The organism is Curtobacterium sp. NPDC090223 (assembly GCF_044746585.1).
In the GTDB taxonomy this organism is placed as follows: Bacteria; Actinomycetota; Actinomycetes; order Actinomycetales; family Microbacteriaceae; genus Curtobacterium.
Window position 1 is genome coordinate 453,603 of record NZ_JBIVCN010000001.1, and the last position, 461,373, is coordinate 914,975.

General features: G+C 71.5%; 416 protein-coding genes, 8 tRNA genes and 1 other RNA gene (2 of these 425 running past the window's edge). 166 read left to right on the forward strand and 259 right to left on the reverse strand.

Annotation, left to right across the window (positions count from 1 at the left end; translation table 11 throughout):
* A protein-coding gene (locus tag ACIPJY_RS02125; protein WP_400460070.1) for an MFS transporter crosses the window boundary here: on the reverse strand, nt 1–574 show its beginning. Its footprint begins 629 nt before the window's first position; 574 of the gene's 1,203 nt are visible here — the first part of the coding sequence; its start codon is at nt 572–574; its stop codon lies beyond the left edge, outside the window.
* A gap of 226 nt (nt 575–800) precedes the next feature.
* Between ACIPJY_RS02125 and ACIPJY_RS02130 the strand changes: the two genes are divergently transcribed.
* Nucleotides 801–2,390, forward strand: coding sequence for a Na+/H+ antiporter (locus tag ACIPJY_RS02130; protein ID WP_400460067.1), 1,590 nt, complete (start codon nt 801–803; stop codon nt 2,388–2,390).
* 25 nt (nt 2,391–2,415) lie between these two features.
* Here ACIPJY_RS02130 and ACIPJY_RS02135 read toward each other — a convergent pair whose 3' ends face one another.
* The gene (locus tag ACIPJY_RS02135) at nt 2,416–3,501 is read right to left on the reverse strand and encodes a DUF475 domain-containing protein (protein WP_400460064.1); all 1,086 of its coding nucleotides are present in this window, start codon (nt 3,499–3,501) and stop codon (nt 2,416–2,418) included.
* A 229-nt stretch (nt 3,502–3,730) separates the two neighbouring features.
* On the opposite strand from ACIPJY_RS02135, the gene ACIPJY_RS02140 reads away from it, so the two are divergent.
* From ACIPJY_RS02140 to csrA, 13 genes are all read left to right on the forward strand, one after another.
* Complete coding sequence (locus tag ACIPJY_RS02140) at nt 3,731–4,036, forward strand: flagellar FlbD family protein (protein ID WP_400460061.1); 306 nt, start codon at nt 3,731–3,733, stop codon at nt 4,034–4,036.
* A 1-nt stretch (nt 4,037) separates the two neighbouring features.
* Entirely contained in the window at nt 4,038–4,868 is an 831-nt protein-coding gene (locus ACIPJY_RS02145) for a motility protein A (RefSeq protein ID WP_400460059.1), read from the forward strand.
* 2 nt (nt 4,869–4,870) lie between these two features.
* Nucleotides 4,871–5,809: a flagellar motor protein MotB gene (locus ACIPJY_RS02150; RefSeq protein ID WP_400460056.1), complete on the forward strand. Its 939-nt coding sequence runs from the start codon at nt 4,871–4,873 to the stop codon at nt 5,807–5,809.
* 67 nt (nt 5,810–5,876) lie between these two features.
* Nucleotides 5,877–6,755 carry a flagellar motor switch protein FliM gene (locus ACIPJY_RS02155; protein WP_400460053.1) on the forward strand — a complete coding sequence of 293 codons (879 nt, stop codon included), beginning with the start codon at nt 5,877–5,879 and terminating at the stop codon, nt 6,753–6,755.
* Entirely contained in the window at nt 6,752–7,462 is a 711-nt protein-coding gene (gene fliN / locus ACIPJY_RS02160; protein ID WP_400460050.1) for a flagellar motor switch protein FliN, read from the forward strand. The genes ACIPJY_RS02155 and fliN overlap by 4 nt, the downstream gene beginning before the upstream one ends.
* A 6-nt stretch (nt 7,463–7,468) precedes the next feature.
* Nucleotides 7,469–8,023: a FliO/MopB family protein gene (locus ACIPJY_RS02165; protein WP_400460047.1), complete on the forward strand. Its 555-nt coding sequence runs from the start codon at nt 7,469–7,471 to the stop codon at nt 8,021–8,023.
* Between the two features lie 50 nt (nt 8,024–8,073).
* On the forward strand, nt 8,074–8,841 hold the full coding sequence (fliP, locus tag ACIPJY_RS02170) for a flagellar type III secretion system pore protein FliP (protein WP_400460889.1): 768 nt from the start codon (nt 8,074–8,076) through the stop codon (nt 8,839–8,841).
* 1 nt (nt 8,842) lies between these two features.
* Nucleotides 8,843–9,118: a flagellar biosynthesis protein FliQ gene (gene fliQ / locus ACIPJY_RS02175; protein WP_400460045.1), complete on the forward strand. Its 276-nt coding sequence runs from the start codon at nt 8,843–8,845 to the stop codon at nt 9,116–9,118.
* Nucleotides 9,118–9,879, forward strand: coding sequence for a flagellar biosynthetic protein FliR (locus ACIPJY_RS02180; protein WP_400460042.1), 762 nt, complete (start codon nt 9,118–9,120; stop codon nt 9,877–9,879). Before fliQ ends, ACIPJY_RS02180 begins: the two co-directional genes overlap by 1 nt.
* Nucleotides 9,880–9,881: 2 nt before the next feature.
* Nucleotides 9,882–11,072 carry a flagellar biosynthesis protein FlhB gene (locus ACIPJY_RS02185; protein WP_400460040.1) on the forward strand — a complete coding sequence of 397 codons (1,191 nt, stop codon included), beginning with the start codon at nt 9,882–9,884 and terminating at the stop codon, nt 11,070–11,072.
* A complete protein-coding gene (locus ACIPJY_RS02190; protein WP_400460037.1) occupies nt 11,069–13,123 on the forward strand; it encodes a flagellar biosynthesis protein FlhA in 2,055 nt (684 codons plus the stop codon). The genes ACIPJY_RS02185 and ACIPJY_RS02190 overlap by 4 nt, the downstream gene beginning before the upstream one ends.
* On the forward strand, nt 13,098–14,018 hold the full coding sequence (locus ACIPJY_RS02195) for a hypothetical protein (protein ID WP_400460034.1): 921 nt from the start codon (nt 13,098–13,100) through the stop codon (nt 14,016–14,018). Before ACIPJY_RS02190 ends, ACIPJY_RS02195 begins: the two co-directional genes overlap by 26 nt.
* A gap of 33 nt (nt 14,019–14,051) precedes the next feature.
* A complete protein-coding gene (gene csrA / locus ACIPJY_RS02200; RefSeq protein ID WP_400460031.1) occupies nt 14,052–14,315 on the forward strand; it encodes a carbon storage regulator CsrA in 264 nt (87 codons plus the stop codon).
* Between the two features lie 9 nt (nt 14,316–14,324).
* On the opposite strand, the gene ACIPJY_RS02205 is transcribed toward csrA, so the two are convergent.
* A complete protein-coding gene (locus tag ACIPJY_RS02205; RefSeq protein WP_400460028.1) occupies nt 14,325–16,427 on the reverse strand; it encodes an acyl-CoA dehydrogenase in 2,103 nt (700 codons plus the stop codon).
* 254 nt (nt 16,428–16,681) lie between these two features.
* Between ACIPJY_RS02205 and ACIPJY_RS02210 the strand changes: the two genes are divergently transcribed.
* Nucleotides 16,682–18,148 (forward strand): peptide MFS transporter, encoded by a 1,467-nt coding sequence (locus tag ACIPJY_RS02210; RefSeq protein WP_400460025.1) that lies wholly within the window; start codon nt 16,682–16,684, stop codon nt 18,146–18,148.
* Nucleotides 18,149–18,331: 183 nt separating this feature from the next.
* Here ACIPJY_RS02210 and ACIPJY_RS02215 read toward each other — a convergent pair whose 3' ends face one another.
* From ACIPJY_RS02215 to ACIPJY_RS02235, 5 genes are all read right to left on the reverse strand, one after another.
* Nucleotides 18,332–18,649 carry a hypothetical protein gene (locus tag ACIPJY_RS02215; protein ID WP_400460022.1) on the reverse strand — a complete coding sequence of 106 codons (318 nt, stop codon included), beginning with the start codon at nt 18,647–18,649 and terminating at the stop codon, nt 18,332–18,334.
* A gap of 166 nt (nt 18,650–18,815) precedes the next feature.
* Entirely contained in the window at nt 18,816–22,196 is a 3,381-nt protein-coding gene (locus tag ACIPJY_RS02220; RefSeq protein ID WP_400460019.1) for an ATP-binding protein, read from the reverse strand.
* Nucleotides 22,193–22,975, reverse strand: coding sequence for a DUF4194 domain-containing protein (locus tag ACIPJY_RS02225; RefSeq protein WP_400460016.1), 783 nt, complete (start codon nt 22,973–22,975; stop codon nt 22,193–22,195). The genes ACIPJY_RS02220 and ACIPJY_RS02225 overlap by 4 nt, the downstream gene beginning before the upstream one ends.
* The gene (locus ACIPJY_RS02230; protein ID WP_400460013.1) at nt 22,972–24,483 is read right to left on the reverse strand and encodes a DUF3375 family protein; all 1,512 of its coding nucleotides are present in this window, start codon (nt 24,481–24,483) and stop codon (nt 22,972–22,974) included. The genes ACIPJY_RS02225 and ACIPJY_RS02230 overlap by 4 nt, the downstream gene beginning before the upstream one ends.
* Before the next feature lie 71 nt (nt 24,484–24,554).
* Nucleotides 24,555–24,627 (reverse strand) — tRNA-Val (locus tag ACIPJY_RS02235).
* A gap of 303 nt (nt 24,628–24,930) precedes the next feature.
* On the opposite strand from ACIPJY_RS02235, the gene ACIPJY_RS02240 reads away from it, so the two are divergent.
* The 3 genes from ACIPJY_RS02240 to ACIPJY_RS02250 all read left to right on the forward strand — a co-directional run bounded on the left by ACIPJY_RS02240 (nt 24,931) and on the right by ACIPJY_RS02250 (nt 25,271).
* Nucleotides 24,931–25,002: transfer RNA gene (locus ACIPJY_RS02240), tRNA-Gly, on the forward strand.
* Nucleotides 25,003–25,084: 82 nt separating this feature from the next.
* Nucleotides 25,085–25,158: transfer RNA gene (locus ACIPJY_RS02245), tRNA-Cys, on the forward strand.
* Between the two features lie 38 nt (nt 25,159–25,196).
* Nucleotides 25,197–25,271: transfer RNA gene (locus ACIPJY_RS02250), tRNA-Val, on the forward strand.
* Between the two features lie 60 nt (nt 25,272–25,331).
* Here ACIPJY_RS02250 and ACIPJY_RS02255 read toward each other — a convergent pair.
* Together ACIPJY_RS02255 and ACIPJY_RS02260 are read right to left on the reverse strand one after the other, a co-directional pair.
* On the reverse strand, nt 25,332–25,787 hold the full coding sequence (locus tag ACIPJY_RS02255) for a hypothetical protein (RefSeq protein WP_400460010.1): 456 nt from the start codon (nt 25,785–25,787) through the stop codon (nt 25,332–25,334).
* A gap of 102 nt (nt 25,788–25,889) precedes the next feature.
* Nucleotides 25,890–26,039 (reverse strand): hypothetical protein, encoded by a 150-nt coding sequence (locus ACIPJY_RS02260; RefSeq protein ID WP_400460007.1) that lies wholly within the window; start codon nt 26,037–26,039, stop codon nt 25,890–25,892.
* Between the two features lie 113 nt (nt 26,040–26,152).
* Between ACIPJY_RS02260 and ACIPJY_RS02265 the strand changes: the two genes are divergently transcribed.
* From ACIPJY_RS02265 to ACIPJY_RS02275, 3 genes are all read left to right on the forward strand, one after another.
* On the forward strand, nt 26,153–28,063 hold the full coding sequence (locus ACIPJY_RS02265; protein ID WP_400460004.1) for a family 43 glycosylhydrolase: 1,911 nt from the start codon (nt 26,153–26,155) through the stop codon (nt 28,061–28,063).
* 107 nt (nt 28,064–28,170) lie between these two features.
* Nucleotides 28,171–28,854, forward strand: coding sequence for a hypothetical protein (locus ACIPJY_RS02270; protein WP_400460001.1), 684 nt, complete (start codon nt 28,171–28,173; stop codon nt 28,852–28,854).
* A 247-nt stretch (nt 28,855–29,101) separates the two neighbouring features.
* Nucleotides 29,102–29,941: a hypothetical protein gene (locus ACIPJY_RS02275; protein ID WP_400459998.1), complete on the forward strand. Its 840-nt coding sequence runs from the start codon at nt 29,102–29,104 to the stop codon at nt 29,939–29,941.
* 8 nt (nt 29,942–29,949) lie between these two features.
* On the opposite strand, the gene ACIPJY_RS02280 is transcribed toward ACIPJY_RS02275, so the two are convergent.
* Nucleotides 29,950–30,165, reverse strand: coding sequence for a hypothetical protein (locus ACIPJY_RS02280; protein WP_400459995.1), 216 nt, complete (start codon nt 30,163–30,165; stop codon nt 29,950–29,952).
* Nucleotides 30,166–30,264: 99 nt separating this feature from the next.
* Between ACIPJY_RS02280 and ACIPJY_RS02285 the strand changes: the two genes are divergently transcribed.
* A tRNA-Gly gene (locus tag ACIPJY_RS02285) sits at nt 30,265–30,336 on the forward strand.
* 106 nt (nt 30,337–30,442) lie between these two features.
* Here ACIPJY_RS02285 and ACIPJY_RS02290 read toward each other — a convergent pair.
* The 3 genes from ACIPJY_RS02290 to ACIPJY_RS02300 are packed head-to-tail and all read right to left on the reverse strand — an operon-like array spanning nt 30,443 to nt 32,099.
* The gene (locus tag ACIPJY_RS02290) at nt 30,443–30,691 is read right to left on the reverse strand and encodes a DUF6510 family protein (protein ID WP_400459992.1); all 249 of its coding nucleotides are present in this window, start codon (nt 30,689–30,691) and stop codon (nt 30,443–30,445) included.
* Nucleotides 30,691–31,488 (reverse strand): FAD-binding oxidoreductase, encoded by a 798-nt coding sequence (locus ACIPJY_RS02295; protein ID WP_400459989.1) that lies wholly within the window; start codon nt 31,486–31,488, stop codon nt 30,691–30,693. Before ACIPJY_RS02295 ends, ACIPJY_RS02290 begins: the two co-directional genes overlap by 1 nt.
* Nucleotides 31,485–32,099 carry a molybdopterin-dependent oxidoreductase gene (locus ACIPJY_RS02300; RefSeq protein ID WP_400459986.1) on the reverse strand — a complete coding sequence of 205 codons (615 nt, stop codon included), beginning with the start codon at nt 32,097–32,099 and terminating at the stop codon, nt 31,485–31,487. Before ACIPJY_RS02300 ends, ACIPJY_RS02295 begins: the two co-directional genes overlap by 4 nt.
* A 176-nt stretch (nt 32,100–32,275) precedes the next feature.
* On the opposite strand from ACIPJY_RS02300, the gene ACIPJY_RS02305 reads away from it, so the two are divergent.
* The 9 genes from ACIPJY_RS02305 to phoA all read left to right on the forward strand — a co-directional run bounded on the left by ACIPJY_RS02305 (nt 32,276) and on the right by phoA (nt 43,198).
* A complete protein-coding gene (locus ACIPJY_RS02305) occupies nt 32,276–33,895 on the forward strand; it encodes an ABC transporter substrate-binding protein (RefSeq protein ID WP_400459983.1) in 1,620 nt (539 codons plus the stop codon).
* On the forward strand, nt 33,892–34,914 hold the full coding sequence (locus ACIPJY_RS02310; protein WP_400459981.1) for an ABC transporter permease: 1,023 nt from the start codon (nt 33,892–33,894) through the stop codon (nt 34,912–34,914). Before ACIPJY_RS02305 ends, ACIPJY_RS02310 begins: the two co-directional genes overlap by 4 nt.
* Nucleotides 34,911–35,780, forward strand: a complete 870-nt coding sequence (locus ACIPJY_RS02315) for an ABC transporter permease (protein WP_400459978.1) — start codon at nt 34,911–34,913, stop codon at nt 35,778–35,780. The genes ACIPJY_RS02310 and ACIPJY_RS02315 overlap by 4 nt, the downstream gene beginning before the upstream one ends.
* Complete coding sequence (locus ACIPJY_RS02320) at nt 35,777–37,531, forward strand: dipeptide ABC transporter ATP-binding protein (RefSeq protein ID WP_400459975.1); 1,755 nt, start codon at nt 35,777–35,779, stop codon at nt 37,529–37,531. Before ACIPJY_RS02315 ends, ACIPJY_RS02320 begins: the two co-directional genes overlap by 4 nt.
* Nucleotides 37,528–39,570, forward strand: a complete 2,043-nt coding sequence (locus tag ACIPJY_RS02325) for a CocE/NonD family hydrolase (protein ID WP_400459972.1) — start codon at nt 37,528–37,530, stop codon at nt 39,568–39,570. Before ACIPJY_RS02320 ends, ACIPJY_RS02325 begins: the two co-directional genes overlap by 4 nt.
* Entirely contained in the window at nt 39,567–40,256 is a 690-nt protein-coding gene (locus tag ACIPJY_RS02330; protein WP_400459969.1) for a TetR/AcrR family transcriptional regulator, read from the forward strand. The genes ACIPJY_RS02325 and ACIPJY_RS02330 overlap by 4 nt, the downstream gene beginning before the upstream one ends.
* A 21-nt stretch (nt 40,257–40,277) precedes the next feature.
* Complete coding sequence (locus ACIPJY_RS02335; RefSeq protein WP_400459966.1) at nt 40,278–40,700, forward strand: SIP domain-containing protein; 423 nt, start codon at nt 40,278–40,280, stop codon at nt 40,698–40,700.
* A gap of 108 nt (nt 40,701–40,808) precedes the next feature.
* Nucleotides 40,809–41,309, forward strand: coding sequence for a Dps family protein (locus tag ACIPJY_RS02340; protein ID WP_400459963.1), 501 nt, complete (start codon nt 40,809–40,811; stop codon nt 41,307–41,309).
* 200 nt (nt 41,310–41,509) lie between these two features.
* Nucleotides 41,510–43,198, forward strand: a complete 1,689-nt coding sequence (gene phoA / locus ACIPJY_RS02345; protein WP_400459960.1) for an alkaline phosphatase — start codon at nt 41,510–41,512, stop codon at nt 43,196–43,198.
* Between the two features lie 142 nt (nt 43,199–43,340).
* Here phoA and rfaE2 read toward each other — a convergent pair whose 3' ends face one another.
* Nucleotides 43,341–44,834, reverse strand: a complete 1,494-nt coding sequence (gene rfaE2 / locus ACIPJY_RS02350) for a D-glycero-beta-D-manno-heptose 1-phosphate adenylyltransferase (protein WP_400459957.1) — start codon at nt 44,832–44,834, stop codon at nt 43,341–43,343.
* The gene (locus ACIPJY_RS02355) at nt 44,831–46,282 is read right to left on the reverse strand and encodes an aldehyde dehydrogenase family protein (protein WP_400459954.1); all 1,452 of its coding nucleotides are present in this window, start codon (nt 46,280–46,282) and stop codon (nt 44,831–44,833) included. Before ACIPJY_RS02355 ends, rfaE2 begins: the two co-directional genes overlap by 4 nt.
* 189 nt (nt 46,283–46,471) lie before the next feature.
* Between ACIPJY_RS02355 and ACIPJY_RS02360 the strand changes: the two genes are divergently transcribed.
* Nucleotides 46,472–47,560, forward strand: coding sequence for a glycosyltransferase family 9 protein (locus ACIPJY_RS02360; protein WP_400459951.1), 1,089 nt, complete (start codon nt 46,472–46,474; stop codon nt 47,558–47,560).
* A 94-nt stretch (nt 47,561–47,654) separates the two neighbouring features.
* Here the strand turns inward: ACIPJY_RS02360 and ACIPJY_RS02365 are convergent, their stop codons facing one another.
* The 7 genes from ACIPJY_RS02365 to ACIPJY_RS02395 form a co-directional block, all read right to left on the reverse strand.
* Entirely contained in the window at nt 47,655–48,359 is a 705-nt protein-coding gene (locus ACIPJY_RS02365; RefSeq protein WP_400459948.1) for an SDR family oxidoreductase, read from the reverse strand.
* Between the two features lie 64 nt (nt 48,360–48,423).
* Nucleotides 48,424–49,821 (reverse strand): PfkB family carbohydrate kinase, encoded by a 1,398-nt coding sequence (locus ACIPJY_RS02370; RefSeq protein WP_400459945.1) that lies wholly within the window; start codon nt 49,819–49,821, stop codon nt 48,424–48,426.
* Nucleotides 49,818–50,456 (reverse strand): SIS domain-containing protein, encoded by a 639-nt coding sequence (locus tag ACIPJY_RS02375; RefSeq protein ID WP_400459942.1) that lies wholly within the window; start codon nt 50,454–50,456, stop codon nt 49,818–49,820. The genes ACIPJY_RS02370 and ACIPJY_RS02375 overlap by 4 nt, the downstream gene beginning before the upstream one ends.
* Nucleotides 50,453–51,751 (reverse strand): glycosyltransferase, encoded by a 1,299-nt coding sequence (locus tag ACIPJY_RS02380; RefSeq protein WP_400459939.1) that lies wholly within the window; start codon nt 51,749–51,751, stop codon nt 50,453–50,455. The genes ACIPJY_RS02375 and ACIPJY_RS02380 overlap by 4 nt, the downstream gene beginning before the upstream one ends.
* A complete protein-coding gene (locus tag ACIPJY_RS02385; RefSeq protein ID WP_400459936.1) occupies nt 51,748–52,746 on the reverse strand; it encodes a glycosyltransferase in 999 nt (332 codons plus the stop codon). The genes ACIPJY_RS02380 and ACIPJY_RS02385 overlap by 4 nt, the downstream gene beginning before the upstream one ends.
* 38 nt (nt 52,747–52,784) lie before the next feature.
* Complete coding sequence (locus ACIPJY_RS02390; RefSeq protein WP_400459933.1) at nt 52,785–53,888, reverse strand: glycosyltransferase family 9 protein; 1,104 nt, start codon at nt 53,886–53,888, stop codon at nt 52,785–52,787.
* Nucleotides 53,885–54,436, reverse strand: coding sequence for an HAD-IIIA family hydrolase (locus ACIPJY_RS02395; protein WP_400459930.1), 552 nt, complete (start codon nt 54,434–54,436; stop codon nt 53,885–53,887). Before ACIPJY_RS02395 ends, ACIPJY_RS02390 begins: the two co-directional genes overlap by 4 nt.
* 100 nt (nt 54,437–54,536) lie before the next feature.
* Between ACIPJY_RS02395 and ACIPJY_RS02400 the strand changes: the two genes are divergently transcribed.
* The 3 genes from ACIPJY_RS02400 to ACIPJY_RS02410 all read left to right on the forward strand — a co-directional run bounded on the left by ACIPJY_RS02400 (nt 54,537) and on the right by ACIPJY_RS02410 (nt 57,064).
* Nucleotides 54,537–55,547, forward strand: coding sequence for a glycosyltransferase family 9 protein (locus ACIPJY_RS02400; RefSeq protein ID WP_400459927.1), 1,011 nt, complete (start codon nt 54,537–54,539; stop codon nt 55,545–55,547).
* A gap of 47 nt (nt 55,548–55,594) precedes the next feature.
* Nucleotides 55,595–55,951 (forward strand): PRC-barrel domain-containing protein, encoded by a 357-nt coding sequence (locus ACIPJY_RS02405; protein ID WP_400459924.1) that lies wholly within the window; start codon nt 55,595–55,597, stop codon nt 55,949–55,951.
* Nucleotides 55,952–56,062: 111 nt separating this feature from the next.
* Nucleotides 56,063–57,064, forward strand: coding sequence for an SGNH/GDSL hydrolase family protein (locus ACIPJY_RS02410; RefSeq protein WP_400459921.1), 1,002 nt, complete (start codon nt 56,063–56,065; stop codon nt 57,062–57,064).
* A gap of 7 nt (nt 57,065–57,071) precedes the next feature.
* Here the strand turns inward: ACIPJY_RS02410 and ACIPJY_RS02415 are convergent, their stop codons facing one another.
* On the reverse strand, nt 57,072–57,956 hold the full coding sequence (locus tag ACIPJY_RS02415; protein ID WP_400459918.1) for a universal stress protein: 885 nt from the start codon (nt 57,954–57,956) through the stop codon (nt 57,072–57,074).
* Nucleotides 57,957–58,015: 59 nt separating this feature from the next.
* Entirely contained in the window at nt 58,016–58,858 is an 843-nt protein-coding gene (locus ACIPJY_RS02420; RefSeq protein WP_400459915.1) for an alpha/beta fold hydrolase, read from the reverse strand.
* Nucleotides 58,859–58,881: 23 nt separating this feature from the next.
* On the opposite strand from ACIPJY_RS02420, the gene ACIPJY_RS02425 reads away from it, so the two are divergent.
* Both ACIPJY_RS02425 and ACIPJY_RS02430 read left to right on the forward strand, forming a co-directional pair.
* Entirely contained in the window at nt 58,882–59,439 is a 558-nt protein-coding gene (locus ACIPJY_RS02425) for an NUDIX domain-containing protein (RefSeq protein WP_400459912.1), read from the forward strand.
* 47 nt (nt 59,440–59,486) lie between these two features.
* The gene (locus ACIPJY_RS02430) at nt 59,487–61,535 is read left to right on the forward strand and encodes a carboxypeptidase regulatory-like domain-containing protein (RefSeq protein ID WP_400459909.1); all 2,049 of its coding nucleotides are present in this window, start codon (nt 59,487–59,489) and stop codon (nt 61,533–61,535) included.
* A gap of 189 nt (nt 61,536–61,724) precedes the next feature.
* Here the strand turns inward: ACIPJY_RS02430 and ACIPJY_RS02435 are convergent, their stop codons facing one another.
* Complete coding sequence (locus ACIPJY_RS02435; protein ID WP_400459907.1) at nt 61,725–63,089, reverse strand: MFS transporter; 1,365 nt, start codon at nt 63,087–63,089, stop codon at nt 61,725–61,727.
* Between the two features lie 227 nt (nt 63,090–63,316).
* On the reverse strand, nt 63,317–64,234 hold the full coding sequence (locus tag ACIPJY_RS02440; RefSeq protein WP_400459906.1) for a hypothetical protein: 918 nt from the start codon (nt 64,232–64,234) through the stop codon (nt 63,317–63,319).
* A gap of 119 nt (nt 64,235–64,353) precedes the next feature.
* On the opposite strand from ACIPJY_RS02440, the gene ACIPJY_RS02445 reads away from it, so the two are divergent.
* The gene (locus tag ACIPJY_RS02445; protein ID WP_400459903.1) at nt 64,354–64,548 is read left to right on the forward strand and encodes a hypothetical protein; all 195 of its coding nucleotides are present in this window, start codon (nt 64,354–64,356) and stop codon (nt 64,546–64,548) included.
* Between the two features lie 2 nt (nt 64,549–64,550).
* Here the strand turns inward: ACIPJY_RS02445 and ACIPJY_RS02450 are convergent, their stop codons facing one another.
* On the reverse strand, nt 64,551–65,288 hold the full coding sequence (locus ACIPJY_RS02450) for a YidC/Oxa1 family membrane protein insertase (RefSeq protein WP_400459902.1): 738 nt from the start codon (nt 65,286–65,288) through the stop codon (nt 64,551–64,553).
* A gap of 57 nt (nt 65,289–65,345) precedes the next feature.
* Nucleotides 65,346–65,630, reverse strand: a complete 285-nt coding sequence (locus tag ACIPJY_RS02455) for a DUF6412 domain-containing protein (RefSeq protein WP_400459899.1) — start codon at nt 65,628–65,630, stop codon at nt 65,346–65,348.
* A 65-nt stretch (nt 65,631–65,695) separates the two neighbouring features.
* On the opposite strand from ACIPJY_RS02455, the gene ybaK reads away from it, so the two are divergent.
* The 17 genes from ybaK (at nt 65,696) to ACIPJY_RS02540 (ending at nt 83,907) form a co-directional block, all read left to right on the forward strand.
* Nucleotides 65,696–66,181 (forward strand): Cys-tRNA(Pro) deacylase, encoded by a 486-nt coding sequence (ybaK, locus tag ACIPJY_RS02460; RefSeq protein WP_400459896.1) that lies wholly within the window; start codon nt 65,696–65,698, stop codon nt 66,179–66,181.
* Nucleotides 66,182–66,276: 95 nt separating this feature from the next.
* Entirely contained in the window at nt 66,277–68,859 is a 2,583-nt protein-coding gene (locus ACIPJY_RS02465) for an ATP-dependent Clp protease ATP-binding subunit (protein WP_400459893.1), read from the forward strand.
* A 528-nt stretch (nt 68,860–69,387) separates the two neighbouring features.
* The gene (locus ACIPJY_RS02470) at nt 69,388–69,621 is read left to right on the forward strand and encodes a hypothetical protein (protein ID WP_400459890.1); all 234 of its coding nucleotides are present in this window, start codon (nt 69,388–69,390) and stop codon (nt 69,619–69,621) included.
* A gap of 199 nt (nt 69,622–69,820) precedes the next feature.
* Nucleotides 69,821–70,363, forward strand: coding sequence for an adenine phosphoribosyltransferase (locus tag ACIPJY_RS02475; protein WP_400459888.1), 543 nt, complete (start codon nt 69,821–69,823; stop codon nt 70,361–70,363).
* 112 nt (nt 70,364–70,475) lie between these two features.
* The gene (thrS, locus tag ACIPJY_RS02480) at nt 70,476–72,443 is read left to right on the forward strand and encodes a threonine--tRNA ligase (protein ID WP_400460887.1); all 1,968 of its coding nucleotides are present in this window, start codon (nt 70,476–70,478) and stop codon (nt 72,441–72,443) included.
* Complete coding sequence (locus ACIPJY_RS02485; protein ID WP_400459885.1) at nt 72,443–73,015, forward strand: HIT family protein; 573 nt, start codon at nt 72,443–72,445, stop codon at nt 73,013–73,015. The genes thrS and ACIPJY_RS02485 overlap by 1 nt, the downstream gene beginning before the upstream one ends.
* Nucleotides 73,016–73,028: 13 nt before the next feature.
* A complete protein-coding gene (pdxS, locus tag ACIPJY_RS02490; RefSeq protein ID WP_400459883.1) occupies nt 73,029–73,955 on the forward strand; it encodes a pyridoxal 5'-phosphate synthase lyase subunit PdxS in 927 nt (308 codons plus the stop codon).
* On the forward strand, nt 73,945–74,556 hold the full coding sequence (gene pdxT, locus ACIPJY_RS02495; RefSeq protein ID WP_400459880.1) for a pyridoxal 5'-phosphate synthase glutaminase subunit PdxT: 612 nt from the start codon (nt 73,945–73,947) through the stop codon (nt 74,554–74,556). The genes pdxS and pdxT overlap by 11 nt, the downstream gene beginning before the upstream one ends.
* 150 nt (nt 74,557–74,706) lie before the next feature.
* The gene (locus ACIPJY_RS02500) at nt 74,707–75,471 is read left to right on the forward strand and encodes a YebC/PmpR family DNA-binding transcriptional regulator (RefSeq protein ID WP_400459877.1); all 765 of its coding nucleotides are present in this window, start codon (nt 74,707–74,709) and stop codon (nt 75,469–75,471) included.
* Nucleotides 75,472–75,494: 23 nt separating this feature from the next.
* The gene (gene ruvC / locus ACIPJY_RS02505; RefSeq protein ID WP_400460885.1) at nt 75,495–76,196 is read left to right on the forward strand and encodes a crossover junction endodeoxyribonuclease RuvC; all 702 of its coding nucleotides are present in this window, start codon (nt 75,495–75,497) and stop codon (nt 76,194–76,196) included.
* The gene (ruvA, locus tag ACIPJY_RS02510) at nt 76,193–76,816 is read left to right on the forward strand and encodes a Holliday junction branch migration protein RuvA (protein ID WP_400459874.1); all 624 of its coding nucleotides are present in this window, start codon (nt 76,193–76,195) and stop codon (nt 76,814–76,816) included. Before ruvC ends, ruvA begins: the two co-directional genes overlap by 4 nt.
* Nucleotides 76,813–77,859 (forward strand): Holliday junction branch migration DNA helicase RuvB, encoded by a 1,047-nt coding sequence (ruvB, locus tag ACIPJY_RS02515; RefSeq protein WP_400459871.1) that lies wholly within the window; start codon nt 76,813–76,815, stop codon nt 77,857–77,859. Before ruvA ends, ruvB begins: the two co-directional genes overlap by 4 nt.
* Nucleotides 77,860–77,931: 72 nt before the next feature.
* Nucleotides 77,932–78,318 carry a preprotein translocase subunit YajC gene (gene yajC, locus ACIPJY_RS02520; protein ID WP_400459868.1) on the forward strand — a complete coding sequence of 129 codons (387 nt, stop codon included), beginning with the start codon at nt 77,932–77,934 and terminating at the stop codon, nt 78,316–78,318.
* Nucleotides 78,319–78,413: 95 nt separating this feature from the next.
* On the forward strand, nt 78,414–80,168 hold the full coding sequence (secD, locus tag ACIPJY_RS02525; protein WP_400459865.1) for a protein translocase subunit SecD: 1,755 nt from the start codon (nt 78,414–78,416) through the stop codon (nt 80,166–80,168).
* On the forward strand, nt 80,168–81,166 hold the full coding sequence (secF, locus tag ACIPJY_RS02530; RefSeq protein WP_400459862.1) for a protein translocase subunit SecF: 999 nt from the start codon (nt 80,168–80,170) through the stop codon (nt 81,164–81,166). Before secD ends, secF begins: the two co-directional genes overlap by 1 nt.
* A 6-nt stretch (nt 81,167–81,172) precedes the next feature.
* Nucleotides 81,173–81,511 (forward strand): rhodanese-like domain-containing protein, encoded by a 339-nt coding sequence (locus tag ACIPJY_RS02535; protein ID WP_400459859.1) that lies wholly within the window; start codon nt 81,173–81,175, stop codon nt 81,509–81,511.
* 44 nt (nt 81,512–81,555) lie between these two features.
* Nucleotides 81,556–83,907 carry a RelA/SpoT family protein gene (locus ACIPJY_RS02540; RefSeq protein WP_400459856.1) on the forward strand — a complete coding sequence of 784 codons (2,352 nt, stop codon included), beginning with the start codon at nt 81,556–81,558 and terminating at the stop codon, nt 83,905–83,907.
* On the opposite strand, the gene ACIPJY_RS02545 is transcribed toward ACIPJY_RS02540, so the two are convergent.
* The 3 genes from ACIPJY_RS02545 to deoC all read right to left on the reverse strand — a co-directional run bounded on the left by ACIPJY_RS02545 (nt 83,894) and on the right by deoC (nt 86,529).
* The gene (locus ACIPJY_RS02545; RefSeq protein WP_400459853.1) at nt 83,894–84,520 is read right to left on the reverse strand and encodes a hypothetical protein; all 627 of its coding nucleotides are present in this window, start codon (nt 84,518–84,520) and stop codon (nt 83,894–83,896) included. The two genes, ACIPJY_RS02540 and ACIPJY_RS02545, sit on opposite strands and share 14 nt — an antisense overlap.
* Before the next feature lie 160 nt (nt 84,521–84,680).
* On the reverse strand, nt 84,681–85,643 hold the full coding sequence (locus ACIPJY_RS02550) for an ROK family protein (protein ID WP_400459850.1): 963 nt from the start codon (nt 85,641–85,643) through the stop codon (nt 84,681–84,683).
* Between the two features lie 154 nt (nt 85,644–85,797).
* On the reverse strand, nt 85,798–86,529 hold the full coding sequence (gene deoC / locus ACIPJY_RS02555) for a deoxyribose-phosphate aldolase (RefSeq protein WP_400459847.1): 732 nt from the start codon (nt 86,527–86,529) through the stop codon (nt 85,798–85,800).
* Between the two features lie 43 nt (nt 86,530–86,572).
* Here deoC and ACIPJY_RS02560 point away from each other — a divergent pair, with 43 nt between their 5' ends.
* Genes ACIPJY_RS02560 through ACIPJY_RS02575 form a run of 4 tightly spaced genes read left to right on the forward strand, consistent with a single transcriptional unit; the run spans nt 86,573 to nt 90,715 of the window.
* Nucleotides 86,573–88,105 carry an SDR family oxidoreductase gene (locus tag ACIPJY_RS02560; protein WP_400459844.1) on the forward strand — a complete coding sequence of 511 codons (1,533 nt, stop codon included), beginning with the start codon at nt 86,573–86,575 and terminating at the stop codon, nt 88,103–88,105.
* The gene (locus ACIPJY_RS02565; protein WP_400459841.1) at nt 88,102–88,689 is read left to right on the forward strand and encodes a GDSL-type esterase/lipase family protein; all 588 of its coding nucleotides are present in this window, start codon (nt 88,102–88,104) and stop codon (nt 88,687–88,689) included. The genes ACIPJY_RS02560 and ACIPJY_RS02565 overlap by 4 nt, the downstream gene beginning before the upstream one ends.
* The gene (locus tag ACIPJY_RS02570) at nt 88,689–89,111 is read left to right on the forward strand and encodes a DUF6804 family protein (RefSeq protein ID WP_400459838.1); all 423 of its coding nucleotides are present in this window, start codon (nt 88,689–88,691) and stop codon (nt 89,109–89,111) included. Before ACIPJY_RS02565 ends, ACIPJY_RS02570 begins: the two co-directional genes overlap by 1 nt.
* 50 nt (nt 89,112–89,161) lie before the next feature.
* Nucleotides 89,162–90,715, forward strand: a complete 1,554-nt coding sequence (locus ACIPJY_RS02575) for a stealth conserved region 3 domain-containing protein (protein ID WP_400459835.1) — start codon at nt 89,162–89,164, stop codon at nt 90,713–90,715.
* 99 nt (nt 90,716–90,814) lie between these two features.
* On the opposite strand, the gene ACIPJY_RS02580 is transcribed toward ACIPJY_RS02575, so the two are convergent.
* From ACIPJY_RS02580 to ACIPJY_RS02600, 5 genes are all read right to left on the reverse strand, one after another.
* Nucleotides 90,815–91,774: a phosphodiesterase gene (locus ACIPJY_RS02580; RefSeq protein ID WP_400459832.1), complete on the reverse strand. Its 960-nt coding sequence runs from the start codon at nt 91,772–91,774 to the stop codon at nt 90,815–90,817.
* Between the two features lie 186 nt (nt 91,775–91,960).
* On the reverse strand, nt 91,961–93,649 hold the full coding sequence (locus ACIPJY_RS02585; RefSeq protein ID WP_400459829.1) for a cytochrome bc complex cytochrome b subunit: 1,689 nt from the start codon (nt 93,647–93,649) through the stop codon (nt 91,961–91,963).
* Entirely contained in the window at nt 93,649–94,713 is a 1,065-nt protein-coding gene (locus tag ACIPJY_RS02590) for a Rieske 2Fe-2S domain-containing protein (protein WP_400459826.1), read from the reverse strand. Before ACIPJY_RS02590 ends, ACIPJY_RS02585 begins: the two co-directional genes overlap by 1 nt.
* A gap of 33 nt (nt 94,714–94,746) precedes the next feature.
* A complete protein-coding gene (locus ACIPJY_RS02595; RefSeq protein ID WP_400459823.1) occupies nt 94,747–95,559 on the reverse strand; it encodes a c-type cytochrome in 813 nt (270 codons plus the stop codon).
* Nucleotides 95,560–95,580: 21 nt separating this feature from the next.
* Nucleotides 95,581–96,219, reverse strand: a complete 639-nt coding sequence (locus ACIPJY_RS02600; RefSeq protein ID WP_400459820.1) for a heme-copper oxidase subunit III — start codon at nt 96,217–96,219, stop codon at nt 95,581–95,583.
* Between the two features lie 71 nt (nt 96,220–96,290).
* Between ACIPJY_RS02600 and trpD the strand changes: the two genes are divergently transcribed.
* Complete coding sequence (trpD, locus tag ACIPJY_RS02605; RefSeq protein WP_400459817.1) at nt 96,291–97,367, forward strand: anthranilate phosphoribosyltransferase; 1,077 nt, start codon at nt 96,291–96,293, stop codon at nt 97,365–97,367.
* A gap of 70 nt (nt 97,368–97,437) precedes the next feature.
* Here the strand turns inward: trpD and glpK are convergent, their stop codons facing one another.
* Together glpK and ACIPJY_RS02615 are read right to left on the reverse strand one after the other, a co-directional pair.
* A complete protein-coding gene (gene glpK / locus ACIPJY_RS02610; RefSeq protein WP_400459814.1) occupies nt 97,438–98,949 on the reverse strand; it encodes a glycerol kinase GlpK in 1,512 nt (503 codons plus the stop codon).
* Nucleotides 98,950–99,023: 74 nt separating this feature from the next.
* Complete coding sequence (locus ACIPJY_RS02615) at nt 99,024–99,746, reverse strand: MIP/aquaporin family protein (RefSeq protein WP_400459811.1); 723 nt, start codon at nt 99,744–99,746, stop codon at nt 99,024–99,026.
* 304 nt (nt 99,747–100,050) lie between these two features.
* On the opposite strand from ACIPJY_RS02615, the gene dhaK reads away from it, so the two are divergent.
* The 3 genes from dhaK to dhaM all read left to right on the forward strand — a co-directional run bounded on the left by dhaK (nt 100,051) and on the right by dhaM (nt 102,477).
* Nucleotides 100,051–101,052, forward strand: coding sequence for a dihydroxyacetone kinase subunit DhaK (gene dhaK, locus ACIPJY_RS02620; protein ID WP_400459808.1), 1,002 nt, complete (start codon nt 100,051–100,053; stop codon nt 101,050–101,052).
* Between the two features lie 67 nt (nt 101,053–101,119).
* Nucleotides 101,120–101,746, forward strand: a complete 627-nt coding sequence (dhaL, locus tag ACIPJY_RS02625; RefSeq protein ID WP_400459806.1) for a dihydroxyacetone kinase subunit DhaL — start codon at nt 101,120–101,122, stop codon at nt 101,744–101,746.
* Complete coding sequence (gene dhaM, locus ACIPJY_RS02630) at nt 101,743–102,477, forward strand: dihydroxyacetone kinase phosphoryl donor subunit DhaM (RefSeq protein ID WP_400459803.1); 735 nt, start codon at nt 101,743–101,745, stop codon at nt 102,475–102,477. The genes dhaL and dhaM overlap by 4 nt, the downstream gene beginning before the upstream one ends.
* 6 nt (nt 102,478–102,483) lie before the next feature.
* Here dhaM and ACIPJY_RS02635 read toward each other — a convergent pair whose 3' ends face one another.
* Complete coding sequence (locus tag ACIPJY_RS02635; protein WP_400459800.1) at nt 102,484–103,047, reverse strand: TetR/AcrR family transcriptional regulator C-terminal domain-containing protein; 564 nt, start codon at nt 103,045–103,047, stop codon at nt 102,484–102,486.
* Between the two features lie 30 nt (nt 103,048–103,077).
* On the opposite strand from ACIPJY_RS02635, the gene ACIPJY_RS02640 reads away from it, so the two are divergent.
* Nucleotides 103,078–104,322, forward strand: a complete 1,245-nt coding sequence (locus ACIPJY_RS02640) for a beta-ketoacyl-[acyl-carrier-protein] synthase family protein (protein ID WP_400459797.1) — start codon at nt 103,078–103,080, stop codon at nt 104,320–104,322.
* Here ACIPJY_RS02640 and ACIPJY_RS02645 read toward each other — a convergent pair.
* The gene (locus tag ACIPJY_RS02645; RefSeq protein WP_400459794.1) at nt 104,309–105,172 is read right to left on the reverse strand and encodes a helix-turn-helix domain-containing protein; all 864 of its coding nucleotides are present in this window, start codon (nt 105,170–105,172) and stop codon (nt 104,309–104,311) included. The two genes, ACIPJY_RS02640 and ACIPJY_RS02645, sit on opposite strands and share 14 nt — an antisense overlap.
* A 101-nt stretch (nt 105,173–105,273) precedes the next feature.
* Between ACIPJY_RS02645 and ACIPJY_RS02650 the strand changes: the two genes are divergently transcribed.
* Nucleotides 105,274–105,954: an SDR family NAD(P)-dependent oxidoreductase gene (locus ACIPJY_RS02650; RefSeq protein ID WP_400459792.1), complete on the forward strand. Its 681-nt coding sequence runs from the start codon at nt 105,274–105,276 to the stop codon at nt 105,952–105,954.
* A 59-nt stretch (nt 105,955–106,013) separates the two neighbouring features.
* On the opposite strand, the gene ACIPJY_RS02655 is transcribed toward ACIPJY_RS02650, so the two are convergent.
* Entirely contained in the window at nt 106,014–106,454 is a 441-nt protein-coding gene (locus tag ACIPJY_RS02655; protein WP_400459789.1) for a GNAT family N-acetyltransferase, read from the reverse strand.
* Between the two features lie 92 nt (nt 106,455–106,546).
* Nucleotides 106,547–107,179, reverse strand: a complete 633-nt coding sequence (locus ACIPJY_RS02660) for a copper resistance protein CopC (RefSeq protein ID WP_400459786.1) — start codon at nt 107,177–107,179, stop codon at nt 106,547–106,549.
* A gap of 59 nt (nt 107,180–107,238) precedes the next feature.
* On the opposite strand from ACIPJY_RS02660, the gene ACIPJY_RS02665 reads away from it, so the two are divergent.
* Nucleotides 107,239–108,270 (forward strand): alcohol dehydrogenase catalytic domain-containing protein, encoded by a 1,032-nt coding sequence (locus ACIPJY_RS02665; protein ID WP_400459784.1) that lies wholly within the window; start codon nt 107,239–107,241, stop codon nt 108,268–108,270.
* 36 nt (nt 108,271–108,306) lie between these two features.
* A complete protein-coding gene (locus ACIPJY_RS02670; RefSeq protein WP_400459781.1) occupies nt 108,307–108,792 on the forward strand; it encodes a hypothetical protein in 486 nt (161 codons plus the stop codon).
* A gap of 84 nt (nt 108,793–108,876) precedes the next feature.
* Here the strand turns inward: ACIPJY_RS02670 and ACIPJY_RS02675 are convergent, their stop codons facing one another.
* Both ACIPJY_RS02675 and ACIPJY_RS02680 read right to left on the reverse strand, forming a co-directional pair.
* Nucleotides 108,877–109,257, reverse strand: coding sequence for a VOC family protein (locus ACIPJY_RS02675; RefSeq protein ID WP_400459779.1), 381 nt, complete (start codon nt 109,255–109,257; stop codon nt 108,877–108,879).
* 143 nt (nt 109,258–109,400) lie between these two features.
* A complete protein-coding gene (locus ACIPJY_RS02680) occupies nt 109,401–109,553 on the reverse strand; it encodes a hypothetical protein (RefSeq protein WP_400459776.1) in 153 nt (50 codons plus the stop codon).
* Nucleotides 109,554–109,642: 89 nt separating this feature from the next.
* On the opposite strand from ACIPJY_RS02680, the gene ACIPJY_RS02685 reads away from it, so the two are divergent.
* Complete coding sequence (locus ACIPJY_RS02685; RefSeq protein WP_400459773.1) at nt 109,643–110,551, forward strand: shikimate dehydrogenase; 909 nt, start codon at nt 109,643–109,645, stop codon at nt 110,549–110,551.
* Here ACIPJY_RS02685 and ACIPJY_RS02690 read toward each other — a convergent pair.
* On the reverse strand, nt 110,536–112,902 hold the full coding sequence (locus ACIPJY_RS02690; protein WP_400459770.1) for an ATP-binding cassette domain-containing protein: 2,367 nt from the start codon (nt 112,900–112,902) through the stop codon (nt 110,536–110,538). The two genes, ACIPJY_RS02685 and ACIPJY_RS02690, sit on opposite strands and share 16 nt — an antisense overlap.
* A 74-nt stretch (nt 112,903–112,976) precedes the next feature.
* On the opposite strand from ACIPJY_RS02690, the gene ACIPJY_RS02695 reads away from it, so the two are divergent.
* Nucleotides 112,977–113,369 carry a VOC family protein gene (locus ACIPJY_RS02695; protein ID WP_400459767.1) on the forward strand — a complete coding sequence of 131 codons (393 nt, stop codon included), beginning with the start codon at nt 112,977–112,979 and terminating at the stop codon, nt 113,367–113,369.
* Nucleotides 113,370–113,409: 40 nt separating this feature from the next.
* Here ACIPJY_RS02695 and ACIPJY_RS02700 read toward each other — a convergent pair whose 3' ends face one another.
* Entirely contained in the window at nt 113,410–113,859 is a 450-nt protein-coding gene (locus ACIPJY_RS02700; RefSeq protein ID WP_400459764.1) for an NUDIX hydrolase, read from the reverse strand.
* Entirely contained in the window at nt 113,856–114,617 is a 762-nt protein-coding gene (locus ACIPJY_RS02705) for an SDR family oxidoreductase (RefSeq protein WP_400459761.1), read from the reverse strand. Before ACIPJY_RS02705 ends, ACIPJY_RS02700 begins: the two co-directional genes overlap by 4 nt.
* Nucleotides 114,618–114,792: 175 nt before the next feature.
* On the opposite strand from ACIPJY_RS02705, the gene ACIPJY_RS02710 reads away from it, so the two are divergent.
* Both ACIPJY_RS02710 and ACIPJY_RS02715 read left to right on the forward strand, forming a co-directional pair.
* A complete protein-coding gene (locus ACIPJY_RS02710; RefSeq protein ID WP_400459758.1) occupies nt 114,793–115,266 on the forward strand; it encodes an NfeD family protein in 474 nt (157 codons plus the stop codon).
* Nucleotides 115,263–116,414 (forward strand): SPFH domain-containing protein, encoded by a 1,152-nt coding sequence (locus tag ACIPJY_RS02715; RefSeq protein ID WP_400459756.1) that lies wholly within the window; start codon nt 115,263–115,265, stop codon nt 116,412–116,414. The genes ACIPJY_RS02710 and ACIPJY_RS02715 overlap by 4 nt, the downstream gene beginning before the upstream one ends.
* A 67-nt stretch (nt 116,415–116,481) precedes the next feature.
* Here ACIPJY_RS02715 and ACIPJY_RS02720 read toward each other — a convergent pair whose 3' ends face one another.
* The 9 genes from ACIPJY_RS02720 to ACIPJY_RS02760 all read right to left on the reverse strand — a co-directional run bounded on the left by ACIPJY_RS02720 (nt 116,482) and on the right by ACIPJY_RS02760 (nt 126,976).
* Nucleotides 116,482–116,832 carry an RNA polymerase-binding protein RbpA gene (locus ACIPJY_RS02720; RefSeq protein ID WP_123653466.1) on the reverse strand — a complete coding sequence of 117 codons (351 nt, stop codon included), beginning with the start codon at nt 116,830–116,832 and terminating at the stop codon, nt 116,482–116,484.
* 190 nt (nt 116,833–117,022) lie between these two features.
* A complete protein-coding gene (gene lnt / locus ACIPJY_RS02725; protein WP_400459753.1) occupies nt 117,023–118,579 on the reverse strand; it encodes an apolipoprotein N-acyltransferase in 1,557 nt (518 codons plus the stop codon).
* Between the two features lie 11 nt (nt 118,580–118,590).
* Complete coding sequence (locus tag ACIPJY_RS02730; protein ID WP_400459750.1) at nt 118,591–121,035, reverse strand: DEAD/DEAH box helicase; 2,445 nt, start codon at nt 121,033–121,035, stop codon at nt 118,591–118,593.
* Complete coding sequence (gene tatC / locus ACIPJY_RS02735) at nt 121,032–121,853, reverse strand: twin-arginine translocase subunit TatC (RefSeq protein WP_400459747.1); 822 nt, start codon at nt 121,851–121,853, stop codon at nt 121,032–121,034. Before tatC ends, ACIPJY_RS02730 begins: the two co-directional genes overlap by 4 nt.
* A gap of 376 nt (nt 121,854–122,229) precedes the next feature.
* Complete coding sequence (locus ACIPJY_RS02740) at nt 122,230–123,198, reverse strand: helix-turn-helix transcriptional regulator (RefSeq protein ID WP_400459744.1); 969 nt, start codon at nt 123,196–123,198, stop codon at nt 122,230–122,232.
* Nucleotides 123,191–124,210 (reverse strand): helix-turn-helix transcriptional regulator, encoded by a 1,020-nt coding sequence (locus ACIPJY_RS02745; protein ID WP_400459741.1) that lies wholly within the window; start codon nt 124,208–124,210, stop codon nt 123,191–123,193. The genes ACIPJY_RS02740 and ACIPJY_RS02745 overlap by 8 nt, the downstream gene beginning before the upstream one ends.
* Before the next feature lie 9 nt (nt 124,211–124,219).
* The gene (locus ACIPJY_RS02750) at nt 124,220–125,125 is read right to left on the reverse strand and encodes an FKBP-type peptidyl-prolyl cis-trans isomerase (protein ID WP_400459738.1); all 906 of its coding nucleotides are present in this window, start codon (nt 125,123–125,125) and stop codon (nt 124,220–124,222) included.
* A 43-nt stretch (nt 125,126–125,168) separates the two neighbouring features.
* On the reverse strand, nt 125,169–126,266 hold the full coding sequence (locus ACIPJY_RS02755; protein ID WP_400459735.1) for a tRNA (adenine-N1)-methyltransferase: 1,098 nt from the start codon (nt 126,264–126,266) through the stop codon (nt 125,169–125,171).
* Entirely contained in the window at nt 126,263–126,976 is a 714-nt protein-coding gene (locus ACIPJY_RS02760) for an HAD family hydrolase (RefSeq protein ID WP_400459732.1), read from the reverse strand. The genes ACIPJY_RS02755 and ACIPJY_RS02760 overlap by 4 nt, the downstream gene beginning before the upstream one ends.
* 138 nt (nt 126,977–127,114) lie before the next feature.
* Between ACIPJY_RS02760 and ACIPJY_RS02765 the strand changes: the two genes are divergently transcribed.
* Complete coding sequence (locus ACIPJY_RS02765) at nt 127,115–128,047, forward strand: PAC2 family protein (protein ID WP_400459730.1); 933 nt, start codon at nt 127,115–127,117, stop codon at nt 128,045–128,047.
* 265 nt (nt 128,048–128,312) lie between these two features.
* Here the strand turns inward: ACIPJY_RS02765 and mshC are convergent, their stop codons facing one another.
* The 3 genes from mshC to ACIPJY_RS02780 all read right to left on the reverse strand — a co-directional run bounded on the left by mshC (nt 128,313) and on the right by ACIPJY_RS02780 (nt 131,791).
* Nucleotides 128,313–129,554, reverse strand: coding sequence for a cysteine--1-D-myo-inosityl 2-amino-2-deoxy-alpha-D-glucopyranoside ligase (gene mshC, locus ACIPJY_RS02770; protein ID WP_400459727.1), 1,242 nt, complete (start codon nt 129,552–129,554; stop codon nt 128,313–128,315).
* A complete protein-coding gene (locus ACIPJY_RS02775) occupies nt 129,551–130,378 on the reverse strand; it encodes an undecaprenyl-diphosphate phosphatase (protein WP_400459725.1) in 828 nt (275 codons plus the stop codon). The genes mshC and ACIPJY_RS02775 overlap by 4 nt, the downstream gene beginning before the upstream one ends.
* 84 nt (nt 130,379–130,462) lie before the next feature.
* On the reverse strand, nt 130,463–131,791 hold the full coding sequence (locus ACIPJY_RS02780; RefSeq protein ID WP_400459722.1) for a M20/M25/M40 family metallo-hydrolase: 1,329 nt from the start codon (nt 131,789–131,791) through the stop codon (nt 130,463–130,465).
* A gap of 168 nt (nt 131,792–131,959) precedes the next feature.
* Between ACIPJY_RS02780 and ACIPJY_RS02785 the strand changes: the two genes are divergently transcribed.
* A tRNA-Leu gene (locus ACIPJY_RS02785) sits at nt 131,960–132,045 on the forward strand.
* A 209-nt stretch (nt 132,046–132,254) separates the two neighbouring features.
* On the opposite strand, the gene ACIPJY_RS02790 is transcribed toward ACIPJY_RS02785, so the two are convergent.
* The 6 genes from ACIPJY_RS02790 to ACIPJY_RS02815 form a co-directional block, all read right to left on the reverse strand.
* Nucleotides 132,255–133,580 carry an NAD(P)/FAD-dependent oxidoreductase gene (locus ACIPJY_RS02790; RefSeq protein ID WP_400459719.1) on the reverse strand — a complete coding sequence of 442 codons (1,326 nt, stop codon included), beginning with the start codon at nt 133,578–133,580 and terminating at the stop codon, nt 132,255–132,257.
* Between the two features lie 70 nt (nt 133,581–133,650).
* Entirely contained in the window at nt 133,651–133,854 is a 204-nt protein-coding gene (locus ACIPJY_RS02795; protein ID WP_400459717.1) for a hypothetical protein, read from the reverse strand.
* Nucleotides 133,855–133,876: 22 nt separating this feature from the next.
* Nucleotides 133,877–135,667 carry a DEAD/DEAH box helicase gene (locus ACIPJY_RS02800; RefSeq protein WP_400460883.1) on the reverse strand — a complete coding sequence of 597 codons (1,791 nt, stop codon included), beginning with the start codon at nt 135,665–135,667 and terminating at the stop codon, nt 133,877–133,879.
* 158 nt (nt 135,668–135,825) lie between these two features.
* Nucleotides 135,826–137,076, reverse strand: a complete 1,251-nt coding sequence (gene dinB / locus ACIPJY_RS02805; RefSeq protein ID WP_400459714.1) for a DNA polymerase IV — start codon at nt 137,074–137,076, stop codon at nt 135,826–135,828.
* Nucleotides 137,073–139,481 carry an FUSC family protein gene (locus ACIPJY_RS02810; protein ID WP_400459711.1) on the reverse strand — a complete coding sequence of 803 codons (2,409 nt, stop codon included), beginning with the start codon at nt 139,479–139,481 and terminating at the stop codon, nt 137,073–137,075. The genes dinB and ACIPJY_RS02810 overlap by 4 nt, the downstream gene beginning before the upstream one ends.
* Nucleotides 139,482–139,540: 59 nt before the next feature.
* A complete protein-coding gene (locus tag ACIPJY_RS02815) occupies nt 139,541–140,707 on the reverse strand; it encodes an acyl-CoA dehydrogenase family protein (RefSeq protein ID WP_400459708.1) in 1,167 nt (388 codons plus the stop codon).
* 11 nt (nt 140,708–140,718) lie between these two features.
* Between ACIPJY_RS02815 and ACIPJY_RS02820 the strand changes: the two genes are divergently transcribed.
* A complete protein-coding gene (locus ACIPJY_RS02820; protein ID WP_400459705.1) occupies nt 140,719–141,525 on the forward strand; it encodes an SGNH/GDSL hydrolase family protein in 807 nt (268 codons plus the stop codon).
* 21 nt (nt 141,526–141,546) lie between these two features.
* On the opposite strand, the gene ACIPJY_RS02825 is transcribed toward ACIPJY_RS02820, so the two are convergent.
* Both ACIPJY_RS02825 and ACIPJY_RS02830 read right to left on the reverse strand, forming a co-directional pair.
* Nucleotides 141,547–142,779, reverse strand: coding sequence for a D-alanyl-D-alanine carboxypeptidase family protein (locus tag ACIPJY_RS02825; protein ID WP_400459702.1), 1,233 nt, complete (start codon nt 142,777–142,779; stop codon nt 141,547–141,549).
* A gap of 164 nt (nt 142,780–142,943) precedes the next feature.
* On the reverse strand, nt 142,944–143,768 hold the full coding sequence (locus tag ACIPJY_RS02830; protein ID WP_400459699.1) for a TrmH family RNA methyltransferase: 825 nt from the start codon (nt 143,766–143,768) through the stop codon (nt 142,944–142,946).
* A gap of 72 nt (nt 143,769–143,840) precedes the next feature.
* Between ACIPJY_RS02830 and ACIPJY_RS02835 the strand changes: the two genes are divergently transcribed.
* Together ACIPJY_RS02835 and ACIPJY_RS02840 are read left to right on the forward strand one after the other, a co-directional pair.
* The gene (locus ACIPJY_RS02835) at nt 143,841–144,707 is read left to right on the forward strand and encodes a Sir2 family NAD-dependent protein deacetylase (protein WP_400459696.1); all 867 of its coding nucleotides are present in this window, start codon (nt 143,841–143,843) and stop codon (nt 144,705–144,707) included.
* Between the two features lie 7 nt (nt 144,708–144,714).
* Nucleotides 144,715–145,353 carry a histidine phosphatase family protein gene (locus tag ACIPJY_RS02840; protein ID WP_400459694.1) on the forward strand — a complete coding sequence of 213 codons (639 nt, stop codon included), beginning with the start codon at nt 144,715–144,717 and terminating at the stop codon, nt 145,351–145,353.
* 39 nt (nt 145,354–145,392) lie between these two features.
* Here the strand turns inward: ACIPJY_RS02840 and ACIPJY_RS02845 are convergent, their stop codons facing one another.
* A complete protein-coding gene (locus ACIPJY_RS02845; protein WP_400459691.1) occupies nt 145,393–145,611 on the reverse strand; it encodes a hypothetical protein in 219 nt (72 codons plus the stop codon).
* Between the two features lie 174 nt (nt 145,612–145,785).
* Between ACIPJY_RS02845 and ACIPJY_RS02850 the strand changes: the two genes are divergently transcribed.
* Nucleotides 145,786–146,538, forward strand: a complete 753-nt coding sequence (locus ACIPJY_RS02850; RefSeq protein WP_400459688.1) for a hypothetical protein — start codon at nt 145,786–145,788, stop codon at nt 146,536–146,538.
* Nucleotides 146,539–146,551: 13 nt separating this feature from the next.
* Here ACIPJY_RS02850 and ACIPJY_RS02855 read toward each other — a convergent pair whose 3' ends face one another.
* Nucleotides 146,552–147,619, reverse strand: coding sequence for a glycosyltransferase family 4 protein (locus ACIPJY_RS02855; protein ID WP_400460881.1), 1,068 nt, complete (start codon nt 147,617–147,619; stop codon nt 146,552–146,554).
* A gap of 5 nt (nt 147,620–147,624) precedes the next feature.
* Nucleotides 147,625–148,587 carry an alpha/beta fold hydrolase gene (locus tag ACIPJY_RS02860; protein WP_400459685.1) on the reverse strand — a complete coding sequence of 321 codons (963 nt, stop codon included), beginning with the start codon at nt 148,585–148,587 and terminating at the stop codon, nt 147,625–147,627.
* Nucleotides 148,588–148,682: 95 nt separating this feature from the next.
* On the opposite strand from ACIPJY_RS02860, the gene treS reads away from it, so the two are divergent.
* Nucleotides 148,683–150,395, forward strand: a complete 1,713-nt coding sequence (gene treS / locus ACIPJY_RS02865; RefSeq protein WP_400459683.1) for a maltose alpha-D-glucosyltransferase — start codon at nt 148,683–148,685, stop codon at nt 150,393–150,395.
* Between the two features lie 35 nt (nt 150,396–150,430).
* Nucleotides 150,431–151,177: a 3'-5' exonuclease gene (locus ACIPJY_RS02870; protein WP_400459681.1), complete on the forward strand. Its 747-nt coding sequence runs from the start codon at nt 150,431–150,433 to the stop codon at nt 151,175–151,177.
* A gap of 217 nt (nt 151,178–151,394) precedes the next feature.
* Here the strand turns inward: ACIPJY_RS02870 and ACIPJY_RS02875 are convergent, their stop codons facing one another.
* From ACIPJY_RS02875 to glgA, 5 genes are all read right to left on the reverse strand, one after another.
* Entirely contained in the window at nt 151,395–151,643 is a 249-nt protein-coding gene (locus ACIPJY_RS02875) for a type B 50S ribosomal protein L31 (protein ID WP_071300737.1), read from the reverse strand.
* A 109-nt stretch (nt 151,644–151,752) separates the two neighbouring features.
* Nucleotides 151,753–152,535 carry an ABC transporter ATP-binding protein gene (locus ACIPJY_RS02880; protein WP_400459677.1) on the reverse strand — a complete coding sequence of 261 codons (783 nt, stop codon included), beginning with the start codon at nt 152,533–152,535 and terminating at the stop codon, nt 151,753–151,755.
* 50 nt (nt 152,536–152,585) lie between these two features.
* Nucleotides 152,586–153,074: an SRPBCC domain-containing protein gene (locus ACIPJY_RS02885; protein WP_400459675.1), complete on the reverse strand. Its 489-nt coding sequence runs from the start codon at nt 153,072–153,074 to the stop codon at nt 152,586–152,588.
* On the reverse strand, nt 153,071–153,472 hold the full coding sequence (locus ACIPJY_RS02890; protein ID WP_400459672.1) for an ArsR/SmtB family transcription factor: 402 nt from the start codon (nt 153,470–153,472) through the stop codon (nt 153,071–153,073). Before ACIPJY_RS02890 ends, ACIPJY_RS02885 begins: the two co-directional genes overlap by 4 nt.
* Nucleotides 153,473–153,584: 112 nt before the next feature.
* Nucleotides 153,585–154,781, reverse strand: a complete 1,197-nt coding sequence (gene glgA / locus ACIPJY_RS02895; RefSeq protein ID WP_400459669.1) for a glycogen synthase — start codon at nt 154,779–154,781, stop codon at nt 153,585–153,587.
* Nucleotides 154,782–154,828: 47 nt separating this feature from the next.
* Between glgA and glgC the strand changes: the two genes are divergently transcribed.
* Both glgC and serB read left to right on the forward strand, forming a co-directional pair.
* Nucleotides 154,829–156,070 carry a glucose-1-phosphate adenylyltransferase gene (gene glgC, locus ACIPJY_RS02900; RefSeq protein WP_400459666.1) on the forward strand — a complete coding sequence of 414 codons (1,242 nt, stop codon included), beginning with the start codon at nt 154,829–154,831 and terminating at the stop codon, nt 156,068–156,070.
* 80 nt (nt 156,071–156,150) lie between these two features.
* A complete protein-coding gene (serB, locus tag ACIPJY_RS02905) occupies nt 156,151–156,789 on the forward strand; it encodes a phosphoserine phosphatase SerB (RefSeq protein WP_400459663.1) in 639 nt (212 codons plus the stop codon).
* 43 nt (nt 156,790–156,832) lie between these two features.
* On the opposite strand, the gene fabG is transcribed toward serB, so the two are convergent.
* The gene (fabG, locus tag ACIPJY_RS02910; RefSeq protein WP_123703540.1) at nt 156,833–157,546 is read right to left on the reverse strand and encodes a 3-oxoacyl-ACP reductase FabG; all 714 of its coding nucleotides are present in this window, start codon (nt 157,544–157,546) and stop codon (nt 156,833–156,835) included.
* 174 nt (nt 157,547–157,720) lie between these two features.
* Here fabG and ACIPJY_RS02915 point away from each other — a divergent pair, with 174 nt between their 5' ends.
* Genes ACIPJY_RS02915 through ACIPJY_RS02925 form a run of 3 tightly spaced genes read left to right on the forward strand, consistent with a single transcriptional unit; the run spans nt 157,721 to nt 159,434 of the window.
* Nucleotides 157,721–158,149 carry a DUF3099 domain-containing protein gene (locus ACIPJY_RS02915; RefSeq protein WP_400459660.1) on the forward strand — a complete coding sequence of 143 codons (429 nt, stop codon included), beginning with the start codon at nt 157,721–157,723 and terminating at the stop codon, nt 158,147–158,149.
* The gene (locus ACIPJY_RS02920; RefSeq protein WP_400459657.1) at nt 158,149–158,457 is read left to right on the forward strand and encodes a hypothetical protein; all 309 of its coding nucleotides are present in this window, start codon (nt 158,149–158,151) and stop codon (nt 158,455–158,457) included. The genes ACIPJY_RS02915 and ACIPJY_RS02920 overlap by 1 nt, the downstream gene beginning before the upstream one ends.
* Nucleotides 158,454–159,434: an SURF1 family protein gene (locus ACIPJY_RS02925; protein ID WP_400459654.1), complete on the forward strand. Its 981-nt coding sequence runs from the start codon at nt 158,454–158,456 to the stop codon at nt 159,432–159,434. Before ACIPJY_RS02920 ends, ACIPJY_RS02925 begins: the two co-directional genes overlap by 4 nt.
* Nucleotides 159,435–159,643: 209 nt before the next feature.
* On the opposite strand, the gene ACIPJY_RS02930 is transcribed toward ACIPJY_RS02925, so the two are convergent.
* Nucleotides 159,644–161,242 carry an ABC-F family ATP-binding cassette domain-containing protein gene (locus ACIPJY_RS02930; RefSeq protein ID WP_400459651.1) on the reverse strand — a complete coding sequence of 533 codons (1,599 nt, stop codon included), beginning with the start codon at nt 161,240–161,242 and terminating at the stop codon, nt 159,644–159,646.
* A gap of 115 nt (nt 161,243–161,357) precedes the next feature.
* On the opposite strand from ACIPJY_RS02930, the gene ACIPJY_RS02935 reads away from it, so the two are divergent.
* Complete coding sequence (locus ACIPJY_RS02935) at nt 161,358–161,957, forward strand: biotin transporter BioY (RefSeq protein WP_400459648.1); 600 nt, start codon at nt 161,358–161,360, stop codon at nt 161,955–161,957.
* 200 nt (nt 161,958–162,157) lie between these two features.
* Here ACIPJY_RS02935 and ACIPJY_RS02940 read toward each other — a convergent pair whose 3' ends face one another.
* From ACIPJY_RS02940 to sufB, 5 genes are all read right to left on the reverse strand, one after another.
* Nucleotides 162,158–162,487, reverse strand: coding sequence for a metal-sulfur cluster assembly factor (locus tag ACIPJY_RS02940; RefSeq protein WP_400459645.1), 330 nt, complete (start codon nt 162,485–162,487; stop codon nt 162,158–162,160).
* Nucleotides 162,487–163,260, reverse strand: a complete 774-nt coding sequence (sufC, locus tag ACIPJY_RS02945) for a Fe-S cluster assembly ATPase SufC (protein WP_123653504.1) — start codon at nt 163,258–163,260, stop codon at nt 162,487–162,489. Before sufC ends, ACIPJY_RS02940 begins: the two co-directional genes overlap by 1 nt.
* 61 nt (nt 163,261–163,321) lie before the next feature.
* On the reverse strand, nt 163,322–163,648 hold the full coding sequence (locus ACIPJY_RS02950; protein WP_400459642.1) for a non-heme iron oxygenase ferredoxin subunit: 327 nt from the start codon (nt 163,646–163,648) through the stop codon (nt 163,322–163,324).
* The gene (gene sufD, locus ACIPJY_RS02955; RefSeq protein ID WP_400460879.1) at nt 163,648–164,907 is read right to left on the reverse strand and encodes a Fe-S cluster assembly protein SufD; all 1,260 of its coding nucleotides are present in this window, start codon (nt 164,905–164,907) and stop codon (nt 163,648–163,650) included. The genes ACIPJY_RS02950 and sufD overlap by 1 nt, the downstream gene beginning before the upstream one ends.
* A gap of 38 nt (nt 164,908–164,945) precedes the next feature.
* Nucleotides 164,946–166,364, reverse strand: coding sequence for a Fe-S cluster assembly protein SufB (gene sufB / locus ACIPJY_RS02960; RefSeq protein WP_400459640.1), 1,419 nt, complete (start codon nt 166,362–166,364; stop codon nt 164,946–164,948).
* Between the two features lie 279 nt (nt 166,365–166,643).
* Between sufB and ACIPJY_RS02965 the strand changes: the two genes are divergently transcribed.
* Nucleotides 166,644–167,615: a heme A synthase gene (locus ACIPJY_RS02965; RefSeq protein ID WP_400459637.1), complete on the forward strand. Its 972-nt coding sequence runs from the start codon at nt 166,644–166,646 to the stop codon at nt 167,613–167,615.
* Nucleotides 167,616–168,192: 577 nt separating this feature from the next.
* Here ACIPJY_RS02965 and ACIPJY_RS02970 read toward each other — a convergent pair.
* Nucleotides 168,193–169,116 carry a heme o synthase gene (locus tag ACIPJY_RS02970; protein WP_123653509.1) on the reverse strand — a complete coding sequence of 308 codons (924 nt, stop codon included), beginning with the start codon at nt 169,114–169,116 and terminating at the stop codon, nt 168,193–168,195.
* 401 nt (nt 169,117–169,517) lie between these two features.
* Here ACIPJY_RS02970 and tkt point away from each other — a divergent pair, with 401 nt between their 5' ends.
* The 6 genes from tkt (at nt 169,518) to pgl (ending at nt 177,904) form a co-directional block, all read left to right on the forward strand.
* Nucleotides 169,518–171,614, forward strand: a complete 2,097-nt coding sequence (gene tkt / locus ACIPJY_RS02975) for a transketolase (RefSeq protein WP_400459634.1) — start codon at nt 169,518–169,520, stop codon at nt 171,612–171,614.
* A 138-nt stretch (nt 171,615–171,752) separates the two neighbouring features.
* Nucleotides 171,753–172,868, forward strand: a complete 1,116-nt coding sequence (gene tal / locus ACIPJY_RS02980; protein WP_400459631.1) for a transaldolase — start codon at nt 171,753–171,755, stop codon at nt 172,866–172,868.
* Nucleotides 172,868–174,487 (forward strand): glucose-6-phosphate isomerase, encoded by a 1,620-nt coding sequence (locus tag ACIPJY_RS02985; RefSeq protein ID WP_400459628.1) that lies wholly within the window; start codon nt 172,868–172,870, stop codon nt 174,485–174,487. Before tal ends, ACIPJY_RS02985 begins: the two co-directional genes overlap by 1 nt.
* Nucleotides 174,488–174,510: 23 nt before the next feature.
* A complete protein-coding gene (gene zwf, locus ACIPJY_RS02990) occupies nt 174,511–176,049 on the forward strand; it encodes a glucose-6-phosphate dehydrogenase (protein ID WP_400459626.1) in 1,539 nt (512 codons plus the stop codon).
* On the forward strand, nt 176,046–176,990 hold the full coding sequence (locus ACIPJY_RS02995) for a glucose-6-phosphate dehydrogenase assembly protein OpcA (RefSeq protein ID WP_400459623.1): 945 nt from the start codon (nt 176,046–176,048) through the stop codon (nt 176,988–176,990). Before zwf ends, ACIPJY_RS02995 begins: the two co-directional genes overlap by 4 nt.
* A 143-nt stretch (nt 176,991–177,133) precedes the next feature.
* Complete coding sequence (gene pgl, locus ACIPJY_RS03000) at nt 177,134–177,904, forward strand: 6-phosphogluconolactonase (protein ID WP_400459620.1); 771 nt, start codon at nt 177,134–177,136, stop codon at nt 177,902–177,904.
* Nucleotides 177,905–178,173: 269 nt separating this feature from the next.
* Here the strand turns inward: pgl and ACIPJY_RS03005 are convergent, their stop codons facing one another.
* From ACIPJY_RS03005 to uvrB, 11 genes are all read right to left on the reverse strand, one after another.
* Complete coding sequence (locus ACIPJY_RS03005) at nt 178,174–178,533, reverse strand: RNA polymerase-binding protein RbpA (protein ID WP_123653516.1); 360 nt, start codon at nt 178,531–178,533, stop codon at nt 178,174–178,176.
* A gap of 3 nt (nt 178,534–178,536) precedes the next feature.
* Nucleotides 178,537–178,788, reverse strand: a complete 252-nt coding sequence (gene secG, locus ACIPJY_RS03010; protein ID WP_056124375.1) for a preprotein translocase subunit SecG — start codon at nt 178,786–178,788, stop codon at nt 178,537–178,539.
* A gap of 108 nt (nt 178,789–178,896) precedes the next feature.
* Nucleotides 178,897–179,676: a triose-phosphate isomerase gene (gene tpiA / locus ACIPJY_RS03015; protein WP_400459616.1), complete on the reverse strand. Its 780-nt coding sequence runs from the start codon at nt 179,674–179,676 to the stop codon at nt 178,897–178,899.
* Entirely contained in the window at nt 179,673–180,890 is a 1,218-nt protein-coding gene (locus tag ACIPJY_RS03020; protein ID WP_400459613.1) for a phosphoglycerate kinase, read from the reverse strand. Before ACIPJY_RS03020 ends, tpiA begins: the two co-directional genes overlap by 4 nt.
* A gap of 2 nt (nt 180,891–180,892) precedes the next feature.
* The gene (gene gap, locus ACIPJY_RS03025; RefSeq protein WP_400459610.1) at nt 180,893–181,897 is read right to left on the reverse strand and encodes a type I glyceraldehyde-3-phosphate dehydrogenase; all 1,005 of its coding nucleotides are present in this window, start codon (nt 181,895–181,897) and stop codon (nt 180,893–180,895) included.
* Nucleotides 181,898–182,085: 188 nt separating this feature from the next.
* Nucleotides 182,086–183,066, reverse strand: a complete 981-nt coding sequence (whiA, locus tag ACIPJY_RS03030; RefSeq protein ID WP_123653520.1) for a DNA-binding protein WhiA — start codon at nt 183,064–183,066, stop codon at nt 182,086–182,088.
* A 79-nt stretch (nt 183,067–183,145) separates the two neighbouring features.
* Nucleotides 183,146–184,033: an RNase adapter RapZ gene (rapZ, locus tag ACIPJY_RS03035; RefSeq protein WP_400459606.1), complete on the reverse strand. Its 888-nt coding sequence runs from the start codon at nt 184,031–184,033 to the stop codon at nt 183,146–183,148.
* A gap of 150 nt (nt 184,034–184,183) precedes the next feature.
* Entirely contained in the window at nt 184,184–186,247 is a 2,064-nt protein-coding gene (uvrC, locus tag ACIPJY_RS03040) for an excinuclease ABC subunit UvrC (RefSeq protein ID WP_400459603.1), read from the reverse strand.
* On the reverse strand, nt 186,248–189,334 hold the full coding sequence (gene uvrA / locus ACIPJY_RS03045) for an excinuclease ABC subunit UvrA (protein WP_400459601.1): 3,087 nt from the start codon (nt 189,332–189,334) through the stop codon (nt 186,248–186,250).
* A 48-nt stretch (nt 189,335–189,382) separates the two neighbouring features.
* Nucleotides 189,383–190,303 carry an SDR family NAD(P)-dependent oxidoreductase gene (locus ACIPJY_RS03050; protein WP_400459598.1) on the reverse strand — a complete coding sequence of 307 codons (921 nt, stop codon included), beginning with the start codon at nt 190,301–190,303 and terminating at the stop codon, nt 189,383–189,385.
* A complete protein-coding gene (gene uvrB, locus ACIPJY_RS03055) occupies nt 190,293–192,371 on the reverse strand; it encodes an excinuclease ABC subunit UvrB (RefSeq protein ID WP_400460877.1) in 2,079 nt (692 codons plus the stop codon). The genes ACIPJY_RS03050 and uvrB overlap by 11 nt, the downstream gene beginning before the upstream one ends.
* A gap of 223 nt (nt 192,372–192,594) precedes the next feature.
* On the opposite strand from uvrB, the gene ACIPJY_RS03060 reads away from it, so the two are divergent.
* Nucleotides 192,595–193,923, forward strand: a complete 1,329-nt coding sequence (locus ACIPJY_RS03060) for an MFS transporter (protein WP_400459595.1) — start codon at nt 192,595–192,597, stop codon at nt 193,921–193,923.
* A gap of 307 nt (nt 193,924–194,230) precedes the next feature.
* Here ACIPJY_RS03060 and ACIPJY_RS03065 read toward each other — a convergent pair whose 3' ends face one another.
* The 7 genes from ACIPJY_RS03065 to polA form a co-directional block, all read right to left on the reverse strand.
* Nucleotides 194,231–195,484, reverse strand: coding sequence for an acyltransferase (locus ACIPJY_RS03065; RefSeq protein WP_400459593.1), 1,254 nt, complete (start codon nt 195,482–195,484; stop codon nt 194,231–194,233).
* Nucleotides 195,481–196,980: a class I adenylate-forming enzyme family protein gene (locus ACIPJY_RS03070; RefSeq protein ID WP_400459590.1), complete on the reverse strand. Its 1,500-nt coding sequence runs from the start codon at nt 196,978–196,980 to the stop codon at nt 195,481–195,483. The genes ACIPJY_RS03065 and ACIPJY_RS03070 overlap by 4 nt, the downstream gene beginning before the upstream one ends.
* Before the next feature lie 22 nt (nt 196,981–197,002).
* Nucleotides 197,003–198,130 (reverse strand): BPSS1187 family protein, encoded by a 1,128-nt coding sequence (locus ACIPJY_RS03075; RefSeq protein WP_400459587.1) that lies wholly within the window; start codon nt 198,128–198,130, stop codon nt 197,003–197,005.
* Complete coding sequence (coaE, locus tag ACIPJY_RS03080) at nt 198,123–198,725, reverse strand: dephospho-CoA kinase (RefSeq protein WP_400459585.1); 603 nt, start codon at nt 198,723–198,725, stop codon at nt 198,123–198,125. Before coaE ends, ACIPJY_RS03075 begins: the two co-directional genes overlap by 8 nt.
* Nucleotides 198,726–198,829: 104 nt before the next feature.
* A complete protein-coding gene (gene rpsA, locus ACIPJY_RS03085) occupies nt 198,830–200,287 on the reverse strand; it encodes a 30S ribosomal protein S1 (RefSeq protein WP_123653529.1) in 1,458 nt (485 codons plus the stop codon).
* Between the two features lie 169 nt (nt 200,288–200,456).
* A complete protein-coding gene (locus ACIPJY_RS03090) occupies nt 200,457–202,136 on the reverse strand; it encodes a DUF885 domain-containing protein (RefSeq protein WP_400459582.1) in 1,680 nt (559 codons plus the stop codon).
* Between the two features lie 123 nt (nt 202,137–202,259).
* Nucleotides 202,260–204,905, reverse strand: coding sequence for a DNA polymerase I (gene polA / locus ACIPJY_RS03095; RefSeq protein ID WP_400459580.1), 2,646 nt, complete (start codon nt 204,903–204,905; stop codon nt 202,260–202,262).
* Between the two features lie 127 nt (nt 204,906–205,032).
* On the opposite strand from polA, the gene ACIPJY_RS03100 reads away from it, so the two are divergent.
* Entirely contained in the window at nt 205,033–205,401 is a 369-nt protein-coding gene (locus ACIPJY_RS03100; RefSeq protein ID WP_400460875.1) for a PaaI family thioesterase, read from the forward strand.
* A 28-nt stretch (nt 205,402–205,429) separates the two neighbouring features.
* Nucleotides 205,430–205,804 carry a VOC family protein gene (locus tag ACIPJY_RS03105; protein WP_400459577.1) on the forward strand — a complete coding sequence of 125 codons (375 nt, stop codon included), beginning with the start codon at nt 205,430–205,432 and terminating at the stop codon, nt 205,802–205,804.
* A gap of 10 nt (nt 205,805–205,814) precedes the next feature.
* Here ACIPJY_RS03105 and ACIPJY_RS03110 read toward each other — a convergent pair whose 3' ends face one another.
* The 6 genes from ACIPJY_RS03110 to ACIPJY_RS03135 all read right to left on the reverse strand — a co-directional run bounded on the left by ACIPJY_RS03110 (nt 205,815) and on the right by ACIPJY_RS03135 (nt 210,356).
* Entirely contained in the window at nt 205,815–206,285 is a 471-nt protein-coding gene (locus ACIPJY_RS03110) for a GNAT family N-acetyltransferase (protein ID WP_400459574.1), read from the reverse strand.
* A 124-nt stretch (nt 206,286–206,409) separates the two neighbouring features.
* On the reverse strand, nt 206,410–207,015 hold the full coding sequence (locus tag ACIPJY_RS03115; protein WP_144758275.1) for an ANTAR domain-containing response regulator: 606 nt from the start codon (nt 207,013–207,015) through the stop codon (nt 206,410–206,412).
* A 51-nt stretch (nt 207,016–207,066) separates the two neighbouring features.
* Nucleotides 207,067–207,148, reverse strand: a tRNA-Leu gene (locus ACIPJY_RS03120).
* 23 nt (nt 207,149–207,171) lie between these two features.
* On the reverse strand, nt 207,172–208,362 hold the full coding sequence (locus ACIPJY_RS03125; RefSeq protein WP_400459571.1) for a GAF domain-containing protein: 1,191 nt from the start codon (nt 208,360–208,362) through the stop codon (nt 207,172–207,174).
* Nucleotides 208,363–208,416: 54 nt separating this feature from the next.
* Nucleotides 208,417–208,815, reverse strand: a complete 399-nt coding sequence (locus ACIPJY_RS03130; protein ID WP_400459569.1) for a DUF779 domain-containing protein — start codon at nt 208,813–208,815, stop codon at nt 208,417–208,419.
* Nucleotides 208,815–210,356 (reverse strand): aldehyde dehydrogenase family protein, encoded by a 1,542-nt coding sequence (locus ACIPJY_RS03135; protein WP_400459566.1) that lies wholly within the window; start codon nt 210,354–210,356, stop codon nt 208,815–208,817. The genes ACIPJY_RS03130 and ACIPJY_RS03135 overlap by 1 nt, the downstream gene beginning before the upstream one ends.
* Nucleotides 210,357–210,511: 155 nt before the next feature.
* On the opposite strand from ACIPJY_RS03135, the gene ACIPJY_RS03140 reads away from it, so the two are divergent.
* The gene (locus tag ACIPJY_RS03140; RefSeq protein ID WP_400459563.1) at nt 210,512–211,051 is read left to right on the forward strand and encodes an HdeD family acid-resistance protein; all 540 of its coding nucleotides are present in this window, start codon (nt 210,512–210,514) and stop codon (nt 211,049–211,051) included.
* Between the two features lie 13 nt (nt 211,052–211,064).
* Here ACIPJY_RS03140 and ACIPJY_RS03145 read toward each other — a convergent pair whose 3' ends face one another.
* The 16 genes from ACIPJY_RS03145 to rpe all read right to left on the reverse strand — a co-directional run bounded on the left by ACIPJY_RS03145 (nt 211,065) and on the right by rpe (nt 229,710).
* The gene (locus ACIPJY_RS03145) at nt 211,065–212,156 is read right to left on the reverse strand and encodes a VIT1/CCC1 transporter family protein (protein WP_400460873.1); all 1,092 of its coding nucleotides are present in this window, start codon (nt 212,154–212,156) and stop codon (nt 211,065–211,067) included.
* Between the two features lie 125 nt (nt 212,157–212,281).
* Nucleotides 212,282–213,727, reverse strand: a complete 1,446-nt coding sequence (gene pyk, locus ACIPJY_RS03150; RefSeq protein ID WP_123653542.1) for a pyruvate kinase — start codon at nt 213,725–213,727, stop codon at nt 212,282–212,284.
* A 132-nt stretch (nt 213,728–213,859) separates the two neighbouring features.
* Nucleotides 213,860–215,317 carry a glutamate synthase subunit beta gene (locus ACIPJY_RS03155; protein WP_400459560.1) on the reverse strand — a complete coding sequence of 486 codons (1,458 nt, stop codon included), beginning with the start codon at nt 215,315–215,317 and terminating at the stop codon, nt 213,860–213,862.
* Nucleotides 215,318–215,370: 53 nt separating this feature from the next.
* On the reverse strand, nt 215,371–219,978 hold the full coding sequence (gltB, locus tag ACIPJY_RS03160) for a glutamate synthase large subunit (protein WP_400459557.1): 4,608 nt from the start codon (nt 219,976–219,978) through the stop codon (nt 215,371–215,373).
* A 124-nt stretch (nt 219,979–220,102) separates the two neighbouring features.
* The gene (lgt, locus tag ACIPJY_RS03165; protein WP_400459554.1) at nt 220,103–221,095 is read right to left on the reverse strand and encodes a prolipoprotein diacylglyceryl transferase; all 993 of its coding nucleotides are present in this window, start codon (nt 221,093–221,095) and stop codon (nt 220,103–220,105) included.
* 171 nt (nt 221,096–221,266) lie between these two features.
* A complete protein-coding gene (trpA, locus tag ACIPJY_RS03170; RefSeq protein ID WP_400459551.1) occupies nt 221,267–222,076 on the reverse strand; it encodes a tryptophan synthase subunit alpha in 810 nt (269 codons plus the stop codon).
* On the reverse strand, nt 222,073–223,287 hold the full coding sequence (trpB, locus tag ACIPJY_RS03175; RefSeq protein WP_400459548.1) for a tryptophan synthase subunit beta: 1,215 nt from the start codon (nt 223,285–223,287) through the stop codon (nt 222,073–222,075). Before trpB ends, trpA begins: the two co-directional genes overlap by 4 nt.
* A 66-nt stretch (nt 223,288–223,353) precedes the next feature.
* Nucleotides 223,354–224,127 carry an indole-3-glycerol phosphate synthase TrpC gene (trpC, locus tag ACIPJY_RS03180; protein ID WP_400460871.1) on the reverse strand — a complete coding sequence of 258 codons (774 nt, stop codon included), beginning with the start codon at nt 224,125–224,127 and terminating at the stop codon, nt 223,354–223,356.
* A 16-nt stretch (nt 224,128–224,143) separates the two neighbouring features.
* Entirely contained in the window at nt 224,144–224,383 is a 240-nt protein-coding gene (locus ACIPJY_RS03185) for a DUF6704 family protein (RefSeq protein WP_400459545.1), read from the reverse strand.
* A complete protein-coding gene (locus ACIPJY_RS03190; protein WP_400459542.1) occupies nt 224,370–225,128 on the reverse strand; it encodes a Trp biosynthesis-associated membrane protein in 759 nt (252 codons plus the stop codon). The genes ACIPJY_RS03185 and ACIPJY_RS03190 overlap by 14 nt, the downstream gene beginning before the upstream one ends.
* Nucleotides 225,125–226,690 (reverse strand): anthranilate synthase component I, encoded by a 1,566-nt coding sequence (locus ACIPJY_RS03195; RefSeq protein ID WP_400459540.1) that lies wholly within the window; start codon nt 226,688–226,690, stop codon nt 225,125–225,127. Before ACIPJY_RS03195 ends, ACIPJY_RS03190 begins: the two co-directional genes overlap by 4 nt.
* On the reverse strand, nt 226,687–227,085 hold the full coding sequence (gene hisI / locus ACIPJY_RS03200) for a phosphoribosyl-AMP cyclohydrolase (protein WP_400459537.1): 399 nt from the start codon (nt 227,083–227,085) through the stop codon (nt 226,687–226,689). Before hisI ends, ACIPJY_RS03195 begins: the two co-directional genes overlap by 4 nt.
* A 7-nt stretch (nt 227,086–227,092) precedes the next feature.
* Nucleotides 227,093–227,842, reverse strand: a complete 750-nt coding sequence (gene hisF / locus ACIPJY_RS03205) for an imidazole glycerol phosphate synthase subunit HisF (protein WP_400468131.1) — start codon at nt 227,840–227,842, stop codon at nt 227,093–227,095.
* Nucleotides 227,843–227,877: 35 nt separating this feature from the next.
* Entirely contained in the window at nt 227,878–228,717 is an 840-nt protein-coding gene (hisG, locus tag ACIPJY_RS03210) for an ATP phosphoribosyltransferase (RefSeq protein ID WP_400459532.1), read from the reverse strand.
* Between the two features lie 54 nt (nt 228,718–228,771).
* Nucleotides 228,772–229,035 carry a phosphoribosyl-ATP diphosphatase gene (locus tag ACIPJY_RS03215; protein ID WP_071275117.1) on the reverse strand — a complete coding sequence of 88 codons (264 nt, stop codon included), beginning with the start codon at nt 229,033–229,035 and terminating at the stop codon, nt 228,772–228,774.
* A 9-nt stretch (nt 229,036–229,044) separates the two neighbouring features.
* Nucleotides 229,045–229,710, reverse strand: a complete 666-nt coding sequence (rpe, locus tag ACIPJY_RS03220; RefSeq protein WP_400459530.1) for a ribulose-phosphate 3-epimerase — start codon at nt 229,708–229,710, stop codon at nt 229,045–229,047.
* 35 nt (nt 229,711–229,745) lie between these two features.
* On the opposite strand from rpe, the gene ACIPJY_RS03225 reads away from it, so the two are divergent.
* A complete protein-coding gene (locus ACIPJY_RS03225; RefSeq protein ID WP_400459528.1) occupies nt 229,746–230,309 on the forward strand; it encodes a hypothetical protein in 564 nt (187 codons plus the stop codon).
* Between the two features lie 44 nt (nt 230,310–230,353).
* Here the strand turns inward: ACIPJY_RS03225 and ACIPJY_RS03230 are convergent, their stop codons facing one another.
* The 16 genes from ACIPJY_RS03230 to ACIPJY_RS03305 all read right to left on the reverse strand — a co-directional run bounded on the left by ACIPJY_RS03230 (nt 230,354) and on the right by ACIPJY_RS03305 (nt 248,908).
* A complete protein-coding gene (locus tag ACIPJY_RS03230; protein ID WP_400459525.1) occupies nt 230,354–231,844 on the reverse strand; it encodes an RsmB/NOP family class I SAM-dependent RNA methyltransferase in 1,491 nt (496 codons plus the stop codon).
* Nucleotides 231,841–232,773, reverse strand: a complete 933-nt coding sequence (gene fmt, locus ACIPJY_RS03235; RefSeq protein ID WP_400459523.1) for a methionyl-tRNA formyltransferase — start codon at nt 232,771–232,773, stop codon at nt 231,841–231,843. The genes ACIPJY_RS03230 and fmt overlap by 4 nt, the downstream gene beginning before the upstream one ends.
* A gap of 13 nt (nt 232,774–232,786) precedes the next feature.
* Nucleotides 232,787–234,781: a primosomal protein N' gene (locus ACIPJY_RS03240; RefSeq protein WP_400459520.1), complete on the reverse strand. Its 1,995-nt coding sequence runs from the start codon at nt 234,779–234,781 to the stop codon at nt 232,787–232,789.
* 7 nt (nt 234,782–234,788) lie between these two features.
* Nucleotides 234,789–236,000: a methionine adenosyltransferase gene (gene metK, locus ACIPJY_RS03245; protein WP_400459518.1), complete on the reverse strand. Its 1,212-nt coding sequence runs from the start codon at nt 235,998–236,000 to the stop codon at nt 234,789–234,791.
* 5 nt (nt 236,001–236,005) lie between these two features.
* Nucleotides 236,006–236,272: a DNA-directed RNA polymerase subunit omega gene (gene rpoZ / locus ACIPJY_RS03250; protein ID WP_056124209.1), complete on the reverse strand. Its 267-nt coding sequence runs from the start codon at nt 236,270–236,272 to the stop codon at nt 236,006–236,008.
* Nucleotides 236,273–236,328: 56 nt separating this feature from the next.
* A complete protein-coding gene (gmk, locus tag ACIPJY_RS03255; protein ID WP_400459515.1) occupies nt 236,329–237,252 on the reverse strand; it encodes a guanylate kinase in 924 nt (307 codons plus the stop codon).
* Nucleotides 237,249–238,139 carry an orotidine-5'-phosphate decarboxylase gene (gene pyrF / locus ACIPJY_RS03260; RefSeq protein WP_400459513.1) on the reverse strand — a complete coding sequence of 297 codons (891 nt, stop codon included), beginning with the start codon at nt 238,137–238,139 and terminating at the stop codon, nt 237,249–237,251. Before pyrF ends, gmk begins: the two co-directional genes overlap by 4 nt.
* A complete protein-coding gene (gene carB, locus ACIPJY_RS03265; protein WP_400459510.1) occupies nt 238,136–241,414 on the reverse strand; it encodes a carbamoyl-phosphate synthase large subunit in 3,279 nt (1,092 codons plus the stop codon). Before carB ends, pyrF begins: the two co-directional genes overlap by 4 nt.
* The gene (gene carA, locus ACIPJY_RS03270) at nt 241,414–242,613 is read right to left on the reverse strand and encodes a glutamine-hydrolyzing carbamoyl-phosphate synthase small subunit (protein ID WP_400459508.1); all 1,200 of its coding nucleotides are present in this window, start codon (nt 242,611–242,613) and stop codon (nt 241,414–241,416) included. Before carA ends, carB begins: the two co-directional genes overlap by 1 nt.
* Complete coding sequence (locus ACIPJY_RS03275) at nt 242,613–243,155, reverse strand: hypothetical protein (protein WP_400459505.1); 543 nt, start codon at nt 243,153–243,155, stop codon at nt 242,613–242,615. Before ACIPJY_RS03275 ends, carA begins: the two co-directional genes overlap by 1 nt.
* The gene (locus ACIPJY_RS03280; RefSeq protein WP_400459502.1) at nt 243,152–244,510 is read right to left on the reverse strand and encodes a dihydroorotase; all 1,359 of its coding nucleotides are present in this window, start codon (nt 244,508–244,510) and stop codon (nt 243,152–243,154) included. The genes ACIPJY_RS03275 and ACIPJY_RS03280 overlap by 4 nt, the downstream gene beginning before the upstream one ends.
* Complete coding sequence (locus ACIPJY_RS03285; RefSeq protein WP_400459500.1) at nt 244,507–245,484, reverse strand: aspartate carbamoyltransferase catalytic subunit; 978 nt, start codon at nt 245,482–245,484, stop codon at nt 244,507–244,509. The genes ACIPJY_RS03280 and ACIPJY_RS03285 overlap by 4 nt, the downstream gene beginning before the upstream one ends.
* A complete protein-coding gene (gene pyrR, locus ACIPJY_RS03290; RefSeq protein WP_400459497.1) occupies nt 245,481–246,053 on the reverse strand; it encodes a bifunctional pyr operon transcriptional regulator/uracil phosphoribosyltransferase PyrR in 573 nt (190 codons plus the stop codon). The genes ACIPJY_RS03285 and pyrR overlap by 4 nt, the downstream gene beginning before the upstream one ends.
* A gap of 58 nt (nt 246,054–246,111) precedes the next feature.
* Nucleotides 246,112–246,564 (reverse strand): transcription antitermination factor NusB, encoded by a 453-nt coding sequence (gene nusB / locus ACIPJY_RS03295; RefSeq protein WP_400459494.1) that lies wholly within the window; start codon nt 246,562–246,564, stop codon nt 246,112–246,114.
* A 10-nt stretch (nt 246,565–246,574) separates the two neighbouring features.
* On the reverse strand, nt 246,575–247,138 hold the full coding sequence (gene efp, locus ACIPJY_RS03300; protein WP_400459492.1) for an elongation factor P: 564 nt from the start codon (nt 247,136–247,138) through the stop codon (nt 246,575–246,577).
* Between the two features lie 78 nt (nt 247,139–247,216).
* Nucleotides 247,217–248,908 carry an ABC1 kinase family protein gene (locus ACIPJY_RS03305; protein ID WP_400459489.1) on the reverse strand — a complete coding sequence of 564 codons (1,692 nt, stop codon included), beginning with the start codon at nt 248,906–248,908 and terminating at the stop codon, nt 247,217–247,219.
* A gap of 427 nt (nt 248,909–249,335) precedes the next feature.
* Here ACIPJY_RS03305 and ACIPJY_RS03310 point away from each other — a divergent pair, with 427 nt between their 5' ends.
* Nucleotides 249,336–249,503: a hypothetical protein gene (locus ACIPJY_RS03310; RefSeq protein ID WP_400459486.1), complete on the forward strand. Its 168-nt coding sequence runs from the start codon at nt 249,336–249,338 to the stop codon at nt 249,501–249,503.
* A gap of 9 nt (nt 249,504–249,512) precedes the next feature.
* On the opposite strand, the gene aroB is transcribed toward ACIPJY_RS03310, so the two are convergent.
* From aroB to ACIPJY_RS03355, 9 genes are all read right to left on the reverse strand, one after another.
* Nucleotides 249,513–250,610 carry a 3-dehydroquinate synthase gene (gene aroB, locus ACIPJY_RS03315; RefSeq protein WP_400459484.1) on the reverse strand — a complete coding sequence of 366 codons (1,098 nt, stop codon included), beginning with the start codon at nt 250,608–250,610 and terminating at the stop codon, nt 249,513–249,515.
* Nucleotides 250,607–251,149, reverse strand: coding sequence for a shikimate kinase (locus tag ACIPJY_RS03320; protein ID WP_400459481.1), 543 nt, complete (start codon nt 251,147–251,149; stop codon nt 250,607–250,609). Before ACIPJY_RS03320 ends, aroB begins: the two co-directional genes overlap by 4 nt.
* On the reverse strand, nt 251,146–252,366 hold the full coding sequence (aroC, locus tag ACIPJY_RS03325; RefSeq protein WP_400459478.1) for a chorismate synthase: 1,221 nt from the start codon (nt 252,364–252,366) through the stop codon (nt 251,146–251,148). Before aroC ends, ACIPJY_RS03320 begins: the two co-directional genes overlap by 4 nt.
* A 57-nt stretch (nt 252,367–252,423) precedes the next feature.
* The gene (gene mltG / locus ACIPJY_RS03330) at nt 252,424–253,929 is read right to left on the reverse strand and encodes an endolytic transglycosylase MltG (protein ID WP_400459475.1); all 1,506 of its coding nucleotides are present in this window, start codon (nt 253,927–253,929) and stop codon (nt 252,424–252,426) included.
* 72 nt (nt 253,930–254,001) lie between these two features.
* Nucleotides 254,002–254,457, reverse strand: a complete 456-nt coding sequence (gene ruvX, locus ACIPJY_RS03335) for a Holliday junction resolvase RuvX (protein WP_400460869.1) — start codon at nt 254,455–254,457, stop codon at nt 254,002–254,004.
* Complete coding sequence (alaS, locus tag ACIPJY_RS03340; protein ID WP_400459472.1) at nt 254,457–257,114, reverse strand: alanine--tRNA ligase; 2,658 nt, start codon at nt 257,112–257,114, stop codon at nt 254,457–254,459. Before alaS ends, ruvX begins: the two co-directional genes overlap by 1 nt.
* Before the next feature lie 47 nt (nt 257,115–257,161).
* On the reverse strand, nt 257,162–257,344 hold the full coding sequence (locus ACIPJY_RS03345; protein ID WP_400459470.1) for a hypothetical protein: 183 nt from the start codon (nt 257,342–257,344) through the stop codon (nt 257,162–257,164).
* Nucleotides 257,345–257,477: 133 nt separating this feature from the next.
* Nucleotides 257,478–258,107: a 30S ribosomal protein S4 gene (rpsD, locus tag ACIPJY_RS03350; RefSeq protein WP_071300659.1), complete on the reverse strand. Its 630-nt coding sequence runs from the start codon at nt 258,105–258,107 to the stop codon at nt 257,478–257,480.
* A gap of 226 nt (nt 258,108–258,333) precedes the next feature.
* Nucleotides 258,334–259,719: a replication-associated recombination protein A gene (locus ACIPJY_RS03355; protein ID WP_400459466.1), complete on the reverse strand. Its 1,386-nt coding sequence runs from the start codon at nt 259,717–259,719 to the stop codon at nt 258,334–258,336.
* A 140-nt stretch (nt 259,720–259,859) separates the two neighbouring features.
* Between ACIPJY_RS03355 and ACIPJY_RS03360 the strand changes: the two genes are divergently transcribed.
* Together ACIPJY_RS03360 and ACIPJY_RS03365 are read left to right on the forward strand one after the other, a co-directional pair.
* The gene (locus tag ACIPJY_RS03360; RefSeq protein ID WP_400459463.1) at nt 259,860–260,684 is read left to right on the forward strand and encodes a peptidylprolyl isomerase; all 825 of its coding nucleotides are present in this window, start codon (nt 259,860–259,862) and stop codon (nt 260,682–260,684) included.
* A 112-nt stretch (nt 260,685–260,796) separates the two neighbouring features.
* The gene (locus ACIPJY_RS03365) at nt 260,797–262,029 is read left to right on the forward strand and encodes a DUF349 domain-containing protein (protein WP_400459460.1); all 1,233 of its coding nucleotides are present in this window, start codon (nt 260,797–260,799) and stop codon (nt 262,027–262,029) included.
* A gap of 824 nt (nt 262,030–262,853) precedes the next feature.
* Here ACIPJY_RS03365 and ACIPJY_RS03370 read toward each other — a convergent pair.
* The 5 genes from ACIPJY_RS03370 to ACIPJY_RS03390 form a co-directional block, all read right to left on the reverse strand.
* Nucleotides 262,854–263,816, reverse strand: coding sequence for a bifunctional riboflavin kinase/FAD synthetase (locus tag ACIPJY_RS03370; protein WP_400459457.1), 963 nt, complete (start codon nt 263,814–263,816; stop codon nt 262,854–262,856).
* Nucleotides 263,817–263,829: 13 nt separating this feature from the next.
* Nucleotides 263,830–264,276: a hypothetical protein gene (locus ACIPJY_RS03375; protein WP_400459454.1), complete on the reverse strand. Its 447-nt coding sequence runs from the start codon at nt 264,274–264,276 to the stop codon at nt 263,830–263,832.
* Between the two features lie 104 nt (nt 264,277–264,380).
* Nucleotides 264,381–264,746, reverse strand: a complete 366-nt coding sequence (locus tag ACIPJY_RS03380; RefSeq protein ID WP_400459451.1) for a hypothetical protein — start codon at nt 264,744–264,746, stop codon at nt 264,381–264,383.
* The gene (gene truB, locus ACIPJY_RS03385) at nt 264,743–265,684 is read right to left on the reverse strand and encodes a tRNA pseudouridine(55) synthase TruB (protein WP_400459448.1); all 942 of its coding nucleotides are present in this window, start codon (nt 265,682–265,684) and stop codon (nt 264,743–264,745) included. Before truB ends, ACIPJY_RS03380 begins: the two co-directional genes overlap by 4 nt.
* A gap of 22 nt (nt 265,685–265,706) precedes the next feature.
* Nucleotides 265,707–266,153 carry a hypothetical protein gene (locus ACIPJY_RS03390; RefSeq protein WP_400459446.1) on the reverse strand — a complete coding sequence of 149 codons (447 nt, stop codon included), beginning with the start codon at nt 266,151–266,153 and terminating at the stop codon, nt 265,707–265,709.
* A gap of 52 nt (nt 266,154–266,205) precedes the next feature.
* On the opposite strand from ACIPJY_RS03390, the gene ACIPJY_RS03395 reads away from it, so the two are divergent.
* Nucleotides 266,206–267,093, forward strand: a complete 888-nt coding sequence (locus ACIPJY_RS03395; RefSeq protein WP_400459443.1) for an A/G-specific adenine glycosylase — start codon at nt 266,206–266,208, stop codon at nt 267,091–267,093.
* Here the strand turns inward: ACIPJY_RS03395 and rbfA are convergent.
* The 12 genes from rbfA to ACIPJY_RS03455 all read right to left on the reverse strand — a co-directional run bounded on the left by rbfA (nt 267,090) and on the right by ACIPJY_RS03455 (nt 281,262).
* Nucleotides 267,090–267,536 carry a 30S ribosome-binding factor RbfA gene (gene rbfA, locus ACIPJY_RS03400; protein WP_400459440.1) on the reverse strand — a complete coding sequence of 149 codons (447 nt, stop codon included), beginning with the start codon at nt 267,534–267,536 and terminating at the stop codon, nt 267,090–267,092. The two genes, ACIPJY_RS03395 and rbfA, sit on opposite strands and share 4 nt — an antisense overlap.
* A gap of 71 nt (nt 267,537–267,607) precedes the next feature.
* Nucleotides 267,608–270,436: a translation initiation factor IF-2 gene (infB, locus tag ACIPJY_RS03405; protein WP_400459437.1), complete on the reverse strand. Its 2,829-nt coding sequence runs from the start codon at nt 270,434–270,436 to the stop codon at nt 267,608–267,610.
* Nucleotides 270,437–270,510: 74 nt separating this feature from the next.
* Complete coding sequence (locus ACIPJY_RS03410; protein WP_400459434.1) at nt 270,511–270,849, reverse strand: YlxR family protein; 339 nt, start codon at nt 270,847–270,849, stop codon at nt 270,511–270,513.
* 149 nt (nt 270,850–270,998) lie between these two features.
* Nucleotides 270,999–271,997 carry a transcription termination factor NusA gene (gene nusA / locus ACIPJY_RS03415; protein WP_123653584.1) on the reverse strand — a complete coding sequence of 333 codons (999 nt, stop codon included), beginning with the start codon at nt 271,995–271,997 and terminating at the stop codon, nt 270,999–271,001.
* A gap of 180 nt (nt 271,998–272,177) precedes the next feature.
* Complete coding sequence (locus ACIPJY_RS03420) at nt 272,178–273,929, reverse strand: proline--tRNA ligase (RefSeq protein ID WP_400459431.1); 1,752 nt, start codon at nt 273,927–273,929, stop codon at nt 272,178–272,180.
* A 42-nt stretch (nt 273,930–273,971) separates the two neighbouring features.
* On the reverse strand, nt 273,972–275,102 hold the full coding sequence (gene ispG / locus ACIPJY_RS03425) for a flavodoxin-dependent (E)-4-hydroxy-3-methylbut-2-enyl-diphosphate synthase (protein WP_132049832.1): 1,131 nt from the start codon (nt 275,100–275,102) through the stop codon (nt 273,972–273,974).
* A gap of 65 nt (nt 275,103–275,167) precedes the next feature.
* Nucleotides 275,168–275,707 carry a cysteine hydrolase family protein gene (locus ACIPJY_RS03430; RefSeq protein WP_400459428.1) on the reverse strand — a complete coding sequence of 180 codons (540 nt, stop codon included), beginning with the start codon at nt 275,705–275,707 and terminating at the stop codon, nt 275,168–275,170.
* A complete protein-coding gene (locus ACIPJY_RS03435) occupies nt 275,704–277,191 on the reverse strand; it encodes a purine-cytosine permease family protein (protein ID WP_400459425.1) in 1,488 nt (495 codons plus the stop codon). Before ACIPJY_RS03435 ends, ACIPJY_RS03430 begins: the two co-directional genes overlap by 4 nt.
* Before the next feature lie 43 nt (nt 277,192–277,234).
* Nucleotides 277,235–278,563 carry a M50 family metallopeptidase gene (locus ACIPJY_RS03440; RefSeq protein ID WP_400459422.1) on the reverse strand — a complete coding sequence of 443 codons (1,329 nt, stop codon included), beginning with the start codon at nt 278,561–278,563 and terminating at the stop codon, nt 277,235–277,237.
* A 94-nt stretch (nt 278,564–278,657) separates the two neighbouring features.
* Nucleotides 278,658–279,761: a 1-deoxy-D-xylulose-5-phosphate reductoisomerase gene (dxr, locus tag ACIPJY_RS03445; RefSeq protein WP_400459419.1), complete on the reverse strand. Its 1,104-nt coding sequence runs from the start codon at nt 279,759–279,761 to the stop codon at nt 278,658–278,660.
* Nucleotides 279,762–279,765: 4 nt separating this feature from the next.
* Entirely contained in the window at nt 279,766–280,734 is a 969-nt protein-coding gene (locus ACIPJY_RS03450; protein ID WP_400459416.1) for an FKBP-type peptidyl-prolyl cis-trans isomerase, read from the reverse strand.
* Nucleotides 280,735–280,740: 6 nt separating this feature from the next.
* Nucleotides 280,741–281,262 (reverse strand): OsmC family protein, encoded by a 522-nt coding sequence (locus tag ACIPJY_RS03455; RefSeq protein ID WP_400459413.1) that lies wholly within the window; start codon nt 281,260–281,262, stop codon nt 280,741–280,743.
* 106 nt (nt 281,263–281,368) lie between these two features.
* Here ACIPJY_RS03455 and ACIPJY_RS03460 point away from each other — a divergent pair, with 106 nt between their 5' ends.
* Entirely contained in the window at nt 281,369–282,361 is a 993-nt protein-coding gene (locus ACIPJY_RS03460) for an asparaginase (protein WP_400459410.1), read from the forward strand.
* A 4-nt stretch (nt 282,362–282,365) separates the two neighbouring features.
* Here the strand turns inward: ACIPJY_RS03460 and ACIPJY_RS03465 are convergent, their stop codons facing one another.
* The 22 genes from ACIPJY_RS03465 to ACIPJY_RS03570 all read right to left on the reverse strand — a co-directional run bounded on the left by ACIPJY_RS03465 (nt 282,366) and on the right by ACIPJY_RS03570 (nt 309,977).
* A complete protein-coding gene (locus ACIPJY_RS03465) occupies nt 282,366–283,037 on the reverse strand; it encodes a hypothetical protein (RefSeq protein WP_400459407.1) in 672 nt (223 codons plus the stop codon).
* Between the two features lie 99 nt (nt 283,038–283,136).
* Entirely contained in the window at nt 283,137–285,014 is a 1,878-nt protein-coding gene (locus ACIPJY_RS03470; RefSeq protein WP_400459404.1) for a hypothetical protein, read from the reverse strand.
* Between the two features lie 23 nt (nt 285,015–285,037).
* The gene (locus ACIPJY_RS03475) at nt 285,038–287,467 is read right to left on the reverse strand and encodes a transglutaminaseTgpA domain-containing protein (protein WP_400459402.1); all 2,430 of its coding nucleotides are present in this window, start codon (nt 287,465–287,467) and stop codon (nt 285,038–285,040) included.
* Nucleotides 287,468–287,532: 65 nt separating this feature from the next.
* Nucleotides 287,533–288,945, reverse strand: a complete 1,413-nt coding sequence (locus ACIPJY_RS03480) for a DUF58 domain-containing protein (protein WP_400459399.1) — start codon at nt 288,943–288,945, stop codon at nt 287,533–287,535.
* On the reverse strand, nt 288,942–289,913 hold the full coding sequence (locus ACIPJY_RS03485) for an AAA family ATPase (RefSeq protein WP_400459396.1): 972 nt from the start codon (nt 289,911–289,913) through the stop codon (nt 288,942–288,944). The genes ACIPJY_RS03480 and ACIPJY_RS03485 overlap by 4 nt, the downstream gene beginning before the upstream one ends.
* A 62-nt stretch (nt 289,914–289,975) precedes the next feature.
* Complete coding sequence (locus tag ACIPJY_RS03490; protein WP_400459393.1) at nt 289,976–295,807, reverse strand: Ig-like domain-containing protein; 5,832 nt, start codon at nt 295,805–295,807, stop codon at nt 289,976–289,978.
* Nucleotides 295,804–297,216, reverse strand: coding sequence for a serine/threonine-protein kinase (locus ACIPJY_RS03495; protein WP_400459390.1), 1,413 nt, complete (start codon nt 297,214–297,216; stop codon nt 295,804–295,806). Before ACIPJY_RS03495 ends, ACIPJY_RS03490 begins: the two co-directional genes overlap by 4 nt.
* A gap of 127 nt (nt 297,217–297,343) precedes the next feature.
* Nucleotides 297,344–298,165, reverse strand: a complete 822-nt coding sequence (locus ACIPJY_RS03500) for a PP2C family protein-serine/threonine phosphatase (RefSeq protein WP_400459387.1) — start codon at nt 298,163–298,165, stop codon at nt 297,344–297,346.
* A 37-nt stretch (nt 298,166–298,202) separates the two neighbouring features.
* Nucleotides 298,203–298,955: a hypothetical protein gene (locus ACIPJY_RS03505; RefSeq protein ID WP_400459384.1), complete on the reverse strand. Its 753-nt coding sequence runs from the start codon at nt 298,953–298,955 to the stop codon at nt 298,203–298,205.
* 31 nt (nt 298,956–298,986) lie between these two features.
* Nucleotides 298,987–299,544 carry a hypothetical protein gene (locus ACIPJY_RS03510; RefSeq protein WP_400459381.1) on the reverse strand — a complete coding sequence of 186 codons (558 nt, stop codon included), beginning with the start codon at nt 299,542–299,544 and terminating at the stop codon, nt 298,987–298,989.
* A gap of 101 nt (nt 299,545–299,645) precedes the next feature.
* Nucleotides 299,646–300,416 (reverse strand): YaaA family protein, encoded by a 771-nt coding sequence (locus tag ACIPJY_RS03515; protein WP_400468136.1) that lies wholly within the window; start codon nt 300,414–300,416, stop codon nt 299,646–299,648.
* On the reverse strand, nt 300,413–300,676 hold the full coding sequence (locus tag ACIPJY_RS03520) for a F0F1 ATP synthase subunit epsilon (RefSeq protein ID WP_056124084.1): 264 nt from the start codon (nt 300,674–300,676) through the stop codon (nt 300,413–300,415). Before ACIPJY_RS03520 ends, ACIPJY_RS03515 begins: the two co-directional genes overlap by 4 nt.
* A gap of 1 nt (nt 300,677) precedes the next feature.
* Nucleotides 300,678–302,132, reverse strand: a complete 1,455-nt coding sequence (gene atpD, locus ACIPJY_RS03525) for a F0F1 ATP synthase subunit beta (RefSeq protein WP_065959250.1) — start codon at nt 302,130–302,132, stop codon at nt 300,678–300,680.
* Nucleotides 302,133–302,179: 47 nt separating this feature from the next.
* Nucleotides 302,180–303,082: a F0F1 ATP synthase subunit gamma gene (locus tag ACIPJY_RS03530; protein ID WP_400459377.1), complete on the reverse strand. Its 903-nt coding sequence runs from the start codon at nt 303,080–303,082 to the stop codon at nt 302,180–302,182.
* Nucleotides 303,083–304,711: a F0F1 ATP synthase subunit alpha gene (gene atpA / locus ACIPJY_RS03535; protein ID WP_400459374.1), complete on the reverse strand. Its 1,629-nt coding sequence runs from the start codon at nt 304,709–304,711 to the stop codon at nt 303,083–303,085.
* A 106-nt stretch (nt 304,712–304,817) separates the two neighbouring features.
* Nucleotides 304,818–305,612: a F0F1 ATP synthase subunit delta gene (locus ACIPJY_RS03540; protein WP_400459371.1), complete on the reverse strand. Its 795-nt coding sequence runs from the start codon at nt 305,610–305,612 to the stop codon at nt 304,818–304,820.
* 2 nt (nt 305,613–305,614) lie between these two features.
* Nucleotides 305,615–306,181, reverse strand: a complete 567-nt coding sequence (locus ACIPJY_RS03545; RefSeq protein WP_400459369.1) for a F0F1 ATP synthase subunit B — start codon at nt 306,179–306,181, stop codon at nt 305,615–305,617.
* A 9-nt stretch (nt 306,182–306,190) separates the two neighbouring features.
* Nucleotides 306,191–306,427, reverse strand: coding sequence for an ATP synthase F0 subunit C (gene atpE / locus ACIPJY_RS03550; RefSeq protein ID WP_027465781.1), 237 nt, complete (start codon nt 306,425–306,427; stop codon nt 306,191–306,193).
* Between the two features lie 61 nt (nt 306,428–306,488).
* The gene (gene atpB / locus ACIPJY_RS03555; protein WP_400460865.1) at nt 306,489–307,301 is read right to left on the reverse strand and encodes a F0F1 ATP synthase subunit A; all 813 of its coding nucleotides are present in this window, start codon (nt 307,299–307,301) and stop codon (nt 306,489–306,491) included.
* Between the two features lie 152 nt (nt 307,302–307,453).
* On the reverse strand, nt 307,454–307,951 hold the full coding sequence (locus tag ACIPJY_RS03560; RefSeq protein WP_400459366.1) for a hypothetical protein: 498 nt from the start codon (nt 307,949–307,951) through the stop codon (nt 307,454–307,456).
* Nucleotides 307,948–309,306, reverse strand: coding sequence for an MraY family glycosyltransferase (locus tag ACIPJY_RS03565; RefSeq protein ID WP_400459363.1), 1,359 nt, complete (start codon nt 309,304–309,306; stop codon nt 307,948–307,950). Before ACIPJY_RS03565 ends, ACIPJY_RS03560 begins: the two co-directional genes overlap by 4 nt.
* The gene (locus ACIPJY_RS03570) at nt 309,303–309,977 is read right to left on the reverse strand and encodes an L-threonylcarbamoyladenylate synthase (protein WP_400459360.1); all 675 of its coding nucleotides are present in this window, start codon (nt 309,975–309,977) and stop codon (nt 309,303–309,305) included. The genes ACIPJY_RS03565 and ACIPJY_RS03570 overlap by 4 nt, the downstream gene beginning before the upstream one ends.
* Nucleotides 309,978–310,014: 37 nt before the next feature.
* On the opposite strand from ACIPJY_RS03570, the gene ACIPJY_RS03575 reads away from it, so the two are divergent.
* Entirely contained in the window at nt 310,015–310,662 is a 648-nt protein-coding gene (locus ACIPJY_RS03575) for an HAD family hydrolase (protein WP_400459357.1), read from the forward strand.
* Nucleotides 310,663–310,844: 182 nt separating this feature from the next.
* Here the strand turns inward: ACIPJY_RS03575 and prmC are convergent, their stop codons facing one another.
* From prmC to argS, 9 genes are all read right to left on the reverse strand, one after another.
* On the reverse strand, nt 310,845–311,720 hold the full coding sequence (gene prmC, locus ACIPJY_RS03580) for a peptide chain release factor N(5)-glutamine methyltransferase (RefSeq protein ID WP_400460863.1): 876 nt from the start codon (nt 311,718–311,720) through the stop codon (nt 310,845–310,847).
* A 12-nt stretch (nt 311,721–311,732) separates the two neighbouring features.
* On the reverse strand, nt 311,733–312,815 hold the full coding sequence (gene prfA, locus ACIPJY_RS03585) for a peptide chain release factor 1 (protein WP_400459354.1): 1,083 nt from the start codon (nt 312,813–312,815) through the stop codon (nt 311,733–311,735).
* A gap of 3 nt (nt 312,816–312,818) precedes the next feature.
* On the reverse strand, nt 312,819–315,095 hold the full coding sequence (gene rho, locus ACIPJY_RS03590) for a transcription termination factor Rho (RefSeq protein ID WP_400459352.1): 2,277 nt from the start codon (nt 315,093–315,095) through the stop codon (nt 312,819–312,821).
* Nucleotides 315,096–315,298: 203 nt separating this feature from the next.
* Nucleotides 315,299–316,252 (reverse strand): homoserine kinase, encoded by a 954-nt coding sequence (gene thrB, locus ACIPJY_RS03595; protein WP_400460861.1) that lies wholly within the window; start codon nt 316,250–316,252, stop codon nt 315,299–315,301.
* Nucleotides 316,253–316,287: 35 nt separating this feature from the next.
* A complete protein-coding gene (gene thrC, locus ACIPJY_RS03600; protein ID WP_400459349.1) occupies nt 316,288–317,367 on the reverse strand; it encodes a threonine synthase in 1,080 nt (359 codons plus the stop codon).
* A 54-nt stretch (nt 317,368–317,421) separates the two neighbouring features.
* Complete coding sequence (locus ACIPJY_RS03605; protein WP_400459347.1) at nt 317,422–318,729, reverse strand: homoserine dehydrogenase; 1,308 nt, start codon at nt 318,727–318,729, stop codon at nt 317,422–317,424.
* A 29-nt stretch (nt 318,730–318,758) separates the two neighbouring features.
* The gene (lysA, locus tag ACIPJY_RS03610; RefSeq protein WP_400459345.1) at nt 318,759–320,186 is read right to left on the reverse strand and encodes a diaminopimelate decarboxylase; all 1,428 of its coding nucleotides are present in this window, start codon (nt 320,184–320,186) and stop codon (nt 318,759–318,761) included.
* 62 nt (nt 320,187–320,248) lie between these two features.
* Entirely contained in the window at nt 320,249–321,010 is a 762-nt protein-coding gene (locus ACIPJY_RS03615) for a hypothetical protein (RefSeq protein WP_400459343.1), read from the reverse strand.
* A gap of 264 nt (nt 321,011–321,274) precedes the next feature.
* The gene (gene argS, locus ACIPJY_RS03620; protein WP_400459341.1) at nt 321,275–322,939 is read right to left on the reverse strand and encodes an arginine--tRNA ligase; all 1,665 of its coding nucleotides are present in this window, start codon (nt 322,937–322,939) and stop codon (nt 321,275–321,277) included.
* 70 nt (nt 322,940–323,009) lie between these two features.
* Here argS and ACIPJY_RS03625 point away from each other — a divergent pair, with 70 nt between their 5' ends.
* Nucleotides 323,010–323,666: a hypothetical protein gene (locus ACIPJY_RS03625; protein ID WP_400459340.1), complete on the forward strand. Its 657-nt coding sequence runs from the start codon at nt 323,010–323,012 to the stop codon at nt 323,664–323,666.
* Nucleotides 323,667–323,683: 17 nt separating this feature from the next.
* On the opposite strand, the gene ACIPJY_RS03630 is transcribed toward ACIPJY_RS03625, so the two are convergent.
* Complete coding sequence (locus ACIPJY_RS03630) at nt 323,684–324,406, reverse strand: gamma-glutamyl-gamma-aminobutyrate hydrolase family protein (RefSeq protein WP_400459337.1); 723 nt, start codon at nt 324,404–324,406, stop codon at nt 323,684–323,686.
* 87 nt (nt 324,407–324,493) lie between these two features.
* Between ACIPJY_RS03630 and ACIPJY_RS03635 the strand changes: the two genes are divergently transcribed.
* From ACIPJY_RS03635 to ACIPJY_RS03650, 4 genes are all read left to right on the forward strand, one after another.
* Nucleotides 324,494–324,565 (forward strand) — tRNA-Arg (locus ACIPJY_RS03635).
* Between the two features lie 27 nt (nt 324,566–324,592).
* On the forward strand, nt 324,593–325,627 hold the full coding sequence (locus tag ACIPJY_RS03640) for a Gfo/Idh/MocA family protein (protein ID WP_400459336.1): 1,035 nt from the start codon (nt 324,593–324,595) through the stop codon (nt 325,625–325,627).
* A 43-nt stretch (nt 325,628–325,670) separates the two neighbouring features.
* Entirely contained in the window at nt 325,671–329,711 is a 4,041-nt protein-coding gene (locus ACIPJY_RS03645; RefSeq protein ID WP_400459335.1) for a Pls/PosA family non-ribosomal peptide synthetase, read from the forward strand.
* Between the two features lie 8 nt (nt 329,712–329,719).
* Nucleotides 329,720–331,036 (forward strand): M1 family metallopeptidase, encoded by a 1,317-nt coding sequence (locus ACIPJY_RS03650; RefSeq protein ID WP_400459333.1) that lies wholly within the window; start codon nt 329,720–329,722, stop codon nt 331,034–331,036.
* Here ACIPJY_RS03650 and ACIPJY_RS03655 read toward each other — a convergent pair.
* Nucleotides 331,033–331,605 (reverse strand): 4'-phosphopantetheinyl transferase family protein, encoded by a 573-nt coding sequence (locus ACIPJY_RS03655; RefSeq protein WP_400459331.1) that lies wholly within the window; start codon nt 331,603–331,605, stop codon nt 331,033–331,035. The two genes, ACIPJY_RS03650 and ACIPJY_RS03655, sit on opposite strands and share 4 nt — an antisense overlap.
* Nucleotides 331,606–331,715: 110 nt before the next feature.
* Entirely contained in the window at nt 331,716–331,907 is a 192-nt protein-coding gene (locus ACIPJY_RS03660) for a hypothetical protein (RefSeq protein WP_123653622.1), read from the reverse strand.
* Nucleotides 331,908–332,133: 226 nt separating this feature from the next.
* Between ACIPJY_RS03660 and ACIPJY_RS03665 the strand changes: the two genes are divergently transcribed.
* The 5 genes from ACIPJY_RS03665 (at nt 332,134) to ACIPJY_RS03685 (ending at nt 337,596) form a co-directional block, all read left to right on the forward strand.
* Nucleotides 332,134–334,113, forward strand: coding sequence for a TPM domain-containing protein (locus ACIPJY_RS03665; protein ID WP_400459329.1), 1,980 nt, complete (start codon nt 332,134–332,136; stop codon nt 334,111–334,113).
* An 83-nt stretch (nt 334,114–334,196) separates the two neighbouring features.
* Nucleotides 334,197–334,922: a PspA/IM30 family protein gene (locus tag ACIPJY_RS03670; protein WP_400459326.1), complete on the forward strand. Its 726-nt coding sequence runs from the start codon at nt 334,197–334,199 to the stop codon at nt 334,920–334,922.
* Nucleotides 334,923–334,976: 54 nt separating this feature from the next.
* Nucleotides 334,977–335,798 (forward strand): arginase family protein, encoded by an 822-nt coding sequence (locus tag ACIPJY_RS03675; protein WP_400459323.1) that lies wholly within the window; start codon nt 334,977–334,979, stop codon nt 335,796–335,798.
* Between the two features lie 34 nt (nt 335,799–335,832).
* Entirely contained in the window at nt 335,833–337,236 is a 1,404-nt protein-coding gene (locus ACIPJY_RS03680) for a dihydrolipoyl dehydrogenase family protein (RefSeq protein ID WP_400459320.1), read from the forward strand.
* Between the two features lie 3 nt (nt 337,237–337,239).
* Entirely contained in the window at nt 337,240–337,596 is a 357-nt protein-coding gene (locus ACIPJY_RS03685) for a Fe-S oxidoreductase (protein ID WP_400459318.1), read from the forward strand.
* 117 nt (nt 337,597–337,713) lie between these two features.
* On the opposite strand, the gene ACIPJY_RS03690 is transcribed toward ACIPJY_RS03685, so the two are convergent.
* Nucleotides 337,714–338,517, reverse strand: coding sequence for an ABC transporter ATP-binding protein (locus tag ACIPJY_RS03690; RefSeq protein WP_400459315.1), 804 nt, complete (start codon nt 338,515–338,517; stop codon nt 337,714–337,716).
* 5 nt (nt 338,518–338,522) lie between these two features.
* Nucleotides 338,523–339,437, reverse strand: a complete 915-nt coding sequence (locus tag ACIPJY_RS03695; protein WP_400459312.1) for a siderophore-interacting protein — start codon at nt 339,435–339,437, stop codon at nt 338,523–338,525.
* A 47-nt stretch (nt 339,438–339,484) separates the two neighbouring features.
* Here ACIPJY_RS03695 and ACIPJY_RS03700 point away from each other — a divergent pair, with 47 nt between their 5' ends.
* The 6 genes from ACIPJY_RS03700 to ACIPJY_RS03725 all read left to right on the forward strand — a co-directional run bounded on the left by ACIPJY_RS03700 (nt 339,485) and on the right by ACIPJY_RS03725 (nt 345,533).
* Entirely contained in the window at nt 339,485–340,426 is a 942-nt protein-coding gene (locus ACIPJY_RS03700; RefSeq protein WP_400459309.1) for an alpha/beta fold hydrolase, read from the forward strand.
* A gap of 60 nt (nt 340,427–340,486) precedes the next feature.
* Nucleotides 340,487–341,998 carry an ABC transporter substrate-binding protein gene (locus ACIPJY_RS03705; protein WP_400459306.1) on the forward strand — a complete coding sequence of 504 codons (1,512 nt, stop codon included), beginning with the start codon at nt 340,487–340,489 and terminating at the stop codon, nt 341,996–341,998.
* A gap of 88 nt (nt 341,999–342,086) precedes the next feature.
* On the forward strand, nt 342,087–343,037 hold the full coding sequence (locus ACIPJY_RS03710) for an ABC transporter permease (protein WP_400459303.1): 951 nt from the start codon (nt 342,087–342,089) through the stop codon (nt 343,035–343,037).
* Complete coding sequence (locus ACIPJY_RS03715) at nt 343,034–343,933, forward strand: ABC transporter permease (protein ID WP_400459300.1); 900 nt, start codon at nt 343,034–343,036, stop codon at nt 343,931–343,933. The genes ACIPJY_RS03710 and ACIPJY_RS03715 overlap by 4 nt, the downstream gene beginning before the upstream one ends.
* Nucleotides 343,930–344,715, forward strand: coding sequence for an ABC transporter ATP-binding protein (locus tag ACIPJY_RS03720; protein WP_400459297.1), 786 nt, complete (start codon nt 343,930–343,932; stop codon nt 344,713–344,715). Before ACIPJY_RS03715 ends, ACIPJY_RS03720 begins: the two co-directional genes overlap by 4 nt.
* Nucleotides 344,716–344,720: 5 nt before the next feature.
* Complete coding sequence (locus ACIPJY_RS03725; RefSeq protein WP_400460859.1) at nt 344,721–345,533, forward strand: ABC transporter ATP-binding protein; 813 nt, start codon at nt 344,721–344,723, stop codon at nt 345,531–345,533.
* A 292-nt stretch (nt 345,534–345,825) separates the two neighbouring features.
* Here the strand turns inward: ACIPJY_RS03725 and ACIPJY_RS03730 are convergent, their stop codons facing one another.
* Together ACIPJY_RS03730 and ACIPJY_RS03735 are read right to left on the reverse strand one after the other, a co-directional pair.
* Nucleotides 345,826–347,265 (reverse strand): amidase, encoded by a 1,440-nt coding sequence (locus ACIPJY_RS03730; RefSeq protein WP_400459294.1) that lies wholly within the window; start codon nt 347,263–347,265, stop codon nt 345,826–345,828.
* A 53-nt stretch (nt 347,266–347,318) separates the two neighbouring features.
* Nucleotides 347,319–348,482, reverse strand: a complete 1,164-nt coding sequence (locus ACIPJY_RS03735) for a N(5)-(carboxyethyl)ornithine synthase (protein WP_400459291.1) — start codon at nt 348,480–348,482, stop codon at nt 347,319–347,321.
* Between the two features lie 77 nt (nt 348,483–348,559).
* Between ACIPJY_RS03735 and ACIPJY_RS03740 the strand changes: the two genes are divergently transcribed.
* The 3 genes from ACIPJY_RS03740 to ACIPJY_RS03750 are packed head-to-tail and all read left to right on the forward strand — an operon-like array spanning nt 348,560 to nt 350,950.
* Nucleotides 348,560–349,207 carry an IMPACT family protein gene (locus ACIPJY_RS03740; protein ID WP_400459288.1) on the forward strand — a complete coding sequence of 216 codons (648 nt, stop codon included), beginning with the start codon at nt 348,560–348,562 and terminating at the stop codon, nt 349,205–349,207.
* Nucleotides 349,204–350,061, forward strand: a complete 858-nt coding sequence (locus tag ACIPJY_RS03745; protein WP_400459285.1) for an alpha/beta hydrolase — start codon at nt 349,204–349,206, stop codon at nt 350,059–350,061. The genes ACIPJY_RS03740 and ACIPJY_RS03745 overlap by 4 nt, the downstream gene beginning before the upstream one ends.
* 10 nt (nt 350,062–350,071) lie before the next feature.
* The gene (locus ACIPJY_RS03750) at nt 350,072–350,950 is read left to right on the forward strand and encodes a phosphotransferase (protein WP_400459282.1); all 879 of its coding nucleotides are present in this window, start codon (nt 350,072–350,074) and stop codon (nt 350,948–350,950) included.
* A gap of 17 nt (nt 350,951–350,967) precedes the next feature.
* On the opposite strand, the gene ACIPJY_RS03755 is transcribed toward ACIPJY_RS03750, so the two are convergent.
* The 5 genes from ACIPJY_RS03755 to ACIPJY_RS03775 all read right to left on the reverse strand — a co-directional run bounded on the left by ACIPJY_RS03755 (nt 350,968) and on the right by ACIPJY_RS03775 (nt 356,601).
* A complete protein-coding gene (locus ACIPJY_RS03755; protein ID WP_400459279.1) occupies nt 350,968–351,537 on the reverse strand; it encodes a GrpB family protein in 570 nt (189 codons plus the stop codon).
* 31 nt (nt 351,538–351,568) lie between these two features.
* The gene (locus tag ACIPJY_RS03760; protein ID WP_400459276.1) at nt 351,569–354,409 is read right to left on the reverse strand and encodes an FtsX-like permease family protein; all 2,841 of its coding nucleotides are present in this window, start codon (nt 354,407–354,409) and stop codon (nt 351,569–351,571) included.
* Nucleotides 354,406–355,152 (reverse strand): ABC transporter ATP-binding protein, encoded by a 747-nt coding sequence (locus ACIPJY_RS03765; RefSeq protein ID WP_400459274.1) that lies wholly within the window; start codon nt 355,150–355,152, stop codon nt 354,406–354,408. Before ACIPJY_RS03765 ends, ACIPJY_RS03760 begins: the two co-directional genes overlap by 4 nt.
* Nucleotides 355,149–355,745, reverse strand: a complete 597-nt coding sequence (locus ACIPJY_RS03770; protein ID WP_400459271.1) for a PadR family transcriptional regulator — start codon at nt 355,743–355,745, stop codon at nt 355,149–355,151. Before ACIPJY_RS03770 ends, ACIPJY_RS03765 begins: the two co-directional genes overlap by 4 nt.
* A 118-nt stretch (nt 355,746–355,863) precedes the next feature.
* On the reverse strand, nt 355,864–356,601 hold the full coding sequence (locus ACIPJY_RS03775) for a sulfite exporter TauE/SafE family protein (RefSeq protein WP_400459268.1): 738 nt from the start codon (nt 356,599–356,601) through the stop codon (nt 355,864–355,866).
* Between the two features lie 42 nt (nt 356,602–356,643).
* Here ACIPJY_RS03775 and ACIPJY_RS03780 point away from each other — a divergent pair, with 42 nt between their 5' ends.
* Nucleotides 356,644–358,287 (forward strand): ABC-F family ATP-binding cassette domain-containing protein, encoded by a 1,644-nt coding sequence (locus tag ACIPJY_RS03780; protein WP_400459265.1) that lies wholly within the window; start codon nt 356,644–356,646, stop codon nt 358,285–358,287.
* 90 nt (nt 358,288–358,377) lie between these two features.
* On the opposite strand, the gene ACIPJY_RS03785 is transcribed toward ACIPJY_RS03780, so the two are convergent.
* Nucleotides 358,378–359,109: a FadR/GntR family transcriptional regulator gene (locus ACIPJY_RS03785; protein WP_400459262.1), complete on the reverse strand. Its 732-nt coding sequence runs from the start codon at nt 359,107–359,109 to the stop codon at nt 358,378–358,380.
* Between the two features lie 203 nt (nt 359,110–359,312).
* On the opposite strand from ACIPJY_RS03785, the gene ACIPJY_RS03790 reads away from it, so the two are divergent.
* The gene (locus ACIPJY_RS03790; protein WP_400459260.1) at nt 359,313–360,857 is read left to right on the forward strand and encodes a GntP family permease; all 1,545 of its coding nucleotides are present in this window, start codon (nt 359,313–359,315) and stop codon (nt 360,855–360,857) included.
* Nucleotides 360,854–361,387, forward strand: coding sequence for a gluconokinase (locus tag ACIPJY_RS03795; protein WP_400459258.1), 534 nt, complete (start codon nt 360,854–360,856; stop codon nt 361,385–361,387). Before ACIPJY_RS03790 ends, ACIPJY_RS03795 begins: the two co-directional genes overlap by 4 nt.
* A 336-nt stretch (nt 361,388–361,723) precedes the next feature.
* Here the strand turns inward: ACIPJY_RS03795 and ACIPJY_RS03800 are convergent, their stop codons facing one another.
* The 5 genes from ACIPJY_RS03800 to ACIPJY_RS03820 form a co-directional block, all read right to left on the reverse strand.
* Nucleotides 361,724–362,347, reverse strand: coding sequence for a GNAT family N-acetyltransferase (locus tag ACIPJY_RS03800; RefSeq protein WP_400459255.1), 624 nt, complete (start codon nt 362,345–362,347; stop codon nt 361,724–361,726).
* Nucleotides 362,348–362,404: 57 nt separating this feature from the next.
* Nucleotides 362,405–363,091 carry a uracil-DNA glycosylase gene (locus ACIPJY_RS03805; RefSeq protein ID WP_400459252.1) on the reverse strand — a complete coding sequence of 229 codons (687 nt, stop codon included), beginning with the start codon at nt 363,089–363,091 and terminating at the stop codon, nt 362,405–362,407.
* A gap of 17 nt (nt 363,092–363,108) precedes the next feature.
* Nucleotides 363,109–363,828, reverse strand: a complete 720-nt coding sequence (locus ACIPJY_RS03810) for a Type 1 glutamine amidotransferase-like domain-containing protein (RefSeq protein WP_400459250.1) — start codon at nt 363,826–363,828, stop codon at nt 363,109–363,111.
* Nucleotides 363,825–364,355, reverse strand: a complete 531-nt coding sequence (locus ACIPJY_RS03815) for a phosphoribosyltransferase (RefSeq protein ID WP_400459247.1) — start codon at nt 364,353–364,355, stop codon at nt 363,825–363,827. The genes ACIPJY_RS03810 and ACIPJY_RS03815 overlap by 4 nt, the downstream gene beginning before the upstream one ends.
* 114 nt (nt 364,356–364,469) lie before the next feature.
* Entirely contained in the window at nt 364,470–365,243 is a 774-nt protein-coding gene (locus tag ACIPJY_RS03820) for an SDR family oxidoreductase (RefSeq protein ID WP_400459245.1), read from the reverse strand.
* Nucleotides 365,244–365,339: 96 nt separating this feature from the next.
* On the opposite strand from ACIPJY_RS03820, the gene ACIPJY_RS03825 reads away from it, so the two are divergent.
* From ACIPJY_RS03825 to ACIPJY_RS03850, 6 genes are all read left to right on the forward strand, one after another.
* Nucleotides 365,340–366,431, forward strand: a complete 1,092-nt coding sequence (locus ACIPJY_RS03825) for an acyltransferase family protein (RefSeq protein ID WP_400459243.1) — start codon at nt 365,340–365,342, stop codon at nt 366,429–366,431.
* 298 nt (nt 366,432–366,729) lie between these two features.
* Nucleotides 366,730–368,061 (forward strand): bifunctional o-acetylhomoserine/o-acetylserine sulfhydrylase, encoded by a 1,332-nt coding sequence (locus ACIPJY_RS03830; protein ID WP_400459242.1) that lies wholly within the window; start codon nt 366,730–366,732, stop codon nt 368,059–368,061.
* Nucleotides 368,062–368,242: 181 nt separating this feature from the next.
* On the forward strand, nt 368,243–369,442 hold the full coding sequence (locus tag ACIPJY_RS03835; protein ID WP_400459240.1) for a homoserine O-acetyltransferase: 1,200 nt from the start codon (nt 368,243–368,245) through the stop codon (nt 369,440–369,442).
* Between the two features lie 179 nt (nt 369,443–369,621).
* A complete protein-coding gene (locus tag ACIPJY_RS03840) occupies nt 369,622–370,779 on the forward strand; it encodes a sensor histidine kinase (RefSeq protein ID WP_400459238.1) in 1,158 nt (385 codons plus the stop codon).
* Nucleotides 370,776–372,098 (forward strand): hypothetical protein, encoded by a 1,323-nt coding sequence (locus ACIPJY_RS03845; protein WP_400459236.1) that lies wholly within the window; start codon nt 370,776–370,778, stop codon nt 372,096–372,098. Before ACIPJY_RS03840 ends, ACIPJY_RS03845 begins: the two co-directional genes overlap by 4 nt.
* 90 nt (nt 372,099–372,188) lie before the next feature.
* Nucleotides 372,189–372,860, forward strand: coding sequence for a response regulator transcription factor (locus tag ACIPJY_RS03850; RefSeq protein ID WP_123653658.1), 672 nt, complete (start codon nt 372,189–372,191; stop codon nt 372,858–372,860).
* A gap of 150 nt (nt 372,861–373,010) precedes the next feature.
* On the opposite strand, the gene ACIPJY_RS03855 is transcribed toward ACIPJY_RS03850, so the two are convergent.
* From ACIPJY_RS03855 to ACIPJY_RS03870, 4 genes are all read right to left on the reverse strand, one after another.
* Nucleotides 373,011–374,276: an MFS transporter gene (locus ACIPJY_RS03855; protein ID WP_400459234.1), complete on the reverse strand. Its 1,266-nt coding sequence runs from the start codon at nt 374,274–374,276 to the stop codon at nt 373,011–373,013.
* A 245-nt stretch (nt 374,277–374,521) separates the two neighbouring features.
* Complete coding sequence (locus ACIPJY_RS03860) at nt 374,522–374,710, reverse strand: hypothetical protein (protein WP_400459232.1); 189 nt, start codon at nt 374,708–374,710, stop codon at nt 374,522–374,524.
* A 125-nt stretch (nt 374,711–374,835) separates the two neighbouring features.
* Nucleotides 374,836–375,144, reverse strand: a complete 309-nt coding sequence (locus tag ACIPJY_RS03865; protein WP_400459230.1) for an MTH1187 family thiamine-binding protein — start codon at nt 375,142–375,144, stop codon at nt 374,836–374,838.
* Nucleotides 375,141–376,403, reverse strand: a complete 1,263-nt coding sequence (locus ACIPJY_RS03870) for a glycosyltransferase family 87 protein (protein ID WP_400459228.1) — start codon at nt 376,401–376,403, stop codon at nt 375,141–375,143. Before ACIPJY_RS03870 ends, ACIPJY_RS03865 begins: the two co-directional genes overlap by 4 nt.
* Before the next feature lie 138 nt (nt 376,404–376,541).
* Between ACIPJY_RS03870 and ACIPJY_RS03875 the strand changes: the two genes are divergently transcribed.
* A complete protein-coding gene (locus ACIPJY_RS03875; RefSeq protein WP_400459226.1) occupies nt 376,542–377,294 on the forward strand; it encodes a YceI family protein in 753 nt (250 codons plus the stop codon).
* Nucleotides 377,295–377,339: 45 nt separating this feature from the next.
* Here the strand turns inward: ACIPJY_RS03875 and ACIPJY_RS03880 are convergent, their stop codons facing one another.
* Entirely contained in the window at nt 377,340–378,125 is a 786-nt protein-coding gene (locus ACIPJY_RS03880; RefSeq protein WP_400459225.1) for a glycoside hydrolase family 16 protein, read from the reverse strand.
* Between the two features lie 794 nt (nt 378,126–378,919).
* A complete protein-coding gene (locus ACIPJY_RS03885) occupies nt 378,920–379,765 on the reverse strand; it encodes an NAD(P)H-hydrate dehydratase (protein WP_400459222.1) in 846 nt (281 codons plus the stop codon).
* A 24-nt stretch (nt 379,766–379,789) separates the two neighbouring features.
* Here ACIPJY_RS03885 and ACIPJY_RS03890 point away from each other — a divergent pair, with 24 nt between their 5' ends.
* From ACIPJY_RS03890 to ACIPJY_RS03905, 4 genes are all read left to right on the forward strand, one after another.
* Nucleotides 379,790–380,431, forward strand: coding sequence for an HAD family hydrolase (locus ACIPJY_RS03890; RefSeq protein WP_400459220.1), 642 nt, complete (start codon nt 379,790–379,792; stop codon nt 380,429–380,431).
* Nucleotides 380,428–381,510 (forward strand): NADH:flavin oxidoreductase/NADH oxidase, encoded by a 1,083-nt coding sequence (locus ACIPJY_RS03895; RefSeq protein ID WP_400459217.1) that lies wholly within the window; start codon nt 380,428–380,430, stop codon nt 381,508–381,510. Before ACIPJY_RS03890 ends, ACIPJY_RS03895 begins: the two co-directional genes overlap by 4 nt.
* Before the next feature lie 181 nt (nt 381,511–381,691).
* Nucleotides 381,692–383,065 (forward strand): hemolysin family protein, encoded by a 1,374-nt coding sequence (locus ACIPJY_RS03900; protein ID WP_400459215.1) that lies wholly within the window; start codon nt 381,692–381,694, stop codon nt 383,063–383,065.
* Nucleotides 383,062–384,102 (forward strand): hemolysin family protein, encoded by a 1,041-nt coding sequence (locus ACIPJY_RS03905; RefSeq protein ID WP_400459212.1) that lies wholly within the window; start codon nt 383,062–383,064, stop codon nt 384,100–384,102. The genes ACIPJY_RS03900 and ACIPJY_RS03905 overlap by 4 nt, the downstream gene beginning before the upstream one ends.
* A gap of 113 nt (nt 384,103–384,215) precedes the next feature.
* Here ACIPJY_RS03905 and ACIPJY_RS03910 read toward each other — a convergent pair whose 3' ends face one another.
* Nucleotides 384,216–385,655 (reverse strand): GuaB1 family IMP dehydrogenase-related protein, encoded by a 1,440-nt coding sequence (locus ACIPJY_RS03910; protein ID WP_400459209.1) that lies wholly within the window; start codon nt 385,653–385,655, stop codon nt 384,216–384,218.
* A 143-nt stretch (nt 385,656–385,798) separates the two neighbouring features.
* Between ACIPJY_RS03910 and ACIPJY_RS03915 the strand changes: the two genes are divergently transcribed.
* A complete protein-coding gene (locus tag ACIPJY_RS03915) occupies nt 385,799–389,536 on the forward strand; it encodes a multifunctional oxoglutarate decarboxylase/oxoglutarate dehydrogenase thiamine pyrophosphate-binding subunit/dihydrolipoyllysine-residue succinyltransferase subunit (RefSeq protein ID WP_400459207.1) in 3,738 nt (1,245 codons plus the stop codon).
* A gap of 91 nt (nt 389,537–389,627) precedes the next feature.
* On the opposite strand, the gene ACIPJY_RS03920 is transcribed toward ACIPJY_RS03915, so the two are convergent.
* Nucleotides 389,628–390,068 carry a GNAT family N-acetyltransferase gene (locus ACIPJY_RS03920; RefSeq protein WP_400459204.1) on the reverse strand — a complete coding sequence of 147 codons (441 nt, stop codon included), beginning with the start codon at nt 390,066–390,068 and terminating at the stop codon, nt 389,628–389,630.
* A gap of 115 nt (nt 390,069–390,183) precedes the next feature.
* Here ACIPJY_RS03920 and ACIPJY_RS03925 point away from each other — a divergent pair, with 115 nt between their 5' ends.
* Nucleotides 390,184–390,765, forward strand: coding sequence for a hypothetical protein (locus ACIPJY_RS03925; protein WP_400459202.1), 582 nt, complete (start codon nt 390,184–390,186; stop codon nt 390,763–390,765).
* A gap of 118 nt (nt 390,766–390,883) precedes the next feature.
* A complete protein-coding gene (locus tag ACIPJY_RS03930; RefSeq protein WP_400459199.1) occupies nt 390,884–392,299 on the forward strand; it encodes a LamG-like jellyroll fold domain-containing protein in 1,416 nt (471 codons plus the stop codon).
* Between the two features lie 45 nt (nt 392,300–392,344).
* Here the strand turns inward: ACIPJY_RS03930 and ACIPJY_RS03935 are convergent, their stop codons facing one another.
* Both ACIPJY_RS03935 and ACIPJY_RS03940 read right to left on the reverse strand, forming a co-directional pair.
* Nucleotides 392,345–392,587, reverse strand: coding sequence for a zf-HC2 domain-containing protein (locus tag ACIPJY_RS03935; RefSeq protein WP_400459197.1), 243 nt, complete (start codon nt 392,585–392,587; stop codon nt 392,345–392,347).
* A complete protein-coding gene (locus tag ACIPJY_RS03940) occupies nt 392,584–393,420 on the reverse strand; it encodes a sigma-70 family RNA polymerase sigma factor (protein WP_400459194.1) in 837 nt (278 codons plus the stop codon). The genes ACIPJY_RS03935 and ACIPJY_RS03940 overlap by 4 nt, the downstream gene beginning before the upstream one ends.
* 129 nt (nt 393,421–393,549) lie before the next feature.
* Here ACIPJY_RS03940 and aroA point away from each other — a divergent pair, with 129 nt between their 5' ends.
* The 4 genes from aroA (at nt 393,550) to ACIPJY_RS03960 (ending at nt 398,185) form a co-directional block, all read left to right on the forward strand.
* On the forward strand, nt 393,550–394,920 hold the full coding sequence (gene aroA, locus ACIPJY_RS03945) for a 3-phosphoshikimate 1-carboxyvinyltransferase (RefSeq protein WP_400459191.1): 1,371 nt from the start codon (nt 393,550–393,552) through the stop codon (nt 394,918–394,920).
* Between the two features lies 1 nt (nt 394,921).
* Nucleotides 394,922–396,025 (forward strand): ribosome small subunit-dependent GTPase A, encoded by a 1,104-nt coding sequence (gene rsgA / locus ACIPJY_RS03950; protein ID WP_400459188.1) that lies wholly within the window; start codon nt 394,922–394,924, stop codon nt 396,023–396,025.
* Nucleotides 396,026–396,219: 194 nt separating this feature from the next.
* Nucleotides 396,220–397,383 (forward strand): hypothetical protein, encoded by a 1,164-nt coding sequence (locus tag ACIPJY_RS03955; protein ID WP_400459185.1) that lies wholly within the window; start codon nt 396,220–396,222, stop codon nt 397,381–397,383.
* A 19-nt stretch (nt 397,384–397,402) separates the two neighbouring features.
* Entirely contained in the window at nt 397,403–398,185 is a 783-nt protein-coding gene (locus tag ACIPJY_RS03960; RefSeq protein WP_400459183.1) for an inositol monophosphatase family protein, read from the forward strand.
* 24 nt (nt 398,186–398,209) lie between these two features.
* Here the strand turns inward: ACIPJY_RS03960 and ACIPJY_RS03965 are convergent, their stop codons facing one another.
* Nucleotides 398,210–399,715 (reverse strand): MFS transporter, encoded by a 1,506-nt coding sequence (locus tag ACIPJY_RS03965; RefSeq protein ID WP_400459181.1) that lies wholly within the window; start codon nt 399,713–399,715, stop codon nt 398,210–398,212.
* Between the two features lie 498 nt (nt 399,716–400,213).
* Between ACIPJY_RS03965 and ACIPJY_RS03970 the strand changes: the two genes are divergently transcribed.
* The 9 genes from ACIPJY_RS03970 (at nt 400,214) to ACIPJY_RS04010 (ending at nt 409,143) form a co-directional block, all read left to right on the forward strand.
* Entirely contained in the window at nt 400,214–402,925 is a 2,712-nt protein-coding gene (locus ACIPJY_RS03970) for an AAA family ATPase (RefSeq protein WP_400459179.1), read from the forward strand.
* 412 nt (nt 402,926–403,337) lie between these two features.
* Entirely contained in the window at nt 403,338–405,119 is a 1,782-nt protein-coding gene (gene glmS / locus ACIPJY_RS03975; protein ID WP_400459176.1) for a glutamine--fructose-6-phosphate transaminase (isomerizing), read from the forward strand.
* 134 nt (nt 405,120–405,253) lie between these two features.
* Complete coding sequence (locus ACIPJY_RS03980) at nt 405,254–405,979, forward strand: M50 family metallopeptidase (RefSeq protein ID WP_400459173.1); 726 nt, start codon at nt 405,254–405,256, stop codon at nt 405,977–405,979.
* A 96-nt stretch (nt 405,980–406,075) separates the two neighbouring features.
* Nucleotides 406,076–406,561 (forward strand): GNAT family N-acetyltransferase, encoded by a 486-nt coding sequence (locus ACIPJY_RS03985; protein ID WP_400459170.1) that lies wholly within the window; start codon nt 406,076–406,078, stop codon nt 406,559–406,561.
* Nucleotides 406,562–406,615: 54 nt separating this feature from the next.
* A complete protein-coding gene (locus ACIPJY_RS03990) occupies nt 406,616–407,191 on the forward strand; it encodes a uridine kinase (RefSeq protein ID WP_400459167.1) in 576 nt (191 codons plus the stop codon).
* Nucleotides 407,192–407,392: 201 nt separating this feature from the next.
* Complete coding sequence (locus ACIPJY_RS03995) at nt 407,393–407,761, forward strand: hypothetical protein (protein ID WP_400459164.1); 369 nt, start codon at nt 407,393–407,395, stop codon at nt 407,759–407,761.
* A gap of 111 nt (nt 407,762–407,872) precedes the next feature.
* Nucleotides 407,873–408,226, forward strand: coding sequence for an ArsR/SmtB family transcription factor (locus tag ACIPJY_RS04000; RefSeq protein ID WP_400460857.1), 354 nt, complete (start codon nt 407,873–407,875; stop codon nt 408,224–408,226).
* Nucleotides 408,223–408,906, forward strand: a complete 684-nt coding sequence (locus ACIPJY_RS04005) for a cation diffusion facilitator family transporter (RefSeq protein WP_400459161.1) — start codon at nt 408,223–408,225, stop codon at nt 408,904–408,906. The genes ACIPJY_RS04000 and ACIPJY_RS04005 overlap by 4 nt, the downstream gene beginning before the upstream one ends.
* Before the next feature lie 15 nt (nt 408,907–408,921).
* Complete coding sequence (locus ACIPJY_RS04010; RefSeq protein ID WP_400459158.1) at nt 408,922–409,143, forward strand: hypothetical protein; 222 nt, start codon at nt 408,922–408,924, stop codon at nt 409,141–409,143.
* A 14-nt stretch (nt 409,144–409,157) separates the two neighbouring features.
* Here the strand turns inward: ACIPJY_RS04010 and ACIPJY_RS04015 are convergent, their stop codons facing one another.
* From ACIPJY_RS04015 to ACIPJY_RS04035, 5 genes are all read right to left on the reverse strand, one after another.
* On the reverse strand, nt 409,158–409,766 hold the full coding sequence (locus tag ACIPJY_RS04015; RefSeq protein WP_400459155.1) for a cation transporter: 609 nt from the start codon (nt 409,764–409,766) through the stop codon (nt 409,158–409,160).
* Complete coding sequence (locus ACIPJY_RS04020) at nt 409,763–410,626, reverse strand: cation diffusion facilitator family transporter (RefSeq protein ID WP_400459152.1); 864 nt, start codon at nt 410,624–410,626, stop codon at nt 409,763–409,765. Before ACIPJY_RS04020 ends, ACIPJY_RS04015 begins: the two co-directional genes overlap by 4 nt.
* Nucleotides 410,627–410,805: 179 nt before the next feature.
* Entirely contained in the window at nt 410,806–411,168 is a 363-nt protein-coding gene (locus ACIPJY_RS04025; RefSeq protein WP_400459149.1) for an ArsR/SmtB family transcription factor, read from the reverse strand.
* A 172-nt stretch (nt 411,169–411,340) separates the two neighbouring features.
* The gene (locus ACIPJY_RS04030) at nt 411,341–412,000 is read right to left on the reverse strand and encodes a hypothetical protein (RefSeq protein WP_400459146.1); all 660 of its coding nucleotides are present in this window, start codon (nt 411,998–412,000) and stop codon (nt 411,341–411,343) included.
* A complete protein-coding gene (locus tag ACIPJY_RS04035) occupies nt 411,997–413,736 on the reverse strand; it encodes a CocE/NonD family hydrolase (RefSeq protein ID WP_400459143.1) in 1,740 nt (579 codons plus the stop codon). Before ACIPJY_RS04035 ends, ACIPJY_RS04030 begins: the two co-directional genes overlap by 4 nt.
* Nucleotides 413,737–413,854: 118 nt before the next feature.
* Here ACIPJY_RS04035 and ACIPJY_RS04040 point away from each other — a divergent pair, with 118 nt between their 5' ends.
* From ACIPJY_RS04040 to ACIPJY_RS04055, 4 genes are all read left to right on the forward strand, one after another.
* Nucleotides 413,855–414,475, forward strand: coding sequence for a TetR family transcriptional regulator (locus ACIPJY_RS04040; protein WP_400459140.1), 621 nt, complete (start codon nt 413,855–413,857; stop codon nt 414,473–414,475).
* 143 nt (nt 414,476–414,618) lie between these two features.
* Nucleotides 414,619–414,942, forward strand: coding sequence for a barstar family protein (locus ACIPJY_RS04045; RefSeq protein ID WP_400459137.1), 324 nt, complete (start codon nt 414,619–414,621; stop codon nt 414,940–414,942).
* 77 nt (nt 414,943–415,019) lie between these two features.
* Complete coding sequence (locus tag ACIPJY_RS04050) at nt 415,020–415,721, forward strand: MFS transporter (RefSeq protein ID WP_400459134.1); 702 nt, start codon at nt 415,020–415,022, stop codon at nt 415,719–415,721.
* Nucleotides 415,722–415,748: 27 nt separating this feature from the next.
* A complete protein-coding gene (locus tag ACIPJY_RS04055) occupies nt 415,749–416,267 on the forward strand; it encodes a hypothetical protein (RefSeq protein WP_400459131.1) in 519 nt (172 codons plus the stop codon).
* A 468-nt stretch (nt 416,268–416,735) separates the two neighbouring features.
* On the opposite strand, the gene ACIPJY_RS04060 is transcribed toward ACIPJY_RS04055, so the two are convergent.
* Nucleotides 416,736–417,950, reverse strand: coding sequence for an amidohydrolase family protein (locus ACIPJY_RS04060; protein WP_400459129.1), 1,215 nt, complete (start codon nt 417,948–417,950; stop codon nt 416,736–416,738).
* A gap of 92 nt (nt 417,951–418,042) precedes the next feature.
* Here ACIPJY_RS04060 and ACIPJY_RS04065 point away from each other — a divergent pair, with 92 nt between their 5' ends.
* The gene (locus ACIPJY_RS04065; protein WP_400459126.1) at nt 418,043–419,431 is read left to right on the forward strand and encodes an O-acetylhomoserine aminocarboxypropyltransferase/cysteine synthase family protein; all 1,389 of its coding nucleotides are present in this window, start codon (nt 418,043–418,045) and stop codon (nt 419,429–419,431) included.
* A gap of 2 nt (nt 419,432–419,433) precedes the next feature.
* On the forward strand, nt 419,434–420,741 hold the full coding sequence (locus ACIPJY_RS04070; RefSeq protein ID WP_400459124.1) for an LLM class flavin-dependent oxidoreductase: 1,308 nt from the start codon (nt 419,434–419,436) through the stop codon (nt 420,739–420,741).
* Between the two features lie 5 nt (nt 420,742–420,746).
* Here the strand turns inward: ACIPJY_RS04070 and ACIPJY_RS04075 are convergent, their stop codons facing one another.
* The 7 genes from ACIPJY_RS04075 to prfB form a co-directional block, all read right to left on the reverse strand.
* Nucleotides 420,747–422,414 carry an APC family permease gene (locus tag ACIPJY_RS04075; RefSeq protein WP_400459121.1) on the reverse strand — a complete coding sequence of 556 codons (1,668 nt, stop codon included), beginning with the start codon at nt 422,412–422,414 and terminating at the stop codon, nt 420,747–420,749.
* A 126-nt stretch (nt 422,415–422,540) separates the two neighbouring features.
* Nucleotides 422,541–423,347 (reverse strand): hypothetical protein, encoded by an 807-nt coding sequence (locus tag ACIPJY_RS04080; protein WP_400459118.1) that lies wholly within the window; start codon nt 423,345–423,347, stop codon nt 422,541–422,543.
* Between the two features lie 117 nt (nt 423,348–423,464).
* Nucleotides 423,465–423,842: a transfer-messenger RNA gene (ssrA, locus tag ACIPJY_RS04085) on the reverse strand.
* A gap of 96 nt (nt 423,843–423,938) precedes the next feature.
* Nucleotides 423,939–424,415: an SsrA-binding protein SmpB gene (gene smpB / locus ACIPJY_RS04090; protein ID WP_400459116.1), complete on the reverse strand. Its 477-nt coding sequence runs from the start codon at nt 424,413–424,415 to the stop codon at nt 423,939–423,941.
* Between the two features lie 46 nt (nt 424,416–424,461).
* Nucleotides 424,462–425,376, reverse strand: coding sequence for a permease-like cell division protein FtsX (gene ftsX / locus ACIPJY_RS04095; RefSeq protein ID WP_400459113.1), 915 nt, complete (start codon nt 425,374–425,376; stop codon nt 424,462–424,464).
* On the reverse strand, nt 425,373–426,131 hold the full coding sequence (gene ftsE / locus ACIPJY_RS04100; RefSeq protein WP_123653686.1) for a cell division ATP-binding protein FtsE: 759 nt from the start codon (nt 426,129–426,131) through the stop codon (nt 425,373–425,375). Before ftsE ends, ftsX begins: the two co-directional genes overlap by 4 nt.
* Nucleotides 426,132–426,192: 61 nt before the next feature.
* A complete protein-coding gene (gene prfB, locus ACIPJY_RS04105) occupies nt 426,193–427,302 on the reverse strand; it encodes a peptide chain release factor 2 (RefSeq protein WP_400459108.1) in 1,110 nt (369 codons plus the stop codon).
* Between the two features lie 145 nt (nt 427,303–427,447).
* On the opposite strand from prfB, the gene ACIPJY_RS04110 reads away from it, so the two are divergent.
* Entirely contained in the window at nt 427,448–428,407 is a 960-nt protein-coding gene (locus ACIPJY_RS04110; protein ID WP_400459105.1) for an NAD-dependent epimerase/dehydratase family protein, read from the forward strand.
* An 89-nt stretch (nt 428,408–428,496) separates the two neighbouring features.
* Nucleotides 428,497–429,129, forward strand: coding sequence for a response regulator transcription factor (locus ACIPJY_RS04115; RefSeq protein WP_400459102.1), 633 nt, complete (start codon nt 428,497–428,499; stop codon nt 429,127–429,129).
* On the opposite strand, the gene ACIPJY_RS04120 is transcribed toward ACIPJY_RS04115, so the two are convergent.
* Both ACIPJY_RS04120 and ACIPJY_RS04125 read right to left on the reverse strand, forming a co-directional pair.
* Nucleotides 429,087–430,382 carry a DUF2254 family protein gene (locus tag ACIPJY_RS04120; protein ID WP_400459099.1) on the reverse strand — a complete coding sequence of 432 codons (1,296 nt, stop codon included), beginning with the start codon at nt 430,380–430,382 and terminating at the stop codon, nt 429,087–429,089. The genes ACIPJY_RS04115 and ACIPJY_RS04120 overlap by 43 nt on opposite strands.
* Nucleotides 430,382–431,533: a glutathione-independent formaldehyde dehydrogenase gene (locus tag ACIPJY_RS04125; RefSeq protein ID WP_400459096.1), complete on the reverse strand. Its 1,152-nt coding sequence runs from the start codon at nt 431,531–431,533 to the stop codon at nt 430,382–430,384. Before ACIPJY_RS04125 ends, ACIPJY_RS04120 begins: the two co-directional genes overlap by 1 nt.
* A 163-nt stretch (nt 431,534–431,696) precedes the next feature.
* Here ACIPJY_RS04125 and ACIPJY_RS04130 point away from each other — a divergent pair, with 163 nt between their 5' ends.
* Nucleotides 431,697–432,059 carry a hypothetical protein gene (locus tag ACIPJY_RS04130; protein WP_400459093.1) on the forward strand — a complete coding sequence of 121 codons (363 nt, stop codon included), beginning with the start codon at nt 431,697–431,699 and terminating at the stop codon, nt 432,057–432,059.
* A 33-nt stretch (nt 432,060–432,092) separates the two neighbouring features.
* Here ACIPJY_RS04130 and ACIPJY_RS04135 read toward each other — a convergent pair whose 3' ends face one another.
* From ACIPJY_RS04135 to ACIPJY_RS04145, 3 genes are all read right to left on the reverse strand, one after another.
* Entirely contained in the window at nt 432,093–433,862 is a 1,770-nt protein-coding gene (locus ACIPJY_RS04135) for a choice-of-anchor D domain-containing protein (protein WP_400459090.1), read from the reverse strand.
* Between the two features lie 81 nt (nt 433,863–433,943).
* Complete coding sequence (locus tag ACIPJY_RS04140) at nt 433,944–434,435, reverse strand: GNAT family N-acetyltransferase (RefSeq protein ID WP_400459087.1); 492 nt, start codon at nt 434,433–434,435, stop codon at nt 433,944–433,946.
* A gap of 51 nt (nt 434,436–434,486) precedes the next feature.
* Nucleotides 434,487–435,650 (reverse strand): cysteine desulfurase family protein, encoded by a 1,164-nt coding sequence (locus ACIPJY_RS04145; RefSeq protein WP_400459084.1) that lies wholly within the window; start codon nt 435,648–435,650, stop codon nt 434,487–434,489.
* A gap of 57 nt (nt 435,651–435,707) precedes the next feature.
* Here ACIPJY_RS04145 and ACIPJY_RS04150 point away from each other — a divergent pair, with 57 nt between their 5' ends.
* The 3 genes from ACIPJY_RS04150 to glgB all read left to right on the forward strand — a co-directional run bounded on the left by ACIPJY_RS04150 (nt 435,708) and on the right by glgB (nt 442,764).
* The gene (locus ACIPJY_RS04150) at nt 435,708–437,765 is read left to right on the forward strand and encodes a glycogen debranching protein (RefSeq protein ID WP_400459081.1); all 2,058 of its coding nucleotides are present in this window, start codon (nt 435,708–435,710) and stop codon (nt 437,763–437,765) included.
* A gap of 290 nt (nt 437,766–438,055) precedes the next feature.
* Complete coding sequence (locus ACIPJY_RS04155; protein WP_400459078.1) at nt 438,056–440,056, forward strand: maltotransferase domain-containing protein; 2,001 nt, start codon at nt 438,056–438,058, stop codon at nt 440,054–440,056.
* A 521-nt stretch (nt 440,057–440,577) separates the two neighbouring features.
* Complete coding sequence (glgB, locus tag ACIPJY_RS04160; protein ID WP_400460856.1) at nt 440,578–442,764, forward strand: 1,4-alpha-glucan branching protein GlgB; 2,187 nt, start codon at nt 440,578–440,580, stop codon at nt 442,762–442,764.
* Nucleotides 442,765–442,967: 203 nt separating this feature from the next.
* Here the strand turns inward: glgB and ACIPJY_RS04165 are convergent, their stop codons facing one another.
* Entirely contained in the window at nt 442,968–443,975 is a 1,008-nt protein-coding gene (locus ACIPJY_RS04165) for a tetratricopeptide repeat protein (RefSeq protein ID WP_400459075.1), read from the reverse strand.
* Entirely contained in the window at nt 443,972–445,711 is a 1,740-nt protein-coding gene (locus tag ACIPJY_RS04170) for a hypothetical protein (protein WP_400459072.1), read from the reverse strand. The genes ACIPJY_RS04165 and ACIPJY_RS04170 overlap by 4 nt, the downstream gene beginning before the upstream one ends.
* Before the next feature lie 186 nt (nt 445,712–445,897).
* Here ACIPJY_RS04170 and ACIPJY_RS04175 point away from each other — a divergent pair, with 186 nt between their 5' ends.
* On the forward strand, nt 445,898–447,712 hold the full coding sequence (locus tag ACIPJY_RS04175; protein WP_400459070.1) for a hypothetical protein: 1,815 nt from the start codon (nt 445,898–445,900) through the stop codon (nt 447,710–447,712).
* A gap of 79 nt (nt 447,713–447,791) precedes the next feature.
* On the opposite strand, the gene ACIPJY_RS04180 is transcribed toward ACIPJY_RS04175, so the two are convergent.
* The 10 genes from ACIPJY_RS04180 to ACIPJY_RS04225 all read right to left on the reverse strand — a co-directional run bounded on the left by ACIPJY_RS04180 (nt 447,792) and on the right by ACIPJY_RS04225 (nt 456,785).
* Nucleotides 447,792–448,532, reverse strand: coding sequence for an alpha/beta hydrolase (locus ACIPJY_RS04180; protein ID WP_400459067.1), 741 nt, complete (start codon nt 448,530–448,532; stop codon nt 447,792–447,794).
* On the reverse strand, nt 448,529–448,849 hold the full coding sequence (locus tag ACIPJY_RS04185; protein ID WP_400459064.1) for a hypothetical protein: 321 nt from the start codon (nt 448,847–448,849) through the stop codon (nt 448,529–448,531). Before ACIPJY_RS04185 ends, ACIPJY_RS04180 begins: the two co-directional genes overlap by 4 nt.
* Before the next feature lie 13 nt (nt 448,850–448,862).
* A complete protein-coding gene (locus ACIPJY_RS04190) occupies nt 448,863–449,834 on the reverse strand; it encodes a hypothetical protein (RefSeq protein WP_400459061.1) in 972 nt (323 codons plus the stop codon).
* Between the two features lie 90 nt (nt 449,835–449,924).
* Nucleotides 449,925–450,473 (reverse strand): DivIVA domain-containing protein, encoded by a 549-nt coding sequence (locus tag ACIPJY_RS04195; RefSeq protein ID WP_400459058.1) that lies wholly within the window; start codon nt 450,471–450,473, stop codon nt 449,925–449,927.
* A 48-nt stretch (nt 450,474–450,521) separates the two neighbouring features.
* Nucleotides 450,522–451,520, reverse strand: a complete 999-nt coding sequence (locus ACIPJY_RS04200) for a phosphatidate cytidylyltransferase (RefSeq protein ID WP_400459055.1) — start codon at nt 451,518–451,520, stop codon at nt 450,522–450,524.
* Nucleotides 451,520–452,074: a ribosome recycling factor gene (frr, locus tag ACIPJY_RS04205; protein ID WP_400459053.1), complete on the reverse strand. Its 555-nt coding sequence runs from the start codon at nt 452,072–452,074 to the stop codon at nt 451,520–451,522. The genes ACIPJY_RS04200 and frr overlap by 1 nt, the downstream gene beginning before the upstream one ends.
* 46 nt (nt 452,075–452,120) lie before the next feature.
* Nucleotides 452,121–452,840: a UMP kinase gene (pyrH, locus tag ACIPJY_RS04210; RefSeq protein ID WP_123653732.1), complete on the reverse strand. Its 720-nt coding sequence runs from the start codon at nt 452,838–452,840 to the stop codon at nt 452,121–452,123.
* A 134-nt stretch (nt 452,841–452,974) separates the two neighbouring features.
* Nucleotides 452,975–453,802 (reverse strand): translation elongation factor Ts, encoded by an 828-nt coding sequence (tsf, locus tag ACIPJY_RS04215; RefSeq protein ID WP_400459052.1) that lies wholly within the window; start codon nt 453,800–453,802, stop codon nt 452,975–452,977.
* An 85-nt stretch (nt 453,803–453,887) separates the two neighbouring features.
* The gene (gene rpsB, locus ACIPJY_RS04220) at nt 453,888–454,817 is read right to left on the reverse strand and encodes a 30S ribosomal protein S2 (RefSeq protein ID WP_123653734.1); all 930 of its coding nucleotides are present in this window, start codon (nt 454,815–454,817) and stop codon (nt 453,888–453,890) included.
* Nucleotides 454,818–455,072: 255 nt separating this feature from the next.
* On the reverse strand, nt 455,073–456,785 hold the full coding sequence (locus tag ACIPJY_RS04225) for a sugar porter family MFS transporter (RefSeq protein WP_400459049.1): 1,713 nt from the start codon (nt 456,783–456,785) through the stop codon (nt 455,073–455,075).
* Nucleotides 456,786–456,965: 180 nt separating this feature from the next.
* Here ACIPJY_RS04225 and ACIPJY_RS04230 point away from each other — a divergent pair, with 180 nt between their 5' ends.
* The gene (locus ACIPJY_RS04230) at nt 456,966–457,538 is read left to right on the forward strand and encodes a murein hydrolase activator EnvC family protein (protein WP_400459047.1); all 573 of its coding nucleotides are present in this window, start codon (nt 456,966–456,968) and stop codon (nt 457,536–457,538) included.
* Between the two features lie 237 nt (nt 457,539–457,775).
* On the opposite strand, the gene ACIPJY_RS04235 is transcribed toward ACIPJY_RS04230, so the two are convergent.
* The 3 genes in view from ACIPJY_RS04235 to ACIPJY_RS04245 are tightly spaced (at most 33 nt apart) and all read right to left on the reverse strand, a layout consistent with a single transcriptional unit that may run on beyond the window.
* On the reverse strand, nt 457,776–458,732 hold the full coding sequence (locus tag ACIPJY_RS04235; protein ID WP_400459045.1) for a tyrosine recombinase XerC: 957 nt from the start codon (nt 458,730–458,732) through the stop codon (nt 457,776–457,778).
* 33 nt (nt 458,733–458,765) lie between these two features.
* Nucleotides 458,766–460,046 carry a DNA-processing protein DprA gene (dprA, locus tag ACIPJY_RS04240; RefSeq protein WP_400459042.1) on the reverse strand — a complete coding sequence of 427 codons (1,281 nt, stop codon included), beginning with the start codon at nt 460,044–460,046 and terminating at the stop codon, nt 458,766–458,768.
* A protein-coding gene (locus tag ACIPJY_RS04245; RefSeq protein WP_400459040.1) for a YifB family Mg chelatase-like AAA ATPase crosses the window boundary here: on the reverse strand, nt 460,043–461,373 show its 3' portion. It continues 202 nt past the right edge of the window; the window shows 1,331 of its 1,533 coding nt (coding positions 203–1,533); the start codon falls outside the window, past its right edge; its stop codon occupies nt 460,043–460,045. Before ACIPJY_RS04245 ends, dprA begins: the two co-directional genes overlap by 4 nt.

Here is a 461,373-nt window from a genome sequence, read left to right on the forward strand (position 1 = left end):
GCCGGAGGTTCGTCGCCGCGAACACGGCCAGTGCCGCCATCACCACGGCGGCGAGCGGCAGGTGCACGACCACCGGGGTGTGCGCGGCCGTCATCGCGATGCCGACGATCCCGCCGGCGACGGTACCCAGGCTGAAGCAGGCGTGCAGGACCGGGACGACCGGGCGATCGGTCAGGCGCTCGACCGCCGCGGCCTCGACGTTGAGACCGATCTCCGCGACGCCGGCGCCGAACCCGACCAGGAACAGACCGGCCCAGACGCCGGCCGCGAGCTGCGCGGGCGCGCACAGCCCGACCAGCAGGATCCCGAGGACCGGCAGGGCAGCGCCGACCAGGACGAGCGGACGGGTGCCGAGTCGGCGGATGAGTGCGCCCGCGCCGAGGATGCCGGTCATCGACCCGATCGACAGGCCGAAGAGCACGAACCCCATCGCCTCGATCGACGCGCCGAGATCCTGGCGCACGGCCGGTGTGCGGGTCACCCAGGACGCGATGCCGAACCCGGTCATGGTCGACGTCGCGAAGAGCGCCAGACGGTGTCGTCGGGTCGAGGGCGGCGCCGCCGTGGAGTGCACGGCTCCACTCTCCCACGACCGGGCACGGCCACGGCGGGTCGCGCCGACGGGGGAACAGGGTGTCGTGCTCGCGTCGTGCGGCGTCGTTCGCTGGCATGTCCGCCACGCTAGGAGCCCTCGTGTGGTGCAGGGATGCCCTGCTGGTACACGGAACGACCGGGTGGACGACGTCCGGGAGCCTTGCTGCGAGTCGCGCACAGGCACCGCCTGCCAGGCTCTGAGGTCCATGGAACTCATCGCACCCGAACTCGTCGTCGTGCTCGCCACGGCGATCGCGGTCGCCACGGCCGTCTCCGGGCGCCTGCGGATCGCGCCGCCGGTCCTGCTCCTGGCGTTCGGCGCCGGCATCGCCTTCATCCCGGTCTTCACCGAGGTGGAACTGCCGGCCGACGCGGTCCTGCTGCTGTTCCTGCCGGCGCTGCTCTACTGGGAGAGCCTGACCATCTCGCTCCGGGAGATCCGCGCGAACTTCCGCGGCATCCTGCTGATGGGCACGCTGCTCGTCGTGCTGACGGCCGGCGGGGTCGCCACGCTCCTGCACCTGCTCGGGATGCCGTGGGGTCCGGCCTGGGTGCTCGGTGCCGCCGTCGCACCGACCGACGCCACGGCGGTCGGCGCGCTGACCCGGTCGCTTCCCCGACGGAACACCACGGTGCTCCGTGCCGAGAGCCTCGTCAACGACGGCACCACCCTGGTCATCTACGGCATCGCCGTCGCGGTGACGGCGGGCGAGCAGACCCTCACGGTGTGGAACGTGTCGGGCATGCTGCTGCTGTCCTACGTCGGTGGCATCGCCGCAGGACTGCTCGTGTCGTGGCTCGGGATGCTCGTGCTGCGCCGGGTGCACGCCGTGCTGCTGGAGAACCTGCTGACGCTCCTGGTGCCGTTCGTGGCGTTCCTGGCGGCGGAGGCGATCGGGGCGTCCGGTGTGCTCGCCGTGGTCGTCGCCGGGTTGGTGGTCAGCCAGGTCGCCCCGAAGCTCGACCGCGCGGAGACCCGGCAGCAGACCCGCTCCTTCTGGTCGTTCGCGACGTTCCTGCTCAACGGCGCGCTGTTCGTCCTGGTCGGCATCGAGGCGACGATCTCGGTCCGCGCCCTCGAGGGGCGGGAGCTGCTCGTCGGCCTCGGCATGATCGGGCTCGTGTCGCTGGCCGTCGTGGTCTTCCGGTTCGCCTTCCTCAACCTGTCGTGGGGCGCCGTCCGACTCGTCACGCTGCGCACCGGCGGCTCACCGCGCGAGGGCCACCGCGACCGGGTGGTGAGCGGCTTCACCGGGTTCCGCGGCGCGGTGTCGCTCGCGGCGGCGGTCGCGGTGCCCCGGATGGTCGAGAGCGGCGGCGCGTTCCCGGACCGGGACCTCATCGTGTTCGTCGTCGCCGGGGTGGTCGTCGTGACGATCGTGGGGCAGTCGCTCGTGCTCCCCGCGGTGGTGCGGTGGGCGGACTTCGGCGGCAGCCACGAGGTCGTCGAAGAGCGCCGGGCAGCCGAGCGCCGGGCGATCGAGGAGGCGCTCGAGGCGCTCCCGAAGCTCGCGAAGCGCTCGGGGGTGGACGACGAGGTCGTGCAGCGCATCCGGGACGACTACGAGGGTCACCTGGCACTCGTGCGGGCCGAGCAGAGCGACGACGACGAGCACCCGCTGCTGCAGCAGCGCGGCGCCGCGGTCGAGCTGGAGCTCGCACTCGTGCGGCTCAAGGCGTCGACGGTGCTGCGGATGCGCGACGACGGCGACATCGACGACCTGGTGCTCCGGCAGGTCCGGGCGGAGTACGACGCCGAGGAGACCCGGCTGCTCCGCCAGGGCGAGCGCGACTGACCGGGCACGCCCGTCGCGGCGTCGCTCACGCCACCCGCGCCCGCCGCACCCACGCGCGCCAGGGCAGCGACGACGCCAGCGCCAGGCCGATCACGACCGTGCCGAACCACCCGACGAGCACGCCGGGGATCGGCACGAGCAGACTCGTCCAGAGCAGCACCGCGAGCACCCCGAGCACGTACGCGGCGCCGGCCTTGAGGTACCGCAACCGCTTCAGCCCGGCCGCCTGGTCCAACCGGGAGGTCAGCCGGGCCAGGAACAGCGCCCCCACGCCGATCGCCGCCGCGCCGACCCCCGCCTGCTCGAGCGCGCCGAGCCCGTCCGCACCGAGGACGCCCGACCCGGACAACGAGTAGACGCCGTCGAGGATCTCGAACAGCATGAACACGACGAGCCCGCGCTCGAACACGACCGTCGACGCGTAGAGGTGGATCCGCCACGCACCCCGCCCGGTGACGTCCGGAGCCCCCGACGAGCCGAGCGCCCACCGGGCCACCCGCTTCGATCCGAGGTACGCGCCGATGCCGAGCACGCCGCCCGTCAGCACCGGCAGGACGGCGCCACCGGCGTCGGCGACCAACGCGGTCGTCAGCGCGACCCCCGCCGTGGCGGTGACCAGTGACCAGACGTGCGGCCGGGCGACGGTGGCGAGCCGGGCCTCCAGGCGGCCCAGCCAGGACCTGCGGGACGCGCGGTCCGTGTTGAACAGGTACTCCGCGAAGACCAGCCAGATGAACGCGGCGCCGAAGGCGGCGAGGGCGGGCCGGACCTCCTGCAGGTGCGCGCTGAACGCGCCGGGCGCGAAGACGGCCTCGGAGACGGCGCTGGCCGGGTCGGCGGCGTCACCGACGGCGACGGCGGCCGGCGGCAGCAGCAGCCGCATCGCGAGCACGCCCGCGACGATCCCGAGCGACAGGAACAGCCGTCTGGCGGGGGAGTGCAGACGGCCGGCGATGCCGGCCATCGGCACGGAGGAGTCGGCCGCCATCGCGATCTCCAGGAGCGCGAGCGCCACGAACGCGAGCCCGGCTGCGGGGCCGAGGACGAACCACGCGAGCGCGGCGGCGGCGACGGTGATGAGCAGGGGGACGGTCAGCAGGGATCTGGCCATCACCCAATGGAGCGCTCCCGACCTGCGGTGGCGGTGTGGCGGGCCTGGGCATCGGCCGGGAGGCCGTGGTCGACTTCCCGAGTGCGGGTGACGGCCGGTCCTCCCTTGCGCGGACCCGCTTACGGTCAACGCGGCCCGGCCGATAGAGCGCACTGACCACCCACGGACGGATGGTCGGACACCTGCCCCACGGACGGCGGCGGGGACGGAAGAACACCAAGGACGGGCCATGATCGTCGTCACACGACTCAACGGCAGCGGATTCGCTGTCAACCCCGATCTCGTGGAGCGCATCCAGGAGACGCCGGACACGACGCTCATCATGGTCGACGGCGCGAAGTACATCGTCCGCGAGTCCATGGCCGAGGTCATCGACCGGATCGCCGCGTACCGCGCCCGCATCGTCACGATGGCCTACGGCGCCGAGCCCCGCACGGTGACCGGCGCGACAGGCCCGCAGCCGACGCTCGCCCCGGTCGCACCGATCCACGCCGCGACCGCCGACCGCCCCCGCACGCAGGACGGGGGTCGCTGAGATGGACATCGCGACGATCGTCGGCATCCTCCTCGCCTTCGGCGCGCTCTTCGGCATGGTCGAGATGGAGCACGTGGAGATCTCCGGGCTGTTCCTACCCGCGCCGATGCTGCTCGTGTTCGGCGCCACCATCGGGTGCGGCATCGCGAGCACCACGCTGAAGGACGCGATCGCGAGCTTCAAGGCCGTGCCGAAGGCGTTCACCGGCAAGGTGACCCCGCCGGCGTCGGTCATCGACGACGTCGTCGGGCTCGCCGAGACCGCCCGTGCGAACGGCCTCCTCGCGCTCGAGCAGGAGGCCGACAAGCACGACGACCCCTTCATGAAGAAGGCGCTGCAGAACATCGCGGACGGCACCGACGGCGACGAGCTCCGGATCCTGCTCGAGGACGAGATCGAGTCCAACGCCGCACCGGTCCGGAGTGCGAGCTCGTTCTTCATGGGCCTCGGCGGGTTCGCGCCGACGGTGGGCATCATCGGCACCGTCGTGTCGCTGACCCACGTGCTCGCGAACCTCGGCAAGCCGGACGAGCTCGGCCCCCTGATCGCGAGCGCCTTCGTCGCGACGCTCTGGGGCCTCCTCACCGCCAACTTCCTCTGGCTGCCGATCGGCGGCAAGCTCCGCAAGCTCGCGCAGCTCGAGTCCGACCGCCAGACGCTCCTGATGGAGGGGCTCCTCGCGGTGCAGGCCGGCAGTCAGCCCCGACTGCTCGGTGAGCGCCTCAAGGCGATGGTCCCGCCGGCGGCGCGCAACGACGCCGCGGCGGCCAAGGGCAAGGGCAAGGGCGGCAAGAACGCCGACGACGTCGACGACCAGCAGCTGGCGGCCTGAGCATGAGCGCGAACCCCCGCGGGCACGGGCGCGGTCGTGGCGGCCGGAAGAAGGGCGGCCACGACGAGGCCGAGCACCCCGACGAGCGCTGGATGGCCTCGTACATGGACATGATCACGGTGCTGATGTGCATGTTCCTGGTGCTCTTCGCGATGTCCACCGTCGACCAGCAGAAGTACATCGCGCTGAAGACGTCGCTCGCGACCGGGTTCGGTGAGGTCGAGACGAAGAAGATCGACACGGCGAGCGGCACCGTCGTGAAGAAGAACGAGGTCACCGACGGCAAGGGCTACTCCGTCGACGACGCGAAGGCGGACCACTCCACCGCCGCGTCCGGAGCGGAGGACACCAACGCCGACCCGGCATCGACCGTGGTGCCGGCGACCGCCACGAAGCAGGACGTGGCCGCCGCGAGGCAGGAGCTCGACGACCTGACGGCGATCCAGAAGGCGATCACCGGGAACCTGGAGGAGATCGGCCAGACCTCGAACGTGCAGTTCACGGTCGACGCACGCGGGCTCATCGTCCGGCTCGTCGGCAGCGAGACGTACTTCGGCACGAACAGCGCGGACCTCTCCGACCAGGCCAAGCGGATCATGGACGCGATCGCCCCGGTGCTGAAGACCGCGCACCACGACGTCAGCGTCGAGGGACACGCCGACCAGCGGAACTCGACGGCGCCGTACGCGACGAACTGGGAACTCAGTGCCGCCCGCGCGACCGGGGTGCTCCGCGACCTCGTCGAGCGGGGCGGCATGCCGGGGGAGCACATCCAGAGCGTCGGCTTCGGGTCGAGCCGGCCGCTCGCGAAGGGCGGGACCGACGCGGACCTCGCGCTGAACCGCCGGGTCGACATCGTGGTGCTCTCGAACCAGGACCAGGACGTCAGCGCGCTGATGCCGGCACTGGCGGCGGCGCAGGACGGAGCGGCGAGCGGATGACGGGCCGATGCCCCAGTACGGGGTACAGCGCTGACGGGAGGCACTCAGCGAACCGATAGACCCACCCGTGACCGAGACCCTGCCAGCGCCCGAGGTGTACGACTTCGCGCGCCCGTCGACGCTCGCCCGCGAGCACGCCCGGGTCCTCGAGCTCGCCTTCGAGACGTTCGCCCGGCAGTGGGGCACGCAGCTGACCGCGAAGGTCCGCGTCGTCAGTCAGGTGACCTGCGAGCAGGTCCAGATGATGACGTACGACGAGTACGCCGCGTCGCTGCCCGCACTCACCGGCATGTCGCTGCTGCCGATCGCCGACACCACCCCGAAGGGCGTGCTGCAGGTCCCGCTCGACGCCGCCCTGACCTGGGTGTCGCACGCGCTCGGCGCCTCGAAGCCGCTGCCGACCCCGGAACGCACGTTCACGCCCATCGAGCAGGCGCTCGTCCGGAAGATCGTCGAGGACGCCCTCGACGACCTCCGCTACTCGTTCGGCGGGCTGCTCGCCCACGACGTCACGGTCGGCGGGTTCCAGTACAACAGCCAGTTCGCCCAGGCGGCCCAGAAGGGCGACCTGATGATCGTCGCCTCCTTCAGCATCCGCGTGGGGGAGCGCATCGCGCCGGGGACGCTCGCGCTGCCCGCCGAGGCCGTCCTGCCGCAGCTCGGCGAGACCGCCGCCTCGGTGTCCGCCGCCGACGCCCGCGCACTCCTCGACGCACAGCTCGCCGGCGTCCCGGTCGGTGTGTCGCTCCGGCTCGCGCCCGCCGCGGTGCTGCCGTCGCAGGTCCTGCGCCTCGCCGTCGGCGACGTGCTGCCGCTGCCGCACCCGCAGCACCGCCCCCTCACCATCACGGTCGACGGCGAGCCCGTCGGCACCGCCGCCGTCGGCGCGAACGGGTCGCGCCTCGCCGGCATCGTCGTCACCACCACATCGGAGCAGCCCGCATGACCGCCACCACCACCCTCCACACCGGTGCCGCCGAGGCACTCGTCGCGCAGCTCCCGACGGCGGCTCCCCTCCGCGCACTGACCATGCCGGGAGGCTCGACCCCCCAGGTCCTGGAAGCTGCGGTCGACGGCGTGGTCGCGTCCTTCGTCGGCGGCCTCTCCGCGGACGTCGCGGTGGTCCTGACGGACCTCCAGGCGATCGCCGCAGCCGGCGGCACCGACCACGGCCTGGTCGCCGTCACCGACGTGCTCCGCCCGTCGCTCGAGGCCGCCGCGTCGGTGCTCGGCGTCGGCGTCCTCGGCGAGGCCCGGCGCGAGTCCGCCGCGTCGCTCTTCGCGGACCCGGAGACGGTCGTCTTCGAGCTCACCGCCGGTGGTCTGCCCGGCGGGTGGTTCGGCATCCGGATCCGGGAGAACGGCACCGTGGGCGCGCCGACCGTGCACGCCCCGTCGATCCCGACCGGGAACCTCGGGCGGATCAACAACGTCGAGATGACCCTGACGGTCGAGATCGGTCGCACCCGGATGTCCGTCCGCGACGTCCTCGGCATGGAGCCGGGCGCCGTCGTCGAGCTGGACCGCTCGGCCGGTGCGCCGGCGGACGTGCTGCTGAACGGCCGGCTCATCGCGCACGGCGAGGTCGTCGTCGTCGACCAGGACTACGCCGTGCGCATCACCAAGATCCTCGACGTCGCCGAGACGGTCTGATCCGTCGTGGACACGCTCGTCATCACCCTCCGCGTCGCGCTCTCGCTCGGCGTCGTGCTCGCCCTGATGTGGGTGCTGCACCGTCGCGTGTCGAAGGGGCAGCTCGGCCGCACCACGGCGAAGGGCCGTCGGTCCGCCGCCGTGGAGGTCGTCGCCCGGCAGGGGATCGGCGGCAAGGCGAGCGTCGTCGTGGTGGACGTCGAGGGCGAGCGGCTGGTGCTCGGCGTGACCGAGCACGGCGTGAACCTGCTCAGGAGCGGTCAGGCGCCGGCACCGGAGCTGACCATCGTCACCGGCCCGGTGGCGCTGCCGAGCGTGCCGCGGCCCGTCGTGCCGGAGCCCACCGTCGCGGCCCCGTCCGCCGACGCGTTCCGTGCCGAGCTGGACCGGCAGGACCAGGCCGCGACCAGCACCTCCCCGTCCGATCTGCCGCTGCGGCCCCGCAACCGCAGCCGCCGCACGGTCGCCGTGCGGACCTCCGCGCAGCTGCAGGGCTCGATCCTGTCCGCGGACACCTGGCGCCAGGCCGCTGCCGCGGTGCGCAACCGGCGGGCCGGGTGACCGCCGCGCGGACCGGGCGTCTGCTGCTGCTCGCCGTGCTCGGGGTGGCGATGGTCGCCGGGTTCCTGATGCTCACGGCGACCGGCGCGCACGCGGCGGGCGTCGTCGAACCGACCGCTCCGGCCACCCCGACCGCCCCGGCCACCGGCGGGTTCTCGGTGAGCGTGAACGGCCCCGACGGCGCGCCCTCCTCGGCGGTCGTGACGCTCATCGGCATCACGCTGCTCAGCGTCGCACCGGCGCTGATGCTCATGATGACGTCGTTCACGAAGATCTTCGTCGTCCTCGCGATGACCAGGAACGCGCTCGGCCTGCAGTCGATCCCGCCGAACCAGGTGATCGCCGGGCTCGCGCTCTTCCTGTCGCTGTTCGTGATGGCGCCCGTGATCGGGCACATCAACGACGACGCACTGCAGCCCTACCTCGCCGGGCACCTCAACTTCCAGCAGGCGGTCGACATCGGCACGAAGCCGCTGCGGACGTTCATGCTGCACCAGACGCGGGACGAGGACGTCGCCCTGATCACCCGGGCCGCGGGACTGCCGAACCCGAAGGACCTCGACGCCGTCCCGATGACCACGGTGATCCCGGCGTTCATCATCTCCGAGCTGCGCAGCGCGTTCATCATCGGCTTCGTCATCTTCATCCCGTTCCTGGTGATCGACCTCGTGGTCTCCGCGGCGCTGATGTCGATGGGCATGATGATGCTCCCGCCGGTGATGATCTCGCTGCCCTTCAAGATCCTGCTGTTCGTGCTCGTCGACGGCTGGGGGCTCATCATCAAGAGCCTGATCGAGTCGTACCAGGTGGTGCACTGACATGGACCAGCAAGCCGTCATCGACCTGGTCCTGCAGGCGCTCCTGGTCGCGGGGAAGCTCGCCGCCCCCGTCCTCGTGACGTCCCTGGTGGTGGGCTTCGCGATCTCGCTCTTCCAGTCCGTGACCCAGATCCAGGAGGTCACGCTCTCGTTCGTGCCGAAGGCCCTGGCGGTCGCCGTCGCGCTCGTCGTCTGCGGCAACTGGATGATCTCCGAGATGATCGGGTTCACGCACTTCGCGTTCGACCAGATCCCGAAGCTCCTCGGGGTGGGCTGATGGAGCTCGCCATCGACTTCGACTCCCTCGAGGGCACGATGCTCGCCGGCGTCCGGATGATCGCCTTCTTCCTGATCGCGCCGCCGTTCTCGTACAAGGCGTTCCCGAACACCGTGAAGCTCATCCTGGCGCTCGGGCTCGCCGTCGGCGTCGCGCCGCGGGTCACCGTCGGGTACGTCTCGCTCGAGACGGGGCCGTTCCTCGTCGCGCTCGTCACGCAGCTCGTCGTCGGCCTGGTGCTCGGCTTCCTGGTGTACCTGGTGTTCGCGGCGGTGCAGTCCGCGGGGGCGCTCATCGACCTGTTCGGCGGGTTCACGCTCGCGCAGGCGTACGACCCGCAGTCCCAGGTGAACGGGGCACAGTTCACCCGGCTGTTCCAGATGGCGGCCCTCGCGCTGCTGTTCGCCTCCGGCGGGTACCAGCTCATCGTCGCCGGACTCGTCCGGTCGTTCGACGCGGTGCCGCTCGTCGGCGGGTCCTTCGCCCTCGGCGGGGTCGCGTCCCTGCTGGTCTCCGCGCTGTCCCAGATGTTCCTCGCCACGCTGCAGATCGCCGGACCGCTCGTCGTCGTGCTCTTCCTGGCGGACGTCGGCCTCGGACTCCTCACCCGTGTCGCACCCGCGCTGAACGCCTTCCAGATGGGCTTCCCGATCAAGATCGGTCTGACCGTCGTCTTCGCCGGGGCGCTCTTCATGGCGCTGCCGTCCGTCGTGTCGAGCCTGACCGGTGACGCCGTGCAGGCGATCACGGGGAGGGGGTGAGCATGTCCGACAGCGGCGAGAAGTCCGAGAAGGCCACCGCCAAGCGGATGAAGGACGTCCACCGGAAGGGCCAGCTCGGCCGTTCCCAGGACCTCGGCGCGTGGATCGGCATCGCCCTCGCCGCGCTCATGGTGCCGGCGACGATCGGCCGGGCGGCCGCGGCGGGGCAGTCCCAGCTCGACGGCGTGCGCCTGGTCATCGCCGACCCGACGATCGGCACGATGCGCGGGGTGTTCGACGACGCGATGGGCTCCATCGGCGCCACGATCGGCCCGATGCTCCTCGTGGTGCTCGTCGGCGTCACGGCGGCCGCGGTCGCGCAGGGCGGGGTACACTTCCGCTCGCTCGCCCCGACGCCGGAGCACTTCGACCCGGTCCAGGGCATCAAGCGGGTGTTCGGCACCCAGGCGCTCTGGAACGGCGTGAAGGCGCTCGTGAAGACCGCGGTCGTCGGCCTCGTGCTCTGGTTCGCCGTGCAGGGGCTCGTCCCGGTCCTGATGACCAGCGGGTCGCTGCCGCTCTCCGCCGTCCTCTCCGCGGCGGGCGACGGCGCCGGTACCCTGCTCCGCGCGGCGATCGCCGCCGGCCTGGTGCTCGCCGCGCTCGACGTGTTCGTCGTGATCCGCCGGAACCGCAAGCGCACGATGATGACCAAGCGCGAGGTCAAGGACGAGAACAAGTCCGCCGAGGGGGACCCGCTCGTCAAGGGGCAGCGCCGGTCCCGCCAGCTCGCGATGAGCCGGAACCGGATGATCCAGGCCGTCGGCACCGCCGACGTCGTGATGACGAACCCGACGCACTACGCGGTCGCGCTCCGGTACGAGCCGGGCAAGTCCGCGCCGCGGGTCGTCGCGAAGGGCGCGGGGCCCGTCGCCGACGTGATCCGGGCACGCGCCCTCGAGGAGCGGGTCCCGATCGTCCGTGACGTCCCGCTCACCCGGGCCCTGCACGCCGCGTGCGAGCTCGGGCAGGAGGTCCCCGTCGACCTCTACACGCCCGTCGCCCGGGTGCTGTCCTTCGTGATGGCGCTCAAGGCGAAGGGCGCCGCCGCCGGGACGCACGCACCGCCGCGGCCGACCACCCCGGACGAGGTCGCCACCGTCATCGACCCGGCCACCCTGACCGGGGACCTCCGGCCCCGCAAGCTCCGCACACCCCGCACGACCCCGTCTCCCGAAGAGGTGCCAGCATGAACCGCAAGGACCTGCCGAAGCTCGCCGTCCCGGTCTTCATCGTCGGCATCATCCTGCTGCTGATCCTGCCGGTGCCGTCGTTCCTGCTCGACTTCCTGATCATCTGCAACATCCTGCTGGCGCTGGTGATCCTGCTCACGACGCTGTTCGTGAAGAAGCCGCTCGACTTCTCGGTGTTCCCGTCGCTGCTCCTCGTCGCGACCCTGTTCCGCCTCGGCCTCAACGTCGCCTCGACCCGGCTGGTCCTCGGTGAGGGCTTCGCCGGCGACGTGATCCAGGCGTTCGGGCACGTCGCGGTCTCCGGCTCGATCATCATCGGCGCGGTGATCTTCCTCATCCTGATCGTCATCCAGTTCGTCGTCGTGACGAAGGGCGCCGAGCGCGTCGCCGAGGTCGGGGCGCGCTTCACCCTGGACGCGATGCCGGGCAAGCAGATGGCGATCGACGCGGACCTCAACGCCGGCCTCATCACCGACGCCCAGGCGAAGGAGCGCCGCGCGGCCGTCTCCGCCGAGGCCGACTTCTACGGCGCGATGGACGGCGCGTCGAAGTTCGTCAAGGGCGATGCGATCGCCGGCATCCTGATCATCGTCATCAACCTGGTCGGCGGCATCGCGATCGGCATGCTGCAGAACGGCCTCTCGGTCACGGACGCGCTGTCGAAGTACGGCATCCTGACCATCGGCGACGGGCTCGTCACGCAGATCCCGGCGCTCCTGATGGCGGTCTCCACCGGCATGATCGTGACCCGCTCCGGCGCCGAGTCCGAGATGGGCTCGTCCGCGGCGACGCAGCTCGGGCAGTCCCGGAACGCGCTCGTGATCGCCGGGGTCGCCGCGATCGCGATGGGATTCATCCCCGGCATGCCGATCCTGCCGTTCCTGCTCGTCGGCGCGACCCTGCTCTTCACCGGCTGGCGCATCGGCCAGAACGCCGCGAAGGCCGAGCGCGATGCGTCGGCGCAGGAAGCGCTGGCGGCGGCCGCACCGTCGGGCGACACCCCCGAGGACCTCATCGAGCAGATGCGCGTGCACGCCCTCGAGATCCTGCTCGCCCCCGACCTGGTCGACATGGTGTCCGGCGCCTCCGACGACCTGCTCGGCCGGGTCCGGGCGCTGCGCCGCAAGATCGCGATGGACATGGGCATCGTCGTGCCGCCGGTCCGCACCCGGGACAGCATCGACCTGCCGCCGTCGACGTACGCGATCCGGATCGCGGGCGTCGAGGCCGGCCGCGGCACCGCCCCCGCGCGGAGCGTCCTGGCGCTCGGCGACCAGCTCGACGGGCTCCCGGGGGACGCGACCGTCGAGCCGGTGTTCGGGCTCGCGGGCAAGTGGGTCCCCGCCGAGCTCCGGCACGCCGCGGAGATGACCGGCGCGACCGTGATCGACCGGGTGTCCGTGCTCGTCACGCACCTGCAGGCCGTCATCGGCGACAACGCCGCGCGACTGCTCACGCGCGAGGACGTCAAGGTGCTCGCCGAGGGCGTCAAGCAGGTCAACCCCGCCGCGGTCGAGGAGCTCGTGCCGGGCATGCTCTCGATGGCGGAGCTCCAGCGTGTGCTGCAGGGACTCCTGGTCGAGCGGGTCCCGATCAACGACCTCGGCCGGATCTGCGAGGCCCTGACGCTCCGCGCGAAGGTCTCCACCGACCCCGAGGGACTCGTCGAGGCAGCCCGCGCCGCACTCGGTCCCGCGCTGCCCGCGCGACACCTCGACAACGGTGTGCTCCGCGTGATCATGATCGACCCGCTGCTCGAGCAGTCCATGCTCGAAGGGCTCCGGCCGTCCGAGCAGGGCACTCAGATCGTGCTCGACGCGCACCGCATCGAGCAGGTCCTCGGGTCCGTGCGGGACGCCGTCCGCAGCGTCGAGGAACAGGGGCTCTCCGCCGTGCTCGTGTGCGCACCGCAGCTCCGTCCGGCCGTGCACCGCATGGTGTCGGCCCAGTCGAACGGCCTGCCCGTGCTCTCCTACCAGGAGGCCACGGCCGCGGGGTCCACCATCGAGACCGTGGGAGTGGTCCGTGCCGCCGACCCGATTGCAGCGTAGCGCCGCGACGCTCGAGGCCGTCCGCGAGGCGGTCCGCGCCGAGTTCGGTCCCGGTGCCCGCATCGTCGCCGCCGAGCGCGTCACGAGTGCCGGTCTCGGCGGGCTCTTCCGGAAGGCCCACGTCGAGGCGACCGTCGAGGTCCACGACCAGGGCGACGTCCCCACCGCCCGGGTGGCGATCGCGGACGGCCCCGCGAAGCGGGCCGGGATCGCGGCGCTCCTCGCCGACGCGGAGGAGGCCGAGGCACGCATCGCGGCGTCCTCAGGGACGTCGGCCACGCGTGCCGACGCGTTCGCGTCGGTGCTCGACGGCTTCGTCGCGGACGGCATCGCGCCCGCTGTCCCCAGCCGTACCGAGGCCGACCCCGTCCCGGAGCCGGGCGGACCCGCCGGTGGCGGCCACGGCCTCCAGACCGGTGGCCCTGGAGGCCCGGCTCCCGTCGCCGACGTCGTGTCGCCTCGTGCGCTCGGTGCGCCGGCCGCGGTGCGGGCGCCGGTGCCGGCGGTCCTGTCGGCCGACGGCGACCTCGTCGTGCTCGTCGGCCGTGCCGGGGACGTCGACGCGGCCGCCGGGGTGTTCGCCGCGCGGCACGGGCTGCGCGAGACCGACGCCGCGGACCGCCGCGGCGGGATCCTGGCGCGGGCGGACGGGGTCCGGCTCGGCCACGCGCTCCTCGGGGTCGCGACGTGGGACGACCGGGCCACGCTCGACGGGCTCGCGCCGGACCAGGTGTGGGTCGTCGTCGACGCCGGGCGGAAGCACGACGACAGCCTGGCGATGGTGCATGCCGTCGCTGGTGTGGTCGCGGTCGCCGGCGTGCTGTCGATCGGCGGGTCGGAGACGGCGACGCCCGAGTCCGTCCACGAACTCGGGCTGCCCGTCCGCGCGCTCTGACGGTTCGCGCCGCACTGTGGCTAGGCTGAGCGGGTGCTGGTACTCACGCGGAAGGTCGGCGAGCGGATCCTCATCGGTGACGACATCGTCATCACGGTCCTGGACTCCCGAGGCGACGGCGTGCGCATCGGCATCGACGCACCCCGCGGCGTGAAGATCCAGCGCGAAGAGGTCGTCCGTGCCGTCGCTGAGGCCAACGTCGAGGCAGCGCAGGCGAGCGACGACGACGCCGAGGCCCGGCTGCGTGCCGCGCTCGGCGGTACCGCGGGGTCCTCGTCGCCGTCGTCCGACGCCTGACACCCAGCCCTAGGGGCGGGGCTTCTTCTCCTGCTCGGGCAGCCGTCCCGCGGCGCGCTCGGCCGCGAACCAGGCGTGCGCCTCGTCCTGACGGGCCTGCTCCTCGCCCAGGGCGATCGGAGCGCGGACGTGTCCGGGCTCGTAGCCGAACGTGTCGAGGAGCTGCGGGACGAGCGGGCGGATGCGCGCGATGAGCCGGTCGATGGAGGCCGACACCGCGCGCGCACGCTGCGCCGACAGCCGCCCGTGCAGCAGGTACCACTCGAGGTGCTGCTCGAGCAGCCCGAGCGCGAACAGGTCACGGAGCCAGACGAGGACGCGGCGGGTGTCGCCGACGGGGACCTCGTCGATCGCGGCGGTGAAGGCCTCCCACTGCATGAGCTCGGCGTGCGCCTTCGACGCCTCGATCAGCTCGTGCTGCGATCGGTTCAGCAGCAGCGCCTGCCGTGCACGGTCCTTGCCGGCGGTGTTCAGGCGCATGCCGATCTCGGCGACCATGGTCTCGACACGACCCGCGAGCAGGTCCCGCTGGGTCGCCGGGTCCCGCAGGTCGGCGACGCTCGCCGCGAGTGACCCGCGGTCCTTCGCGGCCTGGCCGAGCCGGCGGATGCCACTCGCGTCGGCGAGCTTCGTGCCGACCTGGGCGGCGACGAACTTCGCGGTGGACGCGGCGTCGCGCGGCGCCTGCTTCCGGAACTCCGTGAGCAGGCGCTTGCCGACGAGCTGGAGCAGGACCGTGTTGTCGCCCTCGAACGTCACGTAGACGTCGAGGTCGGCGCGCAGGCTCGTCAGCCGGTTCTCGGCGAGGAAGCCGGCGCCGCCGCACGCTTCGCGGCACTCCTGCAGCGTGTCGAGCGCGTACCAGGTCGACATCGACTTGAACGCCGCGGCCTGGGTCTCGAGGTCCTCGCGGCGCTCCGGGGTGTCGAGGCGGCCGCTGAAGACGTCGTCGAACGTGCGGAGCAGCTGCTCGTGGGCGAACGACTGCGCGAAGACGCTCGCCAGGCGGGGGATGAGCCGACGCTGGTGCCGGCCGTAGTCGAGCAGGACGCCCTCGCTGCCGCCGCCGGTGGGGAACTGGCGGCGCTGCATCGCGTAGGTGAGCGCGATCTGCAGCCCGATCTTCTGCGCGACGACCGCGGCGCCGTCGAGCGACACGCGACCCTGCACGAGCGTGCCGAGCATGGTGAAGAAGCGGCGTCCGGGGGAGTCGATGGGCGACGAGTAGGTGCCGTCCTCGGCGACGTCGCCGTACCGGTTCAGCAGGTTGGTGCGCGGGACCCGGACGTGGTCGAAGTGCAGCCGGCCGTTGTCGATGCCGTTCAGCCCGCCCTTGACGCCGTCGTCCTCGCCGCCGATGCCGGGCAGGAACGCCCCGTCGTCGTCCCGGAGCGGGACGTAGAACGCGTGCACGCCGTGGTCGACGCCCCGGGTGACGAGTTTCGCGAACACGACGGCGGCCTTGCCGTGCAGTGCGGCGTTGCCGATGTAGTCCTTCCACCCACCCCGGAAGGGCGTGTGCACGACGAACTCCTGCGTCTCCGGGTCGTACGTGGCGCTCGTGGCGATGCTCTGCACGTCCGAGCCGTGTCCGGTCTCGGTCATCGCGAAGCAGCCGGGCACGTCGAAGTCGATGATGCCCGGCAGGAACTCGCGGTGGTTGCGCTCGGTGCCGAGGTGGTGGACCGCGGAGCCGAACAGGCCCCACTGCACGCCGGCCTTGATCTGCAGCGACGGGTCGGCGGTGGTGAACTCCTCGAACGCGGCGATGTTGCCGCCGTGGTTGGACTCGCCGCCGAACTCCTCCGGGTACGGGCGCTGGATCGCGCCGGCCTGCTGCAGGATGCGGAGCTGGTCGAAGGCGCGGGCGCGGTGCTCGGCGATGGTGAGGCCCTCGACCTTGTGCAGGGCGGGGTCGAGCACGAGCCGACGCGATGCGCGGCGGTCCTCGGCCCACCGGCCCAGCAGGTGCTCGGCGAGCAGCTCGACGTCGATGCGCACGTCCGTGTCGGTGCCGGCCGTCGGGGTCCCCGCTGCCGGGTCGCCCGTGGCGTCGGCCTTCGGGGCGCCGGTGCGGGTGGCGGCGGTGGTCTCGGGTGCGGTGTCGACCATGTGTTCGGTCCCTCCTGAACGGCTCTGTTGCTCCGTCCACGCTATGCACCGCGCCCGAGAGGCGCACGAGAGGGGTGTGCGGGCGACAACCGCGGACCGTTCCGCGGCGGAACGGATCGTGGGAACCCTCCAAACACCGGGTCGTTGTCGGGCGGCGACGATGCCCGGGCGGTGTCGGTTCCCGGGCGGTGTCGGTTCCCGAGCGGTCCTCGACGATTGGGCGTGCCCCTCGGATGCGGGGCAGACTGGCCGCCATGTCAGGTACCACCGCCCCCGAGCACGATGTGCAACCACGTCGGACCTTCTTCGGGCAGCCGTTCGAGCTGTCCACGCCGTTCGCCGTCGAGCTCTGGGAGCGCTTCTCGTTCTACGGGATGCAGGGCATCGTCCTCATCTACATGTACTACTCGGTCGCCCGCGGCGGCCTCGGCGTCGACGAGCACGTCGCCACCGGGATCATGGGCGCCTACGGCGGCGCCGTGTACCTGTTCACGATCATCGGCGCGTGGGTCGCCGACCGGCTGATCGGGGCGGACCGGACGCTGTTCGCCAGCGCCATCGTCGTGATGTGCGGACACATCGCCCTCGCGGTGCTGCCCGGGGTCACCGGTGTCGGCGTCGGCCTCGTGCTCATCGCTCTCGGATCCGGCGGGCTGAAGGCCACCGCGACGACGATCGTCGGCGGCCTGTACTCCAAGGAGGACCCCCGCCGCGACGCCGGGTTCTCGCTGTACTACCTCGGCGTCAACATCGGCGCGTTCTTCGGCCCGATCCTCACCGGCCTCCTGCAGTCGTCGCTCGGGTTCCACTTCGGCTTCGGCCTCGCCGCGGTCGGCATGGCGGCCGGGCTGATCCAGTACGGCATCCGCCGACGCAAGCTCCCGGAGGTCGTGCGCCACGTCACGAACCCGCTGCCGAAGCGCCGCTACCCGATGGTCGGCGTGCTCGTCGTCGTCGGCCTCGCGATCGTCGTGGCCGCCGTGCTGACCGGCCTGCTCAACGTCGACAACCTGCCGACGGTCGTCGTCGCGATCGTCGTCGTCGCCACGATCGCGTACTTCGTCGTGATCCTGACGAGCGGGATCACCAGGGACGAACGGTCCCGGGTGCTCGCCTTCATCCCGTTGTTCATCGGCAGCGCGGTGTTCTGGTCGCTGTACCAGCAGCAGTTCACCGTCGTGACGATCTACTCGGACCAGCGGCTGGACCGGTCGATCGGCGGGTGGGAGATGCCGGTCTCGTGGGTGCAGTCGATCAACCCGATCATGATCATCGTGCTGTCCGGGGTCTTCGCCGCGATGTGGACCCGGCTCGGGGCGCGCCAGCCGTCCACCCCGACGAAGTTCGCGCTCGGCACCGGGATCATGGGCATCGCGTTCCTGCTGTTCCTGCCCTTTGTCGGCACCGGTCGGAACGGCACGCCCGTGCTCGTGCTCGTCGGGATCCTGCTCGTCTTCACGATCGCCGAACTGCTCCTCTCGCCCATCGGGCAGTCCGTCGCGACGAAGCTGGCGCCACCGAAGTTCCAGACGCAGATGGTCGCGCTGTTCTTCCTGTCCGTGTCGCTCGGCACGGCGGTGACCGGTGTGCTCTCGAAGTACTACGACCCGCAGAACGAGGCGCCGTACTTCTCCGTCCTCGGACTCGTCGCGGTCGTCGTGGGCGTGCTGCTGCTCATCGGCGCGCGGCCGGTGCTCCGCCTGATGCGCGGTATCCGATAGCCTGAGGGTGGCCACATTGGCCCGGCCACACCGGCCTCGGCCTGATCGGCCCCGGACCTAGGAGACACAACATGCTGGAGCTCGTCGGAGCAGTCGTGATCGGCATCGGCGTCGTCGGTGGCGTGTTCACCTGCATGGCCATCGCCGCCATGATGAAGAGCGGGTCCGAGGAGTACTAGGCCCCTACTGCTCGTCCGGTTCGACCGGCACGAGCTGACGACTCAGGACGGTCGCGCGCTCGAAGGGGCCGCGGCCGTCCTTCGTGTACACGGGCTCGTCGAACGCGACGGTCCAGGACAGCGGTTCGCCCACGCCGGGGTACCCGACGATCTGGTTCCCGCCGGGGCCCACCACGACACCGACCAGGTCGCCCGAGCCGTCGCCGTCCACCCACTGCTCCCCGCCGGACGGGGTGTCGACCACGCGCACGAGTGCTCCGATCCCGAGCGCGCCGGGGGACTCGTCGCCAGCGGGGGTTCGGCGCTTCCGGTTCCACATCACGCCTCGACCGTAGCGTGGCTTCCTCCACCGGCGCTCCCGGGGTTCCACAACGCGCCGCTCACGTCCGTCCAGGTGCCGTGATCACGGCACCCGGACGCGCGAGATGCCGTAATTACGGCACCTCGACGCCCGCGCCCGCCGGCCCGCGCCCGCCGGCCCGCGCGCGTCACGCGCCCGCGCGGACGATCTCCGTGACGGACGAGTGGCCCGTGTCGGGGTGCTTGCGCATCGAGAGCAGGCGCTCCATGGACGGCTCGAGCGCGGTGACCTTGTCGAGCGGCGCACTCACCACGAGCTGGAACCCGAGCCGGAGCCAGGCCGTCACGGCACGCCCGGCGAACTCCGAGTCGGCCTTGATGAACGCCTCGTCGAGGAACACCGGCGCGAACCGGGGCCGCGGCCGGGTCTCGTCACCGAGCTGGTAGCGCAGCGCCGCCCCCACGATGAACGCGACGAGCTCCTGCGTCTCGCCGCCGGACTTGTCGCCCAGGGACGAGTACACGCCGAGGTCGTTGCCCGCCGTGTCGTAGCGGACGGCCGTGATCTCCATGTGCCGCCGGACGTCGAGCACGGCGTCGCGCTGCGAGGCCCGTGCGCCACGGGGTGCGGACGGGTCCTGCCGGATCACCGCCATGAAGCGCCGGAGCCGACGGAACCGGGTCTCCAGCACGTCGTCGGTCAGCTCGGTGTCGACCGAGGCGGACAGCGCACGGAGCTCGCGGCGGAACTGGGTGACGTCCTCGCGGGTGACCCGGCGGATCACGATCTTCAGTCGGTCCCGGTTCGCGCCGAACGGCAGGTCGCGGAGGATCTCGTTGACCGGCTCCAGGCGCTCCTCGATGTCGACGACGGCGCGGTCGAAGGCGCCGGCGAGCGGCACGAGGTCCTCACCGCTCCACTGCGACAGTCGGCGACGCCACTCGCTGCGACGCGCGTGCAGCCCGGTCGCGACGATCTGGTCGAGGATGGCGCGGTAGTCCGGGTAGGACGCGACACCCGTGCCGAGGTTCGGGTCGGCCCAGGCGTCCTGGTACCGCTGGAACGTCATCGTGAGCGCGTTCGACGCCGAGGCGGCACCGTCGAGCGCCTGTGACAGGCGCTCCTCGAGCCGACGCCGGAGCCGCCGTGTGGCGTCGTCGAACCCATCGACGCCCTCGGGTGCGCCGACCTCGTCGAAGGTCTCGGCGAGCAGCTGCGCCTGCTGTTCGTCCGGCAGCAGCGCGGGGGAGTCGTCGAAGCGCGACAGGATCTCGGCGGCGGCGTCCTGCCCGTCGACGAGCACGGCGTGCCGCTCCTCGAGTCGTTGCACGCTGAGTCGTGCGGCCGAACGGCGGTCGGCGGCCTCGTCGAGCGACGCCCGCAGCCGCGCCACCGAGGCCCGGAGCGTCCGGAGTCCGTCGTCGGCGGCGAGCAGGGCGTCCCGCTCGGTCGCGAGCCGGTCGAGCGACGCGTCGACCCCGGCGACGTCGATGCCCTCCCACGTGGCGTCGACCAGGTGCTGGTGCGCGGCGCGGAGCTCGTCGAGTGCGGCGATGTCCTGTGCCACGTCGGTGCGGCGGGCCTCGAGCGTGGCGAGGTCCTGCGCGATCGCGGCGAGCTCGGTCTCGACGGCGACGACCCGGGCCTCGTTCGTGAAGCCGATGACGTTCGCCTGCCGACGGTCGCCGTGCGCACCGCGTCGACCGTCGCGGAGCTGTCCGGACTCGGTGACCCGCCGTCCGCCGCCACCGAGGTCGGCCGCCGACGACACGCACCGGGCGTCGATCCGGTCGGACTCGATCCGCGCGCGCACCCAGGTGCTGAACGGGGAGTCCTTGATCGCGAGCTTCCCGGACACCATCGCCCGGTCGCCGTCGACCTCGAGGTGCGGCCCGGACGGCACGCCCTCGAACTGCACCCGGACCGGGATGCGCAGGGCGTCGATCGCCGCGCTGAAGGAGTCGAGCTGGTCCTGGTCGACCAGCAGGGTGCGGGCGACGGGCGCCAGGACGGACTCGATCGCCGTGCGCCAGCGCTCCTCGCCGGGAAGGACGTCGAGGAGCTCCGCGACGAAGGGCAGGTCGGCGGGGTCGAGGCCGGCCGCCTGGGCCATCGCGACCCGGGCCTCGTGCATCGGCAGCGGCATCGCGCCCTGTCGGTGCTCGAGGGACTGGCGCTCCTGCCGCAGGGAGCGCTCGCGGTCGAGCAGCGGGTACTCCTCGCGGGTCAGTGCGTCCCGCCGGGCGTCCAGCGCGGACCGCTCGGTGTCGAACGTGCCGAGGAACTCGTGCGACGCCCGCTGCGCCGCGACGAACGCCGCTTCGGACGAGACGCCGGCAGCAGCCCCGATGGGCGCCGTCCGCGCATCGAACGTGGCGCGCGCCCGGGCGACCACGTCGCGCTCCCGTGTCCGGCGGTCGATCCGGTCCTCGAGCTGCGCCAGCGCGTTGCCGCCCGAGTCGCGGAGCCGGGCCTCGGCTTCGCGCAGCTCGATCTCGACGGCGGCGTGCCGTGCGGAAGCGGCTTCGACCTCGGCGCGCCCGGCGGTCCGGGACCGGCTGTTCCGCGCGACCTCGGCGTCGAGCAGCTCGCGCTTCCGGGTCGCGGTCCAGTGCGCGAAGGGCGAGACCTCGGACCCGGTGGCGATGCCGTCGAGCGCCGCGGCGGCCGAGCGGGACCGCTCGATCTCCAGGTGCAGCTCGGTGATGGGGGAGAGGATCCGGACCTTGCGCTCCTCGGTGTCCATCGCCTCGTACGCCTCGTCGAGGGCCGAGAAGTGCGCGAGCGCGCGGTCGGCGGCCTCGTAGGTGCCGGGGGTCTCGAGCACGAGGGACTTGTACAGCGAGTCGACCGTCGGCATGTGCTGCCCGGCCTGGATGCGGGCGAGCAGGCGCATCGCCCGGTTGCCGCCGCCGGAGTCGCCGATCCCGAGCCGGGTCTGCAGCGTGTACGCCAGCTCCTGGTAGGTGTCGCGGATCACGAGCCCCGGCACGCGTCCGGTCAGCTCGAGGTGGCTGAACCGGGACGGCACGAAGTCCTCGAGCCGGCGCAGGTCGAAGTCGTCGTCGACCGTCGCCATCGTCATCTGGATGTCGCCGACGCCGCGCGCCCGCTTCGGCACGATGTACGCCCGCAGCACCGTGAAGCGCCGCTCGTCGTCGTTGAGGAACGTCACCGCGACGGCACCCCAGGTCGCGGTGTCGTCGCCGCGCAGGTTCACGTCGCGCAGGGCGCCGGACTCCGGGTCGCGCCGGGTGTCGACCTTCCCCCGCAGGTACGTCAGCAGGTTGCGCTGGTCGGCGCTGCGCGCTCGCCCGGTGGTCGCGTCGTTGGAGGCGCCGTTGAACGGCACGTCGGACGGCATCATCACCGCGAGGTACGCGTCCATCAGCGTCGACTTCCCGGTGCCGGAAGCGCCGGAGATGAGCGTCGCTGCGCCGGACAGCTCGATCTGGCGGTGGCCGTGGAAGCCGCCCCAGTTCACGACCTGCATGGACTGCGCGCGCCACTGCGCGACGGTGTCGAAGAGCGCCGGCATGCCGGCGGTGTCGATCCGGAAGTCGGTCACGCGGACTCCTCCTCGTCGTCGTCATCGGTCTGGAGGCCGGGCTCGCCGCCGCCATGCGCGTCCACCGGTCCGGTGGTCGCCTGGGACAGCGCGCTGCTCGCCAACCACGTGTCCAGTTCCAGGAGCCGCTCCAGCGGGAGCAGGACCTCGACGACGCTCGCCACCCGGAACCGGTCGGGGTCGCTCGTCTTCAGCAGCACCCGCGCCGTGATCAGCCGCTCGATCGCCTTCGCGACCCGGCCCTCGTCGCGGGTTCGGTCAGTCGCGGTGGCCGGACGGAAGCCAGCAACGTGCCCGAGGATCTCCGACCGGTCGACGACGACCTGGTCGGGGCCGGGCCGGGTGTCCGCACGGAGCCGCATGCGGAGGTAGACCAGGACGATCGTCTCCTCGCGCGTGTACGGCACGTCGCGGAGCAGCGTCGGGAACCCGCGGCGCTGGCTCTCGGACCGGGCCTGGCGCTTCCACGCCACCTCGCGGTCCCGGTCGACGTGCAGCTCCAGGAACAGGTCGTTCAGCCGGGAGCGCAGCTGCCCCTCGGCGCCACGGACCGCACGCCACTCGTCCGCGTGTGTCCGCGCGCTGATGTACGAGTGCCGGAGCAGCGCGACGAGCGCGCGGCGCTGCGGCTCGTCGAGGCGGCCCTCGTCGCCCTCGAAGAGGGCGAAGCTCGACTCGTCGCGCTCGTCCTCCTGTGGGACGGAGGCGGACTCGTCGAAGGGATCGATGCCGTCGAACGCGTCCGTGTCGTCGACGTGGGATGCCGTCGTGTCGGTCACCGGGCCTCCAGGGTGGTGCTGTCGTCGTCTGCCGGACGGTCCTCGGTGAGGTCCGCCGTCGGCATGGTGAAGGTGACCGTCGTGCCGTCCGGTCGCACCGTGTGGTGCGGGACGGACGTGGCGGCGGTCTCGAAGTCGGTGCGACCGGTGAGCAGGTGCGCGAGGCCGAAGAGCTCGACCGGGCGACGCTGCTCGGGCGGGAGCGCGTGGAACGCGCCGACGCTCGTGCCGGTGCCCGTCGACCGCAGGGCCTCGCGCAGCTCGACGAGCAGGGGACCGCCGTGGCGTCGGAGGGACTCGACGTCGATCTCGTCGAAGACGTCGTCGTCGGGTTCCTCGATGGGCGGCGGGACGGCCTCGGTGTCCGGGTCGTAGAAGCGTTCACGGAGCGTGCCGACCTCGGCGACCGGCGGCAGGAGCTCGAGCGGGATGCGCTCCCGCGCACCGCCGGACGCCATCACGGCGGCCATCCGACGGTTCACGCTCCGGAGGACCGCGTCCAGCTCGCGGTCCCGGACGACGTCGTGCGCGACGATCTGGTCGCGCAGCGTCCCGGTGAGCAGTCGGCGCTGCGCGAGGACGTCCTCGATGCCTTGCCGCAGGATGACGACGGTGTTGCGGAAGGTCCGGCGTTCGGCGGCGCTCAACGACTCCGCGAACGGGTGGTCGAGGATCGTCGCGATGTCGTCCCGGAGGCGCAGCAGCAGGGCGTCGTCGCGGAGCAGTTCGAACGCACCCTCGAACGCGCGGCCCTCGGGGGTGGCCTCCATCAGGGTGTCCGTGCGGGCGAGGTAGTCGTCGAGGATCTCGCCGATCGGGCGGACCTCGCTCCGGAAGTCCTCCACGATCTCGCGGTGCATCGTCGCGACCGCTTCCTCGACGCGCTTGAAGTCGCTCGGGAGCTGACGGATCAGGTCCGTGATGTTCGTGTAGCCGTCACGCATCCGGTCGTCGTCGACGGCGGCCGGCCCGTCGCCGTTCGCCAGACGGTCCCGCTCGGCCTGGAGCTCCGCGATCTGTGCGTCGAGCCGGCGGATCTGCACGTCGGGGTCGGGCTCGGCACGGGCGGCCCAGCGGTGCACGGCGTCGACGATCATCGCCAGACGGCTCTCGCTGATGAGCGCGCGGTCCGAGGAGAGCGCGTCCACCAGGCTCAGTGCCTCGAGGGCGTGGCTCGTCAGGGAGTACTGCTCGTCGCCGTCGGGGGAGTTCGACCGGACGAGCCACTGTGCCGCGACCCATTCCCGGCAGAGCGCGCGACCGGTCGGCCTGGTGTCCCGCTGGTCGGGCTCGTCGGTCGTCGTCGGCTGCGTGTGCGCCTGCAGCCGGGCGACGTGCTCCTCGACCTGCAGGTGCATGCGATCAGCGGGGACGTACTGCACGTCGCGGTCGAACACCGTGCGGAACACGGCGAGCACCACCGCGCTCGTGGGGCGGGACATGAGGCGGAGCGTCGGGCGGTCGAGCACCGCGCGGACGCGGGAGTACTCGAGGTCGACGTCGGTCATGCTGCCTTCGCTCCGGGAGTCGTGGACGAACAAGAGCCCGACGCTTCCGCGCCGGGCTCTTGGGGTGTACGTGGGCGATACCAGACTCGAACTGATGACCTCTTCGGTGTGAACGAAGCGCGCTACCAACTGCGCCAATCGCCCCCTGCACTTGCGTGCGGATCGATAGTAGCGGATGTCGGCGGCACTGCCGAACCGCGTGTCGCTCCCGCGCGCGTCGGCGCCGCGCTGCCCGCGGTTCCGCAGTGTGCGAGGTCCCGTACTCCGTGCGACCCCGCGCGCCTCGCACGCTGTACGGAACGCCGCACACTGCGTGCCGATCCGCATGAACTCGGGGGACACGCCCGGTGAACGGGGAGGATTTTGGAGAATCGCCTCGGAGTCGGATACAGTTTACGAGTCGCCGCGAGAGCGGGTCGGACACGGTGTCGGTCACACGACACCAATGCGGATGTGGCGCAGTGGTAGCGCATCACCTTGCCAAGGTGAGGGTCGCGAGTTCGAATCTCGTCATCCGCTCGAGTGCTGGTTCCCTCGGGAGCCGGCTTCTCACCAGAGGGTATCCCACCGTTCGGGTACTCACGGAGACGTGAACCTCGATGGTGGGGTGGCCGAGAGGCTAGGCAGCGGCCTGCAAAGCCGTCCACGCGGGTTCGAATCCCGTCCCCACCTCCAAGTTTCTGCAGCGACCTCGGTCACGGCAGACACTCTCTGGGCGATTGGCGCAGCGGTAGCGCGCTTCCCTGACACGGAAGAGGTCACTGGTTCGATCCCAGTATCGCCCACCACCACAGAAGGCCCCCGGGAAACCGGGGGCCTTCGTCGTCGTGCGGAACGCTCGTCGCCGCTCAGCCCTGGCCCTGGTCCCAGAGCCGCCAGCCGCCGGACGTGCGCACCCAGCACCAGTTCCACGGCAGCTCGCCCGGTTCGGCCCCGTTCATCCAGCGCTGGTCGATCGTCGACGGGACACACTCCTGGCTGCGACCGCCCTCCGCCGCCGACAGGTGTTCCACCGTGCCGAGGTCACGGAAGGACCGGAGCTCGGGCTCGCCGTCCGACAGGCCGAACGGCGCCGCACCGCACCAGGAGAACGTGTTCGACGTCGTGAGCAGGCTGGTCAGCGCGCAGTCGTGCCGCTTCGCCGCCCGCAGGTACGCCCGTGTCACCGTCTCGACCGAGGCGTCCGCGGCGGGGGCTTCGCGCTGCGCGAGGACGTGGTCGTGGACGCCCCGCACCGCGAGGACGCCGCCACCGAGGACGCAGGCACCCACGATCGCGAGCGCGACGACGGTCCGGAGGCGCATCCCGTCATCGTGGCCGGAGGGCGGCACCGCGCACAAGGGCCCTGACCGGGGGCCAGCGCGGTCGTGGTGACCGCCCGCGCCGACCAGGGGAGGGTCAGGTCGTCAGGGCCGGTACTCCTGGCGCGGCGGACGCTGCTGCGCCGGCCCCGGACCGTTGCTCGTCGTGCCGTTCGCGCCGAGTGCCCCCAGCACGCCCGCGAGCACCTGGATGCACAGCAGTGCGGTTCGTCCGGCCCACCTCAGGATCCCCATGTCTCGACGATAGCCGCCGATGCGGAACGTGCACCAGGAGGCGTACGCTCCGGGACCAGCGGTACCAGCAAGACCACCAGTACCTCCTCGACGACGAGCGAGAGCGAGCCACCGTGCGACGAGCACTCTCCGTACTGATCGCGGTCGCGACGCTGCTCGGGGTCGCGACCCCGAGCCTCCCGTCCGCCGTCGGCCGAGCGACGACCATGGTCACCGCGACGACCGCCCTGCCACGTGGCAGGGCCGCCGCCCCCGACGAACAGAACCCGATCCACCAGAACCCGATGGCGCTGGCGCTGCCGGACGGGCAGACCGCCGCGAGCTGCGCCGACCCGAGTGCCGTCCACGGAGTCGGACGCGACCGGAACTGGTACCTGTACTGCACGTCGGACGCGCTGACCGCGACCGAGCAGAACCCGGACGGCTCCCTCGTGCAGCACGCCGTGCCGACGTACCGTTCGACGGACCTGACGCACTGGACGTACGTCGGCGACGCGTTCGGCACGAAGCCGGCGTGGGTGGGCGCGGCGAACGGCATCTGGGCTCCGGACGTCGTGTACCGCGCCGGCACGCACGGCCGGGCGGGCACGTGGTTCCTGTACTACGCGGCCTCGGACACGCCGAGCGGGACCGCTCCGACGGGTGGTGGATCCGCCGTGGGCGTCGCGACGAGCACGAGCCCGACGGGTCCGTGGACCGATTCCGGCGGCCCGGTCGTCGCGCCGCAGGCCGCGCCGAACGGGGCCGGGCAGCGGTGGGAGTTCGACCCCGAGGTGATCACCGACCGGGGCCGCACCTACGTGTACTTCGGCAGCTACTTCGGCGGGGTGAACGTGCGGACGCTCAGCGCCGACGGGCTGCGGTCCGACCCGGCGAGCGAGCGCGTCATCGCGATCGACAACCGCTACGAGGGCGCGTACCTGATGCGGCACGGCGGCTGGTGGTACTTCACGGGCTCCGCCACGAACTGCTGCAACGGCGCCCTGACGGGCTACGGGGTGTTCGTCGCCCGGTCCCGCAGCCCGCTCGGTCCGTTCACCGACCGCGACGGGGTCGCGATCACGAGCACACGGGTCGGAGGCTCGCCCCTGCTCGCGCAGAACGGCAACCGTTGGGTGGGCACGGGCCACGAGACGGTGGTCACCGACTTCGCGGGACAAGACTGGATCGTCTACCACGCGGTCGACCGGGACGACCCGTACTACGCGGGGCAGCCGACGTACACGAAGCGGCCGGTGCTCATCGACCCGCTCGACTGGCAGGGCGGCTGGCCGGTGGTGCGCGGCGGAGCCGGGCCGTCGGACACCGTGCAGCCAGGACCGGTCGCTCAGCCCGGTCAGCGGGCGGGCTACCGGTCGACGGTGGCGCGCATCGACGTGCCGGGACGGCTGATCCGCTCGGCGTCCACCTCGTTCGACGGCACGGCCCTGCCGCCGACGCTGACGTGGACGCGCGAGCCCGACGCGTCGACCTGGTCGGTGGGCGGTGGTGCGTTCCGGTGGCAGACCCAGGCGGCGGACCTGCACCCGCCGCAGACCCCGCTCGCCTCCGTGCTCAGCGAGGCCGCGCCGCGGGGGGACTACGTGCTGGAGACCTCGGTGTCGGTGGACACGCCCGCTTCCGGGGACAGCGTGCAGAACTACGTGCAGGGCGGTCTGATCGTGTACGGCTCGGACGGCGACTCCGTCCGGCTCGTGTCGAACTCGATCTACGACACGCGGCAGACCGAGTTCGGCAGACAGGCCTCCGGACAGCCGGCGGGAGCCCCGACCTACGGCAACTCGGTCGTCGGCCCGGTCGGCGACACCACGACGCTCCGGATCGTGCACCGCGTCGTCGGTGGCGAGGACCGCTACACCGCGTCGACGAGCGTCGACGGGCGGCACTTCGTCCAGGGCGGGACGTGGACCGCCGACCTCGGCGACGCGCCGCGGATCGGGTTGATCTCGCTCGGCGGGTCCGGGTTCACGAGCACCTTCGACGACCTGCGGGTGAGCACGGTCGCGCGGACGGTCCTGCACTGAGGCAGGGGACGCGGGAGCGCTGGTCGTTGGGCGTCGGTGCGCTGAGGGGACGTGCAGGTCCGGGCGTCGGACTCCCGCATCGTGTGCCGCGGGCCTAGGGTCACGGTGTGGGGAACAACAACGCACCTGGTCGGCGACGCGGCGGACTCATCGGCATCCTCGTGGTCGGGGGCTACCTCGTGCTGCGGTTCGGCTTCCTGGCGTGGCGCGAGCACGAGGACGGCATGTCCACCGGCGCCGTCATCGGCACGCTCGCGCTCTACGCGGTCGGCATCTTCGTCCTGCTCGAGGTCGTCCTGGCGTTCCAGAACGCCACGGTGCGCCGACGCGAAGCCGCCCTGGCGCAGCTGCACCCCGGCGCCCACCTGGTGCCCGTGCTGCTGAAGAAGGACCTGGCCACCGACATCCGCCGGACGGCGGCGATGCTGAACGCCGACACGGGGGACGTGCCGCGGCGCGGCTCGGCCACGCTCGTCGCGGACCACAACGGCATCGGGCTGTACGTCGGGGGGACCTCGCCGCGCCTGCTGCTCGGCATCCCGCGGGCCGTGGTCCGCTCGGTCGGGACCGGCGAGACCACGGCCGCCGGGCGGTACGCCTTCGGCAAGGTCGACGCGCTCCGGGTGGTCGTCGACAACGGGCAGTGGACGGCGATCGACCTGCCGCTGTACCGGACGGTGATCGGGTTCCCGAAGCACCTGCACGGCGAGGAGCTGACCGAGCGGGTGCGTTCGGTGGCGGTCTCGGCCGGGGTCCGCGAGGACTCGGCGCAACAGGACTGGACGCGCTGAACGAGCGCCCGAAACGAGTGCGGCGGGGAGCCCGCTCGCAGCCCTCGGATCCCCGCGTGGGGACCGATCCGGTATGTCGATCGGTGCCCCGCCAGGAACGCGACGACGGCGGCGACGACGATCATGGCGAGCACCGGTCACGGCGGTGCGCCGAGCACGGGCGCGACGGCTGGCGCGACCGCTGGCGCCGACCGCCGCCGTCGGGCAGGATGTGGAGCAGTACCGGGTGGGCGGAAGTGGGGAACAGATGCGTGTCGAGTCGACGACGTCACCAGGACCAACGGGCTCGCGGCGACGGATCGTCGGCGCAGCCGCACTGACGATCGTGGCGCTCGCCCTCGGCGGTTGCGCGTCGACCGGGACGGCGATGCCGGCGGTGTCGACGGCGACGCGCACCGCGGCACCGGACGTGACCGGCACGCCGTCGCCGACGGCCGCCGCGACGTCGTCGGACTCCGCACCGGCCGCCGGCACGGTCGTCCTCGACACCGACCTGGCGTCCGCCGACGGGCGCGCCTCGCTCCACCTGCGGGTCGTGGCCACCGGTGCGGACGACTACGTCGTGCAGACCTCCGCGTACCGATCGACGCTCGGACAGCCGCTCGCGGTGTTCTTCCGCCAGTTCGACGAGCAGGTCGGCGACACCATCAGCGAGGGCGTGAGCTTCGGCTACGACGCATGGGGCGCACCGGGGGAGACCGCGCAGGTGCCGGACACGCAGTTCCGCCTGCAAGAGGCCGGGGACGACCCGAGCTTCCTGAAGACGGCGGTGCTGGTGGACCGACCCGCGACGTCGCCGTGGCGCGTGCTCGGGGTGAGCGACCTGCACTGGTCCACACCGGACCGCCACCCGGACCTGCGCGTGGTCGACTCCGGTGCTCGCAGCGGGGCCACCGGCACGGTCGAGTCCGCGGGTGCGACGCCGCGCTGGTACCACGTCGCCGCAGGCGACCGGCTCGACGACGTCGCGGAGCGGTTCGGCGTGACGGTCGGTGACCTCCGGTACCTCAGCGCCCGTCAGGCCCTCGGGTCGGCCTACGGGCTGCAGGCCGGCGAGACGCTCAACCTGGACCGCACGCAGCGCTGAGCCCGCGGTCAGGCGGGGTGGTACACCGCGATCGCGGGGCCGCCGCCCGCGTCGTGCGTCTCGCGGGTCGCCGCCCAGGTCCGGCCGTCGTGCTCGATCGTCGGCGGCAGGTCGCCCCGGACCAGGATGCGCACGGCCGGTCCGTCGCCGTCGACGAGGTCCACACCGTGCGAGTCCGGCTCGTCCGGGTTGCCGCCGCCGGTGTCCTTCACGAAGTCGCTCATGCCGTCGAGTCAACACGGACACGCCCGGTGCCGGCTCGGAGTCGGCCCGCGGCGTGAACACGGGTATAGTCATCCGAGCGCGACCGACAGGTCACGCATGCGGATGTGGCGCAGTGGTAGCGCATCACCTTGCCAAGGTGAGGGTCGCGAGTTCGAATCTCGTCATCCGCTCGGGAACCGCCGGCTCCACCCGGCCCCCCAGGAACCCCGGTCGAGCTGGCAACAGCGAGGTCGGGGTTTCGTGGTCCCGGGGGCGCCGTCAGACCCGGGGGCTCCGTCAGACCAGCGCCGCCCGCACACCCGGCATCGCGACCCACCGCCGCGCGCCGTCGGTGACCACCGTCACGAGCACGCTGTCGCAGTCCGCGCACCGGGCCACCGCCCCCATCGCCGACCGGTACGTCCGCGCCGCCGCGAGCACGCCGAGCGAACCGCACCCGGCGCACCGCAGCCGCGCCGAGGTGGCATCCGGGCCGAGGACGTCGACGAGGTCCCCGGCCAGGGCGTTGCCGTCGAACACGCTCATCAGCTGCCTCCGAACCGTTCCGCGCGGACGTCCGAGGTGTCGTGCCCGAGCTCGCCGAGCCAGCGCAGGACCTGCTCGACGAACGGGGTCGAGCCGCAGACGTAGACGAGCGCGCCGTCCTCCGGTGGGAAGACCGCCGCGGCGAGGTCCCGCCGGGTGAGCCGTCCGACCGGCGCGGACGGGTCCGGAGCGCGGCGGCTGTAGACGATCGATTCCGCGAAGGGCGCGCTGCCCACCCGCGCGGCCTCGAGCGTGGACCGGAAGAAGACGTCGTCCGGGGTGCGCACGGCGTAGAGCAGCCGGAACGGTGTCGGGTCCTCGGCGTCCGTGTGCGCCGCGATCATCGCGGCGAGCGGCACGAAGCCCGATCCGCCGGCGATCAGCTGCACGGGGCGACTCGCGGTCGACGGGTCCGGGCGCCAGACGAACCAGCCGCCGAGCGGACCGTGCACGTCGAGGGCGTCCCCGACCTGCACCGCGTCGACCAGGAACGGCGACACCTCACCGTCGTCGACGCGGTCGACGGCCAGGGTCACCCGGGTGTCGTCGCCGGCGGACGCGATCGAGTAGGAGCGCGTGGCCTGGTAGCCGTCCTCGGCGGTGAGCCGCAGGTCGAGGTGCTGACCGGGGTCGTTGCCGGGCCACGTCGGCACGTCCAGGACGATCCGGCGCGCGGTCGGGGTCTCGGGGGAGACGGCGGCGACCGTCGCGGGGTGCCAGGTCGGCCGTCTGCGGACCCGCGCCGACGGGGCGGAGCCGACCCGGGCCTCCAGGCCGGACGGGGGGAGCGCGGTCACCAGTACCGCTCCTCCTTCCACGGGTCACCGTGGAGGTTGTAGCCCGCGTTCTCCCAGAACCCGGGCTCGTCCGAGGACTGCATCACGATCCCGCGCACCCACTTCGCGCTCTTCCAGAAGTACAGGTGCGGGACGAGGAGCCGAGCGGGACCACCGTGCTCGGGCTCGAGCGGTCCGCCGTCCGCCTCGAACGCGATCCACGCCTGCCCGTCGAGCAGCTCGTCGAGCGGGACGTTGGTGGTGTAGCCGCCGAAGCTGTGCACCATGCAGTAGTCCAGCGACGTCTCCACCTCGGCGAACAGCTTGTCGAGCGGGACCCCGCGCCACGGCATGTCCAGCTTGGTCCAGTGCGTCACGCAGTGGATGTCGACGGTGACGTCCTCGACCCCGAGCGCCCTGACCTCGTCCCAGGTCCACTCGTGCAGACCCGACTCGGTGCGGATCGAGAAGCTCCAGTCGGTGGGCTCGATCTCCGGGGTGGCCCCGGCGGAGAGCACGGGCCAGTCGCGGACCAGGGTCTGGCCGGGTGGGATCCGCGACGCGTCGACCGCCTCGGCGCCGTCGGAGCCGCCTCGACGTCGTCCGCCGAACCCGCGTGTGAAGCTCGCCATCGCAGCTCGTCCTCCCTCGGTGCACCGCCGCACCCGTCGGTCCGATCATGGCCCGCGCGTCGATCCGCCGTGTAACGGCTTCGTAAACGTTCCGCGGATGCGCGTCACAGGATTCGCCACCAGCGTCACCGCGCTCTATCGTTCACCGGAACGATTACCAGGAGGGGTCACCCCGAATGCAGCCCATCGTCCAGCCACCCGAACCCGACCGCACGGCGCGCGCCGAGCGCCGGCCCAGCCGCCGCACGCTCCTGACGGGTGCGGCGGGTCTCGCCGGCCTCGGCCTGCTCACCCTCACCGGGTGCAGCTCCGGTGCGAGCGCGGGGACCGTCAGCATCCCCGAGCAGGCCGCGACCGGCACCGCCCGACGCGGGGGCCGGCTCCGCATCGCCCGGCCGGCCGCATCGGCGGCGGAGACGCTCGACTCCGCCAGCTCGCTCTCCGCGTACGAGTACCTCGGCGCGCTCTACAACCGGCTCGTGAAGCTCGACGAGTCCGGGGAGACCGTCCCCGACCTCGCGCGGGAGTGGTCCGCGAACGCCGACGGCACCGTGTGGACGTTCCACCTGCGCCGCGGCGTCCGGTTCCACGACGGCTCCCGCTTCGACGCGGACGACGCCGTCGCCAGCATCCGGCACATCCTCGACGAGAAGACCGGGTCGCCGCAGGCCGGGGTGCTCGGCGAGGTGATGGACGCGAACTCGATGCGCGCCGTGGACCCGTACACGCTCCGCTTCGACCTGACGAAGCCGAACGCCGAGTTCCCCTCGCTCCTCACCGCGTACCAGTGCTACATCGTCCCGGCCGACGCGATCGCCACGATCGGCCGGACCGGGATCGGCACCGGGCCCTTCCGGCTCTCCGCCTTCACGCCCGCCGGCGCCGGCAGCGTCGAGGCCTTCGACGACCACTTCGCCGGGCGACCGGCACTCGACGGCATCGACTTCTACTCGATCCAGGACACCACCGCCCGCGTGAACGCGCTGTTGGCCGGACAGATCGACCTGATCTCGCAGACGAACCTGGACTTCGCGACGGCGCGGGTGGTGGCCGCGTCCGACCGTGCCACGGTCGCCCGTTCGGTGAACGCGCAGTGGTACACGATCCCGATGCTCGCCACGAGCGACGAGTTCCGTGACCCGATGGTGCGGCAGGCGATGAAGCTCGCCTACGACCCGAAGCGCATCGTGGAGACGGCCCTGCAGGGGACCGGATCGCCGGGGTGGGACAACCCGGTACCGCCGCAGCTCGCCGCGTTCCTCGACGAACCGCGCGAGTACGACCCGGACAAGGCGAAGCGCCTGCTGCAGCAGGCCGGACGGGAGGGCCTCCGCACCTCGATCTACACGTCCAGCTACGAGTCGGTCTTCACCCCGCTCGCGGTCGCGTACCGCGACCAGGTCGCGGACGCCGGCATCGACCTGACGGTCCGCAACGCGTCCTCGGACTCCTACTACACGCAGATCTGGATGCAGAAGCCGCTGATGGTGAGCTACTGGTTCACCGGGCGCCCGATCGACCAGCTGCTCAACCAGATCTTCCGGTCGGGGTCGTCGTACAACGAGAGCGCGTGGTCGAACAGCGCGTTCGACACGCTGCTCGACGAGGCCCGCGCCCAGATGGACGACGCCAAGCGCAAGACGCTGTACCAGGACGCCCAGCGACTCGTCGTCGCGGACGGCGCCGACATGACCCCGATGTTCGGCGACCGCCTGGTGGGGCTCTCCCGTGACGTCGTCAACTACGCCGAGTTCGGTTTCGAGTTCGACTACCTCCGGATCGGACTGCGCCGATGACCGTCCTGCTCCCCGTCCTCCGCCGCGTCGGCATCGCCGTGCTGACCGTGGTGCTCGCCTCGCTCTTCGTGTTCCTGGCCGTGCAGGCGCTGCCCGGCGACGTCGCGCAGCAGCTGCTCGGACAGAACGCCACCCCGGCCGCCGTCAAGCAGCTCCGCGAGACGCTCGGTCTCGACCAGAACGTGTGGCTCCGGTACGGGCAGTGGCTCGTCGGGGCGGCGCACGGCGACTTCGGCATCTCGCTCGTCAGCGGGGAGCCGGTCGCGCCGACGCTGTTCACCGCGTTCCGGAACAGCATGCTCATCGCCGTGCCCGCGATGCTCGTCGGTGTCACGCTCTCGTTGACGCTCGGCGTCGTGGCCGGTGTGCGTCGTGGCCGTCCGAGCGACCGGGTGATCTCGATCGTCAGCCTGGTCGTGATGAGCGTGCCGGAGTTCATGGTCGCCACCGTGCTCGTGCTGCTCTTCGCGATCGGCATCCCGCTGTTCCCGGCCGTGGTGCTCCGCGGCAGCGACGCCACGGTCGGCGAACTCCTGCCGACGATCTGGTTGCCGATCATCGTGCTGACCCTGGCGATGGCCGCCTACATCGTGCGGACCGCCCGGTCGTCGACGATCGACGTGATGGCGTCCGAGTTCGTCACGACCGCCGAGCTCAAGGGCCTGACGATGCGCCGGGTGGTGTGGAAGCACGCGGTGCCGAGCGCGCTGCTGCCGACGCTCAACGTCGTCGCGCTCAACGTCGCGTGGCTCCTCGGCGGGGTGGTGGTCGTGGAGAACGTCTTCAACTACCCGGGCATGGGCAAGCTCATGCTCGAGTCCGTCTTCAACCGGGACCTGCCGACGATCGAGGCGATCGCGCTCCTCAGCGCCGTCGTCTACGTGATCTGCAACCTCGCGGCCGACCTCGTCGCCCTGGCGCTCGACCCGCGACTCCGCACCCGCCAGCGTCGCACCCGAGTCCGCCCGCCGGCACGACGGGTCACCCGCACCCGGTCGAACGAAGGGACCGCAGCATGACCGCCATCGCGACCGGACTGCGGAGCGTCACGACGCCCCTCCGCTCCTCCACGGCCCTGAGCATCGGCCTCGGACTCATCGCCCTGCACCTGGTGCTCGCGGTGCTGGCGCCCCTGATCGCCGTGCACGACCCCGTCGCGACGGACTCGACGAACGTCCTCGCCGGCCCGGAGTGGACGCACTGGCTCGGCACCGACCAGTACGGCCGCGACATCCTGTCCCGCACGCTGAACGGCGGCCGGTACGCCCTGCTGGTGACCTTCCTGGCGACGACCATCGCGGTCGCCGTCGGCACGGTCCTCGGTGCGGTCACCGCGTACGCCGACAACTGGTTCGACGAGGTCGTCATGCGGATCGTCGACGCCCTGCTGAGCGTGCCGTCGATCCTCGCGCTGCTGGTCGTCGTGACCGTCTTCGACGCGGGACTCTGGGTGATCGTGCTCGCCGTCACGATCGTCTACGCCCCGGCCGTGACCCGCGTGGTGCGGGGCGCCGCCCGGACCGTGATCACGCAGGACTACGTCACCGCGGCGCGTGCCCGCGGGGAGAAGCCGCTGTCGATCGTGTTCCGCGAGATCCTGCCGAACGTGCTCGACGTGGTCCTCGTGGAGTACGCGATGCGGGCGTCCTGGATCGTGCTCCTGGTCGCGTCGCTGTCCTTCCTCGGCTTCGGGGCGAACCCGCCGACCCCGGACTGGGGCCTCATGGTGCAGGAGAACCGCACCGCCCTCACCGTCGTGCCCCTGGGCACGCTGGCACCGATCGTGGCGCTGGCGACGCTCGTGGTCGGCCTCAACCTCGCCGCGGACGGGCTGAGCAAGTCGCTCGGCGTCGATCGCGCCACGCAGGGAGCAACGAGCGCATGACCGACACGACCACCCGGACGACCGCCGAGCCCGTGCGCGTCGACGACCTCGCGATCTCCTACGCCGCCGGTCGGACCGAGGTCCCCGTCGTGCGCGGCGTCTCGTTCACGATCGCCGCCGGGCGCACGCTGGGTCTCGTCGGGGAGTCCGGCAGCGGCAAGTCCACCGTCGCCCGGACGCTCCTCGCGCACCTCCGCACCGGGTCCCGGATCGTCGGCGGCACCGTCACGGTCGCCGACCAGGACGTCTTCGCCCTGACGCCGTCCGCGACCCGGGCGCTCCGCGGCGGCACCGCGTCCGTCGTCGCCCAGAACGCCGGGCAGGCCCTGACGCCGTCGATGCGCGTCGGCGAGCAGATCCGCGAGGCCCTCCGCGCCCACGGCGAACCCGACGGCCCGGAGCGGGTCGCGGAACTCGTCCGGCTCGTGCGCCTGCCGTCCCCGGAGACGATCGTCCGCCGGTACCCGCACCAGCTCTCCGGCGGCCAGCAGCAGCGCGTCGCGATCGCGATGGCCGTCGCGGCCCGGCCCCGGGTGCTCGTCCTCGACGAGCCGACCACGGCGCTCGACGTCGTCACCCAGGCGGCGGTCCTCGACCTGGTCGCCGACCTCGGCCGCGAGCTGGGCATGGCCGTCCTGCTCGTCAGCCACGACCTCGGCGTGGTGTCGGCGATGGCCGACGAGATCGCCGTCATGCGACAGGGCGAGATCGTCGAGCACCGCCCGACGGCGGCGCTCTTCGCCGATCCGCAGCACGAGTACACGCGCGCTCTGTTGGCCGCGGTGCCGGACGGGAGTCGGACGGGAGGCCCGGATCGCCTGCCGTCGAACGCGACCGTCTCCGGGACGCTCCCCTCCGGCACCACCGGCACCGAGCCTCCCGTCCGCGCCGTGGTGACCGCCCGGGACCTGGTGGTGCGCTACGGACGCGGCCTGCCGGCCGCCGTCGACGGCGTCTCCTTCGACGTCGCCGAGCGCGAGACGCTCGCCGTCGTCGGCGAGTCCGGCAGCGGCAAGTCGACGCTCGCCACCGCGCTCGCGGGGCTGGTGCCCGCCGAGTCCGGGACGTTCGCCTACGACGACGGCACGACCTCGGGGGACCTCCGCGACCCCGTCGCCGGTCGGACGCCGGACCTCCGGCGGGCGGTCCAGCTGGTGTTCCAGAACGCCGACACCTCGCTCAACCCCCGTCGGACGGTCGGCGCCGCCGTGGCGCGACCGCTCAAGCTGTTCACGGGGTCGTCGTCCCGGGCACGGGTCGACGAGCTGCTGACGCAGGTGGGGCTCGGTCCGGAGTTCGCGAGCCGACTGCCCTCGCAGCTCTCCGGCGGCCAGCGGCAGCGCGTGGGGATCGCCCGCGCGCTGGCTGCCGGGCCGAAGCTGGTGATCGCCGACGAGATCACGACCGCGCTCGACGTGCAGGTGCAGGCCGGGATCCTGTCGCTGCTGGCGGATCTGCAGCGCGAGCAGGGCCTGAGCTGCCTGTTCATCAGCCACGACCTCGCCGTCGTGCGGGGCGTGGCCGACCGCGTCGCCGTGATGACCGGCGGACGGATCGTCGAGATCGGCCCGACCGAGCGGGTCTTCGGCGGCCCGAACCACCCGTACACGCGGACGCTCCTGGCGGCGACGCTCGAGCCCGGTGTCACCGAGCTGCCGGACGTCGACGACGGGGTGCAGCACTGGCGTGACGCCGACGGCTGGACCGACCACGGCGACGGGCACCGGATCAGGAACTGGGAGGACGCATGACGGAGACGCTGACCGCCATCGGGGTGCCGGACGGCCTGCCGCCGGGCGTGACCGTGCGGGACACGTGGATCCCCATGCCGGACGGCGTGCGGCTGCACACCCGCATCTGGGCACCGGCGACCGGCGGTCCTGTCCCGGTGCTGCTGGAGTACCTGCCCTACCGGCTCGACGACTGGACGGCCCCGCGCGACTCCGAGCGGCACCCCTGGTACGCCGCGCACGGGTACGCCTCGGTGCGGGTGGACATCCGCGGCACCGGGTCGTCGGACGGGTTCTTCGACGACGAGTACAGCGAGCAGGAGCTCCGGGACGGCGAGGCCGTGATCGCCTGGCTCGCCGAGCAGCCCTGGTCGACCGGCGCCGTCGGGATGTTCGGCATCTCGTGGGGCGGGTTCAACGCGCTGCAGCTCGCCGCACGGGCCCCCGCGGCCCTCAAGGCCATCGTCACGGTGTGCTCCACCGACGACCGCTACGACAACGACGTGCACTACGTCGGCGGCGCGGTGCTCGGGATCGACATGGCGGCGTGGGGCGCGACGATGTTCGCGTTCAACTCCCGGCCGCCCAGGCCCGAGGTCGTCGGGCCGTCGTGGGTGTCCCGGTGGCGCGACCGTCTGGCGGCGAACCGGCCGATGACGCCCGTGTGGCTGGCGCACCAGACGCGGGACGACTACTGGCGCCACGGCAGTGCGTCCGAGGACTACGCGGACATCAGCGCCGCGGTCCTCGCGGTGGGCGGCTGGGCGGACCCGTACCGGGACGCCGTGCTCCGGCTCGTGGAGCACGTCGACGCCCCGGTCAAGGGCATCGTCGGGCCGTGGTCGCACCAGTACCCGGACCGGGGGCTCGCCCCGGGGCCGTCGATCGGCTTCCTGCAGGAGTCGCTGCGCTGGTGGGACCGGTGGCTTCGCGACATCGACACCGGCGTCGAGCAGGAACCGGCACTGCGGGCCTGGATCAACGACCCCGAACCGCCCGCGCCCTACTACGCCGAACGCACCGGACGCTGGGTCGGAGCGGCCTCGTGGCCGTCGACGTCCACCGCTCCCCGCGTGCTCCCGCTCGAGGCGCTGCGCGGCGGACGGGACGGCAGGGTCGTCGTCGACTCGCCGCAGGAGACCGGCGCGGACGCGGGACGGTTCTTCCCGTTCGGCAACGCGACCGACCTGCCGCCCGACCAGCGCGCCGAGGACGGCCGGTCGGTGTGCTTCGACCTGCCCGTGGACGACTCCTTCGACCTGCTCGGGAACGTGCTGGTGGACCTGTCCGTCACGAGCGACACCGCGCGGGCGAACGTGACGGTCCGGCTCTGCGACGTCGCGCCGGACGGCAGCTCCACGCTCGTCACCCGGGGTGTGCTGAACGCCGCGCGGCGGAACGGGATGGACCGCGACGACCCGCTCGAGCCGGGCACGCCGACCGTGCTGCCCGTGCGTCTCGTGTCCACCGGGCACCGGTTCGTCGCCGGTCACCGCCTGCGCGTCGCGGTGTCGACGTCGTACTGGCCGTGGGTGTGGCCGCACGGCACGGCGGCGTCGCTCGTGCTCGACCCGGCGGCGAGCACCGTGACGCTGCCGGTGTGGCACTCGGACGACGAAGTGGACGCGGCGATCCGCTTCGAGGACCCCGAGCGGTCGACACCGCTGGCGATCACCCGGGTCGAGCCGACGGACCCGCTCCCGCAGCGCACCGTCATGCACGACGTCGAGACGGGGGAGTGGACGCTCGACGTCGACCCCGGGTACGGCGGAGGCCGCGTGTACCCGGACGGCCTGGTGTTCCGCGAGGACGCCCGCGAGACCTACCGCATCCGGTCCGGCGACCCGACGTCCGCCAGCACCGTCTCGCGGTGGGCGATCGGGCTGTCGCAGGACACCTGGGCCGCGCGGGTCGAGACCTCGTCGTCGGTCACCGCGTCCGCCGAGGCGTTCCACGTCGTGAACACCGTCCGGGCATGGGCGCGGGACGGCGCCGACGCCACGGAGGAGCTCGTCGCCGAACACACGTTCCACGACGAGGTGCCGAGGACGTCGGCGTGAGCGCGACGGTACCGTCCGGCGGGTCCGCGTCCGGTGGGTCCGCCGCCGGTGGGGCCGGCGCTCCGTCCGCCGGTCGCGTCCGGCAGCGGCCGGAGGTCCGCCGCGCGATGATCGTCCGCGCCGCCCGCTCCGTGATCGTGCGGAACGGCCTCGGCGCCACGGGGCTCCGGGACATCGCGGCCGAGGCGGGCGTGTCCGTGGGGACCGTGACCTACCACTTCGCGAGCGTCGCGGAGATCCTCAACGAGGTCGTCGTCCTCGAGACCGAGCGGTTCTACGGCGCGATCGTCATCGCCGTCGACGCCGAGCCCGACCCGGTCCTGGCCCTCCGGATGCTCGTCGAGCCATTGTTCGACGACAGCGACGAGGTCCGGCAGCACTGGCGGATCTGGTCGGACTACTGGACGGCGGTCGCGCGCCGTCCGGAAGTCGCCGACGAGTACGCCGAGCGGATCCGCGTGTGGGAGGCCTGCCTGGTCCGGGTGATCCGGCGCGGTGTCGACGACGGGGTGTTCGACGCCGCCTCGAACGGCATCGACGCCTCGGTCGTGGCGCTCAAGCTCGCCGCGTACAGCGACGGTGTGGCGACCCAGCTCGCGCAGAACGCCCCGGGCCTGACGAACGCCGTCGCCCTCACCTGGATGTGGGAGTTCCTTTCACAGCAACTCGGGGTTGTTCTGAGGTAAGGCTTCCCTTACCGTTGAGTCATGGCCCGGACCCGACGACAGCCCAGCGAGCGCATCCTCATCGCAGGAGCCGTCGAGGACCTCCCGGAGATCCACCGGATGCTCGCGGAACTGCCGGAGAACGCCTACGGGCAGGTCTTCGTCGAGGTCGCCCTCGACGAGCAGGTCCGCATCCTGCCGGCACCGCCGCGCATCACCGTGACGTGGCTCGTCCGCACCGCGCGTCCCTCGGTCGTCCCGTCCCTCTGCTTCGCGGACCACGGCGAGGCCCTCGCGGCCGCCGTCATCTCGTGGGCGTCGGAGTGGTGCGTGCGCGACTGCGACCCCCGCACCTCGGTGTGGATCGGGTGCTCGGACAGCCCATGGGCCGAGCAGGCACGTGCCGCCGTCCAGGTCGAGCTCACCGACGCCGGCCAGCAGGTCGTGGTCGAGTACGGCGGGTAAGGTCAGCCTGGGCTTCCTTGCGCCGTTCAAGAAAACGGAGCATGGTGGGTCCATCGGCCAGACCGGGCGCAGGAACCCGGTGCAGCCACGAGGTAGCAGGAGGCAACCATGAGCACGAGCACCACCACGACCACGAACACCACGTCCCCGTTCTCGACGACGCCGGAGCTCGCTGCCGGGGTCGCCCAGTTCCTCGCGCCCGTCGTGATCGACCTCGAGGCGCTGGTCGTCAACGGCAAGCAGGCGCACTGGCACGTCCGTGGCCGCAACTTCATCGGCGTGCACGAGCTCCTCGACCAGATCGTCGAGCACGCGCAGGACTACGCCGACCTCGCCGCGGAGCGCATCGTCGCCCTCGGCCTGCCGGTCGACTCGCGCATCGCGACCGTCGCCGCGAACACGACGATCCCGGCCCTGTCCGAGGGCTTCCAGAACTCCGACGTCACCATCACCGAGGTCATCGCCGACATCGACGCCGCGCTCGCGCAGGTCCGTCGTGCGGTCGAGGGCCTCGACGAGGTCGACCTGAACAGCCAGGACGTCGTCATCGAGATCGAGCGCGGCCTCACCAAGGACCGCTGGTTCCTGCAGGCGCACCTCGCCGCCTGAGTCGCGACCACACCCCTGACCGGAGGCCCGGTGCCAGCTGGCACTGGGCCTCCGGTCCGTCGACGGCACCGCCCGGTCCGCGGTCGCGTCGTTCCGCCCCGTCCGTTCACCGGACCGACCGGCTCGGTTCACCTGCCTGTATCCCCGCACAGCCATCCTCGGATGGCACCCGAACGGGGGCACATGACGAGGGAACCGACATGGAACGACCGACTCCGAAGCGGCGCCGCGCGGCGCTCGCGCTCGGCGCAGCACTCATCGCGGGCGCGATCGCCCTGCCCGGTACCGCCGAGGCGGTGAGCCAGCTCGCGCTGAACCAGCCCGGCGGCGCCCAGCGCGCGGTCGGTGACCAGACGCAGGCCGTGCGCCAGGCGATCAAGAACGCGAACGCGAAGAACGTCATCCTGCTCATCGGCGACGGGATGGGCGACTCCGAGATCACGGTCGCGCGGAACTACCAGTACGGTGCGGCCGGCCGGCTGCCCGGACTCGACGCACTCCCGCTCACCGGGTCCTACACGACGTACTCGCTCGTGAAGGACGGCGCGGACAAGGGCAAGCCCGACTACGTCACCGACTCGGCGGCCTCGGGCAGCGCCTGGGCGACCGGCACGAAGACCTACGACGGGGCGATCTCGGTCGACATCGACGGCGCCCCGCAGAAGACGCTGCTCGAGCTGGCGAAGGCGAACGGCCTCCGGACCGGCAACGTCTCGACCGCCGAGATCCAGGACGCCACGCCCGCCGTGCAGGTCGCCCACGTCGGCGCCCGGAGCTGCTACGGCCCGGACACCGCGTCGTGCGGTACCGACGCCCTGCAGAACGGTGGCCTCGGGTCGATCAGCGAGCAGCTCCTGAACGCCCGTCCCGACCTGACGCTGGGCGGTGGCTCGACCAGCTTCACGCAGACGGCGAAGGCCGGGCAGTACGCGGGCGAGACGCTCTTCGACCAGGCCGCCGACCGCGGCTACCAGGTCGTCGGCGACGCCTCGGAGCTGGCCGCCGTCCGCCGCGCCGACCAGAAGCGACCGCTGCTCGGCCTGTTCACGCCGGGCAACTTCCCGACCCGCTACGCGCCGGCCACGGCGACGGTCGGCGGCGCGGACCAGGCTCCTGTGCGCTGCACGCCGAACCCCGCACGGCTGGACACCGGCCTGTCGCTGGCGTCACTCACGGACAAGTCGATCGGCCTGCTGAACCGCGGCACGTCGGGCGGCAAGGGCTTCTTCCTGCAGGTCGAGGGCGCCAGCATCGACAAGCAGGACCACGCTGCCGACGCCTGCGGCCAGATCGGCGAGACGATCGACTTCGACGAGGCCGTGCAGTCCGCGCTGGCCTTCGCGAAGAAGGACGGCAACACGCTCGTGATCGCGACGGCGGACCACGCGCACTCGAGCCAGATCGTCGACAACACCCCGCCGGCCTCGTTGTCGACCGCGCTCGTCACGGCCGACGGCACCACGATGAAGGTCTCGTACGGCACGGCCGGTGCCGGTGCGTCGCAGCAGCACACCGGCACCCAGGTGCGGATCGCCGCGTTCGGACCCGGCGCCGCGAACGTCGTGGGACTGACCGACCAGACGGACACGTTCTTCACGGTGTCGGACGCGCTCCGGCTGGACAGCGACCTCGCCGCACTGAGCCGGGGAGCCCGTGTCGAGCTCTCCGTCGGAGCCCCGCGTCCCGGGCAGCGCGTCACCCTGACCGGCAGCCGGTTCGCCGGTGACCGCCAGGTCCGGGTCGCGGTCGGCGGCACCGACCTCGGCACGGTGGACGTCATCGACGGCACGGCATCGGTGTCGTGGAACGCCGTCGCGGGCAAGGCGACCGTGACCTTCACGGGCGTGCAGTCCGGCAAGCAGGCCGCGAAGCAGGTCCGCGTGCGCTGAGCGCCGCGCCGCGCGCGGCGCGCGCCGCGCCGCGCGCGGCTAGGAAGTCGAATCGCGCGTAGGAGGTCGGAACTTTCGACCCCCTACGCGCGATTCCACTTTCCAGCGCGCAGGGGATGGGAAGGAAGAGCCACCCGTGGGATCAGGCTGGCTCCCCGTCGGGTGTGCCCGCCGAGGTCTCCCGGATGCGCCGCACGACCGCGCTCGTGGAGTGTTCCGGCACGTAGTCGACCATGACCACCTCGCCGCCGTAGCCGCGGACCACCTCGGTCTCGCGGAGCATCTCGGGGGAGTAGTCCCCGCCCTTGACGTACACGTCGGGGCGGACCCGTTCGATCAGGGGGATCGGGGTGTCCGTGGCGAAGACGGTGACCAGGTCGACGCAGGCGAGCGCCGCCAGCACCCCGGCGCGGTCCTCGGCCGTGTTGATCGGCCGCTCCGGGCCCTTCAGGCGGCGGACCGAGTCGTCGTCGTTCAGCGCGACGACGAGCAGGTCGCCCAGTTCCTTCGCCTGGCGCAGGTACGAGGTGTGACCGCGGTGCACGACGTCGAAACAGCCGTTCGTGAAGACCACGCGGCGGCCGTCGCGGTGGGCCTGCTCGACCGCTGCGGCCAGGTCGTCGTGGTCGACGACGGTCTCTGCCGGCGCCTCGACCGAACGGAGCAGGGCGACCGCGTCGCACGTGGACGTCCCGGCCTCGAGGACGACGACGTCGGCCGCCGCCTGGGCGAAGGTCACTGCCTCGCGCGCCCGAGCGCCGACGGCGAGCGCGACCGACGCGGCGGCGCAGAACGTGTCGCCGGCACCGGACGCCTGCTGCTCGGACGCCGGTGTCGCCCGGGTGCGGAAGCCCTGGTCCGCACCGTGTTCGAGCAGCACGGTGCCGTCGCGGTCGAGCGTGACGACGACGGCGGCCGCGCCGGTGACCTCGAGGAGACGGTCACGGGCCCCGACGACGGTGGCGGCTCGATCCGTGCCCTGGTCGAGCGCGAGGTCGGCGAGCCCGGCGGCCTCGGCGGCGTTCGGCGTGACGAGGTCCGGGCGCAGGTCGTGCCAGCCCCGGAGGTCGTGGGCGTCGACCACGACGACGTCCGGGCGGTGCGCCTCGAGCACCGGCAGGATCGACTCCGGCGTGACCCCGAGCCCGTAGTCGCACACGACGGCGGCGTCGGCCCCGTGCACCGCGCGGGCGACCGCGTCGGCGAGCTGGTCGGTGTGGTCGTCGGTCGGTGTGCTCGCGAGGTCGTCGACGCGGACCACCACGCGGTCGCCGCCGACGATCCGGGACTTCGAGGTCGTCGTGGCACCGGTGATCCGGACCATGAACGCGGTGTCCACGCCGGACGCCGCGAGCCGGTCGAGCAGGACCGTGCCCGCCTCGTCGTCACCGACGATGCCGACCATCCGGACGCGGGCACCGAGCGTGCGGGCGTTCACCGCCGTGTTCGCCGCGCCCCCGGGGACCGCGACGGTCTCGGTGACGCGGACCACCGGCGCGGGTGCCTCGCGGGAGACGCGTTCGGCCTCGCCGATGGTCCAGCGGTCGAGGATGCAGTCGCCGATGACGACGACCAGCGGTTCCCGGTCGTCGATGCGTCCGATGAGGTCGCGGACCAGGCGGACGTCGGCGGTCACCGGTCGAACCCCTCGGCGCCGGCGGTCGTGTCGGTGGACGTCGGCGTGGGCGCTGCCGACGCCGCGGCTAGGGCCGGCTCGAGGTGCACGACCGTGGTCGTCGTCATTTCGTCGAGCAGGTGCGGCCCGTAACCGAAGCCCGCGCCGGACGCGCCCCGGGGCTCCGCGCTCCCGCCCGGCGCGCCGCCGAACACGGCGTTCACCTTGACCGTGCCGACGGGCAGCGTGGCCGCGGCGCGCAGTGCGTTCGCGGTGTCGTTCGTCAGGACGGTCGCGGCGAGCCCGTAGCGGTCGGCGGCGGCCAGGCGGATCCCCTCGTCGAACGAGTCGACGATCCGCACGGGGGCGATCGGTCCGAAGGTTTCCTCGGTGAGCGCGAGCGCGTCGTCCGGGACACCGGTGAGGACGGTCGCCGGGTAGAACGTGCCGTCGCCCTCGGGCACGACGCCACCGGCCAGCACGGTCGCACCACGGGACACCGCGTCGTCGACGTGCTGCTGGACGACGTTCCGGAGCCGTTCGTCGACGAGCGGCCCGTACTCGGCGGCGGGCAGCGCGGTACGACGTCCGGCCTCGGCGACGAGCGCGTGGACGAAGGCCTCGGCCACGTCCCGGTGGACGTACACGCGCTCGACGCTCGTGCAGATCTGGCCGGTGTTCGCGAAGGCGCCGAGCGCGGTCTGCGCCGCCGCCCACACCGGGTCGACGTCGGCGTCCACGACGACGGCGTCGTTGCCGCCGTTCTCGCGGATCACGTGGGCGCGGGTCCTGGTGGCCGCCTCGGCGAGCCGGTCCCCGGTCGCGGTCGAACCGACGTGCGCGTACACCGCGATGCCGTCCTCGGTGAGGAGCGCTGCGCCGGTGCTCCCGTCGCCGTCGACCCCCACCAGGACGCCGTCGGGCAGCGCCTCGGCGAGCAGTTCGTTGAGCCGCGCGATGGTCGCCGGGCAGCGCTCGCTGCCCTTGTGCACGACGGTGTTGCCGGTGACGACGGCCGCGCCGATGATCCCGAGGGCGACGGCCACGGCGTCGTTCCACGGGGTCAGGGCGAGCACGACACCGCGCGGGTGCGGGATGGTCCAGTCTGCGGCACCGTGCTGGCCGCGGAGGGACTCGCCGCGGTGCAGCGGCCCGAGCTCGGCGTACTGCAGGAGCGTGCCGATGCCGGCCTCGACCCCGCCGAGGGCGTCACCGGGGACCTTCCCGGTCTCGCGGGTGTTCAGCTCGGCCAGCTCCTCGGCGTGCTCGCGGACGAGTTCGGCGGCGGTCCGGAGCAGTGCGCCGCGATCAGCGGGAGCGGTGCGCGACCAGGTCGGGAACGCGGCACGGGCGCGGGCCACGGCGTCGTGGAGCTGATCGGGCGTCGCCACGGGCGTGGTCGACGCCACCGAGCCGGTCACCGGGTCGAGGACGACCATCTGGGTCGTTGCGGGGGCTTCGAGCGTCATGCGCGTCCTTCTCGGATCGGGGACTGGACGGGGCTTCCGACGGTGCGCGGACGTCCCTGGGCACGGTCACGGGCACTGCGTTCCGCGGACGAGCCCGGCAGCGCTCCCGGTGACGCCTCGGTAGACAGGGCCGATCGACGGAGCCGGACCCGGGTCCGATCGACGGGCGAGACGAAGGAGAGCGCGGACGTGGTGCGGATCGGCAACGGCGGCGAACGGTTCGAGGGGGTCCGCGAGATCGCGGTGCTCCGCGGCGGCGGTCTCGGTGACCTGATGTTCGCGGTGCCGGCGATCGAGGCACTCGCCGCCGCGTACCCCGAGGCCCGCCTGACCCTGCTCGGCACCCCGGCCGCCGCGGCACTGCTCGACGGACGCACCGACGCGGTGCACGCCTTCGAGGAGCTCCCGGTCTCCCCGGGCGTCCGCGACTCCGGCGACGGGGCTCCGAGCCTGGCGGACTTCACGACGCGCCTGCACGGACGGTTCGACCTCGCCGTCCAGCTGCACGGCGGCGGACGCAACTCGAACCCGTTCCTGCTCCGGCTCGGCGCCCGGCACACGGTGGGCACCGCGACCGAGGACGCCGAGGTCCTGGAACGCTGGGTCCGCTACGTGTACTACCAGCACGAGGTGCTCCGGGGGCTCGAGGTCGCGGGACTCGCCGGAGCCGACCCGGTCACGCTCGACCCACGCATCCGGGTCACCGATGCCGAGCGCGCGGCCGTCCGGGACCGGTTCGGCGTCACGCGGAACCTGGTCGCGATGCACCCCGGCGCCACGGACCCCCGCCGGCGCTGGAGCCCCGACCACTTCGCCGCCGTGGCCCGCGCCCGCCTCGAGGCGGGGGACGACGTGGTCCTGGTCGGCGACGACTCCGACCGCCCCGCGGCGACCGCCATCGTCGACGCGGTCGGCCCGACGGGTGCCGCACGCCTGCACGACCTGGTCGGGACGCTGCCCCTCGCGGAACTCCCCGCGGTGCTCGGCGCCGCCGACGTGATGGTCGGGGACGACTCCGGCCCGCGGCACATCGCCCTGGCCACGGGTGCCAGGACGGTCGGCGTGTTCTGGTTCGGCAACGTGATCAACGCCGGCCCGCTCGACCGCGGTCGGCACCGGGTGCTCATGAGCTTCGTCACGCGCTGCCCGGTCTGCGGGATCGACGTCACCCAGGTCGGGTGGACCGCCGAGCGCTGCGAGCACGACCCGTCCTACGTCGACGAGGTGACACCGGACCGCGTGCTCGCCGAGGTCGAGGACCTCCTCGGCACCCGCTGACGGCCGCCGCCCGAGACGGGGCAGGAGACGGACGGGAGGCCCGGTGCCAGCTGGCACCGGGCCTCCCGTCCGTCGTCTGGTGGCGACCACCGCGTCACGGCCAGCTGGGCTCCGTGGCCGGCATGATCGAGAGCTCGCGGATCTCGCAGCCCGCGGGCTGCGACAGCGCGAACAGGATCGCGTTCGCGACGTACGACGGCTCGATGAGCTGCGCGTCCGGCCCCGGCTTGTACTGCTCGGTGCGGTCGGCGAAGAAGTTCGTGCGCATGCCGGCCGGGATCACGTTGGTGACGCCGACCGTGTCGGCGGTCTCGGCCGCGAGGGCCTGGGAGAACCCGCGGACGCCGAACTTCGACGCCGAGTAGGCGGTGCCGTCGCCGACACCGCGCAGCGCCAGCGAGGACGAGATCGTCACGACGCGGCCGTGGGTGGCCTCGAGCGTCGGGAGGGCCGCTCGGACGACCGCGGCGGTGCCGAGCAGGTTCACCCCGACGATGCGCTCCCAGTCGGTGGCGGAGAGCCCGCCGATCGGGGCGGGCTTGTCGATCCCGGCGGCGGTGACGACGGCGTCGAGACCGCCGTGGCGCTCGGCAGCGTCGCGGACCGCCTGCTCGGTGGCGGCGGTGTCCGTCACGTCGACCGCGACCGCGTCGATGCCGTCGGCGACGCCGTCCACCCGGAGGTCGAGGACGATCGGGGTGCCGCCGGCCTCGGCGACGGCGTCGACGACGGCCGCTCCGAGTCCGGAAGCGCCGCCGGTGACGAGGACGCGGCCGATGGGCGTGGTGGGGACGGGCATGTGGTTCCTCTCGTGGGGTGGAGCCGTCGACGGGCGTCGACGGCTCGGGACGGTCGGCGCAGCGTCAGCCGACCGCGGCGAGCGCCGAGGCGAGTCGTGTGGTGGAGCGGCCGGGGTGGAACGGGACGGTGACGACCCGACCGCCCCACTCGGCGAGCGTGACGGCCTCGGGGAGTTCGTCCGCGCTGTAGTCGCCGCCCTTCGCCCAGACGTCCGGGCGGAAGCGGCGCAGGGCCTCGTCCGGCGTGGTCTCGTCGAAGACCACGACGGCGTCGACGCAGTCCAGCGCGAGGAGCAGTTCGACGCGGTCGTCCTGCGTCATGATCGGCCGGTCCGGTCCCTTGAGCTCCCGGACGGAGTCGTCCGAGTTGAGGCACACGACCAGGCAGTCGCCGAGCGCCCGCGCCGCCGACAGCGTCCTGGCGTGGCCGGCGTGCAGCAGGTCGAAGCACCCGCCGGTGGCGACGACGGTCCCGCCGCCGCTCCGGACCTCGTGCACGACCCGCAGGGCGTCGCGGTCGGCGCCGGGGACGACGACGGGGGTCGGCGCGGCGTCGGCGAGCAGCGATGTCACACCGCCGGCGGCGAGGTAGGCGGACGCGTCGGCGACCCCGGCGGCGACGGCGTCGGGGACGTCGGCGCCGCGGGCCAGGGCGACGGCGACCCCGGCGGCGAGCCGGTCACCGGCGCCGCAGGGGTCACCGGCGGACACGGTCGGTGCCGGCACGAACCGGCTGTCCGTGCCGCGCGCGGTCCGGCGTCCGACCAGGGCGCCGCGGTCCCCGAGCGTGACGGCGACCGCGCCGACGTCCCAGGTGTCGACGAGCGCCGCGGCGGCGTCGGTGGCGAAGGGCACGCCCACGCCGTCCAGTGCGGTGGAGCGACGGGCCTCGGCGGCGTTCGGGGTGGCGACGGCGATCCCGGGGACGGGGTCGGCGCCCTTCGGGTGCGGGTCCCAGACGACGGGCGTGTGTGCGGCGACGCGGGCGATGGCGTCGCGGAGCACCGGTGCCGCGGCGACGCCTCGTCCGTAGTCGGCGACGACGACGGCGTCGACCTCGTCGAGGGCTCCGGCCATGGCGTCGGTCACGGCCGGGACGGGCGGGGTGTCGCAGCCCTCGTCGATCCGGACCAGGGCGTGGTCGCCGACGCGGACGCGGGTCTTCACGGGGGTGGCGACGCCGGAGGGTCCGGCGACGATGCGGACGTCGGGCAGGAGCGCACGGAGGGCCGTCGCGTGGTCGTCGTCACCGAGCACGGTGACGAGGGTCACGTCGTGCCCGTCCTTCGCGAGCATCGTGGCGACGAGTCCGGCACCGCCGGCGCGGCGGTCGTCGGTGCGCACGTCGACCACGGGGACCGGGGCGTCCGGGCTGAGGCGTTCGCTGGTACCGCTGACGTCCACGTCGAGGAGGGTGTCCCCGACCACCGCGATGCGGAGCCGGACCGCACCCGGGGTCACCGTCGGCCCCCGCGTCGGAGCGCCGGTTCCATGGCGGTGCAGAGCGCGTGCACGAGCACGAGCTGTGCCTCCTGGACGTTCGCGGATGGACCGTCGATGCAGATCGCGTCGTCGACCGCGTCGGCGAGCGGGTTCGCCCGCGGCCCGGTCATCGCGAGCGAACGTGCACCGACGGCCCGCGCCGCTGCCGCAGCGGTCAGCAGGTTCGGGCTCCTGCCGCTGGTGCTGAGCAGCACGACCACGTCCCCGGCCCTGGCGTGCGCCCGGACCTGCCGCGCGAACACCTCGTCGAAGCCGTAGTCGTTCCCGATCGCCGTGACCGCGGAGGTCTCGGCGTGCAGGGAGATCGCCGAGTACGCGGGGCGGTCCCCGTCGAACCGGCCGGTGAGCTCGGACGTCAGGTGCTGCGCCTCCGCGGCGGACCCGCCGTTGCCCGCGGCGAGCAGGCGCCGCCCGGCGACGAGCCGCGACGCGATGTCGTCGGCCCACGCGGCGATGTGGTCGCCGTGCTCGACGAGCGACGCGATGACGGGCACCGACGCCGCGATGTGGTCGAGCACCGCCCGTGCGCTGTCGCTCATCCGCTCGGTGGTGTCGAGGGCGCCGGCCCCGGCCCCGTGCTGATCGATCGTCATCGTGCTGTCCTCTCCGTCGCACGGACGGTCCGGGCGCGCGTGGCCCGGGCCGACGTCCGGGGCGCGAGGGCCGCGCCGCCGATCAGTCGCTCGTACACCCGCTCGGTGTCCGTCGCGACCCTGGTCCACGCGTAGCGGGACTCGACCCGCTCGCGTCCTGCTGCGCCGTACGCCGCCGCCCGCGCGGGGTCGTCCAGGAGCGCCGCGACGGCAGCCGCCACCGCGCTCTCCTCCCGCGGCGGTACGTGCAGCCCGGTCGCGTCCTCCACGACGGTGTCGATGAGGCCGCCGACCTGCGACGCCACGACCGGTCGGCCGCACGCCATCGCCTCGAGCGGCACGATGCCGAACGGCTCGTACCAGGGCGCGCAGACGACGACGTCGGCGCTCCGGTACACCGCGGGCATCTCGTCCTGGCCGAGCTGGCCGCGGAAGGAGACGTGGTCGCGGACGCCGAGCGAGCGGGCGAGGGCGTCGAGTCGCTGGTACTCCGGGTCGTCCGCCAGGTCGGCGCCCGCGGTGCCGGCACCGCCGACGACGACCAGTTCGACGTCCCGCCCCTCGGCCACCAGCGCGGCGAGTGCGGCGATCGTGGTGCCGACGCCCTTCCGACGGACCAGCCGCGAGGCGGTCAGGATCCGCGCGGATCGGCCGCGCTCCTCGACGGGCCCGGTCGGCCGGAACCGGTCGACGTCGACCCCGCAGGGCACGACGGAGATCGCGTGCAGCGGGACGCCGAGCGCCTTCAGCTCGAAGGCCTCGTCGGAGCACGTCGCGACGACCTGGTCCACGCCACGCCCCACCGCGGGCTCGGCCCACTCGCGTTCGGCCGGACTGGTGTCCGCGGAGCCCTGGTGCCGACGTTTGACCACCCCGAGCGCGTGGAACGTCTGCACGATCGGGATCCGGGTGCCGCCGGTCCTGGCCTGCACCTGGGTGACGGCGTCGAGCGCCGCGTGGCCGGACATCCAGAAGTGGCCGTGCACCACGTCGGGGCGGTCGACGAACCACGCTGCGGCGAGCGCCTGGGCGAAGGTCGCCATGAACGGGAAGAGCTCGTCCTTCGGCACGCTCCTGGCGGGCCCGGCATCGACGTGCACGACCTCCACACCGGGGCGGAGCGCCACGCGCGCGGGCAGGCCGGCGTCGTCGCGGCGCGTGTAGACGGTGACCTGGTGGCCCAGGTCGGCGAGCGCGCCGGACAGTGCGGCGACGTGCACGTTCTGCCCGCCGGCGTCGACCCCGCCGAGCACGGCGAGCGGGCTGGCGTGCTCGGAGACCATCGCGATCCTCATCGGGTGCTCCCTTCCAGAGCGGGACTCGTGGTGCGTCGTGCGCGCCGGTGGCGGGACACGACGTCGTCGAGGAGTTGGTCCCAGTCCGCGCTGAACCGGGCGAGCGAGTGCCGTGCGAGCGCAGCTTCCCGGGCGACGGCTCCCCGACGGCGCGCCTCGTCCGGGTCGTCGACGAGCAGCCGGGAGGCCCGGGTCAGCTCCGCCACGTCGGTCGCGATCGCGCCGGCGTCGGCGGGCACGGTGCGCACCGCGTCGGTCGTCGCGAGGACCAGGACGGGCATCGCCAGGTGCATGGCCTCGATGAGGGAGAGCCCGAGCGACGTCCAGCGGTGCGGGTGCAGGTACGCCCGGCGTTCGGCGAGTGCCGCGTGCATGGGATCGGGCGCGACGTCGCCGAGTCCGACGAGCCGGTCGCCGTGGCCGAGGTCCGCGAGGTGCTCGGTGCCCATGCCGAACACGTCGACCGGGGCGACGTCGGCGAACCGGGGGAGCAGGTCCGTCCCGACGACGCGGTTGCGGCGGACGGGCTCGTTGATCACCGCGCCGAACCGCTCGAGCCGGCCGCTGTAGAGCGGGCCGGGGTCGACGACGCCGTGCTCGACGACGGTGGTCCTGGTGGAGCCGCAGTCCCACATCAGGGCGTTCCAGTGCGTCACGTGCGCGATGGTCACGTCGTCGTGGTCGCGGAACGGGTGCAGGCTGTCCGGGACGTCGAGCCTCGGGGCGTTGTGCTCCACGAACACCATCGGCACGTCACGGCCGCCGAGGAGCGTCCTGGCGACCTCGGCCTCCTCGGTGCGCTGCAGCACGACGACGTCCACGTCGGCGTCGGCGACGTCCTCCGGGGCGATCTCGACGACGTTCGGCCAGTCGCGCCCACCGGTCCCGAGGCCCCACGCGTCGCGTGCGGGCGTGGTCGGCACGAGGTAGACGTGCGGGCCGCGGACGAAGGCGTCCGTCCAGCCGCCGTGCACGTGCCAGAGGAGGATGCGCATGCCGGCCCTTCCGGTCGAGGTGTGGGAGGTGCCGGACGCTACGCAGCACCTTCTGGGCTGCCACGCAGACTGCTCCGCTTCATCCGCAGAGCGCGTCCGAGCAGCCGTTCGTGGGCCGCGATGACGTCCGACGGGGTCACCGACGACAGGCACGGGTGCCCGGGCACGGGGCAGTCCCGGGCGCGGCTGAGCCGGCACGCGGCGCCCTGGTCCCCGAGGAGTTCGACGTGCTCGGCGGCCGGCGCCCACTTCGCCGCGGGCACCACAGGGGAGAACAGGCTGACGATCCTCGCCCCGACGGCCGCGGCGAGGTGCGCGGGACCGGTGTTGCCCACGACGACGACCTCGGCACCGGCCAGCACGGCCGCGAGCTCGGCGGGGGAGGTCCGTCCGCCGAGGTCGAGCACCGGCGTCGCGGAGCCGTCGCCGCCTGCCGCGACCTCGGCGGTCAGCGTGCGCTCGCCCGGCGACCCGGTGACGACCACCGGGACGCCGAGGTCGGCGTACGCGGCGACGAGCGCGCGGTGGTGACCCGGCGGCCAGGAGCGGGCCGGGACGCTCGCGCCGGGGTGCACGACCACGTAGCGGCCCAGCGCGACCACGTCGTCCGGTGCGACGGCGTCGTGGCGCACCGACAGCCTCCCGTCGTCGCCCGGCGGCAGCCGGAACCCGGCGGCCTCCGCGATCCGCAGCGCGCGCTCGGACTCGGGGATCTCCTCGGGCAGGTCCTCGCCGGGTCGGAGCCGGACGTCGAGGAGCGACCCCGGGTGGTCGACGGACGCGCCGGACACCCGGGCGACGCCGGCGAGCCGGAGCAGCATCGCCAGCGGCAGCGGCGACTGGTGGAAGGAGGTGAGGACGACGGCCTCGTCGATCCGTTCCTCGGCGACGATCGCGCGGCACTCGGCCAGGACGGCGTCGTCGAGCGGGCGGGCCGTCTCGGTCACCCACGGCGCGGCCCAGACCCGGACCCGGTCGACGCCGGGCAGCAGCGCCGCCGCCGGCGCGCCCTGCGGGCCGCACAGCATGGTCACGTGCGACGCCCCAGCCGCGACCGCGCGGACGGCGGGTCCGGCGACCAGGACGTCGCCGAACGAGTCCAGCCGGGCGACGAGCACGCGGGGACGCCGGGTGTCGCTCATGCCCGGGCCGTCACGGCCCGCGCCAGTGCCAGCGCGACGGCGTCCTCGATCGTCGCGGCCACGGTCTCCGCCGCCGCGACCTCGTCCTGCCGGGTGCGCGGGGTCGGCACCAGGATCGCCTGGGCGCCGGCGGCGGTCGCGGCGCCGACGTCCGCGCCGATGTCGCCGATCACGACGAGCTCCGCCACCGGGAGACCGAGCCGCGCGGACGCCTGCAGCACGAGTCCCGGCCGGGGCTTCCGGCAGGGGCAGTCGTCCTCGGGGCCGTGCGGGCAGACGCACCAGACGTCGAACGGTCCGACGAGTTCGTCGACGCGGGCGTTCGTCGCGTCCACCTCGGCGCGGGTGGCTCTGCCGCGCGCGATCACGGACTGGTTCGTCACGACGCCGACCGGCAGTCCGGCCGCCCGGGCGCGTTCGACGGCGCGACGAGCACCCGGGACGGGCACCACCTTGTGGGGGTCGGCGTTGTACGGCACGTCGATGACGAGCGTGTCGTCACGGTCGAAGAGGAGACCGCCGACGACGCGGTCCACGGAGAGAGCCATGCACCCGGTCCTACCCGAACCCGGCCGGGCGACGGAGCAGGAAGGACTCGGAGCGCGACCAGCCGGGCGCGTCCGGGCGGCGGCGGCTAGCGTCGGCCGGGTGACCGCCCTCGACTCCCTCCCTCCCTCCGACGGCCGCCCCGAGCTCGTGGTGCTCCGTGCGATCAAGCTCGGCGACCTGCTCGTCGCCGTCCCCGCGCTCCGCGCGCTCCGCCGCGCGTTCCCGGAGCACCGGATCAGCCTCGCCACGACGGCGTGGTTGGCACCGGTGGTCGAGCTCGTCCCGGTGGTCGACGTGCACCTCGCGCAGCAGGGCTTCGACCACCCGATCGGCGTCCCGGCGGGTGCCACCGACGTCGCGGTCAACCTGCACGGCGCCGGCCCGGAGTCCGAGGACCTGGTCGCGGCACTCTGCGCACGTCGGACGATCCACCACGGACCCGGCGGGCCCGCGTGGCAGGACGGCCCGGTGAACGAACGTGAACGCTGGACCCGGCTGCTCCGCGCGTACGACGTCCCGGCCGACCCGGACGACGTCGCGATCGACCGCCCGGCGGAGCCGCCGGTGGTCGACGGTGCCGCCGTCGTGCACGTCGGCGCGTTCCACGGCGCACGGCACTGGCCGGTGGACCGCTTCGCGGAGGTGGTGCGCGGACTCCGCGCGCGCGGACACGACGTGGTCCTGACGGGAGGCTCCGCGGACGTCGCGCGCGCCACCGCGGTCGCCGACGCGGCCGGTCTGGCGCCGTCGGCGGTCCTCGCGGGCGTCCTGGAGCTGCGGGCGTTCGCCGCGGTCGTCGCCGCCGCCCGCGTCGTCGTGACGGTCGACACGGGTGCGGCGCACCTCGCATCCGCCTACGGGATCCCGTCCGTCGTGCTGTTCGGCCCGGCGCCGCCCGAGGCGTGGGGACCGCCCGCGTCCGGCCCGCACGTGGTGCTCACCGACGCGTCCGTCCGGCGTGGCGACGTGTTCTCCGAGGAACCGGACCCGGCGATCCTCGCCGTGCACCCGGCGGACGTCCTCGCCGCCGTCGACGGGCTCGGCGTCCGGCCTGCCGGTGCGACGGCGGACACCAGCGACGCACGGGCAGCGGCGAGCGTCGACCAGTAGCGTCGTGAGGACGGGCCGGACCGACCGGCGCCGTGGAGGGAGCACCCGTGTTCGAAGCGGCCAACATCCGGGACTGGATCGGCCTGCCGGTCGTCGACGAGAGCGACGACAAGGTCGGGAACCTCGAGAGCATCTACTACGACACCGCGACCTCGGAACCCGCGTTCGGCGCGCTGACCACCGGTCTCGTCGGGTTCCAGAAGCTCGTGTTCGTCCCGCTCGTCGGCGCGACCGTCGCCCCGAAGCACCTGCGCGTGCCGTTCGGCAAGAAGGTCATCAAGGACGCGCCGTCGATCCCGACGGACGGCGAGCTCGACGCCGCCACCGAACCGGACCTGTACGCCCACTACGGCCTGGAGTACCGCACCGGCAGCGGGGGAGAGCGTCGACTCGGCCGACGTTGAGGCGGACGGCACTAGCCTGATCCCTCCCCGTCCGACCACCCGCACTCCCGAGGAACCGCCCTGCTCCGCTCCGTCCGTTCGACGCTGCTCGCCGCACTGGCGGTCCTCGGTGTGCTCGCAGCCGGGTCCCTGCAGCCGACCGCGGCGGACGCGGCACCGCTCTGGCCGGTGCCGCAGCCGTACCGGGCGACGAGCGAGCCGGTCGAGGAACTCGCCGGGCTCCCCGCCGGCAGCGAGTACGTCGCGCTCGGCGACTCGTACTCGGCGGGCTACGGACTCGACGACCCGACCGGGCTGCCGGTCGCCGCGTGCGGGCAGTCCGCCCAGGACTACCCGCACCGGATCGCGGCCCGGTTCGGGCTCGCCCTGCACGACGTCACGTGCGGTGGTGCGACGAGCGCGGACATCACCTCCGGGCACCAGTTCAAGGGCGTCCCGCCACAGATCGAGGCGCTCTCCGACACCACCAGACTCGTCACGCTGACCATCGGCGGGAACGACGCCGACCTGTTCGGCACCGCGGCGTCCTGCCTCGCACTGTCCGCGAAGGGCCCGGTGTTCTCCGGGCGCGACGCCCCGTCCTGCCGCAGCACGCTCGTGCAGGACGGCGTGGACCAGCTCGGCGCGAAGATCCAGTCCCGCGTCGCGCTCGGCATCGCCGGCACCCTCGCCGCGATCCGGCAGGCCGCACCGAACGCCGTCATCGTGTTCCTCGGGTACCCGGCGATCTTCCCGGACGCCGACCACACCCCGTCGGGGGGCTGTTTCCGGTCGGCCCTCGACATCGGCACGCTCACCGGCGCGTTCCCCGCGAACTCGTACCCGTTCACGAACACCGACGTGCGGTACCTGCACGGCGTGCAGGAACAGCTGAACGACGTCGCCGAGTCGGCAGCCGCAGCCGCCGGTGTCCGCTACGTCGACGTCTTCGCCTCGACCCAGGCGCGGTCGGCGTGCGCGACCGGGCGTCCGTACGTCTCCGGCGTGACCCTCGACTCCACGAACGGGCTCCGCCGCATCGACCTCGAGCCGGGAGCCCTGCACCCGAACACCCGCGGCGTCGCCTACCTGACCCGCCGCGTCGAGTCCGCGGTGCGGAGCCTGGCGGGCTGAGGCCGGGTCAGGCGGGGACGTCCTCGTCGTCCGCCGGGCCGTCCTCCACGGCGACGCTGTCGCTCGCCGCTGCCCGGTGTGCGCTGGGCGGGACGACGCAGACCGGGGACACCGTCGCGCGGAGCACGTCGTGCAGCACGGACCCCGAGAGCACGTGCACGTGTCCCTGGCCGAGCACCACGAGGGACGCCTGTCGGGTGTGTGCGGCGATCGCCCGGCCCGGGTGCCCCTCGACCAGGAGTGGACGGACGCGGACGTCGGGGTATCGGGCGGTGAGCACGGCGGTGGCGCGCTGCAGGAGTGCCTCGTTCTGCCGGCGCCAGCGGAGCGGGTCCTCGGCGAAGTCGGTCAGCCCGGTGCGGGTGAGCACCGGCATCTCCCACGCCCGCAGCACCGTCAGTCGTCGGTGCCGCCGCCTGGCTTCGTCGACGGCGATCGCCACGGCCCGCTCGTCGAGCGGTTCCTCCACCGCGAGCACCACGTCCCCGTCGATCGGGTGCGGCCCGTCCGGCACGACCACCGTCGGCACCGCGGAGCGCTCGGCGACCCGGGCCGGTCCGTTGCCCGCGGTCGATCCACGGCGGCTCCGGAACGTCCCGACGACCAGCAGGTCGCCGGCGTCCGACTCCTGCACGAGTGCGGCGTCGAGGGGACCGGCGTGCCGGACGATCGCGACGTCGACTCCGGGCAGGGCGTCCCGGGTCTCGTCGGCGACGTGCTCCGCCACGCGCTTGCCGTCCGCACCGACCCGTCCCTCGAGCGCGGGATCGACCCCGACGACCCGGACGTGCTCGATCCCGGTGCCCGCGCGCGCGGCGACCCAGGCGATCGCCTCCTCGTGGGGACGCGCTGCGTCCGCTGCCAACGTGATCGTCGTCCAGTGCTCGTCCATCCCGATCGACCTCCTCGTCGAGATCCGCCGGGGCGTCAGGTGGCGCTCCTGGCGCGAAGCTACTCCCGCAGGATCCCGAGCAACCAGTCCAACGCCTGCGGAACACCTGCGAGGACGGCGATGTGCCCGGCGTCCGGACGCTCGTGCAGCGTCACGTCCGGCAGTCCGGCCGCGAGCATCCGGGCGTGCTCGACGGGGATGACGCGGTCCGCGACGCCCTGTTCCACGAGCACCGGGACGCGCACGTCGGCCAGCGCGAAGCCCCAGTCGGCCACGAACGCCAGGTCGTCGTCCGCAGCACCCTCGGCACCGGTCGGCCCCGCGGCCTGCGCGTCCTGACCAAGCGCCGCCCACGCGCCGTCGAGGGCGGCCCAGTCCACGTCCGTGAACTGCGCCGGGTCGAAACCGGCCGTCTCCGCCCAGGTGAGTCGGGCCTCCCGTCCGGACCGTGCCGAACGGAGGCCGCCGTCGTCGGCCATGCCCGCCCACCAGGCCGGCGTGTCGACGAACGGGGCGGGGGAGGCGAAGGTCGCGACGGCGCGCACCCGGTCCGGCAGCAGTGCGGCCGCGGCGAGGGCGTGCGGGCCGCCGCCGGAGCCGCCGATGGTCGCGACGCGACCGATGCCGAGGGTGTCGAGCACCTGCTCGAGGTCGCGGGCGCCGTCGGCGACCGTGCGCCCGGGCAGGGGGTCGGCACCGCCGAACCCGGGACGGGTCAGCGCGACGAGGCGGATGCCCCTGGCGGCCGCGGCGTCCAGCACCGGGGCGAGGTGCACGCCGGTGTGCGGGGTCTCGTGGTGCCACACGACGACCGGGGCATCGGGGTCGTCGGGTCCGCTGCCGGTCGGGCCGCTGTCGTCGACGTGGACCGTTCGCTCGTCCCTGAGGCGGATCGCTCGCATGGCGGCGAGCGTAGCCTTCCGGCGTGGTGCGGAGTGCGGGACTGCTGCTGTACCGGACCGGTGCGTCCGGGCTCGAGGTGTTCGTCGCGCACATGGGTGGGCCGTTCTGGCGTCGGCGTCCGCGGGCGTGGTCGATCCCGAAGGGCGAGTTCGCGGCCGACGAGGCACCGTTCGACGCCGCCGTGCGCGAGTTCGCGGAGGAGATCGGCGTGCCGGCACCCGACGTCCCGTACGCGCTGCTCGGGGAGTTCCGGCAGGCGTCCGGCAAGCGGGTCACGGTCTTCGCGGGCGGTGCGCCGGGGTTCTCGGTGACCGAGGTGCGCTCGAACACGGTGCGGCTCGAGCTCCCGCGCGGCTCCGGGCGGTTCGTCGAGGTGCCCGAGGTCGACGATGCCCGGTGGGTCCCGATCGACGACGCGCGCACGATGCTCGTGGCGGGGCAGGTGCCGGCGCTCGACGCCCTGACCGCGCTGGCCCCGGCTGCGTCGGGCGCGCCACGGCCTTCGGCCGGGTTGCCGGACTCGGCCGGGTTGCGTCACGAGGACGTCTCGATCCGGCCCGATCCCGCGGATGCTGGATAGCCTGAGCGAGCGCCGGGGCACGCCGACGCGCGAGCAGGGGAGTGCACATGCGTCGGTGGAGCCGCCGTCGATCGGTCGTCGCCGGGGTGACCGGGATCGTCCTCGGAGCCGGGCTCGCGCTCGGCGGAGCGACCAGCGCGTCCGCCGCACCGGTCGGACACTGGGGTGACTTCACGGTCAGCGGGACGAGCAAGGCCTACACCGGCACGATGACGATGCCCGGGTTCCCGGCCACCACGTTCACGTCGAACTCGCGGCAGACGACCGTGATCAGCGGCGCGTCGACGTGGCAGGGGCCGTCGACCGGGCCCGGAACGGTCTACGGGTCGAGCCGCGGCAACACGTACATCAACCAGCGGCCGAACGCCGACTCACCGACCGCGGCCGCGGCGTCCACGACCCGCTACGCGTTCGCGACGCCGACGCCGGCGGGCAGCTGGTCCTTCGTCCTCGGCGACATCGACGCCGACCAGGCCACGATCACCGCGACGGTGCAGGGCGGCGGGGCGGCGACGCCGGCGCAACTCGGCTACCAGAGCTCCTACAACTCGTGCTCCCAGGCACCGTCGCCCGGCGGGTGGTCCTGCGCGGCCGACCCCGACGGCACGACCGGGCAGGACGTCCCCGGCTGGAACGCGACCACGGGCGTGCTGACGGGCAACACCGCCGCCAACGACACCGCCGGCGCGACCGCCTGGTTCACCCCGACGGTGCCGCTCGACTCGCTGACCATCACGTACCAGCAGCGCAGCGGGTTCCCCGTCTACCAGACCTGGTTCGCCTCCCGCACGGCAGCGCTCACGGGCACCGCGACGCTCGACGGTACGCCGATCCCCGGCGCCACCGTCACGGTCACCGCGCCACGCGGCACCGTCTACACGACCACCACGGCGGCCGACGGCACGTACTCGTTCCCGTCGCTGCCGCAGATCGGCGGGTACACCGTCGTGGTCACGCCGCCGGACGGGGCGGACCCCCTCGACCAGACCGGCACGGTGTCCCTCCTCGGCGCCGACGGCACCGCGGACCGGGCCTTCACCGCGCCGACGGGCACGACCTCGATCATCGGCACCGTCGTCGACGACGCGGGCAACCCGGTCGCCGACGTCCCCGTCGTGATCACCGACCCGGACGACCCCGGCACCCCGCTGGTCGAGACCACCACGAACAGCGAGGGCGTCTACACCGGCTCGAACCTGCCGCCGTCGACCCCGGTCGACGTCTCGGTGGCTGGTGGCGACCCCGTCTCGGTGACCACCGGCGAAGCGGGTGCCGCCCCGGTCGAGCCCGACCCCATCGTGGCTCCGGCAGCCGCGATCGCGACGATCTCCGGCAGGATCACCCTCGACACCGCCCCGGTCGCAGCCGGCACCGTCGTGGAGCTCCTCGACGGCACCACCCTCGTGGGCAGCACGACCACGGCGGCCGACGGCTCGTACACGTTCACGACCGTCCCCGGGACGTACACGGTCCGGACCGTCACCCCCGCTGACGGCGCGACGGGCGCGGTCTCCCGGCCCGCCGACGCCACCTCGGGCTCGGCGACCGTGGACTTCCCGTTCGTCTCACCCGTGGCGCCGGTCCCCGTGACGGTCTCCCAGCCGGGCACCGTGACCGACTCGAACGGCGACCCGGCAGCGGGGGTCGACGTCGTCGCGACGCCGACCGATCCCGAGGCCGGCGCTCCCGTCACCACGACGACGGACGCCGACGGCGCCTTCACCCTCACCGGGCTGGCCGCGGAGACCGAGTACACGATCGTCGCGGGCACCGGCACGAGCGCCGGCGATCCCCGGACGGTCACGACCCCGGCGACGGGTGCGGCGGCTCCGATCGCCCTCGTGGTCCCGGCGGCCGCGGTGACCCCGCCGCCGACCTCGACGCCCACGCCGACGCCCGCACCGACGCAGACGCCTGGGCCGGTCCCGGTGTCCTCGGGCGGCGGCACGTCGGGCTCCACCGGAGCGCTGGCGTACACGGGAGCCGACATCGGCCCCGCGGCGATCGCGGCGGGGGTGCTCGTGCTCCTCGGGGCCGGGCTGCTCACCTTCCGGGCCGCCCGGAACCGCCGCCGCACGACGCACTTGCAGGACTGACGCGCGGCGCCGCACTGCCCGCGGCCCGCGCCCCGCGGCCCGCGGCGCTCGGCAGCGCACCACATGACGAGATCGACACCGCACCACGGGATCCCCTGGTGCGGAGTCGATCTCGTGGCGCCGACCGCGCCAGCGCGCGCCGGCGCCCGCGCCCGCGCGCGCCCGCCGCGGCAGCGCCCGCCCGCCGGGCTAGCGCGCCCGGTGCGTCCGCTGCGTGCCGGTCACCGTGGCGACCGACCCGGTCATCGTCTGGATCGCCCGGGTGATCACCGGCATCGACGTGGTGACGACCGCGAGCGAGGACGTGATCGCCTCGATCGACGACGTCGACAGGTGCGCCTGGTGCGCCGAGTGCACCGGGAAGCCCCGACGCGCCGCGACGACCACGCCGAGCGACCCGAGCAGCACCAGGGCCCCGGCGATCGGGAGCGTCTGCATCCCGGTCAGCCCGAGCACCTGCCCGCCGATCGCCGCACCGCCCGCGATGCCGATGTTCGACGCGCCGTTGACCAGGGCGCCCGCGATGTCGGGGGAGACGCCGCCGGTGCGGATCGCCGCCGCCATGAAGAGCGTGCCGGTGGTGCCGTTCGCGGCCATCCAGACGCCGGCGACGACCATCGTGCCGATCAGGGAGCCGTGCACGAACGGCAGCGCGGCGAACGCTGCGGCCATCGTGGCGACGGCGGCGATGAGCGTCTGGCGCGGGGCCTTGTCGACGAACATCCCGGCGAGCCAGAGGCCGATCACGCCGGTGCCGCCGAGGACCAGCAGCGCGCCGCTGACCAGGCCGGACGCGAGGCCCGCGTCGACGACGTACGGCCCGATGTACGTGTACACGATGTAGTGCCCGGCGAAGAGCAGCAGGTCCGCCACGACCACGGCCAGCAGTCCGGTGCGCGCCCAGGCCTTCGGCGAACCGATGTGCGGCGAGGACGTGCCACGCACCGACGGCAGGAACGCGAACGCGACGACGGCGAGCACGGCGGCGCAGAGTGCGACGGCGCCGACGGCGGGACGCCACCCGATGGACTGCCCCACGCCGGTGGCCAGCGGCACACCGACGACGAACCCGAGCGAGCTGCCCGAGTACACGAACGCGATCGCGCGACCCGCCAGCCGCGGCGGCACGATCCGGGTGGCGTAGGCGGACGCGACCGAGAAGAAGAGCGCGTGCGCGACGCCGCCGACGATCCGGCCGGCGCACACCACCGCGAACGAGGGTGCGAGCGCCACCATGAGGTTCGACACCGCGTACCCGACCAGGGTCGCGACGAGCACCGCCTTCCGCGGCAGCCGCGCGGTGAGCGAGGTCAGGGGCAGCGCGAGCAGTGCGACCGCGGCGGCGTACACGGTGATGACGATGCCCATCGTCGACTCGCTGACGCCGAGGTCGGTGCTCATCGTGCCGAGCAGGCCGACGGGCATCAGCTCGGTGGTGATCGCGAAGAACGTCGCCAGGCCGAGGACGGCGATGCCGACGATCGACTTCGAGGTCAGGACGGTGGTCGAGACGGACGACGTGGTCGTGGTGATGGACGCGGTGTTCGTTGACACGGGGCTGACCTCCTCAGGACGTGGTGGAGCGCGCGACGGGGTCGTCACGTCGGCGACACCACGACCGGGACGGTCGGGCTGTGCGCGCTCGCTGTGGGTGTGCGGGTGGGTGGTGCGTGGTCACTCCACGGCGAGTGCGATCCATCCAGTGTTGCACGGGACCCCGCGATTGTCACAGGAGCGCTCCAACGAATTCGCTGAACGCGATCGCCGCTCCGCCGGTGCGCTCAGAACGCGTTCGTCACCGACCCGCGCACCCCGCCGCCGGAGAGGTCCACCGTCAGCGTCCCGCTGAGCGACGACGCGGAGAGCGACACGGACCCGTGCAGTGCGTCCTCCCGCGGGTAGCACGCCGTCGTGGCCTGCAGCCGGTCCGCCGTCGCGACGAGGCAGATCGTCGACCGGTCGGTCCCGACGCCCGCCCACACGTTCCACGGGGTCGCGGCGTCGTCCCCGCTCAGCGACCGGTTCGTGAACACGAGCCGCGTGGTGTGCAGGCTCACCGGCGCCTCGAGCGACCCCGGCAGCTGGTCCGCGTAGGTCTGCGGCGCGTCCAGCAGCTGCTGCAGCGTGATGGCCCCGGCCGTCGGGGTCACCGTGGGCGACGACGGCGTCACCGGGTGCACCGTCCCGATCGCCAGACCGGTCCCGAACGCGACGACGACCGCTGCCGCGAGGCCGCCGGCGAGCCACGGGCGGGCTCGGGCGCTCCGGACGACACGGAGCACCCGCGACCAGGCACGGGACCGCGCACCGGGCGTCGGCTCGTCGACGTGGTCGCGTCCCACGTCGTCGGCCTGGAGGCCCGGCTCGTCTCCGCGCACCGGCTGCGGCTCAGCGGCACGGCCGGGACCCACCGCCGCGGTCGCCGCCGGTGCGCTGCCCGCGTCGACCGCCCGCTCCACCGGCACGCCGCCCTCGGCGGCCGTCCGACCCGGGCTGCTGTCCCGTCCCGGGACGCCGGTGACGAACGGCACCGCCGGCACGACCGCGCTCGGAGATCCGCCGCGACGACGGCGCCCGGCATCCAGGTCGGCGAGGGCGATCCGGGCGCGTGCGGCCTCGGCCTCGGTCGAACCGGACCCCCACGCCACCCGTTCCAGGCGCGCTCGTTCGAGCTCGGTGTCGCGGTCGTCGTCGGCCATGCGCACTCCCGGTTCCCGGTCGCTGCTCTCTCTCGGTCTCATCGTGGCACTCGGAGCCCCGTGGCGCGCACCGGATCGTGCCGTGCCACGCACCCAGATCGGGGGAGTACGACGGCTGCATGAGTGACACACGCGAACCCGATCCCGAGGTCGTCGAACCGGTCAGCCACGACGCGACCTCCGGTGAGGCCGACTACGTCGCGACGAACGCCGGCGGCAGCGGCGTCGAGCGGCGCAACCCGCTCCCCGAGGAAGAGCAGGGCCGGGGCACGGAGTACGACCCCGTCGACCAGGGCCCTGAGCACGAGGGCTGACCTCAGGCCAGGGTCCGGCGGAGCACGGCGCGCTCCGCGAGGGTCCACGCCGCACTCGTCACGACGTAGAGCGCGGCCGCGAGCGGGGCGATCGCGGCGAACACGACCGTGATGAACGGCGCGAACCGGCTGATGGCCGCCGTGGCCGCCGCACCGGGGACGTCCGGCGCCGACGTCACCGCCGGGTTCCACCGCAGGTTCGCCCGGCGGGTCAGTTCCACGAGCACGACCAGCACGGCCAGGAGCAGCAGCACGACCCACGCGTGCACCCACAGCGGCGAGGTCACGACGGCGACGAACGAGTGCCCCAGCGGGATGCCGGCGAGCGTCGCCTGGAGCAGCGTGTTCGTCGACCCGGCGATGCTCGCGTGCGTGAACAGGGCGTACAGCAGCGACACCACCGGGGCCTGCGCGAGGACGGGCAGGCACCCGGCGAGCGGTGACACCCGTTCGGACGTGTAGAGCTCCTGCATCGCGCGCTGCAGGCGTTCGGCGTCCCCGCCGTGGCGCTTCCGCAGTGCGGCGACCTGGGGCGCGAGCCGACGGCGGTCCCGCTCCGCGCGCACCTGGAGGACGGACAGCGGCACGAGCAGCGCCCGCACGGCGAGGGTGACCAGCACGACGGCGAGGGCGGCGCCGAGTGGTCCGGCGACAGGGGAGAGTGCCTGGGTGAGCGTGGCGAGCAGGTCGGCCCCGAGGTGCAGCAGGGGTCCGACGACGGGCAGTGTGGAGAGGTCCATGACGATCCGATCGATGAGGGTGACGAGGGTCGGCGAGCGACCCGGCACCGATCGGTGTCAGGTCGCGGGGACGACCCCCGGTGCCCGCGGACGGGCGTGCCCCTCGGCGTCGGGGTGGCTCCACGCGATGCGGGCGACCAGGTCGAGCAGTCCGCGCCCGACCACGGGCACGCCACCGGGGACGACGCCGAGCACGAGTGCGAGCACCTGCGCGACCAGCACGGCGGCGGCGACCGCGGCCACCCCGAGGCCAGCCAGTGCGAGCGTCGGCAGCGCCCCGGATGCGGGATCGACGAGGAGCAGCGCGGCGACGGCGCGCAGGAACACCTCGATGACGGCCATGGTCCGTTCAGCGTAGCCCCGCGTGCCGCCCGGGGGGAACGCCCGGCGCAGGGGATGATCACGACATGACCGCTGGTTCCCCGAGCACCCCCGCGACGCTCGCGTTGGAGCGCGCAGGGGTCCCGTTCACCCCGCACGTCTACGAGCACCACGAGACGGCGACGAACTTCGGCGAAGAGGCAGCAGCCGCGCTCGGACTGCGCGAGGAGCAGGTCTTCAAGACCCTCGTGGTGTCGGTGGACGGCACCCTGGCGGTCGCGATCGTCCCGGTGGCGAACCGGCTCGACCTCAAGGCGATCGCCGCTGCCGTCGGCGGGAAGAAGGCCACGCTGGCCGATCCCGCCCTGGCGGAGAAGCGCACCGGGTACGTCGTCGGCGGGATCAGCCCGGTCGGGCAGCGCTCCCGGATCCGGACGGTGCTCGACGTCTCGGCGCAGACCTACCCGACGATCTTCGTCTCGGGCGGCCGGCGCGGGTTCGACATCGAGATCGCCCCGAGCGACCTGCAGGCCGTCACCGAGGCGACCACCGCGGCGATCGCGCGGACCTGAGTCGAGTGACCGCAAGTTCTCGACGCGACCGGGAATGACCTGGCGCCTCCTGCGTTGCATCGAGTCGAAGGCACTCAAGTTCCCAGGAGGTCCCGTTGCCAGAGACGTTCGGCCCGACCGGCGGCAGTGACTCGTTCGACGAGTTCCTCGCCCGCCTCCTCGCAGCCCAGAACACCGGTGCCCAGCGATCCGTACCGCTGGGACGCCCGGTCGACATCACCCGGCTCCTCAGCCGGCGCACCCACGAGATGCTCCAGCACACCGCCGAGTACGCGGTGGAGCAGGGGCAGCGCGAGATCGACGCCCTGCACATCCTGCACGTGCTGATCCGCACCCAGCCCTTCGACGCCGTGATCCGCTCCGGTGGCGTCGACCCCGAGCGCCTCGCCGACGAGGTCGAGCAGCGACTGCCCGCCCCGTCCGCCGAGCCGATCGAGGGCCGTCCGGCGCTGACCCCGTCCGCGCAGCGCATCCTCGTCGAGGCCACCCAGGCCGCGCGCGGCTTCGGCAGCACCTACACCGACCCCGAGCACGTCTTCTTCGCGCTCGTCATGGACCAGGAGACGGTCACCGGGCAGCTCCTCGCGGGCGCCGGTGTGACCCCGGCGGTCATGCAGTCCTACGCACAGCAGGCCGCCGACGCGGCACGAGAGGGGCGACCCATGCCCGGCACGACCGACACGGACGAGCAGTCCAGCGACACCCCGACGCTCGACCAGTTCGGCACCGACCTCACCCAGCGCGCCCGCGACGGGCACGTCGACCCGGTGATCGGACGCGCCGACGAGATCGAGCAGACCGTCGAGATCCTGCTCCGCCGTACCAAGAACAACCCGGTGCTGATCGGTGAGCCCGGCGTCGGCAAGACCGCGATCGTCGAGGGCCTCGCGCAGCGCATCGCGGACGGCGACGTCCCGAGCCTGCTGCAGGGCAAGCGCGTCGTCGCACTCGACCTCGCCGGCATGCTCTCCGGCACCCGCTACCGCGGCGACTTCGAGGAGCGCCTGACGAAGGCCATGGACGAGATCGCCGCGCACGCGGACGAGCTCATCGTCTTCGTCGACGAGCTCCACACCGTCGTCGGCGCCGGTGGTGGCGGCGAGGGCGGCTCGATGGACGCCGGCAACATCCTCAAGCCGCGCCTGGCCAGGGGCGACCTGCACATGGTCGGTGCGACCACGCTCAAGGAGTACCGCCGCATCGAGAAGGACGCCGCACTCGAGCGCCGCTTCCAGCCCGTGACGGTGGGGGAGCCGAGCGTCGACGACGCCGTCGCGATCCTCACCGGACTCGCCCCGCGCTACGCGGAGCACCACGGTGTGACCTACACCGACGACGCCCTGCGCGCCGCCGTGGAGCTCTCGCACCGCTACGTCACCGACCGGCACCTGCCGGACAAGGCGATCGACCTCGTCGACCAGGCCGGCGCACGCCGCCGACTCGCCCGTTCGGGCGAGGTCGACGTCGACGCCCTCCGTGCCGAGGTCGCCGACCTGACCGTCCAGAAGGACCGCGCGGTGGCCGAGGAGCTCTACGAGGACGCGTCGCGTCTCCGCGACCAGATGGCCGAACTGGAGGCCCGCATCACCGCCGCCTCGACGGCGGACGCGAGCACGGCCTCCCGTCCGGAGCGCCCCGGCACCGAGATCACGGAGGCCGACATCGCAGCTGTGGTGTCCCGGGCCACCGGGATCCCCGCGACCCGGCTCACGCAGGGCGACCGGACGCGGCTCGCCGCGCTCGAGGACGAACTGCACGAGCGCGTGGTCGGACAGGACGACGCGGTGCGCGCCATCGCGACCGCCGTCCGGCGCAGCCGGACCGGCATGGGCGACCCGGACCGACCGGTGGGGAGCTTCCTGTTCCTCGGACCGACCGGTGTCGGCAAGACCGAGCTCGCGAAGGCACTCGCGTCCTCGCTCTTCGGTGACGAGACCGCGATGCTCCGCTTCGACATGAGCGAGTTCGGCGAGCGGCACACGGTGTCGCGTCTGGTCGGTGCCCCTCCCGGGTACGTCGGCTACGACGAGGCCGGTCAGCTCACCGAGCGCGTCCGTCGGAACCCGTACTCGGTCGTCCTGCTCGACGAGGTCGAGAAGGCGCACCCGGACGTGTTCAACCTGCTGCTGCAGGTGCTCGACGACGGGCGGCTCACGGACGGCCAGGGCCGGACGGTCGACTTCCGGAACACGGTCGTGATCATGACGTCGAACATCGGCTCCGAGTTCCTCGCGTCGCGCTCCGGTGCGCTCGGGTTCTCGGCGTCCGCCGACGGCGGGTACTCCGACGAGGACCTGCGCCAGCGGGTGATGGGCAAGCTCCGCGAGTCGATGCGGCCGGAGTTCATCAACCGGATCGACGACATCGTGCTGTTCCGCAAGCTCGAGCCGTCGCAGCTGCACGCCATCGTGTCGATGCTGCTGGCCGAGACCTCGCTCCGGCTGATCGCGCAGGACATGGTCCTGTCGGTGTCCGACGAGGCGGTCGACTGGCTCGCCGAGCACGGGTACGAGCCGGAGTACGGCGCACGCCCGCTCCGGCGCCTGATCCAGCGCGAGGTCGACGACCGCATCGCGACGCTGGTCGTGGACGAGGCCGCGCAGGCCGGTGACACGGTGCAGATCACCGTGGACGGGGACGCACTCGTCGCCCGCGCCACCGCACCGGTCGTCGCGTAGCGCGTCGTCCACATCACGAGAACGCCCCGGGACCAGCACGGTCCCGGGGCGTTCTCGTGTGTTCGGGACTGCAATTTCCCGGAATCGTCGAGAAAGAGGTTGCGCGGGCTCGCAGAATGCCGCTACTGTGCAAGCACCACTTCACCGATCCGCTCCGAAAGGGGGCCAACAATGTTCACCATGCAGACGCCGTTCCGTGCAGTCCGTGGGATCACCGGTGCCCCGTTCGCCGGGTCCCGCTGACGCGGAACGTCCCGCTCCACGCATGACGTGTGACCGCTGAGCACTGCTCGCGGTCGTCACTCCGGAGGCTGACCAACGTGCCTCGACGTCGCTGATCGCGACGCCGTCGATGGCCCGTCGGAATGCGTCCGGAAATGTCGGTGGCGCCTGGGACGATTCCCCTGTCACAAATCCCGGCCCGCATGACCGACGGGCCCGTTCTCCATTCGCGAATCCATTCGCGTGCATGGGTTTTTTCGCCATGCCTTCCTTTGTTCAACAGCTCTTCATCGAACGGTGACCACGATGTCAACGAAATCCGTCCTCCGCCCTGCCGGTGCGACGCTCGAACCCCGGACGGTCTCCCTGACCGACCGGATCGCGCTCCGCGTCGGCATGGCACTCATCATCTGGAGCCGTCGCACCCGTCGCGTGCGGCCTCCGGTCGACCCGGCGCTCGTCGCCGAACTCGATCGCGAGCGCATCGCCCGCGAGACCGAGTGGGCCATGCTCGGCATCGGCCTGCGCACCTGGCGCTGACGCGCGCTGCGCTGCGCCGCGCTGCGCTGCGCGCTGCGCCGCGCTGCGCGCGCTTCCGCAGTGTGCGAGGTTCCGTACTCGGTGCGAGCGTCCGCTCGTCCCACGGTGTCCGGAACCTCGCACACTGCGACCGCCCTCGGCGCTTCCGGCCTCGCACGGTGCGTCCGTCCGGGCCCGGCGCGGCCCGTACGGTTGTTCCATGACCGAAACCGCGTCCGACCTCGTCCAGCGCCTCACCGCGATCGTCCCCGACTTCCCGAAGCCCGGGATCCTGTTCCGGGACGTCACGCCGGTGTTCGCGGACCCGGTGGCGTTCGGTCGTGCGTGCGAGGCCATGGCAGCGCCGTTCGCCGTCGGCGCGGGCTTCGCGGCCGTCGCCGGCATCGAGGCGCGTGGCTTCGCGCTGGCCGGCGGCATCGCGGCGCAGCACCAGGTCGGCGTGCTGACCGTGCGGAAGGCCGGGAAGCTCCCCGGCGAGGTCCTCAGCGAGCAGTACGCGCTCGAGTACGGCGAGGCCGAGCTCGAGCTTCGCCCGGCCCAGCTCCCCGCCGGCACCCGGGTGCTCGTCGTCGACGACGTCCTGGCGACGGGCGGCACCGGGGCGGCCACGATCACACTGCTCGAACGCGCCGGCTACGAGGCGATCGGGTTCGCCGCGCTGCTCGAACTCGACGGCCTCGCCGGGCGCGAACGCCTCGAGCCGCGCCTGCCCGTCACCACGCTCGGCGTCGTCCCGGCCTGAACGACGCCGGTCGCCGACTAGCATTGCTCCACCACCAGATCGAGGGAGTCCCACCATCGTGACCGAGTCAGTCGCACCCGCACCCGACGCCGCGCCCCAGGCGCCCGAGCCCGTGACCGCGACGACCACGACGACGGGCACCGAGCTCTTCGACGGTGTCCGTGGCGTCGCCGCGATCCGTGTCGCCGGGATCCTCAGGGACCTCGCCGCCGAGGTCCAGGCGGGCGAGACCGCCGAGCCGGTCACCCTCGACGAGCAGGACGGCCTCGACATCCTGCGCCACTCCGCCGCGCATGTCCTCGCGCAGGCGGTCCAGCAGATCAACCCGGACGCCAAGCTCGGGATCGGCCCGCCCGTCACCGACGGCTTCTACTACGACTTCGACGTCGCCGAGCCCTTCACCCCGGAGGACCTCAAGGCGATCGAGAAGGGCATGGACCGCATCATCAAGCAGGCCCAGCGCTTCCGCCGCGTCGTCGTCACCGACGAGCAGGCCCGCGAGCTGATGGCGGGGGAGCCCTACAAGCAGGAGCTCATCGGCCTGAAGGGCGCCGCGTCCGACGGCGACTCGGGCGAGAGCGTCGAGGTCGGTGCCGGCGAGCTCACCGTGTACGAGAACGTCGACCCGAAGTCGGGGGAGGTCGTGTGGCAGGACCTCTGCCGTGGCCCGCACGTCCCGCACACCCGGTGGATCGGCAACGCCGCCAAGCTGATGCGCGTCGCCGCCGCCTACTGGCGCGGCTCGGAGAAGAACCCGCAGCTGCAGCGCATCTACGGCACCGCCTGGCCCGACAAGGACCAGCTCAAGGCGTACCTGGTCCGGCTCGAGGAAGCCGCCAAGCGCGACCACCGCAAGCTCGGCGCCGAGCTCGACCTGTTCTCGTTCCCGGACGAGATCGGTTCCGGACTCGCGATCTTCCACCCGAAGGGCGGCATCATCCGCCGCGAGATGGAGGACTACTCGCGCCGCCGGCACGAGCAGAACGGCTACTCGTTCGTCTACACGCCGCACATCACCAAGGGCGACCTCTTCGAGACGTCCGGGCACCTCGGCTGGTACAAGGACGGCATGTTCCCGGCCATGCACATGGACGAGGCACACGACGAGGACGGCAACGTCACCCGCCAGGGCGCCGACTACTACCTCAAGCCGATGAACTGCCCGATGCACATCCTGGCGTACCGGTCGCAGCCGCGCTCCTACCGCGACCTGCCGCTCCGGATGTTCGAGTTCGGCACCGTCTACCGCAACGAGAAGTCCGGCGTGATCCACGGCCTCACCCGGGTCCGCGGCATGACCCAGGACGACGCGCACATCTTCACCACGAAGGAGCGCATGAAGGAAGAGCTCACCACGACGCTCGAGTTCGTGCTCTCGCTGCTGCGCGACTACGGCCTCGACGACTTCTACCTCGAGCTCTCCACCAAGGACCCGGAGAAGTACGTCGGCGACGACGACGTCTGGGAAGAAGCGACGAACACCCTGCGTGAGGTCGCGGAGGAGTCCGGGCTCGAGCTCGTGCCGGACCCCGCCGGCGCCGCGTTCTACGGCCCGAAGATCTCGGTGCAGGCACGCGACGCCATCGGCCGCACGTGGCAGATGTCGACCGTGCAGCTCGACTTCAACCTGCCGGAACGCTTCGGCATCGAGTACGCCGCGGCGGACGGCACCCGGCAGCGCCCGGTGATGATCCACCGCGCCCTGTTCGGCTCGATCGAGCGCTTCTTCGGCGTCCTCACCGAGCACTACGCCGGCGCGTTCCCTGCGTGGCTCGCCCCGGTCCAGGTCGTCGGGATCCCCGTCGCCGAGGAGTACGGCGACTACCTCGACGAGGTCATCGCGAAGCTCCGCGCCCACGGTGTCCGCGCCGAGGTCGACCACTCCGACGACCGCATGCAGAAGAAGATCCGCACGCACACCAAGCAGAAGGTGCCGTTCCAGCTCATCGCGGGCGGCGACGACCGCGATGCCGGTGCCGTGAGCTTCCGCTTCCGCGACGGCCGCCAGGACAACGGCGTGCCCGTGGACGAGGCGGTCGAGCGCATCCTCACCGCGATCCGCGAGCGCGCGCAGGTCTGATGACGGATCAGCACGACGATCCGCTGGTCATCCGGGACGCGGCCACCGAGGCCGCCGTCCCGGATGCCTTCCAGCGTCTCTGGAACCCGCACCGGATGGCGTACATCGACTCCGGCCGGGCCGGGGAGGGCCGTGGTCACCGCGACGACTGCCCGTTCTGCGAGGCGCCGGCCAAGTCCGACGAGGACGCCCTCATCGTCGCCAGGGGGGAGCACGCGTACGTGCTGCTCAACCTGTACCCGTACAACAACGGCCACCTGCTCGTCTGCCCGTACCGGCACACGCCGCTCTACGACGAAGCAACGCCCGACGAGACCCGGGAGATCGGCGAACTGACCCAGACGGCGATGCGCGTCCTGCGGCAGGTCTCGCACTGCGACGGCTTCAACATCGGCATGAACCAGGGCGAGGTCGCGGGTGCCGGGGTCGCCGGACACCTGCACCAGCACATCGTGCCGCGGTGGCAGTCCGACTCGAACTTCTTCCCGATCATCGCGCGGACCAAGTCGATGTCGCAGCTGCTCGGGGACACCCGCCGCCTCGTCGCGGAAGCCTGGCCCGCCGCGCACTAGACTGGTCGCCATCATGAGCGACAGCACCAGCACCCCCGGCCAGAACGTCAACGGCACGTCGATCACCGGCTCCTCCCGTGTCAAGCGCGGTCTCGCCGAGATGCTCAAGGGCGGCGTCATCATGGACGTCGTCGACGCCGAGCAGGCCCGCATCGCGGAAGAAGCCGGCGCGACCGCGGTCATGGCCCTCGAGCGCGTCCCCGCCGACATCCGCGCGCAGGGCGGCGTCGCCCGCATGTCCGACCCCTCGATGATCGAGGAGATCATCGCGGCGGTGTCGATCCCCGTCATGGCGAAGGCCCGCATCGGCCACTTCGTCGAGGCCCAGGTCCTGCAGGAGCTCGGCGTCGACTACATCGACGAGTCCGAGGTCCTGTCGCCGGCCGACTACGTCAACCACATCGACAAGTGGAAGTTCACCACCCCCTTCGTCTGCGGTGCGACGAACCTCGGCGAGGCACTCCGCCGCATCACCGAGGGTGCGGCGATGATCCGCTCCAAGGGCGAAGCCGGCACCGGTGACGTCTCCGAGGCGACGAAGCACATCCGCACCATCTCGAAGGAGATCGCGGCGCTTCGCAACCTCCGCCCCGACGAGCTCTACGTCGCGGCGAAGGAACTGCAGGCCCCGATCGACGTCGTGCAGGAAGTCGCCGAGACCGGCAAGCTCCCCGTCGTGCTCTTCACCGCCGGTGGCGTCGCCACCCCGGCCGACGCCGCGATGATGATGCAGCTCGGCGCGGACGGCGTGTTCGTCGGCTCCGGCATCTTCAAGTCCGGCGACCCGGCGGCCCGCGCGGCCGCGATCGTCAAGGCCACCACCTTCCACGACGACCCCAAGGTCATCGCCGAGGTGTCCCGCGGCCTGGGTGAGGCGATGGTCGGCATCAACGTCGCCGACGTCCCCGCACCGCACCGCCTCGCCGAGCGTGGCTGGTAGCCCCATCGGTGGCGCAGTACCCCGCATCGGGGTGCTCGCGCTGCAGGGTGACTTCCGCGAGCACATCGCGTCGCTGGCCGCGCTCGGAGCCGATGTCGTGCCGCTCCGCCGCCCCGAGGAGATCGCGTCGCTGCACGGCGTCGTGATCCCCGGCGGCGAGTCGAGCGTGATGGACAAGCTCTCGCGCGCGTTCGGCGTCGCCGGGCCCCTGTCCGACGCCATCCGTGCCGGCCTGCCGACGTACGGCACGTGTGCGGGGATGATCATGCTGAGCGACCGCATCACCAACGCGATCGGCGGTCAGCAGACCCTCGGGATCCTCGACACGACGGTGCGCCGGAACGCCTTCGGCAGCCAGAACGACTCGTTCGAGACCGACATCCCGATGCCGGACCTCGGCGAGGCCCTGGTGCACGCGGTGTTCATCCGGGCCCCCGTGGTCGAGCAGCACGGCGACGGCGTGCACGTGCTCGGCGCCCTGTCGGACGGGCAGGTCGTCGCCGTCCAGCAGGACAACGTCATCGCGAGTGCGTTCCACCCGGAGGTCGCGGGGGAGGACCGCTTCCACCGCCGCTTCCTGGACCTGGTCCGCGGCGCCTGACGCCACCGGGACCTGATCCTGCGGGCGTCGCCCGACGCCACCGGGACCTGGTCCCGCGCCATCTCGACACCGCGGCCTGCGCGCCGGGGCCGCACCGAGCCTCCAGATCGCTACACTGATCTGGACTTTCCGCAAGACGCAAGGAGAACCGTGTCCGGGCATTCCAAGTGGGCAACGACGAAGCACAAGAAGGCCGTCATCGACCAGCGACGTGCCAAGTCGTTCGCGAAGCTCATCAAGAACATCGAGGTCGCCGCGAAGATGGGCGGTGCCGACATGTCGGGCAACCCGACCCTCGTCGACGCCGTGCAGAAGGCCAAGAAGACCTCGGTCCCCAACGACAACATCGACCGCGCCATCAAGCGTGGCGCCGGCCTGACCGGTGAGTCGATCGAGTACACGACGATCATGTACGAGGGCTACGCCCCGAACGGCGTCGCGATGCTCATCGAGTGCCTCACGGACAACAAGAACCGTGCGGCAGCAGAGGTCCGGACCGCGATGTCGCGGAACGGCGGCACCATGGCCGACCCGGGCAGCGTCGCCTACAACTTCTCCCGCAAGGGCGTCATCTCGGTGACGAAGGTCGACGGCCTGTCCGAGGACGACGTCATGACGGCAGTGCTCGACGCCGGCGTCGAGGACGTCATCGACCAGGGCGGCGGCTTCGAGGTCATCACCGAGGCATCCGACCTGGTGACGGCCCGTACCGCGCTGCAGGACGCCGGCATCGACTACGACTCGGCCGATGCCGAGTTCGTCCCCGGCCTCAAGGTCCCGGTCGACGCCGAGACGGCGCGCAAGGTGTTCCGCCTCATCGACGCGCTCGAGGACAGCGACGACGTCCAGAACGTCTACGCCAACTTCGACATCCCCGCCGAGGTCCAGGCCGAGCTCGACGAGGACGAGGACTGAACTCGATGCGCCCCGGGCCCGTCCTGCGTGTGCTCGGGGTGGACCCCGGGCTCACCCGGTGCGGGGTCGGGGTGGTCGAGGTCACCCCGGACCGACGGGCACGGCTCGTGCACGTCACCGTCGTGCGCACCCCGGCCGACATGGCGCTCGAGCAGCGCCTGGTCCGCATCGCCTCCGGCATCGCGGAGCAGATCGAGGCGCACCACCCGGACGCCGTCGCGGTCGAGCGGGTGTTCGCCCAGGCGAACGTCCGCACCGTGATGGGCACCGCCCAGGCGTCCGGTCTGGCGCTGCACGCCGCCGCCTCCCGCGGGATCCCGGTCGGGCTGCACACGCCGTCCGAGGTCAAGGCGGCGGTGACCGGGTACGGCAACGCCGACAAGAAGCAGGTCCAGGCGATGATCGCACGGATCCTCGGCCTGGCCGAGGCACCGAGACCAGCCGACGCCGCGGACGCGCTCGCGTTGGCCGTGTGTCATGCCTGGAGGCTCGGCGCACCCGACCAGGTCGGCGTCCGGTCCGGCACGCTGACGCCGGCCCAACGCGCGTGGCGGGACGCGCAGGCCGGCTCCGGTGGGCGGTCCACGTCGTCGCCGTTGGCACAGGCCGCAGCCGCTGCTGCCGCCGGGAGCCGCTCCGCGGCCGCTGCCGCCGAGAGCCGCTCCGCGGCCGGGCAGCGCGCCGCGTCGGGGACGTCGGCTGCTGCCCGTAGGCTCGGGGCATGATCGCGAGTCTCCGGGGCACCTGCATCGACGTCGCCGGATCCGCCGTCGTGATCGAGGTCGGTGGGGTCGGCTACGCCGTGACCGTCACCCCGGCGCACGCCCTCACGATGCGCCACGGTGCCGAGGTGTTCGTCCGCACGGCGATGATCGTCCGGGAAGACGAGCACCTGCTGTTCGGCTTCGAGTCGACCGATGCCCTGCGCGTGTTCGACCTGCTCCGGAGCGTCTCGGGCGTCGGTCCGAAGTCGGCGCTCGGCGTCCTCGGGGCGATGGACCCGGCGCAGATCGCGAACGCCGTCGCGAACGACGACGACGGCGCCTTCCGCAAGGTCTCCGGCATCGGCCCGAAGACCGCGAAGCTCATCATCGTCGCACTGTCCGGCAAGCTCGCCGCCTTCGAGACCTCGGCTGCCGCGGTCGCCGCGGGTCGGGGCACGGCCGCGCACCCCGCGTCGGAGGACGTCGTCATCGCCCTCGTCGGGCTCGGCTGGCGTGAGGACGCGGCACGGAGCGCCGTCGACGACACGATCGCGAACGAGCCCGGTGTGGCGGCGATGGGCACGCAGGCGCTGCTCCGCGCGGCGCTCGGCGCGCTCCGTCCGACCGGGGCCGGCCGATGAGCGGCGGGATCACCGCCGCCGACGCCCAGTCACCGGAGGAACTCGCCTTCGAGGGCGCACTCCGGCCGAAGTCGCTCGCCGAGTTCGTCGGACAGCGGAAGGTCCGCGGGCAGCTCGACCTGCTGCTCAAGGCCGCCGCGATGCAGGACCGCACGCCGGACCACATCCTGATGGCCGGCCCGCCCGGGCTCGGCAAGACCACGCTCGCGATGATCGTCGCGCACGAGTCCGGCCGGCCGCTGCGGATGTCGAGCGGCCCGGCGATCCAGCACGCGGGCGACCTCGCCGCCGTGCTCTCGTCGCTGATGCCGGGCGAGGTCCTCTTCATCGACGAGATCCACCGGATGGCCCGCTCGGCCGAGGAGATGCTCTACCTCGCGATGGAGGACTTCCGGATCGACGTCATGGTCGGCAAGGGTGCCGGTGCCACGAGCATCCCCCTCGACCTCGCGCCGTTCACGCTCGTCGGGGCGACCACCCGCGCCGGTCTCCTGCCGAACCCGCTGCGCGACCGCTTCGGGTTCACCGCGCACCTCGAGTTCTACGAGCGCGACGAACTGGAGCAGGTCCTCATCCGTGCGGCGCACCTGCTCGAACTCGACTTCGATCGCTTCGCCCTGCGCGAGATCGCCGGTCGGTCGCGGGGGACACCCCGCATCGCGAACCGTCTGCTCCGCCGCGTCCGGGACTACGCCCTGGTGCACGGCACCCGCGACGGCATGGCGGCGGTCCAGGGCGCGCTCGAGCTCTACGACGTCGACGAGTACGGCCTCGACCGCCTCGACCGCGCCGTGCTCGAGACGATGCTCACCCGCTTCGACGGCGGGCCGGTCGGGCTGAACACCCTCGCGGTCTCCGTGGGCGAGGAATCCGAGACCATCGAGTCCGTCGTCGAGCCGTTCCTGGTCCGGATCGGCCTGGTCACGCGGACGCCGCGCGGCCGGATCGCCACCCCGTCGGCGTGGCGTCACTTCGGCCTCACCCCCGGAGCCGCCGGTGTCGGCCCCCAACCGGGACTCTTCGACGACGACCAGCCCGACTGAGCCGTCAGCCACAGCCACGTGCCCTAGACTGCTACGGCCCGAAACCGAAATACCAGAGAAGGCATCGCAATCATGGGTCAAGAAGTCATCCTCATCGTCATCGTCGTGGCGTTCGCGGCCTTCATGTTCTACAACAGCCGCAAGCGCAAGAAGCAGCAGTCCGAGCTCGCGACCAAGATGGTCCCCGGCGCGCGCGTCATGCTCTCGTTCGGCCTCTACGGCACGCTCCTCTCCGTCGACGACGAGAAGGTCACCGCCGACGTCGAGATCGCTCCTGGCACCATCGTGACCGTGCACCGTCAGACGCTCTCGCGCGTCGTCGACGACAGCGCGTCGGACATCGAGACCACCGCGACCCCGGAAGACGAGGCCAAGCCCGTCGCCGAGCTGAACGGTGAGCCCGTCTACGGCGAGCGTGCGGACGACGCCGAGCAGGCGAAGCGCAAGTCCGAGGACTGATCCGCTCACCCGCCCGGACACAACCGTGACCGGGCGGTGACACCCCTGCCGTCGGCGTGCGCGCCGTCGGTCCTGACAGAAAGACGAGACGACCGGTGGCACGATCGACACCCGTCAAGAAGGCGTTGCGCTCGCTCACCTGGTTGGTGATCATCATGGCGATCCTCGCTGGCCTGAACACGGCCGCGTCGATCCTGGCCAGCACCAGCAAGGACGACACGGGCAAGTGGTTCGAGGGAGCGAGCTGGGTCCCCGAGCTCGCCCTCGACCTGCAGGGCGGCACGCAGCTGACCCTGGCGGCGCAGAGCACCGACGGCTCGGCGGCCACGGCCGACCAGCTCAAGCAGGCGGTGGACATCATCCGCCAGCGTGTGAACGCCACCGGCGTCTCGGAGACCGAGATCAACCGCCAGGGTGCGAACAACATCGTGGTGTCGATCCCGGGCAAGCCGGACCAGCAGACCATCAACCGCATCGAGGCGGCGGCGAAGCTGACGTTCCGTCCGGTGCTCTACACCGAGGCGGCGACGGACACCGCGGTCGGTGACGGGTCGTCCTCGAGCGCATCGCCGACGCCGTACTCGCCGCCGGCGTCCCTCCAGGCAACGCCGAGCGCGAAGCCGACCAACGCGAGCGACCTGAACTGGGTCACGCCGAAGCTGCAGGACCTCTACACCAACTACAAGTGCACGGCCCCGGACGACGTCTCCTCGGCGCCCGACGACGAGCCGCTCGTCACCTGCGACCAGGACGGCGCGGCGAAGTACATCCTCGGGCCCGTCGAGGTCTCCGGCGCGAACATCAGCAACGCCACCTCGGGGCTCGCGACGTCCTCCCAGGGCACCACGACCGGCGAGTGGGCGGTCAACCTGACGTTCGACGGCACGGGCACCAAGGACTTCCGCACCGTCACGAACCGGCTCGTGTCGCTGACCGCGCCGCAGAACCAGTTCGCGATCGTCCTCGACGGCAACGTGATCACCGCGCCGTCGACGAACAGCGCGATCACGAACGGCAAGGCACAGATCAGCGGTTCGTTCACCGCGGAGTCGGCGAAGACCCTTGCGGACCAGCTGAAGTACGGCGCCCTGCCGATCAACTTCAAGGTGCAGTCGAACGAGAACATCTCGGCCACGCTCGGCAGCGCGCAGCTCATCGGCGGCCTCGTCGCCGGCCTGATCGGTCTGATCCTGGTCATCATCTACTCGGTGATCCAGTACCGGGCCCTCGCGTTCGTCACCGTGCTCTCGCTCGGTGTCGCCGCGACCCTGACGTACCTGGTGATCGCGATCATGTCGTGGCGCGTCGACTACCGACTGTCGTTAGCCGGCGTCGCGGGGTTGATCGTGGCGATCGGCATCACGGCGGACTCGTTCATCGTCTACTTCGAGCGCATCCGTGACGAACTCCGTGACGGCCGCGCGCTCGAGGGCGCCGTCGAGTCCGGCTGGAAGCGTGCGCTCCGCACGATCCTGGCGTCCGACTCGATCAACTTCCTCGCCGCCATCGTGCTGTACATCCTCGCGGTGAGCGACGTGAAGGGCTTCGCGTTCACGTTGCTGCTCACGACCCTGATCGACGTCGTGGTCGTGATCCTCTTCACGCACCCGATGCTCCAGCTCATCTCGCGCCGCCGCTTCTTCAACGAGGGACACCGGTTCTCCGGACTCGATCCATCGGCCCTCGGGGCGGTGTACCGCGGACGTGCCCAGTTCCGCGCACCCGTCGTGGACGGCAAGCGCCAGCGCAGCGCCGGTGAGGCGCAGCGACGACAGACCATCGCGGAGCGCAAGGCCGGCAACGGCGGCAGCGTGGACAACGGCGGCAAGCCGAACGGGAAGGACAGCTGATGGCGAGCTTCAGCCAGTTCGGGAACGACCTCTACACCGGCAAGCGGTCGTACGACATCGTCGGACGTCGCCGCCTGTGGTACCTCATCGCGATCGCCGCGATCGTCATCTCCCTCGCGGTGCCGTGGCTCCGCGGCGGCTACCAGCTCGGCATCGAGTTCACCGGCGGTTCAGAGTTCACGATCTCGGACGCCAAGAGCGTCGACCAGAACCTGGCGACGGACACGGTCGAGCGGATCGTCCCCGACGAGATCCCGCGCGTCTCGCAGCTCGGCACGCACGGCATCCGCGTGCAGACCGGGCAGCTCACGGACGCCCAGACCACCGAGGTCCAGCGTGCCCTCGCCGACGCCTACAAGGTGGACGACGGCCAGGTCGCCTCGACCTTCATCGGTGCGACCTGGGGTGCGGACGTCCTCGCGCAGGCCATCCGTGGCCTGGTGATCTTCCTCGCCCTGGCCGCCGTGTTCATGGCGCTGTACTTCCGCACCTGGAAGATGTCGCTGTCCGCCATGGTCGCGCTGCTCCACGACCTGCTGATCACCGCCGGCGTCTACGGCATCGTCGGGCTCGAGGTCACCCCGGCGGCGGTCATCGGCTTCCTGACGATCCTCGGGTACTCGCTGTACGACACCGTCGTGGTCTTCGACAAGGTGCGTGAGAACACCGCGATGGAGACCCACCGCACCTTCGTGCAGTCGGTCAACCTCGCCGTGAACCAGACGCTCGTGCGCTCGATCAACACCTCGGTCGTGGCGCTCCTGCCGGTCGGCGCGATCCTCTTCATCGGGTCGTACGTCCTCGGCGCCGGCACGCTCCGCGACATCTCGCTCGCGCTGTTCATCGGCATCATCGTCGGCACCTACTCGACGATCTTCATCGCGTCGCCGATGTACGCGCACCTGCGTGAGGGCGAGCCGAAGATCAAGGCGGCCGACGCCAAGAAGCAGGCGGCGGCGAAGAAGCGCGCCGAGGTCAAGGAAACGGCAGAGGCCTGATCGGCGATGGAGGAGATCAGCACCGAGGAAGCCCTGCGCCGCATCGCGGCCGGTTCGCGCCTGTACGACGTCCGCGAGCAGGGGGAGTGGGACGAGGTCCACGCTCCGCAGGCCACCCTCGTGCCGATGTCCGAGCTGACGGAGCGGTGGACCGAGATCGAGCCGACGGACGAACCGGCGATCATCGTCTGCCACTCCGGCATGCGGTCCGCCCGGGTCGTCGCGGCACTGACGCAGTCCGGCGTCCCCGCGGTGAACCTCGCCGGCGGCATGGTCGCGTGGGAAGCCGCGGGTGCGCCGGTGGAGCGCGCCGACGCCCAGCGCGAACGTGGTCACGAGCACTGACCGCACGCGCGTAGTCTGGTCCGATCAGTCCTGGGAGGCGCAGCATGACGGACATCCGTGAGTCCTCGAAACAGGACGACTCCGCGCCCAGCCGTCCGGGTGCCTCGGTCCCCGGGGCCAGCCCGCTGCCGTCGAGCCCGCCGCTCGGTCCGAACACCACGGGCAACCTCGGGTCGCTCCGGTCGCTGCTGCCGCGGCTGTTCTCCCGCGCACAGCCCGCCGGCGCCGTCGACACCCTCATCCGCACGGTCCGCTCGCACCACCCCAAGGCCGACGTCACGCTCATCGAGCGCGCGTACTCCGTCGCGGAGCGCGCCCACGACGGGCAGCAGCGGAAGTCCGGCGAGCCGTACATCACGCACCCGGTCGCGGTCGCGCAGATCCTGGCGGACCTGGGCATCGGGCCGATCACCATCGCTGCGGCGCTCCTGCACGACACCGTCGAGGACACCGACTACCAGCTCGACCAGCTGCGTCAGGACTTCGGCGACGAGATCGCGATGCTCGTCGACGGCGTCACGAAGCTCGACAAGGTCAAGTACGGCGACAGCGCGCAGGCCGAGACCGTCCGGAAGATGGTCATCGCGATGTCGAAGGACATCCGCGTGCTCGTCATCAAGCTCGCCGACCGCCTGCACAACGCGCGGACCTGGGGCTTCGTCGAGTCGGCCTCGGCCACACGAAAGGCCAAGGAGACGCTCGAGATCTACGCGCCCCTGGCGCACCGGCTCGGCATACAGATGATCAAGCTGGAGCTCGAGGACCTCTCGTTCGCGGTGCTGCACCCGAAGCTCTACGTCGAGATCGACAGCCTGGTGAAGGAACGGCAGCCGAAGCGCGAGCAGTTCGTGCAGAACGTCATCGGCACGCTCAAGAAGGACCTCAAGGCCGCGAAGGTCCGCGGCGAGGTCATGGGGCGGCCGAAGCAGTACTACTCGATCTACCAGAAGATGATCGTGCGCGGGCGCGAGTTCGACGAGATCTACGACCTGGTCGGCATCCGGGTGCTGGTGCCGACCGTCCGCGACTGCTACGCCATGCTCGGCTCGGTGCACGCGCGGTGGACGCCGCTGCCCGGCCGCTTCAAGGACTACATCGCGACACCGAAGTTCAACCTCTACCAGTCGCTGCACACCTCGGTCCTCGGACCCCAGGGGCGCCCGGTCGAGATCCAGATCCGCACCCACGAGATGCACCAGCGTGCCGAGTTCGGTGTCGCCGCGCACTGGAAGTACAAGCAGCGTGCCGCCGGCCGTGACGTCGACACGTCGAGCGCCACCGACCAGGACATGGCGTGGCTCGCCCACATCACCGACTGGCAGGCGGAGACCAGCGACCCCGGAGAGTTCCTCGACTCGCTGCGCTACGAGATCGGCGCGAAGGAGACCTACGTCTTCACCCCGCAGGGCAAGGTCATCGGCCTGCCCGCCGGCGCCACCCCGGTGGACTTCGCCTACGCCGTGCACACCGAGATCGGCCACCGCACCATGGGTGCGAAGGTCAACGGCCGGCTCGTGCCGCTCGAGAGCGCACTGTCGAGCGGTGACGTCGTCGAGATCTTCACGTCGAAGAACCCCGACTCCGGCCCCTCGCAGGACTGGCTGACCTTCGTCCGGAGCCCGCGCGCCCGGAACAAGATCAAGCAGTGGTTCACGAAGGAGCGCCGCGAAGAGGCGATCGAACAGGGCCGGGACGCCATCGCCCGTGCGATGCGCAAGCAGAACCTGCCGCTCCAGCGCATCATGAGCCAGGACTCCATCTCCGAGGTCGCCTCGGCGATGCGGTACGACGACGTCGCGGCGCTCTACGCCGCCATCGGTGAGGGGCACGTCTCCACCCAGTCCGTGATCGAGAAGGTCCTGGCCGGCGTCCAGACCGAGACCGAGACGGACGAGCCCGAGCTCGCGTTCCCGCGCCAGGTCACCAGCCGACAGCTGCGCAACAGCGACAGCGGCGTCCTGGTCCGCGGCGCGCCCGACATCCTGGTCAAGCTCGCCAAGTGCTGCACCCCGGTGCCGGGCGACCAGATCGTCGGGTTCATCACCCGCGGTCAGGGTGTCTCGGTGCACCAGGCGTCCTGCACCAACGTGAAGTCGCTGATGAACGAACCCGACCGCATGATCGAGGTCGAGTGGGCCCCGTCGTCGAAGTCGGTGTTCCTCGTCCAGATCCAGATCGAGGCACTCGATCGGTCGGGGCTGCTCAGTGACGTGACGCGCGTCCTGACGGACCATCACGTGAACATCCTGTCGGCGACCGTCTCGACCTCGTCCGACCGGCTGGCGCTGTCCCGGTTCGTGTTCGAGATGGGCGACACCACCCACCTCGACCGCGTGCTGAACGCGGTGCGACGCATCGACGCGGTGTACGACGTGTACCGCGTCAGCGCCGGCTGAGCGGAACGGGACCGGTTCCGCGCGACGCCGCTGTCGCTGTCGGCGACGCCGACACAGCTGTCGTCGTCGCCGCGGCATCGAGCTCCGCGAGCCGGCGCTCGGCCTGCCGCACCATCGGCACGGTCCCGAGCCGATCGAGCCGTTCACGGACCTGGTCGACGGTGACACCGCACACGGCGAGGAGCCCCGACACCGCTTCCGTCCGGTCGGCCCAGTCGCGAGGGCCGGCGGCACGGAGCAGGTCGAGCGCCGCGCGCAGGGGAGTGGTCACGGTCGTGCCCGCGACCAGGACGAGGTCCTCGTCCTCGATCGCGATCTCCCGGATCCGCTCGCCGCCCCCCTGACGGACCCGCTCCCCGGCGCGGACGCAGGCGTCGTGGGGGAGTGGCGGCCGGGAGCGGGCGCCCCAGATCCACGCGGCGCTCCGCCCCGAGGCGATGACCCGGCCGTCACCCACGCTCCAGGCGAACGACCCCGCACGGAGCGCCGGGTCGTGCGGTTCGGCGACGGACGCCCAGCACGCGCCGACGGGCATCAGGTCGCCCGCGAGCACGGCGGCGCGCAGTTCGGCTTCCGGCCAGTCGTCGACGGTGACGAGGCGGGAGGCAGGCACCCGCACATCTTGCCGCACCCACCCGTGCCCCACCCAACCCTGTGGAGAGCGCCGCGCCGACCCCCGGTGAGATCGCGCTCCGTGTCGGTTGCGGGAGCGCGAGGCGACACGAAGTGCGATCTCACCGAACGACGGGCCCGGGCGCCGGGCGCCGGGCGCCTCAGCGCAGGACGTGCGCGCGGTGCACCAGGGCGGCCGCGCCGATGAGCGGGCCGTCCTGCGACAGGCCGGTCGGGACGATCCGCACCTTGGTGACGAAGCCGAACTCGACGCGCTCCGCGACTGCCTGCCGGGCGTACTCGAACAGGTCGGGCGTGACGTGCGAGAACCCGCCGCCGATCGCGACCACCTCGAGGTCGACCAGCGACGTCGCCGAGGCGATCGCCTGCCCCAGCGCCCGCCCACTGCGCTTGACCGCGGCGACCGCGATCTCGTCCCCTGCGGCGTACGCGGCCGACAGCTCCTCGCCGGTCGTCCCGGCGAACCCCTGTCGCTGCGCCCAGGCGACGGTCTTCGGACCGCTGGCCACGGCCTCCAGGCAGCCGGTGCCGCCGCAGGCGCACGGGTCGTCGTACCCACCGCACTCGACGTGACCGATGTGCCCGGCGTTCCCGGTCGGACCGCTGACGGTCCGGCCGTGCAGGATCAGCCCGCCACCCACGCCGGTGGACACGATCATGCCCATCACGTGGTCCGAGCCCTGCGCCGCACCGAGCCAGTGCTCGGCGAGCGTGATCGCCAGGCCGTCCATGCGCAGCGTGACCGGCGTGCCGTCCGGTACGTGCGCCGCGACGCGGTCGCGGAGCGGGTACCCGCGCCAGACCGGCATGTTGAGCGGAGAGACGAGTCCGTGCTCCTCGTCGACCGGACCGGCCGACCCGATCCCGACCCCGGCGAGGGTCGCGCCGGCCGGCAGCGCACCGAGCGCGCTGGTCACGGCCTCGTCGACCGCGGCCTGCAGTTCCTCCGAGGACCGCTGCGGCCCGGTGGGGCTGCGGAACCGGCTGCCGGGCAGGACGACGCCCTGGTCGCTGACCAGGGCGGCTTCCACCTTGGTGCCGCCGAGGTCGACGGCGAGGGCGAGTGCCCCGGCCTGGTCGGCGATGGGTTCCGTGTTCGACATGCGCGCTCCGATGCGACGGTCTGGAGGCCCGGTGCGGCCCCGTCACGCGGCGTCGCGCCCGGGACGCACTCCGGATCAGTGCGGGTGGTGGGTTGGCAGGAGGGTGCGGCTCAGTGGCCCGCCGGCGGCGCGCCGTGGCACGCCGGCCGATCGCTCAGTACGAGCTGGTGTCGTCGCCGGCACCGGAGGCGGTGCCGGTCTCGACGCGGTGGGCGACCTCGTCGAGGATGCGTGCCGAGGCGCTCGTGCCGATGCGGTCTGCACCGGCCTGGACCATCTCGACGAGGGTGTCGAGCCCGCGGACGCCGCCGGAGGCCTTCACGCCGGTGTCCGCACCGACGGTCTCGCGCATCAGGGCGATGTGCTCGGCGGTGGCGCCTCCGCCGGCGAACCCGGTCGAGGTCTTCACGAACGCCGCACCACCCGCGACGGCAGCGCGGCTGGCGGCGACGATCTCGTCGTCGGTGAGGAACGCGGTCTCGAGGATGACCTTCACCACGGTGTCACCGGCGGCGTCGACGACCGCGCGGACGTCCTGCTGGACCCGGTCCCAGTCGCCGGACTTCGCGGCGCCGATGTTCTGGACCATGTCGAGCTCGAACGCACCGTCGGCCAGGGCCTGCAGCGACTCGGCGACCTTGGCCTCGGTCGAGGTGGTGCCGTGCGGGAAGCCGATGACCGTCCCGACGCCCACGCCCGTGCCCTTGAGACGCTCGACGGCGTGACGGACGTCGCTCGGCCGCACGCAGACGCTGAACACCCGGTAGGTGGCGGCTTCGTCGAGCTGCGCGTCGACGGCGGAGCGGGTGAGTTCCGGCTTCAGGATCGCGTGGTCGATGAGTCGACGGACTGCGTCGGCGGTGACGGGGAAGGCTGCGTTGTCCACCCGACGAGCCTACCCTCAAGGGGCACGGCGTACCGTGCCCCGCATGCGCGTCCTCGTCACCGGGGCCACCGGCTACATCGGCGGTCGTCTCGTTCCCCGTCTCCTCGAAGCAGGACACTCCGTCCGGGTGCTCGTCCGCACCCCCCAGAAGCTCGACGACGTGCCCTGGCACGACGACGTCGACATCGTGCAGGGCGACCTGCAGGACGCCGACGCCGTGGCCACCGCGGTCGACGGCATCGAGGCGGTCTACTACCTCGCGCACGCGATGGGCGCCGACGGCGACTTCGAGTCCGCCGAGCGGAAGGCCGTCGAGACCATGGCGTCCGCAGCGCGGGCCGCGGGCGTGCGCCGCTTCGTCTACCTCGGCGGGCTGCACCCGGACGGTGAGCTCTCGAAGCACCTGCGGAGCCGGAAGGAGGTCGGCGACGTCCTGCTCGGCTCGGGTGTCTCGACGATCGCGTACCAGGCCGGCGTCGTGATCGGTTCCGGCAGCACCTCGTTCGAGATGATCCGCCACGTGACCGACGTCCTGCCCTGGATGCCCGCGCCGAAGTGGGTCCGCAACCGGATCCAGCCGATCGCCGTCCGGGACGTCCTCTACTACCTGGTCGCGGCGCTCGACATCCCGGACGACGTCAACCGCACGTTCGACATCGGCGGCCCGGACGTGCTCCGGTACGGCCAGATGCTGAACGGCTACGCGGTCGAGGCGAAGCTGCCGCAGCGCCCGATCTCCTCGTTGCCGGTCATGACGCCGGGGCTCGCCGCGCACTGGTTCAACGCCGTCACCCCGATCCCGCGCAAGCTCGCGACGCCGATCATCGAGTCGCTGCAGTTCGAGTGCGTGCAGCGCGAGCACGACATCGACGACGTCGTGCCGCGGCCGGAGGGTGGCCTGACGTCGTACCGCCGGGCGGTCCGCCTGGCCCTGACCAAGATGCGGTCGGGGGAGGTGCAGACGAGTTGGCGCAGTGCCACGCTCTCCAGCACGCCGGCTGATCCGCTGCCGAGCGACCCGGACTGGGCCGGCCACACCGTCTACGTGGACGACCGGCACCGTCACAGTGCCGCACCGCCGGAGGCCGTCTGGAGCGTCGTCGAGTCCATCGGCGGCGAGAACGGGTGGTACTCGTTCCCCCTGGCCTGGGTCGCACGCGGGTGGATGGACAAGATCGCCGGTGGTGTCGGACTGAACCGTGGTCGCCGCGACCCGAAGCGCCTCGAGCAGGGCGACGCACTCGACTGGTGGCGTGTCGAACGGCTCGAGCGTGGCCACTACCTCCGCCTCCGCGCCGAGTTCAAGTCACCGGGCCGTGCGTGGCTCGAGATGACCGTGACCCCGACGGACGACGGCGGCTGCGACTACCACCAGCGGGCGCTCTACTTCCCGCAGGGGCTCGCCGGACGCCTGTACTGGTACTCGATCCTGCCGTTCCACGGGGTCATCTTCCCGGGCATGGTGGAGCGCATCACGGCCCGCGCCGAGCGCGAGGCGCACCGCACCGACTCGACGCAGGCCAACAGCACGCACCAGAATGGGTCCCGCACGCCGGAGCACGAGGAGGCAGCATGAGCGACGACGAACGCGGCACGATCCTGTTCCTGGGGGACAGCATCACCGCCGGCGGGTCCTGGGACGAGCGGCTGCCGGGCGAACAGACCCTGAACCACGGCATCAGCGGCGACACGACCGACGGCGTCCTCGAGCGCCTCGACGCCGTCGTCGCGGCGGCGCCGGACGAGATCGTGCTGCTCATCGGCACGAACGACTTCGGCAACCACCGCAAGAGCGCCGAGCACGTGGTGCGGAACGTGGAGACGATCCTCGTGACGCTCCGCCGCGAGCTCCCCGGCGTCCGGCTGCTCCTGGTCTCGATCCTGCCGCGCCAGGCCGAGTTCACGCCCCGCATCGAAGAGGCCAACCGTCACCTCCGCCAGTTCGTCGCCACCTGCCACGCGCAGTACCTCGACGTGTGGCCGGCCCTCGCCGACGGCGACCACCTCGCGGACCGGTTCACCGAGGACGGACTGCACCTCACCGACGAGGGCTACCAGGCGTACGTCGCCGAACTGGTGCCCGCGCTCGAACGGCTGCGCGGACTGCCGCCGATGTCCCGCCCGATCACCGCGATCGAACTGGACGAGGCCTCCGCCTGATGGCGGCTCGGAAGGGGCGGCCCCCGGTCGGGTCGTCGTTCGGAGCGGCCGCGTCCTCGGCGCGTCCCGCCCCGGCGGCGACGACGGCTCCCGCGTTCACCCGCCCGGCGCTGGCACCATCGCTGCTCGCGGCCATCGTGCTGCTGGCCTGCATCGCGTTCCTGGACGCCTCGGCGTTCGTCTTCGTGCGCTGGGGGATCACCGTCCTGGCGCTGATCGTGCTGGTGTTCTGCATCCGTGGCCGCTCCTGGTGGACCGCCGTGCTGATGGCCGCCGTCGCGGTCTGCTGGAACCCGCTCGTCACCGTGCCGATCCCCGGGCAGGTCTGGGCGGCGCTGCAGGTCGTCGCCGCCGCGCTGTTCATCGTGGTCGGCATCGTCGTCAAGGTGCCCCGGACGGCGGAAGCACCGCCCGCCCGGTAGGATCGGCAGCGTCGGGCACGCTGCCCGACCACACGAGACGAAGGGCATGGATGAGCAACGAGACCGAGCCGGTGACCGAGAGTCCTCTGCTGAACCCTCGACCGTCCTCCGGCGGTCTCGATCGATCCGACGTCGTGCTCCGCAAGGGGCGCTTCACCCTGCTGAACGGCCATCTGACGCCGCAGCAGTCCATGATCGAGGACCTGCTCTTCCTCGACGACGCGCTCACCGCCGCGGACGTCGACCACCTGCTCATCCGCGGGAACGACCAGCGCCCCGTCATCGCCCTCGACGAGCGGGACCGGCAGCGCGCCGAGTCCGCCGTGATGGACGCCGCCGTCGGTGAGCCGTTCTACGCGAAGCCGCCGGGGAAGCCCGCGGTGCTCGTCGTCGACGACGGCTTCGGCTCCCCGGACGACCTGGTCCTGCGCGTGTTCCGTCCGCGCCTCGAGCCCCTCGGCCGCCTGCGCTACGGCGCCGAGACGAGCGTCCAGATGGAGTTCTGGCGGGTGACGGACACCGAGGTCCTCGCGCCCGTCGAGAACGCCCTGATGCGCCGCAGCCTGCCGATCGACGAGTTCGTCCTGGTGGACATCGAGCGCTACGGCCGCACCTGGCGCACCGTCGAGCACATGTTCGACGACCACGTCTCGGACATCCGCTTCCCGATCGACATCGTCTTCTCGTGGGTGGACGGCAACGCGATCGAGTACCAGCGCGCCCGCCAGGCAGCGCAGTCGTCCGCCGTCCTGGGGGAGGGCGACGACGCCCCAGCCCGGTTCCGGCAGATCAACGAGCTCAAGTACGCGCTGCGCTCGGTGTACATGTACGCGCCGTGGGTCCGCACGATCTACATCGCGACCGACTCGCCCGCACCGTCCTGGCTCGCGGACCACCCGCGCGTCCGGATCGTCCGCAGCGAGGAGTTCTTCGCCGACCCGTCCGTCCTGCCGACGCACAACTCGCAGGCCGTCGAGTCGCAGCTGCACCACATCCCGGGCATCAGCGAGCACTTCATCTACTCGAACGACGACATGTTCTTCGGCCGGCAGGTCGACCCGTCGGTGTTCTTCAGCCCCGGCTCCGTGACGAAGTTCATCCTCGCCACGACCCGGATCGGCCTCGGCTCGAACAACCCGGCTCGCAGCGGCTTCGAGAACTCCGCGCGGGTGAACCGCCGGCTCCTCGCGCAGCGGTTCGGCGCGGTCACGACGCGGCACCTCGAGCACGCGCCCACCCCGCTCCGCGCGAGCATCATGACCGAGATGGAGCACGAGTTCGCGGACGAGTTCGCGGCGACCGCCGGTTCCCGGTTCCGTGCGGCCGAGAACATCTCCGTGACGAACTCGCTGTACCACTACTACGCGTTGCTCACCGGTCGCGCGATCGTGCAGGAGAACGCGCCCGTCCGCTACATCGACACCACGATGCTGTCCGGGCTCCGCGCACTCGAGGACCTGCTGAAGAAGCGCAACGTCGACTTCTTCTGCCTGAACGACGGCAGCTTCCCCGAGGTCAGTGACGACGAGCGCACCTCGCGCGTCACCGACTTCCTGGAGCGCTACTTCCCGTTCCCGGCCCCGTGGGAGCACCCGGACGCGTAGCGCGCTGGCGCTGAGATCGCACTTCGTGTCGGGTCCGTCTCGGACGACCCGACACGATGTGCGATCTCAGCGGGATGGGGCACCGTGCGTACGCCTGCGTCAGCGGTGGACGGGGGAGACCGGGACGGAGTCGAGCGTGAAGACCGGGATGCTCGAGGTCACCGGTGCCGGCTCGACCGCGGCGGGGATGACGACCCCGGCGGCAGCGAGTCGGGCGTCCGTCTGCTCGGAGGACACCGGCTCGCCGACCGTGGCGTACTGCCCGATCGGCACGACGGAGTGCACGACGTTGTGGCCGTACACGTGCACGAGGTTGAACGACTGCGCTCCGTCGCGGCCACGTGTCCCGCCCTGGAACTCGTTGAGGTCCTGCGTGTAGCACGTGGCACTCGCCACGGAGACGGGGATGCCCGCGAACACCGCACTCGTCGAGTAGTGCAGGTGCCCCGCGATGATCGCCAGGATGTCCGATCCCTCGACGACCTCGGCAAGGGCCTGCTGCTCCCGGAGCTCCACCAGGACGGTCAGGTCTTGCACGCTCGGCACCGGCGGGTGGTGCATGGCGAGGATCGTGCCGTGCGGAGCGGCCTCGGAGAGCACCTCTGCGAGCCAGTCCAGCTGTTCCGGGGTCACGATGCCGTAGTGCTCGCCCGGGACGCTGGTGTCGAGCGTGACGACGCGCAGGCCGTTCACCTCGTACACGAAGTCCACCGGGCGGTCGGTGGGGTGCAGCCCGAACAGCTCCTGACGGAACGCACCGCGCTCGTCGTGGTTGCCCATCGCCCAGATGACTTGTGCGCCGATGCGCTCGGCGGCCGGTTCGATGATCCGACGGACACGGGCGTACGCACCCGGTTCGCCCTTGTCGGCGACGTCCCCGGTGATGATGATCGCCTCCGGTCGGGCACCGGATGCCTCGATCTCGTCGACGATCTGCGACAACCGTGCGGCCGAGTCGACGTCCCCGTAGAGGTCGCCGTCACCCGCGATGAGGTGGGTGTCGCTGAGGTGGAGCAGGAAGTGGTTCGGCCTGGGGTGCTCGGCCGTCCGGGATTCCATCGGGTTCTCATTCCGTTGGTGGGTCCCTCGGGGGAGGAGCCCGTTCCAGATGCGTGGTGCAACACGATGCCACACCGTCCTGGACGAGTCCAGCACGCCCCCGTGAATCACGGGTGAACCGAAGACGGCGTGGCACGAAACAACCCCCACCACATCGTGGCGGGGGTTGTTTCGTCGTACTGGTTCCTAGTGGCCGGCGCCGACCTGCGGGGCCTGGTGCGTGCCCTCGAGGTCCGGGCCGTGGTGCGCGGCGTGCGCAGCCTCGAGCTCGGCCTTCGAGACCGGGGCGATGCGGTCCTCGAAGAAGAAGCGCGACATGCCTGCGCGGATCTTCTGCACCGAGGTGATCTGCCCCTTGGCGTTCGGGCGGATCATGAGCGGCTTGTACTCGTTGAACTGCAGGAGCTTCCAGCGCTCGTACTCGTCGAGCTGCTCGTGGACCTCGATGTACTCACCGTGCGGGAGACGGACGATGCGGCCCGACTCGTACCCGTGGAGGACGATCTCGCGGTCCTTCTTCTGCAGCGCGAGGCACACGCGCTTGGTGATCCAGAAGGCGACGAACGGGCCGAGGACGGTCGTGGCCTGGATCACGTGGATCACGTGGTCGATCGACACCAGGAAGTGCGTCGCGATGATGTCCGAGCTCGCCGCTGCCCAGAGGCTGGCGTAGAGCGTGACACCGGCAGCGCCGAACGCGGTGCGGGTCGGGGCGTTGCGGGGACGGTCCGCGATGTGGTGCTCACGCTTGTCGCCGGTGACCCACGCCTCGATGAAGGGGTAGATGAAGATCGCCAGGATGAGCCCGACGAGCACCGCGATCGGCACGAGGATGTTGAACGACACCGTGTAGCCGAACCACACGACCTCCCAGTGCGGGGGCACCAGTCGGAGCGCGCCGTCCGCGAAGCCGATGTACCAGTCGGGCTGGGTACCGGCGGACACGGGGGACGGGTCGTACGGGCCGTAGTTCCAGATCGGGTTGATCGTGAACAGCGACGCGATGAGGGCGAGGATGCCCGCGACGATGAAGAAGAAGCCGCCGGCCTTCGCGGCGAACGCCGGGAGGATCGGGACGCCCACGACGTTGTCGTTGGTCTTGCCGGGGCCCGCGTACTGCGTGTGCTTGTTGACCACGACGAGCACGAGGTGGACACCGAGCACCGCGACCAGGATCGCGGGGAGCAGCAGGATGTGCAGCGTGTACAGACGCCCGACGATCGCGGTTCCGGGGAACTCACCGCCGAACAGGATGTACCCGATCCAGACGCCGATCACCGGGACGCCCTCGATCATGCCGACGATGATGCGGAGACCGTTGCCGGAGAGCAGGTCGTCGGGGAGCGAGTAGCCGGTGAAGCCCTCGGCCATGGCCAGGACCCACAGCACGAAGCCGAAGACCCAGTTGAGCTCGCGGGGCTTGCGGAAGGCGCCGGTGAAGAACACGCGGGCCATGTGCAGCATCACCGAGGCGACGAACAGCAGGGCCGCCCAGTGGTGGATCTGCCGGACGAAGAGACCGCCGCGGATGTCGAACGAGATGTTCAGCGTCGACTGGAGTGCCGTCGACATCTCCACGCCCTTGAGCGGGACGTAGGAGCCGTTGTAGACGACCTCGGTCATGGAGGCACCGAAGAAGAACGTCAGGAACGTGCCCGAGAGCAGGATCACGACGAAGCTGTACAGCGCGACCTCACCGAGCATGAAGCTCCAGTGGTCGGGGAAGATCTTGCGACCGACCTCTTTCACCAGGCCGGAGATGCTGGTGCGCTCGTCGATGTAGTTGGCGACCCCGCCGATGATGCGGGACCCACGCTCCGGGGCGGGCTTGGTGCTCGCCGTGTTCGGTGCGTTCGTGGTGGTGGTGCTGGTCATCAGCGTTCACGCTCCCAGAAGGACGGTCCGACCGGCTCGTGGAAGTCGCTCTGCGCAACCAGGTAGCCGTCGTCGTCGATCGCGATCGGAAGTTGGGGGAGGGGGCGAGCCGCCGGGCCGAAGGTGACCTCGCAGTTGTTCGAGACATCGAACGTCGACTGGTGGCAGGGGCACAGCAGGTGGTGCGTCTGCTGCTCGTAGAGCGCGACCGGGCATCCGACGTGGGTGCAGATCTTGGAGTAGGCAACGATACCGTCGTAACCCCAGTTCTCGTGGCCCTTCGACGGGTTGAGGTCCTTCGGGTCGAGGCGCATGAGCAGCACGGCTGCCTTCGCCTTCTCCTCGAGCATGTCCTCCTTGTCGAGGAGGCCGTCCGGGATCACGTGGAAGACCGAGCCGATGGTGACGTCCGAGGCCTTGATCGGCAGACCCGTCGGGTCCTTCGTCAGGCGCGTGCCCTTCGCCCACATGGTGTGGCGGAGGAGCTCGTTCGGGTCGGCAGCCGGGGCGAGGTCGCGGACCAGCACGATGCCGGGCAGCGGGAACGCCGCGAGTGCACCGATCATCGAGTTGCGGATCAGCTTGCGACGGCTGAAGCCGGACTCCTTGTCGGCGAGCTGGAAGGCCTCGACGGCCTTCGCGCGGGTCGCGTCGGTGCCACGCGTGGGGTGGCGCTGCTCGCTGATCTCGCGGTCGGAGACCAGGGACTTCGACCAGTAGACCGCGCCGATGCCGAGGGCGAGCAGCGCGAGCGAGATGGCCAGCCCGAGGAACAGGTTGGCGGTGCGGACCGTGCCGAAGTCGTCGGACTTGATCGGGAACGCCACGTACGCGGCGATCGACAGGACGCTGCCGACGATCGAGAGGTAGAAGAACGTCGCGACCTGGCGCTCGGCCAGCCGCTGCTTCTTCGGGTCGACGTCGGTGCGGCGCGCGCGGTGCGGCGGCTCACCCGGGTTCTCGAACGGTTCCGCGGGCAGGACCGCGGTGCCGGCCGGCACCGTGGTGCCGTGCTTCTCGACAGCCGAGGACGAGTTCAGCGCCTCGTCGTCGTGCTCTGCCATGGTGTTCCCTTCAGTGTCGTGCGACACGGACGATCAGTTGGACTTCGCGGTCAGCCAGACGGTCATCGCGACCACTGCGCCGAGTCCGAAGATCCAGATGAACAGACCCTCTGCCACCGGGCCGAGGGCGCCGAGGCCGAAGCCACCGGGCGAAGCGTTGTCCTGCACGTACTTGAGGTACGTGATGATGTCGGCCTTCTGCTGCGGCGTGATGTTCAGGTCGTTGAACACCGGCATGTTCTGCGGGCCCGTGACCATGGCCTCGTAGATGTGCTTGCCCGTGACGTTCGTCAGGTTCGGCGCGTACTTGCCCTCGGTCAGTGCACCACCGGCACCGGCGACGTTGTGGCACATCGCGCAGTTGATGCGGAAGAGCTCCGCACCCGCGGCGGCGTCACCGTCGGAGCCGTCGGTGAGCGACGTGGAGGGGATCGACGGGCCGGGGCCGAGCGAGGCGACGTACGCCGCGAGGGCGTCGACCTGCGCATCGGTGAACTGCGACGGCTTCTCCTCGGCCTGGGGGCCCTGGGCCGCCATCGGCATGCGGCCGGTCCCGACCTGGAAGTCGACCGACGCGGCGCCGACACCGATGAGGGACGGGCCCTCGCTGGTGCCCTGCGCGGACAGACCGTGGCACGTGGCGCAGTTGGACGCGAAGAGCTTCTGCCCCTCGTTCACCTGCGACTGGCTCGCGGCAGCGACGGTGGTGGTGCTGCTGTCGTCGGCGGAGGCCGTGGAGCTGAACAGCGCGTACGCACCGCCGGTGGTCATCAGACCGACGACGATGAGCGAGACGGTCGCCAGCGGGGAGCGGCGGCCCTTCTTGGACTTGGTTCTGTTGAACATGCGGTGGGTGCTGTCCGATTCCTACTTGAGAAGGTAAATGACGGCGAAGAGGCCGATCCAGACCACGTCGACGAAGTGCCAGTAGTACGACACGACGATGGCCGTGGTGGCCTCCTTGTGGCCGAAGTTCTTCGCGGCGAAGCCACGGCCGAGCGTCAGGAGGAAGGCGATCAGACCACCGGTCACGTGCAGGCCGTGGAAGCCGGTGGTGAAGTAGAACGCCGAGCCGTAGGCGCTGGAGGAGAGCGTGATGCCCTCGTGCCAGAGGTTGGCGTACTCGAAGATCTGGCCGCAGACGAAGATCGCGCCCATGCAGTACGTGACGAAGAACCACTCCGTCATGCCCCAGTCGCGCGGGTTCCAGCTCGTGCGGTGCACCTGGAAGCGCTCGGCGGCGAACACCGCGAACTGGCAGGCGAAGCTGGAGAGGACCAGCACGATCGTGTTCACCGAAGCGAACGGCACCTCGAGGTGGGCGGTCTCGGTCGCCCAGAGCTGGGGTGAGGTGCTGCGCAGCGTGAAGTAGATCGCGAACAGGCCGGCGAAGAACATGACCTCGCTGCCCAGCCACACGATCGTCCCCACGGCAACGGGGTTCGGCCTGTTGAGGACCGTACCGCTGGCTGGTCTGGAGAGAGGGGTGCTTGTCACAGGGTCCATTATGGCCGAAACCACCGACAGTGTTTTGCCAGGCAACTGGCGGGTCGTTCGAAAACAGTACGATCGCGGGTATGTCTGACGTTCTCTCCTGGCCAGCCGTCATCAGTGCGCTCATGGCGCGCGAGGACCTGACGATCAGGCAGTCCACATGGGCCATGGAGGAGATCGTGCACGGGCGCGCCACCGACGCCCAGATCGCCGCCTTCGCCGTGGCCCTCCGCGCGAAGGGCGAGACCGTCGACGAGGTCGTCGGGTTCCGCGACGCCATCCTCGAGGCCGCGGTCCCGCTGGACGTCGACCCGATGGCGCTCGACATCGTCGGCACGGGCGGCGACGTCGTCGGCACGGTGAACGTCTCGACGATGGCGGCCGTCGTGATCGCCGCGGCGGGTGTGCCGGTCGTCAAGCACGGCAACCGGGCCAGCTCGTCGAAGTCGGGCTCCAGCGACGTCCTCGCCGCACTCGGCCTCGACCTGACGATGGACGCCGAGCGTGTCGCGGACACGTTCCGGCGTGTCGGTCTGACGTTCGCGTTCGCGAGCGCGTTCCACCCCGGCTTCGCGCACGCCGCGCCGGTCCGCCGTGAGATCGGCGTGCCGACCGTGTTCAACTTCCTCGGCCCGCTCGTGAACCCCGCACGGTGCGAGGCGAACGCCGTCGGTGTGGCCCAGCTCGAACTCGTGCCCATCATCACCGGCGTGTTCCAGACGCGTGGCGCGACGGCGTTGGTGTTCCGCGGCGACGACGGCCTCGACGAACTCACGACGACCGGGCACAGCCACATCTGGGAGGTCACCGGCGGCCGCGTGACCGAGCACGACCTGGACCCCCGCGACCTCGGCATCGCCCGTGCCCGGATGGAGGACCTGCTCGGTGGCGAACCCGCGGAGAACGCCGCGATCGTCCGGCGTGTCCTGGCGGGGGAGACCGGTCCGGTCCGCGACATCGTGCTCCTCAACGCGGCAGCTGGTCTGGTCTCGTTCCGCCTCGCCGAGGACCCGGAGCAGTGGGACCGACCGATCCTGCAGCGCTTCCGCGAGCAGCTCGTCGTCGCGGCCGAGGCGATCGACTCCGGCGCCGCCGAGCGCAAGCTCGCCGACTGGGTCGACGCGACTCCCGTCGCGGAGACCGGCGCCCTGGACCACTGACAGGAGGCCCGGTGCCGGTCCCGGGGACCGGCACCGGGCCTCCCGGCTGGTGCCTTGCGTCAGATGACGACTACTGGACGTCCTCGTCGACCCAGTCGAAGGTCTTCGTGACGGCCTTCTTCCAGAGGCGCAGCGTGCGGTCGCGCTCCGCGGCGTCGAGCTGCGGCTCCCAGCGCTGGTCCTCCTGCCAGTTGGCACGGAGCTCGTCGAGGTTCGCCCAGAAGCCGACCGCCAGGCCGGCCGCGTAGGCGGCGCCGAGCGCGGTGGTCTCCGCGACGACCGGCCGGACGACCGGCACGTCGAGGATGTCCGCCTGGAACTGCATGAGCTCGTTGTTGGCGGTCATGCCGCCGTCGACCTTGAGCTCCGTCAGGTCCACACCGGAGTCCGCGTTCACGGCGTCGAGGACCTCGCGGGTCTGCAGCGCCGTCGCCTCCAGGGCCGCACGCGCGATGTGGCCCTTGTTGACGTACCGCGTCAGGCCGACGATGGCGCCGCGGGCGTCCGGACGCCAGTACGGCGCGAACAGGCCGGAGAACGCCGGCACGAAGTAGACGCCGCCGTTGTCGTCGACGGTCTTGGCGAGCGCCTCGACCTCCGGGGCGCTCTGGATGAGGCCGAGGTTGTCGCGGAGCCACTGGATGAGCGATCCCGTGACGGCGATCGACCCCTCGAGTGCGTAGTGGGTCTCCTGGTCGCCGAGCTTGTAGCCGACGGTCGTCAGCAGCCCGTTCTCGGAGCGGACGATGTCCGTGCCGGTGTTGAAGATCAGGAAGTTGCCGGTGCCGTAGGTGTTCTTCGACTCGCCCTTGTCGAACGCGGCCTGGCCGAACGTGGCGGCCTGCTGGTCACCGAGGATGCCGGCGATCGGGACCTCGCGCAGCAGGTTCGACGACTCGACGTGCCCGTATACCTCGGAGGAGCTGACGATCTCCGGGAGCATCGACTTCGGGACACCGAAGTCGGCGAGGATGTCGTCGCGCCACTGCAGCGTCTCGAGGTCCATGAACAGCGTGCGGGACGCGTTCGTGACGTCGGTCTTGTGCACGCCGCCGTCGACGCCACCGGTCAGGTTCCAGAGGACCCAGGTGTCGGTGGTGCCGAAGAGCAGGTCCCCGGCCTCGGCCTTCTCACGCGCGCCCTCGACGTTCTCGAGGATCCACATGATCTTGGTGCCGGCGAAGTAGGTCGCGAGGGGCAGACCGACGACCGACTTGTAGCGGTCGGTGTCACCGTCGGCGAGCTTGTCGACGATCGACTGCGTGCGGGTGTCCTGCCAGACGATCGCGTTGTAGACGGCCTTGCCGGTCGTCTTGTCCCACACGACCGCGGTCTCGCGCTGGTTCGTGATGCCGACGGCGGCGACGTCGTGCCGGGTGATGTCGGCACGGGACAGGGCCTGGCCGATCACCTCACGGACGTTGTCCCAGATCTCGGCGGGGTCGTGCTCGACCCATCCCGCACGCGGGAAGATCTGCTCGTGCTCCTTCTGTCCGACGGAGATGATCGAACCGGAGTGGTCGAAGACGATTGCACGGGTGCTGGTCGTGCCCTGGTCGATGGCGACGATGTAGTCGGCCATTGGTGCTCCTTACGGGTGTTCGGTGCTGCGGCCGGCCCCGGCGTTGGGGCCTGCCGACGTGGACGGGTGTGGGATCAGGCGAGGGGGAGCAGTGCGTACGACAGACCTGCCGCGATCGCACCACCGACGAGCGGGCCGACGACCGGCACCCAGGCGTAGGCCCAGTCGCTCGAGCCCTTGCCCTTGATCGGCAGGAAGGCGTGCGCGATGCGGGGGCCGAGGTCACGGGCAGGGTTGATCGCGTACCCGGTCGGGCCACCGAGGGAGACACCGATCGCGATCACGAGGAAGGCCACCGGGATGGCGCCGAGCTCGGACGGGGTCTTGCCGTTCGTGAACGCGATGACCACGAACACCAGGACGAAGGTGCCGATGATCTCGGTGACGAGGTTCCAGCCGTAGGAGCGGATCGCCGGGCCGGTGGAGAAGACGCCGAGCTTGGCGGCCGGGTCGGGCTCCTCGTCGAAGTGCTGCTTGTAGGCGAGCCAGACGATGACGGCACCGATGACCGCACCGATCAGCTGTGCGAGCCAGAAGAGGAGCATCGCGCCGACGGTGATGTTGCCGAGGATGGCCTGGGCGAGGCTCACGGCCGGGTTCAGCTGGCCGCCGGACTTGTACGAAACGGTGACGCCGGCGAAGACCGCGAAGCCCCAACCGATCGTGACCATGAGGAAGCCTGCGCCGAAGCCCTTGGACTTCTTGAGCGACACGGCGGCGACGACACCGCCACCCAGGATGATGAGCATCGCGGTGCCGACGAGCTCGGAAAGGAACTTGACGCCGATGTCGTCCATCGGTGACCTCCATTGCGCTGGTTGGGGGTTCCGATGCTGCTCGGCACTCCCCATCGAGTGATTGTGGCGAGCATACTGCCGGGAATTTGCGGCGGGCGATGGACACGGAACTGTTCTGCACGAATCTGCACGAACGTGCATGGGGAGTGTGCGTTCGGGCATCCGGTGCCCGGTTCGTGACGGTTGCTCGGTGCACGAACGTGCAGGTCCGGGGAACGCACGCCCGATGTAGCCTGGCCCCACTCCGGACGGCGTCGGCGGTGTGCAGGCCTCGTCCGGGCGTCGAACCCGTGGAGGCCCCGTCATGAAGAAGCTCATCAACGACCCGCAGAACGTCGTCATCGAGACCGTGCGCGGGTTCGCCCAGGCGCACGCGGGAGACGTCGTCCTGGTCGAGGACCCGATCCACCTGCACCGCGCGGATGCCCCGGTCGCCGGCAAGGTCGGGATCGTCAGCGGAGGCGGCAGCGGGCACGAACCGCTGCACGCGGGCTTCGTCGGCCACGGCATGCTCGACGCCGCGGTCCCGGGGCCGGTGTTCACCAGCCCGACACCGGACCCGATCGTCGCCGCGACCAAGGCCGTCGACGGCGGGGCCGGCGTGCTGCACATCGTGAAGAACTACACCGGCGACGTCCTCAACTTCGAGACCGCGGCCGAGCTCGCCGGGATGGACGACATCCGCGTCGAGTCCGTCGTGGTCGACGACGACGTGGCCGTGCAGGACTCGCTCTACACGGCCGGCCGTCGCGGCGTGGCCGGCACCGTCGTCGTGGAGAAGTGCGCCGGGGCGGCCGCCGAGCGCGGTGACGACCTGGACGCGGTCGCGGCCGTCGCCCGCCACGTCAACGACGTCACGCGCTCGATGGGCCTGGCGATCGCGCCGGGCACCGTGCCGCACGCGGGTGAACCGTCCTTCACGCTGGGGGACGACGAGGCCGAACTCGGCATCGGCATCCACGGCGAACCCGGCCGCGAGCGCATCGCGATGGCGCCGGTGGACGCCCTGGTCGACCGCGTGCTCGAACCGGTCCTCACCGACCTCGACGCGCCCGCCGGCTCGCGCCTGCTGCTCCTGGTCAACGGAATGGGCGGCACACCGCTCTCCGAGCTCTACATCGCCTACCGACGCGCCGCCGAGGTCCTGGCGGACCGTGGGTACGAGGTCGCGCGTAGTTTGGTGGGCGACTACGTCACGTCCCTCGAGATGCAGGGGTTCTCGATCACCGTCACGGTGCTCGACGACGACCTCATCACCCTCTGGGACGCACCGGTCGAGACCCCGGCACTGCGCTGGGGCCGCTGACACCGACCGGCCGGCACCGTCCGGCCGCCGATCCGGGCCGTGCTCGGCCCGCAGGAAGGAACACCAATTGGCGCTCGACACCGCATGGGCCATCGACTGGGTCCGACGCACCGCCGCGACGATCGACGAGCACCGGGCGGAGCTCGTGACGCTCGACCGCGAGATCGGTGACGGCGACCACGGCGAGAACCTCGACCGCGGCTTCCGCGCCGTGCTCGAGGCCGTCGACGGCGGGTCGTTCGACACGCCGGGTGCGGTCTTCAAGACGGTCGCCACGAAGCTCATCTCCACGGTCGGCGGCGCTGCCGGCCCGCTGTTCGGCACCGCGTACCTCAAGGCCGCGCAGGCCGCCGGCGACGCCGCGGAGCTCGACGCGGACACCCTCGTCGCGGTCCTCACGGCCGCCAGGGACGGCGTCGTCTCGCGCGGCAAGGCCACCGTCGGCGACAAGACGATGATCGACGCGTGGACCCCGGCGGTCGACGCGGCCGCCACCGCGGCACAGGCCGGGGAGTCCCCGGAGCGCGTGCTCGCCGCCGCTGCGGACGCCGCCGTCACCGGTGCCGAGTCGACCGAGCCGCTCGTGGCGCACAAGGGCCGTGCGAGCTACCTCGGCGAACGCGCCGTCGGGCACCGTGACCCCGGCGCGCAGTCCACGGCCTATATCCTCCGCGCCGCGGTGGACGCGGCGTGACCGTCGGGATCCTGGTCGTCTCGCACAGCGCGGCGATCGCGTCCGGCACCGTGGAACTCGCCCGGCAGATGGCCGCCGACGTGCAGCTCGTCGCGGCCGGCGGGACGGACGACGGCGGGATCGGGACCTCGTTCGAAGCGATCACCGCGGGCATCGAGGAGCTCTCGGGAGCCGACGCGGTCGTCGTCCTGTGCGACCTCGGCTCGGCCTACCTGACCACGGACACGGCGCTGGACTTCCTCGACGACGAGCTCCGGTCGCGGGTCCACGTCTCGGACGCCCCGATCGTCGAGGGAGCGGTCGCGGCCGCGGTCGCGGCCCAGACCGGCGGTGACGTCGATGCGGTGCTGGCAGCCGCGGCGTCCGCCGCGGCCTCCGAGACGTCCGAGGCGGACGCGGGTGCGGCCTCCAGTCCGGTTGCGTCGCACCCGACGGGAGGCCCGGTGCCGGTCGACGGCGCCGGCCCCGCTGACGACGTGGCCGCGTCCGTGACGGTGGAACTCGTCAACGAGACCGGTCTGCACGCCCGACCCGCCGCCGACTTCGTGAAGACCGCCGCGAGGTACGACGCGGCGGTGCGCGTCAACGGCGTCGACGCGAAGAGCCTGCTCGGGATCATGGCGCTCGCGCTGCCCAAGGGCGCGACCGTGACGATCGAGGCCAGTGGCGACGACGCGCAGGACGCGGTCGACGCGCTCGAGGAACTCGTGCGCTCCGGCTTCGGGGAGTGACCCGGGTCAGTCGGTGATGCTGATCGTCGCGGCGACGTCGACGTCCGACGGGCCACCGATGGCTCCTGCCGTGGCGAACAGCGTCGCGCCGAAGACCGCGCTCCAGAAGGTCCGGGCGTCGCGGGGGATCCCGTGCGCGCTCGTCCACCCTTGGTCGCCGACGATGCGCTCGAGGTAGCGCTCGGACTGCCGGAACAGCACGGCGAGCAGCGTGCCGGTGCGCTCGCGCAGGGCGTCGTCGTCCTGCGCGAGCCCGAGCGCGGTCACGAGGAGCCCGGTGGACGGCATCGCCAGGGCCGTCCGCGCCAGGACGTCGCGGAACGCCGGTGCCGCCGTCGCCCGTCGACCGGCGGCCTGCAGCCGTGTCGTGTCGCGGAGGAACCGGACGAACGCGGCGTCGATCACCAGACGGTCCTTCGAGCCGAAGTGGTGCGTGATCTGGTTCGGGTAGACGCCGGCAGCTCGCGCGACGTCGCTGACGGTGAGCGTGCGCGGACTCCGGTCGCCGAGGAGGTCGGCCGCCGTCGCGAGGATCCGTGCCCGCGTCGCCGTGCCCCGAGTGGTTGCCATCACTGAATTGTACGTGGTACAACTCAACTTGTGCAGCATACAAATCAGGACTCCGACGACCTCGTCATCACCGGCTACGGAGCCGTCTCACCGTTCGGCCACGGCGTCGACCCGCTCTGGGACGCCCTCGTCGCCGGCCGGTCCGGCGTGCACGAGCTGCAGCGGGACGGCGACCTCTGGGTGCAGGTCCCGATCCGGATCGGCGCGGACGCCGACCTCGACGCCGACGCCGCGCTCGGACGGGTGCGCGCGAAGCGCCTCGACCGCAGCCAGCAGCTCGCGCTCGTCGCCTCGGAGGAGGCCTGGGCCGACGCCGGTGCCCCCGAGGTCGACCCGGAGCGGCTCGCCGTCGTGCTCGGGACCGGCATCGGCGGGATCGAGACGCTCCTCGACGCCCACGACGAACTCGGCCGGAACGGTGCCAGGCGGGTGTCGCCGCGAACCGTCCCGATGCTCATGGCGAACGGCGCCGCCGCGCAGATCAGCATCGACATCGACGCCAGGGCCGGCGCCTACACGACGGTGTCGGCGTGCGCGTCCGGGGCCGAGGCGATCGCGATGGCGGCGCGCCTGATCCGCAGCGGCGAGGCCGACGTCGTCGTGACCGGGGGAGCGGAGGCCGCGGTCACCCCGGTGACGATGGCCTCGTTCGCACAGTCGCAGGCGCTCGCCAAGCCGAACGGCGAGGACCCGGTCACGCTGTCGAGGCCGTTCGACGCCGGCCGGCGCGGGTTCGTGCTCGGCGAGGGAGCCGGCATCGTCGTGCTCGAACGGGCCTCGCACGCCGCTGCGCGCGGGGCGCGGGTGCACGCGGTGCTCGCGGGGTGGGGGATCACCTCCGACGCGTTCCACATCACGGCACCGCGGCCCGACGGGTCCGGTCAGGAGCGAGCCATGACATCGGCGCTCCGGATGGCCGGGCTCTCCGGTGCCGACGTGGACCACGTGAACGCGCACGCGACGTCTACACCGGTGGGTGACGCCAGCGAGGCGGAAGCGATCGCGCGGGTCGTCGGTCGGGACGCCGTCGTCACCGCGCCGAAGAGCGCGATCGGGCACATGTTCGGCGCGGCGGGGGCGGTCGAGACCATCCTGACCGTGCGTGCCCTGGAGACCGGCCTGGTGCCGCCGACCCTCAACCTCGAGCACCTCGACCCCGCCATCGACCTCGACGTGGTGTCGGGTGCGGCTCGCTCGACCCGGATGCGCGTCGCGCTCAACAACTCGTTCGGGTTCGGCGGACAGAACGCGTCGCTGGTGCTCAGCGCGGCGTGACGACCGGGGGAGCGGCCGCCTGCAGATCCGGCGTCTGCAGCCCCGTGACGCGGAGCAGGTCGAGCTTCGCGTCGTCCTCGGATCCGGGCACCGCGGTGTAGACGACGATCCGCAGGTCGCCGCCGGGGACACTGAGCACGTCGCAGTCCACCGTGATCGGACCGACCTGCGTGCGGAGGGTCTTCCGCGAAGCCCGGTGCTCGGCCACCCGCGCGGTCGCCCAGCGGCGCTCGAACTCCGGGGACTCCCGACGCAGCCGTGCGACGAGGTCCCGCAGCTGCCGGTCGCCCGGGTACCGGCCGAGCGCGGAGCGCAGGTCGGCCACCAGGTCGCTGGTGAACTCCTCCTGGTGGTCGTCGTCGTACTCGACACCGTCGTGGCCGACCATGAAGTGCCGCCACACCAGGTTCCGCTCCATGGCGGTCAGGCGTGCCGGGTCACCGGTCAGCGCCGCCCAGAGGCCGTTCCACAGCAGGATGTCGTGGGTCGCGGTGAACACGGCGAGCGGCACGTCCCCGAGGCGGTCGACGACCCGCTGCACCCCTGGCGTGATGTGCCGGGGGACGACGCCGCGCGACGGCGGAGCCGCGTCCGCGACCCGGAACAGGTGGTCGCGCTCCTCCGTGGTCAGCCGGAGCGCGGTGGCGAGCGACCCGAGGAGCTGCGGGGAGGGGTTCGACGAGCGGCCCTGTTCCAGACGGACGACGTAGTCGACGCTCACCCCGGCGAGTGCGGCGAGCTCCTCGCGACGGAGACCCGGGGTCCGGCGGCCGGGCGCCGCGGGCAGGCCGACCTCTTCCGGGGTGACCCGGTCGCGCCAGGACCGCAGCACGTTCGCGAACTCGCTCATGCGCCCATCCTCCCTCGGACACCCCGCCCCGAGGTGGTACTCCCGGTCCCACCGTCGAGGGGCACCTGGGTGGACCCGGGCGCCGGGACGATCCTGGGTGCATGACCACCACACTCATCACCGGAGCCAACCGCAGCCTGGGGCTCGAGACCGCCCGCCGCCTCCTCGAGGCCGGCCACACCGTGTACGCCGGGATGCGCGACCCGGCCGCCGGCGACGAGGCCCGGGCGCTCGGCGCGCACGTGGTCGCGATCGACGTCACCGACCAGGCGAGCGTCGACGCGGCGATCACGTCGCTGCCGGAGCTCGACGTCCTCGTGAACAACGCCGGGATCCTCGGGACGTCGTTCGGCGTGGACGACCTCGACGCCGCCGCGATCGGCCACGTCCTCGACACCAACGTCACCGGCATCGTCCGGGTCACCCAGGCCGCGCTGCCCCTGCTCCGCGCGTCGTCGAACCCCGTCGTGGTGAACGTCGCGTCGGGTGTCGGCTTCCCGCGGTGGCTCTCCACGCCGGGCCGCGACGAGTACCCGGTGCCGGCGGTCCCGTACGCGGCGTCGAAGGCAGCGGTGATCGCCCTCACCGTGCAGTACGCGAAGAACCTGCCGACCTTCCGGGTGAACGCGAGCGACCCCGGGTACACGGCGACGGAGTTCAACGGGTTCGGTGGACACCAGACGGTCACCGAGGGCACCGACGCGACCGTGGCGCTCGCGACGCTCGGCGCGGACGGGCCGACGGGCGAGTTCCACGACCGGACGGGGCGCATCGAGTACTGACGCGGCGGCGTGCGCCGGGCGTCTCGTCTGGGGCCGGTGCGCTGTGCGGCTCGCGTCGTTCAGTCGTGCACGTCGGAGCCGAAGCCCGGCCCGGGGAGCACCATCCAGTTCTCCGGGTCCGGGAGCCCGCGGAAGCCGGACTTCTCGTACAGCCCCTGCGCGTCCGCGGTGTACAGCACCAGACGCTTCAGCCCCAGTGGTTCCAGCGCCCGTGTGATCCCATCGACCAGGGCGACCCCGACGCCGCGCCCGCGGGCATCCGGGTCGACGAACACGTCGGCGAGCCACCCGAAGGTCACGCCGTCCGTGATCACCCGGGCGTACCCGAGCTGGAGCCCGGAGGACTCGTCGAACACCCCGAACACCCGGGACCCGGCCATCGCGGCCCGGTCGGTCTCGGCGCTCCGCCCGCGGGCCCAGTACGAGTGCTCGCTCAGCCAGGCGTGGACGCGGTCGAAGTCGGTGTCGGCGGGGTCCTCGGAGAACCGGAGCGTCGTCATCACCCCAGGGAACCGGCCTGACCCGCGCCGCACAAGGGCCGATCCGGAGTCCGTGGACGGACCGCCGGCTCGGCGATCGTCGCCGGCCGCCGTCAGTCGCTGACGCCTTCTCCGCCCTCGGGCGGCGCACGGCGACGGAGCGTCGCGACCACGACGAGCGCTGCGGCCAGGACGATCGCCCCGCCACCGACCCACACCGCGCCCCACGGCGTGGGGCCGTCGTCGGGTGCCGCGGCCGGCGCGGAGGCCTCGAGGGTCACCTCGACCTCCGTCGGTCCCGGGCTCGGGTCCGGGGTGCTCGGGTCCGGTGTGGACACGGCCGTCGACGTCGGCGCGGGGAGCATGGCCGTGAACCCGAGCTCGCCGGTGATCGGGTGGCCGTCGGGGGAGACGTACCGCCAGAGCACCGTGTACGCGCCGTCACGCAACGCGACGGCCTTCGACATCGTCGTGCCGTCGACCAGGACGTCGCCGGTCGACACGTCCGTGCCGGCCTCGTCACGGACCTCGATGCGCAGGCCGGCGTCCAGACCGGTCAGTGGCGCCTCGGAGAACGTGAGGTCGACCCGCTCGATCGGCGTGCGGACGGTGCTGCCGTCGGCCGGGTCGCTCGACACGAGCGCGGAGTGGGCGTCGGCGGGGTCGGCGAGCACCAGGCTCGCCAGCCCGACGGCGATCGCGAGCAGGGACATCCGGGCGCTGCGGCGGACCGCGGTGGGGGACATGTGGCGATTCTACGAGATGTCGAACGCTCCGCGTCCCCGCGGGCTGGCAGGCTTGCTCCATGCGCGCAGTCCGGTACCAGCAGTTCGGGACACTCCCCGAGATCGTCGACGTCGACCGCCCGACCTGTCCGCCCGACGGTGTCGTGGTCCAGGTCGCGGCGACCGGGGTGTGCCGGAGCGACTGGCACGCCTGGCGCGGACACGACGACTCCGTCCACCTGCCGCACGTCCCGGGCCACGAGTTCGCCGGGGTCGTCGTGGAGGTCGGCGCCGAAGTCCGGCACCACCGGGTCGGCGCTCGTGTCACCGCGCCGTTCGTCTTCGCGTGCGGCAGGTGCCGGGAGTGCCTCGCCGGCCAGACCCAGGTCTGCACCGAGCAGGAACAACCGGGCTTCACACTGCCGGGTTCGTTCGCCGAGCAGCTCGCCGTCCCGCACGCCGACGTCAACCTCGTCGCGCTGCCCGACGCGGTCGCGTTCGTGGACGCCGCCGGGCTCGGATGCCGCTTCGGGACCGCGTACCACGCACTCCACGCACGCGGCCGGGTGGCCGCCGGCGAACACGTCGTCGTCATGGGCTGCGGGGGCGTCGGCCTGTCCGCGATCGTGGTCGCCGTCGCCGCCGGCGCGCACGTCGTCGCGGTCGACGTCTCACCCGCGGCACTCGCCCGTGCGGCGGCACTCGGTGCCGACACGGTGACGTCCGGACCCGCCGCCGTCGACGAGGTCCGCTCCCGCACCGACGGGGGAGCACACCTGTCGATCGACGCGTTCGGCAGCCGGGCCACCTCGGTCGCCGCGGTCGCCTCGCTCCGGCCGCGGGGCCGGCACGTGCAGGTCGGACTCCTGCTCGACGACGAAGCGGCACCGGCGATCCCGATGGGACGGGTCATCGGCGACGAACTCGAGCTCCTCGGCAGCCACGGCATCTCCGTGGGGGAGTACGCCGCGATGCTCGACGACATCGTCGCGGGCCGACTGGACCCGGGCGTCACGCTCGGCCGCACCATCGCCTTCGACGACCTCCCGCAGGCACTCGCCGCGATGGACGGTCCGGCCGCGCAGGCGGGGATGACGGTCGCCGTCGTCTGAACCCGTGCCCATGGCGGTTCGCCTACGGTCCCGCTCATGACGACGAACAGGAAGACCGTCTCGGCGGTGATCGGCGCCGCCGGCCTCGCGCTCGTGCTCAGCGGCTGCGTCGGCAACGCGCAGCAACTCGATCCCGCCGCGACCGGCCCGCTCGCCGAGAACACCACGCCGGCCGCCGGGTGCGCCTCGGCGTCGGGTGCCGCACTCGTGGCGCTCACGCAGGTCGCCGACGGCCTCGACGACTCCGTGCTGGCCAAGGTCCAGCGAGGGGACGGCGGCTGGTACCTGGGTGCGGCGACGACCCCGACGTCGGGCAGCGCCCTGACGGACGACGACGTCGCGGTCTGGGGGAGCACCGACGACCCGAGCAGCGCGGACTTCGACGGGCAGCTCGTCCCGGTGAACGACCGCGCGCAGGACGCGAGCGCGTCAGCGGCTCCGACGGCGTCGGGGTCCTTCAGCGCGACGTCGAACGCGGCCGAGCTCGTCCAGGACTGCGTCGTCTACGGCGCCGAGCACTGATCAACGGCACGCCGGGCATCGTGATGCCGCTCGCGGCTCCGAGTTGACATAATATGCATTATCGGCGCATGGCCGTCATGACAATCAGAGCGGCCCAGCAACACCGACGAGGTTGCCCGCCGGATCCCGGAAGTGTCCCACTACGACACCACCGGCCTCGTTGCGCTGCAGGTCGAGCACGACGACGCCACCAAGGTCCACGACCTGACGGAGCGTCGCACCGACGTCGTCGACGCCGACGTAGAACACCGCGTGCGCGTCGAACCCCGTACCACCGCCGATGCCACCGGCCGCTGGTCCGGCGTCGGCCGCCGGCGGGACGAACGAGTACGACGACGACTCCGAGATCGCCGGCGCGACGGGCGCTCCGGGTGGCGCGTCCCATCCGAACAGCGTCCCGTAGAACGCCCGGAGCCGCTCGGGCTCCGGGCCGATGACCTCGACGTGCACGATCGGTCGTCCCATGCGCCCACCATGCCCCACCCGGCCGGCTCGTGCCCACCCCTTCCCGACCTGACATAACGGCGTTCTCCTTCGCACAACGGAGAACACCCGACACCACGGGATCCCATGGTGTCGGGTGTTCTCGGTCGTGCGGAGCGAACTGCTCAGGCGTCAGAGGTCGGCACGTCGTCCGCGTCGATCTCCAGCGCTGCTTCCTCGCGCCCGGACTCCTCCACCACGTCGGTGTCGGTGTCCGGCTGCTCGGGAGCCTCGCTCTGCGTGGTTTCCTCGGCTGGGTCTGGCTGGCTGTAGCTCATGCGCGGGACGCTACGCGCGCCTCTCTGGGCACACGACAAGCCGTCGCGCGGATGGCCGGGCCGCCGAGATCGGCGCTAGGGTCTCGCTCGTGGAACGCGTGCTCGTCGGGTTGATCGGTTCTGGCCTCGGCAGGTCGCTCACGCCGCTCATGCACGAGGCGGAAGGTGCGCGCCTCGGCTTCGACTACGAGTACCGGCTGCTCGACCTCGACGCGCTCGGTCGGCCCGCGACCGACCTGCCGGCGGTCCTCGACGAGGTACAGGCCGCGGGCTTCGCGGCCGTCAACGTCACCCACCCGTGCAAGCAGGCCGTGATCCCCCTGCTCGACGAACTCGACCCGGACGCCGAGCAGATCGGCGCGGTGAACCTCGTCCTGTTCCGCGACGGGCGCCGGATCGGGTACAACACGGACTGGACCGGGTTCCGGATCGCGATCGCGCACGGTCCGGGCAGCATCGCCGGCGCCTCGGTCGTCCAGTTCGGTGCCGGCGGAGCCGGGTCGGCCATCGCGTACGCGCTGGTGTCGCTCGGCGTCGCGCGGTTGACGATCGTCGACGCCGATGCGGACCGGGCCGAGGCACTCCGGTCGACGCTGGGATCACCGGTCGTCGATGCCGTCGCCCTCGCCGACGCGGCGCAGGCGCTGGCGCGCGCGGACGGCGCTGTCAACGCCACTCCCCTGGGCATGAACGACGATGCACGGTCCGCGTTCGACCCCGCTGTGTTGCCCCCGGGGTCCTGGGTCGCGGACGCCGTCTACTTCCCGATCGACACGCCACTGTTGCGTTCCGCCCGGGCCGCCGGCCGGATGGTCGTCGACGGTGGCTGGATGGCCGTCGGCCAGGCGGTGGCGAGCATCCGGGAGATCACCGGTCACTCCCCCGATCTCGACCGGGTGCGCGCCGACTTCCTCGGGTACCTGCGCGATGGCCGCACAGCGGGATCTCGGACCGGGGTCAGTGACACCGCGACGAATCGGTCTCAGCGCGTGACGTAGTCGGCCAGGTGCTGCCCGGTCACCGTCGACCGTGCAGCCACGAGCTCCGCCGGTGTGCCCTCGAAGACGACCCGCCCGCCGTCGTGTCCGGCCCCGGGTCCGAGGTCGATGATGCGGTCCGCACGGGCCATCACGGCCTGGTGGTGCTCGATCACGACGACGCTCTTGCCGGAGTCCACGAGCCGGTCGAGCAAGCCGAGCAGCTGCGCGACGTCGGCGAGGTGCAGCCCCGTCGTCGGTTCGTCGAGCACGATGATGCCGCCCGGTTCGCCGAGGTGCGTCGCGAGCTTCAACCGCTGCCGCTCACCACCCGACAGCGTCGTCAGGGGCTGCCCGATCGTCAGGTACCCCAGGCCGACGTCGACGAGCCGCTGCAGGACGGCGTGTGCGGCGGGGATCCGGGCGTCGCCGCTCGCGAAGAACTGTTCGGCCTCGGCCACGGGCATCGCGAGCACCTCGCTGATGTCCTTGCCACCGAGCTCGTACTCGAGCACGAACTGGTCGAAGCGCTTGCCATCGCACTCCGCGCAGGTGGTGGAGACGCCCGCCATCATGCCGAGGTCGGTGTAGACCACGCCGGCCCCGTTGCACGCCGGGCAGGCGCCCTCGGAGTTGGCGCTGAAGAGCGCCGGCTTCACCCCGTTCACCTTCGCGAAGGCCTTGCGGATCGGCTCGAGCAGTCCGGTGTAGGTCGCCGGGTTGCTCCGGCGCGACCCCTTGATCGCGCTCTGGTCGATCGCGACGACGTCGTCCCGCGGCGAGAGCGAACCGTGGATCAGCGTGCTCTTGCCCGAACCGGCGACCCCGGTGACGACGGTGAGCACCCCGAGCGGCACGTCGACGTCGACGTGCTGCAGGTTGTGCCGGTCCGCGTCGCGGATCGCGATCGATCCGGTGGGCTCGCGGAACGACGCCTTCACCGCGACCCGGTCCTCGAGGTGCTCGCCGGTGACGGTGCCGCTCCCCCGCAGTCCGTCGACGGGGCCCTGGTAGCAGAGCGTCCCACCGTCGGTCCCGGCGCCCGGCCCGAGGTCGACGACGTGGTCCGCGATCCGGATCACCTCGGGCTTGTGCTCGACCACGAGCACGGTGTTGCCCTTGTCGCGGAGGCGGAGCAGCAGCCCGTTCATCCGTTCGATGTCGTGCGGGTGCAGCCCGGTGCTCGGTTCGTCGAAGACGTACGTGACGTCGCTCAACGACGAGCCGAGGTGCTTCACCATCTTCACGCGCTGCCCCTCGCCGCCGGAGAGCGTCCCGGTGGGCCGGTCGAGCGAGAGGTAGCCCAGGCCGATCTCCACGAAGGAGTCGACTGCGTCCCGGAGGCCGTCGAGCAGCGGACCCACCGAGGGCTCGTCGAGGGCGTGCAACCACGCGGCGAGGTCCGTGATCTGCATCGCGCAGACCTCGGCGATGTCCCGCCCCGCCACCTTCGACGACCGAGCGGTGTCGTTGAGGCGCGTGCCGTCGCAGTCGGGACACGTGGTGAACGCGACGGCGCGGTCGACGAAGGCACGGATGTGCGGCTGCATGGCTTCGCGGTCCTTCTGCAGGAACGACCGGCGGACCCGGTGCACGAGCCCCTCGTACGTCATGTTGATGCCGGCGATCTTCTGCTTCGTCGGCTCGCGGTAGAGGAAGTCCTGCCGTTCCTGCGCCGTGAACTCGCGGATCGGCTTGTCGCCGTCGAAGTACCCGGACTCGGCGTACATCCGCACGTTCCAGCCCTCTGTTCCGTAGCCGGGGATCGTCAGCGCACCGTCCGACAGTGCCCGGGAGTCGTCGAAGAGCTGGGTGAGGTCGATGTCGGTGACGCTCCCCCGTCCTTCGCACCGGGCGCACATGCCGCCGAGCCGGTTGAAGGACACCTTCTGGGCCTTGGCGTCGGTGCCCTTCTGCACGGTGATGGCCCCGCCCGCCGACACCGTCGCCAGGTTGAACGAGAACGCGTTCGGCCCGCCGACGTGCGGCTGACCGAGGCGGCTGAACAGGATCCGGAGCATCGCGTTGGCGTCCGTCATCGTGCCGACGGTCGACCGGGGGTCGGCGCCGATGCGCTCCTGGTCGACCACGATCGCCGTGGTGAGTCCGTCCAGCAGGTCGACGTCCGGGCGCCCGAGCGACGGCATGAAGCCCTGCACGAACGCGCTGTACGTCTCGTTGATCATGCGCTGCGACTCGGCCGCGACCGTGCCGAACACGAGCGAGCTCTTGCCGGACCCGGACACGCCGGTGAACACCGTGAGCCGCCGCTTGGGCAGGTCGACGTCGATGCCCCGCAGGTTGTTCTCGCGCGCGCCACGGACGCGGATGCGGTCGTGGCTGTCGGCCACCGGCGACGAACTGGCATGCATGTCGATCAGGGTACCGGCGCACACCGGCACCGACCAGGCCGGACGGGGTCGATCACCGCGGCCATACTGGCGCCATGGCACTCCGCTGGTACTCCGTCGTCGTCGACAGCTCCGACCCGCACGCCCTGGCGCGGTGGTGGGGCGAGACTCTGTCGTGGCCCGTCGTGTACGAGTCCGACGACGAGGCGGTGATCGCGCCGGCCTTCGCCGAGGGTCTGGAGGGCACGATCCCCCGTGAGCAGCTGCCGCAGGGTCTGGTGTTCGTCCCGGTGCCGGAGGAGAAGGCGGGCAAGAACCGCTTGCACATCGACCTGGTCCCCGCGCCGGACGACTCGCACCAGGACGCCGTGGACGGCCTCGTCGCGCGGGGGGCGAGCCTCGCCGACGTCGGTCAGGGCGACGTGCCGTGGGTGGTGCTGGCGGACCCCGAGGGGAACGAGTTCTGCGTGCTCACCCCGCGGGAGTGAGCACGCAGGCACGCGGCGCACGCACCGCGGGCGTGCACCCTCAGCCGAACCGCCGGACCAGGTCGGGCAGTTCCGCCGGCTCGAACGGCTCGTCCGTCGCGTCGAGCTCGTCCGCGGTCCACCAGCGGGAGTCGAGGATGTCGACGCGCTCGTCGTCCGTCCACTCGTCGGCGGACAGCACGAACCCCGTCGTCCGGACGACGTAGAACTCGGAGTGCCCGCGATCGTGGTCGGCCTGGTCCCAGACCACGTCGAAGTCCCACGACCAGACCGGCGCACCCGGGTCGTCGATGACGATGCCCGTTTCCTCACGGAGTTCGCGGATCGCGGCGTCCCGGTGCGACTCCCCCGGGTCGACCCCGCCGCCCGGCGTGATCCACCGGTGGAAGCCGTCGCTCGACGGGGCGTTCGTGTCCATCAGGAACACCCGCCCCTCGGCGTCGAGCAGCAGGATCCGCGAGGTGCGGCGGAGCCCGGCGGCGGCTGTCACGCGGTGAACCCGCTGACGTCGCCGACCAGCCGGGTGTGGTCGGCCGGGATCGGCTCCACCGCGGCGAGGGCGATCTCGGCGGCGAACTCGGACACGCTGTAGAGCTTGCCGACGGCGCCGCGGCGCTCCTCGATGGCACCGGGGTTGATGCGGTTGAGCAGCGTCGCGGTGATGGTGCCCTCGATCATGTCGCCGGAGACGACGACGAACTCGATGCCGGCCGCCTCGAGCTGCGGGACGAGCTCGCGCAGCGCGACCTCACCGGCGTGCTTGCTCTTCGCGACGGGCAGGTACTCGGGCAGCGTCTCGGCGGTCTCGACGAAGTGCGCCTGGTGGCTCGTGACGAACACGACCCGGGAGCCGGCGGCCATGTGCGGCACGGCGGTCTGGAGCATGTCGACCTGGGCGTCGCGGTTCAGGCGGAGTGCGTAGTCGTCGCCCATGCCGGACTCCATGCCGCCGGACGCGTTGAGCACCAGGAGGTCGATGCCGCCCCAGGCCTCGACGACGGTGTCGACCATGGCCTGCACGGAGTCGTGGTCGGTGAGGTCAGCGCCCACGGCGAGGGCGTCCCCGCCGGCGGCCACGATGCCCTCGGCGATCTGCTCGGCGCGGCGGGCCTTGTTGCGGTAGTTCACGACGACCTTGGCGCCGGCCTCGGCGAGGTACCCGACCGTGTCCGCGCCGATGCCGCGGGACGATCCGGTGACGAGGGCGCGCTTGCCGGCGAGTGCAGCGGGGGCGAGGGGGTTGCTCACGTGGTTCTCTCCTGTTCGGGGGCAGGCCCGACGACGGTTCGAGCGACGGGCCTGGCGACCTGGACGAGCCTACCAATCACCTGCGAGTCACCCGATCTCGTTTGATATGTTGAACGGACTTGAACCGGCCGTCGCGACGCTGCGCTGCCGCGCGCGACCGAGGGAGGGAGATCGCGTGAACATCGATGACTGGATCCAGACCATCGTCTGGATCGCTTTGGTGCTGGTCCTGGGGGTGGTCGAGATCTTCACGCTCGACTTCATCTTCATCATGCTGGCCGCCGGAGCCGCGGGTGGGTTGATAGCCGCACTCATCGGGGCGCCCTGGTGGCTCTCCGCCATCATCGCCGCGGCGCTCGCCCTGGTGCTCCTCTCCCTGGTCCGCCCGCGTCTGCTCCTCGCACTGGGCCGGAACGCCGACCCGCACCGCACCGGCGTGCAGGGCCTGATCGGCATGCCCGGCACGGTCGCCGTGGCCTTCACGTCCTCCGCTCCCGGCCAGGTCCGCCTGGCGAACGGCGAGACCTGGAGCGCCCGCATCGACGCCGCCGCTCCCGACCGCACCCCGCCGCTCGGCACCCATGTCGTCGTCGAGTCCATCGAGGGCTCGACCGCCGTCGTCCGAACACAACAGAAGGCTGCTTCATGACCCTCGCACCCGGGACGATCGTGCTCTTCGTACTGATCGTCGTCATCGTCATCTTCGTGATCGTCGTCCTCGCCAAGGCGATCCGGATCGTCCCGCAGGCGACCGCAGGAGTAGTCGAACGACTCGGGAAGTACCACAAGACCCTCACCCCGGGGTTGAACCTCCTGGTGCCGTTCATCGACCGGCTCCGGCCGCTGCTCGACATGCGCGAGCAGGTCGTGTCCTTCCCGCCGCAGCCCGTCATCACCGAGGACAACCTGGTCGTCTCGATCGACACCGTCGTCTACTTCCAGGTGACCGACGCCCGCGCCGCGACCTACGAGATCGCGAACTACCTCGGTGCCGTCGAGCAGCTCACGACCACCACGCTCCGCAACGTGGTCGGTGGCCTCAACCTCGAAGAGGCGCTGACCAGCCGCGACAACATCAACGGCCAGCTCCGCGTGGTCCTCGACGAGGCGACCGGCAAGTGGGGCATCCGCGTCGGTCGGGTGGAGCTCAAGGCCATCGAGCCGCCCGTGTCCATCGTCGACGCGATGGAGCAGCAGCTGCGTGCCGAGCGGAACCGGCGTGCCGCCATCCTGCAGGCCGAGGGCACCAAGCAGTCCCAGATCCTCGAGGCCGAGGGTGCACGCCAGGCGGCCATCCTGCAGGCCGAGGGTGCCGCCAAGGCACAGGTCCTCCGCGCCGAGGGTGAAGCCCAGGCCATCGCGACGGTGTTCGACGCCATCCACGTGGGCGACCCGGACGAGAAGCTCCTGTCCTACCAGTACCTGCAGATGCTCCCGAAGATCGCCGAGGGCACCGCGAACAAGCTCTGGATGATCCCGAGCGAGTTCACCGAGGCGCTCTCCGGCATCGCGAAGGGCTTCTCGACCCAGCGGACCGGTGGTGCTCCTGCCGCCGGCGGCAGCGGCGGCTCGGACTTCCTCGAGAAGATCTCGAAGCTCGCCAACGAGAGCCTGGCAAACACGTCCGCCACCGCTGGTGCGAGTGCGAACGCCACCGCCGCCGACATCGTCCCGGACTCGGTCCTCGACGAGCGGCTCGCGGAGTCGAACCGCAGCGTCGATGAGAAGCTCGCCGCGGCCGCCGAGGCGACCCGCAAGCAACTGGACGACGACCAGCAGCAGCGCGGCCAGCAGTAGTCGCGGACCGCACGCGACGCACGAAGGCCCGCTCCCTGATCAGGGAGCGGGCCTTCGGTGTCTGCGACTACGCGCCGCGTCGTGCACGCAGGAACGCCAGGCGCTCCTGCAGCAGTTCCTCGAGCTCTTCGCGTGAGCGACGCTCGAGCAGCATGTCCCAGTGGGTACGGGGTGCCTTGACGTCCTCTGCGGCGACCTCGACGGGGACGCCGTCGTCGCCGAGCAGGCGTCCTTCTCGACCACTGCGGGGGTCGTTCCAGCTCTGCGGGACCTCGGCGTCGGCCGAGAAGACCACGTCGAAGGTCTCGCCCGAGTCGGCCTGGTAGACCGCGCGCTTGCGATCCGAGAGCTCGACGCCCTCTTCGCTCTGGAGGCTCTGACTCCCGAGCCGCATGCCGCGGAGACTCCGATCAGCCATGGTGGACTCCTCTCGCTCGTTCCCCCCTTGCAACACTGTCCCACGGGCATCCGTTCCGGAACGCCCGCATTCACAGTGGGTTCCCAGTGCCACAGCGGGGCACGGTCAGGACCAGCGACCGCACCGCGACACCGCGGGCAGACCCGTCGAAGGACCGGCGACCGCACCGCGACACCGCGGCAGACCCGCATCAGGACCGGCGACGGCTCCACGGGGCGCAGGCGAGCAGCACGAGGAGCCCGCCGAGCGCGAGCACGAGGGCCACGAGCCCGGACGCGACGGTCGCGGGCGTGGTCGACGTCCCGAGCGGCACGTCGGTGACCATCGACGTCGCGGTGTACTCCGGCACCCGGTCGATCGTGCGACCGGTCGGGTCGATGACCTGCGACGCCCCGACGGTCGAGATGTTCACGAGCGAGCGCCCGGTCTCGATGGCCCGCATCCGGGCGATCTCGAGCTGCTGGAGGTTCTCGTCGGTGCCCGAGAAGTCGGCGTTGTTCGTCTGCGCCAGGATCACCTGGGCTCCCCCGCGCGCCATGTCCCGCGTGAGCCCGTCGTCGACGATGTCGAAGCAGATCGCGATGCCCGCCCTGACCCCGGCGACGGAGAGCACGTTCGGCTTCGTGCCGGGGGTGTAGTCGCGCTGCAGCAGCCCGATGAGCGACGGCGCGAGCTTGGAGAAGAACCACCGGTCGGGCACGTACTCGCCGAAGGGCACCGGCCGCTTCTTGTCGTAGGAGGACTGCCACCCGTCCGCGGTCCACACGAACGAGGTGTTGTGCAGCACCCCGGACGGCGTCTGGGTGATGGCGCCGGCGACGATCGGCGCCCCGACCGACTGCACGACCGAGTCGAGCGCGCTCGCGATCACCGGCTGGGTCCGTGGGTCGAACTCCGCGGACCCCTCCGGCCAGACCACCAGGTCGACGCCCTTCGCGGTGACGTCGGTCGCAGCGACCTGCGACTCGAGGACCGCTCCCGGGGCCGCGTTGTCGAAGTACCCGGCCGGGCCGTTGCCCTGCACCGACTCGACGCGGATCGACCCGTCCGTCGCGGTCGGCCACGCGGGCACGGCGAGCACCGCCGCGACGAGCAGGCCCGCCATCGCGACGCGCGTGCGCAGCAGGAGCGTCCCACCGGGGACGGTGGGCGACACCAGTCCGAGCGACACCACGACCGCGACGCAGTACACGACGACGAAGGAGACCCCGAGCACGCCGACGTACGCGGCGAGGTGCGCGAAGGGGCTCTCGGACTGCGAGAGTCCGACGCGGCCCCAGGCGAACCCGCCGTACGGCCAGCTCCCGGAGAACCACTCGCGCCCGGTCCACAGTGCGGCGATCACGGCCGGGAGGCCCCACACCCGTCCGGCGGTCGAGGTCACGACCCGCGCGACCCAGCGGTACGCGAGGGCGATGGCGACGCTGCCGAGTGCGAACATCGCCGCTTCGAACAGCGCCAGGGCCAGCCACGGGACCGGCCCCAGGTAGCGGCCCGCCCACGAGATGGCGGGCACCCAGAACGCGACGCCGCCGACGTAGCCGATCCAGGCGGCACGCCGCCAGCCCTGCCCCATCGCGGCGAGCAGCAGACACGCGACCGCCGGGTAGGCCAGGAACCACCACCCCGGCGACGGGAACGACAGTGCGAACAGCAGCCCGCCGATGACGGCCAACGGCAGGGCGACCCGCACCGGGAACTGGTCGAACGGCGCGCGCGGACGCACGGCGGTCTCGGGAACCTGCACCGGGCCTCCCGTCAGACCGTCGCGTACGCGACGATGCCGCGGCGGACCGCGTCCGTCGCACGTCGGGCGGTCTCGGCGAGCTCGGGGTCGCCGGCGTTCTTGATCTGGTCGAGGAGGTCGATGACCTGCTTCGACCAGCGGACGAAGTCGCCGGCCGCCAGGTCGAGCGCGCGCAGCACGTCGTCCAGCGCGGAGCCGGATGCCCAGCGGAACATCCCGAGCGCGATCGCGGGGGTCGGCGGCTGTGAGCCGGCGAGCCGGGCGTCCCGCTCGACGTCGTCCAGGCGTGACCAGATCGTCAGGGTCTCGTCGAGGGCCGGTCGGAACGCGCCGCGCGGCAGGGCGTGCTCGGTGCCGGGTGCGTCCTCGCGGCGGGGCTGGTAGACGATCGTCGCTGCCATCGCGGCGAGCTGCCCCGGGGTGAGGTCCTTCCAGACGCCGGCCTCGAGGCACTCCGCCACCAGCAGGTCCCGCTCGCCGTAGATCCGCTGCAGGCGACGACCGCCCGCGGCGACCGTGAGCTCGCCTTCCTGCTCGGACGGGACGAGGTAGCCGAGCTGCACGAGCACGTCGGTGACCCGGTCGAAGGTCGTCGCGACGGCGCCCGTCCTGGAGCGGATCTGCTGGACGAGCTTGTCGTTGACGCGCTTGAGCTTGTACCAGCGCTCGGCCCAGCGGGCGTGGGCCTCGCGGTCCGGGCACGCGTGGCAGGGGTGCCGCTGCAGGGCGCGGCGGACCTCGGTGATGGAGGCCTGGCGTTCAGCGCGGGCACCGTGCGAGGCCTCGCGGCCGCCGGGGACGTTCGTGCGCTCCAGGTCGGACAAGCGCCGACGGAGGGCCGCGTACTCGGTGAAGTCACCGAGGTGGCACTGCATCGACTGCTGGTAGCCGTCGAGGGACTCCTGCTGCGACCGGACCTTGCGCGCCAGGTCGACGACCGAGCGGTCCGCCTGGAACTGCGCGAACGAGGTCTCCAGGACCTCGCGGGTGCGCTGTCGCCCGAACTGCTCGATGAGGTTCACGGCCATGTTGTACGTCGGCTTGAACGAGGAGTTCAGCGGGTACGTCCGACGGCTCGCCAGCGATGCGACGGCCTGCGGCTCGAGGCCGTCCGACCACTGGATCACCGAGTGGCCCTCGACGTCGATCCCACGGCGCCCGGCACGACCCGTCAGCTGGGTGTACTCCCCCGGCGTGATCGGCACGCGGGCCTCGCCGTTGAACTTCTCGAGCTTCTCGAGCACCACCGTGCGGGCCGGCATGTTCACCCCGAGCGCCAGGGTCTCCGTCGCGAACACGACCTTGAGGAGCTTGCGCTGGAAGAGGTCCTCGACGACCTCCTTGAAGGCGGGCAGGAGCCCGGCGTGGTGCGCCGCGACCCCGCGCTCGAGACCCTCGAGCCACTCCCAGTAGCCCAGGACGGCGAGGTCCTCGTCGAGCAGGGTGCGGCAGTGGTACTCCGCGGTCTCGCGGATCTCGTTGCGTTCCTCGCGCGTGGTGAGGGAGACGCCGGAGCGGAGGACCTGCCGGACGCCCTGGTCACAGCCGTTGCGGCTGAACACGAAGAAGATCGCGGGGAGGAGCATCCGCTCGTCGAGCATCCGTGCGATGTGCTCGCGGTGCAGCTTCTCGGTGCGCGGACCACGACGGTCGACGTACCCGCCCCGGCCGCGACGCCCGCGGTGTCCGCCGCGGCTGTCGTTCCGCGCGCCGCCGCCGACCAGGCGGAGGAGTTCGGGGTTCACCCGGTTCGTCGCGGCGGCACCGGACGAGTCGAACAGGTCGACCATCTTGTTGCCGACCAGGACGTGCTGCTCGAGCGGGACCGGGCGGTCCTCTGACACGATGACGTCGGTCTCGCCGCGGACGGTCTGCAACCAGTCGCCGAACTCCTCGGCGTTGGAGACGGTGGCGGAGAGCGAGACCAGGCGGACCTCGGTCGGCAGGTGCAGGATCACCTCTTCCCACACGGCGCCGCGGAAGCGGTCCGCCAGGTAGTGCACCTCGTCGAGGACGACCCACGCCAGGTCGTCCAGCAGGTCCGAGTCCGCGTAGATCATGTTGCGGAGCACCTCGGTCGTCATCACGACGACGCGGGCACGGGGGTTCACGTTGGTGTCGCCGGTGAGCAGCCCGACCTCGGACTCACCGTAGGCCTCGACCAGTTCGGCGTACTTCTGGTTGCTCAACGCCTTCATCGGCGTCGTGTAGAACACCTTCGCGGTCGGCTGGCGCATCGCGAGCCAGATCGCGAACTCGGCGATGATCGTCTTGCCGGCGCCGGTCGGCGCCGCGACGAGGACGCTCCGGCCCTGGTCGAGGGCGTCGCACGCCGCGAACTGGAACGGGTCCAGGTCGAACCGGAGGTCGGCGCGGAACAGCTCGAGGTTGCGCGAGCGGTTGCGCACGCGGGCCGCCTGGAACCGTTCCGCAGCGCTCAGCCCCGTGTCCGTCACAGCCCGTACTCGGCGTCGAGCCTGGCCTGGCGCTTCGCGAGCCGGCGGTCGTGGAACCACGTCACGACGCATGCAGCCACGTACAGGACCGTCATCGGGACGGCGAGGAGGAACATCGAGATGACGTCGGCGCTCGGCGTGACGATCGCGCAGAAGACCAGGATGCAGAGGATCGCGACGCGCCACGACTTGATGATCGCCTTGGCCGTCAGCACCCCGACGAAGTTGAGCAGCACCAGGAACACCGGGAGCACGAACGCGATGCCGACCGCCACGATGAGCTTGATCGTGAAGTCGTAGTAGGCCTTCGCGTCGACGATCGACGTGTCCTGGCTCGACACGAAGCTGCCGAGGATCCCGACGATGTGCGGCAGGACGTACCAGCCGAAGTAGCACCCGGCGAAGAACAGCGGGATCGCGGTGCCGAGGAAGCCCCAGACGTACTGCTTCTCGCGCCGCACGAGCGCCGGGACGATGAACGCCCAGATCTGGTAGAGCCACACCGGGCTCGCGATGACGATGCCGATCGTGATCGCGATCTGCAGCCGGAGGTCGAACGCCCCCGTGATCATCGGGAAGTTCAGCTCGGCGGTGTGCCCGCCGACCTTCGCGAGTTCGGACACCGGGGCGCGCAGCGAGTCGAGGACGAACGGCGTCAGGAACCAGCCACCGACCGCACCGAGGAGCACCGCGAGGACTGCCTTGAACAGGCGGTTGCGCAGTTCGATCAGGTGTTGCCCGAGGGACATGCGGCCTTCGGGTTCGTTGGGACGGCGACCCTGCCGCTTCTCTCGCCCGCGCGCGGTCGTCGAAGCCATGCGTCGATCTTACGGTGTCGGGACCGACAGACGGTGGCGGTGCATGCGAACGCACAGCGGACGCGCCGCCGAGGGTGAGTGGCGGGTGAACGTGACGCCGGACCACGGCCCGTCACGTGCGCGCCGCGGTCCGGACCACGGCCGGACGGGAGGCCCGGTGCCAGCCCGACCCCGGCCTCCCGTCCGGTGGGTGCGCACGCTGGTACCGCACCTGCCGAGGCGCCGCTCGCCTGCCGAGGCGCCGCTCCCCCGCCGAGGCGCCGCTCGCCTGCCGAGGCGCCGCCGGATTCGGCGGTGTCTCGGGCGCAGAGCGGCGTCTCACGCACAGGGCGGCGCCGCTCGCCGGGGTCCGGACCTGCCGCGCGCCCGCCGGGCGTCAGCGCGCGAGCGCCGCCGCCGCGAAGGCGCGGACCGCGTCGCGCGCGGCCGGCGGGTCGAGCACGACGGCGCGACCGGGCAGGCCCGCCACGAGCCGCACCACGCCGTCGAAGCCCGCGGACGCCGCGAGCCGGATGCGCACGCGACCGTCGGCGTCCGGCGCGTCGGCGGTGTCCGCCAGGAAGTCCGCGACCAGGGGCAGCGACGACGCGTCGAGCTCCAGGGTCACGATGACGTCCTCCGGGGTCTGCTGGAAGAGCGTGTCCGGGATGTCGACGTCGTCGGTGGAGTGCGTCGCCACGCGGTCGTCCACCTGGACGCCGGACATCCGGTCGAGTCGGAAGGTCCGCAGTGCCGAGCGGTCCAGGTCCCACGCGCGGAGGTACCAGTCGGTGTCGATCGACTCGACGCGGAGCGGGTCGACGCGACGCGTGCTGCCCTGGGTCCGCGGTCCGGCGTAGCCGAACACGAGCCCGCGCCCCTCGGACATCGCCCGTCGGATGGTCGTCAGCGCGGCGTCGTGGAGCTCCTGCCCGACGGCGACGTTCGCCGCGGCGCCACCGGCACCGCGGGACAGTTTCGCCATCAGCGCCCGGATCGCGTCGCGGTCGGCGGCCTCCGGCAGCGCGGAGAGGTACTGCAGGCCGGCGATGAGCGCCGAGGCCTCGCGCGCGGAGAGCCGCGGTGAGTCGTCGATCGCGACGAGGTTCGTCAGCACGATCATGTCGTTCTGCTCGAAGTCGTCCCAGGCGATGTCGAACAGGTCGCCGTGCTGGTACTGCATCGTCTCGCCGGGGATGCCGGACACCGCGATGAGCTCGACCGCACGGCGGATCCGGGTCTCCGGCACGCTGAAGTGGCGCGCCGCCTCGGCCACGGAGACGCGCTCCCGGTCGATCAGGTACGGCACCAGTGCCAGCAGGAACGCGAGCTTGTCCTGTGCCTGCAGCGGTTGCGCGTCAGCCACGGAGCACCCCTTCGCTGTGGTCGGCCACGAGGCCCTCGAGCCGGGCGACCACGCGGTCGCGGACCTCGGTGGGTTCGAGGACGCGGACCTCCGGCCCGAAGGCCGCGAGTTCCTCGGCGAGGATCTGCGGGTCGACGTAGTGCAGGACGAGCACGCCGTCGTCACCCACGGTGGTGTCCCGCCGACGACCGAGGCGCCGTTCGGCGTCCGACCCCGGCTCGACGGCGATCGTGGCGGTGCGCGACGACCAGATCCGGTCGAGCTCCGCGAGGGCACGCTCCCCCGCGCCCGCCGGAGCCGGGTGCTGCCCGGACTCGAACTGCGACACCGGTCCGACGATCCGGGACAGCAGGTAGTTCTTCTCGCCGCCGGTCGACGGCTCGTGGGCGGCGAGCATCCAGCGGCCGCCGTGCTGCACGAGCGCCAGCGGTTCGAGCGTGCGGCGACGGGGCTCGTGCTCCCCCGGCGTGATGTAGTCGAAGCGCACGGCTGCGGCGCGGTCGAGGGCCGCACGGAGCGGTTCGAAGGCGGCGTCCCGGGCGCGGAGGCGCGGCGCGTACGCCGTCATCCCGGCCACCCCGGCGGCGTCGTCGTCTCCCGCGGAACGCACCTTGAGCAGCGCGCGTCGGGAGTCCGAGGAGAGCGCGCCCTCGCGCCACGCCATCGCGGCGAGGGACAGGAGCGCGGACTCGTCCGGCGTGAACCGGACGTCGAGGGGCAGGTCGTACTCGCCCTTCGGGATCCGGTAGCGGAGCGTCTGGTTGTTGCCGGCCGCCCCAGGGGTCTCGATCGTCTCGAGCGGGATCCCGAGCTCGCGGACGTCGTCCTTGTCCCGCTCGAACTGGCGCTCGAGCGAGGCGTTGTCACCGCCGGTCGTGAACCGCTGGCGGTAGCCCTGGACGTTGGCGAGGATCTCGGACTTGGTCAGTCCCGACTCGGTCGACAGCAGCGCGAGCACGAGGCTGAACAGGCGTTCTTCCGCCGGTACGCGGGGCACACGGGTCGTCGGCACGAGGCGATTCTAGGACGTGACCGAGCCGAGCACGTCGATGACGTACGCGTAGGCGGCACCCTGCTGGTGGACGATCGCGAGCACCTGGTCGCCGACCTTCCGGCCGAGCAGCGCGGTGCGGATGCCGTCGTCGACCTGGCCCTTGGCGAGCGGCACGGTCTGCGCACCGGTGCCGTCGGTCCAGCTGGACCCCGCCACGGTGGAGTCGGTGCCCCACGTCACGGCGGTGTACTTGATGATCGCGGTGTCCTTGGCGGTGAGCACCGACCCGGAACCCTTGCGGAGCAGGTGTGTCTCGTTCGAGGACGGCGCGGCCTTCGTCGGCACCGTGATGCCGGGCGCGCCGTCGGGAGCCAGCACGACGGCGGGCATGCCGTCGCCGGCCAGCTGCGGGGTGCCGGTCGCGCGGGCGTCGAACGCCTTCTTCACGTCGATCACGGCGATCACCGCGGACTCGGCCTTCTTCGTCGAGACGCTGCCACCGCTGAGGGCGCTCTGCGGCAGGGCGACGGCGAGGCGGTCGCCGACGTTGGCGCACTCGAGGGCCTCGCCGAGGGCGCCGGCGTTCGTCGAACCGGCGGTGATCGGGGAGGTCGCTCCCGCGTACCCGCTCGTCTGCGCGACCTTGCCGGTCGAGCCGTCGACGAGCGTGTACTCGATGAGCACGGGGGTGCCGTCGTCGATGCGTCGCCCGTCGCCCTGCTTGAGGGTGGAGACCTGCGTGCCCTTCACGGTGAGGCCGCTCGGCACGGACACCTTCGGCTCCTTGCCGAACGCACCGGTGGCGGTGACGGCTTCCGAGGCGGCACCGGGAGCATCGCAGCTGGAGGGCGTGCTGCCGGCTCCGCTCGACGCGCACGCGGTCAGCGACGCGACCAGTCCGATGGTGACCAGGAGTGCGGGGATGGTGCGCACGGACCCTCTTTCCGTTCGATGCAGGACGAGCGACTGACGTAGCCTACCGGTCGGCGTGATCAGGACCGGCCGGGGAAGCGGTGGCGTCGAGGGCCTCGGCGGCGGCGACCTTCCGCGCCTGGGCTGCTGCCTGGCGCGCGACCTTGCGGAGCTTCTTGTCGCTGGCGGACCGTTCGCCGACGGCACCGGGGGTCCAGGCCTCGACGTCCTCGTCGGAGAACTCGGCCTTGCCTGCGCGACGCTTCAGGTTCGGGAGCACCACACCGTCCGCCAGACGGCGTGCGGTGACGAGGAACCCGGTGTGTCCGACCATGCGGTGGTCGGGTCGCACGGCCAGCCCCTCGACGTGCCAGGTGCGCACGAGCGTCTCGCTCGACTGCGGGTCGGTGAAGCGCCCGGTGTCGCGCAGGGCCTCGGCGGTGCGGCTCAGCTGCGTCACCGTGGCGACGTAGCAGACGATGAGGCCGCCGGGCACGAGGGCGTCCGCTGCGGCGTCGACGCACTCCCACGGCGCGAGCATGTCGAGCACCACGCGGTCGATGCTCTGCGGTTCGGTCGCGCCCGGGAGCTCCTCGACCAGGTCGCCCACCGTCACGCTCCAGTTGTCCGGGACGGCGCCGAGGAACGTGCCGACGTTGCCGCGGGCGATCTCGGCGAACTCGTCGCGCCGCTCGAAGGACTGCAGACGCCCGGTCGGACCGATGGCGCGGAGCAGCCAGAGCGAGAGCGCACCGGAGCCGACGCCGGCCTCGACCACGCGGGCGCCGGGGAAGACGTCGGCGAACGCGACGATCTGTGCGGCGTCCTTGGGGTAGACGATCGCTGCGCCCCTGGGCATCGACATCACGTAGTCGTTGAGCAGCGGGCGGAGCGCGAGGTACTCGTCCCCGGAGCTCGCCGTGATCACGGACCCGTCGGGCTGCCCGATGACGTCGTCGTGGGCGAGCATGCCTCGGTGCGTGTGGTAGATCACGCCCGGCTCGAGGGAGAGCGTCGTGAGCTTGCCCTTGGGGCCGGTGAGCTGGACCCGGTCGCCGGCGCGGAACGGGCCGCGGGGCGGGGTGTGCGGCGCGCCGCCGGCGGTGTGCGGCAGTTCGGCATCGAGCGGCGCTGCGCTGTCCTTCGGCAGTTCGGCGGTCATCGTGCGTTCCTCTCGGAGGTCCGGCGGGCCGCCAGCGCGGGCGAGGTGAGCTCGACCATGCGGTCGACGTCGACACCGGCCAGCGACGTCAGGTAGACGTCCCCGGCGGTCTCCGACAGCGGCACGATGTGCTCGACGGCGATCGTGACGGCGCCCGATGCGACCGCCGCGGCGACGCCGGTGGCCGAGTCCTCGATCGCGACGCAGGCGGTCGCATCGACACCGAGGTGCGCGGCGGCCGTCAGGTACGCCTCGGGGTGGGGCTTCGGGTGCTCGACGTCGTCACCGGCGACGACCACCTGGAAGCCGCGGTCCGCGAGGGCGTCCGCGGCGACCATGGCCATGCGGCGACGGGACATCGTGACGAGCGCGGTCGGGATGCCGCGGGCGTTCAGTTCCTCGACGAGTTCGCGCGCACCCGGACGCCACGGCAGGTCCCCGTGGGACAGCCGGTCCATCACGTAGGAGGTCATCCACTGGACGATCTCCTCGACCTCCATGTCGACGCCCTTGTCGCGCAGGATCTCCCCCGAGCGCTCGAGGCCGCTGCCCACCAGGGACAACCCGTCCTCGTGGGTCCACTCGGCGCCGTACCGCTCGGTCAGCTCCACTTGGGACTGCTGCCAGATCGGCTCGGTGTCGATGATCGTGCCGTCCATGTCCCACAGCACGGCTGCGGGCTGGACGAGGGCGGGAAGATGCGCGGTCACGGGCGACGAGTCTACCGGCGCACGCGGAGCGGACCCGCCCGAGGGGCCTACAGTGGATGCCTGATCGTGTCCGGTCGGTTGTGGACAGTTCGTACCCCGCACCGCCCCGCTCCACTCCATCACCAGGAGGTCCGCTCCGTGCCACAGCACTCCCCCTTCAACGACGGCCGGCTCCTGGTCGTCGCGTTCGAGGGCTGGAACGACGCCGGTGAGGCCGCAAGTGGCCTCGCGCGGCGGATCGTCGACGCGCTCGGCCTCGACGAGCTGCGGGAGATCGACGGGGAGCGGTACGTCGACTACCAGTTCAACCGGCCGAACGTCGGGAGCGACGACAACGGCGTCCGTGGCATCCAGTGGCCGCGCATCGTGCTGCACGGCCCCGGCGAGCTCGGCCGTCCGGTGATCGGCGCCGCCGGCTCCCCGGCGGAGCGCGACGTGTTCGTGCTCGTCGGCCCGGAGCCGTCCCGCACGTGGCGGGCGTTCTGCGCCGAGATCATCGACCTCGCGGACGTGTACTCCATCGACGCGGTCGTCTTCGTCGGCGCGATGCTCGCCGACGTCCCGCACACCCGGCCGATCTCCGTCTTCGTGTCGAGCGAGAACGCCTCGGTGCGCCAGGCGTTCGACGTCGACAAGTCCTCGTACGAGGGCCCGACGGGCATCCTCGGCGTGCTCTCCGACACGATGGACAAGGCCGGGCTCACCACGCTCTCGCTCTGGGCCTCGGTCCCGCACTACGTGCACAACGCGCCCTCGCCGAAGGCCACGCTGTCCCTCCTCGACAAGATGGAGGAGCTCACCGACGTCACCGTCCCCCGGGGCACGCTCCTCGACGACGCGACGCAGTGGGAGGAGGGCATCGACGCCCTCGCTGCCGACGACGAGGACATGGCGTCCTACATCGGGCAGCTCGAGCAGGCGCGCGACACCGTCGACTCCCCCGAGGCGTCCGGTGACGCCATCGCGCAGGAGTTCGAGCAGTACCTCCGCCGGCGCGAGCGCAAGGACGGCAAGGACGGGCCCGGCCAGGCGGGCGAGGGCCCGTGGCGGCCCCCGCAGCCGCCGCAGTAGCGCCCCGCGCTCGGCGCGCGTCCTCGACGGTGCCACCAACGGACGGGAGGCCCGGTGCCAGCTGGCACCGGGCCTCCCGTCCGTCCCGTGGTCGCGTGGTCTGGTAGCCGGCTCGAGGTTTCACGACTCGCCGCTCAGGTCCACCCGGGTTCCCACGATGGCCGGTCCGGCATCCCGAGATGCCAGAATTCTGAAACCTGGACCGGACGCGACGGACGCGGGACACGTTCGGGGGGACGCGTTCGACGGGACGAGCCGCGCCGGGTCAGCCGATGCGGATGCCGAGGAGCGCGTCGACGAGGTCGACGAGCTCCGGCGTGCTGCGCGTCCCGCCGGCGATGGCGGTGTCGACCGCGGCGACCGCGCCGGGCGTGTCGAGGTCGTCCGCCACGCGGGCCCGGATCCGGGTCGCGACGTCCGCCGCGTCGTCGGCGTGTCCCGCGCCGCCGGCCGCCCAGGCGTCCCAGGTGCCGAGCCGACGCACCGCGCTCGCGAGCTCGGCGTCGAACCACTCCCAGTCGTCCGAGTACCGGTGCGAGAGCAGCGCGAGCCGGATCGCCCGCGGATCGGCGCCGTCGTCGAGCAGTCCGCGCACCGTGACGAGGTTCCCGAGGGACTTCGAGATCTTCTCGCCCTGGTACGCGATCATCCCGGTGTGCACGTAGGCGTTCGCGAGCGGCTGGTGCGCCAGGGCGGCGGCGTGCCCCGCACTCATCTCGTGGTGCGGGAAGACCAGGTCGCTGCCGCCGCCCTGCACGCTGATCGGCAGGCCGAGGCGGTCCCCCGCGATGACGCTGCACTCGATGTGCCAGCCGGGTCGCCCCTCGCCGACGGGCGACGCCCAGCTCGGCTCGCCGTCGCGGACGGCACGCCAGAGCAGCGGGTCGAGCGGGTCGCGCTTGCCGGCACGGTCCGGGTCGCCGCCGCGCTCGGCGGACAGCGCGAGCATGGTGTCACGGTCGAGCCCGCTCTCGTCGCCGAGCACCCAGGCCTCGGTCGGGCGCTGCACGTCGAAGTAGACGTCGTCGCCGGGGCTGTCCGGCGTCGGCACGGTGTAGGCGTAGCCGGTCTCCTGCAGGAACGCGACCGCCTCGGCGATGCGCTCGACCTCGTCCGTGACGGCGACGAAGTCGTCCGGGGGCAGGATGCGGAGCGACTCCATGTCACGGCGGAACAGGTCGATCTGCGACGCCGCGAGGTCCCGCCAGTCGACGCCGTCGCGTGCCGCGCGCTCGAGCAACGGGTCGTCCACGTCGGTGGTGTTCTGCGCGTACTCGACGTCGAGGCCGGCGTCGCGCCAGGCCCGTCCGAGGGTGTCGAACGCCAGGTACGTCGCCGCGTGGCCGAGGTGCGTGGCGTCGTACGGCGTGATGCCGCAGACGTAGAGCGCGGCGCGGTCCTCGCCGCGGGTCGGGTCCACCGGTCTGCCCGCGGCCGTGCCGTGCACGACCGGACGCGGGGCGTTCCCGGGGACCTCGGGGACGTCTGGGGCCTCCCAGGCCCTCACGGCTGGATCACTCCGAGCGACAGCAACACGATGAGAACGATACCGAGTGCCACCCGGTAGTAGACGAAGGGCATGAAGCTGCGCTTGCTGATGTAGTTCATGAACGCCGCGATCACGACGAAGCCGACGCCGAACGCGACCACCGTGGCGATGGCCGTGTCGACGACACCGAACGGCGCCCCGGTGTCCCCGAGCGACGTCGCCGCCTCGTACAGGCCGGAGAGGAACACCGCGGGGACCGCCAGGAGGAACGCGAACCGGGCTGCGGCGGCGCGCGTGTACCCGAGCGCCAGACCCATCGAGACGGTCGCCCCGGACCGGGAGACGCCGGGGACGAGCGCCAGGACCTGCGCGAGGCCGATCAGGATCCCGCCGCCGAACGTCATGTGCTCGATGCGGCGCTCCTTGCGGCCGACGCGGTCGAGCACGCCGAGCACGATGCCGAACCCGATGAGGACGATCGCGACGATCCACAGTGAGCGGAAGGTGGTCTCGATGGTGTCCTGCAACAGGAGCCCGACCACTCCGATCGGGATCGTGCCGAGGATGACCAGCCACCCGAGACGGGCGTCCGGGTCGTTCCGCGGGACCCGGCCGGAGAGCGACTGGAACCAGCGCCGCACGATCCGGGTGATGTCACTCCAGAAGTAGATGAGCACGGCGGTCTCGGTGCCGAGCTGGGTCACGGCGGTGAAGGCCGCGCCCGGGTCCTGCGCGTCCGGCAGGAACAGGCCCACGATGCGCAGGTGCGCGCTGGAGGAGACGGGCAGGAACTCGGTGAGTCCCTGCACGAAGCCGAGGAAGATGGCCTCGAGGATGTGCACTGGCGCGGCCTTTCGGGTCGGCGTCGGTCGTGTCGGTCGTCGCCCGGTTCGGCTGTGACCTGATCCCGGCGACCAGCCAGTATGTCAGTACGAACCCAGGAGGTCGCCGAGCACACGCCGCCCGAACGCCAGCGAGTCGAGCGGCACGCGCTCGTCGACGCCGTGGAACATCGCCGGGAAGTCCACACCGGCCGGCAGCTGCAGCGGGACGAAGCCGTAGCCCGCGATCCCGAGCGTCGACAGCGCCTTGTTGTCGGTCCCGCCGGACAGCAGGTACGGCAGCACCGGAGCGCCGGGGTCGTGTCGGCCGAGGACGTCCCGCACGGCGTCGACCAGCGGGCCGCCGAAGTCCTGCTCGAGGCCGATGTCGCGGAAGGACATCACGACCTCGACGTCGTCGCCGGCGAGTTCCCGCACGCGCTCGAGCACCGATTCCTCGTCCCCGGGGAGGCACCGGATGTCGATGAGCGCCTCGGCGGAGTCGGGGATGACGTTGTGCTTGTACCCGGCCTGCAGCACCGTCGGGTTCGTCGTGGTGTGGAGTGCGGCGTGGATGAAGCGCGCCGCGGAGCCGGTGGCGAGGGCGACCTCGTCCGGGCCGGTCACCGCGGGGTCGACGCCGAGGAACCGGGCGATCTCGGACACCATCGCGTCGGTCGTGGCCGAGAGCCGGACCGGCCATTCCTCGCTGCCGATGCGGGCGACCGCGGCGGCGAGCTTGGTCACGGCGTTGTCCTTGATCACGTGCGAGCCGTGCGCGGCCGTCCCCGTCGCGACGAGCTTGATCCACATCAGGGCCTTCTCGCCCGTCTGCAGCAGGTACGCGCGCCGGTCACCGAGGGTGATCGAGTAGCCCCCGACCTCGCTGATGGCGGCCGTCGCGCCGTCGAAGACCTCGGGGTGGTTCGACACGACGTGGTGCGAGCCGAGGACTCCCCCGGCTTCCTCGTCCGCGAAGTAGGCGATCACGAGATCCCGCTCGGGTGCCCCCTGCGCGGCGACGACGTCCCCGAGCGCGGTGAGCATCATCGCGTCCATGTTCTTCATGTCCACGGCGCCGCGGCCCCAGAGCATGCCGTCCCGGACCTCGCCGCCGAAGGGGTCGACGCTCCAGTTCGCGGGGTCGGCCGGCACGACGTCGAGGTGCCCGTGCACCACGAGCGCCGGCTTCGTCCGGTCACGCCCCGGGATGCGTGCGACGACACTGACGCGGTCCGGTTCGGACTCGAACAGCTGCGGGGCGAACCCGAGGTCGCGGAGCTTCGCCTCGACGTAGTGCGCGGCTTCGGTCTCGCCGCGGGACTTGCCGTCGCCCCAGTTCGTCGTGTCGATCCGGATGAGGTCCCTGGCGATCGACGCGGTGGCCTCGAGCTCGCTGTCGGTGGCCGTCGTGGTGCCCTGGGGATCCGTCATGCCCCCACGCTACCGGCCGCCCCCGACGCCCCTGTTCCTCGTGACGCCGCGGGACGCGCCCGGGATGCACGCCCGTGTTCAGCAGCCGTTCAGAGCCGTGCTAATGTCTTCTCCGGCAGCAACGCCGGGGAAACCCGCCGGAGCGGCCGACACAAGTGAAGAACACCTGTCCGGGTGGCGGAATTGGTAGACGCGCTAGCTTGAGGTGCTAGTGCCCGTATTAGGGCGTGGGGGTTCAAGTCCCCCCTCGGACACGCAGTGTTGAGACACGCGGCGAACGGCTCACCTTCGGGTGGGCCGTTCGTTTTTGTGCGCCCGGTTCGGCGCAGCCGTGTGGCACCCTCCTTCCGACACGACGCCGCTCGATCGACTTCCGCCGTGTCGACCCATGCACGCGCACGACCCGCGCAGACACACGAGAGGCCCGGCGCCAAGCGGCACCGGGCCTCCCGTGTGTGGTCGGCTACTTCGTCGCGTCGACGAACGCGCGACGCGGGTCGGTCTCCTTGATCAGCGACGTTGCATCGCGACCGGAGACGGCACCGGTCACCCAACCGATGATGATGCGCGCCTTGCGGTTCAGCGTCGGCATCGCGTACACGTGGTAGGCGCGGTGGGCGAGCCAGGCGAGCACGTTGGTCATCTTGATGCCCTTGATGTTCGCGGCGCCCTTGCCGACCCCGTACGACGCGACGGTGCCGATCGACGGGTGGCGGTACTCCTCGAGCGGCTTGCCCGTGATCGTCGCAACGACGTTGTCCGCGGCCACGACGGCCTGACGGACGGCGTTCTGCGCGTTCGGCGGGTAGTACGCCGGCTGCTTGTCGGCGGTCAGGTCCGGCACCTGCGCGACGTCGCCGAGGCCCCAGACACCCGGGACGACCTCGTGGGTGTCCTCGGCCTCGACCTGGAGCTTCGCGTTGGCGGCGAGGTGCCCCTTCGGTCCGCGCGGCAGGTCGGACGCGTCGAGGAGCGGGTTCGGCTTCACGCCGGCGGTCCAGACGAGCAGGCCGGTCGCGAACTCGTCGCCGTCGGAGAGCTTGACGACGCCGCCCTCGCAGCTCGGCATGGTGGTCTTCAGACGGACGTCGATGCCGCGGGCGCGGAGGGACTCCAGGGTCCACTTCGAGAGCTCGGGGCCGACCTCCGGTGCGACGCGGTCGAGCGCGTCGATGAGCACCCAGCGCGGCTGCTCCCCCGCCAGCGACGGGTAGGTCTTGATGGCGGCCTGCGACACGTCGAAGAGCTCGCCGATCGCCTCGACGCCGGTGTACCCGCCACCGATGAAGATGCTGGTGAGCAGACGACGACGCTCGTCCTCGTCACGCGTGGCAGCGGCCTTCGCGATGTTGTCCAGGAGCTTCGCGCGCACGAAGGCGGCTTCCTCGACGCTCTTGAAGCCGACGCCCACTTCCTCGAGCCCGGGGGTCGGGAAGGTGCGCGTGACGGAGCCGAGCGCGACGACGAGCTGGTCGTAGCCGAGGGTGCGGTCGTCGCCGCCGGCCGTGGCGATCGACACCGTCTTGTCGGCGGCGGAGATCGCGGTCACCTTGCCCTGGATGACGCGGGTCTTGCGGAGCGCACGACGGAGCTCGACCGTGACGTCCTTCGGGTTGATGTGGCCGCCGGCGACCTCCGGCAGGAACGGCAGGTACGTGTAGTACGTGTTCTGGTCGACGAGGGTGATGCGCATCGGCACCGTCGCTGCGTGCTTCTGCAGCTGCTTGACGGTCGTGTAGCCAGCGGAGCCGCCACCGAGGACGAGGACGTGAGGGATCGAATCTGCCATGAGTCCGGTCTACTCGATCCGGGCTTGCAACGTCATGATCGCCGCGCAGATTACCGAGAACCCACCCTGATCAACGACGCATGTCGCGCAACCGCCACCACGCGGTCTCCGCGAGGTCGAGGCCCGTGAAGACCCCGTGCGCGGTCCGGCGGGACTCGACCAGGCTGAAGCGCCGCAACCGGTAGCCACCACCGAAGCGGTCGATGATCGCCTCTGGTGAGGACTCCTCCGAGCGCTTCACGAGCCACGTCCGGTCGTCGACGGCGACGATCACGCGCGCACCGGGAGCCGACGACTCACCGACGCCCGCCGATCCGGGAGCGCAGGATGTCGATGCGCTTCTGGATCTGCTCGATGCTGGCCTGCGCGACGGCCGGGCCACCGCTGATCCGCCGGAGCTCGGCGTGGATCGACCCGTGCGGCTCGTTCGAGTGCCGGGACCAGATCGACACGAGCCGCTGCAGCTCGGAGCGCTGCTCCTTGATGGTCATGTACATCGGCCGGTCCGGCTCGGGAGCCTTCGGGGTCCCGTCCTTCACCGCACGACCCTTGGAGCGCTTGGCTTGGGTGGCCTGTCGCGCGCGGAGCAGGTCGCGCACCTGGTCCGGCTCGAGCAGTCCGGGGATGCCGATGAAGTCGAGCTCTTCCAGGGAGCCGATCTCGCCGCCGGTGCCGAACTCGCCACCGTCGTAGAGCACCCGGTCGAACGAGGCCTGCGAGTCGAGCGCCTCGAACGGCTGCACGTCGAGCAGGCTCTCCGAGGCGCGGTCTTCCTTGTTGGCCTCGGCGACCATCGCGTCCTCGGGGTTGTACATCCCGTCGTCGGCGTCCTTCGGGCGGTCGAGGGCGTGGTCCCGTTCGAGCTCGAGGGTCGCGGCGAGGGCCATCAGCCCTGGCACGCTCGGCAGGAACACCGACGCGGTCTCACCGCGGCGACGGGCCCGCACGAAGCGGCCGATCACCTGGGCGAAGAACAACGGCGTGCTGGCGCTGGTCGCGTACACGCCGACGCAGAGCCGCGGGACGTCCACGCCCTCCGACACCATCCGCACCGCGACCATCCACCGCGAGGTGTCCGCGGCGAACGCGCCGATGCGGCTCGAGCCCGCTGCCTCGTCCGAGAGGACGACCGTCGGCCGCTCCCCCGTGATCTGCTGCAGGATCCGGGCGTAGGCACGCGCGGTCGTGGTGTCCGTCGCGATGACGAGTCCACCGGCGTCCGGCACACCGCGACGGACCTCGGTCAGGCGCTTGTCCGCGGCGGAGAGCACCGCGGGCATCCACTCGCCCTCTGGTGAGAGCGCCGTGCGCCAGGCCTGCGCGGTGATGTCCTTCGTGACCTGCTCCCCCAGGGACGCCGACATCTCGTCGCCCATCCGGGTCTTCCAGCGCATCTGCCCGGCGTACGCCATGAACAGCACCGGGCGGACGACGCCGTCCTGCAGAGCGCGGCCGTAGCCGTAGTTGTAGTCGGAGATGGAGGTGCGGATGCCCTGCTCGTCGGGGGCGTACTGCACGAACGGGATCGGGGCGGTGTCCGAGCGGAACGGCGTGCCGGAGAGGGACAGACGGCGCGTGGCACCGCTGAACGCCTCTCTGATGCCGTCGCCCCAGGTCAGGGCGTCGCCGCCGTGGTGGACCTCGTCGAGGACGACCAGGGTGCGGCCGCCCTCGGTGATCTTCTTGTGGACCTCGGGGTTCATGCCGACCTGGGCGTAGGTGATGGCCACGCCCTGGTAGTGCCGGCCGAACATGCCGTCGCCGTTCTTGAACATCGGGTCGATGCGGATGTTCACGCGGTCGGCGGCGTCGGCCCACTGGCGCTTGAGGTGCTCGGTCGGCGCCACGACGACGATCCGGTCCACGGTGCCGCGGGCCAGGAGCTCGGTGGCGAGGCGGAGCGCGAAGGTCGTCTTGCCGGCGCCGGGCGTTGCCGCTGCCAGGAAGTCGCGCGGCTCGGTCTCGAAGTACTTCGTGAGCGCTTCGACCTGCCAGGCGCGGAGCTTCGACGCGGTACCCCACGCCGCGCGGTCCGGGAACGCCGGGGACAGGTGCTCGGCGGCCGCGTTGCCCGCGATCTCCGCCAGCTCGGCCGGCGCGAGTTCGGTGGAGCCCGGTGCGGGATCGACCGTGGCCGGCGCGAGTTCGGCTGACGACACCGGGGCCGGATCGGGGTGGACACCGCCGGCCGCGGCGGACTGCTGCTGTTCGTACTCCGCTGCGCTCACTTCAGGCGATTCTACCGTCACCCGATGTCCTGCCGGGCATGCGGCGGGCGCTGCTCGGGCGTGCCGCGGACGAGCGATGCCGGTCGCAGCACGCCGGCGCCGAAGCGTGCGGTGACCGCGTCGACCGTGGTCTCGGTCTCCCGCCACGGCGCGTCGTCGTCCCACAGCGCGTTGCTCGCCGCGGTCGGCACGAGGTTCTCCCCGCGGACGCCGATCAGCCGGATCCGGTTGCCCTGGCGGTGCAGGACGTCGTAGAGCTCGACGGCTTCGCGGTGGATCCGGCGGGCGACGTCGGTCGGCTCGGCGAGGGTGCGGGACCGGGTGAGCGTGGTGAAGTCGGTGTACCGGACCTTGAGCGCGATCGTGCGGGCCTGCACGTCGGCACGACGCATGCGGACCGCGACCTTCTCGGCGAGCCGCAGGAGTTCACGGGCGACGGCGTCGCGCTCGGTGAGGTCGGTGCCGAACGTGACCTCGTGCCCGATCGACTTCTCTCCCACGGCGGTGTCGACGACCCGGGGATCGCGACCCCAGGACAGGTCGTGCAGGCGCTGTCCGCCGGCCGGGCCGAGCGCGGACACCAGCGAGCCGAGCGGCGTGGTGGCGAGGTCACCGACGGTGCGGATGCCCCGGCGCTCCAGGGTCTCCTGGGTCTTGCCGCCGACACCCCACAGGGCCGACACGGGCTGCGGGTGCAGGAACGCCACCGTGTGCTCCGCCGGCACCACGAGGAGTCCGTCGGGCTTGGCACGACTGGAGGCGAGCTTGGCGACGAACTTCGTCGAGGCGGCGCCGACCGAGCAGTGCAGCCCGGTCTCCGCGAAGACCTGCTGTCGGATCGCCCGGCCGATCTCCCACGGCGTGCCGTACAGCCGCACGGCGCCCGCGACGTCGAGGAAGGCCTCGTCGATGCCGAGTCGTTCGACCCGCGGGGTGAACTGTTCGAAGACGTGCATCACGGCCGCGGACTTCGCCTGGTACTTCTCGAAGTGCGGCTCGACGATGACGGCGTTCGGGCACCGGCGTTTCGCGACGGCCATCGGCATCGCGGAGTTCACTCCGTACTTGCGGGCTTCGTACGTGGCCGCGGTGACCACCGAGCGGTCCGAGTCGTGGCCGACGATGACGGGCAGCCCGACGAGGTCGGGGCGGTCGAGCAGTTCGACCGAGGCGAAGAACGCGTCCATGTCGACGTGCAGCACCGTCGCGGTCACGTCCGCGACCGGTCGGTCGGAGACGAGCCGGTTGCGTCCGTCCTGCTTGCTCACGTGCCGATGGTGCCACCGACCGCCGACATCCGGGTGACGGCACCCGCGACGACGGGCATCCCGATGCGCTCGGCGAAGAGCGCGAGCGCCTCGTCGATGCGGCCGAGGGCGTGCGCACGAGCGCGGAGCGCGTCCCCGGGGGCGCCCGGGTCGGCGGCGGCGACCACGCCGTCCAAGCGGTCCGTGATCCGCGTCCACACCGGGGCCCCGGACACCGCGGCGGCCGACGCACCAGCGTCACCAGCCGCGGCAACAGACGCACCAGCACCAGCCGCGGCATCCGACGTCCCAGCGCCACCAGCGCCACCGGCGCCACCACCCGTACCGGGTCCGCCCGTCACGACCCGCTCCGCCAGCCGCTCCACCGACCCGGCGAGGACCTCGGCCGCACCACGCAGGGACTCGGGGACGTCTGCCGGGGCCGCACCGGGCCTCCCGGCCAGCTCCCTGGCGAACGTCGCCGCCGCCTGCAGGGACGCACGCATCCGCGCGTCCGCGCGCGCCGGCCCACCCGTCGGGAACCGGACCATCGGCTTGAGGACCGCCTCCAGCTGGTAGGTGGCGGCGTCGACGGCACGCGACCGGGCGCGCAGGTCGGGCACCGGACTGGAGGCCGGGGTCGGGTCCGCAGCGTCGGCGGACCCCGTCTCGTCGACGTCCACCCCGACGGTCGCCAGCACGAAGGCGCGCACCGCGACCAGTTGCCGCTGGACGGCCCGCCGGACCACGCTCCGCGTGGCGAGCGGCAGGACCACGACGCTCACGAGGATGGCGATGGTCGCGCCGAGCAGGTTCTCGGCGAGCCGGATCGGGATGAGCGCGTCCGTGAAGGTGCCGGAGAAGTCGTACACCTGGCAGAGCACGACGACCAGGCACGCGGCCCAGACGGCGTACACCCCGCCGAAGCCGTACGTCCCGACGGCGAGCAGCACGCAGACGAGCACGATCGTCACCCAGGGGTGCTCGGTCCCGAGCACGTGCACCAGGGCGATCCCGACGGCGCCGCCGACGATCGTGCCGACACCACGGTGGATGCCCTTCCGGACGCGCTCGTGGGTCGTGTTCGTGCCGGCGAGGACGATCATCACGCCGATGACCCCCCAGTAGAACCGGCTGCCGTCGAGGAGCAGCGCGAGCGGCTCCGTGATCGCCACCGCGATCGCGGCGTGCACGGCGGTGCGGAGCGACGCGGTCATGTGCAGACGGCGCCACGGGCCCTCGGCGACGGCGTCGGCGACGACCGGGACGGCCCCCGCCGGACGGCCGCCGGCCAGGATCACCGGCGAGGCGAACGGCACGCCGTCGCCGGACCGCGGCAGTTCGTCGGCGACGTCCCGCCAGCGCAGTCCCGCGGTACGGAGGTCGGCGAACTCGCGCGCCATCCGGTGCACGAGCACGGTGGTGCGCGACGCCGGGTCCGCTGCCGAGGCGGTGACGGCGAACCGTGCGGCCAGGGTCCGTCCGGCGTCGTCGCCCGCGCTGCCGCCGTGCCGCAGGACGATCGTGACCGCGCGGAGCGCCGCGTGCCGGACGTCCTCGGGTGCGCCCTGCTCGACGAGCGTCGCGGCCGCACGCCCCAGCTCGTCGATGGCGAAGTGCGTGTCGAACACCAGGCGGTGCAGTTCGTCGGCGGCGTCGGTGCCACTGGCAGCCAGCATGCCGTCGACCGTCAGCGCGATCTCGTGGTACTGCGAGCGGCGACGGGCCAGGCGGCGGAGTGCGCGGCTGCGGGCACGCGAGTCGTCCGCGACGGCGAGGGCGGCTGCCGACGCCTCGAGGACGTCGGCGCCGCGGGCCAGGAACCCGCGCCGGGTCCGGAGCAGGGAGCGGTACGCGTCCGGCCGGAGGAACGCGGAGCGGATCACGATCGTCGCCGCCAGGGACGCGGCCACGACGAGGGACAGCGGCAGGACGCTCGTCTCCGGCAGCGGCAGGAGCAGCCCGCACAGGTACCCGGCGAACGCGACGATCGCGGCGTCGGACGCCCACTTGCCCCACTGGAAGGCGAGGAACTGCACGAAGAGCAGCACCACGATGAGCACGAGCTCGAGGATCCGGTACGGGTGCAGTGCGATGCTGCCGGCGAGTGCGGCGACGAACGGCACGATGACGGCACCGGTCCGGCCGGCGACCCGGCCGGCGCTCGGGTCGACGATGACCAGGCACGTGATGAACGCCGGCATCGCGCCGATCATCAGTCCGAGGATCGCCGGCAGACCGAAGGCGAGCGCGACGCCGTAGCCGACGGCCATGCCCGCGGGGACGCAGAGCAGGGTGCGGAGGGCGCCCTCGCTCTTCACGAACCCCGGATCGAGGACGAGGAGCCGGTCCCAGAGTCGCTGTCGCGGGCTCCGCAGGCGTGGCGGGAGGCGGTGCGTCGGTGCTGGTCGGCGGTCCGTCGTCACGTGCGGGAGGCCTCCGGCTTCGTCTGGGCTGTGCGGACACCAATAGTACCGCAAGCGAACTACTGGCCGGACTCCCCGCCGATCGGGCCCAGCACCTCGGCGGCGATCGTCCGTGCCGCGGAGTCCCGCGACGACGGGTGGTACTGCCCCGCCCGGACGTCCCGTGCCAGCCGGGCCAGCTCGGCCGACGCCCGGTACGCCCCACCGCCCACCACCCGCATCGCCTCGTCGACGACGTGCTGGGCGGTGTCCACCGCGCGTGCCTTCGTCCCGACCAGCAGCGGGAACCAGCGCGCGCCGTGGTCCTCGAGCTCGTCCACGTCTCGGGCCAGGGCGTCGACCTGCAGGGCGATCGCGTCGACCGCACCGCGCACGTCCGCGACCGCTCGTCGCACGTCCGGGTCGTCCGACCGCGGGGTGCCGTCCATCGCCTGGCGCGCACGGACCTGCGCGACCGCCAGCTCGAGGGCACGGGTGGCGATGCCGACGTACACCGAGGCGATCAGGAGCTCGAACGCGGCGAACACCCCGAACACGAGCGGGTCGGCGCTCGGCCCGACCGGCAGCGTGCGCACGATCCGGTCCGCCGGCACGTGCACCCCCTCGAGCAGGGTGGTGCGGCTCTGCGTCGCCCGCATCCCCAGGGTGTCCCAGTCGTCGAGGTGCCGCACACCGCCGTCGGCGCGCAGGACGAACCCGTGCACCAGCCGCGGTGACTCGCCCGTCGAGTCCTTCCCGAACACGCTGAGGACGTCCCACGCGGGCGCGAGCGAGGTGAAGACCTTCGTCCCGGTGAACCGGTAGCCGCCCGACCCGTCGGGCTCGGCGGTCGTCAGCGAGTCGAACAGCACGCGGTCGTTGCCGGGTTCGCTCACCCCGAAGGCGAGCAGGCGGTCCGCCGCGGCGTGGTCCGTGACGGCCTGGAGGAACGACCCACCTCGCGCGGACACGCTACGGGCCGCCTGCACCCACACCTGGTGCATCCCGAGCGCCAGCGCCGTCGCCGGCGCGGCTCCGGCGATGCGCCGCTGCACGGCCGCGGTGGCGCGGAGCCCGAGCCCGCTGCCGCCCTCCGGGATCGGCACGCCGATCCGCAGGTACCCCGCCGCGCGGAGCTCGTCGAGGTCCTCGGCGCAGAACGCGTTCTCGGCGTCGTACCGCGGAGCACGCTCGGCGATCCGGGCGAGCAGGTCCTCGGGGACGGTCCACGGCTTTGCCTTCGTCATGGCACGAGACTATGTTCCGATGCGTGTCAGATCGTCATCCCTGGACCAGGTACGTCGCGATCGGTGACTCCTTCACCGAGGGACTCGGGGACCCCGACCCGACCGTGCCCGGCGGGCACCGCGGGTGGGCCGACCGGGTCGCCGAGGTCCTCGCGAACCAGACCGACGACTTCGCCTACGCCAACCTCGCGATCCGCGGACGGCTCCTGCAGCAGATCATCGACGAGCAGGTCGAGGAGGCCCTCGCGCTCGGCCCGGACCTGATCACGGTGTCGGCCGGCGGCAACGACATCATCCGCCCCGGCTCCGACCCGGACGAGATCGCCGCGCGGTTCGACCGCGTCGTCGGCGACCTCCGCCGGGACGGTGCGACCGTCGTGGTCTTCACCGGTCCCGACGTCGGGATGACCCCGGTGCTCGGCCTCGTCCGCGGCAAGGCGGCGATCTACAACGAGCACCTGCACGCCATCGCACTGAAGCACGACGCCCTCATCGCCGACATGTGGGCGCTCCGGGTGCTCCGCGACCCGCGGATGTGGGCGCCGGACCGGCTCCACCACTCCCCGATGGGCCACGCGACGATCGCAGCGGCGGTGCTCGACGCGCTCGGGGTCGACCACGAACTCGCACCGTTCAACCCGGAGCCGCTCGCCGCCCGGCCGTGGCGTGAGGCCCGTGCCGAGGACCTCGGATGGGCGCGGGAGTACCTCGTGCCGTGGGTCGTCCGGCGGATCCGGCACACCTCGTCCGGCGACGGCGTCAGCCCGAAGCGCCCGGAACTGCAGACGATCGTCGAGCACCGGAGCGACACGCCCTAGGCTCGGCGGTCGCGGGTCGGCTCAGGCGCCCTCGAACGGGTTCGTCCAGCGCCACCAGATGCCCGGGTCCGGGATCTCCTGTTCCAGGACCAACGGCACGGTGACCGCCTCGTGGTCGGTGATGGTGAAGCGCACCCGGCCGATGCGCTCCCCCTTGGTGCCGGTCGTCACCGAGTCGAGCTTCGTCGTCGCCCTGACCGTGGTCTTCCCCCACACCAGGACCTCGGAGGCGGCCTTCGTCACGGCGTCGGTCTCGTCCTTCCACGGGGTCGAGTAGGTGCCGAACGACTGCCCGGCGTGCGTCAACGTCACGACGTGGAAGTTGTCCGCGACGGAGTGCAGCAGCCGCTGGACGTCGACGTCGAGGGCGTCGTGGTCCACGCCGCCGAGCATCGCGCCGATGACCGTGACGGTCTTGCCGCCCCGCTCGTACGTCGCGGCGAAGAGCAGGCACGCCCCGGCTTCGTCGAGGGTGCCGGTCTTGATCCCCTCGACGCCGTCGATGCCGAGGAGCTTGTTCGAGTTCTCGATGTCGCCGACGCCGGGGACGGTGACCGCCTTCGTGCCGACCACCTCCTTCACCACGGGGTTCGCCAGCGCGAGCTGCCCGAGGTCGACGAGGTCGGTGGCCGTGGACTCGTTCGCCGCGTCGAGGCCGGTCGGTTCGTGGATCGTGGTGTCGTCGAGCCCGTGCTCCTGCAACCACGAGGCCGCGGCCGTCCGGTAGGCGTCGAGCGAGCCGAACGCCCAGATCGCCAGGGACCCGGCGTAGTTGTTCGCCGACTTCATGAGCATGACCTGCAGGGTCTGGTACTCCGACAGCCGCAGCCCGGACGGCATCGGGGCGACCTCCCCGTCCACCGCGAGGTACTTCGCGTAGAGCCCCTCCATCTCTGGCGTGAAGGCGATCGTCGGACCGGCCTGCCCCTGCGACAACGGCTTCGCGTCGAGCACCACGAGTGCGGTGACGACCTTCGAGATGCTCGCGATCGACCGCGGCTTCGTGTCACCGCTGGTCCGCAGGCTCTCCGGGAAGTCCGTGGCCTCGACCGCGGTGGCGCCGTAGGACGGGAACGTCAGCGACGGCAGCGTCGCCGTCGGGGCGGCGTACGACGTGGTCGTGGCGCTCGCCGGCGAGAACGGGACCACGGCGGCCGCGACGAGGTACGCGATCGCCAGGGTCAGGACGGCGACGACCGAGATCGTCACGGGCCTCCGGACGGCGGAACGGGGGCGGCGGACGACACGTGACACGGGAATCGAGCGTACCGGGGGGCGGTACCGGCCGTCTGTGGAACCGCCGGGGTGTGGAGAAGGCGGGTCCGGCCTCCCGTCCGAACGCGCCGTGGACTCGCCGCCGGGCCGGACGTGCCGGCGCTGGGCTCGACACCGGGCCGGGCGTGCCGGCGGTGGGCTCGCTACCGGGCCGGGCGTGCCCGCTGCGCGGCGGCGACGGCCCACAGACCGACGGCGCTCGCCGCGGCCACGTTGAGGGAGTCCACGCCGTGGTGCATCGGGATGCGCACCGTCGTGTCGGCGGACGCGATCGCGGCCGGCGTGAGGCCCTGCCCCTCGGTGCCCATCACGAGTGCGACCCGCTCCGGGACGTCCGCGGCGAACTCGTCCAGGTCCACCGAGCGGTCCGTCAGCGCCATCGCGGCGACGTGGAACCCCTGCGCGCGGAGTTCCTCCCCCGCCTCGGGCCAGTCGCCGATCCGGGTCCACGGGACCTGGAGCACCGTGCCCATGCTCACCCGCACGCTCCGGCGGTACAGCGGGTCGGCGCAGCGCGGGCTGACCAGCACGGCGTCCGCGCCGAGTCCGGCGACGCTCCGGAACACCGCGCCGACGTTGGTGTGGTCGACGATGTCCTCGAGGACGACGACCAGGCGCGCGTCCCGGACGACGTCGGCCACGCTCGGCAGCTCCGGGCGCTGCATCGAGGCGATCGCGCCGCGGTGCATCCGGAACCCGGTGAGCTCCTCGAGCAGGGCGTCCGGGCCGACGAAGACCGGGCCGTCGTGGTCGGCGACGAGCGGCAGGACGTCCTCGAGCCACTTCTCCTGCACCAGGACGCTGCGGGGAACGTGCCCGGCGCGGATAGCCCGCTCGATGACCGTGTTCGACTCGGCGATGTACAGGCCGCCCTCGGGTTCCGAGACCCGGCGGAGCGCGACGTCGGTCAGGCGCTGGAAGTCGTCGAGGCGGGGGTCGTCGAGGGTGTCGATGCGGACGGGGTGCACGGGTCTCGTTCCGGTGGTGGTCTTCGTGGGAAGTGGCGGGGGCGGTCGGCTGTTGAGGGTACCGTGAACGTGATGGCGACGAGCGACGCGACCGACGGGACACCCGCTGTGATCGACGGCCTGGACCAGGTCGTCGACCTGCTCGCGGGCAAGCGCGTCGCCGTGCTGTCCGGGGCGGGGCTCAGCACCGACTCCGGCATCCCGGACTACCGCGGCGAGGGGCGGCGGGTGCGGAAGCCGATGACCTTCCAGGAGTTCCGCGCCGACCCCGGCAAGCGGCAGCGGTACTGGGCCGGCTCGCACCTCGGCTGGCGCACGTTCGCCGCGGCCCGGCCGAACGCCGGACACCGGGCGCTCGCGGCACTCGAGGAGTCGGGCACCGTCGCCGGCATCATCACGCAGAACGTCGACGGGCTCCACCTGCGCGCCGGCTCCCGGCGCGTGGTCGAGATCCACGGCTCGATGGACCGCGCGCTCTGCCTGACCTGCGGACAGGTCTTCGCCCGCGCCGACCTCGCCGCGACGCTCGATGCGCTCAACCCCTGGATCGACGAACCGGGGTCCGTGGCGCTGCAGCCCGACGGGGACGTCGAGATCACGGACGTCGACCGCTTCGTCGTGCCGGACTGCTCGGTGTGCGGCGGGATGCTCAAGCCGGACGTGGTCTTCTTCGGGGAGTTCGTGCCCACCGAGAAGTTCAGCGAGTCGGTCTCGATCGTCGCGGACGCCGATGCACTGCTCGTCGTCGGGTCTTCGTTGACGGTGAACTCCGGCGTGCGACTCGTCGACCACGCCGCCCGCCGCAAGCACCCCGTCGTCATCGTGAACCGCGGCGACACCCGCAGCGACCGCCGGGCAGCCGTGAAGATCGACGCCGGGACCACCGAGACCCTGGTCGCACTGGCGTCCCGGCTCGCTCCGCCCGGCGCTCTGTCATGATCGACGTGTGACGACCCTCCTCTACCTCGTCCGGCACGGTGAGACCGACTGGAACAAGCAGCGCCGCATCCAGGGCTCCACGGACATCCCGCTGAACGACACCGGGCGGGCGCAGGCCATCGAGACCGCGGCGCTCCTGGCCCGGCGGTCCTTCGACGCCGTGGTCGCGTCACCGCTCGTCCGGGCGTACGAGACCGGGTCGATCATCGCGACGCGGCTGGGGCTGCCGGAGCCGGCCACGTACGCCGGGCTCGCCGAGCGCTCCTACGGTGACGCCGAGGGCCTGACCGACGACGAGGTCCTGGCGCAGTACCCGGACGACGTCATCCCCGGGCGGGAGTCCCGCGCGGCGCTGCTCGGTCGTGTGACGGAGACCCTCGGGGAGATCGCGGTGCGGTTCGACGGCGGCGTGATCGTCGTCGCGACCCACGGTGCGGTGATCCGGAGCGTCGTCAACGCGGCGGCTCCCGGGACCGCCGACCGGCACCACACGCCGATCCGGAACGGGTCCGTGCACTCGTTCCGGTGGGACCCGGAGCGGTTCCACGCCGAGCTGGTGCGGTTCGACGACCCCATCGAGGACGTCTCGGAGGCGCCGGGCAAGTACGCGTTCGACTACCAGAACCCGCTCGAGCGCCGGAGTTAGGACCGCCGGGCGCCGGGCGTCGGACGCCGGGCGCCGGGGCTAGGGGCCGCTGAAGAACCCGCCGAGTCCGGTCGCTCCGTCCGGCCGCGCGGCCTTCGCCTGCGCTGTCCGGATCTCCTGCGCACCGTCGTCACCCGTGTGTGGCGCCAGCGGATCGTCGAGGCCCTCGAGCGACTTGGCGCGACGGGCCCCGGTGATGGCGAACACGACGCACATCGCGACGAGTGCGGCGAACACGATCAGCAGTGTGGCGAACATCACGGCCCCTCTCCGTTGCCCCCAACCGTACCGAGCGCCGTCGCCGCCGTCGACCGACGTCGCACTCCGCCGCACTCCGTTGCGGGATCGTTGCCCGCGGCCCCGTCCAACCTGCCCCGCCCGGACTACGATCCTGTTCACCCAACGGCCCGGACCCGCGCGTGAGGGGGCGACATGACGACGGACGGAACCGGCCCGAGCGGCCGCCACCGGAACTGGTCAGCGCAGGACGACGACGACCTGGACCGCGCCTTCGGTCCCGACACCGCCTCGGTCCCGGTCCGCACCACACCCCAGCGGGTGCGGTCCTGGTCGCTGCTCCTCGCCGGGGTCGTCGTGGTCGCCGTGGTCCTGGTCGTCGCGCTCTCCACGATCATCGGCAGCGTGCAGTCCGGCGTGGGCGGGATCTTCCCCCGACCGGACGCGACGCTCGCGGACTTCACCGCACGGGCCCGGACGATCGACGGTGTCGCCGGCACCGCCACCGCCGAGCCGACCAAGACCTCGTTCGCGAGCTACGACGTGACGGCGACCGTCAGCGCGACCCCGGGGCTCGCCGACGCCGCGCGGACGGACCTGGTCGACCGGCTCAGCGCAGCTGCGGCCGACGCGAGCGGCAACGGCGTCCACGTCTGGGCCGTCGCGGACTTCGGCGACGTCGAGGTCGGGGTCTCCCCCTCGGACCGGCGCACCGAACAGCGGCTGGCGTTGGCATGGGAGATCCGTGCCGTCCCCGGCGTGCAAGAAGTGCACTGCCTCTGGGCGACCGGCGGTGAGAGCCGTTCGGACGAGCCCTCGGGGCAGGCGGTCACCGTCGAGACGGCACCGACCGGGGTGGACCAGCGCGCCGTGCAGACACGGGTCGCCGACGCCGTGCACGAGGTGTTCCCGGACGCCACCGTCCAGGTCACCCCCGCGAAGTCCTGACCGGGCCGGCCGGTCAGCCCCGCGCCTCCACGGCACGCTCGACGGCCTGGACGACCTGCTCCGCCGAGTCCGACCACCGGAACCGTCCCGCGCGTTCGATCGACGCCGCCGACGCCTGGTCCCACCGGGACTCGACCCGGCGCACCGCAGCCGCCACCGCGGACGGCGACGCCGGGTCGAAGTACTCCGCCACGTCCCCGCCGATCTCCCGGAAGATCGGGATGTCACTCACCGCGACGGGCGTCCCGACCCCCATCGCCTCGACGAGCGGGATGCCGAAGCCCTCGTCGTACGACGCCGTGACGAGCGCCGTCGCGGAGCGGAGCGCGTCGAGGTACTCCTCGTCCGAGGCCCCGTCGTGGAACACCACCGCGCCCGGCCCGGCCAGCGCCGACAGCCGCGCACGGTCCGCCTCCGTGACCCGCGACATGCAGTGCAGCGTCCAGTCCGCCCCGAGCAGCGGCAGCGCGGCCACGAGCGTCTCGACGTTCTTGTACGGCATGAACGAACCCATGTAGACCAGCGTCCGAGAGCGGCCGTCGGCAGGCGAGCGCACCGCCGCCGGGTCGGCCGCGTTGTACGCCACGGTGACGGGACGCTTCGTCAGCCGGTGCGCCGCGATCAGTCCGGCGGTCGTCGCCGACACCGTCACGACCCCGTCGGCGCCGTTCAGCAGCATCCGCTGCGGCCACCACGCCAGGTGGAACGCGCGCCACCCGAGCCGGAGCGGCCACGAGAACTCCCGCGGTGGCGTCCGGTTCCGGTAGTAGATCAGGTCGTGCAGCGTCAGCACGAGCGCGTAGTCACGCCCCCTGGAGCCCATCGTCTGCATCGGCGAGAACACGGCGTCGAGGCCGAGCCGGTTCACGTGCCGCGCGACGAGCGGTTCGCCCGCGTCGGTCGGCGCCGGGATCAGCTCCCACGGCATCCCGTCCGGCAGCGAGGCGAGCTGCCGCTCGTCGTTGACGAGCAGCACGAAGTCGTGCCGGTCCGGCAGGTTCGTCACGACGCCGGCGGTGAACCGGCTGATCCCGTCGTGCCGTCCGATGCGCACGTACCGGCAGTCGATCCCGATCCGCAGGCGGCTCACGACGTGCGCTCCCCGCCTCGGCCCGGCCTGGAGGCTCGACCCGCCCTGGCACCGCGCGCGGGCTTCGGTACGGGGTCCGCCATCCTGCGCAGGGTCGCCTCCGCAGCGGCGGCCGGGGTCTCGTAGTGCACGAGGTGGCCGACGTCCGGGATCACGACGAGCTCGGCGTTGCGGAGGCGGTCGGCGAGTGCCCGCTGCTCGGGGACGGCGGTGATGTCGTCCCGCTCGGCCGCGATCATCAGCACCGGCACGTCGATCCGGTCGGCGTACTCGGACACGTCGTGCGTGACCGAGGTCCGGAAGGCCTCGAGCACGCTCGCGCGGTTCGCGAAGGCCGAGAAGAACCGGTCGTGCTGGTCGTGCACCCACCGGCGCATCTCCGGGTCCCGCGACTTCAGCATCGCGATGCTCATCACCCGGACGATCAGGCGGTTCCGGAGCAGCCCGAGCCCCACGGGGCGGGGCAGTGCAGCACCCGCACGGTAGTAGGCGATCGCGACACCGGTGCCGACGGCGCGCGGACCCTGCAGCGCCGGGGCGGCGATCGGGTTCACCAGCACGAGCAGCCGTGTGTCCAGGCCGTCGGCGACCGCGGCCGAGACCACGATCGACCCGAACGAGTGACCGAGGACGACGGCCGTGCGGTCGAGGCCGAGCGCCGCGTGGAACCCGCGCACCCACGCCACGTACGAGTCGATGTCGGAGACCGCGAGCGGGTCCGAGATCCCGAAGCCCGGCAGGTCGGGGACGACGACGCGGACGCCGACCAGGTGCGCGGCGATGGACTCGAGGCCGTGGTGGTCGCCCCGGAACCCGTGCACGGCGAGGACCGTCCGGTCGGCGTCGGCGGGGCCGTACTCCCAGTAGTGCGTGGTGCGGCCGTCGACCTCCACGGATCGGTGGACGACGGGTGTCGACGCCATCAACGACGAGTACGGGGAGAGGACCGGCGGTTGCATCCGCGCCAGTCTATGGAACGCACTCGGGAGCAGCCGCCTATCGTGTCCGGAACGGGCCTGCCGCCACTGGCCCGTCGATGACGACGAGGAGCACGGTGACCTTCACAGCCCCGATCCAGCTGCCCGGACTGACGCTCGACCCCCTCTGGTACAAGCGATCCGTCTTCTACGAGTGCATGATCCGGTCGTTCGTCGACTCGAACGGGGACGGCACCGGCGACCTGCAGGGGCTCATCAGTCGCCTCGACTACCTGCAGTGGCTCGGCGTCGACGCGCTGTGGCTGCCGCCGTTCTTCAAGTCCCCGCTGCGCGACGGCGGCTACGACATCGCCGACTACAAGGCGATCCTGCCGGAGTTCGGCACGCTCGAGGAGTTCCGCGAGCTCGTCACCAAGTCGCACGAGCGGAACATGCGCATCGTCATCGACATGGTGATCAACCACACCAGCGACCAGCACGAGTGGTTCCAGCAGTCCCGCGAGGACCCGGACGGCCCCTACGGCGACTTCTACGTCTGGCGCGACACCGACGAGCACTACGAGAACATCCGCATCATCTTCGTCGACACGGAGGAGTCGAACTGGACGTTCGACCCGGTCCGCCGGCAGTTCTTCTTCCACCGGTTCTTCTCGCACCAGCCCGACCTCAACTTCGAGAACCCCGCCGTGGTCGAGGCCGTGTACGACGTCGTGCGGCACTGGCTCGACCTCGGGGTGGACGGCCTGCGGCTCGACGCCATCCCGTACCTCTTCGAGTCCGAGGAGGGCAACGGCGAGGGTGAGCCGGAGACCCACGAGTTCATCAAGAAGCTCCGTGCGATGGTCGACGAGGAGTACCCCGGGCGCGTCCTCATCGCGGAGGCGAACCAGTGGCCCCGTGAGACGGCGGCGTTCTTCGGCACCGACGAGGAGCCCGAGTGCCACATGGCGTTCGACTTCCCGGTGATGCCCCGCATCTTCTACTCGCTCCGCGCCCAGCACGCCAAGGAGCTGTCCGCGATCCTCTCCGAGACGCTCGACGTCCCGGAGAGCGCCGCGTGGGGCGTGTTCCTCCGCAACCACGACGAGCTGACGCTCGAGATGGTGAGCGAGGAGTACCGGCAGGCGATGTACGGCTGGTACGGCTACGACCCGCGGATGCGGTCGAACATCGGCATCCGGCGCCGCCTCGCTCCCCTGCTGGACAACTCGCGCGCCGAACTCGAGCTCATCCACGCGCTGCTGTTCTCGCTGCCCGGATCGCCGTTCCTGTACTACGGCGACGAGATCGGCATGGGCGACAACATCTGGCTCCCGGACCGCGACGCCTCGCGCACGCCGATGCAGTGGACGCCCGACCGGAACGCGGGCTTCTCCACCGCGGACCCGGGCAAGCTCTTCCTGCCCGTCGTCCAGTCACTCGTCTACAACTACGCGCAGGTGAACGTCGAGGCGCAGCTCGCCCAGTCCCGCTCCCTGCTGCACTGGGTCCGCAACGTCATCCACGTGCGGAAGGCCCACCCGGTCTTCGGCATGGGCTCGATCGCCGTGCAGGAGACCGACAACGAGAGCGTGCTCGCGTTCGTCCGCTCGTGGGAGGGCACCGGCACCCAGTTCGGGCCCTCCGCAGAGGACGTCCTCTGCGTGTTCTCGTTCGCGGTCAACGCCACCACGGCGACGATCTCCGCGCCGGAGTTCGCGGGCCGACCGCTGTACGACCTGTTCGGCGGCAGCTCGTTCCCGTCCTTCGACCAGGACGGCAACGTCACGCTGACCCTCGGCACGCAGTCGTTCTACTGGCTGCACGTCGGCGCCGCACCGAACGCGTAGCGGGGTGTGTCGGTGCGTCCGGTTAGCCTGACACCGTGACGTTCACCACATCGCAGCTCGACACGCCGACCCCGGCGCAGGACCTCTCGGCACGGCCCTGGTGGCACGCCCTCGGCGTGTTCGACCTCGAGACCACCGGCATCGACGTCGAGACCGCCCGGATCGTCACGGCGCACGTCGGCCTGATCGACATGACCGGGCGCTCCATCGTCGAGGGCTCCTGGCTCGCCGACCCGGGCGTGCCCATCCCCGAGCAGGCCTCGGCCGTGCACGGCATCAGCACCGAGCGCGCCCAGGCCGAGGGGCGCCCCGCCGGAGAGGTCGTGGCGGAGATCGTCGCCGCGATCGAGGCGGTGTTCGCCCGCGGCATCCCGCTCGTGATCTACAACGCCCCGTACGACCTCACGCTGCTCGACCGTGAGGCCAAGCGGCACGGCATCGCCTCCCCCGTGATCGGCAACGTCGTCGACCCGCTCGTGATCGACAAGGCGCTCGACACCTACCGCAAGGGCAAGCGCACGCTCGAGGCCGCTGCAGAGGTCTACGGCGTCACGCTCTCCGACGCGCACGACGCCGGCGCCGACGCCATCGCGGCCGGTCGTGTCGCGCAGGCGATCGCCGTGAAGTACCCGGACGACCTCACCGTCTCCGCCGAGGAACTCCACCGCAAGCAGGTCGGCTGGTGCGCGGACCAGGCGTCCTCGTTCCAGGAGTACATGCGCAAGAAGCGCGACCCGTCCTTCACCGCCGACGGCCGCTGGCCCCACCGCACCGCCGACTGAGCGCCCCGGGCGCCCGCACTCTCGCGGTGTCGAACGGCACCGCACAACGAAACCCGGCTCGAACCACGCACGTCCGTGGTTCGAGCCGGTTTCCGTTGTGCGACGCCGATCCGCACCGCGGCACGCGGGACGGGCCGCGGCGGCACGCGCGCGCCCCGCGCACGCGGAACGGGCGGCCCTCCCGGAGGAGGACCGCCCGTTCGTGCGCGAGGGCTGCTTACTTGGAGAAGCCCTTGAAGCGCTGGTTGAACTTCTCGACGCGACCGGCCGAGTCGAGGATGCGCTGCTTGCCCGTGTAGAACGGGTGCGACGCGGACGAGATCTCGACGTCGATCACCGGGTAGGTGGCACCGTCGAGCTCGATGGTCTTGTCGCTGTTCGCGGTCGAACGCGTCAGGAACGTCTCACCGGAAGCCAGGTCACGGAAGACGATGGCGCGGTACTCGGGGTGGATGTCGGTCTTCATGGAGATTCCTCAGTAGCAGTGTGTGTTGAGATGCGCGGAACGCGCGGGAAGTCAGTGGCCTACGCCAGCCGTCTACGTTACCAGACAGCCGGAGGGAACGGGAGCAGGCTCAGGCCGCGCGCGCCGTGAAGCGCCCGGCGTCCTTCGTCACCGTGAGGTCGATCCCGAACGCCGTGGTGAGCGTGGCGTCGGTGAGGACCTCGTCGATGGGGCCAGCAGCCTGGACGTGCCCGTCCGCCAGGATCAGGGCGTGCGTGAAGCCCTCGGGGATCTCCTCGACGTGGTGCGTCACGATGACGATCGCGGGCGAGTCGGAGCTCTTCGCGTAGCCGCCGAGCGTCCGCACGAGGCTCTCCCGGGCGCCGAGGTCGAGCGACGCCGCCGGCTCGTCGAGGAACAGGATCTCCGGGTCGGTCATCACGGCCCTGGCGATCTGCACACGCTTCTGCTCGCCGTCGCTGAGCTCGCCGAAGGTCCGGTCGGTGAAGGCGCCGAGGCCCCACTCGTCGAGCACGCGCTGGGCACGGCGCACGTCGAGCTCCTCGTACTCCTCGTTCCAGCGGCCCGTGACCGAGTACGCGGCGGTGAGGACGACGTCGATGACCTTCTCCGTCACCGGGATGCGGCGCGCGAGGGCCGTCGACGCGAACCCGATGCGGGGGCGGAGTTCGAACAGGTCCGCGCCGCCGAGCTCGGTCCCGAGCACCTCGACCTCACCCGAGGTCGGGAAGGACTGCGCACCCGCGACCTGCAGCAGCGTGGTCTTGCCGGCACCGTTCGCACCGAGCACGACCCACCGCTCGTCGTCCTGCACCTCCCACGAGATCCCGTCGAGGATGGTGGCCCCGTTCCGGACCACGGACACGTCTGACAAGCGCACAACCGAGGGCATGCCCCAACCCTACGCGAGCGGACGTGCCGAAACGGGGCACACGCCGAGGGTCACTCCGCGAGCAGTGCCTCGATCTGCCCGAGCGCCAGCAGCATGCCCTCGCGCATCCCCATCTCCAGGAGTTGCTCGAGCTGTTCCGCCGACGCGAAGTGCGCCGTGTTCGTCATCCGGGTGCGCCCACCGAGGTCCTCGAGGGTCACCACCATCGTGGTGATCGGCATCGAGGTGTCCGGCTCCCCCGACGCGTCGGCGAACCCGTCCTCGATCGTCAGGGACCGCGGCGGGTCGACCGCGGTGATGACCCAGTACCCGGGGGCCTTCGAGCCGTCGGGCCCCGTCATGAAGTAGTCGCTCCTGGCTCCGGGTTCGAGCGAGTGCCGGACGAACGTCGCCGGCCAGGTCGGTGGGCCCCACCAGCGCTCGAGCTGTCGCGGGTCCGCCCAGATCTGCCAGACCCGGTCCACGGGCGCGTCGAACTCGGCGGTGAAGGTCATGGTGAGTGCGTCGACGTCGTGCGACGCATCGATGGTGGTGCTCATGTGCCGGTCCCCTCGGGGTCGGTGTCGCTCCCTCGGGGAGCCGTGGAGGGCCGATCGGCGGGATCGTCGTCGCTGAGGAGCGCCGTGATCCGCTCGGCCCGGTGCCGCCACAGGTCCTCGTAGGACCGCAGCAGACGATCGGCACGCTGGACGCCGCCGATCTCGCTCGTGACGATCTGTTCGCGCCCACGCCGTTCCTTGCGGACCAGCTCGGCCCGCTCGAGCACCGCGACGTGCTTCTGCACGGCCGCGAAGCTCATCGCGTACCCAGCGGCGAGCGAGGACACCGACTGCTCACGCACGATGACCCGCCGGACGATGTCCCGGCGGGTCGCGTCCGCGAGGGCCGCGAACACGCGGTCCACCGCCTCGGCGTCCATCTCATCACGTACAACCATCGGGTTGTACGTTACGCCCGTCCCGCCCGGCGCGCAACGGACGGGAGGCCGGGGTGACGTTCCTGACGGACGTCACCCCGGCCTCCCGTCCGGTTGGTACGCAGGTGCGCGCTCAGCGCGCGGCGAGGACCTCGTCGTAGACGGCGCGCGTGCGCGTCGCGATCGCGGCCCAGGTGAACTCGGTCTCCACACGGAGCCGCCCCGCGCGACCCATCAGCTTGGCGAGCCCGATGTCGGACAGCACCTCGGTGAGGGTCGCCGCCAGGTCGGCGACGTACTGGTCCGGGTCCGTCGGCGTGCCGGTGCCGTCGGTCGCCTGGTCGATCGGGACGATGCGCCCGGTCAGGCCGTCGGCGACGACCTCCGGGATGCCGCCGGTCCCGGTGCCGACGACGGGGATCCCGCAGGCCATCGCCTCGAGGTTCACGATGCCGAGCGGTTCGTAGATGGACGGGCAGACGAAGACCGTGCCGGAGGAGAGCACGTGCACGATCTCCTGGTGCGCGAGCATCCGGTCGATCCAGACGACGCCGTCGCGCTCCTTCCGGAGGTCCTCGACGAGGCCGGTGACCTCGGCCATGATCTCCGGGGTGTCCGGCGCGCCCGCGCACAGGACGATCTGGACCTCGGGCGGGAGCGAAGCGACCGCGCGCAGCAGGTACGGCAGGCCCTTCTGGCGGGTGATGCGACCGACGAAGACGACGCTCGGGCGCTCCGGGTCGATGCCGAAGGCGCGAACGGCGTCCTCGTCGACGTCGGGCTTCCACTCGTCGACGTCGATGCCGTTGTAGACGACGTGCACCTTCGCCGGGTCGATGGACGGGTACGAACGGAGGATGTCGGCGCGCATCGCCTTCGACACCGCGATCACGGCGTCCGCCTGCTCGAAGGACTCCCGCTCGAGCCAGCTGGAGAGCCGGTACCCGCCGCCGAGCTGCTCGGCCTTCCACGGGCGGAGCGGCTCGAGGGAGTGCGCCGTGACGACGTGCGGGATCCCCTGCGTCAGCTGCGCGAGGCGACCGGCGCCGTTGGCGTACCAGGTGTGCGAGTGCACGAGATCGGCGCCCTCGGTGTCCGCCGCGATCTGGACGTCGGTACCGAGCGCCTGGAGCGCCCCGTTCGCGTTCTCGAGGCCCGCCGGCGTGCGGTAGGCCCACACGCCCTCTTCGTCGCGGAACCCGCCGAAGGCCCGGACACGCACCTCGGTGTCGGTCCCCGAGCGCAAGGCCGCGGTCAGTTCGGCCACGTGGACGCCAGCACCGCCGTAGACCTCCGGCGGATACTCCCTGGTCAGTAGATCGACTCGCACGCGTTCAACGTAACGGGTTCCCAGTCCGCACGCCTACTGTGAACCACATGCCATCGAAGAAGATATTCGGCATCGTCCTCGCGGGGGGCGAAGGAAAGCGCCTCATGCCGCTGACCGCCGATCGTGCCAAGCCTGCCGTCCCGTTCGGTGGCAACTTCCGCCTCATCGACTTCGCGTTGTCGAACCTGGTCAACTCCGGGCTCAACCGCATCGTCGTGCTGACCCAGTACAAGTCGCACAGCCTCGACCGCCACGTCGCGGAGACCTGGCGCATGGAGGGCCTGCTCGGGTCCTACGTCGCGTCCGTCCCCGCGCAGCAGCGCCTCGGCAAGCGCTGGTTCGCCGGCTCCGCCGACGCGATCCTGCAGTCGCTCAACCTGCTCCGCGACGAACGCCCCGACATCGTCGTGGTGGTCGGCGCCGACCACGTGTACCGGATGGACTTCTCCCAGATGGTGGAGGCGCACATCGCCTCCGGCCGCAGTGCCACCGTCGCCGCGATCCGGCAGCCGATCGGCCTCGCCGACCAGTTCGGCGTGATCCAGGTCGCCGCGGACGACCCGACCAAGATCGACGCCTTCCTGGAGAAGCCGAAGGACGCCATCGGCCTGGCCGACTCCCCCGGCGAGATCCTCGCGTCGATGGGCAACTACGTCTTCGACGCCGACGCCCTGGTCGACGCCGTGCTGCGCGACGGGCAGGTCGAGACGTCGAACCACGACATGGGCGGCGACATCGTCCCCGACTTCGTGAACCGCGGCGACGCCGGCGTCTACGACCTCCAGCGCAACGAGGTCCCCGGGTCGAACGACCGGGACAAGTACTACTGGCGCGACGTGGGGACGATCGACTCGTTCTACGACGCCCACATGGACCTCATCGCCCCGGTGCCGGTGTTCAACCTGTACAACACCGACTGGCCGATCTTCAACCAGCAGACGAACCTGCCGCCGGCGAAGTTCGTGCGGGACGCGAACGGCAACACCGGCTCGACCGTCGACTCGATCATCGCGCTCGGGTGCCTGCTGTCCGGGGCGACCGTCGAGCGCAGCGTGGTCGGGCCGTGGTGCGTGATCGACTCCGGGGCGAAGGTCCTCGACTCGATCGTGTTCGAGCGCGCGTCGATCGGTGCCGGGTCCGTCGTGAACCGGGCGATCCTCGACAAGGACGTGGTCATCGCCCCCGGCGCACAGGTCGGCGTCGACCGCGAGGCCGACGAGGCCCGTGGCTTCACGGTGACGGACTCCGGGATCACCGTGGTCGGCAAGGGCGTCCGCGTCGAAGCCTGACCTGCCCGTCTGGGCCTGACCTGCCCGTCCGGGGCTGACGCCCGGCGTCACAGGAGGCGCGGCACCGTTACCGTGGTGACGTGCCGCGCTTCCTCGTCGTCCTCGATGCCGATTCCACCCTGCTCGAGGACGAGGTCATCGAGCTCCTCGCCGACGCCGCCGGCACCCGGCCACAGGTCCAGGCGGTCACGGAGCGCGCCATGCGCGGCGAGATCGACTTCGCCGAGAGCCTCCGGGAGCGTGTCGCGACCCTTGCGGGCCTCCCGTCAGCCGTCTTCACGTCGGCACGGGAGTCGGTCCGTGTGACGCGGGGCGCTGCGGAACTCGTCCGCGGCGTGCACGCCGCCGGGGGCACCGTCGGCGTCGTGTCGGGCGGGTTCCACGAGGTGCTCGACCCGTTCGCGGCGTCGCTCGGCCTGGACCACTGCCAGGCCAACCGGCTCGAGGTCGTCGACGGTGTGCTGACCGGGCGGGTGCACGGCGACGTCGTGGACGCGCACGCGAAGGCGGCCGCGCTCCGGGCGTGGGCGTCGGCGGACGGCGTGCCGCTGACCCGGACCGTCGCGATCGGCGACGGGGCGAACGACCTCGAGATGATGCGGGCCGCTGCGCTGTCGGTCGCGTTCGACGCGAAGCCGCGCGTGCGTGCGGCCGCCGACGTCGTCGTCGTGGACCGCGACCTCTCGCCCGTGCTCGCCGCGCTCGGCCTGCGCGGCTGACGCCCCGGCGGCGGGTGTCGGACGTCGGGCCTCGGGCGTCGGGCTAGTGGCCCATGCCGAGGCCGCCGTCGACCGGGATGACCGCGCCGGAGACGTAGCCGGCACCGTCGCTCGCCAGGAACAGCGTGGCGTCCGCGACGTCGTCCACGGTGCCGTAGCGACCCGCGGGGATCTGCTTCTTGAACTCGGCCTGCAGTTCCTCGGGGAGCGCGGCCGTCATGTCGGTCTGGATGAACCCGGGCGCGACGACGTTCGCGGTGATGCCACGCGACCCGAGCTCGCGCGTGATCGACCGCGCCATGCCGACGAGCGCTGCCTTGGACGAGGCGTAGTTGACCTGGCCGACCTGGCCGTAGGCACCGACGACGCTCGACATCAGCACGATGCGGCCGAACTTCGCGCGCATCATGCCCTTCGTCGCACGCTTCACGACGCGGAAGGTCCCCGTGAGGTTGGTGTCGATCACGCTCGTGAAGTCCTCCTCGCTCATGCGCAGGAGGAGCCCGTCGTTCGTGATGCCGGCGTTCGCGACCAGGACCTCGATCGGACCGAGCTCGGCCTCGACCCGGGTGAACGCCGCGTCGACCGATGCCGAGTCCGTGATGTCGGCCTGCACCGTGAGCGCGCCCTCCGGACCGCCGTCGCCGCTCCGCGAGGTGACCGCGACGCGGTGTCCGGCCTCGATGAAGCGCGTCGCCAGGGCGTGGCCGATGCCGCGGTTGCCGCCGGTGATGAGGACGGTACGGGGGGTGGTCATGGTCGCTCCGTTCGGTGGGGTGCTCGCGGGCGCGCGGGCAGGGATCCCGCCCGACACGCCCGCACGAGCCTACCGGTGCCGACGCGGACCGGATGATGCGGCCAAGTGTCGGTGGGCGGGCTTAGGCTGAGTACCGGGAAGACGGAGATCGAACGCATGAAGACGACGCGACACATGACGCGACGCACGACGCAGGCCATCACGGCCCTTCCGGAGACACCGCAGCGTGACCGGAAGCACCGTCTGTCGCGGTACATCTGGCAGATGGCCGTGCGCGTGGTCCTCTTCGTCGGTGCCGTCCTCGTCTACACGGTCTGGCACAGCCCGTGGCTCGCACTCATCCCGATCGTCCTCGCGGGGATCATCCCGTGGATCGCGGTCGTCATCGCGAACGCCGGCAGCCACACCGAGTCCGACTACGTCGCGCCGGCCGGTGCGCTCGTGCGCGCCGCCGACATCGACCCGCGCCTCCGCGAACAGCAAGAGGACGCCAGGGCACAGGCCTACCGCGACGAGCAGGAGCGCCTCCGCCAGGGCGCCCAGCACGCGCAGGAAGAATGGCAGCGCAACGGCGACCGCTCGCGTGTCTGGGGGCACCGCTGATGGGCGCGACCTTCGACCTCGTCACCGAGCCCGGCTCGACGCCCGTGTGCTCCCGCGCCGGGTGCTCCACGTCGGCCAGCTGGCGCGTGAACTGGCGGAACCCGCGCATCCACGCCATCGACCGCGTGAAGATCTGGGCCGCCTGCGACGAGCACCGCGACTTCCTGGCCGGGTACCTCCGTTCCCGCACGTTCCCGGTGCGCGTCACCGGCATCGACGAGGACGTCGACCACCTGGACGACGCCAAGCAGCAGGACGACGCACCGAAGAACGACGTCGGTGAGCGGCGCGCGGCGAACGAGCGATGACCGAGTTCGACCCGCGCTCCCGCTACGGCCGCCGCCATGCGGAGCGTCTCCGGCGCGCCGCTGACGAAGCGCGTCGTGCCGTTCCCGTCGACGAGCTCCCGGAGCGCGCCCCCGACGACCCGTTCGTCGGCTGGGGGTTCGTCCGCAGCCGCCGGTGGCTCGGGTACTTCGCGATCGCCGTCGCGTTCGCGATCGTCTGCGCGCTGTTCGGCATGTGGCAGTGGGACCGCCGGAACGAAGCCGTGCGCGAGAACCTCCAGGTGTCGCAGAACTACGACCACACCCCGGTCGCGATCGACCAGGCACTCCCCCGGGCCTCGAGCTGGGACGACGACCAGACCTGGCTCCGCGTCACCGTCACGGGCCGGTACGACACCGACGACCAGCTCCTCGTCCGGAACCGCGTCCACAACGGCCAGCCCGGCTTCGAGGTCCTGACGCCCCTGGTGACCGCCGACGGCCGCGCCTTCGTGATCGACCGCGGCTGGGTCCCCACCGGCAACCGGCAGGACGCACCGGACAGCATCCCGGCGCCGCCCACCGGTGACGTGACGGTGATCGCCCGGCTGCAGCAGAGCGAACCGCGCATCCCGGGTCGCACCGACCCGGCACACACTGACCAGGTGCAGTCGGTGACGCTCAGCGACGTCGCGAAGAAGGTCGACACGCCGATCTGGACCGGCGCGTACGGCCAGCTCGCCTCCGAGACCCCGGCCCCGACCCAGGCGCGCCCGCTCGGCTGGGACCGCCCGAGCGCTGACACCGGACTGCACCTGAGCTACTTCATCCAGTGGTTCATGTTCGCGGCCGGGGGCTTCGGGTTCCTGACGTACCTGATGGTGCAGGAGTACCGGAACCTCAACCAGGACGACCCCGAGGAGCGCGAGCGCGCCCTCGAGCGGCAGCGCCGCAAGGACGCCCGCCCGAAGACGGATGCCGACATCGAGGACGAGCTCCTCGAGTCCACGCGCAACTGAGCCCGGCCGCTGACACCGCAGTGCGGCGCGCCGCGGTGTTGCGTCGCGCCGCTCCCCGATCGAGACACCCCCGAGGAGGCGAGACGCCGCCGGATTCCGCGGCGTCTCACGGGTCCGGCGGCGTCTCGTCCCCCTGGGGGCGCCAGAGCCCGGCAGCAGCCCTGCCGCAGGCGCCGCCGCAGCCCCGCCGGCACCCGCCCGGGGGCGCGCTAGGCGAGCTCGATCAGCTCGGCGTAGTCCTTGTTCCAGTGGTCCTCGGTGCCGTCCGGCAGCAGCAGCACGCGCTCGGGGTTGAGCGCCTCCACCGCACCGGCGTCGTGCGACACCAGCACCACGGCGCCCTCGTACCCGGCGAGTGCACCGAGGATCTCCTCGCGTGAGGCCGGGTCGAGGTTGTTCGTCGGCTCGTCGAGGAGCAGCACGTTCGCACCGGAGACCACGATCATCGCGAGCGACAGACGGGTCTTCTCGCCACCGGAGAGCACGCCGGCCTTCTTGTAGCCGTCGTCACCGGTGAACAGGAACGACCCGAGGACACGACGGGCCTCGGTCTCGTTGAGCTCCGTCGACGCGGACACCATGTTCTCGATCACGGTGCGGTTGACGTCGATGTTCTCGTGCTCCTGGGCGTAGTACCCGATGCGCAGACCGTGCCCGGGCAGGATCTCGCCGGTGTCCGGCTGGTCCGCGCCGGCGAGGATCCGCAGCAGCGTCGTCTTGCCCGCACCGTTGAACCCGAGGATGACGACGCGGGACCCGCGGTCGATGGCCAGGTCGACACCCGCGAAGATCTCGAGCGACCCGTAGGACTTCGACAGCCCCTCGGCCATGAGCGGCGTGCGCCCGCACGCGACGGGCGTCGGGAAGCGCAGCTTCGCGACGCGGTCCGCGACGCGCTCGTCCTCGAGGCCGGCGAGCAGCTTGTCCGCGCGCGCGACCATCTGGTGCGCCGCGGCGGCCTTCGACGCCTTCGCACCGAAGCGCGCGGCCTGGTCCTTGAGCGTGGCGGCCTTCTTCTCGGCGTTCGCACGCTCCTTGCGACGACGTTCCTCGTCGGCGGCGCGCTGCCGCTGGTAGAGCTTCCAGCCCATGTTGTAGACGTCGATGGACTGCCGGTTGGCGTCGAGGTAGAACACGCGGTTCACGACCTCGTCCACGAGCTCGACGTCGTGGGAGATCACGATGACGCCGCCGGGGTAGGTCTTCAGGTGCTCGCGCAGCCAGACGACGCTGTCCGCGTCGAGGTGGTTCGTCGGCTCGTCGAGGATCATCGTCTCGGCGTCCGAGAACAGGATCCGTGCGAGCTCGATGCGGCGGCGCTGACCACCGGAGAGCGTCTTGAGCTGCTGGTCGAGGATGCGGTCCGGCAGCTTGAGGTTCGACGCGATCGACGCCGCCTCGGCCTCGGCCGCGTAGCCGCCGAGCGCGTTGAACTGATCGTCGAGCCGGGAGTACCGGCGCATCGCCTTCTCGGCCACGGCCGGGTCGTCGCTCGCCATGTCGAGCGTCGCCTGACGGATGCCCTCCACCAGCTCGCCGAGCCCGCGTGCGTCGAGGATGCGCTTGCGCGCCGTGTCCTCCGGGTTGCCGGAGCGCGGGTCCTGCGGCAGGTAGCCGATCTCGCCGGTGCGCTCGATCTTGCCGTCGGTCGGCGGCTGCTCCCCCGCGAGGGCCTTGGTCATGGTGGTCTTCCCCGCGCCGTTCCGGCCGACGAGACCGATCTTGTCGCCCTTCTCCACACGGAAGGACACGTTCTCCATCAGGAGGCGAGCCCCGACGCGGATCTCGAGGTCGTGCACGGCAAGCACAGTGGAAGTCCAATCAGTTGGTGGTTTTGCACAACGACGTGTGCAGGAGGTACACCGCTACGCTGACGGGACCGATGGTCCCGAACGGGACCAGCAGTCCATTCTAGGAGAATCCATGACGAACGCCACCGGGTTCGCTCCCCGCGCAGTCCTCGCCGACCGTCTCCGGACGCAGGGGCTGGCCACGAACGCCGCCCTCGTCGCCGGCGGTGCCCTGTTCACCGCCGCCATGGCCCAGGTCGAGGTGCCGATGTGGCCCGTGCCGATCACCGGGCAGACGCTCGCGGTCGTCCTGGTCGGCGCGACGCTCGGTGCACGCCGCGGTGTGCTCTCGATGCTCGTCTACGCGATCGCGGGACTCGCCGGCGCACCGTTCTTCGCCGACATGACCGGCGGCATCCAGGCCCTCGCCGTCCCGAGCTTCGGGTACGTCATCGGCTTCATCCCCGCCGCCGGGGTCATCGGCTGGCTCGCACGACGCAACTGGGACCGCAAGGTCGGACGCGCCGCCGTGGCGTTCACGCTCGCGAGCGCGATCCCCTTCGTCACCGGCCTGCCGTACCTCACTGTCGTGCTCGGCACCCTCGGCGCCCCGAACGACCTGCAGTCGGTGCTCGCCGCCGGCCTGTACCCGTTCATCGCGGGCGGCCTCGTGAAGGCGCTCATCGCCGCGGGCGTCGTCCCGCTCGCGTGGAAGGCGCTCGGCCGCCGCTGACACGGCGCCGCACGCGCACGAGTGCGCACGCGAGCGCCGAGGTTCCGTAATTCCGGAACCTCGGCGCTCGTCTCCGTCCACCTGCGGGACCTCGCCGGAAGTGAGCGGCGGGTCGCGTCATCTCGCGGCGCGACCAGACGACGGACAGGAGGCCCGGTGCCAGCTGGCACCGGGCCTCCTGTCCGTGCAGGTGGTCGCGACTAGATCGAGAAGCCGAGCGCGCGCATCATCTCGCGACCGTCGTCCGTGATCCGGTCCGGACCCCACGGCGGCATCCACACCCAGTTGATGCGGAACGCGTCGACGATGCCGTCGAGCGCGTTCGCGGTGTCGCCCTCGATCACGTCGGTCAGCGGGCAGCCCGCGCTGGTCAGCGTCATGCTGATGATGAGCGCCGAGGCCTCGTCGTCCCAGGCCAGGTCGTAGATGAGGCCCAGGTCGACGATGTTGACGCCGAGTTCCGGGTCCTGGACCTCTTTCAGGCCCTCGACGACCTCGTCGAACTTCTCCGGTGCGAGTGCGGTGATCATCAGTTCCCCGCGGCGGCGGCTGCGGCCTGCACGTAGCGGTCGTAGCCCTCGTTCTCGAGACGGTCGGCGAGCTCCGGGCCGCCCTGCTCGGCGACCTTGCCCGCGACGAACACGTGCACGAAGTCCGGCTTGATGTAGCGGAGGATGCGCGTGTAGTGCGTGATGAGCAGCACGCCGAGGCCGGTTGCGGCCTTGGCCCGGTTGACACCCTCGGAGACGATCTTCAGCGCGTCGACGTCGAGACCGGAGTCGGTCTCGTCGAGGACGGCGAACTTCGGCTTGAGGAGCTCGAGCTGCATGATCTCGTGGCGCTTCTTCTCGCCGCCGGAGAAGCCCTCGTTGACGTTGCGCTCGGCGAAGGACGAGTCCATCTTGAGGTCGGCCATCGAGGTGCGGAGGTCCTTGACCCAGCCGCGGAGCGCCGGGGCCTCGCCGTCGATCGCGGTCTTCGCGGTGCGGAGGAAGTTCGACACCGTCACACCGGGGATCTCGACCGGGTACTGCATCGCGAGGAACATGCCGGCGCGGGCACGCTCGTCGACGCTCATGTCGAGGACGTTCTGCCCGTCGAGGGTGATCGAGCCACCGACGACGTGGTAGCGCGGGTGCCCGGCGATCGTGTAGGCGAGGGTGGACTTGCCCGACCCGTTCGGACCCATGATCGCGTGGATCTCGCCCTCGTTGATGGTGAGGTCGACGCCCTTGAGGATCTCCTTGACACCCTGGTCGGTGTCGATCGAGACCTTGAGGTCGCGGATTTCGAGAGTGGACATTGCGTTCCTTCGGTTGCAGCTGTGGTGCGGCGTCAGCCGCGGGACGTGAGTGGAGGGGGTCTCAGTCGACGGGGACGGGGTCGTGCACGTCGACGTAGACCTCGCCGTCGCGGACCTCGACCCGGAACACCGGGACGGGCTCGTAGGCGGGGAAGTTCTGCGGCTTGCCCGTGGTGAGCGAGAAGCGGGAGCCGTGCGCCCAGCACTCGAGCGAGTCACCCTCGACGAAGCCCTCGGACAGGGAGATGTCCCCGTGCGTGCAGGTGTCACCGATCGCGTGCACGGTGCCGGACGAGTCCTTGACGATGGCGACCGCGGTGCCGTCGACGACGACGCGCATCGGGCTGTCCACCGCGATGTCGTCCTCGGCGCAGACCTTCTCGGCCATCAGACCGCCGTCTCGGTCTGCGCGGCCGTCGACGGTGCGACTGCCGGTTCGGCGAGCACGGTGCGGCCCTCGAGGAGTTCCTGCTCGACCGCGGCGATGAGCCGTTCCTCGAGCTCGGGCGCGCCGATCTTCTGGATGACCTCGACCAGGAAGCCGAGCACGACGAGACGACGTGCTTCTTCTTCCGGGATGCCGCGGGCCTGCAGGTAGAACAGCTGCTCGTCGTCGAAGCGCCCGGTGGCACTGGCGTGGCCGGCGCCCTCGATGTTGCCCGTCTCGATCTCGAGGTTCGGGATGCTGTCCGCGCGGGTGCCGTCGGTGAGGACCAGGTTGCGGTTCTGCTCGTACGAGTCGGTGCCGTCACCGGCGCGGCCGATGAGGACGTCGCCGATCCACACGGTGTGGGCACCCTGACCCTGCAGCGCGCCCTTGTAGTTGACCCGGCCGCGCGTGTTCGGCGCGTCGTGGTTCACGTAGACCTGCTGCTCGATGTACTGCCCGGCGTCGGCGAAGTACACGCCGTACATCTCGGTGTCGGCGCCCTGCTTCGCGAGGTGGGTCGACGGGTTGACGCGGACGACGTCCCCGCCGAGCGAGACCACGACGTGCTTCAGGAAGGCGTCGCGGTTGACCTCGGCGAAGTGGGTCGAGACGTGCACGGTGTCGTCGGCCCAGTCCTGCAGCGAGACGACCGTGAGGCGCGCGTTGTCGCCGACGACGATCTCGACGTTCTCGCTGAGGAGTGCCGAGCCGCGGTTGTCGATGACGACGATGCCCTGCGCGTTCGGCTCCGCGGTGATCACGGTGTGCGCTGCACGGGGCTGCGTGCCGAAGTCCGAGCGGGTGATCGTGATGGACTCGTACGCGTCGGTGGCCTTCACCGTGATGGCGAGGACGGCGTCACGGGCGGTCCAGGCCGCGGCGGCCGCGCGGTCCTCCGGCAGGCCGGCGGTGCCGACGCGGGGGTCGTCGCTGCGGCCCCACTCGACGTCGGCGCCATCGGTCTCGGTCGCGAGGAACGGGTACGCGGAGCCGTCGAGGCCGCCGGCCAGGAGCGGTGCGAGCTTGTCCAGCGGCGCGAACTTCCAGTTGACCTCGCGGCCGGTGACCGCGGCGTACGCCTCGATGTCGCCGGACTGCGGGCGCGCCGATCGGGTCTGCACGGGGACCTTGGTGTCCCAGCCGCCGTCCGAGTGCGCCCTGGCGCCGTGCTGTTCGGTGCCGGCACCACGTTCGGTGCTGGCGGCCGCGGGTTCGATCGGCTGGTCGATGCGGGGAGTGTTGGTGGAGCTGGACACTAGCCGACCGATCCTTCCATGCTCATCTCGATGAGCTTGTTGAGTTCGAGCGCGTACTCCATCGGGAGCTCGCGGGCGATGGGCTCGATGAAGCCACGGACGATCATCGCCATCGCCTCGTCCTCGGGCATGCCGCGGGACATCAGGTAGAAGAGCTGTTCCTCGCTGACGCGCGAGACCGTTGCCTCGTGGCCGAGCTGGACGTCGTCGACGCGGATGTCGATCGCCGGGTACGTGTCGGAACGGCTGATGGTGTCGACGAGCAGCGCGTCGCAGCGGACCGTGTTGGCCGCGTGGTGCGCGTTCGGGTCGACCCGGACCTCACCGCGGTAGCCGGCGCGGCCACCGCCACGAGCGATCGACTTCGACACGATCGAGGACGTCGTGTACGGCGCCATGTGGATCATCTTCGCGCCGGCGTCCTGGTGCTGGCCGGGGCCGGCGAACGCGACGGAGAGCGTCTCGCCCTTGGCGTGCTCACCGGCGAGGTAGATCGACGGGTACTTCATCGTCACCTTGGAGCCGATGTTGCCGTCGATCCACTCCATCGTGGCGCCCTCGTGCGCGATGGCACGCTTGGTGACGAGGTTGTAGACGTTGTTCGACCAGTTCTGGATCGTCGTGTAGCGAACGCGGGCGTTCTTCTTCACGATGATCTCGACGACGGCCGAGTGCAGCGAGTCCGACTTGTAGATCGGGGCGGTGCAGCCCTCGATGTAGTGGACGTACGAGTCCTCGTCCGCGATGATCAGCGTCCGCTCGAACTGGCCCATGTTCTCGGTGTTGATCCGGAAGTAGGCCTGCAGCGGGATCTCGACGTGCACGCCCTTCGGGACGTAGACGAACGAGCCGCCGGACCAGACGGCGGTGTTCAGCGCGGCGAACTTGTTGTCGCCGGCCGGGATCACCGTGCCGAAGTACTCCTGGAAGATCTCCGGGTGCTCGCGCAGCGCCGTGTCGGTGTCCATGAAGATGACACCCTGCTGCTCCAGGTCCTCACGGATCTGGTGGTAGACCACCTCGGACTCGTACTGCGCGGCGACACCGGCGACGAGACGCTGACGCTCGGCCTCCGGGATGCCGAGCTTCTCGTAGGTGGCGCGGATGTCCTCGGGGAGGTCTTCCCACGACTGCGCCTGCTTCTCGGTGGAGCGGACGAAGTACTTGATGTTGTCGAAGTCGATGCCCGTCAGGTCGGCACCCCACGTCGGCATCGGCTTCCGGTCGAAGAGCTGCAGACCCTTGAGCCGGTTCTTCAGCATCCACTCGGGTTCGTTCTTGAGGTTCGAGATGTCGGTGACGACCTCGTCCGAGATCCCACGACGGGCGGAGGCGCCGGCCGAGTCGGAGTCGGACCAGCCGAACTCGTATTGGCCGAGCCCCTCGAGCTCGGGACGGTCGATGAGCACGTCGGACATGGTCTCCTCGTTTCCTTCTCGCGGCAGCTTCTCGAGTGGCAACCAGCGGCTGCTGGGCACCATTCCATCGCAGACCGCCGACACGATGGGTCTTGTGCACGGCGGACACGGTGTTGCTGCGTCGCAACGTCGATGGTTCCACGCAGCCCTGAGTGTGCGCATCCGGGGTGATCGGCGATCTCGGCTCGTTCCGAGCCGGCGCCTGCCTAGACTTGACTGCTGCTGAACCCTCGAATCCTACAGGTTCACTGCACGGAACAACAGGAAGGCACCACCCTCGTGACTCGCGTCGGATCCCCCGTCGACCAGGACACCCGCACCCGGTGGTGGTCCCTCCCGCGTGTCGTGGACTCCCGCGTCGTCGTGCTCGCGTGGGCCTCGTTCGTGGTCGAGGTCGTGCTCATCGGCACCGGCGGCCTCGTGCGGCTGACCGCGTCCGGCCTCGGATGCCCGACCTGGCCGCGCTGCACCGCGGATTCGCTCGTGTCGACGCCCGAGATGGGCGTCCACGGGATCATCGAGTTCGGCAACCGGCTGCTCACCTTCGTGCTCGTCGTCGTGGCGATCGCGATGTTCCTGCTGGTCGTCCGGATGCGTCGCACCCGCCCTGAGCTGTTCTGGCTCGCGTTCGCCCAGGGCGCAGCGATCCCGGTGCAGGCGGTGATCGGCGGCCTGAGCGTGCTGACGAACCTGAACCCCTACGTCGTCGGGCTGCACTTCGTCGTGTCGACGGCGCTCGTGGCGATCACCGCCACGCTCGTGTACCGCACCATGAACGGTCCGCGCACCGCACCGCGCCTCGTGCCGAACTGGTACGTCGGTGTCGTCCGGGGCACCATCGCCGCCACGGTCGTGACCGTGCTCGTCGGCATCCTCACCACGGGCAGCGGGCCGCACGCGGGTGCCGACGCCGCGGTGGACGGCGGACGGCTGCACCGCACGGGTCTCGACCCCGCGGTGCTGCAGCACGTGCACGCGGTCCCGGCCTACGTGCTCTTCGCGCTGACCCTCGTGCTCGTCGTCGGCGCGGTCCGGCTGCGTCTCTCGAGCCGCTGGGCCCTCGTGCTGCTGATCGTCGAGTTCGTCCAGATCGCCGTCGGCCTGACCCAGGCGCGCACGGCGCTGCCGGTCGGACTGGTCGGGACGCACATGGTGCTCGCCGGGCTGCTCGTCGGCGCCGTCACCGCGCTGACGCTCGCGACCCGGGCCTCTGCCGGGCGCGAGGCCCCGCGCGAGCCGCTCCCCCGGTAGCGCTCGGCCCCGCTGGCCGGACGCCACCGGCCGGGCGGGCGTGCCGCTGCGTGCTGCCCGCTGCGCTGCGTGCTGCGCTTGCGTTCACGCGGCGAGTTCGACACCGCACGCGTCGATCGACTGCTGCCGTGTCGAAGGAGCCGTACGCTCCCCGCCGCCGGGCAGCGCGGAGCCGGGCGGTCCCGAGTTCGACACCGCCCGCGTCGATCGACCGATGCCGTGTCGGACCATGCAGACGGAGACGGTGCGTCCGCATCGTTCGACACCGCGCCGGACGATCGACCGGCGCCGTGTCGGCACAGTCCCGTGCCCGGCGCATCGCGTAGCGCACACCGCGCACCGCGCACCGCGACCGCGACCCCGGGCTCCGCGAAGCCGCCCCGACCGAGTTCGACACCGCACGCGACGATCGACTCATGGCGTGTCGAACCATGCAGAGGGAGGACGGTGCGTCCGCATCGTTCGACACGGCACGCGTCGATCGGCCCATGGCGTGTCGAAAACGTGGCGCCGAGCGGCCCCGCGCCGCGCCGCGCCGCGCGCGCCCGCGCCGCCCCCGCCGCGCCCGCGCGCGCCCCTAGAAGGTGAAGACCTGCGGCAGCAGCGGGTCGATGCCCACCGCGATGAACAGCAGCGTCAGGTACGTGATCGAGCTGTGGAACACGCGCATCGGGTGGACGTGCTCCACGTGCTGGATCGCCCGGTTGTAGAGCTTGTGCGACTCGACGACGAACCAGATCCCACCGGCCAACGCCACGACCGTGTAGAGCGGCCCCATGTGTGCGACCGGGATCAGCAGCAGCGAGCAGACCAGCGTCGCCCACGCGTACAGGATCACCTGGAGCCCGACGACGGTCCGGCCCCGCACGACGGCGAGCATCGGCACGTCGGCGGCGTCGTAGTCGTCGCGGTACTTCATCGACAGCGGCCAGTAGTGCGGCGGCGTCCAGAGGAAGATCACCATGAACAGGATGACCGGGGCCCAGGTCAGCGACCCGGTCACGGCGGCCCAGCCGATGAGCACGGGCATGCAGCCGGCCGAACCGCCCCAGACGATGTTCTGCGGGGTGCGGCGCTTGAGCCACAGCGTGTACAGGAAGACGTAGATCAGGATCGCGGCGACGCTGAGCGCGGCGGCGAGCCAGTTCACCAGGAAGCCGAGCACAGCGGTGGACCCGATGCCGAGCACCCACGAGAAGACGAGGGCTTCCCGGTCGGAGAGCTCGCCGGTCACCAGCGGCCGGGTGCTCGTCCGCTTCATGAGGCGGTCGATGTCGCGGTCGATGTAGCAGTTGAACGCCGAAGCGGAACCGGCCGACATCGCGCCACCGAGGAGCGTCCAGAGCACCAGCCAGAGGTCCGGCACCCCGCGCTCGGCGAGGAACATCGTCGGCGCGGTGGTCACGAGCAGCAGCTCCATGACCCGCGGCTTCGTCAGCGAGACGTACGCTCGGACCTTGCGGGACAGCGTCGAGCGACGCTCGGTGTCTGGCCTGGTCACGGTGGCAGTCGGCAAGGGGACCCTCAGTCTGTTCGCTTCAGCTCGCACACTCGGTGGACGACGCCGTCGGCGTCCGGGCATGCGCTGACCCGGAATGTTCACGGGTCCCGGACAGTTTACGCGATGGAAGCGCCGCGATGATGCCCCGCTCCACCCGACACGCCCGACACGCCCCAGCGGCACGAGCGCCCCCGCCGAGATCGCAGCGTCACCTGGACGCCTTCTGAGTGGCGGGTCACTATGCTGGAGAGGCCTCCCGCAGTGTGCCCCGAAGACGCCGGCCTCGACGAAGCCGGTCGGCCGCCGTTGATCGGCGACTGGACAGGGCCCCGGGTGGCAACCATGTCCGTGCGATGGCACGAGCCCTCGCACATGTCGCATCAAGAAGGGTCAACATCCAAGTGGCTGAATTCACCTGGGACGCCATCGACAGGAAGGCCGTCGACACGGCCCGCGTACTCGCCGCCGATTCGGTCGAGGCCGCCGGCAACGGTCACCCCGGCACCGCGATGAGCCTCGCCCCGCTCGCACACCTCCTCTTCCAGAAGGTGATGCACCGCGACCCGAGCGACTCCACGTGGATCGGCCGTGACCGCTTCATCCTCTCCGCCGGTCACGCATCGATCCTCCAGTACGTGCAGTTCTACCTGCACGGCTACGGCCTCGAGATCGAGGACCTCCAGCACCTCCGCAAGTGGGGCTCGAAGACGCCGGGTCACCCGGAGTACGGCCACACCGACGGTGTCGAGATCACCACCGGCCCGCTCGGCCAGGGCCTCGCGTCCTCGGTCGGCTTCGCCTACGCCCAGCGCTTCGAGCGCGGCCTGTTCGACCCGGAGACCCCGGCCGGCCAGTCGGCGTTCGACCACTACACCTACGTGATCGCCGGCGACGGTGACATGCAGGAGGGCGTCACGAACGAAGCCGGCTCGCTCGCGGGTCGTCAGCAGCTCGGCAACCTCATCGCGTTCTACGACTCGAACCAGATCTCGATCGAGGACAACACCGACATCGCCTTCTCGGAGAGCGTCCCCGAGCGCTACGAGGCCCTCGGCTGGCACGTCCAGATCGTCGACTGGAAGAAGACCGGCGAGTACTCCGAGGACGTCGAGGAGCTCTACGCCGCGATCGAGACCGCCAAGCAGGTCACCGACAAGCCGTCGCTCATCGTCCTCAAGACGATCATCGGCTGGCCGTCGCCGACCAAGCAGAACTCGGGCAAGATCCACGGTTCGGCGCTCGGCGCCGAGGAGATCAAGGGCCTGAAGGAGGTCCTCGGCTTCGACACCGAGAAGACCTTCGAGGTCGCCCCCGAGGTGCTCGAGTACACCCGCGGTGCCGTGGCCAAGGGCCAGGCGCAGCACGCCGAGTGGCAGAAGACCTTCGACGCGTGGGCCGCGGCCAACGCCGACAAGAAGGCGCTGTTCGACCGCATGCAGGCCAAGGAGCTCCCCGAGGGCCTCGAGGCAGCACTCCCGGTCTTCAGCACCGAGAAGGACGTCTCCACCCGTGCCGCTTCCGGCAAGGTCATCAACGCCATCGCGCCGCTGATGCCCGAGTTCTGGGGCGGTTCGGCGGACCTCGCCGAGTCGAACCTCACCACGATCGAGGGCGCCAAGTCCTTCGGTCCGGCCGAGGCCTCGACGTCGACCTGGAGCACCGACCCGTTCGGCCGCGTGCTGCACTTCGGCATCCGCGAGCACGCCATGGGCTCGATCCTCAACGGCATCGTGCTGCACGGGAACACCCGCCCCTTCGGTGGCACGTTCCTCATCTTCAGCGACTACATGCGTCCGGCGGTCCGTCTCGCCGCGCTCATGAAGGCGCCGGCCACCTACGTCTGGACCCACGACTCCATCGCCCTCGGCGAGGACGGCCCGACGCACCAGCCGATCGAGCAGCTCACCGCCCTCCGCGCGATCCCGGGTCTCGACGTCGTCCGTCCGGCCGACGCCAACGAGGTCGCGTACGCGTGGCTCACGATCCTGTCGCACACCGACCGCCCGGCCGGTCTGGCGCTCAGCCGCCAGAACCTCCCGGTGTTCGAGCGTGGCGAGGGCGACGCCTCCGGCGAGACCTTCGCGTCCGCGAAGAACGTCGCCAAGGGCGCGTACGTGCTCGCCGAGGCGCCGAACGGCACCCCGGACGTCATCCTCATCGGCTCCGGCTCCGAGGTCCAGATCGCGCTCGACGCCCGTGAGCAGCTCAAGGGCGAGGGCATCAACGCCCGCGTCGTCTCGGCGCCGTCGCTCGAGTGGTTCTTCGAGCAGGACGAGGCCTACCGCGAGTCGGTGCTCCCGTCCTCCGTCAAGGCCCGCGTCTCGGTCGAGGCGGGCATCGGCATGAGCTGGCGCGACATCGTCGGCGACGCCGGCCGCAGCGTCTCCATCGAGCACTTCGGTGCCTCGGCGGACTACCAGACGCTCTACAAGGAGTTCGGCTTCACCACCGAGCACGTCCTCGCCGCGGCGAAGGAAACCATCGCAGCAGCATCCTGAGTCGTGAGGGCCGGGTCCGTCACACGGATCCGGCCCTCCTGACAGGAGGCCCGGTGCGGCTCCGCACCGTGCCTCCCGTCCTCAGGTGGCTGCCCCACAGACCCCGACTCACCAAGTCGACGAAAGAAGAGAAACACCATGGCTGACACCACCCCCACCGCCGCGCTCTCCGCGGTCGGCGTGAGCATCTGGCTCGACGACCTCTCCCGCGAGCTCCTCGAGACCGGCCGTCTCGAGAACCTCATCAAGGACCGCAACGTCGTCGGCGTGACGACGAACCCGACGATCTTCGCGTCGGCCCTCGCCAAGGGCGAGCGCTACGACGCGCAGGTCAAGGAGCTCGCCGCCGCCGGCACCGACGTGACCGAGGCGATCTTCGAGATCACCACGCAGGACGTCGCGAACGCGTCCGACGTCTTCAAGACGATCTACGACGACACCAAGGGCTTCGACGGCCGCGTGTCGATCGAGGTCGAGCCGGGCCTCGCCCACGAGACCGCGAAGACCATCGAGCAGGCCAAGTTCCTGTTCGACAAGGTCGGCCGCGAGAACGTCCTCATCAAGATCCCGGCGACCCTCGAGGGCCTCGAGGCCATCACCGAGGTCATCGGTGCCGGCATCTCGGTCAACGTCACCCTGATCTTCTCGCTCGAGCGCTACCGCGCCGTCATCGACGCCTACCTCGGCGGGCTCGAGAAGGCCAAGGCCGCCGGCCACGACCTCTCGAAGATCCACTCGGTCGCGTCCTTCTTCGTGTCGCGCGTCGACTCCGAGATCGACAAGCGCCTCGACGCCGTCGGGACCGACGAGGCCGCAGCGCTCAAGTCGAAGGCTGGCATCGCCAACGCGCAGCTCGCCTACCAGGTCTGGACCGAGGCGTTCGCCTCCGAGCGTGCCCTCGGCCTGCTCGAGGCCGGTGCGAACACGCAGCGTCCGCTCTGGGCCTCGACCGGTGTCAAGGACCCGTCGCTCCCCGACACTCTCTACGTGACCGAGCTCGCCGCGCCGAGCACCGTCAACACCATGCCGGGCAAGACCCTCGAGGCCACGTTCGACCACGGCGAGATCCACGGTGACGCGATCGCCGGTTCGTTCGACGCCGCGAACGAGGTCATGGACAAGCTCGCCGCGGTCGGCATCGACTACGACGACGTCGTCGCCCTGCTCGAGAAGGAGGGCGTGGACAAGTTCAACGTCTCCTGGGGTGAGCTCGTCGACACCGTCAAGACGGCCCTCGAGAACGCCAGCAAGTAGTGACCGTCTCCATCGCCGCCAGCGGTGACGCGGCGCGGGCCATCGAACAGGTGGTCCCGCGCCTCGTCGCCGACCTGGTGGCGTCGGGCATCACCGCGCAGGACCCCGACCTCTGGGGCCCGTCTGCGGAGACCGAGGCCGCATCGCGTCTCGGATGGGTCGAGGCGGTCGCGGTCTCGCGGCCCCTCGTCCCCCGCATCACCGAGCTGCGTGACCAGCTCCGTGCCGAGGGGATCGACCACGTCGTCCTCGCCGGCATGGGCGGCTCGTCACTCGCACCCGAGATGATCACGCGCACTGCGGGCGTGCCGCTCACCGTGCTCGACTCGACGGACCCCGCACAGGTCACGGCGGCCCTCACCGACCGCCTGGACCGTACCGTGCTCGTGGTGTCGTCGAAGTCCGGCTCGACGCTCGAGACCGACTCCCAGCGCCGCGTGTACGAGCAGGCCTTCCGCGACGCCGGGATCGACCCCGCCGCACGCATCGTCGTCGTCACCGACCCGGGTTCCCCACTCGAGGCATCCGCGACCGAGGCCGGCTACCGCGTCTTCACCGCCGACCCGACGGTCGGCGGCCGGTACTCCGCGCTGACGGCGTTCGGGCTGGTGCCCTCGGGGCTCGCCGGGGCCGACATCGCCGAACTGCTCGACGAGGCGGACGCCATCTCGGCGCTGCTCTCCGTGGACATCGACGAGAACCCCGGGCTCGTGCTCGGCGCGGTCCTCGCCGGGACGACGCCGCTGCGCTCCATCATCGGCATCGTCGCGGACGGCACCCACATCATCGGGTTCGCCGACTGGGCGGAACAGCTGATCGCGGAGTCCACCGGCAAGTCCGGCCGCGGTCTGCTGCCCGTCGTCCTCGACGTCGACGCACCCGAGGTCACCGCGGGTCTGCCGGACGTGCAGATCGTCCGTCTGGTCGGCTCCCGCGACGACGAACGCCACGTCGCCGAGGGCGAGGTCGAGATCACCGGCACCCTCGGTGGGCAGATCCTGGTCTGGGAGTACGCGGTGGCGGTCGCCGGGCGGCTGCTCGGCATCGACCCGTTCGACCAGCCCGACGTCGAGGCAGCCAAGGTCGCCGCTCGAGCCCTGCTCGAGGGCGACGGCGCCACCGCCCCATCGGCCGCACCATCGTTCCAGGACCAGGGCATCGCGGTGACGGCGACCGGTCTCGACACCGGCAGCAGCATCGCCCAGGCCGTGTCGAGCCTCCTGTCCGCCGTCGGCGACGACGGCTACGTCGCGATCCAGGCCTACGTCGACCGCGGTGTCAACCGCGAACTCGAGGTCCTGCGTGACGTCATCGCGGAGCACGTGCACCGGCCGGTCACCTTCGGCTACGGCCCGCGGTTCCTGCACTCCACCGGCCAGTACCACAAGGGCGGACCCGCGACGGGGGTGTTCCTGCAGATCCTCGCGGACGACGCGGGCGACCTGCCGATCCCCGGTCGGCCCTTCACGTTCGGCCAGCTCATCCGGGCCCAGGCCGCGGGGGACGCCAGCGTCCTCGCGCAGCACGGCCGCCCGGTGCTGACGCTGTCGTCGCGGGACCTCCCCGCGTTGGCAGACGTCGTCACAGCCGCGGTCTCGGACCCGGCAACCACTTCCTGACACCAAAAGGAGTTCACCGACACATGTCACCGGTGGCGATCACCCCGGAGCACAACCCGCTCCGGCTGCCCACGGACCGTCGACTGAACCGGATCGCGGGTCCCAGCACCCTCATCATCTTCGGCGTGACGGGCGACCTGTCCCGCAAGAAGCTGATGCCCGCGGTCTACGACCTCGCGAACCGGGGGCTCCTGCCGCCCGGGTTCGCGCTGGTCGGGTTCGCTCGACGCGACTGGGAGGACCAAGACTTCTCCCAGCTCGTCCACGACGCGGTCAAGGAGCACTCGCGTACTCCCTTCGACGAGGACGTCTGGCGACAGCTCGAACAGGGCATCCGCTTCGTCCAGGGGTCCTTCGACGACCCTGACGCCTTCGTCCAGCTCAAGGAGACCGTCGACGCGCTCGACGCCGAGCGGGGAACGCTCGGGAACCATGCGTTCTACCTCTCCATCCCGCCGAAGATGTTCCCGGTCGTCACCGAGCAGCTGAAGCTGTCCGGCCTGACCGAGAAGCAGGACGGCTCGTGGAGCCGTGTGGTCGTCGAGAAGCCGTTCGGCTCCGACCTCCGCACCGCGCGCGAGCTCAACGCCATCGTCGAGAGCGTCTTCGCGCCCGACGACGTGTTCCGCATCGACCACTACCTCGGCAAGGAGACGGTCCAGAACCTCCTGACGCTGCGGTTCGCGAACCAGATGTACGAACCCATCTGGAACTCGAACTACGTGGACCACGTGCAGATCACGATGGCCGAGGACATCGGCGTCGCCGGACGTGCCGCGTACTACGACGGCATCGGTGCGGCGCGCGACGTCATCCAGAACCACCTCCTGCAGCTCCTCGCGCTCACCGCGATGGAAGAGCCCGTCTCGTTCAAGGCCGGTCACCTCCGCGCCGAGAAGGAGAAGGTGCTCTCCGCGGTCGAGCTGCCGTCCGACCTGTCGACCGCCACCGCCCGCGGGCAGTACGCCGGCGGCTGGCAGGGCGGCGAGAAGGTGCTCGGCTTCCTCGAGGAAGCCGGGATGAACCCGGAGTCCGGCACCGAGACGTTCGCGGCGATCAAGCTCAACATCGCGACCCGTCGCTGGCAGGGCGTCCCGTTCTACCTCCGTGCCGGCAAGCGCCTCGGCCGTCGCGTCACCGAGATCGCGATCGTGTTCAAGCGCGTGCCCGAGGACGTCTTCGGCATCCCGCAGTCCCCCCTCGGCCAGAACGCACTCGTCATCCGCGTCCAGCCGGACGAGGGCGTCACGCTGCGCTTCGGCTCGAAGGTCCCCGGCGTCGGCACGCAGGTGCGCGACGTCACGATGGACTTCGGCTACGGCCACGCGTTCACCGAGGCATCACCCGAGGCGTACGAGCGACTCATCCTCGACGTGCTCCTCGGCGACCCGCCGCTGTTCCCGCGGCACCAGGAGGTCGAGCTCTCCTGGAAGATCCTCGACCCCATCGAGGAGTTCTGGGCCACGCAGGGCCAGCCCGAGCAGTACCGTCCCGGCACGTGGGGTCCGGCATCCGCCGACGACCTGCTCGCCCGTGACGGACGGACCTGGAGGCGTCCATGAAGATCGACCTGCCGAACACCACGGTCTCGAAGATCCAGAAGACCCTCGTCCACATCCGCGAGGAAGGGGGCGCGGTCGCACTCGGCCGGGTCCTCACGCTGATCATCTCGACGGCCCTCGGCCACGAGGAAGAGGCGATCGCGGCCGCGAACGAGGCATCCCGCGAGCACCCGATGCGCGTCATCATCGTGTCGAAGAACGACGGCGACATCGCGTCGCCGGGTCGCCTCGACGCGCAGATCCGCGTGGGGAGCGACGCCGGCGCGAGCGAGGTCATCGTCCTCCGCGCGTACGGCGAGACCGCCACCGACGAGGAGAGCCTGGTCACGGGTCTGCTCCTGCCGGACGCCCCGGTCGTCGCCTGGTGGCCCGGCATCGCACCGTCGAAGCCCGCGGAGTCCTCGCTCGGGCGCATCGCGCAGCGTCGCATCACGGACGCAGCCGCGCAGAAAGACCCGAGCGTCGCGATCGCCGCACTCGCGGCGTCGTACGTCCCCGGCGACACCGACTTCGCGTGGACCCGGCTGACGCTCTGGCGCAACCAGCTCGCCGCGGCGCTCGACCAGCCGCCGTACGAGCCGATCACCGCGGTCGAGGTCTCCGGCGCGAGCGACAGCCCGTCGACGATCCTCCTCGCCGCGTGGCTCCAGCTGCAGCTCCAGGTGCCGGTGTCGGTCGTCACGTCGCCGCGCGCGACGGGGTCGAGTGGCATCCACGGAGTCTCGCTCGTCCGAGAGTCCGGCACGATCGAGCTCGAGCGCTCGCTGGTCGACGTCGCCACGCTGTCCATGCCCGGACAGCCGGTCCACGATCTGTCGCTGCCACGCCGGAACCTGCGCGACTGCCTGGCGGAGGAACTCCGTAGACTCGACCCAGACGTCCTCTTCGGGGACGTCGTCAAGCACGGGGTGGCCCAGCTCCGCGATTCCGTCGCGGGCTAGGCAGCTCCACAGCGGTCCGGTCGCCCGGTTCCCGTCCTCGCGATGGTGACCGGGTCGCCCGGCTCCCGTCGTCGAGACGGTGGCCGGGCGCACGGACCGACGGCGGTCACATCGGGTGGCCGCTCCACGAACACGGGAGTCACGTGACCAACGAACGGCGGGTGCTAGTGCACCCGGACAAGCAGGCCCTCGGCGCCTCCGTCGCCGCACGCTTCATCACGAAGATCATCGACGTGCTCGACGAGCAGGAGCGAGCGGACATCGCCATCAGCGGTGGTTCGGTCTCGTCCCTCGTGCTCGCTGCCATCGGTCAGTCCCAGGCGCGTGAGAGCGTCGACTGGTCGAAGGTGCACGTCTGGTGGGTCGACGAGCGCTGGGTTCCGGAAGGCGACGCCGACCGCAACATCACCGGTACGCAGACCGACTTCTTCGACCACGTGGCGATCCCCGCGGCGAACATCCACCCGATGGCACCGTCCGACGCCGGACTCACCATCGACGAGGCCGCTGCCCAGTACGAGCGCGAGCTCCAGGCCGCTGCGCCGGACTCGGCCGTCGCGCCGAAGTTCGACATCACGCTCCTCGGTGTGGGCCCCGACGGCCACACCGCATCGCTCTTCCCGGAGTTCCCGCAGCTCGCGGTGACCGACCGCGTCGTGCTGCCAGTCGACGACTCCCCCAAGCCGCCGCCGCAGCGCCTGACCCTGACCTACCCGGCGATCAACGCGTCGCAGCGGGTGTGGGTCATCCTGTCCGGCGCCGAGAAGGCATCGGTGCTCGGGCTCGCCCTGGCCGGCGCCGCCGTGGACGAGGTCCCCGTCGGTGGCGTGCAGGGCCGCAAGCGCACCGTGTTCTTCGTCGACCAGGACGCCGCGCGCGACGTCCCGGAGAACCTGATCGCGTCGACGTACTAGTCGCGCGTCTTCCGACGGGAGGCCCGGTGCCAGCTGGCACCGGGCCTCCCGTCGTCCGCGGGGTCGCGCGCGCCGGCCCGCGCGCCGTCCACCGACCCACCCGAGGTGCCGTGATTCCGGCATCTCGGGCCGCGAGATGCCGGAATTACGGCACCTCGACGCCGGCCCGGCGGCAAGTCGCGGCACTTCGAGCGTCCGCACGCGCCGCGCGCGCCGCGCGCACGACGAAGGCCCCCGCACCGGAGTGCGGGGGCCTTCGTGTGGATCGGCTACTTCGCGGTACCGCGACGCTGCCGGAGCTGCTGCAGCGCGTCTTCGAGGAGCTGTGCCGCTTCTTCCTCGGTGCGGCGCTCCTTCACGTACGCGAGGTGCGTCTTGTAGGGCTCGGTCTTCGTGACCTGCGGAGGGTTCTCCTTGTCACGGCCGGCCGGGAGCCCGGTGGACGGCGAGTCGACCGTCTCGGGGATCTCCTCGTCGGGGAGGTTCGCGGCGAAGTACCGCACGACCTCGTTGCCGAGGGCGTCCCAGTAGGAGATCGCCACCCGCTCGGCCTGGACCCCGCGGTCCTGCTCCCCCATCGGGCCCGCGCCCACGCGCGAGCCCCGGATTGCACTGCCTCCGCTTGCCATGGATCAGCTCCCCGCTGTGAACTTGTTGATGAGACCGAGCACGATGATGCTCACGATCCAGAGCAGACCGAGGATCACCGTGATCCGGTTCAGGTTGCGCTCGGCCACGCCGGACGCCCCGAGGTTGCTCGTCACACCACCGCCGAACATGTCGGAGAGGCCGCCACCGCGGCCCTTGTGCAGGAGGATGAGGAGCGTGAGCAGGAGACTCGTGATAGCGAGGAGCACCTGCAGCACGACGGAGAGTATCGCCACGACGTACCTTTCGTGTCAGTCAGCCGTACGAGTATACCGGCCGAGCAGTGCCCGGCCGGTACCCGTGCGGGAGTGGTGCAGAACGGGCTGCGTCAGCCCGGCGGACTGCTAGAGCCCGACGTGCTGCCGGAAGCGCGCGATGGCCGCGAACTCCTGCACGTCGAGCGATGCGCCGCCGACGAGCGCGCCGTCGATGTCGGGCTCCCGGAGGAACCCGGCGATGTTGCCGGACTTCACCGAACCGCCGTACAGCACGCGCGTGGCAGCGGCGATGTCCTCACCCCAGGCCGCGGCGATGCCGCGACGGAGTGCGGCGCACTCGTCCTGGGCCTGCTCGGCGGTCGCGGCCTGCCCGGAGCCGATGGCCCAGACGGGCTCGTACGCCACGACGATCTCGGAGGGCGTGACCGCGTCGAGCACGACCTGCAGCTGCTCGACCGGCACGACGCCGGCGCCGCGCTCTTCGCGCTGCTCGCCGGTCTCCCCGACGCACACGAGCGGGACGAGCCCGTGCTTGACGGCCGCGGCGGTCTTCGCCGCGACGACCTCGTCGGTCTCGCCGTGGATCGTCCGGCGCTCGGAGTGCCCGACGATCACGTACGCGGCGTCGAGGGCCGCGAGGAACGCCCCGGACACGTCACCCGTGTAGGCGCCCGAATCGTGCTGGGACAGGTCCTGCGCGCCGAAGCGGATCGGGAGCTTGTCGGCCGAGATGAGCGTCTGCACACTGCGGAGGTCGGTGAAGGGCGGGAACACCGCGACCTCGACGTCGTCGAAGTCATGGCGGGCGTCCTTCAGGGTCCACGCGAGCTTCTGCACGGTGGCGATGGCCTGGAGGTGATCCAAGTTCATCTTCCAGTTACCGGCGATCAGCGGCGTGCGGGTCATGCGGACCACCCCAGTGCTTCGAGGCCGGGGAGCGACTTGCCCTCGAGGAACTCGAGGCTCGCCCCACCGCCCGTGGAGATGTGGCCGAACTGGTCGTCGGTGAACCCGAGCGACCGGACCGCGGCGGCCGAGTCGCCACCGCCCACGACCCCGAGGCCGTCGACCTCGGTGAGCGCCTGGGCGACGGTCTTGGTGCCGGCGGCGAAGGCCGGGAACTCGAACACGCCCATCGGGCCGTTCCAGAACACCGTCTTCGAGGAGGCGACCGCCGACGCGAAGCGCGCAGCCGTCTCCGGGCCGATGTCGAGGCCGATGCCATCGGCACCGAACGACGACGACTCGATGGCGTCGGCAGCGACCGTCTCGTGGTCGGCGTCCGCCGAGAAGCCGGACGCCACGACGACGTCGGTCGGCAGGTCGATGGTGACGCCGAGTTCCTTCGCGCGCGAGAGGTACTCGCGGACGACGTCCAGCTGGTCTTGCTCGAGCAGGGACTTGGCGACGCCGTGCCCCTGCGCGGCCAGGAAGGTGAACAGCATCCCGCCGCCGATGCAGAGCGTGTCGACCTGCGGGAGCAGGTGGTCGATGACGCCGAGCTTGTCGCTGACCTTCGAGCCGCCGAGCACGACCGTGTACGGCCGCTCCGGGTTCTTGGTCAGCCGCTCCAGGACGCGGAGCTCGGTCTCGATGAGCTCACCGGCTGCCGAGGGCAGCGCCGCGGCGAGCTCGTACACGGAGGCCTGCTTGCGGTGCACGACACCGAACCCGTCCGACACGAAGGCGTCGGCGAGTGCGGCGATGCGGTCCGCGAAGCCACCGCGCACGGCGGCGTCCTTCGAGGTCTCCTCCGGGTTGAACCGGAGGTTCTCGAGCAGCAGGACGTCGCCGTCCCCGAGGGCCTCGGCCGCGGCGGTCGCGTCGTCACCGACGGTCTCGCCGACGAACGTGACCTCTTTCCCGAGCAGCTCGGAGAGCCGCTGGGCCACCGGCGCGAGCGAGAACTCGGGCTTGGGCTCGCCGTCGGGACGGCCGAGGTGGGAGACCACGATGACGCGTGCTCCGGCGTTGATGAGCGTGTTCAGCGTGCCGAGCGACGCCCGCACGCGGCCGTCGTCCGTGATGACGCCGTCCTTGAGCGGGACGTTGAGGTCACAGCGGACGACGACACGCCTGCCGGAGAGGTCGCCGAGGCTCTCGAGGGTGCGGAGACTCATGCTCAGAGTCGCTCGCCCACGTACTCGGTGAGGTCGACGAGGCGGTTCGAGTAGCCCCACTCGTTGTCGTACCACGAGGTGATCTTGACGAGCCCGCCGATGACCTTGGTCAGGCCGGAGTCGTAGATCGAGGAGTGCGGGTCCGTGGTGATGTCGGTCGACACCAGCGGGTCCTCGCTGTAGAGCAGGATGCCCTTGAGGGGGCCTTCAGCGGCCTCCTTGTAGGCGGCGTTGATCTCGTCGACCGTGACCTCGGACTTGGTCTCGAGCGTGAGGTCGGTGATCGACCCGGTCGGGACCGGCACGCGGAGCGCGAAGCCGTCGAGCTTGCCGGCGAGCTCCGGCAGGACGAGGCCGATGGCCTTCGCCGCACCGGTGGAGGTCGGCACGATGTTGAGGGCCGCGGCACGGGCACGACGCGGGTCCTTGTGCGGGCCGTCCTGCAGGTTCTGGTCCGCGGTGTAGGCGTGGACCGTCGTCATGAGACCACGCTCGATGCCGAACTTGTCGTGGAACACCTTGGCGAGCGGCGCGAGGCTGTTCGTGGTGCAGGACGCGTTCGAGATGATGTTGTGGTTCGCCGGGTCGTACTGGTCCTCGTTCACGCCGAGGACGATGGTGACGTCGTCACCGGTCGCCGGGGCGGAGATGATGACCTTCTTGGCGCCCGCGTCGATGTGCTTCTGCGCATCGGCGGCCTTGGTGAAGAAGCCGGTCGACTCGATGACGATGTCGACGCCGAGCTCGCCCCACGGGAGGTTCGCGGGGTCGCGCTCCGCGAGGACCTTGATCGGCTTGCCGTCGACGACGATGTTGTCGCCGTCCAGCTCGACCGTCGCGGGGAGCTTGCCGGTGATCGAGTCGAACTTGAGCAGGTTCGCGAGCGACGTGTTGTCGGTGAGGTCGTTCACCGCCACGATCTCGAGGTCGCTGCCCTTGGCCAGGGCGGCCCGGAAGAAGTTACGGCCGATGCGGCCGAAGCCGTTGATACCGATCTTGACGGTCAATGGATCTCCTGTTGGGTGTGGAGCGCCCAGGGGGCGCTGCTTTCGGAGTCGCGAGCCCTCTGCGGGCCCGCGTGTGGTGGACGATACGCCCCGTAACGTCGCCGTAACGACCCTAGCAGTCAGCGGATCAGCCCCCGCCCGTGTGACGTCCAGGAAACGTTGACCCGTGACACGCTCCGCAGAGCGGCTCAGGCGCCCTCGAGCTCCTCGGGCACGCTCGCCTCGGTGCCGGGCACGTTCAGCTCGACGGCACGCTTGTCGGCCATCGCGAGCAGGCGGCGGATGCGGCCGGCGATGGCGTCCTTCGTCATGGGCGGGTCCGCGTGCTGGCCGAGCTCGTCGAGCGAGGCGTCACGGTGGGCCAGGCGCAGGGAGCCCGCGTACTGCAGGTGGTCGGGGACCTCGTCGCCGAGGATCTCGAGCGCGCGCTCGACCCGGGCGCACGCGGCGACGGCGGCCTGGGCGGAGCGGCGGAGGTTCGCGTCGTCGAAGTTGACGAGGCGGTTCGCGGTCGCGCGGACCTCGCGGCGCTGCCGCATCTCCTCCCACTCGGCGGTGGTGCGGGCGGCACCCATGACGGTGAGCATCTGACCGATGGCCTCGCCGTCCCGGATGACGACACGGTGCACCCCGCGGACCTCGCGGCCCTTGGCGGCGACCCCGAGGCGCGACGCGGCGCCCACCAGGGCCATCGCTGCCTCGTTGCCCGGGCAGGTGACCTCGAGCGCTGCGGCCCGGCCCGGGTCGGTCAGCGTGCCGGCAGCGAGGAAGGCACCCCGCCAGATCGCGGCGAGGTCCTCGCGGTTGCCGGTGGTCAGACGGTTCGGGAGCCCGCGGACCGGACGGCGACGGGCGTCCATCAGGCCGGTCTGGCGTGCGAGGGTCTCCCCCGCCTCGAGCACGCGGACCAGGTAGCGGGTGCCACGACGGGCGGATGCCGAGGACCCCACGGAGGCCTCGCTCCGGACGCCGTACAGCTCGGCGAGGTCCTTGCGGACCCGGTGCACGATGATCCGGGTGTCCAGCTCGACCTCGACGGCGATCCTGCCGGAGATGACGTGCAGGCCACCCGCGAACCGCAGGATGGTCGCGAGCTCGGCGGCACGGACCGTGTTGCGGCCCACGACGACCCTGGCCAGTTCGTCCTTGACCTCGGCAGTCAACGGCACAGCATCATTCCTAACGTTCATCTGGTGGTGGGGACCCGCGGCCCGGTGGCGCGCCCGTGTGGAGCGGCCGGTGGGACGGTCACTCCCGGCCGAGATCTCGGTTCTTCACACGCACGGCGACGTTGGGCATCCCACGGAGGAGACTCGCCAACTCGGCGACGATGGCGACCGAGCGGTGCTTCCCGCCGGTACAGCCGATGGCGATCGTAGCGTGTCTTTTGTTCTCGCGCTGGTACCCCTCGAGCACGGGCTCGAGCACGGAGGCGTACCGGTCGACGAACGGACGGGCTCCGGACTGCGCCAGGACGTAGTCCGAGACCGGCTTGTCGAGGCCGGTGTGGGCCCGGAGTTCCGGGACCCAGTAGGGGTTCGGGATGAAACGGACGTCGGCCACCATGTCGGCGTCCGCGGGCAGCCCGTACTTGAACCCGAAGCTCATCAGGGTGACCTGGACCCCGGTGAAACGGTCCTCGGCGAACTTCTCGGTGACGGTGTTCGCGAGTTGGTGGATGTTCAGGTCGGACGTGTCGATGATCACGTCCGAGGCCTCCCGCAGCCCGAGCAGCCGGGTCCGCTCGCGGGCGATGCCGTCCAGGAGCGTGTCCTCGCCCTGCAGCGGGTGCGGCCGGCGGACTTGCTCGAACCGGCGGACGAGCACCTGGTCGGTCGCCTCGAGGAACAGCACCCGGACCCGCGCGGACGTCGACGACCGGAGCTGCTCGACCGCCTGCTCCGGTTCGGTGAAGTACCGCTCGCCGCGTACGTCGACCACGGCGGCGAGCTTCGGGATCTTCTCCCCGGCCCGGTCCGCCAGGTCCGTCAGCGGGCCGAGCATCTGCGTCGGGAGGTTGTCGACCACGTACCAGCCGAGGTCTTCGAGCGCCTTGCCGACCGTCGACCGCCCGGCACCGGACATCCCGGTGACGATGAGGACGTCGTGCTGGGGCTTCGGTTCGGTGTCGGTCATCTGGAGATGTGCTCCGTCGTCGCTGCCCGGGCGCGTCGCCCGGGTCGTCGAGTGGCCCGCTCGCGCGGGCCGGTGGACTGGTGGCTCGGCGACCAGGCTATCGCCCGGCGGATGCGCGCGGACCGGACGGCCTGGAGGCCACTGGTGGCGTCACACCGGCAACTGCGGACCGTCGCTGGTCACCTCTGGGACCCGCACCGGGCCTCCTGTCCGGGGCTCGTCGACGGCGTCGGACGCGTCCGACGCATCGGACGCGACCGGTGCGCTGGTCGGCGACGGGCCGGTCGGCGTGCTCGTCGGGACCGTCTGCAGCTTCCGCACCACCGCGGCGGCGGTCGCCGGGCCGACGCCGGGGACCACGCCGATCTCCTCGGCCGTAGCAGAGCGGAGTCGCGCGACGGACCCGAAGTGCTTCAGGAGCGCGCTCACGCGGCTCGGGCCGAGGCCCGGGATCTCCGAGAGCTGCGTGCGGACGTCGCGCTTGCGGCGACCGCGCTGGTGCGTGATCGCGAAGCGGTGCGCCTCGTCGCGGATGCGCTGGATGAGGAAGAGCGCCTCGGAGTTGCGCGGCAGGATCACCGGGAAGTCGTCGTCGGGGAGCCAGAGCTCCTCGAGCCGCTTCGCGATGCCGACGAGGGCGATGTCGGTCACGCCGGCCTCGTCCATGGCGCGCTTGGCGGCCTGCACCTGGGGCTGCCCGCCGTCCACGATGAGCAGCTGCGGACGGTACGCGAAGCGCTTCGTCGGCTTCTCGACCGCGACCACGCCGTCGGCGTTCTGGTCGGGCTGTTCCGGGAGCTCGGCGTCCTCGTCGAGGCGCGCCAGCCGCCTGGTGAGCACCTGGTGCATGCTGTCGGTGTCGTCGCGGGTCTCGGCGATCGAGTAGCGGCGGTACTGGTCCTTGCGGGGCAGGCCGTCCTCGAACACCACCATCGAGGCCACCACGTTCGTGCCCTGCAGGTGCGAGATGTCGTAGCACTCCATGCGCAGCGGTGCCTCGGTCATGCCGAGGGCGTCCTGGATGTCGGCCAGCGCCGCTGCCCGGGTCGTGTAGTCGGCCGAGCGCTTGGTCTTGTAGAGCATCAGGGCCTGCTGCGCGTTCTGCGACGCGGTGCGCGCGAGCCCGGCACGATCCCCGCGCTGGGCGGTGCTGAGCTTCGTGCCGCGTCCACCGCGGCGGTCGCTGAGCCACTGCTGCAGTGCGTCGGCGTCCTCCGGGAGTTCCGGGACGACGACCTCGCGCGGGGGTTCCTCGACGGTGGCGCGGCCGGTGAGGGCACCGTCCGCGTAGACGCCCTGGACGATCTGCTCGACCAGGTCCCCGGTCGAGATGTCGAGCTCCTTGTCGACGACCCAGCCGCGCACACCCCGGATGCGACCACCACGCACGGAGAACAGCTGCACGGCCGCCGCCAGCTCGTCCTCGGCGATGCCGAACAGGTCGAGGTCGACGGAGTCGCGGAGCACCACGGCGGACTTCTCGAGCACCGCTTCGAGGGCCTCGACCTGGTCGCGGTACTTCGCGGCCTGCTCGTACTGCATCGCGTCCGCCGACGCACCCATCCGCTGCCGGAGCTCGGTGATGACCCGACGGTCGTAGCTGTTCATGAAGCGCACGAACTCCTCGACCAGCGCCCGGTGCTCGGCGATCGTGACACGCTGCGAGCACGGGCCGCCGCACTTGCCGATCTGCCCGGGGAAGCACGGCTTGCCGGTCTGCATCGCCCGCTTGTACGACGAGTCCGAGCACGTGCGGATCGGGAACACCTTGATCATCAGGTCGATGGTGTCGTGCACGGCCCAGATCTTCGGGTACGGCCCGAAGTACTTCGCACCCTTGATCTTCCGGTTGCGCGTCACCATCACCCGCGGTGCTTCGTCCCCGAGGGTGATCGCCATGTACGGGTACGACTTGTCGTCCCGGAACTTGACGTTGAACGGCGGGTCGAACTCCTTGATCCAGGTGTACTCGAGCTGCAGTGCCTCGATCTCGGAGCCGACCGTCGTCCACTCGACGCTCTTCGCCGTGAGGACCATGCGCCGCGTGCGCTCGTGCAGCGTCGGCAGCGGCGCGAAGTAGTTGCTCAGCCGCGCCCGGAGGTTCTTCGCCTTGCCGACGTAGAGCACCCGGCCGTTGCCGTCACGCCAGCGGTAGACACCCGGGTCGGTCGGGATCTCGCCCGCCTTGGGGCGCCACGGGACGGTGTCCGCCACCTACCGAGCACCCGCCTTGCGTCCGTCGCCCGCCTTGGCGCCGGCGCTGCCGCGCTTGAGGGCGCCGAGCTTGGTCTCGTCGACCTTGCGGGCGTCCACCGAACGCTCCTTGCCCACGCGGGCGTCCTGCGCGTCGAGGATCTCGCGCAGGAACACGCCGGTGTGGCTCTCCGGGACGTCGGCGACGTACTCCGGGGTGCCGGTCGCCAGCACGGTGCCACCACCGGAGCCGCCCTCCGGACCCATGTCGATCAGCCAGTCGGCCGACTTGATGACGTCGAGGTTGTGCTCGATGGTGATGACGGTGTTGCCCTTGTCGACCAGGCCCTGGAGCACGAGCAGCAGCTTGCGGACGTCCTCGAAGTGCAGACCCGTGGTCGGCTCGTCCAGGACGTACACGGTGCGGCCGTTCGAGCGGCGCTGGAGCTCCGTCGCGAGCTTGACGCGCTGGGCTTCACCGCCGGACAGGGTCGTGGCGCTCTGGCCGAGGCGCACGTACCCGAGGCCCACGTCCACGAGGGTCGCCATGTAGCGGTGGATCGCGGAGATCGGCTCGAAGAACTCGGCCGCTTCGCTGATCGGCATGTCGAGGACCTCGGAGATGTCCTTGCCCTTGTAGTGCACCTGCAGCGTCTCGCGGTTGTAGCGCGCCCCGCCGCAGACCTCGCACGCGACGTAGACGTCGGGCAGGAAGTTCATCTCGATCTTGATCGTGCCGTCGCCCGAGCAGTTCTCGCAGCGGCCGCCCTTGACGTTGAAGCTGAAGCGACCGGGCAGGTACCCGCGCGCCTTCGCTTCCGGGGTCTCCGCGAAGAGCTGCCGGATGCGGTCGAACACGCCCGTGTAGGTCGCCGGGTTCGAGCGCGGGGTGCGGCCGATCGGTGCCTGGTCGACGTGCACGACCTTGTCGAGCTGGTCGAGGCCCTTCACCCGGGTGTGCTTGCCGGCGATGTGCCGTGCCCCGTTGAGCTGGTTCGCGAGCACCTTGTAGAGGATGTCGTTGACCAGCGTGGACTTGCCGGAGCCGCTGACGCCGGTCACCGCCGTGAACACGCCGAGCGGGAAGTCGACGTCCACTTCCTTGAGGTTGTTCGCGCGGGCGCCCTGCACGCTGATCACGCGCTTCTTGTTGATCTTCCGGCGCTCGCTCGGCATCTCGATCGCGCGACGACCGGCGAGGTAGTCCCCCGTGATCGACTCGCGGTTCTCGATCATCTCGTCGTAGGACCCAGAGTGCACGACGTTGCCGCCGTTCACGCCGGCGCCCGGTCCGATGTCGACGACCCAGTCGGCCGTGCGGATGGTGTCCTCGTCGTGCTCCACCACGATCAGGGTGTTGCCGAGGTTCTTCAGCTTGACGAGGGTGTCGATCAGCCGGCGGTTGTCGCGCTGGTGCAGCCCGATGCTCGGCTCGTCGAGGACGTAGAGCACGCCGGTCAGACCGGAGCCGATCTGCGTCGCGAGGCGGATGCGCTGGGCCTCGCCGCCGGAGAGCGACCCGGCCCCACGGGACAGGGTCAGGTAGTTCAGGCCGACCTCGAGCAGGAACTCGAGGCGTGCCCGGATCTCGCGCAGGACCGCGGCCGCGATGTGTGCTTCGCGGTCCGTCAGCGTCAGGGTGTCCATGAACGCGTACGCGTCGTCGAGGCTCAGCTCGGTGACGTCGGCGATGCTGCGGTCGGCCACGGTGACCCCGAGGACCTCGGGCTTCAGGCGGGTGCCGTCGCACACCGGGCAGGGGACCTCACGCAGGTAGCCCTGGAAGCGCTGCCGCTGCGAGTCCGACTCGGCCTCGGCGAACTTGCGCTCGATGTAGGGCATGACGCCCTCGAAGCCGCTGGTGTAGCGCATCTCGCGGCCGAACCGGTTGCGCCAGGACACCGAGACCTCGAAGTCCTTGCCGGTCAGGATCGCTGCCTGCACCTTCGGGTCGAGCTGGTTCCACGGGGTGTCCAGCCGGAAGCCGAGTTCCTTGCCGAGACCCGCCAGGAGCTTCTCGAAGTAGGAGTACAGCCCGCTGGTCCCGGTCCAGGGCAGCAGCACGCCGTCGGCGAGGGACGCCTCGGGGTCACCGAGCACCAGGTCCGGGTCCACCGACATGCGGGTACCGAGGCCGGAGCACTCCGGGCACGCACCGAACGGCGCGTTGAAGGAGAACGTCCGTGGCTCGATCTCGGTGAGCGCGAGCGGGTGGTTGTTCGGGCAGGACAGGTTCTCGGAGTAGGTGCGGACCGCGCCGGGGCCCTCGTGGTCGACGAGGTCGATCGCGACCGTGCCGTTGGTCAGGCGCAGTGCGGTCTCGAGGGAGTCCGTCAGGCGCCCGAGGATGTCGTCACTGGCGACCAGGCGGTCGATGATCACCGAGATGTCGTGCTTGACCTGCTTCTTCAGCGTGGGCGGGCTGCTCAGCTGGATCCGTTCGCCGTCGACGATCGCCCGGGAGTACCCCGAGGCCGCGAGCTCCTGGAAGAGGTCGACGAACTCGCCCTTCTTCTTCGAGACGATCGGCGCGAGGACCTGGAAGCGGGTGCCGGTCTCCTGCGTCATCAGCTGGTCGGCGATCTGCTGCACGCTCTGCTTGCTGATCACCTCACCGCAGACGGGGCAGTGCGGGATGCCGATGCGCGCCCAGAGCAGACGCATGTAGTCGTAGACCTCGGTGATGGTGCCGACGGTCGAGCGCGGGTTGCGGTTCGTCGACTTCTGGTCGATCGACACGGCGGGCGAGAGCCCCTCGATGAAGTCGACGTCAGGCCGGTCGACCTGTCCGAGGAACTGCCGCGCGTACGCCGACAGCGACTCCACGTAGCGCCGCTGCCCCTCGGCGAAGATCGTGTCGAACGCCAGCGAGGACTTGCCCGACCCGGACAGGCCGGTGAACACGACGAGGGAGTCGCGCGGGATCTCGAGGTCGACGTCGCGGAGGTTGTGCACGCGCGCACCGCGGACGCTGAGCGTCGAGGTGCTGTGGGGTGCCGTCCCACCGGGGAGGTGCAGGTCTGCGGGTTCGGAGTCGAGGCGCTCGTCGTCGGAGCCGAAGGCGTTCCGGCCGGAGGTCGCGGTACCGCGGTCAGAGGTGATGGTCATCACCAACGAGTCTACGAACCGGGTCCGACATTCGCCCGCGCGAGGGCATCACACGAGTGCGTCGAGAGCGAACGCGACTCCCGAGGCATGCTCACTGGCCACCCAGAGCCGCGCGGCCTCGGTGCGGTCGTGTGCACGAGGCTCGGCGGTCACGACGGACACCGGCCCGCGGAGCTGCAGGGGTCCGCCCGGCCCCCAGTACTGTCCGGAACGGACGGCGTCCGGCCCGCTCGTCGCACCGACCGCGGCGTGCACGATCGGCAGGGCGCCGGCGTCCTTGCCCTGCGCGTACAGGCGCTGCCCTGGCCGGGTCCACGCGGGCTCGGCGCGCGCCGGCTGGACTGCGGGGCGGGCCGGGGCGAGTGCGTCGAGCGACAGCCCGGGGTGGGCGACGATGCTCGACACCGAAGAGCCGGCGTCGGCCAGCCGCTGCGCCAGCTCGAACCCGAACAGCATCACCGCGAGCTTGCTCCGGCCGTACTGCCGGTAGCTCGAGTACCGCCCGGCCCCGAGCGGGTCACGGGGATCGAGCGTGGCCCACCGGTGCGCGATCGACCCGAGGTGCACCACCCGCCCGGCAGTCTGCTCGAGCATCGGCAGCACCAGGCCGGTCAGGGCGAAGTGTCCGACGTGGTTGGTGCCGACCTGCAGTTCGAGCCCCTGCGCGGTGGAGCGCCGGGTGCCGGAGCCGACCACACCGGCGTTGTTCACGAGCGCGTCGACTGGTCCCAGGGCGCCGAGGTCGTCCGCAGCCCGGCGCACGCTGTCCAGGTCGGCGAGGTCCACGTGCAGGTGCGCGAGCGTCGCGTCGGGCACGTGCTGCCGGATGCTCCGCTCCGCCGCTGCGGCCCGTTCCGGGCTGCGGGTGGCGAGGACGACCCGGTGCCCGGCAGCCGCCAGCTGCTCCGCCGACCAGTACCCGAGCCCCGCACTCGCGCCGGTGACGACGACGGTGCGCTCAGTTGACATGCCCGGCCGACTCCATCTGCCGCAGTGCCTTCTTGAGGTCCTGGACCTCGTCGCGGAGTCGCGCGGCGAGCTCGAACTTCAGCTCGGCGGCGGCCTGGAGCATCTGGTCGTTCAGGTCGCCGATGGTCGCTTCGAGCTGGGTCGCGCCCTCGCCCGCGATGCCGGTGCGCTTGAGCGACGGCGTCGGAGAGCGGCGGCCGTCCCTCGCGGCGCTGTTCCGGCGTTCGAGCAGTTCCTTGGTGTCGTCGTTCTCGCGCGCCAGTGCCTCGGTGATGTCGCCGATCTTCTTGCGGAGCGGCTGGGGGTCGATGCCGTGCTCGAGGTTGTACGCCACCTGCTTCTCGCGGCGGCGGTCCGTCTCCTCGATGGCCTGCTTCATGGAGTCGGTCATCTTGTCGGCGTACATCAGCACCTGCCCGGAGACGTTGCGGGCCGCACGACCGATCGTCTGGATGAGCGAGGTCGACGAGCGCAGGAAGCCCTCCTTGTCGGCGTCGAGGATCGCCACGAGCGAGACCTCTGGCAGGTCGAGGCCCTCGCGCAGCAGGTTGATGCCGACGAGCACGTCGTACACGCCCTGCCGGAGCTCGGTCAGGAGTTCGACGCGCTTCAGGGTGTCGACGTCGGAGTGCAGGTACCGCACGCGGACGCCCGCGTTCCCGAGGAAGTCCGTCAGTTCCTCGGCCATGCGCTTGGTCAGCGTGGTGACGAGGACGCGCTCGTCCTTCTCGACGCGGACCTGGATCTCCTCGAGCAGGTCGTCGATCTGGCCGTCCGAGGGCTTGATGACGATCTCCGGGTCGACCAGGCCGGTCGGGCGGATGATCTGCTCGACGACGCTGTCCGTGACCCCGAGCTCGTACCGACCGGGGGTGGCGGAGAGGTAGACCTTCTGACCGGCGCGCTCGAGGAACTCTTCCCACCGGAGCGGACGGTTGTCCATCGCGCTCGGGAGCCGGAAGCCGTGCTCCACCAGGGTGCGCTTGCGGGAGGCGTCGCCTTCGTACATCGCACCGATCTGCGGCACGGTGACGTGCGACTCGTCGATCACGATGAGGAAGTCGTCGGCGAAGTAGTCGAGCAGGCAGTGCGGGGCTTCGCCGGGCATCCGGCCGTCGACGTGCCGGGAGTAGTTCTCGATGCCCGAGCAGAACCCGATCTGCTCCATCATCTCGATGTCGAACGTGGTGCGCATCCGGAGCCGCTGGGCCTCGAGCAGCTTGCCCTGTCCCTCGAGCTCGGCGAGCCGTTCGGCCAGTTCTTCCTTGATGGTGCCGATCGCGCGGTGCATCACGTCGGTGTCGGCGACGTAGTGCGACGCCGGGAAGATCGACACGGCGTCGAGGTCCTCGATCACGTTCCCGGTGAGGGGGTGCAGCGAGCTGAGCGCTTCGACCTCGTCGCCGAACATCTCGATGCGGATCGCGTGCTCTTCGTACATCGGGATGATCTCGATGGTGTCGCCGCGCACGCGGAAGGTGCCGCGTGCGAAGTCGACGTCGTTGCGCTGGTACTGCATCGCGACGAACCGGCGGACGAGCTGGTCGCGGGAGATCGTCTGGCCGCGGTGCAGTGCCACCGAGGCGTTCATGTACTGCTCCGGTGTCCCGAGACCGTAGATGCAGGACACCGTGGAGACCACCACGACGTCGCGCCGGCTGAGCAGTGAGTTCGTGGTGGAGTGCCGGAGGCGCTCGACCTCGGCGTTGACCGAGGAGTCCTTCTCGATGAAGGTGTCCGTCTGCGGGACGTAGGCCTCTGGCTGGTAGTAGTCGTAGTACGAGACGAAGTACTCGACGGCGTTGTTCGGCAGCAGGCCGCGGAACTCCGTCGCGAGCTGCGCCGCCAGGGTCTTGTTGTGCGCGAGCACCAGGGTCGGCCGCTGCACCTGTTCGATGAGCCACGCGGTGGTCGCCGACTTGCCGGTACCGGTCGCGCCGAGGAGCACGACGTCGGTCTCACCGGCGTTGATCCGGCCCGCGAGTTCGGCGATCGCCGCGGGCTGGTCGCCGCTCGGCGAGTACTCGCTGATCACCTCGAACGGGCGGACCGCGCGGGTGGGTTCGATTGCCACTGCCATGCCACCAATGCTAGGCGCGGCCACCGACAGCGGCCCCGGTTCTCGCCCACGGCGTACCCCGGTGCGACGAGCGCGCACACCGCGGTGATCCGCTGACGGCTGCTCCATCGGAATTCGCGACGAACCATCGAGGATCCTGATAGAAACCAGGGTTAGCGTCCCATCCGTTCAGCAACCGACCAGCGCTCACTCCCCGAAGAGGCCCCTCCCCATGACCACGGCCACTCCCCCAGCACCGACGAAGGGCACGCCGTTCCGCGGACGGATCCGCGGACGCGTCCTCATCCTCCTGTGCTTCATGTACGCGATCTCGTACGTCGACCGCACCAACATCTCCACCGCTCTGCCCCACATCACCGCGGAGTTCGGCTTCAACGAGGCGACCGCGGGCCTGATCATCTCCGCGTTCTCCCTGCCCTACGCACTGCTGCAGGTCTTCGGTGGCACGATCAGCGAGAAGTTCGGACCGCGCAGGTCCCTCTTCGTGATCACCGTCATCTGGGGTGTCGCGACGCTGCTCACCGGGTTCGCCGTCGGGTTCTGGTCGCTGTTCGCCGCCCGGGCGCTCCTCGGCCTCAGCGAGGCTGCGGCGTTCCCGACCGCCACCCAGGCGATGAGCCGCTGGATCCCGCGTGACCGGAACGGCTTCGCACAGGGTGTCGTGCACTCGGCAGCTCGGCTCGGCAACGCCCTCGCACCGCTCGTCGTCGCGTACTTCATCGCGCTGAGCGGCTGGCGTCTCGCCTTCTTCGCGACTGCCGCGCTCTCGTTCGCGTGGGCCGTCGTCTGGTGGTTCTTCTTCCGCGACAAGCCGGAGTCCGCGAAGGGCATCACCCAGGCCGAGCTCTCGGAGCTCCCGCCGGTCGAGACCCGCGCCACCCGTCCGCCGGTGCCGTGGGGGCAGATGGCGAAGCAGATCCTGCCCGTCACCTTCGTCGACTTCGGGTACGGCTGGACGCTCTGGGTGTTCCTGACCTGGCTGCCGACGTTCCTCAGCTCCACCTACGACCTGGAGATCGGCTCCTTCGCACTCTTCACCACGCTGATCCTGCTCGCCGGCGTCGTGGGGGACACGGTCGGCGGCATGCTCAGCGACCGGATCATCCACCGAGGCGGCAACACCAGGAACGCCCGTCGCACCATCCTGGTGATCGGCCTCGGCGGGTCGCTGCTCTGCCTCATCCCCCTGGTGATCGGCCAGGGCCTGGTGGTCGCGACGATCTCCCTCGCGCTGTCGTTCTTCTTCCTCGAGCTCTGCAACGCCAACCTCTGGGCGATCCCGATGGACGTCGCGCCGCAGTGGTCCGGCACCGCGTCGGGGTTCATGAACACCGGGTTCGGCGTCGCCGGCGTCGTCTCCCCCATCGTGTTCGGGCTGCTCATCGACGCCTCCGGGTGGCAGCTCCCGTTCGCGCTCTCCTGCGCGCTGCTCTTCGCGGCCGCGGTGGTCGCCTGGTTCATGAAGCCGCAGCGCCTCACGATGACCGACGGCGTGCTCGAGATCGGCACCCCGAAGGCCGAGCAGCAGCCCTCCGCCTGACCCGGACGCACCGCACAGCGCGCGCGACGCCCCCCGTCCGCTCGAGACACCGCCGAAACCGGCGGCGTCTCGGGCACACGTGGGCGTTCGGGCATCCGGCGGGTCCGGACCACCCGCCGGACGGGAGGCCGGGGCCGGGCCCGCACCGAGCCTCCCGTCTGCAGGTGGCTGGACCCGCCGCCGCACGGCGGGTGCACGACTCGCCGCTCAGTTCCGTCCAGGGTGCACGACCGGACCGTCCGCGGGCTCCAGATGCCGCAATTGCGGCACCTCAACGGGACCGCGCCCCCGCCCCGCCCCGCGGCCGCTACGCGGCGGCGGCGGCCGCCGCGCGCTTCGCGGCGCGCGACGCGCGCACCTTCCGGGACGACAGCGACGGCCTGCCGGTCAGCGGCACGCTGAGCGGGGTCCACCGGAACACCTCGGTGATCGCGACGGCGAGCACCACCACGAGCAGGTACGTGACGAGCGTCAGCCACGGCTTGGGGACGAGCGCCTCGAGCGGGCTGGAGCCGTACAGCAGCAGCCAGATGACGAGCGGGTGGCTGAGGAAGATGCCGAACGACCGGTCCGAGGCGTAGTCCACGACCTTCGCGAGCCGACTGCCCGCGACGCGACGGTCCGCCCACCAGGCCCCGCTCGCGAGGAAGCCGACGAACACCACGGTGCTCCAGACGGCCTCGATCGGCTGCAGCGGGGTGCCGGCCGCGTACGGGGACTGCCCGGCGAGCATCTGCACGACGAACACCGCGAGCGTGAGCAGCGCGCCCCCGAGGAACCCCCACATGATGCCGCGGCGGTGCGTCCGGATGAACCCGAGGAACCGTTCGGCGTGGTCGGCCGCGATCGCGCCGGACACGATGAAGAACACGTACGAGAAGAAGAACTGCTTCTGGTAGCCGTGCAGCCAGGCGTCGCTGGCGGGGAAGTACTTGTAGCCGGTGAAGACCACGAGCTGGACGACGAGCGACACGACCAGGACGGTCACGTGGTGCCCACGGGTCTTCCGGACGAGCCACATGATGGCCGGCAGGAGCAGGTAGACCTGCATCGTCACGAGCAGGAAGTACAGGTGGTACTTCGCCGTCCCGGTGACGACGCCCGTCGCGAAGGTGGTCACCAGCGCGGGGACGTCGCCGCGCTGTCCCGGGTCGAGCAGCCACGCGGAGGCGACGTACACGAACGACCACGCCAGGTAGGGCACGCCGACGAGCAGGAAGCGCTTCGGCCAGAACACCGACATCGGCTTCGGGCGGATCGAGTAGCTGTAGACGAGCACGAACGCGGTGAGCGTGAAGAACACCAGCCGGGTGAAGTGCAGCAGCGCGAGCAGCCCGGCGAGCCCGACGTCGTCGGACGCCATCGTGTGGCTCGTGGTGTGCACGCCGAGCACGCACGCGAACGTCAGGATCCGCAGGACGTCGACCTCGTACAGGTGCCGCGGCTTGCCGGATGCCGTCCTGGTGGGGGTCTGGACGCCCGCAGGCCGTCCGTGCGCCTCGGTCGGGGTCTCCCCCGCGCCGTCCGGACGCGCCCGTGTCCGCTGGTCCGTCCCGCTCACGACGCGGCCATCCCCCGCACGCGAGCGCGCTGGATCTTGCCCGTCGGTGCCCGCGGCAGGTCCGGGACGACGACGATCTCGACCGGACGGCGGAACCGGGTGAGCGAGCGCTCGGCCCGTTCGGCCAGGTCGGCGACGAGCGCCTCGGCGTCGACGGGCTCGTCGGGCTGCGGGATCACGTACGCGATGGGCACGCTCCCGAGGACGTCGTCCGGACGCCCGACCACGACCGCTTCGAGCACGCGGGGGTCGCCGAGGAGCACGTCCTCGACCTCGGACGGGTACACCTTCTCGCCGCCGCGGTTGATCACGTCGTCGGAGCGGCCGGCGAGGGACACCCACCCGTCCTCGGACACCGAGCCGACGTCACCGGTGGAGAGCCACCCGTCGGCGTCGAAGCGCTCGGCCGCGCGGCCGAACAGGTACGAGTTCACGATGCCGGGGCCGCGGACCCACAGGGCACCGACGTCACCGGCGGGCAGGACGTCCCCGTCCTCGCCGCGGACCTGCACCTCGGAGCCGACCGGCACGCCGACGGTGCCGGCCCGCGCGGGTGCGTCGATCGGCGTCGCGGTGATCTGGCTGGCGCCCTCGGTCATCCCCCAGCTCACGATGAGCGGGACGTCACCGAGTGCAGCGCGGACCGGGTCCGGCAGCGGCGCGGACGCACTCCGCACGAAGCGCAGCCCGGCCGGGAAGTCGAGCGGGCCGGTCTTCGCGAGCACCGCGAGGATCGCCGGCACGGCGTTCAGCCAGGTGATCCGGCGCTCGGCGAGCAGCTCCCAGAAGCCCGTCCGTCGGAAGCGGCGGTCGAGCACGAGGGTGCCACCGGCGACCAGGGTCGCCAGCAGTCCGACGACCTCGGCGTTGACGTGGAACAGCGGCAGCGAGTTGAAGCCGCGGTCGTCCCGCGTCAGCCGGTTGTGCTCGGCGACGGCGCGCGCGACGAACAGCAGCTGGGACTCGGGCAGCTCGACACCCTTCGGGGTCCCGGTGGAACCGGAGGTGAACAGGACGACGGAGCCCTCCCCCGGCGCGTCCGGGCTCTCGCCCGGCAGGTCGCCGTCACGGACGTCGGACGGGAGGCCACTGGCCGGGTCCACGCGAGCGGCCGGGGTCCCCGGGATGGTCGCGTCCACGGCACGGTCCGAGACCACCATGGACGCGCCGCCGAGCAGGTCGGCGAGCCGTGCCGGCTCGGTGGTCGGCTGCCCCGTGTCGACCGGCACCGCGCGACGACCGGAGGCCACGGCGGCGAGGTGCACCACCGCGAAGGCGAGCGGGTCCCCGACGTCCACGAGCACCGCTCCGGAGTCGGCGACCCCGATCACGTCGAAGGTCGCGGCCCACGCGTCGACGGCCGCACCGAGTGCGCCGTAGCTGAGCACCCGGTCGGACCGGGCGTCCTCGAGGTAGACGCGGTCGGCGTCGGCGGCGGCACGCTCGCGGATCAGCGCGCGCAGGGCTGGTTCGGGATTTCGACCTTCTTGCTGCACCAGCCAATGCTAGATCCGGTTGCTATGACTCGCCGGAGGATGCGCCATGAGGCGAGAAGCGGTGCAGCAGCCACTGCCAGAGCCCCTCCATCCGCGGTTGTCCGGACGCGTCGAGCGGCGTCGTGTCCTTGATCGTGCGCGAGTGCGACTCCGCCGGCGTCCCGACCCGGATGTCGGTCAGGATGGCGTGCGGGTCCGACCCCTCCGGCGGCGCGGCGGTGTCGGTGCGCCACGGCCCCTCGGCACCGCCCGGCGTCGCGGGTGCGTCCAGCCCGAGCACCCGCCAGGAGCCACGGATCCGCGGACCGAAGACGTCCCGGACGTCGTCGATCGCGTACATCCGGGCAGCCGGCGTCCGCCCGGGCCGGTCCATCCACGCGGCGTGCACCGGGCCGAGGGACTCCACGGGGGACGAGAACATCAGCGCGCCGAGCACCGGGCGGATGTGCGAGATGTACGCCGCCTCACCGCCGCCCTGCGAGTGGCCGGCGACGACGATGTCCTTCCAGGAGATCGTGTCCACGGGGTCACGGCCGCCGGACGTCTCCTTCGTCGGCGTGACGAACCGGCCCCAGCCGCCGTCCGGGTCGACGTCGTCGAGGTGCGCGATCGCGTCCCGGAAGCGCGACACGATCGAGCCCGCCGGGGACACCGCGCTGAACTCGGACTGCCGGGTGCCGTCGAACCGGTTCCGCTGGACCGCGCCGTAGCAGCGCGGGTCTGCCTCGCACGTGCCGGAGAGCGTCTTGCCGAGGTTCCAGTAGTCGAGGCCGAGCACGTGGTAGCCGTCCCCGAGCGCGGTCGTCAGGAACCGCTGGTACTCGGCAGGTCGCGCGCGGGTCGCCGGCAGGAACAGCAGGAGCGGTCCGTCGCTCGCGGTCCTGGCGGCGAAGTCGTCCCGGTTCGGGGAGAGCCGTTCGCCGTCGATCGCGCCGAGCCGGAACCGGTGGAACTCGTCCTGCGGGCCGTTCGCGTCGCCCCGCGCGGTCGAGTTCCGTCCGCCGTTCGCGTGCACCGGCTCGCGCCCGTGCTGCTCGACGCGCTGCTCCGCCATCACGTTCGCCGCGACGAGCGTGCCGCCGCCGATCGCCACCAGCACCACGGCGGCGATGACCAGCAGGAGACGGTGTCGCACGACGGTGTCAGCCACGCACCCGGGCCCACACCGCGTCGGCGGAGGCGACGGTGTCCGCGAGGGTGCCCGTGGCGTCCACGACGTGGTCCGCGAGTGCGAGGCGCTCGTCGTCCGAGGCCTGCGCCCCCACGCGCCGCGCCGCTTCCTCGCGGGACATCCCGCGGTGCTCGACGAGCCGCTCGATCCGCACGGCCGCCGGGGCGTCGACCACGACGACCGCGTCGAAGTGCAACGGCCGTGCGCCCCGCGCCTCGGCCAGGAGCGGCACGTCGTAGACCACGACGGCGTCGGGGTCGGCCGCGGCTGCGGCGTCGAAGGCCTGCTGTGCGAGGCGCCACACCTCGGGGTGGGTGATGCCCTCGAGGTCCTTCCGGGCGGCCGGGTCCGCGAACACGATCGCGCCGAGTGCCGGCCGGTCGAGCGAGCCGTCGGCGGCGATGACGCCGGGGCCGAACCGCTCGGCGACCCGGGCGAGGCCCTGGCTGCCGGGAGCGACGGCGTCCCGTGCGAGCCGGTCGGCGTCGACGATCACCGCGCCGTGCTCGGCCCAGCGTCCGGAGACGGTCGACTTGCCCGCGGCGATGCCGCCCGTGAGTCCGATGATGCGCACGGCGACCAGCCTAGGCGGCCGCATCTCGGGAAACACTGTCTCCTGGGACGCCGGAAGCCCGGCACCCTGTACGGGTGCCGGGCTTCCGGTTCACGCAGCTGCGATCAGTTGGTCGAGCTGAGCTTCTCGCGGAGCGCCGCGAGCGATGCGTCGTCGGCCAGGGTGCCCTGACCGGCCTGCTCGCTCGTGAACGACGAGGAAGCGCTGGCCGGGAGGTCGAAGCCACCCTGCGCCTCTTCGGTGAGGGACTTGGCGACCTGGGCCTTGTGGGCCTCCCAGCGACCCTGGGCGGCGGCGTACTGACGCTCCCACTCTTCGCGCTGGGTGTCGTAGCCCTCGAGCCACTCGTTGGTCTCCGGGTCGAAGCCCTCGGGGTACTTGTAGTCACCCTTGTCGTCGTACTCGGTCGGCATGCCGTAGAGAGCCGGGTCGAACTCGGCGCTCTCCGGGTCCACGCCCTCGTTCGCCTGCTTGAGGCTGAGCGAGATGCGGCGACGGTCGAGGTCGATGTCGATGATCTTCACGAAGACCTCGTCGCCGACGGAGACGACCTGCTCGGCGAGCTCGACGTGCTTGTTCGAGAGCTCCGAGATGTGGACGAGGCCCTCGATGCCGTCCGCGACGCGGACGAAGGCACCGAACGGGACGAGCTTCGTGACCTTGCCCGGTGCGATCTGGCCGATCGCGTGGGTGCGGGCGAAGACCTGCCACGGGTCTTCCTGCGTGGCCTTGAGCGAGAGCGACACGCGCTCGCGGTCCAGGTCCACCTCGAGGATCTCGACGGTGACTTCCTGACCGACCTCGACGACCTCGCTGGCGTGCTCGATGTGCTTCCAGCTGAGCTCGGAGACGTGGACGAGACCGTCGACGCCGCCGAGGTCGACGAACGCACCGAAGTTGACGATCGACGAGACGACGCCCTTGCGGACCTGGCCCTTGTGCAGGTTGTTGAGGAACGTGGTCCGGGACTCGGACTGCGTCTGCTCGAGGAGCGCACGGCGCGACAGGACCACGTTGTTGCGGTTCTTGTCGAGCTCGAGGATCTTCGCCTCGATCTCCTGGCCGAGGTACGGCGTGAGGTCGCGGACGCGGCGGAGCTCGATGAGCGATGCCGGGAGGAAGCCGCGGAGACCGATGTCCACGATGAGGCCACCCTTGACGACCTCGATGACGGTGCCGGTGACGACCCCGTCGGACTCCTTGATCTTCTCGACGTCGCCCCACGCACGCTCGTACTGCGCGCGCTTCTTCGACAGGATGAGGCGGCCTTCCTTGTCCTCCTTCTGGAGGACCAGGGCCTCGACCTCGTCACCGACGTTGACGACCTCGTTGGGGTCGACGTCGTGCTTGATCGAGAGCTCGCGCGAGGGGATGACGCCCTCGGTCTTGTAACCGACGTCGAGGAGGACCTCGTCGCGGTCGATCTTCACGACGGTGCCGGAGATGAGATCGCCGTCGTTGAAGAACTTCAGGGTCTTCTCGACCTCGGCCAGGAAGTCATCAGCCGAACCGATGTCGTTGATGGCGACCTGCTTAGGAGCCTTGGTCGTAGTGGTTGTCATGTAGAGATTGCTCCGAACGGACATGAGTCGGGCCAGGACGACGCGGGAGACATGTCCCCGCATGGTGTCGACGTGGCGGATTGGTTGTGGGCGCGCGGATTGCGCCGCACAAGTCTAACCGGTGCGCGCGACCCCTCACAAGCGGGGTGCGGTGCGTGTCGCCGGGTGTCTAGCCGAGCATCGCCGAGCGGAGCGTGTCGAGCCCGATGCTGCCGAGGGCGAGCGCCCGGTGGTGGAAGGACTTCAGGTCGAACGCCGCCCCCTCGCGCGCCGCGACCTCGTCGCGGATGGACTCCCAGACGCGCTGGCCGACCTTGTAAGACGGGGCCTGTCCGGGCCACCCGAAGTACCGGGCCACCTCGAACCGCACGAAGGCGTCGTCCATGTTGACGTTCTCGCGCATGAAGTCGAGCGCGTACTCCCACGTCCACCCGCCGCCGTCGGGGTTGGTCTTCTGCAGGTGCACGCCGATGTCGAGCACCACGCGGGCCGCTCGCATGCGCTGTCCGTCGAGCATGCCGAGCCGGTCGCCCTCGTCGTCGAGGAAGCCGAGCTGCTCCATCAGGCGTTCCGCGTAGAGCGCCCAGCCCTCGACGTGACCGGACGACCCGGACAGCTGCCGACGCCAGGTGTTGAGCTCGCCGCGGTTGTAGACGCCCTGGCTGATCTGCAGGTGGTGGCCGGGGACGCCCTCGTGGTAGACGGTCGTCTTCTCGCGCCAGGTCTGGAACTCGGTCACGCCCTGCGGCACGGACCACCACATGCGTCCGGGGCGGGAGAAGTCGTCGGAGGGGCCGGAGTAGTGGATCCCGCCCTCTTGCGTCGGGGCGATCCGGCACTCGAGCCGCTTGATCGGGTCTGGGATGTCGAAGTAGACACCGTCCATCGCCCGGATCGAGGCGTCGCTGGTCTCCTGCATCCACCGCTGCAGCGCGTCGGTGCCCTGGAGCATGCGTGCCGGGTCGGCGTCGAGCACCTCGACCGCGCGTGCCACGGACGCCCCGGACTCGATCCGGTCCGCGATGCGCTCCTGCTCGTCGCGCATCCGTGCCAGCTCCTCGAGGCCCCACTCGTACGTCTCGTCGAGGTCGACGACCGCACCGAGGAAACGGCGGGAGTGGAGCTCGTAGACGTCCCTGCCGACCGCGTCCACCGGGGTCGCGAGGGGCATCAGCTCGTGCTCGAGGAAGCGCCCGAGCGACCGGTAGGCAGCCGCTGCGACCTCGCCGTGCCGGGCGAGCTCGGCGCGGAGGGCCTCCGGGACGGGCGAGCCGTCGTCCAGGGTGGCTTCGGCCGCGAGCTGGTGGAAGAAGCCGTCCGCCGCACCGCTCCGAGCGGCCTGCTCGGCGACGAGCGCGACCTGCCGCTTGGCGGGGGTGACGTCCTCGCGCGTGCCCTCGAGCAGGGTCTCGCGGAAGCCCTCGAGCGCGTCGGGCAGCGCACCGACGCGGCTGGCGATGTCGGCCCAGTCCGACTCGGTGGCGGTCGGCATCAGGTCGATGATCTCGCGGAGCGACTGGGCCGGGCTCGCGATGACGTTGAGGTCACGGAGGTGGAGCTTCCGGTCGTACGACTCGACGACGAGGTCGAGCTCGGCGCCGAGGTCGGTCTTGGTCACGCGGTCGACGTCGTCCACCGGCTCGGCGGCGGCGAGGGAACGCGCCGCCGCCCGCGCCGCGTCCGCCATCGCCGCGGCTCCGGCCGGCGAGGTGTCGCCGTACTCCCCCGTGCGCCCGGGTACGCCGATGTACGTGGCGATCGTCGGGTCGAGGTCGACGAGTGTGGACACCCAGTCCTCGGCGACGCGATCGACGGCGGACGGCTGGCGGACGGGTCGGTCTTCGGTCATGCCACGACCCTACCGACGTGCGCCGACGTCGACGGCGCGCGACCGGACGACGGACGGGAGGCACGGTGCCAGCTGGCACCGTGCCTCCCGTCCGTCTCGGTGTGCGCCCGGCGCACCGGGCCGTCAGTGAGCGGCGGCCTCCCAGTTGGGGCCGGAGCCGACGGACACGTCGAGCGGGACGGTGAGGTCGGCCGCGCCACCCATCCGGGCACGCAGGATCTCCTCGACGCGGTCCTGCTCCCCCGGGGCGACCTCGAGGATGAGTTCGTCGTGCACCTGGAGCAGCAGCCGCGTGCCCATCTCGCCGTCGCGCAGATCGGCCGCGACGCCGAGCATCGCGATCTTCATGATGTCGGCGGCCGAGCCCTGGATCGGCGCGTTCAGCGCAGCACGCTCGGCGTTCTCGCGCAGCACCCGGTTCGGGCTCTTCAGGTCCGGGAAGGGACGACGACGACCGAAGATCGTCTCGGTGTAGCCGTCCTCACGGGCCTGCTCGACCACGTTGCGGAGGTAGTCCCGCACCGCGCCGAACCGGGCGAAGTACTCGGTCATCAGCGTGCGGGCTTCGCTCTGCTCGATGCGGAGTTGCTTGGACAGGCCGAACGCGCTGAGCCCGTACGCGAGGCCGTACGACATCGCCTTGACCTTCGTGCGCATCTCCGGGCTGACGTCCGCCGGCTCGACGCCGAACACCCGGGCGCCGACGAAGCGGTGCAGGTCCTCTCCTTCGTTGAAGGCCTGGATCAGCCCCGGGTCGCCGGAGAGGTGCGCCATGATCCGCATCTCGATCTGCGAGTAGTCCGCGGTGAGGAGCGTCGTGTAGGGCTCGGCGACGGCGAACGCGGACCGGACCCGACGACCGACGGCGGTCTTCACGGGGATGTTCTGCAGGTTCGGGTCGGTCGAGGAGATGCGGCCGGTGCTGCTGCCGGTCTGCTCGTAGCGGGTGTGGATGCGGCCGTCGACGACCGCGGCGTCGAGCGTGTCGACGATCTGCCGGAGCTTCGTGGCGTCACGGTGCTGCAGCAGCAGCCCGAGGAACGGGTGCGGGTGCTGTTCCTGCAGGTCCGCGAGACTGGCGGCGTCGGTCGAGAAGCCCGTCTTGGTCTTGCGGGTCTTCGGCATCGCGAGCTCGGTGAAGAGCACTTCCTGCAGCTGCTTCGGCGACCCGAGGTTGACCTCGTGGCCGATCTCGGCGAAGGCCTGCTGCGCGAGGTCGGCTGCGCGTTCGCCGAGCTCCTTCGAGAGGTTCGTGAGCACCGGCCGGTCGATGCCGACACCAGTGGTCTCCATGTCGGCGAGGACCGACACGAGCGGGAGCTCGATGTCGTCGAGGACACCCAACGAGCCGGCGTCGATCCTGGCCCGGAGCGCCGTCGTCACGCGCAGGACGTACCAGGCGTGCACGCCGACGTTCACGGGGTCGGTCTCGGGGACGAGCTGGTTCGGGTCCGCCGTCGGGAGCTCTTCACCGAGTTCTTGGTAGACGAGATCGGTGAGGGGCTGGCCCTGCTTGCCGGGGTTCGCGAGCCAGCCCATGATGCGGGCGTCGCCGGCGACGCCGTTCACCGTGATGCCGACGGTGCCGAGCGCCTTGATCGCGGCCTTGGCGTCGTGGAAGTGCTTCGGGGCGTCGGACGCGAACCAGGCGCTGAGCTGCTCGTAGTCCTTCGCACCACTGCCGCCCGGCACCAGCACGGCGTCGTCGTGGGTCGCGATGCCGATGGCGCTGAGGCGACCGTCGATCACCTCGACCGCGACGCCGTACCCGTTCTCGGCCGCTGCGGCGTTCTTGCGCTCCAGCCAGTAGCCGAGTTCCTCGTCGATGAGGGTCTTGACGGGCGGCGGGGTGACACCGGCGTCCTCGATGCCGCCCTCGACCGCAGCGGCGTCGCTCGGTTCGCCCGTGCCCGCGACCTTGAACACGCGGTCGAGCAGCGTCCGGAACTGCAGCTTCGCGAAGAGCTCGCGCACGGCGGCTTCGTCGAGGGGACGGAGTGCGACGTCCGCGGGGCCGACCGGCAGCTCGACGTCCGTGACGAGGCGGTTCAGCTTGCGGTTGCGGATCGCCCGGTCCTTCTGCTCGCGCAGGTTGTTGCCGACGACGCCCTTGATCTCGTCGGCGTGCTCGAGCACGCCGTCGAGGGAGCCGTACTGGGTGATCCACTTGACGGCGGTCTTCTCGCCGACCTTGTCGATGCCGATCAGGTTGTCACTGGTCTCGCCGACGAGCGCCGCGATGTCCGGGTACTGGTGCGGTTCGATGCCGTAGCGCTCGTAGACCTTGTCGCGGTCGTAGCGGGTCAGCTCGGAGACACCGCGGACCGACGGGTAGAGCAGCGTGACGTCGTCGTTGACGAGCTGGATGGAGTCGCGGTCGCCGGACACCACGTAGACCTGGTAGCCCTGCGCCGCACCCTGCGAGGACAGCGTCGCGAGGATGTCGTCGGCCTCGTAGTCCTCTTTCGTGACGGTCGTGATGCCCATCGCCTCGAGTGCTTGCTGCAGGAGCGGGATCTGGCCCTTGAACTCGGCCGGCGTCTCGGAGCGGGTGCCCTTGTAGTCCTCGTACTCGCGGGTGCGGAAGGAGAAGCGGGAGATGTCGAACGCGACCGCCAGGTGCGTGGGCTTCTCGCGGGTGAGGAGCATCAGCAGCATCGAGATGAAGCCGTGGATGGCGTTCGTGTGCTGCCCGTCACGGTTCACGAAGCTGTCCACCGGCAGGGCGTAGAAGGCCCGGAAGGCGAGCGAGTGGCCGTCGATGACCATGAGGGTAGGCTTTGCGGAGTCCGACACCCGGACAGCCTACCGACGCCATCCGACACGGGAGTCCCAGCGCGTGACCGACGAAGCGACCACCACCGGCCCCGTCGACGAACGCCTCGCGAACCGCGGCATGGGCGAGCTCGCCGACAAGATGGGCATGGTCATCACGGAGCTCTCCGCGGACCGTGCGGTCGGCACCATCCCGGTCGAGGGCAACCGCCAGCCGGTCGGACTGCTGCACGGTGGCGCGTACGTCGTCCTGGCCGAGAGCCTCGGCTCGATGGCCGCGAACGTGCACGCCGGACCGGGTCGGTACGCGGTCGGCATCGAGCTGAACGCCTCGCACTCGCGGAGCGCCACCAGCGGCATCGTCACCGGCACGTGCACCGCGATCCACCTCGGCAACACGCTGACGACCCACGAGATCGTCCTCACCGACGAGCAGGGGCGACGCTGCTCCACGGTGCGCATCACGAACATGATCCGCGAGCGGCGCTGACCGGCCGCTCCGACGCAGGGAGTCCGCCATGGACTGGAAGATCGAACTCATCATGGTCCCCGTCAGCGACGTCGACCGTGCCCGCGAGTTCTACGAACGGATCGGCTTCAGCATCGACCACGACCAGCGCGTCTCGGACGAGCTCCGCTTCGTGCAGGCCACCCCGCCCGGATCCGCGTGCTCGATCGCGTTCGGCCAGGGCATCATGTCGCCCGACGTGCTGCCCGGATCACTGAAGTCGATCCAGGTCGTCGTCCCCGACGCCGACGAGGCACTCGCGCACCTGCAGGGCCTCGGCGTGAACGCGGTCGGCGTCGACGAGCTCGCCTGGGGCCGGTTCGTCTTCTTCACCGACCCGGACGAGAACGCGTGGACGCTCCAGCAGCTCCCCGCACGCGGCTGAACCCTCCGGTTCAGTCCTCCGGTGGGCGCTGCAACAGCAGCCGGGCGTCGCCGAACCCGAGCCGTCGGTAGAGCCGTTCGCCGTCCACGCTCGAGTGGACGCTGGTCCGTTCGGCCCCGAGTTCGTCCGCGATCTCCAACAACCGCTCGACGAGTCGACCGGCGATGCCCAGACCACGCAGGTCTGGGTGAACGTAGACGGTCTGCAGCTCAGCGGCGATCCGGCCTCTCGGCACGTGCGGCGCCGGTGGCCGTGGGTGCAGCGCCAGCCACGCCATCCCGAGCACGACGCCGTCGCGCTCGGCGACGACGCACCGGTGCGACTCCGGGTGCGTGGTGGCGAAGTCCTTCATCGCGCGCCGGTACTCGTCCGGCGTCTGCACGGCCTGCCGGCCGTCCTCCTCGATGCTCCACCGCCACCGCAGGTCGGCCACCGCTGGCATGTCGGACGGACGGGAGGCTCGGATCACCACGTCGTTCACGGCTCCACCTTCGCAGATGGTCGGCTCCACGGCCCCGCGACGCCGCCGGAGACACGAAACGCCGCCGGATACGCGAAACGCCGCCGGGTTCAGCGGCGTCTCGACGAGCGTGCGGTGTGAGCGACTACTTCTTGGCGCTGAGCTGCTCGATGATCGCCTTGGCGACGTCGTGCATGGTCAGGCGGCGGTCCATCGAGGCCTTCTGGATCCAACGGAACGCCTCGGGCTCGGTGAGGCCCATCTTCTCGTTGAGCAGACCCTTGGCACGGTCGACGAGCTTGCGGGTCTCGAAGCGCTCGACCAGGTCGGCGACCTCGGCCTCGAGGGTGATGATCTGCTGGTGCCGCGAGAGAGCGATCTCGATCGCGGGGAGCAGGTCGTTCGGGGTGAAGGGCTTCACGACGTACGCGAGCGCTCCGGCCTCGGTCGCGCGCTCGACGAGTTCCTTCTGGCTGAACGCCGTGAGGAGGACGACCGGCGCGATGTGGTTCTTCGAGAGCTTCTCGGCGGCCGAGATGCCGTCGAGCTGGGGCATCTTGACGTCCATGATGACGAGGTCGGGACGCAGGTCGGTGGCGAGCTGCACGGCGGTCTCGCCGTCACCCGCTTCGCCGACGACGTCGAATCCGTTGTCACGCAGGATCTCGACGATGTCGAGACGGATGAGCGACTCGTCCTCGGCGACGACGACGCGACGGGGTGCGGTTGCAGTTGCTTCTGAGTCACTCACGACCGAAAGCCTACTAGACGAAGGAAGTGCTGCTTCGCAAGGAAGCCTGTGTACGAGTGGCGGGACTTGAACCCGCACGCCGTGAGGCAGAGCATTTTGAGTGCCCCGTGTCTGCCGATTCCACCACACTCGCGAGACGGCCAGACTACCAGCCGGTCACACCCCTTCGAGCGCCTCGACGGCCGCCACCACCCCGGCCCGACGCGGCGACCGCGGCGGCAGCGTCCGGAGCAACGCGCGCAGCACGCGGGCGTCGGCGGCCCCGTCCGGCGTCCGTGCCCAGGCCAGCAGCGCCTCCGCCGACCCGTCCGTCACGACGGCCTCCCGGAACCGCACGCGGACCAGGTCGCGGAGCGCGTCGACGCCCGGTGCGTCGGACCCCGGCAGGACGGGTCCCGGGTACCGGCTGACCGCCTGAAGGCGCGATCCACGGTCGAGCGCCGCGAGCACGCCGTCGACGTCGGTGCGCACGCCGCGCAGCCGGTACGGGCGGGACGTCAGCGTCACGCCGGGGGCGGCGGCCGCCAGGACGCGACGGAGCCGCACCACCTCCGCACGGAGCGTGACGGTGGCCCCGGGGTCGCCGTACACCGCTCCGGCGAGGTCCGCCGCCGGGAACCCGCCGGGTGCGGTCGCCAGGACCGCCAGGATCTCGGAGTGCCGGGCGGAGAGCGCGACCGCGCGACCGTCGACGCGGAGGGTCGCGGTGTCGGCACCGAGCAGCACGAGTTCGGCGTCGCCGGTGACGGCCGGCGCCGCGGCCGGCGCGACGGCGGGTGCCCGGAGGGCCGCGAGGGCGAGCTCCGCCTCGGCCGCGGCGACGGTGGCGGTCAACAGCGGCAGGGTGTGCCGTTCGACGGCGCGCTCGTCGCCGGTGACGTCGACCACCCCGACCACCCGGCCGGTCGGGTCGTGCACGGGCACGGCGGTGCAGGACCACGGCTTCACGGCGGTGGCGTAGTGCTCCTCGCGGCGGATCTGCACGGGACGGTCGATGCGGAGCGCGGTGCCGGGGGCGCTCGTCCCCACGTGGTCCTCCGACCAGTCGGCGCCCGGGACGAACCCCATGTCCTCGGCTGCCCGGCGAGCCGAGCGCGCGCCGTCGACGAAGACGAGCCGGCCGGCGGCGTCCCCGACCGCGACGACGCAGCCAGCCGCCCGGGAGTCGTCGAGCAGCAGCCGGCGGACGACCGGGAGCAGCGCCGCGATGGGGCCGTCGCGGCGAGCGGCGTCGAGTTCGTCGGTCCCGAGCGTCAGTCGCGGGACGCCGTCCGGGTCGACGCGCGCGGAGCGCCGCCACGACGCGGCGACGAGCGGACGGACGGATCCGGGTCGGGGTGCGCGCATGCGTCCTCCGTCCTCGGGTCCGCCCGTCGCGTCGTCGCGCCGGGTGCGGTCAGCCTACGTCCGCCCGGCCGCCGGGACCAGGCCGAGCTCCTCCAGTTCCTGGTCGGTGAACATCCGCGAGCGGGTCAGGAAGCGCTTGCCCTCCGGGACCTCGAGCGAGAACCCGCCGCCCCGTCCGTCCACGACGTCGATGGTCAGGTGCGTGTACTTCCAGTACTCGAACTGGGAGCGGGACATGTACACCTCGACGGGGTCGATGCCCTCGACCTCCAGGGCGCCGAGGAGCACGTCCCCGGACCCGGTCACGAACATCCCGACGGGGTAGCACATCGGGCTGGAGCCGTCGCAGCAGCCGCCCGACTGGTGGAACATCAGCGGTCCGTGCCGGGCGGCGAGGGAGCGCAGGAGCTCCCCCGCCGCCGGCGTCACCGCGACGCGCTCGGGTTGCGGCATCAGAAGAACCCCATCGGTCCCTCTGCGTAGGACACCAGCAGGTTCTTGGTCTGCTGGTAGTGGTCGAGCATCATCTTGTGGTTCTCCCGTCCGACGCCGGACTGCTTGTACCCGCCGAATGCCGCACCGGCCGGGTACTGGTGGTAGGTGTTCTCCCACACGCGGCCCGCCTGGATGTCCCGCCCGGCGCGGTAGAGCGTCGTGGCCTCACGGCTCCAGACACCGGCGCCGAGGCCGTAGAGCGTGTCGTTGGCGATGGCGATCGCGTCGTCGTACCCGCTGAAGCTCGTCAGCGCGAGCACCGGCCCGAAGATCTCCTCCTGGAAGATCCGCATCGCGTTGTCGCCCTCGAACACCGTCGGCGTGACGTAGTACCCGCCGGAGAGCTCACCGCCGAGGTCGGCGCGTTCACCACCGGTGAGCAGCTTCGCGCCCTCCTGCTTGCCGATGTCGATGTAGCTCAGGATCTTCTCGAGCTGGTCGTTGGACGCCTGCGCACCGATCATCGTCGAGATGTCGAGGGGGTGTCCCTGCTTGACTGCTCGGACGCGTTCGAGTCCGTCGGCGACGAACCCGTCGTAGATCTCCTTCGCCACGAGCGCCCGCGACGGGCAGGTGCAGACCTCGCCCTGGTTGAGGTTGAAGAACGCGAAGCCCTCGAGTGCCTTGTCGTAGAAGGCGTCCTTCTCCTGCGCGACGTCGGCGAAGAAGACGTTCGGGCTCTTGCCGCCGAGCTCGAGCGTCACCGGGATCAGGTTCTGCGAGGCGTACTGCATGATCAGCCGGCCGGTGGTGGTCTCACCGGTGAAGGCGACCTTCCGGACGTCCGGGTGCTGTGCGAGCGGCGCCCCGACCTCGAAGCCGAAGCCGTTCACGACGTTGAGGACGCCGGCCGGGATCAGGTCCTGGATGAGTTCGACGAGCACGTGGATCGACGCCGGTGTCTGCTCCGCCGGCTTCAGCACGACGCAGTTGCCCGCGGCGAGGGCCGGCGCGAGCTTCCACACCGCCATCAGGATCGGGAAGTTCCACGGGATGATCTGCGCGACGACGCCGAGCGGTTCGTGGAAGTGGTAGGCCACGGTGTCGTGGTCGATCTCCCCCGTCGAGCCCTCCTGTGCGCGGATGGCTCCCGCGAAGTAGCGGAAGTGGTCGATCGCGAGCGGGATGTCCGCCCCGAGGGTCTCCCGGATCGGCTTGCCGTTCTCCCACGTCTCGGCGACGGCGAGGAGCTCCAGGTTCTGCTCCATCCGGTCCGCGATCCGGTTCAGGATGTTCGCGCGCTCCGTGACGCTGGTCTTCCCCCAGGCCGGGAACGCCTTCCACGCCGCCTGCACCGCGCGGTCGACGTCGGACGAGTCGCCGCGGGCGACCTCGGTGAAGACCTTGCCGGTCACGGGTGTCGGGTTCTCGAAGTACTGGCCACCGGCCGGCGGCACGTACTCGCCGCCGATGAAGTGGTCGTAGCGCGAGCGGAACGAGACGAGTGCACCCTCCTCGCCGGGTGCGGCGTAGGTGGTGGGCGATGGTGCGATGGTCATGGTGGTGCCCTTTCGACGACGCTGTCGTGGCGCACGGTCCGCGCGCCTGCGCCCGACGGTACGAGCACGGGGGTTGCATCCGGTTGCACGGACGCCGGGCCGTTCGCCGGGTAGCGTTCGGGGCGACCAGCAGTCCAGATCAGGGAGGAGTGCTCGTGGATTCCCGTGCCGTCCGCACGTTCCGGGTGTTCGTCATCGTCACCGCGGTCGTCGCCATCGCACTCGGCGTCGTCGCCATCGTCTGGCCGCGACCGTCGCTCGTGGTCGTCGCACTCCTCTTCGGCGTGTACCTCGTCGTCGCCGGCGTCCTCCGGGTCGTCGCATCGGTGCGCGGACACGGCACCCCGCCCGTGTGGCGGTGGACGTCCGGGGTCGTCGGCGCGCTCGTCGCGATCGCGGGCCTCGTCACGCTCCTCGACCCGGTCGTCCCGCTCGTCGTCTACGCGGTGCTCGCGGGCGTCGGCTTCCTGATCGAGGGGATCGCGGCCATCGTCGGCGCCTTGGTCGGCCACCCGGGCTCGTCCCGCGTCCCGTCCCTGGTGAGCGGTGTGCTGTCGATCCTCGGCGGGGTCGCGGTCCTCGTCGCGCCGGGCCTGGCGCTGACCGTGTTCATGGTCTTCGCCGGGATCGCGCTCATCGTCGTCGGTGCCGGAGCACTGCTCCTGCTCCCGCCCCGCGCGGCCGTCCGCCGCTGAACCGGCGCGCCGCCTACGCGGCGCCGGTCCCGAACAGCAGTCCGAGCAGGTACGTCACGACCGCGGCACCGAACCCGATCGCCAGCTGCCGGAGCGCCCGGCGGAGCGGCGACGCCCCGCTCAGCACGCCGACCACCGCGCCCGTGCCGAGCAGCGCGATGCCGACGAGCACGGCGGCGACGCCGATCGCGGCCCAGCCGTCCAGGCCGAACAGGTACGGCAGCACCGGGATGATCGCCCCGGACGCGAAGAAGCAGAAGCTCGAGACGGCCGCGCTCATCCCGTTGCCGACGGCCTCGTGGTCGTCGACGACCCGGGTCGGTCGGGTGTCCGGACCGGTGCCGAGCCCGGCGAGGACCTCTTGTGCGTGGGCATCCGCCTCGGCCTCGGGCATGCCCCTGGCCCGGTAGACCAGCGCGAGCTCGTTCGCGTCGACGTCGAGGTCCGCGACCGCCTCACCGGCCTCCGGGTGCGGTGCCGACGCCTCGAGGAGCTCGCGCTGCGACCGCACGGACACGTACTCCCCCGCACCCATCGACAGCGCCCCGGCGAGGAGTCCCGCGATGCCGCTGAGCAGCACGAAGTGCCGATCCGCCCCGGATGCGCTGATGCCGATGATGAGCGCGAGGTTCGACACGAGGCCGTCGTTCGCCCCGAAGACGGCCGCCCGGAACGTCCCGGAGAGCCGCATCCGGCCCCGGTTCGCCAGGCCGCGGACGACCTCGCCGTGGATGCGTTCGTCGGCGGCCATCGTCGCGGTCGCGTCGGCGTCGTCGGCGTACGGCGACCGGTCCTCCGCTCGCTGCATCAGCGCGAGCACGAACACCGACCCGAAGCGCTTCGCGAGCGCGGCCAGCACCCGGGTGCGCAGGCTCCCCCGGAGCGGGCGGCCGACGTCGGCGCCGAGCAGGTCGGTCCAGTGCTGCTCGTGGCGCCCCTCCGCCTCGGCCAGGGCCGTCAGGATCTCGCGTTCCTCGCCGGACCGGCGCGCCGCGAGGTTGCGGTACACGGCCGCCTCGGCGCGCTCGTCCGCCAGGTAGCGACGCCACCGGCGCACGTCCGCAGGACGCCTGGTCTGCTCGGCCTGGAGGCTGGGCTCACGCACCACGGTCGTCTCCTGTCGACGGGATGGGGGCTTGCGGACGCGACAGGGCGCGGACCGGAGGCCGTCTGCAGAACCTGCACCGAGCCTCCCGTCTGCGCCCTGTCACCATGCTGGGACGGTCGGGTCTAGTCCCGAACGTACGCCGGCGCCGCCTCGGCGTGCGCGTCTCCGACGCGGTGCACGCGGAGGTCGTTCGTCGAGCCCTCGAGTCCGGGAGGCGAGCCGGCCGTGACGATGACGCGGTCGCCGGGCGAGGCCAGGCCGTTGTGGATGAGGACGTCGTCCACCTGGCCGAAGAGCTCGTCGGTGTGCTTCATGCGCGGGACGAGGAACGAGCGGACGCCCCACGTCAGCGCCATGCGGCGGCGGGTGGCCTCGTTCGGCGTGAACGCGATGATCGGCAGGCCGTGGCGGAGGCGCGACATGCGGCGCGCCGAGTCCCCGGACTCGGTGAACACGCAGAGGTAGGACGCCTCGGTGAACTCGGCGATCTCGACCGCGGCGAGCGTGATCGCTCCGCCGAGGGTGCGCGGCTTGGTGCCGAGCGGCGCGATGCGCTCGAGGCCGTGGTCCTCCGTCGACTCGACGATGCGGGCCATGGTGCGGACGGTCTGCACCGGGTACTCGCCGACGCTGGTCTCGCCGGAGAGCATGACCGCGTCCGCGCCGTCGAGGACCGCGTTCGCGACGTCGGACGTCTCGGCGCGGGTCGGGATCGGCGACGAGATCATCGACTCGAGCATCTGGGTGGCGACGATGACCGGCTTGGCCATCCGGCGGGCCAGCTCGACGGCGCGCTTCTGCACGATCGGGACGGCCTCGAGCGGGAGCTCGACACCGAGGTCACCGCGGGCGACCATGATCGAGTCGAAGGCGTCGATGATCTCCTCGAGCGCGTCGACGGCCTGCGGCTTCTCGATCTTCGCGATGACCGGCAGGCGCTTGCCCTCTTCGTCCATGATCTCGTGCGCGCGGACGACGTCGGAGGCGTTCCGCACGAACGAGAGCGCGATGAGGTCGGCGCCCTGGCGGATGCCCCAGCGCAGGTCGGCTTCGTCCTTCTCGCTCAGCGCGGGGACGTTGACGGCGACGCCGGGCAGGTTGATGCCCTTGTTGTTCGAGACGGTGCCGCCGACGACGACCTCGGTCCGGACGCGCACGCCGTCGGTGTCGAGCACGCGGAGGCGGACCCGGCCGTCGTCGATGAGCAGCGGGTCGCCGGGCTTGACGTCCTGGGGCAGACCCTTGAAGGTCGTCCCGCAGATCTCCTTCGAGCCGGGGACGTCCTCGGTGGTGATGGTGAACACGTCGCCGACGGCGAGGTCGTGGGGGCCGTCGGCGAACTTCGCGAGGCGGATCTTCGGACCCTGCAGGTCGACGAGGATCGCGACGGGCTTGCCGAGGTCCGCGGCGGCGCGGCGGACGTTCTCGTAGTTGGCCTCGTGGACGCTGTAGTCACCGTGGCTGAGGTTGAGTCGAGCGACGTCGACACCCGCCTCGATGATCTCCTTGACGGTCTCGTAGTCCGAGGTGGCCGGTCCGAGGGTCGAAACGATCTTTGCGCGTCTCAATGGATTCCTTCGTGTGGTGGTTGTGGGGCTTGCGGCTGCTGCTTGGTCGTGCGTGGGGCTTCGCAGATACGAAGAGAGGCCACCAGCACCCTATCGAGTGCTGGTGGCCTCCTGCTCACCGTGTGGTGGGCATCAGATGGAGATCGCCCGGTCGGTCGCCTTCACCGGGGCGGGCAGCATCGTCGTGCCCTCCAGGTACTCGTCGACCTTCGCGGCGGCCGCACGGCCCTCCGCGATCGCCCAGACGATCAGGGACTGGCCACGACCGGCGTCGCCGGCGACGAAGACACCAGGCTCGTTCGTCGTGTAGTCGGCCTGGCGGGAGACGGCACCCGAGGCGGTGACCGGGAGCCCGAGCTGCGGCTCGAGCGTGTCGGTCTCCGGGCCGGTGAAGCCCATCGCGATGAGGACGAGGTCCGCGGGGATCTCGCGCTCGGTGCCGGCCTTCGGGACGCGACGGCCGTCGAGGTACTCGGTCTCCGCGACACGGAGCGCGCGGACCTCGCCGGCCTCGTTCGCGAGGAACTCCACCGTCGAGGCGAGGAAGCTGCGCTCCCCGCCCTCCTCGTGGGCGCTCGTGATCTCGAACACCGTCGGGAACATCGGCCACGGCTGCGTGTCCGGGCGCTCGAGCGGCGGCTGCTTGCCGATCGCCAGGTTCGTGACGCTGAGCGCACCCTGGCGGTGCGCGGTGCCGATGCAGTCCGCCCCGGTGTCACCGCCCCCGATCACGACGACGTGCTTGCCCTCGGCGGTGATCTGGTTGTCGACCACGGTGCCGGCGCCCGCCCGGTTCTGCTGGACGAGGTACTCCATCGCGAAGTGCACACCCTCGAGGTCGCGCCCCGGGATCGGCAGGTCACGCGGGACGGTGGCGCCGGTGGCGACGACGACCGCGTCGTAGCGGGACTTGAGGTCGTCCCACGCGATGTCCCGGCCGATCTCGACGCCGGCCCGGAAGCGGGTGCCCTCGGCCTGCATCTGCGCGAGTCGCGCGTCGATCTGGCGCTTCTCCATCTTGAAGTCCGGGATCCCGTAGCGCAGGAGCCCACCGATCCGGTCGTCGCGCTCGTACACCGCGACGGTGTGGCCGGCGCGGGTCAGCTGCTGCGCGGCGGCGAGCCCGGCGGGCCCGGAGCCGACGACGGCGACGGTCTTGCCGGTCAGGCGCTCCGGCGGGTGCGGGGTGACCCAGCCCTTCTGGAACGCCTCGTCGATGATCGAGACCTCGACCTGCTTGATGGTCACCGGCGGCTGGTTGATCCCCAGCACGCAGGAGGACTCGCAGGGGGCGGGGCAGAGCCGACCCGTGAACTCGGGGAAGTTGTTCGTCGCGTGCAGGCGTTCGATCGCCTGGCGGCCCTCGCCGCGCCACGTGAGGTCGTTCCACTCCGGGATCAGGTTGCCGAGCGGGCAGCCCTGGTGACAGAACGGCACGCCGCAGTCCATACAGCGGCCGGCCTGACGCTTGAGCTGGCCGGACTCCTGCTGCTCGTAGACCTCTTTCCAGTCCATGAGCCGCACCGGGACGGGCCGGCGCTTGGGGAGTTCGCGCTCCTGGACCTTGAGGAATCCCTTGGGGTCAGCCACCTGTTACCTCCACGGAGTTGATGTGCACAGCCGGTTCCACACGCGTCACGGGGTCAGCCACCCGTCACCTCCATGATGCGGTTCCACACGACGTCGCCGTCGGGGTCGAGACCCTCGTCGAGGGCCCGCTTGCGGGTCTCGAGCACCGCCGCGTAGTCGCGCGGCAGCACCTTGACGAACTCGGACAGGTCGCCGGACTCGAGCAGGTCGGCGGCGACCGTCGACCCGGTCTCGGCGGCGTGCCGCTGGAGCAGGTCCGTGACGATCTCCACGTCGGCGCTGTCGAGCTCCTCGAGCCGGAGCTCCCCGCTGCCGAGCGAGTCCTGGTTGACGTGCTCGGTCCGGAGCCCACGGACGTACGCGGTGCCGCCGGACATCCCGGCGCCGAGGTTCCGCCCGGTCTCCCCGAGGATGAGCGCCAGCCCGCCCGTCATGTACTCGAGCGCGTGGTCGCCGACGCCTTCGACCACCGCGGTGGCCCCGGAGTTCCGGACCAGGAAGCGCTCCCCCACGATGCCGCGGATGAACATGCTGCCCTGGGTCGCGCCGTAGCCGATGACGTTGCCGGCGATGACGTTCTCCGACGGCTCGAAGCCGCTCGTCTCGGTCGGACGCACGACGATGTCGCCGCCGGAGAGCCCCTTGCCGACGTAGTCGTTGCTGTCGCCGATCAGGCGGAGCGTGATGCCGGCCGGCAGGAACGCGCCGAGCGACTGGCCGGCGGAACCCCGCAGCGTGATGTCGATCGACCCGGCGGGCAGGCCGTTCTCGCCGTGGCGCAGGGTGACCTCGTGGCCGAGCATCGTGCCCACCGCGCGCTCCGTGTTGCGGATCGGCAGGTCGAGCGTGAGCGTGCCGCCGTGCTCGAGGACGTCGGACGCCTGGTGGATGAGCTGCACGTCGAAGTGCTGCTCGAGCTCGTGGTCCTGCTCGCGGTGGTGTCGGCGCGGTTCCTCCGCGGAGAAGTCCGGGCCGGTGAGCACGGGCTCGAGGTCGAGTCCAGATGCCTTCCAGTGCTCGACCGCACGGTCGACGTCGAGGGCGTCGGCGCGACCGATCGCCTCGTCGAGGGTGCGGAACCCGAGCTCGGCGAGGATCTCGCGGACCTCCTGCGCGATGAACTCGAAGAAGTTCACGACGAACTCGGGCTTGCCGGAGAAGCGCTTGCGGAGCTCGGGGTTCTGCGTCGCGACACCGACCGGGCACGTGTCCAGGTGGCAGACGCGCATCAGGATGCAGCCCTCGACCACGAGCGGCGCGGTGGCGAAGCCGTACTCCTCTGCTCCGAGGAGCGCGGCGACCACGACGTCACGGCCGGTCTTCATCTGCCCGTCGACCTGCACCACGACGCGGTCCCGCATGCCGTTCAGCATCAGGGTCTGCTGCGTCTCGGCGAGACCGATCTCCCACGGGGTGCCCGCGTGCTTCAGCGAGTTCAGCGGCGACGCGCCGGTTCCGCCGTCGTGGCCGGAGACCAGCACGACGTCGGCGAGGGCCTTCGTGACACCGGCCGCGACCGCACCGATGCCGGACTGGCTGACGAGCTTGACGTGCACCCGCGCCGACGGGTTGGCGCGCTTGACGTCGAAGATCAGCTGCTTGAGGTCCTCGATGGAGTAGATGTCGTGGTGCGGCGGCGGCGAGATGAGCCCGACGCCCGCGGTGGCGTGGCGGGTGCGGGCGACCCAGGGGTACACCTTCTGCGGGGGCAGCTGTCCGCCCTCGCCCGGCTTCGCGCCCTGCGCCATCTTCAGCTGGATGTCGGTGGCGTGGGTCAGGTACATGCTCGTGACGCCGAAGCGGCCGGACGCGACCTGCTTGATCGCGCTACGGCGCTCGGGGTCGAGCAGACGATCGACGTCCTCGCCGCCCTCACCCGTGTTCGACCGCCCGCCGAGCCGGTTCATCGCGATCGCGAGCGTCTCGTGGGCTTCCTTCGAGATCGAGCCGTAGGACATCGCACCCGTGTTGAACCGCTTCACGATGGACTCGATCGGCTCGACGTCCTCCAGCGAGACGGGCTTCCGGTCGCCGTGCTTGAACCGGAACAGGCCGCGGAGCGTCATGAGCGCCTCGGACTGGTCGTCGACCGCGCTCGAGTACTCCTTGAAGATGTCGTACCGGCGCGCGCGTGTGGCGTGCTGCAGACGGAACACGGTGTCCGGGTTGAACAGGTGCGGCGGACCCTCGCGACGCCACTGGTACTCGCCGCCGGTCTGCAGGCGCTCGTGCGCGAGCACCGAACCGTCCTGCGGGTAGGCCTGCACGTGACGCTCGGCGTTCTCCTTCGCGATGACGTCGATGTCGACGCCGCCGAGGATCGACGACGTACCGGTGAAGTACCTGTCGACGAACGCCTGCGAGAGCCCGACGGCCTCGAAGGCCTGGGCGCCCGCGTAGCTGGACACCGTCGAGATGCCCATCTTCGACATGATCTTCAGCACGCCCTTGCCGAGCGCCTTGATCACGTTCTTGACGGCCTGCTCCGGCGTGATCCCGGAGATCATGCCCTGGCGGACCAGGTTCTCGCAGGTCTCCATGGCCAGGTACGGGTTGATCGCCGAGGCGCCGTACCCGATCAGGGTCGCGACGTGGTGGACCTCGCGCACGTCGCCGGCCTCGACGATGAGCCCGACCTTCATGCGCTGCTCGGTACGGATCAGGTGGTGGTGCACCGCGGCGAGGAGCAGGAGGCTCGGGACCGGCGCGTTCTCGGCGTTGCCGTCGCGGTCGGAGAGCACGATGAACTGCTTGCCGGACTCGATCGCCTCGTCGACCTCGTCGCAGACCGCCTGGATGCGCTGCTCCATGGCCTGTTCGCCGGCGTCGACACGATAGAGCCCCTTGATCGTCACCGTGAGGTGCCGACCGGACTCGGTCTCGAAGTGCTGGACCTTGGCGAGCTGGTCGTTGTCGATGACCGGGAAGTCGAGCACGATCTGCTTCGCGTGCTCGGGGCCGGCGTCGAGCAGGTTGCGCTCGGGACCGAGACCCATCCCCATCGAGGTGATGACCTGCTCGCGGATGGAGTCGAGCGGCGGGTTCGTCACCTGGGCGAACTGCTGCGTGAAGTAGTCGAAGAGCAGCCGGGGACGCTCGGACAGCACGGCGATCGGGGTGTCCGATCCCATCGCGCCGAGGGGCTCGGCACCGGTCTGCGCCATCGGGCGGAGGAGGATGCGGACCTCTTCCTCGGTGTACCCGAACGCGCGCTGCCGACGCGTCACCGACGCCGGGGTGTGCACGATGTGCTCGCGCTCCGGCAGGTCACGCAGGTTGATCCGGCCCGCGTCGAGCCAGTCGCCCCAAGGACCGGACGACGCCAGGCCGGCCTTGACCTCGTCGTCCTCGATGATGCGGCCGGCCTCGGTGTCCACCAGGAACATCCGCCCGGGACGCAGGCGCCCCTTGCGGACGACCTTGGACGCGGGCACGTCGATGACGCCGGTCTCCGACCCCATCACGATGAGGCCGTCGTCGGTGACGAGGAAGCGGCCGGGACGCAGGCCGTTGCGGTCGAGCGTGGCACCGACGAGCGACCCGTCGGTGAACGTGATCGCGGCGGGGCCGTCCCACGGCTCCATGAGCATGGAGTGGTACTCGTAGAACGCCCGGAGCCCCGGGTCCATGTCGACCTGGTTCTCCCAGGCCTCCGGCACCATCATCGACACCGCGTGCGGGAGCGACCGGCCGGTCAGGGTGAGGAGTTCGAGGGTCTCGTCGAACGACGCGGAGTCACTGGCACCAGGGCTGACGATCGGCAGCAGCGGCGCCATGTCGCCGAGCAGTTCGCTCTCGAGCTGCGACTGGCGGGCGCGCATCCAGTTGCGGTTGCCGCGGACGGTGTTGATCTCGCCGTTGTGTGCGAGCGTGCGGAACGGCTGCGCGAGGGGCCACGACGGGAACGTGTTCGTGGAGTACCGCGAGTGCACGATCGCGAGCTTCGACGCGAACCGGTCGTCGCTGAGGTCGGGGTAGAACGGTTCGAGCTGGAGCGTCGTGACCATGCCCTTGTAGACCATGGTGCGGCTCGAGAGCGACATGAAGTAGATCTCGTGCTCGCGCTCGACGCGCTTGCGGAGCCGGAAGGTCTGGCGGTCGAGGGAGATCCCACGCCAGGCGTCGCCCTGTTCGTCGTGTCGGGTGGACGCCACGAAGAGCTGCTCGAACGCGGGCATCGCCGCACGGGCGAGCGTGCCGAGGACCTCGGGCCGCACCGGGACCTCGCGCCAGCCGAGGACACGGAGGCCCTCGTCGGCGGCGACCGCTTCGACCGCGGTCTTCACGGCCGCGCGGTCGTCGGCGTCGACGGGCAGGTACGCGGTCCCGACGGCGTACTCCCCCGCTGCCGGCAGCGGGAACGGCGCCTCGGCACGGAAGAACTCGTCCGGGACCTGGCAGAGGATGCCGGCCCCGTCACCGGTGCCGGCGTCCGAGCCGACGGCGCCGCGGTGCTCCAGGTTGCGCAGCGCTCCGAGCGCGGCGTCGACGATGTCGTGGCCGGCCGTCCCGCGCAGGGTCGCCACCATGGCGAGACCGCAGGCGTCCTTCTCGTTCGCCGGGTCGTACATCCCGGTGGCTCCGGGCACCGCGGAGAACCGCTGGTGCGCCGGCCGGAGTGCGCCCGGGGTGGAGGAGTACTGGGGTGGCAGGAGCGCCATGGGGAACCGTCCTCACGAGGAAGTGGAACAGGGACAGCGGTGGCCCGACGATGCGTTCCGCCCGGAGCCGGGCGGGACTGGTGCCCGTGCTCGCCGTCAGGGGGTGGCCCGACGGCGTGCGCACTCAGGACCGGTCGACTGCTGTGGCGACCGGACCGGAACCGGTGACGAGGGGTGCGTCCTCACCGTGCTCCGAGTAGGTGTCGTCCGAGTCTACATCCGACTTCGAGGCGGGCTCGCGACCGGGCCGGTAGGGGCTCGGCTCCTTGCCGGTGTGCCGCTTCGACTGCACCCAGAAGATGATCACGCCGAGGACGATCGCGGCGAACGCGGCCCAGACGTTGGTGCGGATGCCGAAGAAGGTCTCGCTGGTGTCGACGCGGATCGACTCGAGGAAGGAGCGGCCGACGCCGTACCAGATCAGGTAGAGCGCGAGGACGCGGCCCCACTGCAGGGTGAACTTGCGGTCGAGCAGGATGATCACGACGAAGCCGAGGACGTTCCAGATGATCTCGTAGAGGAACGTCGGGTGGAACAGCGTGCCCTCGGGCAGCCCGGTCGGGTACGCCGCGTTCGACGACTCGATCTGCAGCCCCCACGGCAGGCTCGTCGGCATGCCGAAGAGCTCGTGGTTGAAGTAGTTGCCGAGACGGCCGAACGCCTGGGCGAGCAGCATCGCCGGGGCGACGGCGTCGAGGAACGCGGTGAAGCGCAGGCCGACCTGGCGGCAGCCGATGTAGGCGCCGACCGAACCGAGGATGAGCGCCCCGAAGATCGCCAGGCCGCCCTCCCAGATGTAGAGGAACGACCACGGGTCGATGCCGGGGCCGAAGTAGTCGCTGACGTGGGTGAACACGTGGAACAGGCGTCCGCCGATGATGCCGGCGGGGACGGCCCAGATCGCGATGTCGATGATGATCCAGCGCTCGACGCCGCGGGCGTTCAGGCGACGGTTCGTCACGATGACGGCGGCGACGATCCCGAGGAGGATGCAGATGGCGTAGGCGTGGATGCGGAAGTCCAGGGGCAGCGACCAACCGAACACGTCACGGAGCCAGGCCGTCAGGTCGAAGTACTGCCAGGCCGTGCTCGGGCTCGGGATGCTCAGGAGGGGCATGGAGGTGCGGTGCCTTTCATTGCGGCCGGGCGGGGACGGGTGATCACGGTGCTTCGGCCCCGGATCACTGTAGCGCGGGTGGCCCGGTGGTCAGGAACGGGCGAGGGCTGTCTGTGGAAACCGTGATGCGACGGGTGGGACGCGCCGAAGGCGCAACCGGAGCGCCCCGCGTCAGCGCCGCTGTGCGCCCGTCGTCAGGTCCGCCGCACGCTGCCCGACCCCGGTGACGCCGAGGTCGGCGAGGGCCCGCACGAACGCGGACCCCACGATCGCTCCGTCGGCGTAGTCGAGGACCTCGGCGACCTGCTCGGCGGTGGAGATGCCGAGCCCGACGCAGGTGCGGGCGACCCCGGCGTCACGGAGACGCGAGACCACCGTGCGCGCGGCCGAGTCGACCCCGGCACGCGCCCCGGTCACGCCCATCGTCGAGACGGCGTACACGAAGCCGCGGCTCGCCTCGACGGCCTGGTGCATCCGGGCGTCCGAGGACGACGGCGCAGCCAGGAACACGCGGTCGAGGCCGGTGCGCTCGGAGGCGTCCATCCACTCTCGTGCCTCGTCCGGGATGAGGTCCGGCGTGATGAGCCCGGAAGCCCCTGCGGCGACGAGGTCGTCGGCGAACCGGTCGACGCCGTAGCGGAGCACCGGGTTCCAGTAGGTCATCACGAGCACCGGGACGTCCGCGCGCTCGGTGATCTGGTTGACCGCGTCGAAGACCTGCGCGACACGGAAGCCGTTCGCCAGGGACTCCTCGGCCGCGCGCTGGATGACCGGGCCGTCCATCACCGGGTCGGAGTACGGCAGGCCGAGCTCGATGACGTCGACACCGTTCTCGGCGAGTGCCACCGCGGCGTCGACGCTGGTCTGCACGTCCGGGTAGCCGGCGGGCAGGTAGCCGATGACGGCACCGGCGCGGTCGGCGTTGGCGGTGTCGATGGTCGACGCGACCGTCCGGGTCGGGGTGGGGTTCGTCGTGCTCACAGCTGCACCGCGCTCTCGTCGAGGATGCCGAAGTACCGGCTGGCGGAGGCGACGTCCTTGTCACCGCGCCCGGACAGGTTCACCAGGATCACGCCCTCCGGTCCGAGTTCCTTGCCGAGCTTCATCGCGCCCGCCAGGGCGTGCGACGACTCGATCGCGGGGATGATGCCCTCGGTGCGGCTGAGCAGCCGGAAGGCCTCCATCGCCTCGGTGTCCGTGATCGGCTCGTACTGCGCACGGCCGATCGACGCCAGGTACGCGTGCTCCGGGCCGACGCTCGGGTAGTCGAGGCCGGCCGAGATGCTGTGGCTCTCGATGGTCTGGCCGTCCTCGTCCTGCATCAGGTACGACTTCGCGCCCTGCAGGACGCCGGAGCGCCCGAGCGTGATGCTCGCCGCGTGCCGACCGGTCTCGACGCCGTCGCCGCCGGCCTCGTAGCCGAGCAGCCGGACGGACTCGTCGTCGAGGAAGGCCTCGAAGATGCCCATCGCGTTCGAGCCACCGCCGACGCACGCGGCGACGGCGTCGGGCAGCCGACCGACCAGGTCCAGGACCTGCTGGCGGGCCTCGACGCCGATGACCTTGTGGAACTCGCGGACCATCTCGGGGAACGGGTGCGGTCCGGCGACCGTGCCGAGCAGGTAGTGCGTCGAGTCGACGTTCGCGACCCAGTCCCGGAGCGCGTCGTTGATGGCGTCCTTGAGGGTCTTCGAGCCGGTCTCGACCGGGATCACCTCGGCGCCGAGCAGCCGCATCCTGGCGACGTTGAGCGCCTGGCGGTCGGTGTCGACGGCGCCCATGTAGACGACGCAGTCCATCCCGAACAGCGCTGCGGCGGTCGCGGTGGCGACGCCGTGCTGCCCGGCACCCGTCTCGGCGATCAGGCGGGTCTTGCCGAGCCGCTTCGCCACGAGGGCCTGGCCGAGCACGTTGTTGATCTTGTGCGAGCCGGTGTGGTTGAGGTCCTCGCGCTTGAGGATCACCCGGGCACCACCGGCGTGCTTGGCGAACCGCGGCACCTCGGTGATGATCGACGGCCGGCCGGTGTAGTCGCGCTGCAGGGCGTCGAGTTCCTCGTGGAAGGCCGGGTCCGCCCAGGCTTCGCGGAACGCGGCTTCGAGCTCGTCGAGCGCCAGCACGAGGGACTCGGGGACGAACCGTCCGCCGAAGTCGCCGAAGTACGGGCCGTGGAGGTCGCGGAGTGAGGTCACGATGGTGCTCCAGACGAGTCCGGACGGTGCCGGACGGATCTGTCCGGCGCGGGGCCGGACGGGATGTCAGGCGTCGAGGAACGACGCGAGGGCTGCTGCGGGGTCGGCGCCGGTGACGAGCGCTTCCCCCACCAGGACGACGTCGGCCCCGGCTGCACGGTAGTGGGCGACGTCGGCGGGACCGGACACGGCGGACTCGGCGACACGGACGACCCCGGTGGGGATCCGGTCGGCGAGGGACCCGAAGAGGTCGCGGTCGAGCGAGAAGTCGGTGAGGTCGCGGGCGTTGATCCCGAGGATCCGGGCGCCGGCGTCCAGGCCGCGGGAGACCTCGTCTGCGGAGTGCGCCTCGACGAGGACCCGCATTCCGAGTTCTTCGGCGAGGCCGTGCAGCTCGGTCAGCTGCCGCTGGTCGAGCGCCGCGACGATGAGCAGCACGATGTCGGCCCCGGACGCCCGGGCCTCGATCACCTGGTACGGGTCGGCGATGAAGTCCTTGCGGAGCACCGGGACGGTGACGCGGGCCTTCACGGCTTCGAGGTCGGCGAGGGTGCCGAGGAACTTGCGTCCCTCGGTCAGCACGCTGATGGCGGACGCGCCACCGCGCTCGTACTCGGCGGCGAGGGCTGCCGGGTCGGCGATGGGCGCCATGGACCCGCGTGACGGGCTGGCGCGCTTGACCTCGGCGAGGACCTTGACGCGGTCACCCGGTGCCAGGAAGTCGAGGGCGTCGAGCGGTGACGCGACCCGGTCGAGGTCGCGTTCGACGTCCGAGTACGGGCGGTCGAGGCGACGGGCTGCGGCGTCCTCGAGCGCGCCCGCGACGAGGGTCTCGAGCACGTTCGGCATGCCGGACCTACTCGCTGTGGTGCTTGGAGACGTACTTCGGGCCGTTGACGCCGTAGCCGGCCTTGCCCATCACGTAGCCGACGATGAGGCCGACGACGAGCAGCGCGGCAGCGGCCCAGACAGCCCACACGATGCTGAACCAGAAGCAGATCGTGCCGATCGCGAACGCCACCAGCATGATGATGACGGACGTCCAGGCTGCCGGCGAGTGGCCTTCGCCGAGTTCTGCGGGCTCAGTGGTGCTCACGGTGCTCCTCGTGGTCGGTGGCGCCGTCGGTCGACCGGCGCACCCCCGATCCTATCGTGTCGTCGGTGTCGGCCGGGTCCACCACGGCGGCGTCCGCCGGGTCCACCACGGCGGCGTCCGCCGGGTCCAGCACGGCGGCGTCCGCCACCGCGGCGTCCGTCGGGTCAACGCCCGCGCTGAGGTCGTCCCAGTCGACGATCGCGTCACGCTCGACCGGTGCGACTTTCGGAGTCGTCCCCGCCGGGTTCGCCGCGTACTTCCGGCTCGGCCCGGGCCATGACCGCTGCACGACGAGCACGACGACCCCGAGCAGCACGGCCAGTACTCCCCCGGCGATGCCGACGGCCGGCCACGCGGTGACGTCGACGCTCGTCACGATCCGGCGGACGGCCGCCAGGTCACTCACGCCGGCGACGTCACCGATGGCACCCTTCGCCGCACCGACCGGGTCGCTGAGCGCGGTGATGCCGGAGACCACGATGCCGAGGCCGAGCAGGATCTCGATCGCGGCGAGGACGATGCGGACCACCCGCCCGGCGATCGTCATCGCCAGGAACAGCGCGAGCGACGCGATCGCCAGCGCGGTGTACTGCGGGACGGCCTTCGAGCCGTCCGCCGTGACCGTGGAGGTCACCGCGGCGGACGCGTCGAGGTGCACGGTGAACCACGTCTGGGTCCAGGAGAGCATCACGATGCCGGCGACGGCCAGGCCGATGACGACGACGAGCGGACGGGAGCGCTTCACGAGCGGACCTCCCGCATCCGGTTGGCGGTCGCGACGGCGCGGAGCGGTGCCGCGGCCTTGTTGACGGCCTCCGCGTGCTCGGTCGCCGGGTCGGAGTCGGCGACGAGCCCGGCGCCGGCCTGCACGCGGGCGACGCCGTCCTGGATGAGGGCGGTGCGGATGGCGATCGCCAGGTCGGCGTCGCCGGCGAAGTCGAAGTACCCGACGACCCCCGCGTACGCGCCGCGCTTGGCGGGCTCGAGCTCGTCGATGATCTCCAGCGCGCGCGGCTTCGGCGCCCCGGAGAGCGTCCCGGCGGGGAACGTCGCGCGGAACACGTCGATCGCCGAGGCGTCCGGACGCACGACGCCCTCGACGCTCGACACCAGGTGCATGATGTGGCTGAACCGCTCGACCGTCATGAACTCGGTCACCGCGACGGTGCCCGGCTCGCAGACCTTCTGCAGGTCGTTGCGCGAGAGGTCGACGAGCATCAGGTGCTCGGCGCGCTCCTTCGGGTCCTCGAGCAGGTCCTCACCGAAGCGGACGTCCTCTTCCGGGGTGGCGCCACGCGGGCGGGACCCGGCGATCGGGTGCGTGATCGCCCGGCCGCCCTGCACCTTGACCAGCGCTTCCGGCGAGGCGCCGACGATCCAGAACGGCTTGCCCGCGGTGTCCTGCAGGGACAGGAAGTACATGTACGGACTGGGGTTCAGCGTCCGCAGCACCCGGTACACGTCGAGCGGATCCGCCGTGACGTCGTGGTCGAACCGCTGCGAGATGACCACCTGGAAGACGTCGCCGTCCCGGATGAAGTCCTTCGAGCGGACGACCGCGGCCATGTACTCGTCCGGGGTGGACCGGTGCGTCGGCGTGGGATCGGCCATCTCGAACGCCTCGGCCACGGTGGCGACACTCGGCTGGACCAGGTCGGCCTGCATCCGGTCGAGCCGCTCCTGCGCGCCGGCCCAGAGCGTGTCGGCGTCGTCGGTGCCGTCGTTCAGCGCACTCGCGACGAGCAGCACGAGCCCGGTGCGGTGGTCGAGCGCGGCGAGCTCCGCGACGAACGCGAGGGACTGTCCGGGGACGTCGAAGTCGGCCGGCGGGACGTTCGGCAGGTGTTCGAGCTGCCGGACGGCCTCCCAGCCGATGAAACCGACCGTGCCGCCGACGAGCGGCGGCGTGCCGGGCACCCGCGGGGTCGCCCAGCGCTCGTGCAGGCGCGCGAGCACCTGCAGCGGCTCGCCGTCGAGCGACCCGACGGCGCGGTCGGCGCTCATGCCGGTGTCGATCCACGCCGCGCGGTCGCCGTCCTGGGTCAGGACGCCGAAGCTCCGCACGCCGACGAACGACCAGCGCGACCACAGGCCGCCCTGTCCGGCCGACTCGAGCAGGAAGGAACCGGGACGGCCGTCGGCCAGCTTCCGGTAGACACCGACCGGGGTCTCGCTGTCGGCGTAGAGGGCGCGCACCACCGGGACGACGCGGTGACCGTCCGCCACCAGGTCGTCGAACTCCGGACGGGAGGTCGTGTGCGGCTCGTCGGAGACGGCTGCGGCGGGCGACGTGGTCGCGTTCGTCATCGGGTCGCCTCCGTCGTGTCGGCCACCGGTGCCGACGCGGTGGTCGGCTCCAGCGGGTCGACGTCGAAGCAGCGGTGCGCGCCGGTGTGGCACGCGGCGCCGACCTGCTGCACGGTCACGAGGAGCGTGTCCGCGTCGCAGTCGAACGCCGCGGCGCGCACGTACTGGGCGTGCCCGGAGGTGTCGCCCTTCCGCCAGTACTCCTGCCGCGAGCGGGACCAGAAGGTCACCCGTCCCTCGGTCAGGGTGCGGCGGAGGGCTTCCCGGTCCATGTAGCCGAGCATGAGGACGTCCTTGGACGACTCCTCTTGCACGACTGCCGGGAGCAGCCCGTCCGCACCGAAGCGCGCGCGGTCGAGGACCGCATCGGTGCTGGTGCTGGTGCTGTCGGTCATGAGGCTCCTAGCGTACGGCGTGCCCGGTCTCCCGGAGCGCGGCCTTGACGTCGCCGATGGTCATCTCGCCGCGGTGGAACACGCTCGCTGCGAGCACCGCGTCCGCGCCGGCGTCGACGGCCGGGGCGAAGTGCTCGACGCGGCCGGCGCCGCCGGAGGCGATCACCGGGACGGACGACACCGCGCGGACGGCACGGACGAGTTCGAGGTCGAAGCCGTTCTTCGTGCCGTCGGCGTCGATCGAGTTCACGAGGAGCTCCCCCGCGCCGCGCTCGACCGCCTCGCGCGCCCAGACCACGGCGTCGATGTCGGTCTCGGAGCGGCCGCCGTGCGTGGTGACGACGAAGCCGGACCCGGTGAGGTCCGACCGCTTGACGTCGAGCGAGAGCACGACGGCCTGCGCGCCGAACCGGTCCGCGATCTCGCCGACCAGGTCGGGCCGGGCGATCGCGGCGCTGTTCACGCCGATCTTGTCCGCGCCGCACTGCTGCAGTCGGGACACGTCGTCGACGCTCCGGACACCGCCGCCGACCGTGAGCGGGATGAAGACCTGTTCGGCGGTGCGCGTCACCGTGTCGTACATCGTCGCGCGGTTCTCCACCGTGGCTCCGACGTCGAGGAACGTGAGCTCGTCCGCGCCCTGCTCGTAGTACCGTGCGGCGAGCTCGACCGGGTCACCGGCGTCCTGCAGGTCGAGGAAGTTGACCCCCTTGACCACGCGGCCTCCGGACACGTCGAGGCAGGGCACGACGCGCACGGCGACACCCCCGCGGGGCGCGCCGACCGTGTCGCTCACAGCCGTGCGGCGTGGATCGGGCTGACGAGGATCGCGCGGGCGCCGAGGTCGTACAGCGCGTCCATGATCAGGTTCGCGTCGTCCCTGGGGATCATCACACGCACCGCCGACCAGTCGCGGCCGTGCAGCGGCGACACCGTGGGCGACTCGATGCCCGAGGCCACGGCCGTTGCCTGTTCGAGCAGCGCGGTGGGGATGTCGTAGTCGAGCATGACGTAGCCGCGGGCGACCAGCACGCCCTGCAGCCGTCGCCGCAGGACGTCGATGCCCGGGATGGTCTCGTCGGTGGTGATGAGCAGCGCGGTGGACTCGAGGATCACCGGCCCGAAGATCTCGAGACCGGCGGCCCGGAGCGTGCTGCCCGTGGACACGACGTCGGCGACGGCGTCAGCCACACCGAGCCGGACGGCGCTCTCCACCGCGCCGTCGAGCTTGACGAGCGTGGCGGTCACCCCGTGCCGTCCGAGGAACTCGCCCACCAGACCCGGGTAGCTCGTCGCCACCCGGACGCCGTCGAGGTCCTGCAGCGTGGCGAACCGACCGGGCGTGCCCGCGAACCGGAACGTGGAGTCGGCGAACCCGAGCGCGTCGACCTCGTGCGCCGCCGACCCGGAGTCGAGCAGCAGGTCGCGGCCGGTGATCCCGACGTCGAGCGCACCGGAGCCGACGTAGGTGGCGATGTCACGCGGACGGAGGAAGAAGAACTCCACCCCGTTGCGCTCGTCGAGGAGGTGGAGGGCCTTCGGGTCGCGGCGACCGGCGTACCCGGCCTCCCGCAGCATCTCGGAGGCGGTCTCGGAGAGGGAGCCCTTGTTGGGCACGGCGATGCGCAGCATCAGTGGGTTCTGCTTCCTGGTCGGCGGGGTCGGTGACGGGTCTGGAGGCGAGGCCTACAGATGTCGCCAGACGTCCGCCGGGGTGAGGCCCTTCGCGACCATGAGCACCTGCAGGTGGTACACCAGCTGGGAGATCTCCTCAGCGGTGCGGACGTCACCCTCGTACTCGGCCGCCATCCAGACCTCGGCGGCTTCCTCCACGATCTTCTTGCCGATCTGGTGCACGCCGGCGTCCAGTTCGGCGACGGTGCCGGAGCCCTCGGGGCGGGATGCGGCCTTCTCGGTCAGCTCCGCGAACAGCTCGTCGAACGTCTTCACGGTCCCAGGCTACCGTCCCGCGAGCGCACGTTGCGCCGCGTCGCGGAGGTCCCGGATCCGGGGCTCCGGCTCGCCGCCGTACACCGCAGACCCGGCGACCAGCGTGTCGGCGCCGCTCCGCACGGCCGTCGGCACGGTCTCGACAGAGATGCCGCCGTCGACCTCGAGCCAGACGTCCAGCCCCGAGGCGTCGACCGCGGCACGAGCGTCGGCGAGCTTCGGCATCACCTCGGGCATGAACGACTGGCCGCCGAACCCGGGCTCGACGGTCATCAGCAGGATCATGTCGTAGGCGTCCAGGTGCGCGAGCACGGGGGCGATCGGGGTGCCGGGCTTCACCGCGACGGCGGCGCGGGCACCGTTGGAACGGATCGCCGCGGCGGTCGCGATCGGGTCGGTCGCCGCCTCGAAGTGGAAGGTCACGCTCGCCGCGCCCGTCTCGGCGTACTTCGGGGCCTCGGTGTCGGCGCCGGTGATCATCAGGTGGACGTCGAGCGGCACCGGGGAGACCTCTTGCAGACGCTGCACGATCGGCAGTCCGAGCGTCAGGTTCGGCACGAAGTGGTTGTCCATCACGTCGACGTGCACCATGTCGGCGGTCGCGATCCGGTCGAGCTCCCGCTCGAGGTTCGCGAAGTCGGCGGACAGGATGCTCGGCGAGATGCGGATCGTCACCGCACCACCCTACCGGCGCACGTAGGCTGCAGAACGTGACCGATGACCAGATCCGCTCGGACGGGGAGTCGATCCGCGTGCGGGTCGAGTTCGCCGAGGACCGTGGCGTGCCGCTGAGCGAGACGATCGGTGCGCTCGAGGACGTCCACGAGGCGGTGGACTTCGCCTTCTTCCTCGCGCACGGCGATGCCCGCCGGTGGGAGCACGGCGGCGGTCGGGGGCAGGTGCGGGTCGACGACCTGGACCACGGGAAGCCGGTGTCGGTGGACCTCCGGTTGGTCATGTCCGGCGGACTCGGCCTGGCCTACCCGCAGGTCCACGAGGGAGTGAGCGCCGTCGAGGCAGTGCTGCGCACGGCAGGGTCGAACACGGCCGTGCCCACCGTGGTGACGACCGACGTCGCCGAGAAGCACGTCTTGGAGGCGATGGAGCGCGTTGCGTACGAGGCCCGCGGCACCGACCTCGCGTGGCGCATCCGCGAGGCCGAGGAGCACCGTGCTCCGGCCCCCGACGGCACCCCGGGCAAAGGCGCCCGCTTCGTGCGCGCGGCGGCGAGGCTGGTGACGAAGCCCGCCTTCAGCTTCCGCGTCGACCGCTGACCCCGAGGACCTCGGAGCCGCACCGCCACAGCGGGAGCGATCCGTCAGGCGACCCGTCGGAACAGCGCGATGAACATCGCGTCCGTGCCGACGCGGTGCGGCCACAGCTGCGCCGTGGCGCCGTCCGCGACCTGCGGGTCACGCGCGGCCACCGACCGCACGACCGCGGCCGTGTCGACCTGCTCGAGCACGTCGCCGTGCCGCGCCATCACGGCGTCGACCTGTCCGCGCGTCTCCGCCAGGTGCGGCGAGCACGTCACGTACGCCAGGGTCCCGCCGGGCGCGAGCACCCGCACGGCGGCGTCGAGCAACTCGGACTGCAGCGCGGCGAGCTCCTGGACGTCCTCCGGGACCTTGCGCCAGCGCGCCTCCGGACGACGCCGGAGGGCTCCGAGCCCGGTGCACGGGGCATCGAGCAGGACGCGGTCGTACGTCACGCCGGAACCGTCGAGACCGTAGCGGCGGGCATCGCCCTCGACGACGGTGACGGTGTCCCCGAACCCGGCGAGGGCCTTCCGCACGAGTCCGGCACGCGCCGGCACGAGCTCGTTGGCGACGAGCGTCGCACCGCCCTGCGCGGCCTCGGCGGCGAGGAGCGCCGCCTTCCCACCGGGTCCGGCGCACAGGTCGAGCCACCGTTCACCCCGACGCACCTCGGATGCCCGGCTGAGCGCGAGCGCCGCCAGCTGCGAGCCCTCGTCCTGCACGCGGAGCCGGCCGGCCGCGACGCCCGGCACCCGGGCCGGGTCGCCGGTGACGCCCCGGATCCCGACCGGGGACACCGGCAGGGCGTCCGCGTCCGCCACGACCTCGGCGAGGTCGACGGGAGGCTCGACACCGGCAGCGTCGTCGGCCGCCGGTTCGTCGTCGGTCGCCGTCACGGCCGCGGTCACCGCCGCCACGTCGGCGTCGGTCGCGAGCCCCGGGAGCGCCGCGAGCTGTACCCGCGGGGCGACGTCGTCCGCGGCGAGCAGCGCGACGAGTTCGTCGCGGGACCGCTCGGCGGCGAGGGCGTCCCGCAACGAGGACACGACCCACGCCGGGTGCGACCAACGCGTCGCGAGGAGCTCATCGCCGGAGAGGCCACGGGTGATCTCGGCGTCCCACTCCCCTGGCGTCTTCGCGGCGACCTTGCGCATCACGGCGTTCACGAAGCCGGTGGCGCGGTGGGCGCCGACCTCGCGGGCGAGCTCGACGGTCGCGGAGACCGCGGCGTGCGTGGGCGTGCGCATCGCGAGCAGCTGGTGCACGCCGAGTCGCATCACGTCGAGCACGTCGGCCTCGATGTTCGCGACACGGCGTCCGGACGCCGCCTCGACGATCGCGTCGTAGCGACCGATCATCCGGATGGTGCCGTAGGTGAGCTCGGTGGCGAACCCGGCGTCGCGCGGGGACAGCGCGGCGCGGCGGATGCGGGTCGGGAGCAGGAGGTTCGCGTAGGCGTCGTCGACCTGAACGGCCCGGATGACGTCGAACGCGACGCGGCGGGCGCTCGGACCACGGACGGTCCCGGGCTGCTGCTGGTGCGGACTCATGCGAGGACCTTCCCGTCGAGCGTGCCGAGGCCTCGTGCCCAGGCGGCGGCGTCCATCGCCTTCTTGCCGGCCGGCTGCACCTCGGTGAGCACCAGCGCGCCGTCGGCGGTCCCGACGAACAGACGCCCGTCCTGGAAGCCGAGCGCGCCGGGCGCGAGCGACGGGGCGGGGTCTCCCGGGCCTCCTGGCAGGGCCACCCGGAGCAGCTTGACGCGCGTCTCGCCGAGGTGGGCGAACGCACCCGGCTCCGGCGTCACGCCGCGGATGCGGGCGTGCACGGCGGATGCCGGCGCGCTGAAGTCGATCCGGCCGTCCTCGATGGTGGTCTTCGGCGCGACGGTCGGCTCGCCGACCTGTTCGGTGGCCGTGGCGGTGCCGGCGGCGATGCCGTCGACGACGCGTGCCACCACCTCGGCGCCGGTCTCGGCCATCGCGGCGAGGACCTCGCCGGAGGTCGCCTCGGGGTCGATGGTGAACGGCTCCGACGCGTAGACCGGGCCGGCGTCCAGGGCCTCGACCAGCTGGAACACGGTGGCCGCGGTGCGGGTGTCGCCCGCCATCACCGCGCGCTGCACCGGAGCGGCGCCGCGGTAGGCCGGCAGGTCGGAGAAGTGCAGGTTGACCCAGCCGTGGCGCGGCGCGTCGAGCGCCGCGCGGCGGAGCAGGGCGCCGTAGGCGACGATGACGCCGAGGTCGACGTCGAGGTCGGCGATCCGCGCGGTGACGGCGTCGTCCACGCGGGAGGCCTCGATCACGGGCAGGCCGAGCTCCGCGGCGACCTGCGCGACCGGCGTCGGCGTGAGCACGCGCTTGCGGCCCTGCGGGGTCGGCGGGCGGGTGAGCACCGCGGCGATCTCGTGGTCGGAGGCCGCGAGCCGGCGGAGGGTGGGGACGGCCGCAGCGGGGCTGCCGGCGACGACGAGACGCATGGGTTCCAGTCTCTCAGACTTCGGCGAACGGCTCGGCGTCGTCGAGCCGTGCCCGGAGCGCCGGGGCGGAGCGGCGCTTGGCACCGCCGGGGAGCACGCGCCGGGTGGACGAGCGCCGGATGACCTCGGCCTTGATGGTGGCCGCGACCTCGGCGCCGTGCGCGTACGGGAAGCGCACGATGGCGCGGACGGTGCCGGGGATCGGGTCCTCCACCGGGACCGGTCCGAGCACCGGGCCGACGGGGGTGTCGCCGAGGGCCTCGACCGCGGCGGTCACGGCGGCCTCGGTGCCGGACAGCGTCGCGACCCGGACCGCCGGTGGGAACAGGAGCTCCCGGCGGTCGACGAGCTCGTCGTGCGCGGGACCGTCGAGCTGCCAGAGCGCCATCGCGGTCGCGAGCTTCCCGCCGATGCCGACGAGGTAGACCTCGGCGCCGGGTGCGCCCTTCGCGGCGGCGTTGGTCCAGAAGCGCAGCACTTCCTCCTGCACGCGCAGTCCCTCCCGCCCGAGCATGCGTTCACCGTCGAGGAGCAGCACGCACGCGTACCCGCCGGGGGTCGACGGCTCGGCACCACGGGTGGCGACCACCACGGCCGGCTTCGCGGGGACCTCGTCGATGGGCCGGGAGCCGTCCGCGACGATGATCCGGGTGCCCGGGAACGCGCGGCCGAGCTCGTCGGCGGTGCGCTGCGCCCCCTGCCCGACGGCCTTGAGCTTGCCGCCGCCGCACGTCGGGCAGCGGTAGCCGACCGCCAGGGCCCCGCAGAACCGGCACTGCGGCACGGCGCCGTGCGTCGGGGCTCCGAGCGGGCCGCCGCAGACGCGGCAGTGCGCGCGCTCCCCGCAGTCGGCGCAGACGAGCCCGGTGCCGAAGCCGGGGTTGGCGACCTGGACGAGCACGGGACCGGTGCGGCTCGCCTCCCGTGCGGCACGCCACGCGCTCGACGGGATGCGGGCCTGGGCGGCGGGACCGTCGGCGTTGACCTGCTGCGCCGTCGGGATGACGTTCGGGACCGCCTGCCGGTACGGCGCGACGTCCTCGAGCCAGCCGAGTTCGACGAGCCGCTGCACGTCCGTGCTCCTGGCGTGCGAGAGGAACAGGAGCGCGGCACCGGACTGCGCCGCACGGACGAGGGCGACGTCGCGGGTGTGCACGTACGGGGCACGCTGCTCGATGAACGAGGAGTCGCCGTCGTCCCACATCGCGATGAGGCCGAGCTCGCTCGCCGGGGCGTACACCGCCGTCCGGTTGCCGATCGCGACGACCGGGTGCGTCCTGGCTTGCAGCAGCGCCTTCGCCCGCTGCCCGTTGGTCTGCTTCGCGTCGAACCGGACGACCCGCTCGGCCGGCACCAGGGCGAGCAGTGCGCGCTCCAGGTCCGTCACGTCGCGGAAGTCGGGGACCGCGATGACGGCGGAGCGCTCGGTGGCGAGGGTCCGCGCCGCGGCCTGCGCGAGCGTGGCTGCCCATCCGGGCACCCAGGGTTCGTCCCCGGTGCCCAGCTCGACGGGGTGCGGGACCGCGGCGACGGCGGCGCGGCCGTTCGACGCGAGGAGGTCTTCGAGGACCCCGTCGGCGTACCCCGTGACGGTGGGGGCGTCGACCTCGGGCAGCGCCTGCTCGGGGTCGCGGGCGAGCCAGGCCTTCTCGGCGCGGACCTGCCGGGTCGGGACGGCCAGCCGCAGCACGTCCGACGCCACCCCGGCTGCCCGGTCGGCGACGGCGCGTGCGAGCGTCCAGATCTCCGGCGCGAGCACCGGGACCGGGCTGACGAGCGTCTCGATCTGGCTGAGTTCGCCGGGGTACTGCCCTCCGGAGGTCGCTTCGCCCTCGGGCACCACCTCGACCACGTAGGCGTCCGACATCCGGGCACCGGTGCGGAGCGGCACCTTCACGCGGACCCCCGGCACGCAGTCGTCCTCGAGCTCGGCCGGCACCCGGTAGTCGAACAGTCGGTCCAACTGCGGGAGCGGCGAGTCGAGGACGACGCGCGCGACGGTGGTCACGCGGGGTTCAGACCGCGGCGGCGACGAGTCCTGCTGCTTCGCGGAGCGCGTCGACGCGGTCGAGCTGCTCCCAGGTGAACCCGGGGAGCTCGCGGCCGAAGTGGCCGTACGTCGCGGTCTGCGCGTACCGCGGCTTGAGCAGGTCGAGGTCGCGGATGATCGCGGCCGGACGGAGGTCGAACACGCTGCGGATCGCCGACTCGATGGTGGCGTCGTCCACGTGCCCGGTGCCGAACGACTCGACGTACAGCCCGACGGGAGCGGCACGGCCGATCGCGTACGCGACCTGGACCTCGAGGCGGTCGGCGAGCCCCGCGGCGACCGCGTTCTTCGCGACCCAGCGGAGCGCGTAGGCCGCCGAGCGGTCGACCTTCGACGGGTCCTTGCCGCTGAAGGCACCACCGCCGTGCCGGGAGGCACCGCCGTAGGTGTCGACGATGACCTTGCGACCGGTGAGGCCGGCGTCACCCTGGGGGCCGCCGATCTCGAAGCGACCGGTCGGGTTCACGATGACGTCGACGTGCGAGGAGTCGAGGTCGACGAGGTCGAGGACCGGCCGGATGACGTGCTCGGTGATCGCGGCGGTGAGGTCGTCGAGCGTGACGCTCGGCGAGTGCTGCGTCGACACGACGACGGTCTCGACGGTCTTCGGCACCACGCCGTCGTACCCGACGGTGACCTGGGTCTTGCCGTCGGGTCGCAGGAACGGGAGCTCGCCGGACTTGCGCACGGCGGCGAGCCGCTCGGCCAGGCGGTGGGCGAGCCAGATCGCGACGGGCATGTACTCGGGCGTCTCGTTCGTCGCGAAGCCGAACATGATGCCCTGGTCGCCGGCACCCTGGCGGTCGAGCGGGTCGACGGCGCCGGAGCGGGAGTCGAGCGACTCGTCCACGCCCTGGGCGATGTCGGGCGACTGCGCGCCGATCGAGACCTCGACGCCGCAGGTGTGGCCGTCGAAGCTGACCTCTGACGAGTTGTACCCGATGCCCGTGATGACGTCACGGACGATCTTCGGGATCTCCACGTAGCCCGACGTGGTGACCTCGCCCGCGACGTGCACGAGCCCGGTGGTCACCATCGTCTCGACGGCGACCCGCGCGTGCGGGTCGACCGTGAGCAGGGCGTCGAGGATGCTGTCCGAGATCTGGTCGCAGATCTTGTCGGGGTGCCCCTCGGTCACCGACTCGGACGTGAAGAGGCGCAGGGTGCTGGACGTCACCGGGATCAGACGGTGGGCTGCGGCTGCTGCTTGGTGACGGTGAGCTTGTCCTCGTTGATCTCGTGGAGGGCCACCGACAGCGGCTTGTCGTCGATCGTGGAGTCGACGAGCGGACCGACGTTGTCGAAGAGCGAGCCCTCGTGCAGGTCGGCGTAGTAGTCGTTGATCTGACGTGCGCGCTTCGACGCGAAGATCACGAGCGCGTACTTCGACTCGACCTTGGACAGCAGGTCGTCGATGGGCGGGTCGATGATGCCCTGGGGGTTGGCCATGGTGTCTCCAGTCAACAGGTGTCGGTCGTGCCCCTTCGGGCACAGCGCGCTCCCGGCTAGGGCGCAGTGAACAAGTCTACGACCTCACGTGCCGCGGTGCCGACATCGGAGTTCACGATCCGCACGTCGAACTCGTCCTGGGCGGCCAGTTCGACCTTCGCGGTCTCGAGCCGGCGGGCCTGTTCCTCCGAGGACTCGGTGCCGCGGCCGATCAGCCGGCGGACGAGTTCCTCCCACGTGGGCGGGAGCAGGAACACGAGCACGGCCTCGGGCATGGCGTCCCGGACCTGCCGTGCGCCCTGCAGGTCGATCTCGAGCATCACCTTGTCGCCGGCGTCGAGCGCGCGGTCGATCGGCGGGCGCGGGGTGCCGTAGCGGTACGAGTTGTGCACGGTCGCCCACTCGAGCAGTTCGCGGTCGCGGATCATCCGGTCGAACTCGGCGTCGTCGACGAAGTAGTAGTGCACGCCGTCGACCTCCCCGGGGCGGGGCTTCCGGGTGGTGGCGGACACGCTGAGGTTCACGTCCGGGTACTGCTCGCGGATGTACGCGCTGACCGTGCCCTTGCCGACCGCGGTGGGTCCGGCGAGGACGACGAGCTTCGAGGACCCGCGCTTCCGGCCGCGGGCGGCCAGCCACTCCGACAGCGCGGCGCGCTGCCGGCTGCCAAGTCCGCCGAGGCGCTTCGACGGGGCGATGCGGAGCGTGCCCATGATCGTCTCGGCACGGGCCGGCCCGATGCCGCTCAGGCTGGTGAGCAGGTCGCGCACCCGGAGCGAGCGCTCGGCTGCGGTGTCGGCGGTGGCGTCCTCGGCCCACGCGGCACGGGCGACGTCGAGTGCCGACCGCTCCCCCGAGGCGACGGCGGCCTTCACGGCGGCACGGGCACGACGGGCGGCCACGGCGGCGCGGGCGGCCGCGGCCCGGTCGACCTCGGGCGGGTTGCGGTGCGCGGGCAGGTCCGGACGCTGGTCGCTCATGCAGCCGACCCCGACGTGGACAGTGCGGCGCGGATGCGGTCGGCACGCTCGGCGACGCGCGCGACGACGCCGTCCGGACCGTCGCCCAGCAGCCCCCGCGACTCGCTGACGAGCACCTGCTCGGCACGCGAGCCGTACAGCGCGCGGAGGTCCTCGATGCGCGCGCCCTGGGCACCGAACCCGGGTGCGAGCACCGGCGACGTGCCGATCTCGTCCGCGCCGATGCCGAAGTCCGTCAGGTCGAGGGTGGCGCCGAGCACGAGCCCGACGTCCCCGATGGCCTGGTCGCCCACGGCCGGGTTGTCGTCTGCCACGTCCAGAACGATACCGGCCGCGACGGAGCGCCCGGCACGCGGCCCCTCCGCCAGGACGGCCGTCTGGAGCACCCGTGCCTCGGGGTTACTCGTCGCGGCGAGGACGAACACGCCGGCGCCGTTCGCACGAGCGACGTCGATCGTCCCGCGCAGTGAGCCGTAGCCCAGGTACGGCGAGACCGTCATCGCGTCGGCCGCGAACGGACCGTCCGCGTCGATCCACGCGGTCGCGTAGTCGTCACCGGTCGACCCGATGTCGCCGCGCTTCACGTCCGCGACGACCAGGAGGCCCGCATCGCGAGCCCGACGGATCGTCGCGTCGAGTGCACGGTAGCCGGCGACCCCCGCGGCCTCGAAGAAGGCGATCTGCGGCTTCACGACCGCGGCACGGCCGGCGGCCGCGTCCACGAGCGTGGCCCCGAACGCGGTCAGACCGGCCTCGTCGCGACCGAACCCCCACGCCGCCAGGGTGGCGGCGTGGGGGTCGATCCCGACGCACAGCGCGGAACGCGACCCGATGGCGGCGGCGAGCCGGACGCCGAACGGGGTCGGGCCTCCTGGCAGTGCCGTCACCAGCCCGCCCGCTCGAGCGCGTAGTCCTGCAGGCTGCGCACGCTGTGCGCGGTGCCGATCGTCTCGATCGCCGCGACGGCCGCGCCGAGCTGCGCGATCGTCGTGAACAGCGGCTTGTCGGCCGCGACGGTCGCCGCGCGGATCTCGTAGCCGTCGGCTCGGCCCGACGCGCCGCTCGGCGTGTTGATCACGATGTCGACCTCGTTGCGCGCGAGCAGGTCGACGACGCTCTCGCCGCCCTGGCTGTACTTGCCGACCACGTCGACCAGGATGCCGTTGCGGCGGAGCACCTCGGCGGTGCCCTCGGTCGCGGTGATCGTGAAGCCGAGCTGCTGCAGGCGGTGCACCGGCAGCACGATCGCGCGCTTGTCGGTGTCGGCGACGCTCACGAAGACCGTGCCGCTGGTCGGCAGGCCGCCGTACGCGGCGATCTGCGACTTCAGGAACGCCCGCGGGAAGTCACGGTCGATGCCCATGACCTCGCCGGTGGAGCGCATCTCGGGGCTGAGCACCGAGTCGACGACCTGGCCCTCGGCGGTGCGGAAGCGCCGGAACGGCAGCACCGCTTCCTTGACGGCGACGGGTGCCTGCGCCGGGACGAACGCGCCGTCGCGGGCGGGCAGGAGCCCTTCGTCGACGAGTGCGTCGACCGAGGTGCCGGTCATGATCCGGGCCGCGGCCTTCGCCAGCGCGATGCCGAGCGCCTTCGAGACGAACGGGACGGTGCGGCTGGCGCGCGGGTTGGCCTCGAGCACGTAGAGCACGCCCGCGGCGATCGCGAACTGCACGTTGAGCAGCCCGCGCACGCCGATACCGCGCGCGATCTTCTCGGTGGCGTCGACGACGGCCTGGATCTCACCACGGCCGAGCCCGACCGGCGGGAGCGTGCAGGACGAGTCGCCGGAGTGGATGCCGGCCTCTTCGATGTGCTCCATGATGCCGCCGATGTAGAGCCGGTCGCCGTCGAAGAGCGCGTCGACGTCGATCTCCACCGCGTCATCGAGGAACCGGTCCACCAGGAGCGGCAGGTCCGGGCCGATGATCGCCTGGTCGGCCATCCGGCCGAAGTAGTCGGCCATGGCGGTCGAGTCGTAGACGATCTCCATGCCGCGACCGCCGAGCACGAAGGACGGGCGGACCAGGACCGGGTAGCCGATCTCCTCGGCCACCGCGGTCGCGCTGGCCAGGTCGTGTGCGGTGCCGTTGCGCGGGGCGAGGAGCCCGGCCTCGTCGAGGATGGCGGAGAACTGGCCGCGCTCCTCGGCGGAGTCGATCGCGGTCGGGCTGGTCCCGAGGATCGGGATGCCCGCCGCCTCGAGCGGCTTCGCGAGCCCGAGGGCGGTCTGGCCGCCGAGCTGCACGACGACCCCGACGAGCTCGCCGGACGCGGCCTCGGCCTCGATCACCTCGAGGACGTCCTCGGTGGTCAGCGGCTCGAAGTACAGGCGGTCCGAGGTGTCGTAGTCGGTGGACACCGTCTCGGGGTTGCAGTTGATCATGATCGTCTCGAACCCGGCGTCGCTCAGCGCGAAGGACGCGTGCACGCAGGAGTAGTCGAACTCGACGCCCTGGCCGATGCGGTTCGGGCCGGAACCGAGGATGACGACCTTCTTGCGGTCGCTCGGGGCGACCTCGGTCTCGGTGTCGTAGGACGAGTAGTGGTACGGCGTCAAGGCCGGGAACTCGCCGGCGCAGGTGTCGACCGTCTTGAAGACCGGGCGGATGCCCAGCTCGTGGCGGACGTCACGGACCTGCTGCTCGGTGACGCCCCGCAGCGACGCGATCTGGACGTCGCTGAAGCCGTGCTCCTTCGCCCAGCGGATCGTGTCCGCGTCGAGCGTCTCCGCGGCGCGGACCTCGGCCGCGACCGAGTTGATCAGCACGATCTGGTCGAGGTACCACGGGTCGATCGCGTTCGCGGCGAAGACCTCTTCCACGGTCGCGCCCGCGTACAGCGCCTGCTGGACGGTGACGATGCGGCCGTCGGTCGGGACCTTGGACTTCTCGAGCAGGGCGTCCTTGTCGAGCTCCGCCGCCGTGGTGTCCCAGTGGAAGCTCGAGCCGCGCTTCTCGAGCGAGCGGAGCGACTTCTGCAGGGCGGTGGCGAAGTTGCGGCCGATGGCCATCGCCTCGCCGACGCTCTTCATCGTGGTGGTCAGGGTGGCGTCGGCGGCCGGGAACTTCTCGAACGCGAACCGCGGGGTCTTCACGACGACGTAGTCGAGCGTCGGCTCGAAGCTCGCCGGGGTGACGCGGGTGATGTCGTTCTGGATCTCGTCGAGGCGGTACCCGATGGCGAGCTTCGCGGCGATCTTGGCGATCGGGAAGCCCGTCGCCTTCGACGCCAGGGCGCTGGACCGGGACACGCGCGGGTTCATCTCGATGACGATGACGCGGCCGTTCGACGGGTCGACGGCGAACTGGATGTTGCACCCACCGGTGTCGACGCCGACGCGACGGATGATGTCGATGCCGATGTTCCGCATGTTCTGGTACTCGCGGTCGGTCAGCGTCAGCGCGGGGGCGACGGTGATCGAGTCGCCGGTGTGCACGCCGACCGGGTCCACGTTCTCGATGGAGCAGACCACGACGGTGTTGTCGTAGTTGTCCCGCATGAGCTCGAGCTCGTACTCCTTCCAGCCCAGGATCGACTCCTCGAGCAGGACCTCGGTCGTCGGGCTGGACTGCAGGCCGTCGCCGACGAACCGGACGAGCTCGGCCTCGTTGTACGCGAAGCCGGAGCCGAGACCGCCCATGGTGAAGGACGGACGGACGACCAGCGGGTAGCCGAGGTCCTTCGCGAACTCCTTCGCTTCCTCCAGGGTGTGGGCGATGTGGCTGCGGGCCACGTCGGCGCCGGACTCGAGCACGAGTTCCTTGAACAGCTGGCGGTCCTCGCCGCGCTGGATCGCGTCGACCTTGGCACCGATGAGCTCGACGCCGTGCTTCTCCAGGATCCCGGCCTCGTCGAGGGCGATCGCCGCGTTCAGCGCGGTCTGGCCACCGAGCGTCGGCAGGATGGCGTCCGGCTGCTCGATCCGGATGATCTCTTCGATCGACGCGTTCGTGATCGGCTCGATGTAGGTGGCGTCGGCGAAGTCCGGGTCGGTCATGATCGTCGCCGGGTTCGGGTTCACCAGGATCACGCGGATGCCCTCGGCGCGGAGGACACGGCAGGCCTGGGTGCCGGAGTAGTCGAACTCGGCGGCCTGCCCGATGACGATCGGGCCGGAGCCGATGACCAGGACGGAGTTGATGTCAGGGCGCTTCGGCATCAGTTGCCTTCCTTCGTGACGTCGGCTGCGGGGGTGGTCGCGTCGGCGGTGGCCGGGTCGAGCGGGGCGCCGTCGCGGCGGGCGACCACCATGTCCCGGAACCGGTCGAACAGGTACATGCTGTCGTGCGGCCCAGCGGCTGCCTCGGGGTGGTACTGCACGCTGAAGGCGGGGATGTCGAGCGCGCGGAGGCCCTCGACCACGTTGTCGTTGAGCGAGTAGTGCGAGACCTCGACGCGCCCGAAGCCGACCGGCGACTCGAGCACCTGACCGACGGGGGCGTCGACCGCGAAACCGTGGTTCTGGCTCGTGATCTCCACCTTGCCGGTGGTCGTGTCGAGCACGGGCTGGTTGATCCCGCGGTGGCCGAACGGCAGCTTGTAGGTGCCGAACCCGAGTGCGCGCCCGAGCAGCTGGTTGCCGAAGCAGATCCCGAAGAACGGGCGTCCGTCGCGGAGGCTCTCCTGCAGCAGCGCGACCTGGGACTCGGACGCGGCCGGGTCACCGGGGCCGTTGGAGTAGAACAGCGCGTCCGGGGCGAGGTCCCGGAGCGCTTCGATCGTGACGTCCTGCGGCAGCACGTGCACCTCGAAGCCGCGGGCGGCGAGGTAGCGCGTGGTCGACGCCTTCACGCCGAGGTCGAGCACGGCGAGCGTGCCGATCTGCTCGCCGACGGCGGGCACCACGTACGGCTGGTCGGTGGAGACCGCCGCGGACAGGCTCTGCCCGGCCATGTCGGCCTGCTCACGCACGAGCCGTTCCTGCTCCGGTGCCGGCAGCGCCGCGTCCGGGCCGCTGAACACGCCGCCCTTCATGGCGCCGGCGTCGCGGATCCGGCGGGTGATCGCCCGGGTGTCGATGCCGGAGATCCCGACGATGCCGTCGCGGACGAGGTGCTCGTCGAGCGAGGCGTTCGCGCGGTGGTTCGACACCACGCGGCTGGGGTCGCGCACCACGTACCCGGCCACCCAGATGCGACGGGACTCGGGGTCCTCGTCGTTCACCCCGGTGTTGCCGATGTGCGGCGCGGTCTGCACCACGATCTGCCCGGCGTAGGACGGGTCGGTCAGCGTCTCCTGGTATCCGGTCATCCCGGTCGCGAAGACGACCTCGCCGAGGCTGCGTCCGCGGGCGCCGTAGGCCCATCCGTCGTAGCGGGTGCCGTCCTCGAGGACCAGCACGGCCCGTTCGCGTGTCATCAGTTCGTCCCTTCGCCCGCGGTGTGCGGGTGGTTGTGCTTCGTCGCCAGATCCTGGAGCGCGTGCAGGGCTGCTGCATCGTCCTCCGGGAACCGGAAGTAGGTGTCGAGGTCCGTCGCACCTGCGGCGCCGGTCGCCGTCCATCGCAGACGGACCAGTCCCCCGGGTTCGACCACGCGGTCGATGGCCCACGTGGCACGGTCGGCGGCGCGCACGGCGTCCACCGCGACCCAGCGGTCGTCCGTGCCGGCCAGGTGCAGGACGACGCCCTCCTGGTGGACGGTCACGCCGCCACGACCGCGGAAGCCGAGCCCGCCGGCGCTGATCCGTTCCAGGGGCGCGTCGGCCCGGGTCGTCGCGACGGTGAACCCGTCCCACGACCCGGCCGCCGGTGACAGGGTGTCCGGGACGCTGACGGGAGGCACGACCTCCGCCTGCTTCCTGGCGCGCGTCCGCCACGTGCGTGCCATGGCGACGAACAGCGCGGCCACGGCGAGCAGGATCACCCCGCCGAGGAGCCAGCGTGCGGCGTCGCCGCTCATGCGGTCGCCGCCGTCCGGGTCGTCGTGGCAGCGGCGGCGACGGTCTCCGCGTCGACGACGGCGCCGTCGAGCACCGTCGGGTACCCCTGGTGGAACGTCGCGACGACCCGACCGGGCAGGCGCATGCCGAGGTACGGCGAGTTCTGCGACTGGCCGGCGAGCTCGGTGACGGCGAACTCGCGGCTGGCGCTCGGGTCGTACAGGGTGATCTCCGCCGGAGCGCCCTCGGCGATCGCGTGGCCGTGCCCCTCGACCTGCCCGATCCGGGCCGGGGCGCTGGAGAGCACCCGGGCGATGTCCGCCCAGTCGAGACGGCCGTCATCGACCACCGCGGCCTGCACGACGCTCAGTGCCGACTCGAGGCCGACCATGCCGTTCGCGGCTGCGGGCCACTCGCAGCACTTGGCCTCGGCCGTGTGCGGGGCGTGGTCGGTCGCGACGATGTCGATCGTGCCGTCGGCGAGGGCGGCGCGCAGGGCGTCGACGTCCTCGCGGGCGCGGAGGGGCGGGTTCACCTTGTAGCGGGCGTCGTACCCGGGTGCGCCGTCGACACCGGCGATCAGGTCCTCGGTGAGCACGAGGTGGTGGGGCGTGACCTCGGCGGTGACGTCGATGCCGCGGGACTTGGCCCAGCGGATCACCTCGACGCTGCCGGCGGTCGAGACGTGGCACACGTGCAGCCGCGCGCCGACGTGGTCGGCCAGCAGCACGTCCCTGGCGATGATCGCCTCTTCGGCGACGGCGGGCCAGCCGGCGAGCCCGAGCTCCGACGACAGCCGACCCTCGTTCATCTGCGCGCCGATCGTCAGCCGCGGTTCCTGTGCGTGCTGTGCCAGGACGCCGCCGAACCCCTTGATGTACTCGAGCGCCCGTCGCATCAGCAGCGGGTCGGACACGCAGGAGCCGTCGTCCGAGAAGACCCGGACCTTCGCACGGGAGGTCGCCATCGCGCCGATCTCGGAGAGGTGCGTGCCCTGCAGCCCCTGCGAGACCGCACCGATCGGACGGACCGTGACGTAGCCGGCGTCGTCACCGAGCGCCTGGACCTGCTCGACCACGCCGGCGGTGTCGGCCACCGGACTCGAGTTCGCCATCGCGTTCACGGCGGTGAACCCGCCGGCGGCCGCGGCGCGCGAGCCGGAGAGGACCGTCTCGGACTCTTCGTGACCGGGCTCGCGCAGGTGCGTGTGCAGGTCGACGAGGCCGGGCAGGGCGATCAGCCCGTCCGCGTCCACGGTGGTGGCGCCGGCCGCGTCGAGACCGGACCCGACCGCGGTGATGCGCCCGTCCTGCAGTCGGATGTCGGCTCGCGAGCCGTCGACCAGCTGCGCTCCGCGGATGAGGTGAGCGGTCATGCGACGGACTCCTTCTGGTCGGTGCCGGACGGGGTGCCTGCGCCGGTGAGGGCGAGGTACAGGACGGCCATGCGGACGGAGACGCCGTGCTCCACCTGCTCGACGATCGTCGACGCCGGCGAGTCCGCGGCGACGCCGGCGATCTCCAGGCCGCGGTTCATCGGACCGGGGTGCATCACGAGCGTGCGCTCGGCGAGCCGGGCGAAGCGAGCCGCCGTCAGGCCCCAGTGCCGCGTGTACTCGCGCGGGTTCGGGAAGAAGGCGTCGTTCATGCGCTCCTGCTGGATGCGGAGCGTCATCACGACGTCCGGGTCCTCGGCGAGGGCGGCGTCGAGGTCGTGGTGCACGGCGGCACCGAACGGCGTCGTCGTCGCGGGCAGCAGGGTCGGCGGCGCCGCGAAGGTCACGCTCGCGCCGAGGGTGCGGAGCAGCCAGGCGTTGCTGCGGGCGACGCGGCTGTGCAGGACGTCGCCGACGATGAGCACGCGGACGCCGTCGAGGCCCTGCCCGCGGCTACCGGCACCGTGCAGGCGGCGACGCATCGTGAACGCGTCGAGGAGCGCCTGCGTGGGGTGCTCGTGCGTGCCGTCGCCGGCGTTGACCACCGGGACGTCGATCCAGTCGGCGTCCGCGAGGACCCGCGGGGCACCGGACGCGCCGTGGCGCATCACGATGCCGTCGATGCCCATCGCGCCGAGCGTCTGCACGGTGTCCTTGAGCGACTCGCCCTTCGAGACGCTGGAGCCCTTCGCGGCGAAGTTGATGACGTCGGCGGAGAGGCGCTTCGCGGCGGCCTCGAACGAGATGCGCGTCCGGGTGGAGTCCTCGAAGAAGAGGTTCACGACGGTCTTGCCGCGGAGGGCCGGGAGCTTCCGGACCTCGCGCTGGTTGACCTCGGCCATCTCCTCGGCGACGTCGAGGATCTGGACCGCGTCGGCACGGGAGAGGTCGGCGGTGGAGAGCAGGTGCTTCATGCGTCGCCCCCGGACTGCTCGATGACGACCTCGTCGGCGCCGTCGGTCTCGGTCAGGCGGAGCGTGACGCGCTCGTCGGACGCCGTCGGCAGGTTCTTGCCGACGTGGTCCGCGCGGATCGGCAGCTCGCGGTGCCCACGGTCCACCAGCACCGCGAGGCGGACCGCCCGCGGCCGCCCGATGTTCTGCAGGGCGTCGAGTGCGGCCCGGACCGTGCGCCCGGAGAACAGGACGTCGTCGACGAGCACGACGACCTTGCCGTCGATGCCGCCGGCGGGGATCGTGGTCCGGTGCGGTGCCCGGCCGATCCCGCGCCCCAGGTCGTCACGGTGCATCGTGACGTCGAGCGTGCCGACCCGTTCGGTGCCGATGCCGCCACGGGCGGAGGCCCAGTCGGGCTCGATGTCCGCCAGGATCCGGCCGAGCCGTTCCGCGAGGACCGCACCCCGGGTCGGGATGCCGAGGAGCACCAGATCCGAGCCGCCGTGGTTGGCCTCGAGGATCTCGTGCGCGATGCGTGTCAGAGCACGCGTGATGTCGGAGTGCTGCAGGACCGTTCTGGTACCCACGCCGACCTCCTTCCCCGCCTCTCAGGACGGCATTTAAAGGATGCTGACGTGGTCAACCCTACCGGGACTCCTGGTCCCCTGCGACCGACCGACCGGACGGTGCACGACCGCCGGCGACCGCTCCGAGCACACCGTTGACGAAGCCGGCGGACTCCTCGGTCGAGAGCGACTGCGCGAGCTCGACGGCCTCTGCGATGGCGACGGCGTCGGGGACCTCCGGGTTGAACCGGATCTCCCACACGCCCATCCGCAGGATGCAGCGGTCCAGGACCGGCATCCGCGGGATCGACCAGCCCTGGGCGTGGTCGACGATCACCGCGTCGATCTCCGCGCGGGCGTCCTCGACGCCGGTGACGACCTGCCGGGCGTAGTCCCAGCTGGACGCACGCTCGGGCTGGTCGAGGTGCCGGACGGTCTCCGTGGCCAGGACGTCCGCGATGGGGAGCTCCCGGACCTCAGCCACGTACAGCATGTCGAGGGCGCGCTTGCGGGCCTTCGAACGAGCACTCATACAGCAGCGCCTAGTCGTTCACGCGGCCGAGGAAGTTGCCGTCGCGCGTGTCGATCTTCACCTTGGTGTCCGTCTCGAGGTACAGCGGCACCTGGATCTGGTAGCCGGTGGCCTTGATCGTCGCCGGCTTGGTGCCACCGGACGAGCGGTCGCCCTGCAGGCCGGGCTCGGTCTCGATCTCAGTGACGATCGAGGTCGGGAGCTCGATGTACAGCGGGTTGCCCTCGTTCATCGCGATGGTGACCATCGCGGACTCGAGCAGGAAGTTCTTCGCGTCGCCGACGACGGTCGCGGGGACCGGGACCTGGTCGTAGGTGTCGGTGTCCATGAAGACGTAGGAGTCGCCGTCCTCGTAGAGGAACTGGTAGTCGCGGCGGTCGACCGTCGCGGTCTCGATCTTCGCGCCCGCGTTGAAGGTGCGGTCGACGACCTTGCCGGAGACGACGTTCTTCAGCTTGGTGCGGACGAACGCACCACCCTTGCCGGGCTTCACGTGCTGGAACTCGACGACCGACCAGAGCTGCCCGTCGATGATGAGAACGGCGCCGTTCTTGATGTCAGTGGTACTGGCCATGGGTGTCGATGTCCAATTCGTGTTGATGAATGAAGTGTGCGGGCGGCTGCGCGCCCCGGACGAGTGTAGCCGACCGGCTCACTCGCGTCGGCGTGCCCGCCACGCGTCGATCGCTGCCCAGGCGAGCAGCACCACCGCCGCTCCCCCGAGCAGGCCACCCGCGACCCCGGTGCTGAGCACGGCCGTGGGGCGCGCGGGCGACGCCAGGTAGACGATCGCCAGGATCCCGGCGCCGGCCCCGAGCAGCACGAGCAGGACCCGGCGGATCATCCCGGACAGCGTCTGCCGGTCCCGGCGGTCGGAGAGCAACCGGATGTTGACGGAGAGCCGACCGTTCTCGATCGCCTCGCCGATCCGGTCCACCCGACGCGGGAGCCGTCTGGCGGTGGAGAACAGCCCGAAGAGCTCGCGGGCCGCGACGTCGCGCAGGACGCTCGGACGGAGCTGGTCGCGGATCTGTTCCCTGGCCAGGTTCCGCGACTCCTCGAGCAGGTCGAACGAGGGCACCAGGCTGCGGAGCGTCCCCTCGAAGATCGCGAGGGCACGTGCGGCGGCCACGAAGTCCGGCGGCGCCTTCAGCCGGTACCGGCCGAAGACCTCGACCGCGTCGTCCACGGTCTCCACGCCGATGCGGGCGCCGGGACCGAGCTCGTCGGCGACGAACCGGGCGATGTCCCGACGGAAGTCCGGCTCGTCCTCGGCACGTCGGACCGGTGCCATTCGCAGCACCGCGTCGGCGATGCGCGAGGTGTCGTCCTGGATGTACGCCGCCAGGAGTTCCTGCACGACGTCGCGGAGCCCGGGGTCGAGTCGGCCGACCGAGCCGAAGTCGATCAGCGCCGGCCGGCCGTCCGGCAGCAACAGGACGTTCCCCGGGTGCAGGTCACCGTGGTAGACGCCGTCGAACACGACCTGCCGGAGGAACGCCCGGAGGATCGCGCGCATCGGCTCGTCGAGGTCGCGGCCCGAGCGGGAGGCCCGGATCGCGCTGAGCGTGTCACCCTCCAGGAACTCCATCACCAGCACGCGCCGGCCGGAGAGCTCCGGGTAGGGGTCAGGGAAGCGGATCTCGTCCGGCCGGGCGCTCCGGGCCTGCGCGGCGCGGAGGGTCTCGAGGTTCCGGAGCTCCGAGCCGAAGTCGACCTGCCGGATCAGGTCGGCCGCGTACTGCGCCGCGACGTCCTGCACGCCGACCTGCCGGGCCTCTGCCGAGGTGCGTGCCATGAACTTCACCACGCGCAGCGCGATGTCGACGTCCCGCCGGACGGCGTCGTCGATGCCGGGACGCTGGACCTTCACGGCCACCGCGGTGCCGTCGTGGAGCCGGGCGCGGTGGACCTGGGCGATCGAGGCGGCCGCCACCGGCGTGGTGTCGAAGGACTGGAAGACCTGGTCCACGGGGGCGTGCAGCTCCCGCTCGAGGAGCTCGGCCACCTGTGTCGGGTCCGCCGGCGTGACGCTCCGCTGCAGGTGCGCGAGCCCCTCGGTCCACTCGTCCGGCAGCAGGTCGTCGCGGGTGGACAGCAGCTGGCCCATCTTCACGAACCCGCCGCCCGCTTCCTCGAGGGCACGGCGCAGGTGCTCGGCCTGGTCTCGGCGCTTGTCCGAGGTCTCCGGGTCACGGGTGAAGTCGAGACGTCGGAACGGGACGAGCCCGTGACGGCGGGCGATGGCGAGGAGTTCGGCGAAGCGGCGCGCGCGGGTCCGGAGGGTCCCCGCGTCCACGGTCGGGCCGCCGCCGAGGTCGCTCAGGCGGGGTGGGGTGGGCACACGGCCAGCATGCTCCCCCGGCCTGGGGTTCCCCGGGTCGTCCCTCCACAGCCAGGAGGCTCGGCTCGCGCTCCACAGACCGGGTCGCCACCGCCTGCCGGTCGGGTGGAGTGGGTCACGCTCGTCCCATGGACACAGGACTCATCGCCGCGGGCATCGCGGCTGCCGCCGCCGTCTTCGCCGCGGTGATGGCGTGGGCGGCGGCGAGCCGGGCGCGACGATCCAGCGATCGGATGCACGCCTGGACGCGGATCACGTGGACGGTCAGCCGTGCTGACGATTCTGAACACGACATTTCCGAAAGTGTGCTCGCGAGCATGAGCGACCTACGGTGGGCGCCGAGAGACGATCGCAAACTCGCCGCAGCCCTGCTCACGCGGCTCCGTACACCCACAGACCAACCCCCGACAGAAGGAGAGCCACCACCATGCTGAAGCGAAAGCCGCTCGTCGTCCCGACGGACGAGTTCGAACGCCGAGCCTTCGACAACGGCGCCACCCCGGAAGAATGGGCGGAGTTCCGCAGGACCAACATCATCACGGTGTCGATGCACGTGAAGTGGTGGTGGCGCCGGATGCTCCAGGTCCTGCGGTGACCGGGTCGGCTAGACCCCGACCTCCTGGTACGCGGTGAACAGCAGGTGGTCCTCGGGCCCCTCGAGGGTCACCGGCTTGCCGACGCCGTCCAGGATGATGAAGCGGAGCATCCCGGCGCGCGCCTTCTTGTCGCGCCGCATGGTCGCGAGCAGCCCCTCCCAGCGGCCGAGCGGGTACGTCGTCGGCAGTGACAGCGACTCCAGGATCGCCCGGTGCCGGTCGACCGTCGCGTCGTCGAGGTGCCCGGTGAGACGGGCCAGCTCGGCTGCGAACACCATGCCGACCGACACCGCGGCACCATGGCGCCACTGGTACCGCTCCGCGTGCTCGATCGCGTGCCCGAGCGTGTGACCGTAGTTCAGGATCTCCCGACGCCCCTGCTCGGTGAAGTCGTCGGAGACGACCTGCGCCTTCAGCTCGATCGCGAGCTCCACCACGCGGCGGAACTCGGGCGTCGACGGGTCGGTCGCGCGGTCGGGGTCGGCCTCGATCACGTCGAGGATCTCCGGGACGGCGATGAACCCGGCCTTCACGATCTCGGCGAACCCGGTCAGGACGTCGTTCTTCGGCAGCGTCCGCACCAGGTCGATGTCCGCGACGACCGCCTTGGGCGCGTAGAAGGCGCCGACCAGGTTCTTGCCCTCGTTCGTGTTGATGCCGGTCTTGCCGCCGACGCTCGCGTCCACCATGCCGAGCACGCTCGTGGGGATCGCGACGTACGGCACACCCCGGAGCCACGTCGCGGCGACGAAGCCGGCGAGGTCGGTGACGGCTCCCCCGCCGAGGCCGATCACGGCGTCGGTGCGGGTGAAGTCGGACTGCCCCATGATCTGCCAGCAGAACGCGGCGACCTCGACACGCTTGGCCGCCTCGGCGTCCGGGACCTCGGCGATGAGCGCCTCGAGGCCGGCGTCGACCAGCTGCACGCGGAGTTCCTCGGCACGGGCGCCCAGGGTCGGCGCGTGCACGATGAGCACCTTGGCGACCCGCGGCCCGAGGATCGCCGGCACCGAGCCGAGCAGCCCGGTGCCGACCGCGACGACGTAGCCGTCCTCGCCGCCGACGCGGATCTCGGTGGTGCCCTCGGGCAGGATCGACTCGGTCACGGTGCTCCTTCGGTGGTCGTCAGCCACGCCACAACGTCGTCGACGACGTGGGACATCGGCCGACGAGAGGTGTCGACGACGGTGTGCGCCAGTTCCGCGTAGGTCGCGGCGCGCTCGTCCATGATGGTCTGCCAGGCGTCGATGCCACCAGACGCCAGCAGCGGCCGGTCGGACCCGTTGATCCGTTCGGCGACGGCCTCGGGCGAGACCGTGAGCAGCACGACCCGCGCGCCCTCCATCGCGGCACGCGTGGCAGCGTGCGTGACGGCGCCGCCGCCGACGGCGATCACGCCGCCGGCCGCGATCGCCGTGCGGACCGCCTCGGCCTCGAGTGCGCGGAACGCGGGCTCCCCGCGGTCCGCGAAGATCCCGGGGATCGGTCCGTGCTCACGGACGATGACGCGGTCGGTGTCGGTGAACGGCACGCCGAGCTGCTTCGCGACGCGCTTGCCGACGCTCGACTTCCCGGCGCCCATCGGGCCGATGATCACGACGGGCGCGGCCGGGGTCGCCCCGGCTGCGACGCCGTCCGTGCTCACCAGGACGACGAGTGCGCAGCCGGCTCGGTCCGACGGGAGCGCAGCGTCTCCGGGATCGAGGCCAGGTACGACTCGAGGTTGCGCTTGGTCTCGACGACGTTGTCGCCGCCGAACTTCTCGAGCACGGCGTCGGCGAGGACCAGTGCGACCATCGCCTCGGCGACGACGCCCGCCGCGGGCACGGCACAGACGTCGGAACGCTGGTGGTGCGCCGAGGCGTCCTCACCGGTGGTGACGTCGATGGTGTGCAGCGCGTGCGGGATCGTCGCGATCGGCTTCATCCCGGCGCGGACACGGAGCACGGTGCCCGTGGACATGCCGCCCTCGGTGCCACCGGCACGGTCGCTCGTGCGGATGATCTCGCCGTCCTCGCGGTAGAGCTCGTCGTGGGCTTCGGACCCCCGACGTCCGGCCGTCTGGAAGCCGTCGCCGACCTCGACCCCCTTGATCGCCTGGATGCCCATGATGGCCGCCGCCAGACGCGCGTCGAGGCGACGGTCCCACTGCACGTGCGAGCCGAGGCCCGGCGGGACGCCGTAGAAGAGGACCTCGACGACCCCGCCGAGCGTGTCGCCGTCCTTCTTCGCGGCCTCGACCTCGGTGACCATGCGGGCCGACGTCTCGGCGTCGAAGCAGCGCAGCTGGTCCTCGTCGAGGCGGTCGACGTCGTCCGGCTGCGGGAGCGCGGTGCCGTCCGGCACGCGGACGGTGCCGACCTGCAGGGTGTGCGCGACCGAGCGGATGCCGAGCTCGGCGAGGAACGCCTTCGCCACGGCGCCGAGCGCCACACGGGCAGCGGTCTCGCGGGCCGATGCGCGCTCGAGGATCGGTCGGGCCTCGTCGAAGCCGTACTTCTGCATGCCGACCAGGTCGGCGTGTCCCGGACGCGGGCGCGTCAGGGGCGCGCTGCGACCACGGGAGAGCTCGGTCTGCTCGACGGGCTCCGGGTTCATCACCTCGACCCACTTCGGCCACTCGGTGTTGCCGATGCGGATCGCGATCGGGCTGCCGAGGGAGTACCCGTGGCGGACGCCGCCGGACACGTGCAACTCGTCCTGCTCGAACTTCATGCGCGAGCCACGGCCGTACCCGAGCTTGCGCCGAGCGAGGTCGGTACGGATGGACTCGAACGACACCGGGACGCCGGCGGGCAGGCCCTCGAGCATCGCGATCAGTTCGGGTCCGTGGGACTCACCAGCGGTCAACCAACGAAGCATGGTGTCCATCCTCCCACAGGCACCGCCTCGAAGACGCGCCCGTGGGAGGACGCGGCACTACTGGTACGAGGGGTGCGCGCGGAGCCAGGCCTGGAACTTCGCGACGGCGGCTTCGTGCTGCGCGTACGTGTCCGAGAAGGCGGTCTCCCCGGTCTCCAGGTTCACCGTCACGAAGTACAGCCAGTTGCCGCTCGCGGGCGCGGTCACGGCCTTGATGGCGATGTCACCGGGGTTCGAGATCGGCGCAGGGGGCAGTCCCTCGTGCTGGTAGGTGTTGTACTTGTTCGACGCGTCGTTCCGCTCGGCGTCGGTCGTCGTCACGCGGTGCGTGTTGCCCGTGCCGTACGCCACCGTGGCGTCGGACTGCAGCTTCATGCCCTTGTCGAGACGGTTCTGGAACACCCGCGCGACCTTCGGGTAGTCGGCCGCGAGACCGGCTTCCTTCTGCACGAGCGACGCGAACACGATGACGTGCTCCTGGTCCGCCTCGGCCACGCCGGCAGCGGTGAGGTGCTGCTTCATCGTGTCGACCATCGACTGGAAGTACTGCTTCGCCGTCCACCCCGGGTTGATCGGGTAGGTCGCCGGGAACAGCCAGCCCTCGAGCGTGGTCACGCCGGACGGCAGGCCGTAGGCGGAGAGGTCCTTCGCGGCGGCCGAGACCTCGGCCTCGCTGAGACCGGCCTTGGAGACCATCCCGGCCTCGATGTCCTTGAGCGCCGTGCCCTCGGGGATGACGATCGACGCGGTGACCTTGTTCTTGTCGTCCTGCAGCGCGGCCAGTGCCGCCTTCGAGCTCATGTGCTTCTTCAGCGCGTACGAGCCCGGCTGGAACTCGACGTCGCTCGACGCCAGCAGCAGCTTGTAGAACGCGGACGAGGTCTTCACCACCCCGCTCCGCTGCAGGGTCTTCGCGACGTCCTCGCCGATGTCGCCCTGCTTGATCGTGATCGTGACCTTCGACGTGCCGGAGCCGGTGTAGTCGTCGGTCTCCTTCGCACCGGTCAGCGCGCCGATCACCTGCTGGACCTTCGGTGCCGCGAACGTGTACGCGCCGATGCCGGCGGCAAGCACGACCGCGACGATGACGATCCCGGCGATGAGCCCGCCACGCGACCGTCGGTGCGGTTCCCGCGGCGGCCTGGAGGCTCGTCCGCGCCCGCCACGTCGCCCACGTCCGCCGTCTCCCGCGCCGCCACCGCCTCCGCCTCCGCCGACGGCGCCGTCACCGGTGCCGTCGTCGCTGGCTCCGCCGCCAGCGGCGGCGCCGGCGCCGAGGAGTGCGTGCACCTCGGGGTGGAGCTCGTCGACCGAGCCGGCCACCGGTGCGTCGGCCGGCGAGACCGGCCGTTCCGGCTGCGCAGCCGGGGACTCGTCACGGCGCGCCGACGCGGCTTCCCGAGCCCGGGCCTCCCGGCGGGAGAGCGGCGCGTCCACCGGACCGGCGGCCGCGCCAGGAGCGTCGTCGCGCTCATCGGATGCGCCGGCGGCGGACTGCTTGTCCTGCCGCTCGGCGTCGTTGCCGGGCGCGATGATCGCGTTCCAGTCCAGGTCGTCTGCCAACGGTTCTCGGTCTCTCGGTCGGGAGGACTCCGCGGAGGGCACTGCCGATCACGGATCGGCGGGAGGGCAGCCCTACTCGGGGAGCGTGGCCCCGGGTGGGGCGCCGGACGCGCGCTCGTGGTCGAGCGCATGTTGCAGAATGATAACAGCGGCCGCTTGGTCGATCACGGACCGCGACTTCTTGGCGTTGCGCCCCGCCTGGCGCATCCCGCGTTGCGCCGTCACCGTGGACAGCCGTTCGTCGACCAACCGGACGGGCCGGTGCTCGGCGATCCGGGCGGCGAAGTCGCGGGCGTCGGTCGTCGACGGGGTGTCGGCGCCGGACATCGACAGCGGCAGCCCGACGACGATCTCGAGGACGTCGTACTCGTCCGCGATCGCCAGGATGCGGACCAGGTCCGCCGAGTCGTCCCGACGAACGGTCTCCACCGGCGTGGCGATCAGGCCGTCACGGTCGCACACCGCGACCCCGATCCGGGCGCGGCCGACGTCGACGCCGAGCCGGCGCCCGGAACGGATCGGCACGATCAGCCCGCGAGCCGAGCGGTGACCGCCCGGAGCGCCGCGGGCAGTGCCGCCGGGTCGGTGCCGCCACCCTGCGCGAGGTCGGGCTTGCCGCCACCGCCACCGCCGAGGACGCCGGCGGCTTCCTTGGCGAGCGGACCGGCCTGCACACCGGCGGAACGTGCGGCGTCGTTCGTCGCGACGATCACGACGGGCTTGTCGTTGACGACCGCGCCGAGGACGACCACGGCGGCACCGTCACCGAGCTGGGCGCGGACGCCGGTGGCCAGCGCCCGGAGGTCGTCGCCGGACTTCACGGCGTCGACCGTCTCGGCGACGACCGTGGTGCCGCCGATCGTCGTCGCCTGGCGGGCGATGGTCGGCACGCGCTGCTGCAGCCCGGCCGACTCGAACTCCGCGATGCGCTTCTGCGCGGTACGGAGGTCCTCCATCAGGGACTGCACACGGGTCGGGAGGTCGTCGCGGGGGGCCTTCAGCGCGCTCGAGAGCTGCGAGACGATCGTGCGCTCGACCGCGAGGTCGCGGAAGCCCTCGAGGCCGACGAGTGCTTCGACGCGGCGGTTGGTCGATCCGACGCTCGACTCACCGACCAGGTTGACCAGGCCGACCTGCGCGCTCGACGCGACGTGCGTGCCACCGCAGAGCTCGCGCGACCACGGGCCGCCGATGTCGACCATCCGGACCTCGGCGCCGTACTTCTCGCCGAAGAGCGCCTGCGCGCCGAGCTCCTTCGCCGCGTCGAGCGGGAGGACCCGCGTCGAGACCTCGAGGTCGGAGCGGATGGCGGTGTTGACGACTTCTTCGATCTCGGAGCGCGTCGCGAGCGAGATCGGCTGGCTCCAGGAGAAGTCCAGGCGCATGTAGCCGGACTTGTTGTACGAGCCGGCCTGCAGTGCCTCCGGGCCGAGGATGTCCCGGAGCGCCGCGTTGACCAGGTGGGTCGCCGAGTGCGCCTGGGTCGCGCCACGGCGGTACTCCGCGTCCACGACGGTGGTCGCCGGGTCGCCGACCCCGACCTCGCCGGAGCGGACCTGCACGGTGTGGCTCCAGAGGCCGGACACCGGACGCTGGACGTCGAGGACCTCGAGGTCGAAGCCGGTGCCGATGATCGAGCCCTGGTCGGCGTCCTGACCGCCGGACTCCGCGTAGAGCGAGGTCTCACCGAGGATCACCTCGGCGATGTCGCCGACGACCGCGCGGTCGACGCTGACGCCGCCGACGATGATGCCGAGCACGGTCGACTCGGCCTCGAGCGCGTCGTAGCCGAGGAAGGTCGTCTCCCCCTTGGCCCGGAACGCGCTGTAGACGCTGAGGTCCGCGAGGGCGGTCTTCTTGCTCTTCGCGTCCGCCTTGGCGCGGGCACGCTGCTCGGACATCAGGGTGTCGAACGCGGTGCGGTCGACGTGGACCCCTGCCTCCTCGGCCATCTCGAGCGTCAGGTCGATCGGGAACCCGAACGTGTCGTGGAGCAGGAACGCGGTGTCGCCGCCGATGGCGGGCTGGCCGTCCTGCTTCGCGCGCTCCACGGCGACGTCGAGGATCGTCGTGCCCTGCGCGAGGGTGCGGAGGAAGGTCTCTTCTTCCGCGTAGGCGATCCGCGCGATCCGGTCGTAGTCGGACGCGACCTCGGGGTAGGCGTCGCGCATCGCGTCGCGCGACTCCGGGAACAGCTGCGGGAAGGTCGCGGTCTCGACGCCGAGCAGGCGCATCGCGCGCACCGTGCGGCGGAGCAGTCGGCGGAGGATGTAGCCGCGGCCCTCGTTCGACGGCGAGACGCCGTCGGCGATGAGCATGAGCGCGGAACGGACGTGGTCCGCGATGACGCGCATGCGGACGTCGTCCTCGTGCACGGCGCCGTACCGGCGGCCGGAGATCTCCGCCGCCTTGTCGAGGACCGGGCGGACCTGGTCGATCTCGTACATGTTGTCGACGCCCTGCTTGATGAACGCGACGCGCTCCAGGCCCATGCCGGTGTCGATGTTCTTGTTCGGCAGCTCGCCGGTGATCTCGAAGTCGTACTTCGAGCGGACGTCGGCGATCTGGTACTGCATGAACACGAGGTTCCAGATCTCGACGTAGCGGTCGTCGTCCGTCGCCGGCCCGCCGTCGATGCCGTACTCGGGGCCGCGGTCGAAGAAGATCTCCGAGCAGGGACCCGCCGGGCCGGGCTGCCCGGTCGACCAGTAGTTGGTGTCCTTGCCGAGCCGCTGGATGCGGTCGTCCGGCAGGGAGGAGTGCTGCTTCCAGAAGGCGATCGCCTCGTCGTCGTCCTCGTACACGGTGACCCAGAGGTCGTCGGGCGAGAAGCCGAGTCCACCGTCCGACTCCGCGCCGGTGAGGAACTCCCAGGCGTACTGGATCGCCTGCTCCTTGAAGTAGTCACCGAAGGAGAAGTTGCCGTTCATCTGGAAGAACGTGCCGTGCCGCGGGGTCTTGCCGACCTCTTCGATGTCGTTCGTGCGGATGCACTTCTGCACGCTCGTGGCGCGGGGGTACGGCGCCGGGATCAGCCCGGTGAGGTACGGGATGAACGGGACCATGCCGGCGACCGTGAACAGCAGCGACGGGTCGTCGGAGACGAGCGAGGCGGACGGGACGACGGTGTGGCCGCGGTCACCGAAGTACTGGAGCCAACGGCGGCGGATCTCTGCGGTCTGCATGGTGCTTCCTGGTGACGTGTGCGGGCGGGACGTGCTGGCGTGGACGGTCAGGCGTCCGTGCGGAGTTCGGCTTCGCGGGAGCGGTACCCGTCGGCGACGGCGCTCGTGAAGGCCTTCGTGCGGGCGTCGACCTCGGCGAGGAACGTCGCACCGGCCGGCGTCCTGCTGACCCGGTGGGCGACGAGGAACCCGATGACGACGCCGACGGCGACGAAGAACAGCTGCTTCACGGGGCCTCCTTGTCGTGCACGCCGAGGCGCGCGTCCGACCAGCTTAGCCGCAGCCCCGGGAACGCCGAACGGCGGGCCGCCCGGTGTGGACGACCCGCCGTTCAGTGATCGCAGTGGATCCGATCGCAGTGGATCAGCGCGCTGCGTAGTACTCGACGACGAGCTGCACTTCGCAGGTCACGGGGACCTCGGCGCGCTTCGGGCGACGCACCAGGCGAGCCTGGAGCTTGTCGATCTCGACCTCGAGGTAGCCCGGGACCTTCGGGAGGACTTCCTGGTGGCCACCGGCAGCGGCGACCTGGAAGGGCTCGAGCGACTCGGAGCGCTGCTTGACGTGGATCAGCTGGCCCTCCTTGACGCGGAAGGAGGGACGGTCGACGAGCTTGCCGTCCACCAGGATGTGGCGGTGCACGATCAGCTGGCGGGCCTGCGAGGTCGTGCGGGCGAACCCGGCACGGAGCACGAGGGCGTCGAGGCGCTGCTCGAGGAGCTCGACCAGGTTCTCACCGGTCAGGCCGTTGGTCTTGCGGGCCTCTTCGAAGACGATGCGGAGCTGCTTCTCGCGGATGCCGTACTGGGCGCGCAGACGCTGCTTCTCACGGAGGCGGACGGCGTAGTCGCTGTCCGCACGACGGCGCGTACGGCCGTGCTCACCGGGCCCGTAAGGGCGCTTCTCGAGGTAACGGGCCGCCTTCGGCGTCAGCGGGATGCCGAGCGCGCGCGAGAGGCGGGTCTTGCTGCGGGTGCGTGACTTGGTAGACACAGGGTCCTTTTCTCTGTACTGAACTGAAGTTGTCGCGGGTCTCGGCACGCGCACGTGTCGACGAACCCCGTGACGGGATCCAGAGGGATGAGCCTGTGGGATCGGACGGCTACAGTCCGAACCTCTGCCCCCGTGCCACCGGACCACACGAGGTGGGGGTGACACTCTGTCCTCGACGCAGCCGCACGCGAGGACCAGGACTTAGGCCCGTCAACGATAGCAGGGTTCAGGCGTCGCCAGAAGCGCCACGCGTGATCTTCCGGAGGCGGTCGAGACGGGGACCGACCTCACGCTCGTAGCCGTTCGTGGTCGGCGTGTAGTACTCCGTGCCCTCGAGCGCGTCCGGGAGGTACTGCTGCTCGGCGACACCGTGTTCTGCGTCGTGCGAGTAGATGTACCCCTTGCCGTGCCCGAGCCGCTTGGCCCCGGCGTAGTGCGCGTCGCGGAGGTGGTTCGGGACCACGCCCATCCGGCCGGCCTTGACGTCCGCCATGGCAGCGTTCACGCCGTTGTACGCGGCGTTCGACTTCGGGGCGGTTGCCAGGTAGACGACGGCCTCGGCGAGCGGGATGCGCCCCTCGGGCATGCCGATGAGCTGGACCGCCTGGGCGGCGGCGACGGCGATGGGGAGTGCCTGTGGGTCCGCCATGCCGATGTCCTCGGACGCGGAGATGATGATGCGCCTGGCGATGAAGCGCGGGTCCTCCCCCGCTTCGATCATCCGGGCGAGGTAGTGCAGCGCGGCGTCGACGTCGCTCCCCCGCACGGACTTGATGAAGGCGCTGATCACGTCGTAGTGCTCGTCGCCCTGGCGGTCGTAGCGCAGCAGTGCCCGGTCGACCGCGGCGGCCACGGTGTCCGCATCGACCACCGGGACGTCGTCGTCGTCATCGTCCTGGGCGGCACCGGCGGACGCGGCAGCGGCTTCGAGCGCGGTGAGTGCACGGCGGGCGTCACCGGAGGCGAGCCGGACGATCGCCGAGCGGGCTTCGTCGCCGAGGACCACGGAGCCACCGAGGCCACGTGGGTCCTCCACCGCACGGTCGACGAGCATGCCGAGGTCGGCGTCGGTGAGGGGCTTCAGCGTCAGCAGGAGGGAGCGGGAGAGCAGCGGGGAGATCACCGAGAACGACGGGTTCTCGGTCGTGGCCGCGATGAGGATCACCCACCCGTTCTCGACCCCGGGGAGCAGGGCGTCCTGCTGGGCCTTGCTGAAGCGGTGGATCTCGTCGAGGAACAGCACCGTCGTCGACCCGTACAGGTCGCGGTGGGTGAGCGCCTTCTCCATCACCTCGCGCACGTCCTTCACGCCGGCGGTGACCGCAGAGAGCTCGACGAACTCTCGGCCGGACTGCCGCGCGATCGCCTGCGCGAGGGTCGTCTTGCCCGTTCCGGGCGGCCCCCACAGGATCACCGAGACGCCGCCGGGGTTCTCACGAGTGCCGGTGGCGAGCTGCACGAGGGGCGAGCCGCGGCCGAGGAGGTGCTGCTGTCCGGCCACTTCCTCGAGACTGGTCGGACGCATCCGAACCGCGAGCGGGACAGAACCCTGCGCCAGCCCGGTCCGACCGCCGGTCGTGGGCGCGTTCATGCCCGATCGGTCCGATGCCATGTGCTCAATCGTAGGCGGGCGCACCGACACCCATCTCATGGGGACGCACGACACCCATCTCATGGGGGCGGTCCGATCCGTCTCATGGGGGCGGTCCGATACGCTCGTCGCACACTGTGACGAGAGGGCAGATCAGCACCGTGGCACCCAAGAACCAGGCGCGTGACAACCGTGAGGCGCGCGAGCGGCTCCGACTCTACGAGGCACGACAGGGCCTCCACGACCGCCAACGTCGTCGCCGTCGCCGCGACAACCTGGTCGGCGTCGGAGCACTCGTCGTCGTCGCGGCGCTCGCGACCGGGTCGCAGCTGGCCTTCGCCGGCTCGCAGTCCTCCGGCGGGGCCAGCGCCTCGGCGTCCGCCAGTGCCAGTGCGACCGCGACGCCGACGCCCTCCGCCAGCGCGACCGCGAGCAACACCGGCGACGTGCCGAGCAAGTCGATCGCGAAGAACAGCACGTGGACCGGTTCGATCACGCTGAACAAGGACGTCAAGCTCGGCATCGAGCTCGACGGTGCGAAGGCACCGCAGGCCACGAGCGTCGAGATCGACCTCATCCGCAAGCAGTTCTACGAGGGCACGACCTGCCACCGGCTCGCCGACAGCGACGGCTTCAAGTTCCTGCAGTGCGGGTCCGCGAACGGCGACGGCACCGGTGACGCCGGCTTCCAGTACGGCCCGGTCGAGAACACGCCGAGTGACGACGTCTACACGAAGGGCACGATCGCGATCGCGCGGAGCTCCTCCACGTACTCGCAGTCCACCCAGTTCTTCATCGTCTACGGCGACACCACGCTCGACGGCTCCACGGGCGGTTACACCGTCGTCGGGAAGGTCACAAGCGGGCTCGCCGAGCTGCAGTCGAAGATCACGTCGAAGGGCATCTCGGACGCCGGTTCGGACGGCACCGGGACGCCGAAGGTCGCCACCACGATCACCGCCGCGACGATCAAGCAGGAGCAGTAGTCCACAGCGTGACGCATCGGCGGGCCGCTGGGGCCGCCCGTGCAATAGGGTGGCTTCCTGACCGTACCGACGGTGACGTCGGTGATGCACGACCACGATCGAGGCGAGACCTGTGGGATCTGACGAAGCAACGACCTGGGGGCGCGTCGACGACGACGGCACCGTGTACGTCCGGTACCAGGACACCGAACGTGTCGTGGGTGAGTACCCGGACGCCACCGCCGACGAAGCGCTCGCGTACTTCGCCCGGAAGTACGCCGACCTCGAAGGTCAGGTGAAGATCGCCGAGCAGCGCGTGCAGCGCGGCGCGTCCGCGAACGACGTCGCCCGGACGGTCGAGCACCTGACGGCGCTCGTCACGGAAGCCCGCGTCGTCGGCGACATCAAGTCGCTCGAGGACCGCGTCGCAGCGCTCTCCGAGCAGCTCGGGTCGCTCACCAAGGAGCAGGCAGAGCAGGCCCAGCAGGCCCTCACCGAGGCGCTCGCGTTCCGCACCGCCCTCGTCGAAGAGGCAGAGGCACTCGCGGCGGTCGACCCGGCGCGAGCGCAGTGGAAGCAGATCACCGCGCAGCTCGACGACGTCTTCTCCCGCTGGCAGCAGCACCAGCACGAGGGACCGCGGATCCCCAAGAACGAGGCGAACGAGCTCTGGAAGCGCTTCCGCTCGGCCCGCTCCACCGTGGACCAGCACCGTCGCGCGTTCTACTCGGACCTCGACGCGCAGCACCGCGACGCCCGGACCCGCAAGCAGGAACTCGTCCAGCAGGCAGAAGCACTGGCGCCCCGCGGTTCCGACGCGATCCCGACCTACCGCCAGCTGCTCGACGACTGGAAGCGCGCAGGGCGCGCCGGCAAGCGCCACGACGACGCACTCTGGGCACGCTTCAAGGCCGCCGGTGACGTCCTCTTCGAGCAGCGCCACGCCGAGAGCGCCGCCGAGAACGAGGAGTACTCCGCCAACCTCGAGGCCAAGCTCGCCCTCGTCGCCGAGGCCGAGCCGCTCCTGCAGCAGCAGGACCGCGCCGCCGCCCGGAAGTCCCTCACCGACATCCAGCGCCGCTGGGACGAGATCGGTCGGGTTCCCCGCGCCGACGTCCGTCGCGTCGAGGACCGCCTGCGCGCCGTCGAGGACCACGTCCGCGGGCTCGAGGACGCACACTGGCGCGAGTCGAACCCGGAGCGCAAGGCCCGGACCACCGGCCTCGCGAGCCAGCTCGAGGACGCCATCGGCAAGCTCGAGGCCGAGCTCGAGTCGGCGAAGGCCTCGGGCGACTCCCGCAAGATCAAGGACGCCCAGGAAGCCCTCGACGCCCGCAAGATCTGGCTCGACGCCCTCGGCGGCTGACACTCGGCCCCGCTCAGCACGACACCGTGTCCCCCGCGCCCACCCGGGCGCGGGGGACACTGCCGTCTGCCCCGGCGCCGCGGCGCCCCTTCCGCCCCGAGACACCGCCCACTTGTCCGGCCCCGGTGTCCACCGCGGCGCCCCTTCCGGCCCGAGACACCTCTCACTCCCCGAGACACCGCCGAAAACGGCGGCGCCACGGGCACACCGCGGCGCCTCAAGCAGATACCAGCGCCACGCACCGGGCCTCTTGCCCGACGGCGGTCACCACTGCGGCGCCCCCACCGCCCCGAAACACCGCCCACTCCCCGAGACTCCGCCGTAAACGGCGGCGCCACGGGCACACCGCGGTGGCTCACGCAGATACCGGCGCCACGCACCGCACGGACGGGAGGCTCGGGCCGGCCCCGCACCGAGCCTCCCGCCCGACGGCGGTCACCACTGCGGCGCCCCCACGGCCCCGAAACACCGCCCACTCCCCGAAACACCGCCGAAAACGGCGGCGCCACGGGCACACCGCGGCGCCTCAGGCAGATACCGGCGCCACACACCGCACGGACGGGAGGCTCGGGCCGGCCCCGCACCGAGCCTCCCGCCCGACGGCGGTCACCACTGCGGCGCCCCCACCGCCCCGAAACGCCGCCCACTCCCCGAGACACCGCCGAGAACGGCGGCGCCACGGGCACACCGCGGTGTCTCAGGCAGATACCGGCGCCACGGGCAGACGGCGGCGCCACGGGCACACCGCGGCGCCACACGGGCACACCGCGGCGCCACGGCCACACCGCGCCGCAGCCGGCGCCGCGGCGCCCGCGCCGCACGCGTCAGACCGGCGCAGGCAGCCCCAGCAGCGTCCGGATGTCGAGGTCGTCCTGCCGCATCTGCGCCGCGAGCTCGTCCATCGACCCGAACTTCACCATGCCGCGGACGTACGACACGAACAGCACCGCGATGGTGTCCCCGTAGAGGTCGATGTCGACGTCGAGCAGGTGCGCCTCGATCTGCTTCGCGGGGACGCCCTCGAACGTCGGGTTGTTCCCCACGGACACCGCCGCCGGGTACGTCGTGCCGTCGTGCAGGACGCGCGCGGCGTAGACCCCGTCGGCCGGGACGAAGCCCTCGCACGACGGATCGAGGTTGGCGGTCGGGTACCCCATCGCACGGCCACGCTGGTTGCCGCGCACGACGACGCTGCGGACGGCGTGCTCGCGACCGAGGAGCCGGGCGGCCTCCGCGACGCGCCCCTCACCGAGGAGCTCGCGGATCCAGGTCGAGGAGACCCGACGCTCACCGGCCGGGCGGACGTCGTCGACCAGGTCGACGTCGTCGATCAGCTCGACGGCGAACCCGTGCTGCTCGCCGAGGGCACGCAGCAGCGCGACGTCCCCGGCGCCCTTCGCCCCGAACCGGAAGTCGCTGCCGACGAAGACGAGCTTGGCGTTCAGGGTGTCCACGAGGATCCGGGACACGAAGGTCTCCGGGGACCAGGACTGCAGCTCCGCGTCGAACCGGAGCAGCAGCGTGGCGTCGACACCGACGTCGTCGAGCAGCTCGCGGCGCTGCGCGATGCTCGTCAGCGCCGGTGGGACCTTCGCGGGGTCGATGATGCTCAGCGGGTGCCGGTCGAACGTCACCACGGTCGACACGAGCCCCTGCTGGCGGGCGGCGCGCTCCAGGTGCGCGATGACGGCACGGTGGCCGACGTGCACACCGTCGAACTTGCCGATGGTGACCGCACTCGGCCCGAAGCCCTGGGCGACGTCCTCGACGTCTTCGTAGTACTGCATGCTGCTCCCCCGCCTACTCGCCGGCTGCCACGACGGGCTCGGGTCCGGTGACCGGCTCACCGGCGGTGCGGTGGTGCTTGCGGAGCCACCAGAGCCCGGCGATCGGGAGCACGAGCGGCGCGAAGGCGTAGCCCATGCCGTAGTACGACCAGATCGTCAGGTCCGGGAAGAGCGCGTGGTCGAAGAGCGACAGGGTCCCGATCACGAGCACACCCGTCATCTCGAACACGATCGTGACGCAGGCGACCCGGTACCAGAAGCGTCCGGGCACGATGAGGGCGATCATCGCGACGATGTACACGACGGCGGCGATGGCGCTCAGCGTGTACGAGAACGGCGCAAAGGAGAACTTCTCGGCGATCTGGACGACGCTGCGGCCCGTCGCTGCGAGGGCGAGGATGCCGTAGACGGCGATGAGGACGCGCCCGATGCCGGTCGCGAGTGAGGACTTGGTCGCCATTGCACCGATTCTACCGACGACCAGCGACGCTGCCGACCGCGCACGTCACAGGACCGGCCGGAGCACGGCGCAGCACGGACCGGCCGGGCTCGTCCTGCGGCACCTCAGTTCAGCGCGAACCAGATCTGGTACATCCGGTAGACCATCACGGCCACCGTGAACGCGCCGGCCCCGAGCACCACCGTGCTCCACCGCGTGCGGTCGATGAGCGCCCACACGATCGTGGCCGGCGGCACGAGCAGCACCGACACCGCGTAGACCCAGAACTCGAGCAGGTTGCCCTTCGCCGGGTTGCCGACCGCCGGTGCCACGAGCGACACGACGAGCTGCGCGATGAGCAGGAGCTCGACCAGGACGAGCGACCCGACGGTGTAGTCGTTCGGCTTCCAGCCGATGAAGCCGACGACCACGGCGAACACGCCGACGACGCAGGCCAGCACGAGCTGCACCCACATGAACCACTCGATCACGCGTTCGCTCCTGATGCCGTGGGGAAGTTGGTGATGACGCGCAGCAGTCCTCGGCGCACGGAGACCAGGCCGATCAGCCGGTCGTCCCGGGCCGTGACCGCGGCGACGGGGCCGTCGGTGTCCGGGTGGTCGGCGTCGATCCGCTTGCCGTCGGCGAGGTCCTTCGCGCGGGCGGCGTCGAGCGTCACGACCGGGAACAGGCGTCGGGCGATCTCTGCCGGGCGGACGAGCGCCGCACGGACGTCGACGGTGTCGTCCTCGAGGTCGATGGCGTCGTCCACGGAGAACGGACCGACGAGGGTCCGACGCAGGGCCGTCAGGTGCGCTCCGGTGCCGAGCGTCGCACCGACGTCACGCGCGAGCGCTCGGACGTACGTCCCCGAGGAGCACGCCACCACGACGTCGAGGTCCACCACGGTGGTCGCGACCCCGTCGACGGAGACGACGTGCTCGTTCCGTCCGGTGACCTCGAACCGGGAGATGGTCACGGCCCGGGCCTTGAGCGTGACCGCTTCGCCCTTCCTGGCCAGGTCGTAGGCGCGGCGGCCGTCCACCTTGATCGCACTGACCGTCGACGGCACCTGCGAGATCGGCCCGCGCTGCAGCGCGACCGCCGCTTCGACCGCGGCTTCCGAGACGTCGGCCGACGTGACACCCACCGCGGCGACCGGATCGCCGTCGGCGTCGTCCGAGTCCGTCGAGACACCGAGCCGGATCGTCGCCGTGTACGTCTTGTCGAGGCCGACCAGGTGCGTCAGCAGCCGCGTCGACGGACCGGCACCGAGCAGCAGCAGCCCCGTCGCCATCGGGTCGAGGGTGCCGGCGTGGCCGATCTTCTTGAGGTCGAGACGGCGTCGGGCGATCGAGACCGCACGATGGCTGGAGATCCCCTGCGGTTTGTCGACGAGGAGGATGCCGTCGGGAGCGGTTACGAGCACCCGAGGAGATTACCAGCGCAGGTCAGCAGGCATCGTTCCACTCTCGTCGTGGATGCGCCGGATCGGTGACGTCGAGGACGGCGGAAGCGGCGATCTTGACGTCGGCGCGGCGCTCCAGTCGGCCGGACTCCTGCTCCACCCAGAGCGACCAGCGCCACAGCCCGCGGGCTCCGGTTCCGAGGACGCCGTGCCCGTGGACGACGAGGACACCGTCACCCGCGCCGGTGGACCGGAACGGCGCGACGAGCCCGGAGCGCAGCTCGTCCACGTCGGCCGAGGGAGCCGCCGCCGCCATCGCGGAGACGCCGTGCTGCTCGAAGCCGGCGACGAGTGCGGCCGCCACGTGTTCCAGGTCGACGCCGTCCTGGCCGTCGATGCCGACGACGGTCCGGTTCGTGCCGACCTGCGCGATCACCTCGCCCGCGATCGCAGCCATCGTGTCGGTCTCTTCCGGTGCCCAGCGTGCCATGCACCCACCGTAGGCTGTCGTGGTGAACGCGAGTCGAGCCTCCCGTCCGCCTGTGGACGAACCGGACATCGCGACGCCACTCGTCGACTGGTTCCGGGCCGAGGCCCGGGACCTCCCCTGGCGCCGTCCCGGCTTCCCCGCCTGGGGCACGCTGGTCAGCGAGATCATGCTGCAGCAGACGCAGGTCGCGCGCGTGATCCCCCGCCTGGAGGCTTGGCTCACCCGGTGGCCGACACCTCGCGACCTCGCGGAGTCACCCCCGGCGGACGCGGTGCGTGCCTGGGACCGGCTCGGCTACCCGAGACGCGCGCTCGCGCTGCACGCGGCGGCGACGGCGATCGCCGAGCAGCACGACAACGTGGTGCCGAGGGACGTCGACGCGCTCCTCGCGCTGCCCGGCATCGGCGACTACACGGCGCGGGCGGTGGCGGTCTTCGCGTACGGCGACCGCCACCCCGTCGTCGACGTGAACGTGCGCCGGGTCCTCGCGCGGGCGCTCCTCGGGCAGGGTGAACCCGGACCGGCGAACGCCAAGCGGGACCTGCCGCTGATGGCCTCGGTCCTGCCGGACGACCGGGACGACGCCGCCGCGACGAACGCCGCCGTGATGGAGCTCGGCGCGCTCGTCTGCGTCGCGCGCTCCCCCGCGTGCGACGCCTGCCCGATCGCGGACCGCTGTGCCTGGCGCGCCGCCGGCTACCCGGAGCACGACGGCCCACGGGCACCGAAGCAGGCGAAGTTCGCCGGCAGCGACCGACAGGTCCGAGGGCTGGTGATGGCGGAACTCCGCGCGAGCGACGTCCCCGTCACCCCCGCGGAGATCGCGATGGTCTGGCCGGACGCCGCGCAACTGGCACGAGCGCTCGCGTCGCTCCTCCGCGACGGTCTCGCGGTGGGTGACGACGCGAGCGGCTACCAGCTGCCCGGCGGGGCCGACTAGGCCTGGTCCTCGGCCTCGTCGTCGTCCTCGTCGCGCTTGTACGGGTCGGCGTCGCCGGCGTACGCGGCGCCCACCGATGCCGAGCGGACCTGCTCGTCGCGCATCTTGGCCTGCGCGAGCAGGTCCTCGAGGTGCGCGGACGTGTCCGGCAGCGCGTCGGCGATGAACTCGAGCGACGGCGTGAGCCGCGCCGTGATGTTCTTGCCGACCTCGGTGCGGAGCATGCCGGTCGCGGCCTTGAGCGCGGCCGCGGAGTCGGCGCGCTCCTCGTCGCTGCCGTACACGGTGTAGAAGACCGACGCGTGCTGCAGGTCGCCGGTCACGCGGACGTCGGTGATCGTCACGAACCCGAGACGCGGGTCGCGGAGACCCTTGTCGAGTCGACGTGCGACGACTTCCTTGATGCGGTCGGCCATCTTGCGTGCGCGCTGCGGATCAGCCATGGGTTCCTCCTGGGGAATGGGTGGGCCCCGACCTCCCGCGAGGGAGGCCGGGGCCCAGGGTAGTCACACGATCAGTCGCGCGGCTTCTCGACGAGCTCGGTGGTCTCGATCTCGTCACCGATCTGGATGTCGTTGTACTTGCCCAGACCGATACCGGCCTCGAAGTCCGTACGGACCTCGGTGACGTCGTCCTTGAAGCGACGGAGCGACTCGATGGCCAGACCGTCGGCGAGGACCACGCCGTCACGGATGACGCGCGCCTTGGCGTTGCGCGTGATCGTGCCGGAGCGGACGATGACACCCGCGATGTTGCCGAACTTCGAGGACCGGAAGACCTCGCGGATCTCGGCGACACCGGACTGCACCTCTTCGTACTCGGGCTTGAGCATGCCCTTGAGGGACTGCTCGATGTCCTCGAGTGCGTTGTAGATGACCGAGTAGAACCGGACGTCGATGCCCTCACGCGCCGCACGCTCACGGGCCTTGACGTCCGGACGGACGTTGAAGCCGATGACGATGGCGTTGTCGATCGTGGCGAGGTCGATGTCCGACTCGGTGATCGCACCCACGCCGCGGTGCAGGATGCGCAGCTGGACGCTGTCGTCCACCTCGATGTCGAGGAGCGACTGCTCGAGTGCTTCGACAGCACCGGAGACGTCACCCTTGATGATGAGGTTGAGCGAGTCGACCTTGCCCTCTTCGAGTGCACGGGTGAAGTCCTCGAGCGAGATGCGCTTGCGGGCCTTGGCCAGCTGGGCGTTGCGCTCGGCCGCTTCACGCTTCTCAGCGATCTGACGGGCGGTGCGGTCTTCTTCCGTGACGAGGAACGTGTCACCGGCGCGGGGCACCGAGGACAGACCCTGCACCTGGACCGGACGACTCGGCGTCGCGGCGGTCACCGGGTTGCCGTCCTCGTCCGCCATCGCACGGACACGGCCGTACGCCGTGCCGGCGACGATCGCGTCACCGACGTGCAGCGTGCCGGACTGGATGAGCACCGTGGCGACTGCACCGCGGCCCTTGTCCAGGCGGGCTTCGATCGCGACACCGCGGGCGTCCTTGTCGGGGTTCGCACGCAGGTCGAGTCCGGCGTCCGCGGTGAGCAGCACGGCGTCCAGGAGCTCCTGGATGCCGATGTTCTGCCGCGCGGAGACGTCGACGAACATGACGTCGCCGCCGTACTCCTCGGCCACCAGGTTGTACTCGGTGAGCTGCTGGCGGACCTTGGCCGGGTTCGCGCCTTCCTTGTCGATCTTGTTCACCGCGACCACGATCGGCACGTTGGCCGACTGCGCGTGGTTCAGCGCCTCGATCGTCTGGGGCATGATGCCGTCGTCCGCCGCGACCACGAGGATCGCGATGTCGGTCACCTGCGCACCACGAGCACGCATGGCGGTGAACGCCTCGTGACCCGGGGTGTCGATGAACGTGATCGGACGCTCGATGCCCTCGTGCTCCGCGGTGATCTGGTACGCACCGATGTGCTGCGTGATGCCGCCGGCTTCGCCCTCGACCACCTTGGAGTTGCGGATGGCGTCGAGCAGTCGGGTCTTGCCGTGGTCGACGTGACCCATGACGGTGACGACCGGGGGACGCTGCTGCAGGACGGAGTCGTCCTCTTCTGCGTACTCGGCGTCGATGTCGATGTCGAAGCCCTCGAGGAGCTCGCGGTCCTCGTCTTCCGGCGACACGATCTGGATCTTGTAGCCGAGCTCTTCGCCGAGGACCTCGAAGGTCGCCTCGTCGAGGGACTCCGTGGCGGTCGCCATCTCACCGAGGTGGAAGAGCACCGTCACGAGGTTGCCGGGGCTGGCGTCGATCTTGTCCGCGAAGTCCGAGATGCTCGCACCGCGACGCAGTCGGACGACCGTGTTGCCGTCGCCGCGCGGGACCTGCACACCGCCGAGCGACGGCGCCTGCCGCATCTCGTACTCGGCGCGCTTCGTCCGCTTCGACTTGCGGGCACGGCTCTTGCCGCCACCACGACCGAAGGCACCAGCGGTACCACCACCGGGGCCACGGCCACGGCCGCCGCCACCGGCGGGACGCGGGCCGCTGAACGCCGGACGCGGGAAACCGCCACCAGCGCCGCCACCGGCACCCGGACGACCGCCACCGGGGCCGCCACGACCGCCGCCACCCTGACCCGGGCGCTGCCCGAAGCCGTTGGGACGGTTGCCCTGACCGGGACCACCCGGACGCGGAGCACCCGGGCGGGGAGCACCGGGACGCGGGGGCTGCGGACGCGGGATCCCGCCACCACCGGCACCGCCGGCGGGACGCTGGCCCATGCCCTGGTTGGACGAGTACGGGTTGTTGCCGGGGCGCGGCGGGCGCGAGCCCATGCCCTGGCTGGACGCGTAGGGGTTGTTGCCCGGTCGGGCGCCCGGCTTGGGGCCACCCGGCTTCGGGCCGGCCGCCGCGGGCTTCGCGCTGCCCGGCTTGACGGCGTCGTTCTTCGGCGCTGCCTCGGCGTCGCCGGAGTCCTTCGGGCCGGCTGCCTTCTCGGCGGCTGCGGCCTTGCGTGCTGCCTCGGCCTCTGCCTGCCGCTGTGCGACGGACTTCGGCGCCGGCGTGACGGGCACGTCGGTGTTCTCGGCCTGCTGCGCGGGGGCCTCGGGCTCCGGGGCCGGAGCGGGACGCTTCGGACCGGGCTTCGGGCCACCGGGCTTCGGTGCGGCCGACTTCGCCGCCGCCGGAGCGGGGGCTGCTGCTGCGGGCTTCGCGGATGCCGAGGCACCCTCTGCCTGCAGGGCGGCACGGAGCTTCCGTGCCACGGGGGGCTCGACACTCGAGCTCGGTCCCTTGACGAACTCGCCCAGCTCCTTGAGCTTCTCGAGTGCGGTCTTGCTGTCGACGCCGAGCTCGCTTGCGATCTCGTGTACGCGTGGTTTCGCCACTGTTCTCCTTCACGGGTCCCACCCCGTCAAGGGGCAGGACTCACTGGATGATGGGTCTCATTTCGAGCCGCTCATCAGTTGTCCATAAGCCGTTCAGCCTGTTCTGTCGTGTCCGGGCGCTCTTCTGCAACGTCCTGCACCGGGTGGTTGGGTCCCACTCCGGGCAGGCTCCGCAGGTACTCGAGCACCGCAGACGTGTCCGGTTCACGTTCCAGCCGCAGCGCCCGGCGGAAAGCCTTGCGCTTGACGGCCAGTTCGTACGCTTCGACGGTCGGTGTGAGCCACGCTCCCCGGCCCGGCATGACTGCCTTCGGATCCGCCACCACACGGTCTTCGCCAAGGGCGACGACTCGGAGGAGGGAGGATCGGGATGCGCGACGACGACTGCCGATGCACGTTCTGACGGCGACCACTCTACTCCTCCCCTCTGTCGACCGCGATCCGGCACGCCCGGATCGGCATCGCCACGGGCGAAACGCCGCCCGCGGGCCCGGTCCGGAACGGGCCGATCAGGACTCGTCGTCGTCCAGGATCGAGCCCCGACGGCCTGACTGGATGTTGATCAGGACTCGTCGTCGTCCAGGATCGAATCCGGCTGGATGTCGATGCGCGCACCCGTGAGCTTGGCGGCGAGGCGGGCGTTCTGCCCTTCCTTGCCGATCGCGAGCGACAGCTGGTAGTCCGGCACCAGGGCACGGACGGCCTTCGTCGAGACGTCGAGCACGAACGCACTCGTCACCTTCGCGGGCGACAGCGCGCTCGCCACGAACGTCGCGAGGTCCGGGGACCAGTCCACGATGTCGATCTTCTCGGCGCCGAGCTCCGTCGTCACGGCACGCACGCGCGCGCCGAGCTCACCGATGCAGGCACCCTTGGCGTTCACGCCCGGCTCGTTCGCCTTCACGGCGAGCTTGGTGCGGTGACCGGCCTCGCGGGCGAGGGAGGTGATCTCCACCACGCCGGACGCGATCTCCGGGACCTCGAGCGCGAAGAGCTTCCGGACCAGGCCCGGGTGCGTGCGCGACACGATGATCTGCGGGCCCTTGGGACCGCGGCCGACGCTCGTCACGTACACGCGGATGCGCGAGCCGTGCGCGTAGGTCTCACCGGGCACCTGCTCCTCGGGGGGCAGGATCGCCTCGACGGTGCCGAGGTCGACGTGCACCATCTTCGGGTTCGGGCCCTGCTGGACGACGCCGGCGACGATGTCGCCCTCTTTCCCGCGGAACTGGCCGAGGATCTTGTCGTCGCCGATGTCGCGGAGGCGCTGGTTGATGACCTGCTTCGCCGCGAACGCCGCGATCCGCCCGAAGTCGCTGGGCTGGTCGACGGCCTCGCCGATGACGGTGCCCTCGTCGTCGCGCTCCGGCACGAACACGCTGACCTCGCCGGACTTCCGGTCGAGCTCGACGCGCGACTGGGCGTCGGCCGGCTCGCCGTTCTCGGCGGTGTGCTTGTGGTAGGCCGTCAGGATGGCCGACTCGATGATCTGGACGAGTTCTTCGAACGGGATCTCCCGTTCACGCTCCATGAGTCGCAGGACTGCGAGATCGATCTTCACCGAGGGCCTCCGTATTCAGCTGAGTCGCTCCGGCGCACTGGAACCGCGCAGAAGTCGGCGTCCAGACTACCGCACTGCGGCTCGCGGCCCGGCCGCCCACAGCACCGACGGACGGGAGGCACGGTGCCAGCTGGCACCGTGCCTCCCGTCCCTGGGTGGTCGCGTCGACGACGCGACCCGCTAGATCGCGCGGACCGCGTCCAGCAGCTCGGCGACGGGCACCTCGGTGCGCTCGCCGCTCGCGCGGTTCCACAGTTCGACGATGCCGTCGGCCGCGCCGCGGCCGGCGACGACGACGATCGGCATGCCGAGGAGTTCGGCGTCGCGGAGCTTCACGCCGGGCGAGACCTTCGGACGGTCGTCGTAGAGCACGTCGAAGCGGTCGCCCTCGAGCTCGGCGATGATGCTCGTCGCCAGGTCGTAGGCCGTCGCGTCCCGGCCCGTCGCCACCACGTGCACGTCGAACGGTGCGACGTGCTTCGGCCAGGCCAGGCCCTTGTCGTCGTTGTGTGCCTCGGCGAGGATCGCGAGGATGCGCGTCACGCCGATGCCGTAGGAGCCCATCGTGACGGTCGTGAGCTTGCCGTTCTCGTCCTGCACCTTGAGCCCGAGGGCCTCGGCGTACTTGCGGCCGAGCTGGAAGACGTGCCCGATCTCCATGCCGCGCGCGGTCTCCAGCGGGCCGGAGCCGTCCGGTGCGGGGTCGCCGGCACGGACGTCGGAGACCTCGGCGACGCCGTCGGCCACGAAGTCACGGCCTGCGACGAGACCGGAGACGTGCACCCCGCGCTCGTTCGCGCCGGTGATCCACACGGTGCCGTCGACGACACGGGGGTCGACGAAGTAGCGGATGCCCGTCGCGCTGTCGGCACCGAGGACCTGCGGGCCGATGTAGCCCTTGACCAGGCCCTTGTGCTTCCGGAAGTCGTCGTCGCCCGCGGCTTCGACCTCGGCCGGGGCGAACGCCACCTCGGCGCGCTTCAGGTCGACGTCGCGGTCACCGGGCAGGCCGACCACGACGACCTCCCGGGTGCCGTCGAGGTGGGTGAGCGCCAGCACGACGTTCTTCAGCGTGTCGGCAGCGGTCCACGGCGCGCCGTCGCGGGGGGCGACCTGGTTGGCGTGGTCGACGAGGGTCTGGATGGTCGGGGTGTCCGACGCCGGGAGCAGCACGGGCTCGGGCAGCCCCTCGATCGGCAGCGCATCGGGCACCGGCGTGACGTACGCCTCGACGTTGGCGGCGTACCCGCCGGCGCTCCGGACGAAGGTGTCCTCGCCGACGGCGATCGGGTGCAGGAACTCCTCGGACTTCGAGCCGCCCATCGCGCCCGCGTCCGCCTTGACGATCACGTACTCGAGGCCCAGTCGGGCGAAGATCTTCTCGTAGGCGTCGCGCATCACCTGGTAGCTGCGCTCGAGGCCGGCGTCGTCGAGGTCGAACGAGTACGCGTCCTTCATGGTGAACTCGCGGCCGCGCAGGAGGCCGGCGCGGGGTCGTGCCTCGTCGCGGTACTTGTCCTGGATCTGGAACAGCGTGACCGGCAGGTCCTTGTACGACGAGTACAGGTCCTTCACCAGGAGCGCGAACATCTCCTCGTGGGTGGGGGCGAGCAGGTAGTCGGCGCCCTTGCGGTCCTGCAGGCGGAACATGCCGTCGCCGTACTCGGTCCAGCGGTTCGTCGCCTCGTACGGGTCACGCGGCAAGAGCGCCGGCAGCAGGACCTCTTGCGCGCCGGCGGCCACCATCTCCTGGCGGATGATGTCCTCGATCTTCGCGCGCACGCGCAGCCCGAGCGGCAGCCACGCGAAGATCCCCGGGGACTGGCGACGGACGTACCCGGCGCGGACGAGCAGCTTGTGGCTCGTCACCTCGGCGTCGGAGGGGTCGTCGCGGAGCGTACGGAGGAACAGATGCGAAAGCCGTGTGACCACGGACGCAAGCCTAGCGGCGGCCGGGCACTGCCGGCGGACGCGCTACGAGGTGACGACGAGCGGCTTGCCGGTGCCGGCCGCCGGACCCATCTCGTCGGCGAGGCGGTTGGCCTCTTCGATGAGGGTCGCGACGATCTCGGACTCCGGCACGGTCTTGATGACCTGGCCCTTCACGAAGATCTGTCCCTTGCCGTTGCCGGAGGCGACGCCGAGATCGGCTTCACGGGCTTCGCCCGGGCCGTTCACGACGCAGCCCATGACGGCGACACGCAGCGGGACGGTCATGCCCTCGAGCCCCGAGGTGACGTCGTTGGCGAGCTGGTAGACGTCGACCTGCGCACGGCCGCAGCTCGGGCAGGAGACGATCTCGAGCTTGCGCTCGCGCAGGTTCAGCGACTGCAGGATCTGCAGGCCGACCTTGACCTCTTGCGCGGGGGGTGCCGACAGGGACACACGGATGGTGTCGCCGATGCCCTCGCCGAGCAGGATGCCGAACGCCGTGGCGCTCTTGATCGTGCCCTGGAACTCCGGGCCGGCCTCGGTCACGCCGAGGTGCAGCGGCCAGTCACCGCGCTCGGCGAGCTGGCGGTAGGCCTTGACCATGACGATCGGGTCGTTGTGCTTGACCGAGATCTTGAAGTCGTGGAAGTCGTGTTCCTCGAACAGGGAGGCTTCCCACACGGCGGACTCGACGAGCGCCTCGGGGGTGGCCTTGCCGTACTTCTGGAGCAGGCTCGGCTCGAGCGAACCGGCGTTCACCCCGATGCGGAGGCTGACGTTCGCCGCCTTGGCCGCAGCCGCGATGGCGCCGACCTGGTCGTCGAACTTGCGGATGTTGCCCGGGTTCACGCGCACCGCGGCACACCCGGCGTCGATGGCCTGGAAGACGTACTTCGGCTGGAAGTGGATGTCCGCGATCACCGGGATCTGCGACTTCTTCGCGATGATCGGCAGCGCGTCGGCGTCGTCCTGGCTGGGGACCGCGACGCGCACGATGTCGCAGCCGGAGGCGGTGAGCTCAGCGATCTGCTGGAGCGTCGCGTTGATGTTCGTCGTCGGCGTCGTGGTCATCGACTGCACGGACACCGGCGCGTCGCCACCGACCAGCACCTTGCCGACCCTGATCTGGCGGGACTTGCGGCGAGGGGCGAGGGTTTCGGGGGCCTTGGGCATACCGAGGTTCACAGCGGGCACGAGTCGAACTCTACGCGCTCCCGCCGACACGGCGGAGCGCCCGCTCACAGGGTGTCGACGACGGTGACGAGCGGCCCGTACAGGCGCATCACGTCCAGGGCGCGCTCGTGGTCGGCGTCGCTGACCCCGGCACAGGCGTCCGCCACGACCGTCACGCGCACGCCGGCGTCCGCCGCCGCGAGCGCGGTGGACAGCACGCAGCAGTCCGTCGACACGCCCGTCAGGACCAGGTGCGGTTCCGCCCCGACGACGGACTGGAGGCCGGTCCCCCACTTGCCGAAGCTCGTCGCGGTGACGACGGGGCCGTCCAGTGCCGCGAACGGCTCGGTCAGGTCGTACAGCGGGTCGTCCGCGGGGACGAGGGCGAAGGGCCAATCGCGGTAGTAGTCGACCCACGCACCCTGCGGGTGCTCCGGCGCGACGAACCGGGTGCACACGGTGCGGCCGGCGAAGCGTGGCAGGAGCCGCTCGATGCCGGCCGCTGCGCGGTCGTACCCGGGGGTCGCCCAGGGGCTGTCCCCGGTGAAGACGTGCTGCATGTCGATCGCGACGAGCCAGGCGCCGTCGGTGTCCGTGCTGGTCACGCCCGGGTCGCCTGTCCGCTCGTGCCGGTGTCGTGGACGGTCGCCCGGGATTCCTGCCGGCGGATCGCCCCGCGCGAGAACAGGGTGCCGACGAAGCCGACGACCAGGGCGACGAGCACGCCGAGGTTCGCGTACGCCCAGGCCCCGTCCCGCCCGCCGAGGCCGAACGGCTCGAGCAGGTACCCCTGCCAGTTCAGCCAGGACGGCACGCCGTAGGTGTTCGTGACGAGGCCCCAGCCGAGGACGGTCCCGAGCACGACGAGCCCGATCGCACCCCAGCGGACGTCGCCGTAGCGGCCGCGGCGGTCGTGCAGCTCGGCCTCGGCGTAGGACGTGCAGCGCAGGACCACGTCGGCGACGAACACCCCGCACCAGGCGGCGATCGGCACGCCCAGCGTGACGAGGAACGCCTGGAACGGCGAGATGAAGTCGGTCGCGAAGAACACCACGTACACGGCGCCGGCGATCATGAACACGCCGTCCACCCCGGCTGCGACCGGGCGTGGGATGCGGATGCCCGCGCTCAGGAGCGCCAGCCCGGACGAGTAGATGTCGAGCACCGCGCCGCCGACGAGCCCGAGGATCGCCACGATCGCGAACGGGATGAGGAACCAGACCGGCAGCAGCGTCGTCAGCGCGCCGATCGGGTCCGCGCTGATCGCGGTGTCGAGGTCCTTCGACGACCCGGCGAGCAGGATGCCCACCACGACGAGGACCGCCGGGGCGAGCGCACCGCCGAACGTCGTCCACCAGACCACGCCGCCGGTCGAGGACGAGCGCGGCAGGTACCGGGAGTAGTCGGCAGCGGCGTTCACCCAACCGAGTCCGAAGCCGGTCATCACGAGGACGAGCGCTCCGATCACGTTCTGCGCGCTGCCCGACGGCAGGGAGCCGATCGCGCCGAGGTCGATCGACGGCGCGACGAGCACGATGTACACGACCGTGAGGACCGCGGTGATGACCGTGATCCAGGTCTGCAGGCGCATGATCACGTCGAACCCGGCGATGCCGGCGCCGATCACCAGGGCGGCGACGACGACCAGGGCGACGAGCTTCGTGACGACGCCGTCGTCCCAGCCCAGCTCGCGGAAGACCGTCGACGTCGCCAGGACGGCGAGGGCTGCCAGGGAGGTCTCCCACCCGACGGTGAGGATCCAGCTCAGGAAGGACGGCAGCCGGTTGCCGCGGACCCCGAACGCGGCGCGGCTGAGCACCATCGTCGGGGATGATCCGCGCTTGCCGGCGATCGCGACGATCCCGCACAGCAGGAACGAGAACACGACACCGACCACCGCGACCACGGTGGCCTGTGCGGCGGAGATGCCGAAGCCCAGGACGAACGAGCCGTAGCTCAGGCCGAGGACGGAGATGTTCGCGGCGAACCACGGCCAGAACAGCCCGCGCGGGCGCCCCTTCCGCTCGGACTCGGCGATGACGTCGATGCCCTGCCGCTCGACCGTGCGGACCTCGGGCGTTGTGCTCATGGGCTGAGCGTAGCGGCGTGGTGCGTCCTGGTACCGGCGCGGACTACCCGAACAGGTTGACCGGGCGGACGATGTCGGCGTAGATGAGCAGTGCGCTCATGCCGGCCAGCAGCACCACGACCGCCATCGTGAGCGGCATCGTCTTCGCGAGGTCGATCGGGCCCGGGTCCGCTTTGCCGACGAGCTTGAACGACCGGCGCTTCACGGCCTCCCACAGCGCACCGGCGATGTGCCCGCCGTCGAGCGGCAGCAGCGGCACCATGTTGAGGACGAACAGGCCGATGTTCAGCGAGGCGAGCAGGCCGAGGATCGTGTAGATCTTGTCGACCACCGGCACGCCGCTCATCGAGGACACCGTGCCGATCGCGCGGCCGACGCCGACCACCGAGACGGGGCTGTCTGCCGAGCGCTCCTGGGCGCCGAACGCGGCGTTCCAGACCGCGACGAGTCGCTGCGGCAGGTCGATGATGAGGTGCGCGGACGCGGCGATCTGCGCCCCGGTCGCCGGCAGGACCGCAGCGGGCGACTGGCGCACCAGGGTCTGGCCGATCGAGACCCCGACCACGCCGACCTGCTGCGTCTTCGTGGTGCCGTCGGCGTTCTCGACGACCTTGCCCTGGGCGTCGTAGACGTCACGGGTGGCGAGGGCCGGCGTGACCTCGAGGGTCTTCCGGGCGCCGTCCCGCTCGACGACGACCGTGACGGACTCCCCCGCGGCCTTCTGGAACGTGTCCGACACCTGCGTGATCGTCGGGTCTTGGATGCCGTCGACCGCGAGGACGACGTCGCCGGGCTCGATGCCGGCTTCCTTGGCCGGGGAGACCGCGTCGTTCGGGCTGCACGTCGTGGTGGCCGTCGTCGGCAGCACGCAGTCGACGCTCGACGTGAACGTGGTCGTCGGCGCACCGAACCCGACCAGCAGCACGCCGAACAACACGATGCCGATCACGAGGTTCATCGCCGGACCCGCGACCATCACGATGATGCGCTTCCAGGGGGTGAGCCGGTAGAACGCCCGGGAGTCGTCGCCGCCGGCCTCCGCGATCTGCTCGGCGCTGGCCTGGCGCGCGTCCTGCACGAACGCGCTGTACATCCCGGTGTTCGTGATGGCCCGTCCCGAGGCGCGGGGCTTCAGCATCCCGACCATCGAGATGTAGCCGCCGAGCAGGATCGGACGGATGCCGTACTCGGTCTCGCCGCGACGGAAGGACCACATCGCCTTGCCGAACCCGAGCGAGTACTGCGTCACCTTGACGCGGAAGAGCTTCGCGAACGCGAGGTGACCGAGCTCGTGGAGCCCGATCGAGATCAGCAGGCCGACGATGAAGACGACCACGCCGAGGACGAAGAGGAGCACGGTTCCGACGGTCACCGGACGAGCGTACGGGACGCTGGCAAAGAACCAGCCGAGCGTGCGCTGGGTGGTTCGCCCGGCCTCCCGTCCGGTGGCGCGTCAGCGCTGGCCGTCAGCGTGCCAGCGCGCGGTCCGCGGCATCGCGCGCCCAGCGCTCCGCAGCAAGCACACCCTCGAGCGAGGACTCCCCCGCGACGTGCGACTCGACGACCCGCTCGACGGTGTCCACGATGTCGAGGAAGCCGATGGCGCCGGCGTGGAAGGCCGCTACCGCCTGCTCGTTCGCGGCGTTGAAGACCGCCGGGTACGTCTCGCCGAGTTCGCCGACGCGCTTCGCCAGGGCGACGGCACCGAACGCGTCGGTGTCGAGCGGCTCGAACGTCCAGGTGCTCGCCGCCATCCAGTCGAGCGGGACGCCCACGCCGGGGACACGGTGCGGCCACGCGAGACCGAGGGCGATCGGCAGCCGCATGTCCGGCGGGGAGGCCTGGGCGATCGTCGAGCCGTCGGTGAACTCGACCATCGAGTGCACGATCGACTGCGCGTGCACCGTGACGTCGATGCGGTCGTAGGGGACACCGAAGAGCAGGTGGGCCTCGATGACCTCGAGGCCCTTGTTGACCAGCGTCGCCGAGTTCGTGGTGACGACGAGGCCCATGTCCCACGTCGGGTGTGCGAGCGCCTGGGCCGGCGTGACGTCGCGGAGCTCGTCGCGTGAGCGGCCGCGGAACGGTCCGCCGCTCGCGGTGAGGACCAGGCGGCGGACCTCGGCGTCGGTGCCCGAGCGCAGGGCCTGCGCGATCGCGGAGTGCTCGCTGTCGACCGGGACGATCTGCCCGGGAGCCGCTGCGGCCTGCACGAGCGGGCCGCCGACGATCAGGCTCTCCTTGTTGGCCAGCGCCAGCGTGGCGCCCGTCTCGAGGGTCGCGAGGGTCGGGCCCAGGCCGACCGAGCCGGTGATGCCGTTCAGGACGACGTCCGCCGCGACGCTGCGGACGAGGTGCTCGGCGTCGGTGGCGCCGAGGGCGGTGTCGCGGACGCCGAAGGCGGCGGCCTGCTCGGCGAGCAGGTCCGCGTTGGTGGCCGCGGTGAGGCCGACGACCTCGAACCGGTCGGGGTTCCGCTCGATGACGTCGAGGGCCTGGGTGCCGATCGACCCCGTGCTGCCGAGGAGGACGACGCGGCGGCGGTCGGTCGTGACCGGACCCTGGCCCATCGGGTCAGCCCTTGGCGAGGATGTCGACGACGAAGACGAGGGTCGCGTTCTTCGGGATGTCCGAGCCCTCGGGCGGGTTGGCGCCGTAGCCGTCGGTCGGCGTGACGACGATCATCACCTGCGAGCCGATCTTCTGGCCGACCAGGCCGGTGACGAAGCCCTTGATGAGCGAGCCCTCGGCGACCGTGAAGGTGGTCGGGGCCCCCTTCGACCAGGAGGAGTCGAACTCCTTGCCGCCGTCGTAGAGGACGCCCTTGTACTGCACGAGCGCGGTGTCGCCGTCGGCGATCGCGTCGCCCGTGCCCTGCTTGATGACCTCGGCCGTGGTCTTCGACGGCGCGTCGACGTCCGGGATCGTGATCTCCGGCTCGCCGTCGGCCTTGTCCTTGACGGTCGGGAGCTTCGGGTCCTGCGGCTGCGCGGCGCCGGTGGACTTCGTCGGCGTCTGCGCGATGACGTCCGCGACGACGACGATGTTGCCGCCGGTGTTGAACCCGAGCGCCGAGGAGGCACCGACGGCAGCGATCCGGTCGCCGACGTTCGAGCAGGCCAGCAGAGCGCCGAAGCCAGTCCCGCCGACGGAGAGCACCTGCGCGTTGCCCTGGTCGAAGCCGACCGTGCCGAGCGCCTTCGCCGTGGAGGCCTTGTACACGGTGTACGCGACCTGGACGTAGTCACCGTCCTTCAGCGAGGCGCCCGTGCCCTTGATCACGGTCGTCGCCTGCGGCGGGGTCGCCTTCAGGCCCTTGTCGAACGTGACCGTCGGGGCCTTCGTCCCGTTGAAGTCGCCGGAGACGTCGATCGCGGCGGACGACTTGCCGGGCTTCGGGCAGCTGGTGATCGCCGAGGCGGTGGCACTCGCGGAGGCTGATGCGGACGCGGAGGCGTCGTTCGAGCCGGAGCCCGAGCAGGCGGCGAGCCCGAGGACGACGACGGGGACGAGGGCGATCGGGAGCAGGCGGAGACGCTTCACGGGGACCTAGTCTGCCTCACGCGCTGATGAGTCCGCTCCGAGTGCACTCTCGTCGACGGTCTCCTGCACGCGGATCACCGGCTCGTGGTGCACCGGGAACGCGACGGAACGGGCGATGAAGCACAGCGCGTTCGCGTCCGCGTGGGCGGCCTCGGCGTCCGCGACACGGTCCGCCTCGGCGATGGTGACGACGGGGTGCAGCGTCGCGCTCGTGATCTCGCCGGAGCCGTCGCGGTTGAGGTTCAGCGCGGCGGTCGCGCGGTCCTCGTACGCCACGACCGTGAAACCACGGGTCACGGCGACGTGCAGGTAGCTCAGCATGTGGCACTGCGCGAGCGCGGCGGTGAGGAGCTCCTCGGGGTTCCAGCGATCGCGGTCGCCGCGGAAGGTCGGGTCGGCGGACCCGGGAAGGTCCGGCTTGCCCGCAGCGCTGACGACGTGCTCGCGGCCGTACTCGCGGTAGCCGCTCGTGCCGGTCCCCCGGTCGCCGATCCACTGGACGGCGACCTCGTACTCGTGGTCCTGCATGGCGTCTCCCTGGTCGTGGTCGTGGTCGTGCCGGCGATCGGTGCCAGCGGTGCGATCAGCGCGGTCCGTGCGATCGGCGTTGTCGGGCCTCGGTACGATCGTGGGCATGACGGGAAGCACCGATGTCCGCACCGACCGCCATCCTCTCACCGCAGCGGGGTCCGTCGAACTGGCGGTGCTCGAGCGCTCCGGGTTCGACGAGAGCCGCCATGTCGGCGCGGGTGTCGTGGTCGATGCCAGCGGAACGGTGATCGACTCCGTCGGCGACGTCGACGCGAGCATCTACCCGCGGTCCACGATGAAGCCCTTCCAGGCGCTGGCGGTCCGTCGCGCCGGTGCCGTGTTCCACGACGCCGAACTCGTCCTGACCACGGCGAGCCACGCGGGGACGCCGTCGCACCAGGCGGTCGTGCAGCACATGCTCGAGTCCTTCGACCACGTCGAGGCTGATCTCGGGTGCCCGCCGGACATGCCCTACGACCGGGCCACCGGACGCACCATGACCGAGCCCCGTCGCCTGACGATGAACTGCTCGGGCAAGCACGCCGGCATGCTCGCGGCGTGCCGGGTGAACGGCTGGGACGACGCCACCTACCTGGACATCGACCACCCGATGCAGCGTCTCGTGCGGACGACCGTCGAGGACGCCACCGGTGAGACCGTGGACGTCGTCGGCATCGACGGCTGCGGAGCCCCGGTGTTCCCCCTGACCCTCACCGGCCTGGCACGTGGCATCGCCGGGCTGGTGCAGCGCGCCGACGCGGACTCCGCCGAGCTCACCGACGCGGTCCTGGCGAACGCGTGGGCGATCGACGGCGTGGGCCGGGCGAACACGGTGACGATCGAACGGCTCGGCCTGGTCGCGAAGCTCGGCGCCGAGGGGGTCATGGTGATGGGCAAGCCCGGCGGGGCCGCCGTGGTCGTCAAGGTCCTCGACGGTGCGCTCCGCGCCGGGACGCTCGCCGCGTTGACGCTGCTGGAGCGGAACGGGGTCGTGCCGGCGGACGGTGTCGCCGACGTGCTCGATGCCACCGGCGAGAAGGTCCTCGGTGGCGGGGTGCGTGTCGGCGCGATCCGCCCGGGGGCCGGCCTGCGCTGAGCGGTCAGCCCGGTCCGTCACGACGGGTGTGCCGCGTGCCGAGGAGCGGCAGCGCCGGGATCACCCGGATGCTGCCGACGTCGTCCGGGTCGCGCCGGACGGTGCAGCCGTAGCGCGTCACGTCGATCGTCGGTGACCGCTGCCGGGGCGTGCTCCGCAGGTCGGGTACCAGCACGACCGAGCCCGTCCGTCCCCCCGCCCCGTCGATGACGACCGCGACGGCCACTCCGTCGGCCGTGCCCCTGCCGTCTGGCCCGACGGAGCGGAGTTCGTCATCGGCGCCGGCACAGCGACCGAGTTCGGCCACGAGTGCCGTGAACACCGCGACGGCCAGCGCGCCTCGGCCGACGACGACGATGCCGGTCGAGGCGTCGAGCTCGATCGGCCGGCCGTCCGGAGCGGACCCGACGGGGAGCGCGCGAGGATCGACGTCCGGCACGGCCGGATCGGCGTCGGGGAGACCCGGCGCGTCCGGCGGTACGACGTCCGGCGGTCGGACGGCCGGGGTGGCGGTGTCGGTGGCGTCCCCGGGAGCGCTCCGGACGAGCATCGCGATCACGACCAGACACGCCGCAGCAGCGAGGGCCGCGACCGTGCCGACGAACCGGTCGGACCCGACCACGGCGAGCACGACCGCGGTCACGACCACCACGCTCCGGACGAGCACCACCCTCATGCGGCCCAGTCCAACGCACGTGCACCCGCCCGGACGCAGATCGACGGCGCCGGTGGAGAACCGACGCCGTCGATCAGGCTGTGCAGGAGCGGGGTGGAGCTACTGGACCAGGAAGAACTGCTCCCCGACGTCCACCCGAGCACCGCGCTCGACCCGGTACCGACGCCCGGGCTCGCACCGACGGATGGACCCGTCGATGTGCCGGATCACCGAACCGTTGCCGGAGAACCGGTCGGACACCCACAGGTCGTCCCCGTCTCGACCGAGTTCCAGGTGCGTCTTCGACACGGACTTGCCCGGGTCGTGGATCGTCAGCAGGTCGTCGAACCGCTCGCCGGGCTCGGGCCTGGGCAGGCGTCCGAGGAGTCCGGTGCCGTGGACGCCGAGCCGTTCGCCGGTGCTGAAGTGCAGGACGAACGGGGCACGTGTCGGCGTCTTCGTGACGATGCGGGTCTCGTCGACGTCCTCGTCCAGCTGGGCGCTCTCGTCGGCGTCCGAGCTCGACGGCACGGACTCCTCGTCGGCCGGCGGGAGCACCGCGGACTCCGCACCCGGCACGGGCGGGAGCGCTGCAGCACCTGCTACGGGCGGGAGCGGTGCAGCACCCGGGATCGGCGGGAGGGGCGCAGCGGTCGGGACCGGAGCGACCGGCCCGGAGTCCTCGGGAGCGGGGATGGACGACGGTGCGGTCGGCGACGCGGGGATCGACGGCGCACTCGACACCGGAGCACCCGACGTCGGCGCGACGTCTGCTGGGGCGCCGTCAGCGGGGGCTGCATCGGCGCGCTCGTCGTCGTTCTCGTCATCGGTTTCTTCGTCGGCCGAGACCTCGTCGTCGGCTGCGACCTCGTCTTGCGCTGCCCAGTCCGGGCGTGCAACGGGCAGCGGGACGACGGGTCCCGTGAACGCGGCGGTCACCGCGGGGCGAACGGCCCCGCACTCGTTGCAGAAGATGTCGTCCGGCTCGAGCTGGCTGCCGCACACGTGGCACGTCGTCGGCTGCGACCCGGGCTGCACCAGCGGCGTGGGGCGCGGGGGTCGGCGGTCGATCAGCGGCTCGACGGCCACGGTGTCCCCGGGCCGAGGACCCTCGGGAGCGTCAGGGAACGCGTCCGTCACGGCAACCGATCCCGGGGCGACCGATCCCGGAGCGAGCGGTGCATCGGCGTCCGCCGCAGGGCCGTCGGACGGAGCGGGCGCGGCTACCTCGTCGGTGCGAGCGTCAGCGTCCGGTGCGGTCGCGGCGTCCGAGGCCGTCGGAAGCGCATCGTCCGACGCCGAGGAAGCGTCCGACGGGATGTCCGACGTCGCCGAGGCAGACGCGCCGTCGTCGGTCGCGCGGCCGATCCACCACGACGGAGCACTCGGGGCCGGTGCGGCGGCGGGTTCCTCGGGAGCGGCCCAGAACGGCACCGCCGACTCGGCCGGTGCGGCAGGCGTGACCGGCGCAGGCGTCTCGGGAACCACCGGCGCAGCCTGCGTCCGTGGGGCGACCCGGGTGATCTCGGGGTCGTCCTCGGCCGGGGCAGGCTCGGAAGGGAAGGCATCGGGGTCGAGCGGCGGCTCACTGGCGGCGACCGCGGCCGTGTCCACGTCGTCCACCGCATCGGCGGCCTCCGCAACGTCGACCGGGTCCGGCGCGCCGGTCCACTCACCGAGGCCGCTCCCGGCCCCGTGCACGTGCGACGGCGCGGAGCGCGGCGCGAAGGAGTCCGGCGTCTGCACCGGAACCGGCGCGACGGGCTCGTCCCGGCGACGGTCGGCGCCGGTCAGCCAGGCGCGGGTCGCGGGGTCGAGCGTCGACTCCGGCAGCCACGCCTCGGCGGCGGGGTCGGAGCGACGCCCGTGCGGGTCGGGCTGCTGGAGCGGCGGCGGGGTGCCCCGATCGACGGGCTCGGGAGCGACGGTCCGACGGCTGGACGCCGTGTTCACCGCACGCCCGCACTCACCGCAGAAGATCGCTCCGTCCGGGAGCACTGATCCGCAGTGTTCGCATCTGATCACAGGTTGCCTCTGTCCTCATCCGGCCCGCTGCGACGCTCGGCGGGCCTCCGGACATCGTAGTCACCGTCGGCTCCGCGTCCGGGGCGCACGGCGCGGGCGCGCCCGGTGACGGCACGACCGACCCGGGACACGGCGGCTCGTCCCGACCGCAGCGATCGCACGGACACCGCCGTGCGGATCCGCTCGCGTCGTGTCCGACCTGCACGGAGCTCACCGAGCGCCGTGTCCGTCGCGTCCCACATCCGGTCGGCGGTCTGGTCGTCCGCGTCGCTCGGGCCGAACACCGCCCGGTCGGCCAGTGCGGCGAGCCCACTGCCGGCCTCACCGGGGGCAGCGACCGCGACCTCGCGACGTGTGGCGGCCGCCGGGACGTCCTGGCCGCGGTCGAGCAGCGCGTCCCGGTACTCGTCCCAGGCACCGGTGATCCGTCCGCGGGCGGTCCCGGCCCGTCGGCGCCGCCGACGTCGGATGCGCTTGATCACCACGATCACGCCGAAGGGCAGCAGCACGAGCGCCACGAAGCCGAGCGTGCCGATCACCCACGGGAGCGCCGCCAGCAGGATCTGCAACCACAGCGGCGGCTGGTCGGGGGTGTTCCGGTCGCTCTGCGGCGGTGCCTGCTGGTCCTGGTCCTGCTGGTCAGCCGGGGGCGGCGGCACGACGGTCTCCGGCCGCGTCACCGGCTTCGGGGTCTGCTGCTGCTCGGCCGGGATCTCCCGCACCGCCGGGTTCGGGTTGATCGTCACCCAGCCCCACTGCGCGGTGTCGACCTCGATCCGGGCGGTCACGTCGGACCCGCGGAACGTCGTCGTCCCGGAGCCGCTGCCCGTCGACGCCGTCGAACCCGAGTCGCCGCCCGCAGCGAAGCCGAGCACCACCCGGGTCGGGAAGCCGATGTCCTGGGACATCAGGGCCGCAGCCACCGCGTACTGCTCCTGGTCGCCGAGCATCAGCGGCGAGGTGAGGAGCTCCTGGATGCGGTCGGCGCCGTGCCCGGAGCGGCTGACCCGGTCGTCCCCGACACCGTGGCTGACGTAGCCGTTCTGCTTGAGTGCCCGGATCATCGCGACGAGCTTCGCGCCGTCGCTCTGGGCGCCGCTGGTCGTCGACTCGACGGTCTCGCGAACGGCGTCCGGCACGTTCCTGGCGGCGGGCACGTCGGCGGAACCGGGCCGGGCCGAAGCGAGCTGCTCGTCGGTCGGCTGGTCCGGCACCACGGCGGTGAGGTCGTACCGCGTCCCGTCGTCGACGCCGCCCAGGACCGCACCGGTCCCCGTCGAGGCGTTGTAGAAGAACGCACCGCGCTCGCGGTCGGCCGCGCTGCCGGTGAACTCGACACGCTCCAGGTCGCCGACCGTCGGCAACCAGACACCGCTGTAGCGGTCGACGGTCACGCCGACGCGCACGGTCGTGCCGCGCATCCCGCGCACGTCCACCGAGGTCGGTACCCGTTCGAACGTGCCCGAGGCGGACGCGCCGTCCGTGCCGCCGACGCGGTACGTCACGCCGTCGTAGGTGTCGAGCGTCGCGATGCGGACGAACCCGTTCGCCGGCAGTCCGGTCACCCGCAGCTGCGCGGCGTCGGCCTCGGTCGACTCCTCGTAGGCGCGGAACCCGCTGAGCGGGCTGACGTAGTCCCGCGGGTCGAACGGCTTCACCACGTCGGTCCGCGCCACGGTGCGCGGTGCGGCGGGCGGAGCGACGAGTCCGAGTCCGGTCGCGACGACAGCGGCAGCGACCACGGTGCCGGTCCCGACGAGCGCCGGTCGGAGCACGGACCGCCCGACCGCGACCGGCGCCCCGATGGTCTGCGCCACCGCGACCGCGCGGCGCGCGTGCCGCACCGTCACCGCCCACACCAGGGCGATCGCGGCCAGCGCGACCGCCACCACGATCGACGTGTCCAGTCGGCTCGGCCCGACGGCGACACCGGCCGCGAACAGCACCAGTGCCGGGATGCTCGCCAGCTCCTGTCTGGAGGCCCGGGTCGCCACGCTCACGGCCGTCACCGTGGCGACGAGGAGCGTCACGAAGAACGGGACGAGCAGGGCCTCGTAGGTCCCGACCGGCAGGCTGATGGTGACGAGGCGCTTCCACCCGAGGGCGACGCCGGAGTACAGGTCGACGAGTCCCTGGCCGGTGGGCAGGAGCCCGGCGGCCTGCCCCGGGACGGCGGCGGGGACACCGGTGAGGGTGAACGCCGCGACCGTCGCGACGGCGACGACGACCATCGGCAGCCGCAGGAGTGCGCCGAGGAGCGCGATCAGCGTCCCGGCGACCACGGCCGTCACCGCGGCGACGACCATGCCGTCGTCCCGGTACACCGGCCACCACGCGACACTGGCGACCGCGAGCAGCAGCCAGACGACGAGCGTGCCGCCGACCAGGCGGAAGGGCGGCACCCGGCGGGCGACACGGCGTGCCACGCGTCGGGTGGTCCGGCGCGGTGGGGTCGGGGGCGCCGCCGGTGCGGGTGCGAGGGGCGGGGCGCTCATGCGGCGGCCGATCGGTGCAGTGCGAGCCGCAGGTCGTCGAGGTAGCCGATGGTCATCACGGTCAGTCCGGGCACCCGCACGAACCGCGGGACGGCCTCGGGCTCGCAGATCACCGCGACGACCTCGACGCCGATCGGGAAGCGCGTGGCCGCGAGCCGGAGCGCCGGGAGCTCGACCGTGGACCCGACCACCAGGAAGGCCACGGAGATGCCCGCGGTGTCGTTGCCGACGATCCGGGCGACCTCGGCCACGGGCAGGCAGGCGTCCGCGAGCGAGACGGTCGCGAAGTCGTCGAGGAGCCGCGTCGGCGTGATCGTCGGGAGCTCGTGCACGGCGTAGACCGCACGCTTGGCGAACTCGGGGGTGCGCTCGGAGACCACCACGGTGACCTCGCGGCCGTCGCGGACGGCTCGGCTGCCGAGGGACGCCGCCGCGCTCACCGCGAGCTCGAACTCCTCGTCGTCGGCGAACTCGGTCCGGGAGATGCCGAGCGCGACCACCAGGTGCGAGCGACGCGTGTCCTCGAACTGGCGCACCATCAGCGCCCCGGTCTTCGCCGTGGACTTCCAGTGGATCGTGCGGGGATCGTCGCCCGGCATGTACTCGCGGATGGCGTGGAACGAGATGTCCGCCGGGGAGAGGTCCGTCGTTGCCTGCCCCTCGAGGTCCCGCACGAGGCCGGTGCTCGTCGCCGGGATCGCCACGGTCCGCGGGTGCACGATGACCTGCTCGCGCTCGGTCCACACGAGTTCGCGGCGGACCAGCCCGACCGGGTCGGCGCGGACCCCGGTGACCGGTCCGACGTCGAGGACGCCTCGGCGGAGTGTCGGCACCGGGACCGCGCGTTCGAACGTGCCGCGTGGGGCGATCGTCGGGATCGCGACGTCGACGAGGCCGCTGCCGACCGGGACCTCGACGGTGGTCGGGACGGACGGCAGGCGCGTGGGGTTCTCCGCCGTCACCGTGACACCGGCCTCGTCGCCGACGGCGACGCGCCGGACGGGCAGGCTCATCCGGATCAGCAGCCGGGAGCGGCCGATCAACGCGATCGCCGCGACCACCACGAGCAGGGCACCGGCGAAGCCGACGACCACGACCTCCCGCAGCCCGAACCGGTACCCGAGGACGAACGCGACGAGCGTGAGGCCGGCCACGGTCCAGCCCAGGCCGGTGACCACGGACGAGACCTCGTCCCAGGAACGTGTGACGAGCCTCCAGGCCGATCGCCACAGGCGGACGACGCCGACGACGGCGTCCGCGGCCACCCCGTCACGGTCGCCGACCAGGCGGGTCCGGACGTTCGTCAGGCCGGCGACCGTCCCAGTGCGCTCGTACGCCGTGCTCGTGCGACGCGACCGCGTCGACGAGGGGCGACGCGAGCGCGTGGAGACGGGCCGGCGGTCCGTCACGACGCGACCCGGTCCGCCGGCGGCGGGGTCTCCACGAGGAGCTGCGCGACGACACTGGAGGCGCTGACGCCGTCGAACTCGGCTTCGGCGTCGAGGACGAGTCGGTGTGCGAGCACCGGTTCGGCGAGGGCCTTGACGTCGTCGGGGGTGACGTAGTGCCGACCGCTCAGCGCGGCGAACACGCGGGACGCGCGCATCAGGCCCATGGCACCACGGACGCTGACGCCGAGGCGGACCTCGCTGGCGGCGCGCGTGGCGTCCACGAGGCGGGCGACGTAGTCGGCGATCGTCGCGTCGACGTGCACCGTTCGGGCGAGTGCGGCCATCTCGGTGATCGTCGCGGCCGGGACGACGCTCGCGAGCGGGACCGAGGACGACGGCGCGGACGAGGTCTCGAGGATCTTCACCGTGGCCGCGTGGTCCGGGTAGCCGATCGACGTCTTCATGAGGAAGCGGTCGAGTTGCGCCTCTGGCAGGCGGTACGTGCCGGCCTGTTCGATCGGGTTCTGGGTCGCGATGACCATGAAGGGCGCAGCGAGCCGGTGGTTGACGCCGTCGACGGTGATCGCCGATTCCTCCATCGCCTCGAGCAGCGCCGACTGGGTCTTCGGGCTCGCGCGGTTGATCTCGTCGGCCAGGACGATGTTCGCGAAGACCGGGCCGCGGTGGAACTCGAACTCCTGGTTGCGCTGGTCGTAGACGCTGATGCCGGTGATGTCGCCCGGGAGCAGGTCCGGGGTGAACTGGATGCGGTTCGTCGTGCCCTGCACGCTCTGGGCGAGGGCGCGCGCCATGCTCGTCTTGCCGGTGCCGGGGACGTCCTCGAGGAGCAGGTGGCCCTCGCTGAGCATCGCCGTGACCGCCAGGCGGATGACGAAGGTCTTCCCGAGGAGCACCTGCTCGACGTTGGTCACGATGCGGCCGGCGACGTCGGCGAACCAGGTGGCCTGCTCGGGGGTCATGCTCATTGGGAAGGGTCCTTCTTCATTCTCGTGCAAGCGCTCCGCGCCGCGAATGTGTGGAGATCGGTTCAGTCTGTTGCAGGCGGCGCTGCTGTGATCGCAAGCGCGTCGGAGTTGTCGCCCTCTTCGGCGATTCCGGTGTCGGTCCAGGAAACCTTCGCCGACACCCGAACGAACCGGGCGAGAGCCGGAGGACTGGGCGCCGCACCATCTCCATTCCAGCGCTCCTCGATCCCGTCCCCGGAGGTGTCGTCGGTGAGGTACCAGTGAGCCACGTACTCCACGGTCATGCCGGTGCCGAGCGTCGGTCCGTTGACGACGATCGGGCTCCCTGACACGGCACTCGCGACCGACGCCGTTGTGTTCAGTGCGACGGCAGTGCCATTGGATCTGTTCGCTTCCGGAGCACAGAACGTGTCTCCCGGCCCTCCACAGGCGTAGATCGCGAAGGAAGTCGGGATGTTGTAACTTCCGCCAGGAACGTACGAGTACGACTGCCCAGGCGCGAGGTTGACAGGAGCCCCGGTGCCCGTGTCGAGCTTGTAGTGGTGCACGTTCTTCGACGGGGCGGTCACGACCGCGTTCCACGAGTTGGCACCTGCGCGAGTGACGTCGACAGTCGCCGGATCAGTGCTCGTCGAGCGGTCGTAGGTGGCTGCTGTGACGTAGGCAGCGTTACAGAACAGTCCGTTGTTGGACACGATGGCGTATCGCTGACCGCCATTGCTGGGTTGATCGTCGACGACTGGACTGGTCGAGCCGAGCGACGGGCCGTTCAAGGACGTGCACGATGGGTTGCCCGAGTCGATCTGGTAGACGGAGTAGCTCACGCTGCTTCCGCCTGCGGGATCGGCCGACGCCCATGAGATCGTCACCGGAGACTTTCCGTACTGATTCGCGTTTGCCTTGGCGGTGGCACTGACCGGTCCGGGTGCACCAGGCTGACCGACCGAGACGGCGGACGTGCTTCCGGTGTTCCACTGCACCGGGCTGCCGTCTCGATCGGCGTCGTTGCGAGCAGACACCGTGAAGGAGTACTTCCCGGCGCTCGTCAGGCCGTCGAACGACGTGGTCGTCGCCGTGCCGACGCTGCGGCTCGTCGACGTTCCCGGGCCGTCGATCGTCACGACGTAGTTGTCGACGGCACTGCCACGGCCAGGACGCGGGACGGCGTTCCACGAGAGGTCGAGACGGTTCGGCGTCCCCGAGTTCGGGGTCGCCTGGACCCCGGTCGGGGCGGCCGGCACGAAGTCGGCGCTCATCGGAGCGGACTGCGCCGAGGCCACGGAGGCGCCCACGGCGTTCACCGCGGAGACGGTGAACCGGTAGGACGCCGTCGGGTCGAGCCCGGTGATCGTGCAGACCGTCGCGAGCCCGCAGTCCTTCGCGACGCCGTTGGTCCCGGAGACCCGGTACCCGGTGATCGGCGAGTTGTTCGCCTGCGGGGTGGCCCACGTCAGCGTCACCTGGCCGCCGTCGTACGAACCGGTCCGTGTCGGAGCACCCGGGGCATCCGGGACGTCCTGCACGGAGATCGTCACGTTGCCCCAGACCGCGCGGTCCGGGTCGTTGGTGGCGTCGGACACCTGGTACTGCAGGTTCGTGTCACCGGGCTTCGCGGTCTTGGAGACGCTCACCTGCAGGCGCGACTTGTCCGCGCTCGGGGTGATCGTGACGCCGGAGGGCAGACCACCGGACAGCCCGCGGATGTTCGTGACCGTGAGCCGCTGGTCCGGGAACGGGTTGGTCGGCTGGTCGTTGGCGAGCACGTCGATCGTGGTCGACGCGCCGCGCTTCACGGTCGCCTTGTCGGCGCCGGGCTGGACCAGTGGCCGGGTGGAGGCGACGATGCCGACCTGCACGAGGCCGGACCGGCCGGCGTTCGTCGCGTCCGCCACCCCGATGCCGATCGTCGCCGTGGTGTTCTTGCGCGCGGAGTCGGCCACCTTGATCGTCAGGCGCTGGCCGGAGATGGTCGCCGTCGTGCCCGACCCCGGCTGGCTGACGATCGAGTACCGCAGCTCGGGCAGGTCCTTCGGGTACGGGTAGTCCGTCAAGCGCGTGAGGTCGATGGTCCGTGCGTCCCCCGGCTGCATGTCGATCGAGGACCCGGTGAACGCGGGCGGCTGGTTCGACCGCGGCGTGACCTTCACCGGCAGCACGAGCGTCGCGACACGACCCTTGCCGCCGTTCGCGTTCGAGCCGTCCGTGACCTCGAACGAGATCGACGCGTTGCCGTAGTAGAGCTTGGCGGACGTGAACTGCAGCGTCGACGAGTCCACCACCAGGTCGTCGCCGTTGGCGTGCGTGGCCTTGACCGTCCCACTGTCGGTCACCTTCGCGGTCTGTCCGTTCGCGGTGACGACGTACTTCGAGAGCGGGATGCGGACCGTCGCCTCGCTCTTCACCGTGATCGCGCCGGCGGTCCGGTTGACCTGCGGGAGCGCGTCGTCGAAGCCCGGCACGTGGATGAAGCCGTAGGACACGATGTCGGGGTGGTCCTGCCGTGCCACCGAGAACGGGATCACCTGCGAGTCGTCGGTCAGCCGCACGACGACACGGCCGGTGTCGTTCACCCGGGCGGTGTCGCCGTAGCCGTCCACCACGCCCACGGTGAGGTCGGCGGTCGAGCCCTCGGCGAAGAAGACGTTCTCGAGCACGTCCACGGTGACGCTCTGCCGGTGCAGGATGTCCTGCAGGTCGAGGGTGGTGTCGTCCACCTCGGGGCGGAGGGGGCTGGCGTCCTTGTCGACCGTGACGGTGAGGAAGGCCGTGCTCGCGCCACCGTTCTCGTTCGCGACCGTGTAGAGCACGGCGAAGTCCCCGGACCTGGCGGTCTTCGGCGGGGTGACCCGGATCTCCTGCTTCCGGAGGACCTTCGCCTTCACGTCCTTCGCGGTCGGTTCGGCCGCGGTGACGGACAGGTCGCCGCCCTCGGGGTCGGAGTCGTTCTGGAGCACGCGGACCGTGACCGAGCCGCCAGGTCGGATCGTCACGTGGTCGGCCTCGGCGACGGGGTTCGACGCCTGTTCGGCCCGCGGGGCGATGCCGACGCGGATCGTGCCGGTCGCGCGGGCGCCGAGCGCGTCGACGACCGTGTAGGTGAACTCGTCCGTCCCCGCCGAGTAGTCGCCCGCCTCGTAGGTGAGCGAGTCGGCGGCGACGTCGCTGACCGAGCCCTTGTCGGGGTTCGACCCGACGCCGACAAGCTGGACGGAGTCGCCGTCGGGGTCGATCCCGTTCAGCGGGATCGAGATCCGCACGGCCTGTCCGGCGACGACGCGCGCCGTGACGGTCTCGGGGACCGGCGGGTTGTTCGTCGCACTGTCCTTCTCTCGCACGGAGATCGAGACGGCGGCGTCCGCGGTCTGCCCGTCCGGTCCGGCGACGCGGTAGACGGCCGTGTAGCTGCCGGGCGTCTTCGGAGCGAGGTAGCGCAGGTGGTCGCCGGAGGCGAAGAGCAGGCCGCCGTCACCGGGGACGTTCTGCACCAGGTCCGGCTGCAGTGTGAGGGGCTCGCCCTCGGGCTGGGTGTCGTTCGCCAGCACGTCGATGTTCGCGACGTCGCCGACGCGCACCGTCGCGCTGTCGGCCTGTGCGACCGGGGGCTGGATGCGGTCGGGCTTCGGGATCTCGACCACGGTGATCGTGCCCGTCGACGACGCGAGCCCGTTCGTCTCGGTGTAGGTGAACGTGACCGGCCCGTCGAGGGGCGCGGTCAGCGTGGTCCGGACGGTGTGCTGGTCGAGGATGCTCGCCTGCACGCCGGAGCCCCGTGCCGGACCGTCGAGCGCGGTCACGAGCAGGACCCCGCCCGCCGGGTCGATGTCCGTCGCCGTGACGTCGGTGTCCTTGGTGGACAGCGTGTTCACGAAGACCGTCTTCGGGGTGGTGATCGGCGCGGTCGACGCGTCCGGCGGCGCGAGGACCGTGATCCGGACGATCCCGCTGGCGGTCTTCGTGCCGTCGGTCACGGTGTACTCGACCTGGTGGTCCCCGACGGTGTCGCCCTGCACCCGGAACGTCCCGGCGTCGTAGCTCGGGGTGATCGTCAGCCCGCTCGTCGAGGACACGCTCGTCAGCGTCACCGTGCCGTTGCCGCCCCGGACGTGCTCGAGGGGGTCGACCGTGAAGGCCTTGCCCGCGTAGCCCTGCACGGGGAACGCGTCGGCGCGGAGGGGGACGCTGCCCTGCTTGGCGACGTGCACCGTCAGGGACCCGCGGCCGTCGGCGCGGCCGTCGCTCACGACGAGCTGGGCGCTGCGCTCCCCCGTGCGGCCGCTCGCGTTCCGGAAGTCGAGCAGGCCGTCGGGCGTGGTCGACGCCTGGTCGCCGTCGGACGCCGTCGCCGACTTCAGGTACACCGGGTCGCCGTCGGGGTCGACCCAGTCCCCCAGGACGTTCGTGGAGACGTGACCGTTCTGCACGACGTCCGCACTGGTGTCCCGGACCTGTCGTGGCGCTTCGTTCTCGGATTCCGGGCGCACGGAGACGCGGACGGTCGCGCTGGCGGAACCGCCGTTGCCGTCGGTGATCGTGTAGGGGAAGGTCACGGTGCCGCTGGCGCTGCCGTCGAGCGTGATCTGCAGCCGCTGGCCGTCGTCCACGACGGCCACGGTGCCGCCGCCGTCGACGGTCCCGACCTCGCTCACCACGATCGGGTCGCCGTTGGGGTCGTAGTCGTTGAGCAGGACCGGGAGGCTCGTGGTGCGTCCCGGACGAGCGCCCAGGTCGTCGTCGACCGCGACCGGCGGCTTCTGGTCCTTCTCGACCTCGGGGTCGTCGTCGGAGACCTGCTCCTGCTGCTGGTCGTCGTCCCGCTTGATGAGGTCGGCCCAGTTGTCGATGAGCTGGCCGCTGCGGTCGATCGCCCAGGCCCGGCCCGTCGACGGGTCGTTCGCGACGACCGTGTCGCCGTTGTGCACGATCTGGAGCGCCGCCGCGCCCGGGACCTGGTCGAGCCGCTGCAGCGCGCGTCCGGCGCAGGTGTCGACCGCCTGACCGCCGCTCCATGCCCCGTAGGTGCAGGAGCCGTCCACGTACGGGCGGGCCGCGCGACCGGACACCGCGAGTGCGGTCGTCGTCGCCGAGCCGGTCGGCGTCACCCGGACGAGTCCGGCCGCGCCGGCGACGACGACCGCGTCGCCGTCGGTCGTGGACCGCTGGAGCGACGGGGAGCCACCCACCCGGTCGCCGAGGTCGACCTCGGTGCCGTCGACGGACAGCGTGCCGTCGGTCCGGTCGAGCACCGCGACGTGGCTGCCGACGGCCGCGACCTGGAAGTCGTCCTTGCGGTCCATCCGCACGGTCCAGCGCTTCGCGACCGAGAGCGTCGTGCCGACGTCGACCAACGAGGCGGTACCGGTCCGTGGGGAGTAGACGGCGACGTGGTCCTCGGACGCGTCGAACACGGCGTCCGCGCCGAGCGTCAGGTCCGCCTTCGTCGAGGCGTCGAACTCGTCGAGCTCGGACGCCGGGGTCGACCAGAGCTCACCGGTCTCCTGGTTCCCGATCACCGCGGTGTCCCCGGCGAGGAACACCTGCGGAGCGCCGGACGGCAGCGTCACGGCGTCCCCGACGGTGGCGTCCGCGACGTCGACCTTCGCGACCGTGCCCTTCGTCTCGTCCACGCTGTAGACCGTCGAGCCACGCTGCAACACCGAGAGCGAGTCCGACGAGGCCTCGATCGCGGTGTTCAGCTGCAGGACGGCGGTGTTCGCGCGGCCGACGGCGCCGTACTCCGCCGATGGCACCCAGACGGTGCCGTCGCCGAGGTCAACCCGCTGCGTGTGGTACCCGCTCGACACGACCGCGGCCCCGGCGACGAGCGCACCGACGAGCACGGAGACGCCGAGCGTGACCGCGGCGGACCGGTGCTGCGTCAGGAGGCGCCGGATCACGACCCGCTGCCGATCGTCGCGCACCGCTCGGCGCTCGCGACGCCCGTCTTGCCGTCACGGTTCACGGCGACGGAGATGCACTCCTCGTCGCCCTTGCTGCCGGAGACCACGAACGACGTGCCGGACTGCTGACTCGAGGCGCCGTTCGAGGAGATCACGTAGGTGTCGCCGTTCCGGAGCCCCGGGTCCGACCAGCGGAAGGTCACGGACTCCGACGACGCTGCGGCCCGGACGTCCGAGACGGTCGGGATCGCGCCGGAGCCGACCCGCGACACGAGCACGACGCTCGTCGCGGCGAGGGCCAGGACCACAACGGCGGCGAGCGAGGACACCCACACGACCGTCCGGCGAGAACGTCGGCGCCCGCGGGTCACCGACCCGGTGCGGTGCACGGTCCCGACGCTCCGGGAGCCGGTCGCCGCGACGCCGCCCTGCACCGGCCGACGGGTGCGACGGCGACGTCCGACACGGGACGGCGGCTGCAGTTCACGGACTATCGTGCGGTCGCCGTCCGGGCTCGGCGTGGCGATCGACCAGGCCTCGACGGCGACGTCCGCCGCGGTCTGCGGGAGGCCGAGTTCGGCCTGCACCTGCTGCAGCCCGCGCACGAGCTCCATCACGGTCGCGGGACGGAGCTGGGTCTTCCGGGACATCGCCGTCGCGAGCAGGCGCTCGAGCGACGGTGGGACGTCCGCGCGGCCGGTCGGCTTCACGCCGCCCTTGTCGATGCGTCCCATCAGGTCGGACGCGCCGTTCTTGCCGCCGGGGACCTCGAACGGGCTGCGACCGGCGAGCAGGGAGAACACCGTGGCGGCCAGCGCGTAGACCTCGGACTGGATCGTGCCGCGGGACTCGTCGATGAGGACCTCTGGTGCGGACCACGGGATGGACATGCCGATCGGCTCGTCCGGGTCCGTGCCGCCGATCGTCGCCGCGATGCCGAAGTCGGAGAGCACCGGGTTGCCGTACGCGGTGAGCAGGATGTTCGAGGGCTTGATGTCGCGGTGCAGCACGCCTTCGCGGTGCGCCGTCTCGAGCGCGGACCCGATCCGGATCCCGATCGACAGGACCTCGGACACCGGGATCGGCTCGCGACGGTAGCGCTCGCTGAGCGAGGACGAGCAGAGCTCCATCACCAGGTACGGACGGCCGTCTGCTGCCACGCTCGCCTGGAACACCGTGAGGATCGACGGGTGCGTGCTGAGACGCGCCATCAGGTTCGCCTCGGCCTGGAACATCTGGCGGACGCGGTCGTCGACCACTTCGTCCAGGAGGACCTTCACCGCGACCTGACGCCGCGGCATGTCCTGCTCGTAGAGGAAGACGTCGGCGAAACCACCGGAACCGAGCACGTGCACGGGGCTGAACCCGGCGATGACAGGGGGTGTCGACGGCAGGCGTCGGGCCATCGTGCGCTCCCCTCCGGCCGATCGGCCCGTTGTACGTCGCGGCCTTCCATCCTACGGAACCACGACACCGGAATTCTGTACACCAGCAGACAGGGGACGACGATCATCCCCCAGTTCGGGGGCCAGCTCAGTGGCGGGGAAGCGTGTCCTCGAGGTCGCTGTCGGCCGGCGCTTCGTCGACCTGCAGGACCACCACGGTGACGTTGTCACGGCCACCCGCGACGAGGGCGTCCCCGACGAGACGCTCCGCGAGTTCCTGCGGGTCGGCCACCTTCGCCGCGATCCGACCGATGCCGGCGTCGCCGATCTCCTTCGTCAGGCCGTCGGAGCAGACGATGTAGCGGTCGCCCGCGCGGAGCGGCAGCGTCCACCAGTCCGGGGCCGGCGGCTCGCCGAACCCGACCGCGCGCGTGATCACGTTGCTGTCCGGGTGCGCTTCTGCGTCCTCGGCGCGGAGGACACCGGCGTCGACCATCTCCTGCACGACCGAGTGGTCCACGGTGATGCGACGGAGGACCCCGTCCTCGACCCGGTAGGTCCGCGAGTCGCCGACGTTGAAGACGAGCGCGGCGGGCTGCCCGTGGGACGCCACGAGGGCCAGGCCGGTGACCGTCGTGCCGGCACCGATGGCGTTGCCGCCGGCGGCGCGCTCGATGTCCGCGGTCGCGAGCAGCAGTGCGCGCTGGACCGCCTGACGGGTGCCGAACGGGCCGTCCACGGCGTCGCCGAGACGACGGACCACGGCGTCGCTCGCGCGGTCACCGGCGAGGTGTCCGCCCATGCCGTCGGCGACGACGAAGAACGGTGCCTCGACGATGTAGCTGTCCTCGTTGTGGTCACGCCGACGACCGACGTCGGTCGCGGCACCCCAGGACAGCGTGATGGTGGCGCCGTCCCTGCCCGGGACGTCGATGGCGTGGGCGGCGGCGGCTCGGCCGAGTTCGGTCACGTTCTGGATCGCTCTCTGGGGGTTCGGGGCGTGCCGGTCAACGGGTGACCGGGGGCTGGTGCGAGGACGGCGGGACACCGTCGGGCGGAGGGGTCGCACGGAGGTGCGGTGAGAGGATCTCGATGGCGACCCCGTCCCCGATCTCGACTACCGTACCCGTCAGCGCGACGATGGATGCACCCGACGGCATCCGGTACGCCGGAGCGCCGGCCGGACGCACGAGGGTGCCGTTCGTCGAACGCAGGTCGTCGACGACGGCGACCTCGCCCTCGGCGTGGAGGAGCAGGTGCGACGAGGACACCAGTCCGCTCGGTGAGCGCACCGCCACCAGTTCCGGGACGGGCCCCCGCACGATCCGTGGGAGTGCCGGCCGACGGCCGACGACCACGGGGTGGTCGAGGCGGATCACCCGGTCGCCGATCCGGATCGACGGCACCCGGGTGCGCACCGGCTCCGGTACCGACGGGAGGCCGCTGGCGACGTCCGTCAGGCCGCCGGCCGGATCGGCTCCTGGTGGCGTCCAGGGCACGTGGCCGGTCTCCGGGGAGCCCACCGGTCGCGGAGCGCGGACGACGGTGTCGTCGAGGGAACCGTCGCGGCTGTCCGGGACGCCGGCCTGAGCGTGGCGCGGCCCGCGGACGACCGTGTCCCCCAGCGGATCGTCGTCACCGGGCAGGCGGCCCACGAGCCCGTCGGGACCCGCGGACGGCCGGGTCGACCGAGGACGGAGCACCGTGTCCTCGATGTCGTCGGCGTCGTCGTGCACGTGGTGCCCTTCCTGCGTGGTCACGACAACCGTAGACGATCCGGTGCACCGTGCATCACCCCGACCACGCCGGCGCCGACCCGGCAGCGCACGTCCGCTGGACCAGTCCGGCGAGTGCGTCGTCCGGGACGACGTCGAGCGCGTACCGGGCGCGGACCTCGGCTCGGGCGGACGACCCGAGCGCCCACGCGCACCACGCGCCGAGCGCGAGCGCGCCGGCAACACCCCGCCGGTCGTCCCGCGGCGACCCCTGCGCGGTCCACCCGTGCCACACCGCGACGGCCCGGTCCCCCGCGACGCGGACGCGGTCGCGGTCCGGAGACGGACCCAACCCGTGGAGCGAGAGCGGAGCCGGTTCGTGGAAGGGGTCGAACGGTTGCACCGACGCCGGGTGCGCTCCCCCGGCCGGAGACGCGACGAAGCGGATCAGCGCCATGCGGGTGGCGAGGGCGCCGCACGCGGTGCCGATGGCGGCTCTGCCGCCGGGCGACGGCGGCTCGGTGCCCGGCGCGACGAGCGCCGTGGCTGCCACCGGCAGTGTGACCGCGGCAGCGATCTCACGTGGGTAGCGGACGTACGGGTCAGCGGTGGATGTGACGGCGTCTGGGTTCATGCCGCCATCGAAGCGTGATCCGGGCCTCCAGGCAGGTGCCGGGCGCGACCCCGTGGAGAACGCGACCGCGCCGACAGCCTGTGCAGGAACGGCCGCGCCGGTCAGACCGTGACCGGCGCCAGGCTCTCCGCGACGAGGTCCCAGCCGCCGTCGACCCGCTCGAGCACCACGTGGTTGGCCCGTGCCCAGTCGACCAGCTCGTCCATCGAGCCGACCGAGGCACCGGTCCTGGCCAACAGCGCGACCAGGCGCCCCTTGGCGGTCTTGTTCCAGTGGTTCAGCGCCTTGCGCCGGCCGACGCCGTCGACGCTCACCACCCGCAGCGGCACCGCACCGTCCAGCGGACCGAGCGCGCGGTAGCCCTCGGAGCGCAGGTCGAGCACGAGGCCGTCGGCTCGCGACGCGAGGGCCCGGCCGGCGGCGAGGGGCCAGTGCGACGCCAGGCGCAGCGGGGCGAGCTTCGAGTCGTGCGAGAGCCGGTACGCCGGGATGGGATCCCCCGCACCGACGGGCCCGAACATGGCTGACTGCACGACCACGTGCCGCGACCACCAGGCACGGACCTCTCCGGACGCCGCGGGGACGTCGAGCGGGTCGTAGAGCACGCCGGTGTAGCGCTCGATCGCCGGCAACGTCGGCGAGGACTCGAGCGTCAGGTTCCGGAACCGCTCGGCGATCGACTTCGGGCCGAGCTTCAACGCCGTCCGCGCGGTGGACTCCTCGGAACTGACGGAGCGGGCCGCGGTGATCACCGCGGCCCGCTCTGGGGTCAGTTCCGGGAACGAGAGCGCACCCAGATCGAGTGCGCTGCCCGGTTCCCCGCCCTCCCGCTTCGTCTCCGAAGGCGGGAGGAGGACGGTCAGTCCGGTCAGGACGCCAGCGCGGCCTGCCGCGCCACGATCGTGACCGTGTCGTGCTCGACGGAGAGGAAGCCGTCCTCAGCGTCGACCGCGACGGTCGAGCCGTCGGCCCGCGTGATGCGGACCTGGCCCTGGGCGAGGATCGCGAGCATCGGCTCGTGCCCCGCCAGGATGCCGATCTGGCCTTCCGTCGTGCGTGCGACGACCATGGTGGTGTCGCCCGTCCAGACCTCGCGGTCGGCCGAGACGACACTCACGGTGAGACCCGCCATCTCAGCGGTTCTCCTTCTGGATCTGCGCCCACTTCTCTTCGACGTCGTTGATGCCACCGACGTTGAAGAAGGCCTGCGTGGCCACGTGGTCGAACTCACCGTCGGCGATCGCGCGGAAGGACTCGATCGTGTCCTTCAGCGGCACCGTGGAGCCCTCGACGCCCGTGAACTTCTTGGCCATGTAGGTGTTCTGCGAGAGGAACTGCTGGATACGACGAGCGCGCTCGACCGTGATCTTGTCCTCTTCGGAGAGCTCGTCGACACCGAGGATGGCGATGATCTCCTGCAGCTCCTTGTTCTTCTGGAGGATCTGCTTGACGCGCGTGGCCGTCTCGTAGTGGTCGGCGCCCAGGTACCGGGGGTCCATGATGCGCGACGTCGAGGTCAGCGGGTCGATCGCCGGGTAGAGACCCTGCGACGCGATCTCGCGGGAGAGCTCCGTGGTGGCGTCGAGGTGCGCGAACGTGGTCGCCGGCGCCGGGTCGGTGTAGTCGTCAGCCGGGACGTAGATCGCCTGCAGCGAGGTGATCGAGTGACCACGCGTCGAGGTGATGCGCTCCTGGAGCACACCCATCTCGTCGGCGAGGTTCGGCTGGTAGCCCACCGCGGACGGCATGCGACCGAGCAGCGTGGAGACCTCGGAGCCGGCCTGCGTGAAGCGGAAGATGTTGTCGATGAAGAGGAGCACGTCCTGCTTCTGGACATCGCGGAAGTACTCCGCCATCGTCAGCGCCGACAGGGCCACGCGCAGACGCGTTCCCGGCGGCTCGTCCATCTGGCCGAACACGAGGGCCGTCTTGTCGAAGACACCCGCCTCTTCCATCTCACCGATGAGGTCGTTGCCCTCTCGGGTGCGCTCACCGACACCAGCGAACACCGAGACACCGCCGTGGTCCTGCGCGACGCGCTGGATCATCTCCTGGATGAGGACGGTCTTGCCGACGCCCGCACCACCGAAGAGGCCGATCTTGCCACCCTGCACGTACGGCGTGAGGAGGTCGATCGACTTGATGCCCGTCTCGAACATCGAGGTCTTGGACTCGAGCTGGTCGAAGGCCGGGGCCTTGCGGTGGATCGGCCAGCGCTCGGTGATCTCGAGCTTCTCGTCGGTGTTGAGCACGTTGCCCAGCACGTCGAAGACCTTGCCCTTGGTGACGTCGCCGACGGGGACCGAGATCGGGGCGCCCGAGTCACGGACCTCCTGACCACGGACGAGGCCGTCGGTCGGCTTCAGGGAGATGGCACGGACCAGGTCGTCGCCGAGGTGCTGCGCGACCTCGAGGCCGATCTCCTGCGACGAGTCACCGATGGTGATCGTCGTGAAGAGGAGGTTGTACATCTCCGGGATTGCGTCGTGCGGGAACTCGATGTCGACGACGGGGCCCGTGACACGGGCGATCCGGCCGACACCGGGCGCCGACGACGTCTCGACCGCGGTGGTAGCGGTGTCGGTCATGGCTGGTGCCTTCCTGAGGGTGGGTTGCTGTCCGCGAACGACGCGGACTACTTCTTCTTCGACGAGAGGGCGTCGGCGCCGCCGACGATCTCGGAGATCTGCTGCGTGATCTCGGCCTGACGCGCGTTGTTCGCGAGTCGGGTGAAGTCACGGATCAGCGAGTCGGCGTTGTCGCTGGCCGCCTTCATCGCCTTCTGCCGTGCGGCGTGCTCGGAAGCAGCCGACTGCAGCATGGCGTTGAAGATGCGGCTCTCGATGTAGACCGGGAGCAGGGAGTCGAGCACCGCGTCGGCGTCCGGCTCGAACTCGTAGAGCGGGAGCGGCTCGTCGTTCGTGGGCTCCTCGACGCCGTCGACGACCTCGAGCGGGAGCAGGCGCACGACCTGCGGCTCCTGGGTCGCGAGGCTGAGGAACCGGTTGAACACGATGTGGATCTCGTCCACGCCGCCCTCTGCGGTGTCCTGGAGGAACTTCGACACGACCGCGTCGCCGATCTCCTTGGCCGTCGAGAACTCCGGCTGGTCGGTGTTGCCGACCCACTGCTGCTCGGACGGACGCTCACGGAACGCGAAGTACCCGACGGACTTGCGACCGACCAGGTAGTAGACGACGTCCTTGCCCTCGCTGCGGAGCAGGGAGGCGAGCTCCTCGCCCTGCTTGAGGACGTTCGTGCTGAACGCGCCGTTCAGGCCGCGGTCCGACGTGAACAGCACCACGGCGGCACGCGTCGACGACTCGGGCTCGGTGGTCAGCACGTGGTCGACGTTCGAGAACGTCGCCACGGCCGAGACGGCCCGGGTCACCGCACGCGAGTACGGACCGGACGCGGCCATCCGGGCTTGCGCCTTCTGGATCCGCGACGCCGAGATCAACTCCATGGCGCGCGTGACCTTCTTCGTGGTCTTCGCCGACTTGATCCGCTGGCGGTAGACCCGGACCTGCGCTGCCATCTAGCGACGACCCTTGACGATCTGCTCCTGGTCGACGTCCTCGGCGTCCGCTGCCTGGACCTGCTCCGACCCGAGCGTCTTGCCGTCGCTCGTCTGGAAGCTCTTCGTGAACTCGTCGATCTGCTTGTCCATCTCGGCGACGGTGTCGTCGCTGAGCTGGTTGGTCTCGCGCAGAATCGTGAGCACGTCGGAGTTGCGACGCAGGTGGTCGAGCAGCTCGGACTCGAAGCGGAGCACGTCGGAGACGGGGACCGTGTCGAGCTTGCCGTTGGTGCCGGCCCAGATCGAGACGACCTGCTCCTCCACCGGGTACGGCGAGTACTGCGGCTGCTTGAGGAGCTCCGTCAGGCGAGCACCGCGGTCCAGCTGGCGACGCGACGCCTGGTCGAGGTCGGACGCGAACATCGCGAAGGCCTCGAGCGAGCGGTACTGCGCCAGCTCGAGCTTCAGCGTGCCGGAGACCTTCTTGATCGACTTGACCTGGGCGTCACCACCGACGCGGGACACCGAGATGCCCACGTCGACGGCCGGACGCTGGTTCGCGTTGAAGAGGTCCGACTGCAGGAAGATCTGGCCGTCGGTGATCGAGATCACGTTGGTCGGGATGTACGCCGAGACGTCGTTCGCCTTGGTCTCGATGATCGGGAGACCCGTCATCGAACCGGCGCCGAGCTCGTCGGACAGCTTCGCGCAACGCTCCAGCAGACGGGAGTGCAGGTAGAAGACGTCACCCGGGTAGGCCTCGCGTCCCGGCGGACGACGCAGGAGGAGCGACACCGCACGGTAGGCCTCGGCCTGCTTCGACAGGTCGTCGAAGATGATCAGGACGTGCTTGCCCTGGTACATCCAGTGCTGGCCGATGGCCGAGCCGGTGTACGGGGCGAGGTACTTGAAGCCGGCCGGGTCGGAGGCCGGAGCGGCGACGATGGTGGTGTACTCCATCGCGCCGGCGTCCTCGAGCGCACCCTTGACGGAGGCGATCGTGGAGCCCTTCTGGCCGATGGCGACGTAGATGCAGCGGACCTGCTTGTCCTCGTCGCCCGACTCCCAGTTGGCCTTCTGGTTGATGATCGTGTCGATCGCGATCGCCGTCTTGCCGGTCTGGCGGTCGCCGATGATCAGCTGACGCTGGCCGCGGCCGACGGGGATCATGGCGTCGATCGCCTTGATGCCGGTCTGGAGCGGCTCGTGCACCGACTTGCGGGACATGACGCCGGGAGCCTGGAGCTCGAGGGCACGACGACCCTCGGCCGGGATCTCGCCGAGACCGTCGATCGGGGCGCCGAGCGGGTCGACGACGCGACCGAGGAAGCCGTCGCCGACCGGGGCCGAGAGGACCTCGCCGGTGCGGGTGACTTCCTGGCCCTCTTCGACGCCGGCGAACTCGCCGAGCACGATGGCGCCGATCGAGTCCTCGTCGAGGTTCTGCGCGAGGCCGAGCGTGCCGTCCTCGAAGCGGATGAGCTCGTTGGCCATGACGCCGGGGAGGCCTTCGACGTGGGCGATGCCGTCACCGGCGTCGGTGACGTGCCCGACCTCGGCCGTGGAGGCCTTCGTCGGCTCGTAGTTCGAGACGAAGTCCTTCAGGGCATCACGGATCTCATCGGGGCTGATGGTGATGTCTGCCATGGGATTTTCCTTGTTGGTTTCCGGGGCCCTTCGGCTCCGAGAGGGTGATGCTGCCCGGTGGGGACAGTTCCCGTTGTGGACTTGGGGTGTCGGTTCGACCGTACGCTCAGCCGGCGAGCTGGAGCCGGAGGTCGGCGAGGCGCGTGGACACGGTGCCGTCGATGACGTCGCCGCCGACCTGCACCCGGACCCCGCCGACGACCCGGGGGTCGACGACGTGGTTGACGATGATGTCCTTGCCGTAGCGCGCCGAGAGCCCGCGGGCGACACGGGCCGCCTGTGCTTCCGACAGCGCCGTGGCGGTGATGACCGTCGCCACGACCTTCTCGGCCTGGTCGGCGACGATGCGCGAGGCATCGCGGACCAGCTCACCGATCCGGCGGCCGCGGGGCTGCTGGACCAGTGCCGACAGGATCGTCACGGTCTGTGGCGACGACTTGCTGCCGATGAGACGCTCGACGAGCGCGCTCTTCTGCTCCGGGCTGCCGAGCTTGGTGCCGAGCGCCAGCTCGAGTCCGGCGTCCGAACGGACCGCGGTCTCGAAGGCGAACAGCTCGGCCTCGATCGGGGTGCCCGCCTCGGCCGTGGCCGCGACGGCACGGATGCCCGCGTCCTCGATGCCGGCGAGGAGGTCCTGCTGGGAGGACCAGCGGGAACCGGCGACGGCGGTCAGCACGGCGCGCGTGGCGTCGGACTGTCCGGCGAAGACCCGGTCGATGACGGCCTTCTTGCCGACGACGTCGGCAGTCGGGTCCGCCAGCAGCGTCAGGAGCTGCGGCGCACCGGCGACCACTCGCCCAGCGGCGAGGATCTCAGCACCGCTCGCCAGGTCGGCGCTGCCGCCGAGGTCGGCGAGCACCGCCTGCGTGGACGTCAGTGCTGCTCGGGTGGCGCTCCGCATGCTCAGCGCTCCGTCTCGGCCTGCGACGCCTCGGCGCTGCTCGACGACTCGAGGTCGGCGAGGAAGCGGTCGACGACCGCGGTGGCCTTGGCGTCGTCCTTGAGGGACTCGCCGATGACACCCGACGCGAGGTCGAGTGCGAGCGAGCCGACCTCGGTGCGGAGCGACTGCAGAGCGCTCTGGCGCTCCGCCTCGATCTGCGCCTGGGCGTTCGACGTGATGCGGGCGGCGTCGGCGGAAGCCTGCTCGCGGACCTCGTTGCCGATCGCCGTGGCGTCGGCGCGGGCCTGCTCGCGGATGCGGGAGGCTTCGGCACGGGCGTCGGCGAGCTGCTTGTTGTACTCCTCGAGCGCGGCCGCGGCCTGCTCCTGAGCAGCTTCGGCCTTCTTGATGCCACCCTCGATGGCCTCGGTGCGCTCATCGAGCATCTTCGTGATGCGCGGCGTGACGACACGCCAGAACACCAGGAAGATGATGACGAAGGCCACCGCGGACCACACGATGTCGTACACCGGGGGGATCAGCGGATTGATGTTCTCCTCCGCCGCGATGATGAGTGCGTGCTGCATCGAGGAACCTTAGTTGGTGAAGATGAAGTACGTCGCGATACCGATGAAGGCCAGGGCCTCGGTGAAGGCGATACCGATGTACATGAGGGTCGTCAGGCGGCCCTGGAGCTCGGGCTGGCGAGCGACGGACTCGATCGTCTTGCCGACGACGATGCCGACGCCGATGGCCGGGCCGATCGCTGCGAGGCCGTAGCCAACCGTCGCGATGTTGCCGTTGATCTCCGCGAGAACGGTCGTTGCGTCCACGTGTTTTCCTTTCGAGGTGCGGGTCCGACGGATGCCGGTCCCGTAGGGGGTCAGTGAGGAATCAGTGCTCGTCGGCCAGCGCCAGCTGGATGTAGACGGCGGTGAGGAGCATGAAGACGTAGGCCTGGAGCAGCGCGACGAGGATCTCGAAGAAGCTGAAGGCGATGCCGAAGGCCAGGGTCCCGACGCCGAAGAACGCCAGCAGGCTGTGCGACTCGAAGAAGAAGAACCAGGTGGCCGAGAAGAACAGGACGAGCAGCAGGTGCCCGACGACCATGTTCATCAGGAGTCGAAGCGTCAGGGTGATCGGACGGAGCACGAAGGTCGACACGAGCTCGATCGGCGTCACGATGATGTACAGCGGCCACGGCACCCCGGGCGGGAAGAGCGAGTTCCGCAGGAACGTGCCCGGGTGCTTGCGGAGACCCGCGTAGATGAAGGCGACGTACGCGACGATCGCCAGGATCATCGGCATCGCGATGCGGCTGGTGCCGGCGAGGTTCATGAACGGGATGAGACCCGTCAGGTTCATGAACAGCACACCGAAGAAGATCGTCGCCAGGAGCGGCAGGAAGCGCTTGCCGTCCTTCTCACCCAGGTTGTCGAAGGTGTTCCGGCGCACGACGTCGAAGCCGTACTCGATGAACGCCTGACCCCGGTTCGGGACGAGCTTCAGCGCACGGGTCCCCGCGAAGGCGAATACCAGCAGCACTGCGACCGCGATGAAGCGGATGATGACGACGCGATCGATCTCGATTGGCGTCCCGGCGAAGAAGATCGGGTCCGGGAAGAACTCGTTGATCGACGGACCATGGAATTCGGCGGCCTTACTGCTCCCCGCCGCAACGGTGTTGGCCGCAGCGGTGAGGGACAGGGGAAGAGCGTGGGATAGCAGCGCTGTCTCCTGTGTCGGCGCGCGCACATCATGGCACGCGATGGTGGACTGTGTGGAGGCTGTCCGCTCCGAGCGAGGCTCCGGACGCGGACGCAACAAACACTATCAGGTGTGAGAGCCTTCCCGGGCTCTCAGACGCGCGGGTCGTCCTTCTCAGGGTCCGCTGAGCCTGGGGTCTCCGCACTCGAGCCCGGCAGCCGGACGTCGATCGGGACCCGGGCCTTGCTGATCACGGTCACGTCGATCACCAGCGAACCGATGACCCCGACGATGATCGCGATCGCGAGCACCGGCGTGCTCACCCAGTCCCGGTCCTTGAGCAGCACGAGCACCACGATGAACAGCACGAACTTCACGAGGAACATCCCCATGATCGTGCCGAAGAACGCGCCGGAGATCATCTGACCGCCGGAGAACCGGATCGCCAGCAGCACGCTCACCGCGGTGAGCCCGCAGAACACCACGCTCATGACGGCGCCGATCAGGCCCCCGGCGAGTCCCGGTCCCCCGGCGACGAGGAACCCGACGAGCCCACCGACGACGGCGAGTGCGGCCGCCAGGACGGCTCCCTGCACGAGGATGCGGCGGAAGACGGGACGGACGTGGTCGAGTCCGTTCGGTGCGGTCACGAGGGATCTCCTGGAGTCGAGCGGTCGGTCGAGGTGGACGGGCTTCCCGGCCCCGCGGCCGGTCCGGCGGACGCGGACGGTCGGGCGGACGTGGACGCACCGCCGGAACGGGCGCGGGCGGTGCGCGACGGCCCGGTGACCGGACGGCCGTCACGTGCGGCGGCGGCCCGGTCCAGCGGGTCGAGGCTGGCGTCGACCACCCCGGCTGCGGCGCCGGAGGTCTGCACCCGGATCTCGGTGCGCTTCCGCCCGAGCGGGGCGAACGTGGCGATCGCGCAGATGGTGAACCCGACCGCGACGAACGCGACCACCCACCACCACTGCACGAACAGGAAGAGCAGACAGCCGATCGCGACGGTCGCCGTCCACGCGTAGAAGATCAGCACCGCGTGGAAGTGCGAGTGGCCCATGTCGAGCAGCCGGTGGTGCAGGTGCTTCCGGTCCGCGGAGAACGGGGACTTCCCGGCGCTCAGACGACGGAACACCGCCAGGCCGAAGTCGAGGATCGGCACGATGAGGATCGCGAACGGCAGCAGGATCGGGATGAACGCCGGCAGCAGGTCCGTCCGGGTGCGCACCGCGGCCGGGTCGATGTTGCCCGTGATCGAGACGGCGCTGGTGGCCATCAGGAAGCCCACGAGCAGCGCGCCGGCGTCCCCCATGAAGAGCTTCGCCGGGTGCCAGTTCAGGATGAGGAAGCCGAAGCACGCCCCCACCAGCACCGCGGTCAGCAGGGACGGCAGGTTGAAGAAGAACTCGGTCTGCACCACCACGCGGTTGATGAAGAACGTGTAGAGGAAGAACACCCCGCCGGCGATGATCGCGACGCCGGCGACCAGGCCGTCGAGCCCGTCGATGAAGTTCACGGCGTTCATCACCAGCACGACGGCGAGCACCGTGAAGATCAGGCTCATGTAGGACGAACCGACGCCGAGCGAGTTGCCGATCGGGAGCGACACGATCGCGACGCCCTGCCAGGCGAGGATGCCGGCCGCGATGATCTGCCCCGCGAGCTTCGTCATCCAGTCGAGGTCCCAGATGTCGTCGGCGACACCGAGCACCACGATGATGGTCGCTCCGGCCAGCACCGCGAGCACGCGCTGCGGTTCCGCGAAGACGAGCCGGAAGTAGTCGACGCCCGCGATCTCCGGGAACACGAACCAGGCGCAGAGCAGCGACACGATGATCCCGATGAACATCGCGATCCCGCCGAGCCGCGGTGTAGGGGTGCGGTGCACGTCCCGCTCGCGGACCTTCGGGTACCACTTGTACTTGATCCCGAGCTTCCAGACGAGCCAGCTCACGAGGAAGCTCACGACCGCCGAGATCAGCCCCGCGAGCAGGTAGTACTTCATGTGACGAGGTCGGCCCCCACGACCCGTTCGATCTCGGAGTCCGGGATCACGCCGTGGCGGACGATCCGCAGGCCGTCCCCGGTCGAGAGCCCGGTCGCGTCGACGATCGTCGAGCCGGTGGAGGCCGCGAACCCGTCGTGCGCGGCGAGCGATCCCCCGTCGAGGTACACCGCGACGCTGTCGCCGAGCATCGCCTCGGCCGCGTCGATGTCCATCGCGGCGGGGTCACTGGTGGAGTTCGCGGAGGACACCGCGAGCGGCCCGACCTCTTGCAGGAGCTCGAGTGCGATCCGCGAGTCCGGCATCCGGAGCGCGACGGTCCCCCGCGTCTCGCCGAGGTCCCAGTCGAGGGACGGCTGCGAACGCAGGATGACGGTGAGCCCGCCCGGCCAGAACTCGGCGACGAGGTCGCGGACCTGCTGCGGGACCTCGCTCGCGAGCGCGTCGAGCGTCGGCGGACCCGGGATGAGCACGGGCGGCGGTGACTGCCGGGTGCGTCCCTTCGCGTCGAGGAGGCGCTGCACGGCGGCCTGGTCGAAGGCGTCGGCAGCGAGGCCGTACACGGTGTCGGTGGGGACCACGACGAGTTCGCCCCGACCGAGTGCTGCGCGCGCGAGCCGCATCCCGGTCAGGAGCCCGTCGGGGTCGTTGCAGTCGTATCGGGATGCCATGACTCGACGATGATAGTGCGACACAATGGTGGACATCGTGAACGAGACGCCTGCGCCCCGACTCCTGTTCCTCTTCGACATGGACGACGTGCTCGTCCGGTACGACTGGAAGACCCGCATGGCGGGTCTCACCGAGCTCACCGGGCACGAGCTCGACGAGCTCCGACGCCGCTGGTGGCGCACCGGTGGCGAGATGCGTGCCGAGGCCGGACACTTCCCCGACGGGGACGCCTACCTGGCCGCGTTCGAGGCCGCGATGGAGTGCGAGGTCCCCGAGGCCGAGTGGGCGCGCATCCGCGGTGCCGCGATGACCGAGCTGCCCGAACGCATCGAGGCCGTCCGGATCGCCAGCGAGCACGGGCGTGTCGCGCTCCTCACGAACAACGGACCGCTCGCCGGCCGCTGGATCCACCGGTGGGCGCCGTCCCTGCCCCCGCTGTTCGGGGAGCACCTGGACACGTCGAGCAACTTCGGCGCGCGGAAGCCCGAGCCCGAGGTGTTCCTCCGGGCGCTCGAGCACCACGGCGCCCGCCCCGAGGACACGTTCTTCGCCGACGACATGCCCGAGAACGTCGAGGGCGCCAGGTCGGTCGGCATCTCCGCGGTGCTGGTCGAGCGCGACACGGACCTGCGCCAGGCGGTCCGCGCCTTCGTCGCGGCCCGCTCGGACGCCACGGTCTCCTAGCGCGTTCCTTCCCATCGCGTGCGCTGTGGGAAGCGAGAACGCGCGTGCGCAGTCGGAAGGAACGACCCACCACGCGCGAAACAACTTCCTTCGCGCGATACGGCGGGCGGCGGGGCGGCGGGGCAGCACGCGGAACGCCGGCAGGGGGCCGGGCACCGGCCGGGAGGCTCGGGGCGGGTCGGTCAGCGGGTCGCGGTGGTCGTGCGGTCGCGTCCCGTCAGGTCCTGGTGCGTCTCCGGGGACCGGAACCCCCGGCGCACGAGCACGTCGCGCACGGCTGCGCCCTGCGGCTCGGCGTGCTCGATGACGAGCAGTCCGCCCGGCACCAGGAGCCGCCACGCGGTCTCCGTGAGGGCGCGGACCGCGTCGAGCCCGTCCGTGCCGCCGTAGAGCGCGAGCGCCGGGTCGTGGTCGCGGACCTCGGGGTCGACCGGGATCGCGTCGTCGGGCACGTACGGCGGGTTCGACACCACGACGGACACCGTGCCGTCGAGCTCCGGGAACGCATCGGCCAGGTCGCCCTCGACGAGCCGCACCGTGCCGCCGTACGTCGCGACGTTGCGCCGGGTCCAGGGCAGCGCGTCGGCCGATCGCTCGACGGCGTACACGAGCGCGTTCGGCACCTCGGTGTCCATGGCGATCGCGATGGCGCCGCTGCCGGAGCCGAGGTCGACGGCGATCGGCTCGGGCACCGCGGTCGCCCGCAGCGCGTCGATGCCGAACTGCACGACGCCCTCCGTCTCGGGCCGGGGCACGAAGACCCCGGGTCCGACGGCGAGGGTCAGCGCGCGGAAGTGTGCCTCGCCGGTGATGTGCTGGAGCGGCAGCCGCGTGGCGCGCCGGGCGACCGCCTGGCGGAAGCGTTCGACGTGCTCCCCCGCGATCGCGCCGCCGGTCATGGCGCGGGCCTGCACGGCACCGCGTGAGGTGTCGGTCGCCCAGGCGAGCAGGAGCTCCGCGTCCACGCGCGGTGTCGGGACCCCGTGCGCGACGAGCGCGGCCGTCGCCTCCTCGAGGAGGCGATCGGCCGCGAACGTGACGGGCGTGTCGGAGGTGATCCGGGCCTCCAGTCAGGCGTTCTGGTCGCCCACGGCGGCCAGACGTGCCTCTTCGTCCGCACGGATGGCGGACTCGATGACGGGTTCGAGCGCGCCGTTCATGACGCGGTCGAGGTCGTACGCCTTGTACCCGGTGCGGTGGTCCGCGATCCGGTTCTCCGGGAAGTTGTACGTGCGGATGCGCTCCGAACGGTCCATCCCCCGGATCTGCGAGCGACGGGCGTCCGACGCCAGGGCGTCGAGTTCCTCCTGCTGCTTCGCGAGGATGCGGGCGCGCAGGACGCGCATGCCGGCCTCACGGTTCTGCAGCTGGGACTTCTCGTTCTGCATCGCGACCGTGATGCCCGTGGGCAGGTGCGTGATGCGGACCGCGGAGTCCGTCGTGTTCACCGACTGACCGCCGGGACCGGAGGACCGGTACACGTCGATCTTGAGGTCGTTCTGGTTGATCTCGACCTCTTCGGGCTCGTCGACCTCGGGGAAGACCAGCACGCCGGTCGTCGAGGTGTGGATCCGCCCCTGCGACTCGGTCTGCGGCACGCGCTGCACGCGGTGCACGCCGCCCTCGTACTTCAGGTGCGCCCAGACGCCCTGCGCGGGGTCCGAGGAGTTCGACTTGATCGCGACCTGGACGTCCTTGTAGCCGCCGAGGTCGCTCTCGGTGCGCTCGAGGAGCTCGACCTTCCAGCCCTTGGACTCGGCGTAGTGCGAGTACATGCGCAGCAGGTCGGCCGCGAACAGCGCCGATTCCTCGCCGCCTTCGCCGCCCTTGATCTCCATGATGACGTCACGGCCGTCGTCCGGGTCGCGCGGGATCAGGAGCCGGCGGAGCCGCTCCTGGCGCTCCGCGAGCTGCTCCTCGAGGTCCGGGACCTCGTCCGCGAACGCGGCGTCCTCACGTGCGAGCTCCCGGGCGGCGGCGAGGTCCTCCCCCGCCGCCGTCCAGGCCTCGTACGCGGACTTGATCTGGTTCAGCTCGGCGAACCGCCGGTTGACCTTCTTCGCCCGGGCCGCATCGGCGTGGAGCGCGGGGTCCGACAGCTGCTGCGTCAGGTCCTCGTGTTCCGCCAGCAGCCCTGCCACCGACTCGAACACCGGTTACTCCTGGTGGCCGTTGTGGTGACCGGTCGCGGGGACCGACTTCTGCACCTGCACCAGGAACTCGACGTTCGACTGCGTCTCCTTGAGGTTCCGCAGCACGATCTCGAGCGCCTGCTGCGGGTCGAGCCCGGCCAGGGCACGACGCAGCCGCCAGGTGATCTTGACCTCGTCGGCGGAGAGCAGCTGCTCCTCGCGACGGGTACCGGAGGCGTTGACGTCGACGGCCGGGAAGATCCGCTTGTCCGCCAGGTGACGGTTCAGGCGGAGCTCCATGTTGCCGGTGCCCTTGAACTCCTCGAAGATCACCTCGTCCATCTTCGATCCGGTCTCGACGAGCGCCGTGGCGAGGATGGTCAGCGAGCCGCCGTTCTCGATGTTCCGGGCGGCGCCGAAGAAGCGCTTCGCCGGGTACAGCGCGGCCGAGTCGACGCCACCGGAGAGCACACGGCCCGACGGCGGGGTCGCCAGGTTGTAGGCGCGGCCCAGGCGGGTGATCGAGTCGAGCAGCACGACGACGTCGTGACCGAGCTCCACGAGGCGCTTCGCACGCTCGATGGCGAGCTCGGCGACCGTGGTGTGGTCCTCGGCGGGACGGTCGAAGGTCGAGGCGATGACCTCGCCCTTCACCGTGCGCTGCATGTCGGTGACCTCTTCGGGCCGCTCGTCCACGAGGACGACCATGAGGTGCGCCTCGGGGTTGTTCTTCGAGATCGCGTTCGCGATGGCCTGCAGCACGACGGTCTTGCCGGCCTTGGGCGGCGAGACGATCAGGCCGCGCTGGCCCTTGCCGATCGGCGACACCAGGTCGATGATCCGGGTCGACAGCTTCGCCGGCTCGGTCTCGAGGCGGAGACGCTCGTTCGGGTAGAGCGGGGTGAGGTCCTGGAAGTCGACGCGGCTGGCCGCCTCGTCCGCGGACTGGCCGTTGATCGTGTCGATCTTGACCAGCGCGTTGTACTTCTGGCGGCTCTGCTGCTCGTTGTCGCGCGGCTGCTTGATCGCACCGACGACCGCGTCGCCCTTGCGCAGGTGGTACTTCTTCACCTGGCCGAGGGACACGTAGACGTCGCTCGGGCCCGGGAGGTACCCGGTGGTCCGCACGAAGGCGTAGTTGTCGAGCACGTCGAGGATGCCCGCGACGGGGATCAGGACGTCGTCCTCGGTGATCTCCGGCTCGAAGTCGTCGTTCTGCCCGCCACGGCCGCGCTTGCGGTCGCGCTGGCGACGGCTGCGGCCGCTCTCGGCCTCTTCCTGGTCGCGGCGCTGCTGGTCGTCGCGCTGCTGCTGGGCGTGGTTCTGCTGGTTCTGGGCCTGGTTCTGGTGCTGGTTCTGGTTCTGCTGGCCCTGGTTCTGCTTCTGCTGGCCCTGCTTCTGGCGGCCCTGCTTCTGCTCGCCCTGCTCCACCTGGTCGCCCTGGTCCTGCTTGTCGGCCTGACGGTTGTTCTGCTGGCGGCCGTTCTGCTGCGCGGCGGTCTCGGCGTCCTGGGGCTGCTGGTTCTGCTGCTCGCCGGACTCGGCGTTCTGCCCACGACCACGACCGCGGCCCCGGCTGCGACGACCGCGGCGCGAGCCGCCCTCGTTGTCACCGTTCTGGTCGTTCTGGTCGTTCTGGCCCTGGTCGTTCTGGTCCTGCTGGTCGTCCCGCGCGGTCGTCGCGTCGGCGTCCTGCTCGGTGGCCGGGGTCTCCTCGGCGACGACGGCTGCCTGGTCCGCCTTCGGCTGCTGGCCGCGACGACGACGCTGGCCGCCGGTCTGGGCCTCTTGCGCGTCCTTCTCGGCGCGGACCTGGTCGAGGCCGGCGAGGAGGTCCTCGGTGCCGGTCTGGCCGTGGTTGGTGTGCTCGGCGGCCGTGGTGGGCGCCGTGGTGACGTTGCCGCCGGAGCTGGCGCGGCGCGAGCGACGGGCACGCGACGGCGCGGCCTCGGTCGTCGGGGTGACGTCCACGACGTCGGTCGCCTCGGCGCCGGCCTCGTGGTGGGTCGGGGTCGCCGGGGCGAGCTCCTCGGAGACGGCGGCGGCCGCGGTGCCGGTCGCCGACACGGGCTCCGGCGCTGCGGCCGGCTCGGGGGTGCTGACCGGCGCCGCTGCCTCGGCGGGGGCGTCGGTCGTCTCGGGGCGCTTGTCCTCGATCGCGGCGATGAGGTCGCCCTTGCGGAGCTTCGAGAGCCCCGTGATGCCGAGGGAGGAGGCGATCCGCTGCAGTTCCGGCAGACGGAGCGCGCGCAGGTCGCTGGGGATCTCTGCCGATGCAACAGAGTTGTTCACGTTGGTCACGTTTGCTGTGTTCCTTCCGAACCGCAGAGCGCGGAGAGTTTTCACCGACTTCCTGCGCGGACGCGCTCGGCACACGGGTGGGCCGACACTGTTGCGTGGCCGCCGTTCAGACGACGGACCGGGAAGCGGTGATCTGAGGGAGATCACACCTGCGAACCGTGGAACACGTGCTGGCTGTCGTTCGTGATGGGCACGAAGCCTCGCTACGGGTTGCCTCCGTGGTTCACCGGGTGCGGATTCACTGTAGCACCACCGAGATCGACGGCGAGCATGAGCGGACGCCAGCTCGATTCGGCGTGTCGCTCGACCAGATCGGCGGCCGTCAGGCGCTGTGCCGGGTCCGATCCGAGCACGAGCAGGCTCGGCCCGGCGCCGGACACCACCGCGGCGAGCCCGTGCTGCCGGAGCAGGCGGATCAGCGCGTCCGTCTCGGGCATGGCACTCGCTCGGTACGTCTGGTGCAGCCGGTCCTCGGTCGCGGCGAGCAGGAGCTCCGGACTCTGGATGAGCGCGGCGACGAGGAGCGCCGACCGGGAGACGTTGAACGCGGCGTCGGCGTGCGGGACGCTCTCGGGCTGCAGGGAGCGCGCGAGCTTCGTGGACAGGGTGGAGGTCGGCACGAAGACCACCGGCGCGACACCGCGGTGCACCAGGAGCCGCTTGTACGCGGGCCCGTCCGCGGTCATCCAGGCGATGGTGAGCCCACCGAAGAGCGCCGGGGCGACGTTGTCGGGGTGTCCCTCCATCTCGGTGGCGAGGGTGAGGAGCGTCGAGGCGTCGAGGTCGACGATGCCCTCGAGCAGGCCCCGTGCGGCCATCAGCCCGGCGACGATCGCCGCGGCGGACGACCCCATGCCGCGGCCGTGCGGGATCGCGTTCACCGCGGACAGCTCGAGACCGGGCTGCTCGACCCCGGCGTGCTCCAGCCCGCGGCGAACGGCACGGACGACGAGGTTCGTGTCGTCGGTCGCGACCTCACCGGCGCCGATGCCCTCGACCGTGACGGTCGCGCCGGGCTCGGGCCGGACACGGACCTCGACCTCGTCGTAGAGGGAGAGCGCGAGCCCCAGCGAGTCGAACCCGGGACCGAGGTTCGCGGACGTCGCCGGGACACGCACACGGACCGCCCGTCCGGCCGGTACAGCGATGCGGGCGATCGTGCCCTCCTCCGGTCCGGACGAGCGGTCGGGGCTCACTGCGCGCCGGCCAGTCCGAGCACGTCCGCGACCGCGGCGGTGTCGACGGGGACGCTCGTCGGCGTGACGTCACTGCCGTCCTCGGTGCGGAGCGCCCACTGCGGGTCCTTGAGGCCGTGGCCGGTCACCGTGATGACGACCTTCGCGCCCTTCGGGATCTCCCCGGCGTCGGCACGCTCGAGGAGCCCGGCGACACCGATCGCGGAGGCCGGCTCCACGAAGACGCCGACCTCGGCGGACAGGATGCGGTGTGCGGCGAGGATGCCGGCGTCGGTGATCGCACCGAAGTAGCCGTCGGTCTCCTCGCGCGCCTCGAGGGCGAACTTCCACGATGCCGGGTTGCCGATGCGGATCGCCGATGCGACGGTCTCCGGGTGCTGGACGACGGCGCCGTTCACGATCGGGGCGGAGCCGGCGGCCTGGAAGCCGAACATCCGCGGGAGCTTCGAGGAACGACCGGCGGCGACGTCCTCGCGGTAGCCGCGGGAGTACGCCGTGTAGTTACCGGCGTTGCCGACGGGCAGGAAGTGGAAGTCCGGGGCGTCACCGAGGACGTCGACGACCTCGAACGCGGCCGTCTTCTGGCCCTCGATGCGGTCGTTGTTGACCGAGTTGACCAGGTGCACCGGGTAGTTCGCGGCGAGGTCCCGTGCGATGTCCAGGCAGTCGTCGAAGTTGCCCTGCACCTGGAGCAGCTGGGCGTCGTGGGCGACGGCCTGGCTGAGCTTCCCCATCGCGATCTTGCCCTCGGGGACCAGGACCGCAGCCGTGATGCCGGCGTGCGTGGCGTACGCGGCGGCCGAGGCGCTCGTGTTGCCGGTCGAGGCGCAGATGACCGCCTTCGCACCGTGCTCGACGGCCTTCGAGATCGCCATCGTCATGCCGCGGTCTTTGAAGGAGCCCGTGGGGTTCATGCCCTCGAACTTCACCCAGACCTCGGCGCCGGTGCGCTCGGAGAGACGCCGTGCCGGGATGAGCGGCGTGCCGCCCTCCCCCAGGGTGATCACGGGTGTCGCCTCGGTCACGTCGAGTCGGTCGGCGTACTCGCGCAGGACGCCCTGCCACTGGTGGGCCATCGGGGTTCTCTCTCTGTCGGTGCTGCTGGTGGGACTGGTGGGTCTGGCGGCCGGTCAGGCGCCGACGACGCGGAGGACGCTCGCCACGTCGGTGACGGTCGTCTCGCCGCGGAGTGCGACGACGGTGTCGGCGAGGTCCGATTCGCGGGCCTCGTGCGTGCCGATCACCAGGGTGGCGGTGCCGCCGTCGCCGTGCGCGCTGGACTGCTCGACGGTCTCGACGCTGACGCCGTGCTTCGCCAGGACGCCCGCGACCGTGGACAGCACGCCGGGGGCGTCCGTCACGTGCAGGGTGATCTGGTAGCTCGTGCGGACGGTGCCGATCGGGAAGACGGGCAGGTCCGACTGGGTGGACTCGGCGATGCCGGGCCCACCGATCACGTGACGACGGGCGGCGGAGACCAGGTCACCGAGGACCGCGGAGGCCGTCTCGACGCCGCCGGCTCCGGCGCCGTAGAACATCAGGTCGCCGGCGGCCTCTGCCTCGACGAAGACGGCGTTCTTCGCACCGTGCACGCTGGCGAGCGGGTGCGACTCGGGGACGAGGGCCGGGTACACGCGGGCGCTCACGCCCTCGCGGCCGTTCTCGTCGGTGAGGCGCTCGCACGTCGCCAGGATCTTCACGACGTAGCCGGCCTTGCGTGCGGCACGGACCTGCTCGATGGTGACCGAGGTGATGCCCTCCCGGTGCACGGCGGCGAGCGGGACCGAGGTGTGGAACGCGATCGAGGCCAGGATCGCGGCCTTCTGCGCGGCGTCGTAGCCCTCGATGTCGGCGGTCGGGTCGGCCTCGGCGTACCCGAGCTCCGTCGCCGTGGCCAGGGCGTCCTGGAAGGTGGCGCCTTCGCGGTCCATCAGGTCGAGGATGAAGTTCGTGGTGCCGTTCACGATGCCCATGATCCGCACGATGCGGTCACCGGCGAGGGAGTCGTGCAGCGGCCGGATGATCGGGATCGCCCCGGCGACGGCGGCCTCGTAGTAGAGCTGTGCGCCGACCTGCTCGGCCGCGGCGAAGAGCTCGGGCCCGTGCGTCGCGAGGAGCGCCTTGTTGCCGGTGACGACGTCGGCGCCGGACTGCAGGGCCTGCAGCACCAGGGTGCGTGCCGGCTCGATGCCGCCGATGAGCTCGACGACGATGTCCGCGCCGAGGATCAGCGACTCCGCGTCCGTCGTGAACAGCTCGCGCGGCAGGTCGACGTCACGCTGCGCATCGACGTCGCGGACGGCGATCCCGACGAGTTCGAGGCCGGCGCCGGCGCGCGAGGCCAGCTCGTCGCCGTGTTCGAGCAGGAGTCGCGCGACCTGCGAGCCGACCGAGCCGGCTCCGAGCAGCGCGACGCGGACGTTGCGGTATTCGATCATGTGGTGCGTGTCTCCGGGATCTCGGGGGCTCACCGCGCGGCACCGGCAGCGGCCACGGGCGACACCCCGCTGTCGCGGGCGAGGAGGTCGTCGACCGTCTCACCACGGACGAGGATACGTGCTCGGCCGTCGGCGACCGCGACGACCGGCGGGCGACCGACGTGGTTGTAGTTGCTCGCGAGGCTCCAGCAGTAGGCACCGGTGGCGGCGACGGCGAGGAGGTCCCCGCGGTGCACGTCCCCGGGCAGGTACTCGTCGTGGACCACGATGTCGCCGCTCTCGCAGTGCTTCCCGACGACCCGGGTCAGGACCGCCGGTGCGTCGGAGGTGCGGGCGAGACGGGCGGTGTACTCGGCGCCGTACAGGGCCGGGCGGGCGTTGTCGCTCATCCCGCCGTCGACCGAGACGTACGTGCGGGTGGCGGTGGCGTCGTCGCCGTCCGGCGTCTCGAGGGCGACCGGCTTGATGGTGCCGACGCGGTAGAGCGTGATGCCGGCCGGACCGACGATGTACCGCCCAGGCTCGACCGCGATCTCCGGTACCGGGATGCCGCGCTCGGCGCAGGCATCGGCGACGATGGTCGCGAGGGCGTCCGCGACGTCCTCGGGTTCGAAGGCGGAGTCCGCCTCGGTGTAGTCGATGCCCCAGCCGCCACCGAGGTTGAGTTCCGGGACCGGTCCGGACTGCACGAGCGTGGCGTGCACGTCCATCAACCGACGGGCGGCTTCGCGGAACCCGGACTCGTCGAAGATCTGCGACCCGATGTGCGAGTGCAGGCCGACGAACGCGAGCGACGGGCGGGACCGGATGGTCTCGGCGGCTGCCACGGCCTCGGTCAGGGGGATGCCGAACTTCTGGTCTTCGCGTGCGGTCGCCAGGTACTCGTGCGTGGACGCGTGCACCCCGCTGTTGATCCGGATGCGGACGCGCTGGACGACGCCGGCGGCCGCTGCGGTGTCGGCGACGCGGTCGATCTCCTCGTGCGAGTCGAGGACGATCGTGCCGACCCCGACCTGCACCGCGCGGGCGATCTCGGCGTCGGACTTGTCGTTGCCGTGGAACCCGAGCCGACCGGGATCGACGCCGCCGGCCAGGGCGACCGCGAGCTCGCCACCGGTGCAGACGTCGACGCGGAGGTCTGCCTCGGCCATCCAGGCCGCGACCTGCGTGGTGAGGAACGCCTTGCCGGCGTAGTAGACGTGCGCGTGCGTGCCGATGCGGCCGAATGCCTCGGTGAAGGCGTTGCGCACCCGGACGGCGCGGGACTGCACGTCGCGCTCGTCGACGACGTACAGCGGCGTGCCGAACTGCGCGACGAGGTCGGACGCGGTGACACCGCCGATCGCGAGCGAACCGTCGTCGGTGCGCGTCGCGGAGGCGGGCCAGATCCGCGCGGTCAGCGCGGAGGCATCCGCCGGGAACCGCAGCCGCGGCGGGGCAAGTGGGTTCTCGCTCACGGGACCCGATCCTACCGAGCCGACACGGGCCTCCAGTCCTTGGTTACGCCCCTGTGGAGAAGTCAGCACGTCCCGGTGGTCTGGAGACCCTGCTCACTGAGGGGCAGCTCGTCGGCGGTGATGCGCACCGTGGCCTTCGCGGCGGTGACGTCGAGCGAGCGGACGCGGAGTGCCTCCGGCAGGAACTGCGCGGTGCAGACCTGCACCGGGGTGTTCGTGACGCCGGGGATGTCGTCGACCTTGAGGTCGAGCGCCGAGTTCGTGATCCGCACCGTCTTCGGGGTGATCGTGATGCCCTTCCCGGCGGTCTGCGCGGCGACGGTGCCGCGGGCCTGGTAGGAGATGTCGTAGCCGAGCACCGCGGTGGTCCCGGAGAGCTCGACGCCGCCGTCCACGAGCGACAGGCGGTCGAACAGCGGGCTGTACTTCGCGAGGTCCTTCACGCTCGTGGCGGCCAGGGTGACCGTGCCGTCCACGTCGTGCACGTTCCCCTTGCCGTCGATCGGGACGTCGTGCGCGGTGACGTCGGCGGCGAGCGGGATGCCGTCGACGGTGATCTTGCGTGACGAGATCGCCACCTCGTCGAGGCTGCCGCCGATGAGCTGCGGGATGATGACGCCCTCGGCGTGGGCGTCCACGGTGCCCGTCGTGCCGTCCGGCAGCGACTGCTCGACCTGCTGCGCGATCATCCGGTCGACGACGCCGCGGAGGACGAACTCGGCGATGACGACGAGCACGGCGAGCAGCACCACGATCCCGATGACGACGATCGCTGCGGTGCGCCCGCGGCGGCGCTTGCGTGGGGCGGCGGGTGCGGTGGACATGCGTCCTACCTTGCCAGCGTCCCCCGGGATGCGGCCTGGAGGCCCGGCGTGCGCCCGGCGCGGCGGCGCGGCGGGCGCGTGGTGCGGTGCGGGCGCCGGCGGCGCCGGCGGTGCCGGCGGTGCCGGCGGGGCGGTGCGGTGTGGCGCCGCACAGCCGAAAGCACTCCGAACCACGGACTTGCGTGGTTCGGAGTGCTTTCGGTTGTGCGAAGCGCGGCTGGCGGCGGCGCGCGGCGCGGCGCGGCGCGCGCGGCGCGCGGCGCGCTACATGCGCTCGGGGGCGCTCACGCCGAGCAGGCCGAGGCCGTTCCGCACGACCTGACCGGTCGCGTCGTTGAGCCACAGACGCGTGCGGTGCAGGTCGGTGACGGTCTCGTCGCCGAGCGGGGTCACCCGGCAGGCGTCGTACCAGCGGTGGTACAGCCCCGCGAGCTGCTCGATGTAGCGCGCGATGCGGTGCGGCTCGCGGAGTTCGGCGGCCTGCCGGACCACCCGCGGGTACTCCGCGAGGGCCCCGAGCAGCGCACCCTCGGTGTCGTGGGTGAGCAGGGACGCGTCGAACGCCGAGCGGTCCACACCCGAGGCCGCGGCGTTGCGCGCGACGGACTGCGTGCGGGCGTGGGCGTACTGGACGTAGAACACCGGGTTGTCGTTGGTGCGCTTGGTGAGCAGGTCGAGGTCGATGTCGATCGCGGTGTCGCTGGCGAACCGGACGAGCGAGTACCGGCCGGCGTCGACACCCACGGCGTCGACGAGGTCCTCCATCGTGACGATCGTGCCCGCGCGCTTCGACATGCGCATCGGCTCGCCGTCCTTGAGCAGGTTGACCATCTGGCCGATCAGGATCTCGAGGTTCTTGCCCGGCTCGTCACCGAACGCGGCGCACATCGCCATCATCCGGCCGACGTAGCCGTGGTGGTCGGCGCCGAGCATGATCAGGTTCCGCTCGAACCCGCGCTCGCGCTTGTCGAGGTAGTACGCCAGGTCGCCGGCGATGTAGGCGGGCTCGCCGTCGGACTTGATCACGACGCGGTCCCGGTCGTCGCCGAAGTCGGTCGTGCGGAGCCACTGCGCTCCCTCGGCCTCGTACATGTGCCCGTTCGACCGGAGGCGCTCGATGGCGCGCTCGACGGCCTTCGACTCGTGCAGCGCGTTCTCGTGGAAGTAGACGTCGAAGTCGACGCCGAACTCGTGCAGCGACTGCTTGATGTCCGCGAACATGAAGTCGACGCCCTCGCGCCGGAACAGTTCCTGCGCCTCGTCGCGGGGCAGGTCGCGCACGTCACCGTCGAAGGTCGACAGCACGCGCGCCGCGATCTCGGCGATGTACGCGCCGCCGTAGCCGTCCTCCGGCGTGGGCTCGCCCAGCGCCGACGCCACGAGCGACCGGGCGAAGCGGTCGATCTGGCTGCCATGGTCGTTGAAGTAGTACTCGCGGGTGACCAGGCCGCCCTGCGCCTGGAACACGCGGGCCAGGCTGTCGCCCACCGCTGCCCAGCGAACACCGCCCATGTGGATCGGCCCGGTCGGGTTCGCGGAGACGAACTCCAGGTCGATGCGGACGCCGTCGTAGAGGTCGCCGTGCCCGAAGGACTCGCCGCCCTCGACGATGGTGCGCGCGATCTCGCCCGCTGCAGCGGCCTCGAGCGTGATGTTGATGAAGCCCGGGCCGGCGACGTCGACCGAGTCCACCCCGTCGAGCTCGGTCAGCTCGCCGGCGATCTCGGTCGCGAGCTCGCGCGGGTTCGTGCCGAGGCGCTTCGCGAGCTGCATGGCGGCGTTCGAGGCCCAGTCGCCGTGCGCCCGGTTCTTCGGGCGTTCGAGGGCGACGTGCGACTCCTCGACGGTCACGGTGTCGGACGCGCCTCGGCGCTCGACGATCCCGGTCAGGATCGACAGGTACGCGGCGGAGAGTTCGGCAGGAGTCACGGCGGACGAGTCTACCGGGCGTGGCGCCGACACCCGTCCCACACTCGGGCGCATGCAGCATCATGGCCGGATGACCTCCCGACGATCGGTCCGGGCGATCAGCGTCGCCGCGCTCGCCGTCCCCGCCGCCCTCGTGCTCGCCGCCTGCTCCGGCGGTGACGCCGACGACACCGCGACCCGGTCCGCGAGCCCGACCCCGAGCGCGTCCGCCACCGCGGCCCCGATCGGCAAGCGCGTCACCCAGACGTGCGCCGAGCTCCTGCCGGACACCGCCTTCGCCGTGTACGGCCAGCAGTTCGAGCTCGACACCTCTGCCGAGCCCGAGAAGGGGTCGGCCGCGGCCCGGATCGCCGAGCAGCGTGGTCGGGTGTGCGTCTTCGACGAGGTCGCGGACAGCTCGGTGACGATCACCGTCGCGGTCGCCGACCTCCCTGAGAAGTCGCTCACGAACCTCAAGGACGCGCTCTACGAACGGGGCGGCTCCGTGCCGACGTACACCGTCGAGGGCTACTTCTCGCTGACCGACGACGTCGGCCGCGCCGATGCCTTCGCGGACCCGTACTGGATCACGACCTCCTCGACGCTGTTCACCGAGCCGGGCTCGGCGCAACCCGTCGTCGACGCGGTCCGGCAGGTGCTCGCGCCGACCTCGACGGGCACCCCGAGCGCGTCGCTGTCACCGTCCGCGACGCCCACTCCGACCCCCACCGCGACACCGGCGGGCTGACGCGGGCGGGTCCGCGATCAGCGCGGGAGCATCGCCACCAGGAGGTCGCGGAGGGCCGTCCCGGTGGCACCGGAGTCCTCCGGGTGCCACTGCACCGCCCACAGCGGAGCGCTGACGTGTTCGACGGCCTCGACGGTGCCGTCCGGCGCGGTCGCGACCACGCGGAGCCCGTCGCCCACCCGTCCGACGGCCTGGTGGTGCGAGGAACGGACCTCGAGTCGCGCCGCTCCGAGCGCCGCTGCGAGGCGACTGTCCGGTTCCAGGAGCACCGGGTGGTCGACCATGCTCGCAGCCGGGTCGCCCGGCCGGACGTGACCGCCCTGGTCGAGGTGCTGCACCAGGTCGCCGCCGAGCGCGACGTTGACGACCTGCATGCCGCGGCAGATGCCGAGCGTCGGCACGGCCCCGGCCAGCGCACGACGGACCGCGGCGATCTGGGCGGCGTCGGCCACCGCGAAGTGCTGACCGCGCCCCTCGTAGTCGTCGTCGCCCTCGTAGTGCGCAGGGGCGACGTCCTCGCCGCCCATCACGAGCACGCCGTTCGCCGCGGACAGCGCCGCGTCGAGACCGTCGACGCCGAGCTGCTCGGCCGCGAAACGACGCGGCTCCCACCCGGCGGCACGCGCGACCTCGATCGCCCGGGAGGTCAACGCGGTGAGCGCGTCGTGGAACGCGGGGTCCGCACGGTCGGCGTCGCTGACGTCGACGACGGCGAGGACGGGACGGGGCTCCGGCTGCATGGAACGATCCTGGCGCATCGGCCACGCCCGGCGGAACGGGTGGTCCTGGAGGTCTGCCGGGACCTGCTACGGTTGTTCCCACCCCGGGCCCCCATAGCTCAGGGGATAGAGCACTGCCCTCCGGAGGCAGGGGCGGAGGTTCGAATCCTCCTGGGGGCACAGACGAATCCTCGGTAGCGTCGAGGCATGACGATGACGTTCCCGTTGCCTTCGACCGTTCCGCTGCGCGGGGGTCCGACCCTCGGGTGGGGCGTGATCGGCCCCGGCGCGATCGCGAACGACTTCACGACCACGCTGCACGCCAACTCCGACCAGCGCGTCGTGGCGGTCGGCTCCCGCTCCCCCGGACGCGCCGCCGCCTTCGCCGCGCGGCACGGGGTCGCCACCGCGCACGGCTCGTACGAGGCCCTCGTCGCCGACCCCGCCGTGGACGTCGTCTACGTCGCCTCACCGCACCCGCAGCACCTCGACCACGCGCTCCTCGCGATCGCCGCCGGCAAGCACGTGCTCGTCGAGAAGCCGATGACCACGTCCGAGGCCGACACCCGGCGCCTGGCCACCGCCGCCCGCGACGCCGGCGTCCTCGCCATGGAGGCGATGTGGACCCGGTACCTGCCGGGCACCACCGTGATCGCACAGCTCCTCGCCGACGGCGGACTCGGCGACGTCCGTCTGGCGACGGTCGACGTCGGCTGGCCGCACGACCCCGACCCAGAGGACCGCATGTTCGATCCGGCGCAGGGTGGCGGCGCCCTGCTCGACGCCGGTGTGTACGCGCACTGGTTCGCGCGGTTCGCCACCGGCGCCCCGGTGACCAGCAGCACGACGGGAGTGGTCTCGGACGGTGGGGTGGACCTCCAGTCCGTCACCGTGTCGACGGCCACCGGCGGCGCGCAGTCCGTCGCGACCACGACGATCACCGCGTGGACGCCGGGCCTGGCGACGATCGCCGGCAGCCGCGCGACGGTGCGCTACACGGACCACTTCGTGTTCCCGGCCTCGTTCGCGCTGCACCACGGTGCGGACGCGGACCGCTGGTCGGAGCCGAGCGGGCTCCGCGGACGGCAGGGCCTGGTGTGGCAGGCGGTGGCGTTGGCCGCCTACGTCGCAGAAGGCCGCACGGAGTCGCCGCTGCACGGACTGGACGACTCGATCGGGCTCGCGGCGTCGCTGGACGCGGCGCGGGCGGCTGTTTCCGAACAGGACACCTCGGCCCCCTAGGATCCGGGCCGGTCGACCCGCACACGACCGGGAAGAGGACTCGATGACGCTCGCCACCGGGAGCCCGCAGACCGAACTGGCCCGCGGCGCGCTCGTCCCGCCTGCCCGCACGCTGCTCGACGTGCTGCGGACGACCGCGAGCGACCACCCGACGGCGCTCGCGCTCGAGGACCCCGACGGCGCGATCGACTACCGGACGCTCGTGCGGCTCGTGCAGGAGCGGGCCGACGACCTCGCCCGGCGGGGCGTGCGGCGTGGCGACCGCGTGGGCATCCGGATCCCCTCCGGCGGCCGGGACCTGTACCTGTCGATCCTGGCGGTCCTGGCCGCGGGCGCGGCGTACGTGCCCGTCGACGCGGACGACCCGGAGGAGCGGGCGACCCTCGTGTTCGGGGAGGCCGGGGTGGTCGGCGTGATCGGCGCGGGCGGCGTCCTGCGCCGACACGGCACGGCGGCGGGCACGGCGGACGCGGCGGGCGGCACGGCGCCGGACGCGGCGGCGGCGGACGCGACAGCGCCGGACGCGGCGGACGCGACGGCGCCGGACGCGGCGGACGGCACGGCTGCGCCGGTCGTCGACCCCGCGGCGAGCGCCGACGCACCGAGCACGACCGACGACGCGTGGGTCATCTTCACGTCCGGTTCGACGGGCGTCCCCAAGGGCGTCGCGGTCACGCACCGGTCCGCGGCGGCGTTCGTCGACGCCGAGGCCCGGATGTTCCTGCAGCGGGCGCCGATCGGCCCCGGTGACCGTGTGCTCGCCGGGCTGAGCGTGGCGTTCGACGCGTCTTGCGAGGAGATGTGGCTCGCGTGGGGCCACGGTGCCTGCCTGGTGCCGGCTCCGCGCTCCCTGGTGCGGACGGGTGTGGACCTCGGCCCGTGGCTGATCGTGCACGGCATCACGGTGGTGTCGACGGTCCCGACGCTGGCGGCGCTCTGGCCGGACGACGCCCTGGAGCAGGTCCGCCTGGTGATCTTCGGCGGCGAGGCCTGCCCGCCCGAGCTCGCGGCCCGGATCGCGAGCCGGGACCGCGAGGTGTGGAACACCTACGGGCCGACGGAGGCGACGGTGGTGGCGTGCGGTTCCCTGATGGACGGCAGCGTGCCGATCCGGATCGGGCTGCCCCTGGACGGCTGGGACCTCGCGGTGGTCGACGGCGCGGGTGCGCGGGTCGCGCCGGGCGAGGTCGGCGAGCTCGTCATCGGCGGGGTGGGCCTCGGGCGGTACCTCGACCCGGCGAAGGACGCGGAGAAGTACGCGCCGTTCCCGGAGCTCGGGTGGGAGCGGGCGTACCGGAGCGGTGACCTGGTGCGGTACGACCCGGAGGGGCTGGTGTTCCAGGGCCGGGCGGACGACCAGGTGAAGCTCGGCGGGCGTCGGATCGAGCTCGGGGAGATCGACGCGGCGTTGCAGGCGCTCGACGACGTCGCTGGCGGTGCTGCCGTGGTGCAGCGGACCCCGGCGGGCAACCAGGTGCTCGTCGGGTACGTCGCGCCGGTGGCCGGTGCGGTGGTCGACACCGCGGCGGCGAACGCCCGGCTGCGCGAGGAGCTGCCGGCGGCGCTGGTGCCGCTCCTGGTCGTGGTGGACACCCTGCCGACGCGGACGTCGGGCAAGGTCGACCGGGCGGCGCTCCCGTGGCCGCTGACCGGCGACGCGGGTGCCGGTGGTGCGGCTGCTGGTCTGCCGCCGACGGTCGCCTGGGTGGCCGAGCGGTGGGCCGCGATCCTCGGGATCCCGGTGACGAGCGTCGACGACGACTTCTTCGCGCACGGCGGCGGGTCGCTGACGGCGGCGCAGCTGGTCTCGGCGATCCGCGAGCGGTACCCGACGACCACGGTCGCGGACGTCTACGACCACCCGAGGATCGGGGCGCTGGCGGACGCGTTGGACGCCTCGGGCCCGGTGGCGGCCGCGCGCCGTGACGTCCGTCCGACGCCGCCGGCGACGGGGTTCGTGCTGACGCTCCTCGGGCTGCCGGTGCAGGTGCTCCGCGGGCTCCGGGTCCTGACGTGGACGGCGGTCGTCGCCGCGGTGCTGCACACGACGACCCTGCCGTTCCTGCCCGTGCTGCCGTGGCCGGTCCTGGTCGCCGCGGTGCTCGTGTTCGTGACCCCGGTGGGCAAGATGGCGGTGACGGTCGCACTCGCCCGCCTGGTGCTGCTCGGGGTCCGGCCGGGCGAGCACCCGCGTGGCGGCTCGGTGCACGTGCGGGTGTGGCTGGCCGAGCGGATCGCCGAGGCCGTCGATGGCCCATCCACCGCCGGGGCCCCGTGGATCAGCTACTACGCCAGGGCGCTCGGTGCGCGGATCGGGCGGGACGTCGACCTGCACACGCTGCCACCGGTCACCGGGATGCTGACGATCGGCAAGCGTGCGTCGATCGAACCCGAGGTGGACCTCGCCGGGCACTGGGTGGACGGCGACGTGTTCCGGCTCGGGCACGTCACCGTCGGGTCCGACGCCGTGGTGCACAGTCGGACGACGCTCATGCCGAGTGCAGTGGTCGGCGCGGGCGCCGAGATCGAGGCGGGTTCCGCCGTCCAGGGCCGGGTGCCCGACGGCGAACGCTGGGCGGGGTCGCCTGCGGAGCGCGTCGGGTCGGCACGGCACGGACGGGAGGCCCGCCCCGCCTCCCGTCGACGGTGGCTCGTCGCGTACGGGGCCGCGTCGGTCGCGGTGGCCGGGTTGCCGGTCGTCGGGGTGGCGGTCGGGTTGCTCGTCGTCGCCGCGCTGGTCGGGCGGGCGGCGACCCTCGGCGGCGCGGTCCTGCACGCGCTCGCGCTCGTCCCGCTCGCGACGGTCGTCGCCGGGGTGGTCTACGCGGGGCTCGTCGTCGCGGCGGTCCGGCTGCTCGGGATCGGGCTGCACGAGGGACGCCACCCGGTGCGTTCCCGGATCGGCTGGCAGGCGTGGTGCACGGAGCGGGTCCTCGACGCCGCGCGCACGCTGCTGTTCCCGCTCTACGCGAGCCTCGTCACGCCGGTGTGGCTCCGGCTGCTCGGCGCGCGGGTGGGGCGGAACACGGAGATCTCCACGGTGCTGCTCCTGCCGTCGCTGACGCAGATCGCGTCGGGGGCGTTCCTCGCGGACGACACGATGGTCGCCACGTACGAGCTCGGTGGCGGGCGCATCACGATCGGCCGGTCGAAGGTGGGCCGCCGGGCGTTCCTCGGCAACAGCGGGATGACCGGCGCCGGGCGGAGCGTCCCGCGTGAGGCGCTCGTGGCCGTGCTGTCCGCCGTCCCGAAGAAGGCCAAGCGGGGCTCGTCGTGGCTGGGCTCTCCCCCGGTGCGGCTCCGCCGGGCGGCGACGTCCTTCGACGAGGAGCGCACGTTCCGTCCGCCGCGGCGGCTCCGTGTGGCACGGGGCTGCTGGGAGGTCCTGCGGGTCGTCGCGCCGATGGTGTCCGGCGCGATCGCGCTCGGGGTCGGTGGGGTGCTCCTGGCGCTGTGGTCCGCGGTCGGCATCGGCTGGACGGTGCTCCTCGCCGCGGTGGTCCTGATCGCGGCCGGTGCGGTGGCCGCGGCGGTGTCGACGATCGCGAAGTGGCTGTTCGTCGGCCGGATCAGCGCGCGCGAGCACCCGCTGTGGTCCTCGTTCGTCTGGCGGAACGAGGTGCAGGACACGTTCGTGGAGACCGTCGCCCGGCCGTGGTTCGCGGAGCAGGCCACCGGGACGCCGGCCCTCGCGGCCTGGCTGCGGACCCTGGGGGCGACGATCGGCCGCGGGGTCTGGTGCGAGACGTACTGGCTGCCGGAGGCGGACCTGGTGTCCATCGGGGACGGCGCGACGATCGCCAGGGGCACGGTGGTGCAGACGCACCTGTTCCACGACCGGGTGATGCAGCTCGACGAGGTCCGGGTCGACGCCGGCGGCACCCTCGGACCGCACAGCGTGATCCTGCCGGCAGCCGGGATCGGTCCCGGTGCGACGATCGCGCCCGCGTCGCTCGTGATGCGTGGCGAGCAGGTACCAGGGGGGACCTCGTGGGCCGGCAACCCGATCTCGCCGTGGGAGAGCGCACCCCGGACAGCGGACACCTCGTCGGCGGGCCCCGTCGCCGGCGTCGTGGCAGACTGACCGGCACCGTGAAGCCGACGAACGCAGCCGCCGACCCGTACACCCCGCACAGCGGCGACCGACGCTGGAGCGCCACGCACTACGACCTCCGACTCGACTACCGGGTCGCCACGAACCGCCTCGACGGCACCGCGACGATCACCGCGACCGCGCTGGACCCGCTCGACCGCGTCGTCGTCGACCTGCACGGCATGTCCGTGGACCGGGTCGACGTCGACGGGCACCGGGCGAAGAAGGTGTCGACCGCGGTGCACAAGCTCACCGTCACCCCGGCCGAGCCGATCGACGCCGGCGCGGAGTTCACGCTGCACGTCCGGTACCGCGGTACGCCCCACCCGCTGCGCAGCCCGTGGGGGCAGATCGGCTGGGAGGAACTGACGGACGGCGTCATCGTCGCCGCGCAGCCGACCGGTGCGCCGTCGTGGTTCCCCTGCAACGACCGCCCGGACGACAAGGCCACCTACCGCTTCGAGATCACCTGCGAGTCCGGGTACGACGTCCTGGCGAACGGGGAGCTCCTCGGTGACGAGCGCGCCGGCCGGGGCACCCGCTGGACCTACGCCACGACCGACCCGATGGCGACGTACCTGGCGACGGTGCAGATCGGCCGCTACCGGACGCACGCGCTCCGTGGTGCCCCGGTCCCGGTGACGATCCACCACCCGGCCGACCTCGGCGCCGCGGTGAAGACCGACTTCGGCCAGGTGCCGGAGATGATCGCGCTCTACGCCGACCGGTTCGGCCCGTACCCGTTCCCCACGTACGGCGTCGTGGTCACCGACGACGAGCTCGAGATCCCGCTCGAGGCGCACGGCCTCGCCGTGTTCGGCCGGAACCACGTCGACGGGGAGCACGGCACCGACCGGCTGATCGCCCACGAGCTCGCCCACCAGTGGTTCGGCAACTCGGTGACGCTCGGCCGCTGGCGCGACATCTGGCTGCACGAGGGGTTCGCCTGCTACGCCGAGTGGCTGTGGTCCGAGCACCGCGGCGGCGACAGCGCGGACGTCCTGGCCGAACAGCACCGCGACGGACTCCTCGGAGCGCCGGCGGACCTGGTGGTCGGGGACCCCGGCGCGAAGGACATGTTCGACGACCGGGTCTACAAGCGCGGCGCCCTCGCGTTGCACGCCCTGCGCCGGACGATCGGCGACGCCGCGTTCTTCGACGGACTCCGCACCATCACCGAACGACACCGCCACGGCACGGTCGAGCCCGCCGACGTGGTCGCCGCGTTCGCCACCACGTCGGGCCGGACGGCGGCGACGATCGGCGCGGTCATCCGTCCCTGGATCGACGAGACCGGCGTCCCGGAACTCCCCTAGCGCCGGTCCTCGACGTCGACCGGAACGCCGTCGGCGGCCACCGCGAGCACGAGGTCGTCGTCGAGTCGTCGCACCAGGACGCGGTGTGCGACGCCGTCCAGGAACGCCGTTCCCGCGTCGAGGTCCACGTCGACGGTCGCCGGGTCGACGCGGAGCCCGCGGCCGTCGCGCTTCAGCACGGCCTCCGTGGCCGACCAGCAGGCAGTGAGGGCGAGTGGGTCGTCCCCGTACCGGACACGTTCCCCCGGGGAGGACGCGTCGAGCGGCGCGGCGGACACCCGGCGCACCCGCTCGACGTCGACGCCGATCGGGTGCGGTCCGACCGCGAGTGCCAGCGCACCATCGGTGCGGGACAGGCTGACGCCGACCGTGACGCCGTCGGCCGCGGCCCACGGCCGCCCGTGGTCGGTGCCGCCGCAGTGCGGGCAGCGACGGCCCGTGGCCGTGACCGCGGGGTCCGCTCCGGTGACCTCCGCGACGAACGCGAGCAGGGCCTCCCGGTCGGCCTGTCGGGTCGCGCCCGGCGCGCACACGCGCACCGACACGGCCTGGAGGCTCGACTCACCCACGCAGGCACCCTACTGTCGCCGAGACGCCCCGTACGCGACGAGACACCGCCGGTTCCGGCGGTGTCTCGTGTGGTGAGCGGCGTCTCGTGCTCAGGCGCGGAGCGCCGTGCTCATGCGTGCGTCAGTGCGATCAGTGCCACGTTCATCGTCGAGTACAGGCCCTCGGACCGGGTCGCCTGACGGACGCGGCCCCGCAGGACCTCGTAGCGGCCGTTGTGCTCGCGCACGAAGCCGATCACGCCGCTGGCGGGTGTGGACACCCGGTGGAAGCCGTCCTCGAGTGGGACGACCTCCGTGTTCATCGTTCGCTCCATTGCTGACCCCTTTCGTCGTCGAAACGGTCTCCTGCGGATACTACCCCGATCGGGGGACAGGATCCGTCCCCCGGTGAACTCGCTCCACAGGTGCTGGACGTACCGGGCCAACGGATGCGGTCCCTGGATAGACTCCGGGCGACGGCGCTCTCCCGCGGCGCTCCGGGCTTCCCGGGGGCGCGTGGTGGTGCGCTGCCGGACGGACGGAGAACGGATGCGAACGGTCCAGGGTGGATCGCACACCAGGCGGTCTGACACGGGCAGGGGGACGTCCGGACGATGGGGCGCCCGGCTCGCAGCAGCGGTGATCGCCGCGCTCCTGGTGCTCGCTCCGGCGACGGCGGCGCGGGCGACCGCACCCGTGCAGCTCGACGGCGCCTACGTCCTCGACGACGCCGACGCCCTGAGCGCCGCGCAGCAGACGGCGGTCGAGCGGGCCGTCCGGGACCTCGCCGACAAGACCGACACGCAGCTCTACGTCGTCTACGTGCCGGAGTTCACGGACCCGAGCGACCACGCCGCGTGGGGTGACGAGACGATGTCGCTCAACCAGATCGACTCGAACGGCATCCTGCTCTCCATCGCCACGGACGCCAGGACGTACGACGTCCAGCAGACCAACGAGACCGCGATCACCTCGTCGGACGTGCAGAACGCGGTCAACGACGACCTCGTGCCCAAGCTGCGCGACAGTGACTGGGCCGGCGCCGCCACCGCGTTCGCGAGTGGGCTCTCCGCATCGCAGGACCCGCCGAACCTGACGTGGCTGTGGATCCTGCTGCTCGTCGTCGTGATCGCGGTCGTCGTGATCGTCCTCGTGGTGCGCACCCGGAACAAGCGCAGGACCGCCGCCGCGACGAAGGCGCAGGAAGCCTCCCTCGCCGAGCTCGAACGCACCGCCGGCGGCGCCCTGGTCACCATCGACGACGAACTCCGCACCGCCGAACAAGAAGTCGGGTTCGCCACCGCGCAGTTCGGCGCCGACGCCGCGAAGCCCTTCGCCGACGCGGTGGCCACCGCCAAGCGCGACGTGCGGAAGGCCTTCACCTTCCAGCAGCAGCTCGACGACGAGATCCCGGACTCGCCGCAGCAGCGGGCCGACTGGTCGAACCAGATCATCGCGATCTGCGAGCAGGCACACGCCGCGATCACCGAGCAGACCGAGTCCTTCGACCAGCTGCGCGCGCTCGAGGACGGGGTCGAGGCCGCCGCGGTCACCCTGGCCGAGGCCGTGCGGGCGGCACCGCCGAGCGTCGAGCAGGCAGCGGCCGCGCTCGACCGCGTCCGTGGGTCGTACACCGGCCGGACGCTCGCGACGGTCGCCGACAGCGTGGACCAGGCACGAGAGGTCCTGGCGTACGCGACGGAGCGCTCGGCCGCCGCGGACGCCGCGATCGCGAACGGTGACAAGGGCGAAGCGGTCGTCGCCGTCCGGGACGCCCAGCACGCGCTCGCCCAGGTCCAGCAGCTCACCGGCTCCGCCATCGGCGCCGCCGGCACCTTCCAAGAGGCCTCCGCCCGCGTCGACGCCATGCGCCTCGACATCGAGGGCGACGTCGCGGCGGCGCGGTCGCTGCGCACCGGCGGCCCGGACCTCGCCGCAGCGGTCACCACCGCCGAGACGGTCCTCCGTGAACGACTCGACCCGAAGGACCCGATCGCCGCGGTCGACGCCCTCACGAAGGCGAACACCGCGATCGATGCCGCACTCGCGACGGCCCGCACCGCCGACGAGCAGAACCAGCGCGCGCTGCAGGCCCTCGACGCCGCACTCCGCGACGCCCGCACCCGCATCAGCCAGGCCCGTGAGTTCATCTCGATGCGTCGCGGCGGCGTCGGACCGACGGCTCGCACCCGCCTGTCCGAGGCCGAGCGCGCCCTGGACGACGCCGTGCAGCTCGCCACCACCGACCCCCAGCGTGCCCTGCAGGCAGCGCGTGCCGCCGAGCAGTACGCGGCGGCCGCGATGGACGAGGCCGGCAACGACATGGGCGGGTGGCCCGGCTCCGGCGGCGGCGGGAACGGCGCACAGCTCGGCGGACTCGTGACCGGCATCGTCCTCGGCGGTTTGCTCGGCGGACGCGGCGGCAGCTTCGGCGGCGGCTCGTTCGGTGGCGGCGGCTTCGGTGGCGGCGGCGGGGGCTTCGGCGGAGGCGGCGGAGGCGGCGGCTTCTCGGGCGGTGGTCGCTTCTGACCCGGCACCGCTGAGCCCCGACCCCGCACCCGACACGCTGACTCACAGACCCGACGGACAACCACCCCAGAAAGGGAACCGCAATGGCAAAGCAGACGATCTTCGGTCGCATCTCCTCGCTCGTCCGGGCGAACCTCAACCAGATCATCGACGACGCCGAGGACCCGCAGAAGATGCTGGACCAGCTCGTGCGTGACTACACGAACAACATCGCGGACGCCAAGAGCGCCATCGCGCAGACCATCGGCAACCTCCGACTCCTCGAGCAGGACAACGAGGAAGACGTCCGGGCGGCGCAGGAGTGGGGCCAGAAGGCCGCGAACGCGTCGACCGCAGCGGACAAGTACCGCGCCGAGGGCAAGGCCGCCGACGCCGACAAGTTCGACAACCTCGCGAAGATCGCGATCGGCAAGCAGATCGCCGCCGAACAAGAGGTCAAGGACAACGCGACGCCGCTCGCCACTCAGAACGAGCAGGTCGAGAAGCTCAAGTCGGGCCTCGCCGGCATGGAGCAGAAGCTCGAGGAGCTGAAGTCCAAGCGCAACACGCTCGTCGCGCGCGCGAAGACGGCGGAGGCGCAGTCGAAGGTCAACGACGCCATCGGCAGCATCGACATCACCGACCCGACGAGCGACCTCGCGCGCTTCGAGGAGAAGGTCCGCCGCGAAGAGGCGAAGGTCATCGGCCAGCAGGAACTGCAGTCGTCGAGCCTCGACGCCCAGTTCGAGTCGCTCGAGGACGTCGGACGCGACGCCGAGGTCGAGGCCCGGCTCGCCGCGCTGAAGTCCGGCGGTTCCTCGACGCTCTGATCCCCGACCCGTCGCGCACGGACGACGCCGGGCCCGGCCTGACAGGATGAGCACATGCAGTTCCTCGTCGTCGGTCAGTGGCAGGGTTCGGCGTCGTCGCGCGCGATGCGCCTCGGCGACGGCGCCGCCGCGATAGCAGCCGACCTCCCCCGCTCCGCCACCACCGTCGTCGACGTCCCGACCGGCGCCGGCGACCGACTCGAGACGGCGGTCGCGCGGTACACGTCCGTGCTCCAGGTCGCCGAGCGCGTCGCGCAGGAAGTGTCCATCGCCGCCGAACCGGTCCTGGTCATCGGCGGGGACGGTGCGAGTGCGCTCGGCGGGAGCGTCGCGCTCGAGCCCGGTACGGCCTTCGTGCGCATAGCCGGGTCGAGCGGCTACCGCCCCCTGAACCGTGCCCAGCCGATCGCCGCCGAGACGGCCGCCCTGCGGATCCTGGTCGACCGTCCGTCCGAGCTCTTCCCGGGGCTGCCGACGCTGCCCGCGTCGTCCGTCGTGCTCGCCGGCACCCGTGGTGTCGAGGACTCGGAGACGAACGCCGTCGACCGGGCCGGCATCCGGCACCTCGACGTCGACGCCGCCACGCCCGACGCGATCGCCGCCGCGGTCGACGCCACCGGCGCCGATTCGGTGTACGTGCACGTCGACCTCGACGTCCTGGACCCGTCCGAGGTGGACGGGCTCCTGGAACCCGTGCCGTTCGGCCTCGACGGTGCCGCGCTCGTCGAGCGCATCCAGGCCGCCACCCGCGGCAGACGGCTCGTCGGCGCCGCGTTGACCGGGTTCGCCCCGGTCGATCCGGACCGCGCGGTCGACGACATGGGCGTGATCCTCCGCGCCGTCGGGGCACTCACCGCCGCCGCCCGGGTCTCCTGACGCCCTCCATGCCGGTCCGCGTACGCTCGGCTGCATGACGGACTACGACCTCATCGTGATCGGCGCCGGTGCTGTCGGCGAGAACGTGGCGGACTACGCCCACAAGCGCGGCCTCTCGGTCGCCATCGTCGAAGCGGAACTCGTCGGGGGTGAGTGTTCCTACTGGGCGTGCATGCCCTCGAAGGCGCTGCTCCGGAGCGGGCACGCCCTCGCCGCGGCGAAGCGGCTCGACGGGGCGAAGCAGGCGGTCACCGGAGAACTCGACGCAGCGGCCGTCCTCGCACGCCGCACGTCGTTCACGAGCGACTGGAAGGACGACTCACAGGTCTCGTGGCTCGAGTCCGCCGGCATCGACCTGATCCGCGGGCACGCCAGGATCACCGGTCCGAAGACGATCGAGGTCGACGGGACGACGCACACCGCGCGTGCCGCCGTGGCCGTCGTGACCGGTTCGCTGCACACGCTCCCCGACGTGCCCGGCCTCGCGGAGGCGACGCCGTGGGGCACCCGAGAGGCCACGAGCGCGCAGTCGGTCCCCGAGAGCCTCCTGGTCATCGGCGGCGGGGTCTCCGGGTCCGAGCTCGCGACCGCGTGGGCGTCGCTCGGCGCGAAGGTCACCCTGGTCGCGCGCCACGGACTGCTCGGCGGGATGGAACCCTTCGCGGGCGAACTCGTCGCGGACGCGATGCGCGAGTCCGGCATCGACGTCCGCACCGGCGTCAACCCCACACGCGTCGACCGCGACGAGCACGGACTCGTGACGACGACCCTCGACGACGGCACGACGGTGATCACGAGCGAGGTCCTCGCCGCGACCGGCCGTTCCCCGCACACCCGCGACCTCGGCCTCGAATCGGTCGGGCTCACCGCCGGGGACTGGCTCGACGTCGACGACACGATGCTCGTCACCGGCACCGACTGGCTGTACGCCGTCGGCGACGTCAACCACCGCGTCCTCCTGACCCACCAGGGCAAGTACCAGGCCCGAGCCGCCGGCGAGGCCATCGCCGCCCGGTTCCAGGGCACGCCACTGCACACCGAGCCGTGGGGCGCGCACGTCGCGACCGCCGACCACGCAGCGGCACCACAGGTCACCTTCACCGACCCCGAGGTCGCCAGCGTCGGCCTGACCGAGGCGAAGGCACGCCAGCAGGGACTGAACGTCCGGGTCGTCGAGTACGACCTCGGCGCCATCGCCGGCTCTGCCCTGCAGGCGGACGGCTACACCGGGCGCGCGAACATGGTCGTCGACGAGGACCGCAGCGTCGTCGTCGGCATGACCTTCGTCGGCCAGGACGTCGCCGAGATGCTGCAGGCCGCGACGATCGCCGTCGTGGGCGAGGTCCCGATCGACCGCCTCTGGCACGCCGTCCCCGCCTACCCCACCATGAACGAGATCTGGCTGCGCCTGCTCGAGACCTACGGCCGCCCGGAGTAACGGGTGCGGAACCCGCTGCTCGACTCCCCCGTGTCGCGGGTCGGATGGGCGTTCGCGACCCTCGTCGGGTTGGCGATCGGGTTGCCGCTCTCGACCGGTCCGGTCCGGGTGGTCGACGGGCTGATCGTCTGCTCGGGCCTGCCGCGGTGGGTGTTCCGCCGCGGTGGGACCTGCGTGGGGTCGGTGTACCTGACGCGGGACAACGACGGCGAGCGGGTGCTCCGGCACGAGCGGGTGCACGTCGCGCAGTGGCGGCGGTACGGCATGCTCATGCCGCTGCTGTACGCGTTCGCCGGGCGTGATCCCCTGCACAACCGGTTCGAGATCGAGGCGGGCCTGGAGGACGGCAACTACCGCTGACCCATCCCGTTCCCTCCTCTGAGATCGCACTTCGTGTTCGTTGTCCGACCCAGGACCCGACGCGAAGTGCGATCTCACGGGGGGGGGGGGGGGACGGACGCGCGGGCACGGGACGGATCAGCGCGCGCGGCGCGGGACCACGAGGGGCGTGCCCGTCTCGGGGTCGGGGACGACCACGCACGGCAGGCCGAACACGTCCTCGACGAGGTCGGCCGTCACCACCGACGCCGGCGGCCCGGACGCCACGATCGACCCGCTGCGCATCGCGATGACGTGGGTCGCGTACCGCGCCGCCTGGTTCAGGTCGTGCAGCACCGCCACCACCGTCCGGCCGGCAGCGTGCAGCGTCGCGGCGAGCTCGAGCACGTCGTACTGGTGCGCGATGTCCAGGAAGGTCGTGGGCTCGTCGAGGAGCACGATGTCGGTCTCCTGCGCGAGGACCATCGCGATCCACACGCGCTGCCGCTGCCCACCCGAGAGCTCGTCGACGCCGCGGTCGGCGAGGGCGAGCGTGTCGGTCTGCGTCAGGGCGAGCTGCACGGCGGCCCGGTCGGACCCGGAGGTCGGGTGCAGCAGGTCCTGGTGCGGGAACCGCCCGCGCGACACGAGGTCCCGCACGGTGATGCCGTCCGGGGCGATCGGCGTCTGCGGCAGCATCGCCACACGGCGCGCGACGGCCTTCGGTCGGTAGGTCGACATCGGCGCCCCGTCGAGGTACACCGTGCCCGCGCTCGGCTTGAGCGTCCGCGCGAGGGACTTCAGCAGCGTCGACTTGCCGCACGCGTTCGGCCCGACGATGACGGTCAGCTCACCGTCCGGGATGTCCACGTCGAGCCCGTCGACGACCACACGGTCGTCGTAGGCGAGCGTCAGGCCACGCGCACCGAGTGCCGTGGTCGGGGCCGCGACGCCAGCGACCACCGAGCTCAATTCTCGGCCTTGCCGTGCCGCCAGTAGCCCATGAACGCGACCTGCTTCCGGTCGAGTCCGACCCCGCGCACGAGGTGCCGGCGGAGCTCCTTGATGCACCCGGCCTCGCCCGCGATCCAGGCGTACAGCTGCGAGTCGGTCACGGGCGGGATCTCCCAGAGGACCTGCTCGTCCACGTCGACGTCGACCAGTTCGTCCGAGGACGAACAGGGAGCGGCCCCCGACACGGCCGTGGACGCCCACGCGTGCACCTGGTCCGTCATCCGGACCCCGTGCGACGCGCCGTTCCGCGCGATCCAACGCACCTCCACCCCGGCCGGGGCGGTGACGGGCAGCCGGTCGGCGTCGGTCGGGACCTCGATGAAGACGTGCCCGACGGTGGCGACGTCGAGCGACTCGAGGATCGCGCAGATGGCCGGCGCGGCGGTCTCGTCGCCCGCCAGCAGGATCCGGTTCGCGGCGCCCGGTGCGAACTCGGCACCGCCGGCCGGCAGCTCGGCGGGCGAGGACGGCACGGCGGGTCCGACGATGCGCAGTTCGTCCCCGACCGCGCAGGAGGAGACCCAGCGCGACGCGGGGCCGGTGTCGCCGTGGGCGACGAAGTCGATGTCGAGCTCGCGGGCGTCCGGGCGGAAGGAGCGCACGGTGTAGGTGCGGAGCGGGTTCCGGGTCGCGTCCGGCAGCTCGCGCCACGCCGTGTACCAGTCCGACCCGTCGGGCAGGTCGGTGAAGCCGTGCCCGGGGATCGGCAGCACGATCTTGATCCGCTGGTCGAGGCCGACCGCCGAGAAGGACCCGAGCTCGTCGCCCGTCAGCGTCACCCGGACGAAGTTCGGGGTGAGGGACGTGACGGCTGCCACACGGACGGAGAAGACACGGAACCGGGCTGCCACGAAGATCGAGTATGGCATGCCTTACCTAAGGACGGAAGGACGGTACCGGGTGCGAGACTGGCCCGGTGTCCGATGCCGACGACGAATTCCGTGACCTGGCCGACCTCGCCCGCGCGAGCGGCGTGACGGAGCCGCTCCGAGCCTCCAGGCAGGAGATCCGGACCACGCTGGGCGGTGACATCTCCGCGATCCGCTGGCAGGATCCAGCGGACCCCGGCCAGGAGGCCCGGGTCACCTACCTGCACGGGCTCGGCATCGACGCCCACAGCTTCGACGCGACGGCCATGGCCGTCGGGCAGCCGGCGGTCGCCCTCGACCTGCCCGGCCACGGCCGGTCCGGCTGGCGCGACGACGCCGACTACGCGGCGTCGGCGACCGCACCGGCGGTGCTCGCCGCGCTCGACGCCCTCGCGGTCCCACCGGGGGTGCTCGTCGGGCACTCGCTCGGCGCGATCCTCGCGGCGCGGATCGCGGCGACGGCACCGGAGCGGGTGACGGGCCTGGTGCTCGTCGACATGTCGCCGGACTTCGCGCAGCGGGCCGTCGACCGGATCGCCCGGGCGCTGGAGACCGAGGAGCCGTTCGCGTCCCTGGACGAGGTCGTCGACCGCGCGATCGAGGCCCGCGTCGGGGACGACCGCGCCGTGCTGCTGCGGGAGGCCCGGCACACCACGCGGCTCGGCGACGACGGGAAGCTCGTCCGTCGCCACCACTTCCCGCACCTGCCCGCCGGCCGGACCTCGTCCGTCGGGCGGTTCGCGGACGCCTGGCCGGACCTCGAGGCACTCGACGTCCCGGTCCTGCTCGTCCGCGGCGACCGGGGCTACGTCTCCCCCAGGCTCGTCACGACCTTCGCCGAGCGGCTGCCGCACGCCGAGATCGTCACGGTCGAGGCCCGTCACGCGGTGCAGACCCAGGCGCCCCTCGAGCTCGCCGCCGCGATCCGGGAATGGGCCGCTCGTAACGGTTTGTTGCACGGGATCGAACAAACCCCCGCGCGCCGGTAGATTCTTCCGAGCGCGCGCGACGACCGTCGCTCCACGTGCGCCGGAAGGAACCCACGACCCATGAGCTTCTCCCTCTCCCGCCGCAGCCGGACCGCGATGGTCGCGGCCGCGATGGCACTCGTCACCGGCGTCACGCTCGCCGGCTGCTCGGGGTCCTCGGACACCACGACCGGTGGCGACGACGCCACCGCGCGGGTCGGCCTGGTCCTCGAGCCGACGAGCCTCGACATCCGCACGCAGTCGGGCGCAGCGCTCGACCAGGTGCTCATCGACAACGTCTACCAGGGCCTGGTCGGACGGACCTCGACCGGCGACATCCGGAACGTCCTCGCCTCCTCGCACGACGTGTCGAGCGACGGCCTGACGTACACGTTCACGCTCCGGAAGGGCACCACCTTCCAGGACGGCAAGCCGGTCACGGCCGCCGACGTCGTGTGGTCGCTCGAGCAGGTCAAGTCGAACGCGTCCTACGTCGACTCCGCCCGCCTGGCCGGGGTCACCTCGATCGCGTCGCCGTCGGCCGACACCGTCGTGCTGAAGCTCGCGAAGCCGGACTCCGACCTGCTCTGGAACCTCACCGGGCGCTCCGGGCTGGTGCTCGAGCAGGCCGCGAAGAACGACCTCTCCGACACCGCGAACGGCACCGGGCCGTACGAGGTCGCCTCGTGGAAGCAGGGCGACTCCCTGACCTTCACGCGGAACGCCGACTACTGGGGCACGAAGGCGAAGGTCGCGAAGATCGTCTTCCGCTACATCACGCAGCCCTCGACCGCCGTGAACGCGATGGCGAACGGCGACCTCGACGTGCAGACCGCCGTCGACGGCACCCTGAAGAGCCAGCTGCAGGGCAACGCGGACATCGCGCTGCACACCGGCAAGACGACGGACAAGTACACGCTGGCGTTCAACGACGCGAAGGCGCCCTTCACGGACAAGCGCGTCCGCCAGGCCATCCGCCAGGCGATCGACGCGAAGGCGCTCATCAAGGCCATCGGCGGCACCGGCGTCGAGCAGGGCGGCCCGATCCCGGCGCTCGACCCCGGCTACCAGGACCTGACCGACATCGACGCGTACGACCCGGCGAACGCGAAGAAGCTGCTCGCCGCCGCCGGCACGCCGAAGCTGAACCTGACGCTCACGTACGCGAACGTCTACCCGACGACCATCGGCGACGTCCTCAAGTCGCAGCTCGCCGAGGTCGGCATCACGCTGACGGTCAAGCGCGTCGACTTCGCCACGTGGCTGTCGCAGGTGTTCGAGAAGAAGGACTTCGACCTGTCGATGGTGAACCACGTCGAGGCGCGTGACTTCGGCAACTGGGCGAACCCGGACTACTACTTCGGGTACGACAACCCCGAGGTGCAGGCCCTCTACGCGGACTCCGTCGCGACGACGTCGACCGAGACGAAGACCGAGGACCTGCGGAAGGCCGCGAAGATCGTCAGCGAGGACGCGGCCGGCGAGTGGCTCTACACCGCGACGTCGATCACCGCGGTCCGCAAGGGCGTGACGGGCTTCCCGTACGACGGTGGGAACTCGCGCCTGGACCTGTCGAAGCTGGCGATCCAGTAGCCGGGGCCGGACACAACTACGATCGACTCGTGACCCGGTTCCTCGCCCCTGGGGCAGTGCGACTGCCTGCCGTTGCGGCGACCACCTCATGACCCGGTTCCTCATCGGGCGAGTGCTGCTGCTCGTCGTCGGCCTGCTCGTCGCGAGCATGATCATCTTCGCCACGCTCCGCGTGCTGCCCGGTGACGTCGCGCAGATCGTCGCGGGCACCCAGGCGACGCCGGCGCAGGTCGAGCAGCTCCGGCAGCAGCTCGGCCTGGACCGCCCCGCGATCGTGCAGTACCTGGACTGGATCGGCGGGGTGTTCCGGGGCGACCTCGGACGCTCGCTGGTCACGAACGGCGCCGTCGGCCCGGAGATCACCCAGAAGCTCGGGGTCACGCTCCCCCTGGCCGGGATGTCCCTGGCGGCGGCGCTCGTCCTCGGGGTGCCGCTCGGCGTCCTCGCCGCGGTGCTCCGGCGCCGTGCCGGCGGGGCGGTCATCGCATTCGTGGCGCAGGCCGTCGCGTCCGTGCCGATCGTCTGGGCCGGCATGCTCATGGTCGCGCTGTTCGCCGTGACGCTGCACTGGCTCCCGACGCAGGGCTTCCCGCTCGACGGGTGGTCCGAACCCGGGCGGGCGTTCGCGTCGCTCGTGCTGCCGGCACTGACGATCGGCGCCGTGGAGGGCGCGGTGATCCTCCGCTTCACCCGATCGGCCACGCTCTCGGTGCTCGACGCCGACCACCTCCGGACGGCGGCGGCGATCGGGCTCACCCGCACGCAGGCGCTGCTGCGGCACGGGCTCGGCTCGGTCGCGCTCACGGTGCTCGCGGTCCTCGGCGTGCAGATCGCCGGGCTCCTCGTCGGGGCCGTCGTCGTCGAGCAGCTGTTCTCGCTGCCCGGCGTCGGGCGGATGCTCGTCACCGACGTGGGACGCCGTGACATCACGAAGGTGCAGTCCGAGCTCCTCGTGCTCACCGGGCTCGTGCTGCTCGTCGGCTTCGCGGTCGACGTGGTGCACCGCACGCTCGACCCACGGCAGCGGGAGGCCGCATGACGCCCGGAGCCGGCATCCGCCGGATCGTCGCCCGCCCGACCGGGGCCTTCGCCGTCGTCGTCCTCGGCCTGCTCGTCGTCCTCGCGGTCGTGTCGCTGTTCTGGACGCCCCAGGACCCGTTCCGCGCCGACCCGTTCCACCAGTGGGACCCCCCGAGCGCCGCGCACTGGTTCGGCACCGACGGCATCGGCCGGGACATCGCCAGCTACCTGCTCGCCGGCACCCGCACGACGCTCGTCGTGGCGATCGGCGCCGGCGTGATCGCCAGTGTCGTCGGCATCGTCCTCACCGCGATCGGCTCGCTCACCGCGCGCTGGGTCCGTGAGGGCACCGCGGTCCTGCTCGACATCCTGGTGGCGTTCCCGACGCTCCTCACCGCGATGCTCCTCACGGCGGTCTTCGGCGGGTCGCTCGGGGTCGTGGTCGTGGCGGTCGGACTGAGCTTCGGCGTCACGATCGCCCGCGTCGCCCGCGGGGAGATCCGCCGCATCGCCAGGAGCGACTACGTCACGGCGGCCAGGGCGTCCGGTGTCGGGCCGGGTGGAGTGCTGTTCCGGCACCTCATCCCGAACGCGGCGCCGATCTTCACGGTGCAGCTCTCGCTCGCGATGGCGACCGCGGTCCTCGCCGAGGCCGGGCTCTCGTACCTGGGCTACGGCGCCGGGTCCGGGACCGCGTCGTGGGGCAGCCTGCTCGCCGACCTGCAGACCTACATCGGGGTGCACCCGTGGAGTGCGACCTGGCCGGGAGCGGCCATCGCGCTCGTCGTCGCGGCGCTCTCGCTGCTCGGGGACGCCATCCGCGACGCGTCGGACCCGCGGCTGACGTCGGGCGACCGCAGGAGCGGTACCGGCCGCGATGTCGACACCGCAGCACAGACGGGGGTCACCGCATGAGCGCGACCGCAGCCGGCGGGCTCGAGGTGCGTGGACTGTCGGTCCGCATCACGGGGCGGACGGTCCTGGACGACGTGACGTTCACCGTGCCTCCAGGCCGTCGTGTCGGCGTGATCGGCGCATCCGGATCCGGGAAGTCGATGACCGCACTGGCCCTGATGGGGCTGGAGCCGACCGGCGCCACGGTGGCGGGCAGCATCCGGCTGGACGGGACGGAGCTCGTCGGCATGCCGGAGCGGGCGCGTGCCGCGGTCCGCGGCGCGCGCATGGGGATGGTCTTCCAGGAACCGGGGACCGCGCTCGACCCGCTGCGCCGCGTCGGCAAGCAGATCGTCGAGCCCCTGCGGCTGCACCGCGGACTGGACCGACGGGGGGCGGACGCCGCCGCGCTGGACCTCGCCCGCGCGGTCGGGCTGCCCGATCCGGCGTCGCTGCTCCGGCAGTACCCGCACCAGCTCTCCGGTGGGCAGCGCCAGCGGATCTGCATCGCGATGGCGCTGGCCGGGCAGCCCGGTCTCGTGATCGCGGACGAACCCACCACGGCGCTCGACGTCACCACCGAGGCACGGATCCTCGACCTGCTCGCCGGACTCGACGTCTCGATCCTGTTCGTGACCCATGACCTCGCGGTCCTCGCCCGGATCGCCGACACCGCCGTGGTGCTCGACGCCGGGCGGGTCGTCGAGACCGGGAGCGTCACCGACCTGCTCGCCGCGCCGCAGCACGCAGCCACCCGGGCGCTCGTCGACGCGGCCCGCGCCACCGCCAGGAGGACCCCGTGAACGCCCTGACCGGCACCGGGAAGGCCGTGGTCGGCACCGGGAACGCCTTGGTCGGCACCGGCCTGCACCGCACGTACCGGCTCCCCCGCCGCGGGCCGTTCGAGCCCGGACCGATCCGCACGGCCGTGGATGGCGTCGACCTGACGGTCGCCACCGGGCAGCGGCTCGGGATCGTCGGTGAGTCGGGATCCGGCAAGTCGACGCTGGTGCGGCTGCTCGCCGGCCTGGAGGCTCCTTCCGCCGGCAGCGTGTCGGCCGACGGTCGTCCGGTGCTCGCGTCCGGGTCCGCTGCCGCGATGCGCTGGTTCCGGCGCGAGACCGGTGTGGTGTTCCAGGACCCGTACGCGTCGCTCGACCCGCGGATGCGCGTCGGTGCGATCGTCGCCGAGCCGCTCCGGGCCCTGCGGATCCCGGGGTCGCACCGGTCGCTGGTCGCATCGGCGCTGTCCCGCGTCGACCTGCCCACCGATGCGGTCGACCGGTACCCGCACGAGTTCTCCGGCGGGCAGCGGCAGCGCATCGCGATCGCGCGGGCAGTCGTGCACGGGCCGCGGATCCTGTTCGGGGACGAGCCGATGAGCGCCCTCGACGTGGTGGTGCGGGCGCGGGTCATCGAGTTGCTGGAGTCCCTCGCCGGGTCCCTCGGGTTGACGATGGTGCTCGTGTCGCACGACATCGGCGTGGTGCAGCGGCTGTGCGACACCGTCGCGGTGATGGCGGCGGGGCGGATCGTCGAGCACGGGCCGGTGTCGCTGCTGGACGCGCCGACGCACCCGGTGACGCGGGCGCTCGTGGAGGCGGCGCCGACGCTGCCGTAGGCGCGGGGCGCGGGCGGCGCGGCGCGCGGCGCGGCGGGCTTTGCGTGGCGCGGGCTCTTCGACACCGCAGAAGTCGATCGACCGGCGCCGTGTCGAACCATGCGGAGGGATCGTGTGCGTCTGCATACTTCGACACCGCAGAAGTCGATCGACCTCTGGCGTGTCGAAGTCGGGGGCCGCGCACGCCCACGCACGCCCGGCCCGCGCCCGCGCCCGGCCCCCGCACGCCCGGCCCGCGCCCACCCCGCGCCCACCCCGCGCCCGGCCCACTCCCGCACCCCGCCGCGCCCCCTCACCACCCGGGCGGGTGCCTCCGCTGCCACCGCAGCCGACGCTCGAGCTGCGCCCCGAGCGCCAGGAGCGTCCGCTCCCCTCCCGGGCGCCCGATCAACTGCACGCCCATCGGCAGCCCGCCACCGTCCGGGTGGTCCGGCGCAGTGACCCCGACCGGCAGCGTGATCGCCGGCAGGCCCGCGACGTTCGCCATCGAGGTCCACGGGGAGTACGCGCACTGGCGGCGGAAGTCCTCGGACGGGTCGTCCCCGTACCAGCCGAGCGGCCGCGGGGTGAGCGCCAGCGTCGGCGTCAGGACCGCGTCGAACCGGCCGAACGCGCTGATCAGGGTCGTGGAGAACGTGTCGAGTGCCGTCATCGCGTCGAGCACCTGCGTCCCCGACAGCGCCGCACCCCGGGCGACGAGCCACGACACGAGCGGTGTCAGCGCGTCGAGGTCGATCCCGGGCACGGACGGCAGCCGCGCCGCGGAGCTCTCCCACGCGACCCGGAACGCCGAGGCGTACGGCGCCCGGGGCATCGCGACGTCCTCGATGCCGTGCCCGACCTCCGAGAGCACCCGCACCGCGGTCTCCACCGCGTCCCGGGCTGCCGGGTCGACGACGACGTCCACGGTGTCGTCCCACGGCGACCCCTCGAGCACCCCGACGACGAAGCGTCCCTCGCCGCGGACGGCCGCGGCGGTGAACGGCCCGTCGCCGACGTCCGGCGTCACGAGCGCGTAGGGCACCGGCTCGTCGAGCCCCGTCGGCGCGACGAGCGCATCGAGGTACATCCCGGCGTCGGCGACCGTCCGCGTCAGCGGCCCGGCGACCGACAGCCCGCCGACGCCCGACCGCCCGGGCATCGACGGCACCCGCCCCCGGCTCGGCTTCAGCCCGACCAGGCCCGTCGCGGCCGCCGGGATCCGCACCGATCCCCCGCCGTCGGACCCGACCGCGGCCGGCAGCAGTCCGGCCGCCACCGCGACGGCCGCACCGCTCGAGGACCCGCCCGGCGCACGCGTGGTGTCGTACGGGTTGCGCGTCGTGCCGCGACGCGTCTCCGACGAGGACGACATGCCGAACTCCGGGCTCGCGGTCTTGCCGAGACTCACGGCGCCGGCCGCGGCGAGCGCCGCCACCAGCGGGTGGTCGACGGTCGCCGGCCGCTCCGGCAGCGCGACGGTCCCGGATCCGGTGGGCACGCCGGCCCGGTCGTACAGGTCCTTGTCCCCGGACGGGAGGCCGTACAGCGGTCGCGACGTCGGCACCAGGTGGCCGAGACGGTCGGCTCGGTCCCGTGCCGCGTCCGAGGTGACCGTCACGAACGCGCCGAGTCCGGGGTCGAGGCGGTCGATCCGGGCGAGATAGTGCTCGGTGGCTTCGCGGGCCGTCGTGTCGCCGCGACGGATCCAGTCCCAGAGTTCCTGTGCGGAGAGGTGGTGGAGTTCGAACACGGTTCCCGAGCCTAGTGACGCGCCCGCGACACCGTGGTGGGGTCCGCTCGCGCTCAGCGGACCGGGTAGGGGCGGACCCGCGACCTCCCCTGGAACGTCAGGATCGCCTCGTTGCGGACGTCACCGTGTTCGATCTCGATGGCCCGACGGATGGTCTCGGAGCGGGACCACGCCGAGGGACCGGACATCACCGTCCGGAGGAACGGCATGAGCGCCTCGCTGATCTCCCACGTCGAGGAGTTCCAGAGCAGTGACGGGCTGTGGTCCACCGCGTAGTAGTTCGTCGACGCCCCCACGGTCACCATCGGCTCGGTGAAGGTGGTGGCGCGTGCCCACTCGAAGCCCATGCCCTCGTCCACGGACACGTCGACGATGAGGCTCCCCGGACGGAAGGCGTCCAGGTCCTCGGTGCGGAGGTACGTCAGCGGGGCGTTCGGGTCCTGCAGCGTGCAGTTCACGACGATGTCGTTCTCGGCCAGGTACGGGGCGAGGCGCATCGGTCCCCGGTCGGTGGCGACGGTGCTGGCGTGCGGGGCCGCTGCGTCGTGTTCGAAGTGCACGACGTCGACGGACGGGATCGGTGACCCGACGGCGGCCGGTCGGCGGTTCGTGAGCACCCGGACGTCGTGCACCCCGTGGGCGTTCAGCGCGGTGACGGCGCCGCGGGCGGTGGCGCCGAAGCCGATCACGACGGCGGTCAGCCGGCGGCCGTAGTCGCCGGTGGAGCCGCAGAGCTGCAGCCCGTGCAGCACGGAGCAGTACCCGGCGAGCTCGTTGTTCTTGTGGAAGACGTGCAGCCCGAAGCCGCCGTCGGGCTGCCAGTGGTTCATGGCCTCCCACGCGATCAGCGTCAGCTGCTTGTCGATCGCGAGCTGGGTGATCTCCCGGTTCTGGACGCAGTGCGGCCAGCCCCAGAGGACCTGGCCGTCCCGGAGCTCGGCCAGGTCGGATGCCTGCGGCTTCGGGAGCAGGACGACGTCGGCTGCCGCGAGCACCTCGGCACGGTCGGCGAGCGCGCCGACCAGGGGTTCGAGCTGTTCGTCGGGGACGCCGAAGCGCAGACCGTAGCCCCGTTCGACGACCATGGCCGCTCGGAGGTCCGCGTCGATGCGGCCGAAGTGGGCGGGGTGGACGGGCAGCCGGTGTTCGTCGGCCTTCCGGGAGGTCGCTACGACCCCGAGACGGAGGAGTCCCGGAGACGGTTCGGTTTCGGTCATGGTGCACTGTAGGCCGTCGGTCTGCCAGGCCGTCGCCCTGCCAGGCCGTCGCTCCCGGTGCTCGGTACGCTCGTCGGGTGAGTCGCACCTACCCGTCCACCATCGCGGCGCCGCTCCGGCACGAGATCGTGGTCACGAAGTCGCGGTTCATCACCTCCCTCGTGCCGGTGGCGGACGTCGCGGACGCAGACCGGGCCATCGCCGAGGTGCGTCGCGCCGCGTGGGACGCACGGCACCACTGCACCGCGATGGTCACGGGCGTCCTCGGCGACCAGGCACGGTCCTCCGACGACGGAGAGCCGTCGGGGACCGCCGGTGTCCCGATGCTCGAGGTCCTGCGCCGTCGGGACCTGACGGACGTCGTCGCGATCGTCACGCGGTACTTCGGCGGGGTGAAGCTCGGCGCGGGCGGGCTCGTCCGGGCCTACTCGACGTCCGTGTCCGAGGCACTCGACCACGCCACCGTCGTCCGCCGCGTCGCGCTCACCCGGGTCACGGTGGACGTCGAGCACGCCGATGCCGGCCGGCTCGACAACGTGCTGCGCTCCTGGGTCGACCACCACGGCGCCACCCTCGGGACCACCACGTACGGTGCCGCCGCCACGTTCGAGCTCTGGGTCCCCGACCAGGACCTCGAGGTGCTGCGGGCGGACCTCGCCGCGGCGTCCGCGGGTGCGCTCGACCCGGTCGTCGGCGATGCCCGCGTGGTGGACGTGCTGCCGTGACCGTGACGCTGCAGGACGACGAGGTCGCCGGGCCGGCCGGTCCGGTGCCGATCCGTCGCTACCGGCCGACCGTCGTCCGCGCCGGGTCGCCGACCCTGCTCTGGCTGCACGGTGGCGGCTTCTTCGCCGGTGACCTCGACCTGCCGGAGTCGGATGCCGTCGCCCGGGCGCTCGCGGCACGCGGGGTTCCCGTCGTGACGGTCGACTACCGGCTCTCGCCGCTCCCGGGGCTGCCGTTGGTGGGCCGACGCGGACCCCGTGCGCGGACGCCGTTCCCGCTGGCGCACCACGAGGTGCTGGCCGCCCACCGCTCGGTCCGCGAGCAGGCGTCCGACGGCGTGGTGCTCGGTGGTGCGAGTGCCGGTGCGTGTCTGGCCGCTGCGGCCGCGCTCGCCGTGGCCGACGACGCGCCGGCACCGGTCGGCGTGTTCCTCGCCTACGGGTTCTTCCACGCGCGGACGCCCCGGGACCCGGCGATCACCCGGACCGTGCGCGGACACCGTCGTCTGACGCACGCGCCGTCGGCCCTCGACGCCGCGAACCGCGCCCATGCCCGCACCCGCGGTGCCCGCGCCGACGCCCGTGCGTTCCCGGGAGGTCATCCGCTGCACACCTTCCCGCGCACGCTCCTGCTCGACGCCGACCACGACACGATGCGTGCGTCCGCGGAGCGGTTCGCCGCCGAGCTCGCCGCGGCGGGCGTCGATGTCGAGCGGCACGTGCTGGCCGGCAGCCGGCACGCGTTCCTGAACCGCCCGGGCACGCCGGACTCCTCGGCCGCGATCGAGCTCGCGACCGCGTGGCTCGCCGCGAGCGGCCCGGACGCGGGTGACGGCAGCGCCGTCACCCGCTAGCGTCGGGCCCGTGACCACGGACCGTGCAGCCGCCGAGCGGGTGCTGCAGCAGGTCCACGGCAGCGCACCGGGCTGGAGGCTCGGCTCGCCGCTCCGGGGCGGGCTGCAGTCCGGTGCGTGGACCGTCCGGCACGACGACGGCCGGGCGGCGGTCCTGAAGGTCACCGCCGACGCCGAGTGGGGTCGTCGCGTGACGGCCGCTGCGGCTGCCGTCGCGGCCGCCCGGCGTGCCGGGTACCCGACCCCGGCGTGGTCCGCGGTCGGCACGACGAGCGCGGGCGCCACGTACGTCCTGCAGGACCGGTGCCCGGGGCGGACCATCGAGCTCGTCGACGACCGCGCCGCAGCGGCGGTCGTCGACGTCGTCGAGTCGCAGGCCGGCCTCGACCCGGATCCCGGCCGCTCGTGGACGGACTTCGTGCGCGAGCAGCTCGGTGACGGTCGGGACCGGCTCCGCTCCGGCGCCCGGCAACACGGGGCCGACCGTCGCCTGCTCGACGTGTGCGACCGCCTGGCCGACGGAGCCGACCGGGTCGTCTGGCCACGGACCGACATGGTGCACGGTGACCTCCGTCCGGCGAACCTGCTGTTCCAGGACGGCGTCGTGCGCGGCGTCGTCGACATCGAGGCGATCGGCAGCGACACGCGCGCCGTCGACTTCGCGACGCTGCTCAGTCACGGGCCGATCAAACCGCGCGCGCTCGCGCGGATCGTCGACGCGGGCTCCAGGGCCGCGGACCCGGTCGTCCTCCGTGCCTGCGTCGCGCTCGTCCTCCTCGACCTCGTCCGGTTCACCGGCGAGCGCCTCGGGCTGTCGTCCCGCGACCGTGCGGACCGCGTCCGGGCACTCACCGAGCGCGCGGAGACCGTCGAGCGTCTCGCAGGCTGACCCGGCGCGCTCGCCGGCTACCCCAGCGCACCGCGCGCCGCGATCGCCCGGTTCGCGGAGGCGATCGCCGCGCGGTCCTCGTCGCTGAGGCCGGCCCGGCGGAGGATCCCGTCGATGACCTCGTCCTTGGCCGCCAGGTACGCGTCGATGTCCGCCGCGGTCTCGGCCGCGCGGAGCTTGACCGCGCCGTACTCGTCGCGGAGCGCCGGGTCGGCTCGCAGGACGTCCCGCACCGCGAGGTGGTTCCGGAGGGCAAGCGAGCCGTCCGTCACGACGTACGTGTTGCTCGGTCGGAAGCGCTCCGGCGTCACGAGGGCGACCCGTCCGGGCACGCCGACGCCGGCGGACCGCTCGAACCCGATCCGGCTGAGCGCTCGCACGGCGGCGTCGACGTCCGGGGCCACCACCACGACATCGACGTCGATGACGGGTTTCGCGGCGAGACCCGGCACCGCCGTGCTCCCGACGTGTTCGATCGCGACCGGGGTCGTGCCGGACGCCCGGAGCGCGGCCGCGTAGGCGTCCTGCAGCTCGCCGAACCGGTCGGCCCACTCGTCCCGGTACGCCACGACCTGCACCCTCGCCATGTCCGCGACGCTACCCGCAGCACGGGCGGTGTCAGGGTGCGCGGCGCACCGTGGGGCGGCTCCGCCGGCCGGAGGTCAGCCACGTCCCCAGTGTCACGACGACCGGCAGGCCGAGCGCGAGGAGCACGAGCATCGTCCAGTCCGGCGCGAACGGGGTGTGCGTGACCCCCGCGGCGGAGTCCGAGAACCGGAGCGTGAGCGCCCGGATCGGCAGCAACCCGAGCGCGGTACCGATCACCGCGCCGACGGCCGAGAGGATCGCCGCCTGCCAGGTCGAGATGCGCCGCCGCAGGCGCGGTGCCGCTCCGACGGCGTCGAGCACCTCGTCGTCCCGCCGGCCGTCGGCCCGGGCCAGCCCGACCGCGACTCCGGTCGCACCGATCGTCACCGCGGCGGCCAACGCCAGGGCGACGGTCATCACCGGGGCCGAGCCGTCCACCGGCCCGGCCTCGTAGCTGAAGGCCGGCCCGCCCCATGCATCGCGGTCCGCTCCCCCACGGGCCTGCCAGGCCGAGTTCAGGTCGTCCCACTGCGCCGTCGTCAGCTGCCCGGGCAGCCGGGTGACGAGCATGCCGTCGACCACCGGGACGCCGTGCGCTCGTGCGGTCTCCGGGGTCATGAAGACACCGACCATGATGCGCGGGCTCTGCACGTCGAGGACCGCGGGGATGCTGACACTGGCGTCCGGACGGGTACCGCCCGACGGCAGCGGGTCGTCCCAGTCCCGGTCCTCGAAGGTGTCGATGCGGACCGCGCCGTCGTGGACGTACTCCGGCCAGAGCGAGACCGCCCTGCCCGAGGCGAGCGCGTCCGTCACGGCAGCCGAGGTGCGGTGCCCGGTGAGCACCGCGAGGTCGTCCGCCGTGCCGGCCCAGATGTGCGGGGCGCTGCTGTCCGTGGACTGCAGGAACCGCGAGCACGTCGTGGTGTCGTTCGTGGGACAGTCGCGCTGCTGCCAGTCGTGCGGCAGGGTCTGCGTGCCGGGATGCTCCGTCGTCTGCTCCTGCGCGACGCCGAGCACCCGCACGCGGTCGTGGTCGAGCACGCGCCCGACGACCTCGGCGGCGTGCCGGGTCACGGCGGCGTCGTACCCGCCGTTGTCCACCGAGACGTCGGCCGTGGCGACGCCGACGGCCGTGCGGTACTCGTAGTCGCGGACGAACGCGGCGTGCGACGACGCCGTCCAGGTCATCACCACGGACGCGACGAACACCACGCTCATGACGCTGGCGAGCACGGGGACGGTCCGGATCGGGTTGCGTCGGGCGTCCCGGGCGGCGAGCCGCGGCGCGAGGCCGAGGCGTTCCGTGGAGCGGGCGGCCGCGGCGAGCACCTCGGGCGCGCAGAGCACGACCCCGAGCTGGACCAGGCACGGGCCGAGGGCGACCCCGGCACCGACGAGCCAGGCGAGGTCGTCGTGCTGCACCGGGCGGTCGTTGAGCATCAGGACACCGACACCGCAGGCCAGGGTCATCACGGCTCCGACGACGACGAGCACGGGACCCCAGGTCCGGCGCCGGGCACGGGTCTTCCGGCTCGGGGTCACCGGACGTCGGGAACCGCGCAGTGCGCTGAGGACGTCGATCCGGGTCGCGGCCCGTGCGGCGACCAGCGAGGAGACCAGGCCGGCGAGCACCCCGGCACCCGCGATCGCGAGCAGCAGGAGCACCGGGACGTGGAACCCCGGGTACGCCGTGACGTCGCCGTCGTCGAGGACACCGAACGCGACCCGCCCGATGCCGATGCCGGCGGCGACGCCGAGGACGGCCGCGGTCACGCCGAGCACCAGGCCGGAGCCGGCGACGACGGTCCGGACGAACCGCCGGTCACCGCCGACACTGGCGAGGATCGCGTACGAGCGCGCTTCCGCGCGGGTCCCGACGAGGAACGCCGCACCGGCGAGGAGTGCGACCTCGAAGAGCGCGAAGACGCCGATCAACCCGAGGCCGGCGAGGTACCAGTTCATCCCGCTCCCCTGCCCGCCGACGCGGTCGTCCGGCGGGTCGAGGACCACCGGGCGGGACTCGACGACGATGCCGTGCGCGTTGAGCGCGCGGATCTCCGACCACGTCGGAGCGTCGGTCGCCAGGTACACGGTCAGGTCGTACGGGTCGACACCGGTGGCGTCCGACGCGCTCCCGAGCGTGGTGCCCCACGGCAGGTACACGCCCTGGGCGTCCGACGTGGCGCCGAGGTCGCGCATGGTCCCGGTGATCGTGAACCGTTTCGTCATCGGGTCGGTGACGTCGACCGTGTCGCCGATGCGGGCGTCGAGGCGTTCCAGCGTCGCGGGGGTGACCATCACCTCGGCGGGGGTCGTCGGCACGCTGCCGCTCAGGACGCGCCAGTGCCCGTCGAGGGCGTCGTCCCACGTGCTGCCCTCGGTCCCCGGCAGCGCGACCGGCCCCTTCGGCCCGTCCACGACGACGTTCGTCGAGCCCACCGGGATCGAGACCGCGCCGGACGGGACGTGGTCGAGGACGGACGTCCACGGCTGGTCGGCGTCGGAGGAACGGAACGCCGGGGAGTTCCGGCGGGTGTCGGTGACCTGCCAGTCGACCGGGTCCTGCCGCATCCCCGCCAGGTCGGGACCGACGACCCGCATCTGCGCCGCCGCGTGCCCGAGCGAGTAGTCGAGCCCCTCGACCGTGGTCGCCTTGGTCGACTGCACCACGACCGCTGCCGCCGCGAAGCCCGCGGTCGGGACGCCGATGAGCGCCACGATGAGCGCCGCACGGCCGAGGCGGGCGAAGGCGAGTCGTCGGCCGAGCCGGATCGCCGTCCGGAGCGCGAGCGGCGTCCGGACCGTCAGGTCGGGTCGCGCGGCTTCCGGTCGACGGCGGCCCCCGGTGGAGTCCCGTCGGCCGCTCACGAGCCGGACCGTCCGGTCGCGAGCGTGAGTTCGACGCCGGAGTAGGCGGTCTCGTCGACGATCCGGCCGTCCCGGAGGAACACGATCCGGTCGGCCCAGGCGGCGTGTCGTGCGTCGTGCGTGACGAGGAGGGCACCGGCACCGGCGTCGACGTGCCGACGGAGCATGCGCAGCACCACCTCACCGGTCTGCGAGTCGAGGGCACCCGTCGGTTCGTCGGCGAGCACGAGCCGCCGGTCACCGACGACACCGCGGGCGATCGCCACGCGCTGCTGCTGTCCTCCCGAGAGGTCGTCCGGGTACGCGTCCGCGCGGTGCGCGAGTTCGACGTTGTCGAGCGCGAGCTCGGCAGCACGTCGGGCACGGCTCGGCTTCCAGCCGTCGAGCTCCAGCGGGAGCGCGACGTTCTCGGCGGCCGTGAGCGACGGGATGAGGTTGAAGTCCTGGAAGACGAACCCGACGAGCCTGCGTCGGAGTGCCGCGAGGTCCCGCGCGGGGCGATCGGAGAGCCAGTCCCCGTCGATCACGACCTCACCGCTCGTCGGCGGGAGCAGGGTGCCGGCGCACGCCAGCAGCGTCGACTTCCCGGACCCGGACGTACCCATCACGGCGACCATCTCGCCACGGGCCACCCGGAGGTCGATGCCGGCGAGCGCCGTGACGGCCTTCGCGCCGGACCCGTACTGCACGCTGACGGCGTCGAGCTCGAGGAGCGGCGCGGCCGTGGCCCCCGGCGCGGTCACCGGGCACCCCGCGCGGAACCCGAGGACGACGGCGACTGCGACGCAGGCGCAGGCGAGGGCGAGGGCGAGGGCGATGCCGACGGGCGGTACCGCGCGACGGAGGTCTCGACGTGGTCGAGCCACCGGACCTCGGACTCCGCCTGGAACACCATCGACTCGAGCACCAGCGACCACGCGAGGTCGGACGCCGGGTCCGCCGACCGCTTCAGTCGCGTCAGGTCCTGCAGGTTCCGCAGTGCCGCGGCACGCTGCACCTGCACGAGCCGGGCGACGTCGACACCGGGGACGGTCACCGCGAGCGCGAACTTGATCGCGAGCTCGTCCCGGCCCCGTTTGGCCGGCACCGGCTCGCTGAACCACCGGGCGACCTCCTGGTGGCCCGCCGGCGTCGCCGTGTAGACGACGTGTCCGTCGTCGTCGGCGTCGCCGCGGGCCACCAGACCGTCCCGCTCGAGGCGGTCGAGCGTCGTGTAGACCTGGCCGATGTTCAGCGGCCAGCTCCCGCCGGTCCTGTGCTCGAACTCCCCCCGGAGTTGGTACCCGTACCCGGGTCCTCCCACCAGCAGCGCGAGTACACCCATCCTGACGCTCATGCGATCCCCCTCGCGGTCGTGTCCGACGCGTGCGCCGCCCCGGTGGACGACGCGCTCGTGGACATACCGAGTATGCCCATACTCGGTATGCATCCGCAAGCCCCGTTCCGGGAGCGCGTCACCCGGCGACGAGCAGGTACCCGGCCAGGACGAACCCGCACACCGCGATCGCGATCCGGAGCGGGGTCTGCGGCACCCGGCGGGCGACGGACGGCCCGATCAGCCCGCCGACCACGGCCCCGGCGCCGAGGGGCCACACCATCGACCAGACCACGGTGCCCGACACCGCGAACAGCACGGCGGGCAACAGGTCCGCCGCGACCAGCAGCACGTTCTTCAGCGCGTTCGCCCGGTGCAGCACGGGCTCCCCGTCGAGCAGCATCACCGCGATCATCAGCACGCCGGACCCCGCCCCGAAGTACCCGTTGTACAGCGACACCGCGGACACGCTCGCGGCCGCGGTCCCGCGCCGCATCCGTGCTGCGCCACGACGGCGGTCGATCCACGGCTGTGCCAGGAGCAGCACGGACCCGGCGGCGACCAGGAACGGCACGATCCGGTCGAACAGGTGTGCCGGTGTCACGAGCAGCAGCCCGGCACCGACCGCGGACACGACGACGGTCACCGGCAACCACCGGCGGAGCGTGGGCCCGTGGCCGTCCAGGTCGCCCCGCGCCCGGAGCGCCGAGCTCGCACCGCTGCCGAGCAGCGCGACCGAGTTCGTCACGTTCGCGGCGAGCGCCGGCACGCCGACCGCGAGGAGCGCCGGGTACGCCACGAGCGACGTGATGCCACCAGCGGTGCCGATCACGCCGGCGAGGACCCCGGCGGCCAGCAGGAACAGCGCGGTGAGCACACGGCGATCCTGGCACACCCCGAGGGATGGGACGATGGCACCATGACCGCCACGCTCGTCGCCAAGGGCCTCGCCGGCGGCTACGCCGCACGCACGCTGTTCGACTCCCTCGACCTCACCGTCGCACCCGGGGACGTGATCGGCGTCGTCGGGGTCAACGGTGCGGGCAAGTCGACGCTGCTCCGGCTGCTGGCGGGCGTGGACGAGCCCCTCGCCGGGACGGTGTCGCTCGCACCGACCGACGCCTTCGTCGGCTGGCTCCCCCAGGAGCACGAGCGCGTCGCCGGCGAGACGGTCGAGACGTACCTGGCGCGCCGCACGGGCTGTGCGGCGGCCACCGCCGAGATGGACACCGCAGCGGCGGCCCTCGGCGACCCGGACGCCGGTGCCGACGCCGCCGACCGCTACTCCACGGCGCTCGACCGCTGGCTCGCCTCGGGTGCCGCGGACCTCGACGAACGCGTGCCGGTCGTCCTCGCGGACCTCGGGCTCACGGTCGACACGACGGCGCTGATGACGTCGCTCTCGGGCGGGCAGGCGGCGCGGGTCGGCCTCGCCGCGCTCCTGCTCTCCCGGTTCGACGTCGTGCTCCTCGACGAGCCGACGAACGACCTCGACCTCGACGGCCTCCGCCGCCTCGAGGACTTCGTGCACGGCCTCCGCGGCGGCGCCGTGCTGGTCAGCCACGACCGGGAGTTCCTCGCCCGCTCCGTCACCGCGGTCCTCGAGCTGGACCTGGCGCAGTCCTCGAACCGGCTCTTCGGCGGCGGGTACGACGCCTACCTCGAGGAGCGCGAGATCGCCCGGCAGCACAAGCGCGACGCGTACGACGAGTTCGCCGCGACCAAGGCTGACCTGGTGTCCCGTGCCCGCACCCAGCGGGAGTGGTCGAGCCAGGGCGTCCGGAACGCGATGAAGAAGGCCCCCGACAACGACAAGATCCGCCGCAAGGCCGCCTCGGAGTCGAGCGAGAAGCAGGCGCAGAAGGTCCGGCAGATGGAGTCCCGCATCGCTCGCCTCGACGAGGTCGAGGAGCCCCGCAAGGAGTGGCAGCTCGAGTTCACCATCGGCCAGGCCCCCCGGAGCTCCGCCGTCGTCGCCACCCTGTCCGACGCCACGTTCACCCAGGGCGACTTCACGCTCGGCCCGGTGTCGCTGCAGGTCGACGGGGGTGACCGGATCGGCATCACCGGCCCGAACGGCGCCGGCAAGTCGACCCTGCTCCGCGCACTCCTCGGCAAGCAGGCCCCGACGACGGGCACCGCGAGCACCGGGGCGAACGTCGCGGTCGGCGAGATCGACCAGGCACGCGGGCTCTTCACCGGCTCCGAGCCGCTCGCCGCGCTGTTCGAGGGCCTCGTCCCGGAGATGGCGACCGCCGAGGTCCGCACGCTCCTGGCGAAGTTCGGCCTCAGGGCGGACCACGTCGGGCGCGCCGCCGGCGAGCTCTCCCCCGGCGAACGCACCCGTGCCGGGCTGGCGCTGCTGCAGGCCCGCGGGGTGAACGTCCTCGTGCTCGACGAGCCGACGAACCACCTCGACCTCCCCGCGATCGAGCAGCTCGAGCAGGCGCTCGACTCCTACGACGGCACCCTGCTGCTCGTCACCCACGACCGCCGGATGCTCGAGACGGTCCGTCTGGACCGCCAGTGGCGGGTCGAGGCGGGTCGCGTCTCGGAACGCTGAGACCGCCGGACGGGAGGCCCGGTGCCAGCTGGCACCGGGCCTCCCGTCCGGTGGTGACGCACGTCCCCACCCAGCGTGCGGCCGTCCGCGTCAGTGGTCGGGTGCCTCGGCGATGAACTCGTCGCGCGTGACGCCCACCAGGGCGGTCGTCGCGGTCGCCGCCGCTCCGGCGTCGCCGGCGGCCAGTGCGCGGCCGACGGCCTCGTGGCGGGCCGCCGCGGCGTCGGTCCAGCGGGTGATGGTGTCGCGGGACTCGGAGGTGCGGGTGCGCAGGAGTGCCTCGACCGTGGTCGCGAAGTGCGCGAAGACGGCGTTGCCGGAGCCGGTGAGCAGCGCGCGGTGGAAGCGGACGTCGGCCTCCAGGTAGGCGGCGCCGTCGTCGCGGGCGGCCGCGTCGACCATCTCGAGCGCGGCGGCGAGCACCGGCGCTGTGGCGGCCGGGCCGCGGGCCGCTGCGAGGGACGCGGCGACCGGCTCGATCCCGAGCCGGAGCTCCAGCAGTTCGCGCTGCTGCACGAAGTACCCGCTCGACGCCCCACGCCACCGGATCACCTCGGGTGCGAGCAGTTCCCAGGCGGACGGCGGCAGCACCTGGGTGCCGACGCGTTGGCGGGGTTCGACCAGGCCGAGGGACTGCAGGACGCGCAGGGCCTCGCGGACGACCGAGCGGGAGACGCCGAACTCCGACGCGACGTCCTCGGGACGGAGCACCGTGCCGGCCGGGACCGCTCCGACGGACGTCGGCCGTGTCGTGGCCCCGGCGACGATCCGTTGCCCGAGCGTGTCGAGCACGTGCGCGTGCAGGCCGCGTGGGGTCGCCATCGTTCCTCCGTGCAGTACGTCGTGCGCGCCGGTGTGACGCGATCTCCATCAGACCGGCAGACTGCCCGCACGGGAGGGTGCCGCGCGGGCAGATCGCCATGTAGTCTGATTAATCAGATTATTTGCTCGGCGCAACGCGCGCCAGCACCATCGAGAAGCAAGGCGACGGAGCCACGCATCAGCGGCTCCAGGAAGGGGCACCGATGCCTCACCCCCTCACCGCGGGCGGCCCGGTCACCAGCACCGTGCTCGCCGCCGGGACCGAGACGGTCAAGGCCGCCGGCAGTGTGCCGCAGCTCGTGATCGCAGCGCTCGTCGGCGTCGTCGTGATCATCGTCCTGATCACGTGGCTCAAGATCCACCCGTTCATCGCGCTGACGATCGGCGCGATCGGCGTCGGCATCGGCGCCGGTCTGGCGCCGTCGAAGGCGGTGGAGAGCTTCGGCACCGGCTTCGGCGACACCATGACGAGCGTCGGCATCCTGGTCGGCCTCGGGTCGATGTTCGGCAAGATGCTCGTCGACTCCGGCGCCGCCGACCGGGTGGTGGACACCCTGGTCCGGAAGTCGTCGAAGGCGCTGCTGCCCTGGACGATGGCGCTCATCGGGGCGCTGATCGGCCTGCCGATGTTCTTCGAGGTCGGCCTGGTGCTCCTCATCCCGATCATCGTCCTCGTCGCCAAGCGCAGCGAGGTCCCGGTCATGAAGATCGCGATCCCCGCGCTCGTCGGCCTCTCCACGATGCACGCCTTCGTCCCGCCGCACCCCGGGCCGCTCGTCGCGATCTCGACCGTCGGCGCGAACCTCGGCACCACGCTGGCGTTCGGCATCGTGCTCGCCATCCCGGTGATCATCCTCTCCGGGCCGGTCTTCGCCCGCTTCGCCGCCCGGTGGGTGCCGATCCCGGCCCCGGACCTGTTCGGCTCGCGCGGCGGATCGGAGTCCGGTTCGGGCTCCGGCTCGCGCACGGACCCCGCGCACGAGGGTCGCCAGGCCCGCCGCGGTCGCCCCACCCAGGACACCGCATCGCTGCCGAACGGCAAGAGCGACTTCACGCGGACGATCAGCGAGCCGCGCAGCCCGTCCTTCACGGTCGCACTGATCGGCATCCTGCTCCCCGTCGTGCTCATGCTCGCCGCGGCCATCCGCGAGGCCACCGTCCCCGACGCGTCCGGCCCCTGGGTCGGGCTGCTCGACTTCCTCGGCACGCCGATGATCGCGATCGGCCTCGCCGCGGTCTACGCCATCGTCTTCTTCGCGATCGGCGGCGGCATGGACCGGTCCGCGGTGTCGCGGTCCCTCGAGAGCGCACTGCCGCCCGTCGCCGGGGTGCTCCTCATCGTCGGCGCCGGCGGTGGCTTCAAGCAGGTGCTCATCGACACCGGCATCGGTGGCGTGATCGCCGACGCCGTCAAGGACTCCGGCGTGTCGGTGCTCCTCGTCGCGTGGGTCGTGTCGGCGCTGGTCCGGGTCGCGACCGGCTCCGCCACCGTCGCCACGGTCACCGCCGCGGGCATCATGGCCCCGATCGCGCAGGGGCTGTCCACCCCCGAGACCTCGCTGCTCGTGCTGGCGATCGGTGCCGGGTCGGTGTTCCTCTCGCACGTCAACGACGCCGGGTTCTGGCTCGTGAAGAGCTACTTCAACATGACGGTCGGACAGACGTTCAAGACGTGGACGGTGTTGGAGTGCCTGATCTCCGTGTTCGGCTTGCTCGGGGTCCTGCTCGCCGGGGTGTTCATCTCGTGAGCGACACCACTCCCGCTGCCCTGGACGCCCGCGTCCTCGTCGTGATGGGCGTCTCCGGTTCGGGCAAGTCCACCGTCGCGGCGATGGTCGCCGATCGCCTCGGGTGGGACTTCGCCGAGGGCGACGCGATGCACCCGCCGGCGAACGTCGACAAGATGCACGCCGGGATCCCGCTCGACGACGAGGACCGCTGGCCCTGGCTCGACGTGGTCTCCGGCTGGATCGACGACCACCTGCGGTCCGGTTCGCACGGGGTGGTGACCTGCTCGGCGCTGAAGCGCTCCTACCGTGACGTGCTCCGCGCACCCGGGGTGGTGTTCGTGCACGTCGCTGGGGACGGTGCACTCATCGAGGAGCGGATGTCCGCGCGCACCGGGCACTACATGCCGACGTCGTTGCTCGCGTCCCAGCTGGCGATCCTCGAGCTGCCCGGAGCCGACGAGGCGCACATCACCATCGCCGCCGACCGCACCCCGTCCGAGGAGTCCGCCGAGGTCATCGCCCGCCTCGCCCTGCAGCCCGCGCGCTGACGCCGCGCCGTGCGCGTCCCGAGACGCCGGCGCCACCATGGACGCAGCGGCGCCACCACACGACGCACGCCGCACGGCGCCGCACCGGTCCCGAGACACCGCACCACCCCCGAGACGCCGCCGAATCCGGCGGCGCCCCGCCGCCACAGCGGCGCCCCGCCGCCCGAGCGGCGCCACCACACGGCGGACAGGAGGCCCGGCGCACGGCCGGCACCGAGCCTCCCGTCCGGCACGACGCACGCCGCGCGGCGCCGCACCGGTCCCGAGACACCGCACCGTGCTCGAGACGCCGCCGAATCCGGCGGCGCCTCGCCGCCCCCGCGGCGCCCCGCCGCCTCAGCGGCGCCCGGCCGCCACCGGCGCGCCGCGCCGCGTCCGCGGCCCGCGCAGCCGCAACCGCATCGTCACCGTGCCGAGCCACCGGTCGTACTTGTAGCCGACCTTGCCCATCCGCCCGATCTCCTCGAAGCCGAGCCGCTGGTGCAACCGGATCGAGGCGTCCGCGGACCGGTCCGCGATCACCGCCACGACCTCGCGCACGCCCGCGGCACGGCACTCGTCCAGGAGCGCCTCCATCAGCGCCCGCCCGAGCCCCTTCCCGCCAGATGCCGGACCGAGGTAGATCGAGTTCTCCACCACGCGGTTCGACCGGTCGCGCGGGTTCCACGGGTCGACGAGCGCGTACCCGAGCAGCTGCCCGGACGGGTTCACCGCGACCAGGAACGGCAGCTTCCGCCGACGGATCTCGTCGTACCGCTGCTTCCACGCGGCGAACGACAGCACCGAACCGTCGAACGTCACCGACGAGTTGCGCACGTAGTGCGAGTGGATGTCGCGGATGTCCGGCAGGTCGGAGGGCTCCGCCGCGCGGATCGACCAGACGAACGCGGTCTCCGACGGCGCCGGCGCGCGCAGGTGGCGCGGCAGCACCCGCCGCTGGCGGTATTCCTCCTCGAGCACGATCCGAGCCTACGGGTCACGTCCGACGCATGGGTACGGACCCGGCCTGGAGGCTCGTCACACCTGGGCGGGCAGCGTCCAGTCGACGGGGTCGGCGCCCTGGGCGACGAGCAGCTCGTTCACCTGCGAGAAGGGGCGACTGCCGAAGAACCCGCGGGAGGCGCTCAGTGGGCTCGGGTGTGCCGACGCGACGACGGGTGTGTCCCCGAGGAACGGCCGGACGGAACCGGCCTGCGCACCCCAGAGCACGGCGACCAGGGGTTTTCCGCGTGCGACGAGTGCACGGACGGCCTGCTCGGTGACCCGCTCCCACCCCTTGTTCCGGTGGCTGCCGGCGTCCCCCGCGCCGACGGTGAGCACCCGGTTGAGCAGCATCACGCCGCGCGAGGACCACGGGCGCAGGTCCCCGTGCACGGGCGGGGTCACCCCGAGGTCGTCGTGCAGCTCGCGGTAGATGTTGGCCAGGCTGCGCGGCACCGGGCGGACGCCCGGGTCGACCGCGAAGGACAACCCGATCGGGTGCCCGGGCGTCGGGTACGGGTCCTGCCCGACGACGAGCACCTTGACCTCGTCGAAGGGGTACTCGAAGGCGCGCAGCACCGCGGCGCCGGCCGGCAGGTACGGACGCCCGGCGGCGGTCTCCTCGCGGAGCCAGGCGCCGAGGCGGTGGACGTCGTCCTCGACCGGGGCGAGCGCCCTCGCCCAGCCGGGGTCGACCAGGTCGGTGAGCGGCGCGGGCTGCATCCCGGGTGCCGGCGCCGCTACGCGCCCATGGTCGCGACGGAGACCGACTCCTCGTCGGCCACCACCCGCCACACGCTGCCGGAGCCGCGGACCTCGAGTGCTCCCTCGCCGACGACGAGCACGGTGTCCTCGTCGATGGCCAGGCCCGCCGTGACGAACTCGGCCTCGGCGCTGGCGATGAGCCGGGCGAGCGTGCCGGCCTGCACGGCGTGCACGTCGATGGTGAGGTCGACCAGGCCGAGGCCCTCGCGGAGCTCCACCTCGTCGAGGCCCTCGGAGGCGCCCTCGGGGCAGACCTCGACGCCGCCGACGCGCCAGCCACCGAGCAGCGCCCGGTCGGAGGCGATCATCGCGCCGGCCGAGTAACCGAGGTACGGCAGACCGTCCGAGACGAGCAGCCGGATCTGGTCGACGAGCGGGGCGATCGCGTCGAGGTAGTCCGGGGTGCGGCCGCCGCCGATGACGAGCGCGTCGATGTCGCTGAGGACGGCCGTGCTGAAGGGCTGACCGGGCGCGACCTCGGTTACCAGGACCTCGGCGGCGCGCGCACCACCGAGGGTCTCCGCGATGTCCGCCGTGGACGAGGGGATGCCACCGTCGGCACCGGCAACCGAGAGGAGACCGATGCGCGGGACGCTGCGGCCGACGGCGGCGGACCGGGCGGTCGCCTCGGCGAGGAACGGGGCTGCGGCGTCGGACGCGGCGAGGAGTCCGCCGCCGACGAGGTGGATGCTCACGACTCGGCCGTCACGGGTGCGAGGGCGCTCCACGGGAACGTGATCCAGCCGTCGACCCGGCGCCAGACGTGGTCCGGCTCGAGGACCGTGCCCGGCTTGGAGTAGAGGCACGCGCTGCGGACCTCGGCGCCGGCCTTGGCGATGATGTCCACGACGAGCGCGAGCGTGCGTCCGGAGTCGGAGACGTCGTCCACCACCAGGACGCGCTTGCCCGCCAGGCTGGGGGCGTCGAGTGCCGGTGCGAGCACGACGGGTTCCTCGAGGCGCTGCTCGACGTCGGTGTAGAACTCGACGTTGATCGAGCCGCACTCCTTCGTGCCGAGGGCGTACGCCACGGCCCCGGCGATGATGAGTCCGCCGCGGGCGACGGCCACGACGACCTCGGGCTCGAAGCCGGCGGAGAGGACGTCCTTCGCGAGCAGTCGTGCCGCGTCGCCGAACTCGAGCCAGCCGAGGATCTCTGGCCCGCTCGTGACGGTCACGACAGCGGGCGACGGGGACTCGGCGGGTTCGCTGCTGATCGGCATCCGACCACGGTACCGGCAGGGATGCCGCCGCCGCGACCCGCAGTCACCGCCCGGGCGCGTGCGGACACGGGCCGGGGCGGTGGTCGCCACGCTCGGCGGCGCTCAGGACCGTGCTCAGGACTTGGGCGACAGGTGTCCGCGCGCGAGCTTGTGCTGCGCGGACTGCGCGACCGGACGGATCGTGACGAGGTCGAGGTTCACGTGCGCGGGCAGCTCGACCGAGTGCACGATCGCCGCCGCGACGTCGTCCGCGGTGAGCGGGTCCTCGACGCCGTCGTACACGGCGGCGGCCTTGGCCTCGTCGCCGGCGAACCGCACCAGCGCGAACTCGTCCGTCTTCACCAGGCCGGGAGCGATCTCGACGACGCGGATCGGCTCGCCGTTCAGCTCGAGCCGGAGTGCACCGACCAGGGCGTGCTCGGCGAACTTGGCGGCGTTGTACCCGCCGCCGTTCTCGTACGCCGTGAAGCCCGCGGTGCTCGTCACCGTGACGATGTCGGCGCTCCCGGCATCGGCCGCGCGACGACGCAGCTGCGGGAGCAGTGCCGCGATGACGCGCTTCGTGCCGATCACGTTCACCTCGAACATGGCGCGCCAGTCGTCCACGTCGGACTCCTCCACGCTCGCGGACCCGAACGCGCCACCGGCGTTGTTCACGAGGACGTCCGCGCCGCCGGCCTCCGCGACGCGAGCCGCCAGCGCGGCCACGTCGTCCGCGACCGTGATGTCCGCGACCAGGGTGTCGGCGCCGGTCTCCTCGGCGAGCGCCGCGAGCCGCTCGGCACGTCGGGCGACGGCCAGCACGTCCCATCCGTGCGCGGCGAACAGGCGGACCGTGGCCGCTCCGATCCCCGAGCTCGCTCCCGTGACGACGACGCGACGTGCCATGTGCTTCCTCCAGCGCAGGTCAGATCCGACACCGGATGCGATGTCCGGACAACCGTACCGAACCGGGCACATCACGATCCGGTAACGTGACCGCCGATGACGACGGACGCTGCGCCCCCGGCGCCCTCGGCCCCGGACACGAGGCTCGAGCCCGGGAAGACCCCACGCCGGATCCCGATGTGGGACACCGCGCGCTTCATCGCCGTGACGCTCGTCGTGATCGGTCACGCGATCCAACGGCAGACGACGGCGAGCGAGCACGCCCTGGCGCTGTACACGTTCATCTACGCGTTCCACATGCCGGCGTTCGGCGTGATCAGCGGGTACTTCTCCTCTGCGGACACCCCGACGGCGAAGCGGATGCGGCGGACGATCACCGACATCGTCGTGCCGTACATCATCATGCAGACGATCTGGACCGTGGTGCAGGCCCTGGTCGAGGGTGGCAAGAAGTTCAACCCGACCCAGCCGACCTGGACGCTGTGGTTCCTGCTCGCGCTCGGGATCTTCAAGCTGATCCTGCCGTACCTGGCGCAGCTGCGGTGGCCGCTGTTCTGGGCCGTGGTGTTCAGCATCGGCGTCGGGTACTTCGACAACGTGGACTCGACGCTCTCCCTGTCGCGGGCGATCAGTCTGCTGCCGTTCTTCCTGCTCGGCTGGCAGGTGAAGCAGTGGGGCGTGTTCGACCGCTGGTACGACGCGTCCCGGCGCACCGTCGTCCGGGTCCGGGTCGCCGCAGGCGCGGTGTTCCTGGCGTGGGCGGTGTCCTGCGCGCTGTGGATCCCGCAGTTCAAGGAGTTCGACCTGCACCACTGGTTCTTCTACGACGACTCGTACTCGGGCCTCGGTGAGGACGCCTGGTGGGCCGGCGCGGTGCGCTTCGGGCTGATGCTGCTGGCGACGCTGCTGACGGCGTCGTTCCTGGTGCTGGTCCCCCGTCGGAACGTCTGGATCACGCAGTTCGGCGCGGCGACGATGTACGTCTACCTGCTGCACACGTTCGTGCTCTACCCGATCCGCGAGTCCGGCGTCCTGGCCGGACCGCACTCGGCGTGGCCGTTCGTGCTGCTCATGGTCGCGATCGCGTGCTCGGTGAGCCTGTTCCTGGCGCAGCCGTTCGTCCGCCGGGGCATGCACTGGCTCCTCGAGCCGAACGTCCGCTGGCTCTTCCGCCGCGACCCCGCCTGACCGCCCCTCCCCTCGCACCGTGCGAGGCGCGCCCCCCTCGCACCGTGCGAGGTGCGCCCCCTCGCACCGTGCGAGGTGCGCCCGCACGGTGCGAGCTTCCGTACACGGTGCGGGGGCGGCTGGCCCGCACACTGTCCGCGACGGCGCACAGTGCGGTGCCCTCGTTACGTCACGAGACGGGTGCGGTGGTGCGGGACCGGCCACGTCCGTAGCGTGTGCGACGACGTGACGACGCGCCGTTCCTCCCGACCGGCACCCACGGCGACCCGACGACCAGCTGCACGGACAGGAGCACGCAATGACCGAGAACGACGCCGCGCAGTGGCGGTTCGAGACCACGCAGGTCCACGCCGGCGCGCAGCCGGACCCGACCACGGGCGCCCGCGCCACGCCGATCTACAAGACGACCTCGTACGTCTTCGCGAACTCGGACGAGGCACGTGACCTCTTCGCCCTCGCCAAGCCGGGCAACATCTACTCGCGGATCATGAACCCGACGAACGACGTCCTCGAGCAGCGCATCGCCGCGCTCGAGGGGGGTTCGGGTGCGCTCCTCGTCGCCTCCGGGCAGGCCGCCGAGACGTACGCGGTGCTGAACATCGCACAGGCCGGCGACCACATCGTGTCGTCGTCGTCGATCTACGGCGGAACGTACAACCTGTTCAAGTACACGCTGGCGCGCCTCGGCATCGAGACCACCTTCGTCGAGGACCAGGACGACCCCGAGGAGTGGCGCCGCGCCGTCCGCCCGAACACGAAGCTGTTCTTCGCGGAGACCATCGGCAACCCGAAGATCAACGTCCTGGACATCACCACCGTCGCGAACATCGCGCACGAGGCCGGCGTCCCCCTCATCGTCGACAACACGATCGCGACGCCGTACCTGATCCGCCCGTTCGAGCACGGGGCCGACATCGTCGTGCACTCCGCGACCAAGTTCCTCGGCGGACACGGCACGGTCATCGGCGGCGTCATCGTCGACGGCGGCACCTTCCCGTGGTCGCAGCACCCGGAGAAGTTCCCCGAGTTCAACACCCCGGACCCCTCGTACCACGGGGCCGTCTTCGCCGAGGCCGTCGGCAACTCGCTGGCCTACATCATCAAGGCGCGCGTGCAGCTGCTCCGCGACCTCGGCGCCTCGAGTTCCCCGGACACCGCCTTCGCCCTGCTGCAGGGCATCGAGACGCTCTCGCTCCGCATCGAACGGCACGTCGCGAACGCCCAGGAGATCGCCGAGTGGCTCGACCGCCACCCGGACGTCGCCACGGTCGCGTACGCCGGGCTGCCGACCTCCCCCTGGTACGGCGCCGCCACCCGGTACGCGCCGAAGGGCGTCGGCGCGGTGCTGTCGTTCGAGCTCAAGGGCGGCGTCGACGCCGGCCGTGCGCTCGTGGACAACCTGTCGCTGTTCTCGCACCTGGCCAACATCGGCGACGTGCGCTCGCTCGTGATCCACCCGGCGTCGACGACGCACTCGCAGCTCACGCCCGAGCAGCAGCTCACGACCGGTGTCACGCCGGGCCTGGTGCGCCTGTCGGTGGGGATCGAGAACGTCGAGGACCTCAAGGCCGACCTCGAGGCCGGACTCGCCGCGGCCCGCGCCGTCGCGCAGGAGGGCCTGCGCGCCTAGCCCCGGAGACAGCCCGACCCTGGAACGGACACAGCACATGCTGTGTCCGTTCCGGCGTTCCCACCCTGTCGGCGACCCGCGCGGCGGAGGCGACCCCGGCCTCCCGTCCGGCCGTCGGTGACCACCCGGTCCACGTAACACGGCGACGGGGCGGGGCTCCTTCCGGGAGAATGGACGGACCATGGACTGGCAGACGACTCCCGAGGACTCCGTGCCGTCCACCCTGGTCCCAGGCACCGCACTCGGCACCCTCGGGAAGCCCCCGGTCACCGGCGCCTGGCGCCCCGGCGACCACCCCGGTTCCCGGTACTTCACCGCGCTCGGCGAGCAGTGGGTCCGCGGCGGCCGGCTGCCGAGCGTGCGGATCGCCTACGAGACCTGGGGCGAGCTGAACCCGGCACAGGACAACGTGATCCTGGTGTTCCACGCCCTCACCGGCGACTCGCACGTCGCGGGCGCGCCCGGCCCCGGCCACCGCACCGCCGGCTGGTGGGGCGACGTCGTCGGCCCCGGGCGTGCGATCGACACCGACCGCTGGTTCGTCGTCGCCCCGAACATGCTCGGTGGCTGCCAGGGCTCGACCGGACCGTCGTCGGTGTCCCCGGACGGCGTCGAGTGGGGCTCGCGGTTCCCGTTCGTCACCGTGCGCGACCAGGTCGCCGCGCAGGCGCAGCTCGCCGACGCCCTCGGGGTCGAGACGTTCGCTGCGGTCGTCGGCGGCTCGATGGGTGGCATGCACGCACTGGAGTTCGCCGCCTCGTACCCGTCGCGCGTGTCCCGGCTGGCGGTGCTCGCGAGCACCGCGCAGACCACCGCGGACCAGATCGCCGCGAACTCGCTGCAGCGCGCCGCGATCCAGATGGACCCCGGGTTCGCCGGTGGCGACTACTTCGAGGCCGACCCCGGCGAGGGTCCCTCGCGCGGGCTGTCGCTCGCCCGCCGGATGGCGATGATGACGTACCGTGCGTCGGACGAGCTGAACGGCCGTTTCGACCGGTCGTGGCAGTCCGACGTGTCGCCGCTCGGCGACGACGGCCGGTTCTCGGTGGAGAGCTACCTCGACTTCCACGGGAACAAGTTCACCCGGCGCTTCGACGCGTCCACCTACGTGACGCTGACGCACGCGATGGACTCGCACGACCTCGGGGCGGGTCGGGGCGGTGTCGCCGCGGCGCTCGGGCGGATCACGGCGCGGACCCTGGTCGTCGGGATCTCCAGCGACCGGCTGTTCCCGGTGGAGGACCAGCACCGCATCGCGGCCGGGATCCCGGACACGCTCGACGGGGACCGGGCCGCGGTGATCGACAGCGAGTTCGGGCACGACGGGTTCCTCATCGAGCACGAGGCGGTCGGGGCGCACCTGCGACGCCTGCTCGACTGAGCGGACGCCGTTTCCATAGCGGCTGCAATAACAACTTCGTTGCCAAACCCAACTGGCGGGCGTGCCGAACACCCCCCAACGGGTGTCGCCCGTGGAATGATGGCCGGACCGACCGCACAGGCCGAACCGACCACACCGATCCGCACCGATCGCACCGATCCGCACCGATCAGGACCCCGATGGAACCCCTCGCACAGGAACGTGACCGACTCCTCCGGTCGACGACCCGTGTCGTCGGGATCATCTGCACGCTCGTCAGCCTGGTCGGTGTCCTCTGCTCCCTCGCCGTCCCGGCCGGCCCGCTCGCCGGCGGCGTCGCCTGCATCGCCGTGATGATCGGCGCGCTCGTCGTCTTCGGCTGGAACGGCGCCGTCTGGTGGACGGCCCTCACGCTGGTCTCCGGGCTCGGCGCGCTCGTCCTCCTGACGACCGGGGCCGACCCCGACGCCCGTCCGGTCGTCGCCAGCGCCCTGGTCCCCCTCGCCGCAGGCGGCCTCTCCTCGCTCCTGATGGCGCAGCGCGGGCACCTGGTCGGCCTCGGCCTGACGATCCTCGGCGGTGCGGCCTCGCTCGCGGTGATGGTGAACGCGTCCGGCGGTGTGCTCACCTCCCCGGTCGGGGGCACCCTGCTCGGCTGGGTCCTCACCGCGGTCGTGGCCTTCTGGATCTCCCGCAGCATCCCGCGGGTCGCCCGCCGCATCTACAGCATCGGCACGGCGCACCGCGCGGAGCGGCAGGCCAGCGAGACCGAGGCGCAGCGCCGCCAAGGCGCCCGGCTGCTGCACGACACCGTCCTCGCGACCCTGACGCTCCTGGCGCACTCCGGCGTCGGCGTCTCCGAACAGGCCATGCGCGAGCAGGCCGCCGAGGACGCCAGGCTCCTCCGGCACCTCCGGCTCGGCGCGACGCCGCAGCCGCAGCAGTCCGGCGACTACTCGCTCACCCGCACCGAGGAGTCCCCGCTCGGCCAGACCCTCGAGTCGGTCAAACAGCGCTTCGGCCGGATGGGCCTCGAGGTCAGCTGGCACGGCACCGGGCAGGTCCTGCTCCCGACGAACGTGCTCGACGCGTTCCTGCTCGCCCTCGCCGAGTGCCTGGAGAACGTCCGTCGGCACGCCGGCGTGGCCGAGGCGCACGTCACGATCGTGCACGACAACGACATGGTCCGTGCGATGGTCACCGACTCCGGCGTCGGCTTCGAGATCGGCGCCATCGACGAAGAGCGCCTCGGCTTCAAGGAGAGCGTCGTGAACCGCCTCCGCGAGGTCGGTGGCGACGCCCGCCTCTTCTCCGCGCCGGGTTCCGGCACCACCGTCGTCCTGGAGGCGCCCCGATGAGCCGCATCCCCGAGGACACCATCGGCCGCGGTCTCCCCGGTGAGAGCGCGCAGCCCGCTCCGCGGACCCGACGGGAGGCCCGGGAGCGGTACCGGGGCACGGAACGTCGGCAGGCGCGCGGCCTCCCCTCCACCTCGACCGGCGCACGGTCGCTGCGGCAGGCGGCGAAGCCAGGAGCCTCCCTCGGCGCCGGGCACCTCGGCCTCGGCGCCGCGGTGCTCACCGCGCTCGAGGCCGTCGCGGGCATCGCGCTGTTCCTCGCGCACTGGCCGGACTACACCGACCCCTGGCTGCCCGCCGCCGCGTGGATGCTGTTCATCGTCGCCGCGGTCGGCGTCGGCCTGAGCGTGATGACCTACGGCGAACGCCTCACCGGACTCGCCTTCGGCCTGATCTGCGTCGTGCTCGCCTGCGTCGTGACGCTCGACTTCATCGGCGTCTGGCCCGAACACGACCTCGCCCACACCGCGAGCGCCTCGGTGGCCGCCGGCTTCGCGCTGCTCCCCGTCGCGACACTCCGCCCCGCGCGCGAGGTCGCGGCGGCGATCACGGTCCTGGGGCTGGCGTTCGTCGGCATGTCGATCGCGTCGACCCCGATCACGACGGACACGATCCCCGGCCTGTTCTCGATGCTCGCGCTCGTGATCGTCCCGCCGTCCGTCGCCATCTTCGTCACGCACCGCTTCCGCCAGCTCGTCCAGCGGGAACTCGACCGGGTGCTCGTGCAGTCGAACGTCACCGCGCCGCAGTTCGCGGTCGGGATGCTCGCCTCGGACGAACTCGCCCGACTCGACCTCGCCGCCGAGAAGCTCCTCGACGCGGTCGCGAACGGCACCGACCCGCTCCCCCTGTCCGACGCGTCGTCCTCGGTCGCCGCGTCGCTGGCCACCGAGCTCCGCCTGCACCTCATCGAAGGACGCCGCGAGACCTGGCTGTACCACGCGATCACCGAGTCGGACCACCTCGGCCGCGCCGTCAGCGTCGCCGACCCCAGCTCCCTGGCCGGCCACCTCACCCCGGCACAGCGCGACGGCCTGCTGCAGGCCCTCTGGCAGATGGTCGGCGACGGCCGCGGTCTGCAGCCCGGCGTGCCGATGGTCTCGGTCACGCTCGGCCCCGTCGGCACCGCCGGACACCCCGTCTCGGACGACACCATGGACGTCCCGATCGTCATCGAGTCGCGTGGGGTCACCCGCCGACGGCTCGGTCCGACGGCGTGGAGCGGCCTGGCCCGCATCGGCCCGTACACCGACACGATGCGGGACGGCGCGCTGCACATCGTCGCGCACTGCGTCGTCGACCGGCACCCCACGATGTGACGGGTTGCCGGACACCCTGACCAGCCTGTCCTCGCCGAGTGGGCCCACCACCTAGGCTCGGCCACGCAGACCACGAGAAAGGACGCCAGCATGGCGACTCCAGAGGAACCGATCCGACTCGCCCTCGTCGACGACCACAAGATGCTCCTCGGCGCGCTCACCGAGTGGATCCGCGGCGCCGCCGACGACATCACGCTCGTCGCCGCCGTGACGACCTGGCCGGAGCTCCTCACGAGCCCCGCGTTCCCGGTCGACGTGGTGCTCCTCGACCTCGACCTCAAGGACTCGATCCCGGTCTCGCTGAAGATCTCGACGCTCAAGACCGCCGGCGTGAAGACCGTCGTGATGAGCACCTACTCGGAGCCGAACGTCGTGCGCGAGGCCCTCGGGTCCGGCGCGCTCGGCTACCTCGTGAAGAGCGAGGACGCGGAGATGATCGTCGAGGCGATCCGTTCTGCCCAGCGTGGCGAGCAGTACGTCTCCGCCGAGCTCGACCTGGCGATCAACTCCGGTGATGTCGGCGGCGTGCCGAAGCTCAGCGCCCAGGAGCGCCGCGTGATGGCGTTGTACGGCGGCGGCGAGCCCGTGAAGAGCGTGGCGTACCAGCTCGGCATCTCGGAGGAGACCGCGAAGAGCTACCTCAAGCGCATCCGGGAGAAGTACCGCGTGGCCGGCTTCGACGTCGGCACGAAGGTGGCGCTCCGGAAGCGGGCGATCACCGACGGCATCATCGTGCAGGACGGCAGCCCGCACGGCCTGTAGCAGCGCTGCCGCGCGCGCTCGCGCCCGCGCCCGCGCCCGTTCCGCTGAGATCGCACTCCGCGTCGCTTCGACCACGGTCGCTCTGACACGGAGTGCGATCTCAGCGCGTTCAGGGGACGCCCGAGGCACGCCCTGACAGGACGCCCGCCGTCAGACGGTCGGGACGGGCGCCGTGGTCGGGCCGGTCGACGGGTGCGAGGACGACACGCGCGCACGCTGGGTGGAGCGACGCTCGAAGCCGTAGCTGATCGAGGTCATCACCACGCCGAGGAGCGCCAGCCCGATGCCGAGCCACCCCGGGGCGACGAAGCCGAACCCGGCGGCGATGACGGCGCCACCGAGTGCCGCACCGAGCGAGTTGCCGATGTTGAACGCCGAGTGGTTCAGCGCGGCGGCGATCGTGCGGGCATCACCCGCGACGTCCATCAGCCGCGACTGCACCGCCGGCGGGATCGCGGACGAGGTCGCTCCGAGCAGGAACGCGCCGACGAAGACACCGACGGTCCACTGCGCGGTCAGCACCGTGACGAGCAGCGCTCCGATGAGGGCGAACATGCCGACGTAGATGGTGCGCTTGACGCTGTGGTCGGCCAGGTGCCCGCCGAGGACGCCACCGACGACCATCCCGAGCCCGACGACGACCAGCACGAGCGGCACGGCGCCCTCGGACAGGCCGGTGACGTTCTGCACGAGCGGGGAGATGTACGAGTACACCGCGAAGAACCCGCCGAACCCGACGGCGCCGAGGCCCATCACGAGCCAGACCTGCGGGACGCGGAAGGCGCGGAGTTCCCGTCCGATGGAGGCGGACTCGTCGCGTGCGCTGCGCGGGACGAACGCCGCGACGGCCAGGAACGTCGCCGCGAAGAGCACCGACACCACGCCGTAGGCGACCCGCCAGCCGGCGTTCTGACCGACCCAGGTGATCGCGGGGACGCCGACCACGTTCGCGACGGACAGACCGAGCAGCACCATCGCGATGCCCTTGCCCCGCTTGCCCGGGCCCATGATGTCCCCGGCGACGATCGACGCGATGCCGAAGTAGGCGCCGTGCGGCAGGCCGGCGACGAAGCGCGCGACGAGCACGAGTCCGAACGACGGCAGGAGGGCGCTGGCGATCGTGGCGACCACGAAGCCGACGAGGAGCACGAGCAGGAGCCCCTTGCGCGGGAACTTCGCCGACATCGCGGCGATGGTCGGTGCACCGACGACGACCCCGAGGGCGTAGGCGCTGACGAGCCAGCCGGCATGCGCGACCCCGGCGTCCGGGTCGGCGGCGTACTGCGTCGGCAGGAGTGCGGCGGCGATGTTCGGCAGGAGGCCCATCGCGACGAACTCCGTCGAACCGATGGCGAACCCGCCGAGGGCGAGCGCGATGAGCGCGAGTGCGCGGCGCGCAGGCGTGAGCTGTGACATGGTGCCTGGTCTTCGAACGGGAGAGCGGGTCTGGACCCAGCCGTGGGGCTGGAGGTGCGGCGTGCTGCGGGGCCGCACCAGGCCTCCTGGCAGGGGACGCGTCATCGCGACCGGCGGGCAGCCGGTCCGCTCGACGGTGAACGGAAGCGACCGGGCCGTGAACGGTCCGGTCGGATCAGTGTAGACCGCTCCAAACGCCCACGGAAGTCACCGGCACGAATCGATTCGAGCCGTGGTGCCGCGCGTCAGGCGGCGCGTCGCTCGAGTTCGCGCTCCACGGCGGTCGGCGCAGAGGTCTGGTCGCGGTGCACCCAGCCGGCACCGCACTCGGTGCAGGTCGCCCAGGCGTGCTCGCCGTGCGCGTCGGCGTCGATGACGACCGTCTGCGCGTCGCAGTCCTCGCACCATCCGTCGTGCATCGTCAGGTCCGCCATGATCGCGATCTCCTCGTCGTCACCGGTGCCGCCGGGTGCGGCTCGATGAACCCCATGAGACACCCGACCACCGACATCCGCGGGAGGCCCTCGGCGTGTCGGCGACGCTCCCGCAGCCGCCCGGGTCAAGCGTCGAGGGCCGCCTCGAGCCGATCGATCTTGCCGTCGAGTTCACCGGTGTGCCCGGGGCGGATGTCGGCCTTGAGCACGAGCGAGACGCGGGTGCCGAACGGCAGGACGGCGTCCGTCGCGGCCTTGACGACCGCCATGCACTCGTCCCACTCGCCCTCGATCTCGGTGAACATCGACGAGGTGCGGTTCGGCAGCCCGGATTCCCGGACGACCCGGACGGCCGCCGCGACGGCGTCGTGGACGGAACCGTCCGAGGCTGCGGACGGCCCGCCGGACGGAGCGATGGAGAACGCGACGATCATGCGTCCATCCTGCCCTCGGCGAGCGTCGGCCGCCCGTCCGTGTCGTGGCGGCGGTGCGCCCGGCGGCCGAGCTGCACCACCAGCACCACCGCCCACACCAGGATCGCGACCTCGAGCGCGTTCCGGACCGTCAGCACCACGAGGATCCACGGCTGCACGGTGAGCACCTGGTCGTAGTAGGCGGGGTAGACCAGCTGCGTGAGGAACGCCATCGGCAGTGCCGCCACGGCGACGGGCAGGAAGCGGCGCGCACTCCCCCGGCCGGCGATCAGGCCCCACACGATCGGCACCGCGAACCACCCGATGTACTGCGGCGAGCCCACCTTGTTCGTCGCGACGAGTGCGGCGACGAGCAGCAGTGCCAGGAGTGGCGCGACCTCGGCCCGACGGGCACCACGGGCGACCGCCCAGACGGCCAGCGCGATCCCGACCAGGACGACGAGCGCCATGAGCGGCGTCGACACGGCGGCGGCGAGGTGGGTGCCGGTGCCGGACACCTCGAACGTCAGGATCTCGGTGTCGTAGAACACGGCGGCACCCGGCACGTGCGCGGCGGCGGCCCACATGAACGGCGTCGCGAGCGGCGCCTCGATCTGGAGCGCCCGGCCGGACTGCTGGCCGACGAACGAGAGCAGGTGCGCCGCCCCACCGAACAGCACGTCCACCAGGACGACCAGGGCGGTGACGGTGAGCGCCCCCGCGAGCACGCCCCGGCGGTGCCCGCGCCGCAGCACGAGGAGCACCCCCACCAGCGCGGCGGGCCAGACCTTGATCCACGCGGCGACGGTGAACACCGCGGAGGCGACGGCCGGACGGGACGCCACGAACGCCACGCCGACGAGGGCCACGGCGGTCGCGACGGTGTCGATCCGACCGAGGCCGATCGGGCCGAGGGCCAGCAGGAAGACGAGCCACCACCAGACCACGCGGACCCCGAGGGCACGGAACCGCCAGAGCGACCAGCACGCGAGCGCGTCGAGCACGACCGTGAGCACGAGCCAGCCGGCGCCGATCGCCGCGACGCCGCCCATGGCCGCCGCGGCCATCGGGACGATCGCGACGATCGGGTAGACCCAGTCCGAGTCCATCCCGACCCAGAAGTGCGCGTGCAGGCCGGTCTCGATCCACCGCCGGTAGGTGATGGTGACGTCGCCGAGCGGCAGGTTGGCCGTCACCGAGGTGAGCCACCACAGCACCGCGTGCACGACCAGGAGCGCCACGGCGAACCAGGCGACCTCGGACCGATGCGACTTCAGCACCGGACGAGCGTACCGACCGTGCCGAGGTCGGACCTCACACCGGACGAGCGCACCGATCGTGCCGAGGTCGGACCTCGCACCGGACGGACTGCGGCCGCACCCAGGAGTTCCCGAGGGTGACGTGTCACCGTCGTCCCCGTGACCACGAACGGGAGCCCCGAGCGCCAGCGCACCCCCCGCGACCGACGGCCGGGGTCCACCCGCCGCCGCACGGCCACCATCTGGATCGCCGTCGCCGCGGGCGTCGTCGTCCTCGGTGTCGTCGGCGTCGTGGTCGGCACGACCGTGTACTCGAACACCGAGAACGCGAAGGCGTCGGCCGCGCCGAGCGTCGCCGCCAGCCGGGCTCCGTCCACGCTCGACACGAGCGACCTCGCCGGCACCTGGACGGTCGGCGGGGACTCCGAGGCGGGCTACCGCCTGCACGAGGTCCTGAACGGGTCGGACGTCACCGTCACCGGCCGCACCGACAGCGTGACCGGCACCGCCACCGTCGCCGGGTCGTCGATCACCGCGGCGCAGATCGAGGTCCAGGTCGCCGACATCGCCACCGACTCCGAGCAGCGCGACTCCTACTTCCGGGACTCGGCGCTCGACACCGCGGCGTTCCCGACCGCGACCTTCACGCTCACGAGCCCGATCGCCGACGCGGTCCCGTCGGGCAGCGGCACGAAGCAGGTCGAGGCCGCGGGGAACCTGACGCTGCACGGGGTCACGAAGGCCGTCACCGCGACGCTCGAGGTCGGGCTGAACGGCGACGGCGTCGACATCTCCGGCTCGATCCCGATCACGTTCGCCGACTTCGGCGTGCAGGCGCCGAGCCTGGGGTTCGTCAAGGTCGACGACGACGGCGCGGTCGAGTTCCTGGTCCACGCGACTCCGTCGAAATGACGCCGGCCTCGTCATGACGCCCCGGCGTCGTCGTGACGCCGTCGGTCAGGTCCGGTCCCAGGTCTTCACCCAGTCGATCTCGAGGTGCCCTGGCTTGCCCCAGTTCCCGATCTGGAACATGAACCGGTGTGCCGTCGTCGGCACGTGCTCCGTCACGGTGAGCACGATCTGCCCGTCCACGTAGTACCGGACCGCCTCGCCGGGGATCCACTCGGTCGTGTAGGTGTGCCACTCCCGCCAGGTCGCGTCGGTGTGCAGCCCGACCGCGCTCCGCTCGTGCCCTCGCACCATCGAGTGGCTGAACGCGCCGACGGTCCCCTGGAAGGTGCCCTCCGGGAAGTCGACCTCACCCTCGGACCACACGTTCGAGGTCGGCCACAGCATGAAGGCGGCGCCGTTGCCGTCCCCACCGGTGGCCCGAGCGCGGACGCTGAAGGTCCCGCCGACGTGACCCCAGGCGCCGGTCGGGGTGCCGAACGTGCCGGCTGCTCCGCGCTTGCCGTCCATCGCGACGTCCATGTAGCCGTCGTGCGCGCTGATCACCTCGCCCGACCAGTACCGGTCCGCCATGCCGTCCGGGTAGGGCTGCCACGAGTTCGCGTACGTGGCGGCGAACTGCCCGCCCGCCGCGGCCGGCGTGTCGAAGTCCTCGGAGAAGGTGGGTGCCGCTCCGTTCGCGGGCACCGTCGGGGTCGGTGAGGGCGACGCCGTCGCAGCCGGCGACGCGGGGTCGCCGACCCACGGTCGGGCGTCGGCGGTGGAGACGGTGCCGAGTGTGACGCCCGCGGCGATGACCGCGGCGAACACGAGGAGGGACCTGGAGACCTTCATCGGTCGTCCCGGCATCGGGTGGGAGCTGTCGTGCTGCCGTCGTCGTCATCGACGTGGCACACGACGCGGTGTGCGTCCTGCATGGTCGTGGATCGCTTTCTGGGTGGGCGGTTCCGGGGCCCCGGCCGGCCGTGCTCACGGTCGGGCGGCGTCCCACACGGCTCTGTCTACGCGTCCCCCGTGCCCACCACGAGGACCCCGCCCCCCGCCTGCGGGATGGGTGCGGGCTCCCGCGCCGCATGCGTGATCCCGCGGTCGTTGCGGCTTCCCGCGAGCGCGGGTGCCGCCTCCGCTGCGCTCCGGCCGCCCGCATCGACGCGCGCCGTGTCGAACGGTGCCGACGCACACCCCACCGGCCTGGAGGCTGACCACTCGTCCGGCACCAAGCCTCCCGTCCGGCGGTGGTCGCGACCAGTGCACGTGGCCGCCACCGCCCGCACCGTGCGTCCGCACCCCGCTGCCGGCTGCCCGGCGCCGGACGCTCGTGCGGCGGCACTGGTGCGGCGGCACCCGCGCGGCGGCGCGCGCGCATGGTGGCGCCCGCGCGGCGGCACCCGCGCGTGGCGGCACCCCGTGCGGCGGCACTCGTGCGGCGGCTCCCCTGCGGACGCACCCGTGCGGCGGCGCGCGTGCGGCGGCGTCATACGACACCGCAGAAGTCGTTCGACCGATGCCGTGTCGAACCTTGCGGACGTATCGGATGCGTCCGCACGGTTCGACACGGCAGAAGTCGATCGACCGGTGTCGTGTCGGAACCGCCGCGCCGTCTGCCGCCCGCCTCGGGGCGGCGCCCGTCAGGCCGGCGCGTCCCCGGTCACGAGGAGGTCACGGACGACACCGGGCAGCGCCTCGATGAGCGCCGTCATCGGGAACGGCCCGCCGCCGGACGCCCGCCGCGCGGCGGTCCCGTGCACGACCGCCGCGGCAGCCGCCAGGTGCGCGAGGTCGTCCGGCCCGACGTCCCCCGAGCCCGCGCGCGTGGCCACGAGCGCCCCGAGCACCCCGCCGAGGACGTCCCCCGCGCCGGCGGCCGCGAGCCACGGCGTGGCCGAGGACGCGACGAGCCGCACGGACCCGTCAGGCGTGACGACGTGCGTGTCCGCGCCCTTGAGGAGCACGACGCTGCCGGTCTGCTCGGCGGCCCGGAGCGCCGCGCCCCTGGGGTCCTGCTCGATGCTGTCCCGGTCGGTCTGCAGCAGTGCCGCGAGCTCCCCGGCGTGCGGCGTCAGCACCGCGAGGGGCCCGAGGTCCACGAGCGGGATCGCCCCGGCGTCCACGACCACCGGCACGCCGTCGTCGGCGGCGTGCCGGAACGCGGAGGCGGTGGTGTCGTCGAGGTCGTCCAGGGACCCGGCGCTGATGCCCGACCCCACGAGCCACGCCTGCACCCGGCCGACGCCGGCGACGACCTCGGGGCGACGGGCGAGCACGGAGTCCGTCGCACGGGACGGTCCGACGTACCGGACCATCCCCACCCCGGTGTGCACGGCCGCGTCGACCCCCATCACCGCGGCACCCGGGTAGGTGTCCGAGCCTGTCGCGACGCCGAGCACCCCGCGCCGGTACTTCGTCGACTCCGCGGTCGGCGCGGTCGTCCACGCGGCGGCATCGGACACGGAGAAGGGCACGAAGTCGTTCATCGACCCCACGTTACGGTGGAGCGCATGAGCCTGTTCCTGCCTGGTCGCGTCGTCGTGTTCGACTACGGCGAGGTGATCAGCCGCACACCGACGGCCGCGCGGGACGCCCTGCTCGAGGCCACCGGCCTCACCGCGGACGAGCTGTTCCCCGTCTACCAGGAGCTCCGGCACGACCTGGACCGCGGCGACCTCAGCGTGCTGGAGTACTGGCGCGCGATCGCCGACCGCACCGGCAGGTCCTGGACGGTCAGTCAGGTCCACCGGCTCTGGGCGATCGACTACACCGGCTGGTTCGAGGTCGACCCCGCGGTGCTCGACCTCGTCGAGGAACTGCACGACGCCGGCACCCGCCTGGCCCTGCTCTCGAACGCCGGCTTCGACTTCGGCGACCCGTACCGGCGGTCACCGATGGGATCGCTGTTCGAGACCGTCGTGGTGAGCGCCGAGGAGCACGTCCTGAAGCCCGACGCATCCATCTACCGCGACACCTGCGACCGTCTGGGAATCGAGCCGGGGCAGATGGTGTTCGTGGACAACAGGGCCGAGAACGCCGCGGGCGCGGAAGCGATCGGGGCGGTCGGCCACCACTACACGTCGCCCGCCCTGCTCCGCACCGCACTGGAGGAGCTGGCGGAGACCGCACCCCGAGAAGGAGCCACCGCGTGACGCACGCCCTGTTCGAATCGATCACCATCCGCGACCTGACCGTCCGCAACCGCATCTGGGTCTCGCCGATGTGCCAGTACTCGGTCGAGCAGCAGGACGGCGTGCCGACGCCGTGGCACCTCGTGCACCTCGGCGGGTTCGCCAAGGGCGGTGCCGGCGCGGTCGTCGTCGAGGCCACCGGTGTCGTTCCCGAGGGACGGATCAGCCCGCAGGACCTCGGCCTCTGGAACGACGAGCAGCGCGACGCGTTCCGCCCGATCGTCGACTTCATCCACTCGCAGGGTGCAGCGGCGGGCGTGCAGCTCGCCCACGCGGGCCGGAAGGCATCCACCTACCGTCCCTGGGAGTCGTCGCACGGCACCGTCCCGGCGTCCGAGGGTGGCTGGACCGCCGTGGGCCCGTCGGCCGAGGCGTTCCCCGGCTACGACGTCCCGCGTGAGCTCTCGACCGAGGACATCCGCCTGGTCGCGGTCGGCTTCGCCGTCGCCGCGCGTCGCGCCGTCGAGGCCGGCTTCGACCTCGTCGAGCTGCACGCCGCACACGGGTACCTGCTGCACCAGTTCCTCTCCCCGTTGAGCAACCACCGCACCGACGAGTTCGGCGGCTCGCTGGAGAACCGCGCCCGCGCCCTCCTCGACGTCGTCGACGCCGTGCGGGCCGAGGTCGGCGAGGGCTTCCCCGTCGTCGTCCGGTTCTCCGCGACCGACTGGACCGAGGGCGGGCTCACGCTCGCCGAGGTCACCGAGGTCGCCCGCTGGGCTGCCGAGCACGGCGCCGACCTGGCGGACGTCTCCACCGGCGGCAACGTCGCGAGCGCACCGATCCCCGTCGGCCCCGGGTACCAGGTGCCCTTCGCGGCGGAGATCAAGCGCTCCGCCGGCATCGGTACGATCGCGGTCGGGATGATCTCCGAGGCGTTCCAGGCCGAGCAGATCGTGGCGACCGGACAGGCGGACGTGGTGATGGTCGGGCGGGAGTTCCTCCGCGACCCGGGCTTCCCGCTCCGTGCTGCGCGCGAGCTCGGTGTCGAACTCGACTACGAGCCGCAGCAGTACCACCGAGCAAGCGTCACGAAGTAGGGCGGATTCTCGGGTTCCGACCCCACCGCGTGATTACGATGATGACCACTGTGGACGATCCTCCGAATCCTTCTTCGCCCCACCACTCATCCGGCGCTCACTCAGTGAGCTGCCCTGACTCGTCGTGTGCCCCGAGCGCTGTCCACCCGCAGCGCGCGCTCCGCCCCTGGGGGTGGACCCGATGAGCCCCATCGACATCGTCATGCTCGTCGGTGGCATCCTGCTGACGCTCGGCACGGGCGTCTTCGTCGCCTCGGAGTTCGCGCTCGTGAACCTCGACCGCGCCGACGTCGAGGCACGTCGCGATCGCGGCGAGCCCGGCCTGGCGCCGGTCATCGGCGCGCTCAAGGTCACCTCGACGCACCTGTCCAGCGCACAGCTCGGCATCACCCTGACCACGCTGCTGACCGGGTACCTGCTCGAGCCATCGATCGCCAAGCTGCTCGAGGCGCCGTTCCTGGCACTGTCGCTCCCAGAGGGCATCGTCGAGACGGTCGGCTCGATCGTGGCGCTCGTCATCGCGACCCTGCTGTCGATGATCCTCGGTGAGCTGGTGCCGAAAAACTTCGCGCTGGCGCTGCCGCTGCAGACCGCGAAGCTCGTCGTGCCGCTGCAGATCGCGTTCACGACGGTCTTCAAGCCCGCGGTCGCCGTGCTGAACGGCACCGCGAACGCCGTGCTCCGTGCGATGGGCATCGAACCGCAGGAGGAACTCTCCGGGGCCCGCAGCGCCGAGGAACTCACCTCGCTGCTCCGTCGGTCCGCCTCCGAGGGCTCGCTCGAACAGGACACCGCAACGCTGCTGCAGCGCACGCTGTCCTTCTCCGAGCTCGACGCCAGCGACGTGATGACCCCGCGTCCCCGGCTCTCCACGATCCGCGTGTCCGAGTCCGCCGAGGACGTCATCGCCCTGGCCCGCAAGACCGGGTTCAGCCGCTTCCCCGTCATCGAGGAGGACGCGGACGACGTCGTCGGCATCGTGCACGTCAAGCAGGCCGTCGCGGTGCCGCGCGAGAAGCGCCCGGAGGTCCCGGTCGGCGCGCTCATGACCGATGCCGAGCGCGTCCCCGAGACGATGCCGGGCGACACCCTCCTCACCGAGGTCCGCGGTCGCGGCTACCAGATGGTCATCGTCGTCGACGAGTACGGCGGCACGGCCGGGGTCGTCACGCTCGAGGACCTGATCGAGGAGATCGTCGGTGAGGTCTCCGACGAGCACGACCGCGCCCGCATCGACGTGGTCCGCTCCCGCAACTGGCTGACGTTCCCCGGGCTGCTGCGCCCCGACGAGCTCGAGGACCGCGCGGGGGTGAAGGTCCCCGAGGACGGCCCGTACGAGACCGTCGGCGGGTTCATCATGTCGACGCTCGGCCGGTTGCCGGTCGTCGGCGACGAGGTCCCCCTCGAGGACGGCGTCTTCCGCGTCGAACGCCTCGACGGGCGCCGGGTCGACCGGGTCCGCTGGACCCCGACCCCGACGGACACGCCGCCCGGCGGCATCGCCCTGCCGGACGCCAAGCACCAGCACACGAAGAAGAAGGAGGCCGCCCGATGAGTTCCGACTGGTGGGGCATCTTCTGGCTCGTGGTGCTGCTGCTCGGCAACGCCTACTTCGTCGCAGCCGAGTTCGCCGTCATCTCCGCGCGCCGCTCCCAGATCGAGCCCCGCGCCGAAGAGGGCTCCCGCGCCGCGCAGATGACGCTGTGGGCGATGGAGCACGCCACCCGCATGCTCGCGACCACGCAGCTCGGCATCACGGTGTGCTCGCTGCTCATCCTGAACGTCTCCGAGCCGGCCATCCACCACCTGCTCGAGGTCCCGCTGCACCTGACCGGGTGGAGCGTCGAGGTCATCGGCATCGTGGCGTTCGTGTTCACGCTGCTGCTCGTGTCGTTCCTGCACGTGGTCTTCGGCGAGATGGTCCCGAAGAACATCTCGTTCTCGATGCCCGACCGCGCCGCGCTGCTCCTGGTGCCGACGCTCTGGTACATCGGCCACGGGCTGCACTGGGTCGTCGTCGGCCTCAACGAGATCGCGAACGCCGTGCTGCGGCTGTTCAAGGTCGAGCCGAAGGACGAGGCCGTCAGCGCCTACACCGTCGAAGAGGTCCAGACCATCGTCGAGCAGTCCCGCCGCGAGGGCACCCTCTCCGACGACGGCGGCACGCTCCGGATGGCGTTCGAGTTCACCGAGAAGAAGGTCAGGGACATCGCGGTGCCGATGTCCGAGCTCGTCACGCTCCCCGAGGACGCCACCCCGAGCGACGTCGAACGCGCCGTGGCGCAGCGCGGGTTCTCCCGCTACGTGCTGATCGGCGAGACCGGCGAGCCGACGGGGTACGTGCACGTCAAGGACGTCATCGACCTGCGACCGGACGAGTTCGACGACCCGGTGCCGCCGAAGCGCATCCGTCAGCTCATCTCGCTGTACACGGAGATGGACCTCGAGGACGCGCTCGCCACGATGCGCGCCGCCGGGCGTCACGTGGCGCGGGCGTTCGACGCGGACGGCCGGACGACGGGCGTGCTGTTCCTCGAGGACATCCTCGAGGAGCTCGTCGGCACCGTCGAGGACGCGACCCGGCGCCGCTGACACGCCGCTCCTACCGCGAGACACCGCTCCCCCGCCGAGACGCCGCCGGATTCGGCGGCGTCTCGCGCGCACGGAGGCGCCTCGCGCGCTCAGCGGTGTGGCGCTCGGGGCCGCTACCAGCTGACGGGGAGCGGCTTGCCCTCTTCGTAGCCGGCAGCCGACTGGATGCCGACGAGCGCGCGGTCGTGGAACTCGGCCAGGCTCGTCGCGCCGGCGTACGTGGCGGAGCTGCGCACGCCCGTGGTGATCATGTCGAGGAGGTCCTCGACGCTCGGGCGCTCCGGGTCGAGGTAGATCGTCGACGACGAGATGCCCTCGGCGAAGAGCGCCTTGCGCGCACGCTCGTAGGGGTCCAGGCGTTCGAAGCGCTCGCGCACGGCCTTGGCGGACGCCATGCCCCAGCTCTCCTTGTACGCGGCGCCCTTCGCGTCACGACGGAGCACGCCGGGGGCTTCGAGCGTGCCGGCGAACCACGAGCCGATCATCACGGCGCTCGCGCCCGCTGCCAGGGCCAGGGCGACGTCGCGGGGGTACCGCACGCCACCGTCTGCCCAGACGTGCGCGCCGAGGGCCTTGGCGGCCGCCGCCGTCTCGAGCACGGCGGAGAACTGCGGCCGCCCGACCGCGGTCATCATCCGTGTGGTGCACATCGCGCCGGGACCGACGCCGACCTTGATGATCGACGCTCCGGCTTCGACCAGGTGGTGGACGGCGTCAGCGGTGACGACGTTGCCGGCGACCAGCGGGATGCCGAGGTCGAGCGCGGCGACGGTCCGGAGCGCGCGGAGCATCCCCTCTTGGTGGCCGTGCGCGGTGTCGAGCACCAGGACGTCGACACCGGCGGCGGCCAGGGCCTGCGCCTTCGCGGCGACGTCGCCGTTGATGCCGATCGCGGCGCCGACGCGCAGCCGCCCGGAGGCGTCCACCGCCGGCTGGTAGATGCTCGAGCGGATCGCGCTCGTCGGGCTGGTGGTACCGACGACGTGGCCGTGCCGGGTCACCGGGGCGAAGTCCGCCCCCGCCGCGGTGAGGACGTCGTAGACGTGCCGCGGGGTGCCGGCGTCCTCGGCGTCGATGCCGGTTGAGGCGCCGTGCAGCAGGTCGCGGAGGGTGGCGTCCGGGCCCGCGGTGCCGAGCCGGGTCGCCGGGACGCAGCCGAGGTACTCGCCCTCGGCGTCGCGCACCACGACACCGCGGCCGGCGACCGGCAGGAGCTGCTCGAGGGTCTCGGCCACGGTGGTGTCCGGGCCCATCTCGACCGCGGTGTCGAACTCGACGGGCTGGTCCTTCACCCACCGGATCGCCGCGTCGAGGTCCTGCAGGTGCATGTCCTGCGGGAGCACCCCGAGGCCACCCCGCCGGGCGAGCGTGGCCGCGAGCCGCGGGCCGGTGACCGAGTTCATGTTCGCGCTGACGATCGGGATGGTGGCGCCCGAGCCGTCGTTCGCGGCGAGGTCCACGTCGAAGCGGCTCGTCACGGCCGATCGGCTCGGGACGAGGAACACGTCGGAGTACGTCAGGTCGTGCGTCGGCCGGGTCTCGTAGAACCTCATGCGGCCCACCGTACTGCTCGACGACATGCCTCGGGCTGACACCGAACGGACATGTGGAAACGGCTACGCTTGACGTCGTGCGGGGCAGGGTTGCGCCGCACGACACACACGAGCATCAATCGACGGAGAGTGGGCGATCGGCTGTGTCGAGCCATCTGACCGGAACTGACGAGACCGCGGGCGAATTCGGCGCGAACGAGTGGCTCGTGGACGAGCTCTACGAGCAGTTCGTCGCCGACAAGGACTCGGTCGACAAGTCCTGGTGGCCGGTCCTCGAGAGCTACCACCAGAGCGCCGGTGGCAAGTCCGCCGTCGCACCCGCCGCTGAGCAGCCGGCCCCGACGCAGTCCGCACCGTCCGACGGCGCCGCTCCGGCCCAGGGCACCGCGCCGGCCGAGGGCAAGGGTGGCCAGATCCAGGCGCGCACGACGTCGAAGCAGCCGTCGCCGCAGCCGATCCCGGCCGAGGCCAACGACGAGGCCGACGACCACGAGGAGACCCACGAAGACGTGGCGACCCCGCTCCGCGGCATGGCGAAGACGCTGGCCTCGAACATGGACGCCTCGCTCACGGTCCCGACCGCGACCAGCGTCCGGACGATCCCGGCGAAGCTGATGATCGACAACCGGATCGTCGTCAACAACCACCTGCGTCGTGCCCGCGGCGGCAAGATCTCGTTCACGCACCTCATCGGGTGGGCGATGGTCCAGGCGCTCAAGGACTTCCCGAGCCAGAACGTCTTCTACGAGGAGCGCGACGGCAAGCCCTTCGTGGTCCAGCCCGCGCACGTGAACCTCGGCATCGCGATCGACGTCCCGAAGAAGGACGGCACCCGCTCGCTCCTCGTCCCGAGCATCAAGCGCGCCGAGACGCTGACGTTCGGCCAGTTCCTCACCGCCTACGAGGACCTGGTCAAGCGTGCCCGCGACAACAAGCTCACCCCGACGGACTTCCAGGGCACCACGATCTCCCTGACGAACCCGGGCGGCATCGGCACCGTGCACTCGGTCCCGCGCCTGACGAAGGGCCAGGGGTCGATCATCGGCGCCGGCGCACTCGAGTACCCCGCACAGTTCCAGGGCTCGGCCCCGAAGACCCTCGTCGAGCTCGGCGTGGGCAAGACCATCACGCTGACGAGCACGTACGACCACCGCGTCATCCAGGGCGCCGGGTCCGGTGAGTACCTGAAGAAGGTGCACGAGCGACTCATCGGCGAGCACGGCTTCTACGAGGGCATCTTCTCCGCCCTCCGGATCCCGTACAAGCCGATCCAGTGGGCGAACGACATCAACGTCGACCTGGCGCACCGCGTCGGCAAGACCGCCCGCGTGCAGGAGCTCATCAACAGCTTCCGGGTCCGTGGTCACCTGATGGCCGACGTCGACCCGCTCGAGTACCGCCAGCGCACGCACCCCGACCTCGAGATCGAGAGCCACGGGCTGACCTTCTGGGACCTCGACCGCGAGTTCGTCACGGGTGGTCTCGCCGGCACCACGACCGCGCCGCTCCGCGACATCCTCGGGGTCCTCCGGGACGCCTACTGCCGCACGGTCGGCATCGAGTACATGCACATCCAGGACCCGGAACAGCGCCGCTGGGTGCAGTCCCGCATCGAGGTCCCGTACTCGAAGCCGTCGAAGGAAGAACAGCTCCGCGTCCTCGGCAAGCTCAACGAGGCCGAGGCCTTCGAGACCTTCCTGCAGACGAAGTACGTCGGCCAGAAGCGCTTCTCGCTCGAGGGCGGCGAGTCCACGATCGCGTTCCTCGACACCCTCATCCAGCAGGCCGCGCTCGCCGGGCTCGAAGAGGTCGCGATCGGCATGGCGCACCGCGGTCGCCTCAACGTGCTGACGAACATCGCCGGCAAGACGTACGGCCAGATCTTCCGGGAGTTCGAGGGCACCACGCTCCCGGGCGCCGTGCAGGGCCAGGGCTCCGGCGACGTGAAGTACCACGTCGGCACCGAGGGCGTGTTCCGCGCGTCGGACGGCACCTCGATCCCGATCACGATCGCCGCGAACCCGTCCCACCTCGAAGCCGTGGACGGCGTGCTCGAGGGGATCGTCCGCGCCAAGCAGGACCGCAAGCCCGCCGGCACGTTCGGCGTCCTCCCCGTGCTCGTGCACGGCGACGCCGCCATGGCCGGACAGGGCGTGGTCGTCGAGACCCTGCAGATGTCGCAGCTCCGCGGGTACCGCACCGGCGGCACCGTGCACCTCGTGATCAACAACCAGGTCGGCTTCACCACCCCGCCGGACTCCGGGCGCACCTCGGTGTACTCGACCGACGTGGCGAAGACGATCCAGGCGCCGATCTTCCACGTGAACGGTGACGACCCCGAGGCCGTGGCCCGCGTCGCCGACCTGGCGTTCGCGTACCGGGACGAGTTCCACCGCGACGTCGTCATCGACCTCGTGTGCTACCGCCGACGCGGCCACAACGAGGGCGACGACCCCTCGATGACGCAGCCGCTCATGTACAACCTCATCGAGGCGAAGCGGTCCGTCCGCACGCTGTTCACCGAGGCCCTGGTCGGTCGCGGCGACATCACGCAAGAGGAGTACGACGAGGCGCACCGCGACTTCCAGGACCGCCTCGAGCGGGCCTTCGCGGAGACGCACGAGGCGCAGACCGGCACGATCCCCGTCATCACCGTCGACGACGACGGCGCCGTGCAGGGACTCGAACGCCCGACCTCCCAGCGTGACGACTCGGAGAACGACGTCCACGAGACCGCGATCTCGCAGGAGCTCGTGGAGCTCATCGGCGACGCGCACGGCAACCCGCCCGCCGGGTTCCAGGTGCACCCGAAGCTGCAGGCCCTGCTGACGAAGCGCACCGACATGACCCGCAAGGGCGGTGTCGACTGGGCGATGGCGGAGCTCATGGCGATCGGTTCGATCCTCACCGAGGGCAAGCCCGTCCGCCTCGCAGGGCAGGACGCCCGACGCGGCACCTTCGTCCAGCGCCAGGCCGTCTTCCACGACCGGGTGAACGGCCAGGAGTGGCTGCCGCTGTCGAACCTCACCGAGGACCAGGCCCGCTTCTACATCTACGACACGCTCCTCAGCGAGTACGCGGCGATGGCGTTCGAGTACGGCTACTCCGTCGAACGTCCCGAAGCGCTGGTCCTCTGGGAGGCCCAGTTCGGTGACTTCGCCAACGGCGCGCAGACGGTCATCGACGAGTTCATCTCCTCGGCCGAGCAGAAGTGGGGGCAGCGCTCCGGCCTCGTCCTGCTGCTGCCGCACGGGTACGAAGGACAGGGACCGGACCACTCGTCCGCCCGCATCGAGCGCTACCTGCAGCTCTGCGCCGAGGACAACATGGTGGTGGCACGCCCGTCGACCCCGGCGTCGTACTTCCACCTGCTGCGTCGTCAGGCGTGGGAGCGCCCGCAGAAGCCGCTCATCGTGTTCAGCCCGAAGGCGATGCTGCGACTCCGACAGGCGACGAGCCCGGTGGAGGCGTTCACGAGCGGCACCTTCGAAGAGGTGATCGACGACGGCCACATCACCGACAAGGGTGCCGTGCGCCGGGTCGTCCTGCACTCCGGCAAGGTCCACCACGACCTCCGGGCCGAGCTCGACAAGCGCGGCACCACCGACGTCGCTCTCGTGCGGCTCGAGCAGCTCGCCCCGCTCCCCCTGGAGCGCATCCTCGAGGTGCTCGCGAGCTACCCGAACGCCGACGTCGTGTGGGCCCAGGAGGAGCCGGAGAACCAGGGCGCCTGGCCGTTCGTGTGCATGAACCTCTCGCCGCACCTCGACGGACGCCCGCTCTCGGTGGCGTCCCGACCCGCGAGTGCCGCACCGGCGACCGGGTCCTCGAAGCGCAGCGCGCACGAGGCCACCGAGGTCATCACGAAGGCGCTCGGCTGACCCGTCGCCCCGCGCCGGACGACGGCGCGGGGACAGCACGAACAGGAACAGCACCACGGGATCCCGTGGTGCTGTTCCTGTTCCGCGTCCGCTAGACGATGCGGGTGTAGCGCACCCCGGCGTCGTGGTACCCGCGCTTCTGGTAGAACCGGTGCGCGCTGTCCGTCGCGGCAGCACTGACGGCCGAGAGCTGACGCGCGCCCTGCGCGACGGCCCACGTCTCGAACGTGCCGATGAGCGCGGAACCGGTGCCGAGCCTCCTGGCTGTCGGGTCGACCACCAGCAGGAGGAGCTGCGCCGTCGGCTCGTCCGAGGCGTACGCCCACGTGACCTGCGCGCCGGCGACGGCCACCGCGCGACCGGCGTCGTCACGGACGAGCCACGTGCGGTGGCCGGCCTCGGCGGTCAGCCGTTCGAGTCGAGCGCGCATGGCGGCGTCGTCGGCGGTGTGACCGAGCGTGCGGACGAGGGCGGCGACGTCGGCGACGTCCGGGTCGGACCAGGTGGTGATCGACTCGACGGAGAGGGTCATGCACGCGACCCTACCGACTGGCCCCGTGGTGTGACGACGAGCGGTTGTGAGTACCGGTGATATTCAAATACACTGCTGGCATATCAGACACCGCGTCAGAACTACTGGAGCCATCATGCACCTCACCGCCCGCCACGGCCGCACCGCCGCCTGGATCGCCCTGCCCCTGGCCGTCGTCGCGAGTGGAGCCGTGATCGCCACCGCTTCGTACGCCGCCTTCTCCGCGACCACCGAAAACGCCGCGAACTCCTGGCGCACCGGTGCCGTGTCGCTCTCCGACGACGACCGAGGTGTGGCGCTCTTCAGTGCTGACGACCTCGTCCCCGGCAGCAGTGACTCGAACTGCATCACGGTGACGTCGACGACGACGAACCCCGCCGAGGTCCGGCTCTACACCGCAGCCCAGTCGGACGAGGACACCATCGGGCAGCACCTCCAGATGACGGTCGAGCGCGGCACCCTCGCCACCGCCGGGGACTGCACCACCTTCACGGGTGCGTCGACCGTGCACGACGGCACGCTCGCCGAACTGCTCGCCGCCGGGTCGTTCGGCGACGGCGTCGACGACTGGAAGCCGGCGACCGGGACGTCCTCCACGACCTACCGGTTCTCGTACGCCCTCGACGCGGACACCCCGAACACCGCGCAGGACTCCGAGGTCGGCACCACGTTCGTCTGGGAAGCGCAGACCGACTGACCCGAAGCGGACGGCCCGACCCGAAGCGGACTGCCCGAGCCGAAGCGGACGGCCCGACCCGAAGGGCCGACCGCCCGTCCCGAAGCGCCAGCGACCCGACGATCCCGAGGAGCACCCGATGGCACGCACGCCCGCCCGTCGCACCACCCGGTGCACCGGCGACCTCGTCCTCCTGCTCCTCGGGATCGCAGCACGCACGACCCTCGCCACCGTGTTCCTGCTCGCCGTCTGGGCCGCGCTCCCCGCCGCACTCGACTGGCGCGTGACCACCGTCGTCTCGGACTCGATGTCCCCGGCCGTCCGGACCGGAGACGTGGTCGCAGCGATGCCGATCGAACCGGGAACGGCCTCCATCGGGCAGGTGCTCCTGGTGGAGGACCCGGACCACGAGGACCGCCAGCGACTCCACCGTCTCGAGCGCATCGAGTCCGACGGCGCCCTGCGGCTCCGCGGGGACGCCAACCCGGAGCCGGACCGGACCGCGGTCGATGCGGACACCGTCCTCGGCGTCGGCGTGCTGCGGTTCCCGGTCGTCGGGCTCCCGAGCGTGTGGCTCCGCAGCGGCGACTGGGTGCCGCTCGCCGCGACGGGCCTCGGGGTGGTCGCGCTCGTCCTGCTGGGGCGCGTCGACCGTGACCTCCGTACCGGGGTCCCCTGCCACCGCTGCGGGACGCCCCGCTGGGACCTGCACACGACCGTCGTGCGAACCGGCCCCGACGCGCCGGGCGGGACGTCGCTCGCGCTCCCCCTCGCCGCGACCGTGGCACTCGTCGCGATCGCCGCGACCACGGCCGGCGCCGGGTTCAGCGGGTCGACCACGAGTGATGCCGCACTCGGCACGACGGACTCGTTCCCGTGCTTCCACCGCGGTGTCGCGGGTACCGCGCTGGCGTTGGACTTCGCGGAACGCGGCGGCTCGACGGCGCTGGACTCCTCCGGCAACGGCCGCGACGGACTCCTGGGTGCCGGTGCCGCACGCACGAACGGCTCGTGCACCGAGAACCCCTTCGTCACGTTCTTCGACGGCTCGAGCGAGTCCGCCGTCGTCCACACGACGAGTTCCACGCCAGCGCCGCCGACGTTCGCTGCCGAGCTGTGGTTCCGGACCGACCGACCCCAGGGCAGGCTGTTCGGGTTCACCGGGACACCGACGGGGACCACGGGCGCGTACGACCGCAACTTCTACGTCGGCGCAGACGGGCGCCTGGTGTTCGGCGTGTGGGACACGTCCGTGGCGAAGGTCGTGCAGAGCCCGGGCCGGATCGACGACGGCACCTGGCACCACGCGGTGGGTCAGTTCACCGCGGGCCGGCTCGAACTCCACGTCGACGGCGTCCTCGCCGCGTCACGGACCGACGTGCTGACTGCCGTGTCCTACAACGGGTACTGGCGGGCAGGCCACGGCAGGATCGACTCGACGTGGCCCAGCGCGCCGACCGACCCGACGTTCGTCGGTGCGATCGATTCGGTCCGAGTCCATCACGGCACGCTGACCTCCGCGGAGATCAGTGCACGCTTCACTGCGGGGCGCTGAGACGGACGACACCGGCGCGGCGCGGACCCGCGCGGCCCGGAGCCGTCAGTGCGTCGCCTGCTCCACACGGATGCGGGCGAGGATCTCGGTCCGGAGCTGGTCCGGAGCGGTCTCCTTGCACGCGCGCTTCACGGTCTCCATGAGGACGACGTTCACGCGGTGCTCGGTCGTGCAGTCCTCGCAGCCGTCCATGTGCTCGCGGATGTCCGCCGCGTCCTCGCGGCGGAGTTCGTCGTGCAGGAACTCCTCGAGCTCCGCCTTGGCCTTGGAGCAGTCGCAGCCGCTCATCGTTCTCCCTTTCGATCCGAGCGACCCGAGGTCGCGGTGCGACCCGATGCCGCCGTGCGACCCGGTGCCGCAGTGCGGTCGGTGGTCGCGGTGTTCCGGCCGCGTCCGCGCATCGTCGCCGTCGACGCTGCGTCCGGGACGATGCCGGTCTCACGGGCGTGGTCCGCCAGGAGCCCCCGGAGGAGCCGGCGACCACGGTGGAGGCGGCTCATGACCGTCCCCACGGGGGTCTTCATGATGTCGGCGATCTCCTGGTAGGAGAAGCCCTCGACGTCGGCGAAGTAGACCGCCATCCGGAAGTCCTCCGGGATGGCCTGCAGGGCGTCCTTCACGGCGGAGGACGGCAGGTGGTCGATCGCGTCCGCCTCGGCCGAGCGCGCCGAGATCGACTGCGTGACGCTCTCCGCGCCGCCGAGCTGCCAGTCCTCGAGTTCGTCGATGGTGCCCTGGTACGGGTTCCGCTGGTTTTTGCGGTACGTGTTGATGAACGTGTTCGTGAGGATCCGGTACAGCCAGGCCTTGAGGTTCGTGCCCTGCTTGAACTGGCGGAACGCGGCGAAGGCCTTGACGAAGGTCTCCTGCACGAGGTCGGAGGCGTCCGCGGGGTTCCGCGTCATGCGCATCGCGGCGCCGTAGAGCTGGTCCATGAAGGGCAGCGCCTGGTCCTCGAAGAGGCTCCGGAGTTCGGCCTCGGAGACGGTCTTCGCGTCGACGACGTCGTCGTCGTCGTCCGGCGTCTCGAGCGCCGCGGCTTCCTCGGAGACGGCGTCGAGCTGGGCCTCGGTCTCCTCGACCAGGTCGTGCGGTGTTGCCTGCGGCTCGTCGGTGGTCATCGCGGGCCAGTCTAGGCGGACGCCGCCCGCTCCAGCGAGCGTGGTCACCGCTGCGGGCAGGTGCGTCCGCGTGGGTGCGAGTGCTGTCGCCAAGGGTCCTCCCGATCGTTTCAGTAGTCTTGTGAACCGATGGCCGAGACACAGCATTCCCAGCGCGAGCACGCCCCCTGGATCGCCCCCGTCGCCGCGGGCCCCCTCAGCGGCGACGTCTCGCTGCCCGGCTCGAAGTCCCTGACGAACCGCGAGCTGGTCCTCGCCGCCCTCGCCGACGGCCCCTCGACCATCCGCCTCCCCCTGCACTCCCGCGATTCCGCACTGATGATCGACGGACTCCGTGCCCTGGGCGTGCGGATCGACGAGCTCCCGGGCGACAACCCGTACGGCCCCGACCTCCGGATCACCCCGGCCCCGATGCACGGCGACGTCCGCATCGACTGCGGGCTCGCCGGCACCGTGATGCGCTTCCTCCCGCCGCTCGCCGCCCTGGCCACCGGCCCGGTCGTGTTCGACGGCGACGAGGCCGCCCGCCGCCGCCCGATGCGCCCGGTCATCGACGCGCTCGTGGCCCTCGGCGTGGACGTCACCGACGACGGCGACGGCTCCCTGCCGTTCGCGTTCACCGGCACCGGCTCGGTCCGCGGCGGCGCGCTGACGATCGACGCCTCGGCCTCGTCGCAGTTCGTCTCCGGCCTGCTCCTCTCCGCGCCCCGCTTCGACGAGGGCCTCCACCTGACGCACGAGGGCGAGCGCCTGCCGAGCCTGCCCCACATCGAGATGACCGTCGCCGCGCTCCGCGAGCGCGGCGTCCGCGTCGACGAGCCCGCGGTCGGCGAGTGGGTCGTGCACCCCGGACCGATCGCCGCGCTCGACCGCACGATCGAGCCGGACCTGTCGAACGCCGCACCCTTCGCGATCGCAGCCCTCGTCGCGGGCGGCACCGTCCGCATCCGCACCTGGCCGACGGCGACGACACAGGTCGGCGCCGACCTCGAGACGCTCCTGCCCCTGTGGGGGGCGAGCGTGGCTCGCGATGGTGACGACCTGGTGTTCGACGGCGGCGTCGGGATCCGGGGTGGGGCCTCCGTCCCGGGTCTCGAACTGGACCTGACCCGCGGCGGCGAGCTCGCACCCGCGCTCGTCGCGCTCGCGGCGCTCGCCGACGGCCCGACGACCGTCACCGGCATCGGCCACCTGCGTGGGCACGAGACGGACCGGCTGGCAGCGCTGGCTGCGGACGTGGACCGGACAGGAGGCTCGGTGCAGGAACTCGAGGACGGCCTCCTGATCCGCCCGGCGCGGCTCCACGGCGGTGGCTGGACCGCGTACGAGGACCACCGGATGGCGACCGCTGGTGCGATCGTCGGACTCGTGGTGGACGGGATCGCGGTCGACGACATCGGGTCGACCGCCAAGACGCTGCCGCAGTTCCCGGAGCTGTGGGCGGCGCTCGTCGCGACCGGCGACCCCGCCGGAACCGACACCTCCGGGTCGGGGGTCTGACGTGAGCTGGTGGGACGACGTCGACGGTGACGCGGACGAGGACGAGCCGTACGGGCAGTACGACGAGTCGAGCGTCCGGGTCCGACCGAACCCGAAGGGCAACCGCCCGCGCACCAAGGTCCGGCCGACCTACGAGGACGCGCCGACCGGCTGGGTGACCAACGTCGACCGCGGCCGGTTCGGGGTGCTCGTCAGTGCACCGGACGGGGAGCACCTGATCACCGCGACGAAGGCCAGGGAACTCGGCAAGAAGTCCGTCGTCACCGGCGACAACGTCTTCCTGGCCGGCGACGTCTCCGGCTCCGAGGGCTCCCTCGCGCGCATCGTCCGCGTCGCCGAGCGATCCACGCTCCTCCGCCGGAGCGCCGACGACTCGGACGAGGTCGAGCGCGTGATCGTGGCGAACGCGACGCAGATGCTCATCGTCGTGGCCGCGGCCGACCCGGAACCGCGGACCCGGCTGATCGACCGGTACCTCGTCGCCGCGTTCGACGCCGGCCTCGACCCGATCCTCTGCATCACGAAGACCGACCTCGCCGACCCCGCGCCGTTCCTGGCGCACTTCGCGTGCCTGGACCTGCGGATCGTGACGAGCCGCGCGGACGACGTGCCGTTCGCGGCGATGCACGAGGTGCTGGACGGCCAGGTCACGGTCACCGTGGGGCACTCCGGCGTCGGCAAGTCGACGCTCGTGAACGCGCTCACGGGGTCCACCCGGGCCACGGGCGTCGTGAACTCGGTCACCGGGCGGGGGCGGCACACGTCGTCGTCGTCGATCGCGCTGCAGGTCCGGGACGGCGGCTGGATCATCGACACGCCGGGTGTCCGGTCGTTCGGCCTCGGGCACGTCGACCCCGCGAACGTCTTCCGGGCGTTCGCCTCGCACGCGATCCCCGTCGCGGCGCCCTCGTCCGATGCCGCTTCCGGCTCCGACTCCCCCTCCGGCGACGGCGACGGCCCCGCGATCCCGCTCGACCAGGCGCACGACTGGGAGATCGTCGACCGGGTGAACGCCGGCGAGCTCGGGCCGACGGGCATCGAACGGCTCGACTCCTTCCGCGCGCTCCTGACGGGCATGGGCGCGCACGACCCCGGCACGGACTAGCGCGCCGCGCGGGGGCGGACTGCGTCGCGGTTCCGCAACTCGCCGTGCGGGCGCACCGAGGTGCCGCAATTACGGCATCTCGGGCGCCGAGGTGCCGTGATTGTGGAACCTCGACGAGGCGACGGGGCGACGGGCGGCCGGGCGCGCGCGCCCCGCGTCGACAAAGTCGTACCGGAGGCGTACCATTGCGCCTCGTGTCTGAAGTTGCAAAGTACAACTTTGCGCCGACCCGCGTCGACGCTCCCGCCTCCATCGACCGCGCCGACGACGCCGCGAACCAGCACCGGGGCCACGCCGCCCCCCGGCCGCCGCACCGCGCCCCGAACGTCCTCCGCCCCGTCGGACTCGGCCGCACACTCCTGACCTTCGCCTCGCACATCCTCGTGCCGCTGTTCCTCGCGGCCGGGATGGGTCTGGCCTACCTCGGCGCTTTCCACGCCCCCGCGCCGAAGGACCTCCCCGTCGGCATCGTCGGGCAGAGCGCGACCACGCAGGTCTTCGCGCAGACCGTCACGGACGAGTCCGACGGCGCCCTCGTCGCGCACGTCGTGTCGACCGACGCCGAGGCCAAGCAGCAGGTCAGGGACCGCGACCTCGCCGCCGTGTTCTCGACCTCGGCGACCGGCGCCACGCTCTACGTCTCGTCGGCGGCCAGCGAGACCACCGCCACCGCGGCGCAGAAGGTCTTCATGCCGATCGCCTACGACCAGCACCTGCCCTTCCACGTGGTGGACGTCGTGCCCTCGGGCGACCAGGACAGCACCGGCCAGGGGCTCTTCTTCCTGCTCGTCGCCCTGAGCGTCGGCGGGTACGCGTCGGCCATCGCGGTCGCCGCGTTCGCCACGAAGCTCCGCGCGGTGTGGACGGCGGTCATCGGCCTTGCGACCGCCGGGGTCGTCGCCGGGATGGGGATCGTCATCGCCGGACCGATCTACGGCGTGATCACGACGCACCAGTGGCAGATCTTCCTCTTCGCGTGGATGTACGACGCGATCATCATCGGTCTCGGGATCGGACTGCACCCGATCCTCGGGCGGTGGACCACCCCGGTGCTGACGATGCTCTTCGTGATGCTCAACTTCACGTCCTCCGGCGGGATCTTCCAGCCGGCGTTCCAGCCCGGGTTCTTCGCCGCGCTGAACACGTTCTGGTCGGGTGCGGCCTGGCTGCAGGCCGCGCAGGACCTGCAGTACTTCCCGGGCGCCTCGCTCGGGCGGAGCTCCCTCGTGCTGACGCTGTGGCTCGTCGGCGCCGTGCTGCTCTGCGTCGTCGTGCACGGCCTCGTCGGCCGCCGCACCCGGATCGCCCGGGAGCGCGAGGTCAGCCGCCTCGAGGAGGAAGAGGTCGTCGCGGCCTGACGCCGCTACGCTCGGAGCCGTGGACCTCAGCGCCGACCTGGACTTCGCCCGCTCACTCGCCGACACCGCCGACGCGATCAGCCTGGAGCGCTTCCGTGCCGCGGACCTGCACGTGTCGACGAAGGCCGACCACACCGCGGTCACCGACGCGGACCAGGCGGTCGAGCGCGCGGTGCGGGACCGGATCGGCACCGAGCGCCCCGATGACGCCTTCCTCGGCGAGGAGACCACGGCCGACTCCGGGGCCGAGGCCACCAGCGAGGGCCACCGCCAGTGGGTGGTGGACCCGATCGACGGCACCGCGAACTACCTCCGTGGTGTGCCGGTCTGGGCGACGTTGATCGCCCTCGCGGTCGACGGCCGCCCGGTGCTCGGCGTCGTGAGCGCACCCGCTCTCGGCAAGCGTTGGTGGGCGGCCGAGGGGCTCGGCGCGCACTCCTTCGACGGCGAGCTGCACGTCTCCGGCGTCGCCGGGCTCGAGGACGCCAGCCTGAGCTACAACAGCATCCAGCAGTGGGACGACGACGACCGACTGCAGCCGCTCATCGACCTGTCCCGCAAGGTCTGGCGCACCCGTGCGTACGGGGACATGTGGTCCTACATGATGGTCGCGGAGGGCATCCTCGACATCGCCGGCGAACCGGACCTCAAGCCCTGGGACATGGCCGCGCTCGTCCCCATCGTGGAAGAGGCCGGCGGTCGCTTCACCTCGCTCGACGGTGACCCGGGGCCCTGGCACGGCAGCGCCCTCGCGACGAACGGGCTGGTGCACGACGCCGTCGTCGAGGTCATCCGCCGCTGACACGACCGGGAGGCCCGACGCGGCTCACGCGCGCGCGTCGCCCGTCGCGGACCCCGCGTCCACGGCCGTCCGGCGCGACGCCCGACGGCGGACGGCCAGATCCCCCACCGCGAGCACAAGCGCGAGCGCGATGAGCGACACCGTGAACGTCGTACCGCTCCGGAACGCGTCGTGGTACGCGTCCAACCGCTCTGCGGAACCGGTGGAGCCCGACGCTGCCGCGGACCCCCGGACGATCCCGTAGAAGATGCTCGTCGCGACCGCCGTGCCGATCGCCGTGCCGACGCGCTGCCCGAGCTGCTGCATCGACCCCGCCACCCCGGACTGCTCCACGGGGATCTCCGCGAGCGTCAGGGTCTGGTTCGGGGACACCACGAATCCACCGCCGAGCCCGCCGACCAGGAACGCGCCCGCCATCGCCCACGGCGTCACGTCCGGCGTGGTCAGGGTCGCGGCGAGCACGAGCAGCAGGAAGCCGACGACCACCATGCCGAGCCCGAAGACGACGAGCGCGCGCCCGACCCGGTTCACGATGCGACCGCCGACGTACGCCCCGACCGCGCTCGTCGCGGCGAACGGGATGCTCACCATGCCGGCGAACAGCGGCGAGAGCCCGAGGCCCTCCTGCAGGTACAGCGTGACCATGAGGAACGAGGCCGGCAGTGCGGCGAAGTACACCGCGACGATGGACAGTCCGTTGCGGTAGGACGACAGCCGGAACAGCTCGAAGTGCACCACCGGCGACTTCCCACGCCGTTTGTACCGCACCTCCCACAGCACGAACAGCACCAGGAACACCGCGAAGACGACCAGCCACAGCCAGCGGGCGCCCGAGTCCCCCGCACCGGTGGTGAGCACGAACGGCAGCATCAGCGTGACGATCGCGGCGCCGAGCAGCAGGATGCCGACGATGTCGAGCTCGCGGTCGGACGCACGGCCCTGCGCTCCCTTCGGCAGCAGCCGCAGCGCGAACAGCAGCGCTGCGATGCCGAGCGGCACGTTCATCCAGAAGAGCAGCCGCCAGCCGTTCTCCTCGCCGCCGATCGCGATCAGACCGCCGCCGACGGTCGGACCGAGCGCGGTCGAGATGCCGATCATCGCGCCGAATAGCCCGAAGGCCCGGCCACGCTCGGCGCCCCGGAACAGCTGCTGGACGAGGCCGATCACCTGGGGCATCTGCGTCCCCGCCGCGAACCCCTGCAGGATCCGGGTGACCATGAGCACCTCGATGGTCGGCGCGACGGCGCACAGCAGGCTCGAGGTGGTGAACGCCACGAGCCCGACGATGAACAGGGCGCGGCGGCTCTTCAGGTCCCCGAGCCGGCCGGCCGGGACGAGCGCCAGGCCGAACGCGAGCGCGTACCCGGCGACGATCAGCTGCAGCGACGAACTGGTCGCACCGAGTGAACGTTCGATGGACGGCAGGCCGACGTTCACCTTCGAGAGGTCGAGGATCGTCAGGGCCGCCACGGCCACGCAGACCCCGAAGGCCCGCCAGCGTGTCCGGTCGTCGGGGAGGTCGTCGGTCACCTCACCGGTTCTACGCGGATCGCACCTGGCGTGCCCCAGTACCAACGGGCCGACGTGTACCCCGTTTCCGTACCACGAAGTACCGAGCGACGCCAATCCTGACCCCCCACGCGGGGGGTCGCACCCCCCGTACTGGGGTGATGAACCGTCACATCCGATTGCGCGCACTGGCTCATCCGGTCCGAGCCTGGGTTATCGTCGCTCTCAGACGACAGGTCAGGTGGCGTCTCGGGATCCCTAGTCCCGATGCAGATCCGGCCGGTCGTGTTCGTCGAAACCCTAACCCGAGGGGTGATACAGACGATGACATCATCGTTCCCGAGCGAGATCGAGTGCACCCTCACTCGTCCGCATTCCAACCACGAATCCTCCGGCGCCCCCCTGATGAGCGCCTCACGATCGATCAGCCGTGCGGCCAACCCCCGCGCCGGCATCCGATCCGCCTCCGTGCGCCCCGCCGTCTCGTCCGTCTCAGGACCCGGAGGCCGGTGAGTCCGCATGGAACTCACCGGTCGACGTTCTGAGGTCGACCGGATCGCGACCCTCGCAGTGCTCCCCCGGGAGTCCGCGATGGTCGTCGTCGGCGACCCTGGCTCCGGACGCTCCAGCGTCCTCGACGCGGTCTCGAACCGCGTCTCCATCCCCGTCGTCCGACTCGGCGTCAACGGCTCTGAAGCCCGTTGGCCGATGTCGGGAGTGACATCCCTGTTCACCGCCCTCGACGACCCCCGGGCCTCGGCGCACATCGCGCGCCTGGTCCGGAACGTCGACGAGGGCCTCGCCGCAGCGCACGACTTCCTCGACGCCGTGCACGCGCTGACGCTCCCGCCGACGCTCGTGCTCATCGACGACCTGGACCGCATGGACGCCGAGAGCCAGGAGCTCATCGCGTTCCTCGCGGGACGGCTCGCCGGCACGGCACTCCGTCTCGTGGCCACGGTCCGCCGTGTCCCCGCGAACGGTCCGCTGGCGTCCTTGCCGATCCTGCGGCTCGAACCGCTGCAGCCGGACGAGGCACTCGTGCTCGCCCGGGACATGGCGTCCGAGGAGGCGAACGACGGCGTCCTCGCCGTCCTGGCCGACGAGACCGGCGGCAACCCCGGTGCCCTCCGCGAGCAGATCGGCGCACTCCGCCGTGAACAGCTCGTCGGCACCGAGCCGCTCGTGCTGCCGCTGCGACCGACCCCGACGACCTCCGCAGCCGCGGAGCTCGTCCTCGAAGCCGCCGTGGGACGCGATCTGGACGTCCTCGCCCGGCTGGCCCTCGTCCCGACGGCGCGCGTCGCCGGCTGGGACCGTGACGCGATCGACGACCTCGTGGGCGCCGGCCTCGCCACGGTCCGCGGGCAGTCGATCTCCGTCCGCGACCCGCTCGTCCGCTCCGCGCTGTACTGGAGCATGCCCGCACGGGACCGCCGCGAGGCGCACACCGAGCTGGCGACGAGCGCCGCCGCCCACGACGACCGTTCGGCCGCGTGGCACGCGAGCTTCGTCGACGACGTCCCCGACGCCGCCACCCTGCTCTCGGCCGCACGCTCCTACGCCGTCGACGGCGACTCGCACGCCGCCGTCGCCCTGACCGAACGTGCCCTGCACATCGGGACGGGTTCGGAGGACGAGCACGTCGCACTGCTCGGGGTCGCCGAGGTCCTGCTCGGACACCGGCTCCTCGGGTTCGCGGCGCGGTACCTGGCGGCGATCAAGCCGTTCAAGGAACTCGCGGACGAGGTACGGCGGCTCCGGCTGCAGTACTCCGTCCAGTACCTCAGCGGCGACGCGGTCCACGCGGACGAACTGATGGTGCCGATCGACACCGAGGACGGCGCCGAGGCGGATTCGCTCGCCGGTCTCCTGGCCATGGTGGCGTCCTTCCGAGCGGAGGCGTGGGAACTCGACCAGGCCCGCGACCTGCTGCACCGGGCAGAGCCCTTCGAGGACCGTGCCTCGGCGCACACCGCGGAGATCCTCGGCTCCGCGCGCGAGCTCGTGGCCGCGGTCGACGGCACCCTGCCGCCGGACGGGGAACTGCACGACGGGCTCGCCGCGCAGGTACTGCTCGCGATGTCCGACCCGGCACTGCTGCTCCTGGCGCACGCACTCAGCCTCGCCGAGCGCTACCGCAGCGCCCGTCGGGTCTTCGCGCTCGTCCTGGCCCGCGCCACCGACACCGCACCGGTGTGGCTCGAGGCCGCGCGCTACCTGTCCGCCGAGAACGAGGTGCGCTCCGGGAACTTCCGGCAGGCGCTCCGCGCGATCGACGTGTGGGAGGCCGGTTCGGCCGTCGTCGAACGCCTCCGCGAACCGTCGCGGGCGATCGCCGTCGCGTGGCGGCACTTCGCCGAGGGTCGGTCCGCCGACGCACTCGACGTCGTCGACCACTGCCTGCGGCAGCGCTCCACGAACCGGCTCTGGGGAGCGACGGCGAAGCTGTACGCCCTCCGCGGTCGGGTCCTGCTCCTCGACGGTCGTCTCGAAGAGGCGGCTGCGTCCCTCGAGGCCGCCGACGCCATCGGTCGCAGCCTCCGGAACCCGGCGGTGCTCCGGCACCTCGGCGACCTGGTGGAGGCGTACGTCCGGCTCGGTCGGACCGACGACGCGCGCAACATCACGGCGCGGCTCGCTGCCGACCACCACGCCCGGCCGTCGCGCTGGGGGGCGCTCGTCCTGGCGAGGAGCCTCGCGCTCATCGCGGACGACACCACACGCGACACCTCGCGGCGTCGTGCGCTGGAGATCTTCCAGCCCGCGGACTCGCAGTTCGAGCGGGCTCGGACGTTCGCGGCGCTCGCCGCGATCGGTGCGCCGGCCGACCGTGCCCGGCTCGGCGCGGCGGCTGCCGCGGCGTACGAGGCCGCTGGTCTCCGACGTCCGCTCGCGACGCCGGCACCGACGGTCGCGATGCCGTCGTTCGGCGGCACCGGGATCGGTTCGGGTCCGTTCACGGGCGGGGTGCGCTCCGGCGCGCTGCTGTCCGCGACGACCCCGATGACGCCCGGGACACCGCGGAGCGCTCCGGACGCGGCGGCGGTGCTCACCTCGCTGACGGCGGAGGAGCGCGCGGTGGTGCAGAAGGTGACCGAGGGGTACCGCAACCGCGAGATCGCCTCGTCGCTCTACATGTCCCAGCGGACGGTCGAGCTGCGACTCACGCAGATCTACCGGAAGGTCGGGGCGCGGTCGCGGTCCCACCTGGTCGCGCTGCTCACGTGATCTGACGGTCGCGTTCTTCCGGACGGGAGGCCCGGTGCCAGCTGGCACCGGGCCTCCCGTCCGTCGTGTGCCCACCCTGCGGGCCGTTGCGCGACTCCGCACGCCACCGCGCGGTCTCGCACGCTGCGCGCGAAGAACCGCAACAAGCGTCGCGGACCGTTGTCGGGGGGCGGCCCGTCCGGTGATGCTCGTTCTTGCACCGACCGCCGCGCCTCTCCGGAGGCCAGCCCACGGTACCCCGATCGGTACCCGAACCGTCGGCCCACGTACGCCGTCGTCCGTCCTCGCCTGATCCGAGGACGGGCGGCGGTACGGGCCGCGGTCCCGATCGCGTGGCAGACCCGAGCGGCGGTCGGTGCCGACCCCGCTCTCCCAGCACTCCCCCTCTGCTCCCCGACCGAAGGGTCCACCGATGTGCGGCATCATCGCGGCCCGCGTCTCCGACGACGCGACCCCGTACCTGCTCGACGGCCTCGAACGGCTCGAGTACCGCGGCTACGACTCGGCGGGCATCGCCGTGCGGACCGCCTCCGGTGCGTTCGAGACCATCCGGTCGGTGTCGCGGGTGGGTGACCTCCGCACGCTCGTCGCCGCGCGGTCCGGGGACGCCCTGACCGGCACCGGCATCGGCCACACCCGCTGGGCCACGCACGGCGGCGTCTCCGAGCGGAACGCCCACCCGCACCTGGACTGCACCGGCCGGATCAGCGTCGTCCACAACGGCATCATCGAGAACGCCGAGCGCCTCCGCACGATGCTCGAGGCGCAGGGCCACGAGTTCCGCTCCGACGTCGACTCCGAGGTCATCACGCACCTCGTCGAGCGCGCCCTCGCCGTCGACCCGGACCTGATGCTCGCCGTGCAGATCGCAGCAGCCCAGCTCGAGGGGTCGTGGGCGATCGTCGTCCTGGACTCCCGCAGCGGCCGGATGGTCGTCGCCGCCGAGCGCTCGCCCCTGGTCGTCGCCCGGGCACCCCGCGGAGACTTCGTCGCGAGCGACATCGGTGCGATCGCCGAGTGGTGCGAGACGTTCGTGGCGCTGCGCGACGGCGACGTCGTCGAGCTCGGCGAGTCCTGGAACTGGTCCTCCGCCGGTGTCTCGGTGCCGGTGCCGTTCCCGACGCCCTCGCCGTTCGCGGCCGCAGCGCTCGAGCTCGGCGACCACCCGGACCACATGGCGAAGGAGATCGAGGAGCAGCCCGCCGTCGTCGCGGAGATCGTCGAGCGCATCGCCGCCCGCACCGCCGACGGCAGCATGTGGGTCGGCCTCGGGCTCCCCGGGTTCCACCGCCTCGCGATCGTCGCGTGCGGGACGTCGCTCAACGCCGGGCAGGTCATCGCGACCGCGCTCCGGGGCATCGGCGGAGTCCCGACCGACATCGTCGTCGCCAGCGAGGCGGACCAGGCGGTCCTCGGACCCGGCACGTTGGTCATCGCGATCAGCCAGTCCGGCGAGACCGCGGACGTCCTCCGCGCGCTCGACCGCTTCGGGGACGCGCACCCCGTCCTCGCGCTGACGAACAACGTGCACTCGTCCCTGGCCCGACGCGCCGACGCGGTGCTCGACTGCCAGGCCGGGCCCGAGATCGGCGTCGCCGCGACGAAGACCTTCACGGCGCAGGTCGTCGTCGGTGTCGCCGCGATGATCGCCGCGCTCGTCACCTCGGGACGCATCACCCTCGCGGAGGCCGCTGCGCACGTCGCCGCCCTCCGCGAGCTGCCGGCCCGCATCGAGACCGCGGGTCGGGTCGCCGCCGACCGCATCCCGCTGCTGGTGTCGAGCGTCCGCGACGCGACCGGGTTCCTCTTCCTCGGGCGGGGCGTCGGGCTGCCGTACGCGGCGGAGGGCGCGCTCAAGCTGAAGGAGCTCAGCTACCGGTGGGCCGAGGCGTACCCGTCCGGCGAGCTCAAGCACGGCCCGCTCGCGCTCGTCGACGAGGGCACTCCCGTCGTCGTGGTCGACCACGGCGAGCACCGGCTGCAGGCCGCCATCGCCGAGGTCCGGGCCCGTGGCGGGTTCGTCATCACGATCGGTGGTGCCGGTTCGGACATCCCCGCGCTCGGCACGACCGCGCCGTGGGGTCCGCTCGAGGCCGTCGTGCCACTCCAGATGCTCGCCCGCGAACTCGCGCTGCAGCTCGGCTGCGACGTGGACAAGCCGAGGAACCTCGCGAAGTCGGTGACGGTCGAATAGCGAGGCAGCCGCGCATGAACCGTCTGACGGTGTTCCTCACCGTCCTCACCGTGGTGGCCGTCCTGGTGACGCTGGCCGTCATCCTGCTGCTCCCCTCGGTGCTCTCCTAGCCACTTCTGCCACAGTTGCCGACGATGTCCTCCGTCCCGCTGGTCTCGTCCGCTTCCCTGGTGTTCGTCGCGATCCTCGTCGGCGCCGTGCTCCCGTTCGTCCCCGTGGTCGGACGGGTGGCGCGGATCGCCGCGACCATCGCGCACGAGGTCGGGCACTGCGTCGTGGTCGTGCCCTTCGGCGGGCGGATCCGGCGCATCGACCTGCGTCCGGACGGCTCCGGCGAGGCCTGGGTGCAGCTCGGCGGTGTGCCGGGCGCGATCCGGTGGCTCGTCCGGGTGCTCAACCTCTACGCCGGCTACAGCGCACCGCTCTGGGCCGGCACCCTGCTGCTGACCGGGGTGCTGCACGGCTCGCGGTGGCTCCCGGTCGTGGTCCTCGGCGTGATCGGGCTCGTCGCGCTCGTGTTCGTCCGGAACTGGTTCGGGCTGCTCGTCGTCGTCGGCTTCGACGCCCTGGCACTCTGGGTGGCCCTCCGTCCCTCCGAGGTCACGGTGCTCGTGGTCGCCGCGGTCGGTGCGCTCTTCGTCGTGGACGGCCTGCGCTCCGTCGTGCAGGTCGCGCGCTGGATCGCCACGGGTGCCCGCGTGCAGACCGACTTCCACATCGCGGCCGCCGAGATGCGCCTGCCCGCCGGGGTCTGGTTCGTGCTGTTCGTGCTCGTCAACGGCGTCGCGGTGTCCTTGGCACGCGACCCGCTGCTCGGCGTGTGGGACACGATCGCCGCCGGGGTCCGCGGCCTCGTCTGACGGCGTCCCGACCCGGAACGACATCAGCGTTGACGTCCGTTGCAAGTGCGCGGCAGCCGATCCCTGACTGGGCGGCGTGGTGCGAGAGCATGAGTCATGACCTACTCGCCGGTGACGAACGACGATGTCCAGGAGCTCCGGGCATTCCTCAGCGAAGCTGACCTCACTGTCGCTGGGCTCGACTCGACTGCCGTCCGCGTGTGGGTAGAGCGCGACCAGGATGGCAAGATCATCGGCAGCACCGGCTACGAAGCCAGCGCTGACGGCGCAGACGTCCTGATCCGCAGCGTCGCAGTCTCGAGCGCACGGCGCACCGCAGGTGCAGGCACCCGTCTCGCGAGATTCGCCCTCGAAGAAGCAGTTGGCTCGGGCGCGACGCGGGCGTGGCTCTTCTCACGCAGGTCGGGACCGTTCTGGCAGAAACTCGGATTCGCTCTGGCAGACCGGAACGAGCTCACCGCCGTGCTCTCCGACACGCAGCAAGTGCGCCTCTTCACCGGGACGGGTCAGCTCGAGCGAGAAGTCGCGTGGATGCGGGATCTCAAAGCCCTTCGCTCCGCACCTGGCGGTCCTGCCCGGTAGCCGATCGGTTGCCGAGACGACTCAAGCAGCGAGGGCTCCTTGTAACCTCGCCAGATGAACCAGGACGACGTTCTCGAGCACATCGTCGAGCGGGAGCGAGCTTCGGACCGCCCGATAGCCGTCGGTGTCTCGGGCTTCTGCGGGTCCGGCAAATCGACGCTCGCGCGAGGCCTGGTCGCAGCGCTTCCCGACGCAGTGCGGATGCGCGGTGACGACTTCCTAGATCCCGCACGTTCTCACCGTCGCTCCTCGGACTGGGACGGCGTGGATCGGAAGCGCCTGGTTTCGACAGTGCTGGAACCGTTCCGAGAAGGACGCGCAAGCCACTTTCAGCGGTACGACTGGGCGCGACGAGCCCTTGGCCCCGAGGAGCCCCTGCCGCAGGCAAGAACTCTGGTCGTGGACCTCATCGGACTCCTTCACCCTGAGGCGCTGCCGACTCTTGACGTGACCATCTGGTGCGACGTCGACCTCGGTACTGCCGCCCGCCGTGGTGTCGCCCGAGACCGGAAGCTCGGCCGGAGCCACGACGCGCTCTGGCACGACATCTGGCTACCGAACGAACGAGACTTCGAGCAACGCTTCACGCCTCGCGACACTGCCGGCCTGCTCTACGCACCTGTCCGATAGCCGGTCGGCAACCGAACGCCGCCTCGTGCGCTCGTGCTTGCTCCGGTCGGGGATCCCCGATCGGGCCGCCGGATCGGCAGACGTCAGAACAGGTCCCACCATGGCCGATGAACGGCCGCCGCTGGTCGACGCTGCATTCGGATCTGACCGCCGCATGGCACCCTGTTGACATCCGACGAACGAACCAGTTGAGGAGTCCCGATGGCGTCCCGCACCCGACGCGCAACACTGAGCGACCGCGGTGCCCTGTGGAACCTCGCCCTCATCTGGGCGGTCATCGTCATCGGACTGCTCACGGCGATCGGCTGCGTCGGGTACATCCTCAACGAGAGCCTCATCTCGTACAGCACTTGCGGCGCCCGCACTGTGGCCTGCGGTGATGCCGGCTGGTACAGCAGCATGGGCCTCACCTTCCTCGGCGGCTTCGCTGCAGTCATCACTGGGGGTGGGTTGGGCATCCGCCGCCGCTACCGGGCCAACGGCGTCTGGTACCCGCTCGCCGGCCTCGGCGGGGCACTCTTGCTGACCGCGGCCGCCGTCGTTCTCCTGAAGACTCTCACCCGCACCTAGAGCCCCCGGCCTCACCGTTTCGTCAGCCACGACTGAACAGCCGCGGTCCCTGTCTCCATGGGCCATCGCTCACCGTTCAGCTCACGTCACCGTGCGCTGTATAGTCATCGAATGCTGACCATAGCGCCGAGGCTCGACGTCATGAATCGACTGGGGCGGGCCCTTGCCGACCCGACTCGGTCGCGGATCCTGCTCCGGCTACTCGACGGCCCCGGCTACCCGGCGCGATTGGCTGACGAGCTCGAACTGACGCGGACGAACGTGTCGAACCACCTCGCGTGCCTGCGCGGGTGTGGCATCGTCGTCGCCACACCGGAGGGACGCAGCACCCGGTACGAAATCGCCGACCCGCACCTCACGCGTGCCCTCGAAGCGCTCGTCGACGTCGTCCTCGCCGTCGACGACGGCGTCGGCTGCACCGACGCGGACTGCGACGTGCCGCTGTGCTGCGGAGTCGGCGCATGAGCGCCACCATCCAGCTCAGCACGCCACTCTCCGCCGCGCGGCGGCTGCTCCTGCAGCGCCGGGTCCGGTGGATCGTCGCGGCAACCATCACCTACAACGTCATCGAGGCGATCGTCGCGATCAGCGCCGGTACCATCGCGTCGTCCACAGCGCTGGTCGGGTTCGGCCTGGACTCCATCGTCGAGGTCCTCTCCGCCGCGGCTGTCGCATGGCAGTTCGCCGGCCACGCCCCAGAAGCGCGCGAACGCACCGCGTTGAAGGTCACCGCGGTCTCGTTCTTCGGTCTCGCCCTCTACGTGAGCGCCGACGCGATCCTGGCACTCACCGGCCTCCGCGAACCCGAACACAGCACCGTCGGTATCGTCCTCGCCGTGGTCAGCCTGGCGATCATGCCATTCCTCAGCCTCCTGGAACGCCGCACCGGCAAGGAACTCGGCTCCGCATCAGCGATCGCGGACTCGAAGCAAACCCTTGTGTGCAGCTACCTCTCCGCCGCCGTCCTCATCGGCCTGCTGCTGAACACCCTCTTCGGGTGGACCTGGGCCGATCCCATCGCCGGCCTGGTCGTGGTCGTCTTCGCCGTCCGCGAAGGCCTCGAAGCGTGGCGGGGCGACGCCTGCAAGCAACCCGTCTCCGCGCTCACGGGTGAGCGACGGGTCGACGCCTGCGACTGCTGCTGACCGCGCAGCCCACCGATGCAGCGCGGCGAGCGATTCCTGCTGGACTGGTTCGAGGCCGAAGCCCTCGACCCGGGCTACCGCCTCTGGTCCGCCGACACCACCGAACCGGTCGCTGACATCGAAACGCTGCCGGAGGCGTGCCGGGTGTGCATGCTCCGCTCCGGCCTGGAGTCCACCTGTGACAGCCTGGATGACGCCGAACGTCGCATCGGTGCGTGTCGCCTACTCGGGCTCTGACCGATTCGGCACTCTCAGGCTGCGGACGGTGGTCGGAAGATCGTGATGGCCTCGCGGGCCGCGTAGAACACGATGACGAGGCCGGCAAGGGGGTCGGCCCACCACCAGCCGAGTGTCGCGTCCAGAAGCACACCGATGAGGACGGCCACGGCGAGGACACCATCGATGAACGTCATCCACCCCTCAGTCTGCAAGACCGGGTTCCGCAGCGCGCGGCCCACCTTGTCCTTCGCGGCGGCGAGGCTGAACATGACCGCGGCCGTGATCGCCGACCACACGATCCCGCCTGCGGACGGACGGGCATGGTGCCCGGTGACCAGCGCCGTCACCGACTGCGCGGTCAGGTAGACGGCGAGGGCGATGAATGCCACGCCGATAATCCGTAGCGCTCGCTCCTGCCGGGCGGCGCCGGTCCCCGCCAGCTCCCAGAGGACAACGACGCTCGCTCCGATCTCGATGACCGAGTCCAACCCGAAGCCGGCCAACGCAACCGACGCTGCACGCACCGCGAGGACAGCGAGGACGACGACGTCGATCACGTTCCACGCGAGCGTGCACCACTCCAACCCTCGGCCGACGCGGAGCAACCGCACTCGGTGGACTTCGTCGACCGGAATGGTCATCGACGTGACGGCGGCGCGGGAGTGACGGTGAAGGCGTCGACGTTGCCCATTGCCTCGTGGACGTGCTCGGACGCATGGGCGGCGACGTGCGCAGCTTCGTGGAGGTCACTGGTCTCCACGACGATCGTCGCGGAGCCGGTCAGGCGGTGCCCGACCCAGCGGAGCCGCACGTCCCGCACGGCGTGGACGCCGTCCGTGTGCTCGAGCGCGTGCTCCGCGCGCTCGAGGAGCGCCGGGTCAATGGCGTCCATGAGCCGGGAGCCGATCGACTTCACGGTGCCCCAAAGCAGCAGCATGATCGAGATGCTGATGAGCAGACCGATGATCGGGTCCGCGAGCGGGAAGCCGAGCATCACCCCCACGGCCCCGAGGACGACGGAAAGTGACGTAAACCCGTCGAGGCGAGCGTGCACCCCGTCGGCAACGAGCGCGGCGGAGCCGATCCTCTGGCCGACGCGGATGCGGTAGATGGCGACGATCTCGTTGCCGGCGAACCCGACGAGCCCTGCCGCGACGAGGAGCCAGGGATTCTCGATCGGTCGCGGGTTGATGAACCGGTCGATGGCCTGCCAGCCAGCCACGACTGCGGAGAGGGCGACGACGATCACGATGAACATGCCCGCGAGATCCTCCGCGCGGCCGTACCCGTAGGTGAGGCGTCGGTTCGCGAGCCGTCGCCCGAGGACGAACGCGATCCACAGCGGTACCGCGGTCAGCGCGTCCGCGAAGTTGTGGATCGTGTCCGCCAGCAGCGCGATCGACCCGGTGAACGCGACGAGCACCGCCTGCAGGATCGTCGTGCCGAGCAGGACGAACAGGCTGATCTTCAGCGCGCGGACGCCGGCGGTGCTGGCCTCCATCGCGTCATCGATAGAGTCCGCGGAATCGTGCGTGTGGGGCACGAACAGGTCGTACAGGAACCCCTTCACACCGCCGTGCGGATGCGGGTGCCCATGCTCACTGTGGTCGTGGTCGTGGTCGTGGTCGTGGTCGTGCGGATGATCGTGTTCCACGTGGGCCGCCGCGTGGTCATGGCCGGTCATGCGCTTTCCCGCTCCCCGCGGTGGTGCGGTGCAGCACCGACGACGTGCTCAGCCTGCTTCACGGCGTCGACGACCAGCTCTGAGGCGTGCTCGTCCGTCAGCCGGTAGAACACCGTCGTACCCTCCCGCCTCGTCGACACCATCCGAGCCAGCCGCAGCTTCGCCAGGTGCTGCGACACTGCTGCCGGGCTCTTGTCCACGACGTCGGCGAGGTGGTTCACCGACATCTCCTCCGCGCTCCGCAACGCGAGAATGATCTTCACCCGCGTGGCGTCTGCAAGCATCGCGAACACCTCCACCGCGAGCTCGACGTACTCCGACTCCGGACTAAGGCCGCATGCCTGCTTGTCTACGTGCACACGCAGACTCTAAACCAAGTGACCGGACGTTGCGTCTCGATAGCCGATCCTTCACCAGACGCCAGAACGCCCCAGCGGGGAATGACCCGGCGGGGCGTTCGTATTGGCGTCTCATCAATGGATTGGACGGGCATCGGAGCGGGCGGTTCCATCTGCTCCCTGTCTGATCTCCCTACAGATCGCTCGCGGCGAGGAGGATCCACGTGCGGAACTCGACGGCGAAGTGCTCGAGGTGCTGCTTGATCACATCGGGTTCGCACGTTGCCGGAAGGGTGACCGACAGGCGTGCGGTGAACCCGTCGGCCTCGTCCTCGAAGGCGTTGGCGATCGAGCCGACGACGGTGCCGTCGGCAAGGAGCATGTGCGAGCGGCGGCCAGCAGGCCGGCCGGCGGCAGGCGGGAGTTCCTGGTCGACGATGACGCTGTCGTCCCAGGGGCGCATGAAGAACGAGCACACCTGGTCGTCGAGGGTCTCGACGATGTTCACCGGCTGCCCCGGTTCCGTGTGGATCGCATAGTGCTCCGGATTCCCGGCGAGCATGACGTCCTCCCGAGCGAACGCCGCACCGAGCCATGCACCGAACTGCGCCGCAGTGATCCCACGGGCGCGCAGCGTCGTGGTGCCGCTCGCCTCCTCGCCGCCCGAGCGTTCGAGGTGACCGCGGAGAAACGCGTCCCCCGCAGCGATCTCGTCGGCGAGGAGCTCGAGGAGCCGCTCGCGACCGAGCTTCCGCTTCAGGAGTTCCAGCGCACGGCGGGCGGAGAATAGTTCGTACCCGTCGATCGTCGCATCGGTGTCCTGCCCGTCGAGGCGGACTGTCGCGGCGGTCATCGGGCGCTCCGGACGGGCAGCTGCAGGTAGGAGGCGCGCTCGCCTCCGGTGTGCACGACGTGGGTGCCGGTGTTGGCACCGACGTACTCACGGATCGCGGGCATGAGGGTACCGAGGAGGTTCCGGGAGCTGATGATGAACCGCAGCTGCTCCCCAGCGTGGAAACGCAGCCCGACCGGGAACAGGTCGATCTCGATCTCCGCGACCTCGCTCGGGATGAGCTTCTCGACCCGGTCGAAGGTGTGCGCGGGGACGTCGTCCTTGGTCAGGTGCGCGTCGAGGTGCCGAGCGGAGACGCGGAGTCGACCGTCGGAGCCCTTGTAGCGGAGGATCGTCGCGCCATGGTCGGTGAGGTCGTGCGCCATCGCGGTCTGGTTCGGGACCGTGAACGCCTGCAGCGGCGTGCCCCACCGGTCGAGCTTCTGCACCAGGACGAACAGGTCCATGTCGTCGGCATCCCGGGCCTCGACGAACAGGTGCGCTTTGGGGTAGCCGACCAGGACCGTCTCCTCGTCGAACCTGGTGAGGAACGACACCGCGTTCGGGTTCGCCGCGACTGCGTACGAAGCCTCGGCTACAGCCTCGGGGGCGGCGGTGGTCAGGGTGCGGGTGTGGGCGTCGAGGTAGTACTTCGTCGAGGTCGCGTCCTCCGGTGGGAAGGAGTCGGCGGGGACGGCGACCTCGTCGCCGCCTTCGAGGTCGAGGATCGAGTACCGGACCGTCGGGGTGCTCTCCCACCCGTTGTCGACGCCCTTCAGGTAGTGGTCGAAGAACCGGCGGAGGTCCTCGACGTTGGCCTCGTCGTAGTAGTCGGGCCACTCCTGCGTGTTGTGGATCCGCAGCCACTTCTCGGTGCTGGCCATACGCCTCCAGGCCCGGAACGTGCCAGCCGTGTGCAGGGTGTTCGAGTAGCTCGCGACCACGTACGCGGGGACGGTGATGCGGTCGAAGTCGGGGATCTTCTCCTCCCACAGCCGGCCCATCAGCGGGTACGCGTCGACCTCAGCGAGGATGTCCTCCTTGCGGTTCTTCCCGAAGAAGCTGCCGTCCTGTAGCTGCTGCGCAAACCCGGTGTCGGGCATCCCGCCACGCATGACGAGGTCCCGGTAAACGTCGCTGACGCCCTCCCAGGGGTTGATCGCGACCAGGTGCGGCGGCTGCTCCGCGGCGGTGAACCACTGCGACACCGCGAGGTAACTGGTGCCGCTCATCCCGACCTTGCCGTCGCACCAGTCCTGCTCGGCGAGCCACTCGATCACGTCGTAGGCGTCACGGCCCTCCTGCCGGTCCCAGAGGACGCTGTCGCCGTCGGAGTCGACGACGCCGCGGACGTCGACGTTCGCGATCGCGTATCCGTGCTGCACCCAGTACGCCGGGTCCGGTGCCTCGAACTTCTCCAGCCCCGACACCGCGCTGTTCGGGATGCCGACGAGGCCGAAGACCCCCATCACGCTCAGGGACGTGCCCTGCGCCTTGCCGTACGGGCTCCAAGCCACGATCACCGGGACGGGCTCGGTGCCGACCGGCCGGAAGACGTCGACGTGGATCGTCGTCCCGTCGCGGAGCTGCACGGCGACGTCCTTGTCGAACACCGTGTCCACCGGCAGCGGCTTGAACTGCGGCGCGATCTGGAAGCCTGCCTCGAGCGTGCGGGTGCCCGGCTCGGACGGGGTCAGGAGGCCCGTGCGGGGCGCGGGCAGTGGGGTCGAGGGGACGTACATCCTCTGGTCGGTCATCGCGATCTCCTTCGTGCGGGAGTCCTCCACGGGCTCGTCGTCGGAGCGAGCGTACGACCGATCGGCCCAGAACTCAACAGGCGTTGAGAACAGGCGGGTTCAGCGGTAGATTGGGCACATGACCCCCGGATCGCAGGCCACCCGCTCGGCCAGAGTCGGACGACGGCCCGGTGCGGAGAGCACGAGGACCACCGTGCTCACGGCCGCGAGTGCGCGGTTTGCCAGCGACGGGTACGCGGCGACCACGATCCGGCGGATCGCGACTGACGCGGGGGTCGATCCGTCGCAGGTGATGCAGTTCTTCGGGTCGAAAGACGCTTTGTTCGCCGCCGTCATGGCGGTGCCCGCTTCCGCGCTGGCCCGGTTCGACACGGCGTTCGACGGTCCGAGTGAGCGCCTCGGCGAGCGAGTCGTCCGGGCGTTCCTCGAAGCGTGGGAAGCGCCCGGCGAAGAGTCCGAGCCGCTCATGGCGATGCTGCGCGGGGCAGTCGTCAACGAGGAGGCGAACACCCAGCTGCGGGAGTTCATCGAAGCCCGACTCGAGAACGGTGCCGGAGCCCTCGACCACGACGACCGGGCCCTGCGTGCCGGCCTCGCGGCAGCGATGCTCGTCGGCATCGTCACCAGCCGCCGAATCATCGGCGTTCCAACGCTCGTCGCAGCGAACCACGACCGCATCGTCGAGACCGTTGGGCCAGCAATACAATCCGTCCTCACTCCGCCCGGCCCCGTTGCCTGATGGTTCGTTGCGTGTCTCGATAGCCGATCGGCTATCGGACGATCATCAGGACCTCCATTGGAAACGCTGATGGGCAGCGACGGCTCTTTCTGCGAGGTCGGTCGCGGCCATACTCTGACCTCCTCGCGTACTACGGTTCGAGCGTGACCGCGTTCTCCACCGACGACATCCTCGGCAACAGGCTGGACTTCGAGATTGCCCGCGACGGATTCGTTCGCAGGCTGCGAGACGATGCCGCGTTGCGCAATGCCGAGACGTGGCTTCGGCGCGAGGGCTATCGGGTCATCGAGCTGGACGCCGGGGCTTGGCAAGAAGACAAGCAGATGCACATCGCCTTCGCGACGGCCCTCCAGTTCCCCAGCCACTTCGGGAAGAACCTGGACGCGCTCAACGACTGCATGTCAGACGTAGCCGAGGCGGACTACGGGTGGGATGCCAGCCTCTACGAACACGAGCTGGTCCGGTAGCTGGTCGGCTACCGAGACAAGGACGCGGGGGTGCGACTTGTCTTGCTCGCAGCGTTGCGGTCTGCCAGCGTTGGCGCATGGGCGACGACGTGACCACGCTGCGTCGAGTGCCCGGGTTCAGCTCGTACTGGTCCGCCGCGACCGTCTCAGCTTTCGGATCAGCAGTGAGCGCGGTCGCCGTCCCGGTTCTCGTGGTCAAGGTGCTGCGCGCCAGCCCGTTCGAGGTGGGGCTGGTGAACGCTGCCCAGTTCCTTCCGTATGCATTGTTCGGTCTGATCGTCGGCGCCTACGTTGATCGCTTCCGACGCAAGCCACTCCTGATCTGGGCGAGTGTCGGTCGTGGCGTGTGCCTGGGCGCGATCCCGGCGCTGTGGTTGACCGGGCTCTTGAACCTGTGGGTGACGGCGGCGGCGTTGTTCGTGTTCGGGATCTTGTCCGTTGTGGGATTCGCCGCGACGCAGTCCCTCCTCCCTCGAATCGTTCCTCGTCCTCTCCTCCTGGTAGCGAATGCGCGGGTGGATCAGAGTGACGCGGCAGCGCAGACGGTGGGCCCGGCTCTCGGAGGTGTCCTGGTCAGCATCGTGACCGCGCCGGTGGCCATGGCGCTCGATGCGGTGAGCTACTTCGTCGACGCTGTCCTCATCGCCCGGGTCCGCGTTGTCGAGCAAACGGCAGCACGCGTGGCGGGTGCGAGGCTGCGGAGCAACATCGCCGATGGTCTGCGGTGGACGTACGGTCATCCGATGCTCGCACCGCTGGCGCTGTCCACGCACCTCTGATTCCTCGCCAACGCCGCCGGACTGACGGTGTTCGCGACACTCGCGCTCCGCACCCTCGCGCTCCCAGCGGCCCTGTACGGGGCCATCCTCGCCGTCAGCGGCGTCGCAATGCTCCTCGGCGCCACTGCGGCGCCACGCCTCGGCACACGCTTCGGCGCCGGCCGGACGATCATCGCCGCTCGTGCCGCGTACCCGATCGCGTGGGCAGCCATCACGCTCACGACCGTTGGCCTCGGCGTCGCAGCACCACCAGCGACCGTCGTGGTCTTGTTCGTCGCCTTCGCCGTACACGGCGCTGCTGCGGGCTGCGAGAACGCGAACGAGATGAGCCTTCGCCAGACCGTCACACCCGACGCACTCCTCGGTCGGATGAACGGCACGATGCGCAGCGCGAACAGAACCCTCGCGGCTGCCGGAGCAGTGGGTGGCGGCGCACTCATGACCGTCGCTGGGGATGGCTTCGCGCTGCTCGCCGTGACCCTCGTGTTCGCTGGCGCCGTCGTCGTGGCGATGTGCTCACCGCTCAGGACGAACGCCGTTCAATAGAGGATCGGCACCGAGACGACCGCGGGGCTGCACGGTGCGCGGCGCGCTCTGACTGCACAGCGGCCTCGTGCAGGCACGTCCTAGGGCTCCTGCCCGGCAACGTTCGTCTCCCAATGAGCGAACGCGATCGAGTCGCCCGGGCTCAGTTCCCGAGCGATCGCGGCCGCCAGGCGCTCGCCTCTGAGCCGCTGTCGGTGGCCGGTCTGGGCATCCGGCCAGCCGGTCTCGTAGGAATACGTGGAGTTGAACGTCGTAGCCCATTGGCGAATGTCCGCCTCCAGCCACGCAGGGAGCTGGGGTTCCCCTTCCGGAGCCCCGCCGTCATCCCGCCAGAGCGGCCAATCCGCGCTGTAGTCATTCATGAGTCGGTATCGCATGCGAACAGGATCACACGGGCGCCGGAACCCGTGCCCAGTCGACAATCCGCTGCCGGACTCGGCTGTCACCCGCCGCTCCGGGCCCTCGGCCTCACTCCCAGGGGTGCCGGGCGAGGTCCGCCGGGTCGAACACCGTCCCACCGGCGACCACGAGTGACCGGGGCACCCGACGGACCAGGGCGTCCATCGGGTTCTCCGCGTCGACGAGCACGACGTCCGCTCGGGCTCCAGCGACCAGGTCGTGCTCCTCGTCGGTGACGAACCGCGCGCCGTCCCGCGTCGCGACCTGGACCACACGGGTGATGTCCTCGTCGCGCGAGTAGCCGCCGCCACGCGCGTACTGCCACGCGATGCCGAGCAGGTCACCGTCGCCGTAGGGGCTCCAGAGATCGCGGATGCCGTCCGTGCCGAGCCCGAACCGGACGCCGGCGTCGTCGAACTCGTGCAGGGGCAGCTGCCGCATCCGTACCGGCGCCACCGTCGTCATCGTCACGCCGAGCCCTGCCATCCGGCCGAGCAGGTCGCGGCGACGGACCGGATCGACGTCGACGATCGCGAACCCGTGCGCGATGTTGACCTTCCCGGGTGCGATCCCGAGCCGCTCCACGCGGTCCAGGACCAGGTCGAACGAGAACGCACCGAGATCCGCCGGCTCGTGCAGGTGGACGTCGATCCCGCACCCGTGCTCCGCGGCGATGTCGAACAGCCCGTCGAGCTGCCCCACCGGGTCGCGGTCGATGAGCGCGGGATCGAGGCCGCCGATGTGCTCCACGCCGTCCGCTGCCGCCTGGCGCAGCAGGTCGAGCACGCCGGGGCGCCGGAGCACGCCGTCCTGCGGGAAGGCGACGATCGACAGCTCGACGGCGCCGTCGAGCTCTGCCGCCGCTTCGCGCACGGCGTCGATGCCGCGCAGTCCCAGACTGAGGTCAACGTCCACGTGGGTCCGGACCCGGGTGGTCCCGGTGCGGAGGTACTCCTGGAGCACCCGCTTCGCGATGCCGACGCTCGGGATCCCGAGCGCGTCACGCCGAGCACGCTCGTGCGCGATCCGGCCCTGCGTCGTCGACGCACCCGCGAACGACTCCCAGGTGTGCCCCCACCAGCTCTTGTCGGCGTGCGCGTGGGTGTTCACCAGACCCGGCAGCGCGAGCAGCCCGCGGCCGTCCACGACACTCGCTCCCGTCACCGGCGCGGTGCCGCTCGGCACCACGGACGCGATGCGCGATCCGCTGACCACGATGTCCGCCGACGCGCCTCCCCACGGCCGCACGTCTCGGATGACCAGGTCCACGTCGTCGTTCACCATCCCACCATCCTGTCGTAACCGGGGGCAGCAATGGAGTATCCGCAGAGCGAGGCCTGCGAGAGTACGGACAACAGATCACCGAGAGGAATGCCATGTCGAACGACGACCACGGGTTCGCGACCGAGCAGGTGCACGGCGGGTTCGTTCCCGACGCCGGTCACGGTGCGAGGGTCCCCGCGATCCACATGTCGTCGGGCTTCCTCTTCGACGACTTCGACCAGGCACGGGACCGGTTCGCCGGCACGGACGACGGCTACACGTACACCCGGCTCGGCAACCCCACGAACGGCGACGTCGAACGCCGCATCGCGCTCCTCGAGCGCGGCACCGAGTCGATCCTGGTGTCGAGCGGTCAGGCGGCGGCGACCGTGGCGTTCCTCGGACTGCTGCAGGCCGGCGACCACGTCGTCAGCGCCCAGAGCATCTACGAGGGCACCCGCGGGCTGCTGCTCCAGAACCTCGGCAGGCTCGGCATCGAGGTCGACTTCGTCGCCGACGCCCGTGACCTCGACGCCTGGGCCGCCGCGGTCCGTCCGAACACGAAGGCGTTCTTCGCGGAGACGATCCCGAACCCGAAGAACGACGTCCTGGACATCACCGGCGTCGCCGAGACCGCGCACCGTGCAGGCGTCCCGCTCGTCGTGGACAACACGCTCGCCACGCCGTACCTCGTCCGGCCGATCGAGCACGGCGCCGACGTCGTCGTGCACTCCGCGTCGAAGTTCCTCAGCGGCCACGGCTCCGGCCTGGGCGGCGTGGTCGTCGACGGCGGCACGTTCGACTGGTCGGCATCGCCGGAGCGGTGGACCCACCTGACCAGCCCCGAGCGGTCCCTCGGTGGCCAGAGCTACGTCGAGAAGTACGGCAACCGCGCGTTCATCGTCTTCGCACGTGACGTGATCAGCTCACGGATCGGACCGACGCCGTCCCCGTTCAACGCGTTCCTGCTCCGCCAGGGCATCGAGACGCTGAGCCTGCGCGTGGAGCGGCACAGCGCGAACGCGCTGGCCATCGCCGAATGGCTGGACCAGCAGCCCGAGGTGACGAGCGTCGACCACGCGGGCCTGGCCTCCAGTCCGTACCACGACCTCGCCCAGCGGTACCTGCCCCGCGGAGCCGGCTCCGTGTTCGCCTTCACGCTCGCCGGCGGCGAGCCGGCCGCACGCGACTTCATCAACGCGGTGCAGCTGTTCAGCCGGATGACCCACCTGGGCGACGTCCGGTCGCTCATCCTGCACCCGGCGACGACGACGCACGCCGGCCGCACGCCACAGGAACGGGCCGCGCAGGGCATCGACGACGGCCTGATCCGGCTGTCGGTCGGCATCGAGGACGTCGCGGACCTGCTCCGCGACCTGGAACGCGGCCTCGCCGCGGTCCGCGGCGTTGTCGGTCTGGAGGCCGGGGCCGCGACCGACGCGGAGCTGCAGTCCCTGGGACACACGGTTCCGGGGCAGCACGTGATCGCGGAGGAGCTCTGACGATGGCGGACCTGCAGCACTTCGGGTACTTCTTCTCGCGCGGATTCGGCCCGCAGGCGTGGGGCCGGTCCGACTGGGACTGGGGCCACGACTGGACGAAGCCGGACCTCTACCAGCAGTCCGTGCGGGCGCTCGAGCAGGCCGGCATGGACCTGGTGATCGCCGAGGACGCGATCTCGCTCGGCAACCCGTCGACCCTCGACCTGCGGATCCGGCAGGCCTACGGCGGCCCGAAGCACGACCCGCTGCTGCTGGCGCCGTACCTGTTCGCCGCGACCTCGCACATCGGGATCGCGCCGACCGTGAACGCCGGGATCACGCCGCCGTACCTCGCCGCCCGGCAGTTCGCCACGCTGGCGCACCTGTCCTCCGAGCGACTGGGCATCAACGTGGTGACCGACGTCGGCAGCGCGCGCCACGCGGGACTGGAACCACTCCCCCACGACCAGGCGTACGACCGCGCCGAGGAGTGGATCACGCTGCTCCGCCGGTTCTGGCACTCGTGGGGGTCCGCCGGGTACGTCGGCTCGCGCCCCGACTGGCATTTCGCCGACGGGTCGGAACTCGACGCGTTCCACCACGAGGGCGCGTACTTCACCGCCGACGGGCCGCTCAACGCGCTGCCGCTCGAGAGCGACCCGATCGTGGTCTCCCCCGGCGGCTCCGGCCGCGGACTCGGGTTCGCCGGCACCCACTCGGACGTGCAGCTCGCACTCGCGCCGCTCTCGGCGTCCGCCGTCGCGGACTACCGGGCCCGGGTGCTGTCGGCCGCCGCGGACGCCGGGCGTTCCGCGGACGAGCTCCGGATCCTGTTCGTCCTGAAGCCGGAGATCGCGGTCTCCGCTGCCGAGGCGGACCGGATCGTCGACGCCTCGGAGCACCCGTCCGACGCGGACCTCCGGACCGCTGCGATCGCGTGGTCGAGCGACTCCGAGACCGACCTGCTCGCACTCGATCTGGACGCCCCGATCCCCGCCGGGACGTTCGGCGACCACGTCTCCGCCGGGACGATCCGGGGCCTGGTCGGCGACACCCCGGACGCGCCGCTCCGGGAGCTGCTGACGCGGAAGGCCCGCAAGGGGCGGGTGTCGTCCCGGTCGGGGTTCGTCGGCACCGCGGACGAGTTCGCGGACTTCATCGAGGAGCTCGGCGCGGACGCCGACAACGACGGGATCATCTTCTCCGGCGACCTGCACCCGGCCCAGGTGTACCGGATGTTCGGTGACCTGGTGCCGGTGCTGCGGCAGCGCGGACTCCTCCGGCGCGAGTACGGCGCCGGAGGGATCCGCGCGAACCTGTTCGACTTCTGACGGCGTCAGTGCCGGACGGGCTCCACCACCGATGACTCCTCGACGTCGCGGACGTCCTCAGCGGTACGGAGGATCTCCTCGCGCGGGGACGCCGAGTTGATCGCCCAGTAGTAGATGATCAGCGAGAAGACCGCCACCACGACGATGTCGATCCAGAGCGGGAACACCGGGTTCGTCAGCGGACCGAAGTCGCTCAGGAACACGATGAGCCCCATGCCGATCAGGTAGGGCAGCAGCCACTGGGCCGCCTTCCAGTCCCACCGCGGTCGGACGCTCGAGGCGCCACGGAACACGTTGTTGAGGATGATCACCACGGCGCCGATCAGGATCGCGACGCCGAGCTTCCAGTCCGTGTCCCACCCGGTCCAGAGGATGATGAGGTTCGCGACGATGAAGGCGATCGGCGAGAGCACGGTCGCGGCGGGCATCCGGTACGGACGCTCGATCTCGGGGATCCGCTTCCGGAAGGCCCCGAGCGCCAGCGGTGCGCCGGCGTACATGAGCACCGACGCGCTCGTGATGAGGCTGACCAGCCCCTGCCACGACGGGAACGGCGCGAAGCACGCACACCCGACGACGAACGCCGTGATGAGCCCGACCCACGGGACGCCCTGCTTCGTCGTCCACTCGAAGGCCTTCGGGAAGTAGCCGTTGCGGCTGAGGCCGTACGAGATGCGCGACGTCGCCGTGACGTAGATCAGGCCGGTTCCGGCGGGCGAGATGATCGCGTCGATGAAGATGATCACGGCGAGCCAGGTGATGCCCGCGGCCATCGCGATGTCAGCGAAGGGACCGGTGTACTTCGTGAAGTCCGCGGTCGCCCACGAGCCCTGGATCGCGTCGGAGCGCAGCACGCCGAGGAACACGATCTGCAGCAGCAGGTAGATCACGAGACCGATGAGCACCGACCCGATGACCGCGCGCGGGATGTCGCGCTTCGGGTTCTTCGCCTCGCCCGCGAGCTGGTCCGCCTGCTCGAAGCCGAGGAACGCGAAGATGATGCCCGACGTCGACACCGCGGCGAGGATGCCCTTCGCGCCCTCGGGCATGAAACCGTCGGCGGCGGTGAAGTTCGAGCCGTGGAAGCCGCTGAACGCCAGCACGATGATGACCAGCAGGGGGATTGCGACCTTCCACCACGTGGCGGCGGAGTTCGTGTTCGCGAGGATCTTCACGCTGAGCAGGTTGATCACCGTGACGACCGCCATCAGCAGCACCGCGACCGCGATGCCGGCGCCGGTCAGCAGCTGCTGCGTCTCACCGTCCACCGTCGTGGTGTGCAACCAGGGGTGCGCGAACTGCCAGTGCTGCGCGTACTTGATCATGGCCTCGACCTCGATCGGGGCCACCGTGACCGACTGCAGCCAGGAGAACCAGCCGAACGAGGCCCCGGCGATGCCACCGAACGCGATGTGGGGAAACCGCGCCGTTCCGCCCGCGATCGGGAACATGCCGCCGAGCTCGGCGTGCACGAGTGCGAGGACCAGGATCGCCACGCCGCCGATGAGCCACGAGATGATCGCGGCCGGTCCGGCGGTCTTGAGGGCCTCCTGCGAGCCGAAGAGCCAGCCGGAACCGATGATCGATCCGGTCGAGGCCCAGATGAGGCCGATGAAGCCGACGTTGCGCTTCAGCCCGGAGTCGGGCAGCGCCTGTGAGGTGGATGTAGCCACAGTTGCTCCTGTCGAGGTGGGCACGGCCCCCTTGCGGGGGCCGCGCTCATCGACTCTGGCACTGTGCGGCGTTCTCGGACGATTTGTTAACGAGGTGGAAACAAATGCCCTGTATAAGCACTCAGGCTAGGACTTCTTGTCCTTCTTCTTGTCCTTCTTCTTGCCGTCCTGCTTCTTGCCGTCCTTCTTCTTGCTGTCCTTCTTGTCCTGCTTCTTGCTGTCCTTCTTGTCCTTCTTCTTCTTGCCGTCCTGCTTGTCCTGCTTCTTGCTGTCCTGCTTCTTCGCCGCCTGCTCCGGCTTCAGCTCGGGCTCGGGCTCGGGTTCGTCGGGGGCGTCGACGCCGTCCACCGGCTCGACGACGACCGCAGCGCCGGTGTCCGCGAGGACGTCGACGGGTCGCTCGGTGAGTTCCGACGCCAGCGCGTCCTCGACCCGCTCGACGGTGAGTTCGGCGGCGTCCTCCGCGAGGCGCACGAGGGCCGAGGCCGCACGGAGTCGCGTCGTGCTCTTCCGGGCGAGCACGTCGGCGCGGGCACCTTCGAGGAACGCCCGGAGCGACCGCTCGACGGCCGATCGGCCCCGCGGCGCGGAACGGTCGAGTCGGTCGAGCTCGCCGGCCACCCCGGACACGTCGTCCTCGACGTGCTCGTGCCGGACGGACTCGATGAGCGCTGCGACGGCAGCTGCTGCCCGCTCGACGGCGGCACTCCGCTGGTCGAGGACGACGAGCATCTCGAACGTGGAACCGTACGAGACGGTCTCGAGCCGGACTGGTTCGGCGCCCCGGCCGCGGATCACGAGGCGGGCGTCGGGTGTCGGCAACCAGGCGGTGAGCGCAGCGACGGTCGCGACCGACCCCACGATGCGCTCGTACTCGGCCAAGCCGACTCGTTCCTGCTCTCGCAGCCGGACACGGATCGCGATCTCCTGCACGACGGGACCTTCCACTCACCGGCGCTGGCGTGTTCCTGCGCCTGGTGCGGAGCGTAGTCCTGCCGGGTGAACCGGAAGAGTGACCACGGTGTGACAGCGGCTGCGTCGCTTCGGCGTTGGTGGAGATGGGGGGAATCGAACCCCCGTCCATCGCTGCAATTCGACGTCTTCTACGGGCGTATCCGGATGATTCGTTCTGCTCGGCCCCGTCCTTTGCTACCGGCTTCTAGGACGACGGGCCCAGTCTCAGTGCAAGTCCCGCACGGCCCTGAGGCGCAACCGTGCAGCAAGCCCCCTGGATGACGCCGGAACTCAGGTTAGGAGACGATCACCTGGCCGACGGACTTCATGTGCTGGGCTGCTTACGCAGCGAGAGCGAAGTCAGTGCGCTTGGAATTGGCACTTGTTGTTTTCCACGGATCGTTCACGAGATGACCGTGGGTCCTCGGCCCGCTTCCCGTCGGCACACAGGCGATGTCGAAACCGATCATCCCCGTACGGGCCGAGCAGCGAGCCGCTGTCACACTGTGGAGTTGAGAATGCCTGTTGTCGCAGGCAGCTGTTCAGTCTACCGAACGAACCCTCGGCCCGCTAGTCGCCGAGGCGGTTCCGGCTGCGCATGGCCCGCTCGGCCTCGCGCTTGTCGGTCTTCTCGCGGAGGGCCTGCCGCTTGTCGAACTCGCGCTTGCCCTTGGCGACCGCGATCTCCACCTTGGCCCGACCGTCGTGGAAGTAGATCTGCAGCGGGACGAGCGTGTAGCCACCCTGCGCCGTCTTGTGCGAGATCTTGACGATCTCCTGCTTGTGCAGCAGCAGCTTCCGCTTGCGCCGCGGTGCGTGGTTGTTCCAGGTCCCCTCGGTGTACTCGGGGATGTGCACGGCGTCGAGCCAGGCTTCCCCGGCGTCGACGAAGGCGTACCCGTCGACGAGCGACGCGCGGCCCTCACGAAGGGACTTCACCTCGGTGCCGGAGAGCACCATGCCCGCTTCGTACGTGTCCTCGATGAGGTAGTCGTGGCGCGCGCGACGGTTCGTCGCCACGATCTTCTCGCCGCGTTCCTTCGCCATGCGCGTCTCCTTCCGACGGGTCGCTGCGGATGCGCAGCCCTGCAGCTTACACCTTGAGGTAGCGCCGGATCGCGATCGACGCCGACACCGCCGCGAGCACCACGCCGATGACGATCACGGCCGGGACCACGATCGCGGCGTCGCTCATGCCGATGAAGGCGGTGCCGGAGAACCGCTTCGTCAGGTAGTTGCGCACGAAGAACCACACCACCGCGGTGATCGCCCCGCCCGCGAGGACCGCGCCGATGGCTGCGGCGATCACCCCCTCGAGCACGAAGGGCGTCTGGATGAACCGGTTCGACGCACCCACCAGTCGCATGATCCCGAGCTCCCGTCTGCGCGAGAACGCCGAGAGCCGGATCGTGGTGGCGATGAGCAGCACGGCCGCGATGAGCATCAGCGCCGCGATGCCGATCGCGGTGTACGAGGACGCGTTCAACAGGTTGAAGATCGGTTGCAGGTAGCCGCGTTGGTCGACGACGCTCTGCACGCCGGCCACCTTCGACAGGCTCTCCTGCAGGACGTCGGCCTGCGACGGGTTCTTCAGGTTCACCCAGTACGTCTCGTTGAGGTACTCGGGCTTGACGAACTCCGTCGCCGGCGAGTCCTTGAACTGCTGCTTGAACCGCGTGTACGCGTCCTGCTGGTTCTCGAAGTAGTACTTCTCGATGTACGGCGCGAGCGTGGAGCCCTTCAGCTGCTCCTCGACCTGCTGGCGCTGGTCGTCGGTGGCCTTCGCCCCCGTGCAGTTGCCGGTGGTGTCGGTGTCGGTGCAGAGGTAGACCGCGACCTGCGCCCGGTCGTACCAGTACCCCTTCATCTGGTTGATCTGCATCTGGAGCAGGATCGCGGTGCCGACGAACGTCAGCGAGATGAAGGTGACCAGGACGACCGAGACGACCATCGAGGCGTTGCGCCGCAGGCCGGAACCGACCTCGGACATGACGAGCCCGAGCCTCATCGGATGAGCCCCGGGATGGTCTGGATGCCGGTCGTGTTCGAGACGCCGGCCTGCTGGATCGTCGGGAGCGCCTGGGTCTGGTACCCGCCGGACTGCTCGTCGCGCAGGACGACGCCACCGGACAGCTCGATCACCCGGCGCTGCATCTGGTTGACGATGCTGGCGTCGTGCGTCGCCATGAGCACGGTGGTGCCTCCCTGGTTGATGCGTTCGAGGAGCGCCATGATGCCCGCCGACGTGGTCGGGTCGAGGTTGCCGGTGGGCTCGTCGGCGAGGAGCACCGACGGCTTGTTGACCACGGCGCGGGCGATGGCCACGCGCTGCTGCTCACCACCGGAGAGCTCGTGCGGCATGCGGGTGGCCTTGCCGTTCAGGCCGACGAGCTTGAGCACGTCGGTGACGGCCTCGCTGATGAAGCCCTTGCTCTTGCCGATCACCTGCAGCGAGAACGCGACGTTGTCGAAGACGTTCTTGTTCGGCAGCAGGCGGAAGTCCTGGAAGACCACGCCGAGGTTCCGGCGGAAGTACGGGACCTTCCGCGAGGACAGGGCACCGAGTCGTTGGCCGAGCACGTGGATCTGGCCGCGCGTCGGCTTCTCCTCCTTGAGCACGAGGCGCAGGAAGCTCGACTTCCCGGAGCCGGACGCGCCGACGAGGAAGACGAACTCGCCCTTGAGGATCTCGAGGGTGATGTTGTCGAGCGCGGGACTCGGGTTGCCCGAGTACAGCTTGGTGACCTGGTCGAATTTGATCATGACCGGATCAGGGTAGGTCGCCCCGCTTGGAAAGCAAGCGAGGCGCGCGGCACGAGGGTGCTCAGGACTCCACCGACTGCTTCCGCCAGCGGATGCCGGCGTTGATGAAGCCGTCCAGGTCGCCGTCGAACACCGCTGAGGGGTTGTTCACCTCGTGCTCGCTCCGCAGGTCCTTGACCATCTGGTACGGCGCCAGCACGTACGAGCGGATCTGGTCGCCCCAGCTCGCCGTGATGTTGCCGGCGAGCTCCTTCTTCTTCGCGTTCTCCTCTTCCTTCTTCAGGAGCAGGAGTCGCGACTGCAGCACGCGCATGGCGGCCGCGCGGTTCTGGATCTGCGACTTCTCGTTCTGCATCGAGACGACGGTGCCGGTCGGCAGGTGGGTCAGGCGCACCGCGGAGTCCGTGGTGTTGACCGACTGCCCGCCGGGGCCCGACGAGCGGAACACGTCGACGCGGATGTCGTTCTCCGGGATGTCGATGACGGCGGTCTCCGGCATCAGCGGGATGACCTCGACCGCGGCGAACGAGGTCTGGCGCTTGCCCGCGGCACCGAACGGCGACATCCGGACCAGGCGGTGGGTGCCCGCCTCGACCGAGAGCGTGCCGAACGCGTGCGGCGCGTCGACCTCGAAGGTGGCGGACTTGATGCCCGCCTCTTCCGCGTAGGACGTGTCCATCACGGTGGTCTTGTAGCCGTGCTGCTCGGCGTACCGCAGGTACATGCGCATGAGCATCTCGGCGAAGTCCGCGGCGTCGACGCCACCGGCACCAGCGCGGATCGTGATCACGGCGGGGCGGTCGTCGTACTCGCCGTCGAGGAGCGTCTGCACCTCGAGGTCGCCCATGGTCTTCGTGATGGCCTTGAGCTCGGCGGCGGCTTCGTCGGCGGACTCCTGGTCGTCGCCCTCGTTCGCCATCTCGATGAGCACTTCGAGGTCGTCGATGCGCTGTTCGGTGTCGGTGATCTTCTTGAGCTCCGACTGCCGGTGCGAGAGCGCGCTCGTCACCTGCTGCGCGTGCTCGACGTCGTCCCAGAGGTCCTGGGCCCCGGCCTGCTCGCTGAGGTCGGCGATCTCGCGCTGCAGGCGGTCGACGTCGACCACCGAGCGGATGTTGCCGAAGGTCTCTCGGAGGGCGGAGATCTGCTCGGTGAAGTCCAGTTCGACCATGGTCACCGAGTCTACCGGCGCGCGCAGGAGACGGACGACGGCCTGGAGGCCCGGCGCGGGTCCGCCCCGCTGGTCGCGGTCCGCGCCGCTTCCGCTGACGGCGGACACGGCGCCCGGCCGGCGCGCGGCACGCTTGACTGGTCCGGTGCGAGCGTTGGTGCTGGGTGGGACCGGGTGGCTCGGCCGTGCGATCGTCCGGGACCTCCTCGACGCAGGGACCGACGTCACCTGCCTGGCCAGGGGCACGTCGGGGGACGTCCCCGCCGGTGCACGCCTCGTCCGCGCGGATCGTCGCGCCGCCGACGCCCACGACCTGGTGCGCGGCGACTGGGACGAGGTCGTCGAGCTCTCGTCCGATCCCGGTCTCGTCGATCCCGCACTCGATGCGCTCGCCGACACCGCGGCGCACTGGACGCTCGTCTCCTCGGTCTCCGTCTACGCCCGGAACGACGAGCCGGACGCGGACGAGACGGCCGCACTCGTGGAGCCGGTCGACCCGACGGCGTACGCCGACGCGAAGGTCCGCGCGGAGCAGCGCACGGCCGCTCGGCTCGGTCCGCGCGTGGCGATCGGCAGGCCCGGGCTCGTCGTCGGCGCCGGCGACCCGAGCGACCGGTTCGGGTACTGGGCGGCGCGCCTCGACCGGAGCGGGCCGGCGCTGGCACCGATGACGGCCGGTCGCTTCGCCCAGGTCGTCGACGTGGCGGACCTCGCCGCGTGGATCGGCGACGCGGGACGTGGCGGGTACGCCGGGACCGTGAACGCGGTCGGGGAACCGATCCCGATGTCCGACCTGCTCCGGCACGTCGCGGCGGTCACCGGTCACGACGACGGCCTCGTCGAGGTCGGGGACGACGAACTGCTGGCGCTGGACGTCCGGTACTGGGCCGGACCTCGTTCGCTGCCGCTGTGGCTGCCCGCCTCCGACACGGCCTTCGCACAGCGCTCCGCGCGGCGGTACCGGGCCTCCGGCGGACGGACACGGCCGCTCCGGGACACCATCGCCGACGTGCTCACCGACGAACGCTCGCGCGGACGGGACCGGCCGCGCCGCGCGGGGCTCACGGCGTCGGAGGAAGCCGTGGTCCTCCGGAGCGTCCGGTAGAACGTCGCCGTGGTCCGGGTGGTACGGTCGGAGATACGTAAATTGGATAGTGACACACGGCCTGCGGCCGGCGCTCTGAGGAGGTCGCGATGTCCACACGGACTCCGGCGAAGCGCCCGTCGGACGCGCCGGCAGAGTTCGACGCGATCTCGTCGCTGGTCGCTGCGAGCCGACTCGTCGACGACGCCGTCGCCGGTGCGCTCTTCAGGGACGACTCGGCGCGTCCCCTGCCGGGTCTCCCCGGAGACCCGCTGCTCGATGCCGGCTCGGACCTCGTCCCCGTCGTCCGTACACGGATGACAGACGACCCGCTCCCCGCCGCGTTCCTCTGGCCCCGGGCCAGCACGGCCGGTCACGACTACGTGCGCGTCACGAGCATCGTGCTGGCTGCGGCGATGGCCCCCGGAGTCCGAGCGGTCGTGCTGCTCTCGCCCCCTGGAGACCTGCGGGGGTTGACCGCGCGTGAACTCGAGGTCCTCGGGCTCATCGTCGACGGTTGCTCGAACATCCAGATCGCTCGTGAACTCGTCATCACCGCGCGCACGGTCGCGACGCACGTGGAGCACCTCCTGGCCAAACTGTGCTGCGCGACGCGCACCCACGCGGCACTGCGGGCGCAGCGCGAAGGCCTGTACGTGCCACCGCCCTGCACCGCGGCGGCGCGACGCCGGGGAGCACGTCACCCACTGGCCGAGACGTCCCTCCCGGAGCCGCGACCCTGACCGTCCGGCAGCACCGTGATCCCGTTCCGGGCGGCTCCGGCCAGCAGGTGGCGCCGCTGCGCTTCGAGCGGAGGCCGACGGTCGACGGGCGCGGTCGCGAGGAGGTCGTCGAGGGCGCTGAGGAGCCGGCGCGCGACGAACGGTGCGGCGCTCCCCAGTTCGACGATGTCCTCGAACGCCAGGGCGACGAACCCGTGCCAGGCGAGTTCACGGGTCACGACCCGGAGCTCGCCGGCCGCGTCCCGGTGCTCCGTCGCGGGCATCCGGCGCGTGCAGAGCTGTCGCATGCCGTCGTGGATCCGGTCGATCGCCTGCACGGCGGTCCCGGGATCGTCATGGGGGCCGGAAGCGATGCTGCGCTCTGCGACCTCGACGAGCTTCCTGAGCCCGTACGGGGCGTCGCCGATGTGGCTCCGTTCGTTGTCGAGGACGACCGCGCGTCGGATCGTCGTGGTGTCGTGGGTCCGGCCGTTCCGCCATCGCACCATCGGAGCGCCCTTCGGGACGAAGTCCCCGACGGCGACGAGCATCTCGAGGCAGTCGTCGGTGCGCTGCGCTTCGTCGACCAGCCGAGCGACGTCGACCATGACGACGACGCCCGCTTCGTCGCCGGCGATCGTCGCCGGGTCGACGACGGGCCGGTCGATCGGCGGGAACGAGCGGTCGATCTCGCGCTGCAGGTTGTCACCCACGAGGTCGACGAGGCCAGCCACGCGCAACGACTGTCCGGCGTGGTGCACGTAGCCGATCAGGACGAGCAGGCTGGCCAACAGCAGGAGGTACCCGAACGCCACGGTCACGTTCGGCACCTGGTGCCCCGGCGATCCGGTGTCGTCGACGGCGGCGACCGCCACCATGCAGTAGAGGAACGTCGCTGCGAACAGCCCGTGGGCGAGCTGACTCCGGCCGTCGGCGAGGAGGGCTCGGACGATCCTCGGCGAGAACTGCTGCATGGCGAGCTGCACACCGAGCGTGAGGACGGTCAGGACGACGGTCGTCAGTGTCAGCATCGCCGATGCGGCCGTGCTGAGGATGGTCTGTACCGCGCCAGCCGTGCCGAGGGGGTGCCCCGGGAGCGCGTCGAACCCGATGACGAGGTCGATCAGGAGCGTGATCGCCGCGGCCGCGCACCCCGCCGCGATGCAGAGCACGGGGATGAGCCAGAGGCTGTTGACACGCCAGCGGTACTCGATGCGACGCTGCCGGTCGGGGTCGGGGCCGGCACGAGGACGTTCAGCCGGCCCGCCCGCCATCAGGCCGCCGCCCCGGGCTTGAGGACGACCTTGGTCCAGCCGTCGTCCCGCCGGTCGAAGTGCCGGTACGCCTCCGGCGCCGCGTCCAACGGGAGTTCGTGGCTCACGATGAACGACGGTGTGGCCTTGCCTGCCGCGATGAGGTCGCGCAGCTGCCGGTTGTACCGCTTGACCGGCGCCTGCCCGCTCCCGATGTGCTGGCCCTTGAACCAGAACAGCCCGTAGTCGAACGCCAGCTTGCCCTGCTTGGCCAGCTCGTCGACTCCCCCGGGGTCCTGTGGCACGAAGACGCCGACGCTCCCGATGACACCCGTGAACCGGACGGAGGCCACGAGCCGGTTCATGGTCAGGTCGGGCTGCTCCTCGCCGTCAGGCTCGTGTGCCTGGTACCCGACGCATTCGCACCCGTTGTCAGCACCGAGCCCCATGGTCTCGGCGAGCACGGCTTCCACGGGGTCGACCTCGGCGTCGTTGATCGCGACGGCTCCGATCGACTCGGCCAGGCGGAGCCGATCGGGATGCCGGTCCACGACCATGACCTTGCTCGCGCCACGGATCGTCGCGGAGAGCGCAGCCATCAGGCCCACCGGACCGGCACCGTAGACGACGGTCTGGTCGCCGGGCTTCACGCCCGCGAGCTCGGTGGCGTGGTAGCCGGTCGGGAAGATGTCGGCGAGCATCACGTAGTCGCTCGCCTTGTCGTCGGCGTCGTCACCGAGTCGCAGGCAGTTGAAGTCCGCCCACGGCACGCGGAGGAGTTCCGCCTGCCCGCCGGCCCACGGCCCCATGTCTGCGAACCCGTAGGCCGCTCCGGCCATGGCGGGTTCGGGCTGCGCGGTCAGACAGTAGTTGGTCAGACCCCGTTCGCAGTTCTTGCAGTGGCCACAGGCGACGTTGAAGGGCACGACCACTCGGTCGCCGACCTGCAGCTTGTCGACGCCCGAGCCGACCTCGATGACTTCACCCATGTTCTCGTGTCCGAACCAGCGCCCTGGTTCGAAGTCCGTGCGCCCCTCGTACATGTGCAGGTCCGACCCGCAGATGTTCGTCGTGGTGACGCGGACGAGCGCGTCGGTGGGACGTTCGATCCGCGCGTCGGGAACGTCCTTGACGCTCACGTTGTTCGGGCCTTCGTAGACAACGGCTCTCATGATCGTTCCTCTCGGTCTTCGTACGGAACGGCCGTTCGCTGATGATCCTGATCGACCGTCAGCGCCCATCACACTCAGCGCCGAGCGCCCCCACATCGGTCGATCTGCGGATCTTGCACCAGGAGGACCGTCCGAGTGCTCCGAGAGCACCTAGCCTTGGCTGATGCTCTCCCGACGCGACGCCGCCGTCCGACTCGACATCCCGATCGAGATGGCGACGCACCACGGCATCCCCTCGCGGCTCAGCGAAGCGGAACTCGAGGCGATCGAGCAGGACCCGCCCGCCTGGCTCGTGCAGTCCCGGGCCAACCGCACGGGCGCCAAGAAGGTCTGGGTGCACCTGCAGTGCGCGGTCTGCGGGTACGACGAGACGGCGCGGCCGAAGAAGTGGTGGCCGGACTGGGACCAACTGGTCTGCGACTACCACGCGCCGTACCAGGCTCCGGAGCCCACGGCCGGGCGCGTCCGGCGCGAGGTCGAGGGCATCGGCAGCCGCTTCGTCGCGCTCGTCGACGAGAAGCCGTAGCCGCCGCCGCGCTCGGCCCGGGAACCCCGCTCGCTACCCGACCGTGACCGGGACGGCGTACGACGGCGTCCCCTGTCCGGCCGCGTTGACCGGGATGACGCGGACCATGTCGTTCCCCGCGGGCAGGCCGGTGAGCGTCATCGGGCTGGACGTCCCCGTCACCGAGGTGCGCCCGTCCGAGAGGACGTAGCCGGTGACGGGCAGCCCGCCGTCGTCCGTCGGCGGCGTGAACTCGACGGTCACCGACCCGGTCCCGGGGGTCGTGCTGGTGATGGTCGGGCGGCTCGGGGCCATCACGGTGACCGGGACGGTGCCGAACCGCGTCGTCGCCGGCTTGCTGACGTTCCCTGCTGCGTCGACGGCGAACAGGACCACGGTGTACTGCTGGCCCGCCGGCACGGACGGCACGGTCGCCGTGGTGCCGGAGACGGTGAGCGGTGTGCCGCTCTGCGGGGTCGCGCCGGCACCGGTGCCCTGCACGAGGCGTGCGACCACGGACTTCGCGTCCGTCGAGGCGGACGCCTTCCAGCTGACCTTCCGCGGCGAGGTCGCGGACACCCTGACCGAGGTCGGCGCTGCCGGCGCTGTCACGTCGGAGCGCGCCTGCCACTGCAGCGTCCCGGTCTGCGCGTTCGCGTCCACGCAGTACTGGGTGAACGACATGTCGACGGTGTCCGGGAGCCCGGTCACCGGGTCGTTGCGGAACTGCTTCACGGTCTCGGTGCCGGTGGTGTCGCAGCCGCTCGAGTCCACTGCCGTGAGCACCTTGTAGCCGCCGCTCACGGTGGTCTTCCGTGTCCCGACCGGCAACGGGCCGTCGCCCGGCCCCTCGACGTGGACGCTCACCGCGCTGCCGGAACCATCGAGGCGGTCGGCGTTGAAGGTCCACCCACCGGCGACCGCGACGACCGTCATGGCCGTGGTGGCGCTGGTCACCTTCGTCGTCTTCCCCTTGTCGACGATGTCCTTCCCGGACGAGGTGATCCCGGTCGTCCCGAGGTACGCGGAACCGGTGAGCGGCACGGTCCTGGTCGTCGTCCCCACCTTCACGCCCAACGAGGCGGTGGCGGGCCCCGCGGTCTTCGGCGCGAAGCCGACCGTGAACGAACACGTCGCGCCGGCGGCGAGCGTGGTTCCGCAGGTGCTGCCGCTGACGGAGAACGACGTCGCGTTGGCCCCGCTGACCGTCGGTGCGGCGAGGGGGACCGCGGTCGTCCCGGTGTTGTGCACCGTCTCGACCTGCGTGGTCTTCGGGAGGCCGATGAACGTCCGCGCGAAGACGATGTTCCGAGCGCCGAACACCACCGAGCCCGCGGCGTCCTCCCCGAAGCGGAACTCTCCGATGCCGGGCACGAGCGCGTCGAAGCGCGTGATCGTGCCGTCGGTCGGGTCCGACGCGATGTCCAGGACGTCGAACTCGCCGGAGATCTCCGTCCCGTTGATGCGCAGCGTCGGCACCGTCGCGCCGTAGGGCTGCTCGCCGACGAGCCGGTACACACCGGTCGTCAACGGCTCGCCGTCCGGCGGGGTCAGCACGAAGGAGGCGCTCGTCGTGGCGGTGACCGTCATCCGGGCATCGATGCCGCGGGTGGTGTCCGCGAGGAGGCGCTGCACGTTCGCACCGTCGGCGAACTGCGGCGTGCCGCGGTCCGAGTAGAGCGGCGAGCGGATCTGCAGCACGCCGCCGGTCGGTGTCGGCGCTGCAGTCGCAGCGGACGCCGTCTGCAAGCCGGTGAACCCGAGCGCGCTGACGGTGAGGAGCGCGGTAGCGGTCATCGCCGCCGCGCGAGTGGATCGCTGCATGTGTCGTCCGTTCCGGTCCCCGAGTCCGTCCCGCCCGGGACGACGCCGGTGACGCTACTCCGGAGGCGGGCGGCGCGGTCGCTACCCGGGACGCTTGTGCGACCGGGCGATCGCGTAGTGCCGCAGCCGCACGGTCCCCCGGCGCTCGGTCGACACGAGCGTCGCGGAGTAGTGCTCCAGCATCGCGATCGAGCCGACGTTGTCGTCACGGCACACCGCGAGCACGGGGTCGATGCCGATCCGCGATGCGTGCGAGAGCACCTGGCCCAGCGCCCACGTCGCGACGCCGCGACCGCGGGCCGACGGACGGATCCCGTACCCGACGTGACCCAGCCGCGGCACGCTGTCGTCACCCGAGGAGCGGAGCGCGATGCCGCCGAGGACCCGCCCGTCCTCGGCGATCCACCAGAGCGCGCCCGGGCCGGCGTTCAGTCGGTCCACCCACCGGACGAAGCCGGCCTCGGTGCCGACGTCGTCGTGCGCGGTGATCCCGAAGCCGTCCTCGTGCAGGCCCGGCCCCCACTCGTCGTGGGCCTCCGTCCACGCCGCGTGGGCCCCTGCGTGCGGTCGCACCAACTCGAGCATGTTCGAGTATCACAGGGAGACGGCCCGGTGCGCGATGGTCTAGCGGCCGAGCTGCGGTTCCCGGGACGCCATGCCCGCCGCGCTCGCACGCGCGACGGCGTCCGGCAGCGCCGCCAGGAACGCGTCGACGTCGGCGTCCGTCGAGGTGTGCCCGAGGGTGATGCGGAGCGCGCCGCGGGCCTCGTCATCGGACAGCCCCATCGCGAGCAGGACGTGCGACGCCTCGGGGACACCGGCCTGGCACGCGGAACCCGTCGACACCGCGACCCCGGCGGCGTCGAGCAGGAACAGGAGCGAGTCGCCCTCGCAGCCGGGGAACGTGAAGTGCGCGTTGCCCGGCAGTCGGTCGACCGGGTCGCCGCGGAGCACCGCGGACGGCACCGCCTGGAGTACCCCGGCCACCAGTCGGTCCCGGAGCGCGCGCACGGATGCGTGCGGTGCGGACGCGGCGACGCCGAACGCGATCGCCGCCGGGGCGTCCTGCGTGCCGCTCCGGACCTGTCGCTGCTGCCCACCGCCGTGGATGAGCGGCTCGACGGTCGCACGCCGGCCGAGGACGAGCGCACCGATCCCGACCGGACCGCCGATCTTGTGCGCGGAGACGCTGAGGGCATCGAGCCCGGAGTCGCGGAAGGACACCGGGACCTGCCCGTAGGCGGCGACCGCGTCCGCGTGCACGGGAACACCGGCGGCGTGCGCCAGCTCCACGATCCGGGTGACCGGCTGGATGGTCCCGACCTCGTTGTTGGCCCAGAGGAACGTGACCAGGGCGACGTCCGAGGCGGCGGCGAGCCGAGCCTCCAGACCGGCCAGGTCGACGCGACCGTCCGCGTCCAACGGGACCACGTCGACGACGGCGCCGTCGTGGCGCTCCAGCCAGTCGACGGTGTCGACCGTGGCGTGGTGCTCCCCCGCGGCGACCACGATCCGGGGCCTGGGCCGGTCCTGCTGGCGGGCCCAGAACAGGCCCTTGATCGCGAGGTTGATGCTCTCGGTGCCCCCGGAGGTGAACACGACCTCGACGGGTTCGGCGTCGAGCGAGGCGGCGACGCGGGCGCGGCCGTCCTCGAGCAGCATCTTCGCGCGCTGGCCGGCGCTGTGGATGGACGAGGGGTTGCCGACGGTCGCCAGGGCATCGGTGAACGCGGCGAGCGCCTCGGGCAGGATCGGTGTGGTGGCGGCGTGGTCGAGGTAGACCGGCATGGGTGCCCCCTTTTCGAGCGTTTTCAGGATACCCGCGGGTCCTCGTACCCTTGTCGGATGCACGAGATCGCGATCGACATCGACCAGGGCCTCCGGCTCGGCGACGGTGCCGCGCGCTTCGCGATGCGATCGGCCACCGCGACTTCGGCGACACTCGTCGTCGACGGACGCGGGTCCGTGACGCTCGAGCGGCTGCCGGAGACCGACGTCTGGACGGGGTCCCTCGAGGGCGTCCGTCCCGGGGACACGTACCACCTGCTCGTCGACGGGCCGACGGGTGGACGCCACGACTTCGACCCGACGCGACCGCTGCTGGACCCGTACGCACGAGGGATCGTCCGTTCTTCCTCGTCGGATGCTGCCGGCGGGGCAGCCCGGTGGACCAGCGTGGTCGTGGACGACGCCTTCGACTGGGGCGACTCGGTCAAGCCCGTCGTCCCCCTGGACCGTGCCGTCGTGTACGAGGCGAACGTGCGCACGCTGACCGCGGCGAACCACGCCGTCCCCGAGCACCTCCGCGGCACCTACGCCGGCGTCGCGCACGAGAGCACCATCGCGCACCTGCAGCGCATCGGCGTCACGACGCTCGAGCTCCTGCCGGTGCACGCGTTCGACACCGAGCGCTGGCTGCAGGACGCCGGGCGGGAGAACGCGTGGGGGTACAACACCCTCGGGTTCTTCGCGCCGCACGCCGGACACGCGTCCGCCGGTGCCCGCGCACAGGGTGCGGACGGGGTGCTCCGGGAGTTCAAGGGGATGGTCCGGCTGCTGCACGAGGCCGGCATCCAGGTCGTCCTCGACGTGGTCTACAACCACACCGCCGAAGAGGGCCTCGGCGGGCCGACGTCCTCGCTCCGCGGGATCGACGGCGCGAACCGGTACCGCTGGTCGTCCGACGACACGTACTACGACACCACCGGGTGCGGGAACACGCTCGACACCTCGGTGGAAGCCACCGCGGACCTGGTCCTCGACAGCCTGCGGTACTGGGCGCGCGAGGTGCAGGTCGACGGCTTCCGCTTCGACCTGATGGCGGCACTCGCGCGCGATGCGTCCCACGTGTTCGACCCGTCGCACCCGGTGCTCGAGCGCATCCGGCACGACCCGGACCTGCAGGACGTCCTGGTCATCGCCGAGCCGTGGGACGTCGGGCCGGACGGCTGGCGCACCGGGGCCTTCGGCGGCTCCGGCGACGGGACCAGCACGAGCGAGTGGAACGACGGCTTCCGGAACACCGTCCGGCAGTTCTGGCTCACCGACATCGCGCAGGAGCGCCGCTCCGGGGTTCCCGGATCCGGGATCGGGCCGCTCGCCGGTGCACTGACCGGGTCGCGGAGCCTGTTCGGTGTGCCACGAGGGCCGCTCGCCGGCGTGAACTTCGTGACCGCGCACGACGGGTTCACGCTGCACGACCTGACGGCGTACGACACCAAGCACAACGCGGCGAACGGCGAGGACGACCGCGACGGCTCGAACGACAACCGCTCGTTCAACCACGGCGTCGAGGGCGAGACCGAGGACCGCGGGGTGCGTGCGGCTCGCGGGCGCTCGATGCGGAACCTGCTCGGCACGCTGTTCCTGTCCGCGGGGGTCCCGATGCTCACCGCGGGCGACGAGCGCAGTCGCACGCAGAACGGCAACAACAACGCCTACGTGGTGTCCGAGGACCTCACCCCGGTCGACTGGTCCGACGACGAGGACGCCGAGGCGATGACGGAGACCGTCGCGGCCCTGACGGCGCTGCGGTCGGCGCACCCGGCGCTCCGGCCGTACCGGTTCGGTGTCGACGGGCAGAGCACGCCGAGCGCGTCGCGGATGACCTGGTACGGGCCGGACGGCGGCCCGATGACGGGCGAGTGGTGGGACCAGCCGATCCACCGCGCGGTGCAGTGGTACGTGGAGTCGACGCCGGAGCACGAGCCGTACGACCGGGTGCTCGTCGTGGTGCACGGCAGCGGCCGGACCCGGGACCTGACGCTGCCGGTGCGGGACGACGTGCTCGCGTACCGCTTGGCGTGGTCGAGCGAGAAGCACCGCGACCACGACCGGCACCGGCCGGCCGGCACGGTGTTCACCGCGTACGGCCCGGGCATCCACGTGTTCGACGTGCTCTGACGCGGCGGGGTGGCGCGTGCGGGTGGCGGCGCGGCGGGCGGGTGGTGGCGCGTGCGGCGGGTGGCGGGTGGCGGGTGGCGCCCCCGAGTTGCCGAGGCGCCGCTCCCGCCGCAAGACGCCGCCCTGTCCCCGAGACGCCGCGGAGTTCGGCGGTGTCTCGGGGAGTGTGCGGCGTCTCGGCTGGCGAGCGGCGCCACGGGCCCGGACGGCCCGGCGGTGTCTCGAGCAGTTCGGGGTGTCTCGCGGCATTCCGGGGAACACGGAGGGCGCTGCCGGGTAGCGTCGGGTCCGTGGCCACCGCAGACCGACCCCGGCGTCCGAAGATCGGGCGCATCCCGATCACCGAACTCGCCCCGAGGACGCCGAACGGCTTCCCGGGCAAGGCGTTCGACGGCGAGGTGATCACGTTCGGCGCAACCGTCTTCCGAGAAGGACACGGCGTGATCGGCGCCGACCTCGTCCTCGAGCGACCGGACGGCGGCACGAGGACCGTGCCGCTGACGCTCGTTGCAGCCGGCACGGACCGCTACCAGGCCACTGTGCAGGTCGACCACGTGGGCGTCTGGGCCTGGCACGTCGAGGCCTACGCAGACGACTGGGACACCTGGCTGCACGGCGCCCGCCTGAAGATCGCGGCCGGCGTGGACACCGAGGCCACGCTGCTCGACGGCGCGGTCCTGCTCGACCGCCTCGCCACCGAGACCGACTCCCCCGCGGCCACCCGTGCCGCCGCGCGCGTCCGGGACACCGACCTCGACCCGGCCGAACGCCTCGCCGCGGTCGACGACCCCCGCATCGCCGCCGAGGTCGAGGAAGCACCGCTGACCTCGCTCCGCACCCACTCGCCCGTGCAGCTGCTCGACGTCGAGCGCACCCGCGCCGGCGTCGGCGCCTGGTACGAGTTCTTCCCCCGCAGCGAAGGCGCGAAGCGGAACCCGGACGGCTCGTGGAAGAGCGGCGACTTCCGGACCGCGGCGCGCCGGCTGCCCGGTGTGGCACGGATGGGCTTCGACGTCGTCTACCTGCCGCCGATCCACCCGATCGGGCACACCGCCCGCAAGGGCCCGAACAACACGCTGGACGCGGGCCCGAACGACCCGGGCAGCCCGTGGGCGATCGGCTCGGCCGAGGGCGGCCACGACGCGATCCACCCCGACCTCGGCACCGAGGACGACTTCCGCGACTTCGTCGAGACGGCGAAGAACACCGGGATGGAAGTCGCGCTCGACTTCGCGCTGCAGTGCTCCCCCGACCACCCCTGGGTCACCGAACACCCGGAGTGGTTCACCACCCGCGCCGACGGGTCCATCGCCACGGCGGAGAACCCGCCGAAGCGGTACCAGGACATCTACCCGATCCAGTTCGACTCCGACCCGGAAGGCCTCGTCACCGAGGTCGAGCGGGTCCTCCGGCACTGGATCGACCTCGGCATCCGGATCTTCCGCGTCGACAACCCGCACACCAAGCCGCTCTGGTTCTGGGAGCGCGTCATCCGCGAGATCCGCGACGAGCACCCGGACACGGTGTTCCTCGCCGAGGCGTTCACGCGTCCGGCGATGATGCGGGCGCTCGCCGAGGCCGGCTTCCAGCAGTCGTACTCGTACTTCACGTGGCGCAACACCAAGGACGAGATCGCGGACTACTTCGACGAACTCGCCCACGAGACCAGCGACTACCTCCGCCCCAACCTGTTCGTGAACACGCCGGACATCCTCACGGAGTACCTGCAGTTCGGCGGCCGTGCCGGCTACAAGGTGCGGGCGGCGCTCGCCGCGACGGGTGCGCCGACATGGGGCATGTACTCCGGGTACGAGCTCTTCGAGGACGTCGCACGACCGGGCTCCGAGGAGAACATCGACAACGAGAAGTACGAGCACAAGCCGCGCGACTTCGCCCTCGCTGAGGCCGAGGGAGCCAGCCTGGCACCGTACGTCACGATGCTGAACCGGCTCCGCTCCGCGCACCCCGCGCTGCGGCAGCTCCGGAACCTGCACGTGCACGAGAGCGACGACGACGCCATCGTCGTGTACTCCAAGCACCTCCCCGGGCGGTTCATCCGCTCGGGCCGCGACGACACCGTGATCGTCGTCGCGAACGTCGACCCCCACTCCGCCCGTGAGGCGACCGTGCACCTCGACCTGAGCGCGCTGGGGCTCGATCCCGAGCAGCAGTTCGACGTGCGGGACGTCGTGACGGGTGCCCGGTGGGTGTGGGGATCGTCGAACTACGTCCGCCTGGACGCATTCCAAGAGCCAGTGCACCTGCTCGTCGTGGAAGGACCGCACCGATGACCACCGACCCGAACGAGGCCGACCGGACCACACCCCGGGACCGCGGACAGGGGCCGAGCGTGCCACCGGTCCAGCCGCCGCCTCCGAGCACACCCGCCGTGCAACCGCCGCCCCCGCCGGTGGCCGCACGCCCGGCCGCGCCCGTCCCCAGCGCGCCTGCTCCCAGCGCGCCTGCTCCCAGCACACCTGTTCCCAGCCCGGTGCCGTCCCGCGCACCGCAGCCGGCACCCCGGACTGAGCCGCGGACCTCCGCACCCGGAGAGGACCTCCCCGGGGCACGCCTGCCGCGCCGCGAGGCCCCGGACCGCGGCGTCGAGGAGTCAGCCACGCTGGCGGGGCACTCCCCCGACGCAGCGCACCCGCGGCACGTCAGCGAGGCACCGGACGACCGCGGCGTGCCCGCGGAGACGACCCGGGCCTCCGGCGCGACCACCATCACTGCCGGGGCCGACACGGCCGCGCCGGAGTCCGACACGGATGCGACCGGACCCGACGCGGGTACGACCGCACCCGACGCGGGCGTGGCCGGCACGGCTCCGCGGCCCGCCCCCCTCGAGGACTGGCTGCGCCAGGCCGTGGCCGAGGGCCGCTGGTCCCAGCCGCACGACGTCCTCGGCCCGCACGCCGTCGACGGCGGCACGAGCATCCGCGTGGTCCGACACCTCGCGCACGCCGTGCGCCTGGTCCGCCTGGACGGCGACGACATCGAGCTGACCCACGAGGGCGACGGCCTCTGGGCCGGTACCACCGCTGAGACGCTCGGCCGGTACCGGGTCGAGGCGGACTACGACTACGACGAGACGACGGACACCGACGACGCCACGTGGACGACCGACGACGCGTACCGGTTCCCGCCGACGCTCGGCGACCTCGACCTGCACCTCTTCGGCGAGGGCCGCGACGAGCAGCTCTGGCACCACCTCGGCGCCCACGTCCGCACGATGGACGGTGTCGACGGCGTGGCGTTCTCGGTCTGGGCACCCCGCGCCACCGCCGTCCGCGTGATCGGCGACTTCGAGGGCTGGGAGGGGCGCACGACCGCGATGCGCCGCCTGAGCGACCTCGGCGTCTGGGAGCTGTTCTGGCCCGGCGCGCTCGAGGGCCAGCGGTACAAGTTCCAGATCCTCACCGACGGCGGCTGGGTCGAGCGGGCCGACCCGTTCGCCCGCCGCACCGAGGTCCCCCCGCTCACCGCCTCCGTGATCACCAGCTCCGACTACGAGTGGTCGGACGGCGACCGGGCATGGATGGACCACCGCGCGAAGACGACCACGCACGACCGGCCGATGAGCGTCTACGAGGTGCACCTCGGCTCGTGGCGCCCCGGGCTGAGCTACCGCGAGGTCGCCGACCAGCTGATCGGGCACGTGCAGTTCCTCGGCTTCACGCACATCGAGTTCCTGCCGCTCGCCGAGCACCCGTTCGGCGGATCGTGGGGCTACCAGGTCACCGGGTACTACGCCCCGACGGCCCGCTTCGGCTCCCCCGACGACCTCCGGTACCTGATCGACCGGCTGCACTCCGCGGGCATCGGCGTGATCATGGACTGGGTCCCCGGACACTTCCCGAAGGACGAGTGGGCACTGGCGAAGTTCGACGGGCACGCCCTGTTCGAGCACCCGGACCCCCGCCGCGGCGAGCAGCTCGACTGGGGCACCTACGTGTTCGACTTCGGGCAGCCGCAGGTGCGGAACTTCCTGGTCGCGAACGCGCTGTACTGGATGGAGGAGTTCCACATCGACGGCCTCCGGGTGGACGCCGTCGCCTCGATCCTGTACCTCGACTACTCCCGCACCGACTGGCTGCCGAACATCCACGGCGGTCGCGAGTACCTCGAGGCGATCTCGTTCCTGCAGGAGACGAACGCCACCGCCTACAAGCGCTACCCCGGCATCGTGATGATCGCCGAGGAGAGCACCTCGTGGCCGGGCGTCACCCAGCCCACGAGCGCCGGCGGCCTCGGCTTCGGGCAGAAGTGGAACATGGGGTGGATGCACGACTCGCTGCAGTACATCGAGCGTGAGCCCGTGTACCGGAGCTACCACCACGACGAGCTCACGTTCTCGTTCGTCTACGCGTTCAGCGAGCAGTTCACGCTGCCGATCAGCCACGACGAGGTCGTGCACGGCAAGGGGTCGCTCTACGGCAAGATGCCCGGCGACGAGTGGCAGAAGCTCGCGAACGTCCGGGCGTACCTGGCGTTCATGTGGGCACACCCCGGCAAGCAGCTGCTGTTCATGGGACAGGAGTTCGCGCAGATCTCGGAGTGGTCCGAGGCGCGCGGCCTCGACTGGTGGCACCTCGACGACCCGGGGCACCGTGGCGTGCAGGACCTCGTCGCCGCGCTGAACCGGGTGTACAAGGACACCCCGGCGCTCTGGACGCACGACTCCACCGCCGACGGGTTCGAGTGGATCGAGGGCGGTGACGCCCCGCACTCCACGATCGGCTTCCTGCGGAAGACCGGGGACGAGCGGCTCGCGGTGTTCGTGAACTTCTCCGGTGTCCCGGTGGAGCGGCGCTTCGGGCTGCCGGTCGCCGGGCAGTGGCAGGAGGTCCTCAACACCGATGCCGCCGAGTACGGCGGGTCCGGTGTCGGCAACCTCGGCGTCGTCACCGCCGAGGACACCCCCTGGGCGGGACGCCCGGCGTCGGCGCACCTGGTGGTGCCGCCGCTCGGCGCGGTCTGGCTGAAGCTGACGCGCTAGACGCGACCACATGGACGGACGGGAGGCCCGGTGCCAGCTGGCACCGGGCCTCCCGTCCGTCGTGGGGTCACGTTGGCGCGTGTGGCGGCCCCCACCACGCGAGACACCCCCGAAGCGCCGAGACGCCGCCGGGATCGGCGGCGTCTCGGGAACCCGGCGGCGCCACGCGAGCCAGGCGGCGCCGCGCGCGGCGCCGCGCGCGCTCAGTACAGGGCGTTCGCCAGCCGGCGGCGTGCCGCCACGACGCGCGGGTCCTCCGCACCGATGAGCTCGAAGTACTCGACGAGCCGGACACGCAGTGCCTCGCGGTCCTCGCCGAACACCGTCGGGACCAGGTCGAGCAGCCGCCCGAAGGCGTCCTCGACGTGCCCGCCGCTGATGTCCAGGTCGGCGACCGCGAGCTGCGCGCCGACGTCCGAGGGCGCGTTCCCCGCCGCACTGCGGATCTCGTCCGCCGTGCGGCCGTTCAACCGGTCGAGCAGCGAGACCTGCGCCAGCCCCGCGACGGCCATCTGGTCGTGCGGGTCCTGCGCGATCGCGGTCTTGTACTCCTGGATCGCGGTGGCGTAGTCGCCCTGCTCGATCGCGTCGTACGCGGCCTGGTGGTGCGGCGGCAGGGGCTCCGGCTCGGGCTCGCCCTGCTCGGCGCCCTCGGCCGGGGCAGCAGCGCCGTCCACGGTCACGCGACCGGAGATACCGTTCTGCTCGGCGGCCTGGAGCACCTGCTCGTAGACGTCACGGACCTGCGCCTCGGGGAGCGCACCGACGAAGAGTCCGAGCGGACGGCCGCCGATGAGCGCGGCGACGGTCGGGATCGACTGCGCCTGGAACGCCTGGACGAGCTGCGGGTTGGTGTCCGCGTCGACCTTGGCGAGCACGATGCGCCCCGCGTACTCCTCGGTGAGCTGCTCGAGGATCGGCGAGAGCTGCTTGCACGGCCCGCACCACTCCGCCCAGATGTCCACGATGACGGGGACGACGGTGGAGAGCTGCAGGACGTCCTGGAAGGTGTCGTCGGTGATGTCGACGACGAGCGACGGGACGGTGAGGTCCGCGCCGGTCTCGGAGCCCGGGACGCCCGACGGGACGCCGCCGGACGCGCCCGGGCCGCCGGGCTGCTGCTGTGCTGCCGGTCGTTGGGCACGGTCGACCAGGGATGACAGGTCGACGGCTCCGCGGAGTCCGGACGGGGTCGGGGGGACGTTCGTCATTGCACCTCACTCGCTGCGGTCAGGCCCTGCGTGAACCCGAGCAGGACTATCTTGTCGTCCGACCCGACGGCCGGCACGGAGAAGAGCAGCTGGACGCCGTAGGTGGCGCTCACGCCCTTCTTGCTGGAGTCGACACCGGACAGGGCCTTCACGGCCCCCTCGGTGTTCACCTCGGCGCCGGACGCGGTCGGCGTGACCTTCTCGATCTCGTTCAGGTTCACCGAGACCAGGGCGCCGGCACCGTTCGTCGCGAGCGCCACCGCGGTGCCGTCGGGCGACTCGGACGAGTACTCGATCTTCGCGGTGTCCGGCAGCGACGCGGACTTCTTGTCCTTGTACTCCTTGCCGATCTTCGCGCGCAGGTCGTCGCCGTCGGACTGGAAGAGGTCCGCGTACTCGCTGTCGGAGTCCTTGGAGAGGATGTCGCCGTAGGCGGTCGCGACCTGGTCGGGTGCGAGCGCGAGGAGCTTCGTGTCCGGTGCGAGCTGCGCCGTGCCGATCGACACGGGGGCGACGGACGGCAGCTTGGCGTCGGCCTCGAGGGAGACGTCGTACATGACCTTGTAGTCGTCGCGTGCCGACTCCTGCACGAGCGTCAGGGCCTGCGGCGCGGTCTTCGCGTCGTCCGGGTCCGACGCCACGACGAACACCGTGCGGGGCCAGGTGTCGGTCTGCTGCGGCAGCGAGACCGAGATGTCCGACGCCGAGATCGCCGGCGGCGCGTCGACGTCGGTGTCCTTCGCACGGATCGCGTAGTTGGCCTTGCGCAGCTCGAGCGCCGGCCCGGTGAAGCGGGTCTCGGCGAGGGTGGCGTCACGGTCGGCGTCCGCCTTCGTCGCGACGTCGGCCACGCGGCTCACCACGCGGCTGATCTGCTGGCGGGTGGCCGCGGTGGGCTCGGTCTGCTCGGCGGCCCCGGTCGCGGATGCCGTCGGCGTCGGCGTGGCCGATGCGCCACCACCCTGCGGCCAGTACTCCGAGGAGCAGCCGGTCAGGGCCAGGGCACCGACGAGCACCACGGGGACGGCGACCATCGACCGGCGGCCACGGCGGGACCGCGACGGCACCTGGGCGCCGGCGGCGGCGGCGCGGCGGGATGCCCGGACGCGCGGCGGACGGGTCCCTCCGCTGCGACGCCGCGGCCCGCGGGAGCGACGCTGGTGCAGGAACGCCCAGATGAGCAGCGCGATGCCACCGAGGACGAAGATGCCGCCGGCGGTCATCAGCGGGCCGACTGACGGGGTCGCGGTGTCACGCGGCCAGGTCACGGAGACGTCGGAGGGCGCTGCGGACTTCCCGTCGCCGACGATGATCACCGAGGTGTCGGCGGGGAGCCGCACGGTGAACTGCCCGGCACCGTCGTACTCCTGGTACCAGAGGTCGCTGCCCTTCGGGTCCGGGACGCTCGACGCGCTGCCGGTCGTCTTCGCGACGAGCTTCGACGTGTCGGCGTCGTAGCGGAGCGTGGCGTGCTCGGCGTCACCGATCCAGGCACGCACGTCGGAGGTCTTGCCGTAGGCCGCGAACACCGTGCCGGAACCGGCGACGTTGATCCGCTGGTACCCGGGGTTCGCGTTGAGGACGGTGCCCGGGATGACGGTCACCGGCGCCTTCGTGGTCGTGGACGTCTGCGCGACGATGGAGGACGGTGGGGCGAACACGGTCCGCTGTGCCACACCGAGGCCGACGAGCAGCAACCCGATGACGAAGGCGACGATCGCCAGGACGAATCGCACGGATCTCTCTCCCTCCGCGCCGGGGTGGGGGAATCGGCGCGCGAATCAACGGCCCAGGATACGCGAGACACGCTGGATGGCGCATCCCGGCCCACTGTCCACAGGCTCAGACGCGGCCCCAGCGGCACCACTACACTCGACGCGCGGGCGGCACCGAGTCGTCCGGAGGAGCAGCGGGAGCGACACGTGGCGAACGACGAGGCAGAGTTCGGGACCGAGATGCGGGGGTACCGCAAGGACGACGTGGACCGCGCTCTGAACGACCTCCGTCGCGAGCTGATCAAGTCGAACAACGACCGAGCCGAGGCCGCGAAGGAGATCCGCCTCCTGCAGACGCGCGTCGCCGAGATGCAGGGCGAGCTCGACGAGGCGGGCACCCCGACGTACAGCGGACTCGGCACGCGCCTGGAGTCCACCCTCCGCGTCGCCGAGGAACAGTCCACCCGGCTGATCAGTCAGGCCGACATCGACGCGCAGCGCCTGCGCGCCTCCAGCCGCGCCGAGGCCGACCGCACCGTCCGTGAAGCCGCCGAGGAAGCCCGCGAGACCCTCGAGGACGCCCGCACCCGCGCCACGAACGAACTGGCCCGCGCCCGCGCCGAGTCCGCCGACACCGTCGAACGCGCCCGTGCCGAGGCCGGCATGCTCACGCAGGACGCCCGGAACGAAGCCGCCGCCATCCGGGGTGCCGCCGTGACCGAAGCCGCCGAGACCCGTTCGGTCGCGATCCGCGAGACCAACGCCCTGCGCGCCGGCGTCGAGCACGAGGTCGCCGAACTCCGCGAGCTCGCCCAGCGAGAAGCGGCCGACGCGCGAGCCGCCGCCGCGGACCTCGACCGCGAGACCGAGCACCGCCGCAGCGTGTTCGACGCCGACCACGCCCGCCGCGTCGAGGACCTCGACCGCGACGAGCGCACCCGCCGTGAATCACTCGAGCGGGAGATCACCGACGGCCGCGCCGCGTGGGAGCACGAGCACGCCGAACGCAGCCGCGCCCTGGAGCTCGAGATCGCGACGGGCCGTGCCGACCTCGCCGCCGAGGTCGACGGCCGTCGCGCCGAACTCGACGCCGAGCTCGCCGACCGCAGGCGCGTCCTCGACGAGGAACTCGCCGCCGCCCGCGCCGGGTGGGACCGCGAGCTCGCCTCCTCCAGGGCAGCCCTGGCGCAGGAGATCGAGGCGGCTCGCGCCCAGCTCCGCGTCGACGCCGAGCAGACCGCCGCCGAGAACGAGCGCCTCGTGCAGGAGACCGCCGACCGGATCGCCCGCGAGACCGACGAGCACCGCACGCGCATCGAGCGGGAGCGCGCGGAGGCCCTCGCCGCGGCCGAGCGCGCGGCACAGGACCACGACGCCGAGCTCGCCGCCCGTCGGGAACGCGAGCACGCCGAGGTCGACACCGAGATCGCCGACCGCCGGAGCAACGAGCTCGGCGCCCTCGAAGCCGAGCGCACCGCCCTCCGTCAGGAGATCGACACCGCGCGTGCCGACCTCGCGAAGGAGCGCGACGAGGTCCGCGCCGAGATCGCCCGTGAGCGCGACGAGGCCCGGACGACCCTCGAGTCCGAGCTGGCCGGCCGCCGCGACGACGCCGAGCAGGAGTACCTCCAGAAGCACCACGAGACCGTCACCGAGACGCAGAAGTACCTCGACGAGGCGAACCTGCAGCTCGCAGAGGCCACCCGCCGCGCCACCGAGGCCCGGGAGCGCGCGGAGCGGCTCCAGCAAGAGGCCGACGACCTCGAGCGCACCAGCACCGCCGACGCCGAGGAACACGCCCGGACCCTCCTCCACCAGGCGAACGAGCGCGCGCACCGCATCGTCGCCGAAGCAGAGGAGCGCACGGCCGCGCAGATCGCCGAGGCAGAGGACCGCCTCGCGGCGATCCGGACCGAGCGCGAAGCGGTCGCCGGGTACCTCGAGAACCTGCGGGGCGTGCTGTCGCACGCCGCCGGCGTCGTCGACGAGTCCCCGGCCGGCGCGGACGCCACCAACTCCTGAGACGCGACCCGGTCCGGAGGCCGTGCCCGAGCCTCCAGACCGGGTATACGCCGTCAGGCGGCCGGGTTCGTCCCGGTGCTCAGCGTGGCCAGTGCGTCGGCAGCGGGGCGCTGCCCGGCACCACCAGGTCCGCGATGGCGTCGAGGACGATGCGGACGTAGCGCTCCCCCACCCAGAGGTGTTTCGCACCCTCGACGGGCACCACGCGCACGTCGGGCGCGACGGCGAAGCGGCGTGCGGCGTCGTCCGGCTGCAGGAAGTCGTCGTGTTCCGGGACCAGCGCCACGACCGGTACGTCGACGTCGGCCCAGCGCGCGAGTTCCTCGTCGGTGGTGCGGTGCAGCGGCGGCGACAGCAGGACGACACCGGCGACCGTGCCGGCCTCGACGTGCTCCACGGCGTGCTTCAGGATCACCTCGGTGCCGAAGGACCAGCCGACGAGCCACGGGGTCGGCAGCCCGCGGTCGACGACGTCCGCGACCGCGGCCCGGAGGTCGAACCCCTCGGAGACGCCCTCGCCGAACGTCCCCTCGGACGTGCCGCGGGGCGAGGTCACCGAGCGGAAGTTGAACCGCAGCACGGCGATGTCGGCGAGTTCCGGCAGCCGGGCGGCCGCCTTCTTCAGGACGTGCGAATCCATGAACCCCTGCGCGGTCGGCAGCGGGTGCAGGGTGACGATCGTGCCGCGCGCGGGGCGGTCCAGTGGCTCCGCGAGCTCGCCGACGAGGGTGAGGTGGTCGTCGGTGACGAGTTCGATCTCGGTGCGGCGGGCGGGGAGCACGGTGGCGGAGCGGATCTCGGTGCTCTCGTCGGTCGTCATGCGGTCCTCCAGCAGTGCGTGTGCCAGTGTCGGCGGGACGCCAGGTCGGCCGCGTCGCCGAGCACGCCGTCGGTACGCCAGACGACGACGTGCGCGACGCCGGGCAGGACCGCGCCACCGCAGCCCGGGCAGACGTACTCCTTCTGCGCGGACGCGGCGGAGATCGGCTGCACGGCGTACTCGCGGCCGCGACGGACCTCGGTCCGCTTCCAGCCGCTCATCAGGCGGTCGAGGCCGGACTCCTCGGGATCAGGGATCGCGACACGACGATCGTCGACCCGACCACGCGGACGCCGCGGCCGGTTGCTGCGCGGCATCCGGGAGCGCCGATCAGTACCAGTTGAACGACTGGCTGTGGCCCCAGGCGCCGCACGGGGTGCCGTACACGCCGGAGATGTAGTTGAGACCCCAGGTGATCTGCGTCGCCGGGTTGGTCTGCCAGTCGGCGCCGGCCGAGGCCATCTTGCTGCCGGGCAGGGCCTGCGGGATGCCGTAGGCACCGCTCGGGTTGTAGGCGTTGACGCGCCAGCCGGACTCCTTGTTCCACAGGGAGACGAGGCAGTTGTACTGGTCGGTGCCCCACCCGCGCGCCGTGACGAGCTCGAGCGCGATCGCCTGGGCGCTGCCCGGGTCCGGGGTGGCGGCGACGGCGGCGATGCTGTTCGACGCGGTGACCGACGTCGTCGCCGCGGTGCTGTCCGTCGTCGCGCTGTCGTCGTCGTCGGTCTCGGTGGCTGCGGGCTTGACGACCTTCGGCGCCGGCTTCGTGATGTCGTAGCCGTCGCGGGTCACGTCGAACGCGGCGTAGGTGCCGTGCGCCGTGTACTGCTGCGGGACCGCCGGGGCCTTCGTCAGGACCGGGGTCGAGACCGCTGCCTGCGCGACGTCGGCCTGCAGCGGGTTGAAGAGCGACCCGCCGACGAAGCCGAACACCGCGAAGAAGGAGAGCGCGGGGATCGTGGCGCGCTTGCGCATGAACCCGTTGAGGCCGCGCTCGGAGACCGGTTTGAAGGCCTTCGGCGCGGTCGTGCGGGCGACGCTGGCGCGGCGCTGCTTCACGATGCGCGGGTCTGCCGGCGTCGCCGGGGTGAGTTCCACCCGGGGACTGACGCGGTTCTCCGCGACGGACTTGGGAGCGACGTGCCCGGATGCCGGCGTCGTCGCCGTCGGGTTCGTCTGCGCGACCGAGGTGTCCGCGGTGCGGATTCGGTTCTGTGCCGCGCGGCGTTCGCTGACCACGGGGTGGTCGAACTGCTGCCGGGATGCGCGGTCGGATCGAATGTCTGCCGTGTGCCTGCCCATGAGTCCGTCCAGGATAACGGAACGATCACGGAAAACGAAGCACCGGAGCACGGCGCGTCGGTTCGGGTCCGGCGGCGTGCGCGATCGGGACTACCGGACGGCGAGCATGACCTCGACGACGGCGTCGAGGAGGGCGTCCACCTGGGCCTCGCGGTACCCGCCGTGCTTCGGGCGGAACACGATCGAGCGCACCTCGGTGAGGCTCAGCGGCTTGCCCTCACGGAAGTAGCCGTCGAGTCGCTTCGCGAACGCGTCGACGTCCTTCGGGTGGTAGCCCGTCGCCAGGTAGTTCACGCGGTGGAAGCGTTGCCCCTCGGGTCGTTCCAGGCGCGCGACGACGTCGGACGCCTTCGTGCGGGCCTCGGCGTACCAGGACTTCTGCCCGACCTCGGCGATCTCGCGCTCGCGCTCCCGGGTGGCGAACGCGTCCTCGAGCCGCTCGAGCGCGGCGTCGACGTGCTGCGTCGAGTAGCCGCCCTTCTTCATCGAGAAGGCGGTCGCGCGGATCTTCGCGGCCTCGATGCCGGGGGCGCTGTCGTTGGCCGTGTAGGCGGAGCGGGCGTCCTCGAGGAAACGCTCGACCTCGTCGATGTCGTAGCCGAGGACCGAACGGGGAGCTGTCGGGAACGTCGTGGGCACGGCGACATTCTGCCAGGACACTCCCCTGGTGCGAGCTGGACGCGCGGGTCAGTGGTTGACGACGAGGTACAGCAAGTAGGCGACCGCGGCGGACGGCAGGATGCTGTCGATCCGGTCGAGGAGACCACCGTGCCCGGGCAGGAACGACGAGATGTCCTTGATGCCGAGGTCGCGCTTGATCATCGACTCGGTGAGGTCGCCGAGCGTCGCGGAACCGGAGATGAGCACGCCGAGGACGATGCCGGTCCACCACGGCAGGCCGAGCATGAGCCATGCGACCAGGATGCCGACGATGATGCTCGCCGCCACCGAGCCCGCGAGCCCCTCCCAGGTCTTCTTCGGGCTGATCCGCGGTGCCATCGGGTGCTTCCCGAAGTTCAGTCCGGTGGCGTAGGCGCCCGTGTCGACGGCGACCACGACGAGGATGAACCCGACGACCCAGAGCGCACCGTCCTGGAGCGCGGAGAGCAGCACGACGCAGGCGCCGAGCAGCGTGACGTAGGCCTGGACGAACAACCCGTTCGTCAGGTCGCGGAAGACGTTCCCCGCCGAGGGCTTCTGCCGGGCGAACGCGACCTCGACCAGGCGCCAGAGCGTGATCAGCACGATGCCGCCGAGGATCGTGAAGAGCGCCTCGACCTGCCCGCCGAGGAACGCCGCCGGCACCATCGCGATCGCGGTGGCGACGCTCGGGATCCGAGGGACGTCGCGGCCCGCGAAGCGCATCGCGCTCGCGAGCTCCCACACGCCGAATCCGATCAGGAACGCGGCGACCACCATGAAGGCGGGCTCCCAGATCAGGAGCGATCCGAGCATCACCACCGCGAACGCCAGGGCGATCGCGATCGCGGCCGGGAGGTTCCGCCCGGTGCGCGCCGTCAGCGCCTCGTTGCGGGCGTCGAAGGACGCGCGGCGCTGACGGATCTGCGCCTCGAAGTCCGTCCGAGCGGCTCGGGCCCTGGCATCGAAGTCGTGCCGGAGACCCTTCGCCGACGGACGGGTGTCATCTGCTGTGGGGCGGTCGGCGCCCTCGTCACGACGGGGCATCAGACCTCGAGGAGTTCGGCTTCCTTCTTCTTCAGCGCGTCGTCGATGAGGTCGACGTGCTTCTTGGTGAGGGCCTCGAGGTCCTTGTCGCCGCGGGCGATCTCGTCGTCCGAGATCTCGCCCTTCAGCGCGTCGAGGTCGTCCTTCGCCTTGCGGCGGATGTTGCGGATGACGACCTTGTGGTCCTCGCCCTTGCCGCGGACGAGCTTGACGAACTCCTTGCGGCGGTCCTGCGTGAGCTCCGGGATCGTCACGCGGACGATCTCGCCGTCGTTCGTGGGGCTGGCACCGAGGTTCGGGAAGGTCGCGATGGACCGCTCGATCTCCTTCAGCGCCGTCTTGTCGTACGGCGTCACGATGAGCGTGCGCGCCTCGGGGGTCTGCAGGGACGCCAGCTGCGCGAGCGGCGTCGGGGACCCGTAGTAGTCGACCGGGATCTTCTGGAAGAGCGCGGCGTTGATGCGGCCGGTCCGGACGGTCGAGAAGTCGTCCTTGGCCACGTCGACGGCCTTGGCCATCTTCTCGGTGGCTTCGCTCATGACATCACTGATCACGGTGGTTCTCCTTCGGTACGTCGTCGAGTCTAGTCAGCCGGGCAGGTCAGTTGCTGACCACCGTGCCGATGCGCTCGCCACGGATCGCGGCCTGGACGTTGCCCTCGCCCTCCATGCCGAAGACGTGCATCGGCATGCCGTTGTCCATGCAGAGGGAGAACGCCGTGGCGTCGACGACCTTGAGGCCCTTCAGCAGCGCGTCCTGGTAGGTCACGTGGTGCAGCTTCTCGGCGGTCGGGTCCTTCTTCGGGTCCGCCGAGTACACGCCGTCGACGCCGTTCTTGGCGACGAGGACCTCGGTGGCACCGATCTCGAGCGCACGCTGCGCCGCGACGGTGTCCGTCGAGAAGTACGGCAGACCGGCACCGGCGCCGAAGATCACGACGCGGCCCTTCTCGAGGTGCCGCTCGGCGCGCCGCGGGATGTAGGGCTCGGCGACCTGGGTCATGCTGATCGCGGACTGCACGCGCGTGGCGGCACCAGCCTGCTCGAGGAAGTCCTGCAGCGCCAGGGCGTTCATCACGGTCCCGAGCATCCCCATGTAGTCGGCACGTCCGCGGTCCATGCCGCGCTGCGAGAGCTCGGCGCCGCGGAAGAAGTTCCCGCCGCCGACCACGATGGCGACCTCGACGTCACGCGCGGCGACGGCGATCTCCTTCGCGATGCTGCCGATCACGTCGGGGTTGACCCCCAGCGAACCGGCACCGAAGGCCTCCCCGGAGAGCTTCAGCAGGACCCGTCGTCGTCCGGTCTTCTCGTCGGTCATGTGCTCGCCCTTCGTTACGGAGTCGTGCGGTGTGCAAGTCTCGTGGAATCTACTAGCGCCCGAGCGGTCGGTGGGGCCGCGGGCGCGAAAACGGGGCCAGGAACCGGTTGGTTCCTGACCCCGTCATGGGTTCGTTACGCGCCGACCTTGACGCGGGCGAAGCCCTGGATCGTGATGCCGGCGTTCTCGGCGGCCTTCGCGACGGAGATCTTGTTGTCCTTCGCGTAGTCCTGGTCGAGGAGCGCGATGCCCTTGATGAAGGCGTTGACGCGACCCTCGACGATCTTCGGGAGGGCGGCCTCCGGCTTGCCCTCTTCGCGCGTGATCGCCTCGACGGTCGCACGCTCCTTCTCGATGGCCTCGGTCGGGACCTCGTCGCGCGTGAGGTACGACGGGTTCGCGAACGCGACGTGCTGCGCGATCGAGCGGGCCTCGGCGGCGTTGTCACCGTCGTAGGCGACGACGACGGCGATCTGCGGCGGCAGGTCCTGGCTCGTCTTGTGCAGGTAGATCTCGAACTTCGAGCCCTCGACACGGCGGACCGTGCGGACCTCGAGCTTCTCGCCGAGCGCGGCAGCGCTCTCGTTGACGACGTCGAGGACGGTCTTGCCGTCGAGCGGCGCCTGGTTCGCGGAGGCGACGTCGGTGGCACCCGCAGCGGCGACCGCAGCAAGGACCTTGTCGGCGAGGGTGGTGAACTTCTCGTTCTTCGCGACGAAGTCGGTCTCGCTCGCGAGCTCGACGACGGTGGCGGCACCGTTGTCGGCGGTCGCGACGACGACGCCTTCGGAGGTGGCACGGTCATCGCGCTTGGCGACGGCCTTCGCACCCTTGATGCGGAGCAGTTCGACGGCCTTGTCGTAGTCGCCGTCGGCCTCGACGAGCGCGTTCTTCGCGTCCATCATGCCGGCACCGAGGTCCTCGCGGAGCTTCTTCACGTCCTGGGCGGTGAAGTTTGCCATTGACTGGCGTCCTTTCTGGACTGTGTGTGATCGGGGAGAGCGGCGTCGAGGGCGCCGGGCCGCGTGGCCCGGCGCCCTCGGACACTCACTCGGCGGGGGTGGTCTCCGCTGCGGCCTCGGCCTCGGCGGTCGGCTCGGCGTTCTTCGCCTCGTCGGCGATCGGCTCGCCGATCTCCTTGGCGGCGACCTGCGCGTCGGCGTCGTTCTCCTCGACGGTGCTGCCCTCGGGCGCGGCGTCGGCGGCCGGAGCCGTCGTCGTCTCGCCACCGAGGAGCTCCTGCTCCCACTCGGCGAGCGGCTCGGCGGCCTCTTCGTCCGAGCCACCGTTGTGGCGGGTCTTGAGACCCTCGGCAGCGGCGTCGGCGATGATGCGCGTCAGCAGACCGACGGAGCGGATCGCGTCGTCGTTCCCCGGGATCGGGTAGTTGATCTCGTCGGGGTCGCAGTTGGTGTCGAGGATGCCGATGACCGGGATCCCGAGCTTCTGCGCCTCGTCGACGGCGAGGTGCTCCTTCTTGGTGTCGACGATCCAGAGCGCGCTCGGGGTCCGCGTGAGGTTGCGGATACCACCGAGGGTCTTGTGGAGCTTGTCCAGCTCGCGCTTCTTGATGAGGAGCTCCTTCTTGGTGAAGCCCTTCGTCGTGTCGTCGAAGTCGATCTCCTCGAGCTCCTTCATGCGCGCGAGGCGCTTGGAGACCGTCTGGAAGTTCGTGAGCAGACCGCCGAGCCAACGCTGGTTGACGTACGGCTGGCCGACGCGGGTCGCCTGCTCGGCGATGGAGCCCTGCGCCTGCTTCTTGGTGCCCACGAAGAGGATCGTGCCACCGTGCGAGACCGTCTCCTTGACGAAGTCGTACGCGCGGTCGATGTAGGCCAGCGACTGCTGCAGGTCGATGATGTGGATGCCCGAGCGCTCGGCGAGGATGAAGCGCTTCACCTTTGGGTTCCACCGACGGGTCTGGTGTCCGAAGTGGACGCCGCTGTCGAGCAGCTGGCGGATGGTGACGACGGCCATGTGCCGTCCTCCTTCTGTGTTCTCGGCGCGCAGCTGTGCTGCGGGCCTGTTGCGGTTGTGTCGAACGCGACCGGAGGTCGCGATCCCTGGTGTCCTGACACACGACCGCCCGCTCGCGAGCGGGACCGGTGGTCGGGTGTCGTGCGTGGACACGCGAAGTCAGCGCGCACGACGGCGCGCTGCTGGAGAAATGCTAACAGACAGGAGGCACGGTGCGGGTCGGACCCGCACCGTGCCTCCTGTCCGCGGTGACGACTACGCCTTCGCGTTCACCGTGTCGCCTTCCGCACTGATGCCCATCTCCTCGAGGGAACGACCCTTCGTCTCGGGGATCTTCGCGATGACGAAGAAGAGCGAGATCAGGGCGAACAGCGCGTAGATGCCGTAGGTCACCGTCAGGTTGAAGCCGGACAGCACCGGGAACGTGATCGTGACGACGAAGTTCGCGATCCAGTTGGCCGCGGAGCCGATGCCGAGCGCCGTCGCGCGGATGCGGTTCGGGAACATCTCGCCGAGCAGCACCCACATGAGCGGACCCCACGTGGCGCCGAACGACACGACGAAGAGGTTCGCGAAGATGAGCGCGATGACGCCCCACGGGCCGGGCAGCTGCGGTGCGCCGTCGACGATGGTGGCCTGCGAGAACGCGATCGCGACCATCAGCAGCGAGATGAACATGCCGGACGAACCCGCCACCAGGAGCGGCTTCCGACCGAGCTTGTCGACCGTGAAGATCGCGATGAACGTCACCGCGACGTTGACCACCGAGGTGATCGTCGAGATCAGGAAGGACTGGTCCTCCTTGAAGCCGACGGCCTGCCAGAGCGTCGTCGAGTAGTAGAAGATCACGTTGATGCCGACGAACTGCTGCAGGACGGCGAGGATGATGCCGACCCAGACGATGGGCTGCAGCCCGAAGCGGTTGCCGCGGATCGAGCCCTTCTTCTCCTTGGCTTCCTTCTCGATGCCGTCCTGGATCTCCTCGAGGCTCGTGTTCACGGTGTCCCGCGGCACGATCTTCGTCATGACCTCGCGGGCGTCGTCCTTGCGGCCCTTCGCGAGGAGGTACCGCGGCGACTCCGGCAGCGTGATCGCCAGGATGCCGTAGACCACCGACGGCACGATGCCGACCAGGAACATCCAGCGCCATGCGGGCAGGCCGGCGACGACCTCGGAGGCGCCGCCCGCCGTGACCGCGAAGAACTGGTCGGACAGGAGCGCGGCGAAGATACCGAGCGTGATCGCGAGCTGCTGGAACGAGGCCAGACGACCGCGGATCGCCTTCGGGGAGACCTCGGAGATGTACGCCGGCGCGATGACCGACGCCGTCCCGATGCCGAGGCCGCCGACGAGGCGCCAGATCACGAAGTCCCAGGTGGCGAAGGCGAAGCCCGCACCGATCGAGGAGACGAAGAACAGCACGGCTGCCCAGAACATCACGCGGGTGCGGCCCCAGCGGTCCGCGAGGCGACCCGCGAAGTAGGCGCCGAACGCGCAGCCGATGAGGGCAGAGGCGACCGCGAAGCCGCTGGCGGCTTCGGACAGCCCGAACTCGCCCTTGATCGCGTCGACCGCGCCGTTGATGACGGACGAGTCGAATCCGAAGAGGAAGCCGCCCACCGCTGCTGCGATGGCGAACGCGGTGACCTTCCCCTTGAACGCACGGTCCTCGCCGTGCCCGGTGGCTGTGTTCGACACGTTGCTCCTGGGTTCTGCCGCCGTGCTGCTGTGCGCACGCTGCCCCGGCGGTCGGTCTGTTCGCCGTCCGAGCGGCGTTGCGTGGTCCGGAGCGGCCCCGACGTTACTCTCCGATCGCCCGGTGGTCATAACCGGGTTCCGCGCGGGGCGCGCGCGCGCGGGGCGCGGCGCGGCGCGCGGCGCGCGGCGCGCGGGGCGGCTCCGCCGCCGCGGTCCGCGGGGCGTCTTCGACACCGCGCCCGTCGATCGACTCCCGCGGTGTCGAACCATGCGGACGCAGGCGATGCCTCCGCATGCGTCGACACGGCGCCAGTCGATCGACTTCTGCCGTGTCGGGAGATGCAGACGCACGCAGGGCGCCGCGTCCTCCACAGCCGGGAGGCTCGCCCCACCATCCACAGATCGGCCGTCAGCCCGGCGGTCCGCGGTTCCAGTGCCGGGGCTGGTCTCATGACTCCACGCACGCTGGCACCGCTCGCGCTGATCGTCCTCGCGCTGCTGCTGACGGCTGTCGGGCTGGGCAGGTCCGATCCGGCATCGTCGGGACCGGGTCCGACACCGACCAGGACCGCTGTGACGGTGACGGTCGCGGCGTCGGATGCTCCGCCGTGGGTGTGGCCGACCGGGTCGCGCGTGGTCGAGCGGGGGTGGGAGCCGCCCTCGGACGACTACGCAGCCGGACACCGCGGGATCGACGTGTCCGCACCCCTCGGTTCCACGGCGGTCGCCGTCGACGACGGCGTCGTGACGTTCTCGGGCCCGGTCGGCGGTCGGACGGTCGTGACCATCGACCACGGCTCGGGGCTGGTCAGCACGCTCGACTCGGTCGTGCCGCGCGTGGCCAAGGGGGATGTCGTCCGTCAGGGGGCACCCGTCGGCGAGGTCGCGGTGGGCCACTGTCCAGCGACCGCGCCGTGCGTGCACCTCGGCGCTCGGCTCGAGGACCGGTACGTGGACCCCACGCCTTACTTGCCGGCGGCGGAGTGGCCCGTGCTGCTCCCGGAGTCGGCGTGGCCGGGGTGAGCTGACTCGTGGGTCCCTGAGGAGGCCGATGAGCGAGAGCCGGCGGGCCGAGCCGAGCCGTGCAGGGCCAGGCCGGGCCAGGCCTGGCCTGGCCTGGCCGGGCCACGCCGTGCAGTGCCAGGCCAGGCCGAGCTGGGTCGGCCGAGCCGAGCTGAGCCGCGTGGGCCGAGCCGAGCCGGGAGGACCGAGCCGGGCCGAGCCGGGCCGGGCCCGGCCTGCAGAGCGCGGAGCCGCGGGTCAGGCGCGGGGGTGCGCCGTGCGGTAGACCTCCCGGAGGCGCGCGGAGGACACGTGCGTGTAGATCTGCGTCGTGCCGAGGCTCGCGTGCCCGAGGAGCTCCTGGACGGCACGCAGGTCCGCTCCCCCGTCGAGCAGATGCGTCGCAGCGGTGTGCCGGAAGGTGTGAGGTCCGCTCGGCCCCTCGCCGGGCAGGTCCTGGAGCAGGCGCGCCACGATCCGGTAGGCACTCCTCACCCCGAGTCGGCCACCGCGATCCCCGAGGAACAGCGCCGCGGCAGCCCCCGGATCCGGCGCCGCGTCGGCGGCACGTGCGAGGAGCGTCGGCCGGCCGCGGGACAGCCACGCCTCCATCGCATCCCGCGCAGGCACCCCGAACGGCACCACCCGTTCTTTGCCGCCCTTGCCGAGCACCCGGACGGTCAGCCGACCACGGTCGACATCGCCGACGTCGATGCCGACGAGCTCGCTCACACGGATCGCCGCGGCGTAGAGCAGTTCGACCAGGGCGACGTCACGGAGCGCTGCCGGGTCGTCCCCCGCCGCCCGCTCCGCGAGGCCGTCGAGCAGGACGCGCACCTGGTCCTCGGACACGACCCGCGGCAGGTGCGACGCTCCCTTCGGCGCCCGGAGGCGGACACCGGGGTCCGTCGGCACGATGCCGCTCTCGCTCGCCCACCGGGTGAAGGCCCGGACGGACGATGACCGCCTGGCGATGCTCGACCGGGCGAGACCACGCTCGTTCGCCTCCCACAGCCAGTCGCGCAGGACGTCGAGCGTCAGCTGGTCGACGCGCTCGACGCCCCGAGCGTCCGCGGATCGGAGGAGGTCCTCGAGGTCGCCCCGGTAGGCCCGGACCGTCTGCTCGCTCAGACCCCGCTCGTGGACGGCGTACCCGAGGAACGCGGCGACCGCACTGCCCAGGGTCCTCGTGCCCGCACCGCCCCGCTCGTCCATGCGACACAGCGTAGGCGCGCCCCGGTCCCCGCCTCACGAGCGCCTCGCCGGAGACGGAGCGGCAGCCCATCCGTCGGGACGTCGGCGGACGAGGCCCTGCAGCTCCGCGAGCGCCAGCGCATCCGTGGCCTCGGCCACCGACATCCCGGACCGCCGGGCGACGTCGACGATCGTGCTCGTCCTTCGACGTCCGAGCGCGTCGACCACCCGGATGACCTCCGGGTCCTCGGCGGGGCCGGACAGGACCAGCGCGGTGTCCTCGAACCCGTCGGTCCCCGAGTGCGCCGTGATCGCCGCACGCGCCGGGTCGTCCGGGTGCACCGCGAGCGTGGCCCGTCCGTCGGCGACGAGTCGGTGACACCCGACGGACGCCGGCGAGGAGAACGCACCGGGCACCGCGAGGACCGGCCGACCGAGCTGCGCCGCGTGGTTGGCGGTGTTGATCGCTCCCGATCGGGCACCGGCCTCGACGACGACCACCGCGTCACCGAGCGCCGCGATGAGTCGGTTCCGCGCGAGGAAGCGCCATCGGGTCGGCCGGGTGCCGGGTGGGGACTCCGCGAGGAGCAGGCCGTGCCGACTGACGTTGCCGAGGAGTTCGACGTGCCCGGTCGGGTACAGCTGGTCGATCCCGCCGGCGAGCACCGCGACCGTCTCGGTGTCGGCTGCGATCGCCACCCGGTGTGCCACCGCGTCGATCCCGTAGGCGCCACCGCTGACCACGGAGCACCCGGCATCGGCGGCCGCTGACGTGATCTCCGCAGCGGCCTCGGCACCGGCGAGCGTGTTCGCTCGGCACCCCACGACAGCGAGGGTCGGGCGGTGCAGCGCCGGCGGCTCGCCCCGACGCCAGAGCACGATCGGTGCGTGCACCTCGAGGTCGTCCAGGCGCTCGGGCCAGTCCCAGTCCCCCGGCAGTACGAGCGCCCCGCCGACGGTGGCCGCGGTACGCACGACCTCGGCCACGTCGATCGCGCTCACCCGCGGACGCCATCGTTCCAGCCCCGCGTCGATCGCGGCCTCGAGCGAGTGCAGGTCGTCCGCTGCGACGCCGCCCGCGTCCCAGCAGGCTCGCACGATCGGGGATGCAGTGCCGCTGGACGATGCACGACCGGTGACCGCCTCGAGGACGAGTGCGAGCGACCGAGCCGCCCCCAGCATCGCGACGAGCGATCCCGCAGTGGCGTCACCCGGCTCGACGACCGTGCTCCAGGCGACCCGCGCCAGGGCGTCCGCCGTGTCCTCCGGCAGCCCCGTCGGCCGGACCGACCGGAGGTCCACCGCACCCGTGCCGGTCGTGCGCGGCGCGGTCACAGCGCGCTCCGGAGTGCGAGGGCGGCCTTGACCTGCTCGTCCCCCGGACGGTCGAGGCCGTCGAGGTCGGTGATCGTCCACGCCAGGCGCATCACCCGGTCCCACCCCCGCATCGTGAGCGTGCCGAGGTCGAGTGCCCGGTCGAGGAACCCCGTCGACCCGGGCTCCGACCGCCCGGCCCCGCGCAGCCAGGTCCCGGCCACCTCGGCGTTGGTGCTCCACCCGGTGCCGTCGAGCCGCGTCGCCATGCGATCCCGTGCCGCCGCGACCATCGCCCGGGCGCCCGCGGTCGACGGGGTCGTCCCGTCCGCTCGACGCATCGCGCCGGTCGTCACCCGCTGGACGTGGACCCGGATGTCGATGCGGTCGAGCAGCGGCCCCGACATCCGGCCGAGGTACCGCCGGACGGTCGTGGCGGTGCACTCGCACGCAGGGCCGCCGAGGTCGGGGCGCGCACCGGCGTGACCGCACGGACACGGGTTCGCTGCGAGCACGACCTGGCACCGCGCAGGGAACTCCGCTGCGCCCGCGGCCCGGTGGACGGTGATCCGCCCGGACTCCAACGGCTGCCGGAGCGCGTCGAGCACGACCCGGGGGAACTCGGGTGCCTCGTCGAGGAACAGGACGCCCCGAGTTGCCCGGGAGACCGCACCCGGCCGGATCGTCCCGGAGCCACCCCCGATGAGCGCAGCAGCGGAGGCCGAGTGGTGCGGGGCCTCCCACGGAGGACGCGTCGTCCACGAGCGCGCTCCGAGTCCTGCGACGGACCGGACGGCAGCGACCTCGATCGCGGCTTCACCCCGGAGGTCGGGTATGATCCCCGGCAACCGTTCGGCGAGCATCGTCTTGCCCGCTCCCGGTGGGCCGAGGAGCAGGACGTGGTGGCCACCGGCAGCCGCGGCGATCATCGCGCGGACGCCCACCTCGTTGCCGACGACGTCCGCGAGCTCCGCCGGGGGCCTCCGGGGGTCGGGCGGTGACTCGACCAGCACCGGGTCGACGTCGACCGCGGGCAGGAGCGCGCCCGCGTCGATCGCGGCGCCACGGAGCGAGGAGACGCCGTGCACCGCGACGCCCGGGACCACCTGCGCCTCTGCGAGGTTCCCGATCGGCACGACCACGCGGTCCACGCCGGCGTCCCGCGCGGCGAGGGTCATCGGGATCACGCCCGGTACCGGTCGGACGCGGCCGTCGAGCCCGAGTTCGCCGATGTAGACGACCCGGCCCGACACCCGCGGAGCGCTGCCGGCCGCGGCGAGGACCGCCATCGCGATCGCGAGGTCGAACCCGGACCCACGCTTCGGGATCGCGGCCGGCGTGAGGTTCA

Bases quoted from the DNA above. Each gene is read 5' to 3' on its own strand.
- ACIPJY_RS04060 (WP_400459129.1), bottom strand. From the start codon at position 417,950: ATGGTGAACGACGACGTGGACCTGGTCATCCGAGACGTGCGGCCGTGG.
- ACIPJY_RS02485 (WP_400459885.1), top strand. From the start codon at position 72,443: ATGACGGATCAGCACGACGATCCGCTGGTCATCCGGGACGCGGCCACC.
- ACIPJY_RS02540 (WP_400459856.1), top strand. From the start codon at position 81,556: ATGACGGACATCCGTGAGTCCTCGAAACAGGACGACTCCGCGCCCAGC.
- ACIPJY_RS04020 (WP_400459152.1), bottom strand. From the start codon at position 410,626: ATGGAGGCCAGCACCGCCGGCGTCCGCGCGCTGAAGATCAGCCTGTTC.
- yajC (WP_400459868.1), top strand. From the start codon at position 77,932: ATGGGTCAAGAAGTCATCCTCATCGTCATCGTCGTGGCGTTCGCGGCC.
- hisG (WP_400459532.1), bottom strand. From the start codon at position 228,717: ATGCTGCGCATCGCCGTGCCCAACAAGGGCTCCCTCTCCGAGACCGCC.
- ACIPJY_RS02205 (WP_400460028.1), bottom strand. From the start codon at position 16,427: ATGGTCGACACCGCACCCGAGACCACCGCCGCCACCCGCACCGGCGCC.
- ACIPJY_RS02920 (WP_400459657.1), top strand. From the start codon at position 158,149: ATGGGCGCGACCTTCGACCTCGTCACCGAGCCCGGCTCGACGCCCGTG.
- ACIPJY_RS02260 (WP_400460007.1), bottom strand. From the start codon at position 26,039: ATGGGGATCCTGAGGTGGGCCGGACGAACCGCACTGCTGTGCATCCAG.
- ACIPJY_RS03920 (WP_400459204.1), bottom strand. From the start codon at position 390,068: ATGACCCTCTCCGTCGAGTCGATCACCACCTGGTCCGACCCGGACGTC.
- ACIPJY_RS04005 (WP_400459161.1), top strand. From the start codon at position 408,223: ATGAGCGCCACCATCCAGCTCAGCACGCCACTCTCCGCCGCGCGGCGG.
- ACIPJY_RS03570 (WP_400459360.1), bottom strand. From the start codon at position 309,977: ATGGCATCCCGATACGACTGCAACGACCCCGACGGGCTCCTGACCGGG.
- rpsA (WP_123653529.1), bottom strand. From the start codon at position 200,287: ATGACAACCACTACGACCAAGGCTCCTAAGCAGGTCGCCATCAACGAC.
- ACIPJY_RS02445 (WP_400459903.1), top strand. From the start codon at position 64,354: ATGAGTGACACACGCGAACCCGATCCCGAGGTCGTCGAACCGGTCAGC.
- ACIPJY_RS03995 (WP_400459164.1), top strand. From the start codon at position 407,393: ATGGCGTCCCGCACCCGACGCGCAACACTGAGCGACCGCGGTGCCCTG.
- ACIPJY_RS02420 (WP_400459915.1), bottom strand. From the start codon at position 58,858: ATGCGAGCGATCCGCCTCAGGGACGAGCGAACGGTCCACGTCGACGAC.
- ACIPJY_RS03860 (WP_400459232.1), bottom strand. From the start codon at position 374,710: ATGGCGGACCTGACGATGCACGACGGATGGTGCGAGGACTGCGACGCG.
- efp (WP_400459492.1), bottom strand. From the start codon at position 247,138: ATGGCCAGTACCACTGACATCAAGAACGGCGCCGTTCTCATCATCGAC.
- ACIPJY_RS02390 (WP_400459933.1), bottom strand. From the start codon at position 53,888: ATGAGCGACACCCGGCGTCCCCGCGTGCTCGTCGCCCGGCTGGACTCG.
- ACIPJY_RS02290 (WP_400459992.1), bottom strand. From the start codon at position 30,691: ATGAGCGTGTTCGACGGCAACGCCCTGGCCGGGGACCTCGTCGACGTC.
- ACIPJY_RS03755 (WP_400459279.1), bottom strand. From the start codon at position 351,537: ATGGCGAGGGTGCAGGTCGTGGCGTACCGGGACGAGTGGGCCGACCGG.
- ACIPJY_RS02305 (WP_400459983.1), top strand. From the start codon at position 32,276: ATGCAGCCCATCGTCCAGCCACCCGAACCCGACCGCACGGCGCGCGCC.
- ACIPJY_RS04235 (WP_400459045.1), bottom strand. From the start codon at position 458,732: ATGGACGAGCGGGGCGGTGCGGGCACGAGGACCCTGGGCAGTGCGGTC.
- aroA (WP_400459191.1), top strand. From the start codon at position 393,550: ATGGCCGAGACACAGCATTCCCAGCGCGAGCACGCCCCCTGGATCGCC.
- ACIPJY_RS02475 (WP_400459888.1), top strand. From the start codon at position 69,821: ATGACCGAAACCGCGTCCGACCTCGTCCAGCGCCTCACCGCGATCGTC.
- ACIPJY_RS02335 (WP_400459966.1), top strand. From the start codon at position 40,278: ATGGCCCGGACCCGACGACAGCCCAGCGAGCGCATCCTCATCGCAGGA.
- ACIPJY_RS03530 (WP_400459377.1), bottom strand. From the start codon at position 303,082: ATGGCAGCGCAGGTCCGGGTCTACCGCCAGCGGATCAAGTCGGCGAAG.
- ACIPJY_RS03830 (WP_400459242.1), top strand. From the start codon at position 366,730: ATGACCGAGAACGACGCCGCGCAGTGGCGGTTCGAGACCACGCAGGTC.
- nusB (WP_400459494.1), bottom strand. From the start codon at position 246,564: ATGAGTGCTCGTTCGAAGGCCCGCAAGCGCGCCCTCGACATGCTGTAC.
- zwf (WP_400459626.1), top strand. From the start codon at position 174,511: ATGTCACCGGTGGCGATCACCCCGGAGCACAACCCGCTCCGGCTGCCC.
- ACIPJY_RS02780 (WP_400459722.1), bottom strand. From the start codon at position 131,791: ATGACGGATCCCCAGGGCACCACGACGGCCACCGACAGCGAGCTCGAG.
- ACIPJY_RS04135 (WP_400459090.1), bottom strand. From the start codon at position 433,862: ATGCAGCGATCCACTCGCGCGGCGGCGATGACCGCTACCGCGCTCCTC.
- ACIPJY_RS02790 (WP_400459719.1), bottom strand. From the start codon at position 133,580: ATGGCAGATTCGATCCCTCACGTCCTCGTCCTCGGTGGCGGCTCCGCT.
- ACIPJY_RS04225 (WP_400459049.1), bottom strand. From the start codon at position 456,785: ATGGTTCGACACCGCGGGAGTCGATCGACGGGCGCGGTGTCGAAGACG.
- ACIPJY_RS02755 (WP_400459735.1), bottom strand. From the start codon at position 126,266: ATGACCGCCGAACTGCCGAAGGACAGCGCAGCGCCGCTCGATGCCGAA.
- ACIPJY_RS03485 (WP_400459396.1), bottom strand. From the start codon at position 289,913: ATGAGCATGACCCCCGAGCAGGCCACCTGGTTCGCCGACGTCGCCGGC.
- ACIPJY_RS04040 (WP_400459140.1), top strand. From the start codon at position 413,855: ATGACCCCCGGATCGCAGGCCACCCGCTCGGCCAGAGTCGGACGACGG.
- phoA (WP_400459960.1), top strand. From the start codon at position 41,510: ATGGAACGACCGACTCCGAAGCGGCGCCGCGCGGCGCTCGCGCTCGGC.
- ACIPJY_RS04165 (WP_400459075.1), bottom strand. From the start codon at position 443,975: ATGACGAACGTCCCCCCGACCCCGTCCGGACTCCGCGGAGCCGTCGAC.
- ACIPJY_RS03630 (WP_400459337.1), bottom strand. From the start codon at position 324,406: ATGCAGCCGGAGCCCCGTCCCGTCCTCGCCGTCGTCGACGTCAGCGAC.
- ACIPJY_RS02585 (WP_400459829.1), bottom strand. From the start codon at position 93,649: ATGACCAGCACCACCACCACGAACGCACCGAACACGGCGAGCACCAAG.
- ACIPJY_RS02570 (WP_400459838.1), top strand. From the start codon at position 88,689: ATGGCGGCTCGGAAGGGGCGGCCCCCGGTCGGGTCGTCGTTCGGAGCG.
- ACIPJY_RS04150 (WP_400459081.1), top strand. From the start codon at position 435,708: ATGCACGAGATCGCGATCGACATCGACCAGGGCCTCCGGCTCGGCGAC.
- ACIPJY_RS02580 (WP_400459832.1), bottom strand. From the start codon at position 91,774: ATGGAATCCCGGACGGCCGAGCACCCCAGGCCGAACCACTTCCTGCTC.
- ACIPJY_RS03640 (WP_400459336.1), top strand. From the start codon at position 324,593: ATGACGATGACGTTCCCGTTGCCTTCGACCGTTCCGCTGCGCGGGGGT.
- polA (WP_400459580.1), bottom strand. From the start codon at position 204,905: ATGGTCATCGACGGCCACTCGCTCGCCTTCCGGGCCTTCTACGCCCTG.
- ACIPJY_RS03825 (WP_400459243.1), top strand. From the start codon at position 365,340: ATGACGACGGACGCTGCGCCCCCGGCGCCCTCGGCCCCGGACACGAGG.
- ACIPJY_RS03770 (WP_400459271.1), bottom strand. From the start codon at position 355,745: ATGAGCGTCAGGATGGGTGTACTCGCGCTGCTGGTGGGAGGACCCGGG.
- ACIPJY_RS02450 (WP_400459902.1), bottom strand. From the start codon at position 65,288: ATGGACCTCTCCACACTGCCCGTCGTCGGACCCCTGCTGCACCTCGGG.
- ACIPJY_RS02615 (WP_400459811.1), bottom strand. From the start codon at position 99,746: ATGGACGACATCGGCGTCAAGTTCCTTTCCGAGCTCGTCGGCACCGCG.
- tsf (WP_400459052.1), bottom strand. From the start codon at position 453,802: ATGGCAAACTTCACCGCCCAGGACGTGAAGAAGCTCCGCGAGGACCTC.
- ACIPJY_RS02340 (WP_400459963.1), top strand. From the start codon at position 40,809: ATGAGCACGAGCACCACCACGACCACGAACACCACGTCCCCGTTCTCG.
- ACIPJY_RS02145 (WP_400460059.1), top strand. From the start codon at position 4,038: ATGGACATCGCGACGATCGTCGGCATCCTCCTCGCCTTCGGCGCGCTC.
- fliQ (WP_400460045.1), top strand. From the start codon at position 8,843: ATGGACCAGCAAGCCGTCATCGACCTGGTCCTGCAGGCGCTCCTGGTC.
- alaS (WP_400459472.1), bottom strand. From the start codon at position 257,114: ATGCAGACCGCAGAGATCCGCCGCCGTTGGCTCCAGTACTTCGGTGAC.
- ACIPJY_RS02275 (WP_400459998.1), top strand. From the start codon at position 29,102: ATGCGTGTCGAGTCGACGACGTCACCAGGACCAACGGGCTCGCGGCGA.
- rpsB (WP_123653734.1), bottom strand. From the start codon at position 454,817: ATGGCCGTCGTCACCATCCGCCAGCTGCTCGACAGCGGCGTCCACTTC.
- ACIPJY_RS04030 (WP_400459146.1), bottom strand. From the start codon at position 412,000: ATGACCGCCGCGACAGTCCGCCTCGACGGGCAGGACACCGATGCGACG.
- ACIPJY_RS02845 (WP_400459691.1), bottom strand. From the start codon at position 145,611: ATGTTCGCCACACTGCTGATCGTGTTCGCCGCACTCGTCGCGATGTGC.
- smpB (WP_400459116.1), bottom strand. From the start codon at position 424,415: ATGGCGAAGGAACGCGGCGAGAAGATCGTGGCGACGAACCGTCGCGCG.
- ACIPJY_RS02695 (WP_400459767.1), top strand. From the start codon at position 112,977: ATGGCACTCCGCTGGTACTCCGTCGTCGTCGACAGCTCCGACCCGCAC.
- ACIPJY_RS02940 (WP_400459645.1), bottom strand. From the start codon at position 162,487: ATGATCACCGCACTCGCACCGGAGAAGTTCGACGAGGTCGTCGAGGGC.
- ACIPJY_RS03900 (WP_400459215.1), top strand. From the start codon at position 381,692: ATGAGCCCCATCGACATCGTCATGCTCGTCGGTGGCATCCTGCTGACG.
- ACIPJY_RS03135 (WP_400459566.1), bottom strand. From the start codon at position 210,356: ATGACCATCGCACCATCGCCCACCACCTACGCCGCACCCGGCGAGGAG.
- ACIPJY_RS03680 (WP_400459320.1), top strand. From the start codon at position 335,833: ATGACGGACTACGACCTCATCGTGATCGGCGCCGGTGCTGTCGGCGAG.
- ACIPJY_RS03275 (WP_400459505.1), bottom strand. From the start codon at position 243,155: ATGAGCGGCGACGCCGCACGCTGGCTCCTCGGCGGGGTGATCCTGCTC.
- ACIPJY_RS03880 (WP_400459225.1), bottom strand. From the start codon at position 378,125: ATGAAGGTCTCCAGGTCCCTCCTCGTGTTCGCCGCGGTCATCGCCGCG.
- secF (WP_400459862.1), top strand. From the start codon at position 80,168: ATGGCGAGCTTCAGCCAGTTCGGGAACGACCTCTACACCGGCAAGCGG.
- ACIPJY_RS03605 (WP_400459347.1), bottom strand. From the start codon at position 318,729: ATGATCGAATACCGCAACGTCCGCGTCGCGCTGCTCGGAGCCGGCTCG.
- ACIPJY_RS04000 (WP_400460857.1), top strand. From the start codon at position 407,873: ATGCTGACCATAGCGCCGAGGCTCGACGTCATGAATCGACTGGGGCGG.
- ACIPJY_RS02635 (WP_400459800.1), bottom strand. From the start codon at position 103,047: ATGGCAACCACTCGGGGCACGGCGACGCGGGCACGGATCCTCGCGACG.
- pyrH (WP_123653732.1), bottom strand. From the start codon at position 452,840: ATGACCGACGAGAAGACCGGACGACGACGGGTCCTGCTGAAGCTCTCC.
- ACIPJY_RS03645 (WP_400459335.1), top strand. From the start codon at position 325,671: ATGACGCTCGCCACCGGGAGCCCGCAGACCGAACTGGCCCGCGGCGCG.
- ACIPJY_RS02565 (WP_400459841.1), top strand. From the start codon at position 88,102: ATGAGCGACGACGAACGCGGCACGATCCTGTTCCTGGGGGACAGCATC.
- ACIPJY_RS02650 (WP_400459792.1), top strand. From the start codon at position 105,274: ATGACCACCACACTCATCACCGGAGCCAACCGCAGCCTGGGGCTCGAG.
- ACIPJY_RS03230 (WP_400459525.1), bottom strand. From the start codon at position 231,844: ATGAGTCCGCACCAGCAGCAGCCCGGGACCGTCCGTGGTCCGAGCGCC.
- ACIPJY_RS03565 (WP_400459363.1), bottom strand. From the start codon at position 309,306: ATGAAGTACTACCTGCTCGCGGGGCTGATCTCGGCGGTCGTGAGCTTC.
- prfB (WP_400459108.1), bottom strand. From the start codon at position 427,302: ATGGTCGAACTGGACTTCACCGAGCAGATCTCCGCCCTCCGAGAGACC.
- fmt (WP_400459523.1), bottom strand. From the start codon at position 232,773: ATGCGTCTCGTCGTCGCCGGCAGCCCCGCTGCGGCCGTCCCCACCCTC.
- ACIPJY_RS03495 (WP_400459390.1), bottom strand. From the start codon at position 297,216: ATGGCCCGACGCCTGCCGTCGACACCCCCTGTCATCGCCGGGTTCAGC.
- ACIPJY_RS02670 (WP_400459781.1), top strand. From the start codon at position 108,307: ATGACGACGAACAGGAAGACCGTCTCGGCGGTGATCGGCGCCGCCGGC.
- ACIPJY_RS03710 (WP_400459303.1), top strand. From the start codon at position 342,087: ATGACCCGGTTCCTCATCGGGCGAGTGCTGCTGCTCGTCGTCGGCCTG.
- ACIPJY_RS03125 (WP_400459571.1), bottom strand. From the start codon at position 208,362: ATGCGCGCACCCCGACCCGGATCCGTCCGTCCGCTCGTCGCCGCGTCG.
- ACIPJY_RS03985 (WP_400459170.1), top strand. From the start codon at position 406,076: ATGACCTACTCGCCGGTGACGAACGACGATGTCCAGGAGCTCCGGGCA.
- fabG (WP_123703540.1), bottom strand. From the start codon at position 157,546: ATGACCACCCCCCGTACCGTCCTCATCACCGGCGGCAACCGCGGCATC.
- ACIPJY_RS04050 (WP_400459134.1), top strand. From the start codon at position 415,020: ATGGGCGACGACGTGACCACGCTGCGTCGAGTGCCCGGGTTCAGCTCG.
- ACIPJY_RS02375 (WP_400459942.1), bottom strand. From the start codon at position 50,456: ATGACGATCGATCAGCACGGGGCCGGGGCCGGCGCCCTCGACACCACC.
- ACIPJY_RS03930 (WP_400459199.1), top strand. From the start codon at position 390,884: ATGGCACGCACGCCCGCCCGTCGCACCACCCGGTGCACCGGCGACCTC.
- ACIPJY_RS02860 (WP_400459685.1), bottom strand. From the start codon at position 148,587: ATGCAACCGCCGGTCCTCTCCCCGTACTCGTCGTTGATGGCGTCGACA.
- ACIPJY_RS02950 (WP_400459642.1), bottom strand. From the start codon at position 163,648: ATGGCCGAGAAGGTCTGCGCCGAGGACGACATCGCGGTGGACAGCCCG.
- ACIPJY_RS02550 (WP_400459850.1), bottom strand. From the start codon at position 85,643: ATGTCGAACACGGAACCCATCGCCGACCAGGCCGGGGCACTCGCCCTC.
- ACIPJY_RS02135 (WP_400460064.1), bottom strand. From the start codon at position 3,501: ATGGCCAGATCCCTGCTGACCGTCCCCCTGCTCATCACCGTCGCCGCC.
- ACIPJY_RS02130 (WP_400460067.1), top strand. From the start codon at position 801: ATGGAACTCATCGCACCCGAACTCGTCGTCGTGCTCGCCACGGCGATC.
- ACIPJY_RS03715 (WP_400459300.1), top strand. From the start codon at position 343,034: ATGACGCCCGGAGCCGGCATCCGCCGGATCGTCGCCCGCCCGACCGGG.
- fliP (WP_400460889.1), top strand. From the start codon at position 8,074: ATGGTCGCCGGGTTCCTGATGCTCACGGCGACCGGCGCGCACGCGGCG.
- ACIPJY_RS03980 (WP_400459173.1), top strand. From the start codon at position 405,254: ATGTCCTCCGTCCCGCTGGTCTCGTCCGCTTCCCTGGTGTTCGTCGCG.
- ACIPJY_RS03735 (WP_400459291.1), bottom strand. From the start codon at position 348,482: ATGACCGAAACCGAACCGTCTCCGGGACTCCTCCGTCTCGGGGTCGTA.
- ACIPJY_RS03790 (WP_400459260.1), top strand. From the start codon at position 359,313: ATGCCTCACCCCCTCACCGCGGGCGGCCCGGTCACCAGCACCGTGCTC.
- tpiA (WP_400459616.1), bottom strand. From the start codon at position 179,676: ATGACCCGCACGCCGCTGATCGCCGGTAACTGGAAGATGAACTTGGAT.
- ACIPJY_RS03060 (WP_400459595.1), top strand. From the start codon at position 192,595: ATGACCACGGCCACTCCCCCAGCACCGACGAAGGGCACGCCGTTCCGC.
- ACIPJY_RS02355 (WP_400459954.1), bottom strand. From the start codon at position 46,282: ATGACGCTCGAAGCCCCCGCAACGACCCAGATGGTCGTCCTCGACCCG.
- ACIPJY_RS03840 (WP_400459238.1), top strand. From the start codon at position 369,622: ATGGAACCCCTCGCACAGGAACGTGACCGACTCCTCCGGTCGACGACC.
- ACIPJY_RS02675 (WP_400459779.1), bottom strand. From the start codon at position 109,257: ATGGGACGACCGATCGTGCACGTCGAGGTCATCGGCCCGGAGCCCGAG.
- ACIPJY_RS04120 (WP_400459099.1), bottom strand. From the start codon at position 430,382: ATGGCGGGCGGGCCGGCTGAACGTCCTCGTGCCGGCCCCGACCCCGAC.
- ACIPJY_RS02535 (WP_400459859.1), top strand. From the start codon at position 81,173: ATGGAGGAGATCAGCACCGAGGAAGCCCTGCGCCGCATCGCGGCCGGT.
- ACIPJY_RS02180 (WP_400460042.1), top strand. From the start codon at position 9,118: ATGGAGCTCGCCATCGACTTCGACTCCCTCGAGGGCACGATGCTCGCC.
- ACIPJY_RS03020 (WP_400459613.1), bottom strand. From the start codon at position 180,890: ATGAGTCTCCGCACCCTCGAGAGCCTCGGCGACCTCTCCGGCAGGCGT.
- ACIPJY_RS03670 (WP_400459326.1), top strand. From the start codon at position 334,197: ATGGCAAAGCAGACGATCTTCGGTCGCATCTCCTCGCTCGTCCGGGCG.
- ACIPJY_RS03280 (WP_400459502.1), bottom strand. From the start codon at position 244,510: ATGACCGCTCACCTCATCCGCGGAGCGCAGCTGGTCGACGGCTCGCGA.
- ACIPJY_RS03100 (WP_400460875.1), top strand. From the start codon at position 205,033: ATGGGCGAGCTCGCCGACAAGATGGGCATGGTCATCACGGAGCTCTCC.
- ACIPJY_RS02440 (WP_400459906.1), bottom strand. From the start codon at position 64,234: ATGGCCGACGACGACCGCGACACCGAGCTCGAACGAGCGCGCCTGGAA.
- ACIPJY_RS03435 (WP_400459425.1), bottom strand. From the start codon at position 277,191: ATGAGCACAACGCCCGAGGTCCGCACGGTCGAGCGGCAGGGCATCGAC.
- lgt (WP_400459554.1), bottom strand. From the start codon at position 221,095: ATGCCCCTCCTGAGCATCCCGAGCCCGAGCACGGCCTGGCAGTACTTC.
- trpD (WP_400459817.1), top strand. From the start codon at position 96,291: ATGTCTGACGTTCTCTCCTGGCCAGCCGTCATCAGTGCGCTCATGGCG.
- ACIPJY_RS03910 (WP_400459209.1), bottom strand. From the start codon at position 385,655: ATGAGGTTCTACGAGACCCGGCCGACGCACGACCTGACGTACTCCGAC.
- ACIPJY_RS02310 (WP_400459981.1), top strand. From the start codon at position 33,892: ATGACCGTCCTGCTCCCCGTCCTCCGCCGCGTCGGCATCGCCGTGCTG.
- ACIPJY_RS02380 (WP_400459939.1), bottom strand. From the start codon at position 51,751: ATGAGGATCGCGATGGTCTCCGAGCACGCCAGCCCGCTCGCCGTGCTC.
- ACIPJY_RS03905 (WP_400459212.1), top strand. From the start codon at position 383,062: ATGAGTTCCGACTGGTGGGGCATCTTCTGGCTCGTGGTGCTGCTGCTC.
- ACIPJY_RS02820 (WP_400459705.1), top strand. From the start codon at position 140,719: ATGTTCCGATGCGTGTCAGATCGTCATCCCTGGACCAGGTACGTCGCG.
- glpK (WP_400459814.1), bottom strand. From the start codon at position 98,949: ATGGCCGACTACATCGTCGCCATCGACCAGGGCACGACCAGCACCCGT.
- ruvA (WP_400459874.1), top strand. From the start codon at position 76,193: ATGATCGCGAGTCTCCGGGGCACCTGCATCGACGTCGCCGGATCCGCC.
- ACIPJY_RS02890 (WP_400459672.1), bottom strand. From the start codon at position 153,472: ATGGTTGTACGTGATGAGATGGACGCCGAGGCGGTGGACCGCGTGTTC.
- ACIPJY_RS03940 (WP_400459194.1), bottom strand. From the start codon at position 393,420: ATGACCACCGACGAGCCGCAGGCAACACCGCACGACCTGGTCGAGGAG.
- ACIPJY_RS02255 (WP_400460010.1), bottom strand. From the start codon at position 25,787: ATGCGCCTCCGGACCGTCGTCGCGCTCGCGATCGTGGGTGCCTGCGTC.
- ACIPJY_RS03510 (WP_400459381.1), bottom strand. From the start codon at position 299,544: ATGAACCCAGACGCCGTCACATCCACCGCTGACCCGTACGTCCGCTAC.
- ACIPJY_RS03460 (WP_400459410.1), top strand. From the start codon at position 281,369: ATGACGGGAAGCACCGATGTCCGCACCGACCGCCATCCTCTCACCGCA.
- ACIPJY_RS03050 (WP_400459598.1), bottom strand. From the start codon at position 190,303: ATGTCAACTGAGCGCACCGTCGTCGTCACCGGCGCGAGTGCGGGGCTC.
- ACIPJY_RS02815 (WP_400459708.1), bottom strand. From the start codon at position 140,707: ATGACGAAGGCAAAGCCGTGGACCGTCCCCGAGGACCTGCTCGCCCGG.
- ACIPJY_RS02210 (WP_400460025.1), top strand. From the start codon at position 16,682: ATGTCAGGTACCACCGCCCCCGAGCACGATGTGCAACCACGTCGGACC.
- ACIPJY_RS04115 (WP_400459102.1), top strand. From the start codon at position 428,497: ATGTCCACACGGACTCCGGCGAAGCGCCCGTCGGACGCGCCGGCAGAG.
- ACIPJY_RS02560 (WP_400459844.1), top strand. From the start codon at position 86,573: ATGCGCGTCCTCGTCACCGGGGCCACCGGCTACATCGGCGGTCGTCTC.
- ACIPJY_RS02835 (WP_400459696.1), top strand. From the start codon at position 143,841: ATGGCGACGAGCGACGCGACCGACGGGACACCCGCTGTGATCGACGGC.
- ACIPJY_RS03990 (WP_400459167.1), top strand. From the start codon at position 406,616: ATGAACCAGGACGACGTTCTCGAGCACATCGTCGAGCGGGAGCGAGCT.
- carB (WP_400459510.1), bottom strand. From the start codon at position 241,414: ATGCCGAAGCGCCCTGACATCAACTCCGTCCTGGTCATCGGCTCCGGC.
- ftsX (WP_400459113.1), bottom strand. From the start codon at position 425,376: ATGAGGCTCGGGCTCGTCATGTCCGAGGTCGGTTCCGGCCTGCGGCGC.
- ACIPJY_RS02915 (WP_400459660.1), top strand. From the start codon at position 157,721: ATGACGCGACGCACGACGCAGGCCATCACGGCCCTTCCGGAGACACCG.
- ACIPJY_RS03285 (WP_400459500.1), bottom strand. From the start codon at position 245,484: ATGAAGCACCTGCTCTCCACCGCCGACCTCTCCCGTGCCGACGCGGTC.
- ACIPJY_RS02385 (WP_400459936.1), bottom strand. From the start codon at position 52,746: ATGCGCATCCTCCTCTGGCACGTGCACGGCGGCTGGACGGACGCCTTC.
- ACIPJY_RS03465 (WP_400459407.1), bottom strand. From the start codon at position 283,037: ATGAGGGTGGTGCTCGTCCGGAGCGTGGTGGTCGTGACCGCGGTCGTG.
- ACIPJY_RS03130 (WP_400459569.1), bottom strand. From the start codon at position 208,815: ATGCCGCAACCCGAGCGCGTCGCGGTGACGCCGGCGGCGGGGGAGCTC.
- ACIPJY_RS03310 (WP_400459486.1), top strand. From the start codon at position 249,336: ATGCTGAAGCGAAAGCCGCTCGTCGTCCCGACGGACGAGTTCGAACGC.
- ACIPJY_RS02645 (WP_400459794.1), bottom strand. From the start codon at position 105,172: ATGAGCGAGTTCGCGAACGTGCTGCGGTCCTGGCGCGACCGGGTCACC.
- ACIPJY_RS03865 (WP_400459230.1), bottom strand. From the start codon at position 375,144: ATGATCGTCGCGTTCTCCATCGCTCCGTCCGGCGGGCCGTCCGCAGCC.
- ACIPJY_RS02880 (WP_400459677.1), bottom strand. From the start codon at position 152,535: ATGCCCTCGGTTGTGCGCTTGTCAGACGTGTCCGTGGTCCGGAACGGG.
- ACIPJY_RS03705 (WP_400459306.1), top strand. From the start codon at position 340,487: ATGAGCTTCTCCCTCTCCCGCCGCAGCCGGACCGCGATGGTCGCGGCC.
- carA (WP_400459508.1), bottom strand. From the start codon at position 242,613: ATGACACGCGAACGGGCCGTGCTGGTCCTCGAGGACGGCACCCGCTAC.
- ACIPJY_RS03375 (WP_400459454.1), bottom strand. From the start codon at position 264,276: ATGGCGACCAAGTCCTCACTCGCGACCGGCATCGGGCGCGTCCTCATC.
- ftsE (WP_123653686.1), bottom strand. From the start codon at position 426,131: ATGATCAAATTCGACCAGGTCACCAAGCTGTACTCGGGCAACCCGAGT.
- ACIPJY_RS03390 (WP_400459446.1), bottom strand. From the start codon at position 266,153: ATGGCACGCTGGGCACCGGAAGAGACCGACACGATGGCTGCGATCGCG.
- ACIPJY_RS03855 (WP_400459234.1), bottom strand. From the start codon at position 374,276: ATGTCACAGCTCACGCCTGCGCGCCGCGCACTCGCGCTCATCGCGCTC.
- ACIPJY_RS02415 (WP_400459918.1), bottom strand. From the start codon at position 57,956: ATGGACGAGCACTGGACGACGATCACGTTGGCAGCGGACGCAGCGCGT.
- ACIPJY_RS02190 (WP_400460037.1), top strand. From the start codon at position 11,069: ATGAACCGCAAGGACCTGCCGAAGCTCGCCGTCCCGGTCTTCATCGTC.
- ACIPJY_RS04125 (WP_400459096.1), bottom strand. From the start codon at position 431,533: ATGAGAGCCGTTGTCTACGAAGGCCCGAACAACGTGAGCGTCAAGGAC.
- ACIPJY_RS03820 (WP_400459245.1), bottom strand. From the start codon at position 365,243: ATGGCACGTCGCGTCGTCGTCACGGGAGCGAGCTCGGGGATCGGAGCG.
- ACIPJY_RS03720 (WP_400459297.1), top strand. From the start codon at position 343,930: ATGAGCGCGACCGCAGCCGGCGGGCTCGAGGTGCGTGGACTGTCGGTC.
- ACIPJY_RS02925 (WP_400459654.1), top strand. From the start codon at position 158,454: ATGACCGAGTTCGACCCGCGCTCCCGCTACGGCCGCCGCCATGCGGAG.
- sufC (WP_123653504.1), bottom strand. From the start codon at position 163,260: ATGTCCACTCTCGAAATCCGCGACCTCAAGGTCTCGATCGACACCGAC.
- ACIPJY_RS02320 (WP_400459975.1), top strand. From the start codon at position 35,777: ATGACCGACACGACCACCCGGACGACCGCCGAGCCCGTGCGCGTCGAC.
- aroC (WP_400459478.1), bottom strand. From the start codon at position 252,366: ATGCTTCGTTGGTTGACCGCTGGTGAGTCCCACGGACCCGAACTGATC.
- ACIPJY_RS02140 (WP_400460061.1), top strand. From the start codon at position 3,731: ATGATCGTCGTCACACGACTCAACGGCAGCGGATTCGCTGTCAACCCC.
- ACIPJY_RS04190 (WP_400459061.1), bottom strand. From the start codon at position 449,834: ATGGGCAGGCACACGGCAGACATTCGATCCGACCGCGCATCCCGGCAG.
- ACIPJY_RS03885 (WP_400459222.1), bottom strand. From the start codon at position 379,765: ATGAACGACTTCGTGCCCTTCTCCGTGTCCGATGCCGCCGCGTGGACG.
- ACIPJY_RS03540 (WP_400459371.1), bottom strand. From the start codon at position 305,612: ATGCGGAGCGCCACCCGAGCAGCACTGACGTCCACGCAGGCGGTGCTC.
- gltB (WP_400459557.1), bottom strand. From the start codon at position 219,978: ATGGCGCTCCTGCCACCCCAGTACTCCTCCACCCCGGGCGCACTCCGG.
- ACIPJY_RS02280 (WP_400459995.1), bottom strand. From the start codon at position 30,165: ATGAGCGACTTCGTGAAGGACACCGGCGGCGGCAACCCGGACGAGCCG.
- ACIPJY_RS02430 (WP_400459909.1), top strand. From the start codon at position 59,487: ATGCGTCGGTGGAGCCGCCGTCGATCGGTCGTCGCCGGGGTGACCGGG.
- ACIPJY_RS02150 (WP_400460056.1), top strand. From the start codon at position 4,871: ATGAGCGCGAACCCCCGCGGGCACGGGCGCGGTCGTGGCGGCCGGAAG.
- ACIPJY_RS02995 (WP_400459623.1), top strand. From the start codon at position 176,046: ATGAAGATCGACCTGCCGAACACCACGGTCTCGAAGATCCAGAAGACC.
- ACIPJY_RS04065 (WP_400459126.1), top strand. From the start codon at position 418,043: ATGTCGAACGACGACCACGGGTTCGCGACCGAGCAGGTGCACGGCGGG.
- tatC (WP_400459747.1), bottom strand. From the start codon at position 121,853: ATGGCTTCGACGACCGCGCGCGGGCGAGAGAAGCGGCAGGGTCGCCGT.
- gmk (WP_400459515.1), bottom strand. From the start codon at position 237,252: ATGAGCGACCAGCGTCCGGACCTGCCCGCGCACCGCAACCCGCCCGAG.
- sufB (WP_400459640.1), bottom strand. From the start codon at position 166,364: ATGTCCGACGTGCTCATCGACCGTCCCGAGCTCGAGGGGCTCGGCCAA.
- ACIPJY_RS03660 (WP_123653622.1), bottom strand. From the start codon at position 331,907: ATGAACACGGAGGTCGTCCCACTCGAGGACGGCTTCCACCGGGTGTCC.
- ACIPJY_RS02690 (WP_400459770.1), bottom strand. From the start codon at position 112,902: ATGCATGCCAGTTCGTCGCCGGTGGCCGACAGCCACGACCGCATCCGC.
- ACIPJY_RS02575 (WP_400459835.1), top strand. From the start codon at position 89,162: ATGAGCAACGAGACCGAGCCGGTGACCGAGAGTCCTCTGCTGAACCCT.
- fliN (WP_400460050.1), top strand. From the start codon at position 6,752: ATGACCGCCACCACCACCCTCCACACCGGTGCCGCCGAGGCACTCGTC.
- glmS (WP_400459176.1), top strand. From the start codon at position 403,338: ATGTGCGGCATCATCGCGGCCCGCGTCTCCGACGACGCGACCCCGTAC.
- ACIPJY_RS03815 (WP_400459247.1), bottom strand. From the start codon at position 364,355: ATGCCGATCAGCAGCGAACCCGCCGAGTCCCCGTCGCCCGCTGTCGTG.
- ACIPJY_RS02230 (WP_400460013.1), bottom strand. From the start codon at position 24,483: ATGACCGACGTCGACCTCGAGTACTCCCGCGTCCGCGCGGTGCTCGAC.
- ACIPJY_RS03370 (WP_400459457.1), bottom strand. From the start codon at position 263,816: ATGCAGTACTACGAAGACGTCGAGGACGTCGCCCAGGGCTTCGGGCCG.
- rpoZ (WP_056124209.1), bottom strand. From the start codon at position 236,272: ATGGCCAACCCCCAGGGCATCATCGACCCGCCCATCGACGACCTGCTG.
- ACIPJY_RS04015 (WP_400459155.1), bottom strand. From the start codon at position 409,766: ATGACCATTCCGGTCGACGAAGTCCACCGAGTGCGGTTGCTCCGCGTC.
- ACIPJY_RS02300 (WP_400459986.1), bottom strand. From the start codon at position 32,099: ATGGCGAGCTTCACACGCGGGTTCGGCGGACGACGTCGAGGCGGCTCC.
- ACIPJY_RS04035 (WP_400459143.1), bottom strand. From the start codon at position 413,736: ATGACCGACCAGAGGATGTACGTCCCCTCGACCCCACTGCCCGCGCCC.
- ACIPJY_RS02680 (WP_400459776.1), bottom strand. From the start codon at position 109,553: ATGAGCTACAGCCAGCCAGACCCAGCCGAGGAAACCACGCAGAGCGAG.
- ACIPJY_RS03850 (WP_123653658.1), top strand. From the start codon at position 372,189: ATGGCGACTCCAGAGGAACCGATCCGACTCGCCCTCGTCGACGACCAC.
- pdxS (WP_400459883.1), top strand. From the start codon at position 73,029: ATGAGCGACAGCACCAGCACCCCCGGCCAGAACGTCAACGGCACGTCG.
- ACIPJY_RS04200 (WP_400459055.1), bottom strand. From the start codon at position 451,520: ATGCCCCGTCGTGACGAGGGCGCCGACCGCCCCACAGCAGATGACACC.
- rapZ (WP_400459606.1), bottom strand. From the start codon at position 184,033: ATGACCGACACCGAACCGAAGCCCCAGCACGACGTCCTCATCGTCACC.
- ACIPJY_RS03455 (WP_400459413.1), bottom strand. From the start codon at position 281,262: ATGCAGGACCACGAGTACGAGGTCGCCGTCCAGTGGATCGGCGACCGG.
- ybaK (WP_400459896.1), top strand. From the start codon at position 65,696: ATGACCGCTGGTTCCCCGAGCACCCCCGCGACGCTCGCGTTGGAGCGC.
- ACIPJY_RS02715 (WP_400459756.1), top strand. From the start codon at position 115,263: ATGACCCTCGCACCCGGGACGATCGTGCTCTTCGTACTGATCGTCGTC.
- ACIPJY_RS03545 (WP_400459369.1), bottom strand. From the start codon at position 306,181: ATGCAGCACGCACTCATCATCGCGGCGGAGGAGAACATCAATCCGCTG.
- ACIPJY_RS02395 (WP_400459930.1), bottom strand. From the start codon at position 54,436: ATGGCTCTCTCCGTGGACCGCGTCGTCGGCGGTCTCCTCTTCGACCGT.
- ACIPJY_RS02665 (WP_400459784.1), top strand. From the start codon at position 107,239: ATGCGCGCAGTCCGGTACCAGCAGTTCGGGACACTCCCCGAGATCGTC.
- ACIPJY_RS03195 (WP_400459540.1), bottom strand. From the start codon at position 226,690: ATGACGAACGCGACCACGTCGCCCGCCGCAGCCGTCTCCGACGAGCCG.
- ACIPJY_RS02455 (WP_400459899.1), bottom strand. From the start codon at position 65,630: ATGGCCGTCATCGAGGTGTTCCTGCGCGCCGTCGCCGCGCTGCTCCTC.
- ACIPJY_RS02600 (WP_400459820.1), bottom strand. From the start codon at position 96,219: ATGGACCCTGTGACAAGCACCCCTCTCTCCAGACCAGCCAGCGGTACG.
- ACIPJY_RS03835 (WP_400459240.1), top strand. From the start codon at position 368,243: ATGGACTGGCAGACGACTCCCGAGGACTCCGTGCCGTCCACCCTGGTC.
- ACIPJY_RS02315 (WP_400459978.1), top strand. From the start codon at position 34,911: ATGACCGCCATCGCGACCGGACTGCGGAGCGTCACGACGCCCCTCCGC.
- ACIPJY_RS02885 (WP_400459675.1), bottom strand. From the start codon at position 153,074: ATGAGCACCACCATCGATGCGTCGCACGACGTCGACGCACTCACCATG.
- ACIPJY_RS04230 (WP_400459047.1), top strand. From the start codon at position 456,966: ATGACTCCACGCACGCTGGCACCGCTCGCGCTGATCGTCCTCGCGCTG.
- ACIPJY_RS03615 (WP_400459343.1), bottom strand. From the start codon at position 321,010: ATGTCCACCGCACCCGCCGCCCCACGCAAGCGCCGCCGCGGGCGCACC.
- ACIPJY_RS04180 (WP_400459067.1), bottom strand. From the start codon at position 448,532: ATGACGACCGACGAGAGCACCGAGATCCGCTCCGCCACCGTGCTCCCC.
- ACIPJY_RS02325 (WP_400459972.1), top strand. From the start codon at position 37,528: ATGACGGAGACGCTGACCGCCATCGGGGTGCCGGACGGCCTGCCGCCG.
- thrC (WP_400459349.1), bottom strand. From the start codon at position 317,367: ATGGCCCACCAGTGGCAGGGCGTCCTGCGCGAGTACGCCGACCGACTC.
- ACIPJY_RS04070 (WP_400459124.1), top strand. From the start codon at position 419,434: ATGGCGGACCTGCAGCACTTCGGGTACTTCTTCTCGCGCGGATTCGGC.
- ACIPJY_RS03665 (WP_400459329.1), top strand. From the start codon at position 332,134: ATGCGAACGGTCCAGGGTGGATCGCACACCAGGCGGTCTGACACGGGC.
- ACIPJY_RS03925 (WP_400459202.1), top strand. From the start codon at position 390,184: ATGCACCTCACCGCCCGCCACGGCCGCACCGCCGCCTGGATCGCCCTG.
- ACIPJY_RS03090 (WP_400459582.1), bottom strand. From the start codon at position 202,136: ATGACCGAAGACCGACCCGTCCGCCAGCCGTCCGCCGTCGATCGCGTC.
- ACIPJY_RS03005 (WP_123653516.1), bottom strand. From the start codon at position 178,533: ATGGCAAGCGGAGGCAGTGCAATCCGGGGCTCGCGCGTGGGCGCGGGC.
- ACIPJY_RS03675 (WP_400459323.1), top strand. From the start codon at position 334,977: ATGCAGTTCCTCGTCGTCGGTCAGTGGCAGGGTTCGGCGTCGTCGCGC.
- ACIPJY_RS03890 (WP_400459220.1), top strand. From the start codon at position 379,790: ATGAGCCTGTTCCTGCCTGGTCGCGTCGTCGTGTTCGACTACGGCGAG.
- ACIPJY_RS03935 (WP_400459197.1), bottom strand. From the start codon at position 392,587: ATGAGCGGCTGCGACTGCTCCAAGGCCAAGGCGGAGCTCGAGGAGTTC.
- ACIPJY_RS02595 (WP_400459823.1), bottom strand. From the start codon at position 95,559: ATGTTCAACAGAACCAAGTCCAAGAAGGGCCGCCGCTCCCCGCTGGCG.
- ACIPJY_RS03845 (WP_400459236.1), top strand. From the start codon at position 370,776: ATGAGCCGCATCCCCGAGGACACCATCGGCCGCGGTCTCCCCGGTGAG.
- ACIPJY_RS02655 (WP_400459789.1), bottom strand. From the start codon at position 106,454: ATGACGACGCTCCGGTTCTCCGAGGACCCCGCCGACACCGACTTCGAC.
- ACIPJY_RS02935 (WP_400459648.1), top strand. From the start codon at position 161,358: ATGACGAACGCCACCGGGTTCGCTCCCCGCGCAGTCCTCGCCGACCGT.
- ruvB (WP_400459871.1), top strand. From the start codon at position 76,813: ATGAGCGGCGGGATCACCGCCGCCGACGCCCAGTCACCGGAGGAACTC.
- ACIPJY_RS04185 (WP_400459064.1), bottom strand. From the start codon at position 448,849: ATGCCGCGCAGCAACCGGCCGCGGCGTCCGCGTGGTCGGGTCGACGAT.
- ispG (WP_132049832.1), bottom strand. From the start codon at position 275,102: ATGCCCAAGGCCCCCGAAACCCTCGCCCCTCGCCGCAAGTCCCGCCAG.
- dxr (WP_400459419.1), bottom strand. From the start codon at position 279,761: ATGGGCCAGGGTCCGGTCACGACCGACCGCCGCCGCGTCGTCCTCCTC.
- ACIPJY_RS02660 (WP_400459786.1), bottom strand. From the start codon at position 107,179: ATGTCCCCCACCGCGGTCCGCCGCAGCGCCCGGATGTCCCTGCTCGCG.
- ACIPJY_RS04010 (WP_400459158.1), top strand. From the start codon at position 408,922: ATGCAGCGCGGCGAGCGATTCCTGCTGGACTGGTTCGAGGCCGAAGCC.
- ACIPJY_RS02365 (WP_400459948.1), bottom strand. From the start codon at position 48,359: ATGCCCGTCCCCACCACGCCCATCGGCCGCGTCCTCGTCACCGGCGGC.
- ACIPJY_RS02720 (WP_123653466.1), bottom strand. From the start codon at position 116,832: ATGGCTGATCGGAGTCTCCGCGGCATGCGGCTCGGGAGTCAGAGCCTC.
- ACIPJY_RS03105 (WP_400459577.1), top strand. From the start codon at position 205,430: ATGGACTGGAAGATCGAACTCATCATGGTCCCCGTCAGCGACGTCGAC.
- dhaK (WP_400459808.1), top strand. From the start codon at position 100,051: ATGAAGAAGCTCATCAACGACCCGCAGAACGTCGTCATCGAGACCGTG.
- ACIPJY_RS02850 (WP_400459688.1), top strand. From the start codon at position 145,786: ATGACGACGGACGGAACCGGCCCGAGCGGCCGCCACCGGAACTGGTCA.
- ACIPJY_RS03970 (WP_400459179.1), top strand. From the start codon at position 400,214: ATGGAACTCACCGGTCGACGTTCTGAGGTCGACCGGATCGCGACCCTC.
- atpD (WP_065959250.1), bottom strand. From the start codon at position 302,132: ATGACCGACACCGCTACCACCGCGGTCGAGACGTCGTCGGCGCCCGGT.
- ACIPJY_RS02470 (WP_400459890.1), top strand. From the start codon at position 69,388: ATGTCAACGAAATCCGTCCTCCGCCCTGCCGGTGCGACGCTCGAACCC.
- glgC (WP_400459666.1), top strand. From the start codon at position 154,829: ATGCCATCGAAGAAGATATTCGGCATCGTCCTCGCGGGGGGCGAAGGA.
- rbfA (WP_400459440.1), bottom strand. From the start codon at position 267,536: ATGGCTGATCCGCAGCGCGCACGCAAGATGGCCGACCGCATCAAGGAA.
- ACIPJY_RS03520 (WP_056124084.1), bottom strand. From the start codon at position 300,676: ATGGCGGGTCTCACCGTGAGTGTCGTCTCGGCCGACCGCGAGGTCTGG.
- hisI (WP_400459537.1), bottom strand. From the start codon at position 227,085: ATGACCGACAGCACCAGCACCAGCACCGATGCGGTCCTCGACCGCGCG.
- uvrA (WP_400459601.1), bottom strand. From the start codon at position 189,334: ATGACCATCACCTCTGACCGCGGTACCGCGACCTCCGGCCGGAACGCC.
- ACIPJY_RS04145 (WP_400459084.1), bottom strand. From the start codon at position 435,650: ATGCCGGTCTACCTCGACCACGCCGCCACCACACCGATCCTGCCCGAG.
- ACIPJY_RS02590 (WP_400459826.1), bottom strand. From the start codon at position 94,713: ATGGCAGAGCACGACGACGAGGCGCTGAACTCGTCCTCGGCTGTCGAG.
- ACIPJY_RS02875 (WP_071300737.1), bottom strand. From the start codon at position 151,643: ATGAAGACCGACATCCACCCCGAGTACCGCGCCATCGTCTTCCGTGAC.
- ACIPJY_RS02185 (WP_400460040.1), top strand. From the start codon at position 9,882: ATGTCCGACAGCGGCGAGAAGTCCGAGAAGGCCACCGCCAAGCGGATG.
- ACIPJY_RS03355 (WP_400459466.1), bottom strand. From the start codon at position 259,719: ATGGCATCGGACCGATCGGGCATGAACGCGCCCACGACCGGCGGTCGG.
- ACIPJY_RS04130 (WP_400459093.1), top strand. From the start codon at position 431,697: ATGCTCTCCCGACGCGACGCCGCCGTCCGACTCGACATCCCGATCGAG.
- ACIPJY_RS03805 (WP_400459252.1), bottom strand. From the start codon at position 363,091: ATGCAGCCCGCGCCGCTCACCGACCTGGTCGACCCCGGCTGGGCGAGG.
- ACIPJY_RS03785 (WP_400459262.1), bottom strand. From the start codon at position 359,109: ATGGCGACCCCACGCGGCCTGCACGCGCACGTGCTCGACACGCTCGGG.
- atpA (WP_400459374.1), bottom strand. From the start codon at position 304,711: ATGGCAGACATCACCATCAGCCCCGATGAGATCCGTGATGCCCTGAAG.
- ACIPJY_RS03625 (WP_400459340.1), top strand. From the start codon at position 323,010: ATGACCTCCCGACGATCGGTCCGGGCGATCAGCGTCGCCGCGCTCGCC.
- ACIPJY_RS03780 (WP_400459265.1), top strand. From the start codon at position 356,644: ATGACCGCCACGCTCGTCGCCAAGGGCCTCGCCGGCGGCTACGCCGCA.
- tal (WP_400459631.1), top strand. From the start codon at position 171,753: ATGGCTGACACCACCCCCACCGCCGCGCTCTCCGCGGTCGGCGTGAGC.
- ACIPJY_RS03695 (WP_400459312.1), bottom strand. From the start codon at position 339,437: ATGCCATACTCGATCTTCGTGGCAGCCCGGTTCCGTGTCTTCTCCGTC.